This is a genomic window from Allopusillimonas ginsengisoli, from assembly GCF_004153455.1.
Lineage (GTDB): Bacteria > Pseudomonadota > Gammaproteobacteria > Burkholderiales > Burkholderiaceae_B > Allopusillimonas > Allopusillimonas ginsengisoli.
Genome location: NZ_SDQE01000003.1, coordinates 1 through 406,741 on the forward strand (window position 1 = coordinate 1; position 406,741 = coordinate 406,741).

Below are 406,741 nucleotides of genomic sequence, written 5' to 3' on the forward strand. Positions count from 1 at the left end.
TTACCTGTACTGCCCGAACCGCTTACTGCGTGCTGTTCGTTAAGCAGAGAAACGAGATTATGAAGGAGTTTTTTGCGCTTGTCAAATCGACCCTTCGTACCGCGTTTACTGCCGCTTCGCCCCGCACCGTGCGATCCTGAACCCGCGCCTGGCGTTCCTGAAGGAATCAACCGGCCCTGCGGTTCGATCAGCACATCAGGGTAAACCCTAACGTTGTGTGCTGCGAAGAACAGAACTATAGCATAGCTATTTTTATCCGCGCAAGTCGATTTACCCCGCCAAATACGCCGGCCGCACCCAAAAATACCCTGTCTTTGCAGCAAGCCTTTGAAACATAATTGAAATGTTTTTTTGAGCGAGAGAAAAAATATTTTGGCCACCCTTGATAATCGGCGCGCCACAGGGAGGTTTTAAGGTTTTTTCCCTTAAACCGTCCCATGAAAATGAATTACCGCGGCAAATCGCGGTGAATTACCGCGGCAGATCGAGGTGACGGTGAGTTACCCAGGCAAATCGCCGTGGATTACCGAGGCAGATCGCCGTGGATTACCAAGGCAGATCGCGGTGAATGAATAGTGCCGGTGACAGAAAAATGGGCGGCGGCTGGATAGCCCCCTGCGCAATTAGAGCAAGCCAGCCCCATCAAAATGGACTGGATGTGAAAGCGCCGCCCCCGCCTCAGGCGGCTTTTTCTGCATCCACTGCGCATAAAAGAAAGGCCTCATCAATTAAACCTTACTTCAACAGCCCCCTCCACGCTGTCCCTGGCAATTCCTGTACAGGGCGTCTATATAGGGTTCCTGCTTGAGATTTCTGCTTGAGATTTCTGCTTGGGATTTCTGCTTGGGATTTCTGCTTGGGATTTCTGCTTGGGATTTCTGCTTGGGACTTCTGCTTGGGACTTCTGCTTGAGGCTTCTGCTTGAGGCTTCTGCTTGGGACTTCTGCTTGGGACTTCTGCTTGGGACTTCTGCTTGGGACTTCTGCATAGGGATCCCATATGTAGCGCCTATACGTAACTCCTTTATATGGTTTGCGTATTAGCGTCTGTATGGACTTTTCTGCTTGCCGCCCTCCAGCGTCCGCCCTCCCACCAGGACGTTACATGGGGAGTTGGCCTGCGCACACCCTTGCGCGGCGCCGGAAGATTTTCGCAGCAATGGCTTTCGCGAATCACACAAATACGCTTGCGGCACAAAACCAATCAGCAAAGATCCGCGCGCACACTCTATACTTTCCGGAAGATACACATCCCCTATCACAACAGATCACCTATCCGGACTCGCCACATGCCCTTCAACGAAGACATCCTGATCAACGTGACCCCCTTTGAAACCCGTGTCGCACTGGTTGAGCAAGGCGCCGTGCAGGAAATCCATGTTGAGCGCAGTATTCAGCGCGGCCACGTCGGCAATCTTTATCTGGGCAAAGTCGTGCGCGTGCTGCCTGGCATGCAAAGCGCTTTTGTCGATATCGGCCTGGAACGGGCCGCATTCATTCATGTTGCTGATCTTCGGCAAAATCGCAACGAGCGCAGCAATGGCATCGCTGTAACACCCATAGAAAAGCTGTTGTTCGAAGGACAGTCGCTGTTGGTGCAAGTGATCAAAGATCCCTTGGGCACCAAAGGCGCCAGGCTTTCCACCCAGATCAGTATCGCGGGGCGCATGCTGGTATACCTGCCCTACGATCCGCATGTTGGCATTTCCCAGAAAATCGAATCGGAAGAGGAGCGCAACGCGCTGCGCGAACGGGTGATTGGCCTGCGACCTGCCGATGAAACCGGCGGATTCATCGTTCGCACGCAAGCCGAGGTCGCCAGCGACGAAGAGCTGCAGGCCGACCAATCGTATCTGCGTACCATCTGGGCCAGCATACAGGACAAGGCCAAGCGCCAGCCCGCACCCTCGCTGCTGTATACCGATCTGACGCTTCCGCAGCGCGTGCTGAGGGATATGGTGTGCCCGACGACAGGCTCGATTCTCATTGACTCACGCACGACCACGCAACAGTTGCTGGAATGGGCAAGTGTGTATACACCGTCTGTGCTGGAACGCATCCGGCATTACAGTGGGGAGCGCCCCCTCTTTGACATGGCGGGGGTGGATGAGGAAATCGCGCGTGCGCTGTCTCGCCGCGTGGACCTCAAGTCAGGGGGATACCTGATTATTGACCAGACCGAAGCGCTGACCACTGTTGATGTCAATACCGGCGGCTACATCGGCGGCCGCAACTTCGACGACACTATTTTCAAAACCAATCTCGAAGCAGCGGTCGCGGTGGCGCGTCAACTCAGGCTGCGCAATCTGGGCGGCATTATCATCCTGGATTTCATTGACATGGACGATCCCGAGCACCGCAGCTCGGTGCTGGCCGAACTGAACAAGGCGCTCGCGAAAGACAGAACACGGATGACGGTGAGCGGATTCAGTCAGTTGGGGCTGGTGGAACTGACCCGCAAACGTACCAGGGATTCGTTGGCGCATCAGCTGTGCGAGCCCTGCCCTACCTGCCAGGCGCGCGGAAATGTACGTACGGCGCGTACCCTGTGTTATGAAATACTCAGGGAAATCCTGCGCGAGTCGCGCCAGTTCAACCCCAAGGAATTCCGCATTCTTGCCTCGCAGGCCATTGTGGATCTGTTTCTTGAAGAGGAAAGCACGCACTTGGCCATGCTGGGCGATTTCGTCGGCAAACCGATTTCGCTGGAGGTCGAAACCCAGTACTCTCAGGAACAATACGACATCGTGCTGATATAAAAGGATGGGGGTGCCTCGCATGCAGCCCCCTTCAATTGAGCGCCGATCAGTCCGCTGCCCTGTCCTGCGGACAAACCTCCGGATTGAGCATCGCTTGATAGACCATGTCGATGCGCCGCAGCGTTGCCGCGTCAGCGTAGTAGGAATAGGCCTTTGCCTTGACGCGGTCGTCGGCCAGGTAATTGGGTTTGTACTGGATCAGGTCTATCATCACCGCATGCTCATACGATGAAGACGGCTCGCGCATGTCGATGATGGTAGCGTAACTGGTCTGATCTTTATCCAGCGCAAACTTGGGCGCGTAGCCACATGCCTGCTCGTGCTTGAACAAGGCCATTTGCAGCGTGGGGAAGTTCCCTGGCAGTATGCGTTCGCCCCGGAAATAGACCGGGTCTCGCAGATCGGACATTCTCAATCCGGCGGGAGTGGATGCGCAGCCGGCCATCAAGGCGAATGCGGTGAACGCCAGGGTAGCCTGGATTACTTTGCGCAAACCCGGTTCCCCAAGCCTGCGTGTAGTCGTGACGGTTGTGGTTTTCATGGTGCGGTTTCCTGCGCTCAGTCTTCACGGAACTGCATGCGGTACAGTGACGCATACAGGCCTTTTTTCTCGAGCAGTTCCTGATGCCTGCCTTGCTCGACGATGTGGCCGGCATCCAGTACGACGATGCGATCAGCCTTCTGGACGGTGGACAGTCGATGGGCGATGACCAGCGTGGTACGCCCGACCATCAATCGCTCCAGGGATGCCTGCACTTGCATTTCGGACTCGTTATCCAGCGCCGAGGTGGCTTCGTCCAGGATAAGGATAGGAGCATTCTTGATCAGTGCACGGGCAATGGCCAGCCTCTGGCGCTGCCCGCCTGATAGCTGACTGGCATTTTCCCCCACCTGAGTTTCGACGCCATCAGGCAGCCCGTCAACGAATTCCAGCAGATTTGCCGCCGCCAATGCCTGACGTACTTCGTCGTGACTGGAATCACCCCAGGCGCCATACCCGACGTTTTCGGCAATCGTGCCGTCAAACAAGACAACATCCTGGCTGACCAACGATAGATGAGACCGCAACTCGCCGAGCTTGATGTCCTGAATATCCTGGCCATCGATCAGCACCTGGCCGCTGACGGGTGCGATAAAGCGCGGCAACATATTGACCAGCGTCGTCTTGCCGCTGCCTGATCTGCCCACCAATGCGATGGTTTGCCCGGGTTCGGCCACAAATGACACGTCGTCGAGGGTATCGCGCTGGGAGTCCGGGAAGCGATGATGGATGTTGCGAAACTCTACGCGCCCCTGTACGGGGTGGGCCAGCTTCTTGGAACCCGTGTCGCTTTCTGGATCCTGGTCTATCAAGGTAAACACACTTTCGGCGGAAATCAGCATGCGCTGCATCGCGCTGGCAATCTTGGTCAGGCGCTTCATGGGATCGAATATCTGCCCGAGCGCCGTCATGAAGGCGGCGAAGCTTCCGACCGTCAGCCCTGAATGATTGGCCTGATATAGCGCAACCGCGATCACGGCTGCGACGGAAATGGCAATCGCGAACTGGGACAGCGGCGACATGGCTGCATCCGCTGTCGCCGCGCGCATGGCAAAGCGGCGCAGCTTGCCATTGACGTAGCTGAAACGGTCAGACTCACGCCCATAGCCATTAAACAGCTTGATGACACGCTGGCCCACGATGCCCTCGCGTACGACGCGGGTCAGCTCGGCGTTCATGCCTATGGTTTCGCGGTTGATGCGTCGCAGGCGCTTGATGAAGATGCGCATGATCAATGTCGATACCGGCAGCATGACGATAACAATGACCGTAAGCTGCCAGGACATGTACAGCAGTACACACAGCAGGGCAAACACAACAAGCGTCTCGCGGACGATCACTGTAATGACTTCTGTGGCCAGGCTGGTGACCGTACCTGCGTCGATCGTGAACCGGTTCAGCAGGCGGCCGGAATCGCCTCGCTTGAAGTCCTCATCCGACAGGCCGAGCAGCCGTTCGAACATATCTTTGCGCAGCCCAAGCAGAAGATTGTTCGCCACCCAGGCCAGCAAATAATTGCTGCTGAATACGCAAAGCCCCCTCAACAGCATCAACCCGATGACCGCCAGGGGTATGGACCAGACATAGGAAGGCTTGGCGCCGGAAAAGCCGTCGTCAAGCAAAGGTTTCATGATGATGGCGAGCGTTGGCTGGGTGGCCGCCGCAATGCTGACAAGCACAATGGCCAGCACGATGACTTTCCAGTATTGGGCGACCCGGCTGTATATCCGGCCCCAAAGGCTGTTATTGACGGGGTCCGAACCGGACGCATCGGCTTTTGCGGCTGACTTCAAAAATTGACTCGCTTATATACTATTGGACTGGTCATTTTAACGTTCCCGGGACGGCAGGCGATGACCCATGCCAGCCGCCAAGTCCCTGATCTTAACTTAACAACCGCCTGATGCCGATACCGACTGTCATTTATGTACGACTTCCCAATTGGATAGGCGATGTCTGCATGAGCCTGCCCAGCCTGGAAGCACTGCTCGCCACCCAGATTCCGGTGGTGGTGTGCGCACGGCCCTGGGCGCGTGATTTGCTTTCGGGATTCGACCTGGCGGGCTTCATCGAAATGAAGGGGCGCTGGCGCGAGGATCGCGCTACCGTCCATGCCTATCGGAAAAGGGCCCAGCACCGCCATCCCCACGGCCTGCTGCTGCCGGACTCCCTCTCGAGCGCAATGGTGTTCAAGTTTGCCGGAATACCCAGCGCTGGCTATCGTGACGACGGTCGCAGCCTGATTTTGCGCTGGCCCATGAACAAGCCTGGCGGCGCCCTGCACGCAGTGCAGTCCTGGCATCACGTTACCACTCAGGCACTCAAGCGCTGGGGCGTGCCAACGACCCCGCTACCGTCTCGCCGCCGCCTGGGACTGCCCCTGACCGAGCGCCACCAGGCCGAAGCGCTCGATGCGATCGCCAAGGCAGGGCTGGAGCCTGAACGCTTCATCCTGATAGCCCCGACAGCGACAGGCCTGCATCAGGGCAAAGTCAAGGTCTGGCCGTTTTACGACAGGCTTGCCAGGCATCTGCAGGCCCAGGGCAGAACAGTCGTTATGTGCCCTCCACCGGCAGAAGCAGATGCCGCCAAAGTGGCGGCGCCCACCGCGCAACTTTTGTCTCCCCTTAAACTGGGCGCGTTTGCTACACTCACTCGGCTTGCAACGCTGGTCGTCTGCAACGATTCAGGCGTTTCGCATCTTGCGGCCGCAGCAGGCGCCCGGCAACTGACGCTCTTTGGTGTAACACAACCTGAACGTACGGGTCCGTGGTCCGAAACGGCGTCATGTCTGGGCGATGCCCATGCGTGGCCCAGTCTTGATCTGACGATTGAACAATTGCAAACCCTTTTGCCTTAGCATACGCAACCTGAGAAAACCTGACGACAGCGCATGAGTCTATCGAGCTTTCTGACCAACCTGGTGATTCCCGCCAATCTTTGCATTGCCCTGCTGCTGCTGGGTGCTGTGTTTTACATAGCGCGCCACCGTAAAACAGGTTTTGTGCTGGCGACGACAGGTTTGTGCTGGGCCCTATTCTGGTCTCTGCCCGCTTCGTCGTTATGGGCTGGTGGACGACTCGAGCAACTGCATCCGTGGCAGCCCCCCGCCAGCCTGCCCAAGGCCCAGGCCATTGTCGTGCTTGGCGGCAGCACCGCGAACAGCCGCGCGAACTGGTTTCAGCCCAGCATCGGCGATTCCACCGTCTCTCGCGTGGAAACCGCAGGCGTCCTGTATCAAGCGGGCCGGGCGCCGCTGATCGTACTGTCAGGTGCCGCGCTGGACGGCAACGTGAGCGAGGCACAAATGATGGCCAACAGGCTGGAACACCAGGGCGTTCCAGGGCGCGCCTTATTACTTGAAACCCGCAGCTTCACCACCCACGAGAACGCGCTGTACACAGCCGAACTGCTGCACGAGCGCAATATCAGCCATGTGTTGCTGGTGACGTCGTCGCTGCACATGCCGCGCGCGATGGCTGTATTTCTCAAGCAAGGCATTGATGTCGTCGCAGCGCCCGCGCCTGCGCAAATCACCGTGCCCGACGAACCCGGCTTTTCGTTCTGGCAGCCCAATATGCGCGCGCTATCGGCCAGCCGCTCCATCGTCAAGGAGTACGTCGCGCTGCTGGTGTACTGGATGCGCGGCTGGATTTGAGATTTTTTATTCTGATTGCTGTCTGCGGTTCAAAAACAGCAGCTTGGTGTATCGAAAGAAGCTCCCGGCCCCCGCCATGACGGCAAGAATAAAGCCTTCTTTGCCATCCAGAAATCCACGCCTTACCACGTAGTGCCGGATAAATGTCCAGATGGCATGGCCCAGCGCCCCGAGCGCAGAGGTTTTTTTTCCCCGGGCGTGCATCATTCCTGCAGCGACGCTGGAATAATGATTGATCTTGGCAATAAAGCTTTCAAGATCAGCGTAGGGGTAATGCAGAAAATGGCCCTTGAGAATCGCAACCTGCCCTTGCGGCAGCACGCTTTCGTGTACGGCTACATCCTTGAAGCGGGCTGTACCACGCCGAAACAAGCGCAGAACGTAATCTGGCCACCAGCCGCTGTGACGTATCCAGCGCCCGCCAAAATTCGACAGGCGGGCAATCTTGTAGGCATCGGCTGTCGGATCGGCCATGGCTGCCCCGATGGCGTCGGCCAGTTCTGGTGTGACCCGTTCATCAGCATCGATGGAAAGTACCCAGTCACACGTGGCAAGGTCCAGCGCACGGTTTTTCTGGATGCCGAACCCCGGCCAATCTGTGGTCAAGGCGACCTTCGCCCCCAGTGAGGCGGCGATATCGCGAGTGCCGTCCGTGCTGCCGGAATCGACCACGATGATTTCGTCTGCAAAGCTTACGGACGCCAGGCAGTCGCCGATGTTGTCGGACTCATTCTTGGTGATGATAATGACGGACAAGGTCATTCGTGCTTCCTGTTGCTGCGCTTCCATAGCCTCCAGCGATTATAGACAGGCCCAACCATGGGGTTGCGCGCGATCCAGACTCGCTGGCCAAACATTTTCCCGCCTCGGTTGCGTACCGATGCACGATAGATGCCCGCCGGATCGGTGCCTGGCCGATTCTGGCCATAGGGAGTGGTGGTGTAAAGATAGCGAAACCCCGCCTGTTGCGCGATCGGGATATAGTCCTGTTCGAAATAGCCTTCGGGCCAGCAAAAATGGTCTGAGACTTCGCCCAGTTTTTCTTGCAGGGTTTGACGCGAGAGATCCAGTTCTCGCGCAACATGCACCAACCGGTTTTCCGGGCTGATTTTGTCCCAACGCTTGTGCGTGTGACTATGGCTGTGGAACTCAAACACACCATCGTTACGCATATGCTCTACCTCGCTCCAGCGCAACATGACGTCGTCAATGCGTCCGGCAGCGATCCGCCGTGTGCACTCATGGTGCATGGGTGTTTCGGGCAGCACCCCCTGCCCCAGATGCTGCCGTTTAGGCCCCTCGCCTATCCATGACGTAACAAGAAACAGCGCAGCATTGAAGCCATAACGTTTGAGCAATGGGTAAGCATAGACCCAGTTGTCGAGGTAACCGTCATCGAACGTGATCAGGATGGACTTGTGGGCCACGGGGTGACCATTCAGGTGTTGCGCGAAATCGGCGCAAGTGAGCGAGCGATAACCGTGCCGTTTCAGCCAGGCAAGCTGATTTTCGAAATTTTCGGGGGATGTGGTAATCATCCCCTTGGATGGCGTGACATGGTGATACATCAACACGGGCACGACGGGCGCAGTACGCATAATGTCTCTCTCTGGGCCTGTCCGGCACAGAATCCAGGTAAATCAGGCAACTGTCCATTTTGACAGTTTTATCAAAAACAATTGTTACAGCTGAGCGGAACGACGTTTATCGCGCCTGCTGCGCTTCCACAGCTTGAATCGATTGAAAGCTGCGCCAACCACCGGATTACGTGCCACCCATATGCGACGGCCGACAGATTCGCCTGTGGTGTTGCGGACGGCAAAGCGTGAAATGTGCGCGGGATCCGAGCCTGCCCGGTTCATGCCGAATGCCATGGTGGTGTACAGATGACGAAAACCTGCCTCCTGCGCCAGGCCAACATACTCGTGATCGTAATAGCCTTGCGGCCAGCAATGGTGGTCGGACACTGCGCCCAACTGCTGGTTCAGCGTCTCCCTGGCCTGGGACAACTCTCGCGCCATATGCATGTTTTTTTGCCCGGGATCAATCAGATCCCAGCGGGTGTGCGTATGCGTGTGGCTGTGAATCTCGAAAACACCCTCTTCCTGCATGGCCCTGGCCTCGCTCCAGCGCATAATGACCTCGTCACTGCGCCCTTGCGCGATGCGGGCTTCGCACTCTCGGTGTTCGGGCGTTTCGGGTAGCGTGTCCTGCCCGAGAAAGGGCCGCACCGGACCTTCATTGGCCCATGATGTGACCAGGAACAGCATGGCGCTGTAACCGTACTGTTTGAGCAGCGGATAAGCATAGACCCAGTTATCCAGATAGCCGTCATCAAACGTGATCAGGATGGATTTGGACGGCACTGATTGCCCCGCCAGATGCCCGGCAAACTGGGCGCTGCTCAAGGACCGATAGCCGTGGCGCCGGAGCCAGCGCAACTGATCCTCAAAATGATCGACCGTCACGTTAATCATGCCGGGCGAAGGGGATACGTGATGGTACATGAGCACAGGGACGACGCCTGCGTGACCCATATCGTTACCTCTCTTTAATCTGTGACTTGTCGGAGTTTCGCATAACTGCCTTGTATATGCTTTCGGTTTCCCGGCAGACGCGCTCAACTGAAAACGCATCCACGACCCGACGCCTTGCCGAGTTTCCAAGTGCCGCAAGATCGCAGCCTCCGTCCAAGATGAGCTGGATCCGTGCTGCAATGGCGGGGACATCGCCCACGGGCACGACCCATCCATCCAGCCCGTCGCGCACGTGTTCCGGCAGGCCACCCACATTTGACACTAATGTGGGCAAGCCTGCTGCCATGGCCTCAAGACTGGCGTAAGACGCTGCTTCGGTGTACGAAAGCACAAAACCAACATCCGAGGCAGCCAGAACGGGGCGGATATCCCGCAACAGACCCGGAAACAGCACCTGGTCTTGCAAGCCCGACTTCGCTAAAGCGGTCAGGCATGTCCGGGGAGGAGGATCCCCTGCGACGATAATGCGAACACGAGACCGGAGGTCGGGAGCCAGGCTTGCCACCGCAAAAGCCAGGTCTAGCCAGCCCTTTTCATAATCCGTGCCGCCGACACTACCCAGCACCAATATATTGCCATGTTGTTTGCCAAAATAGGCCTCGCGTGCCGCCTGGCGCTCGTGGGCCATCAGGGGCGGGAAACATCGCATATCCAAGCCAAGGCGGATGACCTGAATATGCCCGCTGCCATAAGGCGAGTCGCGCAGCATGCCTGCAACCGTGTCACTGACCGCTATGCAGGCATCGGTGCCAAACCGGGCACGCAGCCAGTTTCCGAAGCTGCCCACAGGCTTGGTGTTGTGTTTGGTCCAGACAATAGGAGGCGGATGTTCCAGGCCCATGCGCGAGAGCATGACGCAGCGATGGTCGGCAGCGCCATTCACATGCACCACATCGAAGCGCTCGCGGCACAACAGGCGCCGCAGATTCGCAACGCCTCGCGCCGCACCGCTTAACCGCGAGGCAAAATCCCTGCCTATGACCCGCACACCCGCGATGTCCTGCGCCTGCGAGTACAGCCTGCTCGTGCCGGGAGTGGCAACGGTGATCTCATGAGGCCCCTGCAAGCCCGCCGCCAGGCTCTTGATGTAGGTGACATGCCCGCCCCCGTTGAGGTTGTGCATATTGGTGATCAAGACTTTCATGACGCGTGAAGGCCAGATGGCTGGCGGACCCGGCAACAACGAAGCTTGAGGGATTGATTACATTTCAAAATGAAGGCAAGAGCACTGAACATGACCGACCAGCATACTTTGAGTGATATCAGGAACAAACAAATTCGCGCAAATTAAAACAAATCAATACAAATCGCACAATCCTTGCTCAATGGCTTGACACGCAATGGACGCTTTCACACCAATCCCCGACGTTCCTTGAGCCACCGCACATAACAGGTTTCTATTCGCTCGGCCATCTTGGCCGGTCCGAAATTGTCGCCTTCGCGGCAGTACATCAAACCAGCGTTACCCATTTCCCGCCGCAGATCAGGATCGTCAATCAGCCGGAGCAGCGCGCTGGTAAGCGCCTGCTGGTCGTCCAGCGGAACCAGGATGCCAGTTTCGCCGTCGCGGATCATTTCCGGCACGCCCCCCACGCGTGTTCCCACCACTGGCAAGCCAGCTGCGCCCGCTTCCACAAAAGCGGTTCCCGAAGCTTCGATGCGCGTGGCAAGCGCAAACAGATCACACCCTGCGAGCAGATTCGGGACATCGCGACGCGTACCCGTAAAATGAATGCGATGTTCAAGGCCCAGGGCCTGAACCTGTGCCTTGACGCCATCAACGACCGCCGCAGCGCCGCCACCGACAATCACCAGATGCACGTTGGCGCGTGCCCGGATGATGGGTTCCATGGCCGCGATCAATTCCTTGTGCCCTTTTTGCAGGCGCATGACAGCGACACAGCCAACCACAACGTCGTCCCGGGTCAGGCCGAGTTCCTGGCGCAGTGTGGAATGCGGGGGCCGAGGCTGCAGGTCGACCGCCGGATAAACCGTGGCGACATGGTCGCGCGGCACGCCGCGTTCAACCAGATAGTTGCTGACGAAATCACTGGCCGCTGTCACGCGATGTGGAATCACGGTGTACGACAACATGGAGCCTACCTTGCTGGCGAGATGTCGCGTGCGCACAATCAGCGGTGTTCCAGCAAGACGCCCGCCACTGCCTGCCACCAGCGTATCGCGCCGGCTATGGCAATTGAGCACGTCAAATTTCCCCTGGCGCAATATCTTTCGTATCGCTGCAATGCTGCGCACGAAATTCAGCGGCGGGTCCATGGGGGTTTCGTGAACCGTAAACCCTTCTTCACGCACACGCTGGCCCAGCGGGGCTTGCGGTTGACACACCAGTTCCATGTGATGCCCCCGCTCGCGCATCGCTTTCAACATGCGCAAAATATATTGTTCCTGCCCACCCATTCCGGTGGCTGCTTCGGAATGGAGTATTCGTAAAGGGGTCATCAGTAATTAATCTCCACGCCATCGGGTTGTGCCCAACCTTGAAGCTGTTCGAGCATGACATCGGCCATCCGGACGCGCCAGTCTTCGCCCAGGCGCAAGGTGCAATGGAAGTCGTCACGCAGCAGCCGGACTTCGACGGGCACGCCTGGAACGCCGTTTTCGGGCTCTGCCCGAAACGGGTTGAGCAACTGACGCAGCTTCGCCGCATCAGCCTCGCCATTGAGCGTGATGCAAAGGCTGCGCGCACGCGCCTCGCGCGCAAGCTGCAAGTCGAAGACGGAATCTGCCGATACGCGCAGTCCGCCGGAAAAATCATCGTTGCTGACCTTGCCTTGAATGATGATCAGGCGATCCTCTTTGAGGCGGTCTCGATGCTGTTCATACAGCTCGTTGAAAATCGCAACCTCCACCTGCGCGGAGCCATCATCCAGCATCGCATACAGCATCTTGCCCCGCCGTGTCATTTTGACACGCACGGAAGACAGTACGCCCGCAAACCATTGCAGGCTACGGGAAGGCTCGAGCCGCGCCAATGGCTTGGGCGCGAAACGCCTGACTTCGTCGCGCCAGGCGTCGAACAAATGCCCGCTGAAATAAAAGCCCAGCGCCGTTTTTTCCTGGGTAAGCTGAGTTTGCAAATCCCAGGGGGCTACCTTGGCCAGTTCGCCTTCAACGATATCGTTAGCGTCATCGGCGAACAGGGAAACCTGGTTCGCGCTGCGTTCGGCCTGTTCGGCAGCATCGATGGCGTTGCCAATGGTGGCAAGCAAGGCCGCGCGGTTTTCTTCGATTCGGTCAAAGGCGCCTGCACGTATCAGCGCTTCGACTGTGCGGCGATTGACCGTGTGCCTGTCTACCCGGCGGCAGAAATCGAACAGGCTTTGGAAAGGCCCGCCTTCCGTACGCGCCCGAATGATCTCCTCGACCGCACCCTGCCCGGTTCCTTTGACGGCGCCCAGCCCATAGCGCATGGTGCGGGGCGGTTGGCCACGGGCCGAGTATTCGTCGCGTACCGGTTCAAATCGATATGCCGAGGCATTGACGTCGGGTGGCAGTACCTGCACGCCATTGGCCAGTGCATCTTTCCAGAATGTCTGAACCTTGTCGGTGTCATCCATGTCGGAGGACAGCGTTGCCGCCAGGAACTCGGCGGGATGAAACACTTTCAGCCAGGCTGTCTGGTAGGCAATCAGTGCGTATGCCGCAGAATGGCTCTTGTTGAAGCCGTAGCCCGCGAACTTTTCCATGAGGTCGAACAGCTTGACCGCCAGCTCGGCGTCGTAGCCTTTTGCCACGGCGCCCTTCTCGAAAATGGCGCGATGCTTGGCCATTTCCTCGGCCTTTTTCTTGCCCATTGCGCGTCGCAGCAGGTCGGCGCCGCCCAGCGAATAGCCTCCGATAATCTGCGAGATCAGCATCACCTGTTCCTGATACACGATGACGCCGTAGGTACTCTTTAACACCGGCTCGAGATCCGGATGGAAATAATCCACCTCGGCCTTGCCATGTTTGCGATTGACAAAATCCAGCACCATGCCGGATTCGAGCGGGCCCGGGCGATACAGCGCCAGCATGGCAATGACGTCTTCAAACGTATTGGGCCGCAGATTCTTGAGCAGCTCCTTCATGCCGCGCGATTCGAGCTGAAACACAGCCGTGGTATTGCCTTCGCTGAGCAGGCGATATGCCTGCGGATTATCGAGCGGCAGCGCCATGATGTCGAAATCGCGCTTGTCTTCGTTGAACTGGCGCACAAAGCGCACGGCCCAGTCCAAAATAGTGAGGTTGCGCAACCCGAGAAAGTCGAACTTCACCAGCCCAACGGCCTCGACATCGTCCTTGTCGTACTGGGACACCGCATTGCTGTCTGTACCCGGCTGGCAATACAGAGGACAGAAATCAGTCAACTTGCCCGGCGCGATCAGCACGCCGCCGGCGTGCATGCCGATGTTGCGCGTCAAGCCTTCCAGCGGGCGGGCGAGATCGACGAGCGCCCGGACTTCTTCGTCCTGATCGTAACGTTCTTTGAACGACGGTTCCTGTTCAAGCGCCCGCTCAAGCGTCCAGGGATCGGCCGGATTGAAGGGAATTAGCTTGGACAGGCCGTCGCACAGCATATAGGGCATTTCAAGAACGCGTCCAACGTCGCGCACCACTGCCTTGGCGCCTAAGGTGCCGAAAGTGGCAATCTGGCTTACGGCTTCTTTGCCGTACTTGTGCTTGACGTAATCGATCACCCGTTCCCGGTTGTCCTGGCAGAAGTCCACGTCAAAGTCTGGCATGGAAACCCGCTCAGGGTTCAAAAAGCGTTCGAACAGCAAGTCGTAGCGGATGGGATCAAGGTCAGTAATGCCCAGCGAGTAAGCGACCAGCGAGCCCGCGCCGGAACCCCGGCCAGGCCCCACGGGAACGCCGTTGTGCTTTCCCCAGTTGATGAAATCGGCCACGATCAGGAAGTAGCCGGGGAAGCCCATCCCGATAATGGTTTGGCACTCCCACCGCAGCCGCTCCAGATACTGTGGATACTTTTCGCTGCGCTCGGCCTCGTCGGGAAACAGTTGTTGCATGCGCTTGGCCAGCCCTTCTTCGGCCAGCTGCGCCAGGTATTCATCGAGCGTGATACCGTCCGGCGTCGGAAAATCGGGCAACTGGGGCTTACCCAGTACCAGCGTGAGATTGCATCGCTTGGCGATCTCGACGGTATTGGCCAACGCCGAGGGCACATCGGCAAAGCGCTGCATCATCGCTTCTGAACTGAGCAGGTACTGCTCGCGCGTGAAACGGCGAACCCGCTTTGCATTGCCCAACTGCTCGCCTTCTGAAATGCACACGCGTGCCTCGTGCGCCCGAAAATCGCCCTCTTCGAGAAACTGGACCGGGTGGGTGGCCACCACAGGCAGGCCGTGCTTGGCCGCCAGCCTCATGGCAGCCTGAACATAGGCTTCGTCGCCATCGTGACCACTGCGCTGCAGTTCTATGTAATAGCTGTCGGGGAACTCGCGCGCCCATTCCTGAGCAAGCTGGCCAGCCTCATCGACCTTGCCCGCCTCAAGCATCTGGCCCACATCGCCGACACGCCCGCCGGATAGCAGAATCAAGCCTGCCTGATTGCGCAACCACTCCCGCCGGACCTCTGCCCGGCCGCGATACTGATTGTCCAGCCAGGCACGCGTGAGGATGTCGCACAGGGCAAGATATCCCTGATTATTGCGCACCAGAAGCAGCAGGCGATAGGGTTTATCGCGGTCTTGCTCGTTTTCAACCCAGATATCGGCGCCTGCGATCGGCTTCAGTCCCTTGCCACGCGCCGCCTTGTAAAACTTGATGAAGCCGAAAAGATTGCATAGATCGGTGAGCGCCATGGCCGGCTGCCGGTCGCTGGCAGCTTTCTTGACCAGTTCGGGGATACGGCCAATACCGTCCACGATCGAAAATTCGGAGTGGACACGCAAATGTACGAATGGGGCAAAGGTATGGGCTTCTGTCATGGTGGAATTGTACCCAGCCTGCAAAATGTCGTGGCAGGCGCGGGCACCGCGACCTTCTGATATAGCAGGACTGTTGTAAAGAGGGAAAAACCGCGGGGCTGGCTCTGTTTATAAGCGTGTTTGCCCTAGGCTTTTGCACCTGCAGCAACGCCTTTTCCCTGTCGCAGCTGTGCCCTGACTCATCGCCTAGCGCTGCATCGCCGCCCACGCCTTTTGCAGCCGCTTGACGGATACAGGCATAGGGGTACGCAACTCCTGTGCAAAGAGCGCGACGCGTAGCTCTTCGAGCATCCAGCGGAAATCCTCAAGTTGAGCATCGCGTGCGCCCTTCAGCGCCGAGACGGCACGTTGATGCTGGGTCAACAAGAGCGCCATCTCTGCCATCAGGCGCGCGTCGCGACCCGGATCGATGCGCAATTTGTCGATCCGGGCCTGTGCCGCTTTCAGATACCGCGGAAAATGCACCAATTGCTGATAAGGGGTATCGCGCAAGAACCACTTCCCCATCAACGCTGATTGCTGCTTCTGTAAATCGGCATACGCTGCAGCGTGCGGTTTAGCCTGAGGAAGTTTTTTCTGCAGCGCAGACCATTCGACCAGTATTTGCCCCGCCAGCCGGGCAACCTCCTGGGCCAGGAGGCCAAGACGCGTTTTGCCCTCTGTGCGCCGCGCGTCGAATTGCGCCGCATCCACCGGCCAGGGGTCGGCCAGACAGGCCCTGTCCAGCGCGCAATCGATAACCTGGTCGCGCAGCGCTTCCTGTGTGCCCAGACTCATGTACAGCATGCTCATGCGGGTCAAGTCAGGCAGATTCTTTTCCAGAAACTTGACCTGCTCGCGCAACGCCAGACGAAACAAGCGCCGCAAGCCACCCTGGTGCTGAAGACGTGCCAGAGCAGGGTCATCAAAGACGTCCAGATCACAGTGCGTGCCCTTATCCACCAGTGCCGGATACCCAATGAATGACTGTCCTTGTCGGCGGATTTCCATGATGTCAGGCAAGGTGCCAAATGACCAGTCAGTCAGTTGCTCATGCGCCAATGCCTGCGCCACATGCTCGTCCTTTGCGGCAACTTTCTGGAAAGAAGCCTGGGCATCTCGTCCATGCTCCGCTTTGAGCTGATCGAGATTGCGGCCGCCAGACAGCATGCGCCCATGTTCGTCCACCACCTTGAAATTCATGAACAAGTGGGCAGGCAGCATCTCCGGCTTGAAATCGCTACGCTGCGGCCTGACCTTGACCTGCTCCCACATGTCGGCACTAATGGCTTCAAGCAACCCCTTGTCAGGGTCGGCAGCGCGCTCAAACCAGCGTTCGAAAAATCCCGCCGCGTAGTCTGGGAGCGGCACGCAATGGCGCCGCAACTTCTGCGGCAATGATTTGATCAAGAGATGTGCCTTCTCCTTGAGCATGCCGGGCACCAGCCATTCGCAACGCATGGGGTCGATCTGGTTGAGCGCAAACAGGGGAACGGTCAGCGTGACGCCGTCTCGCACAGAGCCAGGCTCGAAATGGTAATCCAGGGCCATGCGAACGCCCTGCCACTCGACCTCTCGCGGAAACACATCCGTGGTTACGCCAGCGGCGTCGTGACGCATCAGATCATCGCGTGACAGCATCAAGGCGCGCGCCTGCTGCTTATCCAGGCCCTTATGCCATCGTTCCAGCGTTGCCGTCTGGAAAACGTCTGCCGGTATCTGCTGGTCGTAAAAAGCGTAGATCAGTTCGTCATCAACCAGAATGTCAGGCCTGCGCGTTTGATGTTCGAGTTTTTCGATGGACGCAATCAGCTTGCGATTGTGCTGCAGAAACGCCAGGTTGGAATCAATCTCGCCAGTGACCAGGGCCTGTCGTATGAACAGCTCGCGTGCCTGCACGGGATCAATCCTGCCAAAATGCACGCGCCGACCGGTATAGACCGGTAACCCATATAACGTGGCACGCTCATTGGCCACCACTTGGCCGGCTTTCTTTTCCCAGCGGGGGTCGGACCAGTGTCTAAGCAGCAGGTGCGCGCCTGCGCGCTCCAGCCATACCGGCTCTATTCTGGCCAGGCAGCGCGCATAGAGCCGTGTTGTGTCGACCAGCTCAGCCGCCACCACCCAGCGCCCTGCCTTCTTGACCATCCGCGAGCCCGGATGAATCTGGAAGCGGATGCCGCGGGCGCCCTGGTAGCCCGCGCCGTCCTCGTTCCTGAAACCGATATTGCCGAGCAGGCCCGCCAACAAAGCCATGTGGATTTGCTCGAACGTGGCGTCTACTGTGTTTACCCGCCAGCCCTGCTCCCCCACCAGCGCCAGCAGTTGGGTATGGACATCGTGCCATTCGCGCAGCCGCAAAGGTGACAGAAAATTCTGGCGCAGCAGTGCCACCAGCTTGCGCTGCGACGCCTTGTGCGCCACCTGTTCGCCATACCAGCGCCACAACTTCAGGAAAGACAAGAACTCGGACTTGTCATCGCCAAACTTGGCATGGGCCGCCTCGGACGCCTCACGCTCCTGCATGGGACGATCACGCGGATCCTGCACAGAGAGCGCCGATGCAATGACCAGGATTTCCGCCAGACATTGCTGGTCTCGAGCCGCCAGCACCATGCGCGCCACGCGCGGGTCGACCGGCAGGCGCGCCAGTTCCCGACCTGTGTCGGTCAGTAAATTGCTGTCATCAATGGCCCCCAGTTCCTGCAACAGATGATAGCCGTCGGCAATGGCGCGTCCTGGCGGTGGATCGACAAAGGGAAAGGATTCAATATCGTCCAGCTTGAGCGCCTTCATGCGCAGGATCACCGAGGCCAGCGACGAGCGCAATACCTCGGGATCGGTAAATGGAGCGCGCCGCTTGAAGTCGTCTTCGCCATACAACCGTATACAGAGGCCGGGGCCGATTCGGCCGCATCGGCCTGCGCGCTGGTTGGCAGACGCCTGGCTGATCGGCTCGATGCGCAATTGCTCTACCTTATTGCGCCAGGAATAGCGCTTAATGCGCGCAAGGCCGCTATCCACCACATACCGTATGCCTGGCACTGTCAACGATGTTTCTGCAACGTTGGTGGCCAGCACGATGCGGCGAGTATTGCCCTGGGGTCGGAAAATTCGCTCTTGCTCCGCCTGCGACAGGCGCGCATAGAGCGGAAGTATCTCGCAACTGCCGTATGCGCTTTTACGCAGCCCTTCAACGGTTTCGCGTATCTCGCGCTCGCCGGGCAGGAACACCAGCACATCGCCCGGGCCATAACGAGCACACTCGCCGACCGCATCAACCACGGCATCGATCAGGTCGCGCTCTTCGTCTGCACTGGCACGGCGCGCCGACGCGCCGGCCTGCCCGGCAGCGCGTTTGCGGGCAGGCTCCTGTCTGCGCGCCCCGTCCGTGTCATCGTCGTTACTCTCCCGCAACGACTCGTCATCCAGCACCGGCCGGTAGCGCACTTCGACGGGATACAAGCGCCCGGATACTTCAATGACCGGCGCCGGACGCCCAGGCTCCCCGAAATGCTCGGCAAAACGCGTGGCGTCGATCGTTGCCGACGTGATAATGAGTTTGAGATCCCGCCTGCGGGGCAGCAGCTGTTTGAGAAAGCCCAGCAGAAAATCGATATTCAAACTGCGTTCATGCGCTTCGTCAATGATGATCGTGTCGTAACGGCGCAGCAGCGGGTCGCGCTGGGATTCCGCCAACAGTATGCCGTCTGTCATGAGCTTGATGGCGGCGTTGGGCCCGCTGCGATCGCTGAACCGGATCTGATATCCGACCCAGTCGCCCAGGTCGGTATTGAGTTCCTGGGCGATGCGCTTTGCCACAGAAGTTGCCGCCAGGCGTCGCGGCTGTGTGTGACCGATCATGCGTCGCTGGCCACGCCCGAGCGCCAGACAGATCTTGGGAAGCTGTGTGGTTTTGCCCGAACCCGTTTCGCCGGACACAATAACGACCTGGTTGGCCTGGATCGCTGCAGCGATGTCATCGCGGCGGGCGCTGACCGGCAAATCATCCGGATAGGCCAGCTCAGGCAAGGGGCGCTCCACGCGCTGGGATTGACTACGCGGCTTAGCTTGCGCCGACGACGAGCCGCCGCGATGCAAGTGTGCAGGTTTATCCGCCTGGCCGGGCTGGGCAGCCGAACCTGCGGAAGGCACGTTCCGAGACGTCGTCTGCGACGCGCCGGTTGCCTTGGACCCGCGGCGACGGCGCTTGCCAGGCCGCTGCGTGTCGGTAGATCCCGTGTCTTTGTCGTCTTCCGTGTGTGCGTTTTCCGACAAATTGACAAACTCTTGCATGAAACTTCTTCCCTGTGGATAGTCCCTCATTATAATTTTGAATGAAGCCAACTCTTGCAGGGATCCAACACGCCCATGACCGCCATCGAAACCGACAATACTTTTTCCGCCCACGACGCACCGGAATTTGCTCCCGCTCAGTTCGTGCGCTGGTTTCGCGAGGTGGCGCCCTATGTGCACGATTTTCGCGGCAAAACCTTTGTCATTGGTTTTGGCGGCGAACTGGTACGCGATGGCGCACTGAATGCGCTGATACAGGATTTATCCCTGCTGTCGGCATTGGGTGTGAAGCTGGTGCTGGTGCATGGTTCACGGCCACAAGTCAACGAGCAACTGCAGCTCAAAGGATACCAGACTCAATTTTCGACCGGCGCCGAACCCACCAGCCCCGAAGCGCTGGAATGCGCCAAGGAAGCCGCCGGCGAAATCCGCCTGGATATCGAAGCGGCATTCAGCCAGGGATTACCCAATACGCCCATGTCGCATGCCCAGATCCGTGTGATTTCGGGCAATTTCGTCACTGCAAGGCCTGTGGGTGTCATCGACGGCATCGATTATATGCACACCGGCGCTGTACGCAAGATGGATATTGATGCCATCAACAGCATCATCCATCAGCGCGCTATCGTACTGCTCTCGCCTCTGGGCTTCTCGCCAACCGGCGACGCATTCAACCTGGCCATGGAAGACCTGGCCACCAGCGCGGCAGTGGCCCTGCGCGCCGAGAAATTGATTTTTCTGACACAGGACTGCAGTGTTCTCGAAAACGATGGTTCGGTCGACACTGAATTGGCCCGCGAAGACGCCGACAAACTTCTGGCGTCGGACACGCTTGACCACGACACCGCCAATTTTCTGACGCACGCGTCGCTGGCCGTCAAACGGGGCGTGGCACGCGCCCATTTGGTGCCCTACACCCTGGATGGCAGCGTGCTGCTGGAAATCTTCACGCACGACGGCGTCGGCACCATGGTGGTCGAAGACACGCTGGACGATCTGCGCCCCGCTACCGTGGACGACATCGGCGCGATCGTGCAACTGATAGAACCCCTGGAGCAAGACGGTACGCTGGTGCCACGTGGACGCTCGGTCATTGAGCGTGACGTCGAAAACTTTACCGTACTGGAGCACGACGGCATTATCTATGGCTGCGTTGCGCTAATGCCTTATCTGAATGAAGACATGGCGGAAATGGCCTGCCTGATCGTACATCCTGAGTGGCAAAGCACGGGCGAAGGTGAAATGCTGCTGCGCCATACGGAGGCCAGAGCGCGCGCCATGGGCGCAAAACGCCTGTTTGTCCTGACCACCCGCACGTCACACTGGTTCATGAAGCGTGGTTTCGTGCGCGGCGGCATCTCCGATCTGCCCAAGGAGCGCCAAACCCACTACAACCGCTCGCGCAACAGTCTGGTGTTCATCAAAAAGTTGTAGCCGGATTGTCAAGGCACACCGCCAGGCATCGGGATGCAGCATGGCTACAATAGGGCGCAGCACGTCTCGTTCAATTTTTCAGAGGTAGGAACCGTCATGGCACGCATGGTGAACTGTGTAAAACTCAAACGCGAAGCCGAAGGGCTAGATTTCCCGCCCTATCCTGGCGACCTGGGCGTTCGCATCTGGCAAAGCGTTTCCAAAGAGGCCTGGGCACAATGGATGCAGACGCAAACCCGCCTGGTCAATGAAAACCGTCTGAATCTCGCGGACGCACGCGCACGCAAATACCTGGCCACGCAGATGGAGAGCTTTTTATTTGACGACATGGACGTCGAAGCGCAAGGCTATGTGCCGCCCCCAGAAGACAAGGCGTAACACTTACAAGAACATGCGCAACGCGTCTTGAACGGCAAACTCAGATATTGTTTTCTTCTTCGGGTAGTTCGCCACGCGCGGTGCGCTCCGTGTTTTTAACACCGGTGTGTCGGACATCATCGCCGCGCACCATGTAGATGACGCGTTCGGACATGTTCTTGGCGTGATCACCGATGCGCTCAAGCGCGCGAGCGATGAAGATGAGATCGATGGAGCGCGAAATGGTGCGCGGGTCTTCAATCATGTAAGTGATGATGTGGCGCAGCGAGCCCTTCCACTCTTTATCAACTTCTTTGTCGTTACGCACGACCTGTGCGGCGTGGATCGGGTCCATACGCGCAAAGGCATCGAGCGAGTCGCGTATCATCGCGGTGACAAATGTGGACATATGCCGCAGTTCGACCACGGGCTCGTAGCGGCCATCTGCCTCGTGCAGCCGGCGAGCGACCTTGGCGATTTTTTCGGCCTCGTCACCGCAACGCTCCATATCGGTGAGCATTTTTGAAACGGACAGCAACAGGCGCAGATCGACAGCGGTTGGCTGGTTGCGGGCAATCAGCAGGCTGATGCGTTCGTCGATTTCGACCTCGAGCCGGTTGACGTCTTTTTCGCGTTCGCGAACCTTGTCAACCAGGCTGAGATCGCCCGTAGCGAGGGCATCCATGCCTTCCTTGACCATGGACTCGACCAGCCCGCCCATCTGCAGGAATAGCGAGCGAGTGGTTTCGAGATCGGTGTGGAACTGTTTATTGGTGTGTTCGGACATATCTGCCTCTGAATCGCAAAAGGGTATCGAATTTGCGGATTTGCACAATATGCTAGCTTAGCGCGAAATTATGACGCAATTATGACCCTGTCATTTCGGCCACGCCTCCCTGCCCGGATACCAGCGCAATATCGGCACCTGCCAACGCAAACAAGCCGCAGCACACAACGCCAGGGATGTTGTTGATGCTTGCCTCAAGCGCGGCTGGATCGGGAATGGCCAAGCCTGAAACATCCAGGATCTCACACCCATTATCGGTGATAAAACCGTCGCGCAGCACAGGCTGGCCCCCCAGCGCCGCCAGACGGCGCGCCACGGATGTTCGGGCCATGGGAATGACTTCGACCGGCAGCGGAAAACCGCCCAATTGATCCACCACTTTGGATTCATCAACAATGCAGACGAAGCGCTCTGCGACGGATGCGACAATCTTCTCGCGCGTGAGCGCCCCGCCACCGCCCTTGATCATATTGAGGGACCTGTCGATTTCGTCGGCGCCATCGACATACACCGGCATGGTCCCCACCTCATTCAGGTCGAAGACCTCGATGCCGTGCTCGCGCATCCGCGCGGCGCTGCGTTCCGAACTGGAGGCCGCCCCTCGAAAGTTGGCCTTGTGTGGCGCCAGCGCGTCGATGAAGAGATCCACCGTGGAGCCCGTGCCTACACCCAGCACAACACCTGGTGCCAACAGGGGCAAAATGAACTGAACGGCCGCGTCGGCCACGTTGCGTTTAAGGTCTGTCTGGGTCAGCATGATGAAAAGCGCTCGCTATATTTTTTTTCGGAAAATCCAACGCCCACTTCCCCTTGGGCGTCCACGGCCACTGGGCGGCGAATCAGGGCGGGAAATTGGGCGATCAGAGCCAGCCAGGCCTCGGGCGTTTCAGGGGATTTTTGCGCTTCTGGAAGATTGCGCCATGTCATGGAGGCTCGGTTGGCGAGTTTTTCCCATCCACCCAAGGCTTGCGCCCAGGACTGCAGCGTGCCGGGATCGACGGGGTGTTCGCGATAGTCTGAGAACTGATATGCCACGCCGTGCTGCGTCAGCCAGGCCATGGCCTTGACGCAAGTGCTGCATTTCTGGAGCCCGTAGAGTTGTACTTTTTTCATGCCTATCCTTTCTGTTAAACCGCCAGCCTGGCTGCGCGACGCTGCTGAATCCGGTTGGCGATGATGACGCAAATCCCGACCGCCAGGATAAACAGCGTTGCCAGCGCATTGATCTCTGGCTTGATACCCAGCCGCACGCGGGAAAAAACCTCGAGCGGCAGTGTGGTGTAGCCCGGCCCGGACAGGAAGGAAGCAATCACGACGTCATCCAGCGACAGCGTAAAGGCCAGCAACCAGGCTGCCATGAGCGCAGGGACGATCAGTGGCAAGGTAATGACAAAAAACACCTTCAGCGGCGAGGCGCCCAGATCGAGCGCAGCCTCTTCGAGGGTGCGATCCAGATCGTGGATACGAGATTGAATGATCACCGCGACGTAAGCCATGCATAGGGTTGTGTGTCCCACCCAAATGGTAAAAACGCCATTGCCTGCCGGCCACCCGGTCAGATCGCCCAGCTCGACGAACATGAGCAGCAGCGAAATGCCCAGCACGACCTCGGGCATGACCAACGGTGCGCTGAGCATGCCTATGTACAGGCCAAAGCCGCGAAAGCGCCCCATGCGCGCCAGCACATATCCTGCCCAAGTGCCAATGACGACAGCGGCCGTGGCCGTAAGTGCGGCGATCAACAGAGACAGACGCGCGGCGCTAAGCAATGCGTCGTCATTCATGAGCGAGCGATACCATTTGAAAGAGAAACCGCTCCAGGTATTCATCATTGCCGAATCGTTGAACGAAAACACGATCAGCGACAGAATGGGCAAGTACAGAAAACTGAAGCCCAACACCAACGACAGCGTACGCAAGACGGGATGGGGCCGGGTCATCGCGCACCTCTTCTTTTGCCTTCGATCTGCTTCACCTGACTGTACTGGAACAGTACCAGCGGAATGAGCAGGAGCATGACCATAATGCAGGTGACGGCCGCGGCCATGGGCCAGTCCGCATTGTTGAAGAATTCATTCCACATCACGCGGCCCATCATCAGGGTGTTGGCGCCACCAAGCATCTCGGGGATGACGTATTCGCCCACCGACGGAATAAACACCAGCATGGCGCCTGCGATGACACCTGGCAGGGATAGCGGCAAAGTCACGCTCAGGAACGCACGCCAGGGTCGGGCGCCCAGATCGTAGGCCGCCTCCAGCAAACGCATATCCATCTTTACCAAATTGGCATACAGAGGCAGGATGAAGAACGGCAGATAAGCATACACCAGTCCTATGTAGACAGCCAGATCGGTGCGATAGATTTCGAGCGGCGCATCTATCAGCCCCAGCGACATCAACAGGTTGTTGAGGAGCCCATCGTTGCGCAATATGCCGACCCACGCATAGACCCTGAGCAGCAGCGACGTCCAGAAGGGCAGTATCACCCCCAGCAGCAGTATGCCGCGCACCGATGGGTGCGAGCGCGCGATGTAGTACGCCATGGGATAGCCGATCAACATGCAACACACGGTTGTCACCGCTGCCATCTTGACGGAATTCAGGTAGGTGGCAATATAGAGACTGTCTGTGAACAGCAGCGCATAGCCGCGCAGGCTGAGCGCAATCGTGAGCACCTGATCCTGCAGCTGCGTCAGGGGCGTGTAGGGAGGAATGCCGAACTTCAGATCGGCAAAGCTGATCTTGAGCACCAGCAGAAACGGCAGCAGCAGGAACAGCGCCAGCCAGACAAAAGGCGGTGCAATCGCAGCCCATCGCCGGTTGGGCAGTGTATGCCATGCAAGCTTCTTCATGATGGCAAAACCGTGGCGCTGTCGCTGGACCACGTGAGATAGACTTCGTCATCCACGCCTGGGGCATCAGCCTGTGCAAGCAACTGGCTCGGCACCTGGGCTTCTACCAGTTGCCCCGCGTCCAGGCGCACTTGATAGCGCGCATAAGCCCCCATCCATGCAACGTGGCTAACCATACCGTGCCCCCAGTTGGATTCGGTTTCTGGCGCGTGTCGCCGCACCTGGATATGCTCGGGACGAATGGACACATGCACTTCCATGCCCAGAGGCTCGCTGATGCCATGATTCACGTAGAGCGGGCGCGTCAACTCTGCGCTTTCGATGAGGACATGATCGGGCTCATCGACCACAATGGTTCCGGTAAACAGATTGGTCGACCCGATAAAGCCGGCCACAAAGCGCGAACTGGGAAAGGCATAAACATCGTGCGGAGTGCCGCATTGGACGATTTGCCCTTCGGTCATGACGGCCAGCCTGTCTGCCATGGTCATGGCCTCTTCCTGATCGTGTGTCACCATGATGCAAGTGACGCCAACCTGTTCCAGTATCTTGACCAGCTCTATCTGGGTCTTTTGACGTATCTGCTTGTCCAGCGCAGACATGGGCTCGTCCAGCAGCAATAGCTTGGGGCGCTTGACCAGGCTGCGCGCCAGGGCAACCCGTTGTTGCTGGCCGCCAGAAAGTTGATGCGGCTTGCGGCGGGAAAAGCCCGCAAGCTGCACGAGATCCAGGGATTCGAACACGCGTTCGTGAATCTCGTTGCGCGGCACGCCTTCCTGCTTCAGGCCGAATGCCACGTTGGCTTCGACGGACATGTGCGGAAACAGTGCATAGGACTGAAACATCATGTTGACCGGCCGCTTGTAGGGCGGCAGGCTGGTGATGTCTTCGTTATCCAGATAAATACGGCCCGACGTCACATCCTCGAAGCCAGCCAGCATGCGCAGCAGCGTTGACTTGCCGCAGCCCGAGCTGCCGAGCAGGGCAAAGATCTCGTGACGGCGCACCGACAGGTTGACCGAGCGCACGGCAACGGTGTCTCCGAATATCTTGACCACCTCTTCAACGCGAACGAATTCGTCGGCATCGCCGGACCAGGATGCGGGCACTGCCCTCGCCTCAACCATGGCGGCTATCGTCCCGATTTGAGTTCGGCCCACATGCGTGTTTGCAGGCGCTGCACTGGCAAGGGCTGGGGCTTGATCACATAGAGCGTCTTGGCGACCTCGGGTTCCGGATAAATCATCGGATTGTCCGCCACGGCTTTGTTCACGAACTTGCGCGCTTCTTTGTTGGCATTGGGATAGAACATCGTGTTTGTGATCGCTGCATGGACTTCAGGCGTCTCGATGTAATTGATGAAAGCGTGAGCTTCGTCGACATGCGCAGCATCCTTGGGGATGGCCATGGTATCGAACCACACGGGCGCCCCGCCCTCAGGGATGTAGTAATCGATCGCATAGGACATGCCCGCCTCCTTGGCGCGATGAGCCGCAATCATGACATCGCCCGAGAATCCGTACACCATGCACAAGTCGCCAGCGGCGAGTTCATCGATATAACCTGATGAGCTGAACTGCCGGACATAGGGTCGTATGGTCTTGAGCAGTGCCAAAGCCGCTTTGTAGTCTTCGGGATTGCTGCTGTTTGGATCTTTGCCCAGATAATGCAAAACCGCCGGAAAAACCTGGGCCGCCTCATCGAGTATCGAAATACCGCAGGCCTTGAGCTTCTCGGCATTTTCCGGCTTGAAAAGCATGTCCCAGCTGCCCAGCGGCACATTTTCGCCCAGAATCTCGCGTACCTTGGTGACGTTATAGCCCATTCCATTGGTACCGTATCCCCAGGGAATCAGGTATTGGTTGCCCGGATCAACTGTGGCCACAATATCCATGAGGTCGGGATCCAGGTGCTTCCAATTGGGGAGCTTGGATTTATCCAGCTTCTGGAACAGACCGCCTTCAATCTGACGCGCGGCATAATGCGTGGAGGGCACCACCACATCGTAGCCGGACTTTCCGGTCAGCAGCTTGGCCTGCAAGGTATCGTTGCTGTCGTAGACGTCATAGCGCACCTTGATGCCGGTGGCCTTTTCGAAACCCGACAAAGTATCGGGCGCCGTGTATTCCGCCCAGTTGTAGACATTGACGATTTTTTGTTGCGCGCCTGCCGTACCGAGGGCCGTCGCCAGGACAGCGCCAAGGAGCAGTGTTTTTGCCACGCCGAATTTCATTGCAAGCCTCCCGGAGAGCACACCCAAAAGGCGTGATGATAAAGCTTTTTGGCGCTAGAGGTGTTGCGCCGCCTTGACAAGCAGCCCGTAGGCCCGGTTCAGGTCTTCCCACCAGAGCATGCCCTGCTCCCCCCCGACCTTTACCAGCGAACGACGCAGCCTCAGCAGGTTGCCGCGCCGCCGCTCTGCCGACAACAAGGGATGCAACCGGCCTTTGTCGAAATCGATCAGCCAAGCCTTCCCTTGCGGGTCAAGCAAGATGTTATAGGCATTGAGATCCGCATGCCAGATGCCCGCCTCATGCACGGCGAAAATCGCGGTCGCCACATCATGAGGATTGGCTTCATCCAGTATCTGCGCCAAGGGGCGCGTATCCATCAGACGTTGCACCAGGATCGCGGCGCGATAGCCGGCCCCCTTGCGCCAGTAGGAAGCGGCCAAGGGCCTAGGCACAGGCAAGCCCTGACGGTGCATGAAGTGCAAAAGATCGAACTCCGCGAAGGAGCGCGTACTGTGCTCCCCCGTCCAGATATAGCGGTCGGCGCTCAGGTGCGCCACCAGCCCCCCCCGGCGGTAGCGCCTCAGGACAGCGGCACCAAATCCGCCTTCGACAAACCAGGCGGCCTGTCGGCCTCCTTCGCTGACAGCGGAAGCACCCAGTCTGTCGTCTGTGGCGTCGAACAGCCAGGCCCCTGGGGACGCTATCAGGCTGGCGTCATACCGCATTGCCCCATGATCAAAGGCGAGATCGCGCACGTTCGGCAGTATGGGTGTAGGGGTATTCATGCAGTCCTCAGACCTTCAGAAGCAACAGGGCCATGATAACAACAAGCAGGCAGGCAAAGATGAGTTTAAGCCTGGGTTCCGGGAGCGCATAGGCAAGCCTTACGCCGTAGGGCACCATCAGGATGCTGCCCAGCGCCAACGGGATGCCGATCAACCAGTCTGCCTGTCCGTGCGAGGCATAGGTAAACAGTGCCACAAAGATACCCGGAATGATCATGGAAAGCGCGATGGCCTGCGCGCCGGTCTGGCTCAGGCGAAAGAAAGTGGTGAGGAGGGGCACTACCAGCACGGATCCTCCCACCCCGAAAATACCGCCCGCCAGACCTGCGAGTGTCCCGATCAGTGCAAACCAGCCTTTATGAAACTCTCCCGCCTGCCGGCGCGGGGCCAGCGGCTTCCTGGCGCGGGCCCCGCGCCAGGCCTGGTAAAAATAGAAGACGGCAATACCCAGCACGAAGACGGCATAGATGAGGCGCAGCTGCGCCGAGTCTAGGCCGAGCGCAATGCGCGCACCGATCCAGGTACAGACGATGGAACTGGCGGCGCCCGCTGCGGCCGCATGAAAATCGATACGCGCATTCTGGTTGTACTTGCGCACTGTCAGCAACACAGCCGGCAACACCATGATCAGCGCGGTACCCTGCGCCATTTGCTGGTCCATTCCAAGCAGCAGGCCCAGCAAGGGGATGGCCAGCAAGCCCCCGCCAATGCCCAGCAGGCCTCCCGTAAAGCCAATCAGCGCCCCCGACAGCAAGCCGCCCACTGCAATGAAATACCAGGGCATGCGCGTTCCTTAGCCGAGTTCGCGCAAGCGGGCAATGGCGGCGTCTATGCGGTCGACGGCGATCACCTCCAGCCCTTCGATCACCTGGCGCGGCGCATTGGCCTTGGGAATGAGCGCCAGGCTGAAACCGAGTTTTGCGGCTTCGCGCAAGCGTTCCTGTCCGCGTGGCGCAGGCCTGATTTCGCCCGCCAATCCTACCTCGCCAAACACAACCAGGCCGCGAGGCAAGGGTTTATTGCCCAGCGACGACATGATGGCCAGCAACACCGCCAGATCGGCAGCCGGCTCGGTAATCTTGACGCCCCCCACGGCGTTGACAAACACATCCTGATCGAAAGTGACGACACCGGCATGCCGATGCAATACTGCCAGCAGCATCGCCAGCCGCGTGCCTTCAAGGCCGACCGACAGGCGGCGCGGGTTGGGCACGTGCGCGGTATCGACCAAGGCCTGGATCTCCACGAGCAGCGGGCGCGTGCCTTCCTGAGTGGCCATGACGCAGGACCCGGCAACATTTTGCTCGTGCTGGGACAAGAACAGCGCGGACGGATTGGCAACACCGCGCAGGCCGCGGTCTGTCATGGCAAATACACCCAGCTCATTGACAGCGCCAAAACGGTTCTTGAACGCACGGACCAGGCGAAAGGCCGAGTGCGTATCGCCTTCGAAATAAAGTACGGTGTCGACAATGTGCTCGAGCACACGCGGGCCAGCCAAGGCGCCGTCTTTGGTGACATGGCCAATCAGGACGATGGAAGTACCGGTCTGCTTGGCCAGCCGGGTTAATTGCGCAGCACATTCCCGAACCTGGGAAACGGATCCCGGGGCAGCGGAAAGCTCGCTGGAATACAGGGTCTGGATGGAGTCAATGACGGCAACGGCCGGCTTTTGCTCCGTGAGCGCAGCCGTAATCGACTCCAGCCTGATTTCGGCGAGCAAATCGACATCGTTGGTGGCCAACTCCAGCCGGCGGGCCCGCAGGGCGACCTGCTCGGCTGACTCTTCGCCGGTCACATAGAGCACCTTGACGGCATGCGACAAGGAAACCAGCGCCTGGAGCAGCAAGGTAGACTTGCCAATGCCAGGATCCCCGCCGATGAGCACGACCGCGCCGGTAACCAGCCCGCCGCCCAGAACCCGGTCGAACTCGGCGATGCCGGTTGGCTGGCGCGGCAACTCGCGCGCTTCGATCTCGGCAAGGCTGCGCACGGGGCTGCTGCCCGCCAGGGGCGCGTAGCGATGCGCAGGGGCCGTTGATTCACGCGATTCCTGCAGCGTATTCCATGCGCTGCAATGAGGGCACCTGCCCTCCCATTTGGGGCACGTACCCCCGCATTCGCTACAAACAAAAAGAGTCTTGGTCTTGGCCATGCTAAGTGTAAGCCTGCATTCTTGTGGGATTCATTGTGGGTGTCATCCCGCAAGTTTAACGGCCCGCCAGACTGCCCCCGCCATCCACGCCCAGCACCTGTCCGGTAATAAAGCCTGCGGCATCGCTGAGCAAGAAGGCCACTGCGGCGGCGACATCGGCTGGCTTGCCCAGACGCCCCATGGGAATGGATGCCAGGGCGTTCTTCTCGGCCTCGCTGCCTTCCGGATGATTGACACGAAACAGTTCGGTTTCGACCGGCCCTGGCGATACCGCATTGACCGTGATCCCGTAGGGCGCCAGCTCAAGCGCCCAGGTATGGGTACAGCCGATCAGGGCGCTTTTGGCGGCGGAGTAACTTGTGCGATTGGACGCGCCGTGGGTGACACGGCTGCAGATGTTCACGATACGCCCTTCGCGGCGTGCTTTCATGGACGGCACAAACGTCTGGGTAACCTGGACAGCAACCCGAACATTGAGATCAAGCACCTGGTACAGCGAGGCCAGGTCGATTTCACCCAGGGGCTGCGGCTTGACCAGCCCCACATTGTTCACTACGCCGTCGATTGGGTATTTTTCGCGGATGACGCGAAGCATTTCTTCGGTTTCACCCGCGTTGGATAAATCGCATGAATACAGGTAGCCGGGAAAATCAATATCCTGGGTATTGCGGGCCAGGCCGACGACGTGGCAGCCCAGATCGGCAAGATGCCGGCTGATGGCCCAGCCTATGCCTTTGGTGGCGCCAGTCACCAGTACGCATTGGTCTTTCATGTGTTTTCCTGTTGAACGAATTTGGGAACGCGAGGCGCCACAGCGCACAGAAGCTCGTAGCCTATGGTGCCGGCGGCCTGTGCCACCTCGTCGACCGAAGGGCCGCCCTCGCCCCAGAGAACGACCGGGGATCCTACACGCGCCTGCGGCACCGGGCCAAGGTCGGCCACGAGCATATCCATGGATACCCGCCCCAGCACCCGGGTACGAACCCCATCGACCGTGATGGGCGCGTCGGTGGCGGCATGGCGCGGGTAACCGTCCGCATAGCCGCACGCCACCACACCAATACGCATGGGTTTGTCCGCGTGAAACAGATGCCCGTATCCTACGCATGCCCCCGGTGGGATCTCCCGGATGCTGATGATCCGCGAGGCCAGCGTCATGGCAGGCCTGAGGCCCAGTTGTTCGGCAGATCGCTGAGCAAAGGGCGACGCGCCATACAGACAGATTCCCGGGCGAACCCAATGGCCTTGCTCGCCATGCGCGGTGGCCCAAAGACCAGGCGTGAGCGTGCCGGCGGAATTGCAAACGCTGACCGGACCGGGCAAGCCCTCTGTACAGCGATTGAACAGTTCAACCTGCTCCCGGGTGATATCAGGGTTGTCGTCAGCGCGCGCAAAGTGCGTCATTTTGCCGACATGATCGAGCAGACCGTTCTGCTGGAGGCGCTGCGCGCGTTCGAATGCCTGGCGGTACTGGGACGGCGAAAAACCCAGGCGGCTCATGCCGCTATCGAGCTTGACAAAGGCGTCGAGCCTGATGTGTTCCGGGGCCCCGTCCGGCGGGCCCGACAGGCGGGCAGCCTCAAGCATGTCGAGTTGCTCGCTGCAGTGCAAGGTGGTGTGAAGGCGATACTGCTGCAATACGGGAATATCGCGCGGCTCGAAAAACCCCTCAAGCATGAGAATAGGTTTTTGCCACCCGCGTTCGCGACAACGCACTGCTTCGTCGAGATCGAGCATGGCCAGACCATCGGCCTGCGCAAAGGCCCGCACGGCATTGTCGACACCGTGTCCGTAGGCGTTGGCCTTGATGACAGCCCAGACACCAGGACGGGCAAGGTTTGGGGGCACTTCCTCAGGTAAATACTGGTCCCGTATTGTGTTGAGATTGTGAGTCAGCGCCGACAGGGAGATCGAAGCTGAAATCGGACGTGGCATGGTTCCTCCGTTTTGAAAGCGAAGTCTAAACCGTTAAGCGGCCCGATGGTAGCCCCAAGCCTGCCTTATACTCACCGCCATGTCAGTCGATCACTATGAAAACTTCCCCGTCGCCTCCCTGTTGCTGCCACGCCGCCTGCGCGGGGCCGTTCATGATATCTATCGCTTTGCCCGCAGCGCAGATGATATCGCTGACGAGGGTGATGCAGATGCAGCCACCCGGCTGGCGCAACTGGCTGTGTACCGCCAGGCGCTCGAACACATTGATGCAGGCCAGCCTGCCGCGCTTGTCGAGGCAAGGCTCAAGCCCGTCTTCGTGCCGCTGGCGGAAACCATAGCGCGACACGGTCTGCCGCTGGGCCCATTCTTCGATCTGCTGTCCGCCTTTGAACAAGACGTCACAACGACACGCTACGAGACGGATATCCAGCTCTTCGACTACTGCAAGCGGTCCGCCAATCCCGTGGGGCGCCTCATGCTGCATCTTTATGGCGCGACCGACGCCTCCAGCCTTTCCGAATCCGATGCGATCTGCACAGGACTTCAACTGGTCAATTTCTGGCAGGATGTCGCCATAGACTGGCACAAAGGCCGCGTCTACCTGCCGCGCAGGGTGCTGGAGCGCCATGGCGTGACGGAAGCCTATATCGCCGACAGGGCCGCCACAGCGCCGGCAGTACGGGCCCAGGCCAGTGCGCGATTGAAAACCGATGCCGATGCGGGCGGGCGTGCAGACCAGGCCTGGCAGACGTTGATGCGCGAGCAGGTGCAACAGGCTCGCAGCCTGCTGCACGCTGGCCTTCCACTGACCTCGCGCCTTCCTGGACGCCTCGGCCTGGAGCTAAAACTGATCGTTCACGGCGGCTTGCGTATCCTGGAACGCCTCGACCAATTACACTACGACATATTCCAGCAACGCCCTACACTCTCAAAAAGAGACTGGGCAGTGCTGTTCTGGCGCGCGCTTACCTGACCGGGCGGCGCCGCCGGCCCATCCTGTTATTGCCGTTTTCGGCTACCCCTACGCATGAGTCCTGACGAATACTGCCAGAACAAGGCCGCAAAAAGCGGCTCCAGCTTTTACTATGCATTTTTGTTCCTGCCGCCGGAGCGGCGCAGGGCGATTACTGCGCTTTACGCCTTTTGCCGCGAGGTCGACGACATTGTCGACGAAACCACCGAACCGTCGGTCGCGCGGATGAAACTGGCGTGGTGGCGCACGCAAGTGGAGCAGCTCTACCAGGGTCACGCCGAACACCCCGTCATGCAGGCATTGGCGCCCCACGTGCAGGCCTACGGCCTGGATCAGGCCAAGATGATGGCCGTGATCGATGGGATGGAGATGGACCTGGACCATTCCCGCTATATGGACTGGCCTTCGCTGCGCCGCTATTGCTGGCACGCCGCCGGCGTCGTCGGCGAGCTGTCCGCCAGCATCTTTGGCCACACCCGGCCAGAAACGCTGGAATACGCCGAAAAACTGGGACTGGCCTTCCAGCTTACCAATATCATCCGGGATGTCGGCGATGATGCCCGCCGCGGGCGCATCTACCTGCCCGTCGACGACATGCAGCGGTTCAACGTGACAGCCGAAGACATCATTCAGCGCAGGCATTCCGAGCGCTTTGTCGAACTGATGCGTTTCGAAACAAACCGTGCGCGCCAGTATTACCGGGAAGCGATGCAGGCGCTGCCCGAAGCAGACCGGCGGGCACAACGTCCTGGCCTGTTGATGGCTGCCATCTATCATGCGCTGTTGCGTGAAATTGAACGCGATCAATGGCAAGTGCTGGATCAGCGCATCTCGCTGACCCCCATCCGCAAATTCTGGCTGGCCTGGAAAACCTGGGTGAGCGGCGGCAAAGGGCTCATTCGCCGCCTCAAGCAATGAATAGCGAGTCGGTGAAACCCTGTCGCCCGCCTACCCGCGGTCCCGCGCACAACCATTTGCCGATGCCTGTGCTCAAGCAGGCCAAAGCGCAGGCATCGGCATGAGCAGGCTCGCGGTCATAGGTGCCGGATGGGCAGGGCTGAGCGCTGCGCTATGCCTGAAAAAACGCGGGCACGCCGTACACGTATACGAAGCCGCCAGAACGCCGGGGGGACGCGCGCGGCGCGTGGCCTCGTCGCCCCTATCGTGCGATCTGGACAATGGCCAACATATTCTGCTGGGCGCCTACACGGCCACGCTGCAGCAAATGCAGGCACTAGGCCTGAATCCCGAAACGCTGTTTCACCGCGAGCGACTGGCGTTGATGTCCGCCGATGGCACGTTCTGCCTGCGCGCAGGCCATCTGCCCGCCCCCTTGCATCTGCTGGCAGGCATGTTGCGCATGCATGGTCTTCGTTGGTCGGAACGCCTGGGTCTCATACGTGTACTATCCCGGCTGCAGCGCCAACGCTGGCGCACCACGCCTGGCCTGACTGTCGGCAAGTGGCTCGTGCAAGAACGCCAAAACAGCCGTGTCATCCGCATGTTTTGGCAACCGCTGTGTCTGGCAGCGCTCAACACACCACTCGAGGAAGCCTGTGCGCAACTCTTCGCCAATGTATTGCGCGACAGCGTCGGTGGCTCCGCCCGGCACTGCGATATCCTGATTCCAACCGTCGACCTCTCCCGCATCTGGCCCGAACGCGCGATCGCCATGCTGCAGGACGAAACGTGGCCTTCGACACAGTCCGCCGCGCCGCACCCGCACGGGCTTGAGGCCAGCCATCTTCCCGATCGAACAGCTGTCTGCCTGGGCCAGGCGGTGAGAACATTGCAATCCAGGCCCGACAGGGTGTTGGTGAACGGCCAGCCCTACGACGGCGCGATCCTTGCCACCAACACCCCTTCGGCCCATCGCCTGCTCGCGCAGCTTGCGCCTGCCCCGGGCTCAAGCCAGTTTCTGACGGCGCTGTCTGCCTTTGAGTTCATTCCTATTGCCACCTTGACACTCAGGCTGGAACGGCCTTGGGGCCAGCCGCATGCCATGCAAATGCTCTGGGATGATCCGGGCAGGCTGCAATTCGGGCAGTGGCTGTTCGACCGCAGCGCACTGCTTCCCCAGCCGGCGTCTCCGACCGAAGGTCCAGCTCATGCGCAGGCCTCTCACTTGATACATGTCGTGATCAGCGATGCCGGTAACATGGCGGCGAGTAACGCAGATCAGCTTACTGCTGCAATCATTACACAGTTGCAGGAACAGGCGGGCAGGCACAAACCCATGCCTGCCGTGACTGGCCATCATCTCATTGTGGAAAAACGCGCCACCTTCAAGGCAGCGCCGGGAATGTGGCGTCCGGGCAATCAGACGCCCTGGCCGTCGATCTGGGTGGCTGGGGACTGGACCGATACAGGCTATCCCGGCGTGCTGGAAGGCGCTGTGCGCAGCGGCCAGAGGGCGGCTGCGCTGGCAGCCGGCTGATCAGGCAGCAACGGGCGCGTGCTGTCGGATGTAGTCGCGCATCTGCCCCGCATCGCAAGCCATGAGGACAACGCGCTGAGGTAGCTCGTCCAGATTCCGCAAGGCTTCGGGCAACGGCGCAGGCTTACCCGTGGCTTCGAGTATGGTGTCGCCAAACTTGGCCGGCAATGCCGTTTCGAGCACCAGCATGGGAATGCCCGGCTCCATATACTCTGCAGCCACCTTGACGCCATCTGCGGTATGCGGGTCGATCAGCACGCCGCTATCCTGATGAACAGCCCGGATGGTTTCCAGGCGATCGGCATGGGTGCTCACGCCTGCGACAAAGCCATAACGTGATTCGAAGAGGGGGCGCATCTCGCCCAGGTCGAACTCGCCCTTGTCCGCCAGCGCATCCCAGCAGGCACGCACGCGCGCCGGGTCTCGATCCAACAGATCGAAGACAAAGCGTTCAAAGTTGGAGGCCCGCGATATGTCCATCGAAGGGCTGGAGGTTGCGTGCGTGTGAGCGGCAGGGCGTGGCCGGTAAACACCTGTGCGAAAGAATTCCTCAAGCACGTTGTTTTCGTTGGTGGCCAGCACCAGCCGACGTATGGGCAGCCCCATCTGGCGCGCGAAATGCCCTGCGAGGATATTGCCGAAATTACCCGAAGGCACCGCGAACGACACCTGTTGCCCCGGGCCTGACGTGGCGCGCAGCCAGCCCCAGAAGTAATACACGATCTGCGCGGCGATGCGCGCCCAGTTGATCGAATTGACAGCACCGATATGGTATTGGCTTTTGAACGCCAGATCGCCCGCAATGGCCTTGACGATATCCTGGCATTCGTCGAACACCCCCTTGACGGCGATATTGTGGATGTTGGCATCCTGCAGCGTGTACATCTGTGCGCGCTGGAAGCTGCTCATGCGACCATGTGGCGACAGCATGAAGACAGAAACACCACGTTTGCCGCGCAGCGCGTATTCGGCGGCCGATCCCGTGTCACCCGACGTGGCGCCCAGAATGTTCAGGGTAGCGCCGCGCTTGTCCAGCACATACTCGAATGCCTGGCCCAAAAACTGCATGGCCATGTCCTTGAAGGCCAGCGTCGGCCCCTCGGACAGGCCAAGCAGCGTCATTCCGTTGCGCAGCGGCTTGAGCGGAACAATGGCTTGGCTGCCAAAGACCTCGGCACGATACGCAGCATGCGTCAGCCGATCGAGATCCGCCGGGGGAATGTCATCGATGAACAAGGTCAGAATGCGGGTCGCCAGCTCGGCGTAAGAAAGGCTGCGCCAGGATTCCAGCGTGGCTTCGTCGATGGTTGGGATGCTTTCCGGCAGGGCCAGGCCGCCGTCCGGCGCAAGCCCCTCGAGCAAAATGTCCGAAAAAGACTGTGGCGCCATGCCGCCGCGCGTCGAAAGGTATTTCATCAGAACGTCTCCACTCTCAGGCGCGTGACGCCGGAATGTACGAAAGGCAACCCCGCGATGCGCTGGAGCGCGCTATCGATATCGCCTTCGCGGGCCTGGTGCGTGAGGAAAATAATATCCGCCTCGGTCTCGCCATGCGGTTCCTGGAACATGGAACCGATCGAAATACCGACTTCGGACAGAATGCGGGCGACATCAGCCAGCACACCGGGCCGGTCCTGGACGCGAAGACGCAGGTAGTACGACGACTGTACATCAGCCATGGCCAGGATAGGCGTATCGACCATGGCGTCCGGCTGGAAGGCCAGGTACGGCACGCGATGGCCGGGATCGGCGGTCTGCAGGCGCGTGACATCAACCAGATCGGCCACAACTGCCGAGGCGGTGGGCAACTCGCCAGCCCCCTGGCCGTAGTACAGGGTTGGGCCCACGACGTCGCCGCTCACCAGCACTGCGTTCATGGCGCCGTGAACGTTGGCCAGCACACAATCGGCAGGCACCAGTGTCGGGTGCACGCGCAGCTCGATGCCTTCTGGACGGCGGCGCGTTATGCCCAGCAGCTTGATGCGGTAGCCCAGTCGCTCGGCATGCGCGAGGTCTTCTTGTGCAAGCCCGGAAATGCCTTCTGTGTGGGATTTGTCAAACTGCACGGGGATGCCGAAGGCGATGGACGCCAATAGCGTGAGTTTGTGCGCGGCGTCTATCCCTTCAATATCGAAGGTGGGGTCGGCTTCGGCATAGCCCAGGCGCTGCGCGTCGGCCAATGCTTCGTCGAAAGACTGGCCGGTGGCCAGCATTTCGGACAAAATGAAGTTGGTGGTGCCGTTGATGATGCCCGCCAGCCACTGGATGCGGTTGGCGGTCAGGCCTTCGCGTATGGCCTTGATGATGGGAATGCCGCCGGCAACCGCTGCCTCGAAGGCCACCATCACGCCCTTGTCGAGCGCCGCCGCGAAGATCTCGTTGCCGAATTCGGCCAGCAGTGCCTTGTTGGCCGTGACCACATGCTTGCCGTTGGCAATGGCCGCCAGGATGAGATCACGCGCAACCGTGTTGCCGCCAATGAGCTCCACCACGATATCGATATCGGGATGATTGACGACCTCCATGCCATCTGTGACCACCAGCACATCATCGCCCACCAGGCGGCGGGCCTTTTCGACATCGCGCACGGCAACCGCCGCTACCTCGATGCGCCGGCCCGCTCTGCGGGCAATTTCCTCTGCGTTCTGATTCAGGACTTTCCAGGTACCGCCACCGACAACACCCAGACCCAGCACACCTACTTTTATGGGACTCAAGCTCATTTACCTAGACCATCCTTGCGAAACATATCCTTGATGCCGCGTACCGCCTGCCGGGTACGCTGTTCGTTTTCGATAAGGGCGAAGCGGACGTACTCGTCGCCATATTCACCAAAACCGACGCCCGGCGACACGGCCACCTTGGCATCGGAAAGCACGCGCTTGGAGAACTCCAGTGAGCCCAGATGCTGATAGGCCTCTGGAATCTTGGCCCAGATATACATCGAGGCTTTGGGAATATCGACCATCCAGCCGGCTTCATGCAGGCCCCTGGCCAGCACGTCGCGGCGGCTGCGATACTGCTCGACCACCTGCGAGACACAGTCCTGCGGCCCTTCCAGCGCCGCAATGGAAGCCACCTGGATGGGCGTGAATGTGCCGTAGTCGTGATAGCTCTTGATGCGCGCCAGCGCGTTGACAAGTTCCTGGTTGCCCACCATGAAGCCCACGCGCCACCCGGCCATGTTGTAGCTCTTGCTCATGGTGAAGAATTCGACCGCGACATCGCGCGCGCCCTCGACCTGCATGATGGACGGAGCCACATAGCCGTCGAAGGTGATGTCGGCATAGGCCAGATCGTGAACCACCAGAATATTGTGCTCGCGCGCCAGCGCGATGATGCGCTCAAAAAACGACAGGTCGACGCACTGCGCCGTAGGGTTGCTGGGAAACCCCAGAATCATCATCTTGGGCTTGGGAATGGCCTCGCGCACGGCTCGCTCGATTTCCTCGAAGAAGTCCAGCCCTGGGGTCATGGGTACGGAACGGATATTCGCACCAGCGATGACTGCCCCGTAAATGTGAATGGGATAGCTGGGGTTGGGCACCAGCACGGTGTCGCCGCGATCCAGCGTGGCCAGCATCAGATGCGCCAGGCCCTCCTTGGAGCCTATGGTGACAATGGCTTCCGAATCCGGATCGATCTGTACACCGTAGCGGCGCTCGTACCAGCCGGAGATTGCCTTGCGCAAGCGCGGAATACCCTTGGAGACCGAATACCCATGCGTATCGGGACGCGATGCAACATCGACCAGCTTATCCACGATATGCTGGGGCGTGGGCCCATCAGGGTTGCCCATGGACATGTCGATAATGTCTTCGCCACGACGCCGCGCGGCCATCTTGAGTTCGCCGGTAATGTTGAAGACATAAGGAGGCAGGCGCTCTATGCGCGGGAACATGGTCATGGTCATCCTTGGGGATATCGAAACGAGACGAAAAGCTCGGCAGAATCAATAAGTTTAATCTATCCAAAAAAAACAGGATATCGCGCTCTGACAACACATGTTTGCGCTATGATCGGAATGATTATGGGAGTGTGCTGTGCAATTACAAAGCGAATCCAATCCCGCCTTCAACACGGTGACGGCCTATGGAACGGATTACATCGAAATCAACCAGGTGCCCTACAGGCATGCTGTCTATTTCTCTCCTGAAGGTGATATCCGCGAATGGGAGGTGCGGCAGGTTGCGGATATCACCGCAGGCGCTCTGCGCCAGATTGCCGGGCTGGCGGATGCCAAGCCCGACCCCATGGCCTTCCTCGACGGCGGCTCGGGTGTCCAGAAGCCCAAGGATGCCCCTGAGGTCGTCCTGGTAGGAACTGGCCTGCGACAGCACTTGCTGCCTGCGCATGTCACCCAGCCTTTGCTGCAAATAGGCATAGGCATCGAGGCCATGAGCACCCAGGCCGCCGCCCGCACTTACAACATCCTCATGTCCGAGGGACGACGCGTCGTCGTCGCCCTGTTACCCCAATCGGAGGCCGTATGAGCCAGATCGCAACCGGCAAACCTATTCCTGCGTTCACCGCAACCAGCACCCAGGGCGAAATCAGCCTGGACAGCCTGCGCGGACATTGTGCCGTCCTGTACTTCTACCCCAAGGACAACACGCCGGGCTGCACCACCGAAGCGCAGGACTTCCGCGACCTCTATCAGCATTTTGTCGACGCGGGTTGCCAGGTCATCGGCGTATCTCGCGATTCGCTCAAATCCCACACGGGGTTTTCCGATAAGCACGACCTGCCCTTTCCGCTCATTTTCGACGACGCGGAAACCCTGTGCCAGCTCTTCGGGGTCATCAAAATGAAAAACATGTACGGCAAGCAGGTGCGCGGCATCGAACGGAGCACCTTCCTCATTGATGCCGATGGCGTCCTTATCCGTGAGTGGCGTGGCTTGCGCGTGCCAGGACACGCCGATGAAGTCTTGCAGTTCGTGCGCGACAGCGCCTAATTCACCCAGCGTCAACCAACCTGTAGCGCTGATCGCTTATCCCAGAACCTCTCAGGAGCAGACACTCTATGCCCTTGCCCAAGCTGCCGACCCGGATGGGTGCCATGGTTTCCGCGGACACTCTCACACACTCTGCAGCCCCCAGACCGACAGCCCCTGACAGCCCCCCTTCCGCCAAGGCGGAAAAACAAACAGAGACAGCAACACGCACCAGCACGCCCCGACGCAAATCCGCGGCTCCGTCACCGAGCCCCGCTGCTGTCCAGGCAACACCTCTTGCACCCGCCACGCCCGAACCCCCACCTTCCCTGACGGTTGTCGCCACACGGCCGGCCAAGCGCACGCGCCTGGCCGCAGGCAAGCGAAAACTCTTCGTGCTCGATACCAACGTCCTGCTGCACGATTCGAACTCCCTGTTCAAATTCGAGGAACATGATATTTTCCTGCCCATGATGGTGCTCGAAGAACTCGATCATCAAAAAAAGGGCATGTCCGAAGTGGCCCGCAATGCGCGTCAAGTCAGCCGCTTTCTGGATGGGCTGGTCGAAGGCAAGCAAGGGCTGGACAAAGGCGTACAGTTGGACGCCCTGGGCAATCAGGAAGCGCTCGGCGATGTGCATTTCCAGACCAGCGCACTGCATTCCAAGCTCCCCGTGGAACTGCCCATGGGCAAGGCCGACAACGCCATCCTGATGGTAGTGCACGCCCTGCAGGGATTGGACGACAAGCGCGAGGTCATCCTGGTGTCCAAGGACATCAACATGCGCCTGAAAGCGCGCTCCCTGGGGCTGCGCGCGGAAGACTACCTGAATGATCACGTCCTGGACGACTCCGACCTGCTTTACGACGGCGTCATGCCTTTGCCCGCCAATTTTTGGACCAAGCACGGCAAGGATGTCGAATCCTGGCAGCAAGGCGGAACCACCTATTACCGCATCAAGGGCCCGCTCTGTTCGGAATTTATCGTCAATGAGTTCGTTCATTTCGATGGCGAAATGCCCATGCAGGCGCAGGTCAAGGAAGTCAGCGGCAAGAGCGCTGTCCTGGCCACCTTGCGCGACTATAGCCATGGCAAAAACAACGTATGGGGGATAACCGCCCGCAACCGCGAGCAGAACTTCGCCCTGAATCTGCTCATGAATCCGGATTGCGATTTCGTATCGCTACTGGGCCAGGCCGGCACCGGCAAGACCCTGCTCGCATTGGCCGCCGGCCTGACGCAAACCCTGGAAACCAAGCGCTACAACGAAATCATCATTACCCGAGCCACTGTGCCCGTCGGCGACGACATTGGTTTTCTGCCCGGCACAGAAGAAGAAAAAATGCTGCCCTGGATGGGCGCGCTGGAAGACAACCTTGAGGTCCTTCATCTGGGTGCCGGCGGCCCAACGGCCGAAACAGCCGGTCAGGATTGGTCCAAGAACTCCACCATGGAGCTGATTCGTTCTCGCATCAAAGTCAAGTCTCTGAACTTTATGCGAGGCCGCACTTTTCTGAACAAATTCCTGATCATCGACGAAGCGCAGAACCTGACACCCAAGCAAATGAAAACGCTGGTGACGCGCGCAGGGCCTGGCACGAAAATTGTATGCCTTGGCAATATCGCGCAAATCGATACGCCCTACCTCACCGAGGGCAGCTCAGGCCTCACCTACGTGGTCGACCGCTTCAAAGGCTGGCCGCATGCGGGGCACATCACGCTGCAACGCGGCGAGCGCTCACGCTTGGCGGATTACGCGAGCGAAGCGCTTTAGCCGCCGCACAGCGACTCAGGGCGGGCGCAAGGGCCGGCCCAACCGGCCGAGGGGCCGGCGCGTGCGCGTCTCGCTGCCGGACCTGCGCCCCGAGCATTCAGGACCAGCCGCCCTGACCCTGACCCTGACCAGCTTTAGCGGCAATATTGCCGCTAAAGCTGGTCACAGTCCCCGGGAAGTCAGTAAACTTCCATTATGAGCTCACACACTCCTCTTCCCATCGGTATCACCATGGGCGATGCGGCTGGCATTGGTCCCGAAATCATTGCCAAGCTGTTTGCCGGCATCCTGCCCCAGCCCGCCCTGGTCTATGGCGACGCTGGCGTGCTTTCATCCACCCTGCAGCGGCTGAAGCTGAACGACAAACTGCGCATTGAGCTCGTGAGCGAGCCGGAAATGGCCAGGTATGGGCCTGATATCATTTCCGTGCTCAATCGCTGGCAGGCCCTGCCGGAAGACCTCATCCCGGGGCAACCCAGTAAGCTCGCTGGCCGCGGAGCGTACGAATACCTGTGCCATGCCATCGACGACGCCCTGGCCGGCAATTTGCGGGCCATTGTCACCGCCCCCTTGAACAAAAAAACCATGCAGGCTGGCGGTGCCGATTACCCCGGCCATACCGAAATCCTGGCGGAGCGCACGGGCACCGAACGTTATGCGATGATGCTGGCCAACAACGAGCTGCGAGTCATTCTTGTCACCATCCATGTTGCGCTCAACGACGTCAGCGCCAGGATCACGTTCGAGGCCGAACTTGACACCATACGCCTGGCGCACGGCGCCTGTCGGCAGGCCGGCATTGACCAGCCCCGCATCGCGGTTGCGGGGTTGAATCCGCACGCCGGCGAAGAAGGCCGTTTTGGCCGAGAGGAAATCAAGGTGATTGCGCCTGCGATCGCCAAAGCCCGCGAAGAAGGTATAGACGCCAGCGGACCCTGGCCGGGCGACACGGTGTTCATGCGGGCGCGCCAGGGAGAATTTGACATTGTCGTTGCCCAATACCATGACCAAGGCCTGATTCCTGTGAAGTACATGGGCATAGATGAAGGCGTGAACGTCACGGTGGGGCTTCCCTTTGTGCGCACGAGCGTGGACCACGGCACCGCCTTCGATATTGCGGGCCAAAGCATTGCAGACCCCGCCTCTCTGCGCGCCGCCTACGACCTGGCGCTGGCCATGACGCCGCAGGAAAGACGCTGACAGCCTGCCAGGCTCACCCCATCGCCGACGTAAAGTTCAGGAAGCGCGTGCTTGATCCCTGGAAGGTCAGACGTACATGGCCGATGGGGCCGTTACGCTGTTTGCCAATAATGATTTCAGCCGTGCCCTTGTCGGGCGAATCAGGGTTATAGACTTCGTCGCGGTAGATGAACAAGATAAGGTCGGCATCCTGTTCAATGGCGCCTGATTCGCGCAAATCGCTCATCACGGGACGCTTGTTGGGACGCTGCTCCAGGCTGCGGTTCAACTGCGACAGCGCGATCAAGGGGCAATTCAGCTCCTTGGCCAGGCCCTTGAGCGAGCGGCTGATTTCCGAGATTTCGGTCGCGCGGTTTTCGCCGGCGGAGTTTGCCGACATCAACTGCATGTAATCGATGATGATCAGGCCCAATTGGCCACACTGCCTGGCCAGGCGTCGCGCGCGGGCGCGCACTTCCATCGAGGACAATGCCGGCGTTTCGTCGATATAGATTTGTGCCTCTTGCACCTGTTGCACAGCGTGCGTCAGGCGCGGCCAGTCATCGGCCGTCAGTTTGCCGGTGCGCATGCGGTGCTGGTCCAGCATACCGACCGAACCGACCATACGCATCGCCAACTGGACAGCGCCCATTTCCATGGAAAACACCGCAACCGGCAGCCCCTGCTCAATGGCGACATGTTCACCGATATTCATGGAAAATGAGGTTTTGCCCATAGATGGGCGCCCAGCCACGATGACAAGATCGCCCGGCTGCAGGCCAGACGTCATGCGGTCGAGATCGGTGAACCCTGTGGGAACACCCGTTATGTCGGAATCACCTTCGCGGTGATAAAGCTCGTCGATGCGCTCCACTACCTGGCTGAGCAGTGGCTGGATGTCCTGAAAGCCTGTTGCGCCCCGCGCGCCCTCCTGTGCAATCTGAAAAACCCGGGATTCGGCTTCGTCGAGCAGTTGGCGCGCTTCCTTGCCCTGTGGATTGAATGCCGCAGCCGCGATCTCGTCTGCCACGGACACCAGCTTGCGCAACATGGAGCGCTCGCGCACGATTTCGGCATAGCGCCGAATATTGGCGGCGGAAGGCGTGTTGTGCGCCAGCGCATTAAGATAAGCGAGGCCGCCAACGTCCTCGGATTTGCCGGCGCTGGCCAGGGATTCGTGCACCGTCACCACATCGGCTGGGCGTGCCAGCCCAATGAGCCGCGCAATATGCTGCCAGATCAACTTGTGGTCGTAGCGATAGAAATCATCGTCGGCCAGCACATCTGTAACGCGATCGAAGGCAGCGTTATCGAGCAACAGGCCACCCAGCACAGACTGCTCGGCCTCGACGGAATGGGGTGGCACCCGCAGATAATCGAGCTGCGTATCAGGTTTTGTATTCATGCTGTCCAAGTAGAGGCTCCGAAGGATCCGCTGCAGAAATAAAAAAGCCGGCTTGCGCCGGCTTTGTACTGCGAGGCGCGACATTCATCCGTGCATGGATGAATGTACCACGCAAGATAGCGGGATCAGGCCATTTCGCCCTGAACCACTACCGTGATGTCGGCAACAACATCCGCAAGCAGGACGACCTGAACAGGGTATTCGCCCACTGCCTTCAGGTGGCCATCCGGCAAGCGAACTTGCGCTTTTTCGACGGTATCGAAGCCATCACGCACCAGTGCGGCGGCGATGTCCATGCTGGTAACGGAGCCAAACAGACGACCATCGACGCCCGCTTTTTGCGAAACAATAACGGTGTGGCCAGCCAGCTTGGCGTTGACGGCTTCTGCCGCGGCCAGTTTTTCAGCCTGGGCTTTTTCGAGTTCGGCGCGACGCGCTTCGAATTCCTTGAGGGCGGCATCGGTGGCCCGACGCGCGATTTTCTGTGGAATCAGGTAGTTGCGGGCGTAGCCGTTGCGCACGCGCACGACGTCGCCGAGGTTACCGAGATTCACGACTTTTTCGAGCAGAATGACTTGCATGACGATAGGCCCCGGATTAGTTGTGGTTGTCGGTGTAAGGCAGCAGGGCCAGGAAGCGCGCACGCTTGATCGCGGTGTCGAGCTGGCGCTGGTAGTGAGCCTTGGTGCCAGTCAGGCGGGCAGGAATGATCTTGCCGTTTTCCTGGATGAAATCACGCAGGGTGTCCAGATCCTTGTAGTCGATTTCTTCGACGCCCGCTGCCGTGAAGCGGCAGAACTTGCGGCGCTTGAACAGCGGATTTTGCTGCGTAAATTTGCGTTTTTCTTTGCTTTTCTTGAAGTAAGCCATGTTTTTTTACCTCTTGGTAGCCCGGGCTCTGCCCGAACGGTATGTTTCATGCGCATGCGTCGCGACGCTAGCGCTCCTGTTGCAATGTGTCGAACTACACGACCGCGTTGGCACCGCCTGCGAATGTCCGGTCTGCCTGCTGAAGGTGCAACACCAGCTTGCTTGAGCTTTTTCGGGCCGGGGCAAGAAACCCCTTTATCGACAAACTCGCACCCAGCGGTGTGTCTGCCAGCAGCAAGGCCAGGTCTCCGAGCGCCACAGCCGGAAGCGTCAGTTCGATGCGACGGACAAGACCGGCTTCGATGACTTCCGACTCATGTCCCAGCAACATCTCGATAGCCGGCAAGCCAGACGGGGTATACCTAAGCGGCTTTACCTCGAGGGCTGTGGCAGTCAGGATCAGCTGGTTCACGGCGACGCGGATCGCCGGATCAGCTGGCCGATGTCGCAGGGGTTGCTTCGGCGCTGGCCTTGCGAGCCTCTTCGCGTTCGACGGATTTCATCATGACGGAAGGCGCGCTTTGCGCCTTTTTCGTCTTGATGACCAGGTGACGCAAGATGGCGTCGTTGTAGCGGAACGAATGCTCGAGGTCATCCAGCACAGTCTGGCTGCACTCAATGTTCATGCAGACGTAATGCGCCTTGACAAGCTTCTGGATGGGGTAAGCCAACTGGCGACGCCCCCAGTCTTCCAGGCGATGGATCTGGCCGCCATTGCTGGTGACGGTAGACTGATAGCGCTCGATCATGGCGGGCACCTGCTCGCTTTGATCGGGATGCACAATGAACACTACTTCGTAGTGACGCATAAAACACTCCTTGTGGATGTCTTGCGGCTATGCGATGGCCGCAAGGGGCAGCCCGTCCGTTGCATGGCCGGTTGGCCACATTTGACACGCAAATGCGCAAGGATCGAGCAAGAAACCAGTTATGTTAGCATTTTTACTTATGCCTGGGCAAGCCCAATCTGCCTGAATGCCCGTCAGGCCTTGACGCCCAGTGCATCATCCCTCGACCACGGCATACGCAGAGTGGTTGTGAATGGACTCGAAATTCTCGGCGGCCACGCGAAAACGCTGCACGCCAGGCACAACCTGCAGCTGGCTGGCGACGTCGCGCACCAGATCTTCGACAAACTTGGGATTTTCATAGGCCCGCTCCGTGACGAATTTTTCGTCCGTACGCTTGAGCAAGCCCCAGAGTTCGCATGATGCTTGCTGCTCGATGGTGCGGATGAGCTCATCCATATTGGCCAGGCCTGGATCGCTGTAGACCACCGTCGCGATGACATGAGAGCGCTGATTGTGCGCGCCATATTCGGAAATCGCCTTGGAGCATGGGCACAGGCTGGTTACCGGAACCAGAACCTGGAGCTCGAACTCCGACGCTGGGTTTTGCGTCTGTTCGGCATCGCCGCCAGACTGCTGCGTCTTGCTGACACGGGCAGTCCAGGTAAGCTCGTAATCCATGAGGCTGCTCACGCCCGACATGGGCGCAATCTTCTCCAGGAAATAAGGAAAGTGCACGGAAACATCACCTGCCTCGGCATTGAGCAAGGGCAACATGTCTGCCGCCATCTGGCAAAACGCCTGTGCCGTCAGAGGCGTGCGCCGGTGACGCTCCAGCAGCGCCACGAAACGCGACATGTGCGTGCCTTTTTCGTGCGCGGGCAGCGCAACCGTCAGCTCCCAGTTGCCCACCGTAGGCTGCGGTTCATCCCCCGCGACAGCCAGGAGCAGGGGGTGCCGGACTCCCCTCACCCCAACTCGCTGAATCGCAATGTGACGCGTATCAACACTGCTTTGCACGTCCGGCATTGTGACAGGGGAGTCATACAGAGTATTCATTAAACAAGCCTCAAGCACGGCACAAGCCGCAGCAAATTCTTGACAAAGATCAATTATGCGGCATTGCCGCAAGCCATAACCCTATAACCACAATGGTATCAGGCATAAGTCTGGTTACTTTACTACGGCGCCACGCCACCGCTGCGCCTTGGGCGCAGCGTCGTTGGGTTGGGCCTCGATGGGTGTTGACGCCTCGGACTCATCCCCGCCGGCGAGCAGTGCCGCAAACCGCTGCCTGATGGATTGTTCTATGCCACAAGCATCCAGCCCCAACTCCGCCAGGATGGCGGCCTGATCTCCATGATCGATGAAGCTATCCGGCAAGCCCAACTGCAGCACAGGCAGCTGCAGGTTCTGGCTGGCGAAAAACTCAAGCACGGCGCTGCCGGCGCCGCCCATGATAGCCGCTTCTTCAACAGTGACAAACGCCTGATGGGTTTGGGCCAGACTGGCAAGCAATGCCTCATCGAGTGGTTTGACAAAACGCATGTCCACCAACGTGGCATCGAGCGTTTCGGCCGCCGCCAGCGCCGCCGGAGCCAGGGTACCGAAAGCCAGGATGGCCAACCTTTTGCCCTGCCGTCTTACCACGCCACGCCCGATCTCCACCACATCCAGATCAGCTTGAACCTCTGCCCCCCGCCCGGCGCCACGCGGGTAGCGTACCGAGGCGGGGCCCGGATGACGATAGCAGGTGCTCAAGAGCAGCCTGGCCTCGTTCTCGTCGGACGGCGTGGCGACCACCATGTTGGGAACACAGCGCAAAAAGGCAATGTCGTAATTGCCCGCGTGGGTAGCGCCGTCAGCGCCGACAATCCCTGCGCGATCCAGCGCAAAGGTGACATCAAGATTTTGCAGCGCGACGTCGTGAATGAACTGATCGTAGCCCCGTTGCAGAAAGGTGGAGTAAATGGCGACGACCGGCTTTTGCCCCTCGCAGGCCAATCCACCGGCAAAGGTCACGGCATGCTGCTCGGCAATCCCGACATCGAAATAACGATCGGGAAAGCGCTGCTCGAATTCAACCAGGCCGCTGCCTTCGCGCATGGCAGGCGTGATGCCGTACAGGCGCTCATCGACAGCCGCCATGTCGCATAGCCAGCGCCCGAACACCTGGGTAAAGGTCTGTCGCGCAGGCTTGCCGGATTTCTGAATGCCGACGTCGGGGTCGAACTTGCCGGGGCCGTGATACAGAACGGGATCCGCCTCGGCCAGCTTATAGCCCTGACCCTTGCGTGTCACGACGTGCAGGAACTGGAGGCCGCCCAATGCCTTGAGATTCTCAAGCGTGGGAACCAGCGCATCCAGATCATGGCCGTCGATAGGGCCGACATAGTTGAAGCCGAGTTCCTCAAACAAGGTTGCCGGCGACACCATGCCCTTGGCATGCCCCTCGAAGCGGCGCGCAAGCTCAAGCACTGGCGGAACATGCTGAAGCACAGCCCTGCCCACATTCTTGGCTGCCGCATAAAAACCGCCGGACAGCAGGCGGGCCAGATACCGGTTCAGCGCCCCGACCGGAGGCGATATCGACATGTCGTTGTCGTTGAGCACCACCAGCACATTGACGCCCGGCGTTACGCCCGCGTTGTTGAGCGCCTCGAACGCCATCCCGGCCGTCATCGCGCCATCGCCGATCACAGCGATGTGCTGGCGGTTTTCACGCGCATTGCGCGAGGCCACGGCCATGCCCAGCACGGCCGATATGGAGGTGGACGAGTGGGCAGTGCCGAACGCATCATATTCGGACTCACTGCGCTTGGGAAAGCCAGATATCCCTTCTTTTTGCCGCAACGTGGCCATGCCCTCGCGTCGGCCCGTGAGAATCTTGTGCGGATAGGATTGATGCCCGACATCCCACACAATACGGTCGTAGGGCGTATTGAACACATGATGCAGCGCGATGGTCAGCTCTACCGTTCCCAGATTCGATGACAGATGCCCGCCCGTCTTCGACACCGACTGCAGAACGAACTCGCGCAACTGTGTCGCGAGCTCTTCGAGTTCGGATCGGTCCAGGTCGCGCAGATCGGCTGGCGAGTGAATAGCTTCGAGAGAAACAGTAGTCATACGGTTCAATTGATTCGGTCGTAAGGACATTTTAGTCCGTCGCGACAAAAGAAGTATTGGAAGCTGCGCGGCCTGCCCGCAACCGCCTCCGAAAGCAGGCTGCGTTAACGATCGCGCCCGACGATGTAATCGGCAATACAGGCCAGATGCGCCGCCGAAGGCCCGAGCGGCAACAAGGCCGCATGCGCCTGGGCGTGCAGTTCCTTGAGCAGTTGCCGGGAACCATCCAGCCCCATGATGGATACATAGGTGGGCTTGTTGTCCGCCGCGTCCTTGCCCGCGGTTTTGCCCAATGTTTTGGTGTCGCCGGTAACATCGAGGATATCGTCGACCACCTGAAATGCCAGGCCGACAGCGCTGGCATAGCTTTCCAGCCCCTGACGTGCTGCCGAACCCGCGCCGGCGACAATACCGCCAAGCAATACGCTGGCCTCTAGCATGGCGCCTGTTTTCATGCTGTGCATTTGTCGCAGCTGCGCCTCACTCAGCGCCTGTCCCACGCTCTCGCAATCAATGGCCTGGCCGCCGACCATGCCGAGGCTGCCTGCAGAACGGGCCAGCAACTGAGTGGCCTGAACGATCAACGCCGGTGCGATCGGCATCAGGCCCAGCAGCTCGAACGCGAGCGGTTGGAGCCCGTCGCCCGCCAGCATGGCCGTCGCCTCGTCGAACTTGACATGCACTGTCGGTTGGCCGCGACGCAAGGCGTCGTCATCCATACAGGGAAGGTCATCATGCACCAGCGAGTAGGCGTGAATGAGTTCGACGGCGGCGGCCGCGTGATCCAGGGCGATCTCCTGCGCCGACGCTGCCGTGCCGGGTTGCAGCGATGCCTCGCCCGCCGCATAGACCAGTGCCGCCCGCACACGCTTGCCGCCACCGAGCACCGCATACCGCATCGCTTCGTGCAGCCCGGTAGGCGCCAGCGTGGCCGAGGGGAGAAACTGGTCGAGCACTGCCTCGATGTGTTGCACGCGTTCGGCCAACCACGCCGGAAAATCTATTGATCGACGCCCCATGCCTCAGCCTTCGTCGCTGCTGTCATCGGTATAAGGCTTGAGCAGATTGCCCTGCAGCACCTTGACCTGCTGTTCGGCCTGATCAAGGCGGCGCTGGCAGATACGGGCCAGTTCAACGCCCTTTTCATAGGCAGCAATGGACTGGTCCAGCGGCAGGGCCCCATTTTCCATCTGACCGACCAACGCTTCCAACTGCGCCAGTGCTGTTTCAAAATCTTGCGGCAAATCCTGAGCGCCATCGGCGCCAGCGTTATCGCGACCGGCATCAATGGCCGGAGTGTTATCGTTCATGAGGCTGAAACCCGGAGAATACAGCGCGCGGAGAATCGCAGCGCACCTATGTTTTATGTCCTAGCGTAGATTGTACGAGATGACAGCGGCGGCCGCCGTAACAAATTACCGGAAGCCGGTCGCCGCCCCCCGAAATCCATGTAAATACGATACAATGTCAGGTTCTTGAAATTTCATCGGCCAATCCGTTTTTTTCTTCGCACCAGGTGTTGATCCACATATTTATCCTGGTTTATTCATCGCGGGGGGAATCATGACCGACATCGGTCGTCGAGCGCACGTAATGCCTGCGCAGACCCAACTCTCAGTCAGCAGCTACTTCGATGATGCCGTTTTTGCGCTGGAACAGGACCGCATTTTCGGTAACGCATCGCTTTACATTGGACACGAAAAACTGGTCCCGGAACCCGGAGACTGGCGTACCCTGCCCCAGGAAAACGCAGGCCGCGTACTGGTGCGCAATCCCCAGGGCGTAGAACTGGTATCCAATGTATGCCGCCATCGCCAGGCCATCATGCTGGGCGGCGAAGCCGGAGACGTCACCGGCGCCAGCCGTTCCAGCGGCAACCTCAGAGACACCGGCGGCAATATCGTCTGTCCGGTTCACCGGTGGACATACAACAATCAGGGCAAGCTGCTCGGCGCGCCGCAGTTTCCCGCCACGCCCTGCCTCGATCTGCAGCGCTTCGCGCTGCGCAACTGCAACGGCCTGCTGTTCGAGGGCCCCCGCGATCCGGCCGCCGACATGGCAGCATTGTTCCAGCGCCCCGAATTCGACTTTTCCGATTATGTGCTCGACCACGTCGAGGTACACCGCTGCCACTACAACTGGAAGACCTTTATCGAGGTCTATCTTGAAGACTACCATGTTGGCCCCTTCCATCCGGGGCTGGGCAAGTTCGTCACCTGCGACGATCTCGAATGGGAGTTTTCGGAATGGTATAGCTGCCAGCGTGTGGGTGTGCACAACGCCTTGAGTCAACCGGGCACCGATGTCTATCGCGCATGGCACGACAGGCTGATGGACTACCGCAGCGGCGACCAGCCGGAATTCGGTGCGGTATGGGTTACCTACTTTCCCACGCACATGATAGAGCTGTACCCTCATGTGCTGGTGCTGTCCACGCTCCACCCGGTCAGCCCGCAGGAAACCGTCAATATCGTGGAGTTTTACTATCCGGAGGATATCGCCGCGTTCGAGCGCGAGTTTGTCGAGGCGCAACGGGCGGCCTACATGGAAACCGCCATCGAGGATGACGAGATCGCTGAACGCATGGACGCCGGCCGCAAGGCATTGATGCAGCGCGGCGTCAGCGAAGCAGGGCCATATCAATCACCCATGGAAGACGGCATGCAACACTTTCATGAGTGGTACCGCCGCATCATGGGGCCAGACGTTTCCGTTTAGCAAAGCCGGCTCCGCCGGCTTTTTCAATGCTTGCCCGCTGCAACGCTGGCAGGCGCCGCTTGAGGCGCAGCGGGTGTGGCATCCGCATTGTTCGACACCGATGGCCCGCCAACCGGTTGAGCACCGACAACCGCAGCCGCCGGCTCTTTGGGCGAAGCCTTGGGCACGCCCCGCAAGATGCGATCCTCGTTATAGGTGCGCCATATCGATAACAGGCCCGACGCGATGATGAGCCCCATGCCGGCCCAGGCGATGACGTCGGGAACCGTTCCCCAGACCGCAAAACCCAGAATCGCCGCAAAGATAATAGTGGTGTACTGCAACGCCGCCGTCAGCAGCGCGGAGCCCAGGCCAAAGGCCCGCGTCATGGCAAGCTGCCCTATCAGACCCAGAACGCCTACGCCGGTCAGCGCCGCCCAGGCACCCAGACTGACGGTGGCAACACCCTGAATGGCGATGCCAGGAACGCTGGAAAGGCAGACGCAAAACGAAAAAATGAACACGGTACGCCATTCGGGTTCGCCGACACGGCCAAGCTGACGAATCTGCATCATGGCAATGGCAGACATGGCGCCGGCGCCCAGGCCCATGAAGGCAGCCAGAAGATGCTCATGGCCAATGCTGGGCCGCAGTACAGCCAGCACGCCCAGAAACCCGAGCAATACCGCCACGATGCGGACGGGATCACGCTGGCTGCCGCCCCACCCCAGCATCCAGCCTGCAATGAACAAGGGCGCGGTGTAATTCAGGCTGATGGCGGTAGACAGCGGCAAGTGGGAAATGGCAAAAAAGCCCAGCCACATCGAAAAAATGCCTGCGACATTACGCCATAAGTGGAGTTTCCAGCTGGGGGGAGTCAGTCTGCGATGGGTATAGCGTGTCCAGACAAAAAGCAGGAGGACAGACGGAATGCCGCGAAACAACACGACGTGCGCAAGTGATGCACCGAGATCAGAGGCAACCTTCACACAGGCCCCCATGCCAGCATACATGATACTCGCCAGTAGCATCCACAGAGACTGCATGTGACTCAACCGAAATTTAGAACTTAGCGGGAACCCGATACTATACTCCCTTACGCGATCCGTTCCGTCCCCCGACCCTTTAAAATTCGGGAACCAACCCCCATCTACATCGTCCAATCACGCTTTTTGCACCCAAGAGAGCCCTAGAACCATGAAACGCATCTTTCTCTTCCTGCTGACCAATATCGCTGTCATGGTAGTGCTGAGCGCCTCCATGAACGTTCTGGGCGTTGGCCGTTATCTCACGGCAAACGGGCTGAACATGACCCAGTTGCTGATCTTCTCGGCCATACTGGGGTTTACCGGGGCAATCATCTCGCTGTTGATCAGCAAGTGGATGGCCAAGCAAAGCACGGGCGCAAAAGTCATAGATCCCCAGCAGCCGGCCAATGCACGCGAGGCCTGGCTGCTCGATACCGTGTATCAATTGGCCGACCGCGCCGGCATTGGCCGGCCCGAGGTGGCCATCTACGAAGGCGCGCCCAATGCCTTCGCCACTGGGGCTTTTCGCAACGACGCACTGGTCGCTGTGTCCACGGGGCTGCTCGACAGCATGAGCGAAGCCGAAGTGGCTGCGGTCCTTGGCCATGAAGTCGCCCATATTGCCAATGGCGACATGGTTACGCTCACCCTGATCCAAGGGGTGCTCAACACCTTTGTCATTTTCCTGGCCCGAATTGTGGGCTATTTCGTCGACCGCGCGATTTTCAAAAATGACCGTGGCGTGGGCATGGGCTATTACATTACCGTTATCGTTTGCGAACTGATCTTCGGAGTATTGGCGTCCATTCTCGTGGCCTGGTTCTCGCGCCAACGCGAATACCGCGCCGACGCAGGCTCGGCACGCCTGCTGGGATCCCGCGAGCCCATGATCCACGCCCTGGCCCGCCTGGGCGGGCTCGAGCCTGGCGATCTGCCCAAAACCTTCGAGGCATCGGGAATATCCGGGCGGCGCAGCGTCAGTGCCCTGATGGCCTCGCATCCGCCCATCGAGGCGCGTATTCACGCACTGCAGGCGGCGCAGCGCATTTAGGCTCGACTCGCCGCGCCGGTGGACCGGCAGTGCTTCTATCCCGCAGCGCAGCCGCGCGTAAAACATACCTTAAATACGTGGCTGCGCAGTTTGGCTGGTTTATCATGCTGCCATGAACGAACTCTTCGCGCTCCTTGATTTTGGGGGTTACATCGCCTTGCTCCTGTGGGGCGTGCACATGGTTCAGACCGGTGTGCAGCGGGCATTTGGCGCCGCGCTGCGCATCTGGATGGGGCGGGCCCTGGGCACGCGCGTCAAGGCTTTCTTCACCGGCCTGGCGATCACGGCTGCCGTGCAAAGCAGTACGGCAACGGGGCTGATGATCAGCAGTTTTGCCGCCGGCGGCCTGCTGGCGCTGGGCCCCGGCATGGCCGCCATGCTGGGCGCCAATGTAGGCACCACCATTATCGTGCAGTTGCTGTCCTTCAACCTGACAGCGCTGGCGCCCACGCTGATTTTGGCCGGTGTATGGCTATTCCGCCGCAATCAGCCCAGTCGCAAGCGCGACCTTGGGCGCGTATTCATCGGCCTGGGCCTGCTGCTGCTGTCGTTGCATGAACTCATGCGCTTGTTCCAGCCCATCCAGGACGCGCAATTGTTGCGCATCGTGCTCGATGCGCTGTCCGGTCAGCCTATCGCGGCGTTGATATTGTCCGCACTGCTGGCCTGGGCTTCGCACTCCAGCGTGGCTGTGGTGGTGCTGATCATGTCGCTGGCCAGCCACGGCATGATCGCGTCACCACTGGCCATCGCGCTGGTGCTGGGCGCCAATATCGGCACCGCCATCAACCCTATCCTGGAAACAGGAAACGGGGATGACCCCGCCGCGCGCCGGCTGCCGTGGGGCAATCTGGGCACACGCATCGTCGGATGTATTGTTGCGCTCATGCTGCTGCCCTGGCTGCCAGCGCTCATGGACCGCCTCACAGACAACCCTGCCCGCGCCGTTGCCAATTTTCATACGATGTTCAACATCGCGACCGCGGTGGTGTTTCTGCCGCTATTGACACCTTATGCACGCCTGCTGCGCCGCATGCTCCCGCGCAAGACGGATCCGGATGATCCCGCACGCCCCCAGTATCTGGATGAATCCGCCCACGAAGTGCCGGGCATTGCTTTGGGCAATGCCGCCCGCGAAGCGCTGCGCGTTGCCGACATGGTTCAAAGCCTGCTGGCCACGGCTCGGGCGGCCTTTCGCCGCGACAACCGGCACCGCATGACGCATGCGCGCTACATCAACAATGCCATCAATCAGTTGGATAGTCTGATCGCCACCTATCTGGCGACCCTGGACCAGGAGGCCATGAATACCGATGATCATCGCCGGATGGACGAGATCGTGGCGTTTTCGTCCAACATGGCTCACGCCGCCAATATCACAACCAACGGCCTGCTGGGCCATACGGCAACGCTGCGCAAGAAAGGTTGGGAGCTCAAGGACTGGCAGCGCGAACAGCTTACCGAAACCATGGATCGCCTGATACGCAATCAGCGTCAGGCCGCTGCGCTATTTGTGGCAGAGGACCTCAAAAGCGCCCGCTTCCTGGCCTACGAAAAAGACTATTTCCGCGAGCTTGAAGCCAGTGCGGCCGAGCAAAACCTGCGATCCATCAAATCGGGCCGGCTCGAGGATGTCGAGGTGGGCTCGGTGTATCTGGATGTACTGCGCGATACCAAGGCCATCAACTCCTGCCTGGTCGGGGCGACGGCCTACCCCATCCTGGCCAAGCACAACGAACTGCTGCCCAACCGGTTGCGCGAGGGGGCTGCCGATATTGCCGAATAAGCAGCCGGCTCACGCGGCGTTGCCTGGGCAGCAACGCATCACGCCAGGCCCGCCATGCGAGGCATCAATGGGCCTGTTCCCAGTTCGGGCCCACGCCCACCTCTGCCAACAGGGGCACGCTGAGCGCCGCCGCGCCACTCATCAGTATTGGCAATTGCTGCGCCACGAACTCAACCTCGGCCTGCGGGACATCCAGCACAAGCTCATCGTGCACCTGCATGACCAACATGGCTTTCAGGCCTTCGGCCTGCAGCCAATCCTGAACCCGCACCATCGCGATCTTGATCAAGTCGGCAGCCGTACCTTGCATGGGTGCATTGATGGCGGCACGTTCCGCTGCCGCCAGCCGCGGGCCCTTGGCACCGCGCAGATCGGGCAGCCATAAACGCCTGCCGAAGACTGTTTCGACATAGCCAAGCTCGCGAGCCATGGCCTTGGTTTGCTCCATGTAGGCAGCAACGCCTGGATAGCGCGCAAAATACCGATCTATATACGACCGGGCGGCATCGCGCGTGATGCCCAGGTTCGATGCAAGACCGAATTCTCCCATGCCATAGATCAAGCCAAAATTAATGGCCTTGGCCGCACGGCGCTGGTCGGCGGTCACGGCATCCTGCGCGACACTGAACACCTCGGCGGCCGTCGCACGATGGATGTCGTCGCCGCGCGCAAAAGCCTCCCGCAGGTTGTCATCGGCGGATACATGCGCCATCACACGCAACTCGATCTGGGAATAATCCGCGGAGACGATGCTGCCGGCGGTTGCCACAAAGGCCGCACGCACACGCCGCCCTTCTGCCGTACGTACAGGAATGTTCTGAAGGTTGGGATCCGACGATGCAAGACGGCCGGTTATCACCGCGGCCTGGGCATAACGCGTATGAACGCGGCCTGTGCCGGGATTGATCATGCGGGGCAGCTTGTCCGTATAGGTGGACTTGAGTTTGGCCAGGCCGCGATATTCAAGCAAGAGCGCAGGCAAGGGATAATCGCGTGCGAGCTTGGTCAACACATCTTCGTCGGTGGAAGGCGCACCGCTCGCCGTTTTGCGAACAACCGGCAGCCCCATTCGCTGGAAGAGGATTTCACCCAGTTGCTTGGGAGAATTCAGGTTAAAGGGCTGCCCCGCCAGCGCATAGGCTTTTTGCTCCAATTCCACCAACTGCAGGCCAATCTCGTTGCTCTGGGCCGTCAGGACCGAGGCGTCGATCCGCACGCCATTGTGCTCCATCACCGTAAGCACCCGCGACGCCTGAATCTCAAGTTGATAGACGTATTCCAGACCAGGATCCGACGCCACCCTTGGCCGCAGCACCTGATGCAGCTGCAGCGTGAAATCAGCATCCTCGCTGCCATAGAACGCCGCCTTATCGACCTCGACCTCATCAAAGCCAATCTGTTTGGCGCCCTTGCCACAAAGGTCTTCGTAGGTGGTTCCTATGCGGCCCAGCCAGCGCTCTGCCAGTTCCTGCATATTGACCCGACGATGAGACTCGAGCACGTAAGCCTGCAGCATCGTGTCCTCGGTTATCCCGGCGAGAGCAATCCCCTCATTGAGCAACACATGTGCATCATATTTGGCGTTGTGCAGCAGCTTGTTGCGGCTGGCATCTTCGAGCCAGGGCTTGAGCCGAGCGAGCGCCTCTGCCTTGGGCAGTTGTTCTACGCGATCCGGCCCGCGGTGAGCGAGCGGAATATAGCAGGCAACCCCAGCTTCAGTTGATAGAGACAAACCAACCAGGCGCGCACACATCGGGTCGAGCGACGTGGTTTCCGTATCGAGCGCAACCAAGTCGGCAGCCTGGATGCGATCCAGCCAGCGATCAAACGTTTCCCAATCGAGAACCGCGTCGTACTGTGTTGTGGCGGGTGCTTCTGGCTGCTCGGGCGCCTGGCGGCTGTCCTGCTCAGGGATACGATCGGGTTCGCCTGTGAGTTCGCGCAGCCAGCTGCGGAAGCCGTAATCCTCGAACAACTGTATCAGCGTGCCACGATCGGCTGGGCGTGGCACGAGATCATCCAGCCCGTCGGCGACCGAAGGCAATTCGCAATCCGTCTTGATGGTCAACAGCTCGCGGGTCATGGGAAAGTTCGGGATGGCTTCGCGCAGATTTTGCCCTGCCACGCCTTTGATCTCAGCCACGTTTTCGACCAGCTTGTCGACGGACTGGTATTGCGTCAGCCATTTCGCAGCAGTCTTGGGGCCGACCTTGGTCACACCTGGCACATTGTCCACGGCGTCGCCAGTGAGCATCAGGAAATCCACGATCTGCCCCGGACGAACGCCGAACTTGCGAACGACACCCTCGACATCCTGGCGGTCACCGCTCATGGTGTTGACCAGCTCGACATGATCGTCGACCAACTGGGCCATGTCTTTGTCGCCAGTTGATATAATGGTGTGTATGCCTTCGCGCGTGGCCTTGCAGGCCAGCGTGCCAATGACATCGTCTGCCTCAACCCCTGCAATCGAGAGCACCGGCCAGCCCAATGCGGCAACCGCCTTGTGTATGGGCGCTATTTGTGCGGCAAGCTCTTCAGGCATCGAAGGCCTGTTTCCCTTGTATAGTGGGTATATATCTTCGCGAAAAGTCTTGCCCTTTGCATCGAAAATGCAGGCGGCGTAGTCTGCCTTGTAATCCTGTGCCAGTCTCCGTAACATAGAAATGACACCATATAGGGCACCGGTAGGCTCCCCTTTTGCGTTTCGCAGATCCGGCATGGCGTGATAGGCACGATATAAATAACTGGACCCATCAACAAGTAACAAGGTTTTTTTCATGTCAAACAATAAAGTTGTCCGTCTGACTGCCTCACAGCAGATTCCGGGGATTATGTCAGAGTTGCAGAACGCCGCCGACACCCTGAAGGAAATCGGTTGGGGCGTCAGCGTGTTCGGCAGCGCCCGCCTGCGCCCGGATTCCCCCTATTATGCACTGAGCGAAACCATAGGCGCCCGTCTGGCAAAGGCTGGCCTTACCGTTATTGCAGGCGGCGGCCCCGGCATTATGGAGGCCGCCAACAAGGGCGCCTTCGAAGCCGGAGGCACCAGTGTAGGCCTCAATATTAAACTGCCCCACGAAACCAGCAATAATCATTTTCAGACGCATAGCCTGAATTTCGACTACTTTTACTCGCGCAAGGCCACATTTTTCATGCACAGCGCCGCCTATATTGCCCTGCCAGGCGGCTTTGGCACGCTGGACGAACTGTTCGAAGTCATGACACTGGTCCAGACGCGCAAGGTGCCACCCGCACCCATTATCCTGATCGGCACCGAATTCTGGGACGGCCTGATCAACTGGATACGCCAGCAATTGCTGGCGCTCAAGCTCATCGGCCCACATGATATCGACCTGGTCACCGTCACCGACGATGTTGACCTGGTCATGCAGCGGATCGAAGCCTTTTGCGCGGATTTCTCCCACGAACGCGAAACTGCGCCCGCGCTGCCGGAATAAGCCCCCCCGAACGGCTTACTCCCTGCTTCTCCGGCATCGGCATTTACCCTTAATGCCGATCAAGGCTTCGAGCCCACGGTTATAGTTGAAACGGAGCAAGGCATTGGCTTTGCCGTGTTTGGCGCAATACACCGTGGTAAAACTGGTCCCATCTAATAAAAACAACTGGACCTAGTCGCAGATCGGGTCTGTGTGCACTATCCATTCACAAGGCGACACGAACACGATACAACCACGGTGTGTCGCAATAACCTGAATGGAGACAACCATGAAACCCATGTTACGACGCGTACGCAGGTTTGCCATGTTGGGCGTTGCCGCCGGCATGCTGAGTTTGAGTTCCACCGGCGCACTCGCGCAGACCAAAGTCGTTGTTGGCTACCAGCAAATCGTTGGGCCCTTTGTCAGCGCCATTGCTGACGGCAGCTTCGACAAGGCAGCCGAAGCGGCAGGCTACACCATAGACTGGCGCCAGTTCAGCTCTGCAGGCGACATCTCCAGCGCATTCGCTTCACGCGATGTACCGGTGGGTGTATTGGGCTCCACTGGCATCACGGCAGCCGTCACCCGCGGCGTCGATCTGGAACTGTTCTGGATACTGGACAACATCGGCAAATCGGAAGCACTGGTCGCCCGTGACGGTTCGGGCATCGAAAAGCCCCAGGACCTGGTCGGCAAAAAAGTCGGCGTTCCCTTCGTATCGACCGCGCACTTCCATATGCTGGTCGCCATGGACGATATCTGGAAGATCGCGCCCAAGGATGTACAAATCCTCAATATGCAGCCGCCACAGATTGTTGCCGCGTGGCAGCGAGGCGACATTGATGCCGCCTATGTCTGGCCACCTGCACTGACCGAAATCCAGAAAACCGGCAAAACCATTTCCGATTCGGAAGAAATAGGCAAGCTCAGCGTTCCCACCTTCGACGGACTGGTTGTCGACAAGGATTGGGCAGCCAAGAATCCCAAGTTCATGGCGGCGTTTACCGAAGTCCTGGCAAAATCTTACGCCGACTACAACAAGAACATCGACTCGCTCACACCGGAATCGGACACCGTTAAGGGCATCATCAAGATGATCGGCGGCAAGCCGGACGATATCGTCTCGGCACTGAAGCTGCTGCTGTTCCCCGATGCCAAGGAACAAGCCTCCAACGCCTGGCTGGGTGGTGGAAAAGACAGCGGCGCGGCGAAGGCCTTCACGGCAAGCGCCGACTTCCTGAAGGCGCAGCGGCAGATCAACAAACCGCTGGACGACTACACCTCCTTCGTCAACAGTTCATTTGCCGAAGCGGCCGCCGCGGCAGGAAACTGATCGCAGGCAGCGCTACGCTGCTGAAGCGGCGCAGCGCTGCCATTTCTACCGCGACCTTTAACGCAGCAAGGAGCATATGTATGACAGCCCCCATGGCCAATCTCAGCATCAAAGGCGTCAGCGTCACCTACCCCGCTCTGCAGCAAGGTGGGTCGGTTGTGGCTCTGCAGAACGTCAATCTTGAAATCGAGTCCGGCGACTTCGTGGTGGCACTGGGCGCCTCAGGCTGCGGCAAGACAACGCTCCTGAACGTCCTTGCAGGATTCCTTTCTCCGACCCAGGGCGAGCTACTGCTGGGCGGGGAGCCCATCACGGGGCCTGGCTCGGATCGCGGTGTCGTGTTCCAGAAACACGCACTGCTCCCCTGGCTCAACGTCATCGACAACACCGAGTTCGGTCTTAAACTGCAGGGGGTGAGCAAATCCAAGCGCCACGCGATTGCGGCGCGCAACCTCGAACTTGTCGGGCTCAAGGATTTTCACCGCCACATGATTTATCAGCTGTCCGGAGGCATGCAGCAGCGCGTAGGCATTGCCCGCGCCCTGACCTGCGACCCCGCGATGCTGCTGATGGACGAGCCCATGGCCGCGCTGGACGCCCTGTCACGCGAAACCATACAAGAGTTGCTGCTGGATGTCTGGCAGCACACTCACAAAATGTTCTTTTTCATTACCCATAGCGTAGAAGAAGCGTTGTTTCTTGGCTCCAAGCTGATCGTGATGTCGCCCCGCCCCGGCCGCATCACAAATATGTACGAACTGGATTTCAACAAGCGCTTCCTGGAAACGCGGGACGCCCGTGCCATCAAATCAAGCGAAGATTTCATCCGCATGCGCGAAACCATCCTGGGTATCATCTACGGCGACGAGCGGGCCGCCGGCGAAGCACCCGTTGACACAGCGGCGACTCTCCATGTCTAAAAAACTATTCTCCGGCAAGCCCGCCACACCGGGCCAAGTCTATGGCGCGCCCGGCGCAGGCTATAGCAATTTCATCAGTTTCATGACGGCAGTTGTGCTGATTGCCCTGTGGTTTCTGATAACCAGCATGGGCTGGGTCAAACCGATCTTCCTGCCCTCGCCCTTCGCTGTCTATGACAAGTTCATTGAGGCGGTCACGCTGGGGGTTGCCAACTCGACACTGGCCGAGCACACCATGGCCAGTTTGGGACGCGTCATGGGCGCCTTCTTGCTGGCACTAGTCACTGCCGTACCCATAGGCATATTGATGGGGGTGAACCGTATTGCGCGCGGCCTGTTCGATCCCATCATCGAGTTCTACCGGCCCCTGCCTCCGTTGGCCTATTTGCCGCTCGTCATTATCTGGTTCGGCATCGGCGAATTCCCCAAAGTATTCTTGATCTTTCTGGCCATTTTTGCTCCCATGGCCATTGCCGCACGTTCCGGCGTCAAATCGGTATCGATCGAACAGATACACGCGGCCTATGCCATGGGCGGTTCCAGCCGGCAGATCATATTTCATGTCATTCTCAAGGCAGCCATGCCGGAGATCTTCACAGGCATGCGCATCGGGATCGGCGTAGGCTGGACCACGCTGGTTGCGGCGGAAATGGTGGCTTCGGCGCGCGGCCTGGGTTTTATGGTGCTGAATGCGGCACAATACCTGGCCAGTGACACGGTGATCATGGGCATTATCGTGATTGGTTTCTTTGCCCTGCTGTTCGATTTGCTGCTGCGCTACCTTGAACGTCTGCTGATTCCGTGGAAAGGCAAGGTGTAAGCTTCGACCCAATGAACACGCCAACCCCCTCTTCCAGCAATGTGCAATGGCTGACGCTGTTTGACCGCGTCAGCGATTCCAATCTCAGCCTCCAAAGCCGCATACGCAAAATGCTGGTGTCCGCCATCCTCAGCGGACATCTTCCACCCGGCGCGCCAGCCCCTTCCAGCCGCCAGCTTTCCGAAAGCCTGGGCATTGCGCGCAACACCGTCGTCTTTGCCTATCAGCAGCTGGTTGCCGAGGGTTATCTTGTTTCCCGTGAGCGCAGTGGGCACTTCATCGCCGATGACGTGCTGCGCAACCATGTGCCGGCCATGGCTCACGAAGAAGTGAAGCCCGCCCAGCATACCGATGCCAGTTGGCAGCGGCGCATGATATTTCATCCCTCTCGCCAGCGTAACATCGTCAAGCCCGAGAACTGGCAGAGCATGCCTTACCCCTTTGTGTATGCCCAGTTCGACTCCGCCCAGTTCCCCACTGCAGAGTGGCGGGAATGCTGTACTCGCGCCCTGTCTGTGCTGGACATACGCAGTTGGGCGCCAGACCTTGTCACCAGTGACGACGCAGCGCTGATCGAGGAAATCCGTAGCCAGGTACTGCCGCGTCGCGGCGTCTGGGCAGAAGCCGATGAAATAGTCGTAACCGTGGGGGCGCAACACGCATTGTATTTACTCGGAGACCTGCTCATTGACGACCACACCGTCGTCGGCATGGAAGACCCTGGCTACCCTGATGCACGCAATACCTTTGCCCATCGCACCGAAAAACTCATGCCCTTGCCCATCGACAACGAAGGGCTTTGCATCACCCCCACCCTGCAGAACTGCGACTATATCTTCGTTACGCCAAGCCATCAGTGCCCAACCAGCGTGACACTGCCCATGGAGCGTCGCGTTGCACTGCTCGAGCTGGTGAGCCGGTCGGACGGCATTATCATCGAAGATGATTATGAAACCGAAAACCGCTATGACGGCCATCCTTCGCCCGCCCTCAAAAGCCTGGATCGGCACGGGCGGGTCATTTATATCGGCAGTCTCTCCAAAAGCTTTGCCCCTGGCCTGCGCATAGGCTATATCGTAGCGCCGCGTGAACTGGCCAGCGAATTACGCGCCTTGCGCAGGCTGATGCTGCGCCATCCTTCTTCGTACATTCAGCGCGCATTTGCGCTGTTCATCTCGCTGGGCCATCATCATTCGCTGCTGCGCAGGCTTTCCGTGCTGTACGCGGAGCGTGCGGCCGAGCTGACCAAGGCCATCCATCAGACCCTGCCCGAATTCGAACTGATACCCATCAGCGGCGGATCCTCTTGCTGGCTCAAGGCGCCAGCGGGGGTAGACACGGAGAAACTGGCCGAGGCAGCCCTGGTGGAAGGCGTGGTTGTCGAGCCAGGACATGTTTTCTATCACCATCCCGGCCCGCACAACAAGAACTATTTGCGCATGGGCTTCGCGTCCATCGACACCAACAAAATTCCCGAAGGCATACAGCGGCTGGCCAAGGCCTATCACCATATGACGCAGGCCAGCACCCACCACAGCGCAACGCCCAAGCGCCTGCGCACGCCGTAGCCAAGGCGCTTCAAAACGGGAAACACCGCCCGACAGGGAAGGCAAAATACAAAGCCACGGCTGCACAGCCGTGGCTTTTCTCATGCGTGTGCCGGCGCGGCAAGATCAGAATTTTTCGTCGCGCAGGTAATAGTACTTGTACAGCATGGACTGCCCCAGCCGGCGGAACGGCGCGAACAGATGACCGGGCAACGGCGAGTTATAGATGGGCAAATCCCACTGCTTGCCGTCCTTGCCCACCACGCGCTCGGCCAGACGGCGTCCTGCATGCGCCGAGAACGATACCCCATTGCCACCATAGCCAAATGCGTAAAACACCTGCTCGGCGGGATTGGGCTGCACGATGCGAGGCATCATATCGTGGCTGACATCCACCCAGCCCCACCAGGAATAGGCGATAGGTATCCCGCGCAATGTCGGGAACTTGCGATACAAGCCCTCCTTGAGCAGGTCCAGATGCTTTTCGTTCTTGGCGTCCGCACCGGTCAGCGCACTGCGGCTGCCAATCTGCATCGATCCATCGGGCAGCAGACGATAGTAGAAACGCAGGGTACGCGTATCAGTGATAAACGTCGTGCTGTGCAAACCCGCAGCTTCCCGCTCCTCTGGCGTCAACACCCTGGTCACCATGGAGTTGGACAGGATGGGCATGATTTTATTGGTCAGTGCCTTGTGCAGCCGTTGGGGCGTATAGCCGCCCGTTGCGACGGCAACGCGGCGTGCGCGAACGACACCGCCCGGCGTGCGCAAGTGATGCACGCCATTGATGGTGTCCCACCCCTGCACTGGACTGGCAGTATGCACTTTAACGCCCAGTGCCCGCAACCTACGCAGGTAGCCAAAGGCCAGCTTGAGCGGATGGACGCCCACGCCATCGGGTTCATGCAATGCACCTACCGCTTCCTGATCGGCCGCGTAGCGCTCATGCAGTTCGCCACGGGACAACATACGTGTGTCGTAGCCAAAGACATCCCGCATCACCCGGCATTCGTTCTCCAGAAAAGCGATTTTTTTCTGGCGATGTGCCGTATACAGGTGCCCGCCGGGCTGTGCATCACAATCTATTGTGGCAATCAGGCTCTTCCAGTAGTCGAAACCGCTATGGATCTCTGCATCAAGACGCTTGGCAACATCCATGCCCCAGCGCTGTATCCACTGCGAACGATACAGACGCCCTGAAGCGTTCTGCCCCTGGCCGCCGTTGCGACTGGTGCAGCCCCAAGCAGCCCGGTTGGCTTCCAGCACAACAACTTTTACCCCATGTTCCTCAGCCAGGTTCAACGCCGTGACCAGGCCGGTAAAGCCCGAACCGATCACCACAACATCGGCATCGAAATCATGATCGACCGGGCCATCGTCTGCGGGCGGAGGTCCCGCCGTGGCGACCCAGTACGTCGGCGCGTACGCCTGGCCGCGGCCTGTGCGCGAGACCAGCGGATCATATAAGGGATCGTAGGGACTTTCCTTGAAAGAGCGCTCAGGCGAGTGCTCTGCATCGATAGGATTGGCAGCCATCATGACTCCAAAGTGAATAAGAGTGAAAACCCGGAAAACATCAGCGCTTGGCGGGCAAATGCGGACGATTCTTGCGGAAGGCGTTCTTCAAGAGAATCTTGCCGTCCCGGAACACCAGCAGATCGACCATATTGGCTTCGATACGCGAGCCATCCGCGGCCGTGCCTGTGAAAGTCGACTCCATGACGCCGAGCTCACCGTCGCCCCAGCACTTGGCATTGCGCCATTGCGCGTCCGGTATAGTCTGCCAGGCAGCCTCAAATGCCTTGCGCACGGCGGCATGTCCCTCGTGGCGGGCACCATATACCTCCGGACCAGCTACCGTCTCGAATACGCAGTCCTCATGCATGAAAGACATCAGGGCCTCAATATCGTGACGGTTCCATGCCTCACCAAAGGCCTTGATGGTCTCGACCAGATTTTCGTTGGACATTCGTGCTACCTCCTCTTGTTTATGCAGCGATTGTGATGCACTGTCTTCTTGTGACAGCAGGATCACATCCATAAGTTAGGAGATCATGGAGCAAGGGGCTAGAGCCAGTGGTCACATTTCGCATGAGCCAGATTTATTTGCCACTAAATCGAAACAGTACGTTCCATTAAAACAATATTTTTGTTGACTTTACATTTTTCCCCGCTAGAATTTAACTATAAAAACAAATAACGGAATAATTCATCTCAATATTTATAAACAGGATACGAGATCAATGGATACACTCAACTCTAAAGCCGTCAGCCAATCAGGAGGCACTATGACGACCGATACTCGCAAACCCGTTGCCGGTGTGCAAAAAATGACCCCGTCCGAGGCGTTCGTTGAAACCATGGTCGCCAATGGCGTCACGGAAGTCTTCGGCATCATGGGTTCCGCATTCATGGACGCCATGGATATTTTCGCGCCAGCCGGCATCAAACTGATCCCTGTCGTGCATGAGCAAGGCGCCGGCCACATGGCCGATGGCTACGCCCGCGTCAGCGGCCGCCACGGTGTCGTCATCGGGCAAAACGGCCCGGGCATCAGCAACTGCGTCACATCGATCGCGGCCGCGTACTGGGCGCACACGCCCGTCGTCATCATCACGCCAGAAGCCGGGACAGGCGGCATTGGCCTGGGTGGCTTCCAGGAAGCCAATCAGTTGCCCATGTTCCAGGAATTCACCAAGTATCAAGGGCACGTCACCAATCCAGCCCGCATGGCTGAGTACACGGCACGCTGTTTCGACCGCGCCTTGTCGGAAATGGGCCCCACACAACTGAACATCCCTCGCGATTATTTCTATGGCGAAATCAAGGTTGAAATTCCCCAGCCCCAGCGCCTGGATCGCGGCCCCGGCGGCGAAAAAACCCTGAACGAGGCGGCCGAACTGCTGGCGCAGGCCAAGTTCCCGGTCATCATCTCGGGCGGCGGTGTCGTCATGGGCGACGCAGTCGAAGAGTGCAAGGCCCTGGCCGAGCGCCTGGGCGCTCCGGTAGTCAACAGCTATCTGCACAATGACTCCTTCCCTGCCAGCCATCCCCTGTGGTGCGGTCCGCTCGGCTACCAGGGCTCCAAGGCAGCCATGAAGCTCATTTCGCAGGCTGACGTCGTTCTGGCGCTGGGCACGCGTCTTGGCCCCTTCGGCACCCTGCCGCAGCATGGCATGGACTACTGGCCCAAAGAAGCCAAAATCATTCAGATCGATGCAGACAGCAAGATGCTCGGCCTGGTCAAGAAGATCACCGTCGGCATCTGCGGCGACGCCAAGGCCTCCGCTGCGGCACTGACCAGCAGGCTGGAAGGCAAGAAACTGGCTTGCGACGCGAACAAGGACGAGCGTGCCGGCAAGATCAAGGCAGAGAAAGATGCCTGGGAAAAAGAGCTGGACGAATGGACACACGAGAAAGATCCGTACAGCCTGGACATGATCGAGGAGCAGAGCAAGGAAGAAGGCAGCTATCTGCACCCGCGTCAGGTTCTGCGCGAACTGGAAAAAGCCATGCCTGCCGACGTCATGGTGTCGACCGACATTGGCAACATCAATTCCGTGGCCAACAGCTATCTGCGCTTCGAAAAGCCACGCAGCTTCTTCGCGCCCATGAGCTGGGGTAACTGCGGCTATGCCTTGCCGACCATCATCGGTGCCAAGGTCGCTGCACCGGAGCGTCCTGCCATCGCCTACGCAGGAGATGGCGCATGGGGCATGAGCATGTCGGAAATCATGACATGCGTTCGCCACGACATCCCCGTCACCGCGATTGTGTTCCACAACCGTCAGTGGGGCGCCGAGAAGAAGAACCAAGTGGACTTCTACAACCGTCGCTTCGTTGCCGGCGAACTCGACAACCAGAGCTTCGCCGAAATCGGCAAGGCCATGGGCGCCGAAGGCATTGTGGTCGACAAGCTTGAGGATGTTGGCCCGGCGTTGAAGAAAGCCGTGGAAGCACAGATGAAGGAAGGCAAGACTACTGTGGTGGAAATCATGTGCACCCGCGAACTGGGTGATCCCTTCCGCCGCGATGCGTTGTCCAAGCCGGTACGTCTGCTGGAAAAGTACAAGGACTACGTCTAAGCCGACTGCGCAGGGAGCATCTCCATGAAACAGCTTGATCGCATACTGGAAAAAGCCCGTCGACAGCCCATGCGTATTGTGCTGTGCGAAGGAGATGACCCCCGCGTGCAGGCAGCGGCCCTGCGGGCCGCTGCCGATGGGCTGGCACGCGTCATCGTCGTGGGTTCGCCCCCGGCGGCGGCCAGCCTTCCTGCCGGTACGGCGTCACAACCTTCCGGCAGCATTCCCGAATACCTGAATCCCCAGGCCTCGCCCTGGCTGGATGAATTCCAGCAGATCCTGCTGGCGCTGCGCAAAAAGCGAGGGATGACTCCCGAACAGGCTGCCGCGGCAGTACGCGAGCCACTGGTGTTTGCCTTGCTGATGGTCAGGCAGGGCTACGCGGATGGCTCGGTTGCGGGCGCTACCCACACGACGGCCGACGTCGTTCGCAATGCCATTCAGATCATAGGGGTACGCCCCGACACCCGACATATATCCAGTTTCTTCATCATGCTGCGTGAGCAAGCCTTCAATCCGGGCACGCACGCCATGATTTTCTCTGACTGTGGCCTGGTCATTGACCCCGACAGCGAGCAATTGGCAGAAATAGCCATGGCAGCGGCTGACAGCGCGCGCACCTTGCTTGAGGTCACGCCCAAACTCGCCATGCTGTCGTTCTCGACCGCCGGCAGCGCGACCCATCGCGAAGTCGACAAGGTCAGGATCGCCACCGAACTGGTGCGCGAACGCCAGCCTGAATTGGCCATTGATGGAGAAATCCAGCTGGACGCCGCCATTGTCCCAGACATTTCTCAACGCAAAGTACCTGACTCCCGCGTGGCGGGCCAGGCCAATGTGCTGATCTTCCCCAACTTGTCAGCAGGCAACATCGGCTACAAGCTGACTGAGCGGCTGGGTGGCGCCACCGCGCTCGGACCTTTGCTTCAAGGCCTGAACAAGCCCGCCAACGATTTATCGCGCGGATGCTCTACGGACGATGTGTATAACGTCATAGCCGTCACTGCCGTGCAGGCTCAGGCCGGACAATAAGCCACACACCCTGGACTGAGCGCGCCACCGGCGCGCCAGCACATGGCTCGTCAATTACACGCGCCGCCTGCGCAGCGCCACCAACCGCAGAAAAGCATCAAAGAATGCATTGTCCAGCCCCTCGGACAAATCCAGGGCCAGCGACCGCGCGTAATACGGACTGAGATCCAGGCCGACCCCCAAGCCAAGCACTTCGATACCGTAATCGCGCTCACTCTGACGCACGACCGCCTTCAGGTGATTGTCCAGATAAAACGCGTCGTTGGCGAGGTTGGTCGCGCTGTCCATCGGGCAGCCATCGGATATGACGACGAGAATGCGACGCTGCCTATCCTGCGCCAGCAAGCGGCCGCATGCCCACTGCACAGCTTCCCCATCCACCCCTTCCCTGAAAAGATCGGGCTTCATCAGAGCGCCAATGCCCTGCCGCGCGCGACGCCAGTGCGTGGCGGCATCCTTGAACACAAGATGGCACAGCTCGTTGAGCCGGCCCGGCGCAGGATACCTGCCCTGCGCAAACCATTCGCGACGAGCGCGGCCCCCATTCCAGCTACGCGTGGTAAACCCCAGAATCTCCATCGGCACGCCAGCCTGTTCGAACGCGCGCATGAAGATATCGAGCATCATTGCCAGCGTGCTGCCGTACTGCTTCATGGAGCCCGAGCAATCCACCAGGAAGGTGACCGCACTATGCGAAATGGGCACATAGCGATCGCTGCGAAACAGGCGCTTTTCGGTTGGCGAACTGACCAGTTGCGCAAGGCGCCGCCCGTCAATAATGCCTTCCTCCTGCCCGAACAGCCAGCCGTCCAGTTGGGGTTTGGCAAGCACTGCGCGCAGGCCTCGCGCCAGCCGCCCTACATTCATGCCCTGGCGGGCCAGCATCTGGTCCAGTTCCTGGCGAAACTCAGCCAGCAATCCGGCCCGCACCTGATCCGCCGCGTCCTGCTCAATGTCAAAACGCCGGGTAAAGACACGGTATTGCCCGCGCGCGGCCCTGAACGAAAGACTTTCTCCGCTCTGCGGTGCCTGAAACGCTGGCAACTCATCGGGATCGAACTCCAGCGCAAGCGAGAAGTTGCCATGCCGGACGCCCCGCGATTGGGGGCTGTCTTCGTACTCGGCCTGAACACGCGCGGCAATTTCCTGGGCAATCTCCAGCGCATGCACCGCAAAGGCCGCCTGATCTTCCCGGCAGCGGCGCATGGCCGCCAGCCGACCTCCCAGTGCCGGCCCCAACGCTGCACGCGTAGGCTCCAGCAAGTCGTCGATATGCTCTGGAAGAGGCAGCGCCATCAACCTGCTCCAGGCCATCTGGGAAAAAGCAAACAGCAATATGCCAAGACTGGTTTCGGTGGCGCCGGAATCCAGAAAAGCAGCCGACCATTCGCGGTACCGGGCCACCACATTGTGGTGCAGGCCCGGCATGCCGGAAGGCGCCAGAGACTCCACACGCAACTGCTCCAGCCACTCAAATACCAGGCGCTCAACCCCGCCTTCGGCCGGCATTAGCCGTTGATGCAGGGAGGCATCTGAATAGCGCAGCCGCAACGCCAGGCCATCGGTGATGCCGCGATACGACGACAGGGCATCAATGCCTGCCTGCAATTGCAGATGCGGTGCATGATCCGGCAATGCACGATCACCATCGAATAGTCGGCCACCCTCAAAGTGCAGCCCCACTCTGCCGGTGAGGGCACGCATGGCGGCCACGGTCAGCTCTTCGGACTGCTGCCTGCGTATGCGCTCTGCGACGGCCTGCATGGCATCAACCCGATGCGCGCAAGGCTTGATCGGACAACTCCTGTCCGAAGCAGCGCTGATAATACTCGGCGACAACACCACGCTCGGCCTCATCGCACTTGTTCAGGAAAGACAGGCGGAAGGCCAGCCCCGGATCAGTGAAGATCTGGATATTCTCCGCCCAGGTAATCACCGTGCGGGGCGACATCAGCGTAGACAAGTCGCCTACTTCGAAGCCTTTTCGGGTGAGGTTGGCAACGCCTATCATGGCACGAATGAGCTCGCGCCCTCGCGCGTCGTCCATCGCCGGTACGCGCGCGGCAATGATATCGAGCTCGTCCTCGGGGTCAAGGTAGTTAAGCGCGGCGACAATATTCCATCGATCCAGTTGGGCGTGATTGAGTAGTTGCGTGCCCTGATATAGTCCGCTGGCGTTGCCCAGGCCCAGGGTGTTGGAGGTCGCGAACATCCTGAACTGCTCATGCGGCGTAATCACCCGATTCTGATCCAGGAGCGTAAACCGGCCATCCCGCTCCAGAATGCGCTGGATCACAAACATGACGTCTGGACGCCCTGCATCATACTCATCCAGTATCAGTGCCACGGGCCGCTGCAGCGCCCAAGGCACGATGCCCTCCTGGAACTCGGTAACCTGCAGGCCGTCGCGCAATACAATTGCGTCCCGGCCCACCATATCAAGCCGGCTGATGTGCCCATCCAGGTTGACGCGCACACAGGGCCAGTTCAACCGGGCGGCAATCTGCTCAATATGCGTTGATTTGCCGGTGCCATGCAGGCCCTGCACCATCACGCGACGATTGCGCGCAAACCCCGCCAGAATGGCCAGCGTGACATCATGATTGAAGCGATAGGCATCGTCTATCTCGGGGACATGTTCATCGCGATCGACAAAGGCCGGAACCTGCAGATCCGTATCCAGGCCAAATACGGAGCGAACCGATATCTGGTGCATGGGGGGAGTGATGGGCAATACGTGAGTCATGTAGACACCTCTCTGGTCACGTTGGCTCAATAATGGGATGATTGGCGCTTTCGATTTCCGCCAGCGCTTGCGCAGCGCGCTGCAATGCGGGCAGGCATTGCAGCGATTTTTCGGCAGTCATGCGCATGATAGGGGCCTGAATCGCAACAGCCATATTGGATTTGCCCTGCGTCGAGGGCACCAACACGGCCACGCACAGCAGTCCAGGCAGGAACTCTTCGTCGTCGATGGCATAGCCATCGCGACGCACACGCTCCACTTCGAATTCCAGCTTTTCCATACTGGTGATCGTTTTTTCCGTGAACTTTTGGAACACCACGTGGGCCAGCAAGCGGCGGCGTTGCGAAGGCGCCATCTGCGTCAGAAACAGCTTGCCGCTCGCGGAACAATGCAATGGCACGCGCGAACCCGGATGCAAATAGAAACGCAGCGGCGCCAGCGTCTCCACACGGTCGAGATACAATACCTCATCACCGGAACATGTAGTGATATTGCAGCTCTCTCCCACTTCCTCGACAAGTTGGCGCAAAACCGAATGCCGGGCGCCATGCACGGTGTTGTTCAGCAGCAGGTTCTCAGCCATGCGCCGAAGACGCAGACCGGTGCTGTACTGCCGTCCATCGCCGTCGCGCTGGATCATGCCCGCGCCTTCCAGTTGCTGGAGCATGCGATGCAGCGTGGGCTTGGGAAGGCCCAGCTCATCCACCAGACTCTGCAACGAAAAATACTGGTCTTTCTGGGCGATGACTTCCAGCAAGGCGAATAAACGCATTGTTGGCGTATTGCCATCAATCTTCAGTTCACTTGATATTTGTTGTGGACGTGCGGCCATGATCGCTCTATATTCCAGTTATAGGAATGAATTGTACCGTTTTTTATAACATTTGGACGAAAAAAATGCACATCGGGATTGCTGGCGCCGGCGTACTCGGCCGCCTGCTCGCTTATTTGCTCACGCAGCAAGGCCAACAGGTCTCTGTATTTGACCCTGCGGACGGCCCCACCGGGCGGGGTGCGGCCGGCTGGACTGCGGCAGGCATGCTCACGCCCACTGCAGAGCTGGAATGCGCCGATATGGGTGTGTTCAACCAGGGTGTGCGTTCCCTCGACCTATGGTCCCAAATCATACCTGCCCTGCCTGGGCAAGTGTCGTTTTCACGCGAAGGCAGCCTGCTGCTGGCCCACCGCCACGACCATGGCTCTGCCCAGCGCACCGTCAGCCTGCTTGCTGACAAAGCCCCCCATGATTACAAGCCGGTCAGCCTGCCGCTCACCGACCTTGCTCAACTCGAGCCGGACATCCACGGGCCTGCCATGGCCTGGATGCTGCCCCACGAAGGCCTGCTCAATTCCGTCGAAACCATGATCGGACTGTACGAGGGTGCAACGCGTGCGCAGTGGCATTGGGGCCAGCGCATTGCGCGCGTCGAACCAGGCATCCTCGCCAGCGATTCCCAGGTCTGGGAGTTCGATCATGTGTTTGACGTGCGCGGCCTGGGTCAACGTTTGCCCGATGCCCCCGACCTTGGCAACGAACGCTCCTGCCGCAATGTGCGTGGCGTGCGCGGCGAGATCTTCTGGCTGCACGCACCGGGCGTGCGTCTGCATCGACCGGTGCGTCTTATGCACCCCCGCCACCGGGTATACGTCGTGCCGCGTCGAGGTGATATCATCGTTGTTGGCGCCAGCGAAATCGAAAGCGAAGATCGCTCTCCCGTTTCGCTGCGCAGCACAGTAGAATTGCTGGCTGCGGCGCACAGCATGTTGCCGGCGCTTTCCGAAGCGCGGGTGGTGCACACTGAAACCAATTTACGCCCCGCCCTGGTCGACAACCTGCCGCGCATCGAACAAGAGGCAGGCCTGACGCGCATCAACGGCCTGTTCCGCCATGGCTGGCTGATTGCGCCCGCAGTCGTCGACGAAGCCTTGGCGCAGGCATTTAACAATGGCCCCTTAATCCGGTCCTAGGCCACTATGAGCATCATCAGAATATTTTTCAACGGGCAGGCACACGACGTCGACCAGGGGCTCACCCTCGACGCCGCACTGCACACCTACGCCCAGAAATCCATCGAAGCGGGCGACCCCATCGCCACCGCCGTCAACGGCCGCCATGTGTCCAGACAGGCACGCAGCAGCGTGATTCTGGCCGACCAGGACGCCATCACTACATTCGAACCCATTACCGGAGGCTAACCCAGATGTCCTGGTCCATTGCCGGCATAACGCTGGAAAGCCGTTTTTTTCTCGGTACGGCGGGTTACCCCTCACCCCTGGTGCTCGAACAAGCCATCCAGGCGTCGGGAGCGCAGGTCGTCACCGTAGGCTTGAAGCGCCAAATGGCGCAAAGCGGCAGCGCGAAGGGAGGGGGCGATGAGGCGTCCTCAAACGGCGGGCAGTCTTTCTTTCGGCTGATCAAGCAAAGTGGCGCCCACCTGCTGCCCAATACGGCTGGCTGCCACACGGCCGCCGAGGCCATCGCACTGGCGCATATGGCTCGCGAGGTCTTCGACACCCGCTGGCTCAAGCTTGAAGTCATCGGGGATCAATACACTTTGCAGCCCGACCCTTTCGAGCTGGTCCGTGCCGCCACCGAGCTGGTCAAGGCAGGTTTCGAAGTATTCCCGTACTGTACGGATGATCTGGTCACGTGCCAGCGCTTGCTGGATGCCGGCTGCCGCGTTCTCATGCCTTGGGGAGCCCCCATCGGTTCGGGCCAGGGTCTGATCAACCCTTATGCGCTGCGCACCCTGCGCGACCGCATTACGGATGTCCCGCTCATCATCGATGCAGGCATCGGATCGCCCATGGACGCCATGCAGGCCATGGAGCTCGGCTTTGACGCTGTATTGCTCAATTCGGCAGTCTCGCAGGCGCACGACCCGGTGCTCATGGCCGAAGCCTTCAAGCTGGCAATCGAGGGCGGCCGCAAAGCCTGGCAAGCCGGTATCATGGCGGAACAGGATATGGCCGTGGCCACCACACCTGTCACCGGACGGCCGTTTGTGCTGTAGTACACCAATGCAAGCTTAGCCGCCGCCAGTGGTACGCAGCCTAGAGCCGCTCAGGCTTGAGCAAGGCCTATTCGCGCAAGACTGGCGTCAAAGCACAATGGAATTACTGGTGGTCACCCCGATGGCAGTCGCTGGCCGCGTGGGAATATGGGCGTCAGAAGCATCGCACGCGCACCCATCTGGACCACCGTGGCCATTTGGCCAGCCTGTCTTTCTTGTTCTATCCCACCGACAGCCAGTACTGGCTGTTCGGCCATGACATCCAGGTGCAGACTGGCACCAGGGATGCCAGTGACAGCTTTCAACAAGTGGGCCTGCGCGCGGCGTGGGGACAGACTTGGACATCGGGGTTGGGCTCGCGTATCAATGCGCAGATCAACACCGATACCCATTTCTGAGCTCTCGCCAAACCGGAACAAAAAAAGCCAGCCAACATATCGTGGCTGGCTTTCTTGGCATCAGGACATTTGCCCGCGCCACGCCCTGGCAGGGCACCCTGCTACTGGGCTTCGCGCGCCATGCGGCGACGCTCGTGCTCCTGCAAATACCGCTTGCGCAGACGAATGGACTTGGGTGTGACCTCCACCAGCTCATCATCCGAAATAAACTCGACCGCGTACTCCAGCGACATGCGGATGGGCGGCACCAAATCAATGTGTTCGTCCTTGCTGGTGGTACGGATATTGGTGAGCTTCTTTTCCTTGATGGGGTTGACCACGAGATCGTTGTCCCGGCTGTGAATGCCAATAATCATGCCTTCATACAGCGCTTCGCCAGGGCTGACAAACATACGCCCGCGATCTTGCAGCTTCCATAATGCGTACGCCACAGCCGCACCGTCGTCCTGACTGATAAGCACGCCGTTGCGGCGTTCGCCAACGCCACCTTCGCGCATCGGCGCGTAGTCGTCAAAAATATGGCTCATCAGGCCAGTTCCGCGAGTAAGGGTGAGAAACTCGCTTTGGAAACCAATCAGGCCACGGGCAGGAATACGGTACTCGAGGCGGGTACGGCCACGCCCGTCAGCCTGCATATCCTGCAGATCGCCCTTGCGGCGGCCCAACTCTTCCATGACTGCGCCCTGGTGTCCGTCTTCAACATCCACGGTCAACAGCTCATAGGGTTCATTGCGTACGCCGTCAATTTCCTTGATCAGTACTTGCGGGCGCGAAACAGCCAGCTCGTAGCCTTCGCGGCGCATGTTTTCGATCAGAATCGTAAGATGCAATTCGCCCCGTCCGCGAACTTCGAACACCATGTCGTCATCGGTGGGGTTCACGCGCAACGCCACGTTGGACTTGAGTTCTCTCTCGAGCCGATCGCGCAGTTGACGGCTTGTGACGAACTTGCCTTCGCGGCCCGCCAATGGCGACGAATTGACCATGAAATTCATGGTCAGGGTCGGCTCGTCGATGCGCAGCATGGGCAGCGCTTCTTGCACGGCGGGATCCATGAGCGTGCACCCTATCCCGATATCCTCGATACCGTTGATGAGTACGATATCTCCGGCCTGCGCCTCATCGACCAGAACGCGCTCCAGGCCGTGAAACTGCAGTACCTGGTTGATACGGCCCTTGAAAGACTCCCCTTCTGGTCCAAACTTGACGACAACATCCTGGCCCGCCCTCACCTTGCCGCGATTGACCCGGCCAATGCCGATCTTGCCGACGTAGCTGCTGTAATCCAGCGAGATGATCTGCAGTTGCAGGGCACCATTGACGTCGTCTTCGCGCTGAGGAACATATTTAAGTATGGCTTCGAACAACGAGCGCATATCGCCTTCACGCACATCGTCGGTCAGTCCCGCATAGCCTGCCAGCCCAGAGGCAAAAATCACAGGAAAGTCGAGCTGTTCTTCGGTGGCGCCAAGCTTGTCAAACAGATCGAAGGTGGCATTGATGACGTGATCTGGCCGGGCGCCCGGACGGTCGATTTTGTTCACAACCACGATGGGCTTCAGGCCCAGGGCCAGTGCCTTGCGGGTAACGAATCGCGTCTGGGGCATGGGGCCTTCGACTGCGTCCACCAGCAGCAGCACGCCATCCACCATGGACAGCACACGCTCCACCTCGCCGCCAAAGTCGGCGTGACCCGGGGTGTCGATGATGTTGATGTGTGTGCCTTCGTATTCGACCGCACAGTTTTTGGAAAGAATCGTGATGCCGCGTTCTTTCTCGATATCGCCCGAATCCATTACACGCTCGGATACTTGCTGGTTGTCACGGAATGTGCCGGACTGACGCAGCAGTTGGTCGACCAGGGTAGTCTTGCCGTGGTCGACGTGGGCGATGATCGCCACATTGCGCAAAGCGCGATTCATAGTTCTTCCTTCTGTTTGATAGTTGCTGGCAGGAGGCCGGCGGGCACAGCATCAAGCGGTATCAAGACGGACTGCGGTCCGGACATGGCCTGGAGGGCTTCAAGCCCTATGGCGTCTTCGACGACAAAGGGCCCTACCCGCGTGCGCCGCAGCGCTGCCAGATGGGCATGGCATCCGAGCACTCGCCCGATGTCCTGGGCCAGAGTGCGTATATACGTGCCTTTGCTGCATTCCACGAAAACATCTGCGCGCAGCCCTTCGAGCCGCAGCAGTTCAAGCTTGTGAATCAACACCCGCCGAGGCGGCCTTTCGAGCTCGATGCCTTGCCGTGCATACTTGTACAACGGCTTGCCATCGCGTTTCAGCGCCGAATGCATGGGCGGAATCTGCTCGATTTCGCCCCGGAAGCGCGTCAGCACGGACTCGAGCTCCGCATGTGCAATACCCGTGAAACCTGCGTCCGCCGTCGCGACAATATTGCCGGTCAAGTCTCCGCTGTCAGTCTCTTCACCGAACTGAAGGGTTGCGACATAACCTTTGTCGGCCTCGAGCATGCTGCCCGAAATTTTGGTCGCCTTGCCCAGGCAACATACCAGCAGCCCGGTTGCAAACGGATCGAGCGTGCCGGTATGGCCCGCCTTGCGGGCATCCAGCGCGCGCTTGGCGCGCTGCAGCGCGTGGTTGCTGGATAGTCCTTCTGGTTTGTCCAGCAACAGGACACCGTCGAGCATCTGCCCGCGTCGGGAAGCCATCGTTCATGAATCCATGTAAAAACGACAGCCCCTTAGGGCTGTTCGTCGGGGTCCTCGGGTTCCGAGGGCTTGAAAGTTTCGTCGTTGGGGCGGTTGGCCCGATCGATAAGCCGCGACAGTTCAATGCCGCGGGCAAGCTGGTCATCGTGGATGAAGCGCAGCGTAGGGACGGTGTGAATATGCAGCAGCTTGAACAGCAACGAGTGGAGCCAGCCGGCTTTTTCGGTAAGCACGGCGGTGGCCGCCTCGGGCTCGGCGCCCATGACCGTAAAGTACACCTTGGCGTGCGCGTAGTCAGCCGACAGATCAACGCCTGTGAGCGTGATCAGGCCAGCGCGGGATACATCGACCTCGCGCTGTATGAGGCTGGCCAGATCCTTCTGGATCTGGTCTGCCAGCCTCGTGTTGCGGCCCGGGTTGGGCTTGGATTTATGACGACCCATAATTTACAGTGTCCGGGCGATCTCTTTGATTTCGAAGAACTCAAGCTGATCGCCGATTTCGATGTCGTTGTTGCCCCTGAGGGTAATACCGCAATCAAAGCCAGACTTGACCTCCTTGACGTCATCCTTGAAGCGACGCAGCGATTCAAGCCCGCCCGTCCACTGGACCACGTGATTGCGCAGCAGACGTACCTGCGCATCGCGACGCACCACGCCGTCGATGACCATGCAGCCGGCAATATTGCCGATGCGAGACACGCTGAAGACTTCGCGGATTTCGGCGGTGCCGATGACTTCTTCGCGTTTCTCGGGCGCCAACATGCCGGACAACGCGTTGCGAACCTCGTCTACCGCATCGTAAATAATGTTGTAGTAACGCAGGTCGATGCCGTTGTTATCGGCAAGCTTCTTGGCGCTTTGTTCTGCACGTACGTTGAACCCGATAATGACGGCATGTGACGCAATGGCCAGGTTGACGTCGCTTTCGGAGATGCCCCCGACAGCGGCGTGCACGACCTGCACGCGGACTTCGTCGGTAGACAGTTTGACCAGGGAAGACACCAGTGCTTCCTGCGAGCCCTGAACGTCTGTCTTGACGATGAGCGCCAGGGTTTGCACACCGTCGCCAATGTTGTCGAACATGGACTCGAGCTTGGCGGCCTGCTGCTTGGCCAGCTTGACGTCGCGGAACTTGCCCTGACGAAACAGTGCGATCTCGCGGGCCTTGCGCTCGTCGACCATGCCAATGACCTCGTCTCCCGCGGCGGGAACTTCGGTCAGGCCCTGTATTTCGACAGGTATGGAAGGGCCAGCGCTGGTGATGGGCTTGCCGGACTCGTTGAGCATGGCACGCACACGACCGTAGCTGGCGCCTGCCAAAATGGCATCGCCGCGCTTGAGCGTGCCGCTTTGAACCAGGACGGTAGCCACCGGGCCACGGCCTTTGTCCAGGCGGGCTTCGATGACAATCCCCTTGACCGGTGCGTCCACGGGCGCCTTGAGCTCGAGAATTTCGGCCTGCAACAGCACGTTTTCAAGCAAGTCGTCGATGCCTTCGCCGGTTTTGGCGGAGACACCGATAAAGGGCACATCGCCACCATACTCTTCGGGCACCACTTCTTCAGCGACCAGTTCCTGCTTGACGCGCTCGGGGTTGCCCTCGGGCTTGTCTATCTTGGTGATGGCGACGACCAGCGGCACATTGGCCGCCTTTGCGTGATGAATGGCTTCCTTGGTCTGGGGCATGACGCCATCATCAGCTGCCACCACCAGAATAACGATATCAGTGGCCTTGGTACCGCGGGCACGCATAGCCGTAAAGGCCTCGTGTCCCGGGGTATCCAGGAAGGTAACCATGCCGCGTTCGGTCTTGACGTTATACGCACCGATATGCTGCGTGATTCCGCCGGCTTCGCCCGATGCCACCTTGGTGCGACGCAGGTAATCCAGCAGCGAGGTCTTGCCGTGGTCGACGTGGCCCATCACGGTCACCACAGGAGCGCGCGCGACCGATTCTGCTTCTGGGCCTTCGACCGTATCCAGGAAGGCTTCGGGATCATCCAGCTTGGCCGCAATGGCCTTGTGGCCCATTTCCTCGACCATAATCATGGCGGTTTCCTGATCCAGAACCTGATTGATGGTGACCATCTGGCCCAGCTTCATGAGATGCTTGATGACCTCGGATGCCTTGATGGACATTTTGTGGGCGAGATCGGCGACGGAAATGGTTTCCGGCACGTGCACTTCGCGCGAGATGAACTCGACGGCCTGAACTTCCTTGCGTTCCGGTTGCGCATTGCGGCCGCGTCCACGGGCGCCCTTGCCGCCCTTGCCTGCCTTGCCGCCGGCCGCACGCCAGCCATCGCGGCTTGGTGCCGCTGGCGGGGCATCGGCCCGGGCTGCCGGCTTCTTGCGGCCGCTTTCGTCGGTCCAGGAAGAAGAAACCTCGGTTGCCTTGATGACTTTCTTGACCTCGCCGGTCGCCTTGGCGTCTTTCTTGCCTTTGGCGCCCGCAGGCTTGTGCAGCGTTCCGGAAATCCCTTGCGGATCGGGCTCGGGCGCTTTCAGAACCTTGCGTGGTCGATGCAGCATTTCACGCAGGGCAGCGGCTTCCGCCTCGGCAGCGCGCCGGGCGCGCTCACGATCCGGATCGCCCGCCGGCGCGGCGCGGCGCGTGCCGGGACGTTCAACCCGCGACGGGCTCTTCTCGCCTGGCTTGGCCGGACTGGCCTTGACCGCCTCGGCCTGATCGGCGGGACTGTTCTTGGCTGGCGTATCGTCTTCTGCTTTGGCAGGCGCTTCCGCCTCGGCGGCAGGTGCGTCCTGCTCTGCCTCAGCCTGGGATACGGGTTCGGTCGCTGGCGTCTGGACAGCGTCAGCCTGCACCGGCGCAGCCGGCTCGGCGTTGTCAGCCGCCTCTACGTCGGGCTGAGCCGCCGGGGCCGCCTCTTGAGGCGCCGGCGCTGCACTGGCTGGAGCAGGGTCGGCGTCAGTGGCTTCGGCGGCCTGGGGCGGAACATCCGTCTCGGCCTCCGGGGACGCGACGGGCGACGCCGCTTCCGCCATGTCGACAGGCGTGCTGGTGCTTTCCGCGGGGGTTGCGGATGCGGCATCGGGCGCCGCAACGGCTGCATCCACCTCGGCAGACGCTTGCTGCGCGATGTCGGGGACTGCATCGTCCTGCACTTCGACCTCGACGTCGGCTTCGGCCTGCGTTCTTGCCTCGGCCGCGAGCTCTGCGGGATCGCGCTTGACAAACACGCGCTTCTTGCGCACCTCTACCTGAATCGTGCGCGAACGGCCCGAGCCGTCAGCCTGCCGGATTTCGGAAGTCTGGCGACGAGTCAGCGTGATCTTCTTGCCCTCATTTCCACCATGAGCGCGACGCAGCGAATCAAGTAGTTTCGCCTTGTCCGCGTCGGTGACGACATCGTCGACCGACCTGAGTTCAACACCCGCGCCACGCAACTGCTCCAGCAGTACGTTCGCAGGCATTTTCAGTTCAACAGCGAACTGGGCGACGGTGTTACTTGGCATTCGACTCTCTCTTGCTTTTTCAGCTACTTATTCAATAAACACACCCTGACTTGCACGGTACATATGCGTCAGGCCTCGTCGTCAAACCAATGGGCTCTTGCGCGCATAATCATCTGGCTGGCATCCTCGCTGGACAGGCCGGTGATCTCGGCCAGTTCATCGGTAGACAGCTCAGCCAGATCATCCAGGGTGAGCACTTCGTTATCGGCCAGACGGGTGACAAGCTCCGGCGTGATTCCTTCAACCTCAAGCAGATCCTGCGCCACGGACTGCGCCCGCTCTTCCTGGGCGATTGCCTCGGTGAGCAGCGCGTTGCGTGCGCGGGTGCGCAGCTCGTTGATCGTGTCTTCGTCGAAGGCTTCGATCTCGAGCAGTTCCTGAATGGGCACATAAGCGATTTCTTCGAGCCCGGTAAAGCCTTCGTCGATGAGAATGTCGGCGACTTCTTCGTCGACATCCAACTTGGCGATGAAGGTCTGGCGCAGCACGGAACGCTCTTCTTCCTGGCGGTTCTGGCTTTCCTCGGGCGTCATGATGTTGATCTGCCACCCCGTCAGTTCGGAGGCCAGGCGCACATTTTGCCCGCGGGCGCCAATGGCCTTGGGCAGGTTTTCGGCATCGACCACGACATCCATGGCGTGCTTGTCTTCGTCGACCACGATGGATTCGACGTTGGCAGGCGCCAGTGCGCCAATAACGAACTCGGCCGGATCTTCGGCCCACAATACGATATCGACCTGTTCGCCACCCAGCTCGTTGCGCACGGCGGTGACGCGCGAGCCACGCATGCCCACGCAGGTGCCGATGGGATCGATACGCTTGTCGTAGGCGACCACGGCAATCTTGGCGCGAATGCCGGCATCACGCGCGGCTGCCTTGATTTCGAGCAGACCCTGCTCGATTTCGGGGACTTCGTTTTCGAATAGCTGCCGAATGAATTCAGGCGCGGTACGAGACAGGATGACCTGCTGGCCGCGGGCGGCATGGTCAACCTTGAGCACCCAGGCGCGAACGCGATCACCCACGCGGATATTCTCTTTGGGGATCATTTCGTTGCGAGGCAGCCGGGCTTCGATCTTGCCAGTTTCGATAATGGCATCGCCCTTGTCCATGCGCTTGACCGTGCCGGAAACGATGGTTTCACCACGCTCCAGGAAGTCGTTGAGCACCTGCTCGCGCTCGGCGTCCCGAATTTTCTGGAGAATGGCCTGCTTGGCGGCTTGCGCGCCGATACGGCCGAATTCCTCGGGTTCGAGGGATTCCTCGATATACTCGCCTACCTCGATACCCGGAACGATATCCTGGGCATCGGAATAGAGTTCCTGCTGATCAGGCTCCTGCAGGCCGGCATCGTCGGGCACCACCAGCCAGCGCCGGTAGCCTTCGTGCTCCCCAGTGTCGCGATCTATGGTGACACGGATATCGGCATCTTCCTTGAAGCGCTTTTTCATGGCAGACGCCAGAGCGCTTTCCAGCGCGCCGAATACAACTTCGCGCTCAACGTTTTTTTCACGCGCTAAGGCGTCAACCAGCAAAAGAATTTCGCGACTCATCGCTTTCTACCCTTGAAATCGAGAATGGGGTCCAATTTGGCACGATCAACGTCGTCGAAGGAAAAGTTCAATGACTTGCCTTCGCCAGACGCCTCTTCGAGTTCGAGGCTGAACAGGGGATTGGATGCCTGGACATCTCCATCCTGGGACACGCGCAATATGCCGACGAATACCTTGCGATTATCCACAGCAGCGCGCAGCTTTACCTCGATGCGCTCGTTGGCAAACCGGATAAAATCGGCAACTCGCTTGAGGGGCCGGTCGATGCCAGGCGAACCCACCTCGAGACGCTTGTAGTCGATGTTTTCTACTTCGAACACACGGGACAGCTGTCGGGAGACCTGCTCACAGTCTTCGATCCTGACCCCCTCGGGGCGATCGATCGTGACACGCAAGAGCCCGAGCGGCGCGCGCTCCACGTCTATCAGCTCGAGGTCCGAGCCGGCCAGCGCCTCTTGTGTCAAAGTAAAAATATCCGCCATAAAATCCAAAAAAAAATGGGCTGTACGCCCCAGCCCACTGTTATCACGCCGCGCACAATGGGCCTGCCAGGCAGGCCCAGCACGACATTCATGCCTGTTGCCCCGACTTGCCACCACATGACGCATTCGAAAATGTGCCGCTACTATTGTTAGCCAAGGCTGTTGCATGACAAAAACAATATAGCTGTAAAGCCCTACATTCTAACAGAAAACTGGAAATTTTCCTGTAGTGTCTAGGCCTTACATGCAAAATGCAACACAGTTGAGCGGCTCGGAGTGATTTTAGTCGTAACAATGCTTGCGAGACCGCCCGCAGCCCCATCCAGACCGGCCCTGTTCTCCGGCCGGGCAAGACTGCCCGCACCCCGCCGCAACACCCGCTTTATGCTAACGACCCCGGCCACCGCCCAGCTTGCCCAGGTGCGACTCGTGCGCTGAAGCACCACGCGGCTGCCAGTCGTCACCTTGCGCACCGCCTGACCTTCCCCGGGGCGCATTGCCGCTCTTGGGTTTGCCTGGCTTTCGGCCCGGCCCGCCATTCTTGCGGCCTGCGCCCTTAGGCGCGCCGGGCTTGCCCTGACCACCTTTGGGAGCCTGCTCGCCACCAGGACGGTTCCCTCCCGGCCCGCGGCGGCGCTGCTCGCCGCCTGCCGCGCCACCCTGGCCGCCATGCGCCTTGCGCGCGCCTTTTCCTCGCGAGTCCGCCGTGCCGGAAATGGGATGACCGTTGGCCAGCCCGCCACTGAACATCAATCCCGTTCCATAGGGATCTGACGGATAGGTTTCGTGCACCGTGCCCGCGACCTTGCGGCCACCGGAAAGCTTTCCGCGACGGCTGACCTTCGCGCCGTTCATGCCATTGCGCTCCAGCGTGCCAAAGCCGGGCGGCAAGGCGCTGTCATGCGACAACGGCTGGCGCTCGTAACGACCGCGCCCAGACACGCCGTCGCCGTCATCGTCGCGCAACAATCCCAGCTGCAGCATCAGCGCGGTAACCAGATTGCTGTCCAGCTCCTCCCAACGACCCCGGCGCAGATTGCGCGGCAACACGACTTCGCCGAAGCGCGTACGGATAAGACGGCTCACCGTCACGCCAGCCGCCTCGAACATACGGCGAACCTCACGATTGCGGCCTTCTTTGAGCGTAACGCGATACCAGCGATTGCTGCCCTCGCCGCCTAGATAATCGAGCGAACCAAAACTCGCCATGCCATCCTCGAGTTGAACGCCCTTGAGCAGGCTGGCTTTCTGGTCGTCGCCCAGCTCTCCCAGCACCCGCACCGCGTACTCGCGTTCGGCGCCATAACGTGGATGCATCAAACGATTGGCCAGATCACCGGAGGTTGTCAGGATGAGCAGACCCTCTGTGTTCAAGTCCAACCGCCCTACGGACAGCCATTTGCCCATGCGCATTTTCGGCAGGCGCGCAAACACGGTCGCACGCCCTTCTGGATCGTCGTGGCTGACAATCTCGCCAGCGGGCTTGTGATACAGGATAATGCGCGGCGGTTTCTTGGCATTCGGCCTGGCTACAGGCCGGCCATTGACCCGCACCAGATCGTTTTGGCCGACTCGCTGCCCGATATGCGCAGGCTCGCCATTGACCGAGACACGACCCGCAATGATGAGTTCTTCCATTTCGCGGCGCGAGCCAACACCGGCCTCCGCCAGCACCTTGTGCAGCTTGGGCATCAGGGCTTCGCTGCTCAGGTATTTGTCCAGGCGCTGACGCATCTGCGCGGCACCATCAAGGTAAGCCAGCGCCATGTCAGCATCTTTTTCATTCTCAACTTGGTTGGTGCGACGACCATTCCGTCCGCGATGCTTGCCGTGCTTGGCGTCACCCGGGCCTTGCTCGCCAGGCAGCGCATCCGGAGCAGTACCGCCCGATGCGGCGGCATCCGGCGCAAAGCGGGCGTCTCTGCCCGGCTTTCCCCTGCGCTGGCCGCGGCCTTGTTTGCCCAGGGAGGCCGGGGCCTGGCCTTCACTCGCCTCGGCCGCGCCGGCGCCTGCCGCGGGATCCCCAATGGCGGCGTCTGTCGAAACGGCATCGCTATTCGCGTCACCACGACGCCGGCGGAAAGGCGTGCGGAGCTTGCGGCCTCGGCCTCGCGCGCCTGCGTTCCTCTCATCGCGTTGACCCACGTATTCAGCGGCGTTGTCGCTCTGTCCGGCACGCTCGTCAAGGCTGCCGCCGCCCTGCCCCGATCCGACCTGAGCAACCGTCTCCACAGGCGGCATCACCGGCGATGGCACAGCCGGCATGTCCGCCCCCGCCGATTGATCGCGCTGGCCGCCGCTCGCAGCCGATTCGACCGGGAGGCTCTGAGTGGGCTGGGCTTGTGCGGGCTGGTTGTGCGTCGCGACTGCCTCGCTGTTCTGCGCTGGCGCGCTCTTGACGCGCGGACGTCGAGTCGCCGCCGCCTTCTTCGCCACGGGCGCCGGCTCCACGGCAGGCGCCTTGCCTGGCTCGTCGCCATCCACCTGTTTGCTGGCGGTGCGCGGCCGGCGTGTCGTTGTCTTTGTGGCTGAGTCCGACTCCTCTGCATTCGCCTTGGCCCGTGTACGTTTCACGGCGGGTGGCTGCTCAACGGCAACCTCTCCAGCAGCGGCCGCAACAGATCCTGCGTCTGCCGCCTTGGGCTTGGCACGCTTGCGCGGCGCAGGCTTCGGACTGTCTTTTGCGGCAGGCTCCGGCACATCGGTCTCGCTCTTTGCCTTTGACTTCACAGCCGCTGTTTTCTTGACGGAGCGTTTGGCCGGGGCCTTTTCCGCGACGTCTGAACCGGCGGTCGCGGCTGACGCAGCGCCACTGGCAGGCGCTACGGCTGCCTCATCCGCAGTCTTCTTGCGCCTGCCGCGGGTTGCCGTCTTGGCCGGCGCCACGGTATCCGCACTGGCGCTGCTTTTTGCATCGCTAAAAGGCAGGTCGTATTGATCGTTCGATTCAGTCATTTTGTTTTAGGTACTCCGTTTGTATCTCTTCGTGCTGCCCGGCTTGTTCAATGCCGGCCTCATTCATTGTTGTAGTGTCAGTGTCTTCCAGTGCCGCGACGACCATCCGTTCGTCATCGGGCTGTTCGCCATCCGGCGACGCGTCATTGGCAGAAATGCCGGCGAACTGCTCATCCTCGACCTGCTGCGTCGCTACTGCACGCGAGGCCACGTCATCATCGCCTTGCCCGCCGGCGTGCTCCTCAGGCAACGCCTCCTGCACAGCGCCAGCATGCTGGCCATCTTCCATTGTCTGGCCTGTGTCAGTGCCTTGACCTGGATCGGCAGCCTGATCCGGCGCAACGTCCGGAACGACTTCCAGTTCGAGGCCCGCCAGCGCCACGACCGCGTCCTGGGACTCAAGCTCAGGCAACTCGTCCAGCGCCTTCAGGCCCAGATCGTCCAGAAACTGCCGTGTTGTGCCCAGCAAGGCCGGACGCCCTGGCGCATCGCGATGACCCAGAACCTCAATCCAGCCCCTGTCCTCCAGCGTCCGCACGATCTGGGATGAAACGGTGACACCGCGAATGTCTTCGATATCGCCACGAGTAACGGGTTGCCGCCAGGCAATAATGGCAAGCGTTTCAAGCACAGCCCGGGAATATTTGGGCGGCCTTTCAGGATTCAATTGAACCAGGAATCGCTTCATTTCAGGCCGGCTCTGAAAACGCCAGCCCGACGCAAGGCTGACCAGCTCGAGCCCCTTGTCCTGCCATTCCTGCTGCAACGAGGCCAAATGCCCGCGCAAATCGTCATTGGTAAAGTCTTGGGTTGCAAAGAGCTTGCGCAATTCTCCAAGCGGCATGGGTTGGTCGGCGCACAAAAGCGCCGCTTCCAGCACGCGGATGATCTCTGTTTCAGTCATCAATATATATCAGCCTTGATCTGGCAGGATTTGCATGTTTTCAAAGTATGGGTTAATATTCTTTTCTTCAGACGCGGGGTGGAGCAGTCTGGCAGCTCGTCGGGCTCATAACCCGAAGGTCACAGGTTCGAATCCTGTCCCCGCAACCAGTATTCCAGATGGGCCGGTTAAGCTAAACAGCGACCGGCCCATTTTATTTGCTGTCGTGCTTGCAAACGCTACAGGGCGGCCATACCAACCGCGCAGCACAACCCAGGATCGCGCGCAAACCGCACCCAGCACTGCATGCGCCAACTTGGCGCAGCTTTTGATGAAACCGTAAATATGCGGAATATCAGCCATTATTCGCGTTAGATAAGCAGGTTGCCCAGGATTGCCGTCATTGGTCATTGGTCATAGGCCGAATGTGGCTACCTGCGAGAGCGGCAGCTAGACTGCTGTGAGAATGTTACCTCGCGCTTTCGGCGAACCCGGGCAGACAAACCGAATGAACGGTGTCCCGACATCGCGATAAGCGTTTGCGCAAAGATTGTTCAATTTATAATTCAACGGTTCAAGAGCAAAGTCTTTGAACCGGGCCAGCAGGTGCCTGGTCGTGTTGATCTGGTAAAAACCAAAATGGGCGTGGGCAGCCAGGCTTCTGGCCGTTCGCCCTTCCTGTGGCGTACTAATCCAATTACACCATCAGCTTGTCCGCAATGCAACAGTTCCCAGAGGTAAGTTGCTGTCAGGCGACACCAATTCAGCACATTTCGGCAGAATCGCCAGAACTTTGGCCTGTATTTCCATGTTGGCGGCACTCAAAAACGTCATCACCAGGACCGAATCAACCGAAATAGCCCGCCCCACCACGTCCGGATCCAAGGCAACTGACTCGTGCGCAATCGCCCTCTCTTCAAGCGCGAGCGCCTCCAAAGGGTACAACTGCCCGTGCACGCAACGTACTCTCCAGGCCCGGGCGTCTCTGGCAAAGCGCAATACGCCACGCACCTGAAGCAACCCCAGTGTCGTATCGTCTTTCAAACTGTCCAGCGCCAGCATCACCTCTGCGCGCGCCACGGGCACCGGCCAGCGTACCATCAGCACCTGGAATCCGGCAGGCATGGCGCGGACGTAGCGCGCAGCTGCCGAGCCTGGCCCGACATCGGCGCCGTGGCTGCGCGCAGCCGCCCGAAGCCCGCCTCCCTTCCATAGGCTGGGCCGTGCAGACGACGTGATTCCCGATGGCATGCCCGGATGGCCCCAATCCGCGATCGTGCCTGCCAGCAAGGCGTCGCCGACGCGGGGATCGTCAGCCATCAGCACCGCTGCGTCCGGGTTCACGCCTCGCAAGCAAAGACCGAGGCTGGCCATCGCAGCGCTATCCGCAAGATTGGCGTCTTCAATGACCAACGCATTGGCCAGAACGGCCTGCCTCAGTGCAGCGGCCTGCCCATGAAGGACGCACAGACCTTGCACAGCGTTCACAACCGTGACACAACCGCCATAGACATATCGGTCTCGCAAAAAAGCGTCATACTGCAGGGTGTACATGATGGGCGCCGGATCCTCATCCCCGGCGACTTCAATCAGCACCCGCGTAAAAGCAGGGGTTTTGCGGTGCAAGGCATCAAGAAACAATGCACGCAGGGCGTGAACGAGCTCGCCGCTCACGGCACAGCATAGACAGCCGCCCGCTTTGATGGCGACCTTGCTGCTTAATGTGCTGACACGCGCGCCCTGCACACTCCCCGACCCCGCCGAATGACTGAGCACGATGCTGGACGCCCGCGCCGCACCCGCCTGGGCAGCCAGCACGCGATTGAGCAAGGCCGTCTTGCCGCTGCGCTGAGCGCCGGCGATCACGGTAACCGGTATTTTGCTGCCCAAGTCGACGCTCCTGTTTCAATACCTCTGCGGCAAGCCAAGAGGAGTAACGCTATCATAGCCCTGGTGCCCCTCGGACCGGGCGCTGTGTATTTCCATCAATCGCCAGCCACTCTCACAGCCGTGCCCATTACTTTTACATTAAGCAGCAAGCTCGATAGCATCGACCCCCAGCAGTGGAATGCGCTGGCAGGGCCTGAACCCTTTCTGCAGCATGCGTTTCTGCTGGCGCTCGATCAGACAGGCTGTGCGACGCGGCGTACTGGCTGGTCACCGGAATATCTGCTGATGCATCGTGACGGCGCGCTGGTCGGCGCCATGCCCCTGTACCTGAAGTCCCATTCTCGCGGGGAATACGTGTTCGACCACGCCTGGGCGCGCGCCTTTGAAGAGCACGGCTTGCCTTACTACCCCAAGCTGCTCTGCGCCGTTCCATTCACGCCCGTGCCCGGCCCACGCCTGCTAGCCAGTGAACACGACGACCGCGTGGCGCTTGCACGACATGCCATTCAGATCGCCAGGCAGAATAATATTTCATCGCTGCACATCCTGTTTCCTGCGGAAACCGACCAACCCGCGCTGGCGCAGGCGGGCTATATGTTTCGCGAGAATGTGCAGTTTCACTGGTTCAACCGCGGCTACCGCACGCTGGATGATTTTCTCGCAAGCCTGAATCAGCAGAAACGAAAAAAACTGAAGCAGGACAGCAAAAAAACGATGCAGGCCGGCGTGAGCTTTCGATGGCTAAGGGGAGCGCAGATCGACGCCCAGGCGCTCTCTTTTTTCTATCGCTGCTACCAGCAAACCTATCTCGAACACGGCAACCTGCCCTACCTGAACCAGGATTTCTTCGAACGCCTGTACCGCACACTGCCCGACGCCCTGGTTATTATCCAGGCCGAGCGCGAAGGCGAGCCTATCGCATCGGCCTTGAATCTGCTCGGGAACAATACGCTCTACGGCCGCTACTGGGGCAGTGTGGCCTTTGTTCCCGGCCTGCACTTCGAAACCTGCTATCTGCAGGGGATCGCGTTTTGCATACACCATGGCATCGCGTCGTTCGAAGGTGGCGCGCAAGGGGAACATAAACTGTCGCGAGGCATGCTGCCGGTCAGGACCCGGTCCGCGCACTGGATATCGGATCAACGATTCTCTGCCGCTATCGACGACTATCTGGCACGCGAAACGCCCGCCGTAGACGCCTATATTGAAGCCTTGCACGATCACAGCCCTTACCGCAAACAAGACGGCGGCTAGCATCCCAGACATCCGGTCGGGGGGGGTTGGGGGCGCGGGTCAGACCATCGCCGCGTCGTTACCAGACTGCAAAGAACAGCACCCAGGCAAGGCAGAACGGCACAACGCCCAGTGACGCCAGACCAACAGCAGACAGGCGCCGGACCACGCCGCACCCGCCCGTGCCGCTGACCCGCCACAGCAGGCGCACGCTCCATGCCAAGGCCAGCCCCAGAAAGGTGAAACGCACACCCAGCGCCCAGGACGTCGACATGCCTTCGTGCTGGAGCAGGGTCAGTGTCGTGGCCGACAGCCCCAGGAATACGCCTACCCCTGCGGCAGGAATCAACGCCTGGGCCAACCTGTCCAGACCAACGCGCACCTGCAACGGCGCGCCCGACGCATCGCGCACAACAGGCGCCGCGGAAGCTGGCGGGGCGCCTGTCAAGCACCGGCTGGCCAACCATAGCCCCAGATAAACTGCCCCGCCCACGAACAGGGCAGCGCCAAAGATAAACACAAGAATGACCTCCGCATCCAGCCAACTGAAGGTGTCGTTGGCGTCGGGATAATGGGTCAGGATGAACCACGGCGCGTTCTGTGCCAGCGGCCAGTAAATGTCATGCTCAACCAGCCAGGTCGCCTGTGCCTGCTTGAGCGTCACAAACCACGGGCTGGCGCTCCATAGGAACGCCCCCACCGCCAGCCCCATCAAACCGAACACGATAAGGGCCGTCTGCCAGTGATCGCCCGTCTCGACATGCACGACTTCGGTCTCGGGCGAACGGGGTGTGAGCTGTATCGCGCCACGATAGTCACTGCAGCGACCACACATGTGGCAGTCCGCCGCGCCTTTCATATGACGCAGCGGCACCAACGGCGCACAGTTGATGGCCTCCGTGCGTCGCTCGGGATGGCGCCACGCCGCTTCACTCACTTTGTAGTGCCAGGGAGCCAGCTTGGCCAAAAGCTGAAAAACGCCATTGACCGGACAGAGGTACTTACACCAAACCCGTTTATTGCGTCCATAGCGCCAACCAACAACCATCGCTGCCGCCGTGGACCCACCCAGTACTGCCAGCACAGCAAGTGGATACTGATACACACTGACCAGCTGTCCGTAAATCGTCGTGAGCGCAAAGGCCACAAAAGGCCATCCACCCCATCGCATCCACTTGGGAATGGCGCGCCCCTGGCCATGCTCGCTGGCCCACTCGCTCAGCATGCCTTCGGGACAGAACCACCCGCACCAGGCGCGTCCGAGCAAAGGCATGGACAACAGCACAAACGGCCACCAGACACCCCAGAACGCAAACTGCGCAAAGATCGTCAGGTTATTGAATACGGAGGCGCTGCGGTCCGGCAAAGGCAGCAGCGCAGGGACAATTAACAGGAACAGATAAAACGCCACGATGATCCACTGCAGCCGCCGTAGCCAGCGGGCGTGATCGCGCAAAAAATTGGCAAATCCTGTTGCCGTGGAACGCAGTGCATGACCCATGGCGCTATACCCGCGCGGACGCTGAAGCCAACCGCCCTTGCCGGGCCGCGACGCCTGCCCGCCTGAGAAGCAAATACACCCCCACCCAGTACATCGCCCAGACGATCAGCTGCATCAATGAAGGGTAGGCGCGATAGCCTGCGAAGTCGGCAAGCACTTTGCCCAGCCCGCCCTGGGTATCGAGCAGCCAGCTGCTGTCCCAGACCGGATCAATCAAGGTGGGTAAGACATCCAGTGAAATCAGGTGATCCATTCCCGACACCAGTAGCGCGCTGGCCAGCAGCAGAAGCAGGATTTCTGTCAGTTTGAAAAAACGCCGCCATGTGATGAGTTTCCCCCCGGCCTGGAGCAACCAGAACGACAACAAGGCGGCAATGAATCCGAGTACGCCAGCCCATGCAAGACTGGCTGCCGAGCCCTGCGCAACCCCCGCCATAATGGTGCCGTACAAAAAGACGACCGTCTCGCTGCCTTCACGCGCGACGGCGATGGCCACCAGCACCAATAAACCCCACCAATTGTCGCTCTGAACATCTTGGCTGGCGCCCTGCTCCAGTTCGCGCTTCAGGCCGCTCCCGTGACGCTTCATCCAGTAGACCATCTGTACAACGAGTGCGCAGGCGGCAAGCGCCATGATGGCCTGAAACCACTCCTGGCCTTCATCGCTCAGCCACGATGAGATCCCCAGCAGAACCAGCGCCAGCATGACCGCCAGGCCCAAGCCGGCCACGACGCCGCCCCACAGCCAGGGCAGCCCTTTTCGGCCTTCTGCAGAGGCGCGCAGCCATGTGTATAGAATACCCACCACCAACAGCGCTTCGACGCTTTCGCGCCATACGATAAAAGCAACTTGTTCCATTTGGCCCTGTTTGTCTAAGGCTTGGGCACGACGACCAGCGTGCCCTTGACGTCTTGATGAAAATCATCAAAGAATGGATATTCGCCGGGCCGCTTGATGGTCAGCACAACAAAGGAGCTGACGCCCGGGCCCAGTACTTTTTCCTTGCGCAGCGGCAGGCTTTCGAACTCAACGGGTTGCTGGCTTTCGTTGATCAGCTTGATCTTGAAGCGGCCGGACGGCACCTCGAGCCGTGCTGGTTCAAAGGTGCCATCAGGCTTGAACCTGAGTTCGAAGGTGGGCAGCTCGGCAGCAACGAGCGGCCCTGTGAACAAAACCGCAAGCGCGATTGCCGCTACGCGGCAACTCAGCCGTGGCATCAATAGCCACCCTTCTTGCCGGTGCCGGCGAAGACGAATTCATAATCCACATCAAAAGGCTTGAACCAGGGCGCAACGCCGGTTTCCTTATCAACATGACGGCCGAAATGATTCATTGCGCTCGCCTCGGGCGAGGCGACAGAAAAGGTGAGCTTGTACTTGCCGGGGCCTTCGAGCTTGACGTTGTCGCCGTAATGAGGGCCATCGTTCGCGACCATGGGCATTAAATCGCCCTGAATGACTTTGTCGCTCCCTGCCTTTTGCAGTCGGTACTTGATATTGAGATAAGGCGCCCATGCGCCTTCAGGCAGGCCGTTCTTGTTGTCCGCCGTGGCGTGAATATCGGCCTCGAGATGCACATCCGATTCTTTTGCGGCGCGCATCATGCCTTCTGGCTCCATTTCCACCGGCTGCAGATACACCGCGGCCACTTCCAGGCCGGCATGTTCGGAAGGCTCTCCGATAGGATATTCAACCGCCGCCGCCGGCATTGCCATGCCCACCCCCAATGCCAGAATTGCCAGATGCCTATACATGCTTACGCGCTCCAATAACAAGATTCATTCTCATTATTATGAAGCACGTGGCCTTACAACCATCTGAATACAGGCCCGCGCGTCAGGGTTATTTTTTGTCGTTTCGCGGCGGCGGCGGCGCAAATGGAAATACGGAAAACACGTTGCGTGTCTGATCCTGCATCTGGTCCTGCATTTGCACGAATAGATTCTTGCTTTGATCTACATAATTGCTCATCATATTCTGCAGCACAGGGGCCTGCACATTCATGAATTGTGCCCAGGCCTCGGGACCGAACTGCGTCCCGTAAAGGCCCTTTGACTGCTCTGCCATGCGCTCCTGAATCTCCATGAAAGCCTGGATGTTCTTTTCCAGATAGGAGCCCATGACACCCTGCATTGCATGGCCATAGAAACGGATAATCTGTGACAAGGCTGTTGCCGAGAACATTGGCTTGCCACCGCTTTCTTCTTCGAGAATGATCTGCAGCAAAATACTACGCGTGAGATCTTCACCCGATTTTGCGTCAACCACTTGAAACAGCTGGGCATCCAGCACCAGTTGTTTGACATCCGAGAGCGTGATGTACGCACTGGTATGGGTATCGTACAGTCGACGGTTAGGGTATTTCTTTATAAGACGGGGCGTGCTGCTGTCTTGGGTTTGCGTCATGTCTCTGGCCAATTAGAATATTTTCATTCAAGCGACAGGAAGAGGTCGCCTTGTTAAGCTTAACCCATATGCAGCCCACCATTCAGCGAAAAATCGGCGCCGGTCGCAAAACCTGAATCATCCGACGCCAGCCACACCACCATGGCGCCGATTTCGTCGGGCGTGCCCAATCGCCTGACGGGAATCGTGGCGACGATCTTTTCCAGCACATCGGGCCGCATGGCGCGCACCATATCGGTACCAATATATCCCGGGGAAATCGTGTTGACCGTTACCCCTTTGCTGGCGACTTCCTGGGCCAGGGCCATCGTAAAGCCATGTATGCCTGCCTTGGCGGTGGAGTAGTTGGTTTGCCCGAACTGCCCTTTCTGGCCATTGACCGAGCTGATGTTGATGATCCGCCCCCACTGCCGATCTATCATTCCATCTATTACTTGCTTGGTGACATTGAAAAGGCTGTTCAGATTGGTATCGATAACTACCCTCCAGTCTTCCGCGCTCATTTTTCGGAACAGGCCATCACGGGTAATGCCCGCATTATTGACCAAAACATCAATAGGCCCTAGTTCCGACTTGACGCGATCAAAAGCCTCTACGGTGGAGTCCCAGTCTGACACGTTGCCAACGGAGGCATGAAATTTATAGCCCTGGCTGGCCTGTTCGTCCAACCATTGCTTGAAATTGCGGCTGGGGCCGCAGCCCGCCACCACCGTAAAACCTTCCCGCGCAAGCTTCTGGCAAATGGATGTTCCAATCCCCCCCATGCCACCGGTTACGTATGCGAGTTTGCTGGTCATATTGTTCTCCCTTTATGTGATCTGCCTGGATGTTTACTGTACGACCGTCACATGAGAACGGTCCATCGTTAAAATCTGATGAAAAACCTCGCTATACGGCCCTGGTCAGCGCATAACGCCCGGGAGCAGGCTCGATGAGCTGATACTTGGCATTGCCAGGCTTTGCGCGTGCCCGCACTGTCGACCCCGACTGCGAGGCCAGCCACTCGCTCCAGTCTGGCCACCAACTGCCAGGCTGCTGCCCGGCGGCCTCCAGCCATGCGGCCGGGTCGCCGTCCCTGGCCTTCCCGCCGCGGACAGATTCCTCCTCCAGGGTCCAGTAGTGCCTGCGCCCTTTGGAAGGTGGATTGATCACCCCCGCGATGTGGCCCGACGCACCCAGCACAAAACGCACAGGGCCACCGAGCAAATGGCTGCTGGCATAGGCCGCATGCCAGGGCACGATATGATCATCGTGTGACCCATAGACGTAGGCGGGCATGTCCACAGTTCCCAGGTCCAGCGCATAGCCATCCACCTTGATGCGCCCGGGTACTTTCAGATTGTTCTCAAGATAGGTATTGCGGAAATACCAGGTAAAGAAAGGCCCCGGCAGATTCGTGCCATCCGCGTTCCAATAGAGCAGGTCGAAGGGAGGAGGCACATCGCCCATGAGATAGTTGCTGGTCACGTAGTTCCAGACCAGCTCGCCAGGACGCAGAAACGAAAACGTAGTGCCGAGTTCACGAGCCGTCATCAGGCCGCCATGCCCAAGCTGATGCTCGCGCAATTGAGCATGACATTCGTCAACGAAAACATCCAGCACGCCAGTACGCTCGAAATCGAGCAGCGTGGTCAGCAGCGTGAGCGAACAGGCAGGATCTTTCCCCTGAGCGCGTGCCAGGGCAAGCGCAGAAGCAAGCAAGGTGCCCCCTACGCAAAACCCCAGCGCATTCAGTTGAGGTTGTCGCGTAATGGCGCAGGCGACTTCGATGGCCTTGAGCACGCCATTTTGCAGATAGTCCGCCCACGTTGCGTGCTGTATATCGTCGTTATCCGAAGGCAATGGGTTGCGCCATGAGATCAGAAAAACCGTGTGCCCCTGCTCAAGCGCATACTGCACGAACGAATTGCTCTCCTGCAGGTCCAGTATGTAATATTTGTTGATGCAAGGCGGAACAATCAGGAGCGGGCGCTGATAGGTCTTGGGCGTGAGCGGCGCATACTGAATCAACTGCATGAGCGGGTTTTCAAAGACAACACTGCCTTCGGTTGCCGCAATATTGCGTCCCAGATCAAACGGGGTTTCGTCGGATTGCGTCAACCGCCCTTGCTGAATATCCTTGAACAGGTTTTGCACGCCTTTGCGCAAAGACTGGCCCTGCGTTTGCAGCATGGCGCGTTGGGCCACCGGGTTGGTCGCCAGAAAATTGGAAGGCGACACAGCATGCACCCACTGCATGGCGGCAAAGCGCAAACGATCGCGAACAGACTCGTCGACCTGCACGGCATCAACCATCTGATCCATCGCATTGGCCGTCAGGACATACGCATGTGCCAGGAATGCATGGGCGGGACTCGCTGCCCAGGCTTCATCATGAAAGCGCCTGTCGCGCGGAGGGCGCAGCGCGCCCTGCTGAGCCTGGGTTGCAGCTTCAAGCCAGCCCTTGGCGAACTCTGCCTGAATCTGCGCAAGCCTTTCCGGCTCGATATTTGCCGGCGCCGGCCACTTGATGTTGGTATTCGCACTCAATTCAGACACCTTCTGCTAACAACACTTGAGAGCAATAGTCTCCGGCAATTGAAAGCGTGTCAATCAGGGTAATTCGGTAGCGCGCTAACCCTTAGATGGCGCTGTTCCCGAGAGCCAGGCCACGGTGGCGATGCGGCCGGTCACGCCATCACGCCGATACGAGTAGAAAGCGTCTGGGTTGTCGTAAGTGCAAAGACCGCTCAGTTCGATTTGCTCAACGCCTGCGTGCTGCAAACGCCAACGCGCAAGACCAGGCAAGTCTGCACGCCATTTTTTTTTCATCGAACCGACACAATCAATAAAAAAAACAGCGGTCTCCGGGTCATTTTCCACAAAGCGCTCATGGACATCTTCACCGACTTCAAACCAGGCCTGACTGATCGCAGGCCCTATCCATGCACGCCACTGCCCGACTTGCGGTGCTTTTTGACGTAAGGCATTCAGCGTATTTTCCAGTACGCCAGCAGCCAGACCACGCCAGCCAGCGTGCGCAATGCCAAGCGCATCGCCATCTCGCCCCGCGATCACGACAGGCAGACAATCCGCCGTCATGATGGCCAGCACGCGACCAGGTTGCGTTGTGATCGACGCATCCGCAACCGGAGGATCTGCATCAGCACCGATCAAGACCCGATCCGCATCGCATACATCGGCACCATGCACCTGTTGCAGCCACACCGGCTCTGCGGGGAGTGCCGCACGAAGCAGTTGCCTGTTCGCTGCGACATGCGTGGCGTCGTCGCCGGCATGCATCCCCACGTTGAACGAGGCCCACGCGCCTGTACTGGCGCCTCCGTGACGGGTTGTGCAGAAATAATCCACGCCCGGCCAGGCCTGTCCCGATACGGTGGTGAGCAAGCCGCTCTGGTTTAGTCTTGCCATGTGATCGCTTCCAGCACTTGTTCAAAATCAGTTGCCAGCGGTGATTCGAAACTGATCCGTTGACCGGACGAAAAATCATCGAAACGCAATGCGCGAGCATGCAGCAACTGCCGCGTGGCGCCCGCCAGACAACTGCCGCCATAGAGCGTGTCAGCAACCAGGGCGTGGCCGATGCTGGCCATATGTACGCGGATCTGATGTGTGCGGCCGGTTTCGAGCACGCATTGCACCAGGCAGACGCCCTTTTCTTCTGGCGTGTGGCCACTGCGCAAAGCGGTGTAATGGGTGACTGCTGCTTTGGCGGCCACGGGTCGATCAACGCTCATGCGTACTGGAACGCGCGGGTCCCGGCCAATTTCCGCACGGATCGTTCCGCTGTCGGATACCCGGCCATGAACAAGCGCGAGATACTCCCGGCTCACGCTGCGCGCCTGCAATTGTCTGACCAGATGTGTCTGGGCCCTGTCGTGGCGAGCCACGACAAGCAGACCGGAGGTGTCCTTGTCGAGTCGATGCACAATCCCCGCACGCGCCACGCTGGCCAGCTCAGGATAACGATATAGCAGGCCATTGAGCAAGGTGCCATGCCAGTTGCCCGCCCCCGGATGGGTGACCAATCCCGCAGGCTTGTCGACAATGATCCAGTCGGGGCTCTCGGCCACTACGCAAAATGTCACATCCTCGGGGGCAAACGCCAGGGCTTCGGGCGGTATTTGCTCCCATACCGTAATAACATCACCAGGGTAGACCGTCTGCTTGTTCTTGACTGCGTGGTCATTGACCAGGACATGGCCAGAAGCTATCCACCCCTGCAGGCGGCTGCGCGAATGGTCGGGCAACAACTGCGCCAGCACCTTGTCCAGGCGCTCCGGCCTTGCGTCGACCGCCAGTCTGAACTGCAGGGGCTCAGGGGGGAGGAAACTTTCTTTGGCAATATCCGTGTCAGGCATGGCGACAAATCATATAATCAGCGTGCAATGCTAACACCAAGGATGCTTTTGTGACTCGTAACGATTTCAATCTGCTTCGCCACCAAGGCCATGTGCGTCTGTGCCTGGCGGTACTCGGTCTGGCGGCCATCATGATGTTTACTGGCTGCAGCACCATCAAGGCCGAACGCGATGAAACCGCTGGCTGGACCGCGGACCAGCTCTATCAGGACGCCCGTGCCGAGATAACGGGCGCCAACTGGGAGCAGGCGCGCAAACGGCTCGAAGCCGTCGAGGCGCGCTACCCGTTTGGCAGCTATGCGCAGCAATCCCTTATCGATCAGGCCTATGTCAACTGGAAAGACGGCGAACCCGAGCAGGCGCTGGCCGCCATCGACCGGTTCGAGCGCCAGTACCCGAATCATCCGGGCACTGATTACATGCTTTACCTCAAGGGCCTGATCACGTTCACGCCGCCCAGCGCCGCCTTTTCAAGGTTCACGCGCCAGGACCCCAGCGAGCGGGACCCCAAGGGCCTGCGCGAATCATACGATTCGTTCAACCAGCTGGTTCAGCGCTATCCGGACAGTCGTTATGCCACGGATGCGCGGCAGCGCCTGACCTGGCTGGTCGACACCATTGCACGCAACGAAGTGCACGTAGCCCAGTATTACTATGAGCGCAGCGCCTATGTTGCGGCGGTCAATCGTGCCAAAACAGTGATTACCGACTTCCAGGGCGTGCCTATCGCCGAGAAGGCCTTATATATCATGTATTTGTCTTATGACAAGCTTGGCCTGACCGATTTGCGCGATGATACCAAGCGCGTTTTGGACAGCAACTTTCCCAACAGCAAATATTACGAGCAGGGGCTGGATGAGCCCAAAGGAAGCTATCTCAATCCGATCAACTGGTTCTGATCGCCAGTACACTGAGACATTGCACAGCGCGCGCCCTGGGCGCGCTGGCACGAAGAGCCGGCATTGCCGGCTTTTTATTTGAGAGGCAGAACCCGGACCGGAATTAAACGTGCAGCAGGTCGGATTGCCGGCTCTTGATAAAGGCCAATGCCTGCTCCGGCTCGCGCGTACGGGCAAAAGGCGGCAGACCGCGCCACAACAGCTTGCCGTAGGGTTTGTCGACGATACGCGTATCGCCCACCACCAGTACCCCCCAATCCTGCTCAGACCTGATCAAACGCCCGGCGCCTTGCTTCAGGGCAATGGCGGCTTCGGGCAACTGGTATTCCATGAAGGGATTGCCCCCTTGCGAGCGGCATAAATTCAGTCGCGCCTCGAGCACAGGATCGTCGGGCGGCGCAAACGGCAGCTTGTCAATGGCCACCAGGGTGAGCGCATCGCCGGGTACGTCTATGCCTTCCCAGAAACTTGCGCTGCCCACAAGCACCGCGTTGCTGCCGTTGCGAAAGCGTTCGAGCAAGACACGGCGCGAGCTTTCGCCTTGGCGAAGCAGCAGGCGGTCTATGCCCAGATGATCGAAACGCTCGGACAGCAGGTCAGCAATATGATCGACCGAACGCAAGGTGGTACACAGCACCAGCACGCCCCCGGCTGCGGCCCGCACCAGCGGCATCAAGGTATCGACGAAGGCCTCGTTGAAACGGCGGTCGTTCGGCAGCGGCAGGCCCTTGGGTACGTAGAGAACGCCCTGAGACGCATAATCGAAGGGAGACTCCCAACGCATCGTGGTTGCGTCCCACAGACCAAGCTGGCGTATGAAATGGCAGAAGTCGCCATGCACGGACAATGTGGCGGAAGTCAGCACCCAGGCCTGATCGCGTTTACGATAGCGGGAAAATATACGGGCAACGGACAAGGGTGCACTATGCAGCCGCATGTAATGCGTACCCTGCTCTACCCAGCGCACTGCCGCCTCTGCGAGAGGATCTGCATCGGTGTTGTCTGCGGAGACATCGGCCGCCATCGGCAAGGGCTGAGGCGCATCCGTACCGCCCGCCAGCACAGCTGATTCGCTGACGACAGTTGGCGCGGGTGCAAGTGCGTTGCGCCCTTCCCGATCAGGCTGGCTCCACTGGAACAGGCGCGCCCGGAGTTCCTGGCACGATTTAAAGACCGCGGCAAGATCCGGATGTTTTTCGGACACCACGCCCAGCAGCTTGGCGGACTTGTCCAGACATTCGATAAGGGATTCGAGGGCCTGATCGAATTCATGGGGGTTGGGCACAGCGTGAAACGTGGCTTTGTGGCCAGGCATTTTTTCGATGGGCGCGGCCGCCAGCCGTAATGTTCTGGCCGCATGTTCGATACGCTTGCCGGCTTCGCTCCAGTTGGTGGATTCGCGCGCATGGGCCAGGCCGGCGACTTCCACCGCGCGGGCGAGATCAAGCAACTGATGCGACGAGACGCTGTTGCCGAGGAAACGGGTGGCGATGTCGGGCAGCTGGTGGGCTTCGTCGAACACCACGAGATCGACCTCGGGGAGAAGGTCGGTGATGCCCTCTTCGCGCAAGGCCAGATCGGCCATGAACAAGGCATGATTGACGACCACGAGGTCGGCATCCTGCGCCTGGCGCCGTGCCTTCAAGACAAAGCAGTCTTTGACGTGCGGGCAATCTTGCCCCAGGCAGTTTTCACGCGTGGACGTGACGCGATTCCAGATGTCGGCGTCTTCGGGGACATCGGCCAGATCACTGCGATCTCCGGTGCGCGATTCCAGTGCAAAAACCTGTATGCGGCGCAGCTGACCAACCTCTGCCCGGGATTTCAAGGCCCGTTCGTCGCCGGCCAGACGGCCCATGTGATAATGACACACGTAATTGCCTCGCCCCTTGAGCAAGGCTACGGTAATGGGAAGCCCCAAGGCGGCCCGCAGGCGTGGAACATCGCGCCTGAACAATTGATCCTGCAAGGTGCGGGTACCCGTGGACACCAATGCCTTGCCGCCCCCCATGAAGGCTGGCACCAGATAGGCCCACGTTTTGCCCGTGCCGGTGCCGGCCTCGGCCACCAGTGTGCCGCGCTCCTGCAAGGCCTGCTCGATTGCCTGGGCAAGCTCCTGCTGGGCGAGGCGCGGACGATAGCCCGGAATCGCCTGGGCGATAGGGCCGTCCTGTGCGAAAATTTCGGTGATTTCCTGGAAAAGCATTGCGAGGCGTGCATAAGGAGGCAAGGACTGGATTTTCGCACAGTGTGCCGGACAATGCCATTGCCCCTGGACAAAGCGGCCCCAGGTGCTACCAACAACCGGGTTGGCGGGCCTGTGCCTGCGCCGGCAGATTCTCCCCGGCCTCGCATTGTGGCAAAATGCGCCGCGTGACACACCGTTAATTTATGTTGGATCGATGACTGATACCCAAGTTCAAGCTAGCCCGGAATCCACCGCCTACACCAGCGACCCCGCCCGCATCATTGCCATGCTGGCCGCCGAGCTGAATGTGCGCCCCGCCCAGATCGCCTCGGCCGTAGAACTGCTGGACGACGGCGCAACCGTGCCATTTATTGCGCGATACCGCAAAGAGGCCACCGGCGGGCTGGACGACACCGTACTGCGCAACCTTGAGGTGCGCCTGGGCTATGTGCGCGAACTCGAAACACGACGCAGCGCCATTCTCGAATCCATTGCCCAGCAGGGCAAGCTCAGTCCCGAACTCGAGCAGGAAATTCGTGGCGCCGACACCAAGCAGCGCCTGGAAGACCTGTACGCGCCCTACAAACCCAAGCGCCGCACCCGCGCCCAGATCGCCCGGGAAGCCGGGCTGGAACCTCTGGCGGACGCCATACTGGCCGATCCCGCCTGCGATCCTGCGCAGTTGGCACTTGCCTATCTCAATCCCGAGGCGAAGATCAACGACAGCAAGGCCGCCCTGGATGGCGCCCGCGATATTCTGGCGGAACGCTACGCCGAAAACGCCGATCTGCTGGCCGATCTGCGCGAGCACCTGTGGACCACCGGGCTGCTGTACTCCAAAGTGGTCGAGGGCAAGGAAAACGAGGGCGACAACTTTCGCGACTGGTTTGATTTCAGCGAACGTCTGCGCTCTCTACCCTCGCACCGCATGTTGGCGCTGCTGCGCGGCCGCCAGCAAGGCGTGCTGGACATTCGCCTGGGGCTAGAGGCAGAGCTCGAAGCCCGTACTCCCCACCCCTGCGTGGAGCGCATTGCCGACTTCCTGGACGTCGACGCCGACTTCTCGATCGACGCTACGCCGCGCGCGCGTTGGCTTGGCGAAGTCTGCCGCTGGACGTGGCGCGTCAAGCTGCTGACCGCATTTGAATCGGAACTCATCGGCCGCCTGCGCGAGAATGCCGAACAAGAGGCTATTCGCGTCTTCGCCGCCAACCTTAAAGATCTCCTTCTCGCGGCTCCGGCGGGGCCCAAATCCGTGCTTGGCCTGGATCCGGGGATTCGCACAGGTGTCAAGGTCGCGGCAATTGATGCCACGGGCAAGCTGCTGGAAACCGCCACCATCTATCCTTTCGAGCCTCGCCGTGATCGCGAGGGCAGCATCAACACCCTGGCCGCACTGGCTGCGCGCCATAATATCCAGCTGGTCGCCATCGGCAACGGCACGGCATCCCGCGAAACCGAAAAACTGGTCATTGATACGCAGGCCAAGTTCCCGAAACTGGCCTTCACGCGCGTCATGGTGTCCGAGGCGGGCGCCTCGGTCTATTCAGCGTCGGAACTGGCCGCCAACGAGTTCCCGGATCTGGATGTCAGCCTGCGCGGCGCCGTATCGATTGCGCGCCGCCTCCAGGATCCGCTTGCCGAACTGGTAAAGATCGAACCCAAGGCCATTGGCGTGGGTCAGTATCAGCACGACGTCAATCAGCGCGAACTGGCACGTTCGCTGGACGCGGTCATCGAAGACTGCGTGAACGCAGTAGGGGTGGATGTCAACACCGCCTCCGCCCCCCTGCTCACACGGGTGTCGGGGTTGAACAGCCTGCTGGCACGCAATATTGTTTCGTGGCGCGACAGCAATGGCGCATTCCCCGACCGCAAAACCCTGCTCAAGGTGCCCCGCTTTGGCGACAAGGCGTTTGAACAGGCTGCCGGGTTTCTGCGTGTTCCGAACGGCGACAATCCCCTGGATGCCTCATCGGTGCACCCTGAAGCCTATCCTGTCGTGGAACGCATTCTGGCCAGAATTCAGGCTGACGCGCGCCAGATCATGGGCCGCCAGGGCGCACTAAAAGGTGTTTCTCCTTCGGAATTCACCGACGATCGGTTTGGGCTGCCCACCGTCAAGGATATTTTCCAGGAACTCGAAAAACCCGGCCGCGACCCTCGGCCCGAATTCAAGACGGCTCAGTTCAAGGAAGGGGTCAACACGATCTCCGATCTTCACGAAGGCATGATTCTCGAAGGCGTCGTCACCAATGTGGCCAACTTCGGCGCTTTCATCGATATCGGCGTGCATCAGGACGGGCTGGTACATATTTCCGCCTTGTCCAACACCTTCGTCAAAGATCCCCGCGACGTCGTACGCGTGGGCCAGACCGTCAAAGTGAAGGTTCAAGAGGTCGATGTCCCGCGCAAGCGCATCGGGCTCACGATGCGCCTTGATGATGATTCTGCGCCGGCGCGCCGTGGCGCAGAGCGCTCTTCAGCCTCCGGCAGCGCCCGCCGCGGAAATGATCGCCGCGCCGATGGCCGCCCCGGCCAGCGCGCAGCCCAGTCTGATGGCATGGGCGCAATGGCCGCGGCCTTTGCAAAACTCAAGCGATAATGCCATGAACGCAGACGCCCTGCCCCTCGATGCGCTAACCCACAGCAAGCTCGCCCGGCTGATTGGGCTGCTGTCCTGCGATGACCTGGATACGCACGAAACCGAACGCATCGCCGGGATCTGTATGCAGGCAATAGACCGACCCGCGGCAACACTGCAGACACACTACGGCGCAGATGCCGCCAAGGTAGCGCAGTACGATCCCGACGGCGTGACGGCCTTCATCCTCTTTGTTGAGCTTCAGGATTACTTTGCCGTTTCGGACAACGTTGACGAGCTCTACGAGCAGATCATGGATGCATTCGAACAGCCACAACTGCCAGGCTATCCCTACGACGACAATGCCTTCGAAACCATTTCTGATTTTTATCGCTGGGTGGACGCCCAACTGCTGACGCATCATCCCAACTATCAGTTGATCAGCTTTGGCGAAAGCTATACCCACGACTTCCAGGATGTTCTGGTGTATCGCAAGCAGGTCGAGGAGATCCTCGCATTGTGCAAATCGCTGGCGTTGCGGGCTGAGCTGTGCGCGTGACAGCGGCCTAGACGACGCTTTGCTTTCGCATCGAAAGCTGGGCGTCGACGACGCTGGCCAATATCTTGAATGCAGGCTCAATTTGCTCTGGAGGCACTTGGGCATAGCCCAGCAGCAGGCCGCGCCGTATTCGCGCCTCATGCAGATAATAATCACTCAGTGGCCGCACTGTTATCCCTCGCTCAAATGCCTGACGGCATATCTCAAGGTCGTCAACATACTCTGGCAAGGCCAGTACAAGGTGCAAGCCCGCTTCGTCACCAACGATCTCCAGGCTATCCCCATAATGGCTGCGGATGACGTCAATCAGCAAGGCCCGCCTTTGCGCATAAAGGTTGCGAACGCGCCGCACATGCGAGCTCAGGTAGCCTTCGCGCACAAACTCTGCCACGATAGCCTGCGTCATCATCTGTCCTTCGCGATAGAGCTCGGCAAGCGCGGACGCAAACGCTTCGGCCATGCGTTCCGGCACAACCATATAACCGATGCGCAGTCCCGGATACATCGTCTTGCTGAAACTTCCCACATATAAAACCAGACCGGCGCTGTCCAGCCCCTGCAGACTGGGCAATGGCCGGCTTTCATAGCGAAAATCGCTGTCGTAATCATCTTCGATGATCCAGCAACCATGCTTGCTTGCGTAGTCCAGCAGCATGCGCCGCCGTGCCAGACTCATGACCATGCCAAGAGGATACTGGTGCGATGGCGTGACCACAATCAGCTTGGGAGGATGCCTGAGATCGTGCCGCGAGGGGCGTATCCCCTCCGCATCCACCGCAATAGGCTCGACCTTGAGACCTGACGAAATCAACAAATTGCGCAGGCCCCAATATGAGGGATCCTCAATCCATACTGTATCGCCAATGTCGCAGAGCAATCGCGTGGCCACATCAAGCGCCTGGTGAATGCCGGTGGTCACCACCACTTGTTCGGCGTTGCTGTTCACCGAGCGCGAACTATACAGATAAGCCGATATGGCCTGACGCAAGGGGGCGTACCCACCGGCTTCGGCATAGGACAACAAGCGACCAGGCGAGTTGCGCCAGTGTTTGTTCTGAAGGCGCAGCCAGGTTTTGGCAGGAAACTCCGCAACATCCGGCAACCCTGCCATGAATGCCCCGTATTGTCTTCTGGAGAACCCCAGCCTGTCGATCAACCGGCGGGCGCGTGTCGACAGGCCCCGGCTGGATTGTCCGGCGGGCCCCGCCTGATCGTTCCACCCCACAGCCGATACGCTGTCGATCGTGTCCTGGCTGATGTCCTCAACAAACGTACCCCTGCCGGTTGCCGCACTCACATAGCCTTCGACCGCAAGCTGCTCGTACACCTGAATCACCGTATTTCGCGCAATGGAGAGATCTCTGGCCAGCTCACGCGAGGAAGGCAGCCTTGTGCCAGAAGGCAGGCGACCGTCAAGCATCGCCTGCCGCAACAGACGATAAAGCTGGCGATAGGCCGGCTCGCCACTGTTGACGTTCAGCCATTGTTGCAACCAGTCCGCGAGCGCGATGGGTTTCAAATTGGCTCCATTAAAAATTCAGAAATGGGCCTACATAGTAAACCAAAGGCTCGTTATAGTGCTTACAACTTCACAACACACAAGCAACGAGAGGACGACAATGGCCAGGCAAACGTGGCAACAGCGCAAGTCGCAGGCGATACCCAATGGCATCAGCATCATGTGTGATTTTTTTGCGGAACGCGCAGAGAACGCGCTGCTCTGGGACCAGGAAGGACGTCGCTATATCGATTTTGCAGCGGGTATCGCCGTCACCAACACAGGACACCGGCACCCGCGGGTGGTCGCAGCCGTCTCCCGCCAACTGGAAAAATTCACGCACACGGCCTTTCAGGTTGCTCCCTATAGTTCGTACATTGATCTGGCCGAAAAAATCAATCAGATCACGCCCGGCGCTCACCCCAAAAAAACGGCGTTCTTTACCACTGGCGCCGAAGCGGTGGAAAACGCGATCAAAATCGCACGTTGCGCCACAGGGCGTAGCGGCGTGATCGCGTTTTCGGGAGCGTTCCACGGCCGCACGTTTATGGGAATGGCGCTGACCGGCAAGGTTCATCCCTACAAGGCCAGTTTCGGGCCCATGCCGGCCGAGATCTATCACGTGCCCTTCCCGTCGGCGCTGCATGGCGTCTCGACCCAAGACTCGCTGAAGGCCATCAATAACCTCTTCAAGGCGGATATTGATCCGCAGCGCGTAGCGGCAATCATCATCGAACCGGTGCAGGGTGAAGGCGGCTTCAACGTCGCGCCGCCCGAACTGCTGCAGTCGCTGCGGGCGATATGCGATCAGCATGGCATTTTGCTTATCGCGGACGAAGTGCAGACAGGTTTTGCGCGCACGGGAAAGATGTTTGCCATCGAGCATGCGGGCGTGGTGCCCGACTTGATGACCCTTGCCAAAAGTCTGGCGGGAGGCATGCCGCTATCGGCGGTATGCGGTCGCGCGGACATCATGGACGCCCCCCCACCGGGTGCGCTGGGCGGCACTTACGCCGGCAATCCCCTGGCACTGGCCGCCGCGCAAGCCGTGCTGGAAATAATTGAAACCGAAGGGCTGGCCGCTCGAGCCTTGCAACTGGGAAATCGCCTGCGCGACACGCTGGCATCGCTCAAAGAGGTTACGCCGGAAATCGCCGAGATACGGGGGTTGGGTGCCATGATAGCGGTGGAATTCCAGGTTCCCGAAAGTGGCGAACCTAATCCGGCCTTCGCCCGCAAGGTGCAGGAAAAAGCGCTGGAACAGGGCCTGATCCTCTTGACCTGCGGAACCCATGCCAACGTCGTGCGCTTCCTGTTCCCGCTCACCATAGAAGAAGACATACTGACCGAAGGCTTGCATATTCTGTCGACAGCGATACGCGTGTGATCGGCGAAAGACAGGCGCATCCACAGAATGCACAAGGCGGCCCGCCACAGACAGCGCCTCGCACATAACAAATTATCTGGGGACAAACATGATGGAGCGACAAGACAACCCTTCTCATGCAGACAACGACACGCCACTCGTCAGCTTTCGCAACGTGCAAAAGTCTTACGATGGCGAAACGCTGGTGGTCAAAGACCTGAATCTTGATATTCGTCACGGTGAGTTCCTGTCTTTGCTGGGGCCGTCAGGCTCGGGAAAAACCACCTGCCTCATGATGCTGGCCGGATTCGAGTTCCCGACCAGCGGTGAAATTCTGCTGGACGGGCAAAGCCTGAACCGCGTGCCGCCGCATAAGCGCAATATCGGCATGGTCTTTCAGAACTACGCGCTGTTTCCACATCTGACGGTGGAAAAGAATCTGGATTATCCGCTGTCCGTCCGCAAACTGCCGTCTGAAGAACGCCGGGAACGCATTGCAAAGGCGCTGGACATGGTTCAGATGGGCTCGTTCGCCAAGCGCTATCCCAGACAGCTTTCAGGCGGACAGCAGCAGCGGATTGCATTGGCTCGCGCCCTTGTCTTCAATCCCAAGCTCGTGCTCATGGATGAACCCTTGGGCGCGCTCGATAAGCAGTTGCGTGAACATATGCAACTTGAGCTGAAAGCCTTGCACCGCGCGCTGGGCATTACCTTTGTCTATGTGACACACGATCAAAGCGAAGCGCTGACCATGTCGGATCGCGTCGCGGTGTTTGACCAGGGCATCATCCAGCAGATTTCCTGTGTGGATACGCTTTACGAATCACCCTGCAACGCCTTTGTTTCTGGTTTTGTCGGCGATTGCAATAAATTCAACGGTGTCGTTGAATCAGTTCAGGCCGAGCAATGCAGTGTGCGGTTGGCCGACCACATTGTACTGACGGCGCTGAACATACACGGCCTGTCGGAAGGGGCGCCTTGCGTGGTGGCGATACGCCCGGAGCGCCTGCGCATCGTGGCACAGGCACAGCCCAATACCTTGCCGGCCAGGACCCTGGACAAGGTGTATTTTGGCGACCATATTCGTCTTCGCTGCGAAGCGGGCGGCGAACCTTCGGTATTCGTCAAGCTGGCGCTGGAAGACCATACAGACAGCATGCCACTTGATGCAGGCGCCTCGGTATTCCTGCAGGCCGCGCCGCAGCACATCAGGGTGTTCAGCCCCTGAGTTTCTTCCATAGATGATTTCACCAATAACAGCAACTCACGGAGACAGATATGACAACACCAAACCGCTTTTATCGCAGCAGCCTTGCGGCAGTACTGATGGTGGCAGGCTGCAATATGGCCGCTGCACGCGATCTGACGATCGTCAACTTTGGCGGCGCCAATGGGGATGCGCAAAAAGCCGCATTCGTCGAGCCACTGCAAAAAAAACTGGGCATTAATATTATCTCCGTCGCCTATAACGGCGAACAGGCCAAGGTGAAAGCCATGGTCGAAACCAACAACGTCGTCTGGGATGCGGTTGAAGTGGAAACCGCCGACCTCGGGCGCGGATGCGACGAGGGCCTGTACGAACAGTTGGACTGGTCCAGAATTGGCAACAAGGATGACTTCATTCCCGAAGCGATTCACGACTGCGGCGTTGGCACATTTGTATGGTCAACGGCACTGGCCTATAACACCAAAGCGCTCACGACAGCGCCCAATAGCTGGGCGGATTTCTGGGACGTGGAAAAGTTTCCCGGCAAGCGTGGCATGCGCAAAGGCGCGCGCTACAACCTTGAGTTTGCGCTGATGGCAGACGGGGTCGCTCCCAAAGAGGTCTATTCAGTTCTCTCTACTCCCGAAGGCGTGGATCGCGCATTCAAAAAACTGGACGAGCTCAAGCCCAGCATACAGTGGTGGGAAGCGGGCGCCCAGCCCGTACAGATGCTGGCGGCCGGCGACGTCGTCATGTCTACTGCCTACAACGGGCGCATCGATGCGGCCAACCGCGAAGGCCAGGCCATGAAAGTTGTCTGGAATGAAAGCATTTACGACCTGGACTATTGGGTTATTCCGACAGGCAGCCCCAACAAGGAACTGGCGGAAAAATTCATCCAGTACGCATCGTCGGCGCCGGCGCAGACCGCCTATGCCCAGCATATCGCGTATGGCCCCATCAACAAACATGCAATCGAAAAGCTCGACCCCAAGCTGCTGGCCGACATGCCGACTTCGCCCGAGAACATGAAGAACGCACTGCTCTCGAGCTATGACTTCTGGGCCGATCACGGCGAAGAACTGGATCAGCGCTTCTCGGCCTGGTCTACCCGCTAACCGGCTGGCATATCTCCAGGCTATGGCCTGTCCTTGCCCCCATCAGGCAAGGGCAGGCAACCAGGGACTATCATGACCGCAACAATGACAAGCTCCTCAGCGCTGGCAACCCGACGCGCCATGGCGGCAACCGACAGACGGCGAAAATGGAAAGCCTTCGCGCTGATTGCTCCGCTCGCTTTATTTCTCCTGGCGATTTTCATCATTCCGATTTCGATGCTGTTATATCGCGCGGTGGACAATCCCGAGGTCATCCAGCGGCTCCCGCGCACATTGACCGCGCTTGAAAGCTGGAATGGCGAAGGCGCCCCCGGCGCGAACAGCTACCTTGCCCTGATGGAAGATCTGTTGCAGGCCAAGGACGAATCCGGCACAGGAAGCCTTGCACGCAGATTGAACTACGAGATTGCCGGCTACCGCAGCCTGATCTTCAAAACCATACGCCGGCTGCCCTTCGACGCAGACCATGAACTCAGCGGCGATGAAATCAAGCGCAACCTGCTCGCGATTGACAAGCGCTGGGGCGAAGCCGCCTACTGGCAGGCAATCGCAAATAACAGATCGCCTTATTCCAGCTATTACCTGCTGGCTTCGCTCGATCTGAAAAAAGAACCCGACGGCTCGATTTCCAGAGCGCCCCCCACCACCTCCGCCTTCCTGGCCATATTTCAGCGCACTTTTGTCATCAGCGCGCTGGTCACCCTCATGACATTGGCACTGGGCTTTCCCCTGGCCTACTGGATCGCCTCGCTGCCCAAGCGCAAGGCTAACCTCGTCATGATTTTCATCCTTATCCCATTCTGGACGTCGATACTGGTGCGCATTGCCGCCTGGATCGTGCTGCTCCAACGTCAAGGGCTGGTGAACAAAGCCTTGATGGGCATTGGGACGACCGACACCCCGATAGAGTTGCTGTTCAATCGCACGGGGGTCTACATCGCCATGACACACATCCTGCTTCCGTTCATGATTCTGCCGCTCTACAGCGTCATGCAGTCCATACCCTCAACGTATCAGCGTGCCGCCATTTCCCTGGGCAGCCATCCCTTCTCGGCATTCTGGCGGATCTATGTGCCGCAGACCTACCCTGGTATCGGCGCGGGAACACTGCTGGTTTTCATCATTGCGGTGGGCTATTACATTACGCCGGCATTGCTGGGCGGCGCAGGTGACCAAATGATTAGCTATTACGTTGCCTATTTCACCAATCAGACCATCAACTGGGGCATGGCCAGCGCGCTTGGCTTTCTCCTGCTGGTTGGCACCTTGCTGCTGTATTTTCTCTACCGACGATTGTCGGGCCGTGAATTGGGACTGGGCTGAATCATGAACACGCGCACACCGATCTTTCCGCCCCACACATCCACCGCCGAGCGCGTGTGGTTCTACGCCCATCGCCTGCTCTGCGCGTTGGTACTGGTGTTTTTGCTGCTGCCTATCCTCGTCATCATCCCACTGTCATTCAGCGACAGCACTTTGCTGCTTTACCCTATTCCTTCATTCTCACTCAAGTGGTATCACGCACTGTTCGAATCCGCAGACTGGATGCGCGCAACCAAAAACAGCTTTATTGTTGCGCCAAGCGCGACCCTCATCGCGACAATACTCGGCACCCTGGCAGCCGTCGGCCTGCACAAAGTGAGCTTCCTGGGAAAAAGCCTCTTGATGGCGATATTGATCTCGCCGATGATTGTGCCGCTTGTCGTTGTCGGGGTAGGGATATATCTGTTCTACGCGCCGTACGGCATTGCGAGCACCTACACAGGCTTGATTCTTGCGCACGCTGCGCTGGGCGCGCCCTTTGTTCTCACCACCGTGCTGGCCACGCTGCAGGTTTTTGACGACAATCTGCTGCGCGCCGCCTACAGTCTGGGCGCCAATCCCATCAAGGCATTCTTTACGGTAACGCTTCCCATGATTGCGCCGGGTGTCATCGCTGGCGCGCTTTTTGCCTTCGCCACTTCATTCGACGAGGTTGTTGTCACGTTGTTTCTCGCAGGGCCCGAACAGGTTACCCTGCCTCGCCAGATGTTCACCGGTATCCGTGAAAACATCAGCCCGGTGATCGCCGCCGTTGCGACAATACTGATCGTCTTCTCGACCGGCCTGTTGCTGACGCTTGAATGGCTGCGCGGGCGCAGCCAGATGGCAGCCACTGCCAAGTAAGCACACTGCAAAAAACGAAGACTTCTTTCTGATGTAGAAAGAAGCCTTCATCCATCAGGCCTGATGCCCGCTGCTGTCGGGCAAACACTCATTTAATCCTGCGCCATCTCGGCAATCGCGTCGCGCACCAGTGGCAGCAGCGCCGTCTCGAACTGGCTGATCAACATGCCGTCTACCTTGACGCTGACAATCCCTTTTTCTTCGGTTGCCAAGTCGTTCAAGGGTTGCTGCTTGAGCAGCCCAATAACGTTACCTGCCGCCTTGGGGTCCGCAAAAGGCTCCGACAACAAGAGCTCTTGTCCATCGGCGGCCATCAAGCGGAATCGGAACTGGCCGGTCTCATCGCGAAAACTGATAAAGCGCGCAGACTTGCCTTTATTGACCTTGGCGACAGCATTGCGATTGGTCGTCGAAGCCGCCGCGCGCAAGCCTACGGCCTCGCGCAGTTGCGCCATGAGCGGGCGCGAGAGCTTACGCGCCTTTTGAGCGCCCGCCTGCAGGATGTCTTCGATGCGGTCGGGATGCGCTGTCAGGTCCAGATAGCGTTCACGCATGGGCGCGAGAATGTCTTCCAGGTGTGCATAGAGCATGTTCTTTGCATCGCCCCAGCTCATTCCCTCTTCGAGTTGCCTGCGAAACTCGCCGGAAGCCTGGGGCGTGGCAAACGCACGATACAAGGTGTACAAATGGGCGTTTTCAGCATCCTTGGGCTCGCCCGGCTGCCGGGAGTCGGTGACGATGCGCATCACCGATGCACGCAAGGCCTTGGCGCCCCCTTCGAACAGGGGGATCGTGTTGTCGTAGCTTTTGGACATCTTGCGCCCGTCCAGCCCTGGCAGCGTGGCAACGTCATCCTCGATCTGTACTTCGGGCAGAACGAAAAAGTCTTGGCCGCCGCCGTAGAGATGGTTGAACCGTTGCGCGATATCGCGCGCCATCTCCAGATGCTGGATCTGGTCACGGCCAACAGGCACTTTATTGGCATTGAACAACAGGATGTCTGCGGCCATCAGCACAGGATAAGAAAACAAGCCCATGGTGACGCCATCGTCAGGCTCAACGTCTCGTGCAACGTTCTGGTCCACCGACGCCTTGTAAGCATGGGCTCTGTTCATCAACCCTTTGGGGGTCACGCATGTGAGCATCCAGCAAAGCTCTGGAATCTCGGGAATATCCGACTGCCGGTAAAAGGTGACGGTTTCTGGGTCCAGTCCCGCCGCCAGCCAGGTAGCGGCAATCTCGAGCCGGGATCGGGCAATGCGCTGCGGATCATCACATTTGATCAGCGCATGATAATCAGCCAGAAAATAAAAGGCATCCACGCCAGGCTGTGCGCTGGCCTGGACAGAAGGACGTATCGCCCCGGCATAATTACCCAGATGCGGTGTGCCAGAGGTCGTAATGCCGGTAAGTACTCGGGTATTCATAAGTTGGGATCAGTATGGCAGGCTGTAGAAGTGCGAAATACCCCGGACGGCAATGCGCCGGACAGGATGGCTATACATTGTAAGCGCATGGATTGCAGGCAGGAGCCGTGGCCGGAAATGCCGAAGGTCGATGACTACAAGGCGACGGCTGCCCTGCGCTCTTCTTCAAGGTATTCACGCGACTGCATTTCCAGGATGCGCGAGACAGTTCGATGAAATTCATTGGACATGGGGCCTTGCGTATAGAGTTCTTCGGCAGGGCATTGCGCCGACATGACCAGCTTGATCTTGTGATCGTAGAAGACGTCAATCAACCATGTGAAACGACGCGCTTCGGATGCGTCACGTGCGCCCATCTTTGGCACATCCGAGAGAATCACGGTCTTGAAGCGGCTGGCCAGATCCAGATAATCATTCTGGGAACGCGGGCCGCCGCACAAAGTGGCGAAGTCAAACCATACAATGCTGCCGCCCCGTGCCTTGGCTGTAATCTTGCGGTTCTCTACCGTCAGCACGGGATCCAGCGGGGCAGTATCAAGCAGTCGATCAAAGATTGCCTGCAACTCGGCCCCGGTGTCCTGGGTAATGGGGGTAAGGTACATGCGTACCTGCTCCATCGCGCGACGGCGATAATCGGTTCCTACGTCCACATTCATGATGTCCATACGCTGCTGTATCAGCTTGATGGCAGGCAGGACGCGATCGCGATGCAGCCCATCCGGATACAAGGTGGAAGGCTCGTAATTGGAGGTCATGACAAACGACGTGCCATGCTCAAACAAGCCCAGCAACAGCCGATACAGAATCATCGCGTCAGCAACATCGGACACATGAAATTCGTCGAAACAGATCAGGCGATATCGCTTGGCGATACGGCGCGCCACCTCATCCAGCGGGTCTTGCTGCCCGCGCACCGCGTCCAGTTCATGGTGCACGCTGCGCATGAACTCATGAAAATGTACACGCGTCTTGCGCTTGACCGGCACCGTCAAATAAAAAGCATCCATCAAGAAGCTTTTGCCCCGCCCTACGCCGCCCCACATATAGACGCCACGCGGAACCGCGGGACGCCTGAGAATTTTCTTGAGCGTCGACGAGCGTGCCTTCTTGAAGTTGATCCAGTCATCGTAATACTGCTGCAAACGATTGACTGCCGCCAACTGTGCCTCGTCGGACGTGTAGCCGCGCTCCTGCAGGGCTTTCTGGTAATACTCGCGTACATTCATGGAATCGGGTCCGTAAAGCAGAAAGGGCAAGCCGACCGCTCGCCCTTTTCATGGTCGTGCTACGCTTCTGAAAATCAGAAGTTGAGCGTACGCTTGTCGACGGCCAGCGCAGCTTCTTTCATGGACTCAGACAAGGTCGGATGCGCATGGCAGATACGGGCGATGTCTTCGGCTGCGCCACGGAACTCCATGATGGTCACGGCTTCTGCAATCAGTTCCGAAGCCATGGGGCCGATCACATGCACGCCGAGCACTTCGTCTGTCTTGGCATCGGCCAGCACCTTGACGAAACCAGTGGTGTCACCCAGTGCACGCGCGCGGCCATTGGCCATGAAGGGGAAACTCCCCGCCTTGTAGGCGCGCCCTTCAGTCTTGAGCTGTTGCTCGTTCTTGCCCACCCAGGCGATTTCGGGCGACGTATAAATCACGGACGGGATCGTACCGAAATTGACATGGCCGTGCTGGCCGGCAATACGCTCCGCGACTGCCACGCCCTCTTCTTCTGCCTTGTGCGCCAGCATCGGGCCCCGGACCACATCGCCGACAGCCCAGACGTTGGGCAGATTGGTCTTGCAATCGTCATCGACGGCGATGAAGCCGCGCTCGTCGCGCTTCAGGCTGACAGTATCAACACCCAGACCTTCCACATTGGGTACACGACCTATCGACACGATAAGCTTGTCTACGACCAGCTTCTGCTCTGCGCCAGCGGCATCGGTGTAAGGAACGGTGATCGATTTGGCCGTCTTTTTGACTTCGCCAATCTTGACGCCTGTCTGGATGGCCAGGCCCTGTTTGGTAAATGCCTTGAGCGCCTCTTTGGCGACCTGCTGGTCCGCCACAGCGAGAAAATCAGGCATGGCTTCAAGCACAGTGACCTCGGCGCCAAGCCGGCGCCATACGCTGCCCAGTTCCAGGCCAATCACGCCCGCGCCAATCACGCCCAGCTTCTTGGGTACAGCCGGAATCCGCAGTGCGCCATCGTTGGACAGAATCTGTTCTTCATCGAACGGCAATCCAGGCAGCGCGCGCGGCGAAGAGCCCGTGGCGATAATGACGTGCTTGGCCGTCAGGGCTTCGTCGGTCTTGCCCGACACCTTGATGGACCATCCCCCGTCCACCTTGGCGACGAACGAGCCGGTGCCATGGAAAAATGTGACCTTGTTCTTTTTGAACAGATACAGAATGCCTTCGTTATTCTGTTTGACGACCGTATCCTTGCGGCCTGTCAGCGTGTCCAGCTTGAGAGTTATCCCCTTGAGCTCGATGCCGTGGTCAGCAAAATGGTGATTGGCCTGCTCAAAATGCTCGGACGACTGCAGCAGGGCCTTGGAAGGAATGCACCCCACATTGGTGCACGTGCCGCCCGGAGCCGGCTTGCCATCGGCTGTTGCCCAGGCGTCAATGCAGGCAACAGACATACCCAGTTGCGCAGCACGTATAGCCGCAATATAACCGCCAGGGCCAGCGCCGATTACGATGACGTCAAATTGTTTTGCCATGTTGTTTCTCGATAGATAAGGTTAGCCACAGACCGCACGGAGCCTGCGTGTCTTGAGGGCATGGCGCAAGAATACGCTGCTTGTCTTCAAGACAGATGAATACACCCGAAAAGGCCCCGGCAGGCGTTTCCAGAACAAAGAAACACCCCGGGGCCAGTTCAAGCCCTTGGCCTCATGGACTTAGATGTCCAGCAGCAGGCGTTGGGGATCTTCGAGCGCTTCCTTCATGGCCACCAGGGCCAATACCGCCTCGCGACCGTCGATGATACGGTGGTCGTAAGACAGCGCCAGATAGTTCATCGGCCGGATGACGATCTGACCGTTCTCGACGACCGGGCGCTCCTTGGTAGCGTGAATACCCAGGATAGCCGATTGCGGCGGGTTAATGATGGGGGTGGACAGCATGGAGCCGAACACACCGCCATTGGAAATGGAGAAGGTGCCGCCGGTGAGCTCTTCCAGACCCAGCTTGCCGTCGCGGGCGCGATTGCCAAAGTCGGCGATCTGCTTTTCGATCTCGGCAATGGAAAGCTGGTCGGCGTTGCGAAGAATGGGCACGACCAGGCCACGCGGACTGCCCACCGCAATGCCGATATCAAAATAGCCGTGATAGATGATGTCCTTGCCATCGACCGACGCATTGACCACGGGGTATTTCTTGAGCGCAGCCACCGCAGCCTTGACGAAGAAGGAGGTAAAGCCCAGCTTCACGCCATGCTCTTTCTCGAACTTGTCCTTGTACTGCTTGCGCAGGTCCATAATGGCCTGCATGCTGACCTCGTTGAATGTCGTGAGAATGGCGTTCTCGGACTGCGACTGCAAGAGGCGCTCGGCGACACGGGCACGCAGGCGGCTCATGGGGACGCGCTGTTCCGCACGGCCATCCAGGGAAAGCGTGGGCGCGGCCGCAGGCGCGGCGGCCTTTTTGGCGGGCGCGCTGCCGGCTTCGAGCGCATCACCCTTGGTAATGCGGCCACCGCGGCCAGAACCTTCAACGGTGGCGGGGTCTACACCCTTGTCTGCCAGGATCTTGCCAGCGGCCGGCGATGCGATTGCCGAGGTGGAAGGCGTGCCGGCCGCGGCGGGTGCAGCGGCCGGCGCAGCCGGGGCAGCTTCTGCAGCCGGCTCGGCGGCAGGCTCTGCCGCAGCAGCCTTGCCTTCGGTATCGATGCGTGCCAGGACTTCACCTGATGTCACGGTACTGCCGTCATCCTTCACGATTTCCTTGATAACACCCGACGCAGGCGCCGGCACCTCAAGGACGACCTTGTCGGTCTCGACTTCGATCAGAATTTCATCGGCCTCGACCGCTTCGCCGGGCTGCTTCTTCCAGTTGAGCAGTGTTGCTTCCGACACGGATTCAGAGAGCTGAGGTACGACAACATCTGTAATAGCCATGATATGTATTCCGTTTTTTGATGTAGGGTATTAGTTCGCGATTACTTGGTCAGCATAAAGCCCTTGAACCGGGCAGCCAGCGCCTGTTCGAGCAGATTGCGCTGCTGTTCCTGGTGCTTGGCGAGGTAACCGACAGCCGGCGATGCGGAGGCGGGACGGCCGGCATAGCCGAGCTTCTGGCCGTCGGCCATGTTCTCGTACAAATGATGCTGGATGTAGAACCACGGACCCTGATTCTGGGGCTCGTCCTGAACCCAGACGACTTCCTTGGCGTTGCCGTATTTCTGGAGCTCGGCCTGAAAGGCCTTGTGCGCAAACGGGTACAGCTGTTCGACACGCAGGATGGCTACATCCTTGCGCCCGGCTTCGTCGCGCGCATGAACGATATCGTAATAAACCTTGCCTGAACACACCAGTACGCGCTTGACACCTTCGGCGACGATGGACTCATCGACCTCGCCGATCACCGGCAGAAACTGGCCGGTTGCCAGATCGGACAGCGGCGACGTGGCAGCCTTGTTGCGCAGCAGCGATTTGGGCGTGAAGATGACCAGCGGCTTGCGGAAGGGGCGGATCATCTGGCGACGCAGCACGTGGAATATCTGCGAACCATTGGTAGGCTGGACGGCCTGGATGTTGTTGTCGGCGCACAACTGCAGGAAGCGCTCGATACGGGCAGAAGAGTGTTCCGGGCCCTGCCCTTCGTAGCCATGCGGCAGCATCAGCGTCAGGCCGCACTGACGGCCCCATTTGGCTTCGCCGGAGGTAATGAACTGATCGATCACGACCTGCGCGCCATTGACGAAGTCGCCAAATTGGGCTTCCCAGATGGTGAGTGTGTTCGGCTCTGCGGTAGAGTAGCCGTACTCGAACGCCAGCACGGCCTCTTCGGACAGCACCGAGTCAATGATGGTGAATGGCGCCTGGCTGTCAGAGACATTCTGCAGAGGAATATAGGTGCCATCGTTCCAGCGTTCGCGCTTCTGATCGTGCAGCACAGCGTGGCGGTGAGTAAACGTTCCACGCCCGGAATCCTGGCCGGTAATGCGAATGGCGTAGCCGCTGGCCACCAGGGTGGCAAAGGCCAGATGCTCACCCATGCCCCAGTCGACATTCTGCTCGCCGTGCGCCATCTTGCGGCGATCATTCAACAGCTTGCTGACCAGCGTATGCACGGTAAAGTTTTCAGGCAGCGTCGTGATGCGCTCGCCTATGCGGGTGAGTTCGGTCAGGGGTACGGCCGTGTCGGCCTGATCCGTCCATTTGGCACCCAGAAAAGGGGTCCAGTCGGTAGAGTATTTGTTCTTGTAGTCGGTGAGCACAGGCTCGATGGTGCGCTGGCCGTCTTCCATCAGCTGACGGTAGTCCTTCACCATTTGATCGGGCTCGGCTTCAGCCAGGATGCCCTGTGCGACCAGCTTGTCGGCGTAGACCTTGCGGGTGCCGGGATGGGTACCGATCCGCTTGTACATGAGGGGTTGCGTCAGCGACGGCGTGTCCTGCTCGTTGTGGCCCAGCTTGCGGAAACACACGATATCCACCACGACATCGTGGTGGAACTTCATGCGGTAGTCCAGCGCAAGCTGCGTGACATACACCACGGCCTCGGGATCGTCGCCATTCACATGGAACACAGGCGCTTCAATCATCTTGACCACGTCGGTGCAATACAGCGTGGAACGGGTGTCGCGCGGATCGGAAGTGGTGAAACCGATCTGGTTGTTGATGACGATGTGCAGCGTACCGCCGGTGCCGTAGCCGCGTGTCTGCGCCAGGTTGAGCGTTTCCATGACCACGCCTTGCCCGGCAAAGGCGGCGTCGCCATGCACCAATACCGGCAGCACCTGATTGCCGTCTTCGTCGTTGCGGCGATCCTGGCGGGCGCGCACACTGCCTTCGACCACCGGATTAACGATTTCGAGATGGGAAGGGTTGAACGCCAGGGACAAGTGCACAGGGCCACCGCGCGTTGAAAGATCGCTGGAAAAACCATTGTGGTACTTGACGTCGCCATCGGTCAGGCCTTCGGCGTGCTTGCCCTCGAACTCGGCAAACAGATCGCCAGGCATCTTGCCCATGATGTTGACCAGCATGTTCAAGCGGCCACGGTGCGCCATGCCCACGACGATTTCCTGGATGCCGTTCTCGCCGGCATGATGCACGACCTCGTCCATCGAGGCGATGAAGCTTTCGCCGCCTTCGAGCGAGAAACGCTTCTGGCCGACATACTTGGTATGAAGAAAACGCTCGAGACCTTCGGCTTCGGTGATCTGCTGCAGAACATGGCGCTTGCGGTCGGCGGTCAGTGCAGGCAGGCCGAGGGTTGATTCCAGGCGCTCCTGGATCCAGCGCTTGGCGGCAGGATTCGAAATATGCATGAATTCCGCGCCGATACTGCCACAGTAGGTGTCACGCAAAGCCTTGAGCATGTCGCGCATGGTCATGGTATCGGCTTTGGTGAAATACGTGTTGGTGGCCGCGTAGACCTGATCGAGGTCGGCCTCGGTCAGCCCGTAGAAACCGGGATCGAGTTCGGGGATGCTGGGACGATCCTGGCGCTTGAGCGGATCCAGATCCGCAAAGCGGACACCCAGTGAACGGTAGGCGGCAATGATGCTCTGGACATAGACTTGCTTGCTGGCCACGGCAAGATCATTCTTGCTGGCCGGCGCTGCAAAGGCGTTGGCCTTGGCACGCTGCGCAAAGGATTCTACGATGGGAGCATGAGCGCGATCACGAGTCGCCTCGTTGCCATCGGTTGCGGGAAGATGCTGGAGCTGGTCAAAATACCCACGCCACTGTTCGGGAACCGAACCAGGGTTATCGAGGTAGGACTCGTAGAGTTCCTCGACATAAGGGGCATTGCTGCCGAACAGATATGAGTTGGATAAAAGTTCTTTTTCCGATGACATAGATATACGCTTCACCTGACCGAGCGTCTCGCTCGTTATGATGCAGGACAACCTTCCGCGACACGGCCAGACCGGTTAGCGGATAGCGGGGGGGCAGAAGGCAACGGTACGACGCCTAATAAGCCGTATTCCGAGTAGTATACCCTTGAAGCGATAGCGGGATAAGCCCGCAACCGGAAAACAGGATCTTAAACACGAAAGCGTTGGCTATAACAAACACCTCGCCATGTCGGGTATAACATTAAACTTATCAAACGCCTTGCCATCTTCTGTATAGTATTCCTCCCTTCCGGGCCCATCGGAAGACAAATTTCCACTTTGCAACTCGAGGAGTCACACCTATGGACGCCAATGCCGACCTGGCCAAGCTGGCCCTGGACTATCACGCCAACCCTGTGCCGGGCAAAATCTCAGTCATGCCGACCAAACCCCTGGCCAACCAGGATGATTTGTCGCTGGCTTACTCGCCTGGCGTCGCGGTGGCCTGCACCACCATCCACGCAGAGGGCGAAGATGCCGCAGCCCTGTATACCTCGCGCTCCAATCTGGTTGGGGTCATCACCAATGGCACCGCGGTGCTGGGCCTGGGCAATATTGGTCCCCTGGCGGCCAAGCCCGTCATGGAAGGCAAGGGCTGTCTGTTCAAGAAGTTCGCCGGCATCGATGTCTTTGACATCGAACTGGCCGAAACCGATCCGGACAAGCTGGTGGACATCATCGCTGCCCTGGAACCAACATTGGGTGGCATCAATCTCGAGGACATCAAGGCGCCCGAATGCTTCTATATAGAAAAGAAGTTGCGCGAACGCATGAAGATCCCGGTCTTTCACGACGACCAGCACGGCACCGCCATTATTTCCGCCGCCGCGATTCTCAACGGCCTGAAGGTCGTCAACAAACAGTTCGACCAGATCAAGCTGGTATGTTCGGGCGCCGGCGCTGCCGCCATCGCCTGCCTTGACCTCCTGGTGCACCTGGGCGTGCGACGCAGCAATATTTATGTCGTGGATTCGCGCGGTGTCATCCGCCAAGACCGCGAAGGCACCATGGAGCCCACCAAGGCCCGCTACGCGCAGAACACAGAAGCCAGCACGCTGGCAGACGTCTGCAAGGACGCAGACGTGTTTCTGGGCTGTTCCGCGCCCGGCGTCCTTACCGCCGACATGGTCAAGACCATGGCTCCCAGCCCGCTTATTCTGGCCCTGGCCAACCCCGAACCCGAGATTCGCCCCGAAATCGCCAAGGCGGCGCGCCCGGACTGCATTATCGCCACCGGCCGTTCCGACTACCCGAACCAGGTCAACAACGTTTTGTGCTTCCCGTTCATTTTCCGCGGTGCTCTTGATGTCGGCGCAACCGTCATCAACGAAGAAATGAAACTGGCCTGCGTCAAAGCCATCGCAGAGCTGGCCGAGGCCGAGCAGAACGACGAGGTGGCCACCGCCTATGCAGGCCAGGAGCTATCCTTTGGTCCGGAATATATCATTCCCAAACCTTTCGATTCGCGCCTTATTGTCAAGATCGCGCCTGCGGTCGCCGAAGCTGCCGCTGCCTCCGGCGTCGCCCGCCGGCCCATCGAGGACATGGAAGCCTATCGTCAAAAACTGATGAGCATGGTCTACCACACCGGCCAGTTGATGCGCCCGCTGTTCATGCAGGCCAAGAGCTCGCCCAAGCGGGTCATCTATGCAGATGGTGAAGATGAACGCGTACTGCGTGCCGTGCAGACCATTGTTGACGAAAGAATCGGCTTTCCCATTCTGGTTGGGCGGCCTTCGGTCATCAAGATGCGCATCGAAAAATTCGGCCTGCGCCTGTCCGCCAGTTCCGACTTCGAGATCGTGGATCCCGAAAACGACGCCAGATTCAATGAGACCTGGTCGGCCTACTACAAGCTGAAGGGCCGCGATGGTGTCACACCCGAAATTGCCAAGGCGATGGTACGCAAGCACAACTCGCTGATCGGCGTGATGCTGCTGCAACGCGGCGATGCCGACGCCATGATTTGCGGCGTCAGCAGCCGTTTCGACAACCAGCTCAAGTATGTGGAGGAAGTGATCGGCCTGAAGGAAGGCGCCAGCACCTTCGCAGCCATGAACGTGCTGATGCTGCCCACGCAAACGCTGTTCATCTGCGATACGCATGTCAACGAAGACCCGACGGCCGAACAGATTGCCGACATGACCATACAGGCCGCACAAGAAATGCAACGCTTTGGCGTGGTTCCCAAGGTAGCGCTACTATCGCATTCGAACTTCGGTAGCCGCTCCACCACCTCGTCGCGCAAGATGGCCAGGGCGCGGCAATTGCTGGCCGAGTTGGCGCCAAATCTGGAAGTGGATGGCGAGATGCATGCAGACTCGGCGCTTTCCGAAAAAATCCGCCTGAAATCGTTTCCGGATTCGACGCTGAAAGGCCCTGCCAATCTGCTGATCACGCCCAACCTTGACACCGGCAACATCACCTACAACACGCTCAAGATAACAGGCAGCAACGGCGTGACCATGGGCCCTGTCCTGCTGGGCGCGGCAAGGCCTGTGCACATCCTGACCACCAGCTCCACCGTGCGTCGCATCGTCAACATGACAGCCCTCGCCGTCGTGGATGCGCAGCAGGAAGCCGGACAGGTTCAGCTGTAATACGCCACACAGCCCAGGCGAGCCGCCCCACCCGGAGCAGCTCGCCTACTCTCTTCTTTCGCAAAAAACGCACGGCGCGAGCACCGGGCGTTTGGGCAGCGCGGGCGGCATGTCCTCACCCTGTAAACTCCACGCGATCGTCGCACGTGACAATAGCGTGCCCTTCTCGCAGCGAGCCATCTGCGAGCTGAGCCCTATAGGGAAATAGCCAACTGCGCGACTGATCGCTATACAGCGGTGGACGCGAGCTGTTTAGGCCCAGAAACTTTCCCCTATGTTCCGGAGACTCCGGCGCCAGCCGCGCGCTCATGAACTGATACGACTTTGCCGCGAGCATCTGCAAGTGCGTCACAGACGCGCCACCGCAATCCTTACCCACGGCGGCAGGCATCAATGCCAGAAACACGACGCAGGCAAACAGCAACACCGCAGCTATTACCCCTGATACTATCCGCGCTGGCTTCATCTTCTCGGACGTCTAAGACTGATCGATTGCGTTCCGTCAATATCGATATCGTAAGGTTTACCGGGAAGCTGATCAAGCACCCAAGTTGATGCCTCGGCTATCGGGCCACGATGGCTGCTTGGATTGGCATCGTATCTGTCGGGGGAGCGCCCGAAGCGTTGCCCTGAAGCGCCAGTCAGGTACTGTTTGATTTGCAAATCCCCTCTTGCCTATATGAACGTGCCCATCAACGACAAGTGTGATGTGCCCAAGATACGCGGCCGTTACAACTGACGATTTCATCGTATCGTACGAAAACGTTTGGGAGAACGTGTGCTTTCCAGGGGAAGCGCGATCCGCAAAGTCTAACAACATCGGGATATCCTCAGGCCGAAGCTTCAGGCTCAAAGACCTAATCGACACCCGCCTCTGTGCGCCACCTCCAAAAAATAGCTAGCTAATGCTGCAAATGGCGTAAATATAGATCCGGAAAACCTATCGCTCTGGACAGTGTATTGGGCAGGAGGTGATATTAGAACCCTATGATCTGCCACACGTCTATCCTGCATCGAATCCCATAATGCGAAGCCAAATAGCGTCCTCTTGATAATTGACGGCTCTTCTTTAAATCGGTCAATGTAATACTGAAAGTGTGCGACAGGGTCTTTTAACAGTCTGCGCCAGGCCCTCGCCTGCTCATCTACCCACCCAACGGGAGGCGGGGAAAATGTCGGACCAATATTTCGTAGAAGAAAATAGCCAAATTCAGCCGGCCAAAATGGATCACTCCTGCCCTCTACAGAAATGACGGGAAGAATTGTAGTTTCACACATACAGACCTCTAAAGTGCAGCAGAGGCCATCACAATAGCGATTTCTATTCTTATTTAAAATAAGACTGAATTATCCATTGGAATAAACCATCCGATGAAACACAATCGTCTCTCCCCGCCTTAAGGCAAAACAAAAAACGCCCGGCGCGAACACCGGGCGTTTGGGCGATCCGGCAGCGCGGGCGGGCCCGCGTGCCTGGAAGTGGGATGGCTTACCTGCCAGCGATGTCGCGCACTTCGGAACCGACATACAGCTGACGAGGACGGCCGATCTTGTAGTCTGGATCGGACAGCATTTCGTTCCATTGCGCAATCCAGCCCACCGTACGCGCCAGCGCGAAGATGGCGGTGAACAAGGACGTGGGAATGCCAATGGCGCGCTGGACGATGCCCGAATAGAAATCGACGTTCGGGTACAGCTTGCGGTCCACGAAATAAGGATCTTCGAGCGCAATGCGCTCAAGTTCCATGGCCAACTTGAACAGGGGGTCGTTTTCCAGACCCAGCGCCGCGAGGACTTCTTTGCAGGTTTCCTGCATCAGTTTGGCGCGGGGATCGTAGTTCTTGTAGACGCGATGACCGAAGCCCATCAGGCGCACGCCCGAGTTTTTGTCCTTGACCTTCTCCATGAACTCGCCAACCTTGGCCACGCCGCCGTTGGCCTGAAGCTCTTCGAGCATTTGCAGGCAGGCTTCGTTGGCGCCGCCATGAGCCGGGCCCCACAGGCAAGCAACACCCGAGGCAATCGCCGCGAAGGGATTGGTACCCGACGAACCGCACAGCCGCACTGTGGAGGTGGACGCGTTCTGCTCGTGATCGGCGTGCAGGATGAAGATCCGATCAAGCGCGCGCTCCACAACTTCGTTGACCTTGTATTCTTCGCAAGGCGTTGCAAACATCATGCGCAGGAAATTTCCGGTGTAGGACAGATCGTTCTGCGGATAGATGAAAGGCTGGCCCTGGGAGTACTTATAGGCCATGGCGACCAGTGTTGGCATCTTGGCGATCAGGCGAATCGCCGAAACGTGACGATGATGCGCATTGGTGATGTCGGTGGAGTCATGATAGAAAGCCGCCAACGCGCCAACCAGCCCCGTCAGTACCGCCATGGGATGAGCATCGCGGCGGAAACCGCGCAGAAAGAAGTGCAACTGCTCGTTCACCATCGTGTGGTGCGTAACGAGTGAATCGAACTCTTTCTTCTGATTTGCATCCGGCAGATCGCCATTCAGGATCAGATAACTGATATCCATGAAGTCGCACTTTTGCGCGAGCTGATCAATGGGGTAGCCGCGGTACAGCAACTGGCCTTCATCGCCATCGATATAGGTAATACCTGATTCGCAGGAAGCCGTCGACAGGAACCCGGGATCATAGGTAAACATACCGCTCTGACCGTAGAGCTTGCGGATGTCAATGACGTCCGGACCAATAGTTCCCTGATAAACGGGGAATTCGATTGGACTGCTGCCATCGGAAAACGACAGGGTGGCTTTCTTATCTGACAATTGCATCACAATTTTCCTTAAAAATTACAACGCCTGCATCTGCTTGACCATCTGACGCAAGACAGGGATGTCGTATTCCCCTTCCAGGCCAGTGCGGTCAAGCAAAACATCAAGCAATTCGTTGTCGCCCATCTCAAGCAACAAAGACAAGGCAGAAACATCTTCGTCGGTAAGCTCCGACTCATACCGATCCAGAAATCGGGTGATGATCAAATCGTTTTCCAACAGGCCGCGTCGGGCCCGCCAGCGCAACCTGGCGCGCTCGAGTTCGGTCAGCTTTTTCATGAGCAGTTGAGACCCTAGATAGTGCGGCGTACGAGAAGTTCCTTGATTTTGCCGATTGCGGCAGACGGATTAAGCCCTTTGGGACAGACGTCGGCGCAGTTCATGATGGTGTGGCAACGGAACAGGCGATAAGGATCTTCGAGATTGTCCAGGCGCTGGCCAGTGGCTTCATCGCGGCTGTCGACGATAAAACGGTAAGCTTGCAGCAGGCCGGCGGGACCCACGAATTTGTCGGGATTCCACCAGAAAGACGGGCAGGCAGTGGAACAGCATGCGCACAGTATGCACTCATACAGGCCATTGAGCTCGTCGCGCGCCTCAGGCGTTTGCAGGCGCTCTTTCTCGGGTGGCGGCTGGTCATTGATCAAAAATGGCTTGATCGAATGATACTGATTGAAGAAGTGCGTCATGTCCACGATAAGGTCACGCACAACAGGCAAACCGGGCAAGGGCTTGAGCACGATCGGCTGCTTGAGCTCGCGCAAGTTGGTGATGCAGGCCAGGCCGTTCTTGCCGTTGATGTTCATGGCGTCGGAGCCGCACACGCCTTCGCGGCAAGACCGGCGCAGCGCAAGGCTGTCGTCAACCTCGTGCTTGATGCGCGTGAGCGCATCAAGCAGCATCTTGTCGTTCGGATGCAGCTCGACTTCGAGCTTCTGCATGTAGGGGCGCTCGTCCTTGTCAGGGTCGTAGCGGTAGATTTCAAATTTGACGATACGTTTTTCGCTCATTTCCATATCCTGCTTAGAAGGTCCGGGGCTTGGGCGGGAAGCTGTCTACTGTCAACGGCTTCATCTGCACAGGCTTGTAGTCGAGGCGACTGCCTTCGGAGAACCACAGCGTATGGCGCAGCCAGTTCTCGTCGTCGCGCTCGGGATAATCGTCGAGGGCATGCGCGCCGCGGCTCTCGAGCCGGTTGGCGGCCGACTTGGTGGTGGCGCGAGCCACTTCAATCATGTTGGAGAGTTCCAGCGCTTCGACGCGAGCGGTGTTCCAGACCTTGGACTTGTCCTTGAAATACACCTCATCCACGCGCCTGGCGATTTCTTCCATATCGGTCACGCCCTCGTTGAGCAGCTTGAGCGTGCGGAAAACGCCGCAGTGGTTCTGCATGCTGTTGCGCATGGCGTCATGCACTTCGTAAACGTTCTCGCCCGACGTACGTGCTTCGATCTTGTTGACCCGATCCAGAGATGCCTCGATGGCCGACTCTGGCACGACCTGGTGCGAGTGTTCGCGCTCGGGGTGTTCGTCCACGATATGGTTGCCGGCCGACCGGCCAAACACGATAAGATCGAGCAGCGAGTTGGTGCCCAGGCGGTTTGCGCCGTGCACCGACGTGGCCGCGCATTCGCCAATGGCATACAGGCCTTGCACGGGCCTGGTTTCGCCGTTGACCCAATTCATGACCTGGCCGTAGATATTGGTGGGAATGCCACCCATCTGGTAGTGAATTGTGGGCACAACCGGAATGGGATCCTTGATCGGGTCGACGTTGGCGAACTTGATGGCGATCTCGCGAATGGAGGGCAAGCGCTTCATGATCGTATCGGCGCCAAGGTGGTCCAGCTTGAGCGTGACGTAGCTGCCGTCGCCGCAACCGCGACCTTCCTTGATTTCCTGGTCCATCGAACGCGATACGAAATCGCGCGGCGCCAGGTCCTTGAGCGTTGGCGCATAACGCTCCATGAAGCGTTCGCCATCCTTGTTCAGCAGAATGCCGCCCTCTCCGCGTACGCCTTCCGTAATGAGCACGCCTGCGCCTGCAACACCGGTAGGGTGAAACTGCCAGAATTCCATGTCTTCGAGCGCGATGCCGGCACGGGCAGCCATGCCCAGGCCATCGCCGGTATTGATGAAGGCATTCGTGGACGCCGCCCAGATACGACCGGCCCCGCCTGTGGCGAGTACGGTTTTCTTGGCTTCGAGGACGTAGATTTCACCGGTTTCCATTTCGAGCGCGGTCACACCCAGCACATCGCCAGCCTCGTTGCGCAGGAGGTCGAGCGCCATCCATTCGACAAAAAACTGCGTGCGTGCAGAGACATTGCGCTGATAGAGCGTGTGCAACATGGCATGGCCAGTGCGGTCGGCCGCGGCACAGGCGCGCTGCACAGGCTTTTCGCCGAAATTGGCGGTGTGGCCGCCAAATGGACGCTGGTAAATCGTGCCATCGGCATTGCGGTCGAACGGCATGCCGTAATGCTCAAGCTCGTACACGGCATTGGGCGCTTCGCGGCACATGAATTCGATGGCATCCTGGTCGCCGAGCCAGTCCGAGCCCTTGACGGTGTCGTACATGTGCCAGTACCAGTGATCTTCGCTCATGTTGCCAAGCGAGGCGCTGACGCCACCCTGCGCCGCAACGGTATGCGAACGAGTAGGAAAGACTTTAGACAGGACAGCCACGGAAAGACCGGCCTGGGCCAGTTGCAGGGAGCAACGCATGCCGGCCCCGCCGGCGCCCACCACCACTACATCGAACTGGCGGCGTGGTAAGGAAGTTTTGACAGCAGCCACGGCTTATAGACTCCAGATAATTTTTGCGAAAAAGACGACAGAGGCCACCAGCCAAAGAATGGTGAGAACCTGCAGGAACAGACGCAGCCCTGCGGAGCGCACGTAATCCATCCAGATGTCGCGCACGCCTACCCAGGCGTGCCAGGCCACCGACAGAAACGCCAGCGTGGCAAGCAATTGGCCAACGGGAAGGCCAATGCAGGTGAAGGAAAACATCCCCCGCCAGCTTTCGAAATCCATGGTGGGGGTAAACAGGAAGCCGAGAAAGAGGACCACCGTGTAGATGGCCATGATGACGGCCGTGACACGCTGCACGATGAAATCGAGTGTGCCATAGTGCGCACCGACAACCAGACGCTTTGTACCGAGAAGTTCCTGTGCCATTACCACACCCCAAACAATTTAAGACCGAAGACCAGCGTAAGGCCAAGGCTCACGCCAAACACCACGCCGGCGGACTTCTGCGCGGAGTACTTGTCGTTTCCGATGTGCAGATCAAGAATCAGATAGCGTATTCCCGCGAAGAAGTGATGGAGAAAGCCCCAGATCAGCGCCAGCAGCACCAGCTTGAACAGCGGATTGGCGACCCACTCGCGCATTTCGGCAAAGCTTTCCGGGGACGTCACGCTCAGTGCGAACAAGGGAAGAATCACCAAGGGAATACAGAGAAAAAGCAGCGCGCCACTGACACGGTGAAGAATCGACGATTTGGCGGCGAGCGGCAGACGATAACTCAGTATCTGCGGTACGCTCAGGTTGCGGTACTGCGGACGCGGCTTTGTAGCGGAGTCGGACATGATGGCCTCGAGTTGTAACAAGATAATTTATTGCAAAGCGCACCAGCATTTTCGCCGATTTGAAGGTGTCGTATCAAATCGGCTCGGGCTGGCTAATTCAGGCTGTTTCGATAATGGAACCGTTCTGTCAAGTACAAACCCCGGCGCACCTCCATGGGGCGATCGCCGTAGGTATAGGAAACACGCTCAACACGCAGCAGCGAAGTGCCTGGCGCCACATGCAGCAGTTCAGCCTGTTCTCCGGACGCAGACACTGCCTTGATTTTTTCTTCGGCTCTTACCATGCTGACGCCGAATTCGGTTTCGAACAAAGCATAAAGCGGACTGCGACAGCTGGCCAGGAATTCGGCGGTCAGGCCCTTGAACACCGAGCCGGGAAGCCAAATGTCGTCAAGTATGGTCGGCGCGTTGTCAAACGACAATACCCGGCGCATGTTGACCACGGCTTCGCCGTTGCGCAGATCAAGCAGCGCAGCGATATCGGCCGGCGCCTTGACACGCCTGCAATCAAGAATGCGGCTGCCCGACACCGGGGGCTGGCCGTCGTCTGGGGTAAGACGCAGGAAACGAAACCGCACACGGGCTTCGTGATGCGTTGCCACAAACGTGCCTTTGCCCTGGCGACGAAGCAGCAGATTATCCGCTGCGAGTTCATCTATGGCCTTGCGCACTGTGCCCTGGCTGACCTGAAAACGGGCCGCCAGATCCAGCTCGCTGGGAATGGCTTCGCCCGGCTTCCATTCACCCCGATCCAGGCTCTGCAAAAGCAAGCCTTTGATCTGCTGGTACAGCGGGCTAAAGGCCGCGCTGCTGGCAGAACGATCTGGCACCGGGCCGCGATCTTGTTGGGGAGAATCGGACATGAGACTATAGTGATGAGCAAACCCCGACATTTTCGCACGCAGAGCGATTTCTGTCTAACACTCTTGTGTCTTATATAAGATAGAAGAGGTTTGACGCGCCCCGGATTATTCGCTACTCTTTTTTGCCGTGCAGGTGCGCCAGGCCGTTTTCAGCCCGAAAATGGCCAGAACAGGTCGGCGAACGCATCCGGGCAGCCCCCCGGTGTCCTGGCGCCCGGCATCACATGCCGGCCCGCTGTTCTTGCCTGGCCGTTCGCGCCTCAGCCGTCAAAGAATTAAACTGTTCCATGTCTTTTGTTCATCATACCCAACCGGGAGATTTTTAATGTCCAAACCCGCCATGCGCGTTGCTGTCACCGGCGCCGCCGGCCAGATCGGCTACGCCCTGCTGTTCCGTATTGCCTCGGGCGAAATGCTCGGCAAAGACCAGCCCGTCATTCTTCAATTGCTCGAAATCCCCGACGAAAAGGCCCAGAAGGCGCTCAAGGGCGTCATGATGGAGCTTGACGATTGCGCCTTTCCGTTGCTGGCCGGCATGACGGCGCACAGCGACCCGCGCGAGGCCTTCAAGGACGCCGATGTAGCCCTGCTGGTGGGCGCCCGTCCCCGCGGCCCCGGCATGGAACGCAAAGACCTGCTGCAGGTCAATGCGCAGATCTTCACGGCGCAGGGCAAGGCACTGAATGATGTCGCCAGCCGCAACGTCAAGGTGCTGGTGGTCGGCAACCCCGCCAACACCAACGCCTATATCGCCATGAAGTCCGCCCCGGATCTGCCGGCCAAGAATTTCACCGCCATGCTGCGTCTCGACCATAACCGCGCGCTGTCGCAACTGGCTGCCAAATCCGGCAAGGCGGTTTCAGACATCGAAAAACTCATTGTCTGGGGCAACCACTCGCCCACCATGTATCCGGACATCCGCTTCGCCACCGTGGGCGGCGAAAGCCTGGCCGGCCTGATCAACGACGACGCCTGGAACCGCGACACGTTCATCCCTACCGTAGGCAAGCGCGGCGCCGCCATTATCGAGGCGCGCGGCCTGTCGTCAGCAGCGTCTGCCGCCAACGCAGCCATTGATCATGTGCACGACTGGGTACTGGGCTCCAACGGCAAGTGGGTCACCATGGGCATTCCGTCCGATGGCTCCTACGGCATCCCTGAAGGCATCATCTACGGCGTGCCCGTCACCACCGAAAACGGCGAGTACAAGCGCGTCGAAGGCCTGGAGATCGACGCATTCTCGCGCGAACGCATGGACTTCACCCTGAAGGAATTGCTCGAAGAACGCGACGGCGTGGCAGACCTGCTGAAATAATCAGGCAGCTTGCCGCAAAAGCGGGCCAGCCTCCCGCCAGCCCCACAACAGCCCGCAGCTCATCATTGAGCTGCGGGCTGTTTGTTGGTGCGGGGGAACCGCGCTGATGCCTGCTGGTCCATGAGCTTGAGTTTGCGCCATAGCGTTGTGCGGCTGATCCCCAACACCGTTGCCGCCTTGTCGCGATTGCCGCCGCACTCGGCCAGCACAGCGCGAATGCGTTCTGATTCCGCCACATCCCGGCTGGCGCGCAGTTTGCCATACTGGGGCTCGCCATGCTCCGCCAGGCCGCCTGGCGCAGAAAACAGCTCCGGCGCAATACTGCGAAGCTCGTCCAGCACGGCGCCGCTGCCCTCCCGATCCGAGTCATGAAAGACCATGGCGCGTTCAATGAGGTTCTCGAGCTCCCGAATGTTGCCAGGCCAGGCATAAGCGTGCGCGGCCCGCACTATGCTGTCGACAATGCCATCGCCCTGCCATGCCGCCGCGCCAGGCCCCTGCACATTCAATCGCCGCGCGATTTTGTCTCGCAGATGCGCGGCCAGCAAGGGCAGATCACCCTTGCGTTCGCGCAGCGGAGGCAGCCGCAAAAGCAGGATATTGAGCCGGTAATAGAGGTCGCTGCGAAACACGCCGGACCGCGCCCGAGCGCCAAGATCCTGATGCGTGGCGGCAACCACCCGCACGTCCACGGGCGTGGGCTCCGTGGCGCCAATGCGCAGCACCTCGCGCTCCTGAAGCACGCGCAAAAGACGCGTCTGCAACGACAACGGCATTTCGCCAATTTCATCCAGAAAGATGGTGCCGGTGTGCGCCGCCTCGAACAGCCCAATCTTGCCGCCGCGCGTCGAGCCCGTAAATGCGCCATCCACATAGCCGAACAATTCACTTTCCAGCAAACTATCCGGAAACGCGGCGCAGTTGATGGCCACAAACGGCTGATCCCGACGGGCGCTGGCATTGTGGATGCCCTGAGCCAACAGCTCCTTTCCAGTACCGCTTTCGCCGATGATCAGCACGGTTGCATCGCTGCGCGCACACATCAATGCCCTATCCCTGACCTTGCGTATCGCCTCGCTCTGGCCGATCAATTGATCCAGGCCATAGCGCGCCATGTTCGAACGCGGCTTGCCGCGTGAGCGCAAACTGCGGTCCATGCGCTGAATCGCGATCGGATCCTGGCACACCAGCACCGCACCCGTATGCCGGCCCTGCTCCACGATAGGCATGCGTGTGAGCACGACCGTCTTGCCGCCCAACTGATGCACCTGCTCAGACTCGCCCTGCCCCGTACGCAAGGTGTCCTGAAGGCTAAGCCCAGCGCTGACAGCGCTGAGGCGCTGGCCGATCACGCGCTCAGCGGCCAGCCCAAGGGTTTTCTCCATGGCGGGGTTAATGAGTTCTATCCGTTCGTCCAGATCCACGGCGATCACGCCATCCTTGAGCCTGCCGAGAATGGTGTTGAGCTTTTCGCGGCGCGCGGACTCCAGCCGCGAAATACGCGCCACTTCGATGGCGTCTTCAATGGCCTCTTGAACCGCGCCCTGCGAATACAGCAGGATGCCTTCGATGCCGTAAGAACGGGCAAGATCGACCACCAGTCCATGCCCCACCACGGCCTCCACGCCGAGCGAAAGCAGCTCACGCACGCAGGCTTCGGCCTCTTCCTCGGTGCTGTATGCACGCAATTGGACCTCAAGCGCAAACAGCTCATTGAAATGCCGCAGCTCGGGCGGAACCGTTCCATACGTGACCAGCGCAATCTTTCTCGAATGACGCGATGCCTTCGCCAGCCCGCGCATGATGTCCAGTCCGCCCGCCTTGACCAGCACCACTGGCACGTCAAGATGTTGCCGCAGAAAGCTGCCATTCGAGCCTGCCGACACAATGACGTCTATGCCCTGGCCTTGCCGCATGGCCAGCACATCGCTGACCGCTTCGCTATAGGCTTTGTCCAGGATCGACACCTCGGCAACCGCGCTGTAGTGCGGCGCGAGCTCTTCAAACAGCAGACGCAACTCGTGCATGCCAACGGCAGCCAAACGCAGGCGCGGTCCCGACACAGGAGGATAAACAGAGGACATGATGAGCGAACCAAGAGTTTGCCCGGAACACACCAGGACGATGTCCGGGACCTAACCATATCTTCGGCGTAGACTGCCCATACGAAACAAATCTGAAACACCGAAATCCCAATATTGAAACATACCATGAAACACTGAACAGACGGTTCGATATTGCAAGCGCGCCTGTTTTCCTTTGCAATAGACGGGTTTGCGGTGTGTGCCTGCCGCTCCCCGCAAGCCTTGTATAGGATCGCCATGACTGGCACGGTTATTGCTTGATTACTGCTAACTATTATTTACCCCAACAGCGAGGAACCTACAGTGCCCGACAACCTCATCTCCGCTGGCGCGCGGTTTCGCCAGGCTCTCCAAGAAGAACACCCCCTGCAGGTCATCGGCGCCATCAATGCCAATCACGCGCTGCTGGCGCAGCGCGCCGGCTACCGTGCGATCTATCTTTCCGGTGGCGGCGTCGCTGCGGGCTCCCTGGGCCTGCCCGACCTCGGCATCAATACGCTGGATGATGTGCTGACGGATATCCGCCGTATTACCGACGTCTGTGAACTGCCGCTGATGGTTGATATCGATACCGGCTTCGGCCCCTCCGCCTTCAATATCGCCCGCACCATCAAGAGTTTGATCAAATTCGGCGCGGCCGCCTGCCATATTGAAGACCAGGTGGGCGCCAAGCGCTGCGGCCATCGTCCCGGCAAGGAAATCGTTTCGCAGGGCGAGATGGTCGACCGCATCAAGGCGGCCGTCGACGCACGCACGGACGATAATTTTTTCATCATCGCGCGCACGGACGCCATCGCTGTCGAGGGCGTGGACAAAGCGCTGGAGCGTGCCCAGGCGTTTGTCGAAGCTGGCGCGGACGGCATTTTCGCCGAGGCTTCGTATGATCTCGCCACCTACGAACGGTTCAAGAAGACGCTGAATGTACCGGTGCTGGCCAACATCACCGAGTTCGGCAAGACGCCACTATTCACGGTACAGGAGCTTGCCAGCGTCAATGTCGATATCGTGCTGTATCCTCTTTCTGCCTTCCGCGCCATGAACAAGGCTGCGGAGACGGTGTATCAGGCTATCCGCCGCGACGGCCACCAAAAGAGTGTCGTCGACATCATGCAGACACGAGAAGAACTGTACGATCGCATCGGCTATCACGAGTTTGAATCCCGCCTCGATGCGCTCTTTCAACAGAGCAAATCGAAGTAACCCTATCAGGAGTATGAGACATGGCTACCAAAGCAGCTAAAACCGCCAAGACCGCAGCGCCCAAACCCAAGAAATCCGTCGCACTGTCGGGGGTGATCGCGGGCAATACCGCGCTCTGCACGGTTGGGCGCAGCGGCAACGATCTGCACTATCGCGGCTACGACATTCTCGATATCGCAGACACCTGCGAATTCGAGGAGGTCGCTCATCTGCTGATTCATGGCAAGCTGCCAACCAAGACTGAGCTGGCGGCCTACAAGGCCAAGCTGCGCAAACTGCGCGGCCTGCCCGCCCAGTTGCAGGCGGCGCTCGAGGCGCTGCCGGCAGCAAGCCACCCGATGGACGTGATGCGCACCGCCGTCTCGGTGCTGGGATGCCTGCTGCCCGAGAAAGACGATCACAATCTGCCCGATGCCCGCGATATTGCGGATCGCCTGATGGCCAACCTGGGCTCCGCCCTGCTGTACTGGTATCACTACAGCCACAATGGCTGCTACATCGACGTGCAGACCGATGACGACAGCATCGGCGGCCACTTCCTGCATATGCTGCACGGACAGAAACCCAGCGATGAATGGGTGCGCGCCATGCACACATCGCTCATCCTGTACGCGGAGCACGAGTTCAATGCGTCAACCTTCACTTGCCGTGTCATTGCCGGCACAGGCTCGGATATGTACTCGGCGATTGCCGGGGGCATCGGCGCGCTGCGCGGCCCCAAGCACGGTGGCGCCAACGAGGTCGCATTCGAGATCCAGAAGCGCTACGACTCTCCTGATGACGCCGAAGCCGACATCCGTCGCCGCGTCGAAAACAAAGAGGTTGTCATCGGCTTTGGACATCCGGTCTACACGGTTTCCGATCCACGCAACAAGGTCATCAAGGAAGTTGCCCGCAAGCTGTCCAGGACGCAAGGCAATATGAAGATGTTCAATATCGCCGAGCGCCTTGAAAGCGTAATGTGGGACATCAAGAAAATGTTCCCCAATCTGGACTGGTTCTCGGCCGTGTCGTATCACATGATGGGCGTGCCCACCGCGATGTTTACTCCCCTTTTCGTGATCGCGCGCACCGCCGGCTGGGCTGCGCACATCGTGGAACAGCGCGTGGACAATAAAATCATCCGGCCTACTGCCAACTACGTCGGTCCTGAAGACCAGAAGTTTGTGCCGATCAGCAAACGCCGCTGATCATCCGGCAAGCCACGGGGGTGCGCGCAGCGCAGCCTCCGTTGGCACCGACTGCCGCCCTCCTGATTCTCCTTATTTCGCACGCCATGAACACTGCATATCGCAAACCCCTGCCCGGCACCTCGCTGGACTACTTCGACACGCGCGAAGCCATTGATACCATCCAGCCCGGCGCCTACGACGGGCTGCCCTACACCTCGCGCGTGCTGGCCGAGAACCTGGTACGCCGCTGCGACCCCGCAACGCTGACCGATTCGCTCAAACAAATCATCGAACGCAGGCGAGACCTGGATTTCCCATGGTTTCCCGCGCGCGTCGTATGCCACGACATTCTGGGCCAGACGGCACTGGTGGACCTGGCCGGGCTGCGCGATGCCATTGCCGAAAAGGGGGGGGATCCTGCACTGGTCAACCCTGTGGTCCCCACGCAATTGATCGTCGACCACTCGCTGGCTGTCGAATTTGGCGGTTACGATAAAGACGCCTTCGCCAAAAACCGGGCCATCGAAGACAGGCGCAATGATGATCGCTTTCATTTCATCAACTGGACCAAAAAGGCGTTCAAGAACGTTGACGTGATTCCCCCGGGCAACGGCATCATGCACCAGATCAATCTGGAGCGCATGTCACCGGTGATCCATGCACGCGAAGGTGTCGCTTTTCCCGATACACTGGTGGGTACGGACAGCCATACGCCGCATGTGGACGCCCTTGGCGTCATCGCCATTGGCGTGGGCGGCCTGGAGGCCGAAAGCGTGATGCTGGGTCGCGCCTCATGGATGCGCCTGCCCGACATCATTGGGGTCGAGCTTACCGGCAAGCTGCCCTCTGGCTCCACCGCGACCGACCTTGTACTGGCCCTGACCGAATTCCTGCGCAACCAAAAGGTTGTTTCCTCCTATCTGGAGTTCTACGGCGAAGGAGCGTCCAGCCTGACCCTGGGCGATCGCGCGACCATTTCCAACATGACGCCGGAATACGGCGCCACGGCCGCCATGTTCTACATCGACCAGCAAACCATCGACTACCTGAAACTGACTGGCCGTGACGATGCTCAGGTCAAGCTGGTGGAAACCTACGCCAGGCAGGCAGGTTTGTGGGCTGACAGCCTGGCCAATGCCCAGTACGAGCGCGTGCTCAGATTCGATCTGTCATCGGTTGTGCGCAATATTGCCGGCCCGTCCAACCCGCACCGTCGCGTGCCTACTTCCGAACTCGCAGCCCGAGGCATTGCCGGCAAGGTGGAAAACGAACCGGGCCTGATGCCTGATGGCGCCGTCATTATCGCGGCCATCACCAGTTGCACCAACACCAGCAACCCGCGCAACGTCATTGCGGCGGGGCTGCTGGCGCGCAATGCCAATGCGCGCGGGCTCACCCGCAAACCCTGGGTGAAGTCTTCGCTCGCGCCCGGATCAAAAGCCGTACAGTTATATCTGGAGGACGCAAAACTGTTGCCCGAACTGGAGCAGCTCGGATTTGGGATTGTGGGCTTTGCCTGCACCACCTGTAACGGGATGAGCGGCGCACTCGATCCCAGCATTCAGAAAGAAGTCGTTGATCGCGACCTTTATGCCACGGCCGTGCTGTCGGGCAACCGCAACTTCGACGGACGCATCCATCCGTATGCCAAGCAGGCTTTCCTGGCCTCGCCGCCGCTGGTCGTGGCATACGCCATCGCAGGTACGATACGTTTCGACATAGAGAAAGACATTCTGGGTACAGACAAAGACGGCCAGGCTGTCACCCTCAAGGATATCTGGCCCAAAGATGAAGAGATCGACGCCATTGTCGCTGCCAGCGTCAAGCCAGCGTATTTCCGTCAGGTTTATGAGCCGATGTTCGCCGCCAGCGTGGAAAGCCACAGCCAGATCGATCCGCTGTACGACTGGCGCCCCACGAGCACATACATCCGCCGCCCGCCGTACTGGGAAGGGGCGTTGGCCGGCGAGCGATCCCTTACCGGCATGCGCCCGCTGGCCGTGCTGGGGGACAATATCACCACCGATCACCTGTCGCCCTCCAACGCCATTTTGCCAAGTAGCGCAGCGGGCGAGTATCTGGCCAAGATGGGGCTGCCCGAAGAGGATTTCAACTCTTACGCCACGCACCGTGGAGATCACCTGACCGCCCAGCGCGCCACCTTTGCCAACCCCAAGCTGCTGAACGAAATGGTGCTCGACAATGGCCAGATCAAACAGGGCTCGCTGGCACGGATAGAACCGGAGGGCAAGGTCACCCGCATGTGGGAAGCCATCGAAACCTATATGGAACGCAAGCAGCCGCTTATCATCATTGCCGGCGCCGATTACGGGCAAGGATCCTCACGCGACTGGGCCGCCAAGGGCGTGCGTCTGGCAGGCGTGCAAGCCATTGCTGCCGAAGGCTTTGAGCGCATCCATCGCACCAACCTGGTTGGCATGGGTGTGCTGCCGCTGGAATTCAAGCCGGGCGTGAATCGCAAGACCCTGAACATCGATGGCACAGAGACCTACGACGTTGTCGGAGCACCCACGCCACTGGCAACCCTGACCCTGGTCATCCACCGCAACAACGGTGAGCGTGTGGAAGTCCCCGTCACCTGTCGTCTCGATACCGCTGAAGAGGTGTCGATCTATGACGCGGGCGGTGTGCTGCAGCGCTTCGCACAGGACTTTATCGAATCAGCGGCTGCCGTCTAGCTTCCAGGAGCATATCATCGCCATGGCACATTTACCCCAGATCAAAATACCCGCCACCTATCTGCGCGGCGGCACCAGCAAAGGCGTGTTTTTTCGCCTGCAGGATTTGCCCGAATTGGCGCAAACACCTGGCGCGGCGCGCGATGCGCTGCTTCTGCGCGTCATCGGCAGCCCCGACCCCTACGGCAAGCAAACCGACGGCATGGGAGGCGCAACATCCAGCACGAGCAAAACAGTCATCATCTCCAAAAGCACCCGTCCGGATCATGATGTGGATTATTTGTTTGGCCAGGTCTCCATCGACAAACCCTTCGTCGACTGGAGCGGGAATTGCGGCAATCTGTCCGCCGCCGTCGGCCCCTATGCCATCAGCAATGGCTTTGTCGACCCCAGCCGCATTCCCCGAAACGGCACCGCTACCGTCCGTATCTGGCAGGCCAATATCGGCAAGACAATTGTTTCTCATGTCCCCATCACACATGGCGAGGTTAAGGAAACGGGCGACTTCGAACTCGACGGCGTCACCTTCCCGGCTGCCGAGGTGCAGCTCGAATTCATGGATCCCGCAGCGGACGAAGAGGGTGACGCAGGCTCGATGTTTCCGACTGGAAATCTGGTAGACGACCTGGACGTGCCCGGTGTCGGAACTCTCAAGGCGACCATGATCAATGCTGGGATTCCGACCGTTTTTATCAATGCCGGGGACATCGGCTACACAGGCACAGAACTTCAGGAAGCCATCAACGGCGACGACAAGGCACTGGCCATGTTCGAAACCATCCGCGCTCATGGCGCGCTGCGCATGGGTTTGATCTCCACGCTGGATGAAGCCGCGAAACGCCAGCACACGCCCAAGGTTGCATTTGTGGCAGGACCGGCCGATTATGTAGCCTCAAGCGGCAAACAGGTGGCAGCCAGCGACATCGACCTGCTTGTGCGTGCCCTGTCCATGGGCAAGCTGCATCATGCCATGATGGGCACCGCGGCTGTCGCAATCGGCACGGCGGCGGCGATCCCGGGCACACTGGTCAATCTCGCCGCCGGTGGCGGCGAACGCAACGCAGTGCGTTTCGGCCATCCGTCAGGCACGTTGCGGGTGGGTGCGCAGGCCACGCAAGAAAACGGCGAATGGGTCGTGCAGAAAGCCATCATGAGCCGCAGCGCCCGCGTGCTGATGGAAGGGTGGGTTCGCATTCCCGCCGGCACCTTCTGAGGCCGCAGGATCTTTACTCAGCAACAGGAAACACTATGTCCGCGCCTATATCCAACGTTCGCCCCGACCCTGATCAGGTTTTGGTCGATATCGTCGACTATGTACTCAATTATGAGATCACGAGCGAACTCGCCTACGAAACCGCCCGTAACGCCTTGATTGATACGCTGGGCTGCGGCCTGGAAGGGCTGGAGTATCCCGCGTGCACCAAGCTGATGGGCCCTATCGTGCCGGGCACAGTGGTGCCCAATGGCGCGAAAGTGCCCGGCACCCAGTTCCAGCTCGACCCCGTTCAGGCGGCTTTCAATATCGGCGTGATGATACGCTGGCTGGACTTCAATGACACCTGGCTGGCAGCAGAGTGGGGCCACCCCTCCGACAACCTGGGCGGCATTCTCGCCATGGCGGACTGGCTGTCGCGCAACGCGATTGCCGCCGGCAAGCCGCCGCTGGCCATGCGCGATGTGCTCACCGCCATGATCAAGGCCCACGAGATCCAGGGCTGCATCGCCCTGGAAAACTCCTTCAACAAAGTCGGGCTGGACCACGTCGTGCTGGTCAAGGTAGCCTCCACCGCTGTCGTATCGCAGATGCTGGGGCTATCGCGCGAAGAAATCATCAATGCGGTCTCGCTGGCCTGGGTCGACGGACAGAGCCTGCGCACTTACCGCCATGCCCCGAACACTGGCAGCCGAAAAAGCTGGGCTGCGGGCGACGCCACCAGCCGCGCCGTGCGCCTGGCCTTGATCGCCCGCACGGGCGAAATGGGCTACCCCTCGGTGCTCACCGCCAAGACCTGGGGGTTTTATGATGTGCTCTTCAAGGGCCAGCCCTTCACGTTCCAGCGCCCCTATGGCAGCTATGTGATGGAAAATGTGCTGTTCAAGATATCGTTTCCGGCCGAGTTTCACTCGCAGACCGCGGTCGAATGCGCCATGGCCATTCACAAAAAGCTGGCTGCGCTTGGCAAAACTGACGCGGATATCAAAAAGATCACCATCCGTACGCACGAAGCCTGCATCCGCATCATCGACAAAAAGGGTCCGCTCCACAACCCTGCCGACCGCGACCACTGCATTCAGTATATGGTTGCCGTTCCCCTGCTCTTTGGCCGCCTGACCGCCGCCGACTATGAAGACGCCATCGCGGCCGACCCGCGCATCGACGCACTGCGTGACAAGATGGAATGCGCGGAAGATCCGGCCTTTACCAAGGATTATCACGACCCTGAAAAACGCTCCATCGCCAATGCATTGACGGTTGAATTCAACGACGGCAGCATGCTGGACGAAATCGTTTGCGAGTACCCCGTTGGTCACAAACGGCGCCGCACGGAGGGCATCCCGCTGCTGGAAGCCAAATTCCGCACCAATCTCGCCCGCCGCTTTCCCGTCAGGCAACAACAGCGCATTCTTGACGTTTCGCTGGACCAGAAGAAACTGGAAGCGATGCCCGTGCATGAGTATGTTGACCTATACGTCATTTAAGACCGCACCGGTGTTCTCAGGCAGGCGCCGGCATGACCGGTCGCCCATCGCGCCGGCAACACGCCGGCTTGTGGCAAAATAGCTGGCTATGCTTACGACATTCATTCAATACGCGCTGCCGCTGGCTTTCACCATCATGGTCGCCTGCGTGCTCACCTGCCTGGTATCAGGGCTGGTGCTGTTCCTGTTTCGCCGTCGGGCCACCAATGAGGCCATGCGCCACCCCTACCTGGATCATCAGGTCTGGGATCGCTATCCACTGCCCATTCGGCTGGCCATCATGATGGATTATTTCTTTCGCCTCAGCTTTCCCAACACCCAATTCTGGGTGATCGGCAATGCCAACCGGCTGCTCGCTCACGTTAATCCCTCAGAAATCTCGTCGCGCATCAAATGGCCACTGATCGGCATGTGGGGCGGATGCTTTGTCGGCATTATCGCCATGATGCTGCTGTGGGCCTTCATCCTCCTCACCATGGCCTGAACACCGGAGCCCAAATCCCCATGAGTCGCACAATTGAACACAACGTCGCCGCCAGCCGCTTCGAATGGACAGAAGACGGCATTCTGTGCGTCCTGGATTACGAATTACAGAATGATGCCATGATCATCACCCACACTGGCGTCCCCCAGCCAGTGGGTGGCCGCGGCATCGCGGGCGACCTGGCCCAGGCCGCGCTGGACACGGCACGCGCCAATGGCTGGTCTGTGCGCCCCTTGTGCTCGTACGTCGATGCCTGGATACGGCGCCATCCCGAATACCAGGATCTGGTCGCCAACTGATTCGGCGACCGCCTGCTCACCCGTCTGCCCTGCGTTGCGACGCAAGTACGCAACATCACGCCGGCCAAGTCTTATATAAGATATAAGACATTTGCCTCAGCACAGGCTTTGCTTTTACAATATCGCCATAAAACATACTGTTATCCCCATCCAACGACAAAGGGCATGCACCATGCTGGAATCCTATCGCCAACACGTAGCCGAACGCGCCGCGTCAGGCATCCCTCCCCTGCCGCTTACCGCCCAGCAAACGGCAGAACTCATTGAACTCATCAAATCGCCACCGGCTGGCGAAGAAGCATACCTGCTTGATCTGTTCACGCATCGCGTTCCCGCTGGCGTAGACGAAGCCGCCATGGTCAAGGCCTCTTATCTGGCCGCCATTACGCTGGGCAAGGAAACCTGTTCCCTCATTAGCCCCAGGCAAGCCACCGAACTGCTCGGCACAATGTTGGGTGGCTACAATGTCAGCCCCCTCATTCAACTGCTCGACAATCCCGAACTGGCGCCCGTCGCCGCCGAAGGCCTGAAGAAAACCCTGCTGGTTTTCGACGCCTTCCACGACATCCAGGAAAAGGCTGAAAAAGGCAACCAGCACGCACGCGCAGTCCTGCAAAGCTGGGCTGATGCGGAATGGTTCACCAGCCGCCCGGAAGTCCCCGAAAGCCTGACACTGACCGTTTTCAAGGTCACTGGCGAAACCAACACCGACGACCTCTCCCCCGCCCCCGACGCCTGGAGCCGCCCCGACATCCCATTGCATGCACTCGCCATGCTCAAGAATCCGCGCCCAGGCATCGAGCCCGAAGAGCCCGGCAAGATCGGTCCCATCAAATTCCTGCAAAGCCTCAAAGAAAAAGGCCACCTGGTCGCCTATGTCGGCGACGTCGTCGGCACAGGCTCCTCCCGCAAGTCCGCAACCAACTCGGTCTTGTGGCACACCGGCGAAGACATTCCTTACGTGCCCAACAAACGCTTCGGCGGCGTATGTCTGGGTGGCAAGATCGCCCCCATCTTCTACAACACCATGGAAGACGCTGGCGCGCTGCCCATAGAGCTCGACGTTTCGCAGATGGACATGGGCGACGTCATCGAACTGCGTCCTTATGAAGGCAAGGCGCTGAAAGACGGCAAGGTCATCGCCGAATTTCAACTCAAATCCGACGTCCTGCTCGACGAAGCGCGCGCGGGCGGGCGCATTCCTCTTATCATCGGCCGCGGCCTTACCGCCAAGGCGCGCGACGCATTGGGCCTGCCGCCTTCAACGCTGTTCCGCCTGCCGCACAACCCCGCGGATACCGGCAAGGGATATACCCTGGCGCAGAAGATGGTTGGTCGCGCATGCAGCCTGCCCGAAGGCACCGGCGTACGTCCGGGAACCTACTGCGAGCCTCGCATGACATCCGTCGGCAGCCAGGACACCACCGGTCCCATGACACGCGACGAGCTCAAAGACCTCGCCTGCCTGGGCTTCTCGGCCGACCTGGTCATGCAGTCGTTCTGCCATACCGCGGCCTATCCCAAGCCCGTAGACGTCAAAACACACCATGAACTGCCAGACTTCATCAGCACCCGTGGCGGCGTATCCCTGCGCCCAGGCGACGGTATCATCCACTCCTGGCTGAACCGCATGCTCCTTCCCGACACTGTCGGCACAGGCGGCGACTCGCACACCCGCTTCCCAATCGGCATCAGCTTTCCGGCGGGTTCGGGCCTGGTGGCCTTCGCGGCCGCCACCGGCGTCATGCCGCTGGACATGCCCGAATCCGTACTGGTGCGCTTCAAGGGCGAGCTGCAGCCCGGCGTCACCCTGCGCGATCTGGTCAACGCCATCCCGCTGTACGCCATCAAGCAGGGCTTGCTGACCGTCGAGAAGGCCGGCAAGAAGAACATCTTCTCCGGCCGCATTCTCGAAATCGAAGGCCTGCCCAATCTCAAGATTGAACAGGCATTCGAATTGTCCGACGCCTCGGCCGAGCGTTCCGCAGCCGGTTGCACGGTGCGCCTGAGCAAAGAGCCCATCATCGAGTACATCAACAGCAACATCACGCTGCTCAAGTGGATGATTGCCAATGGCTACGAAGACGAACGCACGCTGGCCCGCCGCATCAAGGCAATGGAAGCCTGGCTGGCTGATCCCCAACTGCTCGAGCCAGACGCCGACGCCGAATACGCCGCCGTCATCGACATCGATCTGGCAGACATCATCGAACCCATCGTCGCCTGCCCCAACGATCCCGACGATGTCAAAACACTGTCCGATGTATCCGGCACAACCATCGACGAAGTCTTCATCGGAAGCTGCATGACCAACATCGGCCACTTCCGCGCGGCATCCAAGCTGCTCGAAGGCAAGCGCGATATCCCGACCAAGCTGTGGGTGGCCCCTCCCACCAAGATGGATCAAAAGCAACTCAGCGAAGAAGGCCACTACAACACGCTGGGAACAGCCGGTGCGCGCATGGAAATGCCGGGTTGCTCGCTGTGCATGGGCAACCAGGCACAGGTTCGCGAAGGCGCTACCGTGATGTCGACCAGCACACGCAATTTCCCGAACCGTCTGGGCAAGAACGCCAACGTCTTTCTGGGTTCGGCTGAACTTGCCGCCATCTGCTCCCGCCTGGGCCGCATTCCAACCCGCGAAGAGTATATGGCCGACATGGGCGTGCTCGCACAAAACAGCGATCAAATCTACCGCTACATGAACTTCGACCAAATCGAAGACTTCCGCGAGATCGCAGACGCTGTGGGCATCTGACGCGTCACAGCGACGCCATCCCTGCCGCGGCCCTAAAGGGCCATCAGTGCACGGGCGAGGTTAACCCCTCGCCCGTGCACTTATTTGCGGGCGGGGCGTTACACTAGGCTATTGGCCAATTATTCCTATACGTTGCATATGCCTGTTTCCTCGCCGTCCCGTCTTTCCCGCGATACGCAACGCCTGCTGTCGCTCACCGCGGCGCTCGCGCGTTCCGGCAGCCGCCTGGAAGATGCCTTCTGGGAGGCCCAGCTTGGCACGCTTCTGAATAAACTGCTGCTGGGCAAGAAAAACAAGTTTGTCGAAGCTGCGCTCGAACATCTGCTGGCAGCCGACACAAGCGCCTACGAAATCCTGGTCGAACAAGCTGAAACCTTGTCCGAATCTGCCATCATTTCGCTTGACGGAAAAGACTACGATGTGCTGCTGTTTTCTGCGCCGGTCGTCGCCTGGACGCGTTACCAGCTGCCTGACACCACGCTTTCGGAAACTCAGCACGAAACCTTGCTCGCCCTGGTCCGCCAGCATATTGCCGCAGACAATACCCAGATCACCCTGTTGCCTGCCTTGGTGGGTTTCGACCAAATGCCACAAACCTTCCAGGACACCCGCCAATGGACACAGCGGATGGCCATGCAAGCCTTGGGGATGGCCGCCGAACCGTGCACTCTCAACAAAGCCATCGAAACAGACACCCTGCTTGCGGACGCCCGTTTCGTCGTGGGCGTCGTTGTGGCGCCGCGTGGCAGTGCGCTGTTCCGCTGGCAAACCGAGCAGGCCGACGATAGTCTCACTACGCGGGACCAATGCAAAGAAGCCTGGATACAGGCGGCGGCGCCCGTGCTCTCGCCGCTGTTCACGGGCTGCCAAATGGAATACCTGCAGCCAGACGCCTATTACGTCAACAGCCGGGAAGCCGATCGGCGCATCCGCCCGTTGGCGCTCAAGGCCGCCGTCACATGGCTGCAGAGCGCTGTACACCTGTCCGGCGCCGAGTTGCGCGCCATCATCGCAGGCTGCGGAGAATCCGCCATCGAAGAGTACCGTGTGGGCTTCAGTACCCGCCAGAGCAATGATGTCATTTACGGCTGCATCTGGCCTGTGCTCAGCAAAGAGGAAGCCTTCGCCGATGGGCTGGAATCCGGCCAGGTTGATGTCCCGGACGAAATCGCCGCTTTGCTCAAGGAATTGAGCGTGGGCGATATTCGCCGCCTGCCCGGCATCTATCCGCTGGAATTCTGCGACGACTGCGGCGCGCCCCTGTTTCCCAATCCGTTGGGAGAAATGCTGCATCCAGAGCTGCCTGAAGAAACCGATATGAGTCCCCTTCATTTCCACTGAATGCGCCCGCTGTCTTTCGACATTTTTTGCCGCGTCGTCGACAACTATGGCGATATCGGGGTGTGCTGGCGATTGGCGCGCCAACTATCGGGCATGGCCGGAGTGGCGGACCTGCGCCTCTGGGTTGACGACCTGGCCACGTTTGCCCGCATCGCCCCCGGCGTCAGGACCGGCCTCGCCATTCAGCACATAGACGCCGAGCCCTCGCAAGGCCTTCTCGGGCAAGACAGGCAGCCGCGCAGCGTCGAGATCCGTCACTGGACACCTCACGCGCCGTTACCCGAGGCCCACGACATCGTTGTCGAGGCCTTCGCCTGCGATCCGCCAGCCGATTTCATCGAAAGCATGGTTCGTCGAGACAGCTTGTGGATCAACCTGGAGTACTTGAGCGCGGAAGACTGGGTCGCAAGCTGCCATGCCCAGCCGTCTCTGCAGCGCAATGGGTTGCGCAAAGCCTTCTTCTTTCCCGGTTTTACTCCCGGAACAGGCGGACTCCTGCGTGAAGCAGACCTGCTGATTGAACGAGATCGCTGGCAAGCCGATCCAGCTACGCGAGCGACACTGCTGGCACGGCTGGCACTTCCGGACACAGACATCGACGCGCTGGTCAGCGGCGGTGCGCGCCAGATCCTGCTGTTCTGCTATCCCGATGCGCCCGCCCAGGCGCTGGTAGACGCCCTGAACACCCAGCAAAGGGCGAGTGTGATGTTGGTGCCCAGCGGTGTATGCCCCGGGCTTGCCCGGGGCCGCCACGCGAACGTGACGGTGCGCGATATCCCTTTTCTGGACCAGGCAGGGTTTGACCGCCTGCTCTGGACCAGCGATCTGAACTGTGTTCGGGGTGAGGATTCGCTGATACGCGCCTTGTGGGCAGGCCGCCCCCTCCTGTGGCATATCTATTCGCAACAAGACCTGGCCCATATGACCAAACTGCAGGCATGGCTGGACTTATCGCCTTTCGGAAATCCTGTCCGCCAAGCGATGACCTGCTGGAACAGCGCCGATGGCCGCGGCTTTTCCGCAGCACTGGAAAGCGCCTTGCATCCCTCTGCCTGGCAGGCGTGGCAGGCCGCCAGCGCCAGCTGGTCGCAGCAGCTCGCCGAACAGACAGACCTGGCCACTTCCCTGCTGGCCTTCTGCGCGCAAGCGAACGCTCGCCAAAAGCGTTAAAATGTCAGGCTTTGCAAGCCTGCTCCGGCCCGCAGTGTCCTCTGGCGGAGCAACCACCCCCGGAGTTTCAAACATCTATGAAAACCGCACAAGAACTGCGTGTTGGCAACGTGATCATGGTCGGCAGCGACCCGTTGGTCGTTCAAAAAGCCGAATACAACAAGTCGGGCCGCAACTCGGCTGTCGTCAAGCTCAAATTCAAGAATCTGCTTACCGGTTCGGGCAGCGAATCCGTTTACAAGGCCGACGAAAAATTCGAAGTCGTTGTGCTCGAAAACAAAGAGTGCACCTATTCGTACTACGCGGATCCCATGTATGTGTTCATGGACGAAGAATACAACCAGTATGAAGTCGAGGCCGAAAGCATGGGCGACGCCCTGGATTACCTCGAAGAAGGCATGCAGGTCGGTGTTGTGTTCTATGACGGCCGCGCCATCTCGGTTGAACTGCCCACCATCGTCGTGCGCGAAATCACCTATACCGAGCCTGCCGTCAAGGGCGACACATCGGGCAAGGTGCTCAAGCCAGCCAAAACCAGCACAGGCATGGAAGTCGCGGTTCCCCTGTTCTGCAACATCGGCGACAAGATTGAAATCGACACCCGTACCGGTGAATACCGCAGCCGCGTGATGTAAATCGCATACCGCCCGCCAGCGCGGTACGGCAAGACCAGGGCAGATGCCGCCAAGCACGGCATCTGCCCTGGTCGTTTTTGCTAGAAACGGTAGTTCATCCCCATCATGTAGCGCGCGGTATTGCCCTGATCCCGAATCACCTGGTCATCGAGCGAATAGCGCCTGGCAAAGCCCCCCATCGCATACAGCCGCACACGCGGCGATAAGGCATGCACATAGCCAAGCGTAGCCAGTTGTCCTGGGCGCGGCGCCTTACCGTTGCTCCAGTGCCAGTTCGGGCGAACATAAGACCACTGCAGCAGCATCTCGTCCCCACTGCCCACTGGCATCGCCATCCCTACCAGATAGGCGTCCAAATGTCCGCCAAACGCAAACTCCCTGGCGCCCAAGCCCATCCCTAAAGCATCCGGATCACCACCGTTTAACCCAACATAACCATTGCGCTGCCGGCTCCACGCCAATGACACCCGTGCGATCCCCATATCGTAAGCGAGCCCCCATTGCCAGGCGCTCGGGTCCCGGGCGTCAGCCAACGCCGTATCCGATAGCCAGGTCTTGTCCCAACTGACCACCACAACCCAGGGACCATATTCATAGCGCAGCGCAAGGCTGCCATGGGGAGAACGGCGCCCCAGAACCTGTGAACCCAAGACATCAAAGCTATAACCCACGCCAGCGCTGAGCCCACCCAAAGAGGGAGAGAGATAAGTGAGGTCGTTGTTCAAAGCGTAGTTATCCGAGGCCTTCAGCGTTGCCCCCATCCCCATATCCTTCCAGGGCGCAACCTCAAGTTGGCTGAAAAACTGCTGCGAGACCGGTTGCTGGCGCCCCAGGCGCAGCGATCCAAACCGCTCGTTGGCCACCCCCAACCAGGCCGAATTATTGAACAGTGCAGCCTGATCATCCAGTTGGCCGGTCGCGGCGTCTATCCGGGATTCAAGCATGAACTCGGCGCGCCATCCCTGCGCCAGCGATGCGTTGCCTTGCAAGCCGAACAGGCTGTCGCTGAAGCCACCGGACGTCAGCCCGTGGCTTGATCTGTTCGCCATGTTGGCGCCCTGCGTGTGGGTAGACACCACAGCGGCATCCACAGTCCCATAGAGCGTTACACCCGGTTCTTGCGCGAACGACAGCGCGGCAACCCCCGCCTGCACAGCCAGCGCGATCATCAACGGCAATCCTTTCATTTTGATCTCGTCAAGGCATCAAATAGAAACACGTCGCATTCTCACTATGGAGACGAGCAACAGAATACCGTCAGGGGCTTACATCCTGCTGAATTCCGGAGGCAGAATCTTTGTTACTGCAGACGATCGTCGTCGAGAAATTCGGGTATGGGCATGATGGCGATGCCATCGGCGGCCAGCTCTGCTCTTTCTTCGGGCGTGGCGGTGCCACGTATGGCCCGTTCTTCGATTTCGCCTTCGTGCATACGCCTGGCCTCGCTGGCAAAATCATCGCCCACATTCTCGGTGTTGCGCACCATTTGCCGAATTTGGCGCAAGACTTCAGCCTGAAGCTGGGCCATCCCTGCCTGCCCGGGCGCGACCACGGTCGCCTCTGGCTGCCTGCCAGCGACTGCCTCGTTTTCGCGCCGGATATGGCTGACATTCAGCCTGGGCGCGGACAGCTTCTTGCTGACCTGATGACTGTCGCATACAGGGCAGGACAGCAGGCCGCGGGCTCGTTGGGATTCGTAATTGTCTTCCGACCCGAACCAGCCTTCGAACACGTGACCCTGCTCGCATTGGAGATCATAAACTTTGAGTGCCATGGCAACAATATGAGGGCGAAAAACAGGGTTTCAAGACAAGGCTGCCTGGTTGAAACGCTATAGCCGGGGCACGGCGTCAAGCAGGCGACGGGTTTGTGCATGAGCGGGATGGGCCAGCACGGCGCCCGCTTCACCCAGTTCAACGATAACACCTTCGTGCATGACCGCGATTCGGTCAGCCAGGTACTCGACCACGCCGAAATTGTGCGTAATAAACAAATAAGCAATGTTGAATTCGGCCTGCAAAGCCTGCAGCAAGTCCAGTATCTGCGCCTGCACCGAAACATCGAGCGCCGAAGTGGGCTCATCGCATATCAACACGGCGGGCTCCACAGCCAGCGCCCGCGCAATCGCTATACGCTGGCGCTGCCCGCCCGAAAACTCATGTGGATATCGCCCCACGGTGTCACGCGGCAGGCCTACGCGCTCAAGCAGATGGCGTATCTGGTTATGCCGCTGGGTACGGGTGCGATCCGGATGCAGGGCCGCAATGCCTTCGTCAAGGATCTCACCCACCAGCATGCGCGGATCCAGTGACGCATAGGGATCCTGAAAAACGATTTGTATCCGCTGGCGCAAACGACGCAAGGCAGCCCCACGCGCTTTCAGTAGATCGACACCCTCCAGCTCCGCCCTGCCGCGCACCATCGCCTGCTTTTCGAGCAGGCGCAGCAGGGCTTTGGCGGTGGTGGTTTTTCCACAGCCTGATTCGCCCAGCAAGGCCAGGGTTTCACCCCGCTGCAGCTCAAAACTGACACCCTTGACGATACGCGTGCCTTCTGGCGCCGGTCCCCAGAACCGACGTTTATGTGTATAGGCCACAGTAAGGTCGGTAACCGACAGCACCGGGCCGCTCCGATGATCCGGCACGGCCCTGTCACCCGCGCTATCGTTGACGATGGATAGTCCCGGCACTGTCGCAGCCGGTATGGCGTCTGACGGCAAGCTGCCACCGCCAGAAACCGCCTCCATTCCGGCCGACAAGGGTTTGCCGCGCTTGGCATAGGTAGGCACGGCCGCCAGCAACTGCCGGGCATAAGGATGGCGAGGCGCGCTGAAGAAGGTTGGCGCGTCCACGGTTTCGACGATTTCACCGTCGCGCATCAATGCCACGTAATCCGCGACATTCTTCACGACGGCGAGATCATGCGTGATCAAAAGAATCGCCAGCCCCATTTCCTTCTGGATGTCAGCGAGCAGCTGCAGTATCTGCGCCTGCACCGTTACATCAAGTGCCGTGGTCGGTTCATCCGCAATCAGAAGCCTGGGTTCTGCAGCCAGGGCAACGGCAATCATGATGCGCTGCTTCTGTCCGCCTGAAAACTGGAAGGGGTAATCATCCAGCCGCCTGGCCGCATCCTGTACCCCCACCCGCTCCAGCCACCACGCCGCACGTTCAGACAACGCTGCCCCACGACAAGTGGTATGCATGCGCAGCGTCTCGTAAAGCTGCTGACGCACCGTCATCACCGGATCGAGGCTGGTGGCGGGTTCCTGAAAGATGATGCCGATCTGCTTTCCTCGTATCGCCCGCATGCCGCGTTCCGACAAGCCATTGAGCTCTACCTCGCCCAGCCTGATATGCCCGGCCGCAATATGGCCTGCTTCTGGAAGCAAGCGCAGCAAAGCGAGGGCGGTCATGCTCTTGCCGCAACCTGATTCGCCCACCAGCGCAAACGTTTGCCCACGGCGCACCGCGATGCTCAATGCCTTGACGGCCTGGGTTACGCCCGCCTCACCCGCAATCTGAACAGACAGGCGTTCCACGGTCAGCACGGGATCGTCGGCGAGGCCGGCGTGAGTGGTCTCCGTCATTGCGCCACCTTGACTGAAACAGGCCGCGCGCGCAGCCTGCGCATGCGCGGATCAAATGCATCCTGGACCGCATCCGCAAAAATATTGGCCGACAGCACCAGCGCCAGCAAGAATACAAAAGCACCGAGCAGATTCCACCAAATCATTGGATCGCGCGACATTTCCAGGCGCGCGGAGTCAATCATGGTGCCAAATGACGGCGTACTGGGATCCACGCCGATACCCAGATACGACAGCACAGCCTCATACAGCACGAGCCCTGAAAACTCCAGCACCAGCGTAATCAGCACGATATGCATAACGTTGGGCAGCAAATGCCTGCGCATGATACGCCAGTGTCCCACGCCGAAAGCCCGCGCCGCCTGCACATATTCGAGTTCCCTGAGCTTGAGCGTTTCTGCTCGCAAAAGTCGGCACAGGCCTGCCCAGCCCGTCAGCCCGAGAATCATGCACAACATGAACAGACGCAAATCAGCCCGCGCCGCAACCGTATCAAACAGCGACGGGTTGTTGTCGATGTAGACCTGCATCATCAATACACAGGCGGCTATCAGCAGCACCCCTGGTATCGACGTGAGTGTGGTGTAAACGTACTGGATGACATCATCGACCTTGCCCTTGAAATAGCCCGCCGCGATCCCGAAGGCAAGCGCGGGCGGCAGCATGGCCAGTGTCGTGAGCGTACCGATCACCAGGGCCGTGCGGATGCTCTTTATGCATTGCCACAACACATCATTGCCGGTGCGATCCGTGCCCAGCACATGATAGTTGGTGCTCAACGCCAGAGCCGCGCAAAACAATAGCAAAAGCATACTGAGCGTCAGCCACATTGCCCGCCAGGGCACGTCTGATTCACGCTGCCACCAGATACGCCAGGCCTGCGCGAAGGTGCGGCCGCGCTTGTGCCCCAGCGTCAGCAACAACGCCGCCGCCAGCGCTGCTCCGAGCCCGATCACCACGCCTGCCGCCAGGCGTCGGTAGACATCCGCCCAGTGCGTGGGACCATCCTCAACGCCCCGCCCCGCATGCTGCAGCCGGGGGAAATCGCGAACGGGTTCGCCGTCGACGATCTCGGTTTCTTTGGTGAATCGCCGTATGGCCAGCGGCGCAGAATAGGTTTTCTCATGTTGCGAGAGCTGCGTCAGCGACAGCAAGTCATCCAGCGCCGAGCGCAACACGGGGGAGTAAATGGAAGCCGGCTTGTCGGCGCTGGTGGAAGCCGAGGCAACCGGTGGCAGCAAGGGCCGGTAATGAATGGAGTCGAGCAGGCCTGCGGCGGCGAAGAAAACCAGCACGACTGCCGCGCACATGGCAGAAGGTGTTCGCGCCACGCTTTTCCAGGCCATGCGCAGCGAGGCGCTGCCCTTCACCCGCCAGGCATAGGCCAGCACACCCGCCACCAGGAGGAATACAAAAATATCAGTCCAGAGAAAGACGAATTTGGGCATGGGCTACTCGAACCTTATGCGCGGATCCGCGATCGTATAGGAAATATCCGCCAGAATCAGGCCGATGATATACAGCACTGAGCCCAGGAACACCATGGCCCGGACAATGGAGAAGTCCTGCGCATTAATGGCATCTATCGTGTAGCTGCCCAGACCGGGTATGCCAAAAAAAGACTCGGAAATCAGACTGCCCATGAAGAGCAACGGAATGGCGGACACGGTGCCCGTCAGGATCGGCAGCATGGCATTACGCAACACATGGCGAAACAGGACGGCGCTTTCGCGCAGGCCCTTGGCGCGTGCCGTGCGCACGTAGTCCTTGCCAGCCTCTTCGAGAAACAGCGTGCGATAAAAACGGGCCTGCGAGCCCAGGCCCGACAAAATCCCCACCACCACAGGCAATATCAGAAAGCGCACACTGCTCCAGCCATCGACAAAACCCGAAAAAGGCACCCAACGCAGGATTTTCGCAAACAACCATTGCCCGGCAATAATGTAGAACAGGCCCGAAATGGACAACAGCACGACACACACAACGACCCCTGCGAAATCCAGCCGCGTGCCTTTGAAAAAAACCAGCAGCAGTGCGAAGGCTACGCAGACCAGCAGGCCCAGCAGAAATGTAGGCAAGGCCAGTGCAAGACTGGGCCCCATGCGGGAGGCCACTTCATGTCCGATATCGCGCCCCTGGTCGGAAAACCCGAAGTCAAATCGCAACAACGGCACGGATCGGTCGTAAAAGATCGTATCCGTCCATTTTTTGACGCCCTGTGACGACGCGTTGAAGAATAAGGGCTTGTCGTAGCCGCGTTCCGCCTTCCAGCGTTCGATGGCGGCCGGGCTGACGCGCTGGCCGCCAATAGACAGGCGCGCCATGTCATCGGGCGTGTTGACCGCAAAAAACAGCACAAACGTCAACAGATTGACGCCGATCAGAATCAGCACGCCGTACAGCAACCGCCGCAATGTATAGCGCATCATGGCTGGCTCTCCTCTTTGCCGCGTTGGGCGCCCTCTTGTACTGCGGCAGCAGCCAGGGCAGTACGTCGGTCGCGCTGTTGCGCCACGCGCCATATCAGGCCTACCGCAGCCAGCCCCAAAGCCCCGAGCAACCAGAGCGGCCACCAGACAGGGACATTCCATTGGCGTATCTTCTGCGCGCGCAGTGCCGGATCGATGCGCATATATTGCAATGTATTGCGCACCATTTGCGTTGGCTTGGCGTTGTGCACCCAGGCTTGATAGGCGCCGCCGGACTTGGGGAAATACCCAAACATCCAAGGCGCGTCATGTTGCGCGATGGCAGTCATCTTGTGCACCAACGCCTCCTTCTGCGGGCCGTCATCCAGAAAGCGCATTTGCTCGAACAGACGGTCGAATTCAGGGTTGTGATAGTTGGAGGCGTTTTCTCCGCCATACGTTACCTTGGCGTTGGGACCATACAGCAAGAACAGAAAATTTTCCGCATCGGGATAATCGGCGACCCAGCCCCACAAATACATCTGGGCGCTGCCATTGCGCATTTTGTCCTGGAAGCGGTTGTAGTCTGTGGCACGTACTTCAAGCTGAATATTGATGGCAGCCAGTTGGCGCCGCATCCAATCCAACATTGCGCTGGACCCCATGCCGCCCATGGAATCAAAATGCAGGATCAGGGGCCTGCCCGTGCGCGCATCGCGGCCATCGGGATAGCCGGCTTCGGCCAGCAGACGCTTGGCTTCTTCGAGCGGCTTGCGCACCGCCAGGCCATCTTCAACCGTATAGATTTCGCGATTGATGCCTGCTGGCGCGTCCTGATACCCCAGCACGCCAGGCGGCACCGGGCCATACGCCACTTGCGCCTGGTCGTTCTGGAAGATGGCGACGAACTGCTCCCAGTCGAAAGCGATGCTCACGGCCTGCCGCAACTTGCGGTTTTTTTCGTGCTGCTCGGGCGTGTCTCCCGCGCCGACCACAGGATCCAGCCAGTTAAACCCCATGTAATACATCTGGGCTTCCGTGGTGCTGCGCAATTGCAGGCCATGGTCCGCATACAGCGCGGCTTTCTCGGCAGAATCGCCTGCCGCCACGCGCATGGCCACGCCATATTCGCCGCGATCGGCTTCCGGTACGTCGTAATAACCTTGGATGAACTTGCCCAGCAAGGGCACGCTTTCCTTTTCCATCGAAAAGACGACGCGATCGATGAAAGGCGTCAGCTTGCCGCAATCGTCCAAGAGGCCTTCGCGCTGATCGCCTGGCTCGCCGCTGCAGGGATAAGGCTCCCCTCTAAAGTTTGGGTTGCGTGCCATGACATGCCGGCGATTGGGGATGGACTCCACCAGCATGTACGGGCCTGTGCCCGCGGGCCAGGTATTGAGCGACAAATCATGCTCGGCCATGCCCGGCTGATGGTAAAAGCGGTCTGCCTCCCAAGGTATGGGCGCCGTGAACGTCATGGCCAGCCAGTATTTGAACTGAGGGTATTTGCCAATCACCTTGATGCGCAGTGTGTGGTCGTCCAGTGCCTGAACACCGTCAAAACCTTGCTTGCGCAGATCCAGCCATTGTTGGCGTTCGGCCTCGGGCGCCGCCCTGCGTGCCGCCTCTTCTTCCTTTAGCTTTTCACCATAATCGCGCATGCCGACAATATGCTCGGCCATGATGCCGTAAATGGGCGAAACAACGCGCGGGCTGGCCAGGCGGCGAAATGCATATACATAGTCATCGGCCACCAGTTCACGCGTGCCGGTATGCTCGAAATCATCGAGACCGAACTTGCCTTTTAGCTGGCCGGGTTTGAGCGGCCAGTAAAAATACTCGCCTGTCCTGTCGCGCGCAAAGGCGGGATGCGGCGCATAACGTATATCCGGCTTGATGCGAATGTCGTAGACACTGACAGCGACCTGCTCACCCGGCACATCCTGCGCCAGCTCGCGGCCTCGCTCATCGTAATACCTGGGCTGGTCAATGCCCGCCGCAGCCCGCGGGATGAGCTTATAAGGGCGAGCCAGGTAATCGTATCCGTACAAGGGCTCGTAAATGGAATACGTAAACGGGGTTTCGTCTGTCGAGTAGGAACTGGCAGGATCCAGATACTTGGGGGATCGCTGGCTGAAGGCGGTATACAGTACATTTTGTCCTGCACTATGCTGGGCATACGGGCTGTTGACGGGCGCCTGGGAGCACGCGGACAACGTGGTCAGCAACAATGCCAACAGGCCCCCGCACACGGCAGGACGAAGTCGCTCGAGGCTTAACACTGTTTGTTCCGCCAGCACTGGTAGCGCCAGACCCAGGGGCGCACCGGATCCCGCTGCCCCCACAACCCCAGACCCTGCGTGCGCGCTTGCTGCTCCAGGCCACGCAGCGCGTCGTCTCGCATGAACTTGCCGCCCCCTTCCATGTTGGCCCATGCCATGCCCGCCTGGACCTGGCGGCGATTGGCCGTGCCTCCGTCAGACAATGGCACATCGCAGATCGCACGATCATAGCGATCCTGCTCATAGCAGGTCAGCGTAAGGGTCTTGCCCGCGATGAGGCGTTCCAGCGCTTTGCGCGACGCGTCGGCAAAAGCCTGGCCGGGACGGTCGGCATCCTTTTTCATTTCGGGGGCATCGATGCTTGCCATGCGTATGCGCCGCTGCTTTCCCTGGACCAACAGCGTGAAGGTATCGCCGTCTGCGACACGCACTACTTTGCCATGCAGTGCAAAACTGTCGCCGGCGGCCATAGCCGGCGGATTCGTTTCGGCCTGGGGTTCGAGTAAAGTGAGCGCCCCGGTCGCGCTGAGCCCCAACACGACGACAAGCACCCCTGCACGCCCCCAACGGCGTGAAGTGACGGCGCCTGCCAGGGCGCGAGCCAAAGCGTTCAAGTTAGCGTTCACAGGTTTCCCAAAATGAGTACAGCCCTGAGCCAGGTACCGCTCGGGCCGACCGATTATAGGGTCTTGTGGCGCGATCCGTTAACTGGGTATACCCGATGGACATCCATACGAAAAATTGACCTATCCGCGACCGCGATTTCCGCATATCGTTCAATCCGGCCAGGCCCAGGCAAGCAACGCTGCGATTTCGGCAGGCGTGAAGTCGCAGGCGCCAAACACCTGTCCCCCCTCGGAAAAGCGTGAACGGATAAAGGTGTCGGCCACGACTTGCGGCGCATGCTGGCGCAACAGGGCTGCCTGGACCAACAAAACAAGATCACGCGCCAGCCTGCGCGCGCGGGGCTCCAGTGCCGCAGGCTCTGCCAGATGCGCACGCAGCGCGTGGAGACGCGCCGTTAGCATGGCATCCCCGGCACACGCCTGAGCCAGATGACCCAGCATGGCCTGCGCCTGTTCCGGGCTGCGCCCCAGTGCTCTCAGAACATCCAGGCACATAATATTGCCCGAACCCTCCCAGATCGAGTTCACCGGCGTTTCGCGATAAATCCGGGCCAGCGGACCCTCTTCGATATAACCGTTGCCGCCCCACACCTCCATGCACTCGGCCACGGCAGTGATTGCCCGTTTGCACACCCAGAACTTGGCCGCCGGCGCCATCACCCGGCGCCAGGTGTCTTCCTCTGGATTGCCTGCCGCGTCTAGCGCACCCGCCAGCCGCAAGGCCAGCGTGGTTGCCGCAATGCTTTCGAGCGCCAGGTCGGCCAGCACGCTTTGCATCAAGGGCTGCTGCACCAGCGTGCTGCCGAATGCTTGCCGGTGGCGGGCGTGATGCATGGCTTGCACAAAAGCCTGCCTCAACAGCGCAGCGCTGCCCAGCACACAGTCCAGCCGCGTGTAAGAGGCCATTTCCACCAATGTGGCAATGCCCCGCCCCGGTTCGCCGACCAGAACGCCTTCGGCGTCCTGAAATTCCACTTCTGCGCTGGCATTGGACTTGTTGCCCAGCTTGTCCTTGAGTCGCTGCAGCAGTATGCCGTTGCGATCACCCTCTGAGCGCCAGCGAGGAACGTAAAAGCAGGAAAATGCGTCGCCCGTGCGCGCCAGCACGAGATGCGCATCCGATGTCGGCGCCGAAAAAAACCATTTGTGCCCCGTCAAGCGGTAAATCTCACCTCGCCCAGCGCGCCCTATGGGCTGCGCGGTCGTGGTATTGCTGCGCAGATCGGAACCACCCTGTTTTTCAGTCATGCCCATGCCGATAGACATGGATGTCTTGTTTTCGAGGGGAATATCCCGACCGTCATAGCGGCGACTGAACAGCAATGGCGCAATGCGGTCAAACCACGCCTCTTTACGCAAGACCGGGATGGCGGCGGCCGTCATGGTGGTTGGGCACAGGGAACCCGCCTCGATCTGACCGTGCATCAGATACGCTGCGGCACGCGCCACTTGAGCCCCTGGCCGTGGTTCGACCCAGCCGCCGCTATGCATGCCCTGTCCATAGGTCAGCGCCATGAAATGCGTCCACGCGGGATGAAACAGGATCCGATCCACGCGATGCCCGTGCATATCATAGGCCTGCAGTTCAGGCCCATGCCGATTGGCCTCGGCGGCCAACCGGAAGTTTTCCCGCTGTCCCAGCAAGGCGCCATAGCGGAACAGGCTGTCGGCATCGCTACTCCCGCCTTCGCGCAACACGCCTTCCCGCAATGCGGCATCCGTGTCGTAAAGGTTGTAGTCCACCAGCTCGGGCGGTTGATTGATGACCTTGTGCGTGGTCCAGTTCATGGTGCGCCTCGCCTGCAATAGGGTCCACCCATGTTAGCATCGCCGGTGAGCGGCGCTCCAGTCGTGATCCCCGCTGTGCGCCAGCGTGTGCCTGGCGCCCGCGCGCTACATTGCGCACACACCTGTAAGGTTCACCATGCCCAATCGCTATCTCGTCATTATTGCCGCACTCACCCTCATGACCGGCGTGGCCGCTGGCGCCTTCGGCGCGCACGGCCTCAAGCGCGCCGTCGACGCGGATATGCTCGCCATCTGGCACACCGCTGTGCTGTATCAGTTGATACATGGTCTTGGGATGCTGCTGGCCACGCTGCTCGCAGCACATTTTGCATCTTCGCTGCTGAATACCGCGGCCGCCGTGATGTTCGCAGGCGTGCTTGTATTCAGCGGGAGCCTGTATGTACTCGTGCTGACAGGGACCAAGTGGCTGGGTGCCATTACGCCGCTTGGCGGCGTGGCATTCATTGTGGCGTGGGCTATGGTGGCCTGGGCAGCCTATCGCGCCGCCTGATTTAGCACGCCTGCCGGGGGGGCCCGCCACCCGTGCGACACCCTGCCGCGCAATCCGCAAGCGTCATCACGCGGCCGCCGATCGCCGCGGCTTGCGCGGCGCGCGCACACGCAGCTTGCGCCACATCATGTAGGCCATCAACACCGCGAACACGGCATGAACCAGCCACAGCCCCAGCCTGAAGTCCAGCAGGCCGGTGCCTATCCAACCTCGCGACAGGTTGATCAGGTTCATGTACAGCAGACCCACCAGGCCGGCGATGAGAAAATCTCCCGAACGGCCAAGCCGGGGGTTGACGGCACCCAATGGAATGGCCAACATGGCCAGATTGAGCGCCGCAAGCGGCAAGGCCAGCCGCCACATGATCTGAGACCGCGCACTGTCACTGTCATCGTTAAACAACTGCATGGTGGGTCGGGCTTTGATCTGGCTTTCCGCCAGGCGCCGAACCGCCTCTGCGGTATTGGCTTCTGAGCGGTTTTCAAGCCGCACGCCATAGTGATCGAAATCCACCATGCGAAACTCCGCCTTGCCCGGTTTCAGGTCGTAGCGATGGCCAGAACTGAGCACCAGAAAGCGATCACCATTTGGTTCGGTTTCGATGTGCGCGCTGTCAGCGGTAATCACGCTGAGCCATTCGGGCTCAAGCACGCGGGCAATGATTTTGCCCATTTCTTCGTCGGGCTGGTCGGGTTCTTCGGCGAAAAACACCCGGGCGCCCTGTTCCGTCTCGATGAACTGCCCGGCCGTCACTTTGGACAGATCCGAGCGCTGCTCGTAACGTTGCCGGTATTCGCTGATCTGCCGGTAAGCCCAGGGAGACGCCATCAACGTGAGGACGGCGATCAGCACCGCGAAAGGAACCGCACAGCGCAGCACCGGCCCCAGCCAGTCTTTGAGCGACAGGCCGCTGGCAAACCAGACCACCATCTCCGATTCGCGGAAATTGCGGGTGACCGTCGTGAGCACCGCAATGAAGAGTGATACCGCCAGAATGACCGGCAAGGCGGTGATACTGGAGAACGTGGCAAGCCCGAACACGACATCCGCGCCAATGCTGCCGTTGGCCGCCTCTCCCAGCAGGCGCACCAGTAATACACTGAGCCAGACGACAAGCAGCGTGGAGAACACGACGCCGGCGTGGCTCATGATTTCGGAGACTACGGAACGCTTAAATAGAGACATGAGACAATTTGCGGGATAATCGTAAGCATCCTATTAGACACTCTCGGGAATTTTGCATGGAATTTAGCACACAGACCACGGCTTCTTTGCATCAAATCAAGACAGCGGCGCTTGGCGTTGGTGTCTTCACAGACGGCGTGCTCACCCCCGCCGCGGATATCATCGACAGGGCAAGCAATGGCGCCCTGCGCGCCGTCGTCAAGACGGAATTCAAGGCTGCGGCAGGTACCAGCATCGTTTTGCGCAACCTTCCCGGCGTGACGGCAGCCAGGGTTATTTTAGTCGGACTGGGCGCGCAGAAGGACTACACGGCAGCAAAACACGCCAGCGCCGAGCGCGCCTTCGCAAAATATTGCGGACAGGCCAGCCTGACCGAAGGCGTCAGCGCCTTGGCCAGCACCGACTGCGCCGACACAACATTGCGCCAGCGCGCCAGCGCCGCCGCAACGGCCGTGTTATATGCGCTGTATCGCTACGAGGGCACGTTTGGCAAGCCACAGAGCAACAAGCCCAAGCTACGCAAGCTGGCCTTGTCGGTTACCCGCAGCCAGGCGGCCGAAGCCCAGAAAGGCCTGCGCGAAGGCCATGCCATCGGCAACGGCATGAATCTCACACGGCTGCTCGGCGATCTGCCGCCCAACGTCTGCACCCCCACCTATCTGGGCAGCACCGCGCGCAAGCTGGCACGCGAATTCAAGACGATCAAAGCCGAAGTACTGGACCGCAAACGCATCGAAGCCCTGAAAATGGGCTCGTTCCTCTCCGTATCGCGCGGCTCGTACGAACCCCCTGCGTTCATCGTGCTCAAGCATACGCCAGCCGGCACAACAGCGCGCAATCGCAAGCCGCCCATTGTGCTGGTCGGCAAGGGCATCACGTTCGATTCGGGCGGGATTTCGCTCAAGCCGGCCGCCAACATGGACGAAATGAAGTACGACATGTGCGGCGCAGCCACCGTGCTGGGCACACTGCGCGCCGCCGCCGAACTGGAACTCGACCGTGAGGTCATCGGCTTGATCGCCGCCTGCGAAAACCTGCCCAGCGGCCGTGCCAACAAGCCCGGCGACATTGTGACCAGCATGTCGGGCCAGACCATCGAAATTCTCAACACGGACGCCGAAGGACGCCTGGTCTTGTGTGATGCCCTGACCTATGCCGAGCGTTTCAAGCCGGCCGCGGTCATCGACATTGCCACGCTCACCGGCGCCTGCGTCGTGGCCCTGGGCCACAACAACAGCGGCCTGTTCAGCAAGGACGACGCATTGGCCGACAGCCTGCTTCAGGCGGGTCGCCAAGCCAACGATACCGCCTGGCGCCTGCCCCTTGAAGACACCTACCAGGAACAGCTGCGCTCGAACTTTGCCGACATGGCCAATGTAGGAGGTCGCGATGGCGGAGCCATCACCGCAGCCTGCTTCCTGGCGCGCTTCACCGAAAACTATTCCTGGGCCCACCTGGATATCGCCGGCACGGCCTGGCACAGCGGCAAGAACAAGGGGGCTTCGGGCAGGCCCGTACCCCTGCTGGTGCACTACCTGCTCGGGCAGGCCGCCTGACAATGGCGCGGATCGATTTTGCCTTTGGCGCAGCCGACCGGCTGCGCATGGCCTGCGCAGTGGTGCAAAAGCACTACAGCGCAGGCCGCAGGCTGATCGTCTATACCCAGGATCAGCAACGCCTGGCGCATTTCGACAGACTGCTGTGGGGGTTCGAGGCCACTGCCTTCGTGCCCCACGTCATGGCTGACCACCCTCTGGCAGCAGATACGCCGGTAATATTGATGAACAATCTCGAAGGACAACCCATTCAAGGCGGCGAGGCTTGGCTCATTAACCTGGATCTGCAATGCCCTCCCGAGGCTGATCGCTATCCGCGCATTCTTGAAATCGTCTCCAACCACGACGACGACAAGCGCGCCGCACGCGAGCGCTGGCGCCAATATCAGGCCAACGGCCATACGCTGCACGCCCACGACGTCTCGGGCAGGAATCCGGACGCATCGGCGTGATACAGTCCATACAGCGCAAGGCCACGGCAAGGAACCATTTGCACAATGCGATGCCTAACAAGCCTGTCTGGCATCCACACTATGCCAACAAGCAACAATACTTGCGGATTCAGCTGTTTGTAAGTTAATCTTATCCACAAAGTATTTATCTTCTAAGGATTGAATCATGACCGATTTCCGCCAAGCCGTTGCCCAGCAAGGGCAATACGGCGCCACGTCGCAAGCCGTACGCAACCGCGTCATGCGCAACACCTACTGGCTGCTGGCGCTGTCCCTCGTTCCGACAGTACTGGGCGCCCTGGTGGGCTTGAACACCGGCATCAACCAAATCATGGGCGCAAGCCCTGGCACCAGCGCCATCGTATTCCTGATCGGCGCCTTCGGCCTCATGTACATGATCGAGCGCAACAAGAACAGCTCTCTGGGCGTTGCGCTGCTGCTGGCGTTCACCTTTTTCATGGGCATCATGCTCTCCCGCCTGCTGGGGCATGTCATTGGCCTGGCGAACGGTTCCCAACTCATCATGATGGCTTTCGGCGGCACCGCCGTCGTGTTCGGCGCCATGGCCAGCGTGGCCAGCACCAGCAAGCGCGATTTCTCGGGCATGCAAAAGTTCCTGTTCATCGGCGTCGTCATCCTGATTGTCGCGTCGCTGGCCAATATATTCCTGCAACTGCCGGCGCTCATGCTCACCGTCTCGGTCATGGCCATTGCCATCTTCTCGGCATTGCTCCTGGTCGACCTGCAGCGCGTCATCAACGGCGGCGAAACCAACTACGTAAGCGCTACCCTGGCGATCTACCTCGACGTCTACAACATCTTTGCCAACCTGCTGATGTTGCTTGGAATCTTCGGCGGCAGTCGCGAATAAAACAGCGCTGCCTCTGGGCAGCCTGCGCTTGAAGTAAACAAATGCCCGGCATGCCGGGCATTTGTTCTTCATTCTGACGCTCGCAAACCAACACGACGCTGCGGGTTTGGGCCGGATGCCACGCAAAGCGTCCTGGCTTACACTTGCGGAGGCGATGGGCGGGGGTGTTTGTGCCCCTTGAGCCATTGATATCCGCCTTCGCCCGCAATCAGCATGACCGATATCCAGATGGGAACATAGGTAAGCCAAGCCTTGGGCTCCACGGCCTCGCCCAGCAACAGGTAAGCGACCCAAAACAGCAGCACCGGCTCCACATACCCCAGCAAACCAAACAGCCCCAGAGGCAGCATGCGGCTGGCGGACAGATACGCAACCAGCGCAACGGAACTGATCAGGCCCAGTATGGGTACAAGGGCGAACAGGCGCGGATAGGCTATCAACTGGCCAAACCCCGAAAGCCCGTTTTCAACAGAAAGCAGGATGAACACTGCGGCCGGAGCCAGCAACAGCATATCGAACCATAAAACACTCAGCGAGCCCATGTTCATCCAGCGGCGCAGCACAAAATAAGGCGGGTAGCCCAGCATGACCACGGCGGTAGCCCAAGAGAAGGCCCCCGTGCGCAACAGTTCATGCGCAACACCCAGAATGGCAACATAGACTGCGGCGTGCTGTGTTCGTGTTAGTCGTTCCTTGTACAGTAGCCGCCCCACCACCACCATGGAAATGGGCAGTAAAAAATACCCCATGGACACATCCAGCGCCTTCTGGTGCAAGGGCGCCCAGACAAAGAGCCAGAGCTGAACCCCAATCAACGCCGAACTGGCTGGCAACAATAACCACAAGCGCGGCTCCGTCCGCAAACGGGTCATAATCTGCGATACTTCAGGCCATCCTCTGGCGCGACTGAGAATCAGCGCCAGTGCAGGCAAGCCCAGCACAACACGCCAGGCAAACACTTGCGCGCCACTCAGCGGCTGCAGCATCGTCGTATAGTAGTAAAGCAACGCGAACAAGCAAGACGACGCGACGGATAGCAGAACACCATATTTCATGACGATTGGCCCGTCTGCTCTGCCACCACGGACACTGCCTGGGAAGAAGGAGGCGCTTCCTCCGTTGTTGCACGCAGCGTACTCACCCCCTCTTCCGTCAGCCAACCGTTTGCATGCAGACGCTTGTTGAGTCTGAACAAGCGTTCACGCCGCAAAATCAAGCCCAGCGGCTCAATCTCCCTGCCATGCTCGGCGGCATGCGCTGGGAAAGCGTCGAGCGCCCTCCGCATGGCCTGTGGAGCGTTTTCGAGGCAACGCAGCATCAACGCATCCGGATCCAAGAGCTCCACGCCCAAATGATAGAGTTCAGCCCGGTGAAAGTCGCGGACATTGCGAGTGATGATGGCCACCCTCGCTTCACCGCGGCCACAGGACTTCACTTTGGATGCGGCGGCGATCACGTGCCAGTCTTTGGGATCACTGCGCGACAGGCCTTCTTTGTAGCCTGCGACATCGCCCAGATCAGACGCAGGCCATGCCTGCTGTAACGCCTCCCATTGGATCAGCACCTCTGCATCAGAAATATCCCAAAGGCGTGCGGCATTTCGGCGCCACTCGTCCCCAATCACAGTGCTCCACACAGGCGTAAAGCAGCCCAACCGGGCAAGGTGCAACAACCCCTGACGCAACACGTTGGGCAGCAGAACGCAAGTGTCCAGAACAATAACGTGGGGTATCGGTTTCAATACTTTTGTAGCTCCATCAATACCTTGCGGGTCTGCAATGGTCGCTGCAGCAATTCGTTGAGGCGTTCGCGCAGTGATAGGCGCAGGGCTGGCTCGAGCTGTGGATCGTCAAAGTCCGGTGTCTCATCGCCAAGACTGTAGCCGGTTTCGTTGAGCAATACCCATTCGAACCGCCGCAAAGCGCTGGCGGCAGGCAAATCGCCAGCCAGCCGCCCAAGTGCGGCGTCATATGCCTCGTAGACCACGGGATGCTCATCTTCTCGTGGCAGCAAGCGCAGCAGGAGCTCGTTCATATACCAGGCCGACATATAGGCTCTGCCTGCCAGTGGCCTGATGCCAGCGCATTCGGCCCGGGTCAGGGTCTTGACCTCGCCCACGCCTGTCCAGGAAAGCAACAGCGGCTGGAATGCTGACAAAACAGGTCTGAGTATCGAATGCGGCCGCTTGGCGCCCTTGGCAACCAGGGCGACATTGCCGTACTCGCGTGTGAACACCTGAATCAGCAGGGATGTTTCGCGCCACGCGACAGCATGCAGCAAATACCCTTCTGCATCCTGTACGCGCAATGCGCGTTTACTCATATCCCAATTCGCGCAGGGCACTCTCGCGGTCGGACCAGCCCTTGCGCACCTTGATATAGACGTCCAGGAAAACAGGCTTTTCCAGCAGCTTGACCATATCCTGACGTGCCTCGGTTGCGATACGTTTCATGTGCGCCCCGCCCGTGCCCAACAGTATGGGTTTGTGGGATTCCCGTTCAATGACAACGCAGGCGGAAACCCGCACACCGGTTTCATTTTCATCCCACTGCTCAATGACAACGGTGCATCCATAGGGGAGCTCGTCGCCGACCAGTCGAAAAATCTTCTCGCGGATAATTTCCGCCACGATAAAGCGCATGGGCCGATCGGTCAGTGTATCGGCTTCGAACATGGCTTCACCCTCTGGCAGACGCGAACCGATTTCTGTCAGGAGGTTCTCGAGTTGCACGCCGCGCAACGCACTCACGGGCACGACGGCCGCGTAAGCATACTGGGACATAATCTTGCCAACATAGGCAAACATCTCATTCTTGTTCTTGAGCGTATCAACCTTGTTGACCACAAGAATGGTTTTTTCGGGCGACGGCAGCAAGGGCAGCAGTTGCGCGTCGCCAGCAGACCATTTGCCCGCCTCCACGACATGTACGACAACATCCACGTCAGCCAGCGCCTGCGTCACTACACGATTCATCATCCGGTTCATCGCGCCGCCATGACGGGTTTGGAACCCCGGTGTGTCGACGAAGACGAACTGCTCTTGATCGCGTGTCAGGACACCGTGAATACGGTGACGTGTAGTTTGCGCCTTGCGCGAAACGATAGAGATCTTGCTGCCGATCAAGGCATTGACCAAGGTGGATTTACCGACATTGGGACGGCCAATGACAGCCACGAAACCACAGCGAAAAGCGTCTGTCATATCACTTGTTCTCCTGGGCAACGGCTACCGGGAGGGTAAGCTGTGCGGATTTACGCGAACGAGAAGTACGCCCGCCCTTGGCCGGCGCCAGCGTCTTGATGGCAGCGATGGCCTGCTGCGCCGCCGACTGCTCCGCCGCCCGCCGACTGGCGCCGCCGGCCGTCACACAGATATCCAGCTTGGGCACCCGGCACTCGACCTCGAAGGTTTGACTATGCGCTGCGCCATGGGTGGCGAGCACCGTATACACGGGAAGATCCAGTTTTCGCCCCTGCAGCAACTCCTGAAGCAAAGTCTTGGGATCTTTTCCTAGCGTCTTGGGATCGACATTGACCAGAATGGGATTATATTGGCCGGCAATCACTTTTTGCGCCGCATCAAACCCGCCGTCCAGAAAAATGGCCCCAAAAATGGCTTCGACCGTATCCGCAAGAATGGAAGGCCGACGGAAACCGCCACTTTTAAGTTCTCCCTCTCCCAACCGCAAGTATTGCGACAAATCCAGGCGGCCGGCAATATCCGCCAGCGATGCCTGCTTGACCAGGTTGGCTCGCAGCCGCGAGAGATCGCCTTCGTCGATCTTGGGAAAACGCGCATACAGCAAGGCAGCCACCACAAAGTTGAGCACCGAATCCCCGAGGAACTCGAGCCGCTCGTTGTGGCGCGCGCTGTGGCTACGGTGCGTCAGCGCCTGCTCCAGCAGGGCACCATCGCTGAACGTATAGCCCAGTGCAACCTGAAGAGAGTCATGTTTGACCATTACTGGAACCCGCCTATGCGGCTGGGCTCGCTGAAATTCATCCAGATGAAAAAAGCCCTGCCGACAATGTTTTCGTCTGGCACAAACCCCCAATATCGACTGTCCAGACTGTTGTCGCGGTTATCGCCCATCATGAAATAGTGGCCGACCGGTACGGTACAGCGTACCCCGTTTGCAAGGTACTCACAATTCTTTCGAAAGGGGTAGTCGGAGATAGGCATGTAGTCCTGCGGTGCCTGCTTGTTGAGCAGGATCCGGTGCGACACATCGCCCAGTTGCTCCGTATAGCGCCCCACATAGGCCGACCGGTCAGGCTCGAAATAATCACCGTCGCGTACATGGGCAATTTCATGCCCGTTCACGGACAACACCTTGTTCCGATACTGTACAACATCGCCCGGCAAGCCGACCACGCGCTTGATGTAGTCGACGTTCGGATCCACCGGATAGCGAAACACCATGACGTCGCCACGTCCGGGGGTGCCGATATCGATGATTTTCTTGTCAATGACCGGCAGGCGTATGCCATACTGAAACTTGTTGACCAGTATGAGATCGCCGTCTTTGAGCGTAGGAAGCATGGAGCCGGAGGGGATGCGGAAAGGCTCGACCACGAAAGACCGCAACAGAAAGACAAAGAGGATCACCGGAAAAAAGCTGACACAGTACTCGACCCACCAAGGCGTCTTGCTGGCCTGCGCATAGGCGTCCTGGCGGATACGCTCGGCGTCATCTTGATTCAATCCAAGCACGGACGTTTCGGCGGCTGCCATGGCCGCAGCGCCCCGCGCACGCCGCCGGGATCTCAGCCAGAAGAAATCGAGACACCACACGATGCCGGTAATCACCAGCAACACGAACAGAATCAGGGCAAAATCCCAGCTCATACCAGCGACACCTTGTTGTTGATCAAATTATTTGTCCTCGACTTGCAATATGGCGAGGAAGGCTTCCTGAGGAATCTCGACGTTGCCTACCTGTTTCATGCGCTTCTTGCCCGCCTTTTGCTTTTCGAGGAGCTTCTTCTTGCGTGAAATATCGCCACCATAGCACTTGGCCAGCACGTTCTTGCGCAGGGCCTTGACGTTTTCGCGGGCCACGACTTCTGCGCCGATGGCAGCCTGGATGGCGATATCGAACATCTGCCGGGGGATGAGGCTGCGCATCTTGGTCACCACTTCGCGGCCGCGATAGCGGGCGTTGGCGCGATGCACAATCATGGACAAGGCATCGACGCGGTCGCCGTTGATCAGCAGGTCGACACGCACCACATCGGCGGCACGGTACTCCTTGAATTCATAATCCATGGACGCATAGCCACGCGACACGGATTTGAGCTTGTCGAAGAAATCGAGCACGATTTCCGCCAACGGAATTTCATAGGTGAGGTGCACCTGGCGACCGTGGTAGCTCATGTTCAGTTGCACGCCGCGCTTGGCCATGCACAGCGTCATGACCGGCCCTACGTATTCCTGGGGCATGAAAAGTGTAACGGTCACGATGGGTTCGCGAATTTCGACGATGTTGCCCACTTCGGGCATGCGCGATGGGCTGTCTATCATGTCGATGCTGCCATCGCGCTGGGCCACCTCATACACCACGGAAGGCGCCGTGGTGATGATATCCATGTCAAACTCGCGCTCCAACCGCTCCTGCACGATTTCCATGTGCAGCAAGCCCAGGAATCCGCAGCGAAAGCCAAAGCCCAGTGCCTGGGAGATTTCCGGCTCGAACATCAGGGCCGAATCATTAAGCTTGAGCTTTTCGAGGGAATCGCGCAGTTGGTCGTATTCACTGCTCTCGACCGGATAAAGCCCGGCAAACACCTGAGGCTTGACCTCTTTGAAGCCCGGAAGCGGCTGTGCCGCCGCGCGGCCAGCCAAGGTGATGGTGTCGCCAACCTTGGCGTGCTCGAGCTCCTTGATGCCAGCAATGACAAACCCAACCTGCCCAGCGGACAACTCGGTGCGCGGCAGCGATTTGGGCGTAAACACGCCGATCTGCTCGCAAAGATGCGTGACCCCTGCCGCCATCAGCAGAATTTTATCCTTGGGCTTGAGCACGCCGTTGACAATGCGCACCAGCATGACCACCCCGACGTAGTTATCAAACCACGAATCAATGATCAGCCCCTGCAAGGGCGCCTGAGGGTCTCCCTTGGGAGGAGGAACCTTGGCAATAATCTGCTCGAGGATTTCGTCGATGCCGACACCTGTCTTGGCGCTGCACAAAACGGCCTCTGATGCTTCAATGCCAATGACATCCTCGATTTCGGCGCGCGCATTCTCCGGCTCTGCGGAGGGCAGATCCATTTTGTTCAGCACGGGCAGCACCTCAACCCCAAGCTCGATCGCTGTATAGCAATTGGCAACGGTCTGGGCCTCTACCCCTTGCGAGGCGTCAACCACCAGCAGCGCGCCTTCGCATGCTGACAAGGAACGGCTGACCTCGTAGGAGAAGTCCACGTGACCCGGGGTGTCGATCAGATTGAGCGCATACACCTGTCCGTTCTGGGCCTTGTAGCTCAGGGACGCCGTCTGGGCCTTGATGGTAATGCCCCGTTCACGCTCAATATCCATCGAATCAAGCACTTGCACGGACATCTCGCGATCCGCCAGCCCCCCGCAACGCTGTATCAGGCGGTCAGCAAGCGTTGACTTGCCATGGTCGATATGGGCAATAATGGAAAAGTTGCGGATATGATCCATAAAAGCGGCGAAAAACCCCGAAAATGAAAAAAAATGCTGGGATGCAACAACAAAAAAGGGAGCGCTCGAGGGCGCTCCCTTCTGCTTTGTGCCATTTTAGCTGTTTCTGCGGATTATTTTTTCGGCGTTATCGTAATCCACTGGGACTGATTGTCACGCACGACCAGCAATGCTGCAGCGCGGGATGTACTCAGTCCAGAAACGACCTTGGCATATTGCTCCGGATTTTTAATGTCCTTGTCGTTAATCGTAATGATAATATCCCCAGGCGCCAGGCCCGCATCCGCCGCAGGGCCTGTTGCCTCCGCAATCTGGACGCCGCCCTCGATACCCAGCTTGGCTGTGGCAGCAGGATCAACCGCCTCGACCTTCAGACCCAGCGCATCGGCCGCTGTCTGCTTGGGTGGCTCCGCAGCGGAGGCCTGCTCGGTTTCGGAAGTGGAAGCCATTTCCCCTACCTTCACGCGCAGAGATTCGGTTTTGCCCTTGCGCCAGACTTCCATCGCCACGTTGGTATCCGGCTTGGTAGCACCGACAATTCGCGGAAGATCCGTCATGTGATTGATGTCCTTCCCGTCGAACTTGGTGATGACATCACCCGGCCGTATGCCAGCCTTGGCCGCGGGGCCTCCTGCTTCGACGTTGCTGACCATGGCGCCCTTGTCGCTATCCAGACCAATTGCCTTGGCCACTTCCTCGGAGACGGGACCAATCTGTACGCCAATGCGTCCGCGCGTCACCTTGCCATGGTCTTTAAGCTGCGTCACAACATGCATGGCTTCGTCGATGGGAATGGCCAGCGAGATGCCCATGAAACCGCCGCTCTGGGAAATGATCTGGGAATTGACCCCCACCACGCGTCCGGCCAGATCAATAAGCGGACCGCCGGAGTTGCCGGGATTGACGGCAACGTCGGTCTGGATGAACGGCAGATAGTCACCCGTATCCCGGTTGATCGCACTCACGATGCCAGAGGTTACTGTGGAATCCAGGCCAAATGGCGACCCGATGGCCAGCACCCATTGCCCTTTCTTGAGGTTTTTTGAATCTCCGATGGGCAGGGGCGTGAGGTTCTTGGCATCGATCTTGATCAAGGCGATATCGGTACGCGTGTCTGTGCCGATGACCTTGGCCTTGTATTCCTTGCCATCGGTGAGGGTGACGAAAATGCCGTTGGACTTGGCGACAACGTGATTATTGGTGATGATGTAACCGTCATCCGAAATAATAAACCCCGACCCGACGCCGCGCGGCACGGTGCGCTCTTCAGGTTCGGGAGCATTGCGCTGGCGCGAATTCGGCGCCATGCCCGGCGGCATGAAATCCGGCCCAAAGAACCAGCGGAACATATCGTAGGGGTCGGTGCCGTTGGGCCCGCCTACGCGTGGACGTACGGGAACCGCCTCGGTTGTCCGGATGTTCACGACCGAGCTTTCGGTTTTGGCGACAACTTGTGTGAAATCAGGGACAGACAAGGCAGGCGCCGGCGCCGTGTCAGCGCTGGCCACAGCGCCTACGGTCGTGCAGGCAACGAGCAGGCTGGCCGAAGCGCAAGCCAGCAATCGCTTGAATTTTGTACTTTTTAACTGAGCTGAAAGCATCTTGAAGCTCCTGGTGAATGATTTTCTATTGTTGCGGCGCCAGCGGTACATACTGCGTACGCTCGGCAATCTCGCGCAATGTTTGCGCGGGGACCTCGCCCAAAGTGGTCAGCCAGTGATCGCCTATCCGCGTCCGGAATATATTCATGGCGCCTGTGCTGACGGCTTCGTTGAGGAAGGGAGGGCTTTTGCCCGACCCATGGGATTCGATAAAGACGGACACCGCGGCCAGGCCATCTGTGAGCACCAGCTGATTGACTTGCTTGCCCCGCTTCATGGTGCGGGTTACTTGCATGACTGGCTCATAGCCCGGTGGAAAGGGGATGCGCCAGCCATCCTGGGCCAGATCCACCGGCTTCATGGATGACTCGATGACCTTCCAGCCTTTGGTATTCCAACTGGAATTCAGGCCGTCCGGGGTGACCTGGGACCCGATTTCCAGACTGTTGAATGAAATCTGGTCTACGACGCCGCCCGGCCCGATAACCTGCGCTTTAAGCAGCAGGTGCGTGGTGGTATCGGAGCACAGGCGATAGCCATAGCGATGCTCGTCGCGCGGCACAAGCTCCAGCATGACGCACTCGCGGCCGGCGATGCGATAGCCTGCCTGCCCCAGCTTGATGTCGTAGTAGTCTGGGATTTGCCGCCCTTCTCCCAGGATCAACCCGGGAAAGCGATCGCCGCGCTTGTGTTCGAGGATCACCACCTTTTTTTCGGGGATCAGGCACTGGGTGACATCGTTGTGGCGGATGAATTCGCGCGGGTCGCCGTCGAGCAATTCGATGCGCTCGCGCTCGCCCGTGCCATCGACGATGTGCACGATGCGCGAGGATTGCATGGCGGCACCCTGCTGATAGGTGTATATGCCAGAGTAATCGAGGGTACGGGCGGCCACCTGCAGCTTGTGCAGTATCGCCATGCCGGCCTCGGAGGCATCTGGTGCAGGATTTGCGGCCAACGCAGGCGCAGCCGCAACACAGACAGCCATCAGCAGCAACAGACGCGAGAACTGCCCAAAACCTTTTCGGTGCGCCATGACGCCATGGCATGTGACTGCACTGCAATCCATGGGCATTACCGAGACACCTCGAAAGAGGCGCGCCTGACGGGGCTTGCGCCAACGATTTCGCGATGCGCCTCGAGATAATCGCCCAGGCTGGCATCTTCGCTGGCGTTCGCCATGACCTGAACACCGCCCAAGCCTTCGTCTTCAGTGAAATACGGCAGGGCCACCCATACCACCGAGGCAACGGCCGCCGCCACCGCCAGGCCGGACAGGCCCATGCGCAAATGGCTATGGCGGCCAAGGCGAGGCGCAACGATATGCGGTTCGGCATCAATGGCCTTGGATATCCGGGCGTAGAAAAAATCGGTCGGCTTGATGGCAAGATCGGGATTGCGCAGCGTATCGCCGATAAGATGATAGGTATCCCATACTTGCCGGCCGTAGGGGGTATCCAGCTCTTCTGGGCGTATCTCGCCTTCTCCGTCTATCCATGTTGAGACGGACGCCTCCCAGGAGGCTTGCTCCTGGTCATGTATTGATTGATCGGCGACTTGCATTCGTGGCTCCTTACCAGCGACGTTCAGACTCATTGCCCAGCACGGGGCGCAGTTGCGCGGCGATAGCCTCGCGAGCCCGGAAAATCCGGGAGCGGACCGTGCCTATCGGGCAGCCCATACTTTGAGCGATGTCTTCGTAGCTCATACCTTCGATCTCACGCAACACAATAGCAGTTCGCAATTCTTCCGGTAAGGTATTCATGGCCGCGTTGACGGTTTCAACGATTTCGCGGCTGGCCACCATCGATTCCGGGGTGCTATTGTCAGTTAGGTTGTCAATTTGGCTAAAAGTTTCACCGTCCTCGGTTTCGATTGCATTTAGCGTGATCGGGCGGCGCATGCTGGCGGACTGCCAATTGCGCGCCGTATTGATGGCAATACGATACAACCAGGTATAAAAAGCGCTGTCTCCGCGAAACTGCGGCAGTGCGCGATAGGCCTTGATAAAGGCCTCCTGGGCCACGTCTTCGATGTCGGCGGGGTCACGTATCATGCGTGCCAGCAGACGCATTATTTTGCGCTGGTATTTGAGAACGAGCAGGTCGAAGGCGCGCTTGTCGCCGCGTTGCACGCGGGCGACAAGTTCAGCATCGACGTCGCGTTCACTCATGCTTTTTCCTTGTTCAGGGCACGCTCGGGCATGGCAGCCTGCCTGGCCACCTGCAACCGCAATTGCCGCCAGTCTGGCCCGGACAGACTGGATTTCCAGATCGACAGATCACAGTGTGCCGCCGGCGCGTCTGGGTCCGCCCTCTGGAATCTGAGCGTCACCCAGGCCGGCGCAAGCCAGGCGTGTGCAAGACGCAACACGCCCCGCTGGCCCGGGTCAAGCTCCCAGAAGCCAGACTCGTGCAGGGACAATATACCCGCAAACGGGAAAGGTTTGCGTCCCAGCATTCGCAAAAAAGCCAGGAGACGGGTGTGCCGGATCTCCCAGCGGTACCGAGGAATGGCCCGCGCGAATTGCGCCCGTGGGCGCCGGTAAGGCGAGACGGGCGCTGCGCGCGCCGTGCCTTGAGCTGTGGCGTCGCCCGGCATGGCCGGACCACGCGCCGCGGATGCAGCCGGATGCACCAGGCGGGGCCCCAGCCTAAATCCTCCGGACAATCATGGAACCGTTGGTGCCGCCGAACCCAAAGGAATTGGAAAGCGCAACGTCGATCTTGATGTCGCGCGCTTCGTTGGCGCAGTAGTCAAGGTCGCACTCAGGATCCTGATTGAAGATGTTGATGGTGGGCGGCGAAACCTGGTTGTACACAGCCAATGTGGTGAACACCGCCTCGATGCCGCCCGCAGCGCCCAGCAAATGCCCGGTCATGGACTTGGTCGAGTTGACGACGAGCTTCTTGGCGTGGTCGCCGAAAGCCAGCTTGAGGGCTTCGGTTTCGTTCTTGTCGCCCAGCGGCGTGGATGTGCCGTGTGCGTTGATGTATTGCACTTCGTCGGGGTTGATGCCGCCGCTGCGCAATGCATTGACCATGCCGCGCCGGGGGCCGTCGCGATCAGGGGAGGTGATGTGGTGAGCGTCGGAGCTCATGCCATAGCCCACGAACTCGCCATAGATGCGGGCGCCGCGCTTGCGCGCATGTTCGTACTCTTCGAGCACCAGCGCGCCCGCGCCTTCTCCGAGCACGAATCCATCGCGGTCGCGATCCCAGGGACGCGAGGCAGTGGTAGGGTCGTCGTTGCGGGTAGACAGGGCGCGCATGGCGGCAAAGCCCCCAATGCCGAGCGGCGACACGGTTGATTCGGCCCCCCCTGCAATCATGACATCGGCGTCGCCATACTCAATGAGCCGAGCGGCGTCGCCGATGGAATGCAGGCCCGTCGTGCAGGCGGACACCACCGCGTAGCTGGGGCCTTTCAGGCCCAGTTGAATGGACAGCTGGCCGGAAATGAGATTGATGAGCGAGGCAGGAACGAAGAACGGCGAAATACGGCGCGCACCACGCTCCAGGTATTCGGTCTGGGTTTCTTCGATGCGTGGCAGCCCGCCTATGCCAGACCCCAGGATGACGCCATGGCGGTCTGCGTTGGCGTCGGTGATTTCCAACCCCGAATCGCGCCAGGCCTGCACGCCCGCCGCCAGGCCGTAATGGATAAAGGTATCCATCTGCTTGGCCTCTTTGGCGGAGATGTACTGTGTGACATCGAAACCCTTGACCTCACCCGCTATACGGGCACTAAGCGCGGACGCATCAAAGCGAGTGATGCTGCCGATACCCGAACGCCCGTTGACGATATTGTCCCATGCGCTGTCCAGATCGTTGCCGACCGGCGACACAATACCCAGGCCGGTAATGACGACACGTCGTTTCACGGATGACTCCTGAATGAAAAAGGCGGTTTGAAGTGAACAAGCGCACCACCCAGCCAAGGCAACGGCAGCCCGGGCAGGACAGCGGGACTATTCCCTAGAAACCGCCTTGGGACGACGCAGCGTATTACCCGCGCGTCGACCGGAAAGTTGATTTTACTGCTTGCTGTGCGAGTTGATGTAATCAACAGCTTGCTGAACCGTCGTGATTTTTTCGGCCTCTTCGTCCGGAATCTCGGTTTCGAATTCGTCTTCGAGTGCCATCACGAGCTCGACCATATCGAGCGAATCGGCACCGAGGTCGTCAAGGAAGGAAGATTCGTTCTTGATCTCGGCTTCGTTAACGCCAAGTTGTTCAGCGACGATCTTCTTGACGCGCTGTTCGATGCTTTCCATGCAGATCTCCAAGTGGGGAAAATTCCCGCGAATTATAGCCAAACGAAAAATTTATTGGTGCTGGCCATGATAAAAAATGGCATTACCTGTTTGAGAAAGCCTGCAATGGGCAGGCGCGCATCCCCAACAGGAACACCTCTAAACCGAACAGATTTTACCCTACAGGAGGGCAAAGTTCGGTGAATTACATGTACATTCCGCCATTCACGTGCAGGGTCGTACCCGTAATGTAGCCTGCCTGCGGTCCGGCCAGAAAGGCGACGGCAGCCGCCACATCCTGGACATCGCCCAGGCGGCCCAGCGGAATTTGCGACAGAATAGCCGACGTTTGCCCGTCGTTGAGCGCACGTGTCATGTCGGTATCGATAAAGCCAGGCGCCACACAGTTGACGGTAATGCCACGGCTGCCCAGCTCGCGCGCCAGCGCGCGCGACAATCCTGCTACACCGGCCTTGGCAGCGGCATAATTGGCCTGGCCTGCATTGCCGATGGAGCCGATCACCGAAGTAATGTTGATGATGCGGCCGGCCCGCGCTTTCATCATCGGCCTGGTCACCGCCTTGGCAAGCCTGAACACCGAGGAAAGATTGGTATCGATGACCGCCTGCCAATCGTCATCCTTGAGACGCATGGCCAGGTTATCTCTGGTGATGCCGGCGTTGTTGACCAGGATGTGAGGCCCGCCCTCGGCAGACAATTCGGCAACGAGCTGATCACACCCCGCCGCGTCGGTAACGTTCAAGACCACGCCCCGGCCGCCCGAGGCTGACAGCATGTCGGAAATGGCCTGCGCACCGGATTCGGACGTCGCCGTGCCCACGACGCGCGCGCCTTGCGCAGCCAGCTCGAGGGCAATCGCCTTGCCGATGCCGCGCGTCGCACCGGTAACCAGCGCGATCTTGCCTTCCAGTTGTTGTGTATTTTGCATTCAGTCCTCCTTCAGTCCTTCAGGGTATCCAAAGCCGCCTGCAAGGATGCAGGATCGGTGATGGCCAAGCCGACCAGATCGCGGTCAATGCGTTTGGTCAGCCCCGCCAGCACCTTGCCAGGGCCGCATTCGACCACATGGGTAACCCCTTGAGCCTTCATGGCATGCAAAGTTTCCACCCAGCGCACCGGATGCCACGCCTGACGGACCAGCGCATCGCGGATGGCCGCTGGATCCTGCGGGCTGGCCACATCCACATTGTTGATCAAAGGCATGGCGGGCGCACCGATGGCCATTTGCGCCAAGGCGCGCTGCAATACTTCGGCCGCCGGCTTGAGCAGGCTGGAATGAAATGGCGCAGACACGGGCAGTACGAGCGCGCGCTTGGCGCCTTGCTCGCGCGCCAGATCGCAGGCGCGTTCAACAGCACCCTTGTGTCCTGCAATCACGACCTGCGCCGGCGCATTGAAATTGACGGCCTCGACAATTTCGCCCTGCGCAGCCCGCGCACAGACGTCTCTGACCGCGTCGTCGGACAGGCCGAGAATGGCGGCCATGCCACCCGTGCCAACCGGCACCGCCGCCTGCATGGCATCCGCCCTGATGCGCACAATGCGTACGGCGTCTTCGAGCGACAAGGCACCGGCAGCCACCAAGGCGGAATACTCGCCCAGGCTATGTCCGGCAACGATGTCTGGCCGCCTGCCGCCAGCCTGCAACCATGCCCGGTAAACGCCCACCGCTGCGGTCAGCATGACGGGCTGCGTATTGGTGGTGAGATTCAGATCGTCGGCAGGCCCCTGCGCGATCAAGGTGCCAAGATCCTGCTCCAGCGCTTGTGAGGCTTGGACCAGCGTGTCGGCCACGGCCGTGTTGCCAGCCCAGGCATCCAGCATGCCGACCGATTGCGAACCCTGTCCAGGGAAAACAAAAGCGATTTTCATGAATTAAGGGCAATATAGAGGTTGAAGGAAACCAGCCAGTCGGCCGGCGGTTCGACGGCTGACGCTACATGCGTGACAGTACGGAACCCCAGGTAAAGCCGCCGCCAACGCCTTGCATCAGCACCAGATCGCCAGATTTGATGCGGCCGTCGCGTCGTGCAACATCCAGCGCCAGCGGTACGCTGGCAGCCGAGGTGTTGGCATGCTGGTCAACGGTAATGACCACTTTGTCTTCGGAGATACCCAGACGACGCCCAAGAAAGTTGATGATACGCACGTTGGCCTGATGCGGCACCAGCCAGTCGATGTGTGTAAAGTCGACGCCGGCCTGATCACAGACCTCGTGAGCCGATCTGGCGAGCGATGTGACGGCCAGCTTGAACACGGCCTGGCCATCCATGCGCAGGAAGGGATCGCCCACGACCTTGCCATGCGCAACATTGCCTGCGGCGCACAATATCCTGGACTGACTACCGTCGGCGTGAAGCTTTGCGCCCAAAATGCCCGGCTGGTCTTGGGCGCTCAATACCACCGCACCCGCGCCATCGCCAAAGAGCACGCAGGTGCTTCGATCGTTCCAGTCGAGAATCCTGGAAAAGACTTCGGCGCCAATGACCAATGCCGTATTCGCCCTTCCGGCCTGAATAAAGGCATCGGCCGTGGACAGCGCATAGACGAAGCCGCTGCATACGGCCTGCACGTCAAAGGCTGCCCCGCCTGATGCGCCCAGTTGATCCTGCACAAGGCAAGCGGTGCTGGGGAAGACGAAATCCGGCGTGGAGGTGGCAACAATGATGAGGTCGACCTGTGCCGCATCGATGCCTGCGTTCTCGAGGGCAGCCTGCGCCGCCCTGGTGGCCAGTTGGCTGGTGGTCATGCCGGGATCGGCAATATGGCGCTGGCGGATGCCCGTGCGCTCCACAATCCAGGTATCGGAAGTTTCTATTTGCCGCGTCGCAAGGTCTGCGGCCAAATCGTCATTGCTTACTATGCGAGGAGGCAGGTAGCCACCCGACCCGATTATCTTGGCATAAGGCATGGTGCTATCCAGGTACCTGGCTAAAGCCCAGGATCAGAAGATTCGTTGGTGGGGGCGGCTGCCTTGGCTGCCGCTTCCTGAAGGCTCAGGCGCAGGCTGTCGATGGCCTTGGTCGTGCCTTCGAGCAAACCGTTGTGCACTGCCCCGCGCGCGCGCTGCAGTGCCCAGCCAAACGCATAGGCGTCGGCCGAGCCGTGGCTTTTTATGACTATGCCGCGCAAGCCCAGCAAGGCAGCGCCATTGTAGCGTCGATTGTCGACCCGGTCGCGCAGACGATTGAGCGCCGGCTTGGCAAGTGCGCCCGTTGCCAGCGACCAGGCGTCGCGCGTGAACTCGGCTCGCATCATGGTGGCGATCATCTTGGCGACACCTTCGATCGACTTGAGCACGACATTGCCCACGAAACCGTCGCAGACAATGACGTCGACAGTACCCTTGCAGATGTCGTCGCCTTCGACATTGCCGTAGAAGTTCAGGGCGCTGCCGCGCAACAGCTCCGCGGCCTGTTTGACCACTTCGTTGCCCTTGATGACCTCTTCACCGATATTGAGCAGCCCAATGGTGGGATGCTCGCGATGATCGACGGTGGACGCCAGCGCCGACCCCATGATGGCAAACTGAAGCAGATGTTCTGCAGAGCAATCGACGTTGGCGCCCAGGTCCAGCATGGTGGTCGCCCCGCCCTTGACATTGGGAATGGACGTTGCAATCGCCGGACGGTCTATGCCATCCAGCGTTTTGAGCACATAACGCGAAATGGCCATCCACGCGCCGGTATTACCCGCGGAAATGCAGGCATCGGCCCGACCATCCTTGACAGCCTGAGCTGCGACACGCATGGACGAGTCTTTTTTCCGACGCAGCGCCACCTCGACGGAGTCATCCATCAGGATGATTTCGGAGGCAGGAAGAATTTCGTACCAGTCGCGAGGCAGTTGCCTGCCCACCCCTTTGAGGGCGTCTTCGATGGCGGCAGGCTGGCCCGCGAGCAGGAAGCGCGTATCAGGGTTTTGCAAGGCGAATTGATAGGCAGCCGGAATAGTGACCGGCAGGCCTATGTCGCCGCCCATGCAATCGATGGCGATGCGAATTTCAGTTGCGGACATCAGGTGCGCAAACTGTGGCTTTTGCAGTGTGCGTGCAAAACGGCCGATTATTCGTCGTTTTTGGTCTTGATGACTTTACGGCCGCGATAGATGCCGTTGGGGCTGATGTGGTGACGAAGATGAAGCTCGCCCGAAGTGGGTTCGATCGCGGTGGCAGGCGCCGTGATGAAATCGTGCGAACGGTGCATGCCACGCTTGGACGGGCTTTTCTTGTTTTGCTGAACGGCCATGATTACTCCTGTAAGCGGATGGCGTATTTTACGCGACGATCCGCAAGTTGAATGCTGCGTTGAATCAATCTTTCTTCAGTTTTCCCAGCACCGCGAATGGCGAGGGCCGGGCATCATCGCTGCCGGAATCCGCGAGAGCTTCGGGCAGCGACGGGCATACTTCGTGCTTGGGCACATACGGCAGGGCGAGGATGAGTTCATCTTCGACCAGGGCAAGAACATCCATGCGCTGAGTGCCAACTATACGCTCGGTGACTTCGTCCTCGTCTTCCTCGCGCGCCTCCAGGGCGTCGAGCTCTGCTTCGGATTTCATTACCTGCAGCGTGTTTTCGGCTTGCACCTGATACACAAAGGGCTGCATGCAGCGCTGACAGACCAGCACCGGACAAGCCCTGATGCCAACATGCAGCCAGTGGCGCCCGACCGTATCGGTTTCGCCCTTGAGCGACCACGACACCATGGCGTTATCCTGTTGCGCGGGCAGGTCGCCAACAAGGCGCTCAAAGCGAACAATCGGCGTCTCGCCCTGCACATCAGACCCAGAGCGAACCAGCCCGAAGCTATCGATGTATTGCGTGCCACCCTGCTGCATGAATAAAGCCACCTTACCGTGCTTTCAAGCACAAGGAAAACGTTAGATAATAGCGTGTTCCGGTATTTACAGTCAAACATTCACTCGCCTATGCGTCTCATCCTGGCATCAAGTTCCCCCTACCGCCGCGAATTGCTCCTGCGATTGGGCCTGCCCTTTGCCGCAGAATCGCCCGACATCGACGAAAACCCGCTCCCCGGCGAAAAACCCGCCGACCTGGCGCTGCGCCTGTCTCTGGCCAAAGCCCAGGCCGTGGCCAGCCGCTACCCGGGCGATCTCGTTATTGGCTCGGATCAGGTCGCCACACTCAATGGCGCCCCCATCGGCAAGCCCGGAAACTTCGAGCGTGCCCGCGCACAACTTGAAGCGCTCAGCGGCCAGGCCGTAGAATTCCATAGTGCGCTTTGCGTAACCGACGGTCAGCGTACGGAATCCGACGATGTAATCACCGAATGTCGTTTTCGCACACTGACGCCACTGGAAATCACCCAGTACCTGCACCGCGAACAGCCATACGATACCGCGGGCAGCGCCAAGGCCGAAGGCCTGGGCATCGCATTGATGGACAGCATGCGGTCAGACGACCCGACCGCCATCATTGGCCTGCCGCTCATTGCGCTGTGCCGAATGCTGCGCAGTTTCGGACTCAACCCGATAGGCTGAACCCTGTCGCACAGATCGGCACCGCCGGATCCGCGTCAGCCGCCCTGCTTGTACGGGCCCACCCTCCCCTCACTGGCACAGGAGCCAACTTGAATATTACCGGAACGCTGCACCTGATTCCTGTCGGCCTGGGCGCCGCCCCCACCGAGACCTGGCTGCCCGCCACGGTCCGAGAAGTCGCCGGTCGCCTGCATACCTACATCGCCGAAAACGCCAAGACAGCGCGAGCCTTTCTCAAGCTGGTCGGCACCGTCCGCCCGCTGCAGGACATCACCATCCACACCCTGGACAACAAGGTCAACGCCAGCCAGATGCGCGGCTGGCTGCAACCGCTGCTCGAGGGAGGTGAAATCGGCCTCGTTTCAGAGGCAGGCTGTCCCGCAGTCGCCGATCCCGGCGCCCGGGTTGTCGCCGTCGCGCACGATATGGGAATACGGGTTGCGCCCTGGGTAGGGCCCTCTTCCATTTTACTGGCGCTCATGGCCAGCGGGATGGATGGCCAGCGCTTTGCCTTCCATGGTTACGCCCCCATTGATCCCTCGGATCGAGCGCGTCAGATCAAGGCCTGGGAGCAGATGTCCAAAAGGCATGAACAAACGCAAATACTGATCGAGACACCCTATCGCAATGAAGCGATGCTGGAGACGCTCAAGCAGACGCTTCAGGCGACAACACGGCTGTGCGTGGCCCGCTCCCTGACCACACCAGAGGAATGGGTACAGGCGCACGCCGTTTCCCGGTGGAAATCCATGCCGGCGCCCGACCTTGCCCGAAAACCGGCCATTTTCCTGTTTCAGGCGGCGCGGTAATGGATCGCCTGGCACTGCGCCCTGCCCATCGACGCGCGAGCGGGCTAAGCCGCTGGCTGCGCTTGCCCAGCGTCGGCGCGGTGCTGATGCTGGCGGCGTGCTCCACCTATCAACCCGGCAAACTCGAAATAGATCGCAGCATCCAGGCAAAAAGCCAGAACAGCCGCGTCGAGGTCCTGGTGCTGCACTACACCTCTACCGGCAACGAAAACTCGCTCAAGATATTGTCTGAACGCAATGTCAGCGCTCATTATCTGGTGACTGACGAGCCGCGTCCCCACGTCTATATGCTGGTAGACGAAAATCGTCGCGCCTGGCACGCCGGAGTCAGCAACTGGTACGGCCGCAGCGATATCAACACCAGTTCGATCGGGGTGGAGATCGTCAACCCTGGCCGCGAGCAAGGGCAATGGGCACCCTATCCGTCAGCACAGATGCACACCGTGGCGGCATTGTTGGCAGACATCATTCGGCGACATCAGATCAAGCCACATAATGTGGTGGGCCACAGCGATATCGCGCCACAGCGCAAGATCGACCCAGGCCCGCTATTTCCGTGGCAAGCGCTGGCCCGGCAAGGCATAGGCCGCTGGTACGATGAACCGCAGGCCCGGCAATATGCCGCGCAATTCCAGGACCAAGGGCTGCCGGATACGGCCTGGATACAGGGCGAGTTAAAGCGCGTGGGCTATGAAACGCCCCAAACCGGCGCTCTGGACAAGGCCACGCGCAACGTGCTGGCCGCCTTTCAGATGCATTATCGACCCAGCCGCCACGACGGCGAACCCGATGCTGAAACCCTGGGGATCTTGAAAGCGCTGCGCTGAGCTGGCTGCGCGATCAATAATTGCGCCGCAGATCCATGCCCTGATACAGGCCGGCCACCTGCTCACCGTAGCCATTGAACGGCAGCGTTTTCGCGCGAGGGGCGAAGAAGCCTTCGCCGATACGCCGCTCGGTCGCCTGGCTCCAGCGAGGATGCGGCACATCGGGATTCACATTGGCAAAAAAACCATATTCGTTTGCCGCTGCCTTTACCCAGCTGGTCATGGGCATTTTTTCGGTAAAGCGTATCCTGACGATGGATTTTCCGGATTTGAAACCATATTTCCAGGGAATCGCAACCCTTAGCGGCGCGCCATTCTGGTTGGGCAACACTTTGCCGTAGAGCCCGAATACCAGCATGGTCAGTGGGTGCATGGCTTCGTCGATGCGAAGCGCCTCGACATACGGCCAATCGAGAATACCAGCCCGCAGGCCAGGCATGTGCTCTGGCTGCATGGCCGTGGTGAATTCAACGAATTTGGCATTGCCGGTAGGCTCGACCTGTTTAAGCAGGTTCGACAACGAATAGCCCACCCAGGGAATGACCATGGACCAGGCCTCGACACAACGAAGTCGATAGATGCGGTCCTCCATGGGGGCCAGCGCGAGCAGATCGTCGATATCGAATACGCGTGGCTTGGCGACTTCGCCTTCGATGCTGACTGTCCAGGGCCGGATCACCATATCGCCGGCGTACTCCATGGGATCCGTCTTGCCTGTGCCAAATTCGTAGAAGTTATTGTAGGAGGTGATGTCTTTCTCGGAGGTGGGCTTGTCGGCCAGCCGGTAATCGCTATTTGCCGTGGCCGGCAGCGCATCGCGGGATTCGTCCGCATTCGCTGCCCAGGCCGGCGCGAGCCCTCCCGCGCCCAGGGCCACGGCGCCCAAGCCGGCCAGCCGAAGCCAGCGGCGACGGGATTGCCAGATTTCTTCGGGGGTGATTTCGGATGGCGCAATGGATGGCGGCAAAATAACGGACACGACACTCTCCTTGCTGAGGTTCTGCTTATAGACGCCATCAGGACAGCGTAAGTTCCGCCCTGCCCGCTAAACCCGCGCCATCAGCCAGTCCTGCATCTCGGCCACACTGGATACCATGATCGTTGGCTGAGCCTCAATCAGGGTTGGCGTATCGTGCGCGCCATACGTAACGGCCATACTATCGACACCTGCTGCGGTCGCCATGTGGATATCGTGCGAGGTATCGCCCACCATCAAGACTTGCGCCGGTTCCAGGCCGAGGAAAGCCATGATTTCGTTGAGCATGGCCGGATCGGGCTTGCTGATGGACTCATCCGCGCAGCGGGTGACATGAAAATGATCGGTCAGGCTGGTGGCGGCAAGCACCCGGTTAAGCCCGACCCGGTTCTTGCCAGTGGCGACGCCCAGCGACACCTGACGATCCCGCAGGCCCACCAGCAAATCGGCCACGCCATCAAAAAGCTTGATATGAGGATCCCGGGCCAGAAAATGATGGCGATAACGGGCCAGAAAGCTGGGTAACAGCTCGGCCGACAGCGTGGGGACGCAACGGTACAGCGCGCTTTCGAGCGACAACCCGATAACCCAGGCGGCCTCCTGGGCCGATGGCACAGGCAGCGCCAGATCCGCGCAGGCAAATTGAATGGACTGCACGATGGAATGCGTGGAATCCATCACCGTACCGTCCCAGTCGAACACTACCGCTGAATAACGTTTCATTGCTTGCTCCCTTCGAGATAGCGGAGTATAGCCACACACTCGGGAGGCAGCGGAGATTGCAGGGACAATGGCTCACCCGACACAGGATGCGGAATATCGAGCTGGCCGGCGTGCAGAAACATGCGGCGCAAGCCCAGCCGGGCGAATTCGCCGCGTACGTCGTCGGGGCCGTATTTTTCGTCTCCCACGATCGGATAGCCCGCGGACGCCAGATGCACCCGTATCTGGTGAGTGCGCCCCGTGCGCAGCTCCGCCCCCACCAGCGTGTAGCGCCCGTAGCGCTGGCGCAGCGTGATGATTGTGTGGGCCGCCTTGCCCTGGGAATCCACTTTTACCCGCCGCTCACCCCCGGCAGTAAGCCACTTGAGCAGAGGCTGGCGCAAGTGCTGCCTATCGTTGACCCAATCCCCGACCACCAGCGCCTGATAGTGCTTGCGGCCGCCCCCCTCGCGCAACATGTCGTGCAAACGCAACAGTGACTTGCGCTGCTTGGCGACCATGAGCAAGCCGGATGTCTCGCGATCGAGCCGGTGGACCAGCTCCAGAAGCCGGGCATCGGGCCGGGCGGCCCGCAACTGTTCAATCACCCCGAAGGAGACCCCGCTGCCTCCATGGACAGCCACGCCGGCGGGCTTATCGAGCACCAGCAAGGCTTCATCCTCATAGATAATGGGAAAGCTGCCCGCCGGCACGCGCCTGGGCTCGCCCGGATGCGGCAGCCGCAATGGCGGCACGCGGACGAGATCCCCCGCGGCGAGCCGATAATCGGCAGCGATGCGACCTTTATTTACACGCACCTCGCCGCTTCGTATCGCTTTGTAAAGATGGCTTTTCGGCACGCCTTTGCACTCGCGCAGAAGAAAGTTGTCGATGCGCTGGCCGGCCTGCTCAGCGTCGATTTCGACAAAACGCACGCTTGGGGCCTGCGGGGATTGAACAACTATTTTGCGCATAGGGAAAAGCAGAATATAATCACATCAGCCTATAGAAGCTGAAAAACGCCTAACGTAGAGATGCAAGGGTGCGTCTCCGTCGGTCGATCAAGGCCATATTGTAATGCCTGGGTTTCAGCTTCTGGGTCATTAGGTCGCCGGGGCAAGGCGCGATCTGCTGGATAGTGGCATGGCGAACAGCCCGCTATCAGCATGCAAGCAGCCACCCGCGTGCGACGCTGAATCTTTTACAGATGTCATCGTTTTATGCACCAGGCGCGTCATCCACGCGTCTGCCGTTCCAGCAACTTCTGTCAACTACACATAGTGAACCTGACCTTCCTGCTGACCGAACCGCGTACATACCTTTCGTACGCTGTGCCTTCCCGATACAGGGGGGGCACAGTCTGACGCTGTCAGCCTTGCCTCCCATACAGATTTAGCGCCACACACCCAGTGACCCGCGGTCGTGCGCCGATTTACGGTGCGCCATGACTACGGAGAATCACCTCATGAAACGGATGTTGTTCAACGCAACGCACCAAGAAGAACTACGCGTTGCTATCGTCGACGGTCAAAAACTCATAGACCTCGACATCGAAACCGCCGGGCGCGAACAGCGCAAAGGCAATATCTACAAAGGCGTCATCACCCGCATCGAGCCTGGCCTGGAAGCCTGCTTCGTCAGCTATGGCGAAGAGCGTCACGGTTTTCTTCCCTTCAAGGAAGTTGCCCGCGGCTACTTCAAGGAAGGCGTGGATGTACGCAGCGCGCGTATCCAGGATGCCCTCACCGAAGGCCAGGAACTCATCATCCAGGTCGAAAAGGAAGAACGCGGCAACAAAGGCGCCGCGCTCACCACCTTTATCTCGCTGGCCGGTCGCTATCTCGTCCTGATGCCCAACAACCCGCGTGGCGGCGGCGTATCGCGCCGCGTCGAAGGCGAAGATCGCCAGGAACTGCGCGAAACCATGGACCAGCTCGACCTGCCCGCAGGCATGAGCATCATCGCCCGTACCGCGGGCATTGGCCGTAGCGTCGAAGAACTGCAATGGGATCTATCCTATTTGATGCAGCTTTGGGGCGCCATTGATGTGGCCGCCAAGGAAAACAGCGCGCCCATCCTGATTTACCTGGAATCCAGCCTGGTCATTCGTGCCATCCGGGATTACTACTCGCCCGATATCGGCGAAATCCTCATTGATACCGACGATATCTTCGAGCAGGCCACCGCCTTCATGAGCGTGGTCATGCCCGACAGCGTGCAGCGCGTCAAAATGTATCGCGACGACATTCCCCTGTTCTCGCGCTTTCAGATCGAACACCAGATCGAAACCGCTTATTCCCGCACGGTGCAATTGCCTTCCGGCGGCTCCGTGGTCATCGATCACACCGAAGCGCTGGTCGCGGTCGACGTCAACTCGGCACGCTCGACGCGCGGGTCCGACATCGAAGAAACGGCGATGCGCACGAATCTGGAAGCAGCCGACGAAGTCGCCCGCCAGTTGCGCCTGCGCGACCTGGGCGGCCTGATCGTCATCGATTTCATCGATATGGAAGACAGCAAGAACCAGCGCGCTGTGGAACAACGCCTGCGTGATGCGCTGCATTTTGACCGCGCCCGCGTCCAGATGGGAAAAATTTCCCGTTTTGGCCTGATGGAGCTTTCGCGCCAGCGCCTGCGCCCGGCCCTGAACGAAGGCTCGCATATTACTTGCCCGCGCTGTAATGGCACAGGCGTGATCCGCGACGCTGAATCCAGCGCCTTGCATGTGCTGCGCCTGCTTCAGGAAGAAGCCATGAAGGAAGGCACCGCCGCCCTGCACGCTCAGGTACCGGTCGATGTCGCAACCTTCCTGCTCAACGAGAAGCGTCACGATATCGCCAAGATCGAATCACGGCTCAAGGTCAACCTCATCCTGATACCAAACAAGAATCTCGAAACGCCGCATCATCATATCGAGCGACTGCGTCACGACGACACGCGTCTGGAAGAGAACAAGACCAGCTTCGAACTCGCGGCTCAGCCCGAAACGCCCACCACCTGGGCGCCGAACAACAGCCAGGAAGCCAAGGCCCGCCCCGAAGCGCTGGTCAAGAGCATCGCCCATTCCAAGCCCGCACCGCGGCATGCCGAACCACAGGCCAAACCTGCCGCAGTGACCCATGCCCAGGGTCCTGGCCTGATCAAGCGATTGCTGGGCTGGCTGACCGGCACGCCTGCAACGCCAGCCGTTCAGGAAGAATCCGTTGCTACCGAGACCAAGACCGCGTCCGGCAGCCGTGGACGTCATGGCCGCGGCGGCGACCGTCGCGACCGCGGCGCGAATGACCGCAATCGTCAACGCCGCGGCGAGCGCCGTCCCGACGCCGAAAAGAGCGAACTCGCCGCAGCGCCCAAGACACGTCGGCAAGCCGGCCAGGAAGGCGCCCGCAACGCCGAGGAACAGCGCCCAACCGCCGCCCCTGCAGCCGCCGCGGAAACCGGCAACAGCAATGGTGGCCGTGGCCGTAACCGCCGGGGCCGTGGCCGCAATCGCCGCGACGAAACCGCGACGGATACGACGGATGCCGTTGTCGCAACCGCCACGGTGGCCAACGGCGCAGCAGCGCCGATCGCCGCTACACCGGTCGAGGCTGACGAGAGCCGGGTTTATGCCGAAGCTGCCACAGCCGACAGCAACCTGGACACCAGCACCGACAGCCGCCCTCAAGCCACCGATGGCGAGCAAACGGATCCGGAGCGCAAGCGCCGCCGCCGTCGCAGCCGTCGTGGCCGCCGCAGCAACGAAGGCGAAACGGGCGCCGTCGGCGTCGAGGCCGCCACCGACCAACACGACAATGACCAAGGCAGCGACAGCCACAGCGACCGGGACAGCGACGACCGCCAGACAGCAGACTTCAACCCTGCCGTTCTGCCACCCATAGCCACCGGGCAAGGTGATGCGGTGCAGCCTATCGCTTCTGCCGCCCATACCGACCGTGAAGCGCCTGTGGCCATCGAAACCAACGTGGCCACGCACACAAGCACTGCGCCTGTTTCCACCGAGGCAGCGACACAGCCGGCGGCGGGAGCAGCGCCTGAGCCCGTGAACCGCGAGGCATCCTCGTCACAGGCCAGCCTTGAAGAACAGGGTGTCTCGGCCACGCTCGACGACGCTGCGGGGCCAACCGATGCGGCAACGACAGCGCTCACTACCCACGCCAGGGACTCCAGGCCGGATGCCTCGGAAGAGGCCGTGGCCGAGCCTGTCGCACCCGCGTTCAACACTCAAGCGCCTCTTGCTGCAGGCGGCAGTCCCGACACCTTCGTCGAGACCGTCACCGCTGTGGAAAGCGCTGAGGGTGTGGAACCCGTCAAGGCTGTAGACGCGGGCGAAACCGTGGAAGCGGCCAAGACCATAGACACCGCTGAAGCTGTGGAGACCGCCAAGGCTGCCGACACCGCCGAACCCGTGGAAACTGTCCAGGCTGTAGAAGCCGCCGAACCCGTGGAACCCGCCAAGGCTGTAGGCGCCGGTGAAACCGTGGAAACGGCCAAGGCCGTAGATACCGCTGAAGCCGTGGAGACTGCCAAGGCTGTCGACATCGCCGAGCCCGTGGAAACTGTCAAGGTTGCGGACACAGCTGGCATCGAGGAAACCGTCAAGGCTGAGGCCCAGGACACGATTGCGGCCATGCCCGATGCAGAGATGGACGAAACCGACGCAACGGCTGAGCAGCACGACACAGCCATCAATGGCAACAGCCATCCACTGGATCGCGTGCTGGCCGATGCTGGCATGCAACTGATCGAGACCCGGCATACGCCTGCCCCGATCGTCACGCAACCGCCCGCCCGCCTGGGCCGTGCCCGCAAAACGGTCACTGTCATACAGGACGAGCCTTTGCAGCAGGTCGAAACGCACTAAGCGCTATGTGTGATGCCTGCCATCGCAAGATGACAGGCAACAAAAAGGGCCAGATCCGCAAAAGATCTGGCCCTTTTTGCGAGTTCCAGCGGAATCTCGCCTCAGGGTGCTGTCAGCGACCTGCTACGCCTTGGCGATGACCTCGATGGACTGGCGTCCCAGCAAGGCCAGCAGATGGGCGAGTTCGCGGCGCATTTCACGACGATCCACCACCATATCGATAGCGCCTTTTTCCAGGAGGAATTCGGCGCGCTGAAAGCCCTCGGGCAAGGTTTCCCTGACGGTTTGCTCAATGACACGCGGTCCCGCAAAACCAATCAGGGCCTTAGGTTCGGCAATCACCACATCGCCCATGAAGGCAAAGCTGGCCGACACGCCACCCATGGTCGGATCGGTGAGGATACTGATAAAAGGCAGCCCTTCAGCGGAAAGACGGGTGAGCATGGCGTTGGTCTTGGCCATCTGCATCAGGGAAAACAGGCTTTCCTGCATGCGAGCGCCACCCGAGGCCGCCACACAGATAAACGGTGTACGGTTCTTGATGGCTTCCTGAACGCCGCGCACAAAGCGCTCGCCGACCACCGAACCCATTGAGCCGCCCATGAACGAAAACTCGAAGCAGGCCAGCACCACAGGAACAGCGTGAATACTGCCACTCATGACGACCATGGCTTCGGTTTCGCCAGTCTGTTTGGTGGCCTCTGCGACACGCTCAGGATATTTGCGGCTATCCTTGAACTTGAGGGGATCCATGGGACGGGTATGCTGGCCGATTTCGACCCGGCCATCCGCATCAAGCAAGGCGTCAATGCGCGCACGTGCGCCCAGACGCATATGCTGTCCGCACTTGGGGCAAACATTCAGCGTCTCCTTGAGATCTTCTTTGTACAGCACGGATTCGCAGGCCGGACATTTGACCCAGAGCCCTTCAGGCACCCGCCGCCCGCCATCGCTATTGCGATTGATACGCGGGGGCAGAATTTTATCGATCCAACTCATTGTTTATCCCTGTAGGAACCCGGCGCACAGCCGGGGGTTTATTCTGTTTTACCTTTGACTTGCCTTGCGTCGCAAGCCGAGGCCTTTAAATTGTCGTCATCGGCTATCGGGAAGCGCTTGCCGGACGGTTGCCAGCCATGCGGATGCCGCGTCGATCGCCTGTGCCGCCGCGGCTTCGCTGTCTTTACCCGCCTGTTGCGCCTGCGCTACAGCAGATTCCATGGTCTCGATCAGCTTGCTGCCGATCACGACGGCGTCTGCGCAGCTTGCCAGGCGCTTTGCGCTCTCGGCATCACGAATGCCGAACCCGACGCCCACGGGTATGGTGACGTGCTCGCGAATGCGGGACAATTGGCGCGCGACGTCGTCTACATCGATATTCCCCGCGCCAGTCACCCCTTTCAGCGACACATAATAAACATAGCCTCGAGCCACCTTGGCGATTTTCCGGATACGGTCCTCGGTCGAGGTGGGCGCCAGCAGGAAAATAGGATCAACACGCACCTTGGCCAGCTCGGCGGCAAAATCCTCGACCTCCTCTGGCGGATAATCCACAACCAACACGCCATCGACACCTGCCTCGGCCGCCCGGCGGGCGAATTCTGCCTGACCTATGTGTTCGATCGGATTGGCATACCCCATCAGCACCACAGGCGTATCGCTGTCCTGCTGGCGAAAACGGCTCACCATATCCAACACCTGCGTCATGCCGGTCCCGCGCGCGATGGCACGTTCCGCCGCGCGCTGGATAACGGGCCCATCTGCCATGGGATCGGAAAACGGAACACCCAGTTCGATGACGTCTGCGCCAGCGGCAACCAGGGCATGCATGAGCGCTGGCGTAGACGCGACGGAAGGATCTCCCGCCGCAATATAGGGAACGAGCGCCGTGCGCTCAGCGGCGCGCAACTGCTCGAAGGTCGCGGCCAGCCGTTGATTGGAAGATGTCATGATGAGTAACCTGCCTTACAGGGTAATGCCGCTGAAGTCGGCCACAGTATGCATGTCTTTGTCGCCCCGCCCGGAAAGGCAGACGAGTATGATTTTGTCTTTGGATAGCGTAGGCGCCAGCTTGACCGCCTGCGCGATCGCGTGCGCGGACTCGAGCGCCGGCATGATGCCTTCGCAGCGACAGCACTCGTGAAACGCAGCCAGAGCCTCCTGGTCGTCGATGACCTCGTAACTGGCGCGGCCACTGTCCTTGAGCCACGCATGCTCAGGGCCAACCCCGGGGTAGTCCAGCCCGGCCGAAATGGAATGCGTCTCGACGATCTGCCCGTTGCTGTCCTGCATGATATAAGTGCGGTTGCCGTGCAGAACGCCTACTGATCCGGCATTGAGCGAGGCGGCATGGCGGCCAGTGTGCAGGCCCTCGCCCGCAGCCTCCACGCCCACAAGCTGCACGCTGTCGTGATCGATATATGGGTGAAATATGCCCATGGCATTGGATCCGCCGCCCACCGACGCGATCACGTAATCGGGCTGGCGGCCTGCGTCTGCCGGCATCTGCTCAAGGCACTCCTTGCCGATCACTGACTGGAACTCGCGCACCATCTTGGGATAGGGATGCGGGCCTGCCACCGTACCGATGATATAGAACGTGTTTTCCACATTGGTGACCCAGTCGCGCATGGCTTCGTTAAGCGCATCCTTGAGCGTGCGCGAGCCAGAGTCCACCGGGACGACGGTGGCGCCCAGCAGCTTCATGCGATAGACGTTGGACGCCTGCCTGCGGACATCTTCACTGCCCATATAGACGATACACTCAAGCCCGTAACGCGCCGCCACCGTGGCCGTTGCCACGCCATGCTGGCCCGCGCCGGTTTCGGCAATGATGCGCGGCTTGCCCATGCGCCGGGCCAACAGGATCTGCCCGATGCAGTTATTGATTTTGTGCGCACCCGTGTGGTTGAGGTCTTCGCGCTTGAACCAGATCTGCGCGCCGCCCAGCCTTTCAGACCAGCGCCTGGCATGGTAAACAGGGCTGGGGCGCCCAACGAAATGCTTGAGCTCGTGGGCGAACTCGGCAAGAAAATCCGGATCCTTGCGGTAGGTATCGTAGGCGACGCGCAGTTCGTCCAGCGCGTGCACGAGCGTCTCCGCAACGAATGAGCCGCCGTACTGGCCAAAGTGTCCCGTTTCGTCGGGCAGGGTATAGGATGTCAAGGCTTAACTCTCTTACACTAGAAGACCACAACGGCCGTGGCGGCCATCGCACGGGTAAACGGGCATTTTACCAGCCCGGGGCGCAAGGCGAGCATGCCGACCTCGCCAACCCGGCAAACCTGTTGATAACCTTCGCACGACGAGGCGCCAACGCAATGGCCGCCCCTATTGCCGGCCTGCCGTCACCCCGGACAGTTCATTGAGCGCCGCCAGCGCGCGCCCTATCTGCTCACCGTTACGCACCTCTATCGTGAAGATCATGTGAGCAAGCGAGCGGCGGCTGTGCGTGTTGACGCCAACGACTTTGAGTCTCAGCTTGGCAAAGACGTCCGACAGGTCCCGCAGCAAATTAGGCCGATCGGGCGCATGAATGGCAATATCGATGGGATACAGCGCATCGCCGGTGTCACCCCAATCGACATCGATCAGACGTTCGGGATGACGGATCGCCAGCGCTGCATAGGCCGCGCAATCACGGCGGTGAATGGAAACTCCCCTGCCCCGCGTCACAAAACCCACAATATCGTCTGGAGGAGCCGGCCGGCAGCAGCGCGCCAGTTGGGTCAGCAACGCGTCCACCCCCACAACCAGTACGCCACTTTTGCCCGTACGCGCTACGTTCTCAGTGCCGCTTTCGTACACCCGGGCTTCTGGCTCCGCTCCTTCGCCCGCCAACTCGGAGGGACGGCCTTTTCCCGTCAGCAGGTAATCAATCTGGCGCAAGCTGAATTCTTCTTTGGCAACCGCAATGTATAAATCGTCGGCGCGGGCGAAATCCAGCTGCTGGGCCATCAGCTCCATGTTGACCGCAGTCTTGCCCAGGCGCTGAAGCTCTTTTTCCACCAGGGCCTGCCCCTGGGAAATACGCTGCTGCAACTCAATAGCGTTGAACCAGGCCCTTACTTTGGCGCGTGACCGGTTACTCGCCAGAAAACCAAGCTGCACATTCAACCAGTCGCGCGAAGGACCGCCAGACTTGGCCGCCACGATCTCGACAGTCTGCCCCGTGGTCAACTGCGTTTGCAGCGGCACCATCTGCCCGTCCACCCGCGCGCCCCGGCAGCGATGCCCCAGATCCGTGTGCAAATGATAGGCGAAATCCACCGGCGTCGCGCCCGCGGGCAACTCTATCACGCGGGCCTGCGGGGTCATGACGTAAATGCGCTCATCCTTTCTAGGCGCCGTCGCGGCATCGACCGGGGAGCCGTCTTTTTCCCAGGCCAGCAATTGGCGCATCCAGGCGATTTTCTGATCGTAGGCGCCGCCCGCCGAAACCTGGCCGCCACGCGTGCCCGCCTCTTTGTAGCGCCAGTGAGCAGCCATCCCGTACTCCGCGAATTCATGCATTTCGCGTGTACGGATTTGAATTTCAAAAGTACGTCCTTCTTGGTCTGACACGACCGTGTGCAAGGACCGATAGCCGTTGGGCTTGGGCCTGGAGATATAGTCGTCGAACTCGTCGGAGACCGGCGTCCAGAGCGAATGAACCAGGGCCAGCACGGCATAACAGGCGCGCTCGTCCTCGACGATGACACGCAGCGCGCGCAAGTCATACAGCTGGTTGAATGCCAGGTGCTTGTTGCGCATCTTGTTCCAGATGCTGTAGATATGCTTGGGTCGGCCACTGACCTCTGCACCGATGCGCGCATCCTTGAGACTGGCCTGCACACTGGCGACCGCTGCGGCAATATGTGCCTCGCGCTCCACGCGTTTTTCTTCCAGCTGGCGCGCAATGGCCTTATAGGTATCCGGATGCATGAAACGAAAGGCGAGGTCTTCCATTTCCCATTTGATCTGCCAGATGCCCAGTCGATTGGCCAACGGCGTGTACAGCTCCATGGTTTCGCGCGCGAATTCGCGCGGGCATGGGGTACGCGTGGCAGCAAACCATCGTAGCGACTGCAATCGGGAGGCCAGGCGAATCAGGACAATGCGCAAATCTGCCGCCATGGCCAGCAGCATTTTGCGCTGCATTTCCTTTTGCTCGGTGCCATCCGCCGTATTGTCATGGACCTTGCCCGCCAACCGGCCAAGGCGCAGCAAGGCTCGCGTGCCCTGGACCAAGGTCATGACATCCGGGCCGAATGCCTTGCGCAATGCGTCGCCGCGCAGATGGGGATCCGCCTTGCCATCCGCTTCGGGCAGCACAGACAAAAGGCAACTGGCGCGGGTTTCCGCATCTGCGCCAATGCTGGCCAGCACCCGCGCCACCTCGGCGCTGTGGGTCTCCATTGGTTCGCCCGTACTCGCCCGCAGGCCGTCCAGACGTCCACCCACCCATTGCGCAGCGCGACTCAACAGCTCGACACCGGCTGGGTCGAGCCCGTGGCCGGCATCTTCCAGCCACTGCTGGTCGAAAGGCGGAGGGGGTAACTGAGGCGGCGATAACAAAGCCATAAGCGGACGGTGAAACAATGCAAAAACGCGCAGTAGTACGCAACCCTTCTATACTAACTTGTCCTGCAAATTACACCTCGATTATGGACAAGCAAGCACACAAGACACTATTGATCGTGTGGCATTCTCGCACTGGCGCGGCGCGCCAGCTGGCCGAAGCCGCGGCGCGGGGCGCGCGCGACGTAGCCGTCGAGCTCGACGCGTTGCTGAACATCGAGCTGAAGCAGGCTGACCAAACGCAGGCCGCAGACCTGCTGGCAGCGCAAGCCTACTTGTTTTGCGCCCCGGAAAACCTGGCGGCGCTGAGCGGCGCCATGAAAGAGTTCTTTGATCGCAATTATTATGCAGTGCTGGATCAGTTGAATGGGCGGCTCTATGCACTGGCCATCAGCGCCGGCTCGGATGGCAGCAATGCCGTACGGCAGGCCGAACGCATCTGCACGGGCTGGCGCCTGACGGCTGTCGCGCCAGCGCTGGTCGTCAATACAGACGCACAGTCACCTGAAAGCATTCTGGCCGAAAAAACGCTAAGTACACCCGACCTTGAGGCTGCCGCGACCTTGGGCGGGACGCTGGCCGCGCTGATACTGTAAGCAGAACGGCAAGGCGCTCCGACTGCGCCGCAGGCACGATGGGCATGCCGCCAGCAGAAAGAGCACCTTGACTTCATCACGGCAGCGCAGCGGTGACGACGATCTCGACCTTGTAATCCGGATTGGCCAGGCGGGTTTCAACAGTGGCACGCGGCGGCGCATTGCCGGCCGCAACCCATGCATCCCACGCCTTGTTCATGCCATCAAATTCTTTCATGTTGGCCAGGAAAATCTGCGCCATCAGGATGCGCGTCTTGTTGGTACCTGCCGTGGCCAGCAAACGATCAATGGTGTGCAACACCTGCGTCGTCTGCCCTTGGATATCCAGCGACGCATCGTCTGGCACTTGCCCTGCCAGATATGCCACGCCATTGAAAATGGCCATGTCGGACAAACGTTTTTCAACATTCACGCGTTCAACTTCATTCATTATGGTGCTCCGTGGGAAAAAATCTTCGCCGGCCTCGCGGCTTGAGCAAGGCGGCACTGCGCAGGCATCAACCAGCAAGAATCAAGCCGGCGGCAATTGGAATACCTGTCTGAGATAGGCAAGATAGGCGGGGTCGTCGCACATGGTTTTTTCGGGCGCATCTGAAACCTTGGCCACTGGCTGGCCATTGCAGCGCACCATTTTCATGACGATCTGCAGCGGCTCATGGCCAAGGTCGTTGGTCAGATTTGTACCGATGCCAAAAGACACCCTGCAACGGCCCGCAAACCGCTTGGCAAGGTCGATCGCGCGGGGAATGGTCAGCGCGTCGGAAAAAACCAGCGTCTTGGTGCGCGGATCCGTGCGATTGGCCACATAATGCGCCAGCAAACGCTCGCCCCAGGCGAAGGGATCGCCCGAATCATGCCTTGCGCCATCAAAGAGCTTGCAGAAATACATATCGAAGTCACGCAAGAAGGCGTCCATGCCGTAAACGTCGGACAGGGCGATGCCAAGATCCCCCCGGTACTCCTTGGCCCAGACCTCCAGCGCATAGACCTGGGAATCCCGCAAGCGGGGGCCGAGCGCCTGGCAGGCCTGAAGATACTCATGCCCCATGGTGCCCAGCGGCGTGACGCCGTGCTTCATCGCCAGCTTGACGTTGCTGGTTCCGGCAAAGTGCACACCCATGTTGGCCTTCATGGTCATCACGACTTCTTCGTGCCAGACCTTCGAGAAGCGCCGGCGGGTGCCGTATTCGGCCACGCGGAAGTCCGCCAGCTCCGGGTCATCCGTTACAAGTTGCATTTTCTTGCGCAAGCGTTCCCGCCCTTCTTCCCAGGCAGGATCACGGCACACATTGCGGAAATAGACTTCATTAACAATGGCCAGCACCGGGATCTCGAACAGGATCGTGTGCAGCCACGGCCCCTTGACGGTAATTTCGATCTCGCCAGGTATTTTGCTGGGCTGCACCAGGATGCTTTTTTCGGGAAGATGGAACAGACCAAGAAAATCGACGAAATCGCTTTTTATGAATCGCAAGCCGCGCAGATACTGGAGCTCTTCACGCGTGAACTGCAATTTGCACAAAGCGCTGATTTCGTCGCGGATCTCGTCCAGGTATTTGACCAGATTCACCCCGGGCGTACGGCACTTGTAGCGGTACTCCGCATGCGCGCCCGGAAAATGGTGCAGCACCACCTGCATCATCGTGAACTTGTATAGATCCGTATCTAGTAACGAGGTGATTATCATTGCCTTGCATAGGGAAAGTATTTCGGCTGCAACCTGGCCTGACTACGATTGCTCTGAGGCAACCTTAGCACAGCGACCAAGTGTATTCGATTTTCCCATGCCTCCCTCATAGGTATGGCGGGCTCCCTTTCGTAATTGGGTAAAATCGAATACATCTGTAGTTGGAGCCTCTTAAAATGACTCACGTAGTCACCGAAAACTGTATCAAATGTAAATTCACGGATTGCGTCGACGTCTGTCCCGTGGACTGCTTTCGCGAAGGCGCGAATTTCCTCGTCATTGACCCTGACGAATGCATAGATTGCGCCGTCTGCGTACCAGAATGCCCCGCCAACGCCATTTTTGCCGAAGAAGACGTTCCCCAGGATCAGGTTCAGTTCATTGCCCTGAATGCCGAGCTTTCTCCCGAATTCGGCATGATCAACCGCTCCAAGAAACCGCTTCCCGAGGCGGATGACTGGAACGGTGTTGCTGACAAGCTCAAGTATCTCGAGCGCTGAACCCTGTACCGGCGGCACCAGGCTGGGGCATTTGCGCCAGACAATTGTCAACAATTGTAAAGAATACCTCTGCCGTTCCCCGGAGGAATGGCGTATACGCAACACACGGGTAATCCCCGGCCTTACTCTTGTTGCCCGTTTCGTATATAAAATGCATAGATAACAACAGCAATAAGGGTATTACTTTATGTTGTATGACCTGCACGAGTTACAACGATCATTTCTAACCCCCCTTGCTGCCTTCACGGAAACCGGCTCGCAACTGTTCTCCCACCCCGGCAGCCCGTTGGCTTACACGCCTGTATCGCGGCATATCGCCGCCACTTACGAGCTTATGCACAGGCTGGGCAAAGATTACGAGAAGCCGGCCTGGGGCCTGGATTCGACCACGATCGGCGACAAGCAAGTCGCCGTGTCCGAGCATACTGTCGTCCACAAGCCGTTCTGTAACCTGGTGAACTTCAAGCGGGAAGGTGTAGCCGCGGGCAGCGACCCGCGGGTTCTGCTGGTTGCGCCCATGTCGGGACACCATGCAACGCTGCTGCGCGACACGGTCCGGGCCCTGCTGCCCGCCCACGATATTTACGTCACAGACTGGATCGATGCCCGCATGGTGCCGCTGTCCGAAGGCAGCTTTCACCTGGACGACTACGTGCGCTACGTCCGGGACTTCCTGCGCGAGCTGGGGCCGGAGATGAACGTCATCTCGGTATGCCAGCCCACCGTGCCCGTGCTGGCAGCCATTTCACTCATGGCCGCCGACAACGATCCCTGCGTGCCGCGCAGCATGGTCATGATGGGCGGGCCCATTGATGCCCGCAAATCGCCAACGCAAGTCAATCGGCTGGCAATGACCAAGCCCTACGCCTGGTTCGAGAACAACCTGATTCACAAGGTGCCGCCTCGTTACCCAGGCGCGGGACGCGCCGTTTATCCCGGCTTTCTGCAGCACGCCGGTTTCATGGCGATGAACCCGGATCGTCACCTGCGATCGCATTACGACTTTTATGTGGACCTGCTCAAAGGCAGCGACGACGATGCCAAAGCGCACCGCCGCTTCTACGACGAATACAACGCTGTCCTGGACATGTCGGCGGAGTTCTACCTGGACACCATCAAAATCGTGTTTCAGGAATACCTGCTCCCACGCGGCAAGTGGCGAATCGATGGCAAGCGGGTTGACCCATCGGCCATCCACAATGTGGCGTTGCTGACCATCGAGGGCGAGCTCGACGATATTTCCGGCCAGGGCCAGACACGTGCGGCGCATGATCTGTGCAGCAATATTCCGGCGGGCCGCAAATTGCATTACACCGCGCCGGGCTGCGGGCATTATGGTATTTTCTCCGGACGCCGCTGGCGTCAGACGATTTGCCCTAAAATAGCTGAATTCATTCGCCAGCCATCGTAGCCTGCATCAATGTAAGCGGCTCGGGCTCGCCGCCATAAACTGATATGACACGTGTTCAATATGGCCCGGCCTGCATGGCCGGGCCGGTTTACCCATGCCCATGATGCCGCTCGTTGACCGCATTGATGCGATCCTCCCACAAACCCAGTGCACCAAGTGCGGATACGATGGGTGTCGTCCGTATGCACAGGCCATTTCCGACGGCACCGCCGCCATCAATCGGTGCCCCCCAGGCGATACCGCGGGCATCGCGGCGCTGGCGCGGTTAATGGACACGCCCGAGCTGCCTCTGGATCCGGATTGCGGCGAGCACCAGCCCCCTCGCCTTGCCGTCATAGACGAAGCCCACTGCATAGGCTGCACACTCTGCATACAGGCCTGCCCTGTCGATGCCATCATCGGCGCAAACAAGCTGATGCACACCGTGCTGGCTGACCGGTGCACAGGTTGCGAACTCTGTGTTGCACCCTGCCCCGTCGACTGCATCGAGATGGTTGCCGACAGCGGCGCCTGGACACCGACCCGCGCCGACGCGGCACGTATTCATCACCAGCAACGCCAGCAACGGCTGGCGCGACAACACCACGAAGCTTCTTCCCTGGCCGCCCGGACATTGGCCAATAAGGCGCCTGTCGCCCTGGCGGCCACCAGCGATCCGGCCGCGCGACAGCAGGCCATTGACCGCGCACTGGCGCGCGCTCGGGAACGGCGGCGGCAACAGCAATGAACGCAGCCAAACGTATCGACATCTTCACGCGGCTTCAGGCCGCCAACCCACATCCGACCACCGAACTGGAATATGAAAGCACGTTCCAGCTGCTCATCGCCGTCATCCTGTCCGCGCAGGCCACCGATAGGTCGGTCAATCTGGCCACGCGAAAATTCTTTCCCGAACACGGCACACCCGAAGGCCTGCTTGCGCTGGGCGAGGAAGGGCTGTCCAGCCATATCAGAACAATAGGCCTGTACAAAACCAAAGCGGCCAACGTGATCAAGACCTGTCGCATGCTGGTCGAACTACACGATGGCCACGTACCTGAGAATCGTGAGGCCCTGGAAGCCTTGCCTGGGGTGGGGCGCAAGACGGCCAATGTCGTACTGAACACTGCGTTCGGGCACCCGACGATCGCCGTGGACACACATATTTTTCGTGTGGCGAACCGTACCGGACTGGCGCGCGGCAAAACCGTCATCGACGTAGAGCGCAAACTGGAAAAGAGCACACCCAGGCCATTTCGCCAGGATGCGCATCACTGGCTCATCCTGCATGGCCGATACATCTGTGTCGCGCGCAAGCCCAAATGTCCACAGTGCGGCATAGCGGATCTGTGCGAATACAAGAACAAAACCCTATAAGCTCATAAGCGCAAAAGCTGACGCATAGGGCAAGGCTGCAGCCGCCTTATCTCCCATGCGGAGATGGCGGACAAAGGCGTTGGACAAACATGGCAAAAGACTGTCGTGCGCATAACAATGTAAGGGACGCCACTCCTATGAAAAACCCGCATGGAGTTTTGGAAGCGTAACTCGCATACTTGCTGTCACACTACATAAAATCCAATATTGGCCCGCATGAGCAAATACATCCTGGAGACACAACACCTGACCAAGGAGTTTCGCGGCTTTGTCGCGGTCGACGACGTCAGCCTGCAGGTAGAGCGCGATAGCATCCACGCGTTGATCGGGCCCAATGGCGCCGGCAAGACAACCTGCTTCAATCTGTTGACCAAGTTTCTCGAACCCAGTTCCGGAAAGATCTTCTTTGATGGCAGCGAGATCACGAGCGAACAACCTGCGCAGATCGCACGGCGCGGCATCATACGATCATTCCAGATTTCCGCAGTGTTTCCGCAGCTTACCGTGTTGGAAAATGTACGGGTGGGCCTGCAACGGGCCATGGGCATGTCTTACCATTTCTGGCGCAGTGATCGCATGCTGACAGCGCTGAACAGCCGTGCGCACGAGTTGCTCGAAGAAGTGGATCTGGGCGGTTTTTCGAACGAAATCACCGTCAATCTGCCGTATGGACGCAAACGGGCGCTGGAAATCGCGACGACCCTGTCCATGGAACCCAAGCTTATGCTGCTGGACGAGCCGACGCAGGGCATGGGGCATGAAGACGTCGCGCGCGTCACGCAACTGATCAAGAAAGTCAGCGCTGGCCGCACGATTCTCATGGTTGAGCACAACATGAACGTCGTATCCAGCATTGCTGACAAAATCACAGTACTGGCGCGCGGGTCCGTGCTGGCTGAAGGCACATACCAGGAGGTCTCGCGCAATGCCCAAGTGATGGAAGCCTACATGGGCACAACGGCCGGTGAACTCGAGGGGGCCCATTGATGACTGACATCGCACTCGAAATTTCCGATTTGCATGCCTGGTACGGCGAATCTCACGTATTGCATGGCATCAATCTGCACGTGAACAAGGGCGAGGTGGTCACGTTGCTCGGACGCAATGGCGCGGGCCGCACCACGACACTGCGTGCCGTTCTGGGCCTGACGGGCTCGCGCACGGGTTCCATACGCATTCAGGGCACGGAATCGATCAATCTGCCGACCTACCGGATTGCCCACCTGGGCATAGGTTATTGCCCCGAAGAGCGCGGCATCTTTGCCGGACTGTCATGCGAAGAGAATCTGCTGCTGCCCCCCATCGTGGGCGACTCGCTTGGCGGCGGCATGTCGCTGACCGAAATCTACGATATGTTTCCGAATCTGGAAGAACGCAAGCACTCACCCGGCACCCGCCTGTCAGGCGGCGAGCAACAAATGCTGGCGGTTGCCCGCATACTGCGGACCGGCGCCAACCTGCTGCTGCTTGACGAGATATCCGAAGGACTGGCGCCTGTGATCGTACAGGCGCTTGCGCGCATGATTTCAGCGTTGAAGGCGAAAGGCTACACCATCGTCATGGTCGAGCAGAATTTCCACTTTGCCGCGCCGCTGGCCGACCGGTTTTATGTGATCGAACATGGCCAGGTGGTAGAAGAATTCGCATCTGAAGAGCTGGAATCCAAACAGGATACGCTCAACACTTTGCTGGGCGTTTAGCCTCGCATCACGCCGGCCGATCCCGGTATAACAACAAGGAGACTTCCAATGAAGTTGCGCACTCTCACGGCGGCCATTGCCCTGGCCGGCTTCGGCCTCACGGCTCCGTCTTTCGCCGCCGGCATCTCCGACGACGTCATTCGCATTGGTTTCATCACCGACATGTCGAGCGTGTACTCTGACATCGACGGGCCAGCGGGGGCAGAGGCCATCAAGATGGCGATTGCCGATGCTGGAGGCGAAATCGATGGCAAGAAGATCGAGCTTTTGGTTGCCGATCACCAGAACAAGGCTGATATCGCCTCATCTCGCGCCCGAGAATGGTTCGACGAGCAAAAGATCGATCTTTTGCTGGGCGGCACCAACTCGGCCACCTCGCTTGCCATGGCACAGGTCGCCAAGGAAAAACAAAGACCCTTTATTGCCGTGGGCGCAGGCTCTTCCAACCTGACCAACTCACAATGCACACCGTACACCATCCACTATGCCTATGACACAGTGGCGCTCGCGCGTGGCACTGGCTCGGCCGTGGTGAAAAACGGCGGCGACAGTTGGTTTTTCCTGACGGCGGACTACGCCTTTGGGCATTCGCTGGAGCGCGACACCGCTGCCGTGGTTGAAAAGGCCGGCGGCAAAGTGATGGGTAGTGTGAAAGTGCCGTTGGCCACCTCCGACTTCTCGTCGTTCATGCTGCAGGCACAGGCCTCCGGCGCACAAATCCTGGGACTGGCCAATGCCGGAGGGGACTTTGTCAATTCGATCAAGGCCGCCAACGAGTTTGGCCTGACCAGCACCATGAAGCTGGCTGGCCTGCTGGTGTTCATCAACGACGTGCACGCGCTGGGGCTAGAAGCCACACAGGGCATGTACCTGACCTCTGCCTGGTACTGGAACCAGGACGAGGAGTCGCGCAAGTGGGCGCAACGCTTCTATGACAAAGTCAATCGCATGCCCTCCTTCCTGCAGGCAGGCGACTACTCCGCCGCCAGCTACTTCCTGAGGGCGGTCAAGGAAACCGGATCGGACGACCCCGACACCGTCATGAAGTGGATGAAGTCAAACAAAGTCAATGACTTTTTTGCAAAGAACGCCGTGGTACGCGAAGATGGGCGCGTGCTGAACACCATGTATCTGATGCAAGTGAAAAAGCCTGATGAGTCCAAAGGCGCATGGGACTACTACAACGTCGTCACCAAATTGCCGGGCGAGGAAGTATATACGTCCAGAGAAGAATCCACCTGCAATCTCACCAAGAAATAACAGAACGAGAGACGAGGCTACCGGCTCGCGTAGGTAGCCCCGTCTTCCATCCTGAGATCGCAATGGATCTACTCACGGACTGCAAAATCTTATGATTTCAATATTCGGCGTTCCTGTCCAGGCGCTGCTGGGGCAATTGCTGCTGGGACTGGTCAACGGCTCGTTCTACGCTGTGCTATCACTAGGCCTGGCGGTCATCTTCGGCCTGCTCAACATCATCAACTTCGCCCACGGCGCGCTCTACATGCTGGGCGCTTTCGTGGCATGGATGGGCCTGCAATACCTCGGGCTCAACTATTGGGTCATGCTGCTCATCGCCCCCCTCGTGGTCGGCGCCGTTGGCATCATTCTGGAACGCACCCTCATCCGTCATCTCTACAAACTGGACCACCTTTACGGCCTGCTGCTCACGTTCGGATTGACACTGCTCATCGAGGGCATATTCCGCAGCCTGTATGGCGTATCGGGCCAGCCCTATTCCACACCCGAACTGCTCAAGGGTGGCGTCAACCTGGGCTTTATGTATCTGCCCATCTATCGCGCCTGGGTCGTTGTCGCCTCCATCATCGCCTGCCTGGCGACCTGGTTTGTCATTGAAAAAACACGCTTGGGCGCGCTGCTGCGCGCGGGCACTGAAAATCCGAAACTGGTCGAAGCCTTTGGCGTGAATGTCCCGCTGCTGATCACACTGACCTACGGATTCGGTGTCGCGCTGGCGGGTTTTGCCGGTGTGCTGGCCGCCCCCATCATGCAGGTGTCGCCGCTGATGGGATCCAACCTCATCATCGTGGTGTTTGCCGTCGTCGTGATTGGCGGCATGGGCTCCATCATGGGTTCCATCGTCACCGGCCTGGGGCTGGGTGTCATTGAGGGACTGACCAAAGTGTTCTGGCCAGAGGCCTCCAACACTGTGGTGTTCATCATCATGGTCATTGTCCTGCTGCTTCGTCCAGCCGGCCTGTTTGGAAAAGAAAAATGAATCGTCAACTACTCGGCTATATTGCATTCGCGATCATCATTGCCATTTTGCCGATGGTGGGCGCCTATCCTATCTTTGTGATGAAGGTCATGTGCTACGCCCTGTTTGCCTGCGCCTTCAATCTGCTGCTCGGCTACACAGGGCTGCTTTCCTTTGGCCATGCCGCCTTTCTGGGCGGAGCCGCCTACGCGTCCGGGCATGCCATGGCCGTGTGGGGGCTCCCAACCTTTGCCGGAATTTTCTTCGGCACCGCCGTGGCTGCGGTGATGGGTCTGGTGATGGGCCTGCTGGCCATACGGCGCAGTGGCATCTACTTTGCCATGATCACGCTAGCCATGGCGCAGATGGTGTTCTTTTTCTTCTTGCAGGCGCCGTTCACGCACGGCGAGGACGGGCTCCAGGGCATCCCCCGCGGCTCCTTCCTCGGGCTGGATCTGAGTCGTGACCTGACGCTGTATTACGTGGTGATGGCCATTTTCTTCTTTGGCTATTTCGTTTGCTGGCGTACCGTGAACTCGCCCTTCGGTCAGGTGCTCAAGGCGATCCGCGAGAATGAGCCGCGAGCCATATCACTTGGCTACAACGTGAACAATTTCAAGTTGCTCGCTTTTGTGCTCTCGGCCACTCTGGCCGGCCTCGCCGGTTCCACCAAGGCGTTGGTGTTTGTCTCGGCCACCTTATCCGATGCCACGTGGCAGATGTCTGGCATGGTCATCCTGATGACGCTGATAGGTGGACTGGGCACGTTTACCGGCCCGGTACTGGGCGCGCTGATTGTCGTCATGCTGGAAAACAAGGTGGGCGAATTTGGCCGTTTTCTCTCCCAGACAACCGGCATCGAATGGTTCCGCTCGCTTGGGGAATCCGTCACCATTGTGATCGGCCTGATATTTATTCTGTCGGTGCTGGCCTTCCGCCGTGGGATTGTTGGCGAAATCGCCCATCGTTACAAGCTGCGCAAGGCAGGCAGTTGATCAACAACATCGGTGGACACTGCCCACCGATGGGCTGAGCAAAGCAAAATGGACGCCCACGCAGGCGTCCATTTTGTTTTGCGGCCCAAGGCCCCACGGACAACATCCCGAGGATGTCGCTATACAGGCATCGCGTCCTTGCGTGTATTTCCCAAGCCGAGATAACTTTCGATGACGCGAGGATTATCCGCCAGTTCCCTGGCCGGCCCTTCGAGAATGACTTCTCCGGTCTCGAGCACATAGCCATAGTCGGCAACCTGCAACGCGGCGCGGGCATTCTGCTCTACGAGCAGGATGGCAACGCCCGTGCTGCGTAACCGGGCAATGATCTGGAAAATCTCACGGACAATACGAGGCGCCAGGCCCAGACTGGGCTCATCCAGCATCAGCAGTTCGGGTTGCGCCATCAGCGCGCGCCCAACAGCAAGCATCTGTCTTTCGCCACCCGACAGCGTGCCGGCTTCTTGCGCCCTGCGCTCACGCAGCCGCGGGAATATCTCGAAGACTTCTTCCATGGTGTTCTTCCAGCCAGGCTTGCGGGCACGGTACAACCGGAACCCGCCCAGCAACAGATTGTCTTCGACCGACATGCTGCCAAACAGCTCACGACGTTCCGGCACCAGCGACATTCCGCCGGCCACACGCCGCTCGACCTCCCATGGCAACACTTCGGACCCGAGATATTGCACCGATCCAGAACAGTTGCCGGCAGCAGGCAAGGCACCCATAATCGCATTGAGCATCGTGGACTTGCCTGCACCATTGCCCCCGATCACGGTCACAATACTGCCGCGGGGCACGATAATGTTTGCATCGGTCACTGCGTTCACTTTGCCATACCGCGCAGACAGGCCCCTTACCTGCAGAATCGGCGCATCGGCCTGCGAGACATCCGCACCCATCTTTTTTTCAACACCGCTCATGCCAGCCTCCCGTTCGCGAGGGGCTGCCCCACCGATCCGCTGTGCGCCGCGTCCGGAACCGCCTGTTCAGCGAGGTCCAGATCATCATCAATCCCGCCCAAATAGGCAGCCAGCACGGCAGGGTTGCGCTGCACCTCATCCGGCGTGCCTTCCGCCAGCTTGGTACCGAAATCCATCACCACCAGGTGGTCCGTGAGATTCATGACAAAATCCATATCGTGTTCCACCAGCAGGATACTCATGCCTTCCTGGCGCAACTGGTCCAGCACCGTTGCCAGGGCCTGCTTCTCTTTGTAGCGCAGGCCCGCCGCGGGCTCATCCAGCAGCAGCAGGACCGGATCAGCAGCGAGCGCGCGCGCGATTTCGACGATGCGCTGCTGGCCCAGCGCCAGGTTCCCGGCCTGTTCGTAGAGATATTCACCCAGCCCGACGCGCTCCAGTTGAACCGCCGCTTCGTGCAACAATTGCGCCTCTTGACTGCGCTCGGCATGCAGCAATGCGGACAGTACGCCGACTTTGCTGCGAAGGTGGGCGCCAAGGGCGACATTTTCTATCACCGTCATTGTCGGCAGCAGCTGCACGTGCTGGAATGTACGCCCCACCCCAAGACTGGCGATTTCGCGGGCGGGCATCGTATCAAGCCGCTGCCCCAGAAAACTGACCTGCCCGCGCGTGGCCTTGAGCACGCCACTGATGAGATTGAAGGTCGTACTCTTGCCTGCGCCATTGGGGCCAATCAATCCCATGATCTCGCCGGCCTTCAGCTTGAAGGTAATGTCATTGACCGCCACCAATCCGCCGAATTCCTTGCGTATGGCATCCACTTCCAGCACCAGCCGGCCTTTCTCCGGGCGCGGCCGCTGGGGCAACGCAGGCGCCTGTCGCGGCGCGGCGCCGCCACGCGCCTGGCCACGGCCAAACACCGTGGACCACCATGTCGCGAGAATAGGCCAAACTCCATGACGCGCATACTGCAGCACCAATATCATCAGTACGCCAAATACGATGAGCTCAAAGTTGGCGTTGGTGTCCAGGATCTTGGGCAACACGTTCTGCAGTTGGTCCTTGAGCGTCAGGATCAGGCCCGAACCCAGGACCGCCCCCCAAACACTGCCGGTGCCGCCCACTACCGCCATGAATAGATATTCAATGCCGTAGTTCAGGCCGAACGGGCTTGGGCTGACGGCGCGCTGCATGTGAGCGTACAGCCAGCCCGACAGGCTGGCCAGCAATGCCGCATAAACAAAGATGATGACCTTGTAGGTGGCCATGTTCACGCCGAACGACTCGGCCATGCCGCCGCTGCCCCTGAGAGCCCGTATGGCGCGGCCGGGACGGGAATCGAGCAGATTGCGCGTTGCCCACATGGCAAGCAACACAAAAATCCAGATCAGATAATAGATGCGCCGGCCTTGGCTGAGCGAAAACCCGAACACATCAATGGGGACAATGCCGGCGATGCCATCGTACTGGCCCAGAAAATTCAGATTGCCGAACAGGTAGTACAGGGAAAGACACCAGGCTATCGTACCGAGCGGCAGATAATGCCCGGACAGGCGCAGGGTAATCGCACCAAGCACATAGGCCACCAGGCAGGTGATTGCCAGGCCCGCCAGCAGGCCCACCCAGGGAGACAGCCCCAGCGCGGTGGACATCCAGGCCGTGGCATAGGCCCCTATTCCAACGAACGCCGCCTGGCCGAAAGAGGTCAGCCCACCAATACCCGTCAAGACAATCAGGCCAAGCACCACCAGGCTGGCAAGCCCGATGTAGTTCAGATGCGTAATCCAGAATGTCGGGGTGCCCGGCAATACGGGGAGCACAGCCAGCACAATAATGACGACAGCCAGTAATAGTCGGTTCATGTGCTTACTCCTCATCGTCCGTATGGTGCGAGCCGAACGACCGCCACAACAACACCGGAATAATCAGCGTAAACACGATGACTTCCTTGTAGGCGCTGGCCCAGAAAGATGAGAACGCTTCCAGAATGCCGACAAACAAGGCGCCGCCCGCCGCAACCGGATAGCTGACCAATCCTCCGAAGATGGCGGCGACAAAGCCCTTCAGGCCAATCAAAAAGCCAGTGTCGTAATAAACCGTGGTTACCGGCGCGATCAGCATGCCTGACAGCGCTCCGATGGCGGCAGCCAGCGTGAAGGTCAGGCTGCCGGACATGTTGGTGCTTATACCCACCAGCCTTGCCCCCCGGCGATTGACGGCGGTTGCTCGCAACGCCCGTCCATAGAGCGTGCGTCCGAAAAATATCCAGAGTGCAAGAATCAGCACCGCACAGGTTCCCAACACGAAAAAGGTTTGCGCCGTCCAGTTGACCGGCCCCATCTGTATCGAGCCCTCCATAAAGGGTGGCGTACGCCACCCCTCTGCGCCGAAAAAGACGAGCGCCAGCCCCGTAAGCGCAAAGTGCACCGCGACCGAAATAATCAACAACACCAGCACACTGGCTTCCGCAATCGGTTGATAGACCAGGCGATACAGCATGGGACCCATGGGGATGACCAACGCCAGCGAAAACAGCACATTCAGCCAGAGTGGCGTGTCTTTGGAGACCACATAGGGTGCCAGCAAGAACAGCACAGCCGGCAGCGCCAGGGTCCAGACGGCAGTACGCCCCAATCCGGACCAGTTGCGCGCGCGCAGGCTGGACAGACATTCCGCCAGAAAAGCCAGCACGCCCATGATGAGCAACAACTGCACCGTGCCCGGCATACGCCCATTGACCATGAAGGCCAGCGTCAGCGCACCGAAGGCGACAAATTCCCCCTGAGGAATGAAGATAACGCGCGTGACCACAAAGACCAGGACCAGCGCCAGCCCAAGCAACGCATAGATGGCGCCGTTCATGACGCCATCCTGCAGCAGTATCAAAACGATTGTTGTATTCATCGGGGGGCTGCCATGCCTCTAAAACCAGAATTGCTTTCCGCGATGGCCTTACTCGCCAAAGCGGAACCATGACAAGAAACACCGGCCACACGGCCGGCTGTTCTTGCGCCGCCCGTCAGTCTGGCTGAGGGCGGCCGTTGCGACACCGCGCATTACAGATCAGGCTGGTATGTCCACTTGCCGTCAACGACCTTCACAATAACGCGGGCACGATCATCGAAGCCCGCATGGTCGGTCGGACTCATGGTGAACACGCCCTGAGATGCAGGCAGGTCCTTCACGTTTTCCAGCGCATCGCGCATGGCCTTGCGAAAATCGGCAGTGCCTGGCTTGGCGCCGGTCTTGAGCGCAGCCGGAATGGCGTGCGAGATCAACAGGCCGGCATCCCACATATGGCCGCCAAAGGTGTTGATCGTGCCTTCGCCGTACTTGTCTTCATATTTGGTTTTGTAGGTGAGCGCGCTCTTCTTGACCGGATTGCTGTCAGGCAATTGATCAGCCACCAACAGCGGGCCGGCAGGCAGTATCATGCCTTCGCAGTCCTTGCCGCAGACACGCAGCACATCGTTATTGGCCGCACCGTGGGTCTGGTACATGATGCCCTTGTAGCCACGGCTCTTGAGCTCGCTTTGCGGCAAAGCCACCGGCGTACCCGACCCTGCAACCAGGATGCCATCAGGATTGGCCGCGATCAACTTGAGCGTCTGGCCGGTTACGCTGGTGTCCGTACGGCCATAGCGCTCGACCGCCACCATATCGATCCCCTTGGCCTTGGCTGCCTCAGTCATGACGTTGAGCCAGCCCTCGCCATAGGCATCGGTATAGCCAATAAAGCCCAGTGTCTTGATGCCTTGCTTGGCCATGGCATCGGCCAGCGCGCCAGCCATCAATTGATCGTTCTGCGGTGTTTTGAAGACCCATTCGCGAGGCCCTTCCACGGGCTGGACAATTTTTGCGTTGGCGGCAACGCTGATCATGGGCGTTTTGGTTTCGCCCGCCACGTCCACCATGGCCAGCGAGCCTGGCGTGACCGATGTGCCTACAATGACGTCCACGTTGTCGTCACTGATCAACTTGCGCATGTTCTTGACGGCAACTGTCGTATCGGTGCCGTCATCCAGAACGATATATTCGATCTTTTGACCGGCCACTTCAGTCGGCAGCAAAGAGACGGTATTGCGCTCGGGGATGCCCAGCGAAGCGGCGGGGCCGGTACTTGCAACAGTGATGCCCACCTTGATCTGGGCCGATGCCATCAGCGGCAGGGCCAACGCTACAGCACCGGCAAGCACCGACAACCGGACCGACTTATTCATATTCATTACCTTGTCTCCAGGAAAAAGACCGGAATCGTCGCCCAGGCAGGATCGACGGCCAGTGTTCAACGTTATACAGATTATGTTCCGTCATCCGATTAAGAGTATCACTTTATGTCTGAAGTAAATATTAGTATTTACCAGACACTTTAAGGTTGTAATAATCAAGGATGACCAGAATTATGGCAGAACCGCCAGTAAATTCTTCTAGGGGATTCCCGACGGCAAAAAACATGTGTTTTTCGGGAACCTGTCGGCCTGTTCCAAAGTCGATTAACATGGTGGTTGGTACTGTTTTCTGTCTATATAGGTCAGTCATGGAAAAAATCGTCAAGAGCGACGCGCAATGGCGCGCCGAACTGACGCCCGAAGAATACACGGTTGTGCGCCAGAAAGGCACCGAAAGGCCATTCACCGGCCGTTATTGGGATACGCGCACACCCGGCATTTATCGTTGCGTTGGCTGTGGAACCCCACTGTTCGCGTCCGACACCAAGTTCGATGCGGGCTGTGGATGGCCCAGCTATTTCGAGCCGCTCGATGCGGCCAATGTCCGTGAAGAATCCGACACCAGCCATGGCATGGTGCGCACCGAGGTTTTGTGCAATGTGTGCGACGCTCACCTTGGCCACGTATTCCCGGATGGGCCGCCTCCCACGGGCCGGCGCTACTGCATCAACTCGCTTTCGCTCAAGTTCGAACCCGCCACATGAAGAAATTCCTCTTCGATCTCTTTCCCCTGCTGCTGTTTTTCGCGGCGTTCAAGTTCTCGGACATCTACACCGCAACGGCCGTCGCCATTGTCGCCGCAGTGGTTCAGTTCATCTGGCTGAAGGCGCGCGGCAAAGTCATCGAGGCCACCCACTGGATCAACCTGACGGTGATTCTCGTATTCGGGGGCGCTACGCTGTTCTTTCACAATGATGCCTTCATCAAATGGAAGCCCACGGTGCTGTACTGGCTGTTTGGCGGTATCCTTCTGGGCGCCCGGCTGTTTTTCGGGCGCAACCTCATGCGCAAGCTGATTGGCGACAAAGTCGCCATGCCAGACGTCGCCTGGGACAAGCTCAACCTGAGCTGGGCGGGCTTCTTCCTGGCATCCGGCGCCCTCAATCTGTATGTCGCCTTCTCAGGCCACTTCACCGAAGCGCAATGGGTAAACTTCAAGGTTTTTGGCCTCATGGCCCTGCTATTGCTGTTCGTCATCATCCAATCCATCTGGCTTGGCCGTCACATGCAGGAAGAGCCCAGCGCACCCAACCCGCTGCCCAAGCCTGAGGATCAACCCTGATGCACAACGATCACAAGTCACTGCTGCAGGCCCGCCTGCAGGAGCTGGAACCCGACTGGCTCGAAATCATCGACGAATCTCACCTGCATGCCGGACATGCGGGCGCCCGCGGCGGCGCCAGCCACTTCCGCGTGCAGATCTGGTGCGATGCCTTTGCAGGGCTGGGCACAGTGGCCCGCCACCGGCTAGTCTATGCCCGTGTCCAGGACCTCATGCCTTACCCCATCCACGCCCTGGCCATCGAGGCCCGGGATCCATTCTGAATTCCCCTAGAAATCCAAAGGAAACACATGAAACGACTCGCTGTATTCGCTGCCAGTTGCGCCATTGCGCTGCCCGCCTTCGCGCAGACCGTGGCCACCGTCAACGGGCAGGACATCTCCCAGAAGCAACTCGATCAGTTTGTGGCACTGCTGATCTCGCAAGGCGCGCAAGACACGCCTGAGCTGCGTACCCAGGTCAAACAGGAAATGGTCAATCGTCTGGTTGCGGTGCAGGCCGCCGAAAAAGCGGGGATAGACAAACAACCCGAAGTACTGCAGGAAATCGACCTGGCGCGCCAGGGCATCCTGGTACGAGCGCTGATGGCTGACCATCTCAAGAAAAACCCGATTACTGACGCCAAGCTCAAATCCGAGTACGACGAAATCAAAAAAACCCAGGCCGGAAAGCATGAGTACAAGCTGCGTCATATTCTGGTCGAAGACGAACAAGCCGCCAAAGACCTGACCGCGCAGATCGAGGCCAAGAAGGTCAGCTTCGAAGATGCTGCCAAGAAGAACTCCAAGGATCCCGGCAGCGGTGAAAACGGCGGGGAACTCGGCTGGGGCCCTGCGACCAATTACGTGCCTGAGTTTGCCGAAGCCGTCGAGAAACTCAAAAAGGGACAAATGACCGACACGCCGGTCAAGACCCAATTCGGCTGGCACATCATCCAGGTGGAAGACGTGCGCGACGTAAAATTCCCAACGCTCGAAGAGGTCAAGCCTCAGCTCGAAGAGATGCTGCGGCAGCAGGAACTGGCCGAGTTCCAGCAAGACCTGGTCAAGAAGGCAACGATCAAGTAAACAGCCTGGTCGGGATAGCCGCCCTGGAGGCGGCTTGCGCAGGCAGGGGCCGCTTCTGAAGCGGCCCTTTTACATGCCCAGCAGCTGCTTCAGGCCCGCTTCGTCCAGAACCGGCACACCCAATTCCTGCGCCTTGGCAAGCTTGCTGCCTGCCTCTTCGCCAGCCACGACATAGGCTGTTTTCCTGGATACCGAGCCACTGACCTTGCCGCCAGCGGCCAGGATATGCCGGGTCGCTTCGTCACGCGTCCATGCAGGCATGGTACCGGTCAGCACCAGTGTCTTGCCAGCCAGACGCTGTGCACCGGTCGGCTGACGCTGCTCGACCCTGGCATGCACACCCGCAGCCGCCAACTCGGCGACCACCTCACGGTTATGGGACTCCGCAAAAAAACGGGAGATTGAACCAGCCACGACAGGGCCGACATCGTGCACCTGTAGCAATGCCTCTTCGTCGGCAGCCATGACAGCCTCCACGGATCCAAAATGCTGTGCGAGGTCGCGTGCCGTCGTTTCGCCTACGTGCCGAATTCCCAACGCGTAGAGCAGGCGCTCCAGTTCCGGATTGCGCGCGCGCGCCAGCGCCTCGACCAGATTCTCGGCGGATTTTCGCCCCATGCGTTCCAGCAGCAACAACTCCTCGGCCTTGAGGGTGAACAGATCCGCCAGCGATTTGACGCGGCCACTGTCCACCAATTGGTCGATCAGTTTCTCGCCCAGGCCTTCAATGTCCAGCGCCTTGCGCCCGGCCGCGTGGCGCAGACTCTGTTTGCGCTGCGCTGCGCAAAACAGCCCGCCAGTGCATCGCGAAATGGCTTCGTCTTCAGGACGCTCGATGGCCGACCCGCAAACCGGGCAATGCGTGGGCATGACAAACTGGCGCGCATCATCCGGCCGCAGATCCAGCACCGGGCCCACGATCTCAGGAATCACATCGCCCGCACGGCGCACAATCACGGTATCGCCGATGCGCACATCCTTGCGGCGCACTTCGTCTTCGTTGTGCAGCGTGGCGTTGGTTACCGTCACGCCGCCCACAAACACCGGCTGCAGGCGCGCCACCGGTGTGATGGCGCCCGTGCGGCCAACTTGCACTTCGATGTCCATCAGCCGGGTGGTTTCTTCCTGCGCCGGGAATTTGTGCGCAATCGCGAAGCGCGGCGCACGGGCGACAAAACCCAACACACCTTGAGCTTGCAGCGAGTTGACCTTGTAGACGACGCCATCGATATCAAAGGGTAACTGTGCTCGGTGCGTGCCTTTGTCATCATAAAAACCCAGCAGGCCTTCCACCCCCCGCACGATCTGTCGATGCGGACTGACCGGCAATCCCAGTTCAGCCAGCCAGTCGAGCATGCCGGCGTGCGTGTCGCGCGGCAGGCCTGATTCGCCGCCTTCCTGGCGAAAAAGTTCAACTTGGCCATCGCGGACGATGCGCAATTCACCCCAGCCATAGGCATAAAACCGCAGCGGACGCGTTGCCGTGATACGCGGATCCAACTGACGAAGGCTGCCCGCCGCCGCATTGCGCGGATTGACAAAAATCTTGTCGCCCCGTTTTTGCTGAGCCTCGTTCAGGCGATCAAAGTCACGACGGTTCATCAAGACCTCGCCACGTACTTCCAGCACGTCGGGGTAGTCCCCGCGCAGCTTCAACGGCACAGATCGCAGGGTGCGAATATTGCTGGTGATGTCTTCGCCGGTACGCCCGTCGCCGCGTGTGGCCGCTCGCACCAGGGCGCCCTGCTCGTAACGCAAGCTGACTGCCAGGCCATCGAACTTGAGCTCTGCTTCATACTCGACCAGCCCGTCAGCGCCTGCCAGCCCCGCGCCCCGTAACGTTTCGGCCACGCGTTTGTTGAAGGCATCGATATCCTCGCTGGCAAATGCGTTGCCCAGGGATAGCATGGGCACGGCGTGGCGTACGCTGGAAAACGCCGAAAGCGGTTGCGCCCCCACACGCTGCGTAGGCGAGTCTGGCGTGATGAGATCCGGATGCGCCTGCTCCAGCGCCTGCAGCTCAACCATGAGCCGGTCGTATTCGGCATCCGAGACAATCGGGTCGTCCAGCACATAATAACGATGATTATGGTCGGCGATTTCGCTGCGCAGATCATCCAGGCGTTGCGCAGGCGACAGCCCGCTGCCGCCTGCCGTCATGAGAAAATCCTGACGGTGCGCTCAGTGCCAGACTGGAAGCCAGCCTGCGACAGCCTGGTGTACATGTCGAGCAGTTGGCCATCAATGGCCTGATCCGCCCCGCCCGACACCGGATGCCCTTGATCGTCGAGCAGCTCGGCATCGAGACGGCGCGCGAGGTCGCGGCCTACGCTTGCCATTCGACTGAACGCTTGTTCATCCGAGGGGCTATTTGGCAAATCCAGCAGCAGATCAATACGCTCCACCCCGTCTGTCTGGACATCCTGCAGATGTACGCCGTCGAATAGCACGGTAAAGCGCGGGATGCCCTGATCGGACATCCAGGCCAGTTGGCCACCATAGGGCAAGAAGCCGACTTCTTTGAGAATGCGCGAAATATCAGGCAGGGAGCGATTATCGGAGAGGCGCAGCGTCAGCCCCACTTGCGCATCCAGACCTGCGCACACGGCATCGAGCTCCTGCGCCTGCTGCAAGACAGGCGCCTGCTCGGGCCCTTCAATCGCCCCGTCGAACCGTTCGGCCAGGCTTTGGGCAACCGCCCACAACTGAGACCACTCGATATCTGAGAGCGGCCCACTGCGATTGGCCAGCAGCACGGCCAGCTGCATCGATACGTAGTGCTCATGCGGCCTGAGCCGGGCACGATGGCCACCGCCGTCCCGCTCGGCGAAGATACGCACGGGTTTATTGCCGACTTTATGCAATGCCTGCGTGGCCTGATGCAGATGTTCGGACGAGACGGGCTGGGCAAAGACAATATCGATCACCGCTTCGGTCGCCGGGTCAACCTCGGCGGCGTCATCGGCAGGCAGGGCCTCGTCCGGCTCGCGCACGCCAAGCCCCGGTTCGCGCCGTGTTGAACTGGCCTGACTGCCGCCCATCAGCGGATCATGCTCGCGTTCAGGGAAATGTTCCTGCATTTTCTGCCGTACGCGCCTGTCCTGCCACCAGTTGAAGATGAGCACAGCCAGTATCAATACGACACCAAGGAGAATTAAACCTATTTGCAAGTCACTCATTATGGGGCCCCGCCGTTACGTTTGTGCACGCCTGCCATCAGGCTTCTGCCAGCTGCAGGGCGGACTCGATGTCGACGGCAACAATGCGCGACACGCCCTGTTCCTGCATGGTAACGCCAACCAGTTGTCTGGCCATCTGCATGGCAATTTTATTATGGGAAATGAATAAAAACTGAGTCTGCTCGCTCATGCTGCCCACCAGGCTAGCATAGCGCTCGGTGTTGGCATCATCCAGGGGCGCATCCACCTCGTCCAGCAGGCAGAAAGGCGCGGGATTGAGCTTGAACAGCGCAAATACCAACGCCGTCGCCGTCAGTGCCTTTTCGCCGCCCGACAGCAGGTGAATCGTGCTGTTGCGCTTGCCCGGCGGCTGCGCCATGACTTGAACACCGGCATCAAGGATTTCGTCGCCCGTGACGATGAGCTTGGCTTCGCCGCCACCGAACAGGCGTGGAAACAATTCACCGAAATGGCCATTCACTGTATCGAAGGTCGCTTGCAGCAGCTCCCGCGTTTCGCGATCGATCTTGCGTATCGCGTCTTCGAGGGTTTCGATCGCCAGCGTCAGATCCTGATGCTGGGCATCCAGAAACTGCTTGCGTTCGCGCGCCGTCTGCAATTCGTCCAGGGCAGCCAGGTTGACCGCCCCCAAGCCTTCGATCACACGTGTAATCCGTTGCACCTCGGACTGCAGCCAATTGCTGCGGCGCCACTCATCGGGCCGGTCTTCCAGCAAACTGCGCAGTGCGGCCCGGTCGACCTCGTGGGCATCGAGCTGCTCCGCAAACTGCTCAACGGCCAGGCGCGCAGCCTGCTCCTGCAGTTGCAGTTCCATGATGCGCGCACGTCGCGGCTCGAGCGAACGTTCCAGCGCAACGCGCTCCTCGTCTGCGCTGCGCAGCGATGCGGCAAGATTATCCAGCTCGATGCGCGCCAGATTGAGCACTTCTTCGCGTTCAGCCCTTAATTCAAGCGCCTCTTGCAACCCCGCCTGGGTGGCGGACGCATCCAGTTCGAAAAGCTCGCCCTGCAGCCCTTCCAGCTCCGCATTTGCCCGCTGCGCCTGATCGGCGGCGAGTTGCAGATTACGCTTGAGATCGGCGATTCGTGTCTGCAACGCACGCTCGGCATACTCGGATTCGTGGGCAGCACGCTCAAGGTCACGCAACTGTTGCCTGGCCTTGTCGACCTGGGCCTGAAGATCCTCACCCGAGATCTCGGCATCGGCAAAACGCGACTGATGCTCGCCAAGCTGAATGTCCAGCGCTTCGAAGCGCGCTTCCGCTTCTGCTTTACGAGCCAGCACGTCTTCGGTCTGAATCTTGATTTCCGCAAGCTCTTCGCGAATTCGACCAGCGCGCTCGCCCGATTGCTCTGCCCGCTGTCGCTGACGGGAATACTCCATCTGCACATCGTGAAGGCGCCGCGTAAGCTCAGCCACACGCTGGCGAGCCGGCCCCTGCGATTGCGAAACCTGCTGCCAGGCCGTATCCGCCCTGGCAGCAGCACCCAAAGCCTGATCGGCGATAAGCTGCCGCGCCTTCAGATCGCGCTGCAGATTCTCGATTTCCTGCTGCCGGGCCAGAAGGCCGGCCTGCTCGGAATCCGGCGCATAAAACCGCACGCTATGGCGGTCCACCAAATGCCCTTCCTTGACCACATACAGGCCGCCTTCGGGCAGTTCGGCACGGCTTGAAAGCGCCGTGTCGATATCGGCGCATAGATAAACATTGCGCAGCCAATCATTGAGCAACGTGCGCAACTCCGCATCACTGATGCGCAGCACGCCGGCCAAAGGTGTCAGCCCCGCTGCAGGTGCGGCGGCGGCGCCCGGCACGGGAAGCTGATAAAACGCGAGCCGGGCCGGCGGCGCATTGTCCGCGAAAGCGCGCGCGTGCTCCAGCTGGCGCAGCTCCATGCCCGACATGCGTTCGCGCAGCACGGATTCAAGCGCGGTTTCCCAGCCTGCATCCACGTGCAGTTTCTGCCAAAGGCGTCCGAGACCATTCAATTCGTGATGTGCCAGCCAGGGCTCGAGCGCGCCCTGCTTCTGGACGTCTTCCTGCAGCTTGGTCAGTGCCGCCAGCCGCGCATCCAGCCGCGCAACTGCCTGCGCTTCTTGTTGCGATGCGGCATGTGCGGCGCGACGCTGCTCGTCGAGTTCGGGCAGGCGTTCTTCGATCTCAAGCAACTGCCCCTGCGCTTCTTGCAACTGCTCGTCCATGGCGGCACTGTCGCCTTCGAGCCGCTCCAGCTCGGCGGGATCAGGAGTATCCATGCTGCGCAGTTCCTGCTCGAGCCGCTCCTGACGCAATTCCAGCGCCTGCAACTGCCTGTCCGCATCGCGCTGCACCTGGGCAACCAGAGCGAGCTCCTGCTCGACTTTGGCCAACACCCCGCGCATTTCGTCGCGGGACGCGGCGGCCGTGCGCACGCGGGTTTCGATATCAGGCAACAGCGCCTGAGCGTCGTCAACGGCTGCGCGCGCCTCTTCTGTGCGGGCGGCTGCGGCTTCGAGCTCGGCTTCGGCCTGAGCGATTTGTTCGGTGCAGTGGATTTGCTGGTCTGCCCATTCCTGCATTTGCGTTTGCAACTGGGTGCGTCGGGCCTGAACACGATTGCGGGAATCCACCACGTGCCGGATTTCGGCCTCCAGACGGCTGACCTGGGCCCCCGCCTCGAACAACTGGCCCTGCGCGGCGTGTACTGCATCGCTTGCAGCGTAATGGGCCTGCCTGCGAGATTCGAGCGCCGACTCGCCCGCGCGCAACCCGGCGATGGACTGCTCAAGCTCTGTCTGGGCCTGCTCTATTGCCAGAAACCTGGCCTGCTGGTCTTCCTTGGCCTTGCTTTCCTTGAGCAGCCAAAGCGCATGCTGTTTCTGCTCGCCTTCTTCCTGCAGACCCCGATATTGCTGCGCGATCTCCGCCTGGGATTCCAGTTTCTCGAGCTGGCTGGTCAGCTCGCGCAGAATATCTTCGACACGCGTGAGGTTTTCGCGCGTGTCAGTGAGGCGGTTTTCGGTTTCGCGGCGCCGCTCCTTATAGCGCGACACCCCCGCTGCCTCTTCCAGAAACACCCGGAGTTCTTCAGGCTTGGCCTCGATCAACCGATTGATCATGCCTTGACCAATGATGGCATAGCCGCGCGCGCCCAGGCCGGTCCCGAGGAAGATGTCGTGAATGTCGCGCCGACGCACCTGCTGGTTGTTGACGAGGTAGCTGCTCGTGCCGTCGCGAGTGAGGACACGCCTGACGGCGATTTCGGCGTAGGTGCTCCATTGGCCCGCGGCTCTTCCTTCGGAATTGTCGAAAACCAGCTCTACCGATGCGCGAGCGGCCGGCTTGCGATTGCCTGAACCATTGAAAATGACATCCTGCATGGACTCGCCACGCAGTTCCGAAGCCCTTGTTTCGCCCAGCACCCAGCGCACCGCGTCAATGATGTTGGATTTGCCGCAACCGTTAGGCCCCACCACACCGACCATCTGGCTGGGCGTGGGTATAACTGTCGGTTCGACAAAAGATTTGAAACCGGCAAGTTTTATCTGGGTAAGGCGCACAATAAGGTAATGGTAAAAAAAGGTCGGCGGCCCCGCCGACGGGTGACCGCCACAAAAAACCATGGCGACTAAACGTCATGCGGGCTGGTCTGTACAACCGGATCGTATGATAACGCACCTGCGCCCCAGGACAGGTTGATCCGTCAAAACACGGTATCATTTTCAATTCGAACCTGCTGCCAAGGCTATACTCGTTAACATTTTTTGCCGTTTGCCAACATCCGGCACCGTATCAACCTACTGGACGCTCCATTGAAAAAAGGCTTTTATCTGGTGATGGCAGCCCAGGCTTTGTCGTCGATGGCAGACAACGCGCTGTTGATCGCTGCCATAGCGTTAATAGCCGATCTTCACGGCCCGCACTGGATGGCGCCGATGATGAAATGGTGGTTCGCCCTTGCCTACGTCGTGCTGGCTGCCTTTGTGGGGGCGTTCTCCGATGCCTACCCCAAGGGCCGCGTGATGTTCATCACCAACGCCATCAAAGTCGCAGGCTGTCTTGTGATGTTTCATCACCAGAGCTTCGGGCTGGGCGAAAGCCACCAGTTGCTGCTGGTATTTTGCGCCTACACCCTCGTGGGCATCGGTGCAGCCGCCTATTCTCCCGCCAAATACGGTATCGTCACCGAAATGTTGCCGCCGGAGCTTCTGGTCAAAGGCAACAGCTGGATTGAAGGCCTGACGGTACTGTCGATTATCGCGGGAACCGTGCTAGGGGGCATCCTGATCAGCCCACGCGTGTCCTCTGCCATGCTACAGCATGAATGGCTGGGCCAATACGTACACAACCGGACAGAAGCCGCCATCTTCATCATCGGCGTGGTCTACCTGCTGGCAGCCGCCACCAACCTGCTGATTCCCCGCACGAACGTGCGCTATCCCAGACAACAGACCCACCCCGTTGCGCTCATCCGCACCTTCGGCGGTTATGTGCGCATTCTCTGGAGCGACAAGCTTGGCCAGATCTCACTGGCTGTCACAACCTTGTTCTGGGGCGCGGGTGCAACCTTGCAGTTCATCGTGATCGAATGGGGCGCCCGCCACCTTGGCTACCGCCTGGATCAGGCATCGCTGCTGATGGGTATAGCGGCCCTGGGAACCGTCGGTGGCTCCATCCTGGCGGGCAAGGTGCCACTGAAACGCGCATTACGGGTACTGCCAATGGGCGTCGCCATGGGCTTCGCTGTGATGCTGATGCCCATTGTGCATGATCGCTGGTCCGTCTATGGCGTGCTGCTCCTGATCGGGGCGCTGTCGGGCTTTTTTGTCGTGCCCATGAATGCCCTGCTGCAGCACCGGGGGCATGTGCTGCTTTCGGCCGGCCACTCCATCGCCGTACAGAACTTCAATGAACAGCTCAATATCCTGCTGATGCTGGCGTTTTACAGTTTCCTGCTCTGGCTCAATCTCCCCATCAACGCCATCATCATTCTTTTTGGCCTGTTGGTTGCCATTCTGATGCTCGTCATCATCCAGTGGAACCAATTCAATCATCGCGCAAACCCTGGGCTGGACAACGTGATCGGCCAGCACGGCCACGGGCAGGCGCTGCGGCGGCATCCCTAGCGCATCACCCCATCTGGCTAAACCAGCTGTTTAGCCAGGTTGAGATCGTGCCAGGCATCGATCTTGTGCTGTGGACGCATTAACAACGACGCAGGGTGATAGCTTGCCACCACGGGAATATCCCGGCCCTGTTCTGTATGCAACTGATGAATATGCCCACGCAAGGCGTCGAACGCATCATCGCGCCCCAGCACCACTTGAGCGGCAAGCCTTCCCAAGACCAGAATGCGGGCAGGCTGAATGATCTCGATCTGCCGCATCAGGTAGGGCTTGCAGGCAGCGATTTCGTCCGCCGTGGGCGGACGGTTGCCGAGCGGGCGGCATTTGACGATATTGGTGAAAAAGACTGGCGCATCCTGGCGTATGCCTATGGCAGCCAGCATGGCCTGCAATAGCTGGCCCGCCTTGCCCTGAAAAGGCAGCCCCTCCCGGTCGTCCCGGTTACCGGGCGCTTCGCCAATCACCATCCAGTCGGGTGATTCGACGTGCCCGCCGCCAAACACGACCTTGCTGCGGGCGGTGTTCAGCGCACAATCCTGGCAGTCGGACATATAGTGCCGCAACGCGATTTCGTCGTGAGGCATGGGCCCACGCGCTGGCCTTTTGTCAACCGGCAACTGTGTGTCGGCAGCAGGCGTGCGTGATTTCGCCGCCACGCCCATGCCCAGGCTGGCCATGGCCGCCGCCACAGGCGCCGCCTGCAAGCCCTCAGCCGCGGGAACCGGCGCGGCCTGATCGACGGCTGCCGGTTCGGCACGCCCCGTGGCTGACGACGCCACCGCAGCCGGCGTGTCAGGAAACGGTGCCGCCTCGACAAGAAAATGCGCAAGCATGCGTTTGTCCAGGCCGATTTCCTGCAGCCAGGCACACTGAAGCGAGCTCAGACGCGGGACGCTCACGACACCGCCCTTTCGCCCATACCTGCGACATTTCGAGCGACTTCCGGCGGGGCCAGTTCTTTTTTCATGACATAGGCGTCCTCGCGGCGCCCGTCGCCCGCAGGGTAATAGTCCTTGCGGGTTGCCAGCAGGCGGTAGCCACGCGACTGATAGAAATGCAGCGCCTTGCCGTTGGAGGGGCGGACTTCCAGCATGATGGCGGGCAAACCCCGCGAGCGCGCCTCATGCTCGCAACAGCTCAATAGTCGGCTGCCTATTCCTTTGCCCTGCTCGCCCGGCCGGACAGCGATCACCAGCAAATGGGCAATATCGGGCGCCAGCATCAGCATGAAAAATCCCTGCGTATGACCATCGCGCTGTGCGACCAGCGCGCGATAGCCCGCCTTCAAGCCATCGGCAAAATTATTGCGGGACCACGGATGCGACTGGACCAATCGCTCGATATCGGCCACTTGATCCAGGTGCGCCTCGGTCATGGGAACAATCGCGAGCTCGGCGGACGCGCCCGAGCCGGCGGCCGGGGCCAGGCCCTGTGCGCGTGGATTACCTCCGGCACCCTGCTCGCGCTCCGCGGTGGTGAAGGCGACCTTGTCGCGAACATATACCGGCGCGGCATGTTCAGGCGGCGTCAGCCTGCCAGCCAGCCAGTTTTGACGCGCCAGCCTCGCCACCGTGCCCGCGTCGGCACGCACCGGCAGCCCAAGCTCGACCGCTTCGCGACCCACCACCAGTTCGTTCAGGCCAGGGTAGGCCTGCAGGGCATCACCCAGGACCCGATAGCGGCCCGGCCTGCGCGCATAGGCCTGATCCAGCCAGATTCCGACATCGCCGGCACTCAGCAATACCGGCTCCTGGATCTGCAGCCAGGCGGTTTCTTCTTGATCGGCAAAAGCAACATAGGCAGCCATATAGACTTCTTGCATGCGGGCGTCCTGCACGACCACCCGCACTTCGCCCTCGGAACCGATACCCTGACCGCCTTGCGCTTGCTGCAACGCGAAATCAGCGGCGGCCGCGGCAAGCAGCGACGAAATCGGCAATACCGGGATACCCAGCGCAAAACCTATGCCTTGCGCCACGCCACACGCAACCCGCAATCCGGTAAACCCGCCCGGCCCCTGACCGAAAGCAACCGCGGACAATTGGCTTCGCGTGATGCCGGCCTGTGAAAGCAACGCATCCACCATAGGCAGCAGGCGTTCCGCGTGCTCGGCCGTCGCGTCGTGCTCAAGCACGCGCAACGCGGGCTCTGCATCGCCAAAGGACAGCAGCGCGACGCCGCACAGGCTGGAAGAAGTTTCCAGAGCAAGAATATGTAGTGTCATGGGAAGCTATTTTAATCGCTGCCGGATAATTTAAGCCCTTCCCCCGGGCACAATATGACGGCAAGCTTAAAAAGATACCGTTTTACGGCGGTAGTAGCTAAAATAGCCTTGTAGGCAACGGGGGCGGCGCCGGACGAGTTCGTTTATCCGCATACGTCACTTCTTTCGTGGTTGCTGCCAGGGTTTCTCTCCGGCCGCGCCATTTGTAACCGCAATTCGTACTGAACGAATAAGATGTAATTTGTTGCTACAACCCACTATCCGGGTTAACTCTACCCTGTTACATTTTCCCCATGAACACTCAGAACCAAACCTTATCTCGCAAAATCCTCATCGTCGACGACGATCCTCGTCTGCGCGACCTCCTCCGCCGCTATCTGTCGGAGCAAGGATTTAACGTTTTCGTCGCCGAAGACGCCAAGGAAATGGGCAAGCTCTGGCAGCGCGAACACTTCGATCTGCTCGTGCTGGACCTGATGCTGCCCGGCGAAGATGGCCTGTCCATCTGTCGTCGACTGCGCGGCGGTCACGACAATACGCCCATTATCATTCTGACGGCCAAAGCCGAAGAAATCGATCGCATCGTGGGGCTGGAGATGGGGGCTGACGACTACCTGTCCAAACCCTTCAACCCTCGCGAACTGCTGGCCCGTGTCAACGCCATCCTGCGCCGTCGCGGCACAGAAGAACACCCCGGTGCGCCCAGCCAGGAGAACGAATCCATTGAATTCGGCCCCTATGTGCTGAATCTATCCACTCGTACCCTCACCCGCAATAACGAGCAGGTGCCCATTACCACTGGCGAATTCTCTGTTCTCAAGGTATTCGCCCGGCATCCCAAGATCCCGCTGTCGCGCGACAAGCTTATGGAGCTCGCACGCGGCCGCGAGTACGAAGCCTTCGACCGCAGTCTTGATGTGCAAATATCCCGCCTGCGCAAACTGGTCGAACCCAATCCGTCCAAACCAGTATTCATTCAGACCGTTTGGGGACTGGGTTATGTGTTCGTGCCCGACGGAGGCCACTGATTACCTGCCCCTGAATTGAGCAGGCCTCTTCATGCCCCGCACCACGCCGCCGCACTCCGGCATCAAGCAGCCACGCGTGCGTCTCGGGTTGTTCAGCCGCTCTTTCCTGCTGCTCGCAGGATTGATGCTGGTCAGCCTGGGCGCATGGCTGCAGGTTTTCTTCAGCATGGAAGAAGGACCGCGCGCCACCCAAATGGCCCAGCGCGTGGTGACGGCCGTCAGTATTACCCGCTCCGCCCTTATCTACGCGCCGCCCAGCGTACGGCCCGCCCTGCTGCTTGATCTTGCAACCAAGGAAAGCCTGCGGGTGCAACCCCGCGAAGAAACCGATACGCTCGAGCCGCTGCCCAACTCCAACTACTGGAACCACGTTGCCGCCGAGATCAAGGACCGGTTGGGCATAGACACGAGCGTGATGTGGTCCGTCAACCAGGCCCAGGGGGTCTGGGTCAGCTTTGAAATCAACAACGACAGATACTGGCTGGTGTTCGACCGTGAGCAGTTGGGCCTGACGGCAGGCGCCGAATGGCTGGGCTGGGGCCTGACCGCCTTGCTGCTGGCATTGATTGGCGCTGCCGTCAGCGTGCGTTTCGTCAATCGGCCGCTGGCCCAACTCGCTCAAGTTGCGCGCCAGCTGGCGCGAGGGCAAACGCCCTCGCCGCTACCGGAAAAAGGCCCTGCCGAGATCCGCGACATGAATATTGCCTTTAACCGCATGGCCCGGGACATCCGGCAAACGGAAGCAGACCGTGAAATCATGCTGGCCGGCATCTCGCACGACTTGCGCACCCCTTTGGCACGCATGCGTCTTGAGATTGAGATGAGCACGGTCAGCGACGAGGCCCGCCAGGCTATCGACGAAGATCTTGCACAGATCGACCACAGTATCGGCCAGCTCATGGAGTACGCCAGGCCAGCCGGCCTGGTTCCCGAGCAAGGCGTCGACGTGTCCACTGTGCTGCGGGATCTGTATGAACGTGAGCGCAGCCACACAGAGTCGCTGGGCGATACCCTGACCCAATCGATCGAGCCCCATCTCATTGCCAAGATCAATGCGCATGATCTCAAACGTATCGTCAGCAATCTTATCGAGAACGCGCGGCGCTATGGGCGCTCGCCCTCGGATCAAAAAGCGCACATCGAACTGGTGGCCCAGCAGCGCGGCAATATGCTGGCCATCGAAGTGCGCGACCAGGGAACCGGCATTGCCGCGACCGATGTTCAACGATTGCTCAGGCCGTTCTCGCGCGGAGAGTCGGCCCGCACCGGCGTCAGCGGCGCTGGCCTGGGGCTGGCCATCGTCGAGCGCTTGCTCGGACAGGTCGGCGGGCAACTGGAGTTGGTCTCCAGGCCCACAGGCGGTCTTATCGCCCGCATTGAAATCCCCAAAGTCAGAAGCCGCAACTTCCAGCCGGAATCCTCCTCGGGACGCACCTGAGGCCGCCTTCGCGTCCCGCCCGGGCCGCATTTCAGCCTCGCCACAGGGCGCTGACGCACGCCCTTTTTATCGCGTAGAATCAGTGTAGGGCTGGCATCATGCGCCCATCAAATATCGATAGGATTCCCGATGAAAACCATAGGCGATAAACTCGAACCTTTCAAAGTCGCAGGCGTCAAGCCTGGCTTCACACAGTATGAGGAAAACGGCGTCTCCGCCTTCGAAGACATCACCGAAAGCTCCTTCCCTGGCAAGTGGAAAGTCATCTATTTTTATCCCAAGGACTTTTCTTTCGTCTGCCCCACCGAAATCGTGGGCTTTAATAATCTGGCCCAGGATTTCGACGACCGCGACGCCATATTGATGGGCGGTTCCGTTGACAACGAATTCGTCAAGCTGGCGTGGCGGCGCGAGCACCCCGAACTTGCCAAGCTTGCCCACTACCAGTTCGGCGACACCGGCGGCGCGCTGGTAGACCAGCTGGGCATCCGCGACAGAGCCGAAGGCGTTGCCCACCGCGCGACATTTATTGTTGATCCGGACAACATCATCCAGCATGTGTCGGTCAATCACGTCAATGTAGGCCGCAATCCCGAAGAGGTTCTGCGCCTGCTCGACGCCCTGCAAACCGAAAAACTGTGCCCGTGCAACCGCTCTGTAGGCGGTGGCACGCTCTGATACCGGCGCCGGGGCGATGTCCTCCCTATCACGGCTGGCCGACTGCTTTCCGGTCAAATCAAATTCGACATCGCCCTGCGCATTCCCTGGCTCAGCATCACAGCCAACTGGTCGATGACCTGCTGTTTCCAGGCCAATGACTGCAGCAGGTCCGGCGAAAACAATCCGGGCATATCCAGCAAGGCTCGCGCCAGCGCCGATGCGTCCGCTTCCTTCCCCTTGATCCGTACGCGGATTTCCGCCGCGCGAGGATCATCCAGTTCGTACGGCCGCCCCGTTTCCGACGCGCCGAGGCAATGCCTCATCCAGGCGGCCACGGCGAACGCGAACAGGCGGATATCCTGTCCGTTTGCCAACGCTTCGCCGGCAGGCGCGAGGATACGTTGGGGCAGTTTCTCTGTGCCATCCATGGCTATCTGCCGAATCTCGTGCGCTATCGCGGGATTAGAAAAACGTGCAATCAAGGCATCTTCATACTGCTTGAAATCTACGCCTTCCAGCCGTCCCAGCGTCTTGGCCGCCTGCGCCATATACGCGCGCAGCAGCGCGACCATCAGGCCATCCTGCATGGCATCGCGCACGTAACGATAATCCAGGATATTGCCGACATAGGCGAGCAGCGAATGCGCGCCATTGAGCATACGCAGTTTCATCCTTTCATAGGGCGCGACGTCCTTGACCATGAGCACGCCCGCCTGATCCCAGGCAGGCCGGCCAGCGGGAAAGCAGTCCTCTATCACCCATTGGTTGAACGCTTCTGTCTCGACAGCGGCGAAATCCTCGAATCCCGTTCTGGCTTTAGCCTCGAGCAATGTTGCCTCGCTGGATGCCGGCGTAATGCGATCCACCATCGTGGACGGGAACGCAATGTCCTGCGCTATCCATTTCGCGAGGGGGCGATCCAGGCGCGAGGCAAAATCGATCACGCCCGCCCGCAGCAGCCTGCCATTTTCCGGAAGGTTGTCGCAACACAAGACAGTGAATGGCGCAATACCCGAACTGCGTCGGCGACGCAATGCATGAACAATCATTCCTATCACGCCCGTGGGCGCGTCCGGATGCGTCAGATCATGCGCAATAGCAGGGTGCGTTTGGTCAACAGAGCGGCTGCGACGGTCTATGCCATAGGCCTTTTCTGTCACCGTCAGGCTCACAATACGGACATTCGGGTCGAGTAACGCATCGCGCGCCGCTTGCCCATTTCGCACCGCAGCGATCACGCCCGCCAAGCTACCGACGACGCGCGCCTGAGTACCGCCTTCGCCACGGATGAGCAGCGTGTAAAGACCTTTCTGTGGCGCCAGAGCATCTACCACGCTGGTGCCACGCAGACTGATGCCGACAATGCGCCAATCTCCACCGGCATGCGCCAGCGCGTCATCGGTGTAGACCGCCTGGTGCGCCCGATGAAAGGCCCCTACCCCGATATGCACAATACCCACAGCATGCTGTTCGCGCTTATAGGCAGGCAAGTCTACACCAGCGCATATGCCTTCCAGACTGTGCAGACGGCGGGAAGACATGGCGCTGGCCGCCGCTGCAGACGATGCGCCGGTTTTCATTCTGCCTGCGCCAGACCGAAGACGGGATGCTGCATCGTCGTGACTATGCCTCGCAATTCCGCCAGACCCCGTAGCCTTCCGATCGCCGGATAACCTGGCTGCGCCTTGCGCTTGAGGTCATCCAGGAGATCCTGACCATGATCCGGCCGAAATGGAATGGAATGATCCGGGCGCCCAAGTTGGCGGCGACGTTCCTCTTCTTTAACGGCAGCGGCGATCAAGGCCACCATGTCTGTGTTGCCGCCCAGATGTTCCGCTTCGTAGAACGAGCCGAACAGCTGGTCAGTCTCGCGGCGCACATTGCGCAAGTGAAGAAAATGTACCCGGTCGCCAAGACGCTCCATGATCCCGGGTAGATCATTATCGGCCCGCGCGCCCAACGAGCCTGAGCACAGCGTTATACCGTTGGCGGGCACATCAACGGCGCGGACCAGCCAGGCATAATCCGCCTCAGTGGACATAATGCGAGGCAATCCGAGCAGCGGTACGGGAGGGTCGTCGGGATGACAGCACAAGCGCACGCCGACCTCCTGGGCAACCGGCGCGACTTCCTCAAGAAAATCCTGGAAATGGCGCCGCAGCATGTCGGCGTCAATGTTGTCGTACTCGCGCAAATGCTGCCGCACTCCTTCCAGCGTCATCTGTTCAGCTGAGCCAGGCAGGCCAAATACGACATTCGCAGTCAATTGCTGCTTGCGATGCTCGCTCATGTCGGCGTATCGCTGCGCCGCCGCTTCGGCAATATGTGAAGGAAACGAGGCGCGGGCTCCGGCGCGCTTCAGTATGTGAATGTCAAAGGCCGCAAAGTCCGTGAAATCAAATCGCATGCAGGTGCCGCCGTGAGGAAGCCGCCAGGCCAGGTCGGTGCGCGTCCAGTCAAGCACAGGCATAAAGTTATAGCAGACCACCTCAATGCCACATGCCGCCAGGTTGCGCAGGCTGATTTTGTAATGCTCGATATGAGCGCGCCAATTGCCCTTCTGCTTTTTGATGTCTTCCGAAACCGGGAGACTTTCAGCGATTTCCCAGACCAGCCCCGAGGGAGAGCCATCGACCATCTGCGCGACTTCCGCTTTACGTTTTTCGATTTCGCCCTTGGTCCATATGGCGCCGGCGGGCACATGATGCAAAGCCGTGACAACCCCCTGCACACCCGCCTGCAGCATGTCATCTACCGAAACCGTATCCTTGGGCCCAAACCAACGCCATGTCTGCCTCATATTCCCGCTACCTCTTCTGATGTTCAAAAATCGATTTGTATGTCGACTAGTATGGAAGTATGATAGTACGAAATTGCCATGAATATTGCTACATGGCCTAAAGACAATGAAAAGGGTATGCATGAGTGTCGCGTCAACACCTGATTTCTCGCTGGAGCAAGACCTTCCTGTAGGCCCACAGATCTACCGCGCCCTGCGCCTGCAGATCATTCGTGCCCAATTACTGCCTGGCACACGATTGTCCGAATCCGAATGCGCCAGCGATTTCAATGTTAGTCGCCAGCCAGTCCGCGAGGCGTTCATAAAACTCAGTGAAGGCGGGCTGGTCGAAGTGCGTCCGCAGCGCGGCACGCTCGTTCGCAAGATTTCTCAAGCGGCAGTGCTCGAAGCCCGTTTTGTCCGCGAGGCCATTGAGGCCGATGTGGTCAAAAAAGTTGCCGAGTTGGGCGATCCTGCCATTGTCACCGAATTGCGCACCCAGTTGCGCCATCAACAGGATGCGGCCGCCGCCAAGCCAGACAGATTCCTGGCGCTGGATGAGCTGTTTCATCGCACGTTGGCCGAAGCGGCCGGCATCGCGCATGCCTGGAAGGTGGTGGAAGCAATCAAGGCACAAATGGACAGGGTTCGCTACCTGAGTTTTGACCATACACCTGTACATAAGCTGGTGGCACAGCACACCCGCATCGTCGAAGCCATTGCGCGCGGCGACCAGTCTGTTGCCGAGCAAGCCATGCGCGTGCATCTGCGTGAAATCCTGAACGACCTGCCGGCCATTTCCGCGGCCCACCCCGAGCTATTCGAAGCCAACGAGTCTTAGCCCATTCGTCTGGACAGGCTGCCCACTCACCACGCGTCAACACGATCAATACAGCAGTCAATAAGAGGAGACACAATGAAATACTCAATACAAGGCGTCAGCCGGATGCTCGCAACCGTCATGGTTGGATTCGCCATGGCGCACACGGCCAATGCAGCGGACATTACACTCAAACTCGGCCATCTGGCCAATGAACAGAACACCTGGCACAAGGCGTCTCTCAAGTTCGGCGAGGAGCTCAAGTCTTTGACCAATGGCCGCATCGAAGTACAGGTTTTTCCCAACGAGTCGCTGGGAAAAGAAATTGATCTGATCAACGGCATGCAATTGGGCACCGTCGATATGACGATCACCGGCGAAAGCCTGCAGAACTGGGCCCCACTCGCGTCCTTGCTGGCCATCCCCTATGCCTACACCTCGTTAGCGAATATGGACGCCATTGCCAGCGGCGACGTAGGCAAAAAAATAGAGGCTCAGATTCTCGAAAAAGCCCGTATCCGCCCTATCGCTTACTTTGCTCGCGGCCCGCGCGATCTGACATCGAACCGGGAGATCCGCAGCCCTGACGATCTGAAAGGCCTGAAACTGCGCGTACCCAATGTGCCGTTGTTCATGGCGGTATGGAAAGCCTTAGGCGCGCAGCCTACCCCCATGGCCTTTTCGGAAGTGTTCACCTCACTGCAGAACGGCACGATCGATGGCCAGGAAAATCCTTTGGCATTGATCAAGTCCGGCAATCTGAACGAAGTGCAGAAATACCTCAACAAAACTGAACATGTCCGCAGCTGGATATACCTGACATTGTCCGACCTCACTTGGCAAAAACTATCGGACGAGGACAAAAAGGCAGTGATGGAAGCGGCCGCACGCACACAGACCTACGAACGCGAACTCTTCCTCCAAGATGAGCAAAAGCTTGCTGCAGACCTCGAGGCGGCTGGCATGACATTTGTGGACGCTGATCGCGATGCCTTCGCGGCCAAAGCGCGCGACGCCGTGCTTGCCAATGTTTCCGGCGACGTAAAGCAGTACGTGGAAGAAATATTCAAGCAATAAGCGCCATGACGATCGCCGTGTGGCGACAAACCGCGTCGACCGCACGGCCCTGCACAGCCATGGCTAGCATGAAGGAATCTCCGTGAAGCATGTTCTAGATCTTTTTGACAAACTGAGCCGCACCCTTGTCGGCTTGGCATTTTTCGGCATGATTGTCGCCGTGACCATTCAATTGTTGGGCCGCAATGCCTTCTTCGATGCCCCCGTATGGACGGAAGAACTAACGCGTTTCGGCCTGCTCTATCTTGCCGCGCTGGGCCTGGGCCCCTCGCTGCGCACCGGTGATCTGGTCAATGTCGATCTCTTCTGTGAAGGCCTGTCTGGGCGCAAGCCCTGGCTGTTGCGCCTGGTGTCATCGGTACTGACGGCCGCAATGTGCCTGATGCTGCTCAAGCCAGCCTGGCAGTTCATGCAGATAGGCAGCATGCAATATGCGCCTGCGCTGGGCTGGCGCATGGATTTCCTGCACGTCACCATGTTGATCGCCATCATCTCGTTACTCGTCTACTCTCTCGCCCGCATTGTCGGCATGCTGACTGGCACGTCCGACGGCCTGCCCGAGCACCCTTATGGTGAAGAAGCATGAGCCTTGCCGTACTTTTTGGTGTATTCGCCGCCGGGTTGCTCATCGGCATCCCAGTCGCCATCACGTTGGGGGTCTCCTCCCTCGCATATTTGCTCTACCAGGGCATTCCTATCGTCGTGATGCCTCAGAAAATGTATGCCGGCATCGACTCTTTCGTGCTGTTGTGCATTCCCGGGTTTATCCTCGCAGGCAACCTCATGAACAGCGGCGGCATCACCGAGCGCATTATCCGCTTTGCCAATGCAACCGTGGGATGGATGCGCGGCGGTCTGGGCCTCACGAATGTCGCAGGCTCCATGCTGTTCGGCGGCATTTCAGGAACAGCCGTTGCCGATGCGGCCTCGCTGGGCGGTGTACTGATTCCCGGAATGAAAAAAGCGGGATATCCGGCTGACTTTTCGGCCGCAGTCACGGCGGCATCATCTACCGTCGGCCCCATGATTCCTCCGAGCGTACCCATGATTATCGTTGGTGCGCTGTCCGGCATCTCGGTCGGAAAAATGTTCCTCGCAGGTGCCGTGCCCGGCATCCTCATGGGGCTGGCCATGATGGTCACGACTTACATCATTTCCGTCAAACGAGGCTTTCCTCGCCAGGCCTGGCAGGGCTGGGGCGAACTGCTGCGCTCTTTCATGGGCGCATTCTGGGCCATTTTCATGACTGTGCTGATCGTTGGCGGACTGATGACGGGCCTGGCAACGCCCACCGAAACGGCAATCGTCGCCTGCATTTATGCGCTCATCGTGGGCCGGTTCATCTATGGCGAGCTGCCACTGCGCAAAGTACCCGGCATCATCATAGAGAGCGCAGTGGCCTCGGCGGCGATCCTGGCGCTGGTTGGCTTCGCCAATGTGTTTGGCTGGATTCTCGTATCCGAGCGCATCCCGCAAACCATCGCGTCGGCAGTACTGGCGGTCACCGACAACAAATATCTGATCATCCTGATGGTCAACATCCTGTTGTTGATCGTAGGTATGTTCATGGAAACCATCGCCGCGCTCATCATTCTGTTCGTACCCTTACTCACCCTGGCGCAGGGTGTAGGGATAGATCCGCTGCACTTTGCGACCTTTGCCGTGCTGAATCTGATGATAGGGCTGACCACGCCGCCGGTTGGCGTTTGCCTGTTCATCTGCTCGAATATCGCCCGGTTGCCGCTTGCGCCGGTGGTGCGCGCCATCATGCCGTTTATCCTGACCAATATCCTGGTCCTGCTGGCGGTTTCATATTTTCCGCCACTGGCTACCTGGCTGCCGTCAATATTAATGAACTGAGCCCAGACTAGGAGTCATCAACAATGAAATCACGCGTGTGCAGGCTGTATGGCCAACATGATGTTCGAATCGAAACCGATGAAGTCCCCGCACCCGGCGCCGGTGAAGCACTGCTGCGCATGGGCGCCGGCGGTATCTGCGGATCCGACCTGCATTACTATCACGACGGCGGCTTCGGACCCATACGTGTACGCGAGCCCATTATCCTGGGCCATGAAGTAGCGGGCACCATTGCCGCCATCGGTCCAGACGTCAGCGCTGTGCAGCCAGGCACCCGGGTGGCGCTGAACCCCAGCCGCCATTGCGGCCACTGCGAATATTGTCGGCAAGGCCTTTTCCGGCATTGCCTGGAGATGCGGTTTTCCGGTTCAGCGATGCGACTGCCGCACGAACAGGGTGGCTTTCGAGAATACATGCTGGTGCCCGCCAGCCAATGCGTACCTCTGCGTCCCACCACGTCGCTCGCGGCGGCGGCATGCGCCGAGCCGCTGGCGGTTGCACTGCATGCGCGTGCCCAGGCCATTGCATCTGTCGGCCCGTTAGCAGGCAAGCGCGTGCTGGTTACCGGGGCGGGCCCGATCGGGTCTTTATGCGTGGCTGTGGCCCATGAGGCGGGCGCGGCCGAAATCGTCTCGACGGACCTGCAGGAGGCCACCCTCGCCGTCGCAACGCGCATGGGTGCGAGCCGTACTATCAACGTCGGCAAGCATCCTGACGAACTGGAAGCTTATTTTGCGGACAAAGGTAAATTCGACGTAGCGTTCGAGTGCTCTGCCTCACCAAGCGCGCTGCTCAGCGCCGCAATGAGTGTTCGTCCCTGCGGCGCCATCATCCAGGTTGGCGTGGCGGGCGAAGTGGCAGTGCCGCTCAACCTGATTGTCGGCAAGGAGATCTCGCTGCGCGGATCACATCGTTTTGACCAGGAGTATCAACAGGCTGTGCAGCTGATCGACGAAGGGCGGCTTGATGTCACCCCCATCATCACGGCAAGCTATCCACTGGAACAGGCCCTGGAAGCGATCAAGGCGGCCAGCGACCGTTCCCGTGCCGTCAAGGTACAACTGGAACTGAGCGCCGACTACTGACCAGCCGCCAGCAACACCACGACCGTGGCCGCTATGCCCTCCTTGCGACCCAGGTAACCCAGGCTTTCGTTGGTCTTGGCCTTGATATTGATATCGCTGGGAGCCAAGCCAAGGTCAGCGGCAATATTGCTGACCATCCCTGGCGCATGCGGCCCGATCTTGGGCGCCTGGGCATGCACCGTAGCGTCGATATTGACGATTTTCCATCCCGCCTGCGAAACACGGCGCCAGGCCTCGCGCAACAGTACCCGGCTGTCCGCGCCTTTGTAGGCAGGGTCGGTATCGGGAAAGTGTCGCCCGATATCGCCCTGGCCAGCCGCCCCCAGAATGGCGTCGGTGACGGCATGCAGCAGCACATCGGCATCAGAATGGCCCTGCAGGCCATGGGTATGGGGAATGGTGACGCCGCCGATGATCAGCGGCCTGCCCTCGACCAAAGCATGAACATCGAACCCCTGGCCAACCCGGAACGGAAAACTCACAGCCATTTCTCCATTAAGTCAAAATCTTCTGGCCACGTTACCTTAAAGTTGCGTACGGACCCAGGCACCAGGCACGGCATGTAGCCTGCCCGCTCAAGCGCCGACGCCTCATCGGTAATGTCGGCGCGCCCGGCACCGGCCGATTCCAGCGCCTGGAGCAAACGCCCCGCCGGAAACATCTGCGGCGTTTGGGCCAGCCACAAACCGTCGCGAGAAATCGACTGCCCAACCATCACAGAAGCGTTACCAGTGTCAGTGGGCGCCTGGCGCTTGACCGTATCGGCTACAGGCTGAGCCAGCAAACCACCCCTGCCCTGTGCTATGCAATGATCAATCAGCCGGCTCAGCGCAGATGCCGGTAGCCCTGGCCGGGCCGCATCATGCACCAATACCCAGTCGTCGGGGTCCAGCGCGGCATCACGCAGCGCTGCCATCACGGTGTCCGCGCGGGTCGTCCCGCCGCAGGCCCGCCACACGGTACGCGGCAGGCCGGACAATGCCTGCGCCGCCCACCTGTCACCCGACGCAACCGCGACTCGAACCTGAACGATACGAGCGTCTGCCAGCAAGGCCTGGACAGCGCGCCGCAGCATGGGCTCCCCTTTCAGCAGGCGATACTGTTTGGGCACGGCGCGGGCAGCCAGCGCCGTGCCATCGGGCCCGCTGGCGAGTGCCCGAGCGCCGATTCCTGCCGCAGGTACGATTGCAATGAGTTTTCCTGGCATATGGCTGTGCGGTGTCCCCTCTGAATGCAGGCCGCCGCATGCGGAAACCTGCCTCGTGGAATATAGATCTATCGTTGACGCATTCTAGTCAGAAAGACATTTTATAATGCCAAGCTACATGGCAACCGAAACCCACCCTCCCCTGTCTCTTCCTTCCACCCGCAAAACGCTTTCTGCGCTCAGGCCAGGCCAGCGGCTGCAACAGCTCCAGCCACCCGGCTCCGGCGATGCATGGCTGCTGGCGGATCTCGCCCGCGCGTCGAGCAAGACGATTGTTGTCGTCTGCGCCGACCCGCTGGCGGCGCAACGCTTATCCGAAGAAATCGTGCTGTTCGCGCCAGACCTGCGCGTACGCCTGCTGCCCGACTGGGAGACCCTGCCTTACGACAGCTTTTCGCCGCACCAGGATCTGGTATCGGATCGCCTGCGCACACTGCATGCCTTGATGCAGCATAGTGTAGATGTACTGATTGTGCCAGTCACCACGGCACTGTATCGCCTGGCGCCGCCCGAGTTCATGGCGGCCTATACGTTCTCCTTCAAGCAGGGCGACGCGCTGGATGAAGAAGGACTGCGCCGCCAACTGACGCTGGCCAACTATTCGCATGTCACCCAGGTCACGTCTCCTGGCGAATTCTGCATACGGGGCGGGCTGATCGATCTCTTTCCGATGGGATCCATCCTGCCGTACCGACTGGACCTGTTCGACAACGAAATCGAATCCATCCGCAGCTTTGACATCGACACCCAGCGCAGCCTGTATCCGGTCAAAGAAGTGCAACTGCTTCCAGGGCGCGAGTTTCCCATGGACGAAGCGGCCCGCAACCAGTTCCGCGCCCGCTTTCGTGAAACATTCGAAGGCGACCCCTCCCGCGCGCTGCCTTACAAGGATATCGGCAACGGCATTGCCTTCGCAGGCATCGAGTATTACCTGCCCTTGTTCTTCGATCACACCGCAACGCTGTTCGACTATCTGCCGGAACAGGCCATTACGGTCACGCTGGGCGACATCACACAGGCCATACAGCGCTTTGCGCAGGATACCCATAGCCGCTATCAGTTCCTGAAGGTTGATCGCGAACGGCCCATTCTGCCGCCCGAAACGCTTTTCCTTAACGAAGAGGCGCTCTTCAGCGGCTTCAAGCCGTTTGCCCGCCTGGCTCTTACGGCGGGGCAACCTCATCCTGATTTTCATGCCGCGCCCGATGTCGCCGTCGCACGCCGGGCCGAAGATCCTATTGCCAACCTGCGGCTCGCGCTGCAGGTAAAGCAAGACCGCATCGTGCTCTGCGCGGATAGCGCGGGCCGGCGCGAAACTCTGCTACAGATGCTGGCAGAGTTCAACCTGATACCTGACACCAGCATCGACACTCTGCAGGACTTTCTTGCTTCAGAAAGCCATTTTGCATTGGTGGTGGCCCCGCTCACCACAGGGTTCGGGCTGGTCGAACAGACCCTCACCCTGCTCACCGAAAACGATCTTTATCCCGCGCAGGCGCGAACGCCTCGCCGCGGCAAGCGAACACAAGAGCGCAGCAGCGATGTCGAAGCCATGGTGCGCGACCTCTCCGAGCTGCGCGAAGGCGATCCCGTGGTGCATGCGCAGCACGGGATCGGCCGGTACCAGGGTCTGATCGAAATGGATCTGGGCGAAGGCCAGATGGAATTTCTTCATCTCGAATACGCCACCGGCAGCACGCTTTACGTACCGGTAGCGCAGTTACACGTCATTGCACGCTACAGCGGCTCGGATCCAGAGCACGCACCGCTGCATCAGCTGGGATCGGGGCAATGGGATCGCGCGCGCCGCAAGGCGGCCAAACAAGTACGCGATGCCGCCGCCGAGTTGCTGGCGCTCTATGCGCAGCGCGCCGCGCGCGAAGGATTCCGCTTCAATCTGTCGCCAGCAGACTATCAGGCCTTTGCCGAGGGTTTTGGCTTTGAGGAAACGCCTGACCAGAGCGCCGCCATCGAAGCCGTGCTGGGCGACATGACCTCCGGCCGCCCGATGGACAGGCTGGTTTGCGGCGATGTCGGCTTTGGCAAGACAGAAGTAGCCCTGCGCGCCGCCTTCCTGGCTGTCATGAATGGCAAGCAGGTGGCCTTGCTGTGCCCCACCACACTGCTTGCAGAGCAGCATGCGCAGACATTTGCCGATCGCTTTGCAGACTGGCCGGTAAGAATCGCCGAAATGTCTCGCTTTCGCTCCGGCAAAGAGGTCAGTGCAACCATAGACGGCCTGAACACAGGCAAGGTCGATATTGTCATTGGCACGCACAAGATATTGTCCAAGGACGTGCGGTTCAAACAGTTGGGACTGGTCATTATCGACGAAGAGCACCGCTTTGGCGTGCGCCAGAAAGAGGCGCTCAAGGCACTGCGCGCAGAGGTCGATGTGCTCACGCTCACGGCAACGCCCATTCCGCGCACCCTGGGCATGTCGCTCGAAGGCATAAGGGATTTCTCCGTGATCGCCACCGCGCCACAAAAGCGACTGGCCATCAAGACGTTTGTGCGGCGGGAAGACGGCAGCACGATACGCGAAGCCATATTGCGCGAGCTTAAGCGTGGCGGGCAGGTTTACTTTCTGCACAACGAGGTCGACACCATACAGAACCGCCGGGCCAGGCTGGAAGAGCTTGTGCCGGAGGCGCGTGTCGCCGTCGCGCATGGCCAGATGCACGAGCGCGAGCTCGAAGACGTCATGAAAGGCTTTTACCAGCAGCGCTACAACGTGCTGCTGTGCACAACCATTATCGAAACCGGCATCGACGTTCCCACCGCCAATACCATCGTCATACACCGGGCTGATCGTCTGGGCCTGGCACAGCTGCACCAACTGCGTGGCCGTGTGGGCCGCTCCCATCACCAGGCGTATGCTTATCTGCTCACGCCTGGCGAAGACGCGATGACCTCCAATGCCAAAAAACGCCTGGAGGCCATTCAGGCCATGGAAGAACTGGGTGCGGGATTCTTTCTGGCCATGCATGATCTGGAAATACGCGGAACTGGCGAAGTACTGGGCGAATCCCAGTCCGGCAACATCCACGAAATCGGCTTCTCGATGTATTCGGACATGCTCAACGCAGCCGTCCGAGCGCTCAAATCGGGCGAGGAACCGGATCTCGACTCGCCCTTCGAAGCACTGTGTGAAGTCAATCTGCACGCCTCCGCGCTATTGCCGGCGGCCTACTGTCCCGATGTGCACGCCCGCCTGGGGATGTACAAAAAGCTGTCCCATGCGCGCAACGAGGACGATCTCATTCTGATACAAGAAGAACTCATCGACCGATATGGCAAGCTGCCCGAAGCGGCACAGACCCTGCTGGCGACGCATCGCCTGCGTATCATTGCCGAGCCTCTCGGTGTGGTCAAGATCGATGCGAGTGAATCCCAGGCGACCATCGGCTTCAGCAGCAAGCCCAATGTCGATCCCTTGCGTATTATTGAGCTAGTGCAGAAGCGTCGCGACGTAAAGCTCGCCGGCCAAGACAAGCTCAGGCTCGACATCAAGCAGGGACAGCAGGTGGCTGCGCGCATAGACGCCGTGCGGAGTGTGTTGCGCGCGCTGGCTTGAGTGCTGGTGAAAATCTGCGGCGCGACGCACGCCAGCGCGGGCCTTCGCGCTGGCGCGTCGGGCGTCAGCGGCTCAGGCGAAACCAGTTCAGAATGGCGTCCAGCGGGCTGAAATTCAGCGCGTATCGCGCTTGCTGCCGCACAATGGGTTTAGCCCGGTAGGCAACCGAGTAAAGTGATTCCGCCATCATCTTCAGGTCGTTGGCCCCATCGCCGACCGTAATGATTTGCGCGGCCGTCGCGCCCACGTCTGCCGCCAGTTGACGCAGATGCAGCGCTTTCGCCGGCGCATCAACGATATCGCCCAAAACACGGCCTGTCAGCACGCCATTGCGTACCTCCAGAACATTGGCATGGCAGACATCCAAGCCCAAACGTTGCTGCAGCCGCCCGGTAAAAAAGGTAAATCCCCCCGACACCAGCAAAGTCTTGAGGCCATGCGCTTTTGCGGCGTCGATCAAGGCCTGGGCGCCCGCATTCAACTGCAGCCGTTCCGTGTAGACCTGCTCCAGCGCCTGTTCTGGCACGCCCTCAAGCAATGCCACGCGACGCGTCAGGCTTTCCTTGAAATCGGCGATTTCACCGCGCATCGCGGCTTCGGTGATGGCGGACACCTCGGCCTTGCGGCCCACGGCAGCAGCAATTTCGTCTATGCACTCGATATTGACCAGCGTGGAATCCATATCCATGGCCAGAATGCGACAATCGCGCAACAGTGCAATCTGATCGAAAAAGGCGTAGTCCATGCCTGATTCAAAGCAATACTGCCCCACTGCTGCGAGATCGCTGCCATCGGCATCGAGCAGCCGCACTGCGGTCGGGTTCAACGTCTGAATACCGCTCGCATTCGTGAGCGCGGCAACTTTTTCAATATGAGAGGCATCCAGGTAAGGCGCCTGAAGAATAAGGTGACTCATGAGGCGGTACTGGCGCCGCGGCCTTGCTTGCGGCGGCGCAAGAGATAACGAAAAACGAAACCAGGATAACCCAGCACCAAAAAGAGGCTGAGCGTGATGGCGTAGAACTCCCAGGTCTGCGCAAAGGGATTGCCAATGCTGGCTTCGAACGCAAACCCCATTGTGCCGACAAGCAGGTAAAACACAAAAAGCTCAATCATGCGGTCGATGAATGTTTTTTCGATGGCACGGCCGCGGCTGCGCCACCCTGGATAGGCCAGCAGCAGCATCGGCAACACAATCGCGCCCAGCAAGCGTCCGACAAACAGCAACAGCGAAGCCGGATCCGAGGCCAGCAGGATCGCATCGGAAATCAGGCTGTAGCCGACCCAACCCGCCGCCAACAGCACTGCGAAGTAGAGCAGGCTCAGCAAGCCGCGCGACCATGAAGCAAGCTCGGCTTCGCCCTTCTGCGCCCAGGGCAGCACAAGAAAAGGACGTTGCATTACGAAGGGAAGATTGGCCGTGATCAGCGCAAAGCCGATCACCACCCATACAGCAAAAGACTGATTCATGCCTGTCCTGTGTTTTGCCGGCGTAGAGCCGCCGGCACCGTATAGTGCGCGCTATCCGATTTACTGGAAGCGCAATGAACTTTCGATGACACTGACACACAAGGCCATCAGGCCGCCAGGCAGCACGCCCAGGAGGATGATCAGCAAGCTGTTGACCGACATCACGCCGCTGGTGACGATGCCATGCGAGAGCGGAGGCTGCTCGCCTTCAGGCTCATCAAAATAGGCAGCCTTGACCACGCGCAGATAATAGAACGCGCCGACCAAAGAAAACAATACAGCCACGACAGCCATCGTCACATGACCAGTTCCGACCAGGGCCTGCAGCACGGCAAGCTTGGCGTAGAACCCGGCCAGCGGTGGAATCCCGGCCAGCGAAAACATGGCCAGCATCAACATGCCTGCCAACAAGGGATTGCGGCGGTTCAGGCCTTTCAGGTCGGAGATCTGATCGCACTCGAAGCCGCGACGGCTCAGCAACAGAATCAAGCCGAAGGTGACCAGCGTTGTCAGCACATAGATAATGACGTAGAACAGGGACGCGCCGTACGCCATGGCTTCTGTGCCCGTCTCGCTGACCCCGGACAACAAGCCCAGAAAAACAAAGCCCATCTGGCCTATCGTCGAATAGGCCAGCATGCGCTTGAAGTTTGTCTGCACAATGGCCGTGAGGTTGCCGATCGCCAGCGACAATACTGCCAGAATCATCAGCATGGGTTGCCAATCCAGCGCAATACCATGCAGCCCCTCGATCAGCAGACGCAGCGTAATGGCAAAAGAGGCCAGCTTGGGCGCTGCCGCCACAATGAGCGTCACCGACGTGGGCGCGCCCTGATAGACATCTGGCGTCCACATATGGAAGGGCGCGGCGGCCAGCTTGAAGGCCAGGCCAGCGACAATGAACACCACGCCAAACACCAGGGGCAGGCGTTCCGCATTGCCACTGCCGATAACCTGGGCAATCAGGCGCAGATTCAGTTGGCCAGTGGCGCCATAGATCATGGACATGCCATACAGCAGCACGCCTGACGCCAGCGCGCCAAGCACAAAATACTTCATGGCCGCTTCGGTTGCCTGGACATCGTCGCGACGCAAGGCCACCAGCGCATACAGGGCGAAGGACATGAGCTCGACACCCAGGTACACCGTCAGCATGCTGCCCGCGGAAATCATGACAAACTGGCCCAGCAGGGTCAGCAGCGTCAGCGAGTAGAACTCGCCGCCATTACTCACCATGCCGCGCGCCTCGACATACTCGCGCCCGTAGATAAGGGTGGCGGCCACGGTGATGCAGGACAGTAGTTTCAGGAAGTGCGACAGCGAATCGGCCACATAGAGACCGCCGAATGAATTGCCCTGTACCCCCGTATTCCACTGCCAGAGCGAAACCAAAGCCAGCGCAAGCACTGCCAGAATACTGAACACAAACGTTGCGCGGCGCGACTCGGACTTGCTGAACGCATCGAGCAACAGGGCCGCGCAAGCGAGGATCAACAGCAGAATCTCGGGCGTGGCCAGGGCGAAATGATATTGGTTTTGCATGATAGTTCAGGTCTACAGTTTCGAGACGGAGACGTGCTGCAGCAAGGCCTGCACCGATACGTGCATGACATCCGTAAACGGCTTGGGATGTATCCCCATATACAGCACCGCTATGGCCATGACGCCCATGATGAAGAACTCGCGCCCGCTCAGATCGGACATGCCGCGCACGTTGTCATTGGCGATGGGGCCAAAGGCCACGCGCTTGACCATCCACAAGGAATACGAGGCGCCCAGGATCAAGGCAATGGCCGCCAGCAGGCCCACCCAGAAATTGTGTTCGACGGCTCCCATGATGACCGTAAACTCACCAACAAATCCGCTGGTGGCCGGCAAGCCGGCATTGGCCATGGAGAAAAGAACGAAAAAGGTGACGAATCGGGGCATCACATTGATGACGCCACCATAGTCATCGATACGGCGCGTATGCAGACGGTCGTACAGAACGCCTATGCACAGGAACATCGCACCCGAGACGAAACCGTGCGAGATCATCTGTATGATGGCGCCCTCGACCCCGGCCGTATTGAAGATGAAGAAGCCCAGCGTGACGAAACCCATGTGGGCCACAGACGAATAGGCCACCAGCTTTTTCATGTCGTCCTGCACAATGGCCACCAGACCGATATAGATCACCGCGATCAGCGACAACACAATCATCATGCCTGCCAGGCTGTGCGATGCATCTGGCGTGATCGGCAGAGAGAATCGCAGGAAACCGTAAGCGCCCAGCTTGAGCATGATGGCGGCCAGCACCACAGAGCCACCCGTAGGCGCTTCGACGTGAGCGTCCGGCAACCATGTGTGCACCGGCCACATCGGCACCTTGACCGCAAAAGCTGCCAACAGTGCAATGAAAATCAGTATCTGCGGCGTGTAATCCAGCTTCAGGGCATGCCAGGTAAGAATATCGAATGACCCATCCGCCGCATGCCAAAGATAGATAAAGGCAACCAGGGTCAGCAACGACCCCATCAGCGTGTAGAGAAAGAACTTGAGCGCGGCATAAACACGATTTGGACCACCCCACACCCCGATAATCAAATACATCGGAATCAGGGTGGCTTCGAAAAATACGTAGAACAGCATGCCGTCCAGCGATGCAAACACGCCGACCATCAGACCCGACAGGATCAGAAATGCCGCCATGTACTGCGACACACGACTGGTGATCACTTCCCAGCCTGCAAGCACCACGATAACCGTAATGAAAGCAGTCAGGAGAACGAACCAGATCGAGATGCCGTCGATGCCCAGATGGTAATTGATGGAAAACGTGGAGATCCACGGCGCCAGCTCGACAAACTGCATGTCCGCGGTGGAGGCGTCAAAGCCTGTATAAAGCGGCAGAGTGACCAGAAAACTCACAATCGCGCCGATCAACGCAATCTTGCGAGTCAGTCCGGGACGATCATCGCGGCCAAAAAGCAGCACAATCAAGCCCGCAACAATGGGAACGAAGATCGCGAGCGTTAACCAGGGAAGAGTAGAAGACGCCATATCGCTAGCCATCATTGAACCGTCAGTACAAAAAAGGAGATTAAAGCCATGATCCCGACGATCATCGCAAAGGCGTAGTGATAGATGTAGCCGGACTGCAGGTGCCGGCTGATGGCGGCCACCAGGCCGACCATGCGCGCACTGCCGTTGACCAGCAGGCCATCGATCAGGCCACGATCGCCTGCCTTCCAGAGCCCTATTCCCAGGCCGCGCGATCCGCGCGCCACCACTTGCTCGTTGAACCAGTCGGCATAGTACTTGTTATCGAGCACACGGTTGACAAACGACAGGTTGCGAGCGATCGCGGCAGGCACGCGCGGGTTGATCACGTAGCAATACCAGGCCACGACAAAACCCGCGACCAGTAGCCAGAACGGCAGCGCGGTGAAGCCGTGCAGGGCAAAGGCCACCCATCCGTGCCAGTGCTCGGCAAGGTCTGCCATGGCGCCGTGCTGGGGCAGATTGGCAATCACACCATCGAAATAGCCGCTGAAGAGCAACGGATCAATAAACCAGGCCCCGGCGATCACCGAAGGTATGGCCAGCAAGGCCAGCGGCAGCGTGACGACCCAGGGCGACTCCTTGGGCGTGCCACCATGATGGCCGTGATCGTCATGGGCCTGATGATCGTGTTCGCCATGTGATTGCGTCGGGAAGCGCTCTTTGCCATGGAAGACCAGGAAGTACACCCGGAACGAATATAGCGAAGTCACAAATACGCCGATCAGCGTCGCGTAGTAGGCAAAGCCCGCACCCCATACATTGGCGGCGCCGGCCGCTTCGATAATGTGCTCCTTGGAGTAAAAGCCCGCGAAGAAAGGCGTGCCGACCAGGGCAAGCGTACCCAACAGAAAGGTAATCCAGGTAATGGGCATGTACTTGCGCAGGCCGCCCATGTTGCGTATATCCTGATCATGATGCATGCCGATAATGACGGAACCGGCACCCAGGAACAGCAGCGCCTTGAAGAAGGCATGCGTCATCAGATGGAAGATGGCGGCCGAGTAGGCCGATGCGCCCAGCGCCACCGTCATGTAGCCCAGCTGAGACAGGGTCGAGTAGGCGATGACACGTTTGATGTCGTTCTGGACGATACCCAATACCCCCAGGAACAAGGCACCGATCGCACCGATGACGATCATGAAGGACAAGGCGGTATCCGACAGCTCGAACACAGGCGAGAAGCGCGCCACCATGAAAATGCCGGCCGTCACCATGGTTGCGGCGTGAATAAGCGCCGAGATAGGCGTGGGGCCTTCCATCGAATCCGGCAGCCAGGAATGCAGGGGCACCTGAGCGGACTTACCCATGGCGCCGACAAACAGGCACAGGCAGGCTACGGTAACCAGTTTCCAGTCGGTGCCCGGGAACACCAGGGTGTCGAGCTTGTCCGTCTGCGCGAACACATCGCCGTAGTGCATGCTGCCGGTATAGGCGAACAATAGTCCAATGCCCAGCACGAAGCCAAAGTCGCCCACCCGGTTCATCAGGAAGGCCTTGAGATTGGCAAAAACGGCTGTAGGGCGCGTGTACCAGAACCCGATCAGCAAATACGAGACCAACCCCACCGCTTCCCAACCGAAAAACAGCTGAACCATGTTGTTGGACATGACCAGCATCAGCATCGAGAAGGTGAACAGGGAGATGTAGGAAAAGAAGCGTTGATAGCCGGGGTCGTCCACCATGTAGCCAATCGTGTAGATATGGACCATCAGCGAAACGGATGTAACCACCACCATCATCAGAGCGGACAAGGGATCGATCAGAAAGCCCAGATCCAGCTTGGTTTCGCCTATCACGCTCCAGGTGTACAGCACGCCGTCATACGTGTGGCCATCCAGCACCTGAAACAGCACGATGACAGAACCAATGAAGGAGATGGCGACCCCCGCGATGGTGATGCAGTGGGCGGCGCTCCGGCCCACGAATCGACCCAGGAAACCGGTGCCGAACAGGCCCGCCAGTATGGCGCCAGCCAGTGGCGCCAATGCGATCAGTAAGTAAAGACTTGGTGAATTCATAATATGTGCAATCCCATCAACCCTTGAGCTGGTCAAGTTCTTCGACGTTGATCGTTTTCAGGTTGCGGAACAGCAACACCAAGATCGCCAGGCCGATAGCCGCCTCGGCGGCAGCCACTGTCAGTACAAAAAACACAAAAACCTGCCCGGCCGAATCGCCGGACCAAGCTGAAAACGCCACAAAGTTCATGTTGGCCGAGAGCAGGATAAGCTCAATGGACATGAGCAGGACGATAAGATTGCGGCGGTTCAGGAAGAAACCAAAGATACCGATGGCGAACAGGATGGCGCCCAGTATCAGATAATGTGCAAGCGTCAGCGTCATTTTTGCTCCCTTTGTGCAGGCTCAGCCGCCGGGTCGGGTGTTTCGGTTTGCGACGGGATGGCCACCAGGCGCATGCGATCCTCGGCGCGCACCCTGACCTGATCAGAGGGCCTGTTGCGCTTGACATCGCTGCGCTTGCGCAGCGTCAGCGCGATCGCGGCAATCATGCCCACCAGCAATATCACGCCGCCCACCTGCACCGCATACACATAGTCGGTGTACATGGCGATCCCTAGCGCGCGCGTGTTGTCGTAATCGTCGGCGATGGGTGCGGCAGGGCCGGCGCCCAGCCACGTGCGGGCGAGCACAAACGCCATCTCCAACACCATGATCAGGCCGATCAACAGCCCCAGCGGCAGATAGGTCTTGAGACCAGAGCGCAGGGTTTCCATGCGCACATCGAGCATCATGACCACAAACAGGAACAGCACCATCACGGCGCCCACGTAGACCAGCACCAGCAGCAAGGACAGGAATTCAGCGCCCAGCAGCATCCAGATCATGGATGCCGTGAAAAAAGCGAGAATAAGGTGCAGCACACCGGTGACAGGACTGGTCGCCGTGATGACGCGGAACGCCGCGACCACCAGCACCAGCGCCAGCAAATAGAACAGGACAGTAGAAAAAATCATAGGTGTCTGGTCCGCCATCAACGATAAGGAGCATCTTCGGCACGGCGGCGCGCTATTTCGGGCTCGTAGCGGTCGCCGATGGCCAGCAGCATGTCTTTGGTGTAGTACAGATCGCCACGTTTTTCACCGTGGTACTCGGAAATATGCGTTTCGACGATGGAGTCCACCGGACAGCTTTCCTCACAGAACCCGCAGAAGATGCACTTGGCCAGGTCAATGTCGTAACGGGTGGTCCGACGGGTGCCGTCTTCGCGCTCGGCCGATTCAATGGTGATGGCCAGCGCAGGGCAGACCGCCTCGCACAGCTTGCAGGCGATGCAACGCTCTTCGCCGTTGGGATAACGGCGCAAGGCGTGCAGCCCGCGAAAGCGCGGGGACGCCGGCGTTTTTTCCTGCGGATAGCGCAGCGTCACCTTGCGCTTGAAAAAATACTTGCCAGTCAGGCGCATGCCCTTGAGCATCTCGGACAGCATCAGACTGCCGAAAAAATCCTTGATCGCTTCCATAATTTAGCCCCTGTGTCCTATTGCCATATATTCCAGGGCGTTTGCATCCAGATCGCCACCAGCAACAACCATACGCCTGTGAAAGGAATAAACACCTTCCAGCCCAGGCGCATGATCTGGTCGTAGCGATAACGGGGGAACGTCGCACGGAACCAAACAAACATCGAAACCACGACAAATGTCTTGATGCCCAGCCAAATCCAGCCAGGCACCCACGTGAAGGGCGCAAAATCCAGTGGCGCCATCCAGCCACCGAGGAACATGATGGCCGCCAGTGCCGACAGCAGAATCATGTTGGCATACTCGCCAAGGAAGAACAGGGCAAACCCCATCCCTGAGTACTCCACCATATGACCGGCCACAATTTCGGATTCGCCCTCGACCACGTCGAAGGGATGGCGGTTGGTTTCGGCCACGGCCGACACCACATAGATGACGAACAAGGGCAACAGCGGCAGCCAGTTCCAGGACATGAACGTAATGCCCATGGAGGCAAACCAGCCTTGCCCCTGCCCTTCGACGATACCGCTCATATTCAGCGTACCGGACACCAGCAGGACGGTGACCAGCACAAAACCGATGGCGAGCTCATACGACACCATCTGCGCGGCAGCGCGCAGCGCGCCCAGAAAGGCGTATTTGGAATTGGAGGCCCAGCCAGCAACGATCACCCCATAAACGCCCAGGGAGGTAATCGCCATCAAGAACAGCAGGCCGGCATTGATGTCGGCCAGCACCACTTCAGGCCCGAAAGGAATCACGGCCCAGGCTGCGAGCGCGGGCATCAGCGTGACCACCGGCGCCAGGATGTACAGCACCTTGTTGGCCTTGCTCGGGACGATGACCTCTTTGGTGAGCAGCTTGAAAACGTCCGCGAACGGCTGCAGCAACCCTCGGAACCCGACGCGGTTTGGGCCCAGACGCGCATGCATTGCGCCGATCATCTTGCGTTCCCAATACGTCAGGTAGGCCACGCACAGAATAATGGGCACGGCGATGACGACGATTTTCATCAGCGTCCAGACGACCAGCCAGGGGGTGGGTCCAATCAGGTCCGTGCCGAAATTATTGATTACAGTCAGCCACTCCATCAGGCACGCTCCACCGTAAGTTCGCCAAAGCCGCTACCCAGCGCCAGTGTGGCATCGAAAGCCGCGGCAATCCGCAGGCATCCTGGGGCAACTGTTTCATCGAGCTGCACAGGCAGCGTAATCTGGCCATGCGCAGAGCGAATGTTCAGTACGTCTGCTTGCTGCAAGCCAAGGCCGGCCAGTGTTTCGGCGGTCATGCGTGCCTGCGGGGCATGCGACGCAGGGGCCTGTTGCAAGGGAGCGGAACGCCTGACCAGCGCGTCGCTGCGATAAATCGGCACCTCTGCCACACGCTCCAGGCCATTGGGCTTCTGGGAAAGCCCGGGTTGAGCCACGACCTCGTTGGACAGGCGCGCATCGACGCCGCCGACCAACACTGTGTCGCGCACCGATTCCGAGGTTTCGTCATCGAAACCCTGCAGTTCGAACAGGTTGCCCAGGACACGCAGCACCTTCCAGGCTGGGCGGGTATCCGCATAGGGCGCGGCGACGCCCTTGAAGCTTTGCGCCCTGCCCTCGGCATTGACGAAGGTACCCGACGTTTCGGTAAACGGCGCGACCGGCAGCATGACGTCCGCCCAGTCCTGCGCCGCCGAGCGAAATGACGTCAACGCCACCGAGAACCCCGACGACTTGAGAGACTGCACCGCCTGAATGCCGTTGTCGCTGTCCAGCGCCGGTTCGGTATGCAGCACAATGTAGGCCTTGAGTGACTGCTGCAGCATCTGTTCCGCAGTCAGGCCGCCCGATGCAGGCACTGCGCCGGCAAGGTAACCGCCCACGGTATTGCCGCCTGCCGTCAGGAATCCGAACCTGGCGTTGCAGGCCTTGGCCACGGCACTGGCGTTGGCGGAAATCAGCGACGCCAGATTCGACGCAACCGCCATATTGCCGATCAGCACGCCAACGCGCTCTCCCGACGCCAGGCTGGCCGCGATCGCGCGTGCCGCCTCGGACGGTTCCACGCCTGCAAATGCGCCGGGCGCCTGGGCGCCGCCGGTCGCAGCCAGCGCCACCGCCACTTCGGCCAGGGCATTGGGCAGTTGGCTGGGCGCAACCGTCATGCGGCCCGTCACCGGGAACAGCGGATCATCCGCTGCAGAATCGATAAACGACACCTGCGTGCCGGACTTCACTGCCTGACGCAACCGCTGCGCCATCAAGGGATGGTCCTTGCGCAGGAAGGAGCCCACCACCAACACGCGGTCAAGCGTGCCCAGCTCGGCAATCGGCATTCCCAGCCATGGCGTGCCAGGCACCGCCTGATCAAAGGCGGGATCGATCTGACGCAGACGGAAATCCACGTTCTCCGAGCCCAGGGCGCGTGTCAGACGAGCCAGCAGGGCGAGTTCTTCGGTGGTGGCGGTCGGGCTGCCGATCGCGCCGATCTGCTCCGCGCCATAATGTTCGCGAACAGTATTCAGGCCATGAACCACCACCTGCAGTGCGTCGGCCCAGGATGCTTCGCGCCACTGGCCGTCTTCGCCTCTCACCATGGGGTGCGCCAGACGATCCTGCACGTAAAGACCTTCGTACGAGAAACGATCGCGGTCGCTGATCCAACATTCGTTGACCTCTTCGTTTTCAAAAGGCACCACGCGCAACACGCGATCGAGCTTGGATTGCACCACCAGGTTTGCGCCCAGACTATCGTGTGGGCTCACGGAAAACCGGCGGGCCATTTCCCAGGTACGGGCACTGAACTTGAAGGGCTTGGAAAGCAAGGCGCCCACAGGGCAGATGTCGATCATATTGCCCGACAGTTCGGATTCAACAGCCTTGCCCACAAAAGTGGTGATCTCGGCAAACTCCCCGCGGTTGATCATGCCGATTTCCTGGATGCCACCGATTTCCTCGCCAAAGCGCACGCAGCGTGTGCAGTGAATACAACGCTGCATGGCATCCGTGGAAATCAGCGGGCCCATGTCCTTGGCCACGACGACACGCTTGGGTTCCTGATAGCGGGAAGCTGACCCACCGTAACCGACCGCCAGGTCCTGCAACTGGCATTCGCCTCCCTGGTCGCACACAGGGCAGTCCAGCGGATGGTTGATGAGCAAGAACTCCATCACGCTTTTCTGGGCGGCGATCGCCCTGTCGGAGCGGGTGCGTACCACCATGCCATTGGTCACGGGTGTGGCACAGGCTGGCAATGCCTTGGGCGCCTTTTCGACGTCGACCAGGCACATGCGGCAGTTGGCGGCCACGGACAGCTTCTTGTGATAGCAGAAATGCGGCACGTAGACGCCCAGCTTGTGGGCAGCCTGAATGACCATACTGCCTTCTGGGGCTTCAGTTTTGATGCCGTCGATGGTGATTTCGACCATTGGAATATCCTGACCCTACAAATATTTGGGCACCACACAGCTTTTATGCTCGATGTGGTGCGCGAACTCGTCGCGGAAATGCTTGATGAAACTGCGTACCGGCATGGCGGCCGCGTCGCCCAGCGCGCAGATGGTGCGCCCCATGATGTTCTGTGCAACGTTATCCAGCACGTCCATGTCTTCAGGACGGCCCTCGCCATTTTCAATGCGATGGACCATGCGGTACAGCCAGCCTGTACCCTCGCGGCAGGGTGTGCACTGCCCGCAACTTTCTTCAAAATAAAAATACGACAGCCGCATCAGTGACTTGACCATGCAGCGTGTTTCATCCATGACGATGACCGCGCCTGATCCCAGCATGGAACCCGCTTTGGCGATCGAATCGTAATCCATATTGGTCTGCATCATGATATCGGCAGGCAGCACGGGCGCACTGGAGCCGCCAGGGATCACCGCCTTGAGCTTGCGTCCGCCGCGCACCCCGCCAGCCAGCTCAAGCAGCTTGCTGAACGGCGTGCCCAGAGGGATCTCATAATTGCCCGGCAGCTCCACATCGCCGGATATCGAAAACAGTTTGGTGCCTCCGGCGTTGGGTACGCCAAGCTCAAGATACTCCTGCGCACTGTGGCGGAAAATCCAGGGAACAGCGGCAAACGTTTCGGTATTGTTGATGGTGGTGGGCTTGCCATACAGGCCGAAACTTGCCGGGAATGGCGGCTTGAACCGGGGCTGGCCCTTCTTGCCCTCCAATGATTCGAGCAACGCGGTTTCCTCGCCGCAGATATAGGCGCCATAGCCGTGAAACGCGTGCAGCTGAAAGTTGAATTCGGAACCGAGAATCCGATCACCGAGAAATCCTGCCTGGCGCGCCTCTTCAAGCGCTTCTTCAAAGCGCTCGTAGATCTCGAAGATTTCGCCATGGATGTAGTTGTAGCCCACGGTAATGCCCATGGCATAGGCCGCGATTGCCATGCCTTCAATCACAATATGAGGATTGAAGCGCAGGATGTCGCGATCCTTGAATGTGCCTGGCTCGCCTTCGTCGGAATTGCACACCAGGTATTTTTGCCCTGGCAAGGTGCGCGGCATGAAGCTCCATTTGAGCCCGGTGGGAAAACCCGCGCCGCCACGTCCGCGCAGACTGGATGCCTTGACTTCGGCAATGACGTCATCGGGCGTCATGCCGGTGGTCAGGATCTTGCGCAGGCCCTCGTACCCGCCGCGCTTGACGTAGTCTTCCAGGCGCCAGTTGGTGCCGTCCAGCCCGGCCACGATCTGTGCCGAAATATGCCGATCGTGAAAAATCATGCTGGTCGTCAAATCAGCGGTGGGATTGGGTTGTAGCCCACCCGAAAACTGTTGCAACAGGTCCGCCGCGCTCATGCCGACTCCCCATGCTGTTTGAGTTCCTGGATCATTGCATCGATCTTTTCCGACGACATGCGCACACACATGTGTTTGTTGTTCATGAGCATCACCGGCGCATCACCGCATGCTCCCATGCATTCGCCTTCCATCAGCGTAAACATGCCATCAGGCGTGGTTTCGTGAAAATCAATACCCAGTTTTTCCTTGATGTAGTCTGCCGCCTTGACGCCATCGCGCAAGGCACAGGGCAAATTGGTGCATACCGTGATCTTGAAACGCCCGACGGGATGGGTATTGAACATGTTGTAGAAGGTGGCGACCTCCTGCACAGCAATGGGCTGCACACGCAAATAGGCAGCGACATCATTGATGACATCGGTCGACACCCACCCCTTTTCGTCCTGAGCGATCGCGAGCGCCGCCATGATGGCGGATCGTTGCTGGTCTTCAGGGAACTTGGTCAGCTCCCTGTCGATTCGTTGATAGGCTTGTTCGGAAAGCAGCATAATTTGAATCCGGTATTTACCTTGGCGCGGCCGTTAACGGTCTATCTCGCCAAACACAATGTCTTGCGTGCCGATGATCGTGACGGCATCGGCAATCATGTGGCCGCGCGACATTTCGTCCATGGCCTGAAGGTGAGCGAAGCCCGGCGCCCGTATCTTGAGGCGATAAGGCTTGTTGGCGCCGTCGGACACCATATAGATGCCAAATTCGCCCTTGGGATGCTCGACGCCCGCATAGACCTCACCGGCTGGCACGTGCATGCCTTCGGTGAAGAGCTTGAAGTGGTGGATGAGATCTTCCATCCCGGTTTTCATGCGTTCGCGGCTGGGTGGCGCTACCTTGTGGTTGTCCACGATGACGGGACCAGGGTTGTTGCGCAGCCATTCTACGCACTGGCGAATGATGCGGTTGCTTTCACGCATTTCGGCAATGCGCACCAGATAGCGGTCGTAGCAGTCGCCATTGACACCCACGGGGATATCGAAATCGAGGCGATCGTACACCTCGTAGGGCTGCATGCGGCGCAGATCCCACTCCACGCCGGAACCGCGCAACATCGGGCCCGTAAAGCCCAGCGCCTTGGCACGCTCGGGGCTGACAACCCCTATGCCGACAAGACGCTGTTTCCAGATCCGGTTGTCGGTCAGCAGCGTTTCGTATTCATCGACGCAGGTTGGGAAACGCTCGGTAAAGTCTTCGATGAAGTCCAGCAGAGAACCCGAACGCGCTTCGTTCATGGCCTTAAGTTCTTTTTCGCCGCGATACTTGCTGGACTGGCCGTATTGCGGCATGCGGTCAGGCAAATCGCGATAGACGCCACCGGGGCGGTAGTAGGCAGCATGCATGCGCGCGCCCGATACCGCCTCGTAGCAATCCATGAGGTCTTCACGTTCGCGGAAGGCATACAGGAAGACGGCCATGGCGCCAACGTCCAGGGCATGCGAACCCAGCGACATCAGGTGATTGAGCAAACGCGTGATCTCGTCGAACATGACGCGAATATATTGCGCGCGCAGCGGCGCCTGTATGCCCAGCAACTTTTCGACCGCCAGCACATAGGCGTGCTCGTTGCACATCATGGAGACATAATCCAGCCTATCCATGTAGGGCAGCGCCTGCAGAAAGGTTTTGTGCTCGGCCAGCTTCTCGGTGGCCCGATGCAAGAGCCCGATATGCGGATCGGCGCGCTGGATGACCTCGCCGTCCAGTTCAAGCACCAGGCGCAACACGCCGTGGGCGGCCGGATGCTGGGGCCCGAAGTTCAGTGTGTAATTCTTGATTTCAGCCATGTTCTAGCGCCCTGCTCCGTAGCCGTCCTCGCGCACAACGCGGGGAGTGATGACACGAGGTTCGATGGTAACGGGCTGGTACACAACCCGTTGCTGCTCGGTGTCGTAACGCATTTCGACGTTGCCGCTGAGCGGGAAATCCTTGCGGAAAGGATGGCCGATGAAGCCGTAATCGGTCAGAATGCGGCGCAGATCGGGATGCCCATCGAACACAATGCCGAACAGGTCGAATGCTTCGCGCTCGTACCAATTGACGGCCGGCCAGACATCGACCAGCGAGGCAATCACCGGAAATTCGTCGTTCGGCACGTAAACACGTACGCGCAGGCGCCAGTTGTGCTGCACCGAGAGCAGGTGCAGCACAACGGCGAACCGTTGTGCATGCAGGCTGGGATCGAACGCCAGCGTAGGCGCCCCCCAACCGGAATAATCGATGCCGCAAAGATCGATACATGTATCAAAACCCAGTGTTTCATTGTCGCGCAGGACAGTACAGGCGTCGATCCAGTTCTTGGCGTTGATCTCGAGCGTGAGTTCGTCGTAGGCAAGCTTGAGCGAAGCGGTTTCGCCGAAGGTCGCCAGCAGATTGTGTTGTAGCGTTTCGAGCCGGGTCATAGTGTGTTCAGCTTAATGATCGAGCAGACCGACAGGCCTAGCGCGCAATGGTGTTGGTGAGGCGAATCTTGTTCTGCATCTGTAACAGCCCATAGACCAGTGCTTCGGCCGTGGGCGGACAACCCGGAACGTAGACATCCACCGGGACGATGCGGTCACAGCCTCGCACCACCGAATAAGAGTAATGGTAATAACCACCGCCGTTCGCACAGGAGCCCATGGAAACGACCCAGCGCGGCTCGGCCATCTGGTCGTATACCTTGCGCAGCGCCGGCGCCATCTTGTTGCACAGCGTGCCGGCAACAATCATGAGATCCGATTGACGAGGACTGGGGCGAAAAATGATGCCGAACTGGTCAAGGTCGTAGCGGGCTGCGCCTGCATGCATCATCTCAACCGCACAGCATGCCAGGCCAAATGTCATGGGCCACAAAGACCCTGTCTTGGCCCAGTTCAGGAACTTGTCCGCACTGGTGGTTATAAAACCCTCTTTCATAATGCCGTCGATAGCCATAATATTGCCTGTTTAAGCTGCCATACCAGGGGTGGCCTGTGCCACGCTTCCTGGCCGCCGGGTCGGAAACCGAATAAAGGCGGACACGCCGCCTTGATTATTCCCAGTCCAGCGCGCCTTTCTTCCATTCGTAGATAAAGCCTACGGTAAGAATGGCGAGAAATACAAGAACCGTCCAGAAACCTACCAAACCTACCGTGCCGTTGGCGATGGCCCACGGAAACAGGAAGGCGATTTCCAGATCGAACATAATGAACAGGATTGCCACAAGGTAATAGCGCACATCGAACTTCATGCGCGAGTCGCCAAACGCCTCAAAACCGCATTCATACTGTGACAGTTTTTCTGCGTAGGGCCGGTGCGGACCCAGGACGCGCCCAGCGCCCAGCAAGGCCAAGCCTATGGCCGTGGCAACAATGATGAAGAGCAGAACGGGAAAGTACTGTTGCAGGTTCATGCAAAGCATCCAATCACAATGAGTAAACTCTAGGATTGTAGCATTTTGATAGCGTCATTCTGCTGAATAACCCCGCACCCTAATTGCCGACCCGGTCAGGTATCTTGGGGGTTTTCACGCGGGGTTCCATTTCGTTCGGGGCGAGTATCTGAACATAGATCTCGCCCTCCTTGATCATACCCAATTCCCCGCGCGCGCGCTCTTCGACGGCAGCAGTACCCGTCTTCAGATCCTGGACCTCGGCCTGAAGCGCATTGTTACGCGCCAGCAGCGCCTCGTTGGTTTCTTGCCGGGCCGTGACCTTGCGCTGCATTTCCTGGACGCGCAACCACCCATCCTTGCCCCACCACAGCGGGTACTGAATGATGGCGGTAAGCAGCACCAGGACTATGAATAGCAGTCGCATAGTTCAGAAACAAACAGCCCGGCAGCAGCCGGGCTGGCGCATTAACGCAGGTTGTAGAAGGCGTCGCGGCCGGGATAGGTGGCCACTTCGGCGAGCTCTTCTTCGATACGCAGCAACTGATTGTACTTGGCCATGCGGTCGGAGCGCGACAGCGAGCCCGTCTTGATTTGCATGGCATTGGTCGCCACGGCAATGTCAGCAATGGTGGAGTCTTCGGTTTCGCCAGAGCGGTGCGAAATGACAGCCGTATACCCTGCACGCTTGGCCATTTCGATGGCGGCGAAGGTTTCGGTCAGCGTGCCGATCTGGTTGATCTTGATCAGAATGGAGTTTGCCACGCCTTCGTCTATGCCCTTGCGCAGGATGGCGGTATTGGTGACGAACAGGTCGTCGCCCACCAACTGCACCTTCTTGCCCAGTTGGTCGGTAAGCGTCTTCCAGCCCTCCCAGTCGTTCTCGGCCATGCCGTCCTCGATGGAGATAATGGGATACTTGTCGCACCAGCTGGCAAGCAGGTTGGTGAAGTCCTGGGAAGACAAGGAAATATTGCCCTCGCCCGCCAAATGGTACTGGCCATCACGGTAGAACTCGGAGCTGGCGCAATCCAGGCCCAAGGCAATCTGCGACCCCGCTTCGTAGCCGGCCTCGGTAATGGCCTGCAGGATCAATTGAATGGCCGCCTCGTGGTTGGCCACGTTGGGCGCGAAGCCGCCTTCGTCGCCCACGGCCGTAGACATGCCCTGTCCGTTGATGATCTTCTTGAGCGCGTGGAAAACTTCGGCACCCATGCGCAGCGACTCGCGAAAGCTGGTTGCGCCAATAGGCAGGATCATGAATTCCTGCAGATCCAGTGAGTTGTTCGCGTGCGCTCCGCCGTTGATGACATTCATCATGGGTACCGGCATCTGCAACGGGCCGCTGCCGCCGAAGTAGCGGTACAGCGACAGGCCAGAGTCGTCTGCGGCCGCACGGGCAACAGCCATGCTGGCAGCCAGCATGGCATTGGCGCCCAGGCGGCTCTTGGATTCAGTGCCATCCAGGTCGATCAGCGTGCGGTCAACGAAGGTTTGCTCCTGGGCATCCAGCCCCATGAGCGCTTCGGAGATTTCGGTGTTCAGGTTCTCTACCGCACGGAGCACACCCTTGCCAAGGTAACGCGATGCGTCGCCATCGCGCAGCTCGATTGCTTCGCGCGAGCCGGTGGATGCGCCCGAGGGAACGGACGCGCGGCCCATTGCGCCTGATTCCAGCAAAACGTCGCACTCGACAGTGGGGTTGCCGCGGGAATCAAGAATTTCGCGTCCAATGATATCTACGATTGCACTCATAATGTTTGACTATCCTGCCTGAATGTATAGGGAATGGGCCAGAAAACCTGCTTGCCTGCCAGCGGCGCGCGGGCCACGGCAAGCCTGAACGCCCGATTGTACCTGCGCCAGGGTTCAGGCAGCGTATACCGTGCATAGAATACCGGACATTTTAGGTCAAGGGTTCTCGCATGCGCAATTCTAGGGTATGCAACATGTCAGTAAGCGTCTGTGTCTGTTCGGCAGAAAAGTCGCCAAATGCGCGCTCGATGAAGGCAGTGCGAAGGGGCAGCGTATCCTCCACGCGTCCGCGTCCCGCGTCGGTAAGCGCCACATTGGTAAGCCTGTTGTCCGCGGCATCCGTATGGCGCTCCACCAGGCCTTCGAGCTCGATCGCCTTGATTTGTCGCGTGAGCGCCGCGGGATCCACACGCAGCATGCAAGCCAGTTGCTTTTGCGAGGTTTCCCCGAACTGGTAAAGATTGAGCAGAATGCGCCAGCGCGGCATCGAATAGCCTATGCTGGTCTCGAAGGCCGTCATCATGGCGCGATAAGTGCGCCCCAGTTGCTGCATCGCGATGACATGAGGTGTATCACCCATTGTTTTGGTCCCCAGTTTGTTCTGAAGCAGCGGCGGACGAGGGATGCGGCACGACGCGCGACAAATGAATGGTCGGCACGCGGTATACCCAGCACAATCCTACGAAAGCGATCAGCAATACCGACGCCAGCCCCATGTGCACCGCGTCGACCAGCGACACCCTGGCCTGCTCGATAAACGCACCGCCGTAGAGGCCAACGCGCTGCATCGCGGCGATAAAGTCGCTTTGAATGGCCTGATTGACCAGCACCTGCGGATCCTGGAGCAAAGACAGCCATGCCGTCCCCTGCCCTTCCGGCACCGCCTTCTCCACACCCGCAACATAATAATGCCCCACGAGCGCGCCGACGATCGCCGTGCCCAGCATGCCGCCTATCATGCGCACCGACTGCAACATTGCCGTGGAGATTCCCAGCAAAGACCGGCCCGCGGTTTCCTGGGCGAAGACCGTCAGATTGGGCATGACAAACCCAAGGCCCAGTCCGGCCATGACCATGTACCCGAACACCAGCAGACGGCTGGTGTCGCGATCCATCAGCGCCATCCCGATACTGGCAAGCACCAGCAGCGCGTAACCTGCATAAAGCATGTGGTTGGGATGTGAGAGTTTCACAATGATGCGCGCATTGACCACGCTGCCCACCGTCACGCAGACCACCATGGGCGTGATAAGCAGCCCGACTTCCTGCGGAGACAATCCAAAGCCGCCCTGGAGCAACAGCGGAACATAAAACAACAGGGCGAACATGATAAAACCGATAAACAAAGAAAGGCAGAACAGCGCCGCCAGGCTTTTATTGTGAAACATCTCCAGCGGCAGCAGAGGATGCGGGCATCTTTTCTCCCAGTGGTACAGGCCAGTAAAAACAAGCACTGTCAGGCCACCTAATGCGAACATGCCAAGGCTTGCACCCTGCTGAGGCAGGAACTGCACAAAAAACTGCAAGCTGCCCAGGCCAAGGGCCAACAGCACCGCGCCCTGCCAATCCAGGCGAATATTGCTGGCCTTGATATGGCGAATACGCGGCAAATATCGCCACAGAAAATACAGACTGACCAGCCCGAGCGGCAGGTTCACAAAGAATACTGAGCGCCAGCCAACTTGTTGCGTAAGAATACCGCCAAGCGTGGGCCCAAAACCATTGGCAATCCCAAATGCGGCCGACAACAGCATTTGCCAGCGCAGCCTTGTGTGGGAATCAGGAAACAGATCCGGTACGCAGGCAAATGCAGTCCCCACCAGCATGCCGCCGCCCACGCCCTGCAGGGCGCGCGCCAGTACAAGCTGGAACATGGAGTTGGACAGGCCGCAAAATACTGACGCGCAGATAAAAACGATGACGGATGCCAAGACGAAGGGCTTGCGCCCGTAATAATCGCCAAGGCGTCCAAACACGGGCACGGTAATGACAGACGCAAGAAGATAAGCCGTGGCCACCCAGGCGTAATACTCAAAGCCGTTGAGCTCGGCGACCACGGTCGGCAGCGCCGTGCCGACAACGGTCTGGTCCACCGCCACCATCATGGTGACAAAGCATAGCCCCAACATGGCCAGCAGCGACTGCCGGACAGTCAGCACCCGTCCCGAATCGCCCAGACCAGGCTCAGCCCGAACGGATGCGGACTGATCGGAAGAGGCTGTTCCGGTGGAGGAGGAATGCGAAAGGGGTCGGGAAGCCATTAAATCTTTGGATGAGTCAATAATTGCCTTATCAATAGTCTAACGCATGCATCAACATCCGACAATCCCTTCGCCGTCCAGCGGCCACAAAACACGAGGTCTCTGTCCGGGACAGAGACCTGGGGAAAAACCTGTACGCCCGCACGGGCCCGGCGCGATTGTGTTGCGCGCCTGACGCACGAATCAGGTGCTGACGATAGCCGCCTGTTTACGCCTGGCCTGATGTGCAATGGCTGCACGGATGTAGCTGGAAAACAGCGGGTGGCCGTCGCGCGGCGTGGAGGTGAACTCCGGATGGAACTGCACGCCCATGAACCAGGGGTGATCCGGCAACTCCATGATCTCGGGCAGGTTTTCGGTAGGCGTGCGCGCACTGATCACCATGCCGGCTTCTTCGAGGCGCGACACATACACATTATTGACCTCATAGCGATGGCGATGGCGTTCGTTGACTTCGCTGCCATAGATCTCGTGCGCCCGCGACTCGGCCTTGACGGGACAGCGCTGCGCGCCCTTGCGCATGGTGCCGCCCAAATCTGAACTCTGGTCGCGTTTTTCGATGCGGCCCTCGCGATCCTGCCATTCGGTAATCAATGCAACGACCGGGTGCGGCGCGGAGGGATCGAATTCTGTGCTGTTGGCGCCCCCTAGCCCGGCCACATGTCGGGCAAATTCGACCACCGCCAGCTGCATGCCCAGACAGATGCCCAGGTATGGCACGCCATGCTCGCGGGCATAGCGTATGGCTTTGATCTTGCCTTCTGTGCCGCGCTTGCCAAAACCGCCCGGCACCAGAATGGCATCGAGGTCTTTCAGGCAATCGGTGCCTTCGGCGTCGATCTGCTCGGAATCCAGGTATTCAATGGACACGTGCGAGCGGGTGTGAATGCCGGCATGGACCAGCGCTTCGCTGAGCGACTTGTAGGATTCGGTGAGGTCCACATACTTGCCAACCATGCCAATGCGAACCTGATGCTGGGGATGGTCGATGGCATCGACCAGCCTGTCCCAGAGCGACAGGTCGGCAGGCGGTGGCGACAGCGCCAGCGCGTCGCACACGAGATTGTCCAGCCCCTGGCGGTGCAGCATGGCGGGAATCTGATAAATGGAGTCGGCATCCCACACTGAAATGACAGCATCCAGCGGCACATTCGAGAACAGTGAAATCTTGGCGCGCTCGTCGTCGGGTACCGGCCGGTCGGCACGGCACAGCAAGGCATTGGGATAGATCCCGATCTCGCGCAACTTTTGGACCGAATGCTGCGTAGGCTTGGTCTTGAGCTCTCCGGCCGAGGCAATGAAAGGCACCAGCGTCAGGTGCACAAAGGCAGCGTTGTTGCGCCCCAGGCGCAAACTCATCTGGCGAACCGCTTCGAGAAAAGGCAGCGATTCGATATCGCCGACTGTACCGCCGATTTCGACAATGGCGACATCGGCGGCGCCTTCCCAGGCGGCCTTCGCGCCGCGTGCAATGAAATCCTGGATTTCGTTGGTGATATGAGGGATGACCTGCACCGTCTTGCCGAGATAATCGCCGCGACGCTCTTTGCGCAGCACCGATTCGTAGATCTGGCCAGTGGTGAAATTGTTGACCTTGCGCATCTTGGTAGACACAAAACGCTCGTAGTGGCCAAGATCAAGGTCGGTTTCGGCGCCATCTTCAGTGACGAATACCTCGCCATGCTGAAAGGGGCTCATGGTGCCGGGATCAACGTTGATATAGGGATCCAGCTTGAGCATGGTGACGCGCAAGCCCCGCGATTCCAGGATGGCAGCCAGGGAAGCAGCGGCTATGCCCTTACCCAGGGAGGATACGACACCCCCCGTGACAAATACATATTTGGTCATTATGAAACATACCCGGGGTGACCGGGCAGTAGCGGGAAATTTGGATTATAGCCCGAGCACATGCCCGGGCTGGATTTACAAAAAGATATACATCAGATCAGTTGCGTGCGCGCCACCAACCAGTCCAGCGCCGCCCCGTCAAGCAATGGTGAAAGGCGTTGCTTGACGTGCTGGTGATAATCATTGAGCCAGCCGCGCTCGGCATCGGTCAGCAGGGCCATCTCGATGCAGCGCGTGTCAATGGGGCACAGCGTCAAGGTTTCGAAACGGAGGAACTCACCAAATTCGGTTTCCATGGCGGGAACGGCCAGCACCAGATTTTCTATCCGGATTCCCCACTTGCCCGGCCGGTACAGGCCGGGCTCGTTGGACGTGATCATGCCTGGCTGCATGGCCATGTCCGGATTCTGTCTGCTGCGGTAAGAGATGGATTGCGGGCCTTCGTGCACATTCAGAAAATATCCCACGCCATGCCCCGTACCATGGCCGAACTCGCCACCCATGCGCCAGATGGGCGCCCGTGCCAGCGGATCCAGCATGGGGGCTGGGATTCCACGCGGAAACACCGCCTCGGAAAGGGCAATCATGCCCTTCAGCACCGCTGTGTAGTCTCGCCGCTGCGCCTCGGTAGGTTCGCCCACCGGCACAACGCGCGTGATATCCGTGGTGCCGCCTGGATACTGACCGCCGGAATCGATAAGCAGCAGGCCGTCGCCTTCGATCACGGCGTGCGCCGCATCGGTCGCGTGATAGTGGGGCATCGCGCCATTGGCATTGAATGCCGCAATCGTGCCAAAGCTGGTCGTCACAAACCCGGGCTGCAGCGCGCGCGCGGCACAGATTTTTTCGTCTATCGTGAGCTCGGTAATACGTTCTTTGCCCAACGCGGCCTCGAACCAGGCAAAGAACTCGCACAACGCAGCGCCATCACGCGCCATGGCCTGTCGCACGTTGTCGATTTCGCCCTGGTTCTTCCGCGACTTGAGCAACTGCGAAGGGTTTACGCCTTCGACCTTGTCAACAAACGCCGCTGCGGACAGCGTACCGACGGTGACGCGGGCGGGATCGAACAGCAAGGTCTGCCCTTCGGGCAGGCAGGCCAGCGCGCCGGCCGCCTCCGCATAAGGCTGCACCTGAATGCCATCCGCCCCCAGCCTGGCCACCAGCGCATCGTCGAGCTTGCCGGGCGCCACGAACAAGGTGGCCTCGTCCGGGCCCAACAGCGCAAACGCCAGAAACACAGGATTATGCGGCACATCACTGCCGCGCAAGTTGAACAGCCAGGCAATGTCATCAAGGGTGGAAAGCCAGTGCCATTGCGCGCCGTGAGACGCCATGGCCGCGCGGACCTGAGCCAGATTGTCGGCGCGCGTACGACATGCGAAAGGCGGCAGATGCTCGTACACCGGCTCGCTGGGCAAGGCCGGACGCGCCGCCCAGACATCATCGAGCACATCCAGGTCGGTCACCAGCGTGATGCCCTGCGCCGACAATACCTCCGACCACTGCCGATGCGCCTGAACCGCCATCACGCTGCCATCCACCGTGACGCGCGACCCTCGCGGCAATTGCGACGCCAGCCACTTTGCCGGTTCGGGCACCTCGGGCGCGCCTGACCGCATCGTGACGATGCCCGTGCCCGCCAGATCGCCATCAGCCTGCTCCCAATAACGGCTATCCGTCCAGAGGCCGGCAAAATCCCCGGTCACGACCAGCGTTCCCGCCGATCCGCCAAACCCGCTCAGCCACGCCCTGCCCTGCCAATGCTCAGGCAAATACTCGGACAAATGAGGATCAGAGGAAAGAACAATGCAGGCGTGCAGGCCGCGATTCGCCATGGCTGCGCGCAAGGCCTGCAAGCGCTCTGGAACAGGGGTAGAAGACACAAATAGTTTCCTCAAAAGCAGGACGCCTGCGTTGGCAGGCGTCCGGTCTGGCGCAAGGCCGGGTTGTATGGCCCCGACAATGGGGCCCGCCTGATCAGCTTACTGCCGAAACATCCAGCTTAGCCAGCGTCTTGGCCTTGATTTCATCGACCGTGACATCCGGCGCCAGCTCAAGCAGCTTCAAGCCATCATCCGTGACTTTCATCACACCCAGGTCGGTAATGATCAGGTCGACCACGCCCACGCCTGTCAGCGGCAGCGTGCACTCGGGCAGCAGCTTGATGTCTTCAGTACCATCTTTCTTGCGGGCCACGTGCTCCATCAGGATCACCACCTTGCCGACACCGGCCACCAGATCCATCGCACCGCCCATGCCCTTGATCATCTTGCCGGGAATCATCCAGTTGGCCAGATCGCCTTTTTCGGACACCTGCATGGCGCCGAGGATAGCCAGGTTGATCTTGCCGCCACGGATCATGGCAAAAGAGTCAGCAGAGGCAAAAATGGACGAGCCGGGCAGTGTAGTGACTGTTTGCTTGCCCGCGTTGATCAGATCGGCGTCGATTTTTTCTTCGGTGGGAAACGGACCGATTCCGAGCAGGCCATTCTCGGATTGCAGCCAGACTTCCATGCCTTCAGGCACATGGTTGGCCACCAGGGTGGGCAAGCCAATGCCCAGGTTCACATAAAAACCGTCTTGCAGCTCGCGCGCGGCGCGTGCCGCCATTTGTTCACGATTCCAGGCCATGTTCAAGCTCCTTGCGCATTACGTACAGTGCGTTGCTCTATGCGTTTTTCGGGATTTGCATTTACCACGATGCGATGCACGTATATACCGGGCAGATGCACCTGATCGGGATCCAGCGCCCCCGTGTCAACGACCTCTTCGACCTCGACAACCGTGATCTTGCCAGCCATTGCGACGTTGGGGTTGAAGTTGCGCGCAGTCATGCGAAACACCAGATTGCCGCTGCGATCCGCCTTCCAGGCCTTGACCAGGGACACATCAGGCACAATGGCGCGCTCCATGACGTACTGGTGACCGTCGAACTCGCGCACCTCCTTGCCGTCTGCGACGATGGTGCCCACCCCGGTGCGCGTGAAAAAGGCGGGGATGCCTGCGCCGCCGGCACGCAGCTTCTCGGCCAGGGTGCCTTGGGGCGTGAACTCAAGCTCCAGTTCGCCCGCCAGATACTGCCGTTCAAATTCCTTGTTTTCACCCACATACGACGCGATCATCTTCTTGATCTGGCGCGTGCTCAGGAGTTGCCCTAGTCCGAATCCATCGACGCCGGCGTTATTGCTGACGCAGGTCAGGTTCTGAACGTTGGAATCGCGCAGGGCGGCGATCAACGCTTCGGGTATCCCACACAGACCGAAGCCGCCAACCGCAATGGTCTGCCCATCTGCGACGACGCCTTTGAGCGCCTCTTCAGCGCTTGCGTAGACTTTATCCATAAATCAGTCCTTTAGTTTCTGAAACCATATTTCAGGGCATACGGCCATCATCCGCCATGCCCTATCGGATACAACAAAACAAAAAAGCATGCCCGCCACGCGCACAGCCCGGCCTGTGCCAGCGCCCTGCATGGATGCAATCATTGTACGATCTGAAACAACGCATCGTCGGCATTCCCTTTTGCTTCAGTCTGAATGCAGCGAGGACAACAGCGCGATCTCGGCGGCCTCCCAGGGTGCGGGCCGTTGCGACACAGCGTCTACGCCGACAACAATGTAGCGTCCCTTGGCATAAGGCACCCCCGGCTCGCCCTCGCGTTCGATCACTGCGCTGAACTCCAGGCTGCTGCGCCCAACCCGGGTGAGCGTCTGCAGCACAATGGCCGTTGCCGGATAATGCAAGGGCCGGATGAAGTCGCAGGAAGTATGCGCCAGCACAAATGTTTTTCCTGCCTGCGTGATTGCCTGAGCCTGCTCAAGCAGTTGCATGCGTGCTTCTTCAAAAAAACGGAAGTACACCGTATTGTTGACGTGATTGAGCGCGTCGAGATCGCCCCATCGCACTGGCATGACATGGCGGGAAACAGATCCTGCTGACGGGGGGCGTGAGGAAGCGTCGACTTCGTGCATCGGCCAGTACCTTTATTATGACGCGCTATTGCAGCGTTGATTTGGCGTTGATCGGGAAAGTATACCGTGCGTTCAGCGTCAAATTCGGGCCCGGATCTTGCTGGCCTCTAGACTGCAATACAATTGAACGAAACTACGGGGGCTGCGAGCCCGGGTATAAGGACAAATTACATATAGAACGGGAGAGTTTCATAACATGGCTGAACGCGAATCGATGGAATATGACGTCGTCGTGGTTGGAGGCGGGCCAGCGGGCCTGGCTGCAGCGATACGGCTCAAGCAGCTTGCCGCAAAGCGTGAACAGGAACTCAGCGTCTGCGTTCTGGAAAAAGGCGCCGAAATAGGCGCCCACATTCTTTCTGGCGCGGTGATGGACACGCGCGCGCTGACAGAGCTGATCCCAGACTGGAAAGAAAAAGGCGCGCCACTGGAAACTGCCGTCACGGAAGACAAATTTCTCTTTCTCACCGAAAAGGGCGCCCGCGCCACCCCAAACTGGCTGTTGCCTGCCTGCTTCCAGAACCACGGCAACTACATCGTCCGCCTCGGCTATGTCGTGCGATGGCTCGGCGAACAGGCCGAAGCCCTGGGCGTTGATATCTTTCCCGGCTTTGCCGCAGTTGAAGTGCTGTATACGGACGATGGCGCCGTCAAGGGCGTGGCAACCGGCGACATGGGCGTTGCGCGCGACGGCAGCCACACAGAGCATTACCAGCCCGGCATGGAGCTTCATGCCCGCTACACGATATTCTCCGAAGGCTCCCGCGGACAACTGGGGCGTCAGTTAATCGAGCGCTACAAGCTGGACGCCGACTGTGACCCGCAAAGCTACGGCATAGGCATCAAGGAGCTCTGGGAGGTCGACCCCTCCCAGTCCCAGCCTGGCTTGGTCGTCCACACCGCCGGGTGGCCGCTGGACGCCGACACCTACGGCGGTTCTTTTCTTTATCACCTTCAAGACAATCTCGTGATGGTAGGCCTGGTGGTGGGGCTGGACTACGCCAACCCCTGGCTTTCCCCCTTTGATGAGTTCCAGCGCTACAAGACTCACCCCGCCATTCGCCCCACCTTTGAAGGCGGCAAGCGCATCGCCTACGGCGCGCGTTCGCTCACGGCAGGCGGCCTGCTGTCCCTGCCCAAACTCGCCTTCCCGGGCGGCGTCATGGTCGGTTGCGAAGCGGGTTTCCTGAACGCTTCGCGCATCAAGGGCAGCCATTCAGCCATTAAAACGGGCGCGCTGGCCGCCGAGGCCGCCTTCGATGCCCTGGTCGCAGGCCGCAGCCATGATGAACTCACCGCCTACCCTGAGGCATTCAAATCGTCCTGGCTGTACGTAGAACTGAACAAATCCCGTAATTTCAAGCAATGGTTCAAAAAAGGCCGAACCATCGCCACACTGATGACTGGCATCGAGCAGTGGCTGCTCAAAGGCAACATACCGTGGACCTTGCGCCACAGCAAGCCGGATCACGCCTGTCTACAGCCGGCTTCTGAATGTACACGCATTGAGTACCCCAAGCCGGACGGCAAACTCACCTTCGACCGGCTCAGTTCTGTATTCATCTCGAACACCAATCACGAAGAAAACGAGCCGGTGCACCTGACGCTCAAAGACGCTTCCGTGCCGGTTGACATCAATCTGGCCAAATACGCGGGCCCCGAATCCCGCTACTGCCCGGCGGGCGTCTACGAATTTGTCAAGACCGAAGACGGCAAGGATCGCCTGCAGATCAATGCCCAGAATTGCGTGCACTGTAAAACCTGTGACATCAAGGACCCCACGCAGAACATCGTGTGGGTGGCTCCACAAGGCGGCGAAGGGCCTGTCTACAACGGCCTGTAGGCGCCCGCAGCGAGGGATCGCCATCGTTCGGCTGCGCGCAACACGCGCGCAGCCTCACATCCGCCTAAAATGGCCACATTGCCATTGAACGATGAGGCCATGTCACGGTTTTCGTTTCTCCTGCGCCTTCCCGTCATTGTCGGTCTGGCCCATCTCTATGTCGCCCTCAGGCTTGTGCCGGCTGCGCCGACGCTCGCCAGCCGTTGGGTCGTGGCGGCCGCTATCCTGCTCATCTATCTGCTCATCATGGGTGGATTCCACACTCGCCGCGCAGTGGGCCGCACTCGCGGCGACCTGATGGCTTGGGCGGGCTTCCTGGCCCTGGGGTTCTTCGCGTGGCTGTTCGTGTTGTGCTTGCTGCGCGAACTGTTTCTCGCCGCCATCGCCGTCGCGCAGCTATCGGGTCTTGCCGAACTGGCGCAGGCCAGCAGCAGGGAGCTTGCCTCTGACCCTGTCAATGCCGCATCACTGCCCGCCTTGCTGCGGACGGGTATGGTCCACATGTTCAACAGCTCAGCCACCCTCAGCGCGATTGCCGTCATCATGCTCGCCCTGGCCGCCGTGCTGCTTGGCCTGTTCAACAGCCGGCGCACCGCAGAAGTCGTACGCGTGGATGTTCCGCTGGCCGGATTGCCACCCCAATTTGATGGCTATACGATCGCACAATTAAGCGACGTGCATGTAGGGCCGACAATCAAGCGGGGCTATGTACAGGCGATCGTCGACAGAACAAATGCGCTGCAGGCAGACGCCATCGTCCTCACAGGCGATCTCATTGATGGCAGCGTCGAGCGCCTCTGGGACGACGTGACGCCGCTGGGGCAACTCAAGGCTCGCGATGGCGTGTTTGCCGTGACTGGCAATCATGAGTATTACTCTGGCGCCCAGCTCTGGGTAGACGCCTTCCGGCGCCTGGGCATGACAGTGCTGATGAACGAACATCGTGTCATCGCACGCGGGGAGGCAACCCTGCTGATGGCAGGCGTTACTGACTACGGTGCCGGCGCCTTTGACCGCAATCAGGCCAGCGACCCCGCCGCAGCACTGGGCGGCGCCTCCACCGACACAGGCACGCGCATACTGCTTGCCCACCAACCCCGCAGCGCGCCGGCCGCCGCCGCAGCCGGTTTCGATTTGCAGCTATCCGGCCATACCCACGGCGGCCAGTTCTGGCCCTGGAAGTATTTTGTTCCAATCCAGCAACCTTTTGTCGCAGGGCTGCACCGTCAGGGCAAGATGATGGTCTACGTCAGCCGCGGCACCGGCTATTGGGGGCCGCCCATGCGTATCGGCGCACGTTCGGAAATCACACTGCTGCAACTGCGATGCGCATGACGGCCTGTCTGCGCCCGCCCTCCCCGCTCAGATGGCTCCCAAAACACGCTGGTTAATCCCTAATTACCCCGTTAGAGGATTTTGTTCTAATTGGATGCTATTTGTTTATAAAGTTACAAAATCAACTGGAGGTATCAATGCGCGCTTTCAAATGGGTGGCTGCGACCGCGCTCGCCGTCGCAACCGTAATTTCAGCGCCGGTCTCGGCCAAACAACAATTCATCAACATTCTCACCGGAGGCCAGAGTGGTGTGTACTACCCACTCGGCGTGGCCCTCTCGCAGGTATACGCCAAGCATATTCCCGACGTCAAAGCGACAGCGCAAGTCACGAAGGCTTCGGCGGAGAACATGAATCTGTTGCAGGCGGGCCGCGGCGAACTGGCCCTGGCGCTGGCCGATACGGTGTCTGATGCGTGGAATGGCTCAGTCGAAGCAGGCTTTCCCAAGAAACTCGATAAACTGCGCGGACTGTCCGGCACTTATAACAACTATGTACAGATTGTCGCCAGTGCGGATTCCGGCATCAAGTCACTGGACGACCTGAAAGGCAAGCGCATCTCGGTCGGCGCCGCGCGTTCGGGCACTGAGCTGAATGCCCGGGCCATTTTCAAGGCCGCCGGCATCTCCTATGATGACCTGGCCAAGGTCGAATACCTGCCTTTTGGCGAATCCGTCGAACTCATGAAGAACCGCCAGTTGGACGCCACGCTGCAATCGGCCGGGCTGGGCGTCTCCTCTATTCGTGACCTTGCAACGTCAGTTCCCATTACCGTCATCTCGGTGCCTGCCGATGTGATCGCCAAGATCGGCGATGCGGCCTATCAACCCGCCGTCATACCCGCCAACACCTACGATGGCCAAGACGCCGATGTGCCGACCGCCGCAATCCCGAACTTCCTGGTCACGCAGTCCGATGTTCCGGACGATCTGGCTTATCAGATGACCAAGGTGCTATATGAAAACCTCGACACCCTGTATGCGGCGCACAATGCGGCCAAGGCAATCAAACTAGAGAATGCCGTCAAGGGCATGCCCGTTCCTCTGCACCCGGGTGCGGAACGCTATTACCGCGAAGTCGGCATCATCAAGTAAGTCTGAGGCACAGCCCCCAATGAGCACACATGCAAATCAGCCCGAGGCGCTGCCTCGGGCCGTACTCTGGATCGCGGTCGTTTTTTCCTCCTTCCAGATCTACACGGCGGCGTTCAGCCCGCTTTCCAGCCAGGTGGTGCGCGCTATTCACGTCGGTTTCGTACTGCTCATGATTTTTGCGCTGACCTCCCGCGGCGGCACCCTTCGCCGCAACCTGGGCTGGCTCCTTGGGCTGACCGGATTTGCATTCAGCTTTTATCACTGGTTTTTTGAGTCGGACCTCACTGCTCGCGCCGGGCAAATGACCGATGCGGACATGGTGATAGGCATCGTCACATTGTTGCTTGTGTTTGAAGCCGCTCGCCGCATGATGGGCTGGGCCCTGCCCGTCATATGCGGCGTGTTCCTGGCCTACGGCCTGTTCGGCGAATTTCTGCCTGGCGCATTGGCGCATCGCGGCTATGGGTTTGATCAGATCATCAGTACGATGAGCTTTGGCACCGAGGGCATCTACGGCACGCCGACCTATGTGTCATCCACGTATATTTTCCTGTTTATTCTTTTTGGGGCCTTCCTCGAGCAAGCCGGAATGATAGGCCTGTTCAATGATTTTGCCATGGGTACGGTCGGCCATACTCGCGGCGGTCCCGCCAAAGTGGCGGTGATCAGCTCCGGGCTAATGGGTACCATCAATGGATCCGGCGTAGCCAATGTCGTCACCACAGGCCAGTTCACCATTCCGTTAATGAAACGATTTGGCTATTCATCGGCCTTTGCCGGCGGCGTGGAGGCAACCTCCAGCATGGGTGGCCAGATCATGCCACCTGTCATGGGCGCGGTCGCCTTTATCATGGCCGAAACGCTGAACGTTCCCTATATTGAAGTCTGCAAAGCAGCCATCATTCCCGCCTTGCTGTATTTCACCACCGCGTTCTGGACGGTGCACCTGGAAGCCGGCCGCAAAAACCTGATGGGGCTGGCCAAGAAAGACTGCCCCAACCCGTGGACGGCAGTCCGTTTACGCTGGTACCTGCTGCTCCCGCTGATTGGTCTGGTGACACTGCTGTTCTCAGGCTATACACCGCTGTTTTCTGGCACGGTTGGCCTGGGGCTGACCGTAATCCTGATCTTCGGCGCAGCGCTCATGTCCAATGTCAGCCACACGGCCCTGCGGTATCTGTTCTGGCTTTTGCTGGCCTTTGCCTGCGCCGGTTTTATCGAGTTTGGCGTCATCACGTTTTTCGTCATCACAGCCGTGCTGATCGCCGCGCTGCGCCTGTTGCGGACAGGCCGTGATGCGCGAGCGCTAGCCTTTCAGGCACTGGCGGACGGCGCCCGGCATGCCTTGCCCGTCGCCATTGCCTGCGCGCTCGTGGGCGTTATCATCGGCATCATCAATCTGACCGGTGTCGCCGCTGAGCTCGGCGGCTACATTATTGCGATCGGACAGGACAATCTGTTCCTTGCCCTGTTCCTGACTATGATCACCTGCCTGCTGCTGGGCATGGGCATCCCGACCATACCCAACTACATCATCACCAGTTCCCTGGCCGCGCCCATCCTGCTCAAGCTGGGCGTACCGCTCATCGTTTCGCACATGTTCGTGTTTTATTTCGGCATCATGGCCGATCTCACCCCGCCAGTCGCGCTTGCGGCGTTTGCTGCAGCGCCGATCGCACGGGAAGACGGCCTCAAGATCAGTATCCAGGCCTTGCGCGTGGCGGTGGCAGGGTTTGTTGTGCCCTACATGGCGGTGTACTCGCCAGCGCTGATGCTGCAAAGTGGCGATGTGCTGGACGTGGTGTACGTTGTCCTCAAGGCCCTGCTTGCCGTCGGATTGTGGGCCGCAGGCGTGACTGGCTTTCTCATCGGGCCTATGAGCTGGTTTGGGCGCCTGCTGGCGGTGGCTGCAGCCGCCCTGCTGATTACCGCTGCGCCCTTGACCGACGAGGTGGGTTTTGTGATCTGCGCAATGGTGATTGCCTGGCATGTCTGGCGTACACGCAGCATCAACCGAACCAGATCGGCCGCATGAGCGTGACCGCGCCTGTTTTCGGGGTATGCCTGGCTCTTGCCGCCGCCCCGCAGGTGCCACCTAGATTCGTGCCCGTACACCAGTTCACCCTGGCTTGGACGCACTCAATAGAAAAAGTCAGATGGGAAGAAGACTACCGTGTGCTGCCGCCGACGATTCCGGGCGGCAGTCCTACCCTGGTGGCAGGCAAAGCCCGAATCAGAGGATCGGGCGCCGGCATGGAGCCCCCGCCTGACGCAGTATTTCATGATGACTGGTACGAATATCAGCCTGAACGAGAGCCTCCACCCACGCTCAGGCTCACCCGCTCCATCTATACGGCTGATTTTGATTGGTGCATGAAAGGCACTTGCCTACCCATGTCAGCCATCATGCCCACTGACGGTGACATCACGCTGCTATACCCATGCAGCGCCCCATCCTGACCGCTGATACCGGCTTCGTTGCCAAACCCGGCCTGCGGAAACCAGGCGACCGGGCAGCAAATCCATAGCCGAGGATAAGGTTATGATGCACAAAACGACGCCCCGGGCCTGGCAATTACCAGCGAACGGGGCGTCGTTTTGTCATGGGACAGGCAGGCGGCCCCCAGGGACCGCCTGAGGCCTATCAACCTTCGCTGGCTGCCGCAGGACCTTGTGGTCCGCCCTGGGCTTCGATGCCGCCGATGGCTTTCATGGAAAGGCGCAGACGGCCTTTGTCGTCGGCCTCGATGACCTTGATGCGCACAACCTGGCCTACCTTGAGCACATCATTGATGTTGGCGATGCGATAGTTGGCAATCTCGGAGATATGCAGCAAGCCATCACGGCCAGGCAGGACCTGGACGATAGCGCCAAAATCCAGCAAGCGCAGAACCGGACCCTCGTACTCCTGGCCGACTTCGACATCTGCCGTGAGTTCCTTGATGCGGCGTTCCGCTTCGCGGGCCTTGTCGAGATCGGCACTGGAGATGGTGATGACACCATCGTCGCCGATATCGATCTGTGTGCCGGTTTCTTCGGTCAGTGCACGAATGGTTGCGCCACCCTTGCCGATGACATCACGGATTTTTTCGGGATTGATCTTGATGCTGAGCATGCGAGGCGCGAACTCGGACAGCTCGTTGCGCGAACCGTCCAGGGCTTCTTTCATCTTGCCCAATATGTGCAGGCGGCCTTCCTTGGCCTGGGCCAATGCAACCTGCATGATTTCCTTGGTGATGCCCTGGATCTTGATATCCATCTGCAAGGCAGTGATGCCCTGAATCGTGCCGGCTACCTTGAAGTCCATATCGCCGAGATGGTCCTCATCGCCCAGGATGTCCGTGAGCACGGCGAACTTGCCACCGTCCTTGATCAGACCCATGGCGACGCCGGCAACGTGATCCTTGATCGGTACACCGGCATCCATCATTGCAAGCGAACCACCGCACACGGACGCCATCGAGGACGAACCGTTGGATTCGGTGATCTCGGACACGATGCGAATGGTGTACTGGAAATCTTGCTGCTCGGGCAGCATGGAAATCAGTGCGCGCTTGGCCAGGCGGCCATGACCGATTTCGCGGCGCTTGGGGGCGCCGAAGCGGCCGGTTTCACCGGTGGCGAAGGGAGGCATGTTGTAGTGCATCATGAAGCGATCGCGGTGTTCGCCCATGATCGAGTCGATGATCTGTTCGTCTTGCTTGGTACCCAGGGTGGCAACCACCAGCGCCTGCGTTTCGCCACGCGTGAACAGCGCACTGCCGTGGGCCCGGGGCAACACGCCCAGACGAACGCTGATGGGGCGCACCGTGCGCGTATCGCGGCCGTCGATACGCGGCTCGCCGTTCAGGATCTGGCCACGCACGATTTGGGCCTCGAGATCGAACAGCATGTTGTCCACTTCGACGTTATCGGGTGCGGATTCGCCCTTGGCGGCCGCATGCTCGGCCAGGCGCGCTTTGACGCTGGCATAGACTTCGCGCAACTTGGCGGTGCGCGCCTGCTTTTCGCGAATCTGGTAGGCCTCTTGCAGGCTCTGCTGCGCGGCAGAAGTCACTGCCGTGGTGAGCGGCACGTTCTTGGCGGCGGGCTGCCAGTCCCATTCAGGCTTGCCGGCTTCGGCGACCAGGTCGTGAATGGCATTGATGGCGGCTTGCAGTTGCTCGTGACCGAACACGACTCCACCCAGCATGACGTCTTCGGACAGTTGCTTGGCTTCGGACTCGACCATCAGCACGGCAGCCTCGGTACCCGCCACAACCAGATCCATATCGGAGGACTTGAGCTGCGTGGAGGTAGGATTGAGCACGTATTGGCCATCAATGTATCCAACGCGTGCGGCGCCGATGGGGCCGTTGAACGGAATGCCCGAAATGGCCAGCGCGGCCGATGCGCCAATCATGGCGGCGATGTCGGGATCGACTTCGGGATTGACGGAAACGGTGTGGATGATGACCTGGACGTCGTTGTAAAAGCCTTCTGGGAACAGCGGGCGCAGCGGGCGGTCGATCAGGCGGCAGGTAAGGATTTCTTTTTCGGACGGCTTGCCTTCACGCTTGAAGAAACCGCCAGGAATACGCCCGGCGGCGTAGGTTTTTTCAACGTAGTCGACAGTAAGCGGGAAAAAATCCTGGCCCGGCTTGGGCGTTTTGGCCGCCACAACCGTTGCCAATATGACGGTATCGTCAATCGAAACCAGTACGGCGCCCGAGGCTTGGCGAGCAATCTCGCCGGTTTCCAGAACTACCGTGTGCTGACCGTACTGAAACGATTTGCTCACTTTATTAAACATTAGGGGATATCCTTACAATAAAAAAACCGTGTACACCGCGAGATTGGTCGCAGTGTGCACGGTTCCAACGCGGGGAGCCAGCCCCGGGTATCACTTACGCAGACCGAGCTTTTCGATGAGCGAACGGTACGAATCGGGATTGCGGCCCTTCAGGTAGTCGAGCAGTTTACGGCGACGGCTGACCATGCGCAGCAGGCCACGACGCGAGTGGTGGTCTTTCATGTGCGCCTTGAAGTGGCCAGTGAGCTCGTTGATGCGAGCCGTGAGCAACGCAACCTGGACTTCGGGAGAACCGGTATCGCCTTGGGCGCGTTGAAACTGCGCGACGATGTCAGACTTTTTGATGTCAGCAACAGACATTATTTTTAAACCTCTTTGACAAGCGACAGAGCCGAGGTGCCCTGACGTGGAGTGATTAACAAACTACAATTCATGAATGGTTTCTTCGAAAGCGGGCGTAAGCACCAAGGCGCGCCTGAGCTGCGAGGAAGTCAGCATTATACCGGAAAGACAGCTTTCCCGTATGCCTCGCAGCGCAAATATCGGGATGCCTGCCGTCTTGCCCCACCCTCATTGCAGGGTTGTCCGCTAGCGCTTGATCCGTCAAGCATGGAGCACATGATGAAAACGCACCGTCTTTACCGTTACCTTCGGCTGGCAGCGTGTGCTGCGGCGCTGGGCTTGCTGGGCGCCTGTGCCAATATGGCGGAAGTGCCGCCGGGTTCGGCGCTGTCAGCCGTAGAGGCAAAATGGGGGCAGCCCAACTTTGCCTGCGATGGGCCCGACGGCACGCGGCGCCTGGTCTGGACGCAGCAGCCCCTGGGGCAATATGCCTGGGGAACCAATGTAGACGCCGCCGGCAATATCGATCGCATCGAGCCCTTGCTCACGGATCAGCACTTCGAGAAACTGCGCACCGGCACGTGGACACAGGACCAGGTGCGCTGCGAATTCGGCCCCCCTGCAGAACGCAGCACAGTGGGGCTGCCCTCCAACACCCAGTTGGTATGGAGCTACCGCTACAGGCAATCAGGCGCCTGGAATTCGCTGATGTACGTGTACTTTGGCACCGATGGTCAACACGTTACACGCTTTCACCCGGGCCCCGATCTGTTGTTTGATCGCAACGACTTCTGGCTAATGTAAGCAGGGGCAGGCTTGAACCTGCCCACGCGTCAGGGCTTGTTGTCGCCGGGCGTGCCGGGCCTTGCGGTTGAATCAGTATCCGTACCGGGCCCAGCCTCCGGATTCGTCGGCGGCGTACCGAGCGGGTCAACGTGTCCGGCCAGGCCGGGAGACTGAAACGCGCGCGCATCGTCCATGGTGGGCTCCGTCGGATTTTCGGTCGCCTCGGCCATGCCTTGCCGCTGCCGGGTAAGCTCGCGCGCCCGACGCCAACGCCAGGCCATAATCACCCAGCCGGACAGGCCATAGATGACGAACAGGGCAAACAATACGATGGGTGGGTCGCTGGAAACAAAGATAAACGCGGCCACGACCACCAGAATGACCCAAAACGGCACACTGCGGCCAAGCGCAAAGGTCTTGCCGCTGTAGAAGGGCGCGTTGGACACCATGCAGACACCGGCATAGACCGTGAAGCAGAAGGCGATCCATGAAATGGTGCGTGGATCAAACAGCAACTTGTTGTCCACCGCAAGCCAGAGGAATCCCGCCACCAGCGCAGCGGCCGCAGGGCTGGGCAGCCCCTGAAAGAAGCGTTTGTCGACCACGCCAATATTGGTATTGAAACGCGCCAGCCGCAATGCTGCGCCCACAACGTAGACAAAGGCCGCGAGCCAGCCCCAGCGGCCAAGATCCTGCAATGCCCAAACGTACATGACCAGGGCCGGCGCAATCCCGAAGGAGGTCATGTCGGACATGGAGTCGTACTGTTCGCCAAAAGCGGATTGGGTATTGGTCAGGCGGGCAACCCGCCCATCCATGCCATCAAACACCATGGCAAGAAAGATGGCGATGGCAGCGACTTCGAAGCGGCCGTTCATTGCCTGCACGACGGCATAGAAGCCCGCGAAGAGATTGGCGGTGGTAAAGGCGTTGGGTAGCAGATAGATGCTGCGCCGGCGCCGGGTTTCGTCTGAGGACAGGCTGTCTGGCATAGGTTTACTCGTTAGGACCCGCGTCGAGAGGCAAAAGCTCGGCCAGAACCGTGCTGGTGGCCTGAACCTTGTCGCCTATCGCGACGCGCGGCCGTGATCCCAAAGGCAGGTACACGTCTACACGCGACCCGAAACGTATGAACCCGTAACGCTGTCCAGCATACAACTGATCGCCGGGCTTGGCATAGCAAAGTATGCGTTTGGCCACCAGCCCCGCCACCTGCACGGAGGTGACGACATGGCCCTGCGCAGTATGCAGAATCATGGCATTGCGTTCGTTTTCGAGCGAGGCCTTGTCCAGGGACGCGTTGAAAAACTGCCCCGCGAAATAGTTGATGGCCTGTACCGAGCCTTTGACCGGAGCGCGATTCGAATGCACATTGAACACATTCATGAACACACTGATCTTGATGGCGTCGCGCTCGGCGTAAGGATCGCGTACTTCTTCTACCGCAACGATGCGGCCATCGGCAGGTGACAGCACAATCCGCTCGCCGTCTGGCGCGCTACGCACCGGATCACGGAAAAACTGCAGAACAAAGATGGAAAGCAGCCAGAATGGTATGGACGCGAGCCCGGACCAGAAGCTGACAAGTATGGACACCAGGACAATGCCGGCCACAAAAGGCCAGCCTTCGCGGGCGATAATAGGGTGAGGATAAGAAGGTATATTCATCGTAAGACGAAGGATAACCGAAATAAAACGACCATCAGAACAAAAAGCGGCCCATTCAGCCAAATACCACCAGCGGCTTGCCGGCATGATACGGGTGTGGCATGACATGCACGTCCATACCGTACACCTGCCTCAGATTGGCTGGCGTCAGGGCCTTGTCGGGTGCATCGCAGGCAAATATCGTGCCGTCGGCAAGCAGAGCGATGCGGTCGCTCCAGAGCGCGGCCAGGTTGATATCATGCAGAATCAGCAGCACACCGATGCGCTCGAGGCGAGCCAGTTCGCTCACGGCCTTCAGCAAACCTTGCTGGTGCAGCGGATCAAGGCTGGCGGTGGGTTCGTCCAGCAACAGATAGCGGCCGTGCGGATCCTCGCTGCGCCCGGCGAGCACCTGCAGCATTACCCGGGCAAAATGCACCCGTTGCTGCTCGCCGCCGGACAACTCCAGATAGCGCCGATTCGCGAGATAAGCAACATCGGCTCTGGCCAGCGCCTGTTCGACCAGCGCATCGACCTGTATCGTGGCAAGCTCCGGGAAGGGATAGGCGCCCATAGCCACGACTTCGGCAACCTCAAGATCGAAGGCCAGGCCCGACCGTTGGGGCAGCATGGCTCGCGTGCGTGCCTGCTCCCCCGCACGCAATGCCTGCAGCCGCTTTCCATTGAGAAAGGGCTGCCCTCCTTCTGCGCCCTGCGGCAACCTGATTTCGCCAGCCAGCACTGACAGCAAGGTGGACTTGCCGGCGCCATTGGCGCCCAGCAGCGTGAGCAGTTCTCCGGGCTTGAGCACCAGCGAGGTGTTTTGCAGCACCATACGCTGGCCGCGCATGACATGGGCACCCAGGATCCCGATTGCATCACCGTCAGGCAAGTCCATAGACATCCTATACCGCCGCGCGGCCGCGCATCAGCAGCCAAAAGAAAAACGGACCGCCCACCAAACTGGTGACCAGGCCGATAGGCAGCTCAGCCGGGCTCACCAGCAACCGCGCGAGCCAGTCGGCCAGCGTCAGTACCAGCGCGCCACCAAGCACAGACGACGGCAGCAGAAACCGATGATGGGCCCCAAGCAACATGCGCATTAAATGCGGGACGACCAGACCAATGAAGCCGATGCCACCCGTTACCGCGACCAGCGGCCCTATGATGAGCGCAATCACGATGATCAGGCGACGCCGCACGAACCTCAGTTCGAACCCCAGGTGCGCAGCCTCGCGCTCGCCCAACAGCAAAGCATTGAGCACGCGCCACTGGCTGCAAAGATATGCCAGGAGCAACAGGGTCCACGGGCCTGTCCAGGCCAGCGTGCGCCAATCTGCGCCAGCCAGGCTACCCAGGCTCCAGAAGGTGAGATCGCGCAGTTGGGCATCGTTGGCCATATAGGTAAAAATGCCGATGCCGCTGGCGCACACGGTGTTGATGGCGATGCCAGCAAGCAGGATCCCGGCAACACCGGTATAGCGCCGACCTATCGCATAGGCGAGAAAGGTGGCCAGCAGGCTGCCTGCAAAAGCGGCGGCCGCGATTAGCAGAAATCCCCCCGATGCCATGACGATGGCTGACACCGCACCGAGGGCTGCGCCCGACGAAATACCGACCAGGCCGGGCTCGGCCAGCGGGTTGCGGAACAGCGCCTGGATCGCCGCGCCGGTAAGCGCCAGCGCAGCACCTGTAATTGAACTGAACAACACCCGTGGCAAACGAATATCGAGCAATACATTATGCAAAAGCTCGTCGCCCGGCAGCAAAGGCCCCAGGAGCAGTCGTGGAAAATCGAACCATGAAATCTGCACGGCGCCGCTGGCGCTGGCCGCCAGCATGGCCAGCAGCAAGCAGACAGCGAGCGCCAGCAGAACGGGTTGAGGTGGCAGCTTGCGCGAACCTGCGAACATAAGCCAGGCCGCTAACGGGCCGCATCCTTGAGTTGGGTGATGGCTTGCGCAACCCTGGGACCCATGCCGAGGATGAGCAAGTCATCCATGACGGCGATCCGCCCCTTGTGCGCCGCGGGTGTATTGGCCACGCCGGGCCTGTCCTTGAATGCTTCCAGCCCACCGCTTGCCTGCAGGGAGGTTGTGGTGATGACAATGAGATCAGGCTGCAAGGTAGCGAGACCTTCTGTGGAGACAGGCGTGTAACCTTTCTGAGCCGCAAGCGCGTTTTCGAGGCCGGCCAGCCGCAATACCGCATCTGCGGCAGTGTGTCCGCCCGCCCCCATGAAGGAGCCGGTACGGTTGACAAGCACGACCGTGCGCAGGGGAGGTGTTCGGCGGGCCTGCGCCTTGGCGATGTCGTCGCGCACACCGGCAATCAGGTTCTGGCCCTGCTGGGATACTTGCAGCGTATTGGCGATCTGCGCGATGCGCTCGAACAGGGAATCAAGCGTAGGGCCATCGGATACCGCCTGGACAGGAATGCCCAGTTGCGCAAGGCGCTCGATGGTCTTGGGCGGGCCGGCGTTTTCGGAGGCCAGGACGAGATCGGGCTTCATGGAGACGACGCCTTCGAGCGGCACGCTGCGGTAATAGCCGACGCGAGGTAGCTTTTGCGCGTTCTCGGGATAGAGACTGGACTCATCATCGGCCACGAGCACATCGCCTTGCCCCAAGGCATAGACGATTTCGGTGACGCTGCCACCCAGCGATACAACACGCTCGGGTGCGGCCCGAGCCGCACCCGAAAGCAGAACGATGCTGAGCGCTACCAGCAAACAACGCATATTCACGCCGCCAAGGGTTGCTGACAATAGCCGCAAAGCAGTTCGCGCCAGCTTGAGAGTTCGGGAATGCCTGGCTTGCGCGCGCCAAAGAACTGGGCGATGAGGTCGCCCTGATCGGTATAGCATTCGAGCGATGTGACCCAGCCATCTGCCGTGGGCTTGTTGACAATCCAGGTGGAGGCAATGGTGGTGGTGTTCAGGTGCAGGTTGAAATGAGGCTCGAGCACATTGAACCATGGGCCGGTGCGCATGACCTTTTTGATGGGGCCGGAGTGAATCTGGATCATGCCGTGGTTTCCGACAAAGCACATGAAGGAAATATCGCGCTCGGCGACTGCCTGCAGCATGCGCTCGGCCAGATCGTTGGATACTTCCTGGGCGAGATCCGGCCCCACGGCGCGCAGGGCTGTCATGCGGGAAACCTTGTGCCGTTGCAGCAGATTATGGAATTCGTGCGTATCCTGCATGGCCAGCCAATCAGTGCGCAGGCTGGGCGTGGCCTCGCCGTTCTGGTTTTCGGCAGGCGCGGTGGCGGGTTCGATGACTGGCCACTGCGGATCGTGGCTGGTGAATTTTTGAACAAGGGCATCATAGGCAGCGGCATCGGTTTCGTCTGTGACGTAAACCTTGTGGATGGCGACCCCTGCCTTGTCGAAGAATTGAATGCTGCGCCGGCCGCCATCGTTGACAGCCCAGGACGTTGCCCAGGGCCCGAAAAACACGCGCAGATCGATATCCGGACCAAGCACAATGCCCATGGACTTGCCGGCGCGGATGTCTTCGTACTTGCCATGGCGCTCGTGCACGCACCAGTCGTTGCGGGTAAGTGCCATGACGCGCCCCAGGGCGCCCAGCTCCTTGAATATATCCTGCGCGGGCGACGTGAGCTGTATGGACGTGAGATCGCCACATTGCGCAGCGACCAATTCGACTTCCGACACCTGCAACTGTTCCGCCAGCGTGCGGATGCGCGCCTTGGGATCGGCTGCCTTTGCCTGCGCATAGCGCTCACGCAAGGGCTGTGCACGTTGTTCGATGGGTGTGGTCATGTTGGATTCCTTCTGCATAGTCATATTCTATAGTGCCAAGCACATACATTGATAATAAGAGCTATTCTCGATTGGATCAATACTGGTAGTAAAGGCTGACTCTTACGCTGCGGCCGGGTTCGGTATAGCTGTCGATCGGCCCATCGCCGCGCCCGCCTGGCCGCGGGACGTTCAGCGCGTTCCAGTAAGTTTTGTCGAAGACGTTGTAGACGCCAGCCTGCACACGCAAGCCCTTGATGGCTTGCGGCTTCCACCACGCACTCAGATCGAGCAGCCCGTAGCCAGGCGCCTCGAAATCGGAATCGGGCGCGCCGGGTGCGGCTTCGGGGGCAGGATATTCGACCTGGGTACGACGCGCGGCAAGCGTGGCGATGGCTTCGGCGCCCCATTGCTCCTGGCGGTAGCCTAAAGCAAGCAGTGCCTTGAGCGGCGCAACGGAGTTGAGATAGCGCCCGGTGTCCTGATCGCGGCCATGCGCCCAGGCCACCGAACCCCAGGTGTACCAGTTACTGTTTATGTTCCAGTGGGCGCTGGCTTCGGCGCCGTATATGCGAACGCGATCCCGGTTGACAAACCCCGACACACCCATGGGATATAGCGTGCTCCAGGCAGGGTTCCATTGCGGAGAGTCTGGTGTCAGGGTGACGTCTTCATCGATGAAGTTGCGGTACCGGTTATCGAAAAAGCTGACACGACCGCCAAGATCGGCATTGCCAATATCGGCGCCCAACTCCCAGCCCCGGCTGACCTCAGCGTCGAGATTGGGGTTGCCTACACGAAGATAAGTACCTGGTGCGCCGTAGTTCATGTAAAGCTCGGTGGCATTGGGCGCACGGTAGCCGTAGCCGTACTTCGCATACACAGACAGATTCTGGCCGGGTCGAAAGGTGGCAAGCAGCGAAGGCGACACGCGCTGACCGCTTGCAGACGGCGGCGAGGTAACAGAAGCGTTGGGATTTTCTGCGTAGCTGCCGCCGGATTCGGGTTTGTATCGGTAGCTGTCGAAGCGCAGCGCGGGCGTGAGGGCATACCGGCCGTCATGCCAGGAAAGCTTGTCCTGCGCCCAGAACGACCAGACATCGCCCTTGGCTTCTGGCATATCGGACTGGTTGGTATGCAGTAAGTCGCAATTGCGAGGCCCCAACGCGTTCTGCAGGGATTCGGGCCAGGGCGGAAGGCCGGCCGGGCAGTTGTCGTAGCCGCTGGAGTTTTGCTTTACCCGTGTGCCATACCATTCGCCGCCGACTGCCCAATGGTGAGCCAGCGCCCCCGTGCTCCAGTAACCGCTCCAGTCAGTGGACAGGCCGTAGCCTGACTCCTGCATGGTGTTGTCGCGCCCATAAGGGCCGTAGGGGTAGCCCAGGCCATAGATCTGGCCAACGGGAAAGCCAGGACCAAAGGATATATTGCCGCGCCCATCCATATTGCGTATCGCCGACTGACCACCCAGCAGCTTGCTGCGCTGCCAATACAGCCTGACCGCTCCGGCATCAACCGGAGCCCGTTCTTGCGCGGCGTTGAAATCGTAGCTCAGAAGCACGCGTTCACGGGTAAGCGCCTCTCTGCTTTGGTTATTGCCGATATCGTAGGTGGCATTACCTTGCTCGAGCCGATTGTCGATGTCGGCCGTGCGATGGAAGCGCTCGCCGCTTACGCCGATACGGTGCTCCGGATTGATGGCGTGCTGCAGCTTGAGCATGACGTTGCGCTGCGTGTAGGACTCTGGATTGCCTTTGTCGCGCGTGTAGCCATAACCGCCCTGCTCGCCCTGATTGTCGCGCTCGTGCCCCTTGCGCTGACCAAGCTGCAGCAGCCAGCTGGTATCGCCCTGCCCCAGGCGACCTGCCAGCGCGGCATCGGCCCCCCAGCTGTCGTCTGCGCTGTCGTAACCGCTCTTGAGCAAAGCGCCGAAGTGTTTGTCTGTGCCCAGCAGATCGTCGGGCGATAGCGTGTGCAGATCGACATAGCCGACCAATGAACCCGATTGCGGGGCGCCCGTCCCGCGCACAAGGTCGATGCTGGACAGAGTGTTGAAATCAATGGTGTTGATGCCGCCTTTTACACCCCGTGCACCATCGTTGAGCCAGGGGATGCGGACGCCATCGACACGCGTGACGACGCGATCCTGATCCATGCCGCGAATATTGATACTGTTGTTGCGTTGATTGACATTGACGCCTGGCTCGCCCCGCTTGCTGAAATCATCCCAGCTCTCGATGGAGCGCTCGACCAGTGTTTCGCGAAAAGTGGTTGATGCGCCTTCGGGAAGTTCGGACTCGATTCGCTCGCCCTGTACGCGCACGGCAGACAGGGCGTGAATATTGCCCGCCTCTGCAAGCTGTGGCGCGTTGGCCTCGATAATTGCGCTGGTTTGTTGCTGACTGACGGCAGGCAGAGCAACCATTGCCAGGCATATCCCACCCCACCAAACCTGTGATCTTGTAGTCATCGCGAGTATCTACTTTGAATCAGTATGAAAACATTAATACGCAATGATAACCATTACTATTTATATTATCAATTACAAATTTATGTTACCCCTCTCGCGAGCCTTGCATTACACACGGTTCAGGTTACCCGGCGTACCGATAGGCACAGGCTCCGTTGCGGCAGCCCAAAACGAATTGTGCGCACGGCCTCTTGCGAGGCGCGTGCGCACAATCACTGCATACATAGAAATGACATGGCCCTGCCCTGTCGCAGCCAAGGCCATAGGCCGGTTCCCTCAGGAAACCGGCAATGCCGGATCAGTTCTTGCTTTGGTCTACCAGCTTGTTGGCAGCGATCCAGGGCATCATGGCGCGCAGCTTGCCGCCCACCTGCTCGATCTGCGATTCTGCATTGATGCGGCGACGAGACACCAGTGTCGGCGCACCCGCGGCGTTTTCCAGAATGAAGTTCTTGGCGTAGGCGCCAGTCTGGATATCGGCCAGGCACTTACGCATGGCTGCACGGGTTTCGTCGGTGACGATCTTGGGCCCGGTTTCGTATTCGCCGTACTCCGCATTGTTGGAAATGGAGTAGTTCATGTTGGCGATGCCGCCTTCGTAGATCAGGTCGACGATCAGCTTGAGCTCGTGCAGGCACTCGAAATAAGCCATTTCTGGCGCGTAGCCGGCTTCGACCAGCGTTTCGAAGCCCGCCTTGATCAGCTCAACCGTACCGCCGCACAGAACTGCCTGCTCGCCGAACAGGTCGGTTTCGGTTTCTTCGCGGAAGTTGGTTTCGATGATGCCGGCGCGGCCACTGCCGATGGCGCATGCATAGGACAACGCGATGTCGCGCGCAGCGCCGGATTTGTCCTGGTGCACGGCAACCAGCGAGGGCACGCCGCCGCCCTGGCTGTAGGTGCCGCGAACAGTGTGGCCAGGCGCCTTTGGCGCAACCATGATGACATCGATATCGGCGCGAGGCTGAACCTGGCCGTAGTGGACGTTGAAACCGTGCGCAAATGCCAGCGCAGCGCCGGCCTTGATGTTGTCGGCAACCTGGTTGCGATAGACCTCGGCAATGTTTTCGTCTGGCAGAAGAATCATGACCAGGTCGGCGCCCTTGACAGCGTCGGCGACTTCCTTGACCTGAAGGCCGGCGTTTTCGGCCTTGCTCCAGGACGCGCCGCCCTTGCGCAGGCCGACCACGACATTGACACCTGACTCGTGCAGGTTCAGTGCGTGGGCATGGCCTTGCGAGCCATAGCCGATGATCGCCACGGTTTTGCCCTTGATCAGGGACAGGTCACAATCTTTGTCGTAAAACACTTTCATTTAGCTTGCTCCAATGCTTGAGGATTTTGTAGCTTGTTCGATTTGATACTGCATGTGGGCGCCATGCGCCCTGCTTTATGCCGGTGAGCTAGAGTTTGAGCACACGTTCGCCGCGACCCACGCCGGAAACACCGGTACGCACGGTTTCCAGGATGGCACTGCGGTCGAGCGCGCCGATAAAGGCCTCGATTTTACCCTGATCGCCGGTAAGCTCTATGGTGTAGGCCTTGTCAGTCACGTCGATGATGCGCCCGCGGAAAATATCCGCCATGCGTTTCATTTCTTCGCGCTCTTTGCCGACGGCTCTTACTTTGATCAGCATGAGCTCGCGTTCAATGTGCGGCCCTTCGGACAAATCAACCACCTTGACGACGTCGATGAGACGGTTCAGATGCTTGGTGATCTGCTCGATGATCTCGTCGGAGCCTACCGAGACGATAGTCATGCGCGAGAGCGTGGCGTCTTCGGTGGGCGCCACCGTCAAGGTTTCAATGTTGTAGCCGCGCGCCGAAAACAGGCCAACCACGCGGGACAGTGCGCCGGGTTCGTTTTCCAGAAGAATGGAAATCACGTGTTTCATTGTGCTCTCCTTACAGGTCTTCGGAACCGAGCAGCATTTCAGTCAGGCCCTTGCCGGCCTTGACCATGGGCCAGACGTTTTCGGTCTGGTCTGTGATGAAGTCGAGAAACACCAGGCGTTTCTTGTGCTTGGTGAATGCTTCGCGAATGGCGGGCTCGACATCGGCTGGTTTCTCGATGCGCAGGCCCACATGACCATAACTCTCGGCCAGCTTGACGAAATCCGGCAGCGCGTCGACATAGGACTCTGAATAGCGCGAGCCGTAATCGATCTGCTGCCACTGGCGCACCATCCCCAAATAGCGGTTGTTCAGGCACAGAATCTTGGGGGTGAGCCTGTACTGGCTGCAGGTGGAGAGCTCCTGGATATTCATCTGTATGGACGCTTCGCCCGTGATGACGGCAATGTCGCTGTCCGGGTTGGCCATCTGCACACCCATGGCGTAGGGCAGGCCAACGCCCATGGTGCCCAGGCCGCCGGAATTGATCCAGCGGCGCGGCTTGTTGAAGCCATAGTATTGCGCTGCCCACATCTGGTGCTGGCCCACATCGGATGTCACAAAAGCATTGCCGCCCGTGACTTCCCACAGCTTTTCAACAACGAACTGCGGCTTGATGACCGAATCTGAACTGGCATAATCGAGACACTTGCGGCCCCGCCACGTGTTGATCTGCTCCCACCACTTGGCCAGTTGGGCTGTATTTGCCGGCGTTTCGGCCACCGCCTGGGTGTAGAGCGTGATCATGTCCTGGAGTACATCCTTGACATTGCCCACGATGGGAACATCCACGCGCACACGCTTTGAAATCGACGAGGGGTCGATATCCACATGCACGATTTTGCGTGGGGTTTGCGAGAAGTGCTTGGGGTTGCCAATCACGCGGTCGTCGAAGCGAGCGCCCACGGCAATGAGCACATCGCAGTTCTGCATGGCCAGATTGGCTTCGTAGGTGCCGTGCATGCCTGGCATGCCAACGAATTTGTCTTCGCCAGCTGGATAGCCGCCCAAGCCCATGAGCGTCGTGGTGCACGGGGCGCCCGTCAGCTCCACAAGTGCGTGCAGTTCGGCCGAGGCGTCTGACAGCACCACCCCGCCCCCAGCATAAATCATGGGGCGTTCGGCCGTGGCCAGCATCTGCACCGCTTTTTTGATCTGCCCCTGATGGCCCTTGGCCACCGGCGCGTAGGATCGCATGCGGACTTCGCCACGCCGCGCAGTGTATTTGCAGGTGGCGACTGTGATGTCTTTGGGAATGTCGACCAGCACTGGCCCAGGGCGGCCCGTGCGTGCGATGTAGAAGGCACGGCGCATGGTTTCGGCCAGTTCCTTGACATCGCGCACCAGGAAGTTGTGCTTGACACAGGGCCGCGTGATGCCAACCGTGTCGCACTCCTGGAAAGCATCTTCGCCGATGGCATGGGTTGGAACCTGGCCACTGATAATGACCATGGGGATCGAATCCATGTAGGCGGTTGCGATGCCGGTGACCGCGTTGGTCAGGCCGGGGCCGCTGGTGACCAGCGCCACGCCGATTTTGTCTGAAGATCGGGAGTAAGCATCGGCAGCGTGCACGGCGGCTTGCTCGTGACGCACCAGTATGTGCTTGAAAGCGTCCTGCTTGTAGATTGCGTCGTAGATGTAGAGTACAGCGCCGCCCGGATAGCCAAAGACATGATCTACGCCTTCTTCGGCAAGGCAACGCACGACGATATCGGCGCCATTGAGTTCCATTTTGGTTTTCCTTTCGTAACCAGTACATTTGCCCCGACTGGCCGTTGTGGCCTGAGCTTGAACCAGTTGCGTCAACATGATCTGGCGCTTTGTGACTCACGGAGCCACGCCACCCAGACACCTTGCCGAACCGCCCCGCACTCATCGAAACAAAGCACGAGCGCCCTTTACGGACGCGGGAGGTAGAAACGGAAGCTGAGGCAACACACGCTTGTGACGCGGCCAGCAGCAGGTATTACAGGCGCAAAAAACCGGGCGGATAGCCCGGGCAACAGAGCCTTGGACAGATTTATTCGGGATATTTGAACAAACCGAGTCAGTAATGTACCGCTTTGCCCGGCCGCAGGCAAGCGAGGCGGGGCGCGAGGGATGGCGGCGGCCGGCGTTAATGGACAGCGATGTGGCCAGGAAGACACACAGAGGCTGGCCGGATCAGCGCTTCAGGGCAACAAGTAGCGCTCAAGCACCGAGCCGATGAACACCGCATAACGAGTGGCGTCGACCTGCTGCCTGTTGTACTTGCCTCGCTTGAGGTACCAGTCCTGCATCATGGCCTTGCACAGTGATGCCAGCAGGCGCGCGTCCACCTGCCTGAAGGCGCCGTGCGCAATGCCTTCTTCGATGATGGCACACAGGATGTTCTCCACCTCCAGCTCGATGGCGATGGCCTCCTTTTTGTGTTGGTCCGGCAGGCTCTTGGTTTCCATAAAGGAAAAATAAAACCAGGGCTGCATCAGCTCGCTCAGGTAGACATGCGCCTTGACACCCGCCAGCAGCTTGTCGCGCGGGTGGGCGATGTCGCGCGTGTAGGCCAGCATGGTGCGGCGCGTAAGCAGAAAACCGTGGCTCTGGATCAGATAGATCAGATCCTCTTTGTTGCGAATATAGGCATATAGACCGCCTATGCTCATTCCGGAATCCGCGCTCAGGTCGCGCAGCGACATCGCATGAAAGCCTTTGACGCTGGTAAGCCGCAAGGTCGAATCTATGATCCTGACCAGGCTGCGCACGGCGACGTGCTCTTTCTTTATGCGGATCAGGTCTGTGTTCTGCCGGTAAAGTTCCCGGCAAATCTCGACCTGCGACAGGCTAAGCTCGATTTTGAACGACTCGAAATCAGCGATCATCAGGGGATTCCACTAACAGGCGTGGCGCAAGTTTACGTGATTGGCGACGCGCCCGAACGGAAAGAGAGGGTGTGGCGCGCTTGCTTCTGTACACGGGTTATGCTCCCGCACCTAAAGCGACTTCAGCCAATCCCGCAATACATTCTTTCTGATCTTGCCGGTAGACGTCTTGGGCAAATCTCCAAATACGATCCTGCGCGGCGTCTTGTAAGACGCCATGTGCGACTTGCAGAAATCAATAATCTCCTGCTGATCGGGCGGGGCGTCCGCGTCGCGCAGTGCGACGAACGCGCAGGGTGTTTCGCCCCATTTTTCGTCCACCATGGCGACCACGGCAGCCTCCAGAACCCGGGGATGCCGATAAAGCACCTCCTCGATTTCCTGGCTCGAGATATTTTCGCCACCGGAAATAATGATGTCCTTGGCACGGTCCTTGACCTCGGCGTAGCCGTCCGGATGCATGACGGCAAGATCCCCCGTATGAAACCACCCATCGCGAAATGCTTCCTGCGTGGCGGCTTCATTCTTGAGATACCCTTTCATCAACGTATTGCCCCGCATCAACAGCTCGCCGAGCGTCTGGCCATCGGCGGGCGCCAGGCGGGTTCCCGAGCCTGCCACGGCCACCTCGTCAATCGCGTGCAGGCCAACGCCTTGCCGCGCCATTTTCCGGGCGAGATCGTCCAGCGGCAGGCTGTTCCATTCCGGCTGGCGCACACACAACATCGATGGACCATAGGATTCGGTTAAGCCATACAAGTGCGTGATCTCGAATCCGACCTCTTTCCCGCGACGTATCACCGTGCTGGGTGGCGCCGCGCCGCCGACGGCAAACTGTACCGTGCGGGACAGGGTTTTGCCGTCCCGATGAAAATCATTGACCAACATGTTGAGCACGATAGGTGCGCCGCACAGATGCGACACGCCGTGCCGCTCGATGCGCTCATGCACCGCATCGGCGGCCACTCTACGCAGACAGACGTGGGTGCCGCCGATCGCGGTAATGGCCCAGGTATAGGCCCAACCGTTGCAATGGAACATGGGCAGCGTCCACAAATAGACCGTGTCCGCCGTCATGTCCATGGCCATGGCATTGCTCATGGCTGCCAGATAAGCGCCTCGATGGTGATACACCACCCCCTTGGGGTTGCCAGTGGTTCCCGAGGTGTAATTCAAGGTGATGGCGTCCCACTCGTCATCCGGCGCGGCGCGAGCGGATACCAGCTTGCCGGATGCCAAAACCTGTTCGTAATCCAGCCTGGCCAATCGCGACGGCCCTCCTTCGCGCGCAATGGCCACGAGCAGGGGCGGACTTTCCATGCCATTGATGACCTCGCCAACCAGCGCCTCGAAATCAGTGTCATAAAGCAAAATGCGCGCTTCACCATGCTCGAGAATAAAACGCAGCGTATTCGCGTCCAATCGGGTGTTGAGCGCATTGAGCACTGCGCCCGTCATGGGCACCGAATAATGGCTTTCCAAAAGCTCGTGCGTGTTGTAGCACAGGACGGATACGGTATCGCCCTGCCGTATCCCCAGGTCGTGCAAGGCGCTGGCCATGGCCAGACACCGCTGATAGAGTTGGCGGTATGTGAGCGTGATGTCATCGTCGATAACAGCCGTCTTGTTCGGAAAAATATGCGCCGACCGCCCGAGAAAACTCAATGGCGTCAGGCTTGAATAGTTGGCCGCATGCTTGTCCAGACCCTGCTCGTACTTGCTTCCCATGGCCACTCCTTACGTGTTCAGATACTTGGGGTTGCTCAATGCCAGTGCGGAGCGCGTCCTGTCCAGCAGCAGGCGATGCAACTGCGCCTGCGTTTGCGGGGGAAGGTCGCGCGCCCGAATCTGTGCTGCCAGCACGCTGTCTTCCTCGTCATTTTGCTGCGGCCCCGACGCCAGTTCACGTGCGGCAATAGCCATCGCATTGGCCACCATCAAGACGTCATACACCTTGTCTTCCGACACGGCGGGCAGCACCTTGTCAAGCAAGCTGCGGCGCGCCACATCAAGCAGTTCGTTGCCATAGGGGCGGTTGCTCATGTCTGCCTCTCCAGAAGGTCAATCTGATTCAACAGGTCAAACTCGATCTCGGGCAGCATGCGCCCTGTCAGTGCCAGCTCCAGTGAAGATTCTTCGCCCGACACATGCCGTTGGGCCTGTTGCAGGGCAATGACCGCCCAGCGCGTCATCCCCATGACTTCCCAGTACAGCACTTTTTCCGCATCGACCTGACGGCCCGACACTTGAGCGTAGGCATCCAGCAGATCCACCTTGTCGCCAATGCCGCCTACTTCTTTATCAGGCTTGCCGAAACGCCAACTGCGGGAACAGAGCCAGCCCAGGTCTTCGAGCGGGTCGCTCCACGACGCGAATTCCCAGTCCAGGATTCCACTGACCCGCCCGTCGTGCACCATATAGTTGCCCGTACGGAAATCGCCATGAGACAGCACGATCTCGCCTTGCCCTGGCTCACGATCCTCCAGCCAGTTCAAGGCATACTCCAGCACGGGATGGGCTTCGGAAATGCTGTCCAGCGCCCGGCGGTATTCATGCACACGTTCCAGCGCGCGGGACATGCCCGGCAGGACAAGAAACGCCAGATCGGGATCCGGCGGACGCACGCCATGAAGGCGAGCAAGTTCTTCACCCAACTGCCGTGTCAGCGGGACGGCCTGTTCCGGCGTTACGCCGCCGCGAACCAACTGCCGACCCGAAGCCACGCCCGGCACGCGCGCCATCACGCAAAAGGCCGAACCGATGATGGACTCGTCTTCGCACAACCACAGGGGCTCGGGCACCGTAACCCCCGCCTCGAACGCGCGTCGCAATACACTGAATTCCTGTGCCCGCGTCAGGCTGGCGCTGACTTTCGACGGCGCATCGCTGCGCACTACCAGGGCAAGCTCCCCAGACCGCCTGCCGCCCTCGCTGTGTACTGTCAACGCGTAGTTGCTCTGGATGGCGCCGCCGGACAGGCGCTCGAAAGCCACGACACTGACCGCATCCGCTGCATTGCGCGCACGAATATAGTCCGCCAGCGCCTGGGCAATGCCGCCGTCGCCGGCCGGGGCGCTGACCGATGCGCGCCGGGACGCCAACGCCTGGGCCCCAGGGCGCGCCGCCGCGGGGCCTCGCCGCGCCTGCGATGGGTCCGATATCGACTGCGCCATTGGCCTCACCCCCATTTCCAGAATTCGCTGCCTTCGCTCAGCAGGTTTCGGGACAGCACCATTTTGTGCACCTCTGATGCCCCGTCCACCAGACGGGCCTGACGCGCATAGCGATAAATCCATTCCAGCGGCGTATCGCGCGAGTATCCGATTGCCCCGCACAGCTGTATCGCCGTATCCACGGATTTGTGCAGGGTATCGGCCACAGCCACTTTGGCCATGGAGACTTCCTTGCGCGCAAAATCGCCTTGATCGAGCTTCCACGCGGCATGCATCGTCAATAGCCGGCCCACCTGTATGGCCATCGCTGCTTCGCCCAGCAACCATTGCACGCCTTCCCGGTCGGCCAACTTCATGCCAAAGGACTCACGTTCCGAGACGTAGCGGGAAGCAATTTCCAATGAGCGCTTGGATAGCCCCAGCCATCGCATGCAGTGAGTAAGCCGCGCCGGCCCCAGGCGAATCTGCGTGAGCTTGAGCCCATCGCCGACTTCCATCAAGCGATTCTCATCTGGAATCACCATGTTGTTGAATTTCAGCTCGCAATGCCCTCCGTGTTCTTCCGGCCCCATGATGGGAATGCGCCGCACCAATTCCCAACCCGGATCATCCTTGTGGAAGAGAAAGGCTGAGAGCCCCTTGCGCGCATCATCCGACGTTCTGGCAATCAGGATAAAGTGCGACGCCACACCCGCGCCAGTAATGAAATGCTTGTGGCCATTCACCACCCAATGATCACCCTCGCGCACGGCCGTCGTGCGCATCATGGAAGGATCCGACCCAGAGCCAGGCGCAGGCTCGGTCATGACAAAAGACGAGCGCACCGTGCCGTCAACAATCGGCTGCAGCCAACGCGCTTTCTGGGCATCGCTAGCCACCTTGTTCAAGACCATCATATTGCCGTCATCCGGCGCCGCCGAATTGAAGACGACCGGGCCGAATATCGATCGATTCATTTCTTCGTAACAAGCCGCCATTTCAACCATGGACAGCCCCTGTCCGCCGCGCTCCCGCGGCATTTGCAGACTCCACAGGCCTTGATCCCTGGCTTGCGACTGCACACGTTCAAGCAGTGCAGTATCGATATTTTCATGCTGGTCAAACGATGCGGCGTTCTCTTCCAGGGGAATCAATACGTCGTCAACAAACCCCTTGAGCCGCTGTCGCAAATCGTCGCAGCGTGCGGATAGCTTGAAATCCATGCCCTTACCTTTTCTTTTCAGAGTGACGACTGCAAATGTCCGCCGTCCACGACCAATGTGCTTCCCGTCATATAACGAGATGCCTCGGAAGCCAGCAATAGCAAGGCGCCGTCCAGATCAGACGCCTGTCCCAGGCGCCGTTGCGGAATACGCCGGATCAGCGCCTGACCGGCCTCCGACGCGAAAAAATCACGATTCAGATCAGTTTCGATATAGCCCGGCGCCAATGCGTTGACCCGTATGCCGTGTCGCGCCCACTCAAGCGCCAAGCCTCGCGTCATCTGCTCCAGCCCTGCTTTGGACACGGCATAGGGCAATACATTGCCGGCGACACGCTGGCCGAGAATGGAAGACACATTGATAATGGCGCCACCTCGCTTCGCGTCCACAAGCCGTCGCGCAACGTAGTTGGCGACCAGCCAACAGCCTTTCAGATTGACGTCCAGAACATGGTCCCAGTCTTCGGCCCCCAGCGACAGCGAGGGGCCGGTACTGGTCACGCCCGCATTGCATACGGCAATATCCACGATGCCAAGCATGGACTCCGCCTGTGCCAGGCCAGACCTGACACTGGCCTCGTCCGTTACATCGATGGCGACGGCTTCGCTCCTGATGCCCTCTTTACCGAGGCAGTCCGCCAACTGCATCAACGGCGCCAGACGACGGCCAGCCAGCACAATGCGCGCGCCTGCAAGGCCCAGCGTCTTTGCCATATGTGAGCCAAGCCCGCCGGCCGCCCCCGTAATCAGCACAAGCTTGCCGTCCACGCGATACAGATTGCTCATCATTTTGTCTCCTTCCGGCAATCATAGAACGATCGTTCGATTTATTCAACAGAAATCGAACGATCGTTCTATTTTTACGCGCCATTCGCGTCCACGCCAGGGGGGAACATGCTAATGTTTGCTTTTTGTTCAGTTGTCAGAATATGGTGTCACGCCTGCCCCAACTCCAGCGTTTTTTCTACAGCCATTATTTTTTTGGCGGGGTGCGCCAGGCAATTGGGGTTCTGCTGCCGGCGCTGCTGCTGGCCGGTGTCATGCAGATGTACGTCGTCGGCATTATTGCGTCGATAGGCGCGTCCTGCGTAGCTGTGCTTGACCAGCCCGGCGGCCCGCGGCGCTACGGACGCAACGGCATGCTGGCGGCCATCCTGCTGGGCTCGCTCACTGCACTGATCACAGGTTTTGCGTCGTCCCACAGCATGCTGATCTGGCTGGCTGTGCCCTTGCTGTCTTTTCTCTTTTCGATGTTCTCCGTGTTTGGCAAACAAGGCGGCCTGCTGGGTTTTGCCTGCATGCTCATCATGACACTGACCATGCGAACGCCGCTGGCCACTCACGAAGTCTTGACGCATACGCTCTACTCCTTTGCCGGAGGCTTTTTCTACTTCAGCTATAGCCTGCTGGCGCACAGATTGCTGTGGCACCGGGAAATTCAACAAGCCCTTTCGGCGGCGTTGTTCGCCACAGCGGACTATATGGCTACGCGCTCCCGCTTTTATGATGTCAATGCCGACCTCGAAACCAGCTACCGGCAGCTTATTCACGCGCAATCGGCAATGACGGAAAAACATCAGGCCGCGCGAGATACCGTATTGCGGGAACTGCCGCGCGGACGCGGACGCGCTGACCAGTTGCGAGCGCGTTCTCTCAATGTATTCATCGATATGGTGGCGCTGCTGGACACGCTGGTGGCCACACACACGGATTACGCCACGCTGCGCCGCACGCTGCCCGATAGCGATGTCTTGCTGTTCGGCCGCGACGCGCTACGCAAGCTTTCGCGCAACGTCTCGATGCTGGCGCTGGATATCGTTCGCAACAAGCATATGCGGGAACGCAGCAGCGTCAAGGCCGAGTTGCGCGCCATTGAATACGAACTGGAAAAATACCGCCAGGACGGCATGGCGGAAAAAGCACCCGAAGTCTACGCACTGCTGGTGCAGGTGTTGCGAAGGTTGCGCAATGCGTCGCATCTGGTCAACCGAATGGCGGAACACATGAGCAACAGCGCGAGCGCCGAGCTGGTTGACTTGCGCCTGGAAAAATCCATGAACCGTTTTGTCACGCGGCAAAAATGGCGACTGGGGATGCTTACAAGCAATCTGCGGATGGATTCCTCTCACTGCCGCTATGCGCTGCGTGTTGGTCTGGCCACCCTGCTTGCCATGACCCTGTCGGCGCTATTCGCGCTCACCCTGAAAGCCGAAGCGCTCAGCTCGGGCTTGAGTTCTCACAGCTACTGGATCATCCTGACCATTATCGTTGTGATGAAACCGGGCTTCGCCCTGACGAGGCAGCGAAACGGCTGGCGATTGGCCGGCACGCTGATCGGCTGCGTGCTTGCACTCATCCTGTTTAACGTCACGCAAAACACCAACGCCTACCTGGCGGTACTGATCGTGACCTGCATACTGGGCTATAGCCTGGTGCAACTCAATTTCATGATGGCTGCCATTTTCAACACGATTTTTGTGCTGATGGTGTTTCACTTTATTGCTCCCTCTTCCAATCTGGTCATCGGTGAGCGATTGGTTGATACATTCGCAGGCTGCGCCATCGCGCTGCTTTGCAGCTATGTGTTGCCCTGGTGGGAATATAACTTCATGGCCTCGCTGGCCAATGCATTGAAGCGCGCCAATCTCGAACTGCTGAACTCGGGCCTGGAGTATGCCCGCCTGAGTCGGCAACAAACCGCAGTGCGCGGGAAGGCAGCGCAAAGCGAACCCACGTCAAGCCTCGATCGCGCCTCGGATGGCACGCCGGACTCACCGGCGAACGCCAAGCCGGACGGCAGTGAGACCGGCATTGCGGACCCTTCGATGAGTCTGGCCGACCTGGATGCGCAACAACACGAGGCCGAAATACGATGGCGGGTGGCGCGCAAGAATGTGCATATCGCCTTCAGCAATTTTGCCGCCGCGTTCTATCGCATGATGGACGAACCCATCAAGCGGCAGCGCAACCTGCCCGAACTGAACCACTTGCTCATCCAGAACCATGTGCTGGCCTTGCAACTGACATCGGCCATACCCATCCTGGCAAGCCTGCCCTCGGTACCCCATGGCATCCAGAAAACGCTCGACACGATCAACAGCTACCTGTTGGATCAGGATGCCGACCCGCCCGCCTCCATCGAAACAGAAGGCGAACTGGCAACGCTGGCCTACCCGCTGCGGCAGATGGTCAAGGCGGCGGAACTGATACGGCAGGAAATGCGCGGCCTGCAGCAGACGCAAGCCGCCGCGGTTTAACCTGGCATCACCGATCGCGCCAGATTAGGGTCAATCGCGCTGGCCGACCGCGCGCCAGGCAAACTGGGCTTGGCGGCCATCGGCTTGTCAGGCTTGCTGGCGGCGGAACACCAGCTTGTCATCGCTGGATTCTCCGGGCGCAAAGACATATCCCTCGCTATCAAAACCTGTCAGTGCATCAGGCTTGGTGATGCGATGATCGATGATATAGCGCGCCATCAAACCCCGCGCCCGCTTGGCGTGAAAACTGATGACTTTCCACGTTCCATTCTTGTTATCCTGGAACACACACTGCACGACGCTTGCATCCAGCGTCTTGCGGTCGACAGACTTGAAATACTCTTCTGAAGCAAGATTGACGAGTACCCGGCCGCTTTTCTTGCCTTTGGAAACTTCATCCAGGCGCTGATTCAGATAGCCCGCAATCGTGCTACCCCAGAAGTCATAAAGATTCTCGCCTTTCGATGTGGCCAGACGGGTGCCCATTTCCAGGCGGTAAGGCTGCATCAGATCCAATGGCCGCAACACGCCATACAAGCCGCTCAAGAGCGCCACGTGGTCTTGGGCCCATTTAAGCTTTGCATCGGACAAACCGGACGCCGAGAGTCCTTCGTAGACATCTCCATTGAAAGCCAGAACCGCCTGACGCGAATTGGTCTGGTCAAAATGCGGCCTCCAGGCTGCGTAGCGCTCTGCGTTCAGCTTGGCCAGCGATTCACTCAGCTTCATCAGGCCAGCAATTTCCGATACCGACTTTTTCTTGAGCACCTTGATCAGCGCAGTGGCCTGCGGAATGAACTGGGGCTGCGAGTGCAGCGTGGTGCGAACCGGCGAGTCGTAGTCCAGTTTCTTGGCTGGCGATAGTACCAACAACATTTTCTCTTTCCTTGAAAATAGCCGGCTGCTAGCGAGCCGTCCAACCACCGTCCAGAGACAGTGTCGTTCCCGTCATCTGGTCTGCCGCCGGAGATGCCAGAAATACCGCGGCGCCAGCCAACTGCTTGGGCGTAACAAACTGCAGCGAAGGCTGCTTTTCTGACAATAGCTCCTTGGCTGCAGCTTCGACATCGATGCCCATTTTCTGTGCCAATGCCACGATCTGTTTTTCGACCAACGGCGTGCGGACCCATCCCGGGCAGATTGCATTGCAAGTGACGCCATTGCCGGCGTTCTCGAGCGCGGTAACCTTGGTCAACCCTACGACGCCATGTTTGGCCGCCACGTAGGCGGATTTATTGGCCGAAGCGACCAGCCCGTGAGCCGAGGCGATATTGATAATGCGTCCCCAGCCCTGCTTCTTCATATGTGGCAACGCAGCAGCCGTGCCGTGAAAAACAGCCGACAGATTGAGTCCGATAATGGCATCCCAGCGATCCGCAGGAAAATCTTCGATCAGATCGGTGTGCTGGATACCGGCATTGTTGACCAAAATATCGATGCCGCCCAGTTCCTGCGCCGATTGCTCGATGAATTTGCGTGTTTCTTCACCTTTGGAAAGGTCCGCGTTGATGTAATAGGCCTTTACGCCGTACTCATGCTCAAGATTGAGCCTGTCTTTTTCGATGGCTTGTGGATCGCCAAACCCATTCAGGACAATGTTTGCGCCATTGGCCGCAAGTTCGTGGGCTATCGCCAGGCCGATGCCGCTCGTGGATCCAGTAACAACTGCGTGTTTACCTTTAAGCATGTTCTTCCTTTGATCTGTTCCAGGAAAGCAAGACTACCAACAACTTGCATAGTGTAACGCCCGCAAGCTGACGGCCCTGTCAGCGAACAACAGAATCCCCGCTTACTTGCGCAGGGGGAATATGACTCCAGGCCTCACCGCTTTTCTACAATACTTGTCACAAGACATCTCCCACGTTTCAAAACAGCATCCCGGGCAATCGGCATAGGTGGACGGCATATGTCGACACGACACTTACACCATTCAACCATGGCTTGCCTGCCTCATTCATAGCCATACGCCGGAAGGAAAAGTACAGAACAAGAAGAATTTTTCCTTATGAAGCAACGAGCAGATGTTGCGCAATGGGTATTTCCCAGACCATCACACCGCGTACCAGCCTACCTCCAATGGTGTACGCGAAACACATTCGGTCTTCTGTGCTAACGCGTCTGACTTATGGCTCCACCACCCGGAAGCCTGATATTAATTACACATCTTGCAAAACAATGTATCCAGGGCCCAAGAACCCGGCATGCAAGGCAAAACAAGCAACTGCAGTCAGGGAGACATCATGCAACACCAGACCGAGGCCGAACAACACGGCCAGACAAGGGGACGGGACGCCGTCATTCAGTGCATTGCCGCGCAGCACCCAGACTGCTGGTATGTCGCTTATACCGAAGCACGCAAAGAGACGGTCGCGCAGGTCAATCTGGAGCGGCAGCGCTTCCTCGTCTATCTGCCTCTTTACAAAATGATAAGGAAACGAAGCGCACCCACGGAGGCGGGCCCTGTGGAAACCTTCGAGCCCATGTTCCCGCGCTACCTCTTCTTCCGGCCGTCCAGTCAGCAGCAGTCGATCAGCACAGTCCGCTCAACGCGAGGTGTGCTGTCGGTGGTGCGATTTGGCGCGGATATTGCGCAAGTTCAGCCAGAAACAATCGCTTCCATCCGCGAACTGGAAGAGCACAGGAAGAACGCGGACCTTAGCTCTGGCGCCACGCTGCGCCCCGGCAGTCCTGTACGCATAAACGGGCATGCCTTCAGCGGGCTAGAAGGACTTGTGCATTCCATTTCAGCGCAGCGAATCGTTGTGCTGATGGAGATACTTGGACGACAGACGAAAGTAAAAGTCAGGCGCACGGCTATCGAATCCGCCTGAATGAACAGTTTTTTCTAGCAACAACAAACGGCGATGCGGACCCCGTATTGCCCGGACAGTAACCAGCGATTTTTAGTCACACACCAGGAATGAGTCTTTGCCTACAGGCAGACGACCCTGCGGTAGCCTGCGCGCCGCCCGGACAGCCATGTCTGCAGCCTTGCCAATCGCGTGCGGAAATCTAAAGCTTTCTACCCTCAACCCTTGACCTTCCAGAGTGAACACCATGAATGAACTGGGCGCCCTATCATCCTCAACGCACACCTGCCGCTGGGTTGGCTTATCGCTGGCACTCTGCGTATCGTTTGTACTTTCCGCGTGCAGCATGAGTCCCGGGATGTATATGGGCAAACCCGCCGATATCAAGCAATCCCTGGAAGCGCAAGACGCCCCGCCGGGTGCGTTGATGACCATATCCCCAGAACTCATCGCGGCACAGCGGGCGGCGCAGAACAAAGAAGTCAGTCAAGACGTACAACAGCTTTTTTCGGAAACGTTATCCACGAGTGGCGCCTATAAGGTCGGCTCTGGCGACATTCTGAACATCATCGTCTGGAACCATCCCGAGCTGGCATTGACGGCTGCGGGAGCGGGAGCCACAACGTCAATTGCCGGCGCGCCTGATGTGGGCAACGGCTATAACGTCAGTCCGGATGGACTCATTCAGTTTCCCTTTCTCGGCGCCGTGAAGGTGGGGGGCCTGACCGAGTATCAGATACGGGCCATGCTGATGCGCCGGATAACGCCGTTTATTGCAGATCCGCAAATCACCGTCCGAATTCAGTCTTACCGAAGCGGGCGTGTATATGTGGACGGCGAGGTTCGAACCCCCGGCCTGCTGACCCTTAACGATATCCCAATGACCTTGCCCGAAGCGATCAGCCGTGCAGGCGGGTTTACGCCGAATGCGGACCGTTCATCCGTGGTGCTTACCCGCGACGGCGTCGACACCGAAATCAATCTTCCCCGCCTGTCGCGCACAGGCATCAGCCCAGCAAAGATCATGATGAAAAACGGCGACCTGCTGCGCGTCGTCAATCGGGAGGACAGTAAAGTTTTTCTGCTTGGCGACGTGTACACCCCGCGGGCTCAGCCTATGCATGACGGCCAACTCACTCTCGCCGAGGCCTTGGGCGAAGCGGGCGGGTTGAACCCTTCAACCGCGAACCCGATGCAAGTCTATGTCATACGCCGCGGCGCAGAAGGCAAGGCTGAAATCTATCACCTTGATGCCAGCAAGCCAACCGCACTTGTGCTCGCCGCCGACTTCGATCTGAAGGGCCGAGACATGGTGTTCGTTGACCCTGCTCCCATCGTGCGATGGAACCGCGTCATCAGCATGATTCTCCCCAGCTATGGCGCCATCACAGCCACCCGAGACATGACACGGTAACCGGTGCAATCATGAACAACCCCTATCCCGTCACATCCGCAACGACCACGCTGAACCTGGTAGCCGTACCCGCGCAGCCAGAGCACGAAGGCATTGATTTTCTCGGCGTGCTGGACACCATCTTCAACGCTCGCAGGCTGATACTGGCTGTCGCCGCAGCGGCTACCCTTGCCGGCGCGGTGTATGTCTTATTGAGTGAGCCTGTATATCAGGCAGATGCCATGGTTCAGGTCGAGCAGAATCAATCCGAGAACAATAATCAGATGCTGGGCGCCCTGACCTCCGCATTCAGCATACAGTCGCCTTCCACGGCGGAAAAGGAAATCCTGAGGTCGCGCTTGGTCGTTGGCAAAGCCACCGACGAGCTGCAGCTCTATGTAACAGCTTCGCCCAACTATCTGCCTTTGATTGGCCAATGGATATCCCAGCACGCTTCTGGGCTTTCATCGTCGGGCATTCCCTGGCTGGACCAATATGTATGGGGAACGGAGTCGATCACTGTCGATGAGCTGGAAGTGCCGCGCGCGCTAGAGAATCAGCCGTTGACGGTCCTGGCAACCGCCTCAGGCTATGCGCTCTATGATGCGCAGGGCGATCGGCTGGCCGAGGGCAAAGTCGGACAGCCGGCGAGCCTGGTCACGCCACAGGGAGAGGGGAGCATACTGATCAGCGCGCTGTACGCCAATCCGGGGGCCCGATTCACCGTACAGCGCCACTCGCGGCAAGAAGTGATCAAGCAGTTGCAGAGGAATCTGGTTATTGATGAGATGAGCGAGCCATCAGGCGTACTGTCCATGAAGCTACAAGGAACGGACCCGGAGCGGATATCCGCCATACTCAACGCCATTGGTATGGCATATGTTGGCCAGAACACCGCCCGCAAGGCGGCCGAAGCCGAGAAATCCCTGAAGTTCCTGGAGGGTTTTTTGCCACAGCTGAAAAAGCAGATGGACGAATCGAATAACCGGTACACCGATTTCCGGGATGAACATGGGACATTCAATCTGGGCACCGAGGGCACCTTATCGCTGAACTCGTCCGTGACCCTCAAAACGCATCTGTTCGAACTGCAGCAGAAACGGCGTGAGCTGGCTGTCCTGTATGGTCCCGGCCACCCGGCCAACCGCGCTCTGGATGGCCAGATAGACGCCATTCAAAAAGAAGTGGACAAATTATCGGAACATATCAAAAGCCTGCCCGACCTGGAACAGAACCTGCTGAATCTGCAGCGCGATGCGCGTGTCAACAGCGAGCTCTACGCCAGCCTGCTGAACACCATGCAGCAGTTGCGCGTCATCAAAGAGGGCAAGGTCGGCAATGTCCGCCTGGTCGATAATGCCATTGTTCCAGAACGCCCGATCAAGCCCAACCGTCCCATGGTGCTGACCATTTCCGCCGTCGTAGGTCTGATGCTCGGCGCTGCCCTCGCCTTTCTGCGCAACCTCATGGGTTCAGGCATCAGAGGTGCGAACGATATCGAATCCAGAATAGGCATGAGCGTGTTTGCAACCGTTCCCCGCATCCAGGCCGATGCCAGCAGGCGTTTGCGCATGACGGGCAGAAGCCGCCCTCCGAAACGCGTACTTGCGTTGGTCGCTCCCGACGACCCTGCCGTAGAAAGCCTGCGCAGCTTGCGTACCTCGCTGCGGATGACGCTGCGTGATGCCGCCAACAATATCGTTATGCTGACAGGGCCTACGCCCAACATCGGCAAAACATTCACAAGCATCAATCTGGCTGCCGTACTGGGCTCTTCATACAAAAAGGTGCTGCTGATCGACGCAGACTTTCGCAGCGGCGGCATACATCGAAACTTCCGTCTGCCACGCGCCATGGGGTTCGCCGACCTGATCAACGGCGACGCTAGGATTGAGGATGTGCTGCACGAATCCGTGCTGCCTCATGTGGATTTGATTACGACCGGCCGCCTGCCAGGCAATCCCGCCGAAACGCTGCTTTCCCCCGAAGCGGAAGCCTTGCTGCAGGACTTGTCTGGCCTTTACGACGTCGTCGTGATCGACACGGCCCCTGTATTGCCGGTATCCGACGCGATGGCGCTGGCCCCTCAGGCGGGTACGATCTTTATGCTGGCTCGCGCTGAGCAGACGACTGTGGAAGAGCTGGACGAAGCAGCCAAGCGCGTGCGGCAAGCGGGAGCGCATGTCAGTGGAATCATCCTGAACGATTTCGACCCCGCGAACCATCGCTTCAGCGCCAAATATGGAACCTATCGGCAAAGCTATGGCAAGTATGGCGGTGTCAAGCCGTAGTCTTGCCGCCTTCTCCAGGAGCTTTCATGCAACCTCAACACCGCGTCAGCGGCGGAGAACATCTACGCTCCGAGCGGCAGACAGTGATGGGCTGGCTCGCTGCCATACTTCACGAGCGCTTCAGCGAGACCTTGCTTCTGAACCCAAGTGAGCCCGGATGGGTCACCCTTTCCATACCAGGCAATCTGCAGACGATACAGATACAGTCATCCTTCGAAATCTTTGACCAGGCAAGCTCTGACTTGCCATGTACACAATGGTGCGCCGCACGCGAAAACTGGCTGGCAGTACTGGGCGGCGATATTCCCGCCCCTGGCGCAGCGTGCCTGCCCTATCCCTTGATTGAACAGACCACGCAGGGATACATCATCCATTACGACATTCTCGGGCTCGCCTACTGGATGATGTCGCGCAAAGAGGAAGTTGGCCGCACCGACCTGGATGAACATGCGCGCTTTCCCGCTGTCGTCTCCCACGCCTACAAACACCAGTATCTGGAACGTCCGGTGGTGGATGAATGGTTTCACGTTCTGGGCCAGGTCATGCGGCGGCTATGGCCAACGCTCACCCTGGTTGACCATCATTTTGCCACGCGCGTTTCGCACGACGTGGATGGGCCTAGCTGGTATACGTTCTCCAGCTTTCCGCAACTGCTCCGCACTGTCGGCGCAGACTTGCTGATACGCCACAAGCCCCTGCGCGCGCTTAAAGCGCCGGTAATCTGGAGTCAGGCACGCAAAACCCTGCATGCGCTGGATCCCGCGAACACATTCAGCTGGCTCATGGACATCTCCGAACGATACGAACTAAAAAGCGCGTTCTATTTCATTTGCGGGCGCACGGACGCCTGCAGGGATGCCCAGTACGAGCCGGAACATCCAGCCATCCGTACGTTGATGCGCGAAATACATGCGCGGGGACACGAGATTGGACTGCATCCAAGCTACAACGCCTTTCAGCAGCCGGAAGTCATCGTGAAAGAGGCGCAGCGATTGGCCCGAATTTGCGACGAGGAAGGCATCGAGCGCGGCGCATGGGGCGGGCGCATGCACTTTCTTCGATGGGAGACGCCCACCACCCTCTATGGCTGGGAACTCGCAGGCGCGGCTTACGACAGCTCTTTGGGTTATGCCGATAGGCCCGGATTTCGATGTGGAACCTGCTTCGAATACCCGGCCTTCGATCCGGCGCGCTACATGCCGGTCAATGTTCGCATCAGACCATTGATCGCAATGGAGGTCACTATCCTGGGACAGCGCCATCTCGGACTGGGCACGGGCGAGGCAGCCTACACAAAGTTCATGCACCTGAAAAACGTATGTCGCGCAGTGGATGGAAATTTTACTCTGCTATGGCACAACTCGGAGCTGGAAACGTCTGAGTGCAAGGCGCTTTACGAAAGCCTGCTGGCATGAAAAGAATCCTGACCATCACATCGAATGACTTGGGCATATCGTGGGGGCCGGCCATTCACTACCTTGAACTATGGAATGAGTTTTGCGAGATATCCCCTCACGCAGTCACTGGCTGCGCGCCATCATGGACCAAGACAAAGCCCATCATTCACAACAAGTTCCAGCTGCGAACGCTCAGCGTGCTCAACATACCCAGTGTCCGGCAGATGATTTTCGACGCCCGCATGGCTGTTCATCTGCTCGCGCATCGGCGCCGCTATGACTTGATTTATCTTCGCTTGAGCCATTGGCATCCACTGCAGACAATCGCCTTAAAACTGATTGACACCCCCTTCGCCCTGGAGCTGAATGGGCTGGCAAAGGATGACGCCGCATCGGCCGGAAGGAACGGGCTGCTCAGCCACATGATCAGTCTGCAAGAGGCGTGGCTGGCGCGCAATGCCACGCTCTGCATCGCCGTCAGCGACGGCATCGCCCATGCGATCCTGAGCAAGTACCACTTGCGCGGCAACGTGGTAACGATAGGCAACGGCGTGGCCAAACAGTTTTTTGCAGCGCGGCGCGGCAGGCATAACGCAGCTGCGCCACTGACGATCATTTATGTCGGCACCTTTACCTCCTGGGACGGCGCGGCCGAAGTCGCGAAACTGGCGTGCAAATTTCCCGACATTGATTTCATGATGGTGGGCGATGGCACATCGCGTGTACATATCCAACAGCACGCGCCACGCAATGTTCGCTTTGTCGGAAAGGTCGATTACGCCGAGCTGCCTGCGCTTTACCGGCAAGCTGATGCGGCGATCGTTCTGTACGAATACGAACGCCACCGCAACGTCAAAGTATCGTCGCTCAAGACACTCGAGTATGTCGCCTCGCGCCTGCCTGTCTTCACGACGGACATCCCCGGTCAGGAATACATACGCGAACACGGCTATGGGGTGTTGGTCAAGGAACATACGAACATGGAAGACGTTTTTGCGGATTTCATTGCGAACCTTGATCACTACGCGTCGAACTACACACAAAGCACCGACGATATGTACGGCAGCTTTGGCTGGAAAAGGACGGCCCGCGAAACCGCTGCGGCGCTTCAGAAACTCGTTTCGTAGAAGACACGTTATCCGGCCCAACCGTGCCGCGATGCAATCTCCGTCTGACAAAAGGTTTATACAATGTGCGGCTTGGCTGGGTTATGGGACGCGGATCGCCGCTGTGATCTGTCGCGCAGCGCTGCGAAGATGGCAACCGCAATCACCGCTCGTGGGCCCGATGACAGCGGGGTGTGGGCAGACGAGCGCCTTGGCCTGGCGCTGTCGCACCGTCGCCTTTCTATACTGGAACTCTCCCGCGCAGGGAGCCAGCCCATGGTTTCGCCCTGTGGCAAGCTCGTGCTGGTATTCAATGGCGAGATCTACAACCACGCGGCATTGCGCTGCTTGCTGGATGAGGAAAGCGGACCATTCCCATGGCGAGGTCACGCAGACACCGAAACATTGCTCGCCTGCTTTTCCGCATGGGGAATTGAGCGCACTCTGCGGGCCACCACCGGCATGTTCGCGCTCGCGCTCTGGGACAGCCAAACGCGCATGTTGACGCTGGCCAGGGACAGGATGGGCGAAAAGCCTCTGTACTGGGGCTGGCAAGACAACATGCTGCTGTTCGGCTCCGAACTGAAAGCGCTGCGAGCTCATCCGGCGTTTCGCGCAAACATTGATCGCAACGCGTTGTCTCTGCTGCTGCGGCACAGCTATATTGCGGCTCCCCATTGCATCTATAAGAACATCCAGAAACTGCGCGCCGGCCACTACGTGACGATACCGCTTGGCAATACACTTGCTGCCAAGGCGGCTGAACCCGTCGCGTACTGGACCATGAACGATGTCATCCATGCAGGGTTGGACAACCCATTACTATGCTCGCCAGACGAGGCGGTGGATGTGCTGGAGCGCGAACTCAGGCGCAGTGTACAAAGCCAGATGCAAGCCGACGTGCCTCTTGGCGCGTTCCTGAGCAGCGGTATCGACAGCAGCACAATCGTTGCGCTGATGCAGCAGCAGAGCGCACAACCGGTGCGAACCTTTACGGTTGGGTTTTCCGATGAGCACCGTAACGAAGCCAAGTACGCCAAAGCCATTGCAAAGCATCTGGGCAGCGACCATACCGAGATCTATGTGCAGCCTGATGATGCCCTGGCTGTCATCCCCTCGCTTCCGGATGTCTATGACGAACCTTTTGCCGACAGCTCGCAGATACCCACGATTCTCGTGAGCCGGCTCGCGCGCCAGCATGTCAAGGTCGCATTGAGCGGAGATGCCGGCGATGAGCTTTTTGGCGGTTACAACACCTACCGTTACGTACCCGCCCTGTGGCGCCGCATCAGCCGTATTCCGAGACCATTGCGCCAGATCGCCGCAATTGCGCTGTCCAGCATTCCCGCGCGCGGATGGGACGCCGTGCTGGAGGCGCTGCGCCGCATCTGGCCGCACAAGAACATGCAGGGTGCCACCGGCGAGCGCATGCATCGTCTGGCTGAACTCTTGCCCGCATCCGAAGCCCGATCCTTCTATCATGAGCTGAGCAGCCACTGGAACGCTCCCGACAAAGCCATCATTTCGGGTAATGAGCCACTTACGTTGCTGAACACACCGCGATCATGGCCTAGGGTCGACAGTCTGGAACACTGGATGATGGCGCTCAATGCCCAGATGTACATGAGTGATGACATCCTCACCAAGGTTGACCGCGCGGCTATGGCCAACAGTCTCGAAGTAAGAGTCCCGATGCTGGACCATCGCGTCATCGAACTGGCATGGCGGCTGCCTCTCGATCTCAAAATCCGGGATGGACAGGGCAAATGGATACTGCGCGAAGTGCTGCGCCGCCATGTGCCACTCGCACTCACGGACCGTCCCAAAATGGGTTTTTCCATTCCCCTGGCAAGCTGGCTGCGTGGCCCCTTGCGCGACTGGGCCGAAGCATTGCTCGACACACACAGGCTGACGCAAGAAGGCTATCTCGACCCTGCACCTATCCGCGCAGCCTGGAACGCGCACTTGCGTGGCGAGCGCGACCACGCTTCCAGGTTGTGGTGCGTACTGATGTTCCAGGCGTGGCTGGAGCGCGAACAAACTCACTCCGGCCCACTCCTATGAAAATCCTTCATGTCATTACCGGACTCAACAACGGCGGCGCCGAGGCCGTACTGTACCGCCTTGTGAAGGCAGACCGGCAACTGGGCAACGAGCATGTCATTATCTCCTTGATGGGCCGGGGCGTTTACGCCGACCGACTCGAAAGCGCGGGCGGCAGTGTTGAATGCTTGCATATGCCGCAGGGCAGGATCACGCTATCGGGCGTCATTCTGCTTTATCGTCGCATGAAGGCCATTGAGCCCGACGTGGTTCAGACCTGGATGTACCATGCTGATTTGATTGGGGGGCTTGTTGCCCGTTTCGCCGGATGTCGCGCGGTAGTTTGGGGCATTCGTCAATCCAACACCGCCAAAAGCGACAACAGGCGGTTGAACTACCTCATCATCAAGCTGTGCGCGCTCCTGTCGGCGCATATTCCAGCCAGAATTGCATGCTGCTCTGAGCACGCCGCGGCAAAGCACGTGCAGGCAGGATACTGTCCTGAGAAGTTCTCACTGATCCCAAATGGATACCCGCTGGACAAGACGCGGCCCGATCCTGAAGCCCGCACTCGAATTCGCGCGGAACTCGGACTGAACGGTGCCGAGGCCGTAATCGGCATGGTCGCCCGCTTCGACCCGCAGAAGGATCATGGCACTTTATTGCGGGCACTTACACTGCTCACGCAAAACCTGTGCGTCTTCTCCTGCCTGCTGGTGGGAAGCGAAATGTCGGCCGGCAACGAGGAGTTGATTCAGTTGATCAGCCAGGCCGGTATCAGACTGAATACCCATCTGCTCGGACCTCGCGACGACATACCCTCCATCATGAACGCGCTGGACATTCATGTGCTCTCCAGTGTCAGCGAAGGCTTTCCCAATGTGCTCGCCGAAGCCATGGCCTGCGGCACGCCGTGTGTCAGCACAGATGTCGGCGACGCAGCACTTATCGTTGGCCCACTCGGCTGGTTGGTGCCGCGGCGCAACCCGGTCATGCTTGCCCAGGCGATTACCGCCGCCATCAACGAACGCGCAGAACGGCCTCTGGACTGGATCGAAAGGCAGGCAGCCTGCCGCAAGCGTATTGCCGAACATTTCGACCTCGACCGCATGGTGACCTCCTACCGACTTCTCTGGCAGGCTGCAGTCCAGACCCGCAAAGAGAAAAGACGCCGCGTCAGTGCATAGCATGGCCGTGTCGTTGACGCGCGCCAGCCAGCTCGCAGACTAATTCAAGGAAAATCTGATATGTGCGGCTTCGCCGGCCTGTTCGCCAATCGGCGCCAGTTATTGCCGCTTGATGAGATTGTCGAGCGCATGGCGGAAGCGATACCCCACCGAGGCCCAGACGACAAGGGCGTGTGGCTGGATGACACCGGCTGCCTTGCCCTGGGGCATCGGCGCCTGTCCATTCTCGATCTGTCTTATGCCGGCCATCAGCCGATGTTCTCCTGCCATGACAAGCTCGTGATTGCTTTCAACGGCCAGATCTACAACCATCTCGCTTTGAGAACAAGGCTGGAGCAGCAATCTCAGGCTCCGAGTTGGCGCGGGCATTGCGATACCGAAACCCTGCTGGCGTGTTTTCATGCCTGGGGCGTGGAGCAAACGCTGCAGTCGGCGACAGGCATGTTTGCGCTCGCGTTATGGAACAGGGCAGACAAAGTGCTTACGCTGGCGCGCGACCGCCTGGGAGAAAAGCCGCTTTATTATGGCTGGCAGCATGGCGCCTTCATGTTTGCGTCGGAACTCAAAGCCTTCAAGCGCCACCCTGCCTGGGATGCCGAGATAGACCGAGATTCGCTCGCCCTCTTTCTGCGCCACAATTGTGTACCGGCGCCCTATAGTATCTACAAGAATATCGCCAAGCTGATGCCTGGTCATTTTCTGACTTTGCCCCTGAAAGACCTCGAGCAAGGCGTTGCACCGGCATCGAGGGCCTATTGGTCTCTGAACGACGTTGTTCGCAGAGGCCTGGAGAATCCATTTAGCGGCACGATCGAAGATGCCGTCGACACGCTGGAAATGCAGCTGTCCGAATCCGTCAGATCGCAAATGCTGGCCGACGTGCCGATCGGCGCATTTCTGAGCGGAGGCATAGACAGCAGCCTGATCGCGGCGTTGATGCAGACACACAGCAACACACCGATCAAAACTTTCACGATAGGTTTTGACGAACAGGACTATAACGAAGCACGCCACGCCTCCGCCGTCGCCCATCACATCGGGTCACAGCACACGGAACTGTACATAAGCCCGCGCGATGCGTTGAATATTATTCCCTCGCTCTCCCACATTTATTGCGAACCTCAAAGCGCCAATTCGCAGATTCCCGCAGTACTGGTCAGCAGGCTGGCGGGGCAGTATGTCAAGGTAACGTTAACCGGCGACGGCGGCGACGAGCTTTTCGGCGGCTACAACCGATACCTGCTTGCGTATCAGACATGGATCAGAACGCAACGACTGCCGCTGCCCCTGCGCCGGGTGCTCTCAGCCAGCTTGCGCCTGCTCCCGCCCAGAATGTGGGATCGCCTGTTTCATCATGCGCAGCACATACTGCCGAGCCGCATGCACATCGCCACCCCTGGCAACCACGCACACAAGCTGGCCAGCGTTCTGGCACTGGATACGGGCGAAGCATTCTATAAGCACCTGGTGAGCCACTGGCCTGCCCCTGCATCGATTGTAAAAGGCGCCACGGAGCCCCCTACCCTACTGACGGATAGATCGCGTTGGCCTGAAACGGACAGCATGGAGCACTGGATGATGGCGATGGATGCCCAAACCTACCTTCCAGACGAAGTGCTGGCCAAAGTGGATCGTGCGGCGATGGCAAGCAGTCTCGAAACACGGGTACCGATGCTCAACCACCATGTTGTCGAACTGGCCTGGCGGATGCCGCTGGACTACAAAATCCGCAATGGCGAGGGCAAATGGCTGCTGCGAGAGGTCCTTCATCGCCATGTGCCTAAAGGCTTGATGGAGCGCCCCAAAATGGGTTTTGGCATTCCGTTGGGAGACTGGCTGCGCGGGCCCTTGAGAGACTGGGCTGAGGACCTCATCGACGAAGGGCGACTGAATAGCGAAGGCTATTTCCACCCCAAGCCGATTCGTGCGCTCTGGTCTGAACATCTCAAGGGCAAGTCCAACGGGCAGTACGCCCTGTGGGACGTCCTCATGTTTCAGGCATGGCTGGCCAACGAAAAGGCATAGATGTCCTCGAAGCGCCGCTCTACTTCCCGTCGAGAAAGAAACTGAAATGGACCTCGTCTCAACTCCCTGGCAAGTCGTGACAACAGCGCTCGCTTTCCTGTTTGGCATCCTGGTGGCCTGCGCAGCGGCTCGCTGGTTCGGCACCGACTTTCGCCGCGCGCTGCTGCTGTACTTCTGGCATACAAGCTTTAGCGTGGTCTATGCGCTGTATGTCAACAGATATGGCGGCGACTCCCTTCACTACTATCTCACTGGTCTAAAGGCCGACGTGACCTTCTCGTTTGGCACGGCCGCTGTCAGCTACATTACGATTTTCTTTGCGTCGATACTCGGCCTGTCGTTTCTTGGCACCTTCGTCGCCTTCAGCCTGTTTGGCTATATTGGCTTGATGGCGGTTGATGCCAGCTTTCGAATTGCTACCGAAAACAAATCCAGACTCGTGCGGTACTTCGCAACCCTGATTGTGCTGCTGCCATCAATCAGTTTCTGGTCCGCGGCGATCGGCAAGGATGCCCTGTCTTTTATGGCTGCGGGCCTGATTCTCTGGGCCGCCCTGAATCCAGCGCGCCGAACCTGGCTCATCGTTGTCTCAGTGTTGACGATGCTATTGGTACGCCCCCACATGGCGGGAATCATTGTCATCGCGCTGGCCGGCTCTCATTCCCTGCAACCTGGCGTTCCGTTGAGCAGACGTATTCTGGTCGGTGGCGCTGCGCTGGCAGCCTGCGCAATCCTCGTGCCGTTCGCAGTCGACTACGCGGGCCTGAAGGGAGGACTGAGCGGCGAAGAGCTGTCCAGTTATATCGAGCAGCGCCAAAGCGTGAACAGAGAGGGCGGCGGCGGCATCGATATCGCACGGATGAGCTTTCCCATGCAATTGTTTACATACCTGTTCCGCCCCCTGCCCTTTGAAGCATTCAATGCGTTTGCGCTGGCGGCCTCGCTCGACAACGTCATGCTTTTGTTTCTTTTTGTCGCTGGCGGCTGGCAGCTATTGAAACGCCGCACGCCCTCGTCCACCGTGAATCGCACATTTCTGTGGCTCTACGCCTCGCTCTCCTGGAGCATTCTCGCCATGACCAGCGCGAACCTGGGCATATCCCTGAGACAGAAATGGATGTTCGCACCCATGCTGATTTTTCTGATGCTGTCCGCCGTTGGCCGAAACCGTCGCATCATATCGTTTCATGTCCGTTCCAATGATTCATTGGGGCGGCAGTACGAGCTTCATCTCGTGCAGCCTACCGAACAGCATCTCTCCACGAGCGGGCCACGGAGAGCCTCATGAATACCAGGCCTGGCGCGCTCGTCATCTCGATCGACTTCGAGCTCTACTGGGGGGTGCGCGACAAGCGTAGCCTCGAAAGCTACCGCCAGCATCTGGCCGGCGTGTGGCAGGCGATTCCCAGCACGTTGGCGCTGTTCAAATCGTTCGGTATTCATGCCACATGGGCTACTGTCGGCCTGCTTTATTGCAAAAACAGCGAAGAAGCGCGATGCAGCATGCCGACCTTGCGACCCAACTATGAACGGCCCAATCTTTGTCCGTATGCGTATTTGACTTCGCACGACGATCTGGACGCCACCTATCACTTCAGTCCGGAACTCATCAGGCTTATTGCCGCTTGTCCTAAACAGGAGATCGCAACCCATACGTTCTCGCACTTTTACTGCAAGGAAGACGGCCAGACGCTGGAAACCTTCATCGCCGACATCGACGCTGCGATAAAGATAGCCCGCGACCACGGTTTTGAAACACGCAGCATCGTCTTTCCCCGAAACCAGTGGAATCCCGATTACCTTTCCGCGCTAAAGGATAGAGGCATTTGCTGCTTTCGGGGCAACGAGGCAAGCTGGTTCTATCAGGCCGTGGAAACACGGCGCCAAAACCCGCTGCGTCGTGCGGGACGGTTCATTGACACTTACCTAAACCTGTGCGGGCACCAGACTTATGTACCCGCTGCCTGCGCCCCCGGTCACCCTTACAATTTTCCTGCAAGCCGACTTCTGCGCCCCTGCGCGACTACGCTCCAGCTGCTTGAGCCTTTACGCCTGCGCCGGATACGGCAGTCCCTGCTCCATGCCGCAAAGCACGGCCAGGTATTTCATCTTTGGTGGCATCCACACAACTTCGGCGTCGACACCGACAACAACATCGCATTCCTGAGAAGGGTACTGGAGGATTTCGGCAAGCTGCGAGACCGGTACGGCATGCAATCTCTGACGATGAACGAGCTGTGTGAACAGATGGAGTGCGCGCAGTGAACATGCCCAAACCTTCGCTGGTGCTACTGGGCGGTCAAAGCATTTCGTCGCGCATTATGTATCACGCCTTGGCACAAGACTTTCACGTACTTGCCGTCATCCAGGAAAATCGCCCTTCGCGCAAAACGCTGCTTCAGCGACGCGTCAAAAAACTGGGGCTGCCGAAGGTGTCAGGGCAGCTACTGTTCATGGCCTATGACCGGCTGTACCTGCACAACCGGCAACAAAAGAAGATAGACGAACTGATCGAACGCTACAACCTGAACACCCAAGCATTTCCTGCGGCAATCGTGAAAACAGTCAACAGTGTCAATGACCCCGACACCATCGAAGCATTAAGACGCCACCGCCCTGATGCCGTGGTGATCAGCGGAACACGCATTATCTCAGCGGACGTCCTGGCCAGCATCAGCAGCCCTTTTCTGAATATTCACGCGGGAATCACGCCGCGCTATCGCGGTGTACATGGTGGCTATTGGGCACTCGCGAACGGCGACAGGGCGCACTGCGGCGTCACAGTACACCTGGTCGATACAGGTATCGACACAGGCGCGGTGCTGTATCAAACAGCGATAGACGTCGCCAACGACGATGGCTTTCATACCTACCCCATACATCAGATCGCCAAAGCCATTCCACTGATGAAACAGGCATTGCTCGACGTGGCGGCCAACAGACTGCAACCCGGCATTGGAGTGGGGCCCTCGCAACTCTGGTCTCATCCCACCTTGCTTGAATACATTAGAAATAGCGTAGCAGCCGGAGTCAGATAACGATGCATATGCCGAAAATTCGGAATGAATTTGGACGCAACGTCGTGACGCTGATGACGGGCACCACGCTGGCCCAGGCCTTGCCCATCGCGCTCAGCCCGTTGCTGAGCCGCCTGTATGCCCCTGACGATTTTGGCGTACTGGGTCTGTACATGGCAGTGTGCGCCATTCTCAGCGTTCTGGCGGCGGGCCGCTATGAGATCGCTATCCTTCAGCCTAAAGATGACAACGAGGCTGCCAACATCGCTGCACTGTCAGTGGTCATCACGCTGGGTACCGCCATAGCGTTGTGGCTCGTCATCCTCTGCTTTTGGGATGGCATTCTTGCAGCAAGCAACAGTCCTGAACTGGGCCGATGGCTATACCTGTTGCCTGCAAGCGTTTTGCTTACAGGGCTGTACCAGATACTGAACTACTGGAACAACCGGCAAAAACGATTCAAGCAACTGGCGGTCAGCCGCGCGGTCCAAAGCGCGGGGGCAGTGGGTACGCAGTGCGCTTTGGGTTTCCAGCACGGCGCAGGCAACGGGCTGATCGCTGGTTTTGTGATTGGACAAGTATGCGGCTTACTCAGCCTTGGGCGGGCAAACCTGAAATCCGCACGTGACGCCTGGCAGGCTGTTTCAGCAAAGGGCATCCGATCGGCAGGCGTCCGGTACAAGAAGTTCCCCTTGTTTTCGAGCTGGGGTGCGTTGCTGGACACCGCCGCCTTGCAGATGCCGCTGCTTGTCATTGCACAGATGTTCGGCGCCACCATAACGGGCTTGTTCAGCTTTGCCTTTCGTGTGCTGACAGTTCCGTTGAATCTGATATCCGGATCCATTGCACAGGTGCTGTTTCAACGCGTAGCCGAACTACATAATGACAACCCTTCAGTGCTCGGGCGCTATCTGCTGCGCATATTTCTGCTGCTTTGCTGCGTGAGTGCTCTACCGATTCTTCTATTCACGCTGTTCGGCAGGGAGATATTCACCGTCGTGTTCGGTGAGGCCTGGGCCCCGGCGGGTGATTACGCGGGCATTCTAGTCATTGCCGCAGCGGCAAGATTCACGGTGTACCCGCTTAGCGTCGTGCTGTCGCTCGATCACAACCTCAAGAAGGGCGTAGCGTGGCAGGTCCTGTACTTCGCAACGCTGACCACGGTTCTGTTCGCGTTCTCAAACAGCCGCGTGGATGTGTTTCTGAAAGCATTCGCCATCCACGAAGTGATTCTGTACGCCATCTATCTGGGCGTGATCCTCTGGGCAACCCGATACCTTGGATCCACCCACCGCGAGCAAGCCCAGGCCAGCGTCAGCGCACCGCCCGCAATCCCAAAACCATAAAGCTCAACTTCGCAGCAGCGAAATGAGGCCCCTCCGCATTCCCGCGGTCCGGCCATTCACTACCGATACAACCGGGGGGAAGTTCCATGTGTGGCATAACAGGCGGCTGGTGGAGGGACAGGCCCGTAAACATAGAGGCACATATCGCCTCATCGCTGGACAAACTCAAGCAGCGCGGACCCGACGATCGCGGCGTCACCTACGCGGCAGCGGCGAATGGCACGCTGGCGCTTGGGCATACCCGTCTATCCATTATCGATCTGAGCTCGGCGGGGCACCAACCCATGCATTCCCCTGATCGACGATACAGCATTGTCTTCAACGGCGAGATATACAACTACCGCGAACTTCGAGACGAGCTTGCCACGCAGGGATATATGTTTACGTCGGACTCTGATACCGAGGTGCTGCTCGCGGCCTGGCAACACTGGCGTGAGATGTGTTTGCCACGGCTCGAAGGCATGTTCGCCTTTGTGGTGCACGATAGTGTGGAGAAATCACTGGCCTGCGTGCGGGACGCTTTCGGGATAAAGCCCTTTTACTATGAGCAGCACCGTGGCCGGTTTCTGTTCTCCTCAGAATTGCCCGCGCTGCTCCAGCTTCGCGAGGATAAGCCCGAGCCCGACCTTCAACGTTGTTACGACTACTTGGTCAATGGAGACACAGAGAGCAGCACAAGCTCCTTCGTCAAGAATGTAAAGCATCTGTTGCCTGGACATTGGCTGAAAGTCGATCTGTCCAGCGGCAGCCCTTACCTTGCTGAACAGCAATGCTGGTGGCGGCCCTCCGTTGAGGAATCTGCACACTATAGCTTCGAGCAGGCGGCAGAAGCGATTCGCGAACAGTTTCTGCAGAACATTCGCCTTCATCTGCGCAGTGATGTGCCGCTGGGTGCATGCTTGTCTGGGGGCATCGATTCGTCCGCCATCGTTTGCGCAATGCGCCATGTCGACCCAGAGCTTCCTATCAACACATTCAGTTTTGTGACGCCTGGTTTTGCGCGATCTGAAGAGCACTGGGCTGACCGCATCAACAAACATGTCGGCGCTGTCAGCCACAAGATAAGCGCTTCCGGCGCAGACTTGGCGCGCGATCTGGATAGACTGGTTCAGGCTCAAGGCGAACCGTTCGGCAGCACCAATATTTATGCGCACTATCTGGTATGCGAGCGCGTTCGCAAGGAGGGCATCACGGTAACACTGGAGGGCCAGGGCGCGGACGAGCTTTTGGCCGGCTATGTTGGCTATCCGGGATACAGAATGCTCAGCCTGATTGAGCGAGGCGACTTCATTGGGGCGCAGCGCTTTGCGCTCAGGTGGGGAGAATGGCCCGGCCGCAGCTATAGCCTGGCGTGGAAGAATTTCGCCCGCGTCGCGTTATCCGAGCGCGGCTACCTCATGGCTCGCAAGGCGTTCGGCGCCCCACTTCGTCCCACGTGGCTCAACACAAACATGATGATGGATGCTGGCGTCAAGCCTGTATTCAACCGTGAGATCCGACAGCACAACTTCAAAGGCCGCCGCGTTATCGAACAGCAGATCTATGCGCTTCAGACACGAGCCCTACCCAGCCTGCTGCGCCATGGAGACAGAAGCTCAATGCAGTTCTCGGTAGAAAGCAGACTGCCTTTCCTGACCGTTCCCCTGGCCAATCTTCTGCTTTCGATGCCCGAGCATTACTTGATCTCGGCCAATGGCGAAACCAAGAGTGTTTTTCGCGCCGCCATGCGCGGCATTGTGCCTGATGAAGTGCTGTACAGAAAAGACAAGATCGGGTTCGAAGCCCCCGAGGAAGCCTGGCTCATGGGCCAGAACAGCCCGGTAAGAGAGTGGCTCCGGGCAAGTCATCGCATTCCTTTTATCAACCAGCAGGCCCTGCTGGATGCTTTCGATGCCATCGCGCAAGGAAAAGCCGCCTTTTCCTGGCAGGTATGGCGATGGGTCAATTTTGTCAGATGGTACGAGCAGCTTGGACTGGTGTGACACCCCGTTTCCAGGCAACGAACAAGGAGCAATAAAAATGAGTACGGCGAAGCAAGCATACCGAGCGTTATGCAATAGTGAGCCTTCCATACCCGTCTTCAGCAAAGCATGGTGGCTGGATGCGGCAGCGGGTTCGGAAAACTGGGATGTTGTCATCGTTGAACGAGAAGGCGAAATCGTCGCCTCGCTCCCCTTTGTCATCAAGAGGCTGCTGGGAATAACGCTGCTCACCCAGCCATCGCTCACCCAGACACTGGGGCCGTGGCTCAAGCCAACATCGCTGAAATCATCCAAGCTGCTGAGCTGGGAAAAAGAGCAGATGCAGGCCCTGATCGCGCAGTTGCCGCCTTACTCGCACTATGTCCAGCAATGGCACTACTCCTATAGCAACTGGCTGCCTTTTTACTGGAAAGGATTCACTCAGACAACCCGCTATACCTTTGTCATTGATGATCTGTCAGACATAGCCAGTGTGTATGCCGGCTTCTCGCATGCAAAGCGCTACGAGATCAGAAAGGCGGAAAAACACATTCGCATCGCATTCGATCTTTCAGCCGAGGAGTTTTACGAGAATCACAAAATGGCGTTGGCTCTGCAACGCAGAAAGATCAGCTATTCATTTTCGCTTTTCAAGAAACTGTATGAGACCGCCTATCGGCACGACGCCGGACGAACCATTGCCGGCTATGACAAAGACGGCAATCTACACGCCGCCCTGTTCGTTGTGTGGGATGCAAACAGTGCTTATGGGCTGATCAGCACTATTGACCCGCGATTCAGGGGAAGCGGCGCGCCTTCTCTCCTGATACGAGAAATTATCCGCTTTGTCTCACCCTTGACAACCAGCTTCGATTTCGAAGGAAGCATGACCGAGGACCTGGCCCGCTCCTATCGGCAATTCAGCACCCAGAAACAGCCCTACTTTCGCGTGTCGAGGACGCCTTCGAAGCTCTACGCCACGGCAAAGTTTCTGCGCTCGATGATTTCGACAACCGCCTGAAACATTTTGGCGGGAAGCCCGAACCCGCCTTTCTCCTTCATCCCTCACAGGGAGAGCATCATGAAATTCTTGCTAGTCGCGAGCTACGCGGAATCGATCACGCAGTTTCGCGGGCCATTTATACAGGCCTTGATCGCCAAAGGCATGGAGGTTCACATTGCAGCCCCAGGTCTATCGCGCAACAGTACCACCCGGCACGAGCTCGAATCCAGAGGTCTGGCCACGCATGACATTGCGCTCAGGCGCACAGGCATGAATCCACTGCGCGATCTGTTCACCTTGTGGGTTCTGTGGCGGTTGATGATGCGGTTACAGCCGGACTTTGTCATGGGCTATACCATTAAGCCAGTTATCTATGGCACGCTCGCCGCGTGGCTGGCCCGCGTGCCCCACCGCTACGCGCTGATCACCGGGCTGGGATACGCCTTCGCGGGAAAAAATGGCGAAGGTTCACGGCCCGGCTTGTGCCGCCGAGTCGCTCAGGCGCTGTACACCACAGCCCTTGGCCATGCGCACAAGACCTTCTTTCAGAATCCGGATGACGAACAATTATTCCGGTCACTGGGCATCCTGCATCCCTCCGCCAAAACCGTGGTGATCAATGGATCAGGCATCAATCTGAAGCAGTTCGCACCAGCCCCCTTGCCGCAGTCGCCACATTTTCTGTTGGTCGCTCGACTGTTGAGAAACAAAGGCGTGCGCGAATATTGCGAAGCCGCAATGCGCATACATCGCCAACATCCCCACACTCGCTTCACGTTGGTGGGATGGCTGGACGACAATCCCGATTCTGTATCCCAGCAAGAACTCGAAGGCTGGCTGGCCCAGGGGCACCTGGACTTTCTTGGTCGCCTGGACGATGTGCGGCCTGCCATCGCCGCATGCAACGTCTACGTTCTGCCTTCTTATCGCGAAGGAACGCCACGCACTGTGCTTGAAGCCATGTCCATGGGAAGGGCGGTAATCACCACGGATGCACCCGGCTGTCGGGAAACCGTGATCAACGGCCATAACGGCTATCTCATCCCCGTCCAGTGCGTAGACTCGCTCACCGCTGCCATGCAGCATTTTGTCGACGATCCTGGGCTTGCCAGGAGGATGGGCGCTTATTCGCGTCGCATCGCAGAACACAAGTACGACGTAGGCAAGGTCAATGCAGTCATGTTGCGCGAGATGGGTATTGGTTTTCATCACACACATTCTCATTCCGCCTACAAACGCCATCTGGCGACCGTTCGATAAAGCCAGGCACAACAAGGAGACAAATCATCATGCGAATTTATGCCATTGTGGGCATCGGCGGCCATGGCCGCGAAACCATGCCACTTGCTGAAGAGATGCTCAACCAGTTTCATATGGAAGACGACTACAGGCTGGTCTTTGTCGATGACAACAACAGCTCACCCTACACCAATGGCCACGATATTCTTGCACCAGAAGACTTTCTGGCATTGGACGCCGAGAAGTTCTTCAACGTTGCAATCGCGGACAGCCACTGCCGGGAAAGACTGGCCGAGAAACTTACAGGCGGTGGCGCACAGCCCTTTACCGTGCGCGCGTCCAACAGCGGCGCACTCTCCAGCAGCCACATTTCACCCGGCGCCATTCTCAGCCCGTACTCCCTGATCACTGCGAACGCGACGATAGGCAAATTCTTCCATGCAAACATGTACGCCTATGTAGCCCATGACTGCGAAATAGGTGATTTCGTGACCTTCGCTCCGCGCGTCTGCTGCAACGGCGGCGTTGTCGTCGAAGACCACGTGTATATCGGCACAGGCGCGGTGATCAGACAGAGCATGAAGGGCCGCCGCATCGTCATCGGCGAAGGCGCCTTCATCGGCATGGGAGCGGTTGTCACCAAAAGCGTACCGCCCTACACAACAGTCGTCGGCAATCCTGCAAGACCCTTGCGCCCCACCCCCGCCACCCGACGCGCCAACGGCAATGCCACGGGCAAAGTCACCGCACTGCCAACAATCCTGTCGCGCCTGCACAGATAGCGCAACTCCTCCCCCAAAGAACAACGATATCGATAGAGAGGGATGAGATGGATAATATCGTCACCACGCACGAGCCTGGGCTCGCGCCTGTCGCGCACACGACGCACAGCTTGCGTGCGCATCTTCTTGCCTGGCCCAAGAACAGAAAGCGCTCGCTCCAGCTGATCGTCGACACGCTCCTCATCTGGGCGGCACTCTGGCTGTCGTTCTACCTCAGGCTGGACAATATCAGCCTGATCCATCCACTGGGTGGTCACGCATGGCTGTTTGCGCTGGCCCCCGCCATCGGCTTGCCGACCTTCCACTTATGCAGGCTCTATCGAACGGTAACTCGCTATGCGGGCCTGCAGGCCGTCGCCATCACCGCACTGGCCATATTGATTTCGACCACACTGCTGACCCTGTGCATTCTGCTGCATCCCACGCCAGAAACGCCAGTACCGCGCTCCATAGTCATCATCTATGCGCTGCTGTCGCTGTTTTTTATTGCCGGCCTTCGTCTGTTGATGCGACAGTACTTTCTGGGATCAGGGCGGGCCGACACCAGGTTTCCGGTGTCCACCAATCCATCGCACTGCAGGCGCATATGCGTTGTGATCTACGGTGCGGGCGCGGCAGGCAATCAGTTGCTCATGGCGCTGCGCCTGGGCCACGGTCGCCACCCCGTGGCCTTCATCGACGACAATCCTGAACTGGCCGGCAGAGTCATTGCTGGCCTGCCCGTCCACGGTATTGCCGAGCTCGAACAACTGATCGAACGCAAACACGTGCAGGAAGTGCTTCTGGCCATTCCATCCGCCCCACGCAACCGCCGTGCGGAAATCATCCAGCACCTGAATCGCCACGATATCAGTGTCCGAACTATTCCGGGGTTAATGGACGTTGCCAGCGGCCGCGTCAAGGTTCAGGATCTGCGGGAAGTCGATATTTCCGACCTGCTGGGACGCGATCCTGTGCGACCGCATCCCGAACTGTTCGAACGCTGCATCAAAGGCAAGGCGGTGCTGGTCACAGGCGCGGGGGGTTCCATAGGCGCGGAACTCTGTCGGCAAATCATCACATGCCTGCCCCGCCGCCTTATCCTCTACGAGCAATGCGAGTTCAACCTCTACAGCATTCATAAGGATCTTGAGTCGCGCATTGTTTCCAAAGGACTGGAGATCGAGATTCTGCCTATCCTGAATTCGGTACGCAACGAAGAAAGACTGTTCGAAGCCATGTCGATCTGGGAAGTTGATACGGTCTATCACGCCGCAGCCTACAAGCACGTTCCCATGGTTGAACGGAATATTGCCGAAGGCATCGTCAACAATATCTTCGGAACCTTGAGCTCGGCTCAGGCCGCCATGCGCGCGCGCGTCAGCAATTTCGTGCTCATCTCCACGGATAAGGCCGTACGTCCGACCAGCACCATGGGCAGCACCAAGCGGGTGGCAGAACTCATTCTCCAGGCACTGGCCCGAGAGCCCCAACCCCGCCTGTATGGCTCGCGCCAGGCACTCGCCATCCACAACCCCACCTGTTTCACCATGGTGCGTTTTGGCAATGTTCTGGATTCATCCGGGTCGGTTATACCGCTTTTCAGAGAGCAGATCCGCAACGGCGGGCCGGTCACGGTCACCCATCCTGACATCACGCGTTATTTCATGACCATACCCGAAGCGTCTCAACTCGTTATTCAGGCAGGTTCCATGGGAACCGGCGGCGACGTTTTCGTGCTTGATATGGGAGAACCGGTCAAGATACTGGACCTGGCCGTGAATATGGTGAGGCTGTCTGGGCTCAGCGTTCATTCCGCCAACAACCCGGGCGGCGATATTGCCATCCGCTTTACAGGCCTTAGACCAGGCGAAAAACTGTACGAGGAGTTGCTCATCGGCAAACATGTGGCGCCTACCCGTCATCCCAAGATCAAGCGAGCCAACGAACGCCATGTCGAATGGGAAGCGCTGAAGAAAGCATTGACCAGCCTCGACAAGGCTGTCAGGAATGATGACTACGCCGCCATCCGACAGATTTTCTTCAGATTGGTCGATGGCTATGCGCCTGATGAGGAAATCATCGACTGGCTGCTGCCGCCTCAAAAACAAGACGAACCCATCCCGGCGGCCAGCCTTGCTCCACATCCCCGCAATGAGGTCAAGACGGCCGGATTTGGCACCTAGCCCCGCGGCAAGGCCGACGCGGGGGGTGCGCCATGATTTTTTTTTTAATCCCTGCTAGAATACCGGACTTGCCTGATGCGCGTCCTTCCTTCGACCCGGTCGCACGCCAGTCAATCAGGCATATGGCATCGCCCGGCATTGCGGGCGGCAGACAGGACAGGTGGCAGAGTGGTCGAATGCGCCGGACTCGAAATCCGGTATACGTTTAGGCGTATCGTGAGTTCGAATCTCACCCTGTCCGCCAGAGAAATCAAGTACTTACGACACATTGAAAGCCGCCTATTTGAGCGGCTTTTTTTATGCGTGGTGGGGGAAAATTTGACGGATCGAAATGCCAGCCCGCCACCGAGCGGGCTATTTTTTTGTCTGGACGGAGCGTACATACCCTTGCAGCCCCCCTACTTTATCGGCGAGCCTTGCAGCTTCTCGGCCCATATAGTCATATTCTTGGACACACTCGATAAGTATTCCGATCCCGTCCGCTCCGGCGTCATCAGATCGGCTGCTGGCGTGGGCAGTTTTGGCGTTGTCGCTACGTTCGCGCAACAGCCCGTCAAGGCGAGCACGAACGCTGGCAACATCCTTTTGAGCAGCCTCGCGAGCCAGCACGGCCCCTCGGTATTGGGCGTCAGCCTGATCTCGTTCATATTGCATCCCTTGTTCGATGGCGATTTGCTGTAGGACGGTTTTGGCTTTCTGGTCAGCCACGCCTTGCCGATAGCCTGAGTGATGCAGCCACCAGCCAGCCAAAGCAAGCAAGGCCAGCGCCAGGGCGGCTAGTTGAGCCCGGATAGACATAGCTTGACCTCGGCTTCGCGGCGATTCTCAAGACCGCGCAGCTTGACCTTGCGCCCCGCCACCGTCACGTACACCCAGCGGCGCATCTGCTCGCAGGCCTCGCGGTACCGCCCCTGGTTGTGCAGCTTGAGCAAGGTAGACCCTCGAAACGCCGCATCGCCCACGTTGTAAGTAAAGCTGATGTACGACGCGAGAGTCGGCGTACTGACGGGCTTTTCGGTGAGCGTGAGCACCTTGTCACCGATGCGCAAAGCCTCGCCATTTAAGAGCGCCTTGCATTCATCCAGGCTACGGATATGGTCGCGGCGCACGTTCTTGGTGTTGCCGAAGCAATCGGTAAGAATACCGGCAGAGTCAAGATACGGCCCGCCGGTGTAGCCTTCCAGACCGGCGAGTAGCGATATAGCGATGGCAGCCGCTGCGCCCGCGCCAACCCTTTCCTTGATTGTCATCTGCGCACCCAGCCAAACAGCGCCCGCCATATACGTCCAATAAGCGGGTATTTCTCCACCAGATCAGGCAACTTGATTGCGATGAGGATGAGCACATAGATGGCCCACAAAGCGAGCACAACGGTGTCCAGCGTCCAGCCATAGATGAGAGCGCCGCTTACCGTGGCAGCAGGTGCATGCAGTCCATCATCTTGCATCATGATTTTGATCCTTTGGGGCATACGCGCCTCCGCGTGCGGTTAGAGAAGGATTTTGTTTGTTCAGGTAGTTGCATCAGCTATCCGAGTTTGGGTGAGGTCATCGCGGCCTCCAATGGTTGGGCTAAGGTTCAATTTGCTGCCACCATGTGCGCCAGGTAGCGACGAGTTCGGGGCTGTTCATGGGGGGGATTTCAGAGTTGGGCAGGATTGCGGCAGACCAGCCTAATCGACGCTAAAGCTTAGGCCGTCCAGCGCGAACGGTCCCAGCCCGCCACTTCCTGGCGCCCCCGCATAGTTAGCGTTATCAACAACCAGGTTGCCATTACTCAATACGCGCAATGCGACGGCAGTAGTGGCGGCTCCTGTGCCTCTTGCTACTGAGGTGAGCGATGTGTACCGCGACGTATAGTGGCCCGAGGGCATGGTGAATATCGCGTTAGAAGTCGCATCCACGCCAGTGATATAACCGCGCAGACACACCCTGTTCCCTATTTTTTTGTACGAAAAAGGGTGATAGGTCGATGTGCCTGCATTTGCCCATCCGTTCAGCAAAGCGGCTGGAACGGTCCACTCATCCTCAACCGGTTTAGGGGCTTGGTAGGCGTTTAATATGGGGTCGTAGATTGTGGCGCCAGGTGACGCCTTAATGCCGGGCGAGCAATACTGTATCTGTGCGTTCTCAGGCTCACCCAAAGCTCGCTGAATTGCAGTGTCGTTAAAATCTCCCGCTAACAGTGACGGCGCGTAGAAGATAAAATCTGTATCGCCCAGCCCTTGACAAAGCCAATGATTACCCAGGCTTGTGATGCAGCGGGTCGGTATCCCGGTGTTATTTACAATTCTGGCGAAACCCTTGGTAGACACCATGTTGCCAAGCAGCGTGATCGTCCCGAAGCCGAAGAACAGGTCGGCACCTGTATAAAACGGTTTAGCCAATCCATTTCCGGCAGGCGCTGTCGGGTAATTCTCCACATATACGCCAACCATAATAATGGGAGGCCGAGCACCGGCCGCACCAGAAAATGCCCGCGTCGTTATCTTCTCTATCGAGCCGCCACGGAAGAATATAGGTCCATCGCCTCCCGCGAATGATCCTATGTAGTCAAGTTCGCTGTATTGACAATCGTTAGAGTTAAAGTTGTTCGCATTAAAGTTTTTGTATACGCGCTGCGCTTTACCGAAACGGCAATTATTGAATTTGTGGTAGTACCCACCTTTCCATTCAAGCAGATTCTCAAATCCATCAACGAAGCAATCTCTGGCCTCGATAACAGCGCTCGATTCAATTCCCACTGACCCAGGAGCAAAGAAGTCACCAGACCCTTGATATCCAGTAATGTGCATACCTTCGAGCACCAGGCGACTTCCTCCTGTCACCTTGATGGCAATTCCTGCTTGTGGCGGAAAAACAAGATGGGTGTTGTATTTGCCATCTCCCTGAAGAACGATTTGCCTGTTTGCCACAAGCTCAATCTCGTCCATGTTCAGATAATAGATACCAGCTGGTATCCGTAACTTGGCACCCTTGCCATAGCCATTAATGTTGCCGGAGGGTATGTCGTTAATCGCATTGATGAGCGCCGCCGTGGGATTCACGCCGGTGGCGGCCAGATAACGACCGTAGGTGAATGTCTCTAGTACCTCATTGGCTACACTTCGATTCTCACTTACCACCACCATCGCCGCCCCCTTGCTTGGATCGGCCAACTTGCCCTTAAGCTCGTCGACCTTCTCCTGGGCGGCGGTGCCGGCAGTAGCAGCGCTTTCGGCAGCTTCCAGCGCTTTATCGGATGCTGTGCTGGCGGCTCCGGTGGCGATCCCAATCGCATGCTCCACATCGCCGAACTGTGTCGCGATGGCCTCAGTATCATTCTTGGCTTGTTGGGCAGCATCCTTAGCTGATGCGGCCTCGGCTTTTGCCTGCGCTGCGGCTTGGGCGTCTGCTTCGGCCTGGGCGGCCTTGTTGGATGAAACCTGAGCGCTAGCCACGGATTGAGACGCGGCTGCCTGCGCTTTCTGAATGGCCTCTTGCGCCTGGTCGATGGGAGGATACGGAGGCCGGTCAATGAGCGGGTCCATCGACAGCGCACCGTTGCCGTCAGGCACAACAACCGTAAAGCTAACATCCTGCGGACTGGCTGAGCGGATCGTCACGCGATAGCTCGATGATCCTGTGCCGCGCTCATTAGGCCACAAGGGGAGCGTATACATCCCATTTGCATCTGTTACGGTCTGCGCGTGATACGGGACAACCACCCCGCCGTCTGTCTCAAACCGATTTAGCTTTGCCAGTACTTTCGCTCCGGCTGCGGGCTTGCCATCCGGGGTATAGACCGTGCCGCTTACGGGCCGTGTTTTAAGCGCCATGTGATGCCCTTTTTATGACTGGTATGCCTGGATAGGGCCAAAATCCCCTGCCATGGCTCTCGCATGCAACTCGCGGCCATAGTCCGTGCTGTCGTCAGCATTGGCAGTAAATGGGATTGGAGCCGGGAACTGCTCAAACTTCACATCAAGGTCGATCAGTTTGTTATCCGGACTGGAGTAGCGTGGGTTAAGTGCGTATTGGTAGCTCATGATTAAGATATCCGAATGAAAACGGTGATTGCTGTCGAGCCTGAGCCTGTGCTGCTCGTGTATCCCATACACCGCCATGTGCCGCTAAGGCTATAACTGGTAGTAATGGAATCGGCTGACGCGAACCGAAGATTGGCGCCAGAAACAAGAGAGTTCGGGTTGACGGCCACCGCGCTACGCAGCAGGCAAGTCGATCCGACAAGACCGGCCTCTATGTTCACCAGTGCGGCAGTAGCGGCGGATACAAAGTTGGTAATTTGGCCTGACGTGTGCGTGTGCGAAACATTTGCTTTGGAGGCGGGATTGAAATTTCCGGTGTGATATATCTCAACAGCGGATTTCAAACTTCCAGAAACATTGTTGGATGATTGAAGATAGAACCGATCTTGATACGGATAGTTTGATAGCCTGAATCCGCCTTGGTTTTGCTGATAGGGCATATTCAGGATGAACGTTCCCCCACTCACGGCACTGGCGTCGTAATACAGCCCAAAAGGATCAGCAGACGCCAAATCCTTTGACACCATGAATCCACCCAGCCCAAAATCGCCAACCCTCAACGCACGCCCCTCTGTTGAGTCATGATCGCTGGTTGTGGCTGTTAATGTGGCCGCCGTACCCAATAACTCCAGCGCCTCTTGAACCGTCTGCGCATCCAGTAGATCGGTCGCTGTAAACGGCACGGTATCGGCTGTCGGAATTCTCGCCAGGCACTGCCATACGCCTGTCTCTGTGTTAACAAAAGCAAAGGCATCGTCCAGCTCGGTTACGATATCTTTAGCACCCGGTAAAACCAGAGATTCGGAGTGCTTCAAGGTGATGCCCGCCTCAAACGAGAGGTGAATCAGCCTGCCATCGAATGTGTCGGTAAAGGTCAGGATGTCGTTTTCGGCTTTTGTCACGCGAAGGTACGAGCCTTCATCCGGAATAGGCAGCGAGGACGAGCTGGGTACGGATTCGGCAATGGAGAATTGCTTGCGTATAATTGACGCGTGGCCTCTGAGTATGTCATCAAGACCGCCGCCCACCAGGTCGCCACCTTGCGGTGTATTGTTGGCGGCTATGGGGTCAAGATCTGTAATGCTATTTGGTGCCGGCATAGTTGCTGTCCAATAAAAAAGCCCTCACGAAGGAGGGCTAAAGGAAAACGAATGGGGTTTACTGATTACATGCTCATAAAACTTGGCGTTTTATGTGTCATCGTGTTTATCATTGGCTACTTCCAGGGGCGCTATCCTCATTGATTGCTTAGCAACGGCATGGTTCTGTTGAGCATTTGTTGAATTTGTGGATTGCTAAGCAGCCCACCAACCTGAGATGGCTTCACATTCACCGGCTTGCTAAGTCCTTTTTGAAACGCGGACGACAGCAGGCCAGAGCGAACCATCGGCGGCACAACAAAAGGCACTGCGCCCAAGCCAATGCCCACCGGACCAGCCGCCACGCCGCCTGCGCCCGCCATGAGTGTTGATGCCGCTGACGCCAATTTACTCACGCCAGGCCCGGCCACCTGAGCGGCGGGTTGAGCGGCCTTCGGGAAAGCGCTGGCAAACTTGCCGATCAATTCCAGTTCACCCGATAAGGGCTTGCCTTTTTGAAGCTCGCGAGCAATTTTGGCTGCATCGACACTGCCGCTACCTTCTCGCAGAGCCTTTTCAACCGTATGGCTTTTGGCGATATTTGCACGAGACTGTCTAAATGACGACAGCAAGTCTGGCGAAGCAGCCCCGGCGGCACGTTCCAGTTGATCTTCCAACGCCCCGGCGATAGCTCGGTTGGCCCTGGCAAGAGCGCCGTCACCCTTTCGAAACGCATCGTCGGCAGCCTCTCGTAGCGCCCGGATCGCGTCAACAGCATCGCTTGAATCGAACCCGTTTAGGCGGTACGCATCGGCTAGATCCGTTATTTCGGATCGCTCCATAGCTGGAATGGTGCCTTTGCCTGTGTATTGCTTGACTACATCATCTAGCGACTGCGTAAACATGTTGTCAGTTTGTACCGGCCCGATCTGTCGAAGCGGCACATATCCAGCGTCATACGCTGCCTTACGGTATTGGCTGAGCATCTCTGAGGTAAGAGGAACGTCATCAGGTAGCCCAAGTGCTTTGCGTGCGAGCGAGTCGGTAATGGCCTGATTTCGAACGGAGGCCGATTGAGCGGTCGCGATCTTGCCCGATATGCTTTCCAGCACAGTATTTCGCATGGACGGATGCACGCTGCTAGGCGGAATGACATACCCGGCTTCGGTCGCCTCTTTAATGGTTTGCAGGCGTGGGGCATTCCTGGCTTGCGCTGCCACTTGTCCGGTACGATTATTACCGATAGCTTTACCTGCCAGACCTGCGCCGCGCAGCACCAGCGGTCCCGCCGCGCCAATCGTCGCGCCCAATCCAACATCATCCGGGTTTACCATGCCAGCAGTCGCGCCACCTGCGATTGCGCCGCCCGCAGCTCGTGTCGCGATGTTTGCTGCGCGGCTTCCTGCTGCGCTGCCCAGGCGAAGCCCGCCAGAGCCGATAGATTGTGCCAACCGCCCTACGGCAGGGGCCATGCTACCGACGGCAGCGCGAGAGACGGTACCGGCGAGCGCTCCGGGGATAGGCGCGGTAGACGCGATATTTCCCGCCAGCCGCCCTACGCCGCCAGAAAATGGCGCCTGTGATTTATACTGATCAGCCCAGTCTCCTACGGACTGACGATTTTCGGCGGCATCCTGAACAAGCGCCTGCCCTGTTTGATCTGCGCCGACAAGATCCAGCCCCTTGCCAAGCCAATGCTCCGCACCAAGCGCGGGATCGGCCAATCCTTGAGCAAGGCCCGCACCAAGCGCCTTTGTGTGTTGAGCCGGATCGGGGCTATCAGGAAATAGCTTGAGCGATTCATTCACCGCTGCTTTCGCGTCGAATTTAGGCACATCTTGCACCGGCTGCTCGGTGTGAATATTGTCCTGATTAAGCGGCATGAATTCGACCTGCTCTGGCCCCTTCGCATACTTCGTCCACGGCCCTTGCGCGTCCTGTTCTGGCTTGCTCGCGTATTTCGTCCACGGCCCATCTTTAGGCAGTGTGCCGGCGTGTGCGCTTGGAATGAAGAAATCAGTGATCTTTTCCATGACTCCAGGCTGCTTACGAACCGTCTGCGTGACAGCGGCTATCTTGTTGATGTAATCCGGGTCTTCGGCATACCCGCCAGTTTTGAGCGCGCTCGCGTAGGCCATCGGGTCATTCCCAGCGCCTACCGCATTGGGATACTTTCGCTCGATCAATCCGGCATAGTGATCCGCAAACGCTTGCGGCGTCTCGAAAGCGCGGTACTTGTCCGTTGAGCCGGTCATATTGTCCTTTGCCGCAATGCCGGAACCGGAAAAATCCTTGATATTGCCTAAGTTATGCGTGCCGGGAATAACGGACTTGCCCCAACCCGTTTCCAGCCCCCATTGACCGAGCAAAATGTCAGGCGAGACGCCCAGGCGACGCCCGGTAGCCTGCGCAAGGGGCATGTATTGAGTGGCAAATTCAAGCGGGGTAGCCATTATCGACCTACCTTGGTCCAACTAGACGGGCTTGAAGGATCGCCACCGATGTACTGATAGCCATCTTCCACCACGCCGGGGGAAAGCGCGCCCGTTTGCGGGGCCTGTTGTCCAGGCACATCACCATACTGCCTTGCATAGGCCTGCTTGAGACGTTCTTTGCTGCCTCTGGCGAAATCAACGATCTTTTTGACGTTCTCGCGAAACTGCTCTGGCGATTGCGAGTTTTGCAGTGCCGCCAGATTGTTTTGCAGCATTTCGTTTTCTTTATCCGACACCGCACCCAGCGCACCGCCCGTTTTGGACGCCTCGCGCATGGCTTGGAGCACCGAAAAGCCCACTTGCGATTTGAGGTTTTCGAGCATGGCCTGAGCATCCGCTGCCTCACCGCCAGGAACGTTGGGAAACATACCAACGTAGCCAGTGATCCTATTTACACCGGGATGCCCCAGTAGGTCAGTTGCGGCTTGCTCCATCCGGTCTAGTGAGGATTCGGTCGATTGCAAGGATGTGAGCGCAGCGTTAGTTTCGGTAGGCCGTGCCACATCCGCCTTGGCGGTTTCTTTTGCGGCGGTCTGAGCGTAGGAAACATTGCCCTGCGCGATAGGATCGATCGTGGTCGGCATAAGAGGCTGGCCGTTGTTGGTAATCGGACGGAATGAGCCATCAAGCCGATTGACCTGACCGAACCCTTGCGAGGTCTGGATAGGGGCGCTCCATTCGTCTTGAGCTAGGCCCTGCGCACGTAAGTCCGTCGATTGAATCTGACCAAGCTGCTTAGCAATCTCCATGATGTAGGGATTGCCGGTCGCAACAGCCTCGCGCAACGTATTTGAGTTGATACTGCCTTGGTTCTTTTGCCACCACTGCTGCGCCTGCGCCTGCTGCTCTTGCTCGGTCTGCATCTGCTGCTGCTTCATGCCCAGTATCGACTGGCGCATCTGCGAGTCAGCGGCGTTCTGCGACCCGGCCTCAAAGCCCTGGAAGCCTCTGCCCAAAGCAGGGCCAAACGCGCCGTAGTTGCCGCCCTGGAGTAAGCCTGAGGCCATGCCAAGCAGCCCGCCGCGTAGCTGCTCGCCTTGCGGCGTCTGTGCGGAAATTGCGTCAAACAGTCCCATAATCGCCTCAGGAGTTGTTGTAGCTACTGTTGTTGTAGTAGTTCCACAGGTTGTTTTGTTGCTGCTGGCGCGGGTCTATTTGTGGCTGCTGAACCGGCTCAGGCTGCGCTTGCGGGGCTACCTGCGCAAGCTGCTGCGCGGCCCACTGAGCGTAAGGTGAGGCCATCTGTTCGTACTGGGTCTTTTCATCGCCGCCGCGACCACCCAATAGACCACCGAAAGCAGGTTGCGAATACGCCATGCCCAATAGTCCGGGCTGTTGTGGCTGGATTGCAGGAGCACCAAACATGCCGCCAAATGGTTGATTCATCACAACATACCTCCTAGTAAGCCAAGGCCAGCGCCTATACCTGCGCCCCAGGGCGTGGCCCCAGCAGCGGCTGGAAACAAACTGCCTCCAAGTGAAGCGCCGCCCAAAGCCCCACCCAACGCACCGGCAATCGAATTCGTTTGGTTCGGATTCGGAGCAGTCGAAGTCTGCGTCCCGCCGCCGCCCATCAGTGTTCGGATCGCATTGCCCATCACATCCAACTGCTGATTGGGATAGTTCTGCTTGTTAAGCCAGTCGTTGTATTTCACGTCCAGCCCGCCTTGATTCATGGCTTGCTGAGCGCCACCGATCCCCAGGAGCGCTTGGCTATTCTGATACCCGGCTGCATTTAGCCCCGGCATCATGCCAGCGGCTGCCAACTGCCTGCCACGCTCCGAATCGAATGCGCCTTGACGCCGGTTAAGGTCAGATTCGCCCAATTGAGCCTGTAGGCCGTAGTCGGCCATTCTCATGTCATTCGATACCCGGCCTAGTTCATTGCTCATTTGACGGGCGTTCTCGCTTTGCGCCTGTTGCCAGGCCGATCCACCGAATGCGCCAGCGCGGGCCATCGTTGCATCGGTATTGTTGAACACCGAGTTTTCGAACTGACGCTTTACATCGCCCTGCGCTGAATCAATGGCGCTTTGCAGATACGGGTTATCCATCCCCAGTAAGGCGTTTGTGCCCGGATCACGGTTCAGGTACTGGCCACTGATCGTGTCATTCAGCCCGCCCATCGCACCAGCAATGCCCTTTTGGCCCAACTGAGCTTGATCACGCGCCATCTGGAACCCGGCTTGCTGGTCAGGCGTGAAGCCTGCAATCCGATCACCGCCATACGATTCATAGGGGCGCATGGCGACCGAGGACGCCTGCTGCATAAAGGGAGCCAGATACGGCGCAAGCTGAGGAGAAACCTCCTGCTTGGTCGTCTGAGTTACGTTTTTTGGTCCGCCGCCGCCAGCCATAGTGGTTTCCTCGCAATACTGTATATCTCGTTAAACCCGAAGCGGGCAAATATCCGGGCCGCAGCCCCATAACATGCGCAATCAATAGCGCTAGCCCCGCCTGAACGGGCGTAATCGTCAATGAGCTGCATCGCTTCATTCGTTGTCGCCCCACTTGCCGCCATCGCGTGGATAAACAGCACTCTCATGTTTGGCTTTTGAATGAACTCGACCGCATACCATGAATCCGGCTGATCGCCTCGCAGGCAAAGCAGCGTTAATTCCCCGCGGGCTAGTTGCATCTTTAACTGGTCGGCAGTCACTTCACCTTGTGCCCGTTTGGTTGCCTCGGACAACTTATGCGCGCCTTCACGCCATGCCTGATCAATGTGGGCCGCGCCGACAACGTACAGCGTCAAACCGTCGCGCACCTGCATTCCTTCCATGTTCCGGGGCTTCCAGATTCCACACATATCCAGCCAGTGACGATGTAGCCCCCTGCGTCCACTGGCTCGCGATTGCGGATGAAGTCGCCCTGGTAATGTTCACCGGTAGTGGGCGGCTCGGTTGCTGCGTTATAGACAGCCATGATTCGTCCCTCAGCCAGTCCGTTTACAGACGCTGCGATACTGCGAAATAGCTCATAGAGACGCACGTTCAGGCTGGGCGATATGCCGCCATCGATAGGCAGGCGCGGGTCAGCGGAAATTTTCATCGCGAACCATCCACAACAAGATCCACATCAAAGCCGTTGGTCTCCATTGCGCCTTGATATTGCATCGTGACGCGGTGCCAACGGGCCGACCACATGAAGTCAAAGCGACCATCAAATAGCTCGGCGACCTCACCCGGCTCCAATGCATCACCCTCGCCTGCTTTGTAGTAGGCGTGAAGGCTGCCCAAAAGCGGCGTCTTCAAGAACCGGGGAATAACGCCGCGCAAGGTCGTGTACTGCGTGTCGTCGCCTATATCGTTGATCGTGATCGAGCTTCGTTCAGGTGTTCCGGTAGCCAGCATCAGGTAGCCATCAGGCGTCATGACTGCCGGTACCGGCTTTTGATAGAACCATTGCGGCGAATCGTACGGAATATCGGCTATATCGTCGTAGGTCTCGTACAGATTGCCTAGCGTGTCGTAAGTCACGCCGGGAGCCGCGTATTCGACAAACGCTGAGATAGGCCGCGTGACTTTTCCCCAGCGCTGCGTCTTGACGTTATACGCAAGGCAAGCATCCAGCTCGCCGATTGAGTCTGAGGATGCGTAGTGCCAATACACAACGGCGGCAAGGCGGTCGTAATAGCCTTGGATACGGTACCGATACTTCGGGTTTGAGTGCTCTAAAAACCAGTCCCGGATGGGCGCGCCAATCGGGACAGGGCGAGAGCCATCAAATATCCAGAAATCATCCGCTCCAAAGAACAGATGCGCCGTGCCAATGGAGACAACCGCCTCTTGGCTCGATGCGCCAATCTCGCCCGGTACCTGTTGCCATGCCCAAATAACTGGAGGGCCGACATATTCGCCGATATACATGGAATTTTCCTTGTATACGACCATCGTGTTACCCAACTTTCGGCCCGCCCTGATTTCTCCGGGAGAATCGATAAACCGTGCGGTTGCCGCTTGCGTTGCCTGTGAGGGCGCCCATGCGGTGTGATCATAGAGGCCAGAGCACCACCACCTGTCCGGCTCGTCACCGTTAATGGTGTCGGTTGTGGCTAGCGCCATGACAAACCCGGCCACAACCTCAATAATCCGGACCTTTGGCGCGCCGTCAATATCAGCAAACGCGCCGCTTGCCGACGCCTGCATTACGTCCTGCTGATTGACCGCAAGGGTTACATTTCCGAATTGAGCAAAGCGCCAGCGATTCTCAGCGCCGGACGAATAGCCGCCATCACGTGATACGTCCGCCCATTCACCCGATATGTTCTCGTAGATCGCGGTAGGCGTGCCGGCAAATAAGCGCCTGGCGTTGGTCAGCAGCACGGCAAGCCCTGCCCCGCGGCACTCACCGGGCAATACTTGAGTGCCCGTATCAGCCAGCGAGTTCGCCGCGGAAAAACCCTTGGCAGTCGGAATCAGGTTCTCACAATCGAGAATCGCGCCTGATACCGTGGGATCGGCGTCTGGCATAAAACCAAGCAGCGGGATCATGCGCGCCTCATAATGAGAGTCCCGCCAGAGTATTTGGCTCTGTCAGAAGCTGCTTGAATGTCAGTAAGCGCTACCTGCAATAGGCCGCGCCAAGTCTCGATACGGGCATCGTTCTTTAGGTATGGCTCAGCTTCCAAGAGCGCGCCATACAGATAAATGTCAGGGCCGTCTGCCAGCAGCCAGTTTGACTCAACGAAGTCAGAAAGGGCTGGAATCTTGGCGTAATAATCGAAGCTCAGTTGCGCTGAATCATGGATTTGCGCCCCGATGAGCAGCGTAGAGCCCATGATGGTGTAGTAATTCCCATAGCAGCCTCGACGCGCCTTGTACTGGTCGCGGGTCACAAAATCCAGTGGCGTATCACCTAACATCGGGGCGCCAACAAATTCTATCCAGTCGTCTGGCAGCGCAATCTCGCTGGATACGATGGTTTCGCTACTGGATTGCTCCATCTGACGCACGCGCAGGTTGCGATTCAGACGCGCCTCGGCAAAGGTAATGAGATCGGCCACAACAGAGGCCAGATCAGCACGGTGCAACCAGCGCCCAACCGATGCCTGCAAGTCTGAATAGGTGGAAATGCTCATATTGCGCCTTTGTAGACACGAAAGTGAGAGTGATCCGGGTCTGAGAGGAATTCACGAAGCAATGTCACGTCCTGCATGACCGCATCGAACGTCACGCCCCGTTTGGCAGCCCACGCGTTTAGCACCACAATCGGAATGCGGGCAAGGTGCCGGTCGCCTATCGCGTTTCTGTCCAAGCCTTCGTTAGAAAGCGCCTTGGCATGCTCTAAAACAGGCTCCACATCCGCTATTGTCTGGATATGGAATTTGCCATCGTCGGCATGAAACTTGGTAACCCTGCCTGGCTCTGCGGTAATGATCTGTCCGGCCATATGAAAACGGGCCAGGTTGCCCCGGCCCGCTCCTATCACGAAGTGGTCAAATCGCGGATTGCGAAGTTCATGAGTGGGTTGTCACACTTGAGCGTCCACTCGGTGTTGACCAGCTTCTTGACGTTATCGCCCGTCTTCGCCAGTTCAATCGGCTTGAAGGGGCGAAGCGTGAGGATCGACCAGCCGGACGGATCGATGCCGAATACCTCGCGCTGACGCTGGTAGCGGCTGTTTACGACCTTGTATGTGCCGAAGTCGCCCTGGTACACGTCAATGGTCGCGGTCAGTTCCTTATCCTTGATAAGGTAGTTCTTTGTCGCGTTCGCATCGAACCCGGAGAAGGCCGCACGTTGAGACGAAGGCACATACAGCGAGAGATTGGCCTTGGCGCCGTTATTCCACCCCTTGGTTGCGGCCTCATTCAGGAGCGTTTCGGTAAAGGCGCGCTGCGTACCATCGGTTTGCGCGGTGTTGGCTACGGGGTCAGGGTCATCGCCGGTCGCACCAATGCTGGTATTGGTGTGGATGAAACCCAGTACGCCACGAGACTGTGGAGCCGTACCATCAGCCGCGGCGATAGCGGTGCTGTTTTGCAGGGCCGCAAATTCGATGTCGCGCTTGAGCTCGACCATCTTCTTGACGTCCTGATACGACACTTCGGACTTGCGCCCAGCCTTATCGACCGCTTCCTGGGTGCCGGTAACCGCGTAGGTTTTCTCGGAAATCTGCGTACGGTTACCCATGCGAACAGTGGGCGTTACCGCTGCGGGGCTGGCTTCGTTGCCTTGAACAACCTTGTTGTTCGATGGCGCGGCCAGATCGTCGGTCTGCCATTCTTCGAACACGGCTTTCGCCTTGCCCTTGCCGATGGCCGACACAAAAGGGGTTTCTTCGGGGCTGATGCGGTAGATCTTGTCAGCCAGCGATTCGCGGTTACCAACCGCGTCGTAAGTGGTGAATGTATTTGCCAGTTTGGCCATGATGGTTCCTTTACTTGGCGGCGCTCATCAATGCGGCCATCGCCTCGATAGAGGGGTTGGCATCGAATGATTTTGCGACCTTTTGTATGCGAGATGGCGGCACTGAACGCGTTTGGCGCGCCGGTTTTGCCGATGACACTTTCTTTAAGGCTTCGGGCTTTTTGGCTTGCAGCTCGCGGTACTTCATCGCGTCGTGCAATATCCGGATGTGCCGGGGGTCCGTGATCGTGGACAGTTCCTCATCAGATAATCCGTATCCCTTGCCTGTATCGTTCAGTTTCTGCACCAGTTCCTTGCCAAAGTTGGGCAGTGCGTTCGGGCCTGAGGTCAACTCCTGGGCCGCTTGCTGCTGAGCTTGCGCGAAGGCCTGCTGCTGCTCGGCAGTGCGTCCCTGTTGAACCTGCGTGATTTGGGCGGCCAACCCGTCACGCTGTCGTTGGGCCATAAGAAGCTCGGAGATGGCATTGTTGTAGGCAAGCGGGTCGTCATGGCGGCTCATCTGCCCGATTTGGGCTTCCAACTGCTTGACGTACTGATCCTGCATGCTCAACTGCCCAAGCTCTGACGCGTATTGCTCGACTTGCTTGAATTGCTGCTGAATCTGTTGATGAACCTGATCGCGAGTTTTCGCCAATTCCTGCGTTTTCTGCGTGTAGTCCTGATTACGTATATACCCGGCTTTAAGCTCGGATACGCTGGCTGTAAACTCTTCACCGCTGGCGGTCTTCCACGTGACAGATTGATCATCCAGGGAGTCCGTTTCCGGTTGTTCCTCGTCCTCGTCTTGCGACTCGGCATCATCTGCTTCGGTTTCGTCCTCTTGCTCGTCCTCGATGTCCGTTAACTCGTCCTGCGATTCCGTCTCCGGTTGATCTGTTTCGAGTTCTTCGGCGGGTTCAGCCGCCTCGTTCATCTGGCCAACAAGTTCTGCGATTTGATCCATGGTTCTTCCTTGAGGTTTGACTTCGACAACAAAAAAGCCACCCTAAGGCGGCTATTCGATTGGTCTTTCTCGGGTTGCTGTCAAAGGGCCGCAACACGCCCGTAAAATCAGTGCTTGGAGCCGTCGCTATAAACCGCACCCAACTCCCCATCGGCTACGCGAATACCGCCGTAGCGCCCCTGACGTAGCTCCATAGCTGCGCCCGGATAGGTGACTCGGTTAAGCACAACGCCCACCGCCTGCGCGGCGTCCTCATGCTCCGTGATGTAATCCGATAAGGTCTGTGCAACCTCGGATTTCTTTGCTCGTGCCATTAGAAATGCTCCGTGATGCGCTGCCAGAATGATTTGCTCTCTGCCGGCAGCCCAAGCATCGCCCTTGCCTGCGCACCATTCTGTAGATACACGTCAAAAGCGGCCACAAAACGCTCAAGCGCCATGTGCTGGCGGTGCAATTCCTCACGCTGCTCGGCGTTCAGGCTTGTATCAGCCCACAGCTCGTATATATCGCGGCGCATCCTCGCAAGCGTGAACACCACCAGATCGTTTTCGATGATCTGGCGCGCCTGTTCGGCCCGGTTGTGATCCTGCTGATCTTGATCGTTCATGCGTCTTCGGCCAGCGTATAGCCGTCTGGAATGGTCGCCACGCCATCGGCAATGGTGATTTCAAGGGAAACCAAGCCGTCGCCGCTTTCTACTGTCACCTTGGCGCCATCGGGCAGTGTGTCGCTATCCACGCTTACCCAGCCAATGGCGGTCAGCACGTACCGGCCACCCTCAGGGGTAAGCGCCATGCTGCCAAGCTCTGCGTCCTCGGTGCCTGATAGCACATCAAGCTTGCGAATCGCCACCGATGGGCTGTGAATAAGGTATGCCATGATCAAGCTCCTATAGGTTGTGGGCGCAGCGTCTCGTACTCTTTACGCTGCTGCTCTCGCTCGCTCATTTGGGCATCATGCTCAGCCTCGGAGCGTTTCAGGGCGAGTTCGTCGCGCCTGATTTCCAATTCGATTTCCTTCATCCGCAACTCCATGCCCTTCATCTCTAAATCGGCCTGGATTTCCTTCTCTTTCACGCCCGCCTTGATCTGCTCAGCCTCGACCGTTGCGCGGGCAATGGCTTCCTCAGGCGATGGCTCAGGCGGTTTAGCTTCCTGCGGAGGCTGTTTCTCAGGATTGTTAAAGTACTTATCAATCCCCTTGATGCCAGCCGCTTTCAGGAGTGAGTCAAGCGTGTTGTAGATTTTCTGCTCATCAGCCAGGGACGAGCCAGACATCAACGCTTCTTTCTGCACTTCCAGCACCATCTGCATGATGCCGATAGTCTGCGACTTATCCCCGCTGCCCCTACCCGTTTCGATAGTCACATCCATCTCTGGTGACCATTGAGAAGGGTCAAACTCGACCCACTCGCCACGAAGGCGCACGGTTGCCGCCTTGTCCTGATTGTTCGTGACGATTTTCAGCAGCAGGCGAAACAGGTCTTTAATGCCGGTTTCAGCCATGATGCGGGCCATCATGCGCTTGCGAGCGTCCCCGGCTGACATGATCTTTGTCACGCCGGTTGCGGTCTTATTCAAACTGTCAGCATCAAGCCCCTGGTTGTAGCGCGTGATGCCGGTTCTATTCTCTCGGCGCGAATCCATAAACTCGATGCCTTCGAGCGCGGATTGAGCGACATTGGTCGTCACAAGCGGCGACACAGCGTTTTGCATCGGCCCTTTGCCGCGCACCATGCCGCCAACACGGTTATTCAGCAGATCGTCAAGATTAACGTGCGCATCCACGTTTACATAGGTGCGCGGATTGTTCGCCAGCATGAGCGAATCAACGTACTGACGCTGCATCGCAGTGCTGGTTTCCTGTATCGGCGCAACCGTATCAGCCAACCCCACGCCAACAAGCCTATGCGGAATAAGAATCGGGGAAATGGTGCAAAAATCAGGGCAATCGACCTCTTCGTTAAGCAGCATCACGTTTGCAGCGCGTACCACCTTTCGCCATTCGGCCAGGCCGTCGCCATCGTAATCAAGGCGAATAAAGCCGTCGAACACCCGGATTTCTTCGGTCGAATCGTCCGTTGGGTCTGTATCAGGCCAGCCCGATACCGCATCTTCATTGGCGATCTGCGCAATACCCTCGTCATCGGCTGCCGTCTCGAAAGACTGAACGTTCTCGACCAATGAGCGCTTATAGCCCGCTTCGATCATGTCCGAGCGAGTCATCATCTTGAATTCGCCCACGATGTCAGCCGCGGCAATCGTCTTGGCTCTTGGTGTGATGATGAAGTTTTCAGGCTGGACGTTATCAATGTAGACGCGCCCCTTCTTTTGCGTCTTACGAAGCTTCACATCGAATACCTGCGCAACCGGCATGGCCAACTGCGCCATAACCTGCTGCTGGACCTCTGGATCTAGCGTGTTGATTGCGCTTTGCGCCTGCTCACGCGCAGCAATGTCTGCCGGGTCATCCTTGGCTGACTGCTCGACCACCTCAATACTGTCGTCTTGCAGCAACTGCGTCAGTTGCAGCTCGTTAAGCCCTGTATAGCGGCGATCCACTACGCTTTCGTTCTCGGCCCAATATGCACGAACAATGCCGATTTTCGAGAGCAAGGCATCCTTGATCCATGTGGAAAAGATCAGAAAGCCCGGATTTTGCTTGGAGACTATGTAATTGATGTAATCGGTCGCTTGGCCTGCAAATGGCTCGTCCTCGACCCCGACCGGCTCATACTCGGCAATGTTCTCACCGGATAGGAATATCTCAATGAGATCAGGCATGGCTGATTCGATTGTCTCGAACACATCCCATGAGACGGCCTGAGACCTTCCTTCAAGCGCTGGCTCAGCCTGGCCTAGGTAGTACCGGTAATTGCGCTCGCGATCAGCCGACAGGTGTTCAGTCTGCCAGTGCTCAGCGTCAGTAATGGCGCTATCCAGTATCCGGGCGAAGTCGTCTTCGTCGATCATTAAAATTTCCCTAGCGACGGGTAGTGAATCTCGCCGCCCCAAGTTTCGTTGGTCATGCTCTCGGCATTGACCGCGACATACCGTAAGTTGTCAGCGCCGTGGCTCCATTCGTCATGCATTGGCGCTCCTGGCTCGTTCGTTTGCTGGTTGATTGACCGCCTGTACCGCTTGGCGCACTGAATTAGGCGCTCGGTCTTAGCCTTATCAAAGTACATCCGGGGAAATGTCATGCGAGTAAGTCTGATGCCAGCCTCGATGCTCATGTTCGGTGTGATCTTGACCGACCACCCTAGCGCGGTCATGATTTCTTCGGCTGATTTGCCGGTCTTAAAGTCCTTGTTGCGCCCATCGTGAGGCAAGTACAAATCACCCCAGTTAAGGCTCTTGCCCTTGAGCAACGCTGAATAGTGATCCAGCGTCTTATGCGAGTCCTCAATGTACTCAATCACCCGAATGTCAGCCGGCCCTTTCTGGATGAGCGAGATTGCCATCGCATCATTCCAGCCAAGATCAAACACGACATGAACCTTGAGCATCGGGTCATACGGTACGTTGGTAATGCGCTGGCCTTCCTCGGCTGCCGCTACTTCGTCGTAGTAGATGGCGCCAGAGACCGCAGGCTTGCACTTGCCAAGCCAAATGTTGTCGTAATCCTTTGGCGCCGTTAGTTGGCAGTGGATGCGCTCCGCTTCCAGTTCCTCGCTAAACCAAGGGTTGTCGTGATAGTTGACTTGCACGACACAGGAATTGGGCGGCGGGTTGGCGATGAACCGTTGATACGTCTCGTCCGTTTCCAGTTCTGGGTTAAGGCTGATCCATATTTCCGACCCAGCCTTACGGATCGTCGGTATCAGCACATCCCAGGATTTCTTGCTGACTGACTGGCCTTCTTCCACCCAAACAATGTCTACGCCCTCAAACGACTTGATCGAATCGACCGTTTGTTTGGATAAGCCGGCAAAGGAAAATTCCGTACCATTGATGCCCCGAATCTCGGTTTCCAGCACCTCGTAGAAGCTCGTGAGGCCCAATAGCTCGATCTGGTCCTTGAGCAGCTTATGTACTGACTGCTTGATCGACAGTTGCACTTCCCGGGCGCACAGCACCCGAACGGTCTTTGTCGTGCCCTGCAGCAGCAAGGCGCGGGCGAATGACCAGGACTTGGCAGAACCCCGCCCACCGTGGGCGACCTTGTATCGGTACGGCTGGAAAAGAAACCGGAGCTTCTTCGGAAACTTAATCGTCACCGATGAACTCGATACGGTGGTTCATTTCCATAGGCCCGCCGTTTGGCCCAGAATGCTCGACACGATCCTTAAACATGCCCAGGTGCTTTCCGATATCGACCAGGGCGCCTTTTTTGTCGGCCAGCTTGAACTTCACCCGGCGCACATCCCTAGCATCCTCCCCGCGACCTTCCTTAAAGTCCTCAACAGTGACTTCGACAAGCGCTGCCGCCTGATCTCGTGTCAAGGCAGAAAAGTCCAAATACGGGTCGCCATCAGCACCAACACGCATATAGTCCTGCATGTTGGCGAACCCCAGCTTTGCCAACTCCATCAACACCATGTCTTGGGTAATCTCGGTGCGCTCAGAGCGTTTGATCTGGGCTTCCTGCACCGCTTGAGCGATGTCAGGTTTTGACAGGTTCTCTTCCCCTATCTGTCTTGCCGTCCTCTTTGAGTACCCAGCCCGCACAGCCGCTTGAGTGGCATTCAGATCGACAAGGTATTCCTCGACGAACCTTTGCTGTTTCGCGGTAAGCTTGGCCATATCACTTGCGACTCCATTACTGGTTGGTCGCTCCAAAAGAAAAGCCCCGGGGATCGATGTGATCAACCTGGGGCGAAGGGCGTCGTAACGCCGGGGGAGGAGACAAACGCAAAAAAGCCCCGCAGGATTTGCGAGGCTTCAAAAATTCGTTTCAGTCGGAGACGGGCCGACCGCCTTTAGGGCTTTCTACACAGCTTTCGCCGGTTGTCTGTCTGTCTTGACGGTATTATGCCCCATGCCCTCTAACAGCGCAACAACTTGTTGGAATTGGCTCACAGCATCCAAGAGGAACGAATCGTAGGAGCGCAATCTGATTTGCAACGCCCTGCATGTCGCCCGCTTATCGTTGCTGCTGACGTAATGGGCTTTCAAGATTGCCCGCACTCTCGCATCTAAGCGATACGATGACTTGGTCCAACACCATTCGATGGTTTGCGCATCGACCTCGTCTATCTCAGGCCTTGGGTGAAGCTCACGATAGCCGTCTGTGATGGTCTTTCCGGCGGCAATCGCCATCTGCTCGCACACAATAGCCGTGGGGCTGGATGCGTAGCCGACGCGTGATCTGCGCCAGTAGCGGCCCCAGTTCTCTAAGCGATCTTCGAATGCTTGATCGGCCATGTCACAGTTTCCTAATCTTACGAGCCAATTTCCACTTCTTGTATGATTCTTGCGGGCTACCGCCAGTCGCTATAGATCCGCCATGTGGGGACTCGCAAAACCATAGCCCTGAGCAAAATGTGATGCGAGGCTTATTTAACCGCTCTGAGTTGCGGCGATACTTGAAATAGTCTTCGCCATCCATGTAAGTCAGTCCCATGTCTACCGTCTCCACACCGGGCTCGGCTCAGCCCCATTGCCTACCCCGTGAATCGTGGCAAAGGGCGGCTGGGCTGCGTTGATGTCGGCTTGGCGCATATGGGGCTTTGCCACCATTGGCCGAAACGGAATGATCGTCAGCGGGGTGTAGACCGGTGGCTTGATGAAGTTGTGCAAGTACATGCTGTCGGACTGCCCAGTCGGGATGCGATTGCCGGTATGCTCCATGACCTTGCGACACAGGGCCCGCATCGGTAGATGGCGGTTGACCCATATCCCATAGTCGTTGGCAATCTTCTCGGCCACTGCTTGCTTGAGCTCTTGAGGGTTCATAGTCCTATCTCCACGATTACAAAACCTTGTTTTCGAGTGTCTATCGCCGCGTCGATGGTCAGCGGGCGAAAACATTTGTCGTCGACTCCCAACGCTTTGGCGATTCCATCCAGGCTTGCTTTGCTGGCAGCCAGAAGATTGTCCAAGTCCCTATGACGCCCGTCAGGCGCTGCGAACGTGATCTTGACCGGAATGGTTGTTGACAGCGGCATCGTGTTTCGCCCCAATGCAACCAGCGCGCTCATATGCCCGTCCTGGCGAGCCCGTACTTTGGCTTCCTGTGATCGTCCCCAGTGCAGCCCGTTCTTACGGTTGGGCATCAAGCGTGAGTCAACCCAGGGCAAAGTGATGGTCAAGCGGTCAAGTTGCATCCGCGCATTCCTCTTTGTTCAGCTCAATGTTTGCCACAAACAGGCTTATGTGTCGGCTATTGCGCTCCTGCCACAGCCTCATTCCTTCCTTACGCACGGCATCCCAGTCCTGGGAGTCATGGATCCACTCACCATAGGCTGGGCCCTGCGAGCCGCATTCATGACAAGAAACAAAGCCATACGCCATTGCTCCCTCGTCGCCATAATCGTCTTTGCGTGGAATCGGTCCGCTGAACGGGGATTCGCATACCCACGCTTTGGGCGGGCCTTGGCAAAAGGGGCATGGGGATAGGTATTGATCGTCAGCCATGGGAAGCCCTCTCCTTTCTCAATATATCGATGGTCTGCTCTCGCTCATGGGTAGGCAGGCCGGCTAAGTATTGGTCTTGCTTTTCGCGGCTGGGGCGAAGTAGCTTTACGTAGCGCGCATTGCAGGTGATGCAGCCCTTTTGGTAGTAGGGCTGGTGTGTGCAGTGCAGTTGGAATTCAGTCGGAGTCATCGTGCGCAACCTCATGGCACTTGTCGCAGATCGATATCAGTTCAAACAGAAGCTCGCGCCCAACATGTTTGTACGTGAGATGGTGGACTTGGGTCGCGTTGCGACGGCGGCAACCTTGGCACAGATGGTTGTCGCGCTCCAGCACCAAGCGTCGCTTTTCTTTCCATTCGTCTGATTGAAGATAAGCGTTGTAGTTTTCCCAAAATTCCGCTTCGCCAGCCTTGCTTGCAGCCTGCGCGCTTAATTGACGCCGTTGCTCCCAATCTTCCTGCAATGCCACATCCCAGTCAGGAACTGGCCCGCCGTGCATTGCTTCAGCTTTGACCTTGGCTATGGGGTTTCCGACTGGCTCGCCGCATCGCAAACATTGATGCGTATACTGAAACGCTCCGTTCTTAATTTGGCGACGCCGAATGATCGTGTTTTCGTGTTCGCAGTCGAATTTCACGTGATGTTCCGCGTATGCCTGTCGTTGCAGGTTCAGGCTCATCTATATATTCCTCATAAAATCGATGGGTTGACGGCGCGAATCGCTCATGTACTGCAGGCTGGCAGGGTCAAACCACAAGAAAGCGTGATCCTCCCAATCGCCGTGCCTGTTCTTGTCGCAGATCAACATGGCGTCGCACTTTTTCTTGATATCGTCCGGCACCGGGCTACCCTCGTCGCGGCACTTCTTGATGGCCGCCTCTTTGGGCTTGTTGCGCCAGACCGTGACAAGTTGATCCACCTGGTCGATGATCGCGCCCGATCCCTTCGCGTCAAACTTGCCGGGAATGTCGCGCTCGCTTTCCTTTTTTCTGCTGTGATGCACGAGATGAATATGCATCTCGCACTCGCGAGCCAGTCGGCACAATTGGTCTACAAATGCCTTTTGTCCATTCATGTCATCTTCGCCGTGAACGCACTTCATCATGCTATCGATGACAAAATGCTTGAGGCTCAGTTCCTGATGGCAATAGCGAATAACGGCGAAAAGCTGCTCTGGTCGAATGGCGCCCAAATGGTCGTAGATCCAGACCTTCCCGCGTAGCCAGGACATCATCTTCCTGATGTAGCCCTCGGACGGCTGGCTCGTAGTCGCCAATTGGCGCAGCATTCTAGGCACGTTTTTCAGCGGCGGCATCTCAAAAGACCCGATGCATACCGGCTCACCTTGGGCGGCAAAGCCGAGACACGCCTGATTAAGCAGCTGGCTTTTACCATGGCCATTAATCCCCAGCCACAAGGTCACTTCCCCTGGGCGGAAGCGCAATCCATCGTGTGTGGCGGGCCATGGGAGTTTTGCGCCCTGCGCCTCTTGCTCGCCGTTCTTAAAAACATCAATGATGGCCTGCGTCCAAGAATCCACGCTCTTGACCTTGATGCGCGGCTCGGATTCCTGCATGTAGCGTTGCCAGTCGATGTCATCGTCCTGAACGAGGGGGATTACGTTGTGCATGTTGGCATTCCTGTGTCGTGAAATACGCCAGCACCGCTCGCTATGATGCGCAGCGGCTGACATGGAAGAATTTGCGCGTACGCCTGACGCAGGCGGTCAACGTTTTGGCCTTGCAGATGGACAATGACGCCGGTCAGAAACCGGAAGTCCAGAGTCCCAATACGCTCCTTGGCGTCGATATGTACCTCTGGCGGCAGGCCGGACTCAAGCAGGTCTTCAGCGTCCACGAACTGAGGCATCTTTGCATCCGGTTCGAGCAGAAACACCCAAGCCTGCGACGGCTTTTTGCCCATGCGGCGCAGCTCCTTGATCGCCATGTGTCCACGCATCAGACCATCCCTCCGAAGCGGTCACCAGTCTCGGCCTGCTTGATCGGGTAGAACGTGTCCCAAGCATGCAGAATGGATTGCTCGAGCAGCGATTCCACGCTATGGCCTTCATTCCGCAGAGACTCGAGCTTGCCCACAGCCAAGCGTCTGGCACGGTCGGTCATCGGCTTTTTGCGCTTCTTGCGCACAGCTTCAAACTCGCCCCATAGATCTGAAGGCACCCAATCGGGAAGTTTCCAGACCTCGGCCCCCTGGCAAGGGGGTAGGGGGTTATTAATGGTATTGGGTAATGGGATTGGGAGCTTTACGTTTGCTTTTTTCTGGGTTTGCTCTGGGTTATCGTCTGGGTTTTGATCAGCTAACCCAGAAATAACCGGCTGGGTTTCTTCTGGGTTTTGTTCGGGCTTCTGTTTTGGTGGTCTTCCGCCCTTCTTTCCATTAGCTCTTGCTTTCTCCGCAATAACCCGAGCCTTTTCAATTTCCTCGTCGCAACGCGAATGCGTCCAGCCAGAGTCGGTTTGCTCAAAGAACTCATCAAGCACTACGTCAATGGCTTGTTGCTCTTCCTTTGCGCGTGCCCTGGCTAGCCTATAGACGGCCTTCCTCTCAGCAGGGAGGGGCTTCTCGCTTGAGTAATACAGATCAAGCAGCCGGCGATAGGCGCCATCCTCGACCATCGTCAGGTGCGCGGTTGCTGTGATGTAGTCACCAATATGGTGCGGGTAATAATTCACGCCGCCTCCCTATCCGCATGCACAACCCTTGCCAGCGGCTGGATAGCGATCTTGTAGGCTGTCTCAGCTTCCACTGACCACTGATTGCGTTGAATGAGCAATGCCCTGGTAGCGTCCACGTATTCCCATTCGCGGCGCCAGCGTTCTTCTCGGGTCAGGTTCCCGCCTTGGTCGTGTTCGCGGTGAGCATCAGGACTGATAGGAAATGTGAGGCTGTCGCATGCCTTGGTGCCCATGCCTTTATTGAAATTAACGTGCCCGCATTGGCTGGGTCCGTGCCTGCCAGTGACGACACAAGGAAGGCTTGCTACCAGTCTGCGATGCTTTTCTGAGCGCCAGGGCTTGGTTTTGGGGAAAGAAATGTTGTTCATACATCACATCCCAGAGTGCTGCCCACATGAAAGACCTTTTTTGCGTATAGATATGCTTTGTGTGCTTCCTCTGCTCGTTTATACCGACCTAAAAACATGACATGACGATCAATAGAAATGCTTGCTACGTACTTGTTTTTATCCCTATCAAAATACACACCCAAAAAACCAGATGAATTCCGTTTCGTGGGGGCGCGAAAGTTATGCATATTTATGTGGTGTGGAACGTCGCGTAAATTTTCTATACGGTTGTCGCTTGAAATACCATTGATGTGATCAATTTCGAATTTCGGCATTTCTCCATTGACATAAAGCCATGCGAGTCGATGGGCCTTATATAAATGACCGTCGACACGAATCAGGACACGCCCCCTACTGTTGCATCCCGCAACTTTCCCCTTGACTTTTCTAGATCCAGCGCCGAAATCACGCCAGATGAAAATTCCAGTTTCGGGGTTGTAATGCAAAAGCGTCATCAATCTTTCTTGCGTCAGCATCATGCCGCCACCTCTTGATCAGGAAACGCCAGAATCACGCCCTTCTCATAGAAATCACCCTGTACTGCCTCGGCGTACTTGCTCAATTGCTCCTTGCTCATGAGGCTTGTTACGGGCCAGTGACGCATAGCGATCAGTTTCTTCTCATAGGAAAGCGGCTTGATCACTGCGTCGTACGCCTCGCGAAACTCCCCATCCTCGGCCCTCAGGATCGAAACACCGTGATGAAGCTTGCAGTAGCACTTCCATCCGAGCGCATCGTCCTCGCGCAGTTCGCGGGCAAGCTGCTCATACCACGCGTGGGTGATGTTGTTTTGAGGAAGGCTGCGGGCCTTGCCTGTTTTGACAGTTAGGCGCAGAAAGCGATGGCGCTGGTACATTTCGCGCAGCTGCCCGAAGACGCTTTGCAGTGACTGGTCGCTGTTGATGATGGCGGTGCTCATGCCAGCCCCGCTTTTTTCAGCAAAGGCATGAGAGACGCGATAGCCTGCAAGGCTTCTGCACTGGCAGCCTCCTTTTCCACCGACTTGCCATTGTTCAGAAACTTTTCGACCAAGTAGTAAATAGGCGTGAAGTCGCCAGATTTCTCTAGGTAAAGCTCGAACTCGTCGACGCCAAACTTGCGCTGATGGTCTTCGCTTAATTGATTACCCAAGTTCCCCGGTGACTCGTTCAAATCTATGGCGGTCCTTGATAGGCCGCGCTTATAGATACCCGTGGCGATGCAATCCCGAAGGTTGCGATGGCGCTCCAAAAGGCCCGGCTCGAAGTCCAGTGTCATCTGTGTTTTTTCGGCTGTGATAGTCACTGATAAATCCTTTTGTCAGTCGTTGTCACACGGGTGGAAAAAAATAGAGGCTATGAACACAACGCAAAAATTACGCATGACTCTCTGCCTCAAAATGGGCGGCCCGCTCCATTCCCTTATGATTGGTGTTCTCACGCATCAAACAATTAGGGAAGGATCGGAACATGGCAATCAATTGGGAGTTCTTGCTGGGCCTGTTATTGCCCGCATACGGATTTGGGTTTATTTGGTTGATAAAGACTGCCAGAGAGGATTCAGCGTTGTATGCATTGGTGGAATCGCATTTGAAGCGCGTGCTTATCGCATTCCAGGTCGCAGTCATTCTTGTTGTTGTTTGGGCTCGATTCTCAACAAGGTTCAGCGAGGCAATGGTGGAAGCTTTGAGCTCCATGACCGTTGTGGCGATAATCATGACCAATATCGTGCAAGGCTCTTTCGCATTCTTCAGGCGCATCGCATCGCTCCCGGCGAAAGAGTCATGCACAACAGAATCGCCAAAGCAGCCCACGAAAAACCCCACAGCATTGCCCGAATAAGATCTTTTTTAGACATGCTCAGCCTCTTTGGTGGAGCGGGCAGTGAAGTAGGAGTGCAGCGCTTCGATGGTGCTGATGCGCGGGTCTTTCACCTCGCCCGATCGAATCTTCTTGATCGTGCTTTCGGGCACACCTGTATCGTCGGCGAGTTGCGGCAGCGAACTCCACTTCACACCGCGAAGCTGGGCAACCACACTAAAGAGAAGAGTTGATGTCTGTTCCATGCGCATATTATCAACTCATATATGGGTTATTGCAACCCGCACTTGGGTTACAGATTCTGGGAACATCCCAGATATGAGTACGAATGCCATGAAAACTCTCGCCGAAACGATGAACCGCCTCATTGGGCCGGAGGGTATCTACTCGTCCAATGTGACCGCTAGCGCTGCGTCTCAGGGTGCAGTGACACGTTCGACATTCGATCGCCTACGCAATGGCAGCAAAATTGGCGCCTCCGCTGTGGCCATAGATAAACTTGATGGCGTGGCAGACGCTTTTGGTGTCAAGGTGTGGCAGTTGTTTGTGCCAGGAATGGACCCCCGCTACTACGTTCCAGCTCTTGCAGAAGAAGGCGCGGCATCTGACCTGAGCGCCGATGAAAAGCGCTTGCTAAACGCCTATAGAGCACTTGGCAAAAAAGAGCAGCAGTACCTTATTTCGGACGCCGAGAAGTACCTAGGGAATAAATAAATTTAGCCCGTATTTGTAGTGAGTACTCACCTACAACGGGCGGAAGGTAACGAAAGATTAGTTTGATGTGAACATGTAATGGAAATCATCATATTCTGGGTTCTCGCCTCGATCGCTATCGGAGTGTGGGCAGGCAATAAAGGGCGCAGCGGCTTCGCCTGGTTCATTTTGGCCGTATTAATCAGCCCGATACTGGCCGCCATCTTTCTAGCGGCATCGAGTGATCTAAGTAAAAACCCAGTCGCAGCACTGGAAGCGCCCAGCCCTAAAACTCACGTAACTTGCCCAGACTGCGCGGAGATGGTGAAAAAAGAGGCTCGGGTGTGCAAACACTGCGGTTGCAAACTTACGCCCGTGGTCGAAGCCCCTGTTCCCACGGTCGGCGGCACCGGACTGACCGGGCGTCAAATTATTGGAATTGTTTTGGCACTGTTACTCGCCTACGGAATTTTTTCAGGCCGATAAGCGACCCAACACCCACTGAGCCATGGACATAAACTACGGCATCTACTTCATCCTCGCAGGCCTGGTCTGTCTGGCTGTCTTGTTGGTTATCAGGCTTTGGGATGCGCGGCAGAAGCGTAAGTGGAGGAAGAAATGGCCGATGGAGGGGCGGTAGGCGGCGAAAACTTAGCGGTGTTTGGGAATGTGAAGATGAATAGGCTGCAAGGTGGCCGCCTTAAAATCAATTAAAACAGGAGGTTATATATGAATGATCAACGCGTGGGGGCCGCCCAAAAACAGATGCCGCTTGATCGCTGGTATAGGAGAAATTCATGATGAGGACATTTCCCTGTTCGACACTGGAGCATCGCCATGCTATGCTCAGGAACTTTGACACCATATGTAGTGTCATATGAGTATTGTCGAGAATGTAGTTCGAGATCTAAAATCACGACCTTCCAGCCAAAAGTGCTTAGATGTCGTGCGCGCTCTTGAGAGTCTGGGATATACAGTAACGCCGAAGAAGTCTCCGCACCATAAAGTGTACGGCCATAGCGGAACGCGCAGCTATTCAGGCGGAAACTTCAATTGCGGACATGGGAAAAATCCTCATGTTTTATCTGTATATGTGAAGAATATTGCATCAGAGCTTGAGCGAGCAAAAACCGACTTGGAAGAATTTCTAGGCAGATCATCATGAATCAATTCGACCCCTCCCTCTATACGATTGAAATCAAGCGCATCGATAGCCCTGACGGCCTCCTTTATGAGGCCAAAGTAAAGGAAATTCCCGGAGTGGCTGGGTATGCGGAGTGCGCTGCAGATGCATTCAATGAGGCTAGAGATGCACTTCAAATGCTGCACAACTTAGCGCACGAGCAAAAAAGAGAATTCCCGGCGCCCTTGGCCGCTACAGACCCCGATTACAACGGTCGGGTAACTCTTCGCATGAGCAAGAGCCTTCATCATCGAGCAGCATTGATGGCGGAAATCGAAGGCGTCAGTCTTAACACTTTAATCACGGAAGCACTGTCCGAGAAAGTGTTTTCCTTTCGGCGTCCATCTACCAGTGTCCATAAAGAATATTTGGTTTATTTCCGCGACGCAATACAGGACTTTTATATGGTGCAAGGTGATACTGTGCCCGCAAAATTGAGTCTCCCCAAAACACGTTCATATGAAATTGCAAGGAGTCAGTATGGCGACGAAGCCTACAGCGTCTAAAACTTCAGCGCCACGAAAGCGGGCACCACGCAAATCCGCAAAGACAGCGGCAAATATTGTTGTCCCAATTAAAGAGCTGTTAACTGCATTGCTAAAGAGCTATGACATCAAAGAGGGACATTGGGTTATTGATGTCCAGATGGGGACGGGCAAGATAGCTGCAACTAAACCCGAGAGGACAGAGGTATATCCAGCAACCCTTGTCGTCTTCGAGGGAGTCACTCTGGTTCGCGTTGCGCCTGACGACAAGATCTTAGAGTCCGGAAACACCGTCAATGCAAGCAATATCTAGTCAAATCGGCTCGTTTTACTCCGTCAACTCCTAATGGAGCATTTTTAGCTGGCATACCCCACCCGCCCCGGCGGGTTTTCTTTTGCCCCTACCCCACCAGCCGCCCATGAGGTGGCTTTTTTTTGCCCGCTCGCCGCCCTGTCAATGCCATCCCGCGCCGCCGGACGTAAAACATCGGGAGCGATCTTTAATAGTTTTTCAAACTTTCATCCAGCAAATTCAAATTTGTATCGTCATGATCATACCGACAGAATAATAACCCATTGATTATAAATAGATTTCTATTCACATGACCGGCTTAGCCATGTAGGACAGCCGCTGGAAAATTAGGGAAAACGATATCGATTTCCCTATCACCTTGGGTTAGCGCGGGTTTCCGGAATTTCCGAAAAAATCAAGTATTGCACTGTGTATCTATACAGTACATTATTTATGCATGGTGGCCGGATCGGCATCCATACAAGACTGCTCAGGAGCCCAAAACGGCTCATAGAGCGCGGCACAGCACAAAGCTACACGAGGATAGCGGCATGAATAATAAACCGGAGACCCCACCGATAAAACCCGGAGACCTTACGGCCATCCGGAATACCCACGCACAACTGCATGCGCTACTGGTATTCATCTGTAGCAACAACTTCAAATCCCTTCAGCGCATATCCCCTCAAGAACAGCAGGACTTGCTCCTCCTGGCGCGGGCCACATCTGAAAACCTGCGCGAATATTTAGGGTAATCCCCCAATAATTAACCCGCATACGGGTTGACATTAACCCATTTACGGGTTTACTATCGCCTCATCAACTCAAATATGAGTTATGCCACCAAGCCCTTATGGCAAAGCCACGGTACGGCAGGCAGCAACAAACCGCTCTTTAACAACCTGCAGTGTGGACCACACCAGATACGTCTGGTGAATAACGGCACACGAACGACGCTGCGCACTGCCGTGAGGTGTAGGTGCGCCCGACAGGAGGGACGACCGACGTGTATGCCCTGGCCAAAAGACGACGGAAAACCACGGAAGCAAGCACGCGGACCTTTTATGGCGAGTGGGGCCTTGGCGCAGAGCCAGGCGGTGAAAGTGTGAAGCTGGACGAACGGGCCAGCGCGCCAGTAATCAGTCGATGGCGAGTAATCGAATGATGACCACCGGGAGAAGGCCGGGACACTGCGAGCCGTCAATAGAGGCGGGAGTTGCGCAGGGAGCAGTAACCAAGGGCCTGGCAACAGGCCGCTTTGGCAAGCATCCGTGCTGGGTGCTTACTGAAGCGAGGATAAAAAAATATGTTCTTCATCATTGTAGGAATTCTGGCAATTGCCTTGATAGTGGTGGCATTCATGATTCTGAGTGAAAGCCCAATTGGTTCAATCGTATCGCTTGCTCTTGCCATTGTCGTTGGTGTCGGCGGGGTCTACACATACCCCAAGGTGATCATCAAGCTTCGCGAAGCCGAAGGCCAGGCTCAATTAGCACAAGCGACAGCCAACCGGCGGATTCAAGTTGAGGAAGCCACGGCAGCCCGTGATTCAGCCGTCATGCTTGCCGAAGCGGAAGTGTCGCGCGCCAAGGGCGTGGCCGAAGCCAACCGAATCGTTGCAGAAGGTCTTGGTGGCCCCGAAGGGTATCTACGCTACCTCTATATCGAGGGGTTAAAGCAAGCCCAAAACGCGGGCGCACAAATCATCTATGTACCGACCGAGGCTGGATTGCCGATCCTAGAGGCTGGCCGATTTAAATAAACCGCAGGCCGGGAAACCGGCCCATCCGCAAGCCTTGCGAGCCAGGGTTTGCGGATGACCACCAATAGGGAGAACAGGATGGAACACAAGCATGCGCCAGCACCCTGGCAAGAAGCCACATGCAGAGCCCCAATGTGGATGGGTGGAGCTCCTGCCGGGTTGTGCGGAGAGAAGGCGTACGGGCATCAGTTGCCGAGAACCTATCTGCGCCATACACGAGGGATTAACGACGCCCCGTATTGTTTCAGGCACGCTTGCCCTGCTCATGGTGGCCCGGAGGAAAGCGAGGCCAGGATATTCCAAGATGGCTACACCAGCGAAGGTAGGCAAATGTGGTGCGCGGTCATGCCGAACTTCGTTGACCTGCATGAAAGCCCGGCGGGTTTTGATGGAAATCCAATGCAAGCTGTCGCGAATCTTCGCGCCGCCATCGCCCGCGCCACAGGGAGCCAGCCATGAAACACCTACTCGCACTAATACTGTGCACTGTCGCATTCTCAGTGCACGCCAAATCCGATCTTTGCTCCAGGCTTGCCGACATGACAGAGGCCGCAGCGTTTCATCGTGACGCAGGCCTGTCCGCTCAGTCTCTGATCGAAGTCACGGTAGAGCACGCTCAGCCGCCAGCGTTTCGCGACATGATGATCGAAGCAATTATCGGCATCTACACCAATCCGAACATGGTTCGCAGCACTCCGGCTCAGATCAAGGACGCTTTCTATATGTCCTGCGTTGATCTGACACTCAAATCAAAGAAATCATCACTTATGTAAGGGGAAGAAATGGAAGCACTAGTAATCATCGGCGCACTATTCGCCATCGTGGTCGGGATTCTTTGGGTATGCCTGCCGTTTGCTGTGTTTGGGATCAAGAAGCGGCTCGATGAAATGATCAGCTTGCAGCGTCAGGCTATTAATCGGTAGGAGCGGCCATGAGCAAAACCGGATGGAATGTCTACCACAAGCCAACCAAAAAGAATGGCGTCTGGACGATCAAGCAAATGGACACCGTTACCGGAGAAGAAACGTATCACGAATACACATCTAAGCGAGTGGCGGACGAGGCGTATCAGTCCTTAATCAAATCCATATGGGCGGCGAAATCATGACTAAGCCAACGATGCCTGAGCCGGTGGGCTTTCTTGTAAAGCACGATATCCATCCCCAAAGCACCGGCGCGCTTCACTTCGATGCGTCCTTCGCGCAAGGAGATGATGATCTTTCTGTAGCCCCTCTCATCACCACCACCCAAGCCCAAGCCTACGCAGATGCAAGGGTAAGGGAGGTGCAGCAGTGGGAGCCTATCGAGACAGCGCCCAAACACACTGAAGTGTTGGTGTGGCGCGAAGATTCCGGGCCATTTATCGCCAAGCTGACCGATCCATACGAGGTCATTACGGTTGAGGAAATGGAACGGGAAAATTTGGAGTTCCGCGACGACTTCGAGGAATGGTATTCAGATGCCTACGGCTGGCAGGAAGGCAACGAGAAGCCCACGCACTGGATGCCTCTACCCGCCCCACTCCAACAATAACCGGCCTGCGGGCCGCAAAGGAGCGACATGGAAACCCGAAAGCAAAACGTTCTCAGCGAAATCAAGACGCTCGTGCGAATCCTGAATACCTGGGGAAACGCGCTCGTGCCTGAATTGGACGGCAAGCAAGTGACCGCGCAGGAAAGACTGTCGCATTTTGTGAGGGTCGCTCAAGACGAGTTTGGCATGACGCTGGACGAGATTGACGCCGCTATCGCATGATCCCCGGCCCGGCCAGCCATAACCCCACGGCCACCAGCGCCCCTGCCTCGGCATGCGCTGGATATCAGCAAGCGAGGCGGCAGAAAGATGCTCGTGGCGAACTGACCACAGAGATTAGCCCTAGCGGTGACGCTTTCCGGAATTTTTCTTGTGGTTGGTATGCGCGCCACGCTCCTTGCTCACACGTTGGCCGCGGCCTTGTGTGGTAAGGACCACGCCCTTGGGGGCGACGGGACGCGGAGTGCGCTTGCGGTCGGCTTCAGTAACGATTTTGTTGCCCATGGAAATCTCTCTAGTTTGGTTAAGCTGGTCATTGTTACACATTCGCTCGGTTTATTGTTGACAGCAGGAAGCAGGCAGAGGATTTGCCCGTTTGAGCGTTGGTAGCGCCATCAAGTATCCGCCTAGCCAGGGATGTGCCCCTGGTTCCGCACATGGACACAGGCGGGTGGATTCTTGATGGAGTGCGGAACAGTTCGGGTCGGCGTATTGCACGACCGCACCCACTCAGGCCGATGACCTCATAGAACGGCGAGGAAACGCAAATCTGTCACTTCCGCCCTGGCGAAGTAAAAGGCCAGGACCATCACATAGGCGGCGGCGTGGAAAGCGGACACGCTACAAACGACATGACTCGATGGGGATCGGCCCTTGGAGATGGGAACCAAGGTCGGTAGCTGGCACACCTCGCTTGTGACAGGTGGAAATAGGCCCCTGAACGCACTCGAACAGCAGGCATTACCGAGCAATTGGGTGATAGTGCGCACGCCTGCGGTCATTACACAGAGCATGTACGTTCCCGAGCCGGAGTAGCGCCCGGCCCGCCTATGTGATGAGGCGCCACCCCTCCCGCCAAAAAGCAGGGGCCAGCTGAAAGGAGAAGGTCATGCTCGGCAGCTAAGCGTAGCGGCGCAATCCGCACCTAATCCGTGAACACACCGGACGTAGAAAGCTGAACGACATCAGCATGGGAACAGACTGGCCCGACGGTTGGGGAGCACCCACCCCCGATAACCGGAAGACGGCACACAAAAGACTACGGGAAGTACCCCTGCGCTGCGGTCGGTTCGCGGCGTAGGGCCATCAAGCGAGGCGATTAAGCGAGCAAGCCCGGTATCCGGTACGCAAGGCTAATGCGCCGGGGACTGCTCCGGGAGTCGCCTCACTTGATGGCAAAGCGAAGTGGCGATTCGCAAGTGTCTAGGGGACTGGAAGCGGCCACAGCGGGACACCGCACATGGCAAAGAAGGTTCCGGCCTTCCGTCAAAAACCGGGAAACAGGCAACCCACAGGCAAACGACGTGCACATAACCTGCCGGGTGCACGCGGTGATCGGCCCCACAACACGCGGTGGCAAGCCGGGATCGCCTCCGGTGCCATCAACCCAAACGTAGGGCGCAGGCCCATAAGAATCGAAGCGGATGCCGCTGGTAGGAAAAACGGATTGGGGCTGCCCCGGTCGGCCTATAGCGCAGCGGTGCAGCATCGCGTATGCCTCCACGATACGGGGCACCAAATACCGCTGGGGAGAACGCCGAGTTCTATGGCCTTGCCATCAGCCCACCGAATGAGCCACATGGGCGTTGATTTCGGGAACAGGCGTGACAGCCGGGAGAGACCGGCACCATGATCGAAGCGGCGGCGTGGAGCTAATGCCACGGCAAGACTATGAAGCGCCGGAATGCTCGGGATTGAGATAGGCCCGAGCCCGCTTCGATGATGGTGTGGTGAAATTGGTAGACACAAGCGGCTAGGGGCCGGAAGGCGGGAGTAGGACGCCAAAACCGAAACCCGAAAGCCTGACACCGCTGGCGCATGCGGGTTCAAGTCCCGCCACCATCTACCGCCCTCCCCCATGACTTGGCTGGCATGCTTCGCATGTTGGGGAGGGCACCCATCAAGCGGACTCTGACCCAATACCCCTAGCCCTTTTTCCTGGCGGATGCGGGGCGCGCCGTGCTGTGCGGCAGGGGTCTTGGCTGAGGGTCTGCATCACATTCCCAACTCAGGGAGATACCACTATGGATACCGTAATTGGCCGGGTTGCCTCGGTCGGAGCAACTGCGCCCGACGACTGGAGCGCAGCGCAAGAAGGCAGGTACTACGCCCTGCTGCATGAAATCGAGGTCGAGACTCACAAGAAGGTGCGCGACGTAGTGATCGGCGTCCTGTCTGGCGTCTTGCCGCAATGCCGCATGCAAACACCTTTTGGCTTTCGCAACGTCAATGCCGTAGACATATTTCGCGCCGTGACTGAGGAACTAAGGAACGAGGACTTTGAGACTGTCATCCCCGGCTATGACGACGACCTACCACTGGATGAAATGGCAAAGCTCTTGGCATCGTCACCCACCAATGCCGCCAAGGCACTGATTGATGAGTACTGCCAACTCACCGCTCATACGCTGGCGTTCTGGCAAATGATGCAGGAGGGCTTATGAACATCCTCCTACTAATCATCTACATCGTACAGATACCGATTCAGATCATGGGGGTCAGGGGATGAACAAGATCACTCACATTTGGGGCCGCATCACGCTCGAGCACACCCGTCAGCCGGGAGACGATCAGAAAGCGCCTTGGTACGCATACCCGCTTGCTGCTGTCGTTTTGGCTGGCTTTTATGTGCTGGTATCGACGTTGGATAAGACAGGATTTTAAAAGGATAAGGATATGAACGCAGTCATTGAAATGGAAAGCAAACCCAATACCGCTGTCGCAGTCGCGACTCCCGCTGATCTGTTGCGCATTGCGGTCGAGCAAGGGGCAGATCTGGATAAGTTGGAGCGCCTCATGGATCTGCAAGACCGTTACAACGCAGCACAGGCCAAACGCGCCTACGACGAAGCTTTTGCGGCATTCAAAGCCGAGGCGGTAAAGATCGTTAAAAACAAAGCCGTCGAGGGCAATAGTCCGCTTGCAGGCAAACGATATGCCGAGCTGCATGACATTGTGAAGGCAGTCACTCCGGCACTATCCAAGCATGGGCTGTCATCTTCCTGGAAGCTCACCAAGGATGAAAAAGACTGGATGGAAGTTACCTGCTATTTGCGTCATGTCGGAGGGCATCAAGAATCCGTCTCCATGGGCGGGCCTCCAGATACAGGCGGCGCCAAAAACGCCATACAGGCCAGGGCCAGCACCAAAACGTATCTTGAACGCTACACCCTCAAGGCCATCACCGGGCTGTCCGAAGAAAACGACGATACGGACGGCAACGTGTACAAGCAGGCCGCGCTGGATGAATGGGTCGAGAAGGCGCAATCCGCAAAGAGCGCAAGCGAACTTATCCGCATCAAGAGAGACGGCAATGCGTTCTTCAGCAAGGCCCGTGATCGGGACAGTTTCAAGCAATTCAATGCCACCGTTTCCGCATTGATGGACGGACTGCAAGGGGGGTAGCAATGAGTGAAATCTATTTCCGCTGCTCGAGCATTGGAAAATTGATGACTGAGCCGCGAACCAAAAGCGAGGGCCCATTATCAGTGGGCGCAAAGACCTACGTACGGGAACTGGCAAAGCAAGACATTTTCGGCGTCGAGTTTGAGATTTCCAGCAAGTACACGGAGAAAGGCATTGAAGTCGAGGGGGAGTCTATTGCCCTACTAAACAGGGTGCGCGGACTTTCTCTGGCCAAGAACACGGAGCGGCGGGTAAAGGGACTACTGACCGGCGAGTGTGACCTTTTCGATGTAGCACGCAATCGTGGCCACGATATTAAATCCTCTTGGTCGACAGCCACTTTCCCCGGATGGGAAGCCGACTGCGTGGACAAGCTCTACGAATGGCAGATGCGTGGCTACATGCATCTTTGGGACGCAAGCGAATGGGAGGTCAATTACACCATGGTTGATACGCCAGAGAGGCTAATCAGCTTTGAACCTCTCGGGATGCACCTCGTGTCTCATATACCCGAGCATTTACGCCTGACTAGTTGGGCCATCAAACGCGACAAAGGGCTTGAGCAACGCATGCTGGAGAAGCTTGAGCACGCCAAGGCGTACTACCTGCAAATCATTGAAGAATTTGACATCAACCACCAACCATTGAAGGAAGCAGCCTAATGGCCGAATACGACAACAGCGGAATTCTCTTTAAGAATGACCGAAAAGAGAAAGACTCGCATCCTGACTATACGGGAAACATTACGGTCAACGGGCAGGAGTTTTGGCTATCTGCTTGGCTCAAGAGCGGGCAGAAAGGCAAGTTCATGAGCCTGTCCGTAAAGCCCAAAGAAGCCCGCCAGTCTCAGCCCACACAACAACCAGCACGGCAGTCCAGTCCAGACGATTTGGGCGACGCGCCGTTCTAACCCCCCCCCCTTCCCCACCACCATGAGGCGAGCGGCCTAATAAGTCGCTCGGTTGAATTCGTGCCTACCATCCAAGTGAGCCCACTGGCTCTTAAAGCCGCGCACCGCGCCTCTGCGGTTGCCGATATTCGCTATTACCTCGAAAGCGTATACATCGAAGCCACCCCAACTGAAACGCTTTGCGTAGCTACGGATGGACGCAGGTTGATAGTCGTGCGCAAGGAAGCAAGCAATGAAGTCGATGAAGCGGTACGAATAATCGTTCCGTCCAAGATAGTCAAAATGGTGATCGCTGGACGTAAAAGCGCCTTGCCAAAAATAGTGGAGCTAACCAACGATGGTTCCCACTGGTATGCGCCACTACCGGATCGCGTAAAGCTCGGATTTATGCCTATCGAGGCAAAGTATCCAGAATGGCGTGGCGTGGTGCCAAAAGCAACATCCAACGAGCCAGCAAACTACAACGCGGATTATCTGAAAGATATGCTCAATGCCGCCCGAGACTTGGGGGCCATTGGGCCTACGGACATGCGTCTTGCGTATAACGGGCAGGCTGGTGGCGTGATCACGGCAGAGTGCACAGGAGAGTTCGGTTTTCTTGGCATCGTCATGCCATACCGGGACTTTGATAGGCCCGCCCGAGTGCCTGAGTGGGCGATAGCGAGCGAAACAGCCGACGAGCCAGAAGCCCATGAGACTGTATCGGCCTAACAAAACCCTTAACCACCATGAGGCCCAGGCTGCCAAGAACAGCCTGGGGTTGAATTCGTGCGCACCAACCCAGCGCTTATAGGCGCCATTACCGCACAGGAGCAAGACCAATGACATTAGACGAACTAAACGCATTAAAAAAAGAGGCTGATAACTTCCATTGGGAATCATGCCGAGCCAAAGAATTGAGCGACAAGCTTGCAGGCATACGTAATGGAGAGAAGCCGCTAATGGTTGCGTACAAAGAACTCGGGAACTGGAATGATCGTATTAAGAGCGCTATCGAAGGCATCATCAATGAATGCGGCCATGACCTGCTACGAATTGTGGAAATGCGCCACGATGCACACGCCAGGCTGAAAAGTGAGCAGGCCAAGCAGAAATTGGCTGTGATCTCGGCGGCATTGGGAGGCAGTCATGACAACAAATAGCGCACCGAGCGTTGAGGAACTGGCGCAGATAGTCACTGATCACCTGACCGCCGCCTATGTCTGTACCCGTGTCTGGGAGGCATGGAGCTACGGAACGATGGGGCCAGACGACTTTGTTGAGGCATCAGAAACAGAGATGGCCGACGAGATCGCCGCCGCCATTTCTGCCCGCTATAACCAACCCGCCATGCCTTGGATCAACGTCAAGGATCAACTGCCAGCGCCGGGGGTTTCAGTCCTTGTCTTCACACCGCCACAGCCTGGCGATTACCCGGGTGATGTTCGGGTCGAATTTGACTTCATCGATCCAGATAGTGACGAGTCTTGCTGGCACAACCACAACGAACATTACGAACACTACTGCTGCGTAGCAAAAGGTGGCAGCGACGTGTCGTGGACGGGGCCATCCGAGGAAGCGCCGTATACGCACTGGATGGCGATACCGGTTCTGCCGCGCGCCACCCTCACACAACAGGAGCAAGGGAAATGACGCGCATGAATTTGACCCAGTTCGCAGCGATGCTGGGCCTGCCAACCTCACATGATGTTGAATCACATATTCATGCCGGCCTGCGTAGCGCACCGACCACGAAGACATACAAACGCTGGTTCGATTCCGAGCTGCGCCGCCTGCAAGCAGGCCGGGACGAAGCAGTACGCCGGTTTCGCGCAGCGGTGACAGCGGGCGAGATCGTAGACGCTGACGCCGATGTTGATCTTGAGCGTGTGGCGCAGGGCCATCCTGACAACATATCAACGCAAGCTGCGAAGCGTTTGCTTGAAAAGCGGCGAGTTGCACAGGAGCAATCATGACAACCAAGACTGACGAACAAGAGCGAACCGCATTTGAGACTTGGGCGAAAGGCGCAGACATGCCTCTCGGAATGTACAACGCTACTGATTACACGGACGGCGCGACACAGCTTTCATGGGACGGCTGGCAAGCAGGCCGCGCAGCAATGCGAGAGCGGCCCGCCATGCCTGCGGATGCTGAGGAAGATATCGAAGCCGCCGCAAAGACCCTAGCCGAATGCATGGATTATCCCTGGGAGTATATGCAGGAGGCGGGCCGCGTGACGATGCGAGAAAATGCACAGAGCGTCCTGAATGCCGCCCGCCGCCGCATTGAGGGGGAGTAACCATGGAAGCAACAAAATTCTTTCAAGAATACGGATACTGGCGCGACCGCGAACCTAGACTACGTGAGGTGGCCGGGGGAAATGCCACAAGCCTGTCTCTAGAAGCCGCCAACCAGATCAAGCACCTAAAAGGAGCTTTAAGCGAGCTTGCGTCCATCGTCGAGATTCACAGCCGTGCGACCAACAACAACTTCGCGTGGGCGGAGCTTGACGAGGCAAAAATCGCTCTTAGCGGTCAGCGCCGCATTTAGGGGGAGTTACATGGCTGATCTCTTTTTCCTACAAGATAGCCGCAGTTATGTCGGCAATGACATGCTTTTCTGGGCCAAGGATGGCAATGGGTACACGACCGACTTGCGAAAAGCGGAGATATACACCCGAGAACAGGCCCAGGCCCAACACAATAGCAGGCCAACCGATATACCTTGGCCCAAGCAATACATCGACGCCAGGACACGCCCTGCTTGTGACATGCAGTACGTGAATCGAGATGATGCCCTGGCCGACACGGGGATCACCCTGGCGCCCCAGCAAGCTATCAGCAAAGAACGGCTTCGGTGCAGCGGCTGCGGTTCATTCATTTCTGAGGCCGATTTTTGGCGCGGCGAATGCCCTCGATGCGGAGCGGACAGCAGACCATGACCGACCTTATCCTGCCCCTCAAGCGCGAATATTTCGAGCAGATCAAGGCTGGCACAAAGGCCGAGGAATATCGGCTCGTAACACCTTACTGGACACGACGCCTTGACCGCCGACACTTCACGCGCCTGATTCTCACCCTCGGGTATCCCCCGAAAGACGATGCCAGTCGCAGGATTGAACTGCCGTATCGAGGCTACGAAATCAAAACAATCACACATCCGCATTTCGGTCCCGAGCCAGTGCGCGTGTATGCCATACATCTAAGGTGAAGACATGAACAACAAAGAGCGCGCCGCATTCCGAGAGGAAGGCGAAGTGATCATGAGCGTTTTACACGATAAGCAAGATGCCCGCATCCGTGAAGCACTCAAGCAGGCAGACAAAAGAGGTCGGCTTGGTGTCGTTGCCGCCGTCACTGGAATCGCAGGCGGCGAGCGCGAGTTGCGCAAGATCGCCCGCAAGATGGCTGATGAAGGTTTGGTTAGGCTTTCCGAAGATCTGGGCTGGTATTTGACTATAAAGGGGCAGAATGCAGCCAGAAACCTATGATGCCCGGGCCATGATCGCCCTCACCGCAAAGCACTGGTTACAGCCCCCGAGTGGGGCTGATTTTATGGAGGTAAAGTATGGAACTGACAGCCATACCGCCTGCACAGGCAGCACGCCTATTAGGGATATCCCGAAGCAAAGTCTATACCTTGGCTGCACCCGAAGGGCCGATCCCTTGCGTTCGCATCGGTAGGCGCGTGATCTTCGAGATGTCCGATCTGATGGAGTACAGAGAAAAATGTCGATCTATAGAGACAAAGGCCACGGTTGTTTCGTCTTTGAATTCGACCGCTCGATTGAAAACAAGCGTGTCCGAGTTAGAAAGCGTCTTCCAAAAACTTGGAGTAAAACCCAAGCGGACGCCTTCGATCGCAAGGAGTCAGCGAGACTCTACGGCATCGCGACCGGCGTTGAGCGTCATCGGCACACCATAGAAGAAGCTGTCGTTGTCTACATCAGGGACAAGAAGCACCTGAAATCCCACCAGTCCGCGGTAGAGCATCTTGCCGCGGTAGCGTGGGCCTACGAAGGAAAGTTCATAGACGAGCTTCCCGCGGCTGCTGAAAGAATCGTGGAGGAATCGGTAGGTTATGCCGCAGCTACTCTCAGAAACCGTATCGCACTACTTCGCGCCGCGTGTCGATGGGCATGGAAAAAGCACGCCATGGCAGACCGCGATCCAGCCGAGCGCCTTCAAATTCCCGCGGTAAACAACGAGCGCCATACCTACATCGATGTTGCGCAATTGCACAAAATCATCCGGCACTGCAAGAACCCTCACGCCAGACGCGTCATCGTGACGGCCTTTTACACTGGCATGAGGCTATCGGAAATACTGAGAGCCACCATAGAAGGCGATTTCTTTGTCGTGCTGGACACCAAAAACGGAGACTCTATCAGGCGTGTGCCGCTGCATCCGCGGCTGGCGGCTTACCTTGAAGGGCATTGGCCTCCTGGCTGCAAGCAAAAAACCGTGCAAAAATGGTTTCAGCTTTCCAGAGACAAGGCGAGGTTGCCTGGAGTGCATTTCCACGACTTGAGGCATTCGACGGCTTCGGCGCTGATCAACGGGGATGTTGACCTGTATACGGTAGGCGTGATCCTTGGGCACAAAGACCCGCGGTCAACGAAAAGATACTCCCACCTGAACGATAAGACCCTGGCCGCGGCAATCGGCAAGATCGGGCAGAAAGTGGCCTAGAAAATGGTGGGGGATTTTTTGACGGATTGGGTGGAATTCAGGGGGTTTACGGCATCAGCGGGACTCTCAAGACCCGCATAAACACTGGCTTTAGCTATCCCATACCTGACTCGAAATCCGGTATACGTTTAGGCGTATCGTGAGTTCGAATCTCACCCTGTCCGCCAGAGATTCTTCAAAAGCCCTTGATTTTTTCAAGGGCTTTTTCTTTGGGCTCTCCATCGTAAGCGGGGGACAAACGGTATTCATTAAACTTGTTTTGGCGAAGAACGAGCTTAATGGAAGGAATGCTGATGTCCAGTCGATTAGGGTCACTTCAAAACGGGGGAGGTAGCATTCACTACACTCGGTTAATCACACCATTCCAACCGCATTGAGCCAGGACCCGCATGCGGTAATTCTCAAAATTCCTGAACCTCCTGCCCCGCTACCCACCTGGATGACGAACTCGAACGTTTAAGTATTTCCTGACCGCCATGGGCGCGTCCATAGGCAATAAGGCCTACAGGAAATCCCGAGGCGAATACTCAGGGAGACTGATGGTATTTTAAAGCCACTGTCCCAGAAACAGATCCTCGGAGGGCGTATGACTCAGTTGAAAGTAGCTCACATCCGCGAACACGGGCGAGACCTGATCATTATTCCTTTGGACAGCAGCTTTCACGACAAGTCCCGCAATGAACGCAAGGCAGCTCTGAAAGCCATGCAGGAATGCGTCTCGAGCGCAGGACTGGACGGAATCATCGTGCCTGTCTGGCGGGCAGGACATAATCGCTACTTCATTGCGCCAGAAGAGTGGCACAGTTTTATCAAGACACTGTCCTGGCATACGATCATTTCCAGGCTGAACAAGCTACTGGTTTGCGACTAGCATCGCCCGCGTCAATGGCAAGCAAACATTGCCTAGTTACTGTCATGGATATATAGTAGCAGCAGATGTCAGGTGCGTTGCTAGGGGGATCAGCCCCCAATCGGTTCGGCCTTGGCATGTCGCACCTCAGGCCCAGGCCGGCTTGCTCAAGGAGCCGCCATGAATATCGAGTCCTTGCATCTGGTCGCAGACATTAACGGCGACGGATCCTATAGTCCGTGGGAAATCTGGGAAGTCGTCAAGTTCGTTTACCGTCTGCCAGGCAACCTGCTTGTCGAAGGCTTGGGCCATGTTCCCTATGTTTCCAGCCTGCTGGGCATCAAGGCGTCCGCGGCAACCGGATACGCCAGCCTTGATGGCCTGTTCTCCGTAACGCTCTCGCTGCTCTTCTGGGTGGTTGTCCTCTTTGCCATTCTCACGCTCAGCTCTCCCACCGTCGAAGAATCCGCGCAGACAGCCGCGCGCACACCTGAAGCCGATCCATCCGAGCTTGGTCGCCGCATGCCAAACAGCGCAGCGCATATCGGCCGCGCTCACCTGCCGGTGAGCAGACCGGCGTACGCCGCAACAGGCACCCGGCAGCGCAAACGCCATCGATTGTCAGGGTTTTTGGCACGCCATGCACGATAAGCTGCCACTGCGCAGCGGGGTAGCGGCATAGTCAGGTCGCTATCCCCCTAGACTTGCATGCGGCACTGATCAGCTTCCCAAGGGATGAACACCACCATCCATGGTCAGCAGCGCGCCCGTCACATAGCTGGCCCGCGCAGAAGCCAGATACAGTGCCGCATCGGCAATTTCCTCCGGACGCGCCAGACGGCCCAAGGGGATGCCATCCTCCATGGCCCGCCGTCTTGCTTCGATGCTTTCGCCTGTGCGCGCTGCTTCGGCCTCAAGCCGGCCCTGCACGCGATCGGTCAATGTGGCGCCTGGATTGATGGCATTCACGCGTATCCCTTTGCTGCCCCAGGCATTGGCCAGCCCGGCCGATACCAGCATCAATGCGGCATTGGCGGCGCCGCCTGGCAGATGTACCGGGCTGGCGACACGGCCACCGGCGCCGATGATATTGACGATGGCCCCTTCACAACGATCCACCATGCCTTTGAGCACGGCATCCATGGCGTTGATGTATGTGAAGTACTTGGCATCCATGGCATCGCGCCAAGCGTCGGGCGTCAATGCAGCAGGCGCATAGCGTTTGGCGGCCCCTGCAGAATTGACCAGCACCGCGATGGGGCCGAGGTGCTGTTCGACAGTGCTCACCGCGTCTTGCGCAGCAATAGCATCACGCAAGTCTGCCGCATGGGTGTGAACCGTAAACCCGGCCTTGCCGAGCGATGCGCTGGCTGCGCTCAGGTTCTCGCGGTTGCGCGAAACAATGGCAATGCGCGCCCCTTCACGCGCAAACGCATGCGCGCAGGCCAACCCTATGCCTTTGCTGCCACCAGTGATAAGAACAATCTTGCCATCGAGTTCCAAGTCCATATCGATCACTATTCCTTGAGTACTTCGACGCCCCCCATATAAGGGCGCAATGCCTCGGGCACCACAATGCTGCCGTCTTCCTGCTGATAGTTCTCCAGTACGGCGACCAGCGTGCGGCCTACCGCCAGACCGGAGCCATTCAGCGTATGCAGATACTCCGGCTTGCCTTTCTCCGGGCGGTAGCGGGCCTGCAGGCGCCGAGCCTGGAACGCCTCGCAGTTGGACACCGACGAAATCTCGCGGTAGGTGTCCTGGGCAGGCAGCCAGACCTCGAGATCGTACGTCTTCGTTGCGCCAAACCCCATATCGCCACCGCACAGCAACACAATGCGGTAAGGTAGGCCTAGTCGCTGAAGCACGGCTTCTGCGTGGCCCAGCATTTCGTCCAACGCTTCGTAGGATTTTTCGGGATGCACGATCTGCACCATTTCGACCTTGTCGAACTGATGCTGCCGTATCATGCCGCGCATATCGCGCCCACCGCTGCCGGCCTCGGATCGAAAACACGGCGTATGCGCAGTCAGCTTCAGCGGCAAATCCTGTTGCGGCACAATACTATCGCGCACCGAACCGGTTAGCGTGATTTCCGCGGTCGAGATCAGGTAGAGGTCTTCCGCGCCCGCATCGTCCTCTGCGTCCTGGCTGCTGTCCTGTCCGCCTTTGGTGACCCAGAACATGTCGTCCTTGAACTTGGGTAACTGGCCGGTGCCAAAAAGCGTCGAGCTATTGACGATATAGGGGGTGTAGCACTCTTGATACCCATGCTCGCTTGTTTGCAAATCCAGCATGAACTGGGCAAGCGCGCGATGCAATCGGGCAATCTGGCCGCGCAGCATCATGAAGCGCGCCCCCGACAACTTGCGGGCCGAATCAAAATCCAGGCCCAAGGGCTCTCCCAACGCGACGTGATCGCGCGGCTCAAACGCAAAAGGGCGTGGATTGCCCTGCTCATCCGCCTGCATGCCTGGCGGCATCCATCGACGCTGCTCAATATTGTCGTCGCTATCCTTGCCTTCGGGCACACTGGCGTGCGGCAGATTGGGCAAAGTCATCAGCCAGTCGTTGAGTTCGCCCTGCACCTGGGCAAGGTCTTGCTCCAGTTCTTTGAGACGCGCGGGAATTTGCTGTGATTCTTCCATTTCCCTGCTGGCGTCTTCGCCCCGGGATTTGAGTTGACCTATCAGTTTGGACACCGCATTGCGACGGGCCTGCAGGGCTTCGGTTTCGACCTGGACGTATTTACGCCGTGCTTCGAGCTGATTGAATCGCTCGGTGTCGAATTCGATGCCGCGAACAGCCAGCGCCTTGGTGACGGTGGGCAGATCTTTGCGCAACTGATTGGGGTCTAACATAAATTAACCAGACTAAAAGAAGGGGGTGAAGAAAAAGCCGACGCGGATGCCGGCCAGCGAATGCACTATGCTAAGAGCGGCGTTGCTTGTCCAGCGCGCGCAGAAAAGCCAGCTTCTCGGAGATTTTACCCTCAAGCCCGCGATCAGTCGGCTGATAGAAGCTGGTGCGCAAGCCTTCGGGAAAATAATCTTCGCCAGCCGCATAGCCATGGGGCTCATCATGTGCGTAGCGATAGGCATGCCCATGCCCCAGTTCTTTCATGAGCTTGGTCGGCGCATTGCGCAAATGCATGGGTACGGGTGCACTGCCATGCTCCTCTGCATACCGACGGGCCAGCTTGTAGGCTTTGTAAACCGCGTTGGACTTGGCTGCACAGGCCATGTAGACCACCGCCTGCGCCAGCGCCAACTCGCCTTCAGGCGAACCCAGACGTTCGTAGATGTCGGCGCCATTCAGGGCAAGCTCAGTGGCACGCGGATCGGCCAGGCCGATATCCTCGACGGCCATGCGCACAATCCGGCGCGACAAATAGCGGGGGTCGGCCCCGCCATCCAGCATGCGGGCAAACCAATACAAGGATGCATCGGGATCTGACCCACGCACCGCCTTGTGCAGCGCGCTGATCTGATCATAGAAGGCATCGCCGCCCTTGTCGAACCGGCGCAGATTCTGCGACAAAGAGGTTTCCAGCCATTCACTATCGACCAGCACACGCCCGGCGCCCAGCGCGGATTCCGCCACCACTTCGGTGGCGTTGATCAACCGGCGGGCGTCGCCATCCGCCCAACGTGCCAATTGCTCGCGCGCAGCCGCGTCGAACCGCAGCATGGGAAGATTCTCTTGTGCGCCCTGAGAGGCGGCGCCGGGTTCATCGTCTGCGCCATGGGCGCCAGTTGGATCGGCTTTGGCCGCCTCCTCGCCATCTGTGTCCTGTGCAGCGCCCGCATCGGCATTAATAATATGCAGTGCGCGATCAATCAGTTGCTGCAGCTCTTCGACGGTAAGTGACTGCAGTACATAGACCCTGGCCCGCGACAACAGCGCCGAATTGACCTCGAAGGATGGGTTTTCGGTGGTCGCTCCGATGAAGGTAAACAGTCCGCTTTCCACATAGGGCAGGAAGGCATCCTGCTGGGCCTTGTTAAAGCGGTGAACCTCGTCAACAAACAAGATGGTGCGTCTACCCTGGCCTTGGGCCACCTGGGCGACTGCTACGGCGTCGCGTATATCCTTGACACCGCCAAGCACTGCTGAAATAGCAATGAACTTTGCATCGAAGCCATCGGACATCAGGCGCGCAAGCGTGGTCTTGCCCACGCCCGGAGGCCCCCAGAAAATCATGGAATGCGGCCGCCCAGATTCAAAGGCAACCCGCAAGGGCTTGCCCGGGCCAAGCAGGTGGGCCTGGCCCACGACTTCATCCAGCGTTCTGGGACGCATGCGCTCAGCGAGTGGCGCATGCGCGCTCGCGCCGTTTGGCACTGAAAACAAATCGCCGGAACTTGCCATAAAGGCCTACTGCATTTTTACGACGTCGACATCCGCAGGCGGTGTGAAGGAAAACGCCTTCGCATCCAATTGCGGGTTGACGACGATATCGTTTAAGTCGATACGCGTGGTTTGCCCAAAAGAATCGAGCAATTCAAGCCTGGCCGGCAATGCATTGCGAAACCCTATGTCCACGTACGAGAAGCCCGCATCCGCGCTACGCGGTGTGGCGCGCAACCAGTCCAAGCCATCCTTTGAAGGCTGGCCCGCCAGCTCGAAGTTGTCATCCAGCGAACCGGATCCGAACAGAATCGCCGCGGGCGAAGCGCCTATCGATTGGTCTACATTGCGCTCGGTGACCTGGGCCAGATCGGGATCGTACTGGTAGACCACCTTGCCATTGGACACAATAAGCTGCTCATAAGGCTTTAGGACTTCCCACTTGAACTGCCCAGGCCGCTTGAAAGAGAACTGGCCGGATTGGCGCGAACTGGCCAGCTTGTCCAGCCGTTGCTGAGTGAACTGGCCTGACGCCGAAGGCACCTCGGCAATGAACTTGCGCAACTGCGCCACGGCGTCAGCCGACCATGCTGCGAGCGGCATCGTCGCCAGCAGCGCCGCGATAAGGATTTGTTTAATCTTCATTGGATGCATTCCCCGCTGGAACCAGAATTTCACGATTGCCATTGGACTGCATGGCTGACACCATGCCAGCCTGCTCCATCTGCTCTAGCAGACGGGCCGCGCGATTGTAGCCAATGCGCAAATGTCGCTGCACTGAGGAAATTGATGCACGGCGATTCTTCAAGACAACTTGCACCGCCTGATCGTAAAGCGGGTCGGATTCCGCATCGGCAAAACCCGTTACGCTACCGACACCATCGCCGGTTTCGCCCTCGAGCGCGCCTTCGAGCAACCCTTCGATATAGTTGGGCTCGCCCTGCTCCTTCAGCGATTCGACAACACGATGGACCTCGTCATCGTGGACAAAGGCACCATGAACCCGGGCCGGCAGGCCGCTGCCCGGTGGCAGATACAGCATGTCGCCCTGCCCAAGCAGGGTTTCCGCGCCCATTTGGTCCAGGATGGTCCGGGAATCAATCTTGGACGACACCTGGAACGCTATACGGGTTGGAATATTGGCCTTGATCAGACCGGTAATGACATCCACGCTGGGTCGCTGCGTCGCCAGGATCAAATGTATGCCGGCCGCTCGTGCCTTCTGAGCCAGGCGGGCAATCAGCTCCTCGATCTTCTTGCCGACCACCATCATCAGGTCGGCAAGCTCGTCGATCACCACCACAATCATGGGGAGCGTGCTCAGGGGTTCGGGCGCATCCGGCGTCAGCGAAAACGGATTGGGGATAGGCTCTCCACGCTTATTGGCTTCGCGTATCTTGTTGTTATAACCCGCCAGATTGCGCACTCCCATCTTGCTCATGAGACGGTAGCGCTTTTCCATTTCGCCTACGCACCAGTTCAGCGCGTTGGCGGCGTGGCGCATGTCTGTGACAACGGGTGCCAGCAAATGCGGAATGCCCTCGTAAACACTCATTTCAAGCATCTTGGGGTCGATCAGGATAAGCCTGACCTGGCTGGCATCTGCCTTATACAGCAGGGACAGAATCATGGCGTTGATACCGACAGACTTGCCTGAGCCAGTTGTGCCGGCAACCAGCAGGTGAGGCATCTTGGCCAGGTCGGCCACGACCGGATTGCCAGCGATATCCTTGCCCAGCGCCATCGTCACCAGCGAACTGCTGGAATGATACGTCTGTGAACCAATGATTTCGGACAGCTTGACCATCTGGCGCTTGGGGTTGGGCAGTTCCAGCCCCATCAGGTTCTTGCCGGGGATGGTTTCGACCACACGAATGCTCACGAGGCTAAGCGCCCGCGCCAGGTCTTTGGCCAGATTGACAATCTGGCTCCCTTTGACGCCAGTGGCGGGCTCGATCTCGTACCGAGTAATCACGGGACCGGCCTGGGCGGCGACCACCACCACCTTTACGCCAAAATCGGATAATTTCTTCTCGATAAGCCTCGAGGTATATTCGATGGTCTCGGGCGATACGGTTTCCGCGCTCTCGACCGGCATGTCCAGCAGGCTTACCGCCGGCAGGTCGCCCGAATTGGGTGCATCCTTGGGCGCGGTAAACAGCGTCTTCTGCTTTTCTTTCTCGACGCGGTCCGAGCGTGGCACAGAGGTAATCGCCGGCTCAATCCGCACAGGTTGCTCATGCACCAACTGCTCTTGTTTGACCACCACGCTTTCGTTGCGCTCGGCCTTCTTGGCCTCGCCAACCTTGCGATCCTGGCGCGCCTCCCTCAGCGCAAGCATACGCTTGATGGATTGCTCGATCGCCGTACCGACACGTTCGGCGATATGCAGCCAGGAAAAACCAAAGAACAGGCTGGCGCCCACGGCGGCAAACACCAGCAGCAACAGGGTGCACCCGGCATTGCCCATCGCCAGGGACATGCCCGCGGCCAGCAATTGGCCCAGTTGCCCCCCGGCGCCCGCCGGGAGGTGCGCGCCGATTTGTTTCATCTGCAGGGCTTCAATGCCCATGACGCCAATAAACAGCAGAAAAAATCCGATGCCCACTTCCCAATGCACACGGGGGAGCGTGGGTTCTTTCTCTGGCTGAAGGAGACTGGTCAGGCGGTAAAACCCCTGAACCACGCGTTGCGCAAGCAGCACCACCCATAACCAGGAGGAATAGCCAAAGAGGAAAAGTAGAAAGTCTGAAATATAGGCTCCTACTGTTCCGCCCCGATTTTGCGTGGTGGCCGCCATGACAGAATGTGACCAGGCCGGATCGGCAGGGTCCCAGGTGGCGAGCACCAGGCCGAGCCAGGCGGCAAGCGCGGCAAACACGATCCAGCGTGCTTCGCGAAGCAAGCCTGAGAGCCGGGATTGCAGGGGAGAAGGCCCATTGCGCACGTTGCGCGACGAGCGGGGGGATGTCGCAGGTAATCTAGCCATGGAGTCATTATAATTGGCTGTTCACTTATTTTCGGATTTTCTGTAATGACAACACCTAAACACGCCAAAGTGCTCATTCTTGGCTCTGGTCCGGCAGGTTATTCAGCTGCGGTCTATGCCGCGCGCGCCAACCTCCAACCCGTCCTGGTCACAGGGCTGGAACAGGGTGGCCAATTGATGACGACAACCGATGTAGACAACTGGCCGGCGGATGCCCAAGGCGTGCAGGGGCCCGATTTGATGCAACGCTTTCAGGCGCATGCGGAGCGTTTCAATACAGAAATGATTTTCGACCACATCGCATCGGTCGACCTGTCCAAGCGTCCCTTCACGCTAACGGGAGACACTGGCGCGCAATACACTTGCGACGCGCTCATCATTGCGACGGGCGCGTCCGCACAGTACCTGGGCCTGCCCACAGAACAGGAATTCATGGGCCGCGGCGTCTCGGGCTGCGCCACGTGTGATGGTTTTTTCTATAAAAATCAAGATGTTATTGTCGTTGGCGGGGGTAACACCGCCGTCGAAGAAGCCCTCTATCTCTCCAATATCTGCCGTACCGTCACGCTGGTGCATCGCCGCGACAAGTTCCGTTCCGAGCCTATCCTCACCGACAAGCTGATGGACAAAGTGGCCAATGGCAACATGAAACTCAAGCTGTTCTATGAGCTCGAGGAAGTCCTGGGCGACCAGTCCGGCGTCACCGGCGTCCGACTGCGGAACAATCAGACCAATACTGCCGAAGACCTGCCCGTCACGGGCGTGTTCATTGCGATCGGCCATAAGCCCAATACGTCCATTTTCGAAGGGCAGCTCGAAATGGAAAATGGTTACATCATTACCCGAAGCGGTCTGCAAGGCTTGGCCACCATGACCTCCGTGCCCGGGGTTTTCGCCGCGGGCGATGTTCAGGACCACGTCTATCGCCAGGCCATCACCAGCGCCGGCACCGGCTGCATGGCGGCCCTGGATGCTCAACGATGGTTGGAGAATGCGGCCGAATAGAACCGGACGCGGCGGGGTTGCGGCAAAAGCGCCTGCCAAAGGGCTTGCCGAGCTCAAACAGCTGCACAAGCAGGCAAAAGCCCAGGCAAACCTCGCCCCGCCGGAACCTCCGTCCGCGAAAGCCGAGCGTGCCGCGCCCCGCAACCGTCTGGACACCACCGCAAAGCAAGGCCTGACAGCGGCCGATATCGCGCTTTTCCGGCGCGCGGTCAAACTGGTGACGCCAATCAAGGACACCAAACGCGCAGTGTTTTCATCGCTTCCGACAGCAGCGCCCGAACTGCTGCGTCAACGGCGACAACGGGCCACGGGTCAAGACGCACCCAGGCCGGTTACCCTGTCAGATCATTTTCAGCCGGTGCGATCCGATCACGACGACAGCCGCTTTGTGCGTGAGCGCCACGCTGCCGATCTGATCAAAGGGCTCAAGCGCGGCAAATGGCCTGTTGGCGCCACCCTGGATTTGCACGGCAGCACGCTGGATCAGGCGCGCGAGCGTCTGGATCGCTTCCTGGGGTCTTGCCTGACGCACCAGGTCAGATGCGTGCGTATCGTCCATGGCAAAGGCTACGGTTCGCGCGATGGTGAACCCGTCCTCAAGCAAACCATACGCCGCTGGCTGACGCAAATGGAGTGCGTCCTGGCTTATATTGAATGCGCCGAGCACGAGGGCGGCAGCGGTGCGGTGCAGGTTCTGCTACACATTTCGCCTGCGCCGCTGTCTTCTACCGTACATCCTGAATCATGAGCTGGCTCTACCTCGCCATCGCCATTTCGGCCGAAATCGTAGCGACCACTGCCCTCAAGGCGACTGAAGGCTTCACTCGCCTATACCCTACCCTTATCACCGTCGCCGGCTATTCAATCGCGTTTTACTGCCTGTCGCTGGCACTGCGCGCAATCCCCGTCGGCATCGCCTACGCCATTTGGTCCGGGGCGGGCATCGTGGCCATTTCCCTGATCGGCTATTTCGTGTTCAAACAACATCTGGATACGGCAGCTGTGATCGGCATCACACTGATTGTGGCAGGTGTATTGGTGCTGAATGTTTTTTCGAAATCATCGCTGCACTGAAAACCGCGGATCATAAAAAGGAATCCGGAATTCATCAGCAGACACTGCCCAGACATAAATGACAAAAGCCGACATATGACGTTCATATGCCGGCTTTTATGCGTTTTTATTTCTTATGGGTACCGCTTCTATTATTATGTACCGTTACCGGCTTGCCCATGCAGGGCGTTGTCTCCTCACCTGCATGGAACGCATTGTGCATGATATTTTCCATTACGGCACTTAGGGAATGCACTAAGTTAATGTATAGAATCTGCGCTACTACGCCACAACCGGCAGTATTATTATCGGTTTACGACAGCGCGGCATCGTAACGACGGGCCACTTCTTTCCAATCCACCACATTATAAAAAGCGTTGATATATTCTGGCCGCCTATTCTGGTATTTCAGATAGTAGGCGTGCTCCCAGACATCCAGACCCAAAATGGGAGTATTCCCCTGCATGAACGGACTATCCTGATTGGCGCTGCTTTCAACCAGCAGCTTGCCTTGCGGCGTAAGACTCAACCAGGCCCAGCCACTGCCAAAACGGCTGACAGCCGCCTTGGTGAATGCATCGCGAAATGAATCGTCTCCGCCCAGATCAGCCTCGATCGCCTTGCCCAGCACGCCATTGGCCACACCACCACCCTGCGAGGACATCACGGTCCAGAATAGACTGTGATTGGCATGGCCGCCGCCGTTGTTGCGCACGATGGTTCGAATGGATTCCGGTATGGCATCGAGATCGGAAATCAGTGTTTCGACCGGCTGCTCGCTGGATATTCCCGCGCTCTCAAGCGCCGCGTTCAGATTATTAATGTAGGTCTGGTGATGCCTGGTGTAATGGATTTCCATCGTCATGGCGTCAATATGCGGTTCAAGCGCGTCGTAAGCATATGGCAGTGCAGGCAGGGTATAGGGCATGGGCTCTCCTGAGATTGAACACAAGAATCAAATCTATTGAACAGTAATGATTATCATAATCATATGATTTAAATATACAGAGAATCCCTGAACAAGGGAACCCCGCCCTGGCAGCTCAATCACGCTTGACCATCGTCATTTATGCCCTCACACTTTCTTTTATGGTCGAAGCAACGCAACACCTGAAAACGCGATGCTGTATCGTCGGCGGCGGCCCGGCGGGAATTATGCTGGGTCTGTTGTTGGCACGCACGGGTGTGCAAACCCTGGTTCTGGAAAAGCACAGGGATTTTCTGCGAGATTTTCGCGGAGACACCGTCCACCCCTCCACACTGGAGATCCTGAACGAAGTCGGCCTTAAGCAGCGGTTCGATCAGTTGCCGCAGCATCGAGTGCAGAAACTGCAGGCCCTGTTTGCTGACGGGCCTCTGGTGTTCGGCGACTTCAGCACACTCAAGCCCTATCCTTATCTGGCTTTGGTTCCTCAATGGGATCTGCTCGATCTTTTATCCCAGGAGGCCCGGCGTTATCCGAATTTTTCCTTGTTGATGCAAGCCGAGGTGACCACACTTGTGCGCTCGGGCGACGCCGTGACTGGCGTGCGAGCCACCACACCAGACGGAGAGCTTGTGGTTCAGGCAGATCTCGTCGTCGCCTGCGACGGCCGCCACTCTACCCTGCGCGCGGCGGCAGGCCTGCAATCGAATAATCTCGGCGCGCCCATGGATGTGATGTGGTTCAGGCTGCCTCGCGCCGACACAGATCCAGACGATACCTTTGGGGTGGCGGGCCGTGGCGGATTCCTCGTGTTGCTCAATCGCAATGATTACTGGCAGGTTGCCTGTGTCATACCCAAGGGCCAGGCGGAGGAATGGCGCCGCAAGCCCATAGAGCAGTTCCGGAACAACATCGCTCGCCGCTGCGCAATGCTGACACCTCACGTGGATGCTATCCAATCGTGGGATGACGTCAAGCTGTTGGAAGTCAGGGTAGACCGCCTGCGCCGCTGGCACCGGCCGGGGCTTTTATTGATCGGCGATGCAGCGCATGCCATGTCACCGATCGGCGGCGTCGGCATCAACCTGGCTATCCAGGACGCAGTCGCCGCCGCCAATATACTTGGACCAGTGCTACAGGGCCAAAGCCCTGTTGAGGAGCACATGCTCGCAGCCGTACAGAAGCGCCGCATGCTGCCGACCAGATTAATGCAGCGTGTTCAGCTCATCATGCAACGGCGGCTGATCGAACCCGCACTGGCAGCGAAAGACGATGGCCAGGCTGCCAGGGCGCCTGCCATAGCGCGGTTTCTGACCAAATCACGGCTAATCCGCACTATCCCTGCCCGTATCTTTGGGTTGGGCTTCAGGCGCGAGCATGTTCGCCGACCACACTGAAGCAGCTGTCGCGACAGGTAGCGCGACAGCCGACTTTGTTTTGCAGGATGCCGCCGTTAGCTTGATCGTCGCTGCAATAAAACATCCGTTGGTCTGGTGCGCTGTCTTCCCTGGCTGTCTGTAGGAACCAGCGCATTACCTGCTGGCTTGTAGAAGCGCCTGAACCCTGCATTCGCTTCCGAGCGCAACACCACCAGTCCATCATCCACCTGCCAACTGCCAAAGTCCTGAATCACCTTCTCGGGTTCATGCGCGGTGTATATCGTGGAGTGCGTGTAGCTCCCATCTTCGTAAAGCATTAGGGTGGTTTCTATCCCTGCGCAATCATCACAAGGGGCCGTGCCCTCATACAGGCCTGCCAGCCTGGCAACCTCCAACGCCGACGCCGCCACTGCGGGATCAACATCCACAATGGATACCGTTATCGCGTACGACTGGAGCTTCGCATACTTTCTGGCATCGTTTCGCGTGAGCATTACACGAAGATCGTACACCCCGCTATCGGGAAGAATGTATTCGTCATCCGACAACATTTGCCTTTCGATCGGCGCCACAAGGAATACCTGAGGGCGCTGACTGTCGGCATAGCTCAGTTTGAGCTGCTGGCCCGCCCGCGCCCTGAAACGATAATCGCAATATTGACGCTGCTGAATGGAGCCAGCGATGTGTCCCGAAGATGCACCCGGCTTGAACACGATATCGCCTCCGCAGGCCGCACAGGCGGATCCAGCTGAGAGCAACATAATTGAAAGCGATAAGAAAAGCTTGTTGGAAAGCATGGTTTTTCACGACTGAAACAAGGTTGGAGAATCGGCACAGCAACAGCCAAAAAGCGTTCTGATTTGATATACGAGGCGTTGGCAACATTGTTTTTTCCAGCGCCAACCTCGGATTACGTAGTGTTATGTTATAACATTATGTAATGCGTTGACGGGCTCGCCCTCCGCAATGAAGTAACAATCTTTTTCTCACCCATCTCAGAAACAGGAAGTCGCGATGCGCCAACTTGATGTGGTAATTGTTGGAGCCGGCCCCGCTGGCATCGGCATGGCCTTGGCGCTGCAGCGAATACCCGGCCTGAAGTACGGGGTACTGGAAGGCGATCAAATCGGTGCATCCTTTCGCCGCTGGCCAAGGCAAACGCGCTTCATCACCCCCTCATTTCACAGCAACCCGTTTGGACTGGCCGATCTGAATGCCGTGAATGAGTTGAGCTCTCCCGCCATTCATGCTGGCGTGGAGCACCCCAGTGGAGACCAGTACGCAGCGTACCTGGCTTTCATCGCCAACGGACATAATCTGCCTGTCGTGTGTCGCTGCAAGGTGCTTTCTGTAGCGCGTCTTCCTCGGAGCGGCTTTCGGCTTGACACGGAACAAGGTACGCTGCAAACACGGTTCCTGATTTGGGCCACAGGCGAATTCCAGTTTCCCGATCTGGCCCCCTTTCCGGGGGCGCAATGGTGCACGCACTATGCGCACGTCACGGATTGGCAGGATTTTACGGCCCCTCGCTACACTGTGATTGGTGGCTATGAAAGCGGCGTCGATGCCGCCGTCAATCTGGTTGCAGCCGGCCGCCATGTGCGGCTCCTTGTGCGCAAATCAACATGGGATCCAGACAGCGACTATGACCCAAGCCTGTCGCTGTCGCCGTATAGCCGCCAACGGCTGTACGAAGCCGTCGACACCACCCGCCTTACCATCATCTTTGATGTGGATATCGTAAAGGTTTCGCCATGCCATCGTGGCGGATACCGGATCCACGCCGCAGACGGCCGCCATTGGGATGAACCTCAGCCTCCCATTCTGGGCACAGGCTTTCTCAAGGGCGGCGGCGCGATACAAATTGCCGATCTGTGGGAATGGAATAAAGAAGGCCGCATCGTCCTCACCGAAGCCGACGAATCAACACGCACACCTGGGCTGTTCCTGATCGGTCCACAAGTACGTCACGATCAGCGCATTTTTTGCTTTATCTACAAGTTCCGCCAGCGTTTTGGCCTGATTGCGCACAGCCTGGCGCAGTGCCTGTCACTGGACGCCAGCGCTTTGCAAACCGGCGCAGGGGCCTGGGGCCCGTTTGGCAACAGCGAATGCTGCGACGGCTGCGAATGCTGAAATACCGGTTCACGCCGGGCGGTTCGAAACGCTGCTTAAACGAGCAATATCGATCGCCTTCTAAGCTTCGACATAGCGCTTTACCTCTCTGCTGCTGGCCTTGCGCAAGCTGATGGCATGCATCGTCGAGTTGGGCCGCTGAGTGAACACTACACAGTACAGCCGGTTTCAATTACGTCATACCATTGGCTACGAACATAGACGTTACGGTCGTCGGCGTAGCGAACGAAGCAATGGGCAGGCGTATGCCGCTGTCGGGCGCATTAGAAAAAAAACCCCGCCATCAAGGCGGGGGTTGTCGTACACATCCCGGCTCAAGCGGGAAGATGCCGATTACATGTTGTCTATCATCACCTGGCCAAAGCCGGAGCACGATACTTGCGTCGCGCCTTCGAGCAGACGGGCAAAATCGTAAGTAACCTTCTTGGACAGAATGGATTTTTCCATGCTGGAGATGATCAGGTCAGCAGCTTCGGTCCAGCCCATGTGACGCAGCATCATTTCGGCCGAGAGGATTTCGGAACCTGGGTTAACGTAGTCCTTGCCGGCGTACTTGGGCGCCGTACCGTGGGTAGCCTCGAACATGGCGACGGAGTCGGACAGGTTTGCGCCGGGAGCAATACCGATGCCACCAACCTGCGCAGCCAGCGCATCGGACACATAGTCACCGTTCAGATTCAAGGTGGCAATGACATCGTATTCTGCTGGACGCAGCAGAATTTGCTGCAGGAAGGCATCCGCAATGGAATCCTTCACGATGATCTCGCGACCCGTCTTGGGATTCTTGAATTTGCACCATGGGCCACCGTCGATGAGTTCGGCACCGAACTCCTTCTGGGCCAATTCGTAGCCCCAATCGCGGAAGCCACCTTCGGTGAACTTCATGATATTGCCCTTGTGCACCAGCGTGACCGAAGCGCGATCATTGTCGATTGCGTACTGAATGGCCTTGCGCACCAGACGCTGAGTGCCCTCGCGCGACACAGGCTTGACGCCGATGCCAGAAGTTTCGGGGAAGCGGATTTTCTTGACGCCGAGCTCATTTTGCAGAAAGGCGATGAGCTTCTTGGCTTCGGCGCTTTCGGCTTCGAACTCGATACCCGCGTAGATGTCTTCCGAGTTTTCGCGGAAGATGACCATATTGGTTTTTTCGGGCTCGCGCACCGGCGAGGGCACACCCTTGAAGTATTGGATGGGGCGCAGGCAGACGTACAGATCGAGTTGCTGGCGCAGTGCCACGTTGAGCGAACGGATGCCGCCGCCGACAGGTGTCGTCAACGGACCCTTGATGGAGACAACGTAATCCTTGACAGCCTCAAGCGTTTCTTCAGGCAACCAGACGTCCGGGCCATAAACCTTGGTGGATTTTTCACCGGCATAGACTTCCATCCAGTGTATCTTGCGCTTGCCGTTGTAGGCTTTCTTGACGGCGGCGTCTACCACCTTGAGCATGACAGGCGTGATATCTGCGCCCGTGCCGTCACCCTCGATATAGGGAATGATGGGCTCGTCGGGGATGCTCAGCGAAAAATCGGCGTTAACCGTGATCTTTTGACCCTCGGCGGGGACTTTGATGTGTTGATAGGCCATGGATGCTCCAGTTGTGCTCCACATTTCGTGGAATCTACAAGAAATAAACTGCTCAGGTCTTATATAAGAGTAGTGTAGCGTAATTTGGCTGCCGCTACGCGACAAACGACTATTCTACAGCGGCGCACACGAGGATTCATGTTGCGCATGCCACCTCAAGTTCCCACGCGCCAATTGTCGGCATACCCTTTATCCTGCAGGCTAAAATACCATTTTGAGTCGTTCCGGCAGAAACCATCATGTTCAACCCTTCACGCGAACAAGTGCGGCAATTTTTTACCGAAGCGTGGCGCAAGCGCACATCGGGTGGCGTACTGACGCCGCTTGAAACCATGGCGGCCGATCTGGCGGAACTGCATCCTGAATATCAGGCTGATCTTGAAAACCCTGAGCGCGCGCAGGAAGATTTTTCGGTAGAGCAAGGAAGAACCAACCCCTTTCTGCACTTGTCCATGCATCTGGCCATCAACGAGCAGCTATCCATCGACCAGCCCCCCGGCATCAAACAGGCCTTCGAGGAGCTTCTGGCGACGCACGACGCGCACGATGCCGCGCATATCATCATGGAAGCGCTGGGCGAAGTCGTCTGGGAGGCGCAACGCCTGGGCCAGCCACTAGACTCCGACAAATACATCGACCTCATCCGCCGGCACGCAACACGCCGATAGCGCGGCGTCATAAAAAAGGGTGCAATTTGAATTGCACCCTTTTTTACTCGGACGACCTGATGTTTACTGCGTTACTGACAACGGCGACGGCAGTGTGGCCAGCCAATCGGCGATATTTTCGATATCGGCTGGGGACAATTGAGCCACCATCGCGCCCATGACAGCGTTCTTGCGTATGTTCGATGTAGCCGGAGCACCGCTCGCACCGCGCTGATAAGACTTGAGCGCGTGCGCCAGATAATCGGCGTGCTGGCCAGCCAGAATGGGATAGGCAGGCAATGTTGGCGACTTGGCATCAGCGCCATGGCACGAGGCACAGGCAAACTTCTCGTAGGCGGTCTTGCCGGCCTCGAGGTCGGCAGCGGTGCTGGCGCCAGCCACTGCGAACAATGCGGTACCCGCCAGTGCGATCATCAATTTTTTCATGCCGGGCTCCTTGTTATTTCAGGTTTGCGTAGTAGGCGGCGATGTCTGCCATATCCTGCTCGGACAGGCTTTCAGCGATGGCTTCCATGGTGGGAAAGCTGCGAGCGCCGCTTGCGTATTCCTGGAGCGCCGCCACGATGTATTCGGCGTTTTGGCCGGCAATCATGGGAACGTGGTAGACCTCGGGAAAGCTGGACTTGTAGCCCTTGATGCCATGGCACCCGATGCACATGGATATTTTCGACAGAGCGGCCTGCGCGTCGCCGACGACAGGCGCCGCATCGGCGGCGTAGGCTGGCCCTAAGATTGCACAGGAGGCCATCATGGCCAGCGCAGGCAAAGTGCGCTTCAGAGAGGTTCGCAACTTCATAATAGCTCTTGTTTGGCGTTAAATTGGAATAGATTGATCCATATCAACGGACCACCGAAAAAATGAGATTGTACGATAATTGCAGGCAAGTTCGTACGATCCCCCTTTAGGCGTCGCCATCCGCACGCCAGACCACGGAAGGAAAACATGACTTCTGCAGCACCCGCATCCGCCAACAATACGTTTACCGGCACAGAACGCTATGTTGCCACAGACGACCTGAAAATGGCTGTCAACGCCGCCCTGGCGTTGCAGCGGCCCTTGTTGATCAAGGGCGAGCCCGGCACCGGCAAGACCATGCTGGCCGAAGAAGTCGCTGCGGCCCTGGGCCGCCCGCTTTTGCAATGGCATATCAAATCCACCACAAAGGCCAGCCAGGGCTTGTATGAGTATGACGCGGTTTCCCGCCTGCGTGACTCCCAGCTCGGAGACGAAAAGGTCAGGGACATCGGTAACTACATCGTCAAGGGCGTGCTCTGGCAAGCCTTTGAATCAGCCCAGCCCTCGGTGGTGCTGATCGACGAGATTGACAAAGCGGACATCGAATTTCCGAATGACCTTCTGCGCGAACTGGATCGCATGGAGTTCCATGTGTACGAAACCCGCCAGACCATCCAGGCTACGCATCGCCCGTTGATCATCATTACGTCGAACAACGAAAAAGACCTGCCCGATGCCTTTTTGCGCCGTTGCTTTTTTCATTACATCAATTTTCCCGACCGCGATACCATGCGCGAAATCGTGGCCGTTCATTATCCGGACATCCGCGAAGACGTGTTACGCGCCGCGCTCGATACGTTTTTCGCGCTGCGCGACGCCCCCGGGCTGAAGAAAAAACCCTCTACCTCGGAATTCCTGGACTGGCTGCGCCTGCTGACCAACGAGGCTGTCACGGCAAGCGATATCAGCAGTACCAAGGGAGACCTGCCCCTGATGGCTGGCGCGCTGCTCAAGAACGAGCAAGACCTCACCTTGCTGCAGCGACTGGCGGCCATGACGCGCGCGAGCCAGCGTCGCTAGTCTGGCGCGGCCATGCTGCAGCGTTGGCCGCATCAGGCTCGCAGACCTGCCGTCCATCCAGGGCAAGGACGCCGAATCGCTTTTAACCGCCAAAACCATGAAGGAAGAGATGAAGACGATACAACAATTCCGGCAATCCCCCTCCCCCGTTGAGCTCAAGGGCAATGGCGTACGCCTTGTACCCTTGCAGGTTGAGCACGCCGCTGCACTCGAAGCCGCGGCGGCAGACGGAGAGCTCTGGACGCTACGCGTCACGTCCGCGCCCGCGCCAGGCGAAGCCCTCGGCTATATCGAACATGCACTGGCTGGCCAGGAGGCAGGGCACATGCTTCCCTTTGCCGTGATCGAGGAAAACAGCGGCGACATCATCGGCACGACGCGTTACCACGACATCATTTCCGCCGTGGCTCGACTTGAAATCGGCTATACCTGGTATGCCAGGCGCTGGCAGCGCAGCCATGTCAATACGACCTGCAAGCTGCTTCTGCTGCGCCATGCCTTCGAGGTACTGGGCGCGGGCGTGGTAGGCTGGCGCACCGACAACTACAACATTGCCTCGCAACGTGCCATAGAACGCCTGGGCGCACATCGGGATGGCGTAATAAGGCATCACGCGCTGCGGCGCGACGGCAGCGTGCGCGACACGGTCATGTACAGCCTGCTGGCTGGCGAATGGCCCGAAGTACGCAAACATCTCGAATACCAGTTGACGCGATCTCATGCTGCTTGATTTCTTTTACCACCTCCGGGCACGACGTCTGCCGGTCTCGGTGCAGGAATACCTGACGCTGCTCGAGGCGCTTCAAGCCAGGATCATGCCGCCATCCATTGATGATTTCTATCATCTTGCGCGCATGACGCTCGTCAAGGATGAAACCCTGTTTGATCGCTTTGATCAGGCATTCGGCGAGTTTTATCAAAAGCTTGAAGCCGCCTTGCCTGCAGACAAGGAAATTCCGCTCGACTGGCTCATCAAGGAATTCCAGAAAAACCTTACGCCCGAAGAAAAGGCAGCCATCGAAAAGCATGGTTGGGACAAGCTCATGGCGCTGTTCAAGCAACGGCTCGACGAACAGAAAGAGCGTCACGCGGGCGGCAACAAATGGATAGGCACAGGTGGATCTTCTGCGTTCGGACACGGCGGCTACCATCCCGAGGGAATCCGGGTCGGCGGCCCATCCGCCGGCCATCGCACAGCCGTTAAGGTGTGGGAAAAACGCGAATACCGCGACTATGACGACCAGCAGGAACTCGGCACGCGGAACTTCAAGATGGCGCTGCGCCGCCTGCGACGCTTCGCGCGAGAAGGCGCCGAACTGGAACTGGATCTTGATGACACCATACGCAGCACAGCCCGTAATGCGGGGTTTCTGGATCTGCAAATGGTGCCCGAAAGGCACAACACGGTAAAAGTTCTCATGTTGCTGGATGTGGGAGGCAGCATGGACGATCATATTACCCGCGTCGAAGAGCTGTTTTCCGCGGCGCGCAGCGAGTTTCGCAATCTCGACGTGTATTACTTCCACAACTGTCCCTACGAATCCCTGTGGCAGGATAATCACCGCCGTACAACAGAACGTTTCGACACCTGGGACATTCTGCGCAAATACAACGACGACTGGCGCCTGATTATTGTGGGCGACGCCACCATGAGTCCTTATGAGATCCTGCAGCCAGGCGGCTCGGTCGAGCATTACAACAAGGAAACCGGGGCTGCCTGGCTGCAACGCTTGCTAGACAACTGGCCCAAGGCGGTATGGCTCAACCCGGAGCCCGCCGGATACTGGCAATACAGGCAGTCGATTTCCATCATCCAGAACATCATGGGCAATCGGATGTACAGCGTCACCGTCAGTGGCCTGGAACAGGCCATGCGCAGCCTGTCGCGATAAGGCCCGCACTGGGCTGGTTCAGTACCCAAATCACACCAGCCGACAATCACGCCGCCAGAACAAGACCGAAAGTATGTCCATCGCACAGTGTTAACCCATCGCCGACTGTGTTAAAAGAAGGCCTCTCCCTCCCGTCTTCTTACTGGGATACAAAGCGTATGTACACGTTGTCACGTATCGTGCTGGCGCGCCTCGCCGCCATTGCCATTACGGCTGTATTTGCTTCGCCCGCCCTTGCCGCGGAATCCAGCAAGGCTCCTGCACCCAACGCCAGCCCGACCGCAACCGGCGGGGTATCAGGCAGCGCGAACAGCGCCGCCCTGCCAGCGGGCGTCAAATTGGTCCATTCAGTCAGCGGAATCACTGAATACCAGTTGGAAAATGGCCTGCGCATCTTGCTAGGGCCGGACGAATCCAAGCCCACCACCACAGTCAACATGACCTATCTGGTTGGGGCGCGCCACGAAAACTACGGCCAGACCGGCATGGCGCATTTGCTTGAGCACATGCTGTTTCGCGGCACACCCACCACGCGCAATGCGCTGGCCGAGTTCTCTCGCCGCGGCCTCGAAGCCAATGGCTCCACGACGAGCGACCGCACCAATTATTATGCAAGCTTCGCTTCCAACCCGGAAACGCTGGACTGGTTCCTTGGCTGGCAGGCCGATGCCATGGTCAACTCGCTGATCGCCAAGCAAGATCTCGATTCCGAAATGACCGTCGTTCGCAACGAAATGGAGCGGGGCGAAAACAATCCCTTCCAAATCCTGCTGCAGAAGATGCAGGCCGCTGCCTTCCAGTGGCACAACTATGGCCACAGCACCATCGGCGCACGCTCCGACGTCGAGAACGTTGACATCGCGCAATTGCAGGCTTTCTACAAAACATACTATCAGCCTGACAATGCGGTGCTCATCATTACCGGCCGCTTCGATCCTGCCGCAACGCTGCAAACCATCACCAAGGCCTTCGGGGCCATTCCTCGCCCGGACCGCCGCATGCATCCCGAATACACGGTTGAACCCGTGCAGGACGGCGAACGGCAGGTCGTGTTGCGCCGCCACGGCGGAACGCCGCTCATCGCAACGATGTATCACATCCCGGCAGCTGGCAGCCCTGATTTTGCCGCCCTGGATCTTGGGGTGACCATTCTGTCGGACACCCCTTCCGGGCGCCTTTATCACGAGCTCGTCGGTAAAAACCTTGCCTCCAGCGTGTTTGGTTTCGCCGCAGACATGAATCAACCGGGCTACGCTTTTTTTGCGGCTCAGTTAGAACCGGGCATGGATCAGGAGAAGGCGCTGGCCACGCTCAAGAAAGCCGTGGAATCCACCGATAGCAAACCCTTCTCCCAGGAAGATCTGGACCGCGTGCGGAACAAATGGCTTACGGACTGGGCGCAGGTGTATGCCAGCCCACCTCGCCTGGCCAGTGCATTGTCCGAAGCAACCGCTGATGGCGACTGGCGGTTGTTCTTCCTGCAGCATGCGCAGGTCGAAAGCATGACACTGGAGCAAGTCCAGCAAGCCACATCCGCCTATCTCGTCTCCAGCAATCGAACCAGCGGCAAGTACATTCCCACAGACAAGCCTGTTCGCGCACCACTGCCAGAAGCGCCGGATCTGAACACACTGCTCAAGGACTTCAAGGGTAGAGACGCGGGACCAGAAATTGCCGCTTTCGACACCACACCCGCGAATATCGACGCCTCCACGCTGCGTATCCCGCTAGACCTGCCCAACGGCGAGGTGAAGCTGGCGCTGCTGTCCAAGCCAACACGCGGCGAGCGGGTAGAAGCCAATATGGTGATCGAGTTTGGCAACGCCGATAGCCTCAAAGGGCAGCGTGAGGTCGCCAGCGCGGTCGCGTCGTTGCTGGACCATGGCACAACAGACATGACGCGCCAGCAAATCCAGGACAAATACGATGCGCTTCAGGCTCAGGTCAGCTTTGGCGGCGCCGGTGGCATCCTGACGGTAAACATGTCCACTGTCAAAGAGCACCTGCCCGATCTCGTCGAGCTCGTGCTGCGCATCGTACGTGAAGCGGATTTTCCTACCCGCGAACTGATTGAATATCAGCGTCAGGCCAGTACGGCGCTCAGCGACGCCATGTCGGAACCGAGCGCGCTGGCCGTACGGAAGTTGGCGCGCCACGATAACCCATGGCCTCGCGATGACATCCGCTATACACCCACCTTCGAAGAGGAGCGCAACGAAATCGCAGCGCTGACACGCCAGCGCCTGGAAGATTTCTACACGAAGTTTTACGGCGCGGGCAATATCATGTTCTCCGCAGTCGGCGCATTCAACCCGGACCATGTCAAGGCCGCGCTTGCCAAAGGCCTGAAGGGATGGCAAGAAGCGCCCGCCTACACGCGTGTAAGCAACCCTTATCGCGCTATTCCGCCTGAGCGTTTCAACATCAATACGCCAGACAAGGCCAACGCCTTTTATCTGGCCAAGATGCCGCTCAAGCTGCAGGATACCGACCCTGACTTTCCCGCCCTCTACCTCGCCAACTACCTGCTGGGGTCCTCCGAGACGTCGCGATTGTGGAATCGTGTGCGCGTTCAGGACGGCCTGTCCTACGATGTGCGCAGTCGCGTAAGCGCCTCATCTTTCGAACCGTCAGGAAGTTGGACCATCTACGCCATCCATGCGCCACAAAACAGCGCACGCCTGGTCAAGGCTGTCAACGAAGAACTGCGACGCGTGCTCGATCAGGGCTTTAGCCAGGACGAAGTCGAGCAAGGCATCAAGGCGCTGCTGAACTATCGCAAGCTGGCTCGCGCCAGCGACAGCACCCTGTCGGCAGTCTGGACAAACTACCTGGAACTGGGCCGCACATTTGCATGGTCTGCGGATATGGACAAAGCGCTCGAAGGCTTGAACGCCGACCGCGTCAACGAAACCTTGCGACGCTGGTTGATCCCCGACGAACTCAGCGTGGCCCTGGCTGCAGACGGAAGCAAGCAGAACGAGCCCGCCCCGCCCAAGAAGACGGATCAACCAACACAACCCTTAGCACCCGCTCCATCGCCCGCACCTATGGGTGCTACCGAGGGTGGCGCAGCCGGAACGGTGCAGTAAACGCCGTAGGATCCCAGGTGCCGGGTAAACATTACCCGGCACCTGTATTTCAAGGCACCGCGCGACCGATCAGGAAAAGAAATTTTTAACCCTGTCTGTCCAGGATTTGCTGTTGGGCGAATGCTTGTCACCGCCCTGCTCCAGCGACGCTTCGAACTGCCTCAGAAGCTTTTTCTGATCATCGGAAAGCCGAACAGGGATCTCAACCGATACGTGGCAATACAGATCACCCGGGTAGCTGCCGCGCAGGCCGCGTATGCCTTTGCCCCGTAGGCGGAATGTTTTGCCTGACTGCGTACCCTCGGGAATCGTGATCGCGCCTTTACCTGACAAGGTGGGCACTTCGAGTTCGCCACCCAGTGCAGCGGAGGTAAACGGAATCGTCAATTCGCAATGAAGGTCGTCTCCGTCCCGCTGAAAGATATTGTGCGGCTTGATATGGATCTCGACGTACAGGTCGCCCGGAGGCCCGCCATTCAAGCCTGGCTCGCCGTTGCCCGAGGAGCGTATGCGCATGCCGTCGTCGATACCCGCCGGAATCTTGACCTGCAGTGTCTTGTTCTTGCGGATGCGCCCGACACCGTCACAAGACGTGCAGGGATCGGTGATTTCCTTGCCGGTGCCATGGCAGGTGGGGCAGGTTTGCTGCACGCTGAAAAAGCCTTGCTGCATGCGAACAGCCCCAGAGCCATTGCAAGTGTGGCAGGTCTTGGGCGAAGTGCCGGGCTTGGCGCCTGAGCCGTGACAAACATCGCAGTTTTCCCAGCTGGGAACACGGATTTCAGTATCAAAGCCGCTGGCAGCCTGCTCCAGCGAAATTTCGAGCGAATACTTGAGATCCGCTCCGCGGTAAACCTGTGGACCACCGCCTCGCCGGCCACCGCCGCCGCCGAAGATTTCGCCAAAGATGTCACCGAAGGCATCGGCGAAGCCCGCGCCGCCCATACCGCCACCCATACCGGAGTTGGGATCTACCCCGGCATGGCCAAAGCGGTCGTAAGCGCCCCGCTTCTGCTCATCGGACAGGACTTCGTAGGCCTCTTTGGCTTCCTTGAACTTTTCTTCTGCTTCCTTGTTGCCCGGATTTCGATCCGGATGGTACTTCATTGCCAGCTTTCGGTAAGCTTTTTTCAGTTCATCGTCCGAGGCGTTCTTGGCGATGCCCAGGGTCTCGTAATAATCGCGTTTTGCCATGAGTATTGCTTGTGTCTGTGACGCGTTTCAAGTGCGTCGTGCCGAGCCGGTCAGTCTGGCCCAGATGTCGGAACAAGAATGCCCGATTTCCGGCAATATCGCCAGAAACCGGGCCTGAAGCCACTACAGGCAGACCTTATTGATCGCGCTTGACTTCTTTGAAGTCGGCATCGACCACGTCGTCTTCAGCAGGCCTGCTCTCTTCTTGCCCTGCCTGCCCCGCGGCGGCAGCCTGGGCCTGCATATCGGCGTACATCTTTTCGCCCAGTTTCTGCGCAGCGGTTGTCAGCGCTTCGACCTTGGCATCGATGGCCGGCTTGTCGCCATCCTTGAGGGTTTCTTCGAGTTCCTTCAAGGCGTTCTCGATCGACTCCTTCTCGCTCGCTTCCAGCTTGTCGCCATGCTCTTCCAGCGATTTGCGCGTGGAATGCATCAGCGCATCAGCCTGGTTGCGCGTAAGCGCCAGTTCGGCGACGCGGTGATCGTCTTCGGCATTGGCCTCGGCATCCTTGACCATACGCTCGATCTCGTCATCCGTCAGGCCGGAGTTGGCCTTGATGGTGATCTTGTTTTCCTTGCCGGTGCCCTTGTCTTTGGCGGACACATGCAAGATACCGTTGGCGTCAATGTCGAACGTTACTTCGATTTGCGGCGTACCGCGCGTCGCGGGCGGGATGCCTTCAAGGTTGAATTCGCCTAAGGCCTTGTTGCCGGCAGCGATTTCACGCTCGCCCTGAAACACCTTGATGGTCACCGCAGGCTGGTTGTCGTCCGCCGTGGAAAACACTTGCGAATACCGCGTGGGAATCGTAGTGTTCTTTTGGATCATTTTGGTCATGACACCGCCCAGGGTTTCGATACCCAGCGACAATGGCGTGACGTCGAGCAGGAGCACGTCTGTGCGGTCGCCCGAGAGAACCGATCCCTGGATGGCGGCGCCGGCGGCGACCGCTTCGTCGGGGTTGACGTCCTTGCGTGGATCGCGGCCGAAGAATTCCTTGACCTTTTCCTGGACCTTGGGCATGCGGGTCATGCCGCCAACCAGAATCACATCATCGATCTCGGACACCTTGACACCCGCATCCTTGATGGCGACACGGCATGGCTCGATGGTGCGCTCGATCAGTTCCTCGACCAGCGCTTCCAGCTTGGCGCGCGTGATCTTGAGGTTCAGGTGCTTGGGACCGGACGCGTCTGCCGTGATGTAGGGCAGATTGATTTCAGTCTGCTGCGCGGAGGACAGTTCGATCTTGGCTTTTTCGGCCGATTCCTTCAGGCGCTGCAGTGCGAGAACATCCTTGGAGAGGTCGACGCCGCTTTCCTTCTTGAACTCGCCAATGATGTAGTCAATGATGCGCTGGTCGAAGTCTTCGCCGCCCAGGAAGGTATCACCGTTGGTGGACAGCACCTCGAACTGCTTTTCGCCATCCACATCGGCGATTTCGATAATGGAAACGTCAAAGGTACCACCACCGAGGTCATAGACAACGATCTTGCGATCGCCCTTTTCGGTCTTGTCCATGCCAAAGGCCAGCGCGGCAGCTGTCGGCTCGTTGATGATGCGCTTGACGTCCAGGCCGGCAATACGCCCGGCATCCTTGGTTGCCTGGCGCTGGCTGTCGTTGAAGTAGGCGGGCACCGTGATGACCGCTTCGGTGACCTCTTCGCCAAGATAGTCTTCGGCGGTTTTCTTCATCTTGCGCAGCACATCGGCCGAAACCTGGGGAGGCGCAAGCTTCTTGCCCTGCGCTTCGACCCACGCGTCGCCGTTGTCTGCCTTGATGATGCTGTAAGGCATTAGGTCGATGTCTTTCTGTACCGCTTTTTCGTCGAACTTGCGACCAATGAGGCGCTTGACAGCAAAAAGCGTGTTGGTGGGGTTGGTGACTGCCTGGCGCTTGGCCGGCGCACCAACCAGGATCTCGCCGTCTTGCATGTAGGCGACGATGGAAGGCGTTGTACGGGTGCCTTCTGCGTTTTCGATAATCTTGACGCTGCTGCCATCCATGACAGCGACACAACTGTTGGTTGTGCCCAGGTCAATACCAATGATCTTGCCCATAGTCTTGTAACCTTGCTAAAAATTTTGAATATGTAAAAAACCTGATGAATGCTATGTGGGGCTCAGCCGCCTGATTTCAAGACATTCTCTGGATTTTTTGTGGCTTCAGGCCTGGCCGGCGGAAACCATGACCAGCGCCGGACGCAGCACACGGTCGGCGATGGTGTAGCCTTTTTGCAGCAACTGGACGACCGTGCCTTCGGGGAGTTCGGAGGGCACCGAGGAAATGGCCTGGTGAAGGTGCGGATCAAAGCGATCGCCTTGCCCGGGAGCAACTTCCTTCATGGCATTTCGCTCAAAAGCGGTATTCAATTGGCGCAAGGTGGCCTCGACCCCTTCTTTCCAGGCCTGAGCGGTCTGGTCGGACAGAGACAGGGCCGCCTCGAGGCTGTCCTTGACGGGGATAAGGCTTTCGGCAAAGGATTCCGTGCCGAATTTTCGAGCCTTGGCAACGTCTTCCTGGGCCCGCCGGCGAATATTCTCGACCTCGGCCTTGGCGCGCAGCAAATCCTCGTGGTAACGGGCCACCTGCTCTTGTGCCTCTGACAACAGGGAAGACAAGTCTTCCTGGGGGAAAGCCTGATCCTGCAAGGCATCCTCGCCCGGGTTGCCGCTATCCAGGTTGACCTCAAGCTGCTCGGAGGTATCTACCGATGGATCCTGTTGCTGTGGATCTAAGGGCTCTTTGGGTGACGACATAAAAAATCTCCACATTCGGTGTAATGGTCGCAATTTCAAGAAAATGGGGGCGCATGCCCCCGTTTCAAGACCTTATTTACAGGAACACGCAATCTGGCGGCCTGTTCATGGCTCCCAACCGGCCAGGTGCTGGCGAATGAGCCCGGCCAGGCTTTGCGCCCACGCCGGATCGTCGTTCAGGCATTCGATGTAACGGAACTCAGCGCCCCCTTCCTGGATAAACGCGTCTCGGCACTGCATCTGGATTTCTTCCAGTGTTTCGATGCAGTCGGCCAGAAACCCCGGGCACATGACATCGACCCTGCGAACGCCTTCTTTTGCCCATGCCCGCAGCGTGGGCTCGGTATATGGCTCCAGCCAGGCCTGGGCGCCAAAACGGCTCTGGAAGGAGACGTGCACCCGATGCCCGTCCTCGCCCAGGGCCATGCGCAATAATTGCGCGGTTTCCATGCAGTCGCGGCGATAGGGGTCGCCTTGCTCCACGGTAACGCGCGGCAGGCCGTGAAAGCTGAGCAGCAGGCGCTCTGGCTTGCCATGGGCCGACCACTGCTGCCGCACCTTGGCGGCCATGGCGGCGATATAGCCTTGCAAATCGTGATATCGCTTGATAAACCGCAATGCTGGCTGATTGCGCAGGCGGCTGGCATGCGCTGCCACCTTGTCGACAGCGGTTGCCGTGGTACTGGCGGCGTACTGGGGATACATGGGAACAACCAGAATCCGGTCACAACCTTGTGACCGCAAGCTGTCCATGGCCTGGGCAATCGAGGGGTTGCCGTAGCGCATGCCCAGCGCCACCTGGGCGTTGACATTTTGTTGCACCAACTGCTGCTGGACCTGAGCCGCCTGCGCCTGGCTCCATACCAGCAGCGGAGAGCCCTGTTCCAGCCAGATCTCTCGATAACGCGGCGCCAACACATGCGGACGGCGAACCAGCACGGCGCCCCGCAGGATAATCTGCCAGATCCACTGGGGAATCTCGATAACGCGCGGGTCAGACAGAAACTCGGCGAGATAGCGGCGAATAGCGGAAGGCGTGGGCTCGTCCGGTGTGCCCAGGTTGACCAGCAGCACGCCCATCGGGCCTGGATCCCGGGGCGAAGGCGTATCGCTGAAGGCCAGCGGGTCTGCCTGTTCCGGCAAAAAACGGGATTTAAACATTGTGACTCAATGCGTTGGACAAAAGCCGGGCGGTGATATCCACAATGGGGATAACGCGCTCGTAAGCCATGCGGGACGGCCCGATCACGCCCAGCGTGCCCACGATCTTGCCGTCGACACCATAAGGCGCAGTGATGACGGAAACATCCTCGAGGGGCACCAGACGGGAATCTCCGCCAATGTAGATTTGTACGCCCTGGGCGCGGCTGGAGACATCCAGCAACTGCAGCAGGTCGGTTTTTTTCTCGAACATCGAAAACATGCCGCGCAGGCGATCCATGTCGGAGGCAATCTCGGAGATATCCAGCAGCTTGCTTTCGCCGGAGATCACCAGGGTGTCGTCATCGTCGTCGACCGCGGTGCCGGCTTCGACCGCCGCGCGCATCAGGCGTGATATGTCGGCCTGCAACGACGACAGTTCCTCGGCAAGCGACTGGCGGACTTCCGAAAAAGACTTGCCTGCGAAATGCTGGTTGAAAAAATTGCTGGCTTCGATGAGCTCTTGCTCGGGATAATCGCGATGCACAAACAGAATCCGATTCTGAACATCGCCGTCTGGCGTTACGATGATCAGCAGCACACGCTTGTCCGAAAGGCGGATGAACTCGATCTGACGGAACACCTGCGCACGCTTGGGCGCCAGCACCACGCCCGCAAACTGTGACAGGTTGGACAACAGCGCCGCCGCGGCATTGACGGCCCGACCGGGTTCCGCCGCGGGAAGCATTTCGCGGATCTGCGTGGGGGGCAGCACCTCGAAGCGCTGAACTGCCAGCAGGCGATCGACAAATACCCGGTATCCTTTGGGTGTTGGCACACGGCCGGCAGACGTGTGCGGGCTGTGGATAAGGCCTAGGTCTTCGAGGTCTGCCATTACATTGCGGATGGTGGCTGGCGACAACTCGAACATTTTCGAAAGCGTGCGTGACCCCACCGGCTGGCCTTCGGCAATGTAACGTTCTATAAGCGCCTTCAGTAGCGCATTGGCTCGGTCATCCATGGTCTTATTTTATGCAATATTGTTCAGAGAGGCTTTTTCTGCCCCATCCATAGGGTCCAAGGGATTCTATAATCAATCCAGCCCCCATTTCATCACACCTACAAGGTATCTGGCACATGCACTTCAAAACCGTTGCAATCGTCGGGCGCCACCAGGACACCGGACTGGACGCTCCCTTGCGCAAGCTGGCCGCCACACTACAGGCTGCAGGCTGCACGGTGCTGATCGAGGCTGATACCGCCCGCAACACCGGTATCACCGAACTTCCCATCGCCACCTACGAAGATATCGGCAAGCAAGCCGATCTGGCCGTCATCATGGGCGGCGACGGCACCATGCTTGGCGCCTCGCGCCAATTGGCCCAAAGCGGCGTTCCGCTCATCGGCATCAACCACGGTCGGCTCGGCTTCATCACCGACATCCCCCTGCAGAGCGCAAACGATGCGCTGGCCAGTGTTATCCATGGCAATTTCGACACTGAAGACCGGGTGATGCTGGAAGGCTCTGTCACCAGAGGGGACACCACCCTGTTCTCCGGGCTGGCGCTCAATGACGTTGTCCTGAACCGTGCCGGGCGCGGCGGCATGATAGATGTCAAGGTCGAATTCAACAACAATTTCATGTATAGCCAACGGGCGGATGGCTTGATTGTGGCCACGCCAACGGGCTCCACCGCCTACTCGCTCTCCGCATCGGGGCCGGTCGTACATCCTACGCTCAATGCAATACTTCTGGTTCCGGTATCGCCGCAAACCCTGTCCAACCGCCCAATCGTGCTGCCCGATACCGGCACGATCAGCCTGACCATCACCGCGCTGGGCCGCGTGGAATCCGGCGCCAGCGTGCACTTCGACATGCAAACATGGTCCGATTGCCAACCGGGCGACCGCATCGACGTGCGCCGCGCCCGCCATAGCGTAAGATTCATCCATCCCACCGGTTACAGTTTTTTCTCTACGCTGCGTCGCAAGCTTTACTGGAATCACATGCCGCAACCCTCGGATGAGGCCGAATAAATCATGCTGCGCACGCTGCATATCCGAGATTTTGTTATCGTCGACGAAGCCGAACTGCATTTCGAGCCCGGGTTTACCGTGTTCTCGGGCGAAACCGGCGCAGGCAAATCAATACTGGTCGATGCACTGTCCCTGGCCCTCGGGGCGCGGGGAGATGTCACGGTTCTGCGCGAAGGCGCCGCACGCGCCGATATTACCGCTGTTTTCGAGCCGCCGAGGGCGTTGCGGGGCTGGTTGGAGGACCATGAGTTCGATACCGATGATACGCTCGTGCTGCGCAGGGTCATCGATAGCCAAGGACGCAGCCGCGCCTTCATCAATGGCCTGCCGGTCGCGCTGGGCCAATTGCGCGAACTAGGCGAGCAGCTTGTCGACATCCACGGCCAGCATGCCCACCAAAGCCTGCTCAAACCAGCCAGCCAGCGCGAATTGCTTGATGCCCAGGGCGGGCATACGGATCTGTCCCGGCAGGTGCAGCAGGCCTGGCACACATGGCAGCAAGCCCGCAAAGCACTGGACGATGCGTTGCAAAATGCCGCAGCGCTCGAGGAAGAGCGCGAAAGACTTGCATGGCGGCTGGGCGAACTTGAACGCCTGGCGCTCGCCCCAGGCGAATGGGAAGCCCTGAGCAACGAACACAACCGCCTGGCGCACGGCCAAGCCTTGCTCGACGGCGCGGCCCAGACGCTGGCCGCGCTGGACGACGAAAACGGCTCTGCCCGCCAGGCCCTGAACACAGCCGCTCACCATTTGCAGCAACTCCTTCGCCACGATGCACAACTGCAAGGCATCTACGACGCCATAGACTCCGCGCGCATCTCCGCCGATGAGGCCGTATCGGATCTGAACAGCTACCTTGACCGGCTCGAACTCGAACCCGACCGGCTTGCCCAGGCCGAACAGCGCATGACAGCCATCTTCGAGATGGCGCGCAAATTCAATATCGAACCGGCGGAGCTGCCTGCGCTGCAGCAAGATCTTGCCAACAAGCTCAACGCAAGCCAAGCCGCCGCCGATACCACGGCCCTGCAAAAAAACGCGGACGCCGCCCAGACGCAATACAGCCAGTTGGCCGAACGGCTCAGCCAGGCTCGCCACAAAACAGGCAAGGCACTGTCCAAACGGGTTACCCAGGCCATGCAGACCCTGGCCATGCAAGGCGGGCGCTTCAATGTAACGCTGTCCTCTTGCGCCCCAGGGCCCCACGGCAGCGAGTCGGTCGAGTTCCTGGTGGCCGGGCACGCAGGCACAACGCCGCGGCCATTGGCCAAGGTGGCTTCAGGGGGGGAACTGGCCCGGATTTCGCTGGCGCTTTCAGTCATTGCCAGCCAAGCCGCACGCGTGCCCACGCTTATCTTCGACGAAGTCGATACCGGGGTGGGCGGGGCCGTGGCAGAGGTCGTGGGCAGGCTGCTACGCGAACTGGGCGAACGACATCAAGTACTGTGCGTCACGCATCTGCCTCAAGTGGCGGCGCGTGGCATGCATCATTATGAAGTAAGAAAATCCATGACGGGCGACAGCACGTTGTCTCAAATTGCCTTTCTGGATGAGGCCGGACGCGTCAACGAAGTGGCGCGCATGCTGGGCGGGCTGAAAATCACCGCCACCACACGCAAGCATGCGCGCGAAATGTTGGCCAGCTAGCGCCCGGATGCACGCATCAGGCCATATCTAGGCCGCGGCGCCTTTGTTATGCCCTTTGGCCTGGCATTCCGGACAAATGCCATAGAGCATCATCGTATGGCTTTCGAGAATAAAATTCTTGTCCTTGGCCACCTTGTGCTGGCGTTTCTCGATTTCGGCATCCGTAAACTCGACGACCTTGCCACAATTGGTGCAGATAAGGTGGTCGTGGTGGTCGCCGTCGTTGAGTTCGAACACAGCCTTGCCGCCGTCGAACTGGCTGCGCACCAGAATGCCAGCCTGCTCGAACTGGGTGAGAACACGATATACCGTGGCCAGGCCAATATCCACATCCTCTGCAATGAGAGTGCGGTAAATGTCTTCTGCGCTCTGGTGACGCTGGTCGGCCCGTCGAAAGATGTCAAGAATCTTGAGGCGGGGAAACGTCGCCTTCAAGCCCATGTTTTTCAGTTCATTTTGATCGTTCATAGCTAATAAAATATCTCTGGCGGAAGGGTGAAAGCACGCCCGGGTGCGACGAACCAAAAAAGCGCCCGGAACCGACTAACGCTCATGCGTGTATTGTTTACCCTTTATGATAACGGTTTTATTCGATCTGGATAACAGGGGCGCTTTGTGCTGACAACTGCTAAACCTTATTACCGAGTGCTGCGCACCGGCTTGGCCGCGGCCGTACTGGCCACTGGCCTGGCCGCCTGCGGCTCCACCAACTGGGGCTTTCCTTATCGCCCCAACGTCCAGCAAGGAAACTGGATCACCTCCGAACAGGTTGCGCAACTGCAACCGGGCATGACACGCGAACAGGTGCGCTACATCCTGGGTACACCGACATTGCAGGATATCTTCCATAGCAACCGGTGGGATTATCCCTACTATAACAACCCCGGCTACGGCGACGACCAGCAACGCAAGTTTACGGTCTGGTTCGATGGCGACAACCTGATTCGCTGGGAAGGCGATCAGCAACCGGATCGCCAGCCGTTCCAGAAAGCGGATACCGGCATGCAAGAAAAGGCCGAGCGCGATGCCGCAGCAGGCGCCAGCGGTGGACAGCCCGCCGTCAGTGGCGGCGTGCCTGCGTCGGGCAGCTATACGTTACCTGATGGCAGCGTACATCCGCAACCGGGCCAGACGGTACCCCAAGTGGGCACGGGCGAGCCGGGCATGCACAGCACCACGCCCGACGCGAATGCGCAGGACGCCATGCAACCCACAGACGGCTCCACCCGACCTGCGGACGAGGCCCAGCGGATTGAGCCTCGCCAGCCACTGATCAACAGAATCGAACCGCGTCCGGCAACCGGAGCGCCCTCGCCGGGCCGCGGCACCAGCGAACCACTACGTTAACCTGGGGGAGAACAATGCGTATTGCCATAGCAGGGGCAGACGGCCGTATGGGCCGCATGCTGATCGAAGCCGTGCTGCAAAGCCCTGACCTGACACTGACAGCAGCGCTGGATCGCAGCGGATCGGCAGCCCTGGGCCAGGACGCCGGCGCGTTTCTCGGCAACGAGACAGGTGTAACCATCAGCGATGATCTCGGCCAACTCGCCCATGCCGATTGCCTCATCGATTTCACCCGCCCCGAGGGCACGCTCGCGCATCTGCAGGCCTGCATCGAGCACGGGACAAAATGCGTGATCGGCACGACGGGCTTTGATGACCAGGGCAAGCAGGCCATACAGGCCGCCAGCCAGCACGTTGCCATCGTGTTCGCCCCCAACATGAGCGTCGGGGTCAACGCCACCTTGAAACTGCTGGATATGGCGGCCAGGCTGCTTAATTCTGGCTACGATGTCGAAGTGTTCGAGGCGCATCACCGCAATAAGGTAGACGCTCCCTCAGGCACGGCGCTGGCCATGGGAGAGGCGGTCGCCAGCGCCTGGGGCAAAAAACTGGACGATATTGCGGACTGGGCGCGGCACGGCGAAACCGGGGCTCGCGAAACCGGGCAGATCGGGTTTTCGGTTCTGCGCGGCGGCGACCTCGTCGGCGACCATACGGTTTACTTCTGCGGCACCGGCGAACGCATCGAAATCACCCACCGTTCCAGCAGTCGGTCCACGTATGCCCAGGGCAGCCTGCGCGCCGCCCGCTATTTATCGCGCAAGGAGTTCGGGCTGTTCGATATGCAGGACGTGCTGGCCACCTGATTGCCTGCAACAGTCAGCATCGTGTTTCGCGGGCGGCGTGTCATCACCTTGCCCGGAAAACGCAACCATGGAGAGCCTGTCGCCGGTATTCAGCAATACACCGCCACGGGTTCCTGCTCCAGTGTTACGCCGAATCTGGCCAGCACATCGGCCTTGATGGCCTGCGCAAGATGTGCGATATCGTCGGCCGATGCGCCGCCGTGATTGACCAGCACGAGTGCCTGGCGCTCGTGCGTGCCCACAGGCCCCATCCGCCTGCCCTTCCAGCCCGCGCGGTCAATCAGCCACCCCGCGGCCAGCTTATGCGTTGTACCATCCACTTGCCCATAAGCCACAATATCGGGATATTCGCCTCGCAGACGGCGTAGTGTGGCGGCGTCGACAATAGGATTCTTGAAAAAACTGCCTGCATTGCCCAAGACAGCCGGATCCGGCAATTTGCTGCGCCGTATCTCGCAGACCGCGTCAAAAATCCGGCGCGGCGTCGCCTGACCCGAACAGCTCCCCAACACGGCATGCCGCTTCAAGTCGGGATATTCGAGCACAGGCTGCCAGGACTTGGGCAGGCAAAAACGCACCGACACAATCAGCCAGCGACCTGGTTCGGCCTGCTTGAAAAAACTCGTTCTGTACGAGAACCCACAATCGTCGGCCGACATCTCCACCCTGCTTCCCATCTTTAAGTCCCACGCAACCAGGCTGTGGAAGCGCTGATCCAGTTCCACGCCATACGCACCGATATTTTGCACGGGCGCGGCGCCGACTGTGCCAGGAATCAGGGCAAGATTCTCCAGCCCTGGCCATCCCTGTACGAGGCAGTGATCAACAAAATCGTGCCAGACCTCGCCCGCTTCGGCCTCGACAATCCAGTGCTCATCGGTTTCGGCAACCAACCGTATGCCTCGCGAGACGACCTTGATGACCAGACAGTCCAGGGAAGCGCCCAATACCACGTTGCTGCCGCCGCCCAGAACGAAAACGCGCGAATGCTGCGCGGCCAGCTCCGACAACGCGGCCAATTGCGCGGCTGACTCATACCGAACCAGCGCGTGCGCGGTCGAGCGCAAACCCAGTGTATTGAAAGAGGTCAGATCCTGTGAGGATGTGTGAAGCAAGATAGTGGATTCCGCAAAGTGGGTGACGCCAGCCCAGCGCTTGCCTTAGCGCCGCAGCATTGGAACGACGTAAGCATAACCGCGCTGAAATCCGCGTTCAAATGCAAAATCCTATCCAGCACACCGCCTGGCCCGGCTGCACACCCTGCCTGAACTACCTTATTCAGGCGAATTGGGCTAGGATGATGCAGGAGTGTCGTTTCGTAAGGATGTTGCGGCAATGTATGAATCAAAAAACCAGCCTCTTTTGCATCCCCGCGAGTTCAAGTACAGAATGCTACGTCATATCGGGCTTGCGATTCTCGTCGTAGGGCTCACCCTATCCATTGGCGTGCTGGGCCACCTGGGCCTTGAACCTGTCGCCTGGCACGACGCCATCCTGAATACTGCCATGATACTCAGCGGCATCGGCCCCTACATCATGCCGGCCAGCGTGCCAGGAAAGCTATTTTTCTCACTGTATAGCATTCTTGTTGGCCTGGCTTTTGTCGCCACGCTGGGCTTGGTGCTCGCGCCGCTTGCGCATCGCATCATTCACAAATTTCATCTTGACGAAAGCAGCAGCAATTAAATGAGCTGGCTAGGGCAGCGCCTGCATGCCGAAGATGAAAAACTTCCGACGCGCGGACGTGTCAGTCGCAGCAAACAACCAGCACCTGCGCCGGCTGCCGGCTCAGGCTGAGGTACACATGGCCAACACCGCTATTGAAATAGGCCGTTTCGTGACGCGCCAGCACTACGCTGTCTCCGGATTCGAACTCGATCCGGATCTTTCCGGATAAAACCACCGCGAACTCCTGGCCCGCATGACGAATGTAATCGTCAAACTCAGACATATCGCGCGCTTCGATTCTGGCCACCATGGGCTTCATTCTTTTGCCCGGATACTCGCCAAAAATAAGACTGTAATCGTAGTTGCTCGTCGTGTAATGCTGAACATCTTCCAGGCTGTTTTTCAACACAACCGGCTGGGTATCGGGCACTTTCTCGCCACCGACCACGAATAGCGCGGTCATGTCCACGCCAAGTGCTTGCGCCAGACGGGCGAACTTCGCGTAGCTCAGCGCAGTCTGCCCCAGCTCGGCCTTGGACAGTGTCGAAACAGCCAGGCCGGTTGCTTCGGAAACCTGCTTTAGCGTCATGCGGCGTGCCTTGCGGATGCCGCGCAGGCGAGCGCCTACCTCGGCATTTCCAGCCAGCTCGCCTTTGCTCGGTGCATCAGTCATCATCAGGGGGCTAGATCAGTTCTGTTTAACAGCCACTGTTTTAATACGAAACCACCCGATCAGGGTACAAATCATCAATACAAAACCCAGATAGCCAAAGAACGGATACACCGTGCCAACCAGGTTGATAAACCCTGCAAGGCTGCCGATAAACGCCAGCACTCCGGCGGCGATCGTGCCCCACCTGAAACGTGCCGTGCCGGGCTCCAGCAGACGCGCGGAGAAAGAATACAACACACCGACAGCCGTATTCAGAATCATGCCGAAGATTGCGACACCCATGATAATGCCCACGACAGGGGACAATTGCGTCGCCAGCAGCAACATGGGCATGGCAATACCGCCCAGTTCATCCACTCTCGCAAACATCCCGCCTGCGATCAGCAACATCAGCAAACCCAACAACACTCCGCCTATCACCCCACCCCACAGTGCAGTTTTGCGATCCACCGCCTGGCCGCCCATAATGACCAGGAAAGGCGCGCCGGCGACAATGTTGTACGACACATAAAGCAAGGCGGCTATCAACCAGTTGCCCGCACCGTGAGGCTGGCTCTGGGCTGCGGCCTGAAGCACCTCGAGATCGGCATCCCGACTCACGATGGCTGAGCTCGCCACAATGACAACCATGAGCGCCAACAATGGGGTGATGGAGCCAATAAAGCTGATGACTCGTCTGACGTCCAGGCAGACGATGGCAATTGTCAGAATCGTTACCGCGACGCTCCCCCACAGCTTGGGAATGCCCGCCAATTGCTCCAGCAGCGCTCCCGCGCCTGCAATCATCACAACGGCAATGGCAAACATGAAGAAGGTAATCATGGCATCGACAAATACGCCAAGATATTTTCCGCAAATGGCATAGATAACCCGTTTGTGCGATAAAGACGCCTGCTGCTGGCCCAGCGTGGAAAGCGCCATGGCCAGAAAGATAAACAAGGCGCTGCTGATCATGACCCCCACCAGCCCGATCAAGCCGAAACTGGTAAAAAACTGCATGATCTCCTGCCCGGACGCGAAGCCAGCCCCTACGACAACGCCTACGAATGCGCCCGATATTCTGAGTACTTCCTTTATATTCACCATATTCCCTCCCCTGTTTGTCAGTCGATAGAACAATCAGTTTGCTGCGGCCACGACCTAAAACCGCGGACACACATGCCGTCTTATTTTTTGGATGTACAAAATCTTGCGGGATCCACCGCCTGGGCGGATACGCCGTGATCCGTCAATGCCGCAGGCAAGGCTTGGCCCAGCAATAGCGTCGAAGCGAGTTCGGACGCGCCCGCCGCCGTCTGTATACCGTACCCGCCCTGACCTGCCAGCCAGAAAAAGCCCGGCACCTTGCTATCCCAGCCGATAACGAATTCATGATCGGGGGCAAAGGAACGCAATCCAGCCCACACATGACTCGGACGCCGTATGCGCAACGTAGTGACCTCCTCAATGCGATAGATGCCCATCGCAATATCGAGCTCTTCGGGCACGATATCCTGAGGGTCGACAGGATCTGCATTGGCCGGTGACCCCAGCAACACGCCGGCGTCCGGCTTGAAGTAATAGCTCTCGTCAACGCCCAGAACCGTTGGCCAGTGCGAGATATCCGTGCCGTCTGGCGCCGGAAACAAAAAAGCGGAACGGCGCATGGGCTGAATGCCAAGCGATGCCACGCCGCATACCCCGGCAACAGCATCAGCCCACGCGCCTGCGGCGTTGACCACAACACGGGCGCGCAGAATGTGCGAATTTGACGTGCGCAGTGTCCAGACCGCATTGCCGTATTCGGCCGACTCGAGTTTGGCATTGGCCTGCAATGTTGCACCGTGAGCGCGCATGCCACGCAGAAACCCCTGATGCAGTCCATGTACATCCATGTCGCTGGCGACTGGATCGTAAATCGCGCCAATCAATCTATCGGGTGTCAGACAGGGAACCATCTGCATTGCCTCGTGCGCGGTCAACCTGTTGACCTCTAGCCCCTGTGTCCGATAGGCGTCGTATGCTGCATCCAGCATGCCCTCCTGACCGGTATGGCCGATATACAGCACGCCACGAGGCGCCAGAATGGGGTGTTCTGTAAAGCCGCTGGGCGGGTGCAGAAAAAAATCGCGGCTGGCGCGCGTCAGGGCGCGCGTGTGGGCGGTGCCATAGGTTTCCATGAACATGGCGGCTGACCTGCCTGTAGAGTGATACCCTGGCTGCGACTCCTGCTCAAGCACAACCACCGACGCGCCAGACAGGCTCAAGCGATAGGCGACCGACGCGCCGGCCATGCCGGCCCCGATGATGGCGTAATCGAACAGCGCTACTGAATTCATGTTTTGTCCTGAAATTCTCATATTCGAGAATAAGCATAGACCAGATAGCCGCCAGGCAACAGCCCAGTTACAAGTTTGCGGGCTACCGCCTCATTGCGGCCAGCCGCCAGTCCACGAGCACGTCCCGTCAATCATCCGCCCGTCGTACCGCATCCCGGGGGCGGATAAATGGGGGCGAAACCCGGTGCGATCCGGGGGGAGACAGGGTTTAGGCAGCCGAGAGATCTCATTGTCGGCTCAATTTTCCAAAAACAAAAAAAACTGCTATGATCGCGTTCTTCGTTGATTGGCGCATCTTGTTCGCGGCAATCAAAACGCGGGAATAGCTCAGTTGGTAGAGCGCAACCTTGCCAAGGTTGAGGTCGCGAGTTCGAGACTCGTTTCCCGCTCCAAGGATTTTCGTCCATGGACGTCTATAGAAATCCATAGAACACAGAGAAAAGGAGCTTCGGCTCCTTTTTTCGTTTCTGGAGCGTCCATCAACATCCAGGGACGTCCACCTACAGCCAGCGTTTTTTAGGCTCCACCCAAGGGGTCTTCGACCAATGGTTCTCACACCGCAGCCGCACGCTGCAACATGGCCACCAAAGTACGTTCGGTCAAATTGAACGAATCGAACGATTGACGTAAGATGGCTCGTAGACTTGCACGAGGAGTCCGAGATGCAAACCTTTACCGCCAATGAGGCAAAAACTCGATTCGGTGAACTGATCGACCGGGTGCAACGCGAGCCGATTCAGGTCACGCGGCGCAACCGGGTTGTCGGCGTTATGGTATCTGCCGAGGACTACCACGCAATGCGTGAGTTCTATGCAGATCGGCTGCGACGCAACTTGAAGCAAAGTGCCGAAGAAGCCGCCAGCAAGGGCTTGACGGACAAGAAGCTGGAACAGCTTTTGGCCGATGAGGATTGAGCGCGCTGTCATCGATACCAACGTTCTGATCAGTGCAGCGCTATCGCCACGATCTGCCCCGGCGCAGATCGTGGATTGTCTTCTGCAACACGCGACGTTGGTGTTTTCACGAGAAACCTTCGAGGAACTTGAAACCAGGCTCTGGCGTCCAAAATTTGACCGCTATCTGGACATGGAGCGTCGGCGCCTGCTGTTGCATGACTTCGCTGCCGCGGCTCAGTGGATCGATTTGCCTGCGCCGCCCAGACTAGCGTACAGCCGCGATCCTGATGACGAGGTGTTTCTCCATACGGCCCTACAAGGCAAGGCGGAATGGCTGATCAGCGGCGACAAGGATTTGCTGGAACTTCCACCGGCTGACTGGGAATTCGAAATCCTGTCGCCGGCTCAGGCTCTAGAGAAATGGCATCAAAAATGAGCTTCTTTGAAAATGGCCGATCGAACAACTATTGAGCACTCGCACACGCTTCCCCAGGCATTCCTCACTTTGCTAGATCGGGATATCGACACTGGGCGCCAATGTCCGGCCACTTCCGGAGGATTTGGCTCAGTTCATGCTGGCACAAATCGCGCTTCTCCCCAGTGTTGATCTGGATGAAGCGTTCGAAGCTGATATTGACCTGTGACAGGTTCTGCCCCTAACAAGGATAGGCGTGCCTTGCGTACGTGTGCTGATCTATATCGCCAGCACCGTGCCACGGAACACGACATTGACCTCGACCTTGACCTGGCTGGCCTCGTTCTCGGCTATCAGCTTGGTGTCGCCAAGGTCTTTGCTACGGACCAATCGTGTCTGTACGCCCAGGCGTTCGACGCGCTGCGCGATGGCGGCCAGTTCCTGGTTGATTGCCTGTAATGCCTGGTCGCGAGGTGTCTGCCAGGGGCGGTACACCACGTCTATATCTACCGACAGGCGGGGCATGTCCCGCAGGAACAGATTGATGGCCGTGCCACCCTTCATGGCGAAGATGTCGTTGTCGAACACGTCGGGCGCGATATTCAACAACAGACGGACGGATCGGCGTACTGTTTATCCATGAGGGTTCAGGCTTAAAAGGGTTCCATCGCCCAGCCGACTCATCCAGCGCCTGGCGCTGCCGGAGCGTACCGGATATTGCGCCAGCAGTTCATCCACGTCGATGACGCCGGTTTCCCGCGCCCAGGTCAGGAACAGGCGCACGGTCTTGACGCTGGTGCAGCAAGCCAGTAGCCGTCCGAGCACGTCCTTGCGCGGTGAGCGCAGGCCGTCGAACAGGTTGCGGGACTCTTCGAGGCTTTCCCGCGTGCCGGTGTCGTAAAGCAGCTCCAGCACAGCACGTTCGGGCACTGCCACCCGGAGCCCTGCGGGCTGTCCGGGTGGTGTGTGCAGAGTCTTGTTGACGAGGTCATCGTCGGGCCAGTCGAACAGCCTGGCGTTGACGTAGCGCGCTGGAAAGCGTGTGGTGAACCAGCCAGGCAACGTAAAGCGGGCCTCGCCCCAGAGCACCAAGGTTTCCCTGGGAGCCAGGTTGTGCCGAACCCCTTGCAGCGCAAGAGCACTTTTGCCGCCGATGTGCAGCCCGGCAACCCGCTCTTGCAGGAGCCGTAGTGCACCGCTGGCGTCAAAGTTATCGTTGGGGTAGGCATAGACGCCGTGCCCCAGGCGCACCAGCCAGCCGCTCTCGGCGTAACGGGCGGCCAGCTTGGGGGACACGCCGAAGGTTTCCAGCACGGCGAGATCGAACGGAGCTCCCCGAGGAAGCTCCGCCTGCAAGCGCTTGATTATCTGATACCTTGAATATTCACTCATATGTGAAATATACGTCAAAATCTAATCAACCTCCATTGAATTTGATAATTTTTGCTCTGAAATTCGCCTCATGATGGAATTTTATGACAAAATCCAATCTTAACCAGACAGATTGAAAAACGTAGCCAGGATAGGCCCATCGTCGCTGACGACGAACCAAGACAGGAAGACGGTTCCACCTATTCTTCCAGTACGACTCGAAGGCAAAGACTCATCGTCCATGCTTGGGCCAACGATGAAGCATCGGGCAACTTCATGCAAGACATATGCCCCAGCAATGACGACCGACGCGGCTTGGCGCGATACATGGATGCCAGCACTGGATGCAGGTGGACCGCCTTCGTTGGCGTTGCGAAATAGTTAGTCCACAATCCAGTCCATTCAGTCACTCTGGATAAAGGTATTTTGTTTTTAGTCAATGGGTTATGGCTTCATCCTGGAGCTCGTTTCCCGCTCCAGGATTTAAAAGGGCCGAGCTTTTATTCGGCCTTTTTGTTTTTCCCACTTCTATTCCATCTATCGCTCGTTGGAATAGCTTGAATCGCACATCGGGAAAGATGATCTATTTTTTAGGGCGAACAAACCCGACGATGTAAAAGCCGGCTTTAGGGCATGAGCTCGCATCCGGGACCGCACTTTCCTCCCGATACTTCGCCAAAATAAGTAAAATTCCTTGCATGTGAATACACGGGGCTGGGTCACGCCAAAAAGCTTGGCGGCTTCGGTCTGGCTCACCTTGACGCGAACGCGGATTTCTTTGACGCCTTGGCCCGCTGTGTTCATTGGCTTCCAGTCATCCCGGATCCAAACCATTTTGAACCTGATCGATCTGGTGACCAGCGTCGCGCTTGGCAGAAGGCGGGCAAGCGCGAAGATGGCTGCAGCCTACTTTTTGAGAGTGTCCGTAATTTTGTGTTCGGTCCTATGATTATCTTCAAGGAGATGAACCATGGCACAAGAACCAAAGAAGGAACCTAAAGGCATTCCCAAGGGTGCGTTACCGGCCAGCGCCCAG

The 406,741-nt window shown here is 58.7% G+C and carries 376 protein-coding genes, 4 tRNA genes and 6 pseudogenes; 153 read left to right on the forward strand and 233 right to left on the reverse strand.

The window, feature by feature from the left end; genetic code table 11:
• The coding region (locus ERE07_RS21840) for a hypothetical protein (RefSeq protein WP_209021116.1) at nt 1-380 on the reverse strand (380 nt) is incomplete at its 3' end.
• Nucleotides 381-1,288: 908 nt separating this feature from the next.
• Between ERE07_RS21840 and rng the strand changes: the two genes are divergently transcribed.
• Nucleotides 1,289-2,758: a ribonuclease G gene (gene rng, locus ERE07_RS08150; RefSeq protein ID WP_130008328.1), complete on the forward strand. Its 1,470-nt coding sequence runs from the start codon at nt 1,289-1,291 to the stop codon at nt 2,756-2,758.
• A gap of 46 nt (nt 2,759-2,804) precedes the next feature.
• Here rng and ERE07_RS08155 read toward each other — a convergent pair whose 3' ends face one another.
• Both ERE07_RS08155 and msbA read right to left on the reverse strand, forming a co-directional pair.
• Nucleotides 2,805-3,299 carry a hypothetical protein gene (locus ERE07_RS08155; protein WP_130008329.1) on the reverse strand — a complete coding sequence of 165 codons (495 nt, stop codon included), beginning with the start codon at nt 3,297-3,299 and terminating at the stop codon, nt 2,805-2,807.
• A 17-nt stretch (nt 3,300-3,316) separates the two neighbouring features.
• Nucleotides 3,317-5,092 (reverse strand): lipid A export permease/ATP-binding protein MsbA, encoded by a 1,776-nt coding sequence (gene msbA, locus ERE07_RS08160; RefSeq protein ID WP_130008330.1) that lies wholly within the window; start codon nt 5,090-5,092, stop codon nt 3,317-3,319.
• 167 nt (nt 5,093-5,259) lie between these two features.
• Between msbA and ERE07_RS08165 the strand changes: the two genes are divergently transcribed.
• Nucleotides 5,260-6,159, forward strand: a complete 900-nt coding sequence (locus ERE07_RS08165) for a glycosyltransferase family 9 protein (protein ID WP_425330964.1) — start codon at nt 5,260-5,262, stop codon at nt 6,157-6,159.
• A 33-nt stretch (nt 6,160-6,192) separates the two neighbouring features.
• Nucleotides 6,193-6,957 (forward strand): YdcF family protein, encoded by a 765-nt coding sequence (locus ERE07_RS08170; RefSeq protein WP_130008332.1) that lies wholly within the window; start codon nt 6,193-6,195, stop codon nt 6,955-6,957.
• Between the two features lie 6 nt (nt 6,958-6,963).
• Here the strand turns inward: ERE07_RS08170 and ERE07_RS08175 are convergent, their stop codons facing one another.
• The 7 genes from ERE07_RS08175 to hrpA form a co-directional block, all read right to left on the reverse strand.
• Nucleotides 6,964-7,719: a glycosyltransferase family 2 protein gene (locus tag ERE07_RS08175; protein WP_130008333.1), complete on the reverse strand. Its 756-nt coding sequence runs from the start codon at nt 7,717-7,719 to the stop codon at nt 6,964-6,966.
• Nucleotides 7,716-8,555, reverse strand: coding sequence for a polysaccharide deacetylase family protein (locus ERE07_RS08180; RefSeq protein WP_130008334.1), 840 nt, complete (start codon nt 8,553-8,555; stop codon nt 7,716-7,718). Before ERE07_RS08180 ends, ERE07_RS08175 begins: the two co-directional genes overlap by 4 nt.
• Before the next feature lie 84 nt (nt 8,556-8,639).
• Entirely contained in the window at nt 8,640-9,494 is an 855-nt protein-coding gene (locus ERE07_RS08185; RefSeq protein ID WP_130008335.1) for a polysaccharide deacetylase family protein, read from the reverse strand.
• Nucleotides 9,495-9,498: 4 nt separating this feature from the next.
• Complete coding sequence (locus ERE07_RS08190; protein WP_130008336.1) at nt 9,499-10,638, reverse strand: glycosyltransferase family 4 protein; 1,140 nt, start codon at nt 10,636-10,638, stop codon at nt 9,499-9,501.
• 206 nt (nt 10,639-10,844) lie between these two features.
• The gene (locus ERE07_RS08195; RefSeq protein ID WP_130008337.1) at nt 10,845-11,954 is read right to left on the reverse strand and encodes a glycosyltransferase family 4 protein; all 1,110 of its coding nucleotides are present in this window, start codon (nt 11,952-11,954) and stop codon (nt 10,845-10,847) included.
• A complete protein-coding gene (gene dnaE, locus ERE07_RS08200; RefSeq protein WP_130008338.1) occupies nt 11,954-15,442 on the reverse strand; it encodes a DNA polymerase III subunit alpha in 3,489 nt (1,162 codons plus the stop codon). Before dnaE ends, ERE07_RS08195 begins: the two co-directional genes overlap by 1 nt.
• Nucleotides 15,443-15,628: 186 nt before the next feature.
• Complete coding sequence (hrpA, locus tag ERE07_RS08205; RefSeq protein WP_245153566.1) at nt 15,629-19,717, reverse strand: ATP-dependent RNA helicase HrpA; 4,089 nt, start codon at nt 19,715-19,717, stop codon at nt 15,629-15,631.
• A 75-nt stretch (nt 19,718-19,792) separates the two neighbouring features.
• Here hrpA and argA point away from each other — a divergent pair, with 75 nt between their 5' ends.
• On the forward strand, nt 19,793-21,151 hold the full coding sequence (argA, locus tag ERE07_RS08210; protein ID WP_130008339.1) for an amino-acid N-acetyltransferase: 1,359 nt from the start codon (nt 19,793-19,795) through the stop codon (nt 21,149-21,151).
• Nucleotides 21,152-21,247: 96 nt separating this feature from the next.
• Nucleotides 21,248-21,529, forward strand: a complete 282-nt coding sequence (locus ERE07_RS08215; RefSeq protein WP_130008340.1) for an oxidative damage protection protein — start codon at nt 21,248-21,250, stop codon at nt 21,527-21,529.
• Nucleotides 21,530-21,569: 40 nt separating this feature from the next.
• Here ERE07_RS08215 and phoU read toward each other — a convergent pair whose 3' ends face one another.
• The 12 genes from phoU to alr all read right to left on the reverse strand — a co-directional run bounded on the left by phoU (nt 21,570) and on the right by alr (nt 32,258).
• Nucleotides 21,570-22,295, reverse strand: a complete 726-nt coding sequence (phoU, locus tag ERE07_RS08220; protein WP_130008341.1) for a phosphate signaling complex protein PhoU — start codon at nt 22,293-22,295, stop codon at nt 21,570-21,572.
• Between the two features lie 79 nt (nt 22,296-22,374).
• Nucleotides 22,375-23,052, reverse strand: coding sequence for a ribose-5-phosphate isomerase RpiA (gene rpiA / locus ERE07_RS08225; protein ID WP_130008342.1), 678 nt, complete (start codon nt 23,050-23,052; stop codon nt 22,375-22,377).
• On the reverse strand, nt 23,046-23,408 hold the full coding sequence (locus ERE07_RS08230) for a Spx/MgsR family RNA polymerase-binding regulatory protein (RefSeq protein WP_130008343.1): 363 nt from the start codon (nt 23,406-23,408) through the stop codon (nt 23,046-23,048). Before ERE07_RS08230 ends, rpiA begins: the two co-directional genes overlap by 7 nt.
• A 14-nt stretch (nt 23,409-23,422) precedes the next feature.
• Nucleotides 23,423-24,235 carry an ABC transporter permease subunit gene (locus ERE07_RS08235; protein ID WP_130008344.1) on the reverse strand — a complete coding sequence of 271 codons (813 nt, stop codon included), beginning with the start codon at nt 24,233-24,235 and terminating at the stop codon, nt 23,423-23,425.
• Nucleotides 24,232-25,149 carry an ABC transporter permease subunit gene (locus ERE07_RS08240; RefSeq protein WP_130008345.1) on the reverse strand — a complete coding sequence of 306 codons (918 nt, stop codon included), beginning with the start codon at nt 25,147-25,149 and terminating at the stop codon, nt 24,232-24,234. Before ERE07_RS08240 ends, ERE07_RS08235 begins: the two co-directional genes overlap by 4 nt.
• Nucleotides 25,146-26,276, reverse strand: a complete 1,131-nt coding sequence (locus ERE07_RS08245; RefSeq protein ID WP_130008346.1) for an ABC transporter ATP-binding protein — start codon at nt 26,274-26,276, stop codon at nt 25,146-25,148. Before ERE07_RS08245 ends, ERE07_RS08240 begins: the two co-directional genes overlap by 4 nt.
• A 5-nt stretch (nt 26,277-26,281) precedes the next feature.
• Complete coding sequence (locus ERE07_RS08250; protein WP_130008347.1) at nt 26,282-27,382, reverse strand: polyamine ABC transporter substrate-binding protein; 1,101 nt, start codon at nt 27,380-27,382, stop codon at nt 26,282-26,284.
• Between the two features lie 54 nt (nt 27,383-27,436).
• Nucleotides 27,437-28,168, reverse strand: coding sequence for a 3-deoxy-D-manno-octulosonic acid kinase (locus tag ERE07_RS08255; protein WP_130008348.1), 732 nt, complete (start codon nt 28,166-28,168; stop codon nt 27,437-27,439).
• A gap of 7 nt (nt 28,169-28,175) precedes the next feature.
• Nucleotides 28,176-28,952 carry a sulfite exporter TauE/SafE family protein gene (locus tag ERE07_RS08260; RefSeq protein WP_130008349.1) on the reverse strand — a complete coding sequence of 259 codons (777 nt, stop codon included), beginning with the start codon at nt 28,950-28,952 and terminating at the stop codon, nt 28,176-28,178.
• A 9-nt stretch (nt 28,953-28,961) separates the two neighbouring features.
• Nucleotides 28,962-30,323: a DNA repair protein RadA gene (gene radA / locus ERE07_RS08265; RefSeq protein WP_130008350.1), complete on the reverse strand. Its 1,362-nt coding sequence runs from the start codon at nt 30,321-30,323 to the stop codon at nt 28,962-28,964.
• Between the two features lie 55 nt (nt 30,324-30,378).
• Nucleotides 30,379-31,095 carry an SDR family oxidoreductase gene (locus ERE07_RS08270; protein ID WP_130008351.1) on the reverse strand — a complete coding sequence of 239 codons (717 nt, stop codon included), beginning with the start codon at nt 31,093-31,095 and terminating at the stop codon, nt 30,379-30,381.
• The gene (gene alr / locus ERE07_RS08275; protein WP_130008352.1) at nt 31,092-32,258 is read right to left on the reverse strand and encodes an alanine racemase; all 1,167 of its coding nucleotides are present in this window, start codon (nt 32,256-32,258) and stop codon (nt 31,092-31,094) included. Before alr ends, ERE07_RS08270 begins: the two co-directional genes overlap by 4 nt.
• A gap of 79 nt (nt 32,259-32,337) precedes the next feature.
• Here alr and hpnC point away from each other — a divergent pair, with 79 nt between their 5' ends.
• From hpnC to ERE07_RS08290, 3 genes are all read left to right on the forward strand, one after another.
• Nucleotides 32,338-33,231: a squalene synthase HpnC gene (gene hpnC, locus ERE07_RS08280; protein WP_130008353.1), complete on the forward strand. Its 894-nt coding sequence runs from the start codon at nt 32,338-32,340 to the stop codon at nt 33,229-33,231.
• Between the two features lie 54 nt (nt 33,232-33,285).
• The gene (gene hpnD / locus ERE07_RS08285) at nt 33,286-34,149 is read left to right on the forward strand and encodes a presqualene diphosphate synthase HpnD (protein ID WP_130008354.1); all 864 of its coding nucleotides are present in this window, start codon (nt 33,286-33,288) and stop codon (nt 34,147-34,149) included.
• 100 nt (nt 34,150-34,249) lie between these two features.
• Nucleotides 34,250-35,668, forward strand: coding sequence for a hydroxysqualene dehydroxylase (locus tag ERE07_RS08290; RefSeq protein WP_130008355.1), 1,419 nt, complete (start codon nt 34,250-34,252; stop codon nt 35,666-35,668).
• On the opposite strand, the gene thrC is transcribed toward ERE07_RS08290, so the two are convergent.
• The 3 genes from thrC to alaC are packed head-to-tail and all read right to left on the reverse strand — an operon-like array spanning nt 35,669 to nt 39,575.
• A complete protein-coding gene (gene thrC / locus ERE07_RS08295) occupies nt 35,669-37,084 on the reverse strand; it encodes a threonine synthase (RefSeq protein WP_130008356.1) in 1,416 nt (471 codons plus the stop codon). It lies immediately after the preceding gene.
• Nucleotides 37,084-38,385, reverse strand: a complete 1,302-nt coding sequence (locus tag ERE07_RS08300; RefSeq protein ID WP_130008674.1) for a homoserine dehydrogenase — start codon at nt 38,383-38,385, stop codon at nt 37,084-37,086. Before ERE07_RS08300 ends, thrC begins: the two co-directional genes overlap by 1 nt.
• Before the next feature lie 2 nt (nt 38,386-38,387).
• Nucleotides 38,388-39,575, reverse strand: a complete 1,188-nt coding sequence (gene alaC, locus ERE07_RS08305; protein ID WP_130008357.1) for an alanine transaminase — start codon at nt 39,573-39,575, stop codon at nt 38,388-38,390.
• A gap of 136 nt (nt 39,576-39,711) precedes the next feature.
• Between alaC and ERE07_RS08310 the strand changes: the two genes are divergently transcribed.
• The 4 genes from ERE07_RS08310 (at nt 39,712) to pdxA (ending at nt 43,579) form a co-directional block, all read left to right on the forward strand.
• Nucleotides 39,712-40,161 (forward strand): Mth938-like domain-containing protein, encoded by a 450-nt coding sequence (locus ERE07_RS08310; protein WP_130008358.1) that lies wholly within the window; start codon nt 39,712-39,714, stop codon nt 40,159-40,161.
• Nucleotides 40,158-40,625 carry a peroxiredoxin gene (locus ERE07_RS08315; RefSeq protein WP_130008359.1) on the forward strand — a complete coding sequence of 156 codons (468 nt, stop codon included), beginning with the start codon at nt 40,158-40,160 and terminating at the stop codon, nt 40,623-40,625. Before ERE07_RS08310 ends, ERE07_RS08315 begins: the two co-directional genes overlap by 4 nt.
• Nucleotides 40,626-40,693: 68 nt before the next feature.
• On the forward strand, nt 40,694-42,379 hold the full coding sequence (locus tag ERE07_RS08320; RefSeq protein WP_130008360.1) for a PhoH family protein: 1,686 nt from the start codon (nt 40,694-40,696) through the stop codon (nt 42,377-42,379).
• 195 nt (nt 42,380-42,574) lie between these two features.
• A complete protein-coding gene (gene pdxA, locus ERE07_RS08325) occupies nt 42,575-43,579 on the forward strand; it encodes a 4-hydroxythreonine-4-phosphate dehydrogenase PdxA (protein WP_130008361.1) in 1,005 nt (334 codons plus the stop codon).
• 13 nt (nt 43,580-43,592) lie between these two features.
• On the opposite strand, the gene ERE07_RS08330 is transcribed toward pdxA, so the two are convergent.
• From ERE07_RS08330 to ERE07_RS08370, 9 genes and pseudogenes are all read right to left on the reverse strand, one after another.
• Nucleotides 43,593-44,963, reverse strand: a complete 1,371-nt coding sequence (locus ERE07_RS08330; RefSeq protein ID WP_130008362.1) for a replicative DNA helicase — start codon at nt 44,961-44,963, stop codon at nt 43,593-43,595.
• Between the two features lie 125 nt (nt 44,964-45,088).
• Nucleotides 45,089-45,544 (reverse strand): 50S ribosomal protein L9, encoded by a 456-nt coding sequence (gene rplI / locus ERE07_RS08335; RefSeq protein WP_130008363.1) that lies wholly within the window; start codon nt 45,542-45,544, stop codon nt 45,089-45,091.
• Nucleotides 45,545-45,560: 16 nt separating this feature from the next.
• Nucleotides 45,561-45,833 carry a 30S ribosomal protein S18 gene (gene rpsR / locus ERE07_RS08340; RefSeq protein WP_130008364.1) on the reverse strand — a complete coding sequence of 91 codons (273 nt, stop codon included), beginning with the start codon at nt 45,831-45,833 and terminating at the stop codon, nt 45,561-45,563.
• 94 nt (nt 45,834-45,927) lie between these two features.
• On the reverse strand, nt 45,928-46,245 hold the full coding sequence (gene priB / locus ERE07_RS08345) for a primosomal replication protein N (RefSeq protein WP_130008365.1): 318 nt from the start codon (nt 46,243-46,245) through the stop codon (nt 45,928-45,930).
• 19 nt (nt 46,246-46,264) lie between these two features.
• Nucleotides 46,265-46,642: a 30S ribosomal protein S6 gene (rpsF, locus tag ERE07_RS08350; RefSeq protein WP_130008366.1), complete on the reverse strand. Its 378-nt coding sequence runs from the start codon at nt 46,640-46,642 to the stop codon at nt 46,265-46,267.
• 195 nt (nt 46,643-46,837) lie between these two features.
• Nucleotides 46,838-47,680 carry a GTP cyclohydrolase FolE2 gene (gene folE2, locus ERE07_RS08355; RefSeq protein WP_130008367.1) on the reverse strand — a complete coding sequence of 281 codons (843 nt, stop codon included), beginning with the start codon at nt 47,678-47,680 and terminating at the stop codon, nt 46,838-46,840.
• Between the two features lie 210 nt (nt 47,681-47,890).
• A pseudogene (gene dxs, locus ERE07_RS08360) lies at nt 47,891-49,750 on the reverse strand (1-deoxy-D-xylulose-5-phosphate synthase); the annotation flags it as partial.
• Nucleotides 49,751-49,854: 104 nt separating this feature from the next.
• Nucleotides 49,855-50,769 carry a polyprenyl synthetase family protein gene (locus ERE07_RS08365; RefSeq protein ID WP_130008369.1) on the reverse strand — a complete coding sequence of 305 codons (915 nt, stop codon included), beginning with the start codon at nt 50,767-50,769 and terminating at the stop codon, nt 49,855-49,857.
• Between the two features lie 3 nt (nt 50,770-50,772).
• Nucleotides 50,773-51,060: an exodeoxyribonuclease VII small subunit gene (locus ERE07_RS08370; protein ID WP_130008370.1), complete on the reverse strand. Its 288-nt coding sequence runs from the start codon at nt 51,058-51,060 to the stop codon at nt 50,773-50,775.
• A gap of 253 nt (nt 51,061-51,313) precedes the next feature.
• On the opposite strand from ERE07_RS08370, the gene ERE07_RS08375 reads away from it, so the two are divergent.
• A complete protein-coding gene (locus ERE07_RS08375; RefSeq protein ID WP_130008371.1) occupies nt 51,314-52,468 on the forward strand; it encodes an aromatic ring-hydroxylating oxygenase subunit alpha in 1,155 nt (384 codons plus the stop codon).
• A gap of 179 nt (nt 52,469-52,647) precedes the next feature.
• On the opposite strand, the pseudogene ERE07_RS08380 reads toward ERE07_RS08375, so the two are convergent.
• A pseudogene (locus ERE07_RS08380) lies at nt 52,648-53,478 on the reverse strand (DMT family transporter); the annotation flags it as partial.
• Nucleotides 53,479-53,644: 166 nt separating this feature from the next.
• Here ERE07_RS08380 and htpX point away from each other — a divergent pair.
• A complete protein-coding gene (gene htpX, locus ERE07_RS08385) occupies nt 53,645-54,526 on the forward strand; it encodes a protease HtpX (RefSeq protein WP_130008373.1) in 882 nt (293 codons plus the stop codon).
• A gap of 112 nt (nt 54,527-54,638) precedes the next feature.
• Nucleotides 54,639-56,312: a Na/Pi cotransporter family protein gene (locus ERE07_RS08390; RefSeq protein ID WP_130008374.1), complete on the forward strand. Its 1,674-nt coding sequence runs from the start codon at nt 54,639-54,641 to the stop codon at nt 56,310-56,312.
• A 64-nt stretch (nt 56,313-56,376) separates the two neighbouring features.
• On the opposite strand, the gene polA is transcribed toward ERE07_RS08390, so the two are convergent.
• Nucleotides 56,377-59,094 (reverse strand): DNA polymerase I, encoded by a 2,718-nt coding sequence (polA, locus tag ERE07_RS08395; RefSeq protein WP_130008375.1) that lies wholly within the window; start codon nt 59,092-59,094, stop codon nt 56,377-56,379.
• Here polA and ERE07_RS08400 point away from each other — a divergent pair.
• The 5 genes from ERE07_RS08400 (at nt 59,093) to pdxR (ERE07_RS08420) (ending at nt 64,396) form a co-directional block, all read left to right on the forward strand.
• Complete coding sequence (locus ERE07_RS08400; protein WP_130008376.1) at nt 59,093-59,773, forward strand: LOG family protein; 681 nt, start codon at nt 59,093-59,095, stop codon at nt 59,771-59,773. The two genes, polA and ERE07_RS08400, sit on opposite strands and share 2 nt — an antisense overlap.
• A 268-nt stretch (nt 59,774-60,041) precedes the next feature.
• Nucleotides 60,042-61,088 (forward strand): taurine ABC transporter substrate-binding protein, encoded by a 1,047-nt coding sequence (tauA, locus tag ERE07_RS08405; protein ID WP_130008377.1) that lies wholly within the window; start codon nt 60,042-60,044, stop codon nt 61,086-61,088.
• A 92-nt stretch (nt 61,089-61,180) separates the two neighbouring features.
• A complete protein-coding gene (locus tag ERE07_RS08410; RefSeq protein WP_130008675.1) occupies nt 61,181-62,008 on the forward strand; it encodes a taurine ABC transporter ATP-binding protein in 828 nt (275 codons plus the stop codon).
• Complete coding sequence (locus tag ERE07_RS08415; RefSeq protein ID WP_130008378.1) at nt 62,001-62,828, forward strand: ABC transporter permease subunit; 828 nt, start codon at nt 62,001-62,003, stop codon at nt 62,826-62,828. The genes ERE07_RS08410 and ERE07_RS08415 overlap by 8 nt, the downstream gene beginning before the upstream one ends.
• A gap of 11 nt (nt 62,829-62,839) precedes the next feature.
• Nucleotides 62,840-64,396: a MocR-like pyridoxine biosynthesis transcription factor PdxR gene (gene pdxR / locus ERE07_RS08420; protein ID WP_130008379.1), complete on the forward strand. Its 1,557-nt coding sequence runs from the start codon at nt 62,840-62,842 to the stop codon at nt 64,394-64,396.
• A gap of 105 nt (nt 64,397-64,501) precedes the next feature.
• Here pdxR (ERE07_RS08420) and ERE07_RS08425 read toward each other — a convergent pair whose 3' ends face one another.
• Both ERE07_RS08425 and ERE07_RS08430 read right to left on the reverse strand, forming a co-directional pair.
• Nucleotides 64,502-65,911: an NAD(P)/FAD-dependent oxidoreductase gene (locus tag ERE07_RS08425; protein WP_130008676.1), complete on the reverse strand. Its 1,410-nt coding sequence runs from the start codon at nt 65,909-65,911 to the stop codon at nt 64,502-64,504.
• A 40-nt stretch (nt 65,912-65,951) separates the two neighbouring features.
• On the reverse strand, nt 65,952-66,344 hold the full coding sequence (locus tag ERE07_RS08430) for a nuclear transport factor 2 family protein (RefSeq protein ID WP_130008380.1): 393 nt from the start codon (nt 66,342-66,344) through the stop codon (nt 65,952-65,954).
• A gap of 319 nt (nt 66,345-66,663) precedes the next feature.
• Here ERE07_RS08430 and xsc point away from each other — a divergent pair, with 319 nt between their 5' ends.
• A complete protein-coding gene (xsc, locus tag ERE07_RS08435; protein ID WP_209021117.1) occupies nt 66,664-68,460 on the forward strand; it encodes a sulfoacetaldehyde acetyltransferase in 1,797 nt (598 codons plus the stop codon).
• A gap of 24 nt (nt 68,461-68,484) precedes the next feature.
• A complete protein-coding gene (gene pta, locus ERE07_RS08440) occupies nt 68,485-69,492 on the forward strand; it encodes a phosphate acetyltransferase (protein WP_130008381.1) in 1,008 nt (335 codons plus the stop codon).
• Between the two features lie 54 nt (nt 69,493-69,546).
• Here the strand turns inward: pta and ERE07_RS08445 are convergent, their stop codons facing one another.
• From ERE07_RS08445 to ERE07_RS08455, 3 genes are read right to left on the reverse strand one after another with little or no spacing between them, the layout of a single operon-like run.
• Entirely contained in the window at nt 69,547-71,256 is a 1,710-nt protein-coding gene (locus ERE07_RS08445) for a cobaltochelatase CobT-related protein (protein WP_130008382.1), read from the reverse strand.
• Between the two features lie 4 nt (nt 71,257-71,260).
• Nucleotides 71,261-72,238 (reverse strand): AAA family ATPase, encoded by a 978-nt coding sequence (locus ERE07_RS08450; protein WP_130008383.1) that lies wholly within the window; start codon nt 72,236-72,238, stop codon nt 71,261-71,263.
• Between the two features lie 16 nt (nt 72,239-72,254).
• Complete coding sequence (locus tag ERE07_RS08455) at nt 72,255-73,070, reverse strand: IclR family transcriptional regulator (protein WP_130008384.1); 816 nt, start codon at nt 73,068-73,070, stop codon at nt 72,255-72,257.
• Nucleotides 73,071-73,135: 65 nt separating this feature from the next.
• Here ERE07_RS08455 and ERE07_RS08460 point away from each other — a divergent pair, with 65 nt between their 5' ends.
• The 4 genes from ERE07_RS08460 to ERE07_RS08475 are packed head-to-tail and all read left to right on the forward strand — an operon-like array spanning nt 73,136 to nt 75,650.
• Entirely contained in the window at nt 73,136-74,206 is a 1,071-nt protein-coding gene (locus ERE07_RS08460) for an FAD-dependent oxidoreductase (RefSeq protein ID WP_130008385.1), read from the forward strand.
• A gap of 6 nt (nt 74,207-74,212) precedes the next feature.
• Nucleotides 74,213-74,434, forward strand: a complete 222-nt coding sequence (gene thiS / locus ERE07_RS08465; RefSeq protein ID WP_130008386.1) for a sulfur carrier protein ThiS — start codon at nt 74,213-74,215, stop codon at nt 74,432-74,434.
• 5 nt (nt 74,435-74,439) lie between these two features.
• Complete coding sequence (locus tag ERE07_RS08470; RefSeq protein WP_130008387.1) at nt 74,440-75,252, forward strand: thiazole synthase; 813 nt, start codon at nt 74,440-74,442, stop codon at nt 75,250-75,252.
• 56 nt (nt 75,253-75,308) lie between these two features.
• Nucleotides 75,309-75,650: a surface lipoprotein assembly modifier gene (locus ERE07_RS08475; protein WP_130008388.1), complete on the forward strand. Its 342-nt coding sequence runs from the start codon at nt 75,309-75,311 to the stop codon at nt 75,648-75,650.
• Between the two features lie 101 nt (nt 75,651-75,751).
• Here ERE07_RS08475 and typA read toward each other — a convergent pair whose 3' ends face one another.
• From typA to scpB, 8 genes are all read right to left on the reverse strand, one after another.
• Nucleotides 75,752-77,572, reverse strand: a complete 1,821-nt coding sequence (typA, locus tag ERE07_RS08480; RefSeq protein ID WP_130008389.1) for a translational GTPase TypA — start codon at nt 77,570-77,572, stop codon at nt 75,752-75,754.
• Nucleotides 77,569-78,324: a tRNA pseudouridine(55) synthase TruB gene (gene truB / locus ERE07_RS08485; RefSeq protein WP_130008390.1), complete on the reverse strand. Its 756-nt coding sequence runs from the start codon at nt 78,322-78,324 to the stop codon at nt 77,569-77,571. Before truB ends, typA begins: the two co-directional genes overlap by 4 nt.
• Before the next feature lie 32 nt (nt 78,325-78,356).
• A complete protein-coding gene (rbfA, locus tag ERE07_RS08490; protein WP_130008391.1) occupies nt 78,357-78,767 on the reverse strand; it encodes a 30S ribosome-binding factor RbfA in 411 nt (136 codons plus the stop codon).
• A gap of 3 nt (nt 78,768-78,770) precedes the next feature.
• Nucleotides 78,771-81,803 carry a translation initiation factor IF-2 gene (gene infB, locus ERE07_RS08495; protein ID WP_130008392.1) on the reverse strand — a complete coding sequence of 1,011 codons (3,033 nt, stop codon included), beginning with the start codon at nt 81,801-81,803 and terminating at the stop codon, nt 78,771-78,773.
• A 68-nt stretch (nt 81,804-81,871) separates the two neighbouring features.
• Entirely contained in the window at nt 81,872-83,356 is a 1,485-nt protein-coding gene (gene nusA / locus ERE07_RS08500) for a transcription termination factor NusA (RefSeq protein ID WP_130008393.1), read from the reverse strand.
• The gene (rimP, locus tag ERE07_RS08505) at nt 83,353-83,838 is read right to left on the reverse strand and encodes a ribosome maturation factor RimP (protein ID WP_130008394.1); all 486 of its coding nucleotides are present in this window, start codon (nt 83,836-83,838) and stop codon (nt 83,353-83,355) included. Before rimP ends, nusA begins: the two co-directional genes overlap by 4 nt.
• 387 nt (nt 83,839-84,225) lie before the next feature.
• On the reverse strand, nt 84,226-86,079 hold the full coding sequence (locus ERE07_RS08510) for a pseudouridine synthase (RefSeq protein ID WP_130008678.1): 1,854 nt from the start codon (nt 86,077-86,079) through the stop codon (nt 84,226-84,228).
• Nucleotides 86,080-86,785: 706 nt separating this feature from the next.
• Nucleotides 86,786-87,697, reverse strand: a complete 912-nt coding sequence (scpB, locus tag ERE07_RS08515) for an SMC-Scp complex subunit ScpB (RefSeq protein ID WP_130008395.1) — start codon at nt 87,695-87,697, stop codon at nt 86,786-86,788.
• Between the two features lie 72 nt (nt 87,698-87,769).
• Between scpB and ERE07_RS08520 the strand changes: the two genes are divergently transcribed.
• A tRNA-Met gene (locus ERE07_RS08520) sits at nt 87,770-87,846 on the forward strand.
• A 535-nt stretch (nt 87,847-88,381) separates the two neighbouring features.
• Here ERE07_RS08520 and ERE07_RS22005 read toward each other — a convergent pair.
• Nucleotides 88,382-89,566 carry a GTP-binding protein gene (locus tag ERE07_RS22005; protein ID WP_130008396.1) on the reverse strand — a complete coding sequence of 395 codons (1,185 nt, stop codon included), beginning with the start codon at nt 89,564-89,566 and terminating at the stop codon, nt 88,382-88,384.
• A gap of 120 nt (nt 89,567-89,686) precedes the next feature.
• Here ERE07_RS22005 and ERE07_RS08530 point away from each other — a divergent pair, with 120 nt between their 5' ends.
• Entirely contained in the window at nt 89,687-90,820 is a 1,134-nt protein-coding gene (locus ERE07_RS08530) for a GNAT family N-acetyltransferase (RefSeq protein ID WP_245153569.1), read from the forward strand.
• A 58-nt stretch (nt 90,821-90,878) separates the two neighbouring features.
• Here the strand turns inward: ERE07_RS08530 and ERE07_RS08535 are convergent, their stop codons facing one another.
• From ERE07_RS08535 to ERE07_RS08575, 9 genes are all read right to left on the reverse strand, one after another.
• Complete coding sequence (locus ERE07_RS08535) at nt 90,879-92,300, reverse strand: 4Fe-4S binding protein (RefSeq protein ID WP_130008398.1); 1,422 nt, start codon at nt 92,298-92,300, stop codon at nt 90,879-90,881.
• Between the two features lie 4 nt (nt 92,301-92,304).
• The gene (locus tag ERE07_RS08540) at nt 92,305-93,159 is read right to left on the reverse strand and encodes an FTR1 family iron permease (RefSeq protein WP_130008399.1); all 855 of its coding nucleotides are present in this window, start codon (nt 93,157-93,159) and stop codon (nt 92,305-92,307) included.
• 14 nt (nt 93,160-93,173) lie between these two features.
• A complete protein-coding gene (locus tag ERE07_RS08545; RefSeq protein WP_130008400.1) occupies nt 93,174-93,518 on the reverse strand; it encodes a cupredoxin domain-containing protein in 345 nt (114 codons plus the stop codon).
• A complete protein-coding gene (locus ERE07_RS08550; protein ID WP_130008401.1) occupies nt 93,518-94,054 on the reverse strand; it encodes an iron transporter in 537 nt (178 codons plus the stop codon). The genes ERE07_RS08545 and ERE07_RS08550 overlap by 1 nt, the downstream gene beginning before the upstream one ends.
• 88 nt (nt 94,055-94,142) lie before the next feature.
• Entirely contained in the window at nt 94,143-94,706 is a 564-nt protein-coding gene (gene phaR / locus ERE07_RS08555) for a polyhydroxyalkanoate synthesis repressor PhaR (protein WP_130008402.1), read from the reverse strand.
• 59 nt (nt 94,707-94,765) lie between these two features.
• Nucleotides 94,766-95,503, reverse strand: a complete 738-nt coding sequence (gene phbB / locus ERE07_RS08560) for an acetoacetyl-CoA reductase (RefSeq protein WP_130008403.1) — start codon at nt 95,501-95,503, stop codon at nt 94,766-94,768.
• Nucleotides 95,504-95,594: 91 nt separating this feature from the next.
• Nucleotides 95,595-97,235: a PHA/PHB synthase family protein gene (locus ERE07_RS08565; protein WP_130008404.1), complete on the reverse strand. Its 1,641-nt coding sequence runs from the start codon at nt 97,233-97,235 to the stop codon at nt 95,595-95,597.
• Between the two features lie 84 nt (nt 97,236-97,319).
• Nucleotides 97,320-98,117 carry a peptidoglycan editing factor PgeF gene (gene pgeF, locus ERE07_RS08570; protein WP_130008405.1) on the reverse strand — a complete coding sequence of 266 codons (798 nt, stop codon included), beginning with the start codon at nt 98,115-98,117 and terminating at the stop codon, nt 97,320-97,322.
• Nucleotides 98,105-99,067 carry an RluA family pseudouridine synthase gene (locus tag ERE07_RS08575; protein ID WP_130008406.1) on the reverse strand — a complete coding sequence of 321 codons (963 nt, stop codon included), beginning with the start codon at nt 99,065-99,067 and terminating at the stop codon, nt 98,105-98,107. The genes pgeF and ERE07_RS08575 overlap by 13 nt, the downstream gene beginning before the upstream one ends.
• A 131-nt stretch (nt 99,068-99,198) precedes the next feature.
• Between ERE07_RS08575 and ERE07_RS08580 the strand changes: the two genes are divergently transcribed.
• Entirely contained in the window at nt 99,199-99,966 is a 768-nt protein-coding gene (locus ERE07_RS08580; RefSeq protein WP_245153597.1) for an outer membrane protein assembly factor BamD, read from the forward strand.
• Nucleotides 99,967-100,069: 103 nt separating this feature from the next.
• On the opposite strand, the gene yoaA is transcribed toward ERE07_RS08580, so the two are convergent.
• Nucleotides 100,070-102,172: a DNA repair helicase YoaA gene (gene yoaA / locus ERE07_RS08585; protein WP_130008408.1), complete on the reverse strand. Its 2,103-nt coding sequence runs from the start codon at nt 102,170-102,172 to the stop codon at nt 100,070-100,072.
• 196 nt (nt 102,173-102,368) lie between these two features.
• Here yoaA and ERE07_RS08590 point away from each other — a divergent pair, with 196 nt between their 5' ends.
• Nucleotides 102,369-104,759: a Tex family protein gene (locus ERE07_RS08590; protein WP_130008409.1), complete on the forward strand. Its 2,391-nt coding sequence runs from the start codon at nt 102,369-102,371 to the stop codon at nt 104,757-104,759.
• A 4-nt stretch (nt 104,760-104,763) separates the two neighbouring features.
• Nucleotides 104,764-105,297 (forward strand): hypothetical protein, encoded by a 534-nt coding sequence (locus ERE07_RS08595; RefSeq protein ID WP_130008410.1) that lies wholly within the window; start codon nt 104,764-104,766, stop codon nt 105,295-105,297.
• Nucleotides 105,298-105,304: 7 nt separating this feature from the next.
• On the opposite strand, the gene pdxR (ERE07_RS08600) is transcribed toward ERE07_RS08595, so the two are convergent.
• Nucleotides 105,305-106,816, reverse strand: a complete 1,512-nt coding sequence (gene pdxR, locus ERE07_RS08600; protein WP_130008411.1) for a MocR-like pyridoxine biosynthesis transcription factor PdxR — start codon at nt 106,814-106,816, stop codon at nt 105,305-105,307.
• Nucleotides 106,817-106,916: 100 nt separating this feature from the next.
• Between pdxR (ERE07_RS08600) and gabT the strand changes: the two genes are divergently transcribed.
• From gabT to ERE07_RS08625, 5 genes are all read left to right on the forward strand, one after another.
• On the forward strand, nt 106,917-108,182 hold the full coding sequence (gene gabT / locus ERE07_RS08605; protein ID WP_130008412.1) for a 4-aminobutyrate--2-oxoglutarate transaminase: 1,266 nt from the start codon (nt 106,917-106,919) through the stop codon (nt 108,180-108,182).
• 88 nt (nt 108,183-108,270) lie between these two features.
• Nucleotides 108,271-109,389 carry an ABC transporter ATP-binding protein gene (locus ERE07_RS08610; protein WP_245153572.1) on the forward strand — a complete coding sequence of 373 codons (1,119 nt, stop codon included), beginning with the start codon at nt 108,271-108,273 and terminating at the stop codon, nt 109,387-109,389.
• Nucleotides 109,390-109,487: 98 nt separating this feature from the next.
• On the forward strand, nt 109,488-110,486 hold the full coding sequence (locus ERE07_RS08615) for an ABC transporter substrate-binding protein (protein ID WP_245153599.1): 999 nt from the start codon (nt 109,488-109,490) through the stop codon (nt 110,484-110,486).
• A 72-nt stretch (nt 110,487-110,558) separates the two neighbouring features.
• Nucleotides 110,559-111,809 (forward strand): ABC transporter permease, encoded by a 1,251-nt coding sequence (locus ERE07_RS08620; protein ID WP_130008414.1) that lies wholly within the window; start codon nt 110,559-110,561, stop codon nt 111,807-111,809.
• 3 nt (nt 111,810-111,812) lie between these two features.
• The gene (locus ERE07_RS08625; RefSeq protein ID WP_130008415.1) at nt 111,813-112,652 is read left to right on the forward strand and encodes an ABC transporter permease; all 840 of its coding nucleotides are present in this window, start codon (nt 111,813-111,815) and stop codon (nt 112,650-112,652) included.
• 92 nt (nt 112,653-112,744) lie between these two features.
• Here ERE07_RS08625 and ERE07_RS08630 read toward each other — a convergent pair whose 3' ends face one another.
• The 5 genes from ERE07_RS08630 to ERE07_RS08650 form a co-directional block, all read right to left on the reverse strand.
• Nucleotides 112,745-114,079, reverse strand: a complete 1,335-nt coding sequence (locus ERE07_RS08630) for a tryptophan--tRNA ligase (RefSeq protein WP_130008416.1) — start codon at nt 114,077-114,079, stop codon at nt 112,745-112,747.
• A 134-nt stretch (nt 114,080-114,213) separates the two neighbouring features.
• Nucleotides 114,214-115,305, reverse strand: coding sequence for a cell division protein ZapE (zapE, locus tag ERE07_RS08635; RefSeq protein WP_130008417.1), 1,092 nt, complete (start codon nt 115,303-115,305; stop codon nt 114,214-114,216).
• A gap of 74 nt (nt 115,306-115,379) precedes the next feature.
• Complete coding sequence (gene lpdA, locus ERE07_RS08640; RefSeq protein WP_130008418.1) at nt 115,380-116,807, reverse strand: dihydrolipoyl dehydrogenase; 1,428 nt, start codon at nt 116,805-116,807, stop codon at nt 115,380-115,382.
• A 180-nt stretch (nt 116,808-116,987) separates the two neighbouring features.
• Nucleotides 116,988-118,205, reverse strand: a complete 1,218-nt coding sequence (gene odhB / locus ERE07_RS08645; RefSeq protein ID WP_130008419.1) for a 2-oxoglutarate dehydrogenase complex dihydrolipoyllysine-residue succinyltransferase — start codon at nt 118,203-118,205, stop codon at nt 116,988-116,990.
• Between the two features lie 41 nt (nt 118,206-118,246).
• Nucleotides 118,247-121,117 carry a 2-oxoglutarate dehydrogenase E1 component gene (locus ERE07_RS08650; RefSeq protein ID WP_130008420.1) on the reverse strand — a complete coding sequence of 957 codons (2,871 nt, stop codon included), beginning with the start codon at nt 121,115-121,117 and terminating at the stop codon, nt 118,247-118,249.
• 341 nt (nt 121,118-121,458) lie between these two features.
• On the opposite strand from ERE07_RS08650, the gene ERE07_RS08655 reads away from it, so the two are divergent.
• A complete protein-coding gene (locus ERE07_RS08655) occupies nt 121,459-123,756 on the forward strand; it encodes an NADP-dependent malic enzyme (protein WP_130008421.1) in 2,298 nt (765 codons plus the stop codon).
• A 115-nt stretch (nt 123,757-123,871) separates the two neighbouring features.
• On the opposite strand, the gene ERE07_RS08660 is transcribed toward ERE07_RS08655, so the two are convergent.
• The 9 genes and pseudogenes from ERE07_RS08660 to ERE07_RS08700 form a co-directional block, all read right to left on the reverse strand.
• A complete protein-coding gene (locus tag ERE07_RS08660) occupies nt 123,872-124,183 on the reverse strand; it encodes a hypothetical protein (RefSeq protein ID WP_130008422.1) in 312 nt (103 codons plus the stop codon).
• Between the two features lie 111 nt (nt 124,184-124,294).
• Nucleotides 124,295-124,636 (reverse strand): annotated as a pseudogene (locus ERE07_RS22350) (lipid II-degrading bacteriocin); the annotation flags it as partial.
• Between the two features lie 609 nt (nt 124,637-125,245).
• Nucleotides 125,246-126,547 carry a citrate synthase gene (locus ERE07_RS08670; protein ID WP_130008424.1) on the reverse strand — a complete coding sequence of 434 codons (1,302 nt, stop codon included), beginning with the start codon at nt 126,545-126,547 and terminating at the stop codon, nt 125,246-125,248.
• A gap of 18 nt (nt 126,548-126,565) precedes the next feature.
• Nucleotides 126,566-126,826 (reverse strand): FAD assembly factor SdhE, encoded by a 261-nt coding sequence (locus tag ERE07_RS08675; RefSeq protein ID WP_130008425.1) that lies wholly within the window; start codon nt 126,824-126,826, stop codon nt 126,566-126,568.
• A gap of 14 nt (nt 126,827-126,840) precedes the next feature.
• Complete coding sequence (locus tag ERE07_RS08680) at nt 126,841-127,557, reverse strand: succinate dehydrogenase iron-sulfur subunit (protein ID WP_130008426.1); 717 nt, start codon at nt 127,555-127,557, stop codon at nt 126,841-126,843.
• A gap of 13 nt (nt 127,558-127,570) precedes the next feature.
• Entirely contained in the window at nt 127,571-129,346 is a 1,776-nt protein-coding gene (gene sdhA / locus ERE07_RS08685) for a succinate dehydrogenase flavoprotein subunit (protein ID WP_130008427.1), read from the reverse strand.
• Nucleotides 129,347-129,349: 3 nt separating this feature from the next.
• Entirely contained in the window at nt 129,350-129,730 is a 381-nt protein-coding gene (gene sdhD, locus ERE07_RS08690; protein WP_130008428.1) for a succinate dehydrogenase, hydrophobic membrane anchor protein, read from the reverse strand.
• Nucleotides 129,730-130,143, reverse strand: a complete 414-nt coding sequence (gene sdhC / locus ERE07_RS08695; RefSeq protein ID WP_130008429.1) for a succinate dehydrogenase, cytochrome b556 subunit — start codon at nt 130,141-130,143, stop codon at nt 129,730-129,732. Before sdhC ends, sdhD begins: the two co-directional genes overlap by 1 nt.
• 92 nt (nt 130,144-130,235) lie before the next feature.
• Nucleotides 130,236-131,006: a GntR family transcriptional regulator gene (locus ERE07_RS08700; RefSeq protein WP_130008430.1), complete on the reverse strand. Its 771-nt coding sequence runs from the start codon at nt 131,004-131,006 to the stop codon at nt 130,236-130,238.
• Between the two features lie 325 nt (nt 131,007-131,331).
• Here ERE07_RS08700 and ERE07_RS08705 point away from each other — a divergent pair, with 325 nt between their 5' ends.
• Entirely contained in the window at nt 131,332-132,321 is a 990-nt protein-coding gene (locus ERE07_RS08705; RefSeq protein WP_130008431.1) for a malate dehydrogenase, read from the forward strand.
• A gap of 62 nt (nt 132,322-132,383) precedes the next feature.
• On the opposite strand, the gene prpR is transcribed toward ERE07_RS08705, so the two are convergent.
• Nucleotides 132,384-134,405: a propionate catabolism operon regulatory protein PrpR gene (gene prpR, locus ERE07_RS08710; protein ID WP_130008432.1), complete on the reverse strand. Its 2,022-nt coding sequence runs from the start codon at nt 134,403-134,405 to the stop codon at nt 132,384-132,386.
• A 303-nt stretch (nt 134,406-134,708) separates the two neighbouring features.
• Between prpR and prpB the strand changes: the two genes are divergently transcribed.
• From prpB to efp, 11 genes are all read left to right on the forward strand, one after another.
• Nucleotides 134,709-135,605, forward strand: a complete 897-nt coding sequence (gene prpB / locus ERE07_RS08715; RefSeq protein ID WP_209021118.1) for a methylisocitrate lyase — start codon at nt 134,709-134,711, stop codon at nt 135,603-135,605.
• Between the two features lie 20 nt (nt 135,606-135,625).
• A complete protein-coding gene (gene prpC, locus ERE07_RS08720; RefSeq protein WP_130008433.1) occupies nt 135,626-136,795 on the forward strand; it encodes a bifunctional 2-methylcitrate synthase/citrate synthase in 1,170 nt (389 codons plus the stop codon).
• Between the two features lie 86 nt (nt 136,796-136,881).
• Nucleotides 136,882-139,476, forward strand: a complete 2,595-nt coding sequence (gene acnD / locus ERE07_RS08725; RefSeq protein WP_209021119.1) for a Fe/S-dependent 2-methylisocitrate dehydratase AcnD — start codon at nt 136,882-136,884, stop codon at nt 139,474-139,476.
• A gap of 22 nt (nt 139,477-139,498) precedes the next feature.
• On the forward strand, nt 139,499-140,689 hold the full coding sequence (gene prpF, locus ERE07_RS08730; protein WP_130008434.1) for a 2-methylaconitate cis-trans isomerase PrpF: 1,191 nt from the start codon (nt 139,499-139,501) through the stop codon (nt 140,687-140,689).
• Nucleotides 140,690-140,724: 35 nt separating this feature from the next.
• Entirely contained in the window at nt 140,725-142,176 is a 1,452-nt protein-coding gene (locus tag ERE07_RS08735; RefSeq protein WP_130008435.1) for a bifunctional 2-methylcitrate dehydratase/aconitate hydratase, read from the forward strand.
• A gap of 88 nt (nt 142,177-142,264) precedes the next feature.
• Nucleotides 142,265-142,660 carry a hypothetical protein gene (locus ERE07_RS08740; RefSeq protein WP_130008436.1) on the forward strand — a complete coding sequence of 132 codons (396 nt, stop codon included), beginning with the start codon at nt 142,265-142,267 and terminating at the stop codon, nt 142,658-142,660.
• 20 nt (nt 142,661-142,680) lie between these two features.
• Nucleotides 142,681-142,959 (forward strand): GNAT family N-acetyltransferase, encoded by a 279-nt coding sequence (locus ERE07_RS08745; RefSeq protein WP_130008437.1) that lies wholly within the window; start codon nt 142,681-142,683, stop codon nt 142,957-142,959.
• Between the two features lie 172 nt (nt 142,960-143,131).
• A complete protein-coding gene (acnB, locus tag ERE07_RS08750) occupies nt 143,132-145,717 on the forward strand; it encodes a bifunctional aconitate hydratase 2/2-methylisocitrate dehydratase (protein ID WP_130008438.1) in 2,586 nt (861 codons plus the stop codon).
• Between the two features lie 138 nt (nt 145,718-145,855).
• Nucleotides 145,856-147,058, forward strand: coding sequence for a DUF2863 family protein (locus ERE07_RS08755; RefSeq protein WP_130008439.1), 1,203 nt, complete (start codon nt 145,856-145,858; stop codon nt 147,056-147,058).
• Between the two features lie 9 nt (nt 147,059-147,067).
• A complete protein-coding gene (gene earP, locus ERE07_RS08760; protein WP_167670821.1) occupies nt 147,068-148,228 on the forward strand; it encodes an elongation factor P maturation arginine rhamnosyltransferase EarP in 1,161 nt (386 codons plus the stop codon).
• A gap of 77 nt (nt 148,229-148,305) precedes the next feature.
• Nucleotides 148,306-148,863, forward strand: a complete 558-nt coding sequence (gene efp, locus ERE07_RS08765) for an elongation factor P (RefSeq protein WP_130008441.1) — start codon at nt 148,306-148,308, stop codon at nt 148,861-148,863.
• A gap of 80 nt (nt 148,864-148,943) precedes the next feature.
• On the opposite strand, the gene ERE07_RS08770 is transcribed toward efp, so the two are convergent.
• The 8 genes from ERE07_RS08770 to ERE07_RS08805 all read right to left on the reverse strand — a co-directional run bounded on the left by ERE07_RS08770 (nt 148,944) and on the right by ERE07_RS08805 (nt 159,556).
• The gene (locus ERE07_RS08770) at nt 148,944-150,050 is read right to left on the reverse strand and encodes a porin (protein WP_130008442.1); all 1,107 of its coding nucleotides are present in this window, start codon (nt 150,048-150,050) and stop codon (nt 148,944-148,946) included.
• A gap of 113 nt (nt 150,051-150,163) precedes the next feature.
• Complete coding sequence (locus tag ERE07_RS08775) at nt 150,164-150,637, reverse strand: DUF1178 family protein (RefSeq protein WP_130008443.1); 474 nt, start codon at nt 150,635-150,637, stop codon at nt 150,164-150,166.
• A 57-nt stretch (nt 150,638-150,694) separates the two neighbouring features.
• Entirely contained in the window at nt 150,695-152,452 is a 1,758-nt protein-coding gene (locus ERE07_RS08780) for an ABC transporter ATP-binding protein (RefSeq protein WP_130008444.1), read from the reverse strand.
• Nucleotides 152,449-153,900, reverse strand: coding sequence for an ABC transporter permease (locus ERE07_RS08785; RefSeq protein WP_130008445.1), 1,452 nt, complete (start codon nt 153,898-153,900; stop codon nt 152,449-152,451). Before ERE07_RS08785 ends, ERE07_RS08780 begins: the two co-directional genes overlap by 4 nt.
• Before the next feature lie 3 nt (nt 153,901-153,903).
• Nucleotides 153,904-154,881 (reverse strand): ABC transporter permease, encoded by a 978-nt coding sequence (locus ERE07_RS08790; protein WP_130008446.1) that lies wholly within the window; start codon nt 154,879-154,881, stop codon nt 153,904-153,906.
• Entirely contained in the window at nt 154,878-157,112 is a 2,235-nt protein-coding gene (locus tag ERE07_RS08795; RefSeq protein ID WP_245153601.1) for an ABC transporter substrate-binding protein, read from the reverse strand. Before ERE07_RS08795 ends, ERE07_RS08790 begins: the two co-directional genes overlap by 4 nt.
• Nucleotides 157,113-157,135: 23 nt before the next feature.
• Nucleotides 157,136-157,768: a thermonuclease family protein gene (locus ERE07_RS22010; RefSeq protein WP_130008448.1), complete on the reverse strand. Its 633-nt coding sequence runs from the start codon at nt 157,766-157,768 to the stop codon at nt 157,136-157,138.
• 150 nt (nt 157,769-157,918) lie between these two features.
• On the reverse strand, nt 157,919-159,556 hold the full coding sequence (locus tag ERE07_RS08805) for an isovaleryl-CoA dehydrogenase (RefSeq protein WP_130008449.1): 1,638 nt from the start codon (nt 159,554-159,556) through the stop codon (nt 157,919-157,921).
• A gap of 136 nt (nt 159,557-159,692) precedes the next feature.
• On the opposite strand from ERE07_RS08805, the gene ERE07_RS08810 reads away from it, so the two are divergent.
• Entirely contained in the window at nt 159,693-160,067 is a 375-nt protein-coding gene (locus tag ERE07_RS08810; RefSeq protein WP_130008450.1) for a DUF423 domain-containing protein, read from the forward strand.
• Nucleotides 160,068-160,133: 66 nt separating this feature from the next.
• Here ERE07_RS08810 and lptF read toward each other — a convergent pair whose 3' ends face one another.
• Nucleotides 160,134-161,252 carry an LPS export ABC transporter permease LptF gene (gene lptF, locus ERE07_RS08815; protein ID WP_130008451.1) on the reverse strand — a complete coding sequence of 373 codons (1,119 nt, stop codon included), beginning with the start codon at nt 161,250-161,252 and terminating at the stop codon, nt 160,134-160,136.
• 56 nt (nt 161,253-161,308) lie between these two features.
• Between lptF and ERE07_RS08820 the strand changes: the two genes are divergently transcribed.
• The 3 genes from ERE07_RS08820 (at nt 161,309) to ERE07_RS08830 (ending at nt 164,131) form a co-directional block, all read left to right on the forward strand.
• Complete coding sequence (locus tag ERE07_RS08820) at nt 161,309-162,808, forward strand: leucyl aminopeptidase (RefSeq protein ID WP_130008452.1); 1,500 nt, start codon at nt 161,309-161,311, stop codon at nt 162,806-162,808.
• A gap of 2 nt (nt 162,809-162,810) precedes the next feature.
• Nucleotides 162,811-163,260 (forward strand): DNA polymerase III subunit chi, encoded by a 450-nt coding sequence (locus ERE07_RS08825; protein WP_130008453.1) that lies wholly within the window; start codon nt 162,811-162,813, stop codon nt 163,258-163,260.
• Nucleotides 163,261-163,426: 166 nt separating this feature from the next.
• A complete protein-coding gene (locus ERE07_RS08830; RefSeq protein ID WP_130008454.1) occupies nt 163,427-164,131 on the forward strand; it encodes a Bax inhibitor-1/YccA family protein in 705 nt (234 codons plus the stop codon).
• 137 nt (nt 164,132-164,268) lie between these two features.
• Here ERE07_RS08830 and rarD read toward each other — a convergent pair whose 3' ends face one another.
• The 20 genes from rarD to ERE07_RS08930 form a co-directional block, all read right to left on the reverse strand.
• Nucleotides 164,269-165,186, reverse strand: coding sequence for an EamA family transporter RarD (gene rarD, locus ERE07_RS08835; RefSeq protein ID WP_130008455.1), 918 nt, complete (start codon nt 165,184-165,186; stop codon nt 164,269-164,271).
• Entirely contained in the window at nt 165,183-165,872 is a 690-nt protein-coding gene (locus ERE07_RS08840) for a PIN domain-containing protein (protein WP_245153575.1), read from the reverse strand. The genes rarD and ERE07_RS08840 overlap by 4 nt, the downstream gene beginning before the upstream one ends.
• Complete coding sequence (recO, locus tag ERE07_RS08845) at nt 165,869-166,453, reverse strand: DNA repair protein RecO (RefSeq protein ID WP_130008457.1); 585 nt, start codon at nt 166,451-166,453, stop codon at nt 165,869-165,871. The genes ERE07_RS08840 and recO overlap by 4 nt, the downstream gene beginning before the upstream one ends.
• A complete protein-coding gene (gene era / locus ERE07_RS08850) occupies nt 166,446-167,333 on the reverse strand; it encodes a GTPase Era (RefSeq protein ID WP_130008458.1) in 888 nt (295 codons plus the stop codon). Before era ends, recO begins: the two co-directional genes overlap by 8 nt.
• Nucleotide 167,334: 1 nt before the next feature.
• The gene (gene rnc, locus ERE07_RS08855; protein WP_130008459.1) at nt 167,335-168,093 is read right to left on the reverse strand and encodes a ribonuclease III; all 759 of its coding nucleotides are present in this window, start codon (nt 168,091-168,093) and stop codon (nt 167,335-167,337) included.
• A complete protein-coding gene (gene lepB, locus ERE07_RS08860; RefSeq protein WP_130008460.1) occupies nt 168,093-168,980 on the reverse strand; it encodes a signal peptidase I in 888 nt (295 codons plus the stop codon). Before lepB ends, rnc begins: the two co-directional genes overlap by 1 nt.
• Before the next feature lie 27 nt (nt 168,981-169,007).
• Entirely contained in the window at nt 169,008-170,801 is a 1,794-nt protein-coding gene (gene lepA / locus ERE07_RS08865) for a translation elongation factor 4 (protein ID WP_130008461.1), read from the reverse strand.
• Between the two features lie 113 nt (nt 170,802-170,914).
• A complete protein-coding gene (locus ERE07_RS08870) occupies nt 170,915-172,402 on the reverse strand; it encodes a DegQ family serine endoprotease (RefSeq protein ID WP_130008462.1) in 1,488 nt (495 codons plus the stop codon).
• 25 nt (nt 172,403-172,427) lie between these two features.
• Complete coding sequence (locus ERE07_RS08875) at nt 172,428-173,471, reverse strand: MucB/RseB C-terminal domain-containing protein (RefSeq protein WP_245153577.1); 1,044 nt, start codon at nt 173,469-173,471, stop codon at nt 172,428-172,430.
• A gap of 5 nt (nt 173,472-173,476) precedes the next feature.
• The gene (locus tag ERE07_RS08880) at nt 173,477-173,965 is read right to left on the reverse strand and encodes a sigma-E factor negative regulatory protein (RefSeq protein WP_130008463.1); all 489 of its coding nucleotides are present in this window, start codon (nt 173,963-173,965) and stop codon (nt 173,477-173,479) included.
• A 10-nt stretch (nt 173,966-173,975) separates the two neighbouring features.
• On the reverse strand, nt 173,976-174,575 hold the full coding sequence (rpoE, locus tag ERE07_RS08885; RefSeq protein ID WP_130008464.1) for an RNA polymerase sigma factor RpoE: 600 nt from the start codon (nt 174,573-174,575) through the stop codon (nt 173,976-173,978).
• Entirely contained in the window at nt 174,572-175,072 is a 501-nt protein-coding gene (locus ERE07_RS08890) for a hypothetical protein (RefSeq protein WP_130008465.1), read from the reverse strand. The genes rpoE and ERE07_RS08890 overlap by 4 nt, the downstream gene beginning before the upstream one ends.
• On the reverse strand, nt 175,056-176,285 hold the full coding sequence (gene fabF, locus ERE07_RS08895) for a beta-ketoacyl-ACP synthase II (protein ID WP_130008466.1): 1,230 nt from the start codon (nt 176,283-176,285) through the stop codon (nt 175,056-175,058). The genes ERE07_RS08890 and fabF overlap by 17 nt, the downstream gene beginning before the upstream one ends.
• A gap of 153 nt (nt 176,286-176,438) precedes the next feature.
• Nucleotides 176,439-176,678 (reverse strand): acyl carrier protein, encoded by a 240-nt coding sequence (acpP, locus tag ERE07_RS08900; RefSeq protein ID WP_003800961.1) that lies wholly within the window; start codon nt 176,676-176,678, stop codon nt 176,439-176,441.
• Between the two features lie 184 nt (nt 176,679-176,862).
• On the reverse strand, nt 176,863-177,606 hold the full coding sequence (fabG, locus tag ERE07_RS08905) for a 3-oxoacyl-ACP reductase FabG (RefSeq protein ID WP_130008467.1): 744 nt from the start codon (nt 177,604-177,606) through the stop codon (nt 176,863-176,865).
• 11 nt (nt 177,607-177,617) lie between these two features.
• Complete coding sequence (fabD, locus tag ERE07_RS08910) at nt 177,618-178,550, reverse strand: ACP S-malonyltransferase (protein ID WP_130008468.1); 933 nt, start codon at nt 178,548-178,550, stop codon at nt 177,618-177,620.
• A 64-nt stretch (nt 178,551-178,614) separates the two neighbouring features.
• Nucleotides 178,615-179,589 carry a beta-ketoacyl-ACP synthase III gene (locus ERE07_RS08915; RefSeq protein ID WP_130008469.1) on the reverse strand — a complete coding sequence of 325 codons (975 nt, stop codon included), beginning with the start codon at nt 179,587-179,589 and terminating at the stop codon, nt 178,615-178,617.
• Nucleotides 179,590-179,609: 20 nt separating this feature from the next.
• Complete coding sequence (gene plsX / locus ERE07_RS08920; RefSeq protein WP_130008470.1) at nt 179,610-180,695, reverse strand: phosphate acyltransferase PlsX; 1,086 nt, start codon at nt 180,693-180,695, stop codon at nt 179,610-179,612.
• A 47-nt stretch (nt 180,696-180,742) separates the two neighbouring features.
• Nucleotides 180,743-180,925 (reverse strand): 50S ribosomal protein L32, encoded by a 183-nt coding sequence (gene rpmF / locus ERE07_RS08925; protein WP_130008471.1) that lies wholly within the window; start codon nt 180,923-180,925, stop codon nt 180,743-180,745.
• A gap of 64 nt (nt 180,926-180,989) precedes the next feature.
• A complete protein-coding gene (locus ERE07_RS08930) occupies nt 180,990-181,529 on the reverse strand; it encodes a YceD family protein (protein ID WP_245153579.1) in 540 nt (179 codons plus the stop codon).
• Between the two features lie 78 nt (nt 181,530-181,607).
• Here ERE07_RS08930 and ERE07_RS08935 point away from each other — a divergent pair, with 78 nt between their 5' ends.
• The 3 genes from ERE07_RS08935 (at nt 181,608) to ERE07_RS08945 (ending at nt 183,816) form a co-directional block, all read left to right on the forward strand.
• The gene (locus ERE07_RS08935; RefSeq protein ID WP_130008473.1) at nt 181,608-182,180 is read left to right on the forward strand and encodes a Maf family nucleotide pyrophosphatase; all 573 of its coding nucleotides are present in this window, start codon (nt 181,608-181,610) and stop codon (nt 182,178-182,180) included.
• A 95-nt stretch (nt 182,181-182,275) separates the two neighbouring features.
• A complete protein-coding gene (locus ERE07_RS08940; protein ID WP_130008683.1) occupies nt 182,276-182,989 on the forward strand; it encodes an SAM-dependent methyltransferase in 714 nt (237 codons plus the stop codon).
• Nucleotides 182,989-183,816: an N-acetylmuramoyl-L-alanine amidase gene (locus ERE07_RS08945; RefSeq protein ID WP_130008474.1), complete on the forward strand. Its 828-nt coding sequence runs from the start codon at nt 182,989-182,991 to the stop codon at nt 183,814-183,816. Before ERE07_RS08940 ends, ERE07_RS08945 begins: the two co-directional genes overlap by 1 nt.
• A 13-nt stretch (nt 183,817-183,829) precedes the next feature.
• Here ERE07_RS08945 and msrP read toward each other — a convergent pair whose 3' ends face one another.
• The 3 genes from msrP to ERE07_RS08960 form a co-directional block, all read right to left on the reverse strand.
• Entirely contained in the window at nt 183,830-184,795 is a 966-nt protein-coding gene (gene msrP, locus ERE07_RS08950) for a protein-methionine-sulfoxide reductase catalytic subunit MsrP (protein ID WP_130008475.1), read from the reverse strand.
• Nucleotides 184,796-184,861: 66 nt separating this feature from the next.
• Nucleotides 184,862-185,515: an HAD-IA family hydrolase gene (locus ERE07_RS08955; RefSeq protein ID WP_130008476.1), complete on the reverse strand. Its 654-nt coding sequence runs from the start codon at nt 185,513-185,515 to the stop codon at nt 184,862-184,864.
• Nucleotides 185,512-186,483 (reverse strand): RluA family pseudouridine synthase, encoded by a 972-nt coding sequence (locus ERE07_RS08960; RefSeq protein WP_425330968.1) that lies wholly within the window; start codon nt 186,481-186,483, stop codon nt 185,512-185,514. Before ERE07_RS08960 ends, ERE07_RS08955 begins: the two co-directional genes overlap by 4 nt.
• A gap of 476 nt (nt 186,484-186,959) precedes the next feature.
• Between ERE07_RS08960 and ERE07_RS08965 the strand changes: the two genes are divergently transcribed.
• Complete coding sequence (locus ERE07_RS08965; RefSeq protein WP_130008478.1) at nt 186,960-190,358, forward strand: Rne/Rng family ribonuclease; 3,399 nt, start codon at nt 186,960-186,962, stop codon at nt 190,356-190,358.
• 123 nt (nt 190,359-190,481) lie between these two features.
• On the opposite strand, the gene accD is transcribed toward ERE07_RS08965, so the two are convergent.
• The 4 genes from accD to ERE07_RS08985 all read right to left on the reverse strand — a co-directional run bounded on the left by accD (nt 190,482) and on the right by ERE07_RS08985 (nt 195,920).
• Nucleotides 190,482-191,357, reverse strand: coding sequence for an acetyl-CoA carboxylase, carboxyltransferase subunit beta (gene accD / locus ERE07_RS08970; RefSeq protein ID WP_130008479.1), 876 nt, complete (start codon nt 191,355-191,357; stop codon nt 190,482-190,484).
• A 96-nt stretch (nt 191,358-191,453) separates the two neighbouring features.
• Complete coding sequence (trpA, locus tag ERE07_RS08975; protein WP_130008480.1) at nt 191,454-192,308, reverse strand: tryptophan synthase subunit alpha; 855 nt, start codon at nt 192,306-192,308, stop codon at nt 191,454-191,456.
• Nucleotides 192,309-192,323: 15 nt separating this feature from the next.
• A complete protein-coding gene (gene trpB, locus ERE07_RS08980; protein WP_130008481.1) occupies nt 192,324-193,523 on the reverse strand; it encodes a tryptophan synthase subunit beta in 1,200 nt (399 codons plus the stop codon).
• Between the two features lie 165 nt (nt 193,524-193,688).
• Nucleotides 193,689-195,920, reverse strand: coding sequence for a RelA/SpoT family protein (locus ERE07_RS08985; RefSeq protein WP_130008482.1), 2,232 nt, complete (start codon nt 195,918-195,920; stop codon nt 193,689-193,691).
• Nucleotides 195,921-196,003: 83 nt separating this feature from the next.
• Here ERE07_RS08985 and ERE07_RS08990 point away from each other — a divergent pair, with 83 nt between their 5' ends.
• The gene (locus ERE07_RS08990) at nt 196,004-196,513 is read left to right on the forward strand and encodes an NAD(P)H-dependent oxidoreductase (RefSeq protein ID WP_130008483.1); all 510 of its coding nucleotides are present in this window, start codon (nt 196,004-196,006) and stop codon (nt 196,511-196,513) included.
• 76 nt (nt 196,514-196,589) lie between these two features.
• Here the strand turns inward: ERE07_RS08990 and ERE07_RS08995 are convergent, their stop codons facing one another.
• Both ERE07_RS08995 and pncB read right to left on the reverse strand, forming a co-directional pair.
• Nucleotides 196,590-196,943 carry a RidA family protein gene (locus ERE07_RS08995; RefSeq protein WP_130008484.1) on the reverse strand — a complete coding sequence of 118 codons (354 nt, stop codon included), beginning with the start codon at nt 196,941-196,943 and terminating at the stop codon, nt 196,590-196,592.
• 81 nt (nt 196,944-197,024) lie between these two features.
• A complete protein-coding gene (gene pncB / locus ERE07_RS09000; protein ID WP_130008485.1) occupies nt 197,025-198,200 on the reverse strand; it encodes a nicotinate phosphoribosyltransferase in 1,176 nt (391 codons plus the stop codon).
• Nucleotides 198,201-198,376: 176 nt separating this feature from the next.
• On the opposite strand from pncB, the gene fdxA reads away from it, so the two are divergent.
• From fdxA to ERE07_RS09045, 9 genes are all read left to right on the forward strand, one after another.
• Entirely contained in the window at nt 198,377-198,700 is a 324-nt protein-coding gene (fdxA, locus tag ERE07_RS09005; protein WP_130008486.1) for a ferredoxin FdxA, read from the forward strand.
• 187 nt (nt 198,701-198,887) lie between these two features.
• Entirely contained in the window at nt 198,888-200,111 is a 1,224-nt protein-coding gene (locus tag ERE07_RS09010) for a polyhydroxyalkanoate depolymerase (protein WP_130008487.1), read from the forward strand.
• 94 nt (nt 200,112-200,205) lie between these two features.
• On the forward strand, nt 200,206-200,838 hold the full coding sequence (gene rsxB, locus ERE07_RS09015) for an electron transport complex subunit RsxB (protein WP_130008488.1): 633 nt from the start codon (nt 200,206-200,208) through the stop codon (nt 200,836-200,838).
• Nucleotides 200,835-201,467, forward strand: coding sequence for an endonuclease III (nth, locus tag ERE07_RS09020; RefSeq protein WP_130008489.1), 633 nt, complete (start codon nt 200,835-200,837; stop codon nt 201,465-201,467). The genes rsxB and nth overlap by 4 nt, the downstream gene beginning before the upstream one ends.
• Before the next feature lie 216 nt (nt 201,468-201,683).
• Nucleotides 201,684-202,454, forward strand: coding sequence for an ABC transporter ATP-binding protein (locus ERE07_RS09025; RefSeq protein WP_130008490.1), 771 nt, complete (start codon nt 201,684-201,686; stop codon nt 202,452-202,454).
• Nucleotides 202,454-203,167 carry an ABC transporter ATP-binding protein gene (locus ERE07_RS09030; protein ID WP_130008491.1) on the forward strand — a complete coding sequence of 238 codons (714 nt, stop codon included), beginning with the start codon at nt 202,454-202,456 and terminating at the stop codon, nt 203,165-203,167. The genes ERE07_RS09025 and ERE07_RS09030 overlap by 1 nt, the downstream gene beginning before the upstream one ends.
• Nucleotides 203,168-203,215: 48 nt before the next feature.
• Nucleotides 203,216-204,427, forward strand: a complete 1,212-nt coding sequence (locus tag ERE07_RS09035; RefSeq protein ID WP_130008492.1) for an ABC transporter substrate-binding protein — start codon at nt 203,216-203,218, stop codon at nt 204,425-204,427.
• Nucleotides 204,428-204,518: 91 nt separating this feature from the next.
• A complete protein-coding gene (locus ERE07_RS09040; RefSeq protein WP_130008493.1) occupies nt 204,519-205,406 on the forward strand; it encodes a branched-chain amino acid ABC transporter permease in 888 nt (295 codons plus the stop codon).
• Nucleotides 205,403-206,380, forward strand: coding sequence for a branched-chain amino acid ABC transporter permease (locus tag ERE07_RS09045; RefSeq protein ID WP_130008494.1), 978 nt, complete (start codon nt 205,403-205,405; stop codon nt 206,378-206,380). Before ERE07_RS09040 ends, ERE07_RS09045 begins: the two co-directional genes overlap by 4 nt.
• 119 nt (nt 206,381-206,499) lie before the next feature.
• Here the strand turns inward: ERE07_RS09045 and ERE07_RS09050 are convergent, their stop codons facing one another.
• The 5 genes from ERE07_RS09050 to ERE07_RS09070 all read right to left on the reverse strand — a co-directional run bounded on the left by ERE07_RS09050 (nt 206,500) and on the right by ERE07_RS09070 (nt 211,845).
• The gene (locus ERE07_RS09050; RefSeq protein ID WP_245153581.1) at nt 206,500-207,303 is read right to left on the reverse strand and encodes an ABC transporter ATP-binding protein; all 804 of its coding nucleotides are present in this window, start codon (nt 207,301-207,303) and stop codon (nt 206,500-206,502) included.
• Complete coding sequence (locus ERE07_RS09055) at nt 207,300-209,168, reverse strand: branched-chain amino acid ABC transporter ATP-binding protein/permease (protein ID WP_130008495.1); 1,869 nt, start codon at nt 209,166-209,168, stop codon at nt 207,300-207,302. Before ERE07_RS09055 ends, ERE07_RS09050 begins: the two co-directional genes overlap by 4 nt.
• Nucleotides 209,169-209,172: 4 nt before the next feature.
• Nucleotides 209,173-210,210 (reverse strand): branched-chain amino acid ABC transporter permease, encoded by a 1,038-nt coding sequence (locus ERE07_RS09060; protein ID WP_130008496.1) that lies wholly within the window; start codon nt 210,208-210,210, stop codon nt 209,173-209,175.
• Nucleotides 210,211-210,362: 152 nt separating this feature from the next.
• A complete protein-coding gene (locus tag ERE07_RS09065) occupies nt 210,363-211,532 on the reverse strand; it encodes an ABC transporter substrate-binding protein (RefSeq protein WP_167670789.1) in 1,170 nt (389 codons plus the stop codon).
• A gap of 124 nt (nt 211,533-211,656) precedes the next feature.
• Nucleotides 211,657-211,845: a hypothetical protein gene (locus tag ERE07_RS09070; protein ID WP_130008497.1), complete on the reverse strand. Its 189-nt coding sequence runs from the start codon at nt 211,843-211,845 to the stop codon at nt 211,657-211,659.
• Between ERE07_RS09070 and msrB the strand changes: the two genes are divergently transcribed.
• Genes msrB through ERE07_RS09090 form a run of 4 tightly spaced genes read left to right on the forward strand, consistent with a single transcriptional unit; the run spans nt 211,844 to nt 213,884 of the window.
• Nucleotides 211,844-212,239, forward strand: a complete 396-nt coding sequence (msrB, locus tag ERE07_RS09075; protein WP_130008498.1) for a peptide-methionine (R)-S-oxide reductase MsrB — start codon at nt 211,844-211,846, stop codon at nt 212,237-212,239. The genes ERE07_RS09070 and msrB overlap by 2 nt on opposite strands.
• The gene (locus ERE07_RS09080; RefSeq protein ID WP_130008499.1) at nt 212,236-212,817 is read left to right on the forward strand and encodes a septation protein A; all 582 of its coding nucleotides are present in this window, start codon (nt 212,236-212,238) and stop codon (nt 212,815-212,817) included. Before msrB ends, ERE07_RS09080 begins: the two co-directional genes overlap by 4 nt.
• Nucleotides 212,817-213,080 carry a BolA family protein gene (locus tag ERE07_RS09085; RefSeq protein WP_130008500.1) on the forward strand — a complete coding sequence of 88 codons (264 nt, stop codon included), beginning with the start codon at nt 212,817-212,819 and terminating at the stop codon, nt 213,078-213,080. Before ERE07_RS09080 ends, ERE07_RS09085 begins: the two co-directional genes overlap by 1 nt.
• A 27-nt stretch (nt 213,081-213,107) precedes the next feature.
• Nucleotides 213,108-213,884, forward strand: a complete 777-nt coding sequence (locus tag ERE07_RS09090) for a peptidylprolyl isomerase (RefSeq protein ID WP_130008501.1) — start codon at nt 213,108-213,110, stop codon at nt 213,882-213,884.
• Between the two features lie 69 nt (nt 213,885-213,953).
• Here the strand turns inward: ERE07_RS09090 and ligA are convergent, their stop codons facing one another.
• From ligA to smc, 3 genes are read right to left on the reverse strand one after another with little or no spacing between them, the layout of a single operon-like run.
• On the reverse strand, nt 213,954-216,044 hold the full coding sequence (gene ligA / locus ERE07_RS09095; protein ID WP_130008502.1) for an NAD-dependent DNA ligase LigA: 2,091 nt from the start codon (nt 216,042-216,044) through the stop codon (nt 213,954-213,956).
• Nucleotides 216,041-217,063, reverse strand: coding sequence for a cell division protein ZipA C-terminal FtsZ-binding domain-containing protein (locus tag ERE07_RS09100; protein WP_130008503.1), 1,023 nt, complete (start codon nt 217,061-217,063; stop codon nt 216,041-216,043). Before ERE07_RS09100 ends, ligA begins: the two co-directional genes overlap by 4 nt.
• 37 nt (nt 217,064-217,100) lie before the next feature.
• A complete protein-coding gene (gene smc / locus ERE07_RS09105; RefSeq protein WP_167670791.1) occupies nt 217,101-220,625 on the reverse strand; it encodes a chromosome segregation protein SMC in 3,525 nt (1,174 codons plus the stop codon).
• Nucleotides 220,626-220,877: 252 nt separating this feature from the next.
• Here smc and lplT point away from each other — a divergent pair, with 252 nt between their 5' ends.
• On the forward strand, nt 220,878-222,191 hold the full coding sequence (lplT, locus tag ERE07_RS09110; RefSeq protein ID WP_130008505.1) for a lysophospholipid transporter LplT: 1,314 nt from the start codon (nt 220,878-220,880) through the stop codon (nt 222,189-222,191).
• 17 nt (nt 222,192-222,208) lie between these two features.
• On the opposite strand, the gene ERE07_RS09115 is transcribed toward lplT, so the two are convergent.
• Together ERE07_RS09115 and tsaB are read right to left on the reverse strand one after the other, a co-directional pair.
• Nucleotides 222,209-223,090, reverse strand: a complete 882-nt coding sequence (locus tag ERE07_RS09115; RefSeq protein ID WP_245153583.1) for a uracil-DNA glycosylase — start codon at nt 223,088-223,090, stop codon at nt 222,209-222,211.
• A complete protein-coding gene (gene tsaB, locus ERE07_RS09120) occupies nt 223,087-224,415 on the reverse strand; it encodes a tRNA (adenosine(37)-N6)-threonylcarbamoyltransferase complex dimerization subunit type 1 TsaB (RefSeq protein ID WP_130008506.1) in 1,329 nt (442 codons plus the stop codon). The genes ERE07_RS09115 and tsaB overlap by 4 nt, the downstream gene beginning before the upstream one ends.
• A 293-nt stretch (nt 224,416-224,708) precedes the next feature.
• On the opposite strand from tsaB, the gene ompR reads away from it, so the two are divergent.
• The 3 genes from ompR (at nt 224,709) to ERE07_RS09135 (ending at nt 227,559) form a co-directional block, all read left to right on the forward strand.
• Nucleotides 224,709-225,443, forward strand: coding sequence for an osmolarity response regulator transcription factor OmpR (ompR, locus tag ERE07_RS09125; RefSeq protein WP_130008507.1), 735 nt, complete (start codon nt 224,709-224,711; stop codon nt 225,441-225,443).
• Nucleotides 225,444-225,474: 31 nt separating this feature from the next.
• Nucleotides 225,475-226,881, forward strand: a complete 1,407-nt coding sequence (locus ERE07_RS09130) for a sensor histidine kinase (protein WP_167670793.1) — start codon at nt 225,475-225,477, stop codon at nt 226,879-226,881.
• A gap of 129 nt (nt 226,882-227,010) precedes the next feature.
• Nucleotides 227,011-227,559, forward strand: coding sequence for a peroxiredoxin (locus ERE07_RS09135; protein ID WP_130008508.1), 549 nt, complete (start codon nt 227,011-227,013; stop codon nt 227,557-227,559).
• A gap of 53 nt (nt 227,560-227,612) precedes the next feature.
• On the opposite strand, the gene ERE07_RS09140 is transcribed toward ERE07_RS09135, so the two are convergent.
• Together ERE07_RS09140 and uxuA are read right to left on the reverse strand one after the other, a co-directional pair.
• Nucleotides 227,613-229,121 (reverse strand): mannitol dehydrogenase family protein, encoded by a 1,509-nt coding sequence (locus ERE07_RS09140; RefSeq protein ID WP_209021120.1) that lies wholly within the window; start codon nt 229,119-229,121, stop codon nt 227,613-227,615.
• Nucleotides 229,118-230,341, reverse strand: coding sequence for a mannonate dehydratase (uxuA, locus tag ERE07_RS09145; protein ID WP_130008509.1), 1,224 nt, complete (start codon nt 230,339-230,341; stop codon nt 229,118-229,120). Before uxuA ends, ERE07_RS09140 begins: the two co-directional genes overlap by 4 nt.
• Before the next feature lie 121 nt (nt 230,342-230,462).
• On the opposite strand from uxuA, the gene ERE07_RS09150 reads away from it, so the two are divergent.
• The 5 genes from ERE07_RS09150 to ERE07_RS09170 all read left to right on the forward strand — a co-directional run bounded on the left by ERE07_RS09150 (nt 230,463) and on the right by ERE07_RS09170 (nt 235,162).
• Nucleotides 230,463-231,161, forward strand: a complete 699-nt coding sequence (locus ERE07_RS09150) for a GntR family transcriptional regulator (protein WP_130008510.1) — start codon at nt 230,463-230,465, stop codon at nt 231,159-231,161.
• A gap of 75 nt (nt 231,162-231,236) precedes the next feature.
• Entirely contained in the window at nt 231,237-232,217 is a 981-nt protein-coding gene (locus tag ERE07_RS09155) for a TRAP transporter substrate-binding protein (RefSeq protein WP_130008511.1), read from the forward strand.
• A gap of 82 nt (nt 232,218-232,299) precedes the next feature.
• The gene (locus tag ERE07_RS09160) at nt 232,300-232,803 is read left to right on the forward strand and encodes a TRAP transporter small permease (RefSeq protein ID WP_209021121.1); all 504 of its coding nucleotides are present in this window, start codon (nt 232,300-232,302) and stop codon (nt 232,801-232,803) included.
• The gene (locus ERE07_RS09165) at nt 232,800-234,077 is read left to right on the forward strand and encodes a TRAP transporter large permease (RefSeq protein WP_130008512.1); all 1,278 of its coding nucleotides are present in this window, start codon (nt 232,800-232,802) and stop codon (nt 234,075-234,077) included. The genes ERE07_RS09160 and ERE07_RS09165 overlap by 4 nt, the downstream gene beginning before the upstream one ends.
• A 23-nt stretch (nt 234,078-234,100) precedes the next feature.
• Nucleotides 234,101-235,162, forward strand: a complete 1,062-nt coding sequence (locus ERE07_RS09170; RefSeq protein WP_130008513.1) for an L-idonate 5-dehydrogenase — start codon at nt 234,101-234,103, stop codon at nt 235,160-235,162.
• Here ERE07_RS09170 and ispF read toward each other — a convergent pair.
• Nucleotides 235,156-235,644: a 2-C-methyl-D-erythritol 2,4-cyclodiphosphate synthase gene (ispF, locus tag ERE07_RS09175; protein WP_130008514.1), complete on the reverse strand. Its 489-nt coding sequence runs from the start codon at nt 235,642-235,644 to the stop codon at nt 235,156-235,158. The genes ERE07_RS09170 and ispF overlap by 7 nt on opposite strands.
• A complete protein-coding gene (locus tag ERE07_RS09180; protein ID WP_130008515.1) occupies nt 235,641-236,369 on the reverse strand; it encodes an IspD/TarI family cytidylyltransferase in 729 nt (242 codons plus the stop codon). The genes ispF and ERE07_RS09180 overlap by 4 nt, the downstream gene beginning before the upstream one ends.
• Nucleotides 236,370-236,475: 106 nt before the next feature.
• On the opposite strand from ERE07_RS09180, the gene mfd reads away from it, so the two are divergent.
• On the forward strand, nt 236,476-239,946 hold the full coding sequence (mfd, locus tag ERE07_RS09185; protein WP_167670795.1) for a transcription-repair coupling factor: 3,471 nt from the start codon (nt 236,476-236,478) through the stop codon (nt 239,944-239,946).
• 64 nt (nt 239,947-240,010) lie between these two features.
• Here mfd and serB read toward each other — a convergent pair whose 3' ends face one another.
• The 25 genes from serB to ERE07_RS09310 all read right to left on the reverse strand — a co-directional run bounded on the left by serB (nt 240,011) and on the right by ERE07_RS09310 (nt 265,867).
• Nucleotides 240,011-240,862, reverse strand: a complete 852-nt coding sequence (gene serB, locus ERE07_RS09190) for a phosphoserine phosphatase SerB (protein WP_130008517.1) — start codon at nt 240,860-240,862, stop codon at nt 240,011-240,013.
• A complete protein-coding gene (locus tag ERE07_RS22355) occupies nt 240,859-241,416 on the reverse strand; it encodes a DUF2818 family protein (RefSeq protein ID WP_130008518.1) in 558 nt (185 codons plus the stop codon). The genes serB and ERE07_RS22355 overlap by 4 nt, the downstream gene beginning before the upstream one ends.
• 60 nt (nt 241,417-241,476) lie before the next feature.
• Complete coding sequence (gene nuoN / locus ERE07_RS09200; protein ID WP_167670826.1) at nt 241,477-242,961, reverse strand: NADH-quinone oxidoreductase subunit NuoN; 1,485 nt, start codon at nt 242,959-242,961, stop codon at nt 241,477-241,479.
• 9 nt (nt 242,962-242,970) lie between these two features.
• Nucleotides 242,971-244,473, reverse strand: a complete 1,503-nt coding sequence (locus tag ERE07_RS09205; RefSeq protein WP_130008520.1) for an NADH-quinone oxidoreductase subunit M — start codon at nt 244,471-244,473, stop codon at nt 242,971-242,973.
• Entirely contained in the window at nt 244,470-246,482 is a 2,013-nt protein-coding gene (gene nuoL, locus ERE07_RS09210) for an NADH-quinone oxidoreductase subunit L (RefSeq protein WP_130008690.1), read from the reverse strand. Before nuoL ends, ERE07_RS09205 begins: the two co-directional genes overlap by 4 nt.
• Nucleotides 246,483-246,495: 13 nt before the next feature.
• Nucleotides 246,496-246,804, reverse strand: a complete 309-nt coding sequence (nuoK, locus tag ERE07_RS09215; protein WP_130008521.1) for an NADH-quinone oxidoreductase subunit NuoK — start codon at nt 246,802-246,804, stop codon at nt 246,496-246,498.
• On the reverse strand, nt 246,801-247,436 hold the full coding sequence (locus tag ERE07_RS09220) for an NADH-quinone oxidoreductase subunit J (protein WP_130008522.1): 636 nt from the start codon (nt 247,434-247,436) through the stop codon (nt 246,801-246,803). Before ERE07_RS09220 ends, nuoK begins: the two co-directional genes overlap by 4 nt.
• A gap of 17 nt (nt 247,437-247,453) precedes the next feature.
• Nucleotides 247,454-247,942, reverse strand: coding sequence for an NADH-quinone oxidoreductase subunit NuoI (gene nuoI / locus ERE07_RS09225; RefSeq protein ID WP_130008523.1), 489 nt, complete (start codon nt 247,940-247,942; stop codon nt 247,454-247,456).
• 17 nt (nt 247,943-247,959) lie between these two features.
• The gene (gene nuoH, locus ERE07_RS09230; protein ID WP_130008524.1) at nt 247,960-249,033 is read right to left on the reverse strand and encodes an NADH-quinone oxidoreductase subunit NuoH; all 1,074 of its coding nucleotides are present in this window, start codon (nt 249,031-249,033) and stop codon (nt 247,960-247,962) included.
• Nucleotides 249,033-251,360: an NADH-quinone oxidoreductase subunit NuoG gene (gene nuoG, locus ERE07_RS09235; protein ID WP_130008525.1), complete on the reverse strand. Its 2,328-nt coding sequence runs from the start codon at nt 251,358-251,360 to the stop codon at nt 249,033-249,035. The genes nuoH and nuoG overlap by 1 nt, the downstream gene beginning before the upstream one ends.
• Before the next feature lie 15 nt (nt 251,361-251,375).
• Complete coding sequence (gene nuoF, locus ERE07_RS09240; protein ID WP_130008526.1) at nt 251,376-252,743, reverse strand: NADH-quinone oxidoreductase subunit NuoF; 1,368 nt, start codon at nt 252,741-252,743, stop codon at nt 251,376-251,378.
• Nucleotides 252,740-253,234, reverse strand: a complete 495-nt coding sequence (nuoE, locus tag ERE07_RS09245; RefSeq protein WP_130008527.1) for an NADH-quinone oxidoreductase subunit NuoE — start codon at nt 253,232-253,234, stop codon at nt 252,740-252,742. The genes nuoF and nuoE overlap by 4 nt, the downstream gene beginning before the upstream one ends.
• 33 nt (nt 253,235-253,267) lie before the next feature.
• The gene (locus ERE07_RS09250; protein ID WP_130008528.1) at nt 253,268-254,524 is read right to left on the reverse strand and encodes an NADH-quinone oxidoreductase subunit D; all 1,257 of its coding nucleotides are present in this window, start codon (nt 254,522-254,524) and stop codon (nt 253,268-253,270) included.
• Nucleotides 254,525-254,527: 3 nt separating this feature from the next.
• Nucleotides 254,528-255,139: an NADH-quinone oxidoreductase subunit C gene (locus ERE07_RS09255; RefSeq protein WP_130008529.1), complete on the reverse strand. Its 612-nt coding sequence runs from the start codon at nt 255,137-255,139 to the stop codon at nt 254,528-254,530.
• A gap of 37 nt (nt 255,140-255,176) precedes the next feature.
• Nucleotides 255,177-255,653 carry a NuoB/complex I 20 kDa subunit family protein gene (locus ERE07_RS09260; RefSeq protein WP_130008530.1) on the reverse strand — a complete coding sequence of 159 codons (477 nt, stop codon included), beginning with the start codon at nt 255,651-255,653 and terminating at the stop codon, nt 255,177-255,179.
• Between the two features lie 97 nt (nt 255,654-255,750).
• Entirely contained in the window at nt 255,751-256,110 is a 360-nt protein-coding gene (locus ERE07_RS09265; RefSeq protein ID WP_130008531.1) for an NADH-quinone oxidoreductase subunit A, read from the reverse strand.
• Nucleotides 256,111-256,189: 79 nt separating this feature from the next.
• A complete protein-coding gene (gene ftsB / locus ERE07_RS09270; RefSeq protein ID WP_130008532.1) occupies nt 256,190-256,516 on the reverse strand; it encodes a cell division protein FtsB in 327 nt (108 codons plus the stop codon).
• A gap of 41 nt (nt 256,517-256,557) precedes the next feature.
• Nucleotides 256,558-257,844: a phosphopyruvate hydratase gene (eno, locus tag ERE07_RS09275; RefSeq protein WP_130008533.1), complete on the reverse strand. Its 1,287-nt coding sequence runs from the start codon at nt 257,842-257,844 to the stop codon at nt 256,558-256,560.
• A 151-nt stretch (nt 257,845-257,995) separates the two neighbouring features.
• On the reverse strand, nt 257,996-258,424 hold the full coding sequence (locus ERE07_RS09280; RefSeq protein WP_130008534.1) for a MarR family winged helix-turn-helix transcriptional regulator: 429 nt from the start codon (nt 258,422-258,424) through the stop codon (nt 257,996-257,998).
• Entirely contained in the window at nt 258,417-260,105 is a 1,689-nt protein-coding gene (locus ERE07_RS09285; RefSeq protein WP_483413476.1) for an MFS transporter, read from the reverse strand. Before ERE07_RS09285 ends, ERE07_RS09280 begins: the two co-directional genes overlap by 8 nt.
• A 183-nt stretch (nt 260,106-260,288) precedes the next feature.
• The gene (locus ERE07_RS09290) at nt 260,289-261,953 is read right to left on the reverse strand and encodes a CTP synthase (protein WP_130008535.1); all 1,665 of its coding nucleotides are present in this window, start codon (nt 261,951-261,953) and stop codon (nt 260,289-260,291) included.
• Nucleotides 261,954-262,045: 92 nt separating this feature from the next.
• Nucleotides 262,046-263,839: an aminopeptidase P family protein gene (locus ERE07_RS09295; RefSeq protein ID WP_130008536.1), complete on the reverse strand. Its 1,794-nt coding sequence runs from the start codon at nt 263,837-263,839 to the stop codon at nt 262,046-262,048.
• Nucleotides 263,840-263,933: 94 nt separating this feature from the next.
• Nucleotides 263,934-264,587, reverse strand: coding sequence for a CoA transferase subunit B (locus ERE07_RS09300; RefSeq protein WP_130008537.1), 654 nt, complete (start codon nt 264,585-264,587; stop codon nt 263,934-263,936).
• Between the two features lie 2 nt (nt 264,588-264,589).
• Nucleotides 264,590-265,297, reverse strand: a complete 708-nt coding sequence (locus tag ERE07_RS09305; RefSeq protein WP_130008538.1) for a CoA transferase subunit A — start codon at nt 265,295-265,297, stop codon at nt 264,590-264,592.
• 186 nt (nt 265,298-265,483) lie between these two features.
• Entirely contained in the window at nt 265,484-265,867 is a 384-nt protein-coding gene (locus ERE07_RS09310; RefSeq protein WP_245153585.1) for an acyl-CoA thioesterase, read from the reverse strand.
• A gap of 256 nt (nt 265,868-266,123) precedes the next feature.
• Here ERE07_RS09310 and ERE07_RS09315 point away from each other — a divergent pair, with 256 nt between their 5' ends.
• The 5 genes from ERE07_RS09315 (at nt 266,124) to ERE07_RS09335 (ending at nt 272,659) form a co-directional block, all read left to right on the forward strand.
• Nucleotides 266,124-267,770, forward strand: coding sequence for an electron transfer flavoprotein-ubiquinone oxidoreductase (locus tag ERE07_RS09315; protein WP_167670797.1), 1,647 nt, complete (start codon nt 266,124-266,126; stop codon nt 267,768-267,770).
• Nucleotides 267,771-267,869: 99 nt separating this feature from the next.
• Nucleotides 267,870-269,105: a metallophosphoesterase gene (locus ERE07_RS09320; RefSeq protein ID WP_130008540.1), complete on the forward strand. Its 1,236-nt coding sequence runs from the start codon at nt 267,870-267,872 to the stop codon at nt 269,103-269,105.
• Between the two features lie 137 nt (nt 269,106-269,242).
• On the forward strand, nt 269,243-270,199 hold the full coding sequence (locus tag ERE07_RS09325) for a TAXI family TRAP transporter solute-binding subunit (protein WP_130008541.1): 957 nt from the start codon (nt 269,243-269,245) through the stop codon (nt 270,197-270,199).
• Between the two features lie 19 nt (nt 270,200-270,218).
• On the forward strand, nt 270,219-272,234 hold the full coding sequence (locus tag ERE07_RS09330) for a TRAP transporter permease (protein WP_130008542.1): 2,016 nt from the start codon (nt 270,219-270,221) through the stop codon (nt 272,232-272,234).
• Nucleotides 272,231-272,659, forward strand: a complete 429-nt coding sequence (locus ERE07_RS09335; RefSeq protein WP_130008543.1) for a DUF1850 domain-containing protein — start codon at nt 272,231-272,233, stop codon at nt 272,657-272,659. Before ERE07_RS09330 ends, ERE07_RS09335 begins: the two co-directional genes overlap by 4 nt.
• Before the next feature lie 184 nt (nt 272,660-272,843).
• Here ERE07_RS09335 and pnp read toward each other — a convergent pair whose 3' ends face one another.
• On the reverse strand, nt 272,844-274,991 hold the full coding sequence (gene pnp, locus ERE07_RS09340) for a polyribonucleotide nucleotidyltransferase (protein WP_130008544.1): 2,148 nt from the start codon (nt 274,989-274,991) through the stop codon (nt 272,844-272,846).
• Nucleotides 274,992-275,081: 90 nt separating this feature from the next.
• Entirely contained in the window at nt 275,082-275,351 is a 270-nt protein-coding gene (rpsO, locus tag ERE07_RS09345) for a 30S ribosomal protein S15 (RefSeq protein ID WP_130008545.1), read from the reverse strand.
• Between the two features lie 258 nt (nt 275,352-275,609).
• Here rpsO and ERE07_RS09350 point away from each other — a divergent pair, with 258 nt between their 5' ends.
• On the forward strand, nt 275,610-276,137 hold the full coding sequence (locus ERE07_RS09350; RefSeq protein ID WP_425330966.1) for a hypothetical protein: 528 nt from the start codon (nt 275,610-275,612) through the stop codon (nt 276,135-276,137).
• 29 nt (nt 276,138-276,166) lie between these two features.
• Here the strand turns inward: ERE07_RS09350 and pssA are convergent, their stop codons facing one another.
• From pssA to ERE07_RS09430, 16 genes are all read right to left on the reverse strand, one after another.
• On the reverse strand, nt 276,167-277,111 hold the full coding sequence (gene pssA / locus ERE07_RS09355) for a CDP-diacylglycerol--serine O-phosphatidyltransferase (RefSeq protein ID WP_130008546.1): 945 nt from the start codon (nt 277,109-277,111) through the stop codon (nt 276,167-276,169).
• 4 nt (nt 277,112-277,115) lie between these two features.
• Complete coding sequence (locus ERE07_RS09360) at nt 277,116-277,787, reverse strand: phosphatidylserine decarboxylase (protein WP_130008547.1); 672 nt, start codon at nt 277,785-277,787, stop codon at nt 277,116-277,118.
• 55 nt (nt 277,788-277,842) lie between these two features.
• Nucleotides 277,843-278,664 carry a heme ABC transporter ATP-binding protein gene (locus ERE07_RS09365; protein WP_425330967.1) on the reverse strand — a complete coding sequence of 274 codons (822 nt, stop codon included), beginning with the start codon at nt 278,662-278,664 and terminating at the stop codon, nt 277,843-277,845.
• A gap of 7 nt (nt 278,665-278,671) precedes the next feature.
• The gene (locus ERE07_RS09370) at nt 278,672-279,679 is read right to left on the reverse strand and encodes a FecCD family ABC transporter permease (protein ID WP_130008548.1); all 1,008 of its coding nucleotides are present in this window, start codon (nt 279,677-279,679) and stop codon (nt 278,672-278,674) included.
• A gap of 11 nt (nt 279,680-279,690) precedes the next feature.
• Nucleotides 279,691-280,506 carry a heme/hemin ABC transporter substrate-binding protein gene (locus ERE07_RS09375; RefSeq protein ID WP_130008549.1) on the reverse strand — a complete coding sequence of 272 codons (816 nt, stop codon included), beginning with the start codon at nt 280,504-280,506 and terminating at the stop codon, nt 279,691-279,693.
• Between the two features lie 2 nt (nt 280,507-280,508).
• A complete protein-coding gene (locus tag ERE07_RS09380) occupies nt 280,509-281,555 on the reverse strand; it encodes a hemin-degrading factor (RefSeq protein WP_130008550.1) in 1,047 nt (348 codons plus the stop codon).
• A 76-nt stretch (nt 281,556-281,631) separates the two neighbouring features.
• Nucleotides 281,632-284,004: a TonB-dependent hemoglobin/transferrin/lactoferrin family receptor gene (locus tag ERE07_RS09385; RefSeq protein ID WP_130008551.1), complete on the reverse strand. Its 2,373-nt coding sequence runs from the start codon at nt 284,002-284,004 to the stop codon at nt 281,632-281,634.
• A gap of 298 nt (nt 284,005-284,302) precedes the next feature.
• Nucleotides 284,303-285,319 (reverse strand): ketol-acid reductoisomerase, encoded by a 1,017-nt coding sequence (gene ilvC / locus ERE07_RS09390; protein ID WP_130008552.1) that lies wholly within the window; start codon nt 285,317-285,319, stop codon nt 284,303-284,305.
• Nucleotides 285,320-285,407: 88 nt separating this feature from the next.
• On the reverse strand, nt 285,408-285,899 hold the full coding sequence (ilvN, locus tag ERE07_RS09395; RefSeq protein ID WP_130008553.1) for an acetolactate synthase small subunit: 492 nt from the start codon (nt 285,897-285,899) through the stop codon (nt 285,408-285,410).
• 10 nt (nt 285,900-285,909) lie between these two features.
• Complete coding sequence (locus ERE07_RS09400) at nt 285,910-287,709, reverse strand: acetolactate synthase 3 catalytic subunit (RefSeq protein ID WP_280634365.1); 1,800 nt, start codon at nt 287,707-287,709, stop codon at nt 285,910-285,912.
• A 362-nt stretch (nt 287,710-288,071) separates the two neighbouring features.
• On the reverse strand, nt 288,072-288,758 hold the full coding sequence (locus ERE07_RS09405; protein ID WP_130008555.1) for a TetR/AcrR family transcriptional regulator: 687 nt from the start codon (nt 288,756-288,758) through the stop codon (nt 288,072-288,074).
• A 111-nt stretch (nt 288,759-288,869) separates the two neighbouring features.
• A complete protein-coding gene (locus ERE07_RS09410; protein WP_130008556.1) occupies nt 288,870-290,486 on the reverse strand; it encodes an AMP-binding protein in 1,617 nt (538 codons plus the stop codon).
• 9 nt (nt 290,487-290,495) lie between these two features.
• The gene (locus ERE07_RS09415) at nt 290,496-290,801 is read right to left on the reverse strand and encodes a DUF6285 domain-containing protein (protein ID WP_130008557.1); all 306 of its coding nucleotides are present in this window, start codon (nt 290,799-290,801) and stop codon (nt 290,496-290,498) included.
• A complete protein-coding gene (locus ERE07_RS09420; protein ID WP_130008558.1) occupies nt 290,798-291,931 on the reverse strand; it encodes a phosphotransferase family protein in 1,134 nt (377 codons plus the stop codon). Before ERE07_RS09420 ends, ERE07_RS09415 begins: the two co-directional genes overlap by 4 nt.
• A gap of 5 nt (nt 291,932-291,936) precedes the next feature.
• Nucleotides 291,937-293,133, reverse strand: a complete 1,197-nt coding sequence (locus tag ERE07_RS09425) for an acyl-CoA dehydrogenase family protein (protein WP_130008559.1) — start codon at nt 293,131-293,133, stop codon at nt 291,937-291,939.
• 17 nt (nt 293,134-293,150) lie between these two features.
• On the reverse strand, nt 293,151-293,918 hold the full coding sequence (locus tag ERE07_RS09430; protein ID WP_130008695.1) for an SDR family NAD(P)-dependent oxidoreductase: 768 nt from the start codon (nt 293,916-293,918) through the stop codon (nt 293,151-293,153).
• 143 nt (nt 293,919-294,061) lie between these two features.
• Here ERE07_RS09430 and ERE07_RS09435 point away from each other — a divergent pair, with 143 nt between their 5' ends.
• Nucleotides 294,062-296,389 carry an FUSC family protein gene (locus tag ERE07_RS09435; protein ID WP_130008560.1) on the forward strand — a complete coding sequence of 776 codons (2,328 nt, stop codon included), beginning with the start codon at nt 294,062-294,064 and terminating at the stop codon, nt 296,387-296,389.
• A gap of 87 nt (nt 296,390-296,476) precedes the next feature.
• On the opposite strand, the gene yaaA is transcribed toward ERE07_RS09435, so the two are convergent.
• Together yaaA and ERE07_RS09445 are read right to left on the reverse strand one after the other, a co-directional pair.
• Complete coding sequence (gene yaaA / locus ERE07_RS09440) at nt 296,477-297,265, reverse strand: peroxide stress protein YaaA (protein WP_130008561.1); 789 nt, start codon at nt 297,263-297,265, stop codon at nt 296,477-296,479.
• A 28-nt stretch (nt 297,266-297,293) separates the two neighbouring features.
• On the reverse strand, nt 297,294-298,076 hold the full coding sequence (locus ERE07_RS09445; protein WP_130008562.1) for a 3-hydroxybutyrate dehydrogenase: 783 nt from the start codon (nt 298,074-298,076) through the stop codon (nt 297,294-297,296).
• A 553-nt stretch (nt 298,077-298,629) separates the two neighbouring features.
• Between ERE07_RS09445 and ERE07_RS09450 the strand changes: the two genes are divergently transcribed.
• The 18 genes from ERE07_RS09450 to ERE07_RS09535 all read left to right on the forward strand — a co-directional run bounded on the left by ERE07_RS09450 (nt 298,630) and on the right by ERE07_RS09535 (nt 322,398).
• A complete protein-coding gene (locus tag ERE07_RS09450; RefSeq protein ID WP_130008563.1) occupies nt 298,630-299,220 on the forward strand; it encodes a transcription termination/antitermination NusG family protein in 591 nt (196 codons plus the stop codon).
• Between the two features lie 343 nt (nt 299,221-299,563).
• Nucleotides 299,564-300,613, forward strand: coding sequence for a polysaccharide biosynthesis/export family protein (locus ERE07_RS09455; protein WP_245153587.1), 1,050 nt, complete (start codon nt 299,564-299,566; stop codon nt 300,611-300,613).
• Nucleotides 300,614-300,624: 11 nt separating this feature from the next.
• Nucleotides 300,625-302,883, forward strand: coding sequence for a polysaccharide biosynthesis tyrosine autokinase (locus ERE07_RS09460; protein WP_130008565.1), 2,259 nt, complete (start codon nt 300,625-300,627; stop codon nt 302,881-302,883).
• A 26-nt stretch (nt 302,884-302,909) separates the two neighbouring features.
• Nucleotides 302,910-304,298, forward strand: a complete 1,389-nt coding sequence (locus ERE07_RS09465; RefSeq protein WP_209021124.1) for a polysaccharide deacetylase family protein — start codon at nt 302,910-302,912, stop codon at nt 304,296-304,298.
• Nucleotides 304,295-305,407: a glycosyltransferase gene (locus ERE07_RS09470; protein ID WP_130008566.1), complete on the forward strand. Its 1,113-nt coding sequence runs from the start codon at nt 304,295-304,297 to the stop codon at nt 305,405-305,407. Before ERE07_RS09465 ends, ERE07_RS09470 begins: the two co-directional genes overlap by 4 nt.
• A gap of 63 nt (nt 305,408-305,470) precedes the next feature.
• Nucleotides 305,471-307,450 carry an asparagine synthase (glutamine-hydrolyzing) gene (gene asnB, locus ERE07_RS09475; RefSeq protein ID WP_130008567.1) on the forward strand — a complete coding sequence of 660 codons (1,980 nt, stop codon included), beginning with the start codon at nt 305,471-305,473 and terminating at the stop codon, nt 307,448-307,450.
• Nucleotides 307,447-308,616, forward strand: coding sequence for a glycosyltransferase family 4 protein (locus tag ERE07_RS09480; protein ID WP_130008568.1), 1,170 nt, complete (start codon nt 307,447-307,449; stop codon nt 308,614-308,616). Before asnB (ERE07_RS09475) ends, ERE07_RS09480 begins: the two co-directional genes overlap by 4 nt.
• A gap of 60 nt (nt 308,617-308,676) precedes the next feature.
• Nucleotides 308,677-310,641, forward strand: coding sequence for an asparagine synthase (glutamine-hydrolyzing) (gene asnB, locus ERE07_RS09485; protein ID WP_130008569.1), 1,965 nt, complete (start codon nt 308,677-308,679; stop codon nt 310,639-310,641).
• Nucleotides 310,642-310,687: 46 nt separating this feature from the next.
• Nucleotides 310,688-311,929: a TagF domain-containing protein gene (locus ERE07_RS09490; protein WP_167670798.1), complete on the forward strand. Its 1,242-nt coding sequence runs from the start codon at nt 310,688-310,690 to the stop codon at nt 311,927-311,929.
• Nucleotides 311,926-312,906 (forward strand): polysaccharide deacetylase family protein, encoded by a 981-nt coding sequence (locus ERE07_RS09495; RefSeq protein WP_130008570.1) that lies wholly within the window; start codon nt 311,926-311,928, stop codon nt 312,904-312,906. Before ERE07_RS09490 ends, ERE07_RS09495 begins: the two co-directional genes overlap by 4 nt.
• Before the next feature lie 2 nt (nt 312,907-312,908).
• Nucleotides 312,909-313,679, forward strand: coding sequence for a formyl transferase (locus ERE07_RS09500; protein WP_209021125.1), 771 nt, complete (start codon nt 312,909-312,911; stop codon nt 313,677-313,679).
• A gap of 8 nt (nt 313,680-313,687) precedes the next feature.
• Complete coding sequence (locus ERE07_RS09505; protein ID WP_167670800.1) at nt 313,688-315,004, forward strand: lipopolysaccharide biosynthesis protein; 1,317 nt, start codon at nt 313,688-313,690, stop codon at nt 315,002-315,004.
• A gap of 86 nt (nt 315,005-315,090) precedes the next feature.
• On the forward strand, nt 315,091-316,986 hold the full coding sequence (gene asnB / locus ERE07_RS09510; protein WP_130008572.1) for an asparagine synthase (glutamine-hydrolyzing): 1,896 nt from the start codon (nt 315,091-315,093) through the stop codon (nt 316,984-316,986).
• Between the two features lie 37 nt (nt 316,987-317,023).
• Complete coding sequence (locus tag ERE07_RS09515) at nt 317,024-317,986, forward strand: GNAT family N-acetyltransferase (RefSeq protein ID WP_130008573.1); 963 nt, start codon at nt 317,024-317,026, stop codon at nt 317,984-317,986.
• 60 nt (nt 317,987-318,046) lie between these two features.
• Nucleotides 318,047-319,228, forward strand: a complete 1,182-nt coding sequence (locus tag ERE07_RS09520) for a glycosyltransferase family 4 protein (RefSeq protein WP_130008574.1) — start codon at nt 318,047-318,049, stop codon at nt 319,226-319,228.
• Nucleotides 319,229-319,257: 29 nt separating this feature from the next.
• Complete coding sequence (locus tag ERE07_RS09525) at nt 319,258-319,989, forward strand: PglD-related sugar-binding protein (RefSeq protein WP_167670801.1); 732 nt, start codon at nt 319,258-319,260, stop codon at nt 319,987-319,989.
• Nucleotides 319,990-320,036: 47 nt separating this feature from the next.
• The gene (locus tag ERE07_RS09530; protein ID WP_130008575.1) at nt 320,037-322,154 is read left to right on the forward strand and encodes a polysaccharide biosynthesis protein; all 2,118 of its coding nucleotides are present in this window, start codon (nt 320,037-320,039) and stop codon (nt 322,152-322,154) included.
• Nucleotides 322,155-322,308: 154 nt separating this feature from the next.
• Nucleotides 322,309-322,398: transfer RNA gene (locus tag ERE07_RS09535), tRNA-Ser, on the forward strand.
• A gap of 110 nt (nt 322,399-322,508) precedes the next feature.
• Here the strand turns inward: ERE07_RS09535 and ERE07_RS09540 are convergent.
• From ERE07_RS09540 to ERE07_RS09725, 37 genes are all read right to left on the reverse strand, one after another.
• The gene (locus ERE07_RS09540; protein ID WP_130008576.1) at nt 322,509-322,952 is read right to left on the reverse strand and encodes a hypothetical protein; all 444 of its coding nucleotides are present in this window, start codon (nt 322,950-322,952) and stop codon (nt 322,509-322,511) included.
• Nucleotides 322,931-323,404, reverse strand: a complete 474-nt coding sequence (locus ERE07_RS09545) for a lysozyme (RefSeq protein WP_167670803.1) — start codon at nt 323,402-323,404, stop codon at nt 322,931-322,933. The genes ERE07_RS09540 and ERE07_RS09545 overlap by 22 nt, the downstream gene beginning before the upstream one ends.
• Nucleotides 323,401-323,604, reverse strand: coding sequence for a hypothetical protein (locus ERE07_RS09550; RefSeq protein ID WP_130008578.1), 204 nt, complete (start codon nt 323,602-323,604; stop codon nt 323,401-323,403). Before ERE07_RS09550 ends, ERE07_RS09545 begins: the two co-directional genes overlap by 4 nt.
• Before the next feature lie 222 nt (nt 323,605-323,826).
• Nucleotides 323,827-325,971 carry a carboxypeptidase-like regulatory domain-containing protein gene (locus ERE07_RS09555; protein WP_130008579.1) on the reverse strand — a complete coding sequence of 715 codons (2,145 nt, stop codon included), beginning with the start codon at nt 325,969-325,971 and terminating at the stop codon, nt 323,827-323,829.
• A 12-nt stretch (nt 325,972-325,983) separates the two neighbouring features.
• Complete coding sequence (locus ERE07_RS09560; protein WP_130008580.1) at nt 325,984-326,181, reverse strand: hypothetical protein; 198 nt, start codon at nt 326,179-326,181, stop codon at nt 325,984-325,986.
• A gap of 2 nt (nt 326,182-326,183) precedes the next feature.
• A complete protein-coding gene (locus ERE07_RS09565; protein ID WP_130008581.1) occupies nt 326,184-327,281 on the reverse strand; it encodes a hypothetical protein in 1,098 nt (365 codons plus the stop codon).
• Nucleotides 327,282-327,418: 137 nt separating this feature from the next.
• Nucleotides 327,419-329,713, reverse strand: coding sequence for a glucosaminidase domain-containing protein (locus ERE07_RS09570; RefSeq protein WP_130008582.1), 2,295 nt, complete (start codon nt 329,711-329,713; stop codon nt 327,419-327,421).
• Entirely contained in the window at nt 329,713-330,831 is a 1,119-nt protein-coding gene (locus ERE07_RS09575; RefSeq protein ID WP_130008583.1) for a hypothetical protein, read from the reverse strand. Before ERE07_RS09575 ends, ERE07_RS09570 begins: the two co-directional genes overlap by 1 nt.
• Nucleotides 330,832-330,838: 7 nt before the next feature.
• Nucleotides 330,839-331,141 (reverse strand): hypothetical protein, encoded by a 303-nt coding sequence (locus ERE07_RS09580; RefSeq protein ID WP_130008584.1) that lies wholly within the window; start codon nt 331,139-331,141, stop codon nt 330,839-330,841.
• Nucleotides 331,141-332,112: a hypothetical protein gene (locus tag ERE07_RS09585; protein WP_130008585.1), complete on the reverse strand. Its 972-nt coding sequence runs from the start codon at nt 332,110-332,112 to the stop codon at nt 331,141-331,143. The genes ERE07_RS09580 and ERE07_RS09585 overlap by 1 nt, the downstream gene beginning before the upstream one ends.
• A complete protein-coding gene (locus ERE07_RS09590; RefSeq protein ID WP_130008586.1) occupies nt 332,082-332,537 on the reverse strand; it encodes a hypothetical protein in 456 nt (151 codons plus the stop codon). Before ERE07_RS09590 ends, ERE07_RS09585 begins: the two co-directional genes overlap by 31 nt.
• Nucleotides 332,507-332,806, reverse strand: a complete 300-nt coding sequence (locus tag ERE07_RS09595; RefSeq protein WP_130008587.1) for a hypothetical protein — start codon at nt 332,804-332,806, stop codon at nt 332,507-332,509. Before ERE07_RS09595 ends, ERE07_RS09590 begins: the two co-directional genes overlap by 31 nt.
• A complete protein-coding gene (locus ERE07_RS09600; protein WP_130008588.1) occupies nt 332,803-334,248 on the reverse strand; it encodes a hypothetical protein in 1,446 nt (481 codons plus the stop codon). The genes ERE07_RS09595 and ERE07_RS09600 overlap by 4 nt, the downstream gene beginning before the upstream one ends.
• Nucleotides 334,245-334,835 (reverse strand): phage adaptor protein, encoded by a 591-nt coding sequence (locus ERE07_RS09605; protein ID WP_130008589.1) that lies wholly within the window; start codon nt 334,833-334,835, stop codon nt 334,245-334,247. Before ERE07_RS09605 ends, ERE07_RS09600 begins: the two co-directional genes overlap by 4 nt.
• Entirely contained in the window at nt 334,832-335,146 is a 315-nt protein-coding gene (locus ERE07_RS09610; protein WP_130008590.1) for a hypothetical protein, read from the reverse strand. The genes ERE07_RS09605 and ERE07_RS09610 overlap by 4 nt, the downstream gene beginning before the upstream one ends.
• A 35-nt stretch (nt 335,147-335,181) precedes the next feature.
• A complete protein-coding gene (locus tag ERE07_RS09615) occupies nt 335,182-336,126 on the reverse strand; it encodes a DUF5309 domain-containing protein (RefSeq protein WP_130008591.1) in 945 nt (314 codons plus the stop codon).
• A 10-nt stretch (nt 336,127-336,136) separates the two neighbouring features.
• Nucleotides 336,137-337,069: a hypothetical protein gene (locus tag ERE07_RS21655; RefSeq protein WP_167670805.1), complete on the reverse strand. Its 933-nt coding sequence runs from the start codon at nt 337,067-337,069 to the stop codon at nt 336,137-336,139.
• A 107-nt stretch (nt 337,070-337,176) separates the two neighbouring features.
• Nucleotides 337,177-337,383, reverse strand: a complete 207-nt coding sequence (locus tag ERE07_RS09625; protein ID WP_130008592.1) for a hypothetical protein — start codon at nt 337,381-337,383, stop codon at nt 337,177-337,179.
• On the reverse strand, nt 337,383-337,676 hold the full coding sequence (locus tag ERE07_RS09630) for a hypothetical protein (RefSeq protein ID WP_130008593.1): 294 nt from the start codon (nt 337,674-337,676) through the stop codon (nt 337,383-337,385). Before ERE07_RS09630 ends, ERE07_RS09625 begins: the two co-directional genes overlap by 1 nt.
• Nucleotides 337,673-337,948: a hypothetical protein gene (locus ERE07_RS09635; protein ID WP_130008594.1), complete on the reverse strand. Its 276-nt coding sequence runs from the start codon at nt 337,946-337,948 to the stop codon at nt 337,673-337,675. Before ERE07_RS09635 ends, ERE07_RS09630 begins: the two co-directional genes overlap by 4 nt.
• Nucleotides 337,949-337,950: 2 nt before the next feature.
• Nucleotides 337,951-340,041, reverse strand: coding sequence for a portal protein (locus tag ERE07_RS09640; protein ID WP_130008595.1), 2,091 nt, complete (start codon nt 340,039-340,041; stop codon nt 337,951-337,953).
• The gene (locus ERE07_RS09645) at nt 340,041-341,288 is read right to left on the reverse strand and encodes a PBSX family phage terminase large subunit (protein ID WP_130008596.1); all 1,248 of its coding nucleotides are present in this window, start codon (nt 341,286-341,288) and stop codon (nt 340,041-340,043) included. The genes ERE07_RS09640 and ERE07_RS09645 overlap by 1 nt, the downstream gene beginning before the upstream one ends.
• Nucleotides 341,278-341,814: a terminase small subunit gene (locus ERE07_RS09650; protein ID WP_130008597.1), complete on the reverse strand. Its 537-nt coding sequence runs from the start codon at nt 341,812-341,814 to the stop codon at nt 341,278-341,280. Before ERE07_RS09650 ends, ERE07_RS09645 begins: the two co-directional genes overlap by 11 nt.
• Nucleotides 341,815-342,000: 186 nt before the next feature.
• Nucleotides 342,001-342,435: a hypothetical protein gene (locus tag ERE07_RS09655; RefSeq protein WP_130008598.1), complete on the reverse strand. Its 435-nt coding sequence runs from the start codon at nt 342,433-342,435 to the stop codon at nt 342,001-342,003.
• Between the two features lie 201 nt (nt 342,436-342,636).
• Entirely contained in the window at nt 342,637-342,966 is a 330-nt protein-coding gene (locus tag ERE07_RS09660; protein ID WP_130008599.1) for a hypothetical protein, read from the reverse strand.
• On the reverse strand, nt 342,963-343,337 hold the full coding sequence (locus ERE07_RS09665) for a RusA family crossover junction endodeoxyribonuclease (RefSeq protein WP_130008600.1): 375 nt from the start codon (nt 343,335-343,337) through the stop codon (nt 342,963-342,965). The genes ERE07_RS09660 and ERE07_RS09665 overlap by 4 nt, the downstream gene beginning before the upstream one ends.
• The gene (locus ERE07_RS09670; RefSeq protein WP_130008601.1) at nt 343,327-343,647 is read right to left on the reverse strand and encodes a hypothetical protein; all 321 of its coding nucleotides are present in this window, start codon (nt 343,645-343,647) and stop codon (nt 343,327-343,329) included. Before ERE07_RS09670 ends, ERE07_RS09665 begins: the two co-directional genes overlap by 11 nt.
• A 176-nt stretch (nt 343,648-343,823) precedes the next feature.
• Entirely contained in the window at nt 343,824-344,327 is a 504-nt protein-coding gene (locus ERE07_RS09680; RefSeq protein WP_130008603.1) for an HNH endonuclease, read from the reverse strand.
• On the reverse strand, nt 344,328-345,224 hold the full coding sequence (locus ERE07_RS09685) for an AAA family ATPase (protein WP_245153589.1): 897 nt from the start codon (nt 345,222-345,224) through the stop codon (nt 344,328-344,330).
• A gap of 41 nt (nt 345,225-345,265) precedes the next feature.
• Nucleotides 345,266-345,607: a hypothetical protein gene (locus ERE07_RS09690; protein ID WP_130008605.1), complete on the reverse strand. Its 342-nt coding sequence runs from the start codon at nt 345,605-345,607 to the stop codon at nt 345,266-345,268.
• Entirely contained in the window at nt 345,607-346,341 is a 735-nt protein-coding gene (locus tag ERE07_RS09695) for a YdaU family protein (protein WP_130008606.1), read from the reverse strand. Before ERE07_RS09695 ends, ERE07_RS09690 begins: the two co-directional genes overlap by 1 nt.
• Complete coding sequence (locus ERE07_RS09700; RefSeq protein WP_130008607.1) at nt 346,338-346,712, reverse strand: DUF968 domain-containing protein; 375 nt, start codon at nt 346,710-346,712, stop codon at nt 346,338-346,340. Before ERE07_RS09700 ends, ERE07_RS09695 begins: the two co-directional genes overlap by 4 nt.
• On the reverse strand, nt 346,709-347,212 hold the full coding sequence (locus ERE07_RS09705; RefSeq protein WP_130008608.1) for an HNH endonuclease signature motif containing protein: 504 nt from the start codon (nt 347,210-347,212) through the stop codon (nt 346,709-346,711). The genes ERE07_RS09700 and ERE07_RS09705 overlap by 4 nt, the downstream gene beginning before the upstream one ends.
• Nucleotides 347,209-347,652, reverse strand: a complete 444-nt coding sequence (locus tag ERE07_RS09710; RefSeq protein ID WP_130008609.1) for a NinB/YbcN family protein — start codon at nt 347,650-347,652, stop codon at nt 347,209-347,211. The genes ERE07_RS09705 and ERE07_RS09710 overlap by 4 nt, the downstream gene beginning before the upstream one ends.
• Nucleotides 347,649-348,017 carry a hypothetical protein gene (locus ERE07_RS09715; protein WP_245153590.1) on the reverse strand — a complete coding sequence of 123 codons (369 nt, stop codon included), beginning with the start codon at nt 348,015-348,017 and terminating at the stop codon, nt 347,649-347,651. Before ERE07_RS09715 ends, ERE07_RS09710 begins: the two co-directional genes overlap by 4 nt.
• 70 nt (nt 348,018-348,087) lie before the next feature.
• Nucleotides 348,088-348,501: a hypothetical protein gene (locus ERE07_RS09720; protein ID WP_130008610.1), complete on the reverse strand. Its 414-nt coding sequence runs from the start codon at nt 348,499-348,501 to the stop codon at nt 348,088-348,090.
• Nucleotides 348,502-348,561: 60 nt separating this feature from the next.
• Nucleotides 348,562-348,777, reverse strand: a complete 216-nt coding sequence (locus ERE07_RS09725; RefSeq protein WP_130008611.1) for a helix-turn-helix domain-containing protein — start codon at nt 348,775-348,777, stop codon at nt 348,562-348,564.
• Between the two features lie 88 nt (nt 348,778-348,865).
• Between ERE07_RS09725 and ERE07_RS09730 the strand changes: the two genes are divergently transcribed.
• From ERE07_RS09730 to ERE07_RS09770, 11 genes are all read left to right on the forward strand, one after another.
• Complete coding sequence (locus ERE07_RS09730; RefSeq protein WP_130008612.1) at nt 348,866-349,246, forward strand: hypothetical protein; 381 nt, start codon at nt 348,866-348,868, stop codon at nt 349,244-349,246.
• Nucleotides 349,247-349,324: 78 nt separating this feature from the next.
• The gene (locus tag ERE07_RS09735) at nt 349,325-349,711 is read left to right on the forward strand and encodes a hypothetical protein (protein WP_130008613.1); all 387 of its coding nucleotides are present in this window, start codon (nt 349,325-349,327) and stop codon (nt 349,709-349,711) included.
• 675 nt (nt 349,712-350,386) lie between these two features.
• Nucleotides 350,387-350,914: a toxin-antitoxin system HicB family antitoxin gene (locus tag ERE07_RS09740; RefSeq protein ID WP_130008614.1), complete on the forward strand. Its 528-nt coding sequence runs from the start codon at nt 350,387-350,389 to the stop codon at nt 350,912-350,914.
• Nucleotides 350,889-351,206 (forward strand): hypothetical protein, encoded by a 318-nt coding sequence (locus ERE07_RS09745; protein ID WP_130008615.1) that lies wholly within the window; start codon nt 350,889-350,891, stop codon nt 351,204-351,206. Before ERE07_RS09740 ends, ERE07_RS09745 begins: the two co-directional genes overlap by 26 nt.
• Nucleotides 351,207-351,736: 530 nt before the next feature.
• On the forward strand, nt 351,737-351,940 hold the full coding sequence (locus ERE07_RS09750; protein WP_130008616.1) for a hypothetical protein: 204 nt from the start codon (nt 351,737-351,739) through the stop codon (nt 351,938-351,940).
• 551 nt (nt 351,941-352,491) lie between these two features.
• Nucleotides 352,492-352,947 carry an SPFH domain-containing protein gene (locus tag ERE07_RS09755; RefSeq protein WP_209021126.1) on the forward strand — a complete coding sequence of 152 codons (456 nt, stop codon included), beginning with the start codon at nt 352,492-352,494 and terminating at the stop codon, nt 352,945-352,947.
• 455 nt (nt 352,948-353,402) lie between these two features.
• Nucleotides 353,403-353,720: a hypothetical protein gene (locus ERE07_RS09760; RefSeq protein ID WP_130008617.1), complete on the forward strand. Its 318-nt coding sequence runs from the start codon at nt 353,403-353,405 to the stop codon at nt 353,718-353,720.
• A 9-nt stretch (nt 353,721-353,729) separates the two neighbouring features.
• Nucleotides 353,730-353,870 (forward strand): hypothetical protein, encoded by a 141-nt coding sequence (locus tag ERE07_RS21660; RefSeq protein ID WP_167670807.1) that lies wholly within the window; start codon nt 353,730-353,732, stop codon nt 353,868-353,870.
• 8 nt (nt 353,871-353,878) lie between these two features.
• Entirely contained in the window at nt 353,879-354,055 is a 177-nt protein-coding gene (locus ERE07_RS21665; protein ID WP_167670808.1) for a hypothetical protein, read from the forward strand.
• A complete protein-coding gene (locus ERE07_RS09765; RefSeq protein WP_167670810.1) occupies nt 354,052-354,480 on the forward strand; it encodes a DUF551 domain-containing protein in 429 nt (142 codons plus the stop codon). The genes ERE07_RS21665 and ERE07_RS09765 overlap by 4 nt, the downstream gene beginning before the upstream one ends.
• A 27-nt stretch (nt 354,481-354,507) precedes the next feature.
• The gene (locus tag ERE07_RS09770) at nt 354,508-354,702 is read left to right on the forward strand and encodes a hypothetical protein (RefSeq protein WP_130008619.1); all 195 of its coding nucleotides are present in this window, start codon (nt 354,508-354,510) and stop codon (nt 354,700-354,702) included.
• 120 nt (nt 354,703-354,822) lie between these two features.
• Here ERE07_RS09770 and ERE07_RS21670 read toward each other — a convergent pair whose 3' ends face one another.
• Entirely contained in the window at nt 354,823-354,984 is a 162-nt protein-coding gene (locus ERE07_RS21670) for a hypothetical protein (RefSeq protein WP_167670812.1), read from the reverse strand.
• Nucleotides 354,985-356,420: 1,436 nt separating this feature from the next.
• Here ERE07_RS21670 and ERE07_RS21675 point away from each other — a divergent pair.
• The 18 genes and pseudogenes from ERE07_RS21675 (at nt 356,421) to ERE07_RS09855 (ending at nt 365,188) form a co-directional block, all read left to right on the forward strand.
• A tRNA-OTHER gene (locus ERE07_RS21675) sits at nt 356,421-356,544 on the forward strand.
• A gap of 179 nt (nt 356,545-356,723) precedes the next feature.
• Nucleotides 356,724-357,143: a hypothetical protein gene (locus ERE07_RS09775; protein WP_130008620.1), complete on the forward strand. Its 420-nt coding sequence runs from the start codon at nt 356,724-356,726 to the stop codon at nt 357,141-357,143.
• Nucleotides 357,144-357,204: 61 nt separating this feature from the next.
• Complete coding sequence (locus tag ERE07_RS21680; RefSeq protein WP_167670813.1) at nt 357,205-357,363, forward strand: hypothetical protein; 159 nt, start codon at nt 357,205-357,207, stop codon at nt 357,361-357,363.
• A gap of 12 nt (nt 357,364-357,375) precedes the next feature.
• Complete coding sequence (locus ERE07_RS09780; protein WP_130008621.1) at nt 357,376-358,104, forward strand: ERF family protein; 729 nt, start codon at nt 357,376-357,378, stop codon at nt 358,102-358,104.
• Between the two features lie 2 nt (nt 358,105-358,106).
• A complete protein-coding gene (locus tag ERE07_RS09785; RefSeq protein ID WP_130008622.1) occupies nt 358,107-358,766 on the forward strand; it encodes a hypothetical protein in 660 nt (219 codons plus the stop codon).
• Nucleotides 358,766-359,014 (forward strand): hypothetical protein, encoded by a 249-nt coding sequence (locus ERE07_RS09790; RefSeq protein ID WP_130008623.1) that lies wholly within the window; start codon nt 358,766-358,768, stop codon nt 359,012-359,014. The genes ERE07_RS09785 and ERE07_RS09790 overlap by 1 nt, the downstream gene beginning before the upstream one ends.
• Nucleotides 359,015-359,074: 60 nt before the next feature.
• Nucleotides 359,075-359,725 carry a DNA polymerase III subunit beta family protein gene (locus tag ERE07_RS09795; RefSeq protein WP_167670815.1) on the forward strand — a complete coding sequence of 217 codons (651 nt, stop codon included), beginning with the start codon at nt 359,075-359,077 and terminating at the stop codon, nt 359,723-359,725.
• Nucleotides 359,726-359,835: 110 nt separating this feature from the next.
• Nucleotides 359,836-360,156 carry a hypothetical protein gene (locus ERE07_RS09800; protein WP_130008625.1) on the forward strand — a complete coding sequence of 107 codons (321 nt, stop codon included), beginning with the start codon at nt 359,836-359,838 and terminating at the stop codon, nt 360,154-360,156.
• A complete protein-coding gene (locus ERE07_RS09805) occupies nt 360,143-360,646 on the forward strand; it encodes a DUF551 domain-containing protein (protein ID WP_130008626.1) in 504 nt (167 codons plus the stop codon). The genes ERE07_RS09800 and ERE07_RS09805 overlap by 14 nt, the downstream gene beginning before the upstream one ends.
• Nucleotides 360,643-360,969, forward strand: a complete 327-nt coding sequence (locus tag ERE07_RS09810; RefSeq protein WP_130008627.1) for a hypothetical protein — start codon at nt 360,643-360,645, stop codon at nt 360,967-360,969. Before ERE07_RS09805 ends, ERE07_RS09810 begins: the two co-directional genes overlap by 4 nt.
• Nucleotides 360,966-361,295: a phiTE_015 family protein gene (locus tag ERE07_RS09815; protein ID WP_130008628.1), complete on the forward strand. Its 330-nt coding sequence runs from the start codon at nt 360,966-360,968 to the stop codon at nt 361,293-361,295. Before ERE07_RS09810 ends, ERE07_RS09815 begins: the two co-directional genes overlap by 4 nt.
• 2 nt (nt 361,296-361,297) lie before the next feature.
• On the forward strand, nt 361,298-361,546 hold the full coding sequence (locus ERE07_RS09820; protein ID WP_130008629.1) for a hypothetical protein: 249 nt from the start codon (nt 361,298-361,300) through the stop codon (nt 361,544-361,546).
• A 387-nt stretch (nt 361,547-361,933) separates the two neighbouring features.
• Entirely contained in the window at nt 361,934-362,206 is a 273-nt protein-coding gene (locus ERE07_RS09830) for an ASCH domain-containing protein (RefSeq protein ID WP_130008631.1), read from the forward strand.
• 4 nt (nt 362,207-362,210) lie between these two features.
• Nucleotides 362,211-362,486, forward strand: a complete 276-nt coding sequence (locus tag ERE07_RS09835; protein ID WP_130008632.1) for a hypothetical protein — start codon at nt 362,211-362,213, stop codon at nt 362,484-362,486.
• A 77-nt stretch (nt 362,487-362,563) separates the two neighbouring features.
• Nucleotides 362,564-362,710: pseudogene (locus ERE07_RS22360) on the forward strand (helix-turn-helix domain-containing protein); the annotation flags it as partial.
• Between the two features lie 14 nt (nt 362,711-362,724).
• Nucleotides 362,725-363,687: a tyrosine-type recombinase/integrase gene (locus ERE07_RS22015; RefSeq protein WP_245153592.1), complete on the forward strand. Its 963-nt coding sequence runs from the start codon at nt 362,725-362,727 to the stop codon at nt 363,685-363,687.
• A gap of 586 nt (nt 363,688-364,273) precedes the next feature.
• The gene (locus ERE07_RS09850; RefSeq protein ID WP_130008635.1) at nt 364,274-364,558 is read left to right on the forward strand and encodes a hypothetical protein; all 285 of its coding nucleotides are present in this window, start codon (nt 364,274-364,276) and stop codon (nt 364,556-364,558) included.
• 159 nt (nt 364,559-364,717) lie between these two features.
• The gene (locus ERE07_RS09855) at nt 364,718-365,188 is read left to right on the forward strand and encodes a hypothetical protein (RefSeq protein ID WP_130008636.1); all 471 of its coding nucleotides are present in this window, start codon (nt 364,718-364,720) and stop codon (nt 365,186-365,188) included.
• Between the two features lie 69 nt (nt 365,189-365,257).
• Here the strand turns inward: ERE07_RS09855 and ERE07_RS09860 are convergent, their stop codons facing one another.
• The 5 genes from ERE07_RS09860 to ERE07_RS09880 all read right to left on the reverse strand — a co-directional run bounded on the left by ERE07_RS09860 (nt 365,258) and on the right by ERE07_RS09880 (nt 371,876).
• The gene (locus ERE07_RS09860) at nt 365,258-366,046 is read right to left on the reverse strand and encodes an SDR family oxidoreductase (RefSeq protein WP_130008637.1); all 789 of its coding nucleotides are present in this window, start codon (nt 366,044-366,046) and stop codon (nt 365,258-365,260) included.
• An 8-nt stretch (nt 366,047-366,054) separates the two neighbouring features.
• Nucleotides 366,055-367,398 carry a serine--tRNA ligase gene (gene serS / locus ERE07_RS09865; protein ID WP_130008638.1) on the reverse strand — a complete coding sequence of 448 codons (1,344 nt, stop codon included), beginning with the start codon at nt 367,396-367,398 and terminating at the stop codon, nt 366,055-366,057.
• Nucleotides 367,399-367,468: 70 nt separating this feature from the next.
• Nucleotides 367,469-368,908: a replication-associated recombination protein A gene (locus ERE07_RS09870; RefSeq protein ID WP_130008639.1), complete on the reverse strand. Its 1,440-nt coding sequence runs from the start codon at nt 368,906-368,908 to the stop codon at nt 367,469-367,471.
• Between the two features lie 6 nt (nt 368,909-368,914).
• Nucleotides 368,915-369,532, reverse strand: a complete 618-nt coding sequence (lolA, locus tag ERE07_RS09875) for an outer membrane lipoprotein chaperone LolA (protein WP_130008640.1) — start codon at nt 369,530-369,532, stop codon at nt 368,915-368,917.
• Nucleotides 369,522-371,876 carry a DNA translocase FtsK gene (locus ERE07_RS09880; protein WP_130008641.1) on the reverse strand — a complete coding sequence of 785 codons (2,355 nt, stop codon included), beginning with the start codon at nt 371,874-371,876 and terminating at the stop codon, nt 369,522-369,524. Before ERE07_RS09880 ends, lolA begins: the two co-directional genes overlap by 11 nt.
• A 45-nt stretch (nt 371,877-371,921) precedes the next feature.
• Between ERE07_RS09880 and trxB the strand changes: the two genes are divergently transcribed.
• Genes trxB through ERE07_RS09895 form a run of 3 tightly spaced genes read left to right on the forward strand, consistent with a single transcriptional unit; the run spans nt 371,922 to nt 373,955 of the window.
• Nucleotides 371,922-372,881, forward strand: a complete 960-nt coding sequence (gene trxB, locus ERE07_RS09885) for a thioredoxin-disulfide reductase (RefSeq protein WP_130008642.1) — start codon at nt 371,922-371,924, stop codon at nt 372,879-372,881.
• Nucleotides 372,868-373,629 carry a Smr/MutS family protein gene (locus tag ERE07_RS09890; protein WP_167670817.1) on the forward strand — a complete coding sequence of 254 codons (762 nt, stop codon included), beginning with the start codon at nt 372,868-372,870 and terminating at the stop codon, nt 373,627-373,629. The genes trxB and ERE07_RS09890 overlap by 14 nt, the downstream gene beginning before the upstream one ends.
• Nucleotides 373,626-373,955: a DMT family transporter gene (locus ERE07_RS09895; RefSeq protein WP_209021127.1), complete on the forward strand. Its 330-nt coding sequence runs from the start codon at nt 373,626-373,628 to the stop codon at nt 373,953-373,955. Before ERE07_RS09890 ends, ERE07_RS09895 begins: the two co-directional genes overlap by 4 nt.
• A 292-nt stretch (nt 373,956-374,247) precedes the next feature.
• Here the strand turns inward: ERE07_RS09895 and ERE07_RS09900 are convergent, their stop codons facing one another.
• Complete coding sequence (locus tag ERE07_RS09900) at nt 374,248-374,862, reverse strand: superoxide dismutase (protein WP_130008645.1); 615 nt, start codon at nt 374,860-374,862, stop codon at nt 374,248-374,250.
• Between the two features lie 125 nt (nt 374,863-374,987).
• Between ERE07_RS09900 and ERE07_RS09905 the strand changes: the two genes are divergently transcribed.
• Nucleotides 374,988-376,256: an FAD-dependent oxidoreductase gene (locus ERE07_RS09905; RefSeq protein ID WP_245153594.1), complete on the forward strand. Its 1,269-nt coding sequence runs from the start codon at nt 374,988-374,990 to the stop codon at nt 376,254-376,256.
• Between the two features lie 56 nt (nt 376,257-376,312).
• Here the strand turns inward: ERE07_RS09905 and ERE07_RS09910 are convergent, their stop codons facing one another.
• On the reverse strand, nt 376,313-376,951 hold the full coding sequence (locus ERE07_RS09910) for a copper resistance protein NlpE N-terminal domain-containing protein (protein WP_167670819.1): 639 nt from the start codon (nt 376,949-376,951) through the stop codon (nt 376,313-376,315).
• A 301-nt stretch (nt 376,952-377,252) separates the two neighbouring features.
• Between ERE07_RS09910 and ERE07_RS09915 the strand changes: the two genes are divergently transcribed.
• Complete coding sequence (locus ERE07_RS09915) at nt 377,253-378,374, forward strand: NAD(P)/FAD-dependent oxidoreductase (protein ID WP_130008647.1); 1,122 nt, start codon at nt 377,253-377,255, stop codon at nt 378,372-378,374.
• A gap of 333 nt (nt 378,375-378,707) precedes the next feature.
• On the opposite strand, the gene icd is transcribed toward ERE07_RS09915, so the two are convergent.
• Entirely contained in the window at nt 378,708-379,964 is a 1,257-nt protein-coding gene (icd, locus tag ERE07_RS09920; RefSeq protein WP_130008648.1) for an NADP-dependent isocitrate dehydrogenase, read from the reverse strand.
• Nucleotides 379,965-380,203: 239 nt separating this feature from the next.
• On the opposite strand from icd, the gene ERE07_RS09925 reads away from it, so the two are divergent.
• Nucleotides 380,204-380,632, forward strand: a complete 429-nt coding sequence (locus ERE07_RS09925; RefSeq protein ID WP_130008649.1) for a DUF1841 family protein — start codon at nt 380,204-380,206, stop codon at nt 380,630-380,632.
• A 63-nt stretch (nt 380,633-380,695) separates the two neighbouring features.
• Here ERE07_RS09925 and ERE07_RS09930 read toward each other — a convergent pair whose 3' ends face one another.
• Together ERE07_RS09930 and ERE07_RS09935 are read right to left on the reverse strand one after the other, a co-directional pair.
• On the reverse strand, nt 380,696-381,058 hold the full coding sequence (locus ERE07_RS09930) for a c-type cytochrome (RefSeq protein ID WP_130008650.1): 363 nt from the start codon (nt 381,056-381,058) through the stop codon (nt 380,696-380,698).
• Between the two features lie 13 nt (nt 381,059-381,071).
• The gene (locus ERE07_RS09935; protein WP_130008651.1) at nt 381,072-381,428 is read right to left on the reverse strand and encodes a c-type cytochrome; all 357 of its coding nucleotides are present in this window, start codon (nt 381,426-381,428) and stop codon (nt 381,072-381,074) included.
• A 147-nt stretch (nt 381,429-381,575) separates the two neighbouring features.
• On the opposite strand from ERE07_RS09935, the gene ERE07_RS09940 reads away from it, so the two are divergent.
• From ERE07_RS09940 to ERE07_RS09955, 4 genes are all read left to right on the forward strand, one after another.
• Complete coding sequence (locus ERE07_RS09940; protein ID WP_130008652.1) at nt 381,576-382,448, forward strand: AAA family ATPase; 873 nt, start codon at nt 381,576-381,578, stop codon at nt 382,446-382,448.
• A 109-nt stretch (nt 382,449-382,557) separates the two neighbouring features.
• Nucleotides 382,558-383,178 carry a GNAT family N-acetyltransferase gene (locus ERE07_RS09945; RefSeq protein ID WP_130008653.1) on the forward strand — a complete coding sequence of 207 codons (621 nt, stop codon included), beginning with the start codon at nt 382,558-382,560 and terminating at the stop codon, nt 383,176-383,178.
• Entirely contained in the window at nt 383,168-384,340 is a 1,173-nt protein-coding gene (locus tag ERE07_RS09950) for a vWA domain-containing protein (RefSeq protein WP_130008654.1), read from the forward strand. Before ERE07_RS09945 ends, ERE07_RS09950 begins: the two co-directional genes overlap by 11 nt.
• A 158-nt stretch (nt 384,341-384,498) precedes the next feature.
• Nucleotides 384,499-387,432: a M16 family metallopeptidase gene (locus tag ERE07_RS09955; protein WP_130008655.1), complete on the forward strand. Its 2,934-nt coding sequence runs from the start codon at nt 384,499-384,501 to the stop codon at nt 387,430-387,432.
• 69 nt (nt 387,433-387,501) lie between these two features.
• Here the strand turns inward: ERE07_RS09955 and dnaJ are convergent, their stop codons facing one another.
• The 5 genes from dnaJ to hrcA all read right to left on the reverse strand — a co-directional run bounded on the left by dnaJ (nt 387,502) and on the right by hrcA (nt 393,548).
• Nucleotides 387,502-388,626, reverse strand: coding sequence for a molecular chaperone DnaJ (dnaJ, locus tag ERE07_RS09960; protein WP_130008656.1), 1,125 nt, complete (start codon nt 388,624-388,626; stop codon nt 387,502-387,504).
• Between the two features lie 136 nt (nt 388,627-388,762).
• The gene (gene dnaK / locus ERE07_RS09965; RefSeq protein WP_130008657.1) at nt 388,763-390,688 is read right to left on the reverse strand and encodes a molecular chaperone DnaK; all 1,926 of its coding nucleotides are present in this window, start codon (nt 390,686-390,688) and stop codon (nt 388,763-388,765) included.
• A 105-nt stretch (nt 390,689-390,793) separates the two neighbouring features.
• A complete protein-coding gene (gene grpE / locus ERE07_RS09970; RefSeq protein ID WP_130008658.1) occupies nt 390,794-391,387 on the reverse strand; it encodes a nucleotide exchange factor GrpE in 594 nt (197 codons plus the stop codon).
• A 105-nt stretch (nt 391,388-391,492) separates the two neighbouring features.
• Entirely contained in the window at nt 391,493-392,548 is a 1,056-nt protein-coding gene (gene hemH / locus ERE07_RS09975; protein WP_130008659.1) for a ferrochelatase, read from the reverse strand.
• Nucleotides 392,541-393,548 carry a heat-inducible transcriptional repressor HrcA gene (hrcA, locus tag ERE07_RS09980; protein WP_130008660.1) on the reverse strand — a complete coding sequence of 336 codons (1,008 nt, stop codon included), beginning with the start codon at nt 393,546-393,548 and terminating at the stop codon, nt 392,541-392,543. The genes hemH and hrcA overlap by 8 nt, the downstream gene beginning before the upstream one ends.
• Nucleotides 393,549-393,664: 116 nt before the next feature.
• Here hrcA and ERE07_RS09985 point away from each other — a divergent pair, with 116 nt between their 5' ends.
• Complete coding sequence (locus ERE07_RS09985; RefSeq protein WP_130008661.1) at nt 393,665-394,564, forward strand: NAD kinase; 900 nt, start codon at nt 393,665-393,667, stop codon at nt 394,562-394,564.
• 3 nt (nt 394,565-394,567) lie between these two features.
• On the forward strand, nt 394,568-396,211 hold the full coding sequence (gene recN / locus ERE07_RS09990; protein WP_130008662.1) for a DNA repair protein RecN: 1,644 nt from the start codon (nt 394,568-394,570) through the stop codon (nt 396,209-396,211).
• Nucleotides 396,212-396,238: 27 nt separating this feature from the next.
• Here the strand turns inward: recN and fur are convergent, their stop codons facing one another.
• Entirely contained in the window at nt 396,239-396,679 is a 441-nt protein-coding gene (gene fur, locus ERE07_RS09995) for a ferric iron uptake transcriptional regulator (RefSeq protein ID WP_130008663.1), read from the reverse strand.
• Between the two features lie 192 nt (nt 396,680-396,871).
• Here fur and ERE07_RS22020 point away from each other — a divergent pair.
• A pseudogene (locus ERE07_RS22020) lies at nt 396,872-397,231 on the forward strand (outer membrane protein assembly factor BamE); the annotation flags it as partial.
• A gap of 341 nt (nt 397,232-397,572) precedes the next feature.
• Complete coding sequence (dapB, locus tag ERE07_RS10005; RefSeq protein WP_130008664.1) at nt 397,573-398,364, forward strand: 4-hydroxy-tetrahydrodipicolinate reductase; 792 nt, start codon at nt 397,573-397,575, stop codon at nt 398,362-398,364.
• Nucleotides 398,365-398,453: 89 nt separating this feature from the next.
• Here the strand turns inward: dapB and murB are convergent, their stop codons facing one another.
• Entirely contained in the window at nt 398,454-399,482 is a 1,029-nt protein-coding gene (murB, locus tag ERE07_RS10010; RefSeq protein WP_130008665.1) for a UDP-N-acetylmuramate dehydrogenase, read from the reverse strand.
• A gap of 217 nt (nt 399,483-399,699) precedes the next feature.
• On the opposite strand from murB, the gene ERE07_RS10015 reads away from it, so the two are divergent.
• Nucleotides 399,700-400,050 carry a two pore domain potassium channel family protein gene (locus ERE07_RS10015; protein ID WP_130008666.1) on the forward strand — a complete coding sequence of 117 codons (351 nt, stop codon included), beginning with the start codon at nt 399,700-399,702 and terminating at the stop codon, nt 400,048-400,050.
• A 61-nt stretch (nt 400,051-400,111) separates the two neighbouring features.
• Here ERE07_RS10015 and ERE07_RS10020 read toward each other — a convergent pair whose 3' ends face one another.
• The 3 genes from ERE07_RS10020 to ERE07_RS10030 form a co-directional block, all read right to left on the reverse strand.
• The gene (locus ERE07_RS10020) at nt 400,112-400,708 is read right to left on the reverse strand and encodes a helix-turn-helix domain-containing protein (protein WP_130008667.1); all 597 of its coding nucleotides are present in this window, start codon (nt 400,706-400,708) and stop codon (nt 400,112-400,114) included.
• A gap of 12 nt (nt 400,709-400,720) precedes the next feature.
• Complete coding sequence (locus ERE07_RS10025) at nt 400,721-401,791, reverse strand: YkvI family membrane protein (protein WP_130008668.1); 1,071 nt, start codon at nt 401,789-401,791, stop codon at nt 400,721-400,723.
• 80 nt (nt 401,792-401,871) lie between these two features.
• Entirely contained in the window at nt 401,872-403,023 is a 1,152-nt protein-coding gene (locus tag ERE07_RS10030) for an NAD(P)/FAD-dependent oxidoreductase (protein ID WP_130008669.1), read from the reverse strand.
• A gap of 316 nt (nt 403,024-403,339) precedes the next feature.
• Between ERE07_RS10030 and ERE07_RS10035 the strand changes: the two genes are divergently transcribed.
• From ERE07_RS10035 to ERE07_RS10045, 3 genes are all read left to right on the forward strand, one after another.
• Nucleotides 403,340-403,415 (forward strand) — tRNA-Gly (locus ERE07_RS10035).
• A gap of 270 nt (nt 403,416-403,685) precedes the next feature.
• Nucleotides 403,686-403,937, forward strand: coding sequence for a type II toxin-antitoxin system Phd/YefM family antitoxin (locus ERE07_RS10040; RefSeq protein ID WP_130008670.1), 252 nt, complete (start codon nt 403,686-403,688; stop codon nt 403,935-403,937).
• On the forward strand, nt 403,927-404,355 hold the full coding sequence (locus ERE07_RS10045) for a putative toxin-antitoxin system toxin component, PIN family (protein ID WP_130008671.1): 429 nt from the start codon (nt 403,927-403,929) through the stop codon (nt 404,353-404,355). The genes ERE07_RS10040 and ERE07_RS10045 overlap by 11 nt, the downstream gene beginning before the upstream one ends.
• Before the next feature lie 261 nt (nt 404,356-404,616).
• Here the strand turns inward: ERE07_RS10045 and ERE07_RS10050 are convergent.
• A pseudogene (locus ERE07_RS10050) lies at nt 404,617-404,975 on the reverse strand (nucleotidyl transferase AbiEii/AbiGii toxin family protein); the annotation flags it as partial.
• Entirely contained in the window at nt 404,968-405,726 is a 759-nt protein-coding gene (locus tag ERE07_RS10055; protein WP_130008672.1) for a type IV toxin-antitoxin system AbiEi family antitoxin domain-containing protein, read from the reverse strand. The pseudogene ERE07_RS10050 and the gene ERE07_RS10055, both read right to left, overlap by 8 nt.
• Between the last annotated feature and the right edge of the window lie 1,015 nt (nt 405,727-406,741).

Excerpts from the sequence above, each read along its gene's own strand:
- ERE07_RS09770 (WP_130008619.1), top strand. The coding sequence starts at position 354,508 with ATGGAAACCCGAAAGCAAAACGTTCTCAGCGAAATCAAGACGCTCGTG.
- ERE07_RS08270 (WP_130008351.1), bottom strand. The coding sequence starts at position 31,095 with ATGAAAGACCAATGCGTACTGGTGACTGGCGCCACCAAAGGCATAGGC.
- serB (WP_130008517.1), bottom strand. The coding sequence starts at position 240,862 with ATGAGTCACCTTATTCTTCAGGCGCCTTACCTGGATGCCTCTCATATT.
- ERE07_RS09300 (WP_130008537.1), bottom strand. The coding sequence starts at position 264,587 with ATGGCCTGGAATCGTGAACAAATGGCGGCACGCGCCGCGCGCGAGCTG.
- ERE07_RS08190 (WP_130008336.1), bottom strand. The coding sequence starts at position 10,638 with ATGAAAGTCTTGATCACCAATATGCACAACCTCAACGGGGGCGGGCAT.
- ERE07_RS08675 (WP_130008425.1), bottom strand. The coding sequence starts at position 126,826 with ATGAAAAAGCTGACCGAACTCGAGCGCGCCAGGTTGCGCTGGCGGGCC.
- ERE07_RS09540 (WP_130008576.1), bottom strand. The coding sequence starts at position 322,952 with ATGTCTATCCGGGCTCAACTAGCCGCCCTGGCGCTGGCCTTGCTTGCT.
- ERE07_RS09480 (WP_130008568.1), top strand. The coding sequence starts at position 307,447 with ATGAAAATCCTTCATGTCATTACCGGACTCAACAACGGCGGCGCCGAG.
- ERE07_RS09660 (WP_130008599.1), bottom strand. The coding sequence starts at position 342,966 with ATGAACCCTCAAGAGCTCAAGCAAGCAGTGGCCGAGAAGATTGCCAAC.
- ERE07_RS08290 (WP_130008355.1), top strand. The coding sequence starts at position 34,250 with ATGAGCAGGCTCGCGGTCATAGGTGCCGGATGGGCAGGGCTGAGCGCT.
- ERE07_RS09780 (WP_130008621.1), top strand. The coding sequence starts at position 357,376 with ATGAACGCAGTCATTGAAATGGAAAGCAAACCCAATACCGCTGTCGCA.
- polA (WP_130008375.1), bottom strand. The coding sequence starts at position 59,094 with ATGAAAAAAACCTTGTTACTTGTTGATGGGTCCAGTTATTTATATCGT.
- pdxA (WP_130008361.1), top strand. The coding sequence starts at position 42,575 with ATGAGCTCACACACTCCTCTTCCCATCGGTATCACCATGGGCGATGCG.
- ERE07_RS08965 (WP_130008478.1), top strand. The coding sequence starts at position 186,960 with ATGAAACGGATGTTGTTCAACGCAACGCACCAAGAAGAACTACGCGTT.
- ERE07_RS21670 (WP_167670812.1), bottom strand. The coding sequence starts at position 354,984 with ATGGGCAACAAAATCGTTACTGAAGCCGACCGCAAGCGCACTCCGCGT.
- hemH (WP_130008659.1), bottom strand. The coding sequence starts at position 392,548 with ATGTTTAAATCCCGTTTTTTGCCGGAACAGGCAGACCCGCTGGCCTTC.
- ERE07_RS09515 (WP_130008573.1), top strand. The coding sequence starts at position 317,024 with ATGAGTACGGCGAAGCAAGCATACCGAGCGTTATGCAATAGTGAGCCT.
- nuoH (WP_130008524.1), bottom strand. The coding sequence starts at position 249,033 with ATGGAGTGGCTGACTGTAATCAATAATTTCGGCACGGACCTGATTGGA.
- alr (WP_130008352.1), bottom strand. The coding sequence starts at position 32,258 with ATGCCACGTCCGATTTCAGCTTCGATCTCCCTGTCGGCGCTGACTCAC.
- ERE07_RS08955 (WP_130008476.1), bottom strand. The coding sequence starts at position 185,515 with ATGAAACGTTATTCAGCGGTAGTGTTCGACTGGGACGGTACGGTGATG.
- rbfA (WP_130008391.1), bottom strand. The coding sequence starts at position 78,767 with ATGGGTCGTCATAAATCCAAGCCCAACCCGGGCCGCAACACGAGGCTG.
- ERE07_RS08935 (WP_130008473.1), top strand. The coding sequence starts at position 181,608 with ATGCGTCTCATCCTGGCATCAAGTTCCCCCTACCGCCGCGAATTGCTC.
- ERE07_RS09750 (WP_130008616.1), top strand. The coding sequence starts at position 351,737 with ATGAATAATAAACCGGAGACCCCACCGATAAAACCCGGAGACCTTACG.
- rplI (WP_130008363.1), bottom strand. The coding sequence starts at position 45,544 with ATGCAAGTCATTCTGCTCGAAAAAGTCGTGAATCTCGGTAACCTCGGC.
- rpsF (WP_130008366.1), bottom strand. The coding sequence starts at position 46,642 with ATGCGTCACTACGAAGTAGTGTTCATTGTGCATCCCGATCAAAGCGAG.
- ERE07_RS09285 (WP_483413476.1), bottom strand. The coding sequence starts at position 260,105 with ATGGCTTCCCGACCCCTTTCGCATTCCTCCTCCACCGGAACAGCCTCT.
- ERE07_RS08470 (WP_130008387.1), top strand. The coding sequence starts at position 74,440 with ATGTCCTGGTCCATTGCCGGCATAACGCTGGAAAGCCGTTTTTTTCTC.
- ERE07_RS09915 (WP_130008647.1), top strand. The coding sequence starts at position 377,253 with ATGCGCCAACTTGATGTGGTAATTGTTGGAGCCGGCCCCGCTGGCATC.
- tauA (WP_130008377.1), top strand. The coding sequence starts at position 60,042 with ATGAAACCCATGTTACGACGCGTACGCAGGTTTGCCATGTTGGGCGTT.
- ERE07_RS09600 (WP_130008588.1), bottom strand. The coding sequence starts at position 334,248 with ATGATCCCGCTGCTTGGTTTTATGCCAGACGCCGATCCCACGGTATCA.
- ERE07_RS09650 (WP_130008597.1), bottom strand. The coding sequence starts at position 341,814 with ATGGCCAAGCTTACCGCGAAACAGCAAAGGTTCGTCGAGGAATACCTT.
- ERE07_RS08175 (WP_130008333.1), bottom strand. The coding sequence starts at position 7,719 with ATGACCTTGTCCGTCATTATCATCACCAAGAATGAGTCCGACAACATC.
- ERE07_RS09045 (WP_130008494.1), top strand. The coding sequence starts at position 205,403 with ATGAATCGTCAACTACTCGGCTATATTGCATTCGCGATCATCATTGCC.
- ERE07_RS09880 (WP_130008641.1), bottom strand. The coding sequence starts at position 371,876 with ATGGCTAGATTACCTGCGACATCCCCCCGCTCGTCGCGCAACGTGCGC.
- pta (WP_130008381.1), top strand. The coding sequence starts at position 68,485 with ATGAAACAGCTTGATCGCATACTGGAAAAAGCCCGTCGACAGCCCATG.
- ERE07_RS08620 (WP_130008414.1), top strand. The coding sequence starts at position 110,559 with ATGACCGCAACAATGACAAGCTCCTCAGCGCTGGCAACCCGACGCGCC.
- folE2 (WP_130008367.1), bottom strand. The coding sequence starts at position 47,680 with ATGAATACTCTGTATGACTCCCCTGTCACAATGCCGGACGTGCAAAGC.
- ERE07_RS09135 (WP_130008508.1), top strand. The coding sequence starts at position 227,011 with ATGAAAACCATAGGCGATAAACTCGAACCTTTCAAAGTCGCAGGCGTC.
- ERE07_RS09710 (WP_130008609.1), bottom strand. The coding sequence starts at position 347,652 with ATGAGCACCGCCATCATCAACAGCGACCAGTCACTGCAAAGCGTCTTC.
- ERE07_RS09490 (WP_167670798.1), top strand. The coding sequence starts at position 310,688 with ATGGACCTCGTCTCAACTCCCTGGCAAGTCGTGACAACAGCGCTCGCT.
- ERE07_RS08670 (WP_130008424.1), bottom strand. The coding sequence starts at position 126,547 with ATGCAATTGTCAGATAAGAAAGCCACCCTGTCGTTTTCCGATGGCAGC.
- scpB (WP_130008395.1), bottom strand. The coding sequence starts at position 87,697 with ATGACTGAAACAGAGATCATCCGCGTGCTGGAAGCGGCGCTTTTGTGC.
- ERE07_RS09630 (WP_130008593.1), bottom strand. The coding sequence starts at position 337,676 with ATGAACGATCAAGATCAGCAGGATCACAACCGGGCCGAACAGGCGCGC.
- ERE07_RS10025 (WP_130008668.1), bottom strand. The coding sequence starts at position 401,791 with ATGGTGAATATAAAGGAAGTACTCAGAATATCGGGCGCATTCGTAGGC.
- ERE07_RS09830 (WP_130008631.1), top strand. The coding sequence starts at position 361,934 with ATGACCGACCTTATCCTGCCCCTCAAGCGCGAATATTTCGAGCAGATC.
- ERE07_RS08775 (WP_130008443.1), bottom strand. The coding sequence starts at position 150,637 with ATGGCACTCAAAGTTTATGATCTCCAATGCGAGCAGGGTCACGTGTTC.
- ERE07_RS09625 (WP_130008592.1), bottom strand. The coding sequence starts at position 337,383 with ATGGCACGAGCAAAGAAATCCGAGGTTGCACAGACCTTATCGGATTAC.
- tsaB (WP_130008506.1), bottom strand. The coding sequence starts at position 224,415 with ATGACACTACATATTCTTGCTCTGGAAACTTCTTCCAGCCTGTGCGGC.
- nuoG (WP_130008525.1), bottom strand. The coding sequence starts at position 251,360 with ATGGTCGAAATCACCATCGACGGCATCAAAACTGAAGCCCCAGAAGGC.
- ERE07_RS09030 (WP_130008491.1), top strand. The coding sequence starts at position 202,454 with ATGACTGACATCGCACTCGAAATTTCCGATTTGCATGCCTGGTACGGC.
- sdhC (WP_130008429.1), bottom strand. The coding sequence starts at position 130,143 with ATGTCCGACTCCGCTACAAAGCCGCGTCCGCAGTACCGCAACCTGAGC.
- zapE (WP_130008417.1), bottom strand. The coding sequence starts at position 115,305 with ATGAATGTACGCGAGTATTACCAGAAAGCCCTGCAGGAGCGCGGCTAC.
- ERE07_RS10030 (WP_130008669.1), bottom strand. The coding sequence starts at position 403,023 with ATGAATTCAGTAGCGCTGTTCGATTACGCCATCATCGGGGCCGGCATG.
- rpmF (WP_130008471.1), bottom strand. The coding sequence starts at position 180,925 with ATGGCCGTTCAGCAAAACAAGAAAAGCCCGTCCAAGCGTGGCATGCAC.
- ERE07_RS09775 (WP_130008620.1), top strand. The coding sequence starts at position 356,724 with ATGGATACCGTAATTGGCCGGGTTGCCTCGGTCGGAGCAACTGCGCCC.
- htpX (WP_130008373.1), top strand. The coding sequence starts at position 53,645 with ATGAAACGCATCTTTCTCTTCCTGCTGACCAATATCGCTGTCATGGTA.
- ERE07_RS08745 (WP_130008437.1), top strand. The coding sequence starts at position 142,681 with ATGAGTCGCACAATTGAACACAACGTCGCCGCCAGCCGCTTCGAATGG.
- ERE07_RS08235 (WP_130008344.1), bottom strand. The coding sequence starts at position 24,235 with ATGACCCGGCCCCATCCCGTCTTGCGTACGCTGTCGTTGGTGTTGGGC.
- nuoF (WP_130008526.1), bottom strand. The coding sequence starts at position 252,743 with ATGAGCGCGGCGGACCTGTTGCAACAGTTTTCGGGTGGGCTACAACCC.
- rpsO (WP_130008545.1), bottom strand. The coding sequence starts at position 275,351 with ATGTCTGTTGCTGACATCAAAAAGTCTGACATCGTCGCGCAGTTTCAA.
- truB (WP_130008390.1), bottom strand. The coding sequence starts at position 78,324 with ATGGCTTCCCGACGCGGGCAGATGCTCGACGGTGTCCTGTTGCTGGAC.
- ERE07_RS08320 (WP_130008360.1), top strand. The coding sequence starts at position 40,694 with ATGCCCTTGCCCAAGCTGCCGACCCGGATGGGTGCCATGGTTTCCGCG.
- ERE07_RS09740 (WP_130008614.1), top strand. The coding sequence starts at position 350,387 with ATGAATCAATTCGACCCCTCCCTCTATACGATTGAAATCAAGCGCATC.
- ERE07_RS08700 (WP_130008430.1), bottom strand. The coding sequence starts at position 131,006 with ATGTCCGATTCTCCCCAACAAGATCGCGGCCCGGTGCCAGATCGTTCT.
- ERE07_RS08240 (WP_130008345.1), bottom strand. The coding sequence starts at position 25,149 with ATGAAGAAGCTTGCATGGCATACACTGCCCAACCGGCGATGGGCTGCG.
- ERE07_RS09700 (WP_130008607.1), bottom strand. The coding sequence starts at position 346,712 with ATGAACAACATTTCTTTCCCCAAAACCAAGCCCTGGCGCTCAGAAAAG.
- trxB (WP_130008642.1), top strand. The coding sequence starts at position 371,922 with ATGACAACACCTAAACACGCCAAAGTGCTCATTCTTGGCTCTGGTCCG.
- ERE07_RS10045 (WP_130008671.1), top strand. The coding sequence starts at position 403,927 with ATGAGGATTGAGCGCGCTGTCATCGATACCAACGTTCTGATCAGTGCA.
- ERE07_RS09205 (WP_130008520.1), bottom strand. The coding sequence starts at position 244,473 with ATGATGGCTAGCGATATGGCGTCTTCTACTCTTCCCTGGTTAACGCTC.
- grpE (WP_130008658.1), bottom strand. The coding sequence starts at position 391,387 with ATGTCGTCACCCAAAGAGCCCTTAGATCCACAGCAACAGGATCCATCG.
- ERE07_RS09530 (WP_130008575.1), top strand. The coding sequence starts at position 320,037 with ATGGATAATATCGTCACCACGCACGAGCCTGGGCTCGCGCCTGTCGCG.
- rimP (WP_130008394.1), bottom strand. The coding sequence starts at position 83,838 with ATGGCGGATATTTTTACTTTGACACAAGAGGCGCTGGCCGGCTCGGAC.
- ERE07_RS08945 (WP_130008474.1), top strand. The coding sequence starts at position 182,989 with ATGGATCGCCTGGCACTGCGCCCTGCCCATCGACGCGCGAGCGGGCTA.
- ERE07_RS08195 (WP_130008337.1), bottom strand. The coding sequence starts at position 11,954 with ATGACCCCTTTACGAATACTCCATTCCGAAGCAGCCACCGGAATGGGT.
- ERE07_RS09950 (WP_130008654.1), top strand. The coding sequence starts at position 383,168 with ATGCTGCTTGATTTCTTTTACCACCTCCGGGCACGACGTCTGCCGGTC.
- rpiA (WP_130008342.1), bottom strand. The coding sequence starts at position 23,052 with ATGCTGACCCAGACAGACCTTAAACGCAACGTGGCCGACGCGGCCGTT.
- ERE07_RS09315 (WP_167670797.1), top strand. The coding sequence starts at position 266,124 with ATGGCTGAACGCGAATCGATGGAATATGACGTCGTCGTGGTTGGAGGC.
- ERE07_RS08805 (WP_130008449.1), bottom strand. The coding sequence starts at position 159,556 with ATGAACTGGACCACGCACAAGGTCATCAATCAACCGCCCGAGCTGGTG.
- phaR (WP_130008402.1), bottom strand. The coding sequence starts at position 94,706 with ATGACGCAAACCCAAGACAGCAGCACGCCCCGTCTTATAAAGAAATAC.
- ERE07_RS09835 (WP_130008632.1), top strand. The coding sequence starts at position 362,211 with ATGAACAACAAAGAGCGCGCCGCATTCCGAGAGGAAGGCGAAGTGATC.
- thrC (WP_130008356.1), bottom strand. The coding sequence starts at position 37,084 with ATGAAATACCTTTCGACGCGCGGCGGCATGGCGCCACAGTCTTTTTCG.
- alaC (WP_130008357.1), bottom strand. The coding sequence starts at position 39,575 with ATGACCATGTTCCCGCGCATAGAGCGCCTGCCTCCTTATGTCTTCAAC.
- ERE07_RS21660 (WP_167670807.1), top strand. The coding sequence starts at position 353,730 with ATGGAAGCACTAGTAATCATCGGCGCACTATTCGCCATCGTGGTCGGG.
- ERE07_RS09725 (WP_130008611.1), bottom strand. The coding sequence starts at position 348,777 with ATGGAACAGACATCAACTCTTCTCTTTAGTGTGGTTGCCCAGCTTCGC.
- hpnC (WP_130008353.1), top strand. The coding sequence starts at position 32,338 with ATGTCAGTCGATCACTATGAAAACTTCCCCGTCGCCTCCCTGTTGCTG.
- ilvN (WP_130008553.1), bottom strand. The coding sequence starts at position 285,899 with ATGAAACACGTGATTTCCATTCTTCTGGAAAACGAACCCGGCGCACTG.
- xsc (WP_209021117.1), top strand. The coding sequence starts at position 66,664 with ATGACGACCGATACTCGCAAACCCGTTGCCGGTGTGCAAAAAATGACC.
- ERE07_RS10055 (WP_130008672.1), bottom strand. The coding sequence starts at position 405,726 with ATGAGTGAATATTCAAGGTATCAGATAATCAAGCGCTTGCAGGCGGAG.
- ERE07_RS08540 (WP_130008399.1), bottom strand. The coding sequence starts at position 93,159 with ATGGAACAAGTTGCTTTTATCGTATGGCGCGAAAGCGTCGAAGCGCTG.
- ERE07_RS08180 (WP_130008334.1), bottom strand. The coding sequence starts at position 8,555 with ATGCGTACTGCGCCCGTCGTGCCCGTGTTGATGTATCACCATGTCACG.
- ERE07_RS08985 (WP_130008482.1), bottom strand. The coding sequence starts at position 195,920 with ATGGCTTTGTTATCGCCGCCTCAGTTACCCCCTCCGCCTTTCGACCAG.
- phbB (WP_130008403.1), bottom strand. The coding sequence starts at position 95,503 with ATGACCAGCAAACTCGCATACGTAACCGGTGGCATGGGGGGGATTGGA.
- ERE07_RS08230 (WP_130008343.1), bottom strand. The coding sequence starts at position 23,408 with ATGAAAAAAGTACAACTCTACGGGCTCCAGAAATGCAGCACTTGCGTC.
- ERE07_RS08575 (WP_130008406.1), bottom strand. The coding sequence starts at position 99,067 with ATGCCTGACACGGATATTGCCAAAGAAAGTTTCCTCCCCCCTGAGCCC.
- ERE07_RS09165 (WP_130008512.1), top strand. The coding sequence starts at position 232,800 with ATGAGCCTTGCCGTACTTTTTGGTGTATTCGCCGCCGGGTTGCTCATC.
- dnaJ (WP_130008656.1), bottom strand. The coding sequence starts at position 388,626 with ATGGCAAAACGCGATTATTACGAGACCCTGGGCATCGCCAAGAACGCC.
- argA (WP_130008339.1), top strand. The coding sequence starts at position 19,793 with ATGACCGCCATCGAAACCGACAATACTTTTTCCGCCCACGACGCACCG.
- ERE07_RS09895 (WP_209021127.1), top strand. The coding sequence starts at position 373,626 with ATGAGCTGGCTCTACCTCGCCATCGCCATTTCGGCCGAAATCGTAGCG.
- ERE07_RS09855 (WP_130008636.1), top strand. The coding sequence starts at position 364,718 with ATGAATATCGAGTCCTTGCATCTGGTCGCAGACATTAACGGCGACGGA.
- ERE07_RS09470 (WP_130008566.1), top strand. The coding sequence starts at position 304,295 with ATGAAAAGAATCCTGACCATCACATCGAATGACTTGGGCATATCGTGG.
- ERE07_RS09435 (WP_130008560.1), top strand. The coding sequence starts at position 294,062 with ATGGTGTCACGCCTGCCCCAACTCCAGCGTTTTTTCTACAGCCATTAT.
- ERE07_RS09785 (WP_130008622.1), top strand. The coding sequence starts at position 358,107 with ATGAGTGAAATCTATTTCCGCTGCTCGAGCATTGGAAAATTGATGACT.
- ERE07_RS09365 (WP_425330967.1), bottom strand. The coding sequence starts at position 278,664 with ATGGACTTGCCTGACGGTGATGCAATCGGGATCCTGGGTGCCCATGTC.
- recO (WP_130008457.1), bottom strand. The coding sequence starts at position 166,453 with ATGAGTAAACGCGCATTGCGCGTACAGGATGCAGAAGGGTATTTGCTG.
- ERE07_RS09255 (WP_130008529.1), bottom strand. The coding sequence starts at position 255,139 with ATGACCCGGCTCGAAACGCTACAACACAATCTGCTGGCGACCTTCGGC.
- ERE07_RS09565 (WP_130008581.1), bottom strand. The coding sequence starts at position 327,281 with ATGCCGGCACCAAATAGCATTACAGATCTTGACCCCATAGCCGCCAAC.
- ERE07_RS09330 (WP_130008542.1), top strand. The coding sequence starts at position 270,219 with ATGAGCACACATGCAAATCAGCCCGAGGCGCTGCCTCGGGCCGTACTC.
- ERE07_RS09400 (WP_280634365.1), bottom strand. The coding sequence starts at position 287,709 with ATGTTGACGCAACTGGTTCAAGCTCAGGCCACAACGGCCAGTCGGGGC.
- ERE07_RS09935 (WP_130008651.1), bottom strand. The coding sequence starts at position 381,428 with ATGAAGTTGCGAACCTCTCTGAAGCGCACTTTGCCTGCGCTGGCCATG.
- ERE07_RS09760 (WP_130008617.1), top strand. The coding sequence starts at position 353,403 with ATGAAACACCTACTCGCACTAATACTGTGCACTGTCGCATTCTCAGTG.
- ERE07_RS08245 (WP_130008346.1), bottom strand. The coding sequence starts at position 26,276 with ATGGTTGAGGCGAGGGCAGTGCCCGCATCCTGGTCCGGCGATGCCGAC.
- ERE07_RS09335 (WP_130008543.1), top strand. The coding sequence starts at position 272,231 with ATGAGCGTGACCGCGCCTGTTTTCGGGGTATGCCTGGCTCTTGCCGCC.
- ERE07_RS08185 (WP_130008335.1), bottom strand. The coding sequence starts at position 9,494 with ATGGGTCACGCAGGCGTCGTCCCTGTGCTCATGTACCATCACGTATCC.
- trpA (WP_130008480.1), bottom strand. The coding sequence starts at position 192,308 with ATGACATCTTCCAATCAACGGCTGGCCGCGACCTTCGAGCAGTTGCGC.
- ERE07_RS09800 (WP_130008625.1), top strand. The coding sequence starts at position 359,836 with ATGACATTAGACGAACTAAACGCATTAAAAAAAGAGGCTGATAACTTC.
- ERE07_RS09060 (WP_130008496.1), bottom strand. The coding sequence starts at position 210,210 with ATGAATACAACAATCGTTTTGATACTGCTGCAGGATGGCGTCATGAAC.
- ERE07_RS09670 (WP_130008601.1), bottom strand. The coding sequence starts at position 343,647 with ATGGCTGACGATCAATACCTATCCCCATGCCCCTTTTGCCAAGGCCCG.
- ERE07_RS09850 (WP_130008635.1), top strand. The coding sequence starts at position 364,274 with ATGACTCAGTTGAAAGTAGCTCACATCCGCGAACACGGGCGAGACCTG.
- ERE07_RS09385 (WP_130008551.1), bottom strand. The coding sequence starts at position 284,004 with ATGACTACAAGATCACAGGTTTGGTGGGGTGGGATATGCCTGGCAATG.
- ERE07_RS09410 (WP_130008556.1), bottom strand. The coding sequence starts at position 290,486 with ATGGGAAGCAAGTACGAGCAGGGTCTGGACAAGCATGCGGCCAACTAT.
- ERE07_RS09655 (WP_130008598.1), bottom strand. The coding sequence starts at position 342,435 with ATGGCCGATCAAGCATTCGAAGATCGCTTAGAGAACTGGGGCCGCTAC.
- ERE07_RS09040 (WP_130008493.1), top strand. The coding sequence starts at position 204,519 with ATGATTTCAATATTCGGCGTTCCTGTCCAGGCGCTGCTGGGGCAATTG.
- uxuA (WP_130008509.1), bottom strand. The coding sequence starts at position 230,341 with ATGAGGCAGACATGGCGTTGGTTTGGGCCCAAGGATACGGTTTCGGTA.
- infB (WP_130008392.1), bottom strand. The coding sequence starts at position 81,803 with ATGCCAAGTAACACCGTCGCCCAGTTCGCTGTTGAACTGAAAATGCCT.
- ERE07_RS09985 (WP_130008661.1), top strand. The coding sequence starts at position 393,665 with ATGCACTTCAAAACCGTTGCAATCGTCGGGCGCCACCAGGACACCGGA.
- ERE07_RS09495 (WP_130008570.1), top strand. The coding sequence starts at position 311,926 with ATGAATACCAGGCCTGGCGCGCTCGTCATCTCGATCGACTTCGAGCTC.
- rsxB (WP_130008488.1), top strand. The coding sequence starts at position 200,206 with ATGCCCATGATGCCGCTCGTTGACCGCATTGATGCGATCCTCCCACAA.
- ERE07_RS09580 (WP_130008584.1), bottom strand. The coding sequence starts at position 331,141 with ATGAATCAACCATTTGGCGGCATGTTTGGTGCTCCTGCAATCCAGCCA.
- ERE07_RS08155 (WP_130008329.1), bottom strand. The coding sequence starts at position 3,299 with ATGAAAACCACAACCGTCACGACTACACGCAGGCTTGGGGAACCGGGT.
- ERE07_RS09585 (WP_130008585.1), bottom strand. The coding sequence starts at position 332,112 with ATGGCTGGCGGCGGCGGACCAAAAAACGTAACTCAGACGACCAAGCAG.
- nuoE (WP_130008527.1), bottom strand. The coding sequence starts at position 253,234 with ATGCTGCTTTCCGAACAAGCCTATCAACGAATCGACAGGGAGCTGACC.
- eno (WP_130008533.1), bottom strand. The coding sequence starts at position 257,844 with ATGAGTGCAATCGTAGATATCATTGGACGCGAAATTCTTGATTCCCGC.
- ERE07_RS09265 (WP_130008531.1), bottom strand. The coding sequence starts at position 256,110 with ATGAACCTGCAACAGTACTTTCCCGTTCTGCTCTTCATCATTGTTGCC.
- ERE07_RS09500 (WP_209021125.1), top strand. The coding sequence starts at position 312,909 with ATGCCCAAACCTTCGCTGGTGCTACTGGGCGGTCAAAGCATTTCGTCG.
- era (WP_130008458.1), bottom strand. The coding sequence starts at position 167,333 with ATGACAGACGCTTTTCGCTGTGGTTTCGTGGCTGTCATTGGCCGTCCC.
- ERE07_RS08215 (WP_130008340.1), top strand. The coding sequence starts at position 21,248 with ATGGCACGCATGGTGAACTGTGTAAAACTCAAACGCGAAGCCGAAGGG.
- mfd (WP_167670795.1), top strand. The coding sequence starts at position 236,476 with ATGCCAAGCTACATGGCAACCGAAACCCACCCTCCCCTGTCTCTTCCT.
- rarD (WP_130008455.1), bottom strand. The coding sequence starts at position 165,186 with ATGAAATATGGTGTTCTGCTATCCGTCGCGTCGTCTTGCTTGTTCGCG.
- ERE07_RS09805 (WP_130008626.1), top strand. The coding sequence starts at position 360,143 with ATGACAACAAATAGCGCACCGAGCGTTGAGGAACTGGCGCAGATAGTC.
- ERE07_RS09550 (WP_130008578.1), bottom strand. The coding sequence starts at position 323,604 with ATGATGCAAGATGATGGACTGCATGCACCTGCTGCCACGGTAAGCGGC.
- pnp (WP_130008544.1), bottom strand. The coding sequence starts at position 274,991 with ATGTTTAATAAAGTGAGCAAATCGTTTCAGTACGGTCAGCACACGGTA.
- ERE07_RS09815 (WP_130008628.1), top strand. The coding sequence starts at position 360,966 with ATGACAACCAAGACTGACGAACAAGAGCGAACCGCATTTGAGACTTGG.
- ERE07_RS09735 (WP_130008613.1), top strand. The coding sequence starts at position 349,325 with ATGGAAATCATCATATTCTGGGTTCTCGCCTCGATCGCTATCGGAGTG.
- ERE07_RS09250 (WP_130008528.1), bottom strand. The coding sequence starts at position 254,524 with ATGGCTGAAATCAAGAATTACACACTGAACTTCGGGCCCCAGCATCCG.
- ERE07_RS09575 (WP_130008583.1), bottom strand. The coding sequence starts at position 330,831 with ATGGGACTGTTTGACGCAATTTCCGCACAGACGCCGCAAGGCGAGCAG.
- ERE07_RS10015 (WP_130008666.1), top strand. The coding sequence starts at position 399,700 with ATGTATGAATCAAAAAACCAGCCTCTTTTGCATCCCCGCGAGTTCAAG.
- ftsB (WP_130008532.1), bottom strand. The coding sequence starts at position 256,516 with ATGCGACTGCTATTCATAGTCCTGGTGCTGCTTACCGCCATCATTCAG.
- ERE07_RS09945 (WP_130008653.1), top strand. The coding sequence starts at position 382,558 with ATGAAGACGATACAACAATTCCGGCAATCCCCCTCCCCCGTTGAGCTC.
- ERE07_RS09615 (WP_130008591.1), bottom strand. The coding sequence starts at position 336,126 with ATGGCCAAACTGGCAAATACATTCACCACTTACGACGCGGTTGGTAAC.
- asnB (WP_130008567.1), top strand. The coding sequence starts at position 305,471 with ATGTGCGGCTTGGCTGGGTTATGGGACGCGGATCGCCGCTGTGATCTG.
- ERE07_RS08260 (WP_130008349.1), bottom strand. The coding sequence starts at position 28,952 with ATGCCCTGGTATTTCATTGCAGTGGGCGGCTTGCTGTCGGGGGCGCTG.
- rpsR (WP_130008364.1), bottom strand. The coding sequence starts at position 45,833 with ATGGCTTACTTCAAGAAAAGCAAAGAAAAACGCAAATTTACGCAGCAA.
- ERE07_RS08390 (WP_130008374.1), top strand. The coding sequence starts at position 54,639 with ATGAACGAACTCTTCGCGCTCCTTGATTTTGGGGGTTACATCGCCTTG.
- ERE07_RS09465 (WP_209021124.1), top strand. The coding sequence starts at position 302,910 with ATGCAACCTCAACACCGCGTCAGCGGCGGAGAACATCTACGCTCCGAG.
- ERE07_RS08550 (WP_130008401.1), bottom strand. The coding sequence starts at position 94,054 with ATGTATAGGCATCTGGCAATTCTGGCATTGGGGGTGGGCATGGCAATG.
- ERE07_RS08735 (WP_130008435.1), top strand. The coding sequence starts at position 140,725 with ATGTCCGCGCCTATATCCAACGTTCGCCCCGACCCTGATCAGGTTTTG.
- ERE07_RS09705 (WP_130008608.1), bottom strand. The coding sequence starts at position 347,212 with ATGATGCTGACGCAAGAAAGATTGATGACGCTTTTGCATTACAACCCC.
- icd (WP_130008648.1), bottom strand. The coding sequence starts at position 379,964 with ATGGCCTATCAACACATCAAAGTCCCCGCCGAGGGTCAAAAGATCACG.
- ERE07_RS09545 (WP_167670803.1), bottom strand. The coding sequence starts at position 323,404 with ATGACAATCAAGGAAAGGGTTGGCGCGGGCGCAGCGGCTGCCATCGCT.
- ERE07_RS09605 (WP_130008589.1), bottom strand. The coding sequence starts at position 334,835 with ATGAGCATTTCCACCTATTCAGACTTGCAGGCATCGGTTGGGCGCTGG.
- ERE07_RS09455 (WP_245153587.1), top strand. The coding sequence starts at position 299,564 with ATGGGCAAACCCGCCGATATCAAGCAATCCCTGGAAGCGCAAGACGCC.
- ERE07_RS08630 (WP_130008416.1), bottom strand. The coding sequence starts at position 114,079 with ATGAATACCCGAGTACTTACCGGCATTACGACCTCTGGCACACCGCAT.
- ERE07_RS09290 (WP_130008535.1), bottom strand. The coding sequence starts at position 261,953 with ATGACCAAATATGTATTTGTCACGGGGGGTGTCGTATCCTCCCTGGGT.
- ERE07_RS09870 (WP_130008639.1), bottom strand. The coding sequence starts at position 368,908 with ATGGCAAGTTCCGGCGATTTGTTTTCAGTGCCAAACGGCGCGAGCGCG.
- ERE07_RS09925 (WP_130008649.1), top strand. The coding sequence starts at position 380,204 with ATGTTCAACCCTTCACGCGAACAAGTGCGGCAATTTTTTACCGAAGCG.
- ERE07_RS09810 (WP_130008627.1), top strand. The coding sequence starts at position 360,643 with ATGACGCGCATGAATTTGACCCAGTTCGCAGCGATGCTGGGCCTGCCA.
- ERE07_RS08255 (WP_130008348.1), bottom strand. The coding sequence starts at position 28,168 with ATGAATACCCCTACACCCATACTGCCGAACGTGCGCGATCTCGCCTTT.
- ERE07_RS09690 (WP_130008605.1), bottom strand. The coding sequence starts at position 345,607 with ATGCGTGGACACATGGCGATCAAGGAGCTGCGCCGCATGGGCAAAAAG.
- ERE07_RS08425 (WP_130008676.1), bottom strand. The coding sequence starts at position 65,911 with ATGGCTGCCAATCCTATCGATGCAGAGCACTCGCCTGAGCGCTCTTTC.
- nuoK (WP_130008521.1), bottom strand. The coding sequence starts at position 246,804 with ATGACGCTGACGCTTGCACATTATCTGATACTGGGCGCCATCCTGTTC.
- ERE07_RS09755 (WP_209021126.1), top strand. The coding sequence starts at position 352,492 with ATGTTCTTCATCATTGTAGGAATTCTGGCAATTGCCTTGATAGTGGTG.
- ERE07_RS08655 (WP_130008421.1), top strand. The coding sequence starts at position 121,459 with ATGGACGCCAATGCCGACCTGGCCAAGCTGGCCCTGGACTATCACGCC.
- ERE07_RS21680 (WP_167670813.1), top strand. The coding sequence starts at position 357,205 with ATGAACAAGATCACTCACATTTGGGGCCGCATCACGCTCGAGCACACC.
- lolA (WP_130008640.1), bottom strand. The coding sequence starts at position 369,532 with ATGAAGATTAAACAAATCCTTATCGCGGCGCTGCTGGCGACGATGCCG.
- ERE07_RS08705 (WP_130008431.1), top strand. The coding sequence starts at position 131,332 with ATGTCCAAACCCGCCATGCGCGTTGCTGTCACCGGCGCCGCCGGCCAG.
- lpdA (WP_130008418.1), bottom strand. The coding sequence starts at position 116,807 with ATGGCAAAACAATTTGACGTCATCGTAATCGGCGCTGGCCCTGGCGGT.
- ERE07_RS08610 (WP_245153572.1), top strand. The coding sequence starts at position 108,271 with ATGATGGAGCGACAAGACAACCCTTCTCATGCAGACAACGACACGCCA.
- ERE07_RS08595 (WP_130008410.1), top strand. The coding sequence starts at position 104,764 with ATGAACGCAGACGCCCTGCCCCTCGATGCGCTAACCCACAGCAAGCTC.
- fabD (WP_130008468.1), bottom strand. The coding sequence starts at position 178,550 with ATGAAAATCGCTTTTGTTTTCCCTGGACAGGGTTCGCAATCGGTCGGC.
- efp (WP_130008441.1), top strand. The coding sequence starts at position 148,306 with ATGAAAACCGCACAAGAACTGCGTGTTGGCAACGTGATCATGGTCGGC.
- ERE07_RS09180 (WP_130008515.1), bottom strand. The coding sequence starts at position 236,369 with ATGCCAGGAAAACTCATTGCAATCGTACCTGCGGCAGGAATCGGCGCT.
- ERE07_RS09350 (WP_425330966.1), top strand. The coding sequence starts at position 275,610 with ATGATGAAAACGCACCGTCTTTACCGTTACCTTCGGCTGGCAGCGTGT.
- prpC (WP_130008433.1), top strand. The coding sequence starts at position 135,626 with ATGGCTACCAAAGCAGCTAAAACCGCCAAGACCGCAGCGCCCAAACCC.
- rpoE (WP_130008464.1), bottom strand. The coding sequence starts at position 174,575 with ATGAGTGAACGCGACGTCGATGCTGAACTTGTCGCCCGCGTGCAACGC.
- accD (WP_130008479.1), bottom strand. The coding sequence starts at position 191,357 with ATGAGTTGGATCGATAAAATTCTGCCCCCGCGTATCAATCGCAATAGC.
- ERE07_RS08450 (WP_130008383.1), bottom strand. The coding sequence starts at position 72,238 with ATGACTCACGTATTGCCCATCACTCCCCCCATGCACCAGATATCGGTT.
- ERE07_RS08810 (WP_130008450.1), top strand. The coding sequence starts at position 159,693 with ATGCCCAATCGCTATCTCGTCATTATTGCCGCACTCACCCTCATGACC.
- ERE07_RS09010 (WP_130008487.1), top strand. The coding sequence starts at position 198,888 with ATGTTGTATGACCTGCACGAGTTACAACGATCATTTCTAACCCCCCTT.
- ERE07_RS08400 (WP_130008376.1), top strand. The coding sequence starts at position 59,093 with ATGTCAAACAATAAAGTTGTCCGTCTGACTGCCTCACAGCAGATTCCG.
- gabT (WP_130008412.1), top strand. The coding sequence starts at position 106,917 with ATGGCCAGGCAAACGTGGCAACAGCGCAAGTCGCAGGCGATACCCAAT.
- ERE07_RS09860 (WP_130008637.1), bottom strand. The coding sequence starts at position 366,046 with ATGGACTTGGAACTCGATGGCAAGATTGTTCTTATCACTGGTGGCAGC.
- ERE07_RS08415 (WP_130008378.1), top strand. The coding sequence starts at position 62,001 with ATGTCTAAAAAACTATTCTCCGGCAAGCCCGCCACACCGGGCCAAGTC.
- ligA (WP_130008502.1), bottom strand. The coding sequence starts at position 216,044 with ATGACGGCAGGCGGCAGCGGGCTGTCGCCTGCGCAACGCCTGGATGAT.
- ERE07_RS09375 (WP_130008549.1), bottom strand. The coding sequence starts at position 280,506 with ATGCGTTGTTTGCTGGTAGCGCTCAGCATCGTTCTGCTTTCGGGTGCG.
- ERE07_RS08615 (WP_245153599.1), top strand. The coding sequence starts at position 109,488 with ATGGTGGCAGGCTGCAATATGGCCGCTGCACGCGATCTGACGATCGTC.
- ERE07_RS09890 (WP_167670817.1), top strand. The coding sequence starts at position 372,868 with ATGCGGCCGAATAGAACCGGACGCGGCGGGGTTGCGGCAAAAGCGCCT.
- ERE07_RS08315 (WP_130008359.1), top strand. The coding sequence starts at position 40,158 with ATGAGCCAGATCGCAACCGGCAAACCTATTCCTGCGTTCACCGCAACC.
- ERE07_RS09405 (WP_130008555.1), bottom strand. The coding sequence starts at position 288,758 with ATGATCGCTGATTTCGAGTCGTTCAAAATCGAGCTTAGCCTGTCGCAG.
- acnB (WP_130008438.1), top strand. The coding sequence starts at position 143,132 with ATGCTGGAATCCTATCGCCAACACGTAGCCGAACGCGCCGCGTCAGGC.
- hrcA (WP_130008660.1), bottom strand. The coding sequence starts at position 393,548 with ATGGATGACCGAGCCAATGCGCTACTGAAGGCGCTTATAGAACGTTAC.
- ERE07_RS09150 (WP_130008510.1), top strand. The coding sequence starts at position 230,463 with ATGAGTGTCGCGTCAACACCTGATTTCTCGCTGGAGCAAGACCTTCCT.
- ERE07_RS08170 (WP_130008332.1), top strand. The coding sequence starts at position 6,193 with ATGAGTCTATCGAGCTTTCTGACCAACCTGGTGATTCCCGCCAATCTT.
- typA (WP_130008389.1), bottom strand. The coding sequence starts at position 77,572 with ATGAATCGCGCTTTGCGCAATGTGGCGATCATCGCCCACGTCGACCAC.
- ERE07_RS09280 (WP_130008534.1), bottom strand. The coding sequence starts at position 258,424 with ATGGGTGATACACCTCATGTCATCGCGATGCAGCAACTGGGGCGCACT.
- thiS (WP_130008386.1), top strand. The coding sequence starts at position 74,213 with ATGAGCATCATCAGAATATTTTTCAACGGGCAGGCACACGACGTCGAC.
- recN (WP_130008662.1), top strand. The coding sequence starts at position 394,568 with ATGCTGCGCACGCTGCATATCCGAGATTTTGTTATCGTCGACGAAGCC.
- ERE07_RS21665 (WP_167670808.1), top strand. The coding sequence starts at position 353,879 with ATGAGCAAAACCGGATGGAATGTCTACCACAAGCCAACCAAAAAGAAT.
- ERE07_RS09170 (WP_130008513.1), top strand. The coding sequence starts at position 234,101 with ATGAAATCACGCGTGTGCAGGCTGTATGGCCAACATGATGTTCGAATC.
- ERE07_RS08545 (WP_130008400.1), bottom strand. The coding sequence starts at position 93,518 with ATGCCACGGCTGAGTTGCCGCGTAGCGGCAATCGCGCTTGCGGTTTTG.
- ERE07_RS09085 (WP_130008500.1), top strand. The coding sequence starts at position 212,817 with ATGCACAACGATCACAAGTCACTGCTGCAGGCCCGCCTGCAGGAGCTG.
- msrB (WP_130008498.1), top strand. The coding sequence starts at position 211,844 with ATGGAAAAAATCGTCAAGAGCGACGCGCAATGGCGCGCCGAACTGACG.
- ERE07_RS09930 (WP_130008650.1), bottom strand. The coding sequence starts at position 381,058 with ATGAAAAAATTGATGATCGCACTGGCGGGTACCGCATTGTTCGCAGTG.
- ilvC (WP_130008552.1), bottom strand. The coding sequence starts at position 285,319 with ATGAAAGTGTTTTACGACAAAGATTGTGACCTGTCCCTGATCAAGGGC.
- ERE07_RS09155 (WP_130008511.1), top strand. The coding sequence starts at position 231,237 with ATGAAATACTCAATACAAGGCGTCAGCCGGATGCTCGCAACCGTCATG.
- ERE07_RS08785 (WP_130008445.1), bottom strand. The coding sequence starts at position 153,900 with ATGCCCAAATTCGTCTTTCTCTGGACTGATATTTTTGTATTCCTCCTG.
- ERE07_RS08445 (WP_130008382.1), bottom strand. The coding sequence starts at position 71,256 with ATGCAGGCCGTCGCAGAGCGCATACGCAGGCAGCAGTCCGAAGAGCTG.
- ERE07_RS08820 (WP_130008452.1), top strand. The coding sequence starts at position 161,309 with ATGGAATTTAGCACACAGACCACGGCTTCTTTGCATCAAATCAAGACA.
- ERE07_RS21655 (WP_167670805.1), bottom strand. The coding sequence starts at position 337,069 with ATGGATCAAATCGCAGAACTTGTTGGCCAGATGAACGAGGCGGCTGAA.
- ERE07_RS08375 (WP_130008371.1), top strand. The coding sequence starts at position 51,314 with ATGACCGACATCGGTCGTCGAGCGCACGTAATGCCTGCGCAGACCCAA.
- ERE07_RS08535 (WP_130008398.1), bottom strand. The coding sequence starts at position 92,300 with ATGGGTCATGCACTGCGTTCCACGGCAACAGGATTTGCCAATTTTTTG.
- ERE07_RS09360 (WP_130008547.1), bottom strand. The coding sequence starts at position 277,787 with ATGAATATACCTTCTTATCCTCACCCTATTATCGCCCGCGAAGGCTGG.
- ERE07_RS09370 (WP_130008548.1), bottom strand. The coding sequence starts at position 279,679 with ATGTTCGCAGGTTCGCGCAAGCTGCCACCTCAACCCGTTCTGCTGGCG.
- ERE07_RS10040 (WP_130008670.1), top strand. The coding sequence starts at position 403,686 with ATGCAAACCTTTACCGCCAATGAGGCAAAAACTCGATTCGGTGAACTG.
- rng (WP_130008328.1), top strand. The coding sequence starts at position 1,289 with ATGCCCTTCAACGAAGACATCCTGATCAACGTGACCCCCTTTGAAACC.
- ERE07_RS09050 (WP_245153581.1), bottom strand. The coding sequence starts at position 207,303 with ATGAGCGGTGTTGAAAAAAAGATGGGTGCGGATGTCTCGCAGGCCGAT.
- ERE07_RS09570 (WP_130008582.1), bottom strand. The coding sequence starts at position 329,713 with ATGGCTACCCCGCTTGAATTTGCCACTCAATACATGCCCCTTGCGCAG.
- ERE07_RS08880 (WP_130008463.1), bottom strand. The coding sequence starts at position 173,965 with ATGCAAGTCGCCGATCAATCAATACATGACCAGGAGCAAGCCTCCTGG.
- ERE07_RS08755 (WP_130008439.1), top strand. The coding sequence starts at position 145,856 with ATGCCTGTTTCCTCGCCGTCCCGTCTTTCCCGCGATACGCAACGCCTG.
- ERE07_RS08330 (WP_130008362.1), bottom strand. The coding sequence starts at position 44,963 with ATGAATACAAAACCTGATACGCAGCTCGATTATCTGCGGGTGCCACCC.
- ERE07_RS08510 (WP_130008678.1), bottom strand. The coding sequence starts at position 86,079 with ATGCCGCCTGTGGAGACGGTTGCTCAGGTCGGATCGGGGCAGGGCGGC.
- ERE07_RS09955 (WP_130008655.1), top strand. The coding sequence starts at position 384,499 with ATGTACACGTTGTCACGTATCGTGCTGGCGCGCCTCGCCGCCATTGCC.
- ERE07_RS09450 (WP_130008563.1), top strand. The coding sequence starts at position 298,630 with ATGCAACACCAGACCGAGGCCGAACAACACGGCCAGACAAGGGGACGG.
- dnaK (WP_130008657.1), bottom strand. The coding sequence starts at position 390,688 with ATGGGCAAGATCATTGGTATTGACCTGGGCACAACCAACAGTTGTGTC.
- ERE07_RS09090 (WP_130008501.1), top strand. The coding sequence starts at position 213,108 with ATGAAACGACTCGCTGTATTCGCTGCCAGTTGCGCCATTGCGCTGCCC.
- fdxA (WP_130008486.1), top strand. The coding sequence starts at position 198,377 with ATGACTCACGTAGTCACCGAAAACTGTATCAAATGTAAATTCACGGAT.
- nth (WP_130008489.1), top strand. The coding sequence starts at position 200,835 with ATGAACGCAGCCAAACGTATCGACATCTTCACGCGGCTTCAGGCCGCC.
- prpR (WP_130008432.1), bottom strand. The coding sequence starts at position 134,405 with ATGTCCTCTGTTTATCCTCCTGTGTCGGGACCGCGCCTGCGTTTGGCT.
- ERE07_RS09065 (WP_167670789.1), bottom strand. The coding sequence starts at position 211,532 with ATGAATATGAATAAGTCGGTCCGGTTGTCGGTGCTTGCCGGTGCTGTA.
- pgeF (WP_130008405.1), bottom strand. The coding sequence starts at position 98,117 with ATGGCAAGACTAAACCAGAGCGGCTTGCTCACCACCGTATCGGGACAG.
- prpF (WP_130008434.1), top strand. The coding sequence starts at position 139,499 with ATGGCACATTTACCCCAGATCAAAATACCCGCCACCTATCTGCGCGGC.
- ERE07_RS09610 (WP_130008590.1), bottom strand. The coding sequence starts at position 335,146 with ATGGCCGGACAGATCATTACCGCAGAGCCAGGCAGGGTTACCAAGTTT.
- ERE07_RS09070 (WP_130008497.1), bottom strand. The coding sequence starts at position 211,845 with ATGACTGACCTATATAGACAGAAAACAGTACCAACCACCATGTTAATC.
- hrpA (WP_245153566.1), bottom strand. The coding sequence starts at position 19,717 with ATGCAAGAGTTTGTCAATTTGTCGGAAAACGCACACACGGAAGACGAC.
- dnaE (WP_130008338.1), bottom strand. The coding sequence starts at position 15,442 with ATGACAGAAGCCCATACCTTTGCCCCATTCGTACATTTGCGTGTCCAC.
- ERE07_RS09790 (WP_130008623.1), top strand. The coding sequence starts at position 358,766 with ATGGCCGAATACGACAACAGCGGAATTCTCTTTAAGAATGACCGAAAA.
- ERE07_RS22355 (WP_130008518.1), bottom strand. The coding sequence starts at position 241,416 with ATGAATCAGTCTTTTGCTGTATGGGTGGTGATCGGCTTTGCGCTGATC.
- ERE07_RS09055 (WP_130008495.1), bottom strand. The coding sequence starts at position 209,168 with ATGAACCGACTATTACTGGCTGTCGTCATTATTGTGCTGGCTGTGCTC.
- ERE07_RS09525 (WP_167670801.1), top strand. The coding sequence starts at position 319,258 with ATGCGAATTTATGCCATTGTGGGCATCGGCGGCCATGGCCGCGAAACC.
- ERE07_RS09820 (WP_130008629.1), top strand. The coding sequence starts at position 361,298 with ATGGAAGCAACAAAATTCTTTCAAGAATACGGATACTGGCGCGACCGC.
- ERE07_RS08830 (WP_130008454.1), top strand. The coding sequence starts at position 163,427 with ATGACCGATTTCCGCCAAGCCGTTGCCCAGCAAGGGCAATACGGCGCC.
- ERE07_RS08680 (WP_130008426.1), bottom strand. The coding sequence starts at position 127,557 with ATGAGCGAAAAACGTATCGTCAAATTTGAAATCTACCGCTACGACCCT.
- odhB (WP_130008419.1), bottom strand. The coding sequence starts at position 118,205 with ATGGCTATTACAGATGTTGTCGTACCTCAGCTCTCTGAATCCGTGTCG.
- ERE07_RS09680 (WP_130008603.1), bottom strand. The coding sequence starts at position 344,327 with ATGAGCCTGAACCTGCAACGACAGGCATACGCGGAACATCACGTGAAA.
- ERE07_RS08165 (WP_425330964.1), top strand. The coding sequence starts at position 5,260 with ATGAGCCTGCCCAGCCTGGAAGCACTGCTCGCCACCCAGATTCCGGTG.
- ERE07_RS09420 (WP_130008558.1), bottom strand. The coding sequence starts at position 291,931 with ATGGCGCAGTCGATATCGGACCCATCGCAGGCGCGGCGAGGCCCCGCG.
- ERE07_RS08455 (WP_130008384.1), bottom strand. The coding sequence starts at position 73,070 with ATGGCCGCACGTCCACAACAAATATCAAGTGAACTGAAGATTGATGGC.
- lepB (WP_130008460.1), bottom strand. The coding sequence starts at position 168,980 with ATGAGCTGGGATTTTGCCCTGATTCTGTTCGTGTTGCTGGTGATTACC.
- pdxR (WP_130008379.1), top strand. The coding sequence starts at position 62,840 with ATGAACACGCCAACCCCCTCTTCCAGCAATGTGCAATGGCTGACGCTG.
- ERE07_RS08365 (WP_130008369.1), bottom strand. The coding sequence starts at position 50,769 with ATGGGGCGTCGATCAATAGATTTTCCGGCGTGGTTGGCCGAACGCGTG.
- ERE07_RS09685 (WP_245153589.1), bottom strand. The coding sequence starts at position 345,224 with ATGCAGGAATCCGAGCCGCGCATCAAGGTCAAGAGCGTGGATTCTTGG.
- lptF (WP_130008451.1), bottom strand. The coding sequence starts at position 161,252 with ATGTCTCTATTTAAGCGTTCCGTAGTCTCCGAAATCATGAGCCACGCC.
- dapB (WP_130008664.1), top strand. The coding sequence starts at position 397,573 with ATGCGTATTGCCATAGCAGGGGCAGACGGCCGTATGGGCCGCATGCTG.
- fabG (WP_130008467.1), bottom strand. The coding sequence starts at position 177,606 with ATGCAAAATACACAACAACTGGAAGGCAAGATCGCGCTGGTTACCGGT.
- ERE07_RS08430 (WP_130008380.1), bottom strand. The coding sequence starts at position 66,344 with ATGTCCAACGAAAATCTGGTCGAGACCATCAAGGCCTTTGGTGAGGCA.
- lepA (WP_130008461.1), bottom strand. The coding sequence starts at position 170,801 with ATGGATCATATCCGCAACTTTTCCATTATTGCCCATATCGACCATGGC.
- ERE07_RS09560 (WP_130008580.1), bottom strand. The coding sequence starts at position 326,181 with ATGAGCTACCAATACGCACTTAACCCACGCTACTCCAGTCCGGATAAC.
- phoU (WP_130008341.1), bottom strand. The coding sequence starts at position 22,295 with ATGTCCGAACACACCAATAAACAGTTCCACACCGATCTCGAAACCACT.
- ERE07_RS10020 (WP_130008667.1), bottom strand. The coding sequence starts at position 400,708 with ATGATGACTGATGCACCGAGCAAAGGCGAGCTGGCTGGAAATGCCGAG.
- ERE07_RS08650 (WP_130008420.1), bottom strand. The coding sequence starts at position 121,117 with ATGTCATCGGAAAAAGAACTTTTATCCAACTCATATCTGTTCGGCAGC.
- rnc (WP_130008459.1), bottom strand. The coding sequence starts at position 168,093 with ATGGTCAAACATGACTCTCTTCAGGTTGCACTGGGCTATACGTTCAGC.
- ERE07_RS09425 (WP_130008559.1), bottom strand. The coding sequence starts at position 293,133 with ATGGATTTCAAGCTATCCGCACGCTGCGACGATTTGCGACAGCGGCTC.
- ERE07_RS09505 (WP_167670800.1), top strand. The coding sequence starts at position 313,688 with ATGCCGAAAATTCGGAATGAATTTGGACGCAACGTCGTGACGCTGATG.
- ERE07_RS09305 (WP_130008538.1), bottom strand. The coding sequence starts at position 265,297 with ATGGATAAAGTCTACGCAAGCGCTGAAGAGGCGCTCAAAGGCGTCGTC.
- ERE07_RS09765 (WP_167670810.1), top strand. The coding sequence starts at position 354,052 with ATGACTAAGCCAACGATGCCTGAGCCGGTGGGCTTTCTTGTAAAGCAC.
- acpP (WP_003800961.1), bottom strand. The coding sequence starts at position 176,678 with ATGGAAAGCATCGAACAGCGCGTCAAGAAGATCGTCGCTGAACAACTT.
- ERE07_RS09130 (WP_167670793.1), top strand. The coding sequence starts at position 225,475 with ATGCCCCGCACCACGCCGCCGCACTCCGGCATCAAGCAGCCACGCGTG.
- ERE07_RS09940 (WP_130008652.1), top strand. The coding sequence starts at position 381,576 with ATGACTTCTGCAGCACCCGCATCCGCCAACAATACGTTTACCGGCACA.
- ERE07_RS09320 (WP_130008540.1), top strand. The coding sequence starts at position 267,870 with ATGTCACGGTTTTCGTTTCTCCTGCGCCTTCCCGTCATTGTCGGTCTG.
- ERE07_RS08770 (WP_130008442.1), bottom strand. The coding sequence starts at position 150,050 with ATGAAAGGATTGCCGTTGATGATCGCGCTGGCTGTGCAGGCGGGGGTT.
- nuoI (WP_130008523.1), bottom strand. The coding sequence starts at position 247,942 with ATGGAAGCGATCAAGGATTTTTTCGGCAGTCTGATGCTGTCCGAGATG.
- ERE07_RS08370 (WP_130008370.1), bottom strand. The coding sequence starts at position 51,060 with ATGAACGATAACACTCCGGCCATTGATGCCGGTCGCGATAACGCTGGC.
- ERE07_RS09635 (WP_130008594.1), bottom strand. The coding sequence starts at position 337,948 with ATGGCATACCTTATTCACAGCCCATCGGTGGCGATTCGCAAGCTTGAT.
- ERE07_RS08875 (WP_245153577.1), bottom strand. The coding sequence starts at position 173,471 with ATGGATTGCAGTGCAGTCACATGCCATGGCGTCATGGCGCACCGAAAA.
- pssA (WP_130008546.1), bottom strand. The coding sequence starts at position 277,111 with ATGCCAGACAGCCTGTCCTCAGACGAAACCCGGCGCCGGCGCAGCATC.
- ERE07_RS09730 (WP_130008612.1), top strand. The coding sequence starts at position 348,866 with ATGAAAACTCTCGCCGAAACGATGAACCGCCTCATTGGGCCGGAGGGT.
- ERE07_RS08740 (WP_130008436.1), top strand. The coding sequence starts at position 142,265 with ATGCTTACGACATTCATTCAATACGCGCTGCCGCTGGCTTTCACCATC.
- ERE07_RS09035 (WP_130008492.1), top strand. The coding sequence starts at position 203,216 with ATGAAGTTGCGCACTCTCACGGCGGCCATTGCCCTGGCCGGCTTCGGC.
- ERE07_RS08995 (WP_130008484.1), bottom strand. The coding sequence starts at position 196,943 with ATGAATGAAGTTGAACGCGTGAATGTTGAAAAACGTTTGTCCGACATG.
- ERE07_RS08590 (WP_130008409.1), top strand. The coding sequence starts at position 102,369 with ATGACTGATACCCAAGTTCAAGCTAGCCCGGAATCCACCGCCTACACC.
- hpnD (WP_130008354.1), top strand. The coding sequence starts at position 33,286 with ATGAGTCCTGACGAATACTGCCAGAACAAGGCCGCAAAAAGCGGCTCC.
- ERE07_RS08790 (WP_130008446.1), bottom strand. The coding sequence starts at position 154,881 with ATGATGCGCTATACATTGCGGCGGTTGCTGTACGGCGTGCTGATTCTG.
- nusA (WP_130008393.1), bottom strand. The coding sequence starts at position 83,356 with ATGAGTCGCGAAATTCTTTTGCTGGTTGACGCCTTAGCGCGTGAAAAA.
- fur (WP_130008663.1), bottom strand. The coding sequence starts at position 396,679 with ATGAACGATCAAAATGAACTGAAAAACATGGGCTTGAAGGCGACGTTT.
- ERE07_RS09595 (WP_130008587.1), bottom strand. The coding sequence starts at position 332,806 with ATGAAAATTTCCGCTGACCCGCGCCTGCCTATCGATGGCGGCATATCG.
- ERE07_RS08915 (WP_130008469.1), bottom strand. The coding sequence starts at position 179,589 with ATGCCTTATGCCAAGATAATCGGGTCGGGTGGCTACCTGCCTCCTCGC.
- ERE07_RS09380 (WP_130008550.1), bottom strand. The coding sequence starts at position 281,555 with ATGACCACACCCATCGAACAACGTGCACAGCCCTTGCGTGAGCGCTAT.
- ERE07_RS09555 (WP_130008579.1), bottom strand. The coding sequence starts at position 325,971 with ATGGCGCTTAAAACACGGCCCGTAAGCGGCACGGTCTATACCCCGGAT.
- ERE07_RS09640 (WP_130008595.1), bottom strand. The coding sequence starts at position 340,041 with ATGATCGACGAAGACGACTTCGCCCGGATACTGGATAGCGCCATTACT.
- acnD (WP_209021119.1), top strand. The coding sequence starts at position 136,882 with ATGAACACTGCATATCGCAAACCCCTGCCCGGCACCTCGCTGGACTAC.
- ERE07_RS09430 (WP_130008695.1), bottom strand. The coding sequence starts at position 293,918 with ATGAGCAATCTGTATCGCGTGGACGGCAAGCTTGTGCTGATTACGGGG.
- pncB (WP_130008485.1), bottom strand. The coding sequence starts at position 198,200 with ATGATAATCACCTCGTTACTAGATACGGATCTATACAAGTTCACGATG.
- ERE07_RS08580 (WP_245153597.1), top strand. The coding sequence starts at position 99,199 with ATGATGTTTACTGGCTGCAGCACCATCAAGGCCGAACGCGATGAAACC.
- plsX (WP_130008470.1), bottom strand. The coding sequence starts at position 180,695 with ATGTCCGCAACTGAAATTCGCATCGCCATCGATTGCATGGGCGGCGAC.
- ERE07_RS09260 (WP_130008530.1), bottom strand. The coding sequence starts at position 255,653 with ATGGCTATCGACGGCATTATGAAAGAGGGTTTTATAACCACCAGTGCG.
- ERE07_RS09310 (WP_245153585.1), bottom strand. The coding sequence starts at position 265,867 with ATGCCAGTGCGATGGGGCGATCTCGACGCGCTCAATCACGTCAACAAT.
- ERE07_RS09590 (WP_130008586.1), bottom strand. The coding sequence starts at position 332,537 with ATGGAAGGAATGCAGGTGCGCGACGGTTTGACGCTGTACGTTGTCGGC.
- ERE07_RS09445 (WP_130008562.1), bottom strand. The coding sequence starts at position 298,076 with ATGCTTAAAGGTAAACACGCAGTTGTTACTGGATCCACGAGCGGCATC.
- ERE07_RS09900 (WP_130008645.1), bottom strand. The coding sequence starts at position 374,862 with ATGCCCTATACCCTGCCTGCACTGCCATATGCTTACGACGCGCTTGAA.
- ERE07_RS08825 (WP_130008453.1), top strand. The coding sequence starts at position 162,811 with ATGGCGCGGATCGATTTTGCCTTTGGCGCAGCCGACCGGCTGCGCATG.
- ERE07_RS08625 (WP_130008415.1), top strand. The coding sequence starts at position 111,813 with ATGAACACGCGCACACCGATCTTTCCGCCCCACACATCCACCGCCGAG.
- ERE07_RS08780 (WP_130008444.1), bottom strand. The coding sequence starts at position 152,452 with ATGACGGAGACCACTCACGCCGGCCTCGCCGACGATCCCGTGCTGACC.
- ERE07_RS09520 (WP_130008574.1), top strand. The coding sequence starts at position 318,047 with ATGAAATTCTTGCTAGTCGCGAGCTACGCGGAATCGATCACGCAGTTT.
- ERE07_RS09140 (WP_209021120.1), bottom strand. The coding sequence starts at position 229,121 with ATGAAAACCGGCGCATCGTCTGCAGCGGCGGCCAGCGCCATGTCTTCC.
- asnB (WP_130008572.1), top strand. The coding sequence starts at position 315,091 with ATGTGTGGCATAACAGGCGGCTGGTGGAGGGACAGGCCCGTAAACATA.
- yaaA (WP_130008561.1), bottom strand. The coding sequence starts at position 297,265 with ATGTTGTTGGTACTATCGCCAGCCAAGAAACTGGACTACGACTCGCCG.
- ERE07_RS09025 (WP_130008490.1), top strand. The coding sequence starts at position 201,684 with ATGAGCAAATACATCCTGGAGACACAACACCTGACCAAGGAGTTTCGC.
- sdhD (WP_130008428.1), bottom strand. The coding sequence starts at position 129,730 with ATGGCACAGGAACTTCTCGGTACAAAGCGTCTGGTTGTCGGTGCGCAC.
- asnB (WP_130008569.1), top strand. The coding sequence starts at position 308,677 with ATGTGCGGCTTCGCCGGCCTGTTCGCCAATCGGCGCCAGTTATTGCCG.
- ompR (WP_130008507.1), top strand. The coding sequence starts at position 224,709 with ATGAACACTCAGAACCAAACCTTATCTCGCAAAATCCTCATCGTCGAC.
- ERE07_RS08990 (WP_130008483.1), top strand. The coding sequence starts at position 196,004 with ATGGACAAGCAAGCACACAAGACACTATTGATCGTGTGGCATTCTCGC.
- ERE07_RS22015 (WP_245153592.1), top strand. The coding sequence starts at position 362,725 with ATGTCGATCTATAGAGACAAAGGCCACGGTTGTTTCGTCTTTGAATTC.
- ERE07_RS09325 (WP_130008541.1), top strand. The coding sequence starts at position 269,243 with ATGCGCGCTTTCAAATGGGTGGCTGCGACCGCGCTCGCCGTCGCAACC.
- ERE07_RS08250 (WP_130008347.1), bottom strand. The coding sequence starts at position 27,382 with ATGAAATTCGGCGTGGCAAAAACACTGCTCCTTGGCGCTGTCCTGGCG.
- ERE07_RS09415 (WP_130008557.1), bottom strand. The coding sequence starts at position 290,801 with ATGAGCAACCGCCCCTATGGCAACGAACTGCTTGATGTGGCGCGCCGC.
- radA (WP_130008350.1), bottom strand. The coding sequence starts at position 30,323 with ATGGCCAAGACCAAGACTCTTTTTGTTTGTAGCGAATGCGGGGGTACG.
- ERE07_RS09080 (WP_130008499.1), top strand. The coding sequence starts at position 212,236 with ATGAAGAAATTCCTCTTCGATCTCTTTCCCCTGCTGCTGTTTTTCGCG.
- ERE07_RS09100 (WP_130008503.1), bottom strand. The coding sequence starts at position 217,063 with ATGAGTGACTTGCAAATAGGTTTAATTCTCCTTGGTGTCGTATTGATA.
- yoaA (WP_130008408.1), bottom strand. The coding sequence starts at position 102,172 with ATGCTTTTCCAGGAAATCACCGAAATTTTCGCACAGGACGGCCCTATC.
- ERE07_RS08410 (WP_130008675.1), top strand. The coding sequence starts at position 61,181 with ATGGCCAATCTCAGCATCAAAGGCGTCAGCGTCACCTACCCCGCTCTG.
- ERE07_RS09745 (WP_130008615.1), top strand. The coding sequence starts at position 350,889 with ATGGCGACGAAGCCTACAGCGTCTAAAACTTCAGCGCCACGAAAGCGG.
- ERE07_RS08460 (WP_130008385.1), top strand. The coding sequence starts at position 73,136 with ATGCACATCGGGATTGCTGGCGCCGGCGTACTCGGCCGCCTGCTCGCT.
- ERE07_RS09460 (WP_130008565.1), top strand. The coding sequence starts at position 300,625 with ATGAACAACCCCTATCCCGTCACATCCGCAACGACCACGCTGAACCTG.
- ERE07_RS09220 (WP_130008522.1), bottom strand. The coding sequence starts at position 247,436 with ATGATTTTTTCTACTGTCCTGTTCTATTTGCTGGCGCTGGTGCTGGTG.
- serS (WP_130008638.1), bottom strand. The coding sequence starts at position 367,398 with ATGTTAGACCCCAATCAGTTGCGCAAAGATCTGCCCACCGTCACCAAG.
- ERE07_RS08870 (WP_130008462.1), bottom strand. The coding sequence starts at position 172,402 with ATGCTTTCAGCTCAGTTAAAAAGTACAAAATTCAAGCGATTGCTGGCT.
- ERE07_RS09665 (WP_130008600.1), bottom strand. The coding sequence starts at position 343,337 with ATGCAACTTGACCGCTTGACCATCACTTTGCCCTGGGTTGACTCACGC.